The following is a 461,373-nucleotide window of genomic DNA, read 5'->3' as shown; positions in this document are numbered from 1 at the left end:
TACGATATCAGAAGAAACGATCTCTTCATCATTGTAACCAAATGACTCGTTAGCTGCTGCTTTCATAGCTGCGTTAATTCCGTCAACTGTTACATCTTTTCCTCTTACAACTGCTGTAAGGATTGTTGTAGAACCTGTTGGTGTAGGAACACGCTGAGCAGATCCGATAAGTTTTCCGTTAAGCTCTGGGATAACAAGTCCGATAGCTTTTGCAGCACCTGTGCTGTTAGGAACGATGTTTACTGCTGCTGCACGAGATCTTCTGAGGTCACCCTTTCTCTGAGGACCATCAAGTGTCATCTGATCACCTGTGTAAGCATGGATTGTAACCATGATACCAGACTCGATAGGAGCAAACTTGTTAAGTGCGTCAGCCATTGGAGCTAAACAGTTTGTTGTACAAGATGCTGCTGAGATGATCTGATCACCTTTCTTTAATGTCTCATGGTTTGTATTGTAAACGATTGTAGGAAGATCGTTACCAGCTGGAGCTGAGATAACAACTTTCTTTGCGCCTGCATTGATATGAGCCTGAGCCTTTTCTTTAGATGTGTAGAAACCTGAGCACTCAAGAACTACATCTACATCAAGGTCGCCCCATGGACAATTGTTTGCATCTGGGAAAGCGTAGATTTTGATTTCTTTTCCATCAACTGTGATAGAATCTTCACCTGCTGAAACTGTATCAGCTTTCTCATATTTACCCTGTGATGAATCATACTTTAAAAGATGAGCAAGCATTTTAGGGCTTGTCAAATCGTTGATAGCTACTACTTCATAACCTTCAGCACCAAACATCTGTCTGAATGCAAGACGTCCGATACGTCCAAAACCATTGATTGCAACTTTAACTGCCATGTTAAAATTCCTCCTAAATATAAATTTTATAATTTGTCCGACTGGAAAAACCGGTCCGACAATTAATCATTTGAATGCAGGCTTTCGCTAAAAATCAATATCTTTTACGATATTTTCTCTTCTGCACAAACCTACCTATAAACTATTGTAACCAATTACCCAAAAAATTTCAAGATTATTTTTTAAATATCTTATATTTTATCTCTCAGGTTCTTTCCACAAAATGATATTTCCACTCTCAAGTGACTCTTTTACCATGATTATCCTCTGGTTTGATGAACCCCTGAACACAAGATTTAAATCCTTAAGTTCAAGTTTAAACTCACCATCAACCAAAACATCTATATATGACATAAACTTTTTTGTCACTTCGCAGTTTTCAAGCATATTTTCTTTTATGTCATTTTCAAAATCATATCCCGTATAACACCATATGGACTTGTCAGGATATTCTTTTTTTACTTTTTCAAGCAGAGGGATAAGTGCTTCCTGATTGACTTTTTCCATTGGGTCACCTCCAAGAAGCGTAAGCCCCTTTATATAATCAGGCTTAAGATATTGTATTATCTCGTCCTCGGCTTTCTCATCAAAAAGCTTTCCATAGCCAAAATCCCATGTTTCCGGATTAAAGCACTCCTTACAGTGATGTGTGCAGCCGCTCACAAACAAGGATACCCTCACTCCCGGTCCGTTTGCAACATCTATCCTTTTTATATCCGCATAATTCATTACCGTCATCCATCCCTTTCTTTTTAAGGATATTTGTAATCTGCTTCGCTACTTACTCATATAAAATTTGTGCTACGCACAATCAGGTGCCATGTTCACCACCGGCACCTGATTAAAGAGCCCCATCAACCAAAAGTAATAGGCAGCTCTTGAATTTTACAGATGAAGTACTCTTGAATTTATCTCTTTAGTCTTTCCGACATTCCAGAAATTCTCTCCAAGATAACCACAGGTTCTTCTGATAACCGTCATCTTGTTCTTGTCCTTATTATGACACTGCGGGCACTCCCATTCAAGATCATCATTTATGATTATCTCTCCGTCATATCCACACACATGACAGTAATCTGATTTCGTGTTAAACTCAGCATACTGTATATTTTCGTATATGAATTTAACAACATCCTCAAGTGCTTCAAGATTATTTCTGAGATTTGGTATCTCAACATATGAGATAGCACCGCCTGATGAGATTTTCTGGAACTGGCTCTCAAATCTAAACTTCTCAAATGCATCTATCTTTTCACGCACATCCACATGATATGAATTTGTGTAATATCCCTTATCCGTCACATCTTTTATAACACCGAACTTCTTTTTGTCTATCTCCGCAAATCTGTAGCAAAGACTCTCTGCAGGTGTTCCGTAAAGACCAAATCCTATACCTGTTTCAAGTTTCCATGTATCACACGCAAGTCTCAATCTTTTCATGAGTCTGAGTGCAAAGTTTGTTCCCTTTGGATTTGTATGGCTTACTCCGGTCATAAGCTTTGTTGTTTCATACACACCTATATATCCGAGTGATATAGTTGAATACCCGTCATGTAAAAGTTTGTCTATAGGCTCATCCTTTCCAAGTCTTGCTATTGCCCCATACTGCCAGTGGATAGGACTTACGCTTGATAATGTTCCCTCAAGTGCATGATGTCTTGCCATAAGTGCATCAAAACATAAGGCAAGTCTTTCTTCAAGCAATGTCCAGAATTTTTCCTCATCGCCCTGGGCTATTATTGCTATCTGCGGGAGATTTATGCTGACAACTCCCTGATTAAATCGTCCCTCAAACTTATATTCTCCGTTTTCATCTTTCCAAGGTGTGAGGAAACTTCTGCATCCCATACATGAAAATACATTACCTTCATAATTTTCACGCATTTTCTTAGCTGAAATATAATCAGGATACATTCTCTTTGCCGAACATTTAACTGCAAGTCTTGTAAGATAATCGTACTTACCTCCTTTAAGGCAATTATGTTCGTCAAGTACATATATAAGTTTAGGGAATGCCGGTGTAACATACACACCTTTTTCATTTTTGATACCCTCTATTCTCTGATTAAGGATTTCTTCTATTATCATGGCATTTTCCTCTATGTAAGGATCATCCTTATCAAGATTAAGGAAAAGTGTCACAAAAGGTGACTGTCCGTTTGTAGTCATCAGTGTATTTATCTGGTACTGGATAGTCTGCACACCCGACTTTAATTCATCCATAAGCCTGTCATTTACAAACTCCTCAAGTACATCCTCTGTAATAGTATCTCCATATTTTTGTCTATAATGAGCTTCATACTTATCATGACTCTTTCTGAGATATTTTCCGAGGTGTCTTATATCAACTGACTGCCCGCCGTACTGACTGCTTGCAACCGCCGAGATTATCTGTGTCATGACCGTACACGCAACCTGAAAACTCTTTGGTGTTTCAATAAGTTTGCCGTTCATAACCGTACCATTTTCAAGCATATCGCCTATATTTATAAGGCAGCAGTTAAATATGCTCTGAAGAAAATAATCCATATCATGAAAATGAAGTATTCCTTCTTCATGTGCTTTTACTATCTTCTCTGGAAGAAGTACTCTCTTTGTAAGATCTTTCGATACCTCACCGGCTATAAGATCTCTCTGTGTCGATGCTATATATGCATTTTTATTTGAGTTTTCTTCCATTACATCCTTGTTGCTGTTTTTTATAAGGCTCATGATGGAATCATCAGTAGTGTTTGCCCTGCGGACCATCTCTCTTGTATATCTATAGATTATATACTTCTTTGCAAGTTCAAATTTTCCCTCACTCATGAGCTTTTGCTCTATCATATCCTGAATATCCTCAACCATCATGTTGTCAACATGCTTGTTCTCTATTCCGGCAACAATAGAGTCTATTTTCTCCTCATTTACCTGCTCGTTTTTATCAACTTCCGCATTGGCTTTCTGGATCGCAACAATTATCTTATTGCGGTCATAATCAACGACTCTGCCATCCCTCTTGATTACCTTCATCATCATATTTCCTCCAATCTATGCAGTCATGTATAGTCAAATAACTACATGACCCTATGTTCTTTTCCTGACCTGCATTTATATATGTATTCCACATATACAACATGACTCTCTCAAAGAACGCAAGACTTATTATAGCACCTGGGCCAAAAAATGTCCACAATATATTGTGTTTATTTTTCAATAAATCACAAAATATTGTGGACACCCTTTATTTACTATATCTTACTGCTGTAGTATGCCAATGCGGTCAGATTGATTTATGACCCGGTGTGGTATCAGCAATACGCTGTGTGTCTTTTGACAATCCCATTATTCCTCTTATCTCATCAACAGGAATTTTGGTATATTCTGACAATTCCTCTTTTGTCGGAACCCTTCCCATCTCCTCAGTCATATACTTTGCCGCTTCATTGAGCAGATTTGTGCGTGCGAGAACTGCTGATTCCCAATCTTTATCCGAAGTCACCGTGTCTAACAAAGATTCTATCGCATTTGTAACTTCCATATATATAGCACCATCTATACTGTCAAAATTTGGAACATTATTATCAACAAAATTCTTTTTATTTTCTTCTATCACGGATATTGCTTCAAGTAATCCTACATTTCCCTCAGCAATAAGTTCATCCATCCCTGTTATCCCTTTTTTGACATTCTCCCTGTCTGCATAATTGCGTGCGATTTTTACTACCTGTGCAAGCCTGTTCTCTACAAATCTATTCCTGGCATTTTTATCACCATCCATAAATTTCTGAATCAGATTTCTCTCTTCAGCGTCATCATAATAGTCAAGTTTTCCTATTTCATCCATATAAAGTTTATTGTTATATTCTGCTCTTTTTTTTGACAACTCCTTTGGAGAAGTATTGTTTTCTTTTTTATCATTATGCTTTTCAGATTCGGTTTCCTCATCCGAAAGCTCTTTATCTTCATTTTTATCACTTTCATTACTTTGCAAGTCAACTGCTTTTGGCACAAATCTGTATCCCTCAACCTCTATTCCTGCAAGGGAAAGATAATAATAGACCTGTTCCATTTTATCATCAGACAGTTCTAAATCACTTAAATATTTTTTCACTTCATCTTTTGTAAGCTTATTATCCTGCGAAGCTGCAATACTTTTGACTGCCTCTAATTCTTCTAAAAATTTTCCCTGTTCTGACATATATCTCTCCTACTTTCATACATAATAAATTTTGCAATAAACATCTTTCATGGATGCAGCTTTCTTATTTTAATACTATACTCATTATTATGCAAGAAAAATGGACTGCCATATGAATATATAATCCTACTGACAATCCATTTCCAAAATACACTTTGTAATATTATCATTACAAAAGCTTAAGTACCTATAATCTTAATTCATAAAATCTTCTTAAAAATCACTCTTAACTATTTCTTAAATGTGAGCTTGAAGCTTACTTTAAGGCTCTTCTTAAATTTTAATTTATTAGGATCTACAGGATAATTTGCCTTTTTAGCACCTGTGCCACCTTTACCATATACATTAAAAATCTCAAGACGGAATTTATTGTTCTTCTGATCTTTCTCAAGATATCCCTGTTTAAGCTTGTTAGCCTTTACTTTTATAGCTTTGCCGTCAACATAAATCTTTACCTTTGAAATTTTAATCTGGCTTGGCTTATATGTTTTCATCGCATTTTCAATATCTACACAAAATACACTTGCTTTAGATGTTTTCTCTTTTGCTCCTGTTTTAAGCTTACTCTTTGTAAGAGTCATTGAAACATTCTGTGTTCCTTTTTTAGCTTTAATAGTCTTTGGTGAGTCATACTCTCCCTTAGCTGTATTCATATTTGCAGTTACTTTCCACTTATCATCTGAAAACATAACATATGTCTTAAATTTCTTTGCAGCACTGGCTTTCTGAGTCATTCCGGCTGTTCCTGCTACTACCATTGAGAGTGCTAATGCAACTGACACTCCTTTTTTAGTTAATTTTGAAAGTCTCATATTCTTTTCCTCCACTTTAACGCTTTTATTTTTATGTAGAATATATCACTCAATATACACTACAATTTTAAATGCCATTGTCAAGTTCGTGTACAAGCAGTAACTATTTAATCTTTACTGTATATGTCACCTTTATGGTTTTCTTTGGCATAGTGTACTTAAATTTGGCAACACGGCTGTTCCACATATTGATGATCTGAAGCTGTACAAATCCGTCTGTCTGACCAGGATCAGGTGTTAAAACTCCTTTTTTGATAGTCTTAACTTTCTTTCCGTCAAAGAAAACATTTACATTTGTAACAGTAACTTTTTTCTTGTCTTTTCCTTTAATATTTGTATCTACATAGAGTGTATTGAATGTCTTGTCTTTTGCGATACATTTATTAAGTCCTGTAAGCTGAACAGTGTATGTCTTTTTACCTTTTTTCATTGTGGTGTCTTTAAACTTTACACTGTTTTTTGACAATTTGTTTGTCGTGTTCTGAAGTTTGTTTGAAAACTTTGCATCGTCATGCTGATTTCTGAATGTAAACTTCGCTGTCTGCAGACAAAGATAAGCTTTATAACTTGCTGCATCGGCTTTCTTTGTGCTTGGTGTTGCTACAACTGAGCTTGCAGTAACGGCTACTGCGACGGCTACTGCCAATACTTTTTTTGCAAATTTACTGAAATACATAAAATTTCCTCCCTTATCATATCATGATCTAGTGTAATATTTTACAATGTGATTATTATTCATTCACATCTTGTTCACAATTCATATTGTATTTTAATCTTTAAAAAGATAATACACAACAAAAGCGAAACCTTTTACCCCAAAAATGAGACATTTAACATACCTGCCTTATTTCGGCTTATTTTGCCATTTTTATGTCGTATTTCTGCCTTATCTTGCAAGTATTTTTGTGATTTTTGCTATATACATAGTATGGTAGTCCTTATCTTTATACCATGTTTCGTCAATAGTTTCATCAAGAAAATCTTTCGGTTCTATATCAGTCTTTGACATTACCTCACAGATAAATACCATATTTGCTTCGTCAATATAAGGTACTCCATCACAATAATCAACTTTTACTTTTGCCGCTTTCATCTTATCCTCGTCTCTTCCTGAAACTGTACCAAGATATTTCATATCCCTGCGGTATTCTTCTCCCGGAAAACTAAGTGAAAACTTACCCTTTTTATCAATAAACTCTTTTGTGAATCTGCTCTGTCTTATAAACACAAAGACAGAATCCTTTCCCCACATCTCTCCTACTGCTCCCCATGAAGCAGTCATCGAATTTGCTTTTTCTTCATCACCTGCCGTAACAAGCATCCAGTCCTTTCCTATTTTTTTAAACGGATTCATATCCATGTAATCAACTGAAACTTCCTGAAAACTATGCATTTTTTATTCCTCCTAAAAATCTTTTTATATATTTTAGCATAAAATCGACTAAAAAAATGATTTTTTTATTATTTTATGCATTTTTTTCAAATAGATAATAGTTGTTTTGCCCGCCGCATAATGCTATACTATGAATTACTACTAATTTATTGCTTATTGGAGGCTGATACGGATATGAAAGTTGAGATGCACACACACACAAGCGAAACAAGTCCCTGTGCACATATTTGCGCACAGGATGTAATAAAAATGTATAAAGAAGCAGGATATGATACCGTTGTTATAACCGACCACTACAGCAAATGGGTATTTGAAAAAAACGGTGCAAAAACTCCTGACGAAGTCACCTCACATTTTTTAAAAGGATACAAAACAGCTCTTGGCTGTGCAGAAACATATGATATAAATGTATTGCTCGGCTGTGAGGTAACACTCACGGAAAGTCCCAATGACTATCTTTTATACGGTGTAAACGAAGACTTTTTCCATACACATCCTTTTTTATACAATCTTTCCCTCGAAGAATTATCTGAAATATGTCACAATGAAAATATACTTATCGTTCAGGCTCATCCAAATAGAGCCTACTGCGAACCGGTAAATCCTGCACTTCTTGACGGTGCCGAAGTTTTCAACGGCAATCCACGCCACGACAGCAACAATGATAAAACTTATGCCTGGGCATATGAACATGACCTTATCATGACATCAGGAAGTGATTTTCACGAAAAAGAAGACCTCGCTCTCGGAGGTATAATCACAGAGTACGATATAAAGACTGAAAATGATCTTATACAGACCCTTTTGTCAGGAGATTACAGTCTTATAACGCCTGTTGAATAAAATTATATAACACGATTATAACTTAAAGGAACAGCTTTTATGAAAAATAAAAAAATAATTGATATTTCGGATAACAGAACTTTACTCTCAAAGTTTAGTTATTTATATGCAAAAATTAACAGACTTATGAATCACTTTAAGAAAGCTGCTTTATCTGCATTTGCAGGGCAGGCGGCTTTCTTTATGATTCTTTCTTTTTTCCCTTTTTTCATGTTTTTACTGTCGCTTTTCCGGTACACTCCATTTACCAAAAGCATGCTCCTTAAAACTGCATCTGCACTCGTCCCGGAATACTTTAGAAATTATCTTGGCAGTATAATAAATGAAATATATAATGTGCAGACTGGTGCCGTACTGTCAGCTACAATCATTGTTGCCATATGGCTAGGCTCAAAGGCATTCTTATCACTTATCCAGGGTCTTAATTCAGTCTATAACCTTGATGAGACAAGAAATTATATAATAATACGCATCTACTCCTTTTTTTATACGGTAGTCTTTGCGATTCTCATTGTTGTAATACTTACAGTTATCGTATTTGGAAATAAACTGTATTATTATATCAGACAGCATTTTCCATTTACTGAAAAGCCTCTTGCTTCTATTATAAATGTAAGAGCTGTCATAAGCTTTTTGGTCTTATTTTTGTTTTTCTGGTTGTTGTATGTAATACTTCCAAACCGCAAAGCAACATTTACGCACCAGATTCCCGGAGCACTTGTGGCAAGTGCCGGCTGGCTTATCTTTTCATACATCTATTCTTTTTATGTAAACAACATCAATAATTACTCAAAATTTTATGGACCAATGACTACTATGGCTCTGCTGATGTTGTGGCTGTATGCCTGTATGTATATACTTTTTCTTGGAGGTATGTTAAATCATCTGCTCGAAAAAAAATACCGGCAAAAGCAAAAAAAGCTGACAAACAATTCAAAAATATAATTAAAATCATATCAAAAACATAAGGCAGACCGTAAAGTCTGCCTTATAATTTTTATGCAATATTTCAAATACTACTATCAATAACCTTTCAACGCTGTCACTTTAACTCCTGAAAAATAATGATTTAATATCTGTCTGTAGTTAAAGCCCTGCTTTGCCATGTTGCCGGCTCCACTCTGACTCATACCTGTTCCATGTCCGAAACCTCCTCCGGTTATCTTAAATCCGCCTGATACTGCATCTATGTAAAATGCTGCACTTGGAAGCATAAAATAACCTGCCATGTCTGTACCATATCTTCGCTTTATCGTCTCACTTACGGGAGCAAGCACTTTTCTTATGTTATACTGGTTACATACTTTATAAGTGTTTTTGTTTCCTCTTATTATAATCTCTGATGCCATCCCGCTTTTTTCACGCTTTGTTATCTCAATACTCTTTATCTTTCCCGTAACAAAACCTGACCTTGATTTGTATTTTCCATTTTTCAGCTTAGTGAGGACATTTGCATTATTTGACACATAACATGAACTCAAAGCTGAATCTATACGGCTTCTTAAGCTTTTTTCCTTAATCTTTACGGACCAGCGGTACCATTCTTCTTTACTGTCATATGTTGTGCAACTCTCATTATTTATAAAGTTTCTGAAAATCTGCTCATTTGACAGATTATATCCTTTTATTCCTGTTTTTCTTCTGGATCTTGCCGTAATCTGAAACCGGCTGTCAAGATATGATATTTTTGACGGTGTATTCCACACATCCTGACCGTCAGCCGTATAACCCCACGATGTTGAAAAATAGTAAGCAGTTACGACTTTCCCTGATTTTTTCATAACTCTCTCAAATGTCCCGTCAACAGCTTTTCTCGACCTTTTGTCCTCAGGAATGTTGTTATATACCTGACAGGCAACACTATCATCAACATCTGCACCATACTCAGCATATTTTCCGGATTTTATCTGATTGTATGCATAACTTCTTGCACATACCGCCTGTGTTTTAAGTGCCTCCATAGGATTTGAGGTTGACATCTCACTTGGAAGTACCGCATAAAGATACTGCTCTATAGGAAGTGTATTTGTAAGCAGAAGTCCTTTTGATTTATATTTTATTGTCATAGTTCCACGATACTCAGGGTGTATATTCTGCCTTTTTATATTAAGCACTTTTATCTTTGCACCATTGTAAGAACCTACAACTATCTTTTTCCCTTTTAATTTTTTGTCACTTGCATTAAATACTGCCTTTTTTCCAGCCGCATAACTCTTTGTCTTATTATTTACCTTTACATAAAAACTGCTTGAAGATGTAAGCTTTATCTTTTTGTGAAACATATCAGAAAAATTACTATTTGTAATAAGCACCCTTATAGATTTACTGCTTTCAGGATGTGCAGCTATGTGTTCCACCCTCCTTTTCTTATGTTTTTTTCTTTTATTTTTAGCAGTATTATTTTTTTTAACATTTTTTGTGTTCTTTGTTTTTGAACTTTTATTATCGTTACTATCAGCTTTGCTGCCATCTTTTTCACGGTTTATTGTATTTTGTGTCTGTGTTTTTACACTCTTCTTTTTACCGCCAAAATATCCCTCAATATAAGCCTGTAACACTATACATATAAAAACCATGATGCTTATCACAGCTATTATGATAAGCACCTGCTTTTTATTATTTAATTTTCCTTTATTGTTCTTTTTCATCTTTTCCATTCCCGCCTTATTAATTCTAAAAACTATAATCACCGGTACACCTGACATTCATTGTCAGATATACCGATAAAAAATGACTATTTTGCTGATGTTGCCGTCGGTGCTGCAGTTGCCTCAGCCTTTAATTCCTTTTTGGTAGTTTCAAAATCAGATGTAAAAGCAGACTCTACCATGTACACTTTCTTTGTATCATTGTCAATGTAAGCGTATCGTCCTTCACCTGCAACTGACTCATCTCCTGCCGTCAATGTCTTTTTATTGCCGTCTTTATCTGTAATATCGACCTGTAAAGCTGGTTCTTTAAGTCCGTACTGTGACAAATCGGTGCAATTTGATGTGACTTCGCTTGTAGCAGACATCTTTTTTACATCACTTACAAGAGTCTCCACCTTGCTCTGATCAAGGCTGTATTTGGTATCATCCTTTAACACCCACTTATTTTTGTTTTTCACAAATGTCAGCTCCGCCATGCTGTTCTTGAAATGAAGCTCTGCAATATCTGATTCTTTTATTGAATACAGCTCTATATTATTCCCTGCTTCTTCCTTTTTTTCACTATTGTCCTTATGCTTTGTTGCCACAAAAAATACAATTATCAATGCTATTAGGAGAACACATAATCCAATTATTGTCAATAGCTGTCTGTTTTTCTTTGACACTTTTCCGCCCATATTGTTCCTCCTTTACTTTCTTCTTCTGCTAAACCATATTGCAAAGCCTGTTATAAGAAGTCCGACAGGTATGATAATGATTATTACTGTCGCCCAGAAAAACTGCGTTCCCTGTGTAAGTGAAACATATGTGTAAGAAAGACTCTTTGCATTTATTGAAGTTTCCTCAACATCTGAATTTGATAATGACTTGACCGCATTAGTAAACAATGAGCCATTGTCAAGCTGGTTTGTTGAGATTACATCATCTGAGAATGCATATGCTGATGCATAAACAACAAGTTTTGCACTCTTATTATCATCAATCTTGTCTGTTACTGAAACACCCATGGCAAATGGTCCGTCAATATCACCTTTTTCCTTTGCTGCCTTTCCTGATGAAGTATCTAGTTTGAGATATGAACCTTTTGATGTAGTCATAAACTCTGATATTGTAAGTGACTTTCTTGCACCCTTAAGTTTTGAGATTCCTACAGGAGACGGCATTACAACTACCCCGGATACACCTGAAGCTATCTCATTTGAAGAATCCAGTGTCGGAATAACTGAATTTACATAGTTATAATAATTTCCCTGTGTTTCGCATACCGAACCTATCTGCTCATTGAGCCCGTAATACTTGAGCAATGCCCTTAAATTTGGTGTATCCTTTGTTCCATACTGAAGATTTATAACGGCATTTCCACCTTTCTTCATGTAGGCAAGAATCTTATTTTTTTCTTCTTTGCTTATATCTTTTGTTGCTCCGTTTATAAGAAGTATATCACAGTCTGAAGGGACTTTATCCTCTGAATAAAGAGTAAGTTCATCAGTATCTATATTCATCTTACTAAACGAAGTTGACATAGTTGTTCCAACTTCCTGTTCATCATGTCCCTTAAGAATATACATCTTTGTCTTTTTCTCTGCAAGCACTTTCTGTATTGCAGATGTTATCTTTCCTTCAACATCAAGATAGTATTCTCCACTGCTTTGAGTGTATGATGAATAATCTGTATTTGAATAATACATATCCGTATTCTGCACATACGATGAATTTTTTGTTGAGTCATTTACAACGATAACATCATTCTGTGCAACTGAGCCGGCTTCACTCTCTGACAGGTATTTACTTGCAAATCCCGGATTTACAACAGGGTCTATCTTTTTAAGTTTAACCTTTGATGATGCCTTAGGATACTGGTCGAGCACTTTTTCAATATACTCTGTCTCCTTGCCGTCCGTTACAAGATAATACAAAGTAACACTGTTCTTTGCCGATTTCAATGCTTTCTTTGTATCCTTAGATAATGTAAATAAACTGTTTGAACTAAGGTCGCTCGACAGATCAAGTTTTCCAAACACAAGATTTACAACAACTACTATTGCTATTACAAGAATAGTTATAAAAGAACTGTAAGCTCCCGATTTAAATTTTTTGTTAGTAAATGATTTTTTAATTCCTCCGGAGCTTTTTTTCATTTTTGCTGTTCTTAATTCTCTACTCATTTTTGCTGCTCCTTTCTAATTAAAACGCTTTTTCTTTATCATCTGGATAGTTAAAAATACAAATAAAAATGCTATTGAAACATAATATACTATCGCATCATAATTTAAAATTCCAAGACTGAAATCATCAAATCGTGTAGACAGAGCAAGCGTATTTAATATGTTTGTAAGCAGGCTTTCATATAATGAAGATTTTACTGCGTAGATTATCCATATTGCTGCCTCTCCGATAACCGCCATCATAACAAGAACAGTTACATTATTCATCATATGATAAAAAACAAGACATATGACAAGCCAGAGTACAGCTATCATGACACACTGTGATATTGCCTCGGTTGGAAGCATCCCGGTGATATTGCTTAAAAGAAATGTAAGAAGAAGTGTGATAAAACTTACAACTGATGCAATAACCTGACTCTCCGTGAGCGATGAGATAAAAAGACCTATTGCTATCGTTGCTGCTCCTAAAAGATAAAATCCTATGATACTGCTGTATGCAGGTGCAAGTCTTACATCAGTTCCATACATATGAATGATAAGCGGATATATACATATCGGAATAAATGCACATGAAAACAGTGTCAGAACCGCAAAATATTTGCCAACAATTATCTTTGTAAGCGATACCGGTGCCGTATAGAGAAGCTGATCCGTTTTCTGCCTGTTTTCCTCAGCAACTATTCGCATAGTAAGTATAGGCACAAGCAAAACATACATAAATGATATACCACCGAGCGTAACCTCAAAATTTCCAAGTCCGCTTGAAAGATTGTATGCCCATGTATATATTCCTATGATAACGAGGAAAAATGCAAGAAACACAAAACCTATCATTGAATTAAAATATTGTCTTAACTCTTTCTTATATATTGCAAGCATTATTTTTCTCCTCCTTCCATATCTGAAGAATGTTTTTCAGTTTCAGACACATCAAGTTCTCCGCTAATGTCAGCATTTTTTTCTGAATTTTGATTCTCATTTTCGTTCTGCAGTTCACCTTCTGTTTCAGCTTTATCTTTCTTTTCACTCTTTAATTTTTTGAGTTTTCTGCCACCATACTGCTTTGAACCGCCTCTTGTAAGTGCAAGGAACGCATCCTCAAGTGATGTATCAAGTTTATTCATTTCAATGAGTGGGCACTCCGCCTTTGCAAGTGCATAGAACAGATCCACTCTTATATCCTCGTCCTCTGCACAGTAAATAGTAAGACCTGTCGTATCCTCCTCTGTATCTTTGTCATTGTCATAAGATACATTCTTAATACCTGATATAGTCCTAAGTGCCTCTTTAAGTTTTGTTTTATCACCCTTTACAACAACATGAACACCATTTGTGTCAACCATTTTCTTTGTAATATTTTCCGGTGTATCTTTTGTTATCATCTTTCCTTCATTTATGATAATAATCTCGTCACAGACAGCACTAATCTCCTGCATGATATGCGAACTTAAAAGAACGGTATGATTTTTGCTCAGTTCCCTGATAAGTTCTCGCATCTCTATTATCTGACTCGGATCAAGACCTACCGTCGGCTCATCAAGAATAAGTATGTCAGGATTCCCCATCATTGCTCCCGCAAGTCCGACTCTCTGTTTATAACCTTTTGATAAATGTTTTATAAGTCTTTCAGAAACATCAAGTGTCTTTGTCTTTGACATTATCTTATGGACTTCTATATCCCTATCTTTTTTAGAAACTTTCTTAAGTTCTGCAACAAATGAAAGATACTCTCTCACTTTTAAATCAGGATAAAGTGGTGGTATCTCCGGAAGATAGCCTATATTTTTCTTTGCAAGTTCAGGTTCATCCATAATGTCTATACCATCGATAAGCACTTCTCCCTCCGTCGGTGCTATATAACCTGTTATCATATTCATTGTTGTTGATTTTCCTGCACCGTTAGGTCCGAGAAATCCGACAACTTTTCCTGTCTCAACAGTAAATGAAAGATCGTTTACCGCAGCATGATTTCCATACCTTTTAACGAGATTTTTTACTTCAATCACTGTATTTACCTCCTGTTATTTATATACAAAAGAGGATAACATAAGAATGTCAAGATTTTGTGAACAAAAAGTGCTGCCGCACTAAAATTTAGTGCGGCAGCACTTTTTAATTACTTTTTATAATATTTTTAGCATTTTTCAGGTTCAGGATATTCTACTCCATCTGTATCTACCGTTACTTTGATTATCATCTGCGGCTCTAATGGTGCATCTGAATAGTCAGTTTCTGTTTCTGCTATAGAATTGACTGTGTCCATTCCGTCTGTTACTTTTCCAAATGCAGCATACTGTCCGTCAAGATGTGGTGCATCTTTATGCATAATAAAGAACTGTGAGCCTGCTGAGTCAGGCATCATTGAACGAGCCATTGAGAGAACTCCTGCTGTATGCTTAAGATCATTTTCTACACCGTTTATCGCAAATTCACCTTTAATGGAATATCCAGGTCCGCCTGTTCCTACTCCGTCAGGATCTCCACCCTGTATCATAAATCCTTTTATGACTCTATGAAATATAAGTCCATCATAAAAACCTTTATTTATAAGTGATATAAAATTGTTTACAGTATTTGGTGCGATTTCAGGATAAAGCTCTGCTGTTATCGTTCCCGCTGTTGTCTCAAATGTTACTATTGGATTTTTTGCCATTTTATTTTTCCTTTCTTGCTGTTATATTTTATATTTTATTTTTCTTTCTATTTAATGTCAAGCACAATTACATCCCCCTACACATAATACTGTGCCTAGGCATTCCAAAGTTCCTATCTTCATTTCTTTCCTCGTTTTTGTTTTATATATTACCTGATTGAAATATCACCATCCGAACACTTTATCTCAACTGTTGCCGTCGCAGACTCAATATTTCTCTCAAAAGATGTTTCCGTTTTATCACCATCTGTTATATTCTTTACACTCACATCTCCATAACTTGTCTTTGCATTTACCGAAATGCCTTTCCAGTCATCAAATCCTATTACTTTCACATCCCCATAACCTGACTTAATTTTTATATTGCCATCAAATTTAGTATCCTCAAGTCTTAAATCACCGTCATTTAATTTTACGGCTATATCCTCGAACGAACCGTCATTGCACTTAATGTCACCATAATTGTCTGTTATATTTATACCTTTAAGATTTGTATTTTTAACAGAAATATCTCCATCATTTGTTGATATTTTTCCGCTGTCAATATCAGTATCTTCAAACTTAATATCACCATAGCTGTCGTTAATGGTGACAGTATTAAGTTTGGAATCTTTTACCGCCATATCACCGTCAGAAGATGCTATTTTTATTTCTTTTGACTCTGTATCCAAAAGTTTTATATCACCTGCATCCACGGAAATATCTATCCTGTCACTTCTAAGCCTGTCCACGGAAATATCACCGTCTGCCATATCAAGCTCCGCACTGCTTATCTGTTTAGCTTCAGGCAGATACAATATAAACTGATTTCTTTGTGTATAATCTTTCGTACCGCTTATCAAGGCTTCAATACCACTCAAATCCATGTTTACCGTAACATGATTTGATTTCTGTCTGAGCTTAAATTCTCCATCGCTCACCTCATACTCTGCCGTCACTTCACCTTTCTCTTTCTTTAGATTATATGATATATAACAGTTTTTGTCATCTGATTTTACAATCTTAAAATCAATAGTATTTAATTTGACATTTATCTTATCAAAATCATCTATCTTTGTCTTTTCTAATACTGCATATTCTTTTTCAAGATTTTTACTGTCAGTTGTGAGCATTGAACTAAAATCCAGCTTCTTTACAACTTTTCCACCTCCCATTGCTCCTCCGACAAAAAACATTCCTGCTCCAAAAAGCAGACATAAAATTCCTGCTATCAAAGATATATTTATAAATTTTTTCATTATTTTTTCCCCCTTTTAGACGCTTTCTGTGCAAACTTAATAGTAATATCAATAAGAAATCTGCTAAATAAAACTCCGATTACCGAAACAATAATTCCAACGCCTATCGCTGCAAGTCCAAGCCCTAATAGCATCAACGCCGCTGGTATTGAAAGTTTTATCGTAACTACCGCCCTCGCTATAACGGCAAGTCCGGCTATAACCGAGCACACCCCGACTAAAAATACGCATAACAAAACTAATACAATACAAAGCAAGATACAAAACATTACGACCAGCCCGCTTATAAGAAGCGGTGTCGCAACAGGAATCGCACATATCGCAAGTATAGCTACCCACAATATACCAAGCACCGACCTTTTCCCACTGTCATCCTGTTTCTTTTCATCAGCTTGTTTTTTCTCATCTATCCTCTTGTCAAGAACATTGCTTATAATGTCACAGGCAGCTTCTTTCGGTGTTCCAAGCTCATCCATAAGTTTCTTTGCTTCATCATCATCTGTCTCAGAAAAATACTCCGTAAAATATTCCATCGCATCATCGTAATCCGCCTTAGGCAATTTTTTCAGATACTTGCTAAGCTGCCCTAAATATTCATCTCTCGTCATTTTTTATTCTCCCTTCTACTATACCGTCAATCGTATCTCTGTAACTTATCCACTCTGAATTTAAGAATTTAAGTTCTTCCACACCCGCATCTGTCAAAGAATAATATTTTCTTTTTCTTCCCTGATACTCCTTTGTGTAGGTAGTCATAAACCCGTTTTTCTCAAGTTTTTTCAAGATTGGATAAAGCGTGGACTCTTTTATATCCGCCACAAGTTTAACAGTCCGACTTATCTCGTATCCATATGAATCTTCCTTTTGCAGCACCGACAGGATTAAAAATTCTATCAGATGTGCAGATACAGGATAGTACATCTTTACACTTCCTTTCTGTTTGAATTATATGCAAAATTTTTATATATAAAAATATTATATATAAAATATATACATATTGTTGTACTTTGTCAAGTAAAAAAGGGCAAAACCAGCGTTTTGCCCTCCAAGAATTGCTTCGCAATTCTCATTGGTTTTCCTCTACATTACGAGCATTTTCCTATAACACAAAAAAGGGCAAAACCAGCGTTTTGCCCTCCAAGAATTGCTTCGCAATTCTCGTTGGTTTTCCTCTACATTACGAACATTTTCCTATAACATAAAAAAAGACTGTCGCAATAAGAAAATTACATACATGATATAGATGCTCTATTATAGTAACTACTTCTATATCATGTACGATTTTTCATTAATGCAACAGTCTCTTTAAAAATAACTCTGAACATAATATTTCTATCAATAAGTTTGTTTTCAAATATTATATTTGTTCTACACTATTAAGATTACTGTATGTTATTTTTGTTTTCTGCTTTATTGTGTGTCTGCGGCAGAGCCGTTTATCTCCTCTATAACACAAGTATGATGCTTTTTATCTTTTCCCTCCGCATCATAGCTTATCCCTACAAGAAGTATTTTGTCACTGTAGCCTGACAATGCACCGTGGTATCTGTTATCTTTTATCTGTTTAATCGCAGTGTCCGCCGATTTATTATACTTTAATTCCACTACCATTGCAGGTCTGAATCCCGCATTTGCCCTCGGAATAAACGCAAAATCAGCAAAGCCTTTTCCGGCAGGCATCTCACGGATTATATTGTAATAACCCGGTGCCGTAAAATATGCCATTGTAAGAACACAGCTAAGTGAGTTTGATGCAAGGGTCAAAAGCAGATAGCAGTGTATGTTTACATACAAAATGCTATCTGGTGGCTTGACCCGCCAAACACCGACAAGTAGCAAATTTGCTTGCAAAGATGCGGGATTGGAGGTGTTTGTAGGATTGCGAAAATTGCTTAGCAATGTAGCAATCCGTAGCATCATCATTAAGTATCATGAGCAAGTTCTATAAGTTCGGCAACTTTTTCTGCATTTCCATCTATAGTTTCAAAAAGCAGTTCATCACAAATTGAAATCGCTTTTGCAATCTCTTTCCACCCACCTGTTTGCAATGCAAGTTCAAATGCAGTTGCCACCTCATAGTTTGGCACATATGCACTCTTTCTGTCCGCATCATATCCAAGATAACCCAAATGTATCAATGCCGTTAAAGCATCATCCTTTGATGCAATAGTTGAAAAATCATTTTGAAATGTATTTGGATTTACCATGACTTTTCCACCTGCAAGCATCTTCATAATATCATCCTTTAGTCCTGCATAATTCATCGTTATAAATGTATTTATTGATGCAAATGAAGATGTATTTCTCCAGTATGAATCAAAATCATTTCTCTCTACCGCCATAGAAACAGAGTTTGGATTATACATATGAATACCGTCGATCAAATATCCGTTGTACCATGCTTTTGTACTCTCAAAATCCATATCAAACCGCTTGCATAATTCTTTAACCTCGTCTTCCGTAAACCCATAGTATTTTGTAATCGGACTTGATTTTAACATCGTATATTCACTGAAATTATTTAAAGCCGACTCATCTTTAATCTTCTTTATCGGCAAAATCCCCGTAATATATGCCAGTGCAAGAAAAGATTTTGACTCCTCCGATTTAAACAGCGAGTGTAAAAACTGTAAATACTCGTGTACCAACTCTTTGTTATCACTGTTTCTGATAACACAATCCCATTCATCAATTATTATAACAAACTGAGTATCTGTTATCTCATAAATCTCCTGTATCAGCAAATATAAATCTTGGCTGTAATCTAATGTATCATTATATTTTTTCTTAAAATCTTTACATACCCTCTCCTTAATTGATTCTACTAAATCTTCTTTGTGAAAATCCCAGACTGATGCTATATCCAGATGAATAACATTATACTTGTTCATATATTTTTTATAATCTGCACTTTCAGAAATCTTTGTCCCGTCAAAAAGCTCAGTCGAATCACACCCAAGACTATAATATGCGTCTATCATCCCAGCCGCATGGGACTTTCCAAATCGTCTTGCATGGCTTACCGCAAGACATTTATCCTCCGTTGACAGTCTATCATTAAGATACTCTATCAATTTTGTTTTATCTACATAAATCCTGCTGTTTTTTGCCTGCCGGAAACTCGCATTACTCGGATTAAAATATACACCCATCTTAATTCACCTCATTTCATCTATATAACATTGGTATCCGCAAAATCCTGTCCCAAACTCACCTACAGATTGACACATTGCTGTGTATTTTTCATTATCTTACAGATAACAACACTTAATACTTCCGACTTTACTTACCCCTAGTATATTTTTAATCCGAAACAATGTCAATCGCATTTTTAACACAAAATCGTGTCCTTCTCTTTTTTTGTTTATCCGAATAAAATTTTACGCTAACTTTCACCCCTGTCGCAATCAACTTATTATTGCAAGTGTACAGACGAACAGAAACGGTCACTCTTTAACTTATCTCTCCACAAGTTCATAAGGCTCTTTTTTCTCAATCACATATCCACCTGTCTCGTCGCCTGTCACCCCTTTCTTTTTTATTATCTCATCTGCCTTTGTCTTTTTTATCCCCCACTTGTAGTTTGAATCAAAATACTGCACATCCCCCCATTTTGCAAGTGGTACTATATAAAAGTCAAATAAATCTTTCTGTGAAGTTTTCTCATAAACCTGTATCTGTACCGTATAGCTGTCGATTTTTGTAATTCCATTTATACGCTGTTTTTCTGCTATTGATTTTTTACCGGCTTCATTAAGTACGATTTTTTTCACCTTGGCATTATAATTTTTTCCGGTCACCTTACTCAGTTTTTTATAATCCCAGCCGTATTGACCCGCAACCTGATTTATAACTTTTTTTGCATCTTTCTTTTTAGCCTTATATTTCGGTTCCAGTGAAAAAAAATAAACAAACAAATCCCGTGTCCTCGGATATTTGTCTGTTATGTAAGAATATGTTTCATCCCGATAAAGAGAACTTGTCCATTCAAACGCATCTTTTATTTCGGGATATATTATTTTGTTTTTTATTTCTTTTTTTATTTTAGCTGACGGCTTCTTTAATTTTGAATTAAGTATCTTCTTTGCCTTATCACCGCCACTATATCCTGTCTGATAACTTAAAAGCCCCGCAATATTGCATTTGTAAACATTATCAGAAGACTCATATGAGCTGTCAGTTCTAAGATAATAATTAAACATCAGGTCATCAGCAGTTATCATTGTACCAGCCGATGCTTTTAGCCCCTCTTTCAGTCTTACCGTATATGTTGTCAGCTTTTTTCCTTTCTTCTTTTTATCTTTTTTATTATAACGGCTGTCACTTTCAATACTCTCAAAAAAATCCGAACCTGACTTTGCTTTTATCTTCTTTAATTCGTTATATATATTTATATAACACTTATCAAGAATATATCTGTCAGCCTTTGTAGAATAAATAAAAGGTGACAGATTTTTTGACACATCACCTTTTATGTGAAGTACCTTTCTGGTTCTCTCAGAATTGTTTTTGACCTTTACATCAGCCTGTTCTATCTGAGAATATGTAATCTTTTCACTATCATTTTCATTTTTATTTTTGCGGAATGATGTAATTATTATTATGACAAGACAAATGTAAAAAACAACGACAATTATATTTTTTTTCATAGTGTAGATATTATTCCTTTCGTTAATAATAAATATCAATATAATCAGAGTAAATCTACATCCGCGTAAAGTCAATTTAAACCATCATTCAATTTTCGACAGAGCTTATCTCCTCTATAACACAGGTGTGATGTTTTTTATCTTTTCCCCCCGCATCATAGCTTATCCCGACAAGAAGTATCTTGTCACCATAACCTGACAATGCACCATGATACCTGTTTTCTTTTATCTGCTTAATTGCCGTGTCCGCAGACTTATTATATTTTAATTCAACTACCATTGCCGGTCTAAATCCTGCATTAGACCTCGGAATAAACACAAAATCAGCAAATCCCTTTCCGGCAGGCATCTCACGGATTATATTGTAATATCCCGGTGCAGTAAAGTATGCCATTGTAAGAACACAGCTAAGTGAATTTTCATCATTGTACTTTAAAACAGATGTGTAAGTGTCATGAGCAAGTTCTATAAGTTCGGCAACTCTTTCTGCATTACCATCTATTGTTTCAAATGATAATTCATCACAAGTTGAAATCGCCGTTGCAATCTCGTTCCACCCACCTGTTTGCAATGCAAGTTCAAATGCCGTTGCCACCTCATAGTTTGGCACATATGCACTCTTTCTATCAGCATCATATCCGAGATAACCCAAATGTATCAATGCCGTTAAAGCATCATCTTTTGATGCGATAGTTGAAAAATCATTTTGAAATGTATTTGGATTTACCCTGACTTTTCCTCCTGCGAGCATCTTCATAATATCATCCTTAAGCCCTGCATAATTCATCGTTATAAATGTATTAATCGATGCAAAGGAAGATGTATTTCTCCAGTATGAATCATAATCCTTATCCATCATAGACTGCACAACAGAATTTGGATTATACATATGAACACCATCTATCAAATATCCATTATACCACGCCTTTACTGCATCAAAATCCATATCATACTCTTTGCATAATCCCTTCACTTCTTCCTCAGTAAAGCCGTAATATTTACCAATAGGTTTCGATTTTAACATGGTATATTCACGAAAATTGTTTAAAGCAGACTCATCCTTGATTTTCTTAATCGGTAAAATTCCCGTAATATATGCCAATGCAAGAAACACTTTTGACTCCTCCGATTTAAACAGTGAGTGGAGAAATTGCAGATACTTATGTACCAGCTCTTTGTCGTCACTGTTTCTGATAACACAATCCCACTCATCAATAATTATCACAAAGGGAGTATTTGTCTTCTGATATATTACCATTAAATTATAGTTCAAACTATCATGATAATTCAGTTCATCATTAAAAGACTCTTTAAAATCTTTATAAATATACTCTGTTACTTTTTCCACAATATTTTCTTTATAAAAATCAAAAAACGAAGAAATATCTAAATGTATCACATTATATTTGTTCATATATTTCTTATAATCAGCACTTTCAGAAATCTTTGTCCCCTCAAAAATCTCTGTCGAGTCACAGCCAAGACTATAGTAGGCATCAATCATCCCTGCCGCATGGGACTTACCAAAACGTCTTGCATGGCTTACCGCAAGACATTTACTGTTTGTCCCCAACATACCGTTTAAATATTCCAGAAGCTCCGTTTTATCTATATATATCCTACTGTTTTTATCGCAGGCAAAACTCTCATTGCCCGGATTAAAATATATGCCCATCTAACACTCACCTCATTTCATATAACCTTTACATACCTTTAGTATATTTTTGTTATAAGACAATGTCAATCGCAATTTTAACTCACTACCATAGAATATCATGACTTTATTGCTTTTTCTGTTTTTTATTATATAACATTAGTATAATGCTTATTTTTTTCAATAACACCGTATCCTCGTGTGCTAATCAATACATCTGATGTGTTTTTAACTTACATTCCTGCCCACACACTACAGTGCGGGCAGGAATATTCAATTTTCAACAGCAAATATCTCACCATCTACTATCTTAACTACCCTCTTTGCCGCCTTTGCGACCTCAAGGTCATGTGTTATCATAACTATCGTGTTTCCCATATCATTAAGTTTTCTAAATAATTTAAGAACTTCCTTACCGCTTTTACTGTCTAACGCACCCGTCGGCTCATCTGCAAGAAGAATCGCAGGCTCTCCGACTAATGCTCTTGCGATTGCCACTCTTTGCTTCTGACCACCCGAAAGTTCATTTGGTTTATGATTTATCCTTTCCTTAAGACCGAGCATTTCTATCGTATCCATGCACATCTCCTGTGCCTCTTCATGCTCATATCCTCTCATAAGGAGCGGCATTATGACATTCTGAATAACCGTATATGTAGGTATCAGATGATAGTTCTGAAAAATAAAACCTATCTTTTCATTTCTGATATTTGTAAGTTTTTTCTCTTTCATCGAATGTATCGCAAGTCCGTCAAGATAATACTCACCCTCATCAAAAAGGTCCATGCAGCCAATAACATTCATCAGTGTAGACTTGCCGGAACCCGACGGACCAAGAATTGCAACAAACTCACCCTCATCCACGGTAAAATTAATATCTTTCAGAACATGGAGAGACTCTCTCCCCATATCATAAATTTTATTAACATTAACAATCTCTATCTTATGTTGCTTAACATCGCTCTTTTTATCAATATCCTTATCCGCCTTTTTCTTTCTGAACTTTATCATAAAAATCTTCCTTTCTATAATGTTGTTCCAAATTTAAAGTCTTATCTAGTCATAAACAATAACTTATATTGGATTGAACAAAGACAGCAAATAATATTAACCGACATTTTGTCGCCGTCAGTACTTAGTCAGCGTTTCCTGCTGACTTATTGTACTGCTACGAGCGACAACATAGCGAAAGCGTGCCGGTTGTTATTATTGCTGTTCTTGTTCAATCATCATAGCTTTAAATTATCACGAAACAATCCACACACCTACAACAACCTTTTCCCCACTTGAATCTTTCTCCATTATCATTTTAATGATGTCCCCATTTGAAAGTCTTGAAAATGTTGTTGTTTTTCCAAGTGATGTTATCACATCTGTTCCGACAGGTATCGTCGTACTGCCTGTTTCATCCGTGAGCGTATAAATCTTCTTGCTGCTTTTATCCGAAGATTTACTGCTGTCAGATTTTTTATCTGAACTGTCAGAAGAACTCTGACTGCTGTTTTTATCTGATGAACTATTCCGGCGATCTTCGAACTGCGAACTTTCTCCGTTCATATCGGCTGCTTCTCCACTCTGCGAATTTCCTCCATTCGTATCGGGTGCTCCTCCGCCCTGCGGCATCTCTCCACCATTCATATCGGGTGCTCCTCCGCCCTGTGAACTACCTCCGTTCATATCTGGTGCTCCGCTTGCGGACGGCATCCTGCCTTTCTTTGAATTTGAGTCAGATGCACTCTGCTCTTTCACAACGGTGTATTCTATCTCATTGCCATATATCGCCGTTATCTTGCAGGCAACAATCTCCTGATTAGATTTCAGTTTAACTGAGCTTATATCATTGGTTGTCTCCTCCGTTTTCTTAGAACATCCCGACAACACAAGGCACATACCGAGAAACACCGCAAGAACTTTTCTACACCTTTTCACATTAAGATGCATTTTTCACCCTCCTTAAATTAATTTATTTAGATATTTGCAAAACAACTATTATCTGTAATTAAATTGTACAGGTATAACAAATAATGTTAGCAGTGCACTTCTGTCACCGTCAGCACTTAGACAGCGTATTTTGCTGTCTTAGTACTGTTACGAGTGACAGGTAGCGAAAGCGTGCCTGCGGTATTATTTGTTATACCAATACAATAAACACAACCTACATTTAGTTTTGCAAATATCTACTCATTCATTTAAGTATTTGAAAACTCTTACTCCTCATTTAATGCCTCAACAGGTACAAGCTTTGAAGCCTTTAATGCAGGATAAAATCCAAATACAGTTCCCGTAAATACCGCAAATACTACGGCAAGTGCTGCTCCGAATACAGAGAGTTCTACTCTTACATCAAAATGCTCTACAACAGGCGTTATGCCAAAACTTAGCAAAACGCCAAGTATTCCTCCAAGTATGCTTATAAAGCACGCTTCAAGTAAAAATTCTATAAGTATATCTTTTTTTGTACAACCAATGGCTTTTAATATACCGATTTCTTTTGTTCTTTCTTTTACCGATACGAACAATACATTCATGATACCTATACCGCCTACGATAAATACTATAGCCGCCATTGCAATAAGGAGTGTTGTCAGTGTGTTGTTTGACTCTGACGCAGCTTCCATCTTACTTCCGGCATCGGTTATCGTAAATTCTGCATTTGGATAATTTTCCGCGAGAACCGACTGTATATTTTCCATTACAGTGTCCACTTTATCAACATCTGATGCGATTACTGTTATCGTCGGGTCTGCATCTGTTCCAACGATATATTTTACTCCGGTACTGTATGGTATAAATATGGAATCATCAGGGCTTATTCCTGAAGAAACAGTTCCTACCTCCGATATTACACCGTTTACTACATATGCTCTGTCATCTATGTAAATAGTGCTGTCATATGCGTCTTTTACACTTCCAAATATCTCTTTTGCAACAGAATAACCGAGTACGCACACTTTCTCTTTGTTTGTCTCGTCTGATGACTCGATAAAACTCCCTGCTGCCATCGTCAGATTACTCATGCCTGCATAATTATTTTTCACTCCTGCTATCGTATAGCTTTCAGCGTCATCGAGCTCTCCTCCATCTACATCGGATTTTGTAGTATAAGATATCGTTATGTCTGAAATTCCCGGAAGAAATGTTTTTAAATCGTCCATATCGTCTTCAGACAAAGTAATCTTTTTCTGATTTATCTTTGAGCTTTCACTGTTTTTACCGCCCAGCATAAATCCACCAAAGCCGCCGGGCATCTGCGGCATTCCCTGACCACCGCCAAAACCACCCTGTCCCCTATTTCCGGACTCAGAGTTTCCATTTGATGATTTCCCTGACGAGCCTGATTTTGATGAACTCTTAGAATTTGACGATGAACTGTCTGACGACTGCTCATATGAAATATCTATAGCACCCGCGTTCAAATTTTTGAACTGGTCCGCCACATCCATCTGACCGCCCCTGCCTATTGCTATAACCATGACTATCGTTGCCGCGCCCACTACTATACCTATAGAAGTAAGCACCACCTTAAATTTATTCTGAATAAGATTTATCCAGACAAGTCTTAATATCTCGCTTAGTTTCATTCGCTCACCCGGCTTTCTATAAGAACTGTATCACCTTCGCTTAATCCGCTTTCGATCTGAACATTATGTCCGTCTGAAAATCCTGTTTTTACCTGTGTCTTTGTCGTACTTGCATCACTGTTTTTCTTTGTTACATATGACTTTGTTCCCTCTGTCTCAACAGCCTTATTTGAAATATAAAGAACATCCTTTACCTCTTTTGTAACAAATGTAACATCAGCACCCATTCCTGCATAAATACTTGAAACATCACCTGTCATTGTGACTACGACCGGATAACTCACCGTACTTGTTCCCGATGAAGTGGTTGATATTGATGTGACTTTTCCATGGAATGTCTTACCTTCATATGCAGAAAGACTTATATTTACTGTATCTCCGACTTCTATCTCCGAAATATCGTCCTGTGCGACAGACACTGAAGTTGTGACCGCATCCGAATTCATATATGTAGCTATGTCGGTATCAGTGCTTAATGTCTCTCCGTCCTCATATCCGACAGATGTTACCGTGCCTGAACATTCAGCTTTTATCACCCCTGTTCCTGCATACTTTTCAAAAGTTTTTAATGCTTTCTGTGCATCCTTTAATGTCTCCTGTGCGTCTTTTACATCATCGTCAATTCCATCCATCGCAACATTATAAAGAGTCTTTGCATTTGAATATTGAAGCATTGCCGCATCATATGTCTTTTTTGCACTTACTTTTCCTGTTTTCCTGGCTTTTTTAGCAGATTTAAGCTGTGATTTCAGGTTTTTGAGGTTTGATTTATATTCCGATAACTGCTGCTGATATGAAGCTAACTGCTGCTGCATTATCGTTACAGTGTTTGAACTGCTCTGACTGCCCGTTGAGCCTGCAGTTGTACCTGTTCCTGAAGTTCCTCCGTTTTTATCATCTCCCATACCTGTACCGTTCATGTTTCCTGTATTATTTCCGGCATTACTGCCTGTATTCTGATTTGTCGATGTACTTTTATATACGGTTGTACTCCCGCCTGCTTTTTTAATCTTTTTCTTTAGATTTTTAATCTTTGAAGGAAGTGTCTTAATACCTGAAACTGCCGTATTATAGTTATTTTGTGCTGTCACAACCGCACTGTCAAGGCTTTGCAATGTAGCTTTATATGTTGTCTTTGCACTCTTGCCTGCCGCAATCCTTTCTTTATATTCATACTCCGCCGTAAGTTTATCAGAGTCTCTGTCTACTTTTGCTTCTTTTAATGAAAGTTTTGCCGAACTTACCGCCGCCTTATAAAGTTTTCTCACATTTAAAACACTCTTTGTCGTGAGTTTTAAAATTGTGTCACCTTTTTTTACATTCTGACCCGATGTGATACACACTTTTTTTATAACAAGGTCTGAGTCCGATACGCTCTCATTTCCTGATAATGAAGATGTTGTCTTTGTTGTGGAAGAACTGCTGTCTGACCCCGACTGTCCGCCTGCCATTCCCATTGCACCACCCATGTTCTGCATCCCCTGTGCATCACTTTTATTTGAACTGTCCGAAGATGAAGAACCTGAACTGCTTGTTCCTGATGAAGATGATGAGCTGCTTGTTCCCGCCGAAGATGTGTCAAGCTCATATGACTGTGTGATAGAACCAATCTCCATTGTTCCACTTTCAGTTATTCCCACTGTGAGATTTCCTTTTTTTGCCGTGTTCTCTTTAGTCACTGTCGCTGTCTTTGTATCGTCTTTTTTTTTGTTCACATTAAAAAAAACGATAACAGTTATGCACACAACAATGATTATGGAAATTATAGCTTTCTTTATCTTTTTCTTATGCGACTTAGATTTTACCGCTGCCTGTTTTTTTTCTTTATCTGCCATTTTTATTTTCCTTTCTGTTCATTTTCTTCATTATTCTGATTAAAGATAACCTGCGTTGCAGCACCGCTTGATAACATTTTCTGCGAATTATCAATGGAAACAGTTACCGTATATGTTACTTTTGATACACTCTCCGATGATGAAGATGTTTCAATAGCTGCAACTTTTCCCGTTACTGTCTGCGGCATATTCTGAACACTTACCGAAGCCTCATCGCCTACTGAAATTTTTCCTATATCCGTCTGGTCAACAGTCACATCAATACTGAGTGTATTTTCATTACTGTAACCTGCTATCGCTGTCATACTGTTTAACATATCTCCGCTTTCATATGACATTTCAGATAAAGTTCCCGACATCTGTGCCACAACATTATTTCCTGATATAAGTTTGTTAAATGCTGCTACTCTTGCTTTCGCATTTGTATAATTGTCTTTTGCTTTCTGTAATGTATCTTTTGCCGATTTTATAGCCGCATTATAGACTGTGTCTGCATTTTTATAGGCTTTCACACTCTCGTCATATGTCTTTTTTGCACTTACTTTTCCTGTTGTCTCCTCTGATAAAGCCTGATTGTATGTTGAACTGTAATTGTTCAGGTTAAGTTTTGCATTTTTGTAATCAGTTCCATATAACGAAATATTATTTTTAAGTATACTTATACTATTTGACAACTGAGTTTTTTTCGTATTGTATTGCTCGTATGTCTTTTCCGCTGATGTTGACGATTTCAAAGCCTTGCTATATGCTGTGTTCTTTGACTCCATGTCTTTTTTTGCCAATGCAAGCTTTTGCTCAACATTTGTTGTCAACTGTGAAATATCACTTTTATTTTCACGACTGAAATCTCCAATATATCTTGATACTGTACTCATTTCATCATATTTTTGTTTTGCCTGTTCATATAATTTTTGCTTTGTGGCAAGAACTTTAGCTTTACCCTCTGCCTGTTTTTTTGCCTTTTTGATTTTTTTATTTACACTGCTCAACTGTTTCTGTTTTGCAGCAAGAGTCTTTTTTGAATTTTTAATCTTCCCTGGATATGTACTTATTATCTTTTTGCTTTTATCAAGCTGCTTTTTCGCTTCTTTTACCATTCCCGTATATTCCGATAAACTGTCTTTATAATCGATAAGTGCTGATGAATACGCTGACAAACTCTCCTGATAATCACTTTTTGCATCATAAACCGCTTCTTCATAATCAAGTTTTGCCGATGCATATTTCTTTTTATAAGTTTTTACCGCTTTATATAGAATTTTTCTTGTATCTGAAACACTGTCTTTTGTAAGTTTTATAAGTGCATCTCCTTTTTTTACCTCATCACCTGAGCTTTTCAAAACACTTTCCACTTCCAATGCTCCTGTTTTACTTGTACCCTTAAGATTCAGATTGTATAGCTGATAGTCCGTTCCTCCCGATGTCGTTCCCTCTGCCTGCAATATATTACTATTCTGCGTCTTTGCCGAAGCAATGTTTTTATTATCTGAATTATTTGTCTGTTCCGATTGTTCAGATGAATTATTTTTTAAAATCCGGTTTCCACCATATACTCCCACACCTGCTATAACAAGCACTACTGCCATCGTCAATGCAATCTTTCTTTTTCGGTGCATCATTTTTCCTCCTGTCTGCTTACGCTGATTTTTCTTTATTGTTCCAGCATATTCTTGCCAAAGATATTCACAATACGCTTTATATTTTATAATCAAAATATTACAGTAAATTTGTGAAAATCAGGTGGAAAAGTTGTGTGCAAAATGTGAAACGGAATATTTTTAAATATCTGTCATAAGATGATGTAAGAGGAAAATTTCCCCTCTTTTAAGAAAATGTACTCTCGCATTTAACACGGTAAAAGTGCAGCAAAACATTAACATAATAAATCTGAAAGGCAGGTTATCGCTAAATGAATAAAACTTCCACAACCAATATACGAAAAGGGAAAATGCCACGCATATGTAAAACGGTTATCATATTCTTTTTTATAGGTATGGTTATCGGTACCCTTGTCGGGAAACTATTTAATCCAATCATCCTGCCTGTATTAAAAACAATTTACAGCGAAACCATAAGTGCCCTGCCATCATTGGACATACCGTCAGACCAGATAGTCCTCTCATCTTTTAGCAGAAACATCAAATTTGTAATGCTGCTTTTTATTTTCTCAATGACAGACCTCTGGCGTTATTACTGCCTTGTTTTTTCAGTTTATACAGGATTTTCAAACGGGCTCCTGCTTTATTTTAATATTTCACTTTACGATTTTGCCGGAATAGCAAACTATACCTGCTGCATTATGCCGCAATATCTTGTCTTTGTCCCTGCATTTTTGTTTATAATAATGAAGCTTCACAGAATAAACTGCTTAGATGAAACAAAACAAAAAGGGAAACTGTTATTAAAACAATTTCCCTTATTTCTGCTCAGTATTTTACTTATACTTATCGGAAGTCTCGCCGAAGGCTGCATAAATCCACTGCTTTTGATGCATCTTGCAAACTGATTATACATACTGTCAATGCAGGCAACAGACTTCTAATCTTTAAAAATTCAAATAAACTAAATCCGTTTTAATTGCTGCTTAAGCTCCTCAACAGAACCGTCATTTTTTATGACTCTGTCACTTCTGCTTATATAAAACTCATCAGTTTTCTGGCTTCTCATCACCGCATCGCACTTTCCGTCAGAATAGCCCCTGCTTTCCTTAAGCCTTGCTATCCTTATTTCTCTCGGAACATACACATACCATACCTCATCACAGTATTTATCGCACTCCGTCTCGAACAATATGGCACTCTCAAGAATTATATTACCGCCTTTTTCCTTTCTCTGTTCTATATAGTCCTCAATATACTCCTTTACCTTTGGATGCACAATACCGTTCAAATCCTGTATCGCACTTTTGTCATTAAACACTATATCCGCAAGTTTCTTTCTGTCAATCTCCCCCGCGTCAGAAAGAATTTCCTTACCAAATCTCTCCACTACGGCTTCAAAGGCACTGCCACCCTTATCCGTGACAATATGACCAATATCGTCCGTCAATATAAGCTCAGCACCCGTTTCTTCCTTTAAAAACTGTGCCACAAGTGACTTACCACTACCGACACCACCTGTCAAACCAATAACTTTCATCTCAATCCTCTCAATATCATAATAACCACACTAAGCCTTTGCAAAACTTACATAAACTGTAATTAGATTGTGCAACTATAACAAAATAATGTTAGCTGACATTTTGTCACCGTCAGCACTTAAGAGTGGTCTTTTCACTCTTTATGTGCTGCTACGAGTGACATCATAGCGAAAGCGTGCCAGCGGTATTATTTGTTATAGTTGCACAATCAACACAGCCTGCAGCAGTTTTGCAAATGTTAGTGTGCCTCAAACCAATCATCCCCTTGCTCCACTTCCGCAATAAGAGGAACTTTAAGTTCAGCCGCCGATTGCATATTTGAAATAAGTATCTCTTTCACCTTTTCAATCTCATCAACACTTGTCTCTACCAGCAGTTCATCGTGCACCTGAAGAACTATCCTTGATTTAAGTTTTTCTTCTTTTAATTTTCTTGCAACTTTTATCATCGCTATCTTTATTATGTCTGCCGCTGTTCCCTGTATAGGCGAGTTCATTGCAATTCTCTCACCAAATGAACGCTGCATAAAGTTTGATGATTTTATTTCAGGCACTGGTCTTCGCCTGCCAAATTTTGTGTAAGAATATCCTGTTTCTTTTGCTTCTTCTACTTTCTCGTCAAGAAATGCCTTTATCGCCGGATATGTGGCAAAGTATTTCTTTATTATCTCGTCCGCTTCTTTTCTCGTTGTGCCAAGATCCTGTGAGAGACCGAATGCACTTATCCCGTAAACTATTCCGAAGTTTACTGCCTTTGCATTTCTTCGCTGAAGATCGGTGACCTCGTCAAACGGTGTGTGGAATACTTTTGATGCGGTACTTCTGTGTATATCATCACCGTTCTTATATGCCTGTATAAGATGTTCATCCTCCGACATATCAGCTAAAACTCTCAATTCTATCTGTGAGTAATCTGCATCAAGGAATACAAATCCGTCTTTTGCCTTAAATACTTTCCTGAATTCACGCCCCATCTCCATTCTGATAGGAATATTCTGGAGATTTGGCTCTGTCGAACTTATTCTTCCCGTTGCTGTTATCATCTGGTTAAATTTGCCGTGAATTCTCTTATCGTTCTCGATAAACACAGCAAGTCCCTCTGCATATGTTGACTTTAATTTTGTAAACTGCCTGTAATCAAGTATCTTTGATATAATAGGGTCTTCTTTCTTTAGTTTTTCAAGAATATCCGCTGATGTTGAGTAGCCTGTCTTTGTCTTTTTTGCAAATGGCAGTTTCATTTTTTCAAACAATATCACACCAAGCTGTTTAGGTGAATTTATGTTAAACTCCTCACCTGCAAGGTCATATATATCACTTTCAAGTTCAATTATCTTTCTGTCAAGTTTTTTTGCAAGCTGTTCAAGAACGGCTATGTCTGCCTTGACTCCGACTCTCTCCATCTGATATAAGAAATATGCCGTCGGCATCTCCACTTCACGGTAAAGTTTTATCATGCCTGTTTTTTCGAGTGTGCTTTCAAGATTTTTATATCCAGCCACAGCCACATACGAAAGTTCTCCCGTATATTCCAAAAGATTGTTTATTACAACATTCTTTTCCTCGTCCGCACTCTCCCTAAGATAATCGTCATCTATCTCCGATACGATTTCTGAAAGTCTGCTTTTTCCAAATCTCTCACTATATGATGGTATCGTCATATCAAGATAATCCCTTGCTATATCGTCAGCACCGTAACTGTCTTTAAGCGGATTTATAAGATATGCAGCTATACTTACATCTGATATTTTATTAAACAGCCTGTCAAAATCCGAATCATCAAATGCCATCTGTAAAGGTGCTTCCCTATCCTCTGAAAGATTTTCTGCAACCGCCGTAAGATGCAGTTCGTTCTTCCAGTCTATCAATGCGATATGAGATATTTTCTTTTGAATTTTTTTATAAGTTTCTATCAGAAAATCTCCGTCTGTCTCATCATTTTTTAATATGCTTACGGTTTCATACTCACCATTTTTTTCGTAGCTTAAACTAAGTCCCAAAAACAAATATTCATTTGTGCTGTCACTCTCATCTTCAAGAGAAACTGCTGATATATCATCAAATACAAATGCCATCTGTCCGCCGCTTTTTTTCTTATTTTTCTTTTTCGTAACACCTGAATTTGACCACTCATCGCCAAAAAATGATACTCCAACAACCTCAGGTGCATCCTTTATAAGCTCGTCAGCAAATCTCTTTACCTCTATTTTTTTCTTCAAATATTTAAAATTCTTTGGTCTTTCAACCGCTTTATTCATTGCCTCGGAATCGAATTTTTTTACAAGTGATTTTAGTTCTAGTTTCTTTATCCACTCAAATGCCTCAGATGTAAATATATTTTCAAGTTTTGCATCTTTGATACTGTAATCAAGTTCGCAGTCTGTCTTTATCGTCGCAAGTTTTTTGCTTAAGAAAGCCATATCCTTTCCTGCTCTCAAAAGCTCCCTCGCCCTCTTTGGCTCTACTTCCTCGATATGCTCATAAGCCTCCTCGACACTCGGAAATGCCTTAAGTATCTTTACTGCCGTTTTTTCACCGACACCTGCAACTCCTGGTATATTGTCAGCTGTATCTCCCATAAGACCTTTCATATCTATTATCTGAACCGGCGTGACACCGTATTTTTCTATTACATCCTCTGTATGATATTCTTCAACCTCAGAACCGCCTTTTTTTGTCTTTGGAATACTTATCTTGATATTTTTTGTAGCAAGCTGCAAAAGATCTCTGTCTCCTGATACAAGAGTAACTTCTTTTCCTTCTGCTTCTGCCATCTTTGCGATAGTTCCGAGTATATCATCCGCTTCAAATCCCTGTCTTTTTACAATCGTGATACCCATCGCTTCAAGCACATCCTGTATAACAGGCACCTGCTGTCTTAACTCCTCAGGCATAGGTTTCCTCGTGCCTTTGTACTCCTTAAACATCTCATGTCTGAATGTAGGCTTTTTCACATCAAAAGCAACCGTCAGATATTCCGGTTTTTCCGTATCAAGTATCTTAAACATGATATTTAAAAATCCATAAACCGCATTTGTATGCATCCCTTCTGAATTTGTCAGATCAGGCACTCCATAAAATGCCCTGTTTAATATACTATGCCCATCTATTAAAACTATTTTTTCACTCATCTGTTAAATTTCCCTTTCGATTTTTGGTAACTGTCCACACATATATGACTGCCTATCTTTGCTGTAAAAATTCATATTTATAATATATACCAAAGTGTCATTATCAGTAAATAAGAATAACACTTATACATACAAATATAAAAAGAAGAACCTTTTCAAACAATACAAACCGGTATCTTAAAATATAAGATTTTGCATCATCCATCCTATCCTGTGAATCTATCTGCGTTTTGCCCCTGAGATTATCGCTGTCAAGAAGTTTCATTCCCATTATCAATGTATAATATACATCATATTCTTCACGGCACTCCTCACAGCTCTCAATATGACTTATAAACTGTTCCATTTCTTTTATGTCCATGTTATCATTTATAAAATCAATGATACCGGACTGCACCTGTTTACAGTCCATCTTCTTTTTTCTATCTGTCCTGAACCCATGTAATGTGACTTCCATCGTTATCCTTTCTTACAATTATCTTTGATGGTATCTGCTCTTTAAGTTCTGATACATGCGAGATTACTCCGACCAGCCTGCTGCTGCCTGCAAGGTCTAAAAGTATCTTTACTGCTTTGTCCCTCACATCATCACTCAGCGAGCCAAATCCCTCATCAATAAACATTGTATCAATCTGCGTTTTGCCTGAATTATTCTGCACAATATCTGACATTCCGAGTGCCATTGCAAGCGAAGCCATAAATGTCTCACCTCCCGACAAAGAGTGGGCATCTCTTACCTTTCCGGTAACCGGACTGTAAACATCAAGCTCAAGTCCTGTCTCACCTGCCGTAGTAAGCGAAATATCTCTGCACTTTAATAAAAATCCGTTTGATGTCATAACCGCAAGTCTTTTGTTTGCGTAAGAAATTACCATATTAAAATATTGTCTGAGCACAAAAGTCTGGAAATGAATTTTTTTACTGTTCGCCACATTATTAAGAGAAGATATTATTTTATATTTTTCATTGAGTTTTCCTCTCTGTTCCATAAGTTTTGAAACTTTATCTCTCACTGAATTGTTCGTACCAAGCTTTGAGACCGTAATCTCATTTTCATTTGCAAGCCTTTCTGCTTCGATTTCCATTTCTGCTTTTTGCTGTAACATAACATCTGTGTCAATCTCTTTTTCGCCGTCAAGCATATCATCAAGGACACTGATAAGCGAACTGACTTTGCTCACTTCTTCTTTGTATTCCTGTATCTGTCTGTCGAATATCTCAATACTTTCTATATGAACAAGACTTTCATTGTATGCTTCTTCGTTTTCAAATTCTTTTTCTTTAAGCACTTTAATAAAATCGTCATACTCAGTTTCAAGATTTTTCCTGTCTGTTTCGAGCTGATTTTTGTTCTCTTTTATCGTACCATTAAGATTACTTTTTGTTCTGTCGGATTTTAAAATATTTTCATCAAGTTCCCTTTTTCTTTTCTCCAGAACTTCTATTTTATTTCTGATATTTTCAAGTTCTTTTAAGGCGGTATCCGAACTTTCATAGGAGAGTTCTTTTTTTAACATCTCCATTTCTGCACTTAAACTTCCAACGCTCACAGACTGTTTATTCAACATTTCTGCGTTATCAGATATATTTTCTTCCATTTCCTTAAGCTTTGCTTCTGTTTCTTTTTCAGCTTTCTCACGCTTTAGCTTTTCTTCTTTTTTGCTATATAAATCTTCTATCGTCTGCTCGTTTTCTGTCAAAGACTTTTTAATTTCTTTTATTTTTGTTTTTACATTCTCCTCCAGCTTGTCAGTTTTATTTTCACCGAAACTTGTATATTCCTTATCTTTTACATTTTCCTGTTGTCTTATATTCTCATGCTCTTTTATATCAGTATCAGTTTTATCTTTTATACTAGCATTGTAGCCCTTTTTATCTTTTAAAGAAGTATCCGCTTTATCTCCTAAATAATAACAAATCTCATAATACCTCTTTACCTCGGCAAAAGCCACATCTTTTTTTCGCTTATTATCTTCAAATATTTTCTGTGAATTATTTTTTTCTTTTTCACATTCATTTTCTCTTGACTTTGCTCCGTCAAGTTCTTCTTTCGTGACCGTATCTTTTGTCATTGCCGCAGGGTGTGTATGATTAGTCGAACCACAGACCGGACAAGGCATACCGTCTTTTAGTCCCGCCGCAAGTATTGCCGCCTGAGCCGCCACATATCTGTCACTTGTGTTCTCATATGTTTTTCTGGCTTCTTTCCATGCCAGATATTTATCCGCATATTCTTTTTCTGCACTACCCAGTCTGCTGTTTTCTTTTTTATATGAAGATATTGCTTTTTTTAATGCTTCAAATTCTTTAAGATTTCTCTTTTCATTCTCATCTGCCGATATATATTTTTGCAATTCCAGTTCAATATCTTTAAGCTGCAAAAGTATTTTTTTATTTTCTTCACTTTTTATGAGAGCTGCCTTTTTTTCATCATTTAATAAATCTGATTTTTCTTTTAATTCTTTTAACTTTTTTTCTTCTAAAATATATAACTTATTTTTTTCATCATATACTTTGTATTTTTCCATCTCATTTTCAAGCCTGTTTTTTTCTTTTAACAGCTTTTCATTGTCAGTTAAATAACTCTTTTCAAAACTTTCCTTTTCTGATAAAAGTTTTTTATGGCTCTGCTCTAACAAAACAAACTTTGACTTATTCTGCTCTAACTGTTTCTCTCTTAATTCTATTGTATTTTTTGTTTTAATATAAACTGACTGCACCTGCCTTACTTCGCCTGCCGCCTTTGCCTTTTTTAATATCACAGCTTTATTATCATATGTTTCTTTTTGCTCCATCAGAGACTCATACCGCAAAACTGCTTCTTTTCTCTGTCCAAACTTACTGTTTATCTTATCTGCATCCGATATTCTCTTTACAAGCTTTACAATGTCAGCATTTTTTTTATCAATTATTTTTTTTTCTTCATTTTTCTTTATCTCAAGTTCTTTTATCTCTTGTTCAAGCACATCAAGCAGAAGCCCTGGTTCTGTATCTCTCTTTTCAAAGGCTTCTCTCCACGCATCAGTATTCCCGTTTTCCTCACTTACATAAGCTGTATTAAAATTTTCCTCCAGCAAAAGATTGTTATCTTTTATCTGTGCATATATCTTTTTAAATCTGTCGTTTATTACTCTCTCAATCTTCTCATATATATCCATAGAAAAAATACTTTTAAATATCTCTTTTCTATTCTTTGTGTTTTCCATGATAAGCTCACGAAACTGTCCCTGTGCAATCATCACTATCTTTCCAAACTGCTTATAGTCAAGTCCAACTATGCTCTGGATTTTTTCATCTGTCTCCTTATTCTTTCCATTAAAGACTTCTCCATCAGGCAGAGTAAGAACGACATCAGATGTAACACCGCTTTTTCTAAAATTGGTCGTTCTTTTTACGACATAGACACCTTTATTTTCCCCATGTGTATATTCAAATGTAAACTCCACAAATGTTTTCTGCTTGTCCTTAGCATACTCACTTCTCATCATTTTTGTTTCTCTGTCACCACCGCCCATCTTATTGTAGAGAGCATACATTATTCCATCAAAAATAGTAGTCTTACCTGAACCCGTATCACCCGATACAAGAAAAAGACCTCCTTTTATTTTTGAAAAGTCAATAATCTCCTCTCCTCCGTAAGAGCCAAATGCTGACATAACAAGTTTTAATGGTTTCATTTACTCTTCCCCCACTTCACTAAGTATTTCCCTGAATAGTTCACTCTCTGCATCATTCATTTTTCTGTCCGTAAGCTGTTCAAAAAAAGTATCAAACGCATCATATGGTGACATTTCTTTTAATTCACCTACATCCTCAAGCATTATCTTTCTTGTCTCGGAATTATCAACGACCACTTCTAATATGTAGTCAAAATACGCACCCAGTTTTTCCTTTACATCAGGAATTATTTCTTCATCCCTCAAAGTAATGCTCACATAATCATTTTTAAGTTCTTCATCAGCCGAAGCTATTATATCATCAAAATATCCCGTAAGTTTCTTTACATCTCTTATCTGTGTCAGTGGAAGTTTTGTTATCTCAATCTCTTTATTTTTTTCTTCCATATCCACCATTACAATGTTCTTATTATGATTTCTCTCACTCACTGAAAATTTAATCGGTGTTCCACTGTATCTGTTTTTCTCACAACCCACAAACTGTCCGCCGTGAATATGTCCGAGTGCTGCATACTCAAAATCATCAAATGCCGATACATCGACAGCATCAAGTCCGCCCACTATAGCCGGAGTCTGCTCCGACTCACAAAGTTCAGGCTCTTTGTGACCTGACACAAAAAACTGATGTGCAAGAATAATATTCCTCTCATTTTTATCTATGTCTGTATTTTCAACAAGCTTTTTTATTATTGCGTCTTCCCCTGCTGCCGCCTCCTCCGGCATTGAATTTTTAAACAGTGCAGGCTTCAAAAACGGCAGCATATAGACATTTACATTTCCATATTCATCCGCAAATTTAACTTTTTCTATCTTTTCATTTTCTCCTGTCGGAGGAACCGTTGATATATATATATCATGCTTTTTAAGAAAATCTTTTCCAAAACTCAGTCTTTTTGCATTATCATGATTTCCTGAAATAATAAAAACCTTTCTTCCGGAAAGTTTATTTAAAAGTTCGTCAAGCAGCGTCATTGCATCCGCTGATGGCACTGACCTGTCGTAAACATCACCTGCGATAAGAACCGCATCGGGATTGTATTTGTCACAGTAATTTCCAAGCTGCTCTATAAAATTTCTGTGTTCCTCCGTAAGGTCATAACCATACAAAAGTTTACCAAAATGTAAATCCGAAATATGAAAAAATCTCATTTTACTCCTCATTTCTATCACATATCTTAGGCGTTTGCGAAACTATCATAAAACTTGATTAAATTGTGCAGATATAACAAATAGTGTTAGTCGGCATTTTTGTCGTCGTCAGCACTTAATCAACGTTTTTTGCTGATTTATGTACTGCTACGAACGACAACATAGCGAGAGCGTGCCGACGATATTATTTGTTATATCTGTGCAATTAACATAACATATAATTAGTTTCACAAATGCCTATATCACATATCTATTCATTATCTGTCCCCTGCACTTCTTCTATCACACAGGTATGATGCTTTTTGTCTTTTCCCTCCGCATCATAGCTTATCCCTACAAGAAGTATTTTGTCGCTATAGCCTGACAATGCACCATGGTATCTGTTTTCTTTTATCTGTTTAATTGCCGTGTCTGCCGATTTATTATATTTTAATTCTACTACCATTGCCGGTCTGACCCCCGCATTTGCTCTAGGAATAAACACAAAATCTGCAAATCCTTTTCCGGCAGGCATTTCACGGACAATATTATAATATCCCGGTGCTGTAAAATATGCCATTGTAAGAACACAGCTAAGCGAATTTTCATCATTGTACTTTAATACTGATGTGTAAGCATCATGAGCAAGCTCTATAAGTTCGGCAACTCTTTCTGCATTTCCATCTATAGTTTCAAAAAGCAGTTCATCGCAAGTTGAAATCGCTTTTGCAATCTCTTTCCACCCACCTGTTTGCAATGCAAGTTCAAATGCAGTTGCCACCTCATAGTTTGGCACATATGCACTCTTTCTGTCCGCATCATATCCAAGATAACCCAAATGTATCAATGCCGTTAAAGCATCATCCTTTGATGCAATAGTTGAAAAATCATTTTGAAATGTATTTGGATTTACCATGACTTTTCCACCTGCAAGCATCTTCATAATATCATCCTTTAGTCCTGCATAATTCATCGTTATAAATGTATTTATTGATGCAAATGAAGATGTATTTCTCCAGTATGAATCAAAATCATTTCTCTCTATTGCCATAGAAACAGAGTTTGGATTATACATATGAATACCGTCAATCAAATATCCGTTGTACCATGCTTTCATACTGTCAAAATCCATATCAAACCGCTTGCATAATCCTGTAACCTCATCTTCCGTAAAACCATAATATTTTGTGATCGGACTTGATTTTAACATTGTATATTCACTGAAATTATTTAAAGCTGACTCATCTTTAATCTTTTTTATCGGTAAAATTCCCGTAATATATGCCAATGCGAGAAAAGATTTTGACTCCTCCGATTTAAACAGCGAGTGTAAAAACTGTAAATACTCGTGTACCAACTCTTTGTCATCGCTGTTTCTGATAACGCAATCCCACTCATCAATTATTATCACAAACTGAATTTCTGTTATCTCATAAATCTCCTGTATCAGCAAATATAAATCTTCATTATAATCTAATGTATCGCCATATTCTTTCTTAAAATCCTTACATATTCTCTTTTTAATTGTGTCCGCCAAATCTTCTTTATGAAAATCCCAGACTGATGAAATATCTAAATGGATAACATTATATTTGTTCATGTATTTCCTATAGTATGCACTATCCGCAATTGCTGTGTCATCAAAAAGATTTGACGAATCACAGCCAAGACTATAATACGCATCTATCATTCCAGCCGCATGAGATTTGCCGAACCGTCTTGCATGACTTACAGCAACGCATCTGCCACTCGTCCCCAGCAGACCGTTAAGATATTCCAAAAGTCCTGTTTTGTCCACATATATCCTGCTATTTTTGTCACCTGTAAAGCTCCCATTCTTTGGATTAAAATATACACCCATTATATATCACCTCATAATTTCCGTTATGTTATTTTATATGATATTTAATCAAAAGGTATTTTTTCCAAGAACTAATGTTATGGATTTTTATCTGCTTTTGACTATTACATCATATATGAAAACAGTTTGCTGTCTGCCTTTAACCCTTGCATCTTTTATTCCAAGTATAACACATATCACAAAACCTTAAAAGAACAAAGTCGGTTAAAAAAGACCCTGCACAGCATTTCCACCATGCAAGGTCTTTTATATATATTTTGATTTTACTTCCAGCTCAGTTTAATCTGTAAATAATGATGTTGAATAATATCTGTCACCACTGTCCGGTAATAATACTACAATATTCTTTCCTTTGTTTTCTGCTCTTTTAGCATACTCGATTGCTGCTGCAATTGCTGCTCCTGATGAGATACCTACGAGGATACCTTCCTCTTTTGCAATCGTCTTGCTATATTTAAATGCATCATCATCCTTTATAGGCAAAACTTCGTTATAGACTTCTGTACTAAGTGTCTTTGGAACAAATCCTGCACCTATTCCCTGAATCTTATGTGCTCCTGCGTGTCCCTGTGAAAGTACAGGTGATGTTTCAGGCTCAACTGCTATAACTTCAATTTCAGAATTTTTAGCTTTTAGGTACTGACCTACTCCTGTAAGAGTTCCACCTGTTCCCACACCTGCTACAAATGCATCTACTTTTCCATCCGTGTCATTCCAGATTTCAGGACCTGTTGTCTTTTTGTGTGCAGCAGGGTTTGCAGGGTTCTCAAACTGTCCCGGTATAAAACTGTTTTCTATCTCTTTTGCAAGTTCCTCCGCCTTTGCAATAGCACCTTTCATTCCCTTTGTTCCGTCTGTAAGCACAAGTTCAGCACCATATGCCTTTATAATATTTCTACGCTCGATACTCATTGTCTCTGGAAGTACAATGATGATTCTGTATCCCTTTGCTGCTGCGATTGCTGCAAGTCCGATACCCGTATTTCCCGATGTCGGCTCAATGATAGTTGAACCCTCTTTTAAAAGACCTTTTTCCTCTGCGTCTTCTATCATCTCTTTTGCTATTCTGTCCTTAACGCTTCCTGACGGATTAAAATACTCAAGTTTTGCAAGAATTTTTGCTTCAAGATTAAATGCCTTTTCAATATGTGTGAGTTCTACAAGCGGTGTGTTTCCGATAAGTCCAAGTGCACCTTTATATATATTTGCCATAATAATAATCCTCCTGTTTATGTTATATCTATATTCTAACACTTAATGAAGTGTCTGAATATAACTTTTATTTTACTTTACAATGTTTTTTATTTACTGAACTGCCTTAAATGCTTCATCAAGATCTTCGATAATATCGTCAATGTTCTCTGTTCCGATTGAAAGTCTTATAGTATTTGGCTTGATACCCTGGTCTGCAAGTTCCTCTTCGTTAAGCTCTGCATGGGTTGTTGATGCAGGGTGGATAACAAGTGATTTAACATCTGCTACATTTGCAAGGAGTGAGAAAAGTTCAAGGTTATCGATAAATTCTTTTGCTTTGTCTGCATCTCCCTTAATCTCAAATGTAAAGATAGAGCCACCGCCATTAGGAAAATATTTTTTATAAAGACGCTGCTGCTCAGGGTCTTTGGATACTGACGGATGATGAATAGCCTCTACAAGTGGCTGTTTCTTAAGGTAGTCTATTACTTTAAGTGCATTCTCTATGTGTCTCTCCACACGAAGTGACAATGTCTCAAGCCCCTGGAGGAATATCCATGAATGTATAGGCGAGATAGTAGCTCCTGTATCACGAAGAAGGATAGCTCTGATTCTTGTAACAAAAGCTGCCGGACCTGCTGCATCAGCAAAACTTATTCCATGATAACTTGGGTTTGGCTCTGTAAGCTGTGGAAATTTACCTGATGCTTTCCAGTCAAACTTTCCTCCGTCAATAATAACACCACCGATAGTCGTTCCGTGACCACCGATAAACTTAGTAGCTGAATGAACTACAATGTCTGCTCCATACTCGATAGGACGAAGAAGATATGGTGTTGCAAATGTGCTGTCGATAACGAGTGGAATCTTGTGTGCATGTGCTATCTTGGCGATTGCTTCTATATCTGTAACTTCTGAATTTGGATTTCCAAGAGCCTCTATGTAAAGAGCTTTTGTATTGTCCTTGATAGCAGCTTCAAAAGCTGATGGATCAAGCGGATCAACGAATGTTGTCTCAATATTGTAATCTACAAGTGTGTGTGCAAGAAGGTTGTATGTTCCTCCGTAGATATTCTTTGCTGCAACGATATGGTCTCCTGCAAGTGCAAGGTTCTGAATAGTGTATGTAACTGCTGCCGCACCCGAACCAACTGCAAGTGCTGCAACACCACCTTCAAGTGCTGCTATTCTTTTCTCGAAAACATCCTCTGTAGGATTTGTAAGTCTTCCATAAATATTACCTGCATCCTTAAGACCAAATCTGTCAGCGGCATGCTGTGAATTGTGGAATACATAAGATGATGTCTGGTAAATAGGAACTGCTCTTGCATCTGTAACTGCATCTGCTGTTTCCTGACCAACATGTAACTGTAATGTTTCAAATTTAAAATTTCTATCTGCTCTTGATTTCTTACTCATATATCTGTCCTCCATATATCAATTCTATTCTTTGTTTGTGCCTGTATTCTTTATTTCCAATCAATAAGTATCTTTCACTCTCAGCTTTTGACTCTCAGCAAAAAAATATCTTTGCTCTCAGCTTTTAGTTCTTTCATCACTTTCGCTCGGTCTTTTTTTAAATATATATCAGCGGCAACAGTAATCATGCCACCATTTAAAGCTGCACATTCGACTGTCTTTCATTGTGTAGTCAACTAAAAATCGTCTGTTTATCATTTAACTCCCTCCATACTCTACTTGTCATATATTTCATATTACCTTGGTATGATTTGCTGACAAAAATTATAATACTCCCTTATTCCTACTTTGTCAATAGGAAATATATATTTTTTTACTAATGTGTAACAGTTTAGCCATAAAAAGATAATTGACAATACAATGAGCTTGTTCATTGTATTGTTAAGTACCTTTTTATGGTAGAATAGCCTTTCATTTCTGAAATGAGTAAACATAAGCTGCAAAGCAGCGACTGACAGCTCGCTGGCAGGTTTATGAATGTAAGAAATGCAAGGCTGAACTGTTACACTAATATCTAGTTATCCATCCGCCGGCAGCTATCACATCCCCATCATAAAATACAATAGCCTGTCCCGGTGTGACTGCCCTCTGCTTCTCATCAAACACACATTTTAATCTTCCGTCTTTCTCTGGATAAACAATACATGGCGAACCCTGGTGTGCATATCGTATCTTTCCGATAAACCTCGTCGGCTCTGTTATTTTCTCAACCGACATATAGTTTATATTTTCGACATATACCGTATCTGAAAATACACTCTTTCCGTCACCTAAAACTATCTCTCTCGTGTCGGGACATATTTTATTTATGTAATAAGGCTGTGTAGACGGAAGTCCGAGTCCTTTTCTCTGCCCTATGGTATAGTGTTCTATTCCCTTGTGGACTCCGAGAACATTTCCGTTTTCATCCACAAAATTTCCGGGAACTGTCTTTTTTCCTGTCTCTCTCTCAATAAAACCTGCATAATCATGGTCAGGTACAAAGCATATATCCTGACTGTCACTCTTGTGTGCGACTTCAAGACCTATTTTTTCTGCAATCTCTCTTATCTGGTCTTTATTATATTCACCAACCGGCATAAGCGTTCTTCTAAGCTGCTCCTGACTGAGATTAAAAAGCACATATGTCTGGTCTTTCTTCTTTGTCGCAGACATTTTGATGGTATATCTGCCATTGTCAAGTTTCACTATTCTTGCATAGTGGCCTGTAGCAATATAATCAGCACCTATCTCCATCGAACGCTGTAAAAGTGACTGCCATTTAACATACTTGTTGCAGGCTATACAAGGATTAGGCGTATGTCCCTTTTTATATTCATCGACAAAATAATCTATAACATATTTCTGGAAATCATCCCTGAAATTCATTACATAATAAGGTATGTCAAGCTGTGCAGCCACACGCCTTGCATCCTCCACTGCTGACATTCCGCAGCAGCCTCCCTCATGCTCAACTGTGCAGGCATCTTCCTGCTGCCATATCTGCATCGTAACCCCGATAACATCATATCCCTGTTCTTTCAATAAATAAGCCGCAACCGATGAGTCAACACCGCCCGACATTCCAACAACAACTTTCTTCTTCATATATCCAAAACCTTTCTTAAAACTCATTCAGTCAGACAGATATTCACAATCCACTCTGCTCATTTCACAATTTCCACAAAACAATAATAGCCGTACCATAAAAGATAAATGTACCTTTTTATCATACACTATCTTTTACAATACGACCACTACTTTTAGTCAGCAACTCTCTAGTATTCTTCCTCAGGAGCTTCCTCTTTTTCACTTATATCATTTACAGGCTTTTCAAGTCCTTCGATCTTAATACCATTCTTCTCTGCATAATCCCAGAGTGCTGCATGTATAGCTTCCTCTGCAAGAAGTGAACAATGAACCTTAACAGGTGGAAGTCCGTCAAGTGCTTCCATAACAGCTTTATTTGTAACCTGTAAAGCCTCCTGAACTGTCTTTCCTTTTACAAGCTCAGTTGCCATACTGCTTGTTGCAACTGCCGCACCACATCCAAATGTCTTAAACTTTACATCTTGTATAATTCCATTATCATCAATATCAAGGTACATTCTCATAATGTCACCGCATTTTGCGTTACCAACTGTACCTACACCGCTTGCGTCTTCTATCTCTCCGACATTTCTTGGATTGTTGAAATGATCCATAACTTTTTCACTGTACATAGTAAGCCTCCATTCTGTGTTTTTATCTATTTATTATTCTTTACAAAATCCTCATAAAGAGGCGACATACTTCTAAGTCTCTCGATAATTCCCTTAAGTTTGTCTACCGTAAAGTCAACTTCTTCCATTGTGTTTTTCTCTGATAAAGTAAGTCTCAATGAACCATGTGCTATCTCGTGCGGAAGTCCGATGGCAAGTAAAACATGTGAAGGATCAAGTGAACCTGATGTACATGCTGAACCGCTCGAACCACAGACACCGTTCTGGTCAAGTAAAATGAGCATCGACTCGCCCTCGATAAACCTGAAGCATACATTTACATTGTTTGGAAGTCTTTTAACTTTATCACCATTTAATTTAGCGTAAGGGATTTCTTCCATAACTCTGCTTATAAGATGGTCTCTGAGCTTTGTCTCATATTCCATTCTCTCTTTCATATTGTCTCTTGCAAGCTCAACAGCTTTTCCTATCCCGACAATACCCGGAACATTGTGAGTACCTGCTCTTCTCTGTCTCTCCTGTGCTCCGCCATGAACAAATGAACCGATTTTTACACCTTTTCTGATATACATGATACCGATTCCCTTAGGTCCGTTTATTTTGTGACCGCTTGCACTGAGCATATCTATATTCATCTCATCAACATTCATAGGAATATGACCGAATGCCTGAACCGCATCAGTATGGAACAATACACCATGATCTTTAGCAATCTTTCCTATCTCAGCTATAGGCTCTATCGTACCAATCTCATTATTTGCTGTCATGATTGAAACAAGTATCGTGTCAGGTCTTATCGCTTTTTCAACATCAGCAGGATTTACAAAGCCGTTCTCATCTACATCAAGATAAGTAACTTCAAATCCTTTTTTCTCAAGATATTCACAAGTGTGCAAAATAGCATGATGCTCTATCTTTGAAGTGATAATATGCTTGCCTTTGTTTGCGTAAGCATCGGCAGTTGCCTTTAATGCCCAGTTATCAGATTCACTTCCACCGCCGGTAAAATAAATCTCTTCCGTTCTTGCACCAAGAAAGTCTGCAATAGTCTTTCTTGCATCCTCAACAGCTTTCTTACTGTTTCCTGCAAAACTATATATACTTGATGGATTTCCATAAAACTCAGTAAAATATGGTTTCATAGCATCAAACACTTCAGGATATACCTGCGTGGTAGCCGCATTGTCCATATAAATACATTTACTCATATTTGTCCACTCCTTTGTCTATATAATAAATTTTATTTTCTAACGAAAACTCTTATCAACAAGGATTATTATAACATTGCTTTTTTCAATGTCAACATGATAATTACCGTATATATGTAATCTTATTGAAAACATTTATCAATAAACCTTTTTGACAGATTGAGTAGAAAAAAAACTTGAACATCAAAGTATAAACTCCAATGTACAAGTTTTAAACTCTCAATATGTAAATGCACCAGGAGGGATTTGAACCCTCACGAAGTCACCCCCGACGGATTTTGAGTCCGTTGCGTCTGCCGTTCCGCCACTAGTGCATATTGTGCTGTCACAACATTTGCTATCATATCATTAAACATCCGAAATGTCAACAATATTTTTTCTTTTTTCAACTCATCCCCGAATGATTTTATTGAAAAGAAACTGCCACATAATCACAATCAAAAATGCGGCAGATTATTTTCAATAGGAATATTAATAATTATGTAGATATATTAACCAATAACTTTCTTAACAGCCTCTAAAACTCTATCTGCCTGGAATGGCTTAACAATAAAGTCTTTAGCTCCATTCTGAATAGCTTCAATAACCATTGCCTGCTGTCCCATTGCTGAACACATGATAACATTTGCTCCGGCATCAGCTTCTTTAATCTTCTTTAAAGCCTGAATACCATCCATCTCCGGCATAGTAATATCAAGTGTAACTAAATCAGGCTTTAACTCTGTATATTTCTGGATAGCGACAACCCCATTTTCAGCCTCACCGACTACATTGTAACCACCTTTTGTTAAAATATCCTTTACCATCATGCGCATAAATGCGGCATCGTCAACAACTAAAATATTATTTCCCATGGTCATTCTCCCTTGCATAAATTAATAACAGATCTTATTTTATAACATAATCTGCCCAAAACTAACTTTTCTTTTGTCAGTCCTATAGACTACAATCTTGATAAGATTATATATCTTTTAATTCTTTGTGTCAAGTAAAATGGATTATCTAAAAGCATTTACTTTAAAAATACTTATGACTTCCCCATAAATTACTTCTTTTAAGATCAAGATATTCGCTATATGCTTTTTCCAGTATCTGCTTTTCATTTGAAAATTTGAGCATATGATATGCTTCATGATACTTATAATATCCTGAGTCTACAAAATATTCCTCCTTCTGAGGTTTACTGTGATAACTGTCTGCCATCATAAGATACCAGTGTACATCTTTTACTACTGTGTCATTTGGTGTGTTAAAGGTATATTGGCTCTTGCCAACATATTTGATAATACTGGCAGCCACATTCGTTTCTTCTTTCACTTCCCTTAAAGCAGTTTCCTTATATTCCTCGCCTGCTTCGACTGTCCCCTTTGGAAGAACCCAGCCATCATAACGATGTTTATAATTCTTGTAGAGCAATAAGATTTTTCCTCTAAAAATCACCACGCCGCCACAGCTCGTTGCTTCGATCATTGCAATTCCTCCTTGGTGTGCGTGTACATATTGTGTATATTATACCCTTTTTAACATACTTTTGCAACAAATTTTCAAAATCCCGCAATTTATAACTAATTCCCCAGATACTCACTAAACATTGCTTTTGCTATTGGCACTGCATACCTGTTTCCTGTTCCTGCTGCCTCGACCACTATACTCACCGCTATCTTAGGCTTATCTGCCGGTGCAAATCCCACAAACCATGCATGCGAGTTTCCCTTTGAATTAAATTCAGCAGATCCTGTCTTTCCGGCAGCCTTATAAGAAAATCCGTTAAGTGCAGTTCCTGTTCCCTCACTGACAACGGCTTTCATCAGTTTCTTTACCGTTCCTGCTGTTTTTTTGTCTATTATATTTCCTATTTTTTTAGGTGAATAGCTTTTAACCGTCTTTCCGGCATCATTTTCCGTATGATCGACTATATACGGTGTCATCATTTTTCCATCATTTGCTATCGTACTGCTTATAAGTACATTCTCAAGAGGTGTTATTCCCGTCTTTCCCTGACCTATAGATGTCTGCATTACCTCATATTTATCTGACTTTCTGTTAAGTACAAAACTGCTTTTCTTATAATCAAAGTTTACTGAAAGACTCTTGTTAAAATTAAATTTTTCGCATAATTCCCTGAATTTATCCACATTAAGTTTTAAGCCTATATCTGCGAATGAACAGTTACATGATTTTGCAAATGCCCGTCTTAAATCTACTTCCCCGTGTCTTTCCCCGGCATAACACCTTATCCTGTTACCATAAAATGAATCTGAGCCTTTACACACATATCTGTATTTTTTATAGCTGTCCTGATTTTCAAGAATATATTCAGTTGCAGTCATTATCTTAAATGTAGAGCCCGGAGGATATAACCCTTGAGTTGCCCTGTTTAGTAATGCCGACTCCGTGCTGTTCCCGGATATTAGTTTACTCCAGTCCTTAGAAACATTGTTTGGGTCATAGTCGGGTTTTGAAACCATAGCAAGAATCTTTCCTGTTGACGGTTCCATCGCAACAACTGCTCCTTTATAACTTCCAAGTGCATTATACGCCGTTTTCTGAAGTTTGTAGTCAAGTGTGGTTATAACATTATCCCCAGGCTTTTTTTCTCCCTTGAAATCTGAAAAAAGCTGTTCGGCTGGATTTGCATGGGAAGTAAGCAGCGGATAACACTGACTTAATTCCACTCCCGTCATACTGTTTGTAATTCTTCCGACGGCATGGCAGAACATATTTTTATATGGATAATATCTTGTATCATTTCCATGTTTGTCTGTTATCGTCTTTGCAAGTACCTTTCCGTCAGCAGATACTATATCGCCACGCTTTACTTTTTTGGCAAGTACCTCCTGCCTTTTATTATATGAATTATTTATTATATCCGCACTGTCACGCACCATAAATCTTGTAATATACAAAACCATTGCAAGAAATAGTGCAACAAAGCAATAGGTTACTACCAATATCTGACGGTTTCCCATTTTTCTTTCTCTGTTTTGAACATCCTGTTGACGCATATCGGAGTCATGTCCGCTCCCCCCTGCCCCCCTGATGCTTCGTCCTATTCTTACGCTTCTGCCGGCTCTCTTTAAATCCGTGTTCCGATTTTTCCCTGAATTTTTTTCTCTGCTCCTGTCATTATGACTCCGCCTCATCATCATCCCCCCTTTTATTGTTTATAACATATAATCCCTGTATTATAGCAAACAGTATCAGTGTACTTGTGACTGAACTTCCTCCGTAACTTACAAGCGGCAGGGTAACTCCGGTAGATGGAATAAACTTTGTAACTCCGCCTATTGTAAGAAATACCTGAAACATATATTCAACACTTAAGCCGAGTGCAGTAAGCTTATAAAATCTATTTTCTATCTTCAAAGAAATATTTATAAACATTATAAAGCAGCTTATCTCCACAAGTATAATGCATATACCAAAAAAAACTCCCATCTCCTCGCATATAGCAGAAAAGATAAAATCTGTTTTTGAAACGGGTATCTTTTCCGGTGTTCCCTCGCAAAATCCCATTCCAAACCATCCGCCGGTACCTATCGCAAATAATGACTGTGTTACCTGGTAACCTTTATTTGCAACATCGCTCCAGGGGTCTTTCCATGCTGAAACTCTTACCCTTACATGGTAAAACAGCTTGTACGCAAGAACTGCTCCTGCTGCCAATGCCCCTGTTCCAAGAACAAGATAACTCTCTTTTCTTGTCGATACATATAATATAACAAGATAAGTTATATAAAATATGAGTGCACCGCCTAAATCTTTTTCTGCTATGAGTATAAGCACATGAATTGCCGCTGGTATAGAGACTTTTACTACATCTGCAAAATTTCTCACTCTCGACAAAAAAGCTGCCGCAAAAAATACAAATATTATTTTCACAAATTCTGACGGCTGAAGTGCGAAACTTCCGATTATTATCCAGTTTCTTGCCCCATATTTTTCCTTTCCTATCACAAACACAAGTGACAGCATTGCTATACCTATCAGTGCATATACAACTCCAAATTTGTCGAAATAAGGAAATTTTTCTATAATAAATGGTATAAACAAAGCCACAACCCCTATAGCCGCAACAAATATCATCTGTCTGATTATGTCCACCGTGCTGAGTCTTTCTATCATTATGAAACCGATAGTCAGAAGCATCATCATATTATTTAAAACAAGCTTTGACATTCCCTTATACACAAAAGGATAAGCCTTGCACATAAATACCAGCATTAAAAACTGGCACACATAAAATATCAATATATTTTTGTCAAGACTGTTTAAGAACAATACAAATGTTGCTATAAAATGTATTGCAAACATCATTTTCTGCTGCCTTGCATAAACTCTTTGTTCTCTCTCTTTATTTCTCCCGATAAAAACCGTAAAACAATGCCATGTATATATTGCAAACAATATAATTATTATATATTTTGATGTTTCAACAAGTATAGAATGAAGTACACCGATAATGTTCATGTCACCGAACAGATTTATCAGCTTTTCTGCTGCCTGTTGTTTATTCATTAAATCCCCCCAGTTATTCTACGCCATTTGTAATATGACCTTCATCATATATGCCGTTGTATTTTCCTGAAAGCACAGTCTTTACCTCTTCTATGCTTTCAAATGTAAAATCATATCTGAACTTTGATATGCCTTTATCTTTAAGCTTGTCTTCATATTCTTTAAGATACAATGGTGTCTTTTGATATATTATATTATAACAATATTTACAATAATTTATTGCCATAAACTCTCTCGATTTTCTGTCTGTAAGAATAATTTTTTCATTTATTCCTTTTTTCTCTGAAAAAGCACATTTTTTTGTGTTATATCTGACACACTGTGCAGATACCATAAGAGGAATATGTGTATATAATATAAACTCACATCCGGCTTTTTTGGCAATGCCGTCCATCTCATACTCCGTCAGTTCAAACGGCATCGTAAATTTAGTTATGCCGTTTTCTTTCCAAAAATCATATGCACTTTTGTTCATGACATACATCTGTGCATCACACACAATTTTTTCAGAAGAAATCATACATTTTTCCGTCAGAAATGTGTATTCCTCAAAGTTTTTGATTACAAATCCGTCACATTTTTCAAGATATGAACTATCTTTCCCTGTTAAGACTGCACTTTCCCTTTCCCAGACATTCTTTCTGAATATCTGCGGCATCACTATAAATACTTTCTTTTTGTTTTTGTGTATCTCATCTATGGCATGATTTATCTCATTATCGTCTAAAATCTCCGTGCGAAGATAAATCTTTGTGATATTTTTATCTTTAAAATCTAAAACGGCTGACAACTGTTCCATGTTCATGACAGATACAATATACTCCGTCGTTTTGCCCAGCTCTTTTTCAGGCTCTCCAGTTAAATATTCTTTAACTTTCTCTCCCTCATCACATGGCATGGCACTTCTTCTATGTTTTTCTAAAATCTTTTTTTTAAGACCGTCAAGTGCCTCACGACGCATCTTTTTCAACATTCCTACCGGGATAAAAAGACCATCATCCATTGTCACATCAAGTGTTGAAAACTCAAATTCCGTATTGCCTGTCTGCATGATACTTTTTTTTACACTCTTTTCATCTGCCGGATTTTTAAGTGCATTCTGACACACATCACCGCTCACGGAATACACTATATCTTTAAGTATCACCTGCAATACGGCATTTTCACCTGTATGTGCTTCAAATTTTCCTGTTATTATGACCTTTTTTTCTTTATCTATATATTTTTCTCTTATATCGTCAAGAAGAACTGCTTTTTTTGTTCTGTAAACTTCATCACCGGCAAAAATACGGCTGCCTTTTTTAAATCTCGCTTCAACCTGCATACCTGCTTTTAAATGAGTTCCTACCGTATATTCATACTCCTGTCTCATATTGTTATCGCAGAACTCCACAACATCCTGCGGATATATATCTTTATCAAGTTTGTATCTGAGCGAACCTTTCCCCACGGAAATGACCTTTCCCACTAATACTCCGCCATGTTTTGGTCTTTTTGCCGATAACATCACCCCGCTGTCATATTTTTTCTTTTCAAGCGGAACACCGCTTCTTCCTTCAAGATACCCCTGGGTAAATCCACCTCTATTATAAATCTCCTTGAGATGGCAAATGTCATTTTCAAATTCAGCTCTATTTGTTTTAATGTAATCTCTATATCCGTCTTTCCCAAGTTCAACATAAAGGTCTGTATATTTTCTGAACATTGCCGTAACAAATGCAGTATATTCCGGTCGTTTCATCCTGCCCTCTATTTTAAAGGAGTCAATGCCGCACTCTATCATTTCTGCTATATAAGGAAGATTTGAAAGCTCCATCGGACTTAACACATACTCACCAATGCCACACTTTTTGCCGTCAACAAGATACTGCTGTCTGCAAGGCTGGGCACATCTTCCCCTGTTTCCGCTTCTGCCGCCTAACATACTGCTAAAAAGACACTGACCTGAATAGCAGTAACAAAGTGCTCCGTGAACAAACACTTCCATTTCAAGAGATGTGTCTTTTCTCATCTGAACAAGTTCTTCCATAGAAAGTTCCCTCGCAGGAACCATCCTCGTAACACCATATTTTTTTAACAGTTTGTCCGAGACTCCCATCGTAAGTGTCATCTGTGTACTTGCATGGATTTCAATATCAGGAAACCATTCATGTATATTTTTTAAAACTCCTATATCCTGTACTATCACGGCATCAAGCCCTGCTTCATAATATGGTTTCAAAAACGGATAGAGTTCATCCATTTCCCTGTCCTTTAACAATGTATTGACCGTCATATATATCTTAACTCCGTGTAAGTGACAATATTCTATGGCACTTAACATTTCATCTTTTTCGGGGTTGTCGGCATATGCCCTCGCACCAAATCTGCTGCCACCGATATATATAGCATCACACCCGGCTGCTACTGCCGCCTTAAGGCTCTCCATAGAACCTGCCGGTGCAAGTATCTCCGGAACTTTTATCTTATCTTTCAAATCCACATCCTCCATAAATATCTTATATACCTTTTATTTTGTGTAAAGCAATGGGGACTGAATACAGTCCCCATTATTTATTATCTGTGTTTATTTCTTCCTAACTCTGTTTCAAGCCTAATAACCTGATCCTTAGCTGCCTGTCTTTCTTCTGCCAGTTTTTTAATCTGCCCATTCGCTTTGTCAAGCTCCGACTGCATTGTGAGCATTTCATGTTTTATATCAAATATTTCTTTTTCCATTTCTTCATTTTCTTTTTTTATATCATTTGAATCCTTTAATGCTTTATAATATTCATCTGACAGATTTATCGCAAGAAGAATATTTTTCATCTCAGTATCAAGTCGTAAATATCCATCCTGTTCTTTGAACTCAGCGATCTTATCATTAATATGATTTGCAATTTTCTGAAGATACTCACTGCTTTCATAACCACTGAGTGTATATTGTTTTCCATTTATTATAACTTCAACATCATTTTTCGTATTCATCTGCCACTCTTTCTCCTTTAACCGTAAGTTACCCTAAAACAGTAATACCATTTGTCCATGTATGTGTATCAGTCATATATCTGCATGGTAGTATGTATGCTGTATGCTATCTTATTCTTCTTCGTTTGAAGAACCTGACTGTCTTTGTCTTTCTGCCGTTTCGCCGCCCTGCTCACTCTCATGTACATCTGACTGATTCTGATCTACTACAAGCTCCGCCTTATTAGTTCTTACTGTATCAAGATATTCTTTAAGAGACTTCTCAAGTACTTTTGAATTGTTTATAGTATTTGTGTATGCAGCCTGTATAGTTTTTTCTGCCATCGTAAGAAGATCTGATGTATAATAAATAGCTCCACTTCCTATTTCCTCTGCCTGCTTTCTCGCATCATTGAGGATTTCCTGTGCTCTTTGATTGGCTTCGTTTACCGTTTTTTCTGCCTGCTGGTATGCCTGCTGCATGATGTTATGTTCCTCTACAAGTGCCTTGTATTGCTCTTTTGCATCTGCAAGCATTGCCTGTGCCTTTGTATTTGCATCATCTAAAATAGCATCTCTCTGATTTAATATTTTTCTATATCTTTTTATCTCTGCCGGAATATCTCTGCGAAGATCGTCAAGCAGGTCATAAAGTTCATCTTTTGGAACTATAACCCTTGTAGCTGATAATCTCTGCATCTTACAACTTTCAACAAATGAATAAATATCCTCTATTTTCTGTTCAATCCTGCTCTCTCTGCTTTCCTGCATTTTAATTCCCCCGTCTTTTATCTTAATTTAGGTATTTAAGTGCTTCTTCTGGTACAAACCCACTTATGTCGGCATTATATCTCATCAGTTCCTTTACTGCACTTGAACTGATATATGAATATTCCGGCGATGTCGCAAGAAATATCGTATCTGCACTCTCATTTAATTTATAATTTGCCTGTGCAAGCGGAAGTTCATACTCAAAATCATTGGATGTTCTCAGACCTCTCACTATCACATCCGCATCACATCGGTCAACAAAATCCACTAAAAGCCCGTCAAAAGCTTCAACTTCAACATTTTTTAAATCTTTTGTTACCTCTTTTAAAAGTCTCACTCTCTCCTCAACGGTAAGCAGCGGCTTTTTTGAACTGTTTATAAGAACTCCAAGTATCAGCCTGTCAAACATCTTTGAAGCTCTCTTTATCAAATCTAAATGTCCTGATGTTACCGGGTCAAAACTCCCCGGAAATACTGCTGTTTTCATATCTTCCCTCTGTTTTTCAAACTGCATTCCGCTTTTTTATGCGAACAGCAGATTTTACTTTGCTCTAATGAATATATGACGATTTGTCTTATATTCTTTAACTCTTTCAACCTTACATGGCATATCATACATATATGATATATCAGTCTCAAGCGATGTCTCAATAATTATAAGAGTATTTTCATGCACAAGTCCTGAATCAAGCAAAATATTAAGAATCTTTGCTTCCGTATCGTGATTATACGGTGGATCCATAAATATAATATCAAATGTTCTCCCCTCGACATCTAATTTTTTCAATGCTGATACTGCTTCCATCTTTAAAACTCTTGCCGAATCTTCAAAGTGAGTTCTCTTAATATTTTCTTTTATACATCTTACGGCAGCCGCATCATTGTCTATCATAACCGCTTCTTTAGCACCACGGCTTAATGCTTCTATCGAAATACCACCGCTCCCGCTGAATATATCAAGAAAACGCACATCATAAAGCTCCTGCTGAAGCATATTAAACAATGTCTCTTTTATCCTGTCAGAAGTCGGTCTTGTATTTTTGCCTTCCGGTGTCACCAGATTAGTTCTTCTTGCTTTTCCTGCAATCACTCTCATTATTATCTCTCCATGCAATTATTATTATTTTAACACACTCTTTGCTAACGGTCAAACACATCCTCTTCCTTTATCGTCATAAGATCATCTCTTGTCGGATTTTCAAGTTTTACAAGACGGTTTGCCTGATTTACCACAAATTTTTCAAACATATTTCTCATTCCACGTGCATTTCCAAAATCTTTCCACTGCTCTTTCCTCTTTTTTCTGAGAAGTTCAAGAACTTTTTGTTTTGCTGCATCATCTATCTTAAGTCCTGCTTTTTCCGCCATGACAGCAAGTATGCTTACAAGTTCCTCTTTCGTATAATCCGGAAAATTGATAAATTTGTTAAATCTTGATATAAGACCCGTATTGCTCTTAAGGAAATTTTCCATTTCATCGGTATATCCAGCAACGATTATGACAAGATCATCTCTGTTGTCCTCCATCAGCTTTACAAGTGCATCAACAGCTTCCGTTCCAAAATCATTTGGCATATCCGGATTTACAAGTGAATATGCCTCATCTATAAACAAAATACCGCCCATTGCTTCCTTGACAACATCATGTACTTTCATTGCAGTCTGACCTACATAGCCTGCCACCAGACCTGATCTGTCAGTTTCTATCATTTTCCCGTCTGACAATATTCCAAGTTCCTTGTATATCTTTCCGACAAGCCTTGCAACGGTTGTCTTTCCTGTTCCCGGTCCACCGGTAAATACCATATGATATGACATATCCATAACGGGCATATTCATTTCTTCTCTGAGTTTTCTTATCTTGATAAGATTGACAAGTGACCTTATTTCTTCTTTTACTTCACTTAAGCCGACCATGTCATTAAGCTCATCAACTAAAGCCTTAATGCGTTTTTCCTGTTCTTCTTTCTGGATACGCTCTCTTTCAAGGATACGCTGCTTGACTTTCATAAATTCTTCTCTGGCAAGCCGCTGTTCCTCCTGCTGCTTCATTATCTTTAGCTTTTCGGCTTCAATATCAGTAAGAATATCACCGTTATTTGTTAGTATTCCCCTCTTTGCATTATCACTCTCCGGCTCATTCGTCATGATTTCATTTTTAGAACCATTGCTTTTTTTAACATTTTTCTTCAGCTCATTCAACGAAAGCTTTTTTATGTCTGTCTTTTTTTTATTTTCTTTCTGCGGCTCTGCTTCATCTTCTTTTTTTATTACGCTGCTGTCTTTCTTTTTATTTTTCTCCTCCTGAGCCTTTTTTTTCTCAATTTCTCTCTTTCCTGCAGCCTCCCTTTTCTTTTCAGCTTCTTTTTTTCTCTGTGCCTGTCTCTTTTTTTCGGCTTCTTTTCTCTTTCTTTCCTTTTCTTCTATCTCAGTCTGTTTTTTCCTGACCCACTCTACATCGCACCTTATAACTCCGGAGGTAAGCTTTCTCACAATATATTCAGAATGAATACTCCTGTCCCTGTTTACTATAAAATTGCTTATCTTGTCATAATATTTCTGGATAAACTCATTTATTTCATGGTCTTTGCCATCATTCATATATGCCATACACAAAAGAATGTTCAGAAATGAATCAAGAAAATACTCTGTCATTATCTCCTTACGCTCTTTATCATAAAGTCCACAAAGCTGCAGCAATACCGGGGGAAGTTCATAATACTGTCTGCTTTCGGTAATTGTCTTTTGCTCTATATTTCCATTTTCGGGTATGCCAAGCGGATTGGTCTTAGTGACCAACCTTATAAATTCTCTTTGCTGTCCTTCTACTGTATCTGTGCATTTAACCACAAAATTGATGAGCACTGACTGCACATACAGGTCAAGCACCTGCATACTCGTCTTTTTCATCACCTGTCTTGCCTGGTCCCAAAAACTATTTACCTCGAGTATCTCACAATACGATACGAGCTTTTCATAATTATTTTTACCAAGTTCAAACAGTTTCTCCGGTGTGTACTGTTCTTTGGTCATCAATTCACATTCCTCCAAAACTAAAATCAATGAACTGTCAAAATTATCTTTATTGCCTATATTACTATCTTTTTGCCATAATTGCAATCTTTTAACGATATTTCACATTCCTTTGCTGCTTCATTTGCCATTTTCATTATATCGGCATCCTGATATATATCTGCAAGTGCAAAGTCAAGTTCTCCACTCTGTCTTATGCCGAAGAAATCCCCCGGTCCTCTGAGTTTAAGGTCCTGCTTTGCCACAAAAAAGCCGTCATTAGAGTCCTCTAATACCCTAAGTCTTTTCATTGTATCCTTTGACGGATTTCCAGCCATAAATATACAATATGACTGGCTGTCTCCTCGTCCGACACGACCTCTTAACTGATGAAGCTGTGCAAGTCCAAACCTCTCTGCATTTTCAATCATCATAATGGTAGCATTAGGCACATTTATTCCAACTTCTATTACGGTAGTCGAAACGAGTATATCTATCTCATGTGCCGCAAACTGTTCCATTATCTCATTTTTAAGTGACGCTTTCATTTTTCCGTAAAGTGCTTTTATCCTTATCGATGGTGCAAGCGTTGTCTCCAGCATATTGGTATAATCAGTTACATTCTCAGCCTCCATGTTCTCGCTTTCCTCGACCATAGGACATATTATATACACCTGATGTCCAGCTGCTATCTCTTTCTCCATAAACCTGTAAGCCTGAGGTCTGTAATTTGTTCCGACAACACAGTTTTTTATTGGAAGTCTTCCTTTCGGCATCACATTTATAACTGATACATCAAGGTCACCATATAAGATTATCGCAAGTGTCCTCGGAATAGGGGTCGCACTCATAACGAGCATATGAGGTTCCCTGCCTTTTGATGACAATGCCTCCCTCTGTCTCACACCAAATCGGTGCTGCTCATCAGTCACCACAAGTGCAAGGTCTTTAAATGACACTTTCTCCTGTATAAGTGCGTGTGTGCCTACTACTATATCAATCTCACCATCTTCTATTTTTTTATACTCTTTTTTCTTCTGAGCTGCTGTCATTGAGCCTATCAACATTCCTATTCTTATGCCAAACTCCCCAAGCACCTCGCAAAAAGACTGATAATGCTGTTTTGCGAGCACCTCCGTCGGAACCATTATCGCTCCCTGATACCCATTTTTCACTACAAGTGCAAGTGCGATAACTGCAACAATCGTCTTTCCGGAACCTACATCACCCTGTATAAGTCTGTTCATAACATAACCCGATTCCATATCATTTATAATGTCTGATACCGCTGCATCCTGTCCCTCGGTAAGAGTATATGAAAGTACAGCTTTTATTTCTTCAATAATATACATATCAGAAATTTCAAATACCGATTTTTCTTTGTTTCTCTCTTTTTTTAACCGGTTCATCATCGTAAAGAATGAAAAAAATTCATCAAACACAAGCCTTTTTCTTGCTTTTATGCACTCCTCCTTATCTTTTGGAAAATGAATACTCTGTATTGCCTTTTTCCACATGACAAGGTCATATTTTTTTCTTATTGCTGCCGGAAGTATATCTTTTTCAAAATCCGTGTTATCAAGACCGTTTTTTACGGCTTTTAATATTGTATTATTTGTCATTCCAGCCGTGAGTGAATATATCGGAAACAGTTTATTTATGCTGTTTGCATATTCTTTCATGCTTATTATCTTTGGCTGCTGAAGCCTTAATATACCGTTTTTATTTACCACTGTACCTCTCAATATATACTTTGTCCCCATATGAAGTGTTTTCATAAGAAACGGCATATTAAACCACACTACTCTCAAGAGTCCTGTGGAGTCCTTTATATCGCACTCTATTATTTTCAGATTGCCATGTCTTGATGCTCTGGGTTTTGACACTATACTTCCCTCGACTATCACTGTCCGTCCCTCTGCCACACCGGATATTGGCTCAATCTGTCTGAATATCTCATATTCTCTCGGATAATAGCAAAGAAGCTCTCCAACCGTAGATATTCCAAGTTTGTTGAAAAGCTTCTCACTTTTTTCTCCGATTCCCTTAATATTTATGATGCTGTCATTAAGTTCCATCGAATTTCTCCTGTATTTGTATTGTTTCATGATACCTGCTCTATGATATGTAACATTTTAGCCTTTTAATAAATAAAAGACTCTCCCACCCTCAAAAATAATCTGCAATCCAATGAGCAAGCTCATGTATTACAGATTATTTTGCGGACTAAACTGTTACATATTACCATCACAGCGCATATCCGACTGCTCTACTCGACTGATACAAAGTATGAATATACAGGCTGTCCGCCATACTGTACTTCAAACTCTATATCTTCGTACTCAGCTTCAAGGCTGTTTGCAAGTTTTTCAGCTTCTTCTTCACTCACATCTGCACCATAATAAATGCTTACAAGCTCTGCATCATCATCTATCATTTCGGCGATAAGTGCTTTTGTGGCATCATCGACATTTTTTTCCACGGCAACTATGGTCTTGTCAGTAAGTCCCATAAAGTCACCCTGCTTTATATCCTTGCCGTCCATATTTGTATCTCTTACTGCATATGTCACCTGGCCTGACTTTATATTAAGCATTTCGGTTGACATATTTTTCTCGTTTTCCCCGACACTCTTATTTCCGACAAAGTTTATCATTGCTGAAATTCCCTGCGGAATGTTCTTAGACGGAATGACTATTAAATTCTTGTCCTCCGTAAGCTGTTTTGCCTGTTCTGCCGCAAGGATTATATTACCATTGTTTGGAAGTACGAATATATTTTTTGCATTTACCTTGTCAACGGCTTCTAATATATCCTCGGTGCTTGGGTTCATTGTCTGACCGCCCTCGATGATATAGTCAACACCTAAGTCCTTAAATATGTCTGACAGTCCGTCACCTGCTGAAACAGCTATAAATCCTACTTCTTTTGCAGGCTCGCTGCTTTTTTCTTCCTGAGCCTGTGCCGCTTTTTCTGCATCTTTTATAACTTTTTCGTGATGTTCCTCACGCATATTATCTATCTTCATGCTTGTGAGCGAGCCGTAAGTAAGTGCTTTCTGAATGGCAAGTCCCGGATCATTTGTGTGAACATGGACTTTTACTATATCATCATCTGCCACAACAACAACGCAGTCACCTATCTTCTGAAGATATTCTTTTAACTGGTGTTCTACAACATCCTTTTCTCTCTCAAGCATGATTATAAACTCAGTACAATATCCAAATTTAATATCTTCCTCTGTTGCAGTGGTACTGGCTTTGACAACTCTTGATGTTCCGGAAACTTTTACGGTAAAGTCTGAGACTTTTCCCTTAAGAGCATCTATCGCACCTCTTAAAAATGTCATAAGTCCTTCTCCGCCTGAATCGACAACGCCTGCCTGTTTAAGAACCGGAAGCATATCAGGAGTCTTTAATAATGTCTCTTCCATGCAGGCAACAACTGCATCACAAAACTCAATTATATCTTCCGTGTCGGAATTTATGAGCATATCCTGTGCTTTTTCGGCACCTGCCTTTGCAACTGTAAGGATAGTTCCCTCCTTAGGCTTCATAACTGCTTTGTAAGCTGTCTCAGCCGCGTGCTGTACTGCATTTCCAATAATATTTACATCAAGTGTATCATTTCCTTTTATTTCTTTTACGAAACCTCTGAATATCTGAGACATAATAACACCGGAGTTACCTCTTGCACCTCTTAATGAACCGCTCGATATTGCTTTTCCAAGCTCATCCATACCCGGCTTTTCAAGACTTGTGACCTCTTTAGCCGCAGACATTATCGTCATCGTCATATTTGTTCCCGTATCTCCATCAGGTACCGGAAATACATTAAGTTCATTTATATACTCTTTCTTTGCTTCTAATGCTTTTGCACCAGACAAAAACATTTTCTGTATCATCACTGCATCTATTGATTTTAAAGCCACTTTCTGTTCCTCCTTGTACCTGCTTAATCCTCATCAATAATACGAACACCTTCAACAATGACATTTATGGATTCAACATCCATACCGGTAAATTCTTCTATCTTGTATTTTACATTTTCAATAACATTCTGTGAAACCGCACGGATGCTTACTCCGTATGCCACGATAATGTGAAGTTCTATCTTTATCTTATTGTCAACTATTGATATATTTACTCCTCTGCCGGCACTTTCCCTTTTGAGAAGCTTTGTAACTCCGTCTTTGACATTTACAGATGCCATTCCGACAATACCGATGCACTCAGTTGTCGCAGCTCCTGCATATTTGGCAAGGACATCCTTATCTATGATAATTTCTCCCATATCCGTACTCATTTTACCTCTCATATACATTCCTCCTAGTCTTATATTTTATCAGCAGTCGTGTACTACATTTAATCTCGACATCATATAGTAATACTATACAATAATAGGAATTTATTTGCAACCATATGAAAAGAATGATAGGTTTTATATTTTTTTGGATTGCCGTCGGTATGACAATAATGTTTTTTGTCACAAATGGGATACTCGCAATAATAATCATTATACTTTTGCTTATCCTCGGATATAATTTATTCTGCTGTTAAAAAATGTAAATTAAAATTTTTATATGAACATTAATTTGTCCATTTTAAAATTTTTTCCATAGTTTAAATAGTCAAAAAGAAAAGGGACCGGTTTATCCGATCCCCATTTATATCCGAGATGCACTTACGCACGCTCAACAGCTCCAGAACGTAAACATCCTGTACATACCGGCATCTTCTTTGTGCCGCCATTAACTTTAACTCTGACTGACTTAATGTTTGGCTTCCACATTTTATTACTTCTTCTGTGTGAATGGCTCACCTTAATACCGAAATGAACACCCTTTCCACAAACTGCACATTTTGCCATCGTAAGCACCTCCTTATTTTAATCTATTGAATCCTGATTCATACTTACTTCTAATCAGTATTTATTAGCACAACACGACCATTCTAACAAACTTTATCACAAAATGCAAGCACTTTTTTATTTTTTATTCCTCTTCGACATAATCCGTTACCACATCTTCTATATCCTGTGCCTGTTTTTCTTCGCCCGAAGCAGCCTTATCTGCCTTATTTTTCTTAGTTTTGCCCTTTTTTGACGGTACATATTTATCTATGACCCCCGGTATCATATCGAGAATTTTTGTCATTCCATCCTGGTTTTTGACATTTACAAGTTTTGTCTCTCCGTCTTTTATAACAAGAATGGCACTTGGCTGTATCTTTCCACCCATACCGCCGCCAGCGTTGTTCTTCCCGTCTGTTTTTCCCTTGTCAGCCGAATGTCCTGAAAATGCTCCTGCACCTGCACCGAATGTCACATCGACAAGTGGAAGAATGATAGTCCCATCATCAAATTTCACTGCATCTCCGACTACCGTTTTTGTTGTCAGAAAACCTTCAAGTCCCTTAAACAATGCCTGTACTGTTGAATTAAATCCGTTATCTGCCATTATAATACCTCCCTTATACTCTTATAACTTTTCTTAAACTCTTTTAGTTCTTCACAAAAATAAACTTTTATCAATATCTTAAGCAGGACAAATACTGTTACCCTGCCTTTTATTTCTATATCACTTTCAAATACCCGTTTTTCAAAATCAGGTGTGACACACGGCATCATTCCTGCCGCACCGCAGAATGCTGCTATAACTCCTAGCACCTGTCCCGTCACCGCCGGGTCATCAAAACCTATAGTCATATCAATTCTTAAAAGCTTTGGTTTTATATGTCTCCATAAATGTAACACATTATCCCTCACAACGCAAACAAAATCAAGACACTCCCTGCCAAAGACAAACTCCTTTACAAGAACGGCTTTTTCCTTACCGCTCCTTACGGCTGCAAATATTTTTTTTACGGCATCTGATACTTTCTTAAATGTATCTGCGATTTTTTTAGGAATCTGCATCAAACATTTTAACTTTGATACGATATTTTTCCACAAAGATTTTTTTTGCTTATTGTTCTTTTTATTTTGTTTAATGTCTTTTTTTGTCTCTGTTTTATTTTCGCCCAGTTCAATATCCGGTTTTATATTTTCCTTATTTTCGTTTATCTCAATATCAGGTTCTCTCTCTGCTGTTTTCAAAGGATATGTTTTATCTTCTATGTCTTTTTTCAAGTCAACTTTCTGCACATCTTCCAGCTTTTCCTCTCCTGCATCTGCTCTGTCCGCATCATTTTTTCTAAAAAAATCTTTACCACCCTTTACAACACTATCTTTGCTTTCATTTTCTGCGGTAGTCTTATTACTCTTTCGAGCAGTCTTTTTATTTTTATGTTTTGCCCCCGCTTTTTGTTTACCTTTCCGCTCCTGTTTCTCTTTTATTTTTCCCGGCAGTATCTTTATCCCTGCTATCCTTAGTATATACGGTGTTTTACCGTCCCTATACCAAAATCTCAATGAGATGAAATGAATAAGCCACGAAACTTCACCATCTGCCCTTATATCATCTCCATGATAACTGCCGCTAAAATCATATCTGACCGGAACGAATAGGACAAGCCCTGTGACAAGTAAAACAAGCAATAAAAGAAAGAGCAATATTTTTAATATCGTCAGTAATATTTTTCCTATTATCGCCAATATCGTAAAAAACATTGCTCTTTCCCCCTTTATCTAAAATATTCGGATACTGTTTTTGAATTAAACTCCCCTTTTTCACTTATTATGTCAGATACTATTCTTTCAACCAATCCTACCGCCCCGTTATAATCGGCTGCAAGACCTACTATTTCTATCCCAATTTCAGCCTGGTATTTGAACCAGAATTCCCTTGATGAATATATGTCAAGTGCATTTTCATTATTTGTCGGAAGTGATATACAAAAACATTCAGGTATAAGTTTTCCTCTTTCTATCCGTCGTCTGTACTTTATCGGCTCTCTGTGCACTTTTTCATCCATATATATCTTTTTGTTCCATATCACTGAAGAATTTTTGTTTTTCTGTCTTTTTATCATATCTAAAATCCTTCCCGGGCAATAAATTAGAACATCATTTCCATAATAAGCTGTTTTGACGCATATTTCTCCGCCTCATCGTCACACTGTTCAAGCGACATTGTGACATACTCTGCTACCTCCTGCGGACTATTAAAAAATACCGGAAGCTTGTCTATCGTATTTGCCATAATTGCACGCCTTACCATACGGCTGCTTTTCTTTAAGTGCTCCTTTATCTCGACCGTAAGTTCATCTGATATTTTCAAAACATCATCTGCCGTCACTTTACTGTCATCTGCAGCTCCGTTTATCTCGGCAAAAATACTGTTTGAGCCAAGCTGTGACAACTGTTTTAAATAGTTAAATTCATCGGTCAGTGAAAGCTCCTTAATAACATCTTTCTGGGCGTCCATAGTCTCCTCAAGTATCGCACCTGCCATGTTCATTCCCTCAAAAAGCTGTTCCTGTATTCCCTCTATCTGTGGGAAAAACTCTCCAAGCCAGTAAAGTTTTGCCTCCTCATCAGATAAATCTTCTTTAGACAGATTCCAGACATCACTCTGTTTTTCCCTAAACAATGAATTTATCCCCCTTATAACAACCTGCTGTGGAGTGTTTTTCTCTGTTTTTTCAACATATTTTGACGATACAGTAATGATATAAAGCTCATTTATTATCTGTCCAAGCTGCATATACAAATCTGAAATATCGTTGAGCTTTACAGCATTGTTTGTTATCTTTTCGGCATAAATATCATACATTTCTTTTGTGATATTTTCGTAATCAAGCTTTGAAAGTTCATCAAGCACCGGAACAAACTCCGTAAAATAATTATCCATATCACCATTTTTGTAGAGCATAGCATTTGTTCTGAACATATATATGAAACTTTCAAGCGAACTCATATCGCTTCCGTCATATACAGATATTGCATTTCTTATTATATCTATATATCTCGACCTCGTCATACGCATCGGAAGCTGCCCTATTATCTCATGTATGCTGTCATTTATGGCAACATTATCTTTTGAGCCAAAAATAAACTTTACAACATCCTGTGCAAATTCAGTATCATCGGGAAGTTTCTTCATCTCCTCAAATCTGTACTGAATCCTGTTCAATATGTACTCATACACAACAAAGCAGTCAACATATGCAGTGAGCACCTGCATTTTGTCCATAACAATCTGTCTTAGTTTTAAAAGCCTTTCTGAAAGTCCTGACCTTTTTTCATCCGTTATGCCACTTTCATATATTTCATATATTATCTCATTGACTGCATCTGTTGTGTCTTTTGCAGACTCTATATACGGATTTATCCCCTCCGTTATCATCTCATAATACATATAGTAATGCATCATAAGTTTTAAACCTGCATCCTCATTGTTCATATGCATACATTTATCCACATAGTCAGGAAGCATATTTCTAACATCTTTATTTTCATCCAATGCTTTTACGCACTGTTTTATCGACTTACTCATTCTAATCTCCATTTCCGTAACAATACTCATTTCTAAGTGGCACCGCAAATCTGAAATCTGCGGTTACCGTAAAAACTGTGTCTGTGCATCTCAACTTTATGCAGACAACTTATGGTTCTTTACCATGTCTGAACAAGGACCCATGTACTGAACCACTTAAGGAATTTATTTGCATAATCCACCGTTATCGGATAACCCGACAATACCGGATAGAACAGTGCAAAAAGTCCTATCGCCACCGCCACATATACATACACGAATTTCTTCATCTTAGGCTTGTACCGGACTATATTATAAAAACTGTAACCGAGCATTACCGTGATAAACGGAACACTTGGAAAATAATGATATATAAATACAGTTCTTGTGACTAAGAGCCACGGTGCATACTGTGACATATATCCCAGTGTAAGAAATGCCGCCTTTTTATCCCTGTCTTTATATATAAGATAGAGCATATAAATAAACGCAGGTATTCCTGCCCACCATACAAGTGGATTTCCAAATGCACTTATCCCCTCTCTAAGATCGTTTGCTGTCACTCCCGAATAATACCACATCGGTCTATACATAATAGGCCACTGATACCATCTTGATGAATACGGATGTGAATCCTTTAAGGCACTGTGATAATTAAACATCGTTTTCTGTGCCTCGATAACCTTTGTTATAAATCCCCTGTCCGTTCCGTCACTGAATGGTATATACGATAACACATATATTATAACAGGAATCACTACAAAGAATATACAGCAGAACCCTATCGTTTTCATAAACAATTTATAAAAATTGTCGGCTATATATTTATGTTCTATTCCATCTGAACTGCCCTTTATATTCTTGTTTGCATACTGATATTCCCTGAATCTCTTGAACATCTGCACAAAGAATATCACACAAAGCCCTGCTGACGAATAAATTCCCGTCCATTTACTTGCCCAGCCAAGTCCCATTGCTATACCGCAAAGACCAAGCGGTATAAATGTCTTTTTAAGCGGTGTATCGTAGAAGCTTAATTTCGTGTAGCAATACATAAAATAATATGACAACATTATAAACAATGTTACGAACACATCTATTGTTGCGATTCGTGTCTGGACGAAGTGCATAAAGTCAAACGCAAATAACAATGTCGTTACTATACATATCCATGTCTCATTAAAAAACTTCTTTGCAAAGTTGTAGATTACCGGAAGCATGAGCACACCAAACAGTGTTCCCATAAATCTCCAGCCGAACGGACACATACCAAATATAAGTACACCAACAGCCATTATGACCTTGCCGAGTGGCGGATGTGTATTCTCATAACAATACAGATGATGTATCATCTCGTATGCCGTTCTCGCATGATAGATCTCGTCGAAATATGTTCCGTTAAGATTTGTCGCTCTGCCCTCAAATAAATCCTGTTCATCAAACAGCGCGGCATACTGACCTGAATTTACAGGTGTAAGTTTATTTCCATCAGCATCCGTGAGTACAAGCTCCATAATACTGTCCTCACCGTTGTTTGCCGACGGACTTATCCTGAAATATCTCGCCGTTACATTTATATCCTTTTCATTCCACTTAAATACTGAACCTGCATCCCACTCTGAGCCCTCACCGCACAGTGTTGTCCATGCTCCGTTCGGGTCACTTGTATATTCGATATAGTATGTAGGATTATTCTGGTATCCAAGAAAATCCCATAGTTTTGCGACAGTCACATCCTGTCCCATATCGAGAGTCACCGTGCCCTCTTTTACAACTGAATACGGTGTCTGCGGTGCGTTCATCTCACCGAGCCTTGCAAATGCTATGACTGCATAGACAAGAGTTATCACTCCCAGTGCGATAAAATCTCTTTTTGTCATTTTTGCAAGTATTCCCGATTTTTTGATAGGACTCTGTTTTGCTTTGTCTGTCTTTTTCTCTTCTCTTTCTTTTTCAAGCTGTTCTGATACAGCCTTAATCTCCTGTCCCTCATTAGCAGGTGCAAAATATGTCTTTGCAGTCACATAGACCATATACGCAACTGTAAGAAGCAGACCTATCGAGATTGCAATAGGTATCGGTGCTTTAGGGTCAAAGTTATTAACATCATATATAAACAATACATATGCCGCATTGTAAAATACCACTGCACATATAAGCGAATAAAGTATATAAATCTCTTTTCTGAGCCTTACAGCAAAAGCTGCGATAAACATTACCATGGCAGGGAAAAGATACCTCTCGTGCATACGGACCGCAAATGCGAACACAACCGTTACGACAAATCCACCGATATAATAATATTTTCCTGAATTTTTTTTGCATCTGTAACTTATGATAAGTGCAACTATGACCGTAAGTATTATGGCTATAGTTCCCCATGTCTTATACTGGATACCAAGCAGCTTGTCATACTGGCTTGACCAGTTAAGTCCGAGCATATTCCAAAAATTGTATGCATTTATAGAAGCATATTCGTAAGAACCAAGCGTTCCCGTGTACTGCTTAAGTGCCTCTGAAAATCCGAACGGTATCATAAGTACACCTATCATCAGTATCGCTGCTACTCCAAGACCAAGATTTTTGAAAAACTTTTTCCAGTTAAAATCTTCAAGAAATACCTGGTCTATGATACCGCATATAAGAACCGGAGTGAAAAACAATGACTGCGGTTTTATAAGTATTCCTATCGCAAATACAAAATATGACGGTATAAGTTTTTTCTCACTAATAAGATAACACATAAGAAGCATAAACACGGTAAATACAGAATCAGTCTGTCCCCATACCGCACTGTCGAGAATAATCATAGGACACAAAAGATACAGTGCAGATACAAGAGCTGCACCTGTCTCTCTCATTCGTTTGCAAGCTATCTTATATATAAGCCAGCCCGTTACCATATCTGCGATTATGGCAGGCATTTTTGTGAGAACAATGCTTGCCGTGCTATCCCATGCCCATGAAAACAATGCCCTTATTGCTCCAACAACATAAAGTATATACATATATCCAGGTGGATAATCATGGAATGAATCCGACAAATAAAATTTCTTTAATCCGTCTGTAAACACACTCTGTGACCAGAGCAGGAAACAGTTCATATCAGTCTCATTTCCCTTATATATTGCCGCTGCTATAAGTCTTATGAGCAATGCAACTGCAAACAGAAATATAAATATCATAAATCCTGTTTTTGCATCAGCCGCACCATATGACACAGCAGACTCCTTTTTACCTGAGCCATTTTTCCCGCCATATGCGGCTTCCTTTCCTCTGATAAAGCTGCATACCGGCTTGTAGCATAAAAGCATTGCAATCAGTCCGGCTATCGCAACAAAATTAATAGCTGCCATTTTTTCTTCTCCTTACATAAATTTTTTTACATGCTGATGTGTAAATAAATGATCTGAACAATATTCATAATTGCCGTCACATTTTGAGCAAAATCTGAAATCAAGATTTTCATCATCAAGCTCTGTTCTTCCACAAACTGCACAGCGATGTCTTGGTCCTGCTTTCGGTGCACTCGCTTTTTTCTTGAAACTTCTTCGTCTGTGTATATCCTTAGGCGAAACTCTCCTATAATTTCTTGTGCTAAAAAAGAATATGAGAAAGTTTGCCATAGCGACTATTATCGCAATCCCCATTGAGATGTAAGCACCGCCTCCTGTGCTTTGTCCTGCCCTGAAATATATGATTCCATAATAAAAACTCTGGACTACCTGATAGAGCATATATGCTGCGTCAAGAAGTGCAAGCCACTTTACCTTTATCGGTATGACAAAGTACAGCAAAAACTGCATATCCGGATTTAATGCCGCAAAAGCAAAAAACATCGACCAGTAGATATACTGAAATCCCGAATAATAAATCGCACTGTGCAGCGGTGATATATACAATATAAGTGCAGCTATTATATTAAACAGATAGCCGCTTAAGAAATACATATTAAATCTGAATGTTCCCCATGCCTGCTCTAAAGATCGTCCAAACAAAAAGAACAACTGAACCTGTATCACAAAAAACAAAATACTGAGTAACATTCCCATTCCACTTGAAAAACCGTAAGGCTCAATAAGAAATGTAAACAGTCTCCATATCTGTCCTCTAAACACTGCTGACATATCAAGACAGAGATAATTATAATATATCCGGGGATTTATCATGCCGATGACTGCTCCCGCACAATACAGCACTATAACATATCTGATAAGATCAGGTATCGCATATCTTCCAAACTTTCTTTCAAGTTTATTAAGAAAATTGTTCATAAAATCAAAATATCCTTTCAAAATGTATATTCAGATGCCTATTGCAAAAAACATAAACTTTGCAATATATTAGTAAACATCATGCTTTGATTATAGTTATCGTTTATGCCTTTGTCAAACTATTCTTTCTATCAATAAAGCAGAGGAAACAACATATATTGCCATCCACATCTTCGTTGTAAACAGCAAAATCCCCTGCTTTATAAATATATTTATTATTTTTGATTTTTATTCATTATTTTTCTTTCACAAAATACACAAGTCCCGGCAGGATATAGATGCCTTTTAAACCATTCTTATTTAAAAATTCATTCAAGTCACATTCAGATTTATTAAACACATCAAACAGTGTATCTCCCGGCTGTGCAACATATTTAACCCATTTATCATCATCTGAAACCTTATTTTCGGACATTCTGTCAGACCTTACATCCGTCCTTGCTCCCAAAACCTTATCCGGAAGATCCATACTCTCTGACATATCCATATTATCTGACATTCCAATATTTCGCCTGTTTTCTGCCATATTTTCTGGCATTTCTGTGCTCTGTCTTGTTCCTGTCATATTGTCTGACATTCCTGTGCTCTGTCTTGTTCCTGCCATATTGTCTGACATTACTGTGCTCTGTCTTGTTCCTGTCATATTGTCTGACATTCCTGTGCTCTGTCTTGTTCCTGCCATATTGTCTGACATTACTGTGCTCTGTCTTGTTCCTGTCATATTGTCTGACATTCCTGTGCTCTGTCTTGTTCCTGCCATATTGTCTGACATTACTGTGCTCTGTCTTGTTCCTGTCATATTGTCTGACATTCCTGTGCTCTGTCTTGTTCCTGCCATATTGTCTGGCATTTCTTTGTTTCGTCTCGTTTCTATCATACCATCTGATACATTAAGATTTCCTGTTATGTTATTTTCCACGCCCATACCGTTATTCATGCTGCTGTCATTGTCCTCTGACATACCTCTGTTTCCACTGCTGCACGGCTTTTTGCAGCATTTTTTCTTCATCGGTATGCATATTGTATCCCCCACATTAAGTCTGTAAACATCTGCATAAGGGTTCGCATGGAGTATCATTGCAAGCGGCACATCATATTTTCTGCTTATTCCATATAATGTATCCCCCTGCTTTATGGTGTATGTCATTCCATCACAAGTATCATAATTCATAGAAAACCTCTGCGATATAATAAATATAATAAATATGCGTCATAAAACGACCGGCTTCTTCATATTTAATACAAATATCATATTTCATATTTCAAACTTTCTTTATATTATATTCATAAGGATTTAATTTTGACACAAAAAATTTAAGACGGCTGTCAGACACTGCCACTTGAAATAAGAAATAGTTTGTCATATAATAGCAGAATATGGCGACTTTTGGCTATGATATAGAAAGAGGTACACGATGAAATTAGATTTTAACACACTTGGTATTGATATTGGTTCAACTACTGTTAAGATTGCTATATTGAACAAAGACGGCGAGATAATCTTTTCAGATTATCAGAGACATTATGCCAACATTCAGGAAACTTTGGCTAAAATCATAGATGAAGCATATGAGGAATTTGGAGATATACCTGTCTCACCTATGATAACCGGTTCAGGCGGACTTACTCTGTCTAAGCATATGGAAATTCCTTTTGTGCAGGAAGTAGTAGCCGTCGCTACATCTTTAAAAGACTATGCACCAAGAACTGATGTTGCAATAGAGCTTGGTGGCGAGGATGCAAAGATAATCTATTTTACCGGCGGTATCGACCAACGTATGAACGGCATATGTGCAGGCGGTACAGGTTCATTTATCGACCAAATGGCTACTCTTTTAAAGACTGACGCCGCAGGTCTTAATGAATACGCTAAAAATTATAAGGCTATATATCCTATCGCCGCAAGATGCGGTGTATTTGCAAAAACAGATATTCAGCCTCTTATAAATGAAGGTGCAACTAAGGAAGACCTTTCCGCATCCATCTTTCAGGCTGTCGTAAACCAGACTATAAGCGGACTTGCCTGTGGTAAACCTATAAAAGGAAATGTTGCTTTCCTTGGTGGTCCACTTCATTTCCTTACTGAGCTTAAACAGGCATTTATAAGAACGCTCGGACTTGAGGGAGATGCCATAATCGCACCTGAGCACTCACATCTCTTCGCCGCATCCGGTGCTGCAATGAATGCCCATGCAGATTTGCAGTCCTCTCTCGGAGAGTTAAAAGAAAAACTTTCACATAAAATAGAACTTGAATTTGAAGTAACAAGAATGGAGCCTTTGTTTGCTTCTGAAAAAGAATACGAAGATTTCACTGAAAGACATAACAAACACAATGTGAGAAAAGGTGATTTTTCATCATATAAAGGTGACCTTTTCTTAGGTATAGATGCCGGTTCAACTACAACAAAAGTTGCAGTTATCGGTGACGACGGTTCATTATTATACTCATTCTATAGCAGCAACAACGGAAGTCCGTTAAAGACTGCATTAAAAGCAATGAAAGATATATACTCAAAAATGCCTGAGGGTGCAAGAATAGTACGCTCATGCTCAACCGGTTATGGTGAGGCACTTCTTAAATCAGCACTTCTTCTTGACGAGGGCGAAGTAGAAACTGTCGCACATTATACTGCTGCCGCATTCTTTGACCCTAATGTAGACTGTATTCTTGATATAGGCGGTCAGGATATGAAATGTATCAAGATAAAAAATAACTCGGTCGACAAAGTCCAGTTAAATGAAGCCTGCTCATCGGGTTGTGGTTCATTTATCGAAACTTTTGCAAAATCACTCAACTATGAGGTAGCTGACTTTGCAAAGATAGCTTTATTTGCCGAAAATCCTATCGACCTCGGTTCAAGATGCACGGTATTTATGAACTCAAAAGTCAAGCAGGCGCAGAAAGAGGGAGCAAGTGTTGCCGACATTTCAGCCGGACTTGCATACTCTGTTATCAAAAATGCACTGCTTAAAGTTATCAAACTTACAGACCCTAAAGACCTCGGAAAGCAGGTAGTCGTTCAGGGCGGTACTTTCTACAATGATGCTGTACTCAGAAGTTTTGAGCGTATATCAGGCTGTGAAGCGATAAGACCTGACATAGCAGGTATCATGGGTGCTTTCGGTGCTGCACTTATTGCAAAAGACAGATATACGGGACAGAAAAGCACAATGCTTTCATTTAAGGAAATAAATGAGCTTCGTTTTAAAACATCAATGACGAGATGTCAGGGATGTATAAACCATTGTCTGCTCACGGTAAATGAATTTACGGGTGACCGCAAGTTTATTTCAGGAAACCGCTGTGAGAAAGGACTCGGACTTGAAAAGAACAAAGAACAGATTCCAAATCTTTTTGAATATAAAAATGAGCGTGTATTCAGACATTACAAACCACTTAAAAAGGCTGATGCCCCCAGAGGAGTTGTCGGAATCCCACGCGTATTAAATATGTACGAAAATTATCCATTCTGGTTCACATTCTTCACAAAACTCGGTTACAGTGTAAAACTTTCTCCTGTATCAAGCAGAAAGATTTATGAACTCGGTATCGAATCGATTCCAAGTGAGTCGGAATGTTATCCTGCAAAACTCGCACACGGTCATGTTACATGGCTTATAAGACAGGGACTTGAATACATATTCTACCCTTGTATTCCTTATGAGCGTGTCGAAGTGCCTGACGCAGGAAACCACTACAACTGCCCTATCGTCACATCCTACGGTGAAAATATAAAAAACAATATTGAAGAATTGCGTGATGATAAGATAAAATACCAGAATCCGTTTATCTCTCTTGAGAGTGAGGAAATACTTACAAAGCGTCTTGTGGATTTCTTCCGTAAAGAAAACGGTATCCCTGCCGCTGAGATAAAAGCAGCAGCACACGAGGGCTGGCTTGAAATGCAGGCTGTTCGTGAAGATATGACCAAAAAGGGAAAAGAGGTACTTCAATATCTCAAAGAAACAGGCAGACACGGCATCGTGCTCGCAGGCCGCCCATACCACAGCGACCCTGAGATAAACCATGGTATTCCTGACCTTATCACATCATACGGTGTTGCAGTTCTCACAGAGGACAGCATTTCAGAACTTTCCGATGTTGACCGTCCTACTATCGTAATGGATCAGTGGATGTATCATTCAAGACTGTATAAGGCAGCTTCATTTGTTGCCAAAAATGACAATCTTGACCTTATACAGTTAAACTCATTTGGCTGCGGTCTTGATGCCGTTACAACAGACCAGGTGAACGACATTCTCACAAAACAAAATAAGATATACACTGTATTAAAGATAGATGAAGTAAACAACTTAGGTGCGGCAAGAATCCGTATCCGTTCACTCCTCGCCGCCGTAAAAGACAGGGAACGCAAAAAAATCGAGGCTAAGCGTGTTGACACTGCACACCACAGAGTTATATTCACGGAACAGATGAGAAAAGACTACACGATACTCGTACCTGATATGTCTCCTATCCACTTTGAGATACTCGAATCTGCACTTGCTTCCTGCGGTTACAAGGTAGAGGTATTAAAGGCAGACAGCAAATGTATAGATTACGGTCTTAAATATGTAAACAATGATGCGTGCTATCCGTCACTTATCGTTGTAGGACAGTTTATGCAGGCACTTTTGTCAGGAAAATACGACCTCCACAAAGTTGCCCTTATCATCACGCAGACAGGTGGCGGCTGCCGTGCAACAAACTATATAGGATTTATCAGACGTGCACTCGAAAAAGCTGGAATGGGTTATATCCCTGTCATCTCAATGAGTGCCGGAATTGAGAAAAATCCAGGCTTAAAGGTAAATCTCGAAATGGCAAACAAGGCACTCCAGGCACTTATATACGGTGATGTGTTCATGCGTGTGCTCTACAAGACAAGACCTTACGAAAAAGTAAAAGGCTCTGCAAATGCACTCCATGAAAAATGGAAAAAGATTGCTATCGAGTCAGTTAAAAAGGCAAATAAGAAGCAATTTAAGAAAAACATCCAGAATATCGTTAAGGAATTTGATGAACTTGAACTTGTTGACATAAAGAAGCCAAAAGTAGGTATTGTAGGTGAGATACTTGTTAAATTCATGCCGCTTGCAAACAACTTTATAGTTGAGCTTCTCGAAGAAGAAGGTGCAGAAGCCGTATGCCCGGATCTTATTGACTTCTTTATGTATAGCTTATACAACGCAAACTTTAAGGCTGAATACCTCGGCAAGAAAAAATCAAGTGCAAAGATAAACAATTTCCTTATATGGTTTATCGAGAGATACCGTAAATGTGCAAATGACGCACTTGCCGCAAGCAAACGCTTCCACCCTACCGTTCCGATTCAGAAACTTGCAGAATACGCTTCACCTATCGTATCATGTGGTAATCAGACAGGTGAGGGATGGTTCCTTACGGGTGAGATGATAGAACTTATAAAATCAGGTGTTCCAAACATCGTCTGCACACAGCCGTTTGGCTGTCTGCCTAACCATGTCGTGGGTAAAGGTGTAATAAAAGAACTCCGTCACCAGTACCCTGATTCAAACATTGTGGCAGTAGACTACGATCCGGGGGCAAGTGAGGTAAACCAGCTTAACAGAATTAAACTTATGCTCTCAACAGCTGGAAAAAATCTGCAAATAGAAAACCTGTAGACAGAAAGCAATGAAGAAACAGCCTGGAAATTATAGGCTTGCTTGTTATTTACAACAGTAAAAATCTATATCTGCAGATGCTTACATCTGCGGAGTGGAGGTTTTAAAATGAATATACTTATATGCAGATGGGATATTTTCGTATATCCCGATATACTGGATACTTTGAAAAATGAGGGACATCTTTGTGATGTCCTTGATTTTTCTGCTATAAAAATGAGAGATGAAGATATTGCTTTTTTTTCCAAAACACTTGAAGCTAAAATTTCTGGCATAAATAGCAATTTTCAAAATAATTTCCCTGCTGTCAATTCACCCAAAAATAATTTATCACCTTTACCACTCTCTGAAAAAACATCAGAGAAACTAACAAAATACGATGCTGTTTTTTCAGTAAATTATTTTTCATATATAGCCGAGGTCTGCCACAGACAAAACATCCGTTATATATGTTACAATGTCGACTCTCCTCTTTTAAATATGCAGCATCCGTCAGTAAATTACCAAACCAACTGTATATATACATTTGACAGTAGTGAAGCAAAACATTTTAACAATAATGGAACAGATACCGTTCATTACCTGCCACTATGTACTAATACAAAACGTGTACAGGCACTTATTGAAAACAGTCATAATTTATCAGATTTAACAGACAATGACTTTATAAAGTCAAACTTGCCTGAGCAGACTGCATACAAAAATATTTCTATAAAAAATATAAATTTAAAACAAACAGAAAATTATACAACTGCAAAATCTGAATACACAAAAAGCTATAAAAACAATTTATTTTCAAAATATAAGTACGATATTTCATTTGTGGGAAATCTTTATGACAAAAACCGCTATGACGAAATGGAGCACACACTCCCCGACTACCTCTGCGGCTATATGGATGCCGCTATCGAAGCACAGTTAAATGTGAGCGGAGGTAATCTCTTAAAAAATATGCTCACACCTGAAATCATTGATATGCTGTCCGAATATACAGATATAAAAAGGAGTACACAGTCAAATGCGGATTTAAAATTTCACTTTGCAACAAGTGTACTCTCACACAAAACAGCCGCTAAAATGCGTACAATGACACTTAACAGACTTGCCATGAAATATCCTAAGAATGTCCATCTTTTCACGACAAGTGACTCTTCTGCCCTGTTTCCCATGCTCATAACACATAAAGCCGCAGATTATTTTTTAGAAGCACCACTTGTTTTTGCGCACTCTAAGATAAACATAAATATGACAGCACCAAATATCGAGACCGGAATACCTTTAAGAGTATTTGATATACTCGGAGCGGGTGGCTTTCTCATTACTGACTGGAGAGAGGATTTAAAAGACTGTTTCACGATTGGAAAAGACCTTGAAGTTTACGACGGCATAGATGACCTTCTCGAAAAAACGGACTATTATCTGAAACATGAAGATAAACGGACAGCTATTGCAAGACATGGTCTTGAAACGGTGCAAAACAGGCATGATTATAGTGTGAGGATGAGGGAGATTCTGGGGTAAGAAATACCATCAGGGATGCGTAAATTTATATTTACACATCTATTGATTTCACAACACACTTTTTGTATAATTCATTTAAATAATACATTTTTTGACATTTATCATTTTAAGTGCTGCCACCATAAATAGTTATAGAAAGGACAGGTGAAATCTATGAAAAAACATCTATCAAAGTTACTTTTATTTTTCTTGTGCATAAGCTTTTTTGTGACAATTTCAAATAAATCAAATGCAGCAGAAGAAATCATCCCGGTCAACATCTCAGTACAATATGGCCAGACGGAAGCCAGGACAATCCTTGACATGATAAATGAGATGAGAACGAGTGATTATGATGCCTGGTGCTGGAATGAAACCAATACAAAAAAAGACGCATATTTTGGAGATGCTCTTACTTATGATTATGATTTGGAGAAACTTGCAATGAAGCGTGCAGCGGAACTTGTAATACGGTATGATCATACCAGACCAAATGGTGAAGACTCTTCTAGCATTTATAAAGAAGAAAATATCACTGATTGGCAATCTGTAGGAGAGAATATTGCAATAGGCTATCACTCAGCACAAGCAGTAAATACAGCATGGCGTGAAGATGGTGAAAAATATAACGGACAAGGACACCGCAGAAATATGTTAAATCCTAAGTTTAACTGCGTTGGAATTGGCCATGTAAAATACGATGGCTGTGACTACTGGGTGGAAGAATTTGCATACAGACCTTCTGTCAATACAACTAAAACATCAGCAATTGACAACGAGCAGATTACGGCTATTTCATTAATTAAGAGCAAGATTAAAAATATTGAACTATGTTTTGATAAAGATTCATATATTCTTAAAACCGGAGAAACAATAACACCAAATATAAAAACTATGATTAATTATCTGGGAGGTAAGGCATTTGTGGCAGATATACCGGACATTTCTGTCACTGATTCTTCGATTGCCACTTATAGTGATGGGAAAATTTCAGGTGTCAAAGAGGGTAACACAACATTAACGGCATCGTTGTACGGATTGACAATAACAGATATGCCAACAATAACTGTACATGAATGTGATAATCATTGGAATGATGGTGAAATCACAACAGAACCGACCTGTATAAAAGAAGGCGTAAAAACTTTTACCTGTACCATCTGTGGCGATACTAAAACCGAAACGATAAGCAAGGCAGCAGACAAGCATCTTCACAGCGAAATCCGTGATAAAAAGGACGCTACCTGTAAGGATGAAGGCTATACCGGTGATACTTATTGCACCGATTGCGGTAAGAAAATCTCATCAGGTAAGACGATTGTCAAAACAGACAATCACAACTGGAATACAGGTGAGATTACAACAAGCCCGACCTGTAAAGATACGGGTGTAAAAACTTTTACCTGCACTATCTGTGGCAATACTAAAACTGAAACAGTCAAAAAAACAACAAAACATCTGCATACTGAAATCCGTAATAAAAAGGACGCTACCTGTAAAGATGAGGGTTATACCGGTGATACTTATTGTACCGATTGCGGTAAGAAAATTTCATCAGGTCAGACGACTGCCAAAACAAACAATCACAGCTATGATGATGGAAAAATCACAACAGCACCGACCTGCACAAAGAAAGGCACAAAAACTTTTACCTGCACTGTCTGTGGCAATACTAAAACCGAAACAGTCAAGGCAACAGGACATCAGCATACTGAAATCCGTAACAAAAAGGATGCTACCTGTAAGGAAAAAGGTTATACCGGTGATACTTATTGTACCGATTGTGGAAAGAAAATTTCTTCCGGTAAATCGATTGCTAAAACTGAAACTCATAGCTATGACGATGGAAAGATTACAACAAAACCTACCTGCACAAAGAGAGGTACAAAGACATATACCTGCACCATATGTGGCAATACTAAAACTGAAACAGTCAAGGCAACAGGACACAGTTATGGAGAATACAAGGTTGTAAAAAAACCAACAGCCACAAAAGACGGACTGAAATCCAGAACTTGCACTGTTTGTGGAAAAGTAGAGTCTGTTAGAATAGCTAAGACAACTTCTGATAAACAGAATACAAATACTTCAGATAAAAATTCAAATCAAAACACAAATACACAGACAAGCCAAAAGACAAAGACCACGAAAAAGATAAAACTAAACCGCACTAAACTGACTTTGAAAAAGGGTAAAACTTTTAGATTGAAAGTTACTCTAACACCGATAAACAGTCGGGATAAGATTATTTACAAAACTTCAAATAAAAAGATTGTCACTGTCAGCAAAACCGGAAAAATCAAAGCCAAAAGAAAAGGAAAAGTCAACATTACGGTAATTTCAGGTAAAAAGAAAATCGTGTGCAAAGTAACAGTAAAATAAAAGACAAATGAATACAAGTATCAATGGCATTTTAACACCCCTGCTTCTCATGATTGAGCGGCAGGGGTGATTTTTGTTTAATAATTTTAAGAATTGTATTATTGTTTAAATTTATTTGCAGATATAGGAAAAATATTTTCTTCCCTGCTCTTGTTCAGCACCAATTTACGCAACTGCCAAAAATGCCTTATGTGCCATTTTCTTAACAACTCCATTTTCTTCAAAAAATATTTTATTTTATCAAAAAAGGCATTAAATAAAATGGTTTAAACATTAAATTATCTTCCATACCCACATCTTTCTGCGATATTAAATATGCCTTATTAACATTTTGAGAAAATTTCCTACAAAACTCCTTTATCGACTCATGTTTTCCTGCACCGGATGACTTAATTTCAAATGCATTTAATTTACTTCCCTCAGAAGTCAGAAAGTCCACCTCATAATAATGTGTACTGCCATTTTTTTCCCAAGTATGATAATACAATTCCCTTCCCGATGCAGCAATCATCTGAGCGATAAGATTCTCATAGAGATACCCTAGATTTGCAGGTAATTTATCTGAAAGCATTTTTGCATATATATCATTTTCCGTTACCGGGCGGTCAATAAACATCAAAGTGACAAACAATCCGGTATCAGAAAGATATAATTTGTAACTGTCAAAATCTTTTGTATCCGTCAGACTTACTCTTGGGTCTGTTGAGTTATAACACGGTAAAACTGTTTTTGAATCTATCAATTCGTACAATAATTCTTCCATTTTTATATTATTTTTCTTTCCGATTGCTGTTGTAATCCGATATTTTCTTACATCTTTTGAAAGCTGTGCCGGAATGGAATGGTACAGTGCCGATATTCTCCCTGATGAATCAATTTTTTTAAAATCTTCCTCATAAAGAGAAATTATCTGTCTTTTAACCATATCAATTTCTGAAAAGTTTTTCCCATTTATATATGCTTCTACCGCCTGCGGCATCCCCCCCACTGCCATATATATCCTCAAATCTCTCATTAATTTACGGTTAGTTGCCTGTCCGATAGCCGTACCACAATCAAAAATCTGTTGCAAAAGTTCATAACTGCTACCCGCAGCATTACAAAATTCTTCATAATCCATAGGATAAACCTGTATCTTCATTTCCTCAGATGGGATTAAAATATCTTTTACATTTTTCCTGATTGAAATCAAAGAACCTGTTTCCAAATAACTGTATCTGCCATCAGACACAAGATGTTTTATCGCCTGCCTTGCCTTTGGAAAAAGCTGTACTTCATCAAAAATAATAAGAGAATCATGTTCATACAATGTTATTCCTGTTTCAGCCTGCAGTCTCAAAAAAAATATATTTAAATTTCCTATATCCTCAAAACAGTCTAATATATTATCTGTCACCTTTGAAAAATCTATCAATATATATGATTTATATTCATTTTTTGCAAAACTTTCAGAAATCGTCGATTTGCCGACTCGCCTTGCCCCCTCCAATAATACCGCATATTTATCTGAATAAAGTTTCTTCCAGTCTAATAGTTTATTATATGCTTTTCTTTTAAAATACATATCTGCCTCCATAATATAGGTGTGTCAATAAATCTAAAATATTTGTTTGCATGTGCACAATCGTATTTTGGACTTTTGACACTTACATCATATTATATGTTATATACTTTTCTTCAAGATATTATACATCATATTTGTGACTTTCTTCAAGATTATCTTTATCATATTTGTGACTTTCTTCAAAATTATATTTGCTGTTTTTGTGGCTTTCTTCAAAGTTATATTCGCTGTTTTTGTGACTTTCTTCAAAGTTATATTTGCTGTTTTTGTGACTTTCTTCAATATTTTTCTCTTTTATTCAAAAAACATTCAACTTTTAGTTCTCATCTGAACTTACAGTTCAGTCAATTCCACTTCGTTTCCATGCTCTTTTATTAATCTTATTAAATCATCTGCCTGCAAATAAATCGTAGCACTATTGTCATTTGGATGCATAATATACCTCTTTTCATAATTTTACATCTATCTTTTTTTACCTCTATAGAACAATATTGGGAGGAAAGTTATTTTGCCCCCAACTAAAATCACTAATCAGCATATTTTCACGCACTTCTTATATTTCCTAACTTATATTTCTTAAAACAAAATACCTTATGACCCAAAATAATTACTGTCAAAGCCTGTTTTTTCAGGTTCTTTCTGTGCGTTTTTATTTACATCCGCATTGTTACTTTCCTGCCCTGCCACATTGTTATTATTTATGTCGCCATTGGCAATATTTACATTCTGCGTACCGGATGCTTTCTGATAAGAATCCCCCGTCCCTGTAAATGCCCCGTCACCGTTGCCGCCACTGTTTTCTCCATCTGCGTTACCGCTGAATATATCTTTTACATCACTGTTTTTATCATATCCGTTTGGATTTCCAAATATATCGTCATCGGACATTCCCATCTGTCTCTCCATCTCTTTTCTAAGTTCTTCAAATTCAATCTCATTCTGGCTCGGCTGCTCGCTCTTTTCTATAAGTTTTCCTTTGCTGTCAAGGTGTTTGCCCACGATAAATATTGCAATGATAAGCACTATCGTTATCGCAAAACCGCCCTCCATTCCAAAACTTCCACCGTTTATAACAGATGCACCGCCCTCTGCTGATGTCGATGTAAAGATAGAACTTGTAATCTTATTTCCGCTGACGCTTATTCCGTAAAGATTGCCCTGAACAAAATTCCATACACTGTGGAATGCTCCAACTATCCATATGTTTTCACAATCTACAAATAATAGTGCCGCAAACAATCCATATAAGAAAAGATTAAACATTGCAAGACCGTCAACACCACTGTTCATGCCGTGAAGCATTGCAAAGAAAAATGCACTAAATATAGCAGCGTTTATCACATGGTATCTCCTTGTCAATGACACGAATAAATAGCCTCTGCAAAGAACTTCCTCTGCCATTCCCTGAATCATATAACCTATAAAATATCCTATGATATAAATTACCGGGATATTTTGTGCTATGCCATCAAAAGTAATGCTTCTTGTGAGGATACAGATAAGGTATGCCACCGAAAATGCGACAAGTGATAAAATCATTCCTTTAACATAGCTTAAAATTGCACCTTTTTTCTTAAAACCGAGTGTATTTAATTTTCTCTTTTCAACAAACCTGCAATACAGACATACTACGACTATTATCAACAATTCTGAGATAAGTGTTACTATAGTCATCCACTCAGGCATATTTGATATAAGCTGCATCATCTTGTTTATATCAGGCTGACCTGATGTTATCATATCTATATACTCATTATTTCCAAGCATATTTGCCATCATTGCAGGTACCTGAATAATACCGCCTGCCATAGAGCCGACAATAAATAGTGCTATCGCAATACAGATTTCTGCAAATATTCCATGCCCTCTTTTTACTGCTGCCGCCTGCATAAATTTAGGTTTTCTGATTTCTTTCATAATGTTAAAACTTTTGTTCCTCTCTTTAAATTTACTTTTTTACTTTAACCTTCTTAACCGTTGACCACTTACCATACAAACGCTTTCCTTTTTTCAGCGTATAACCTCTTACTTTTATATAATAAGTTTTTTTCTTTTTTAGCCCTGACAAAGTGTAAGAACATTTCATTGTTGCTTTTGTCTTTGGTTTTCTAAAGCTTTTATAAATAGAATATTTAACCTGATAGACAAGTGCTTTACTCTGTTTTTTCCATGTAAGCTTTATCTTCTTTTTTGATACATTTTTTGCCTTTGTTATCTTAACTTTTCCCGGTGCAACAATTTTTTTATCAACAACAGTTATGCTTTTTTTAGTAGTTACAACCGTAGGCTTTGTGGTTGGTGCATTTGTCGCCGTCGCATCTGCTCCCGGTGTTGTCCTCGGTGTAAGCGTCGAAGCCGGATTTGTCGGCACCGGATTTGTTGTAGCAGGTATATATGTAACAGACGGTGAAGTTGACGGCACAGTCGTTTTGTCAGAATCAGCTGGTTCTTCCGTTGAAATAACTGTTGCTGTCGGATCTGGTGTAAATGTTGCTGATGGCGTAGCTGTAACTGTCTCCCCAGATGACACGCTTGAACCTGATGTCGCCATTATTTTATAGCTTCCGGTGCTTTCTGCCGCTTTTACACTCCAATCAGGTGCATACTGGGACAAAAGACCTAATATAATACAAAATGTCATAAACAATGCTGTTATTTTTTTATCCTTTTTTTTCATAACTGCCTCCGTAAATTCTTTTTTAGTTAGTCCCTCACGCATTTTGCATGATGCTTTATCTTAAACATTTCCTTCCATATGGCAGGATGGAAAAGTATAAGGAGCGGGAATAATTCAAGTCTTCCTGCAAGCATATCAAATATAAGTACCAGCTTTGACAATACATTAAAATGACCGAAATTGCAAGTCGGTCCCACAAGGGCAAGACCCGGACCTATATTATTCATTGTTGCCGCTACCGCCGTAAAGTTTGTTATAAGGTCTTTATCTTCAAATGACAATACAAATACCGATGCTGCAAATAATATAAAAAATGTTATAAAAAATACATTTACTGAGCGAACGACCTCGTGCTCTACCGGTTTTTTGTCAATCTGAATTTTTCTTATACATTTTGGATGTATATATGACTCTAAGTCCTTTATAATTGTTTTTATGAGTATTATAAATCTGGATACTTTAATTCCGCCGCCTGTACTTCCGGCACATGCACCACAAAACATCAGAAATACGAGAACAGTTTTACAAGTCTGCGACCACTTGTTGAAATCAACACTTGAAAATCCTGTTGTTGTGATAATTGATGCAACCTGAAATGATGCCTGCGTAAGTGCCTCAAAAAAGGACTTTGTTGTATCTATTATATGACAGAATATAATTCCTACTGCCGCTATTATGATAAGGAAATAATATCTTACTTCCTCCATCTTAAATGCTTTTTTAAACTGTTTATATAAAATATAATAATATGCATTGAAATTTACGCCAAATAATATCATAAATATTGTAAGCACCCACTGTATATATGTCGAATAACTTGCTGCACTGTCATTTTTGATACCAAATCCACCTGTTCCTGCTGTTCCAAATGCCGTCGCAAGTGAGTCAAATAAAGGCATCTTTCCTATACATAAGAATATTATCTGAACAACCGTAAGTGTAATATAGATTATATACAATATCTGTGCGGTATGTTTTACTTTAGGCACGAGTTTGCCAACAGATGGACCCGGACTTTCAGCTCTCATAAGATTTATTCTTGAGCCGCCTCCAAGTGGTATTATTGCAAGCAGAAATACAAGTACACCCATTCCACCGAGCCAGTGTGTAAAACTTCGCCACATAAGCGTGCAATGAGAAAGTACCTCAACATCACTTAATATGCTTGCTCCCGTTGTCGTAAAACCTGATACCGTCTCAAAAAGTGCATCTATAAGAGATGGTATCTCGCCTGTCAATATAAACGGAATGCATCCAAAAAAACTCATAAATATCCAGCTCAGTGCCGTAGCCACGCAGCCCTCTTTAAGATAAAATACAGAACTGTTTGCCTTTTTGTGAGTCATAAGCATACCGAGTAAAAAAGTGACAATGCCAACACCTAGATAGACAAACCCTTCTTTTTCCATGTAACAAAGTGCAACAATGCACGGAAGCAGCATAAATGCTGCTTCCACCTTTAAAACACTGCCTAAAATATATCTTATAATCGACCTGTTCATTTTTTAATCTCCCCGAATTAAAAAATCTTAATTCTTATAAATATTTATACTTTTCAAAATCTGAAAAAACTTAACATACACCAAAAATCACTCTAAAATATCAAGAATAGTATTAAATCCGGTCTGCGTTGTGATTATCATAACGGTGTCATTTACCTGTATAAAGTCTTGCCCTGTCGGTATGATTATCCTGCCGTTTCTGTTTATAAATGAAATAAGCACTCCTTTTTTTATATTTAGATCCATAATTGCTTTATTTGTCACCGCTGAGGCTTCTTCCACTGAAAATTCTATAGCTTCTACTCTTGAATCACAAAGCTGGTAAAGTGTCTGGATATGATTGCTCTTTGAAGCATTTTTCGCCCTTACATAAGCTATTATCGCCTCTGATGTAATATATTGCGGATACATTATGCTTCCGAGGTCAAGATTGTTTATAACACTTTTAAAATTTGTTCTCGTTATCTTAGTGATAACTTTTGCATTTGAAACCTGCTTTGCATGAAGCGTGAGCATTATGTTCTCTTCATCTATTCCGGTAAGAGGTATAAATGATTCAACATTTTCTATACCCTCCTCAAAGAGCACTTCCTCGTCTGAACCGTCAGCGTTTATTATGACCGCTTTTGGCAGAAGGATACTTAGTTCCTCGCATCTTGCCTTGTTTTGCTCAATTATCTGCACTGAGATTCCCATACCAAGAAGCTGGTTTGCAAGATAATATGCAGCCTTTCCACCGCCTACTATCATCGTATTTTTAACCTGTTTAGTTTTTAATCCGAATTTCTGCATAAAACTCTTTACGGTCTTTCTGTGAGCCACAAATGACAAAATATCACCTTTCTGCATCACAAAATCTCCCCATGGGATATAAACTTCACCGGCTCTTTCTATCATACAGATAAGTACATTTGCAATACCTCTTTTTCCAAACTCCTGTATTGAAATGCCATCGAGCATACTTCCCTCTGTTATTTTCAATTTGATAAGTTCAGCCTGTCCGTGTGCAAATGAGTTTACCTCAAGTGCTGTCGGCAGACAAAGAATCCTTGTCGCTTCTATGGCGGCTTCAAGCTCCGGATTTATTATCATCGTAAGTCCTAACTTTTCCCTTAAATAGCTTGCCTCCGTACTATAATCAGGTGTTCTTACCCTTGCTACCGTATCACACTGGCTTACATGTTTTGCGACTGTGCAGCACAAAAGGTTAAGCTCATCAGAATCCGTGACTGCAATGAGCATATCAGCCGCTTCAATTCCTGCCTCCATCTGTACACTGTAACTTGCTCCATTTCCCGCAAGTCCCATAATATCGTACTGATTTGCTATCTCCATGACCTTTTCACGGCTTCTGTCTATAATGGTAATATCATGTCCCTCTTTGCTAAGTTGTCTTACAAGTGCATTTCCAACCTTTCCACATCCTACGATTATGATGCTGAGTCCTGATTTTACCGGTTTCTTAAATTTCATTATCTTCTTAACTCCTTTTTTAAGATAAACTTTTCAGTCGAATATCCGCAATCCGTTCTGCAATTTGCTCATAACATATGATAGACTTATCCTAGTACATAATATGCGTTTTGTCAAAGCCAAAAATAAGTTATATGAATATTTCTGTCAATATCCATAAAACTTACCCTTTTTAATGCTTTTTATATTTCTTTTCTAATGTATCTATCTCTCCATATACTGTTTCCCTTACCTTTTCACTATCACACTCGATTCCGTTTTTTCCCATAATGAAAATCTTGAAAAAAAGTCCGAGACTTATCGATGCAAATATGTTTATAAGTGAGAGTATCTCATCATCACTTTCCACATTCAGACTGTTTTTATCTATATACTTAAACATTATTCCTTTGGGCGTTTTTGCTTCTTCTAACTTTCCTTTCATCCTTTCACTCACTATCATGTCAAACACCCACGGCTGTGAAAACATTCTTTTCATTCCATTCATTTTTTCGCTAAATCCCGCCGTGATTATACAGTCCGTTGCCTTTCTCATAAATGCAAATATATCACCGTTGCAGTCTTTTATGAAATTTTCAACAAAATCAAATGCTTCATTTTTATGCGTATCAACAATATATAGAAATATGTCTTTTTTATCCTCAAAATACTGATAAAAACTTCCTCTTGGTATCGCCGCCTCTTTTATTATACGGTTTATGGATGCCGCCTCGAATGAATTTTCAAGAAACTCACGCTCGGCAGCAGCCATTATCCTTTCTCTTTTTTCATCAGGCAGCCTGTAAAATGTTTCCTTTGGCATTTTTACTCTCCATCTGTCAGATAATCCTGTGCTTCATCAGGTATATCATCCATATCATCACTTCCGGTATCTATATCCTTTGGCTGTTTACGATATAGAATATCATACATTATAGGCACTATGTAAAGTGTCATAAATGTTGAATAGATAAGGCCGAAGCATACGACTATAGCCATACCCTGCTGCATTGCATTTCCTGCATCCTGTGAGAATACCATAACACTCATTGACAGAATTGTCGTAAGTGCCGTCATAAGAATAGGACGCATACGAGTCTTACCTGTTCCTACAAGTGCCGCACGCTTCTCAACGCCGCCAATCCTGAGTTTGTTTGCATAATCAACAAACACGATACCATTGTTTACGACTGTTCCCATAAGTATCATAAATCCCATCATAGACATTGCCGAGATTGACTGTCCGAATGCGAGAAGTCCTAACATACCACCCGTAAATGCAAGCGGTATCGTAAAGATAATGATAAATGGTGAGAGTAAACTCTGAAACTGTGCCACCATTACAAGATATATGAGCAAAAGTCCGAGTGCAAGTGCCTGGACAAGCTGTGCCATCATATCATTTACCTGCGTTGATGAACCGCCTATCTCAGCAGTATATCCATCCGGCATCTTATACTTATCTATCTTTTTCTGAAGTTCTCTTGAGAGAAGTGCCGCATTCTCATTTTCGTCTACATCAGCCGAAACAGTTATCATCTGGGACTGATTTTCTCTTGAAAGAGTCTGTGCAGCCTTTCCCTCGTCTTTCTTTGCAAATTTTGAAAGCTTGTAAGTTTTTTTCTTATCATTACCATTTGAGTCTTTTGTTGTCGCGGTAACTTCGGCTTTCATAAGATTTTCGTATGTAAGTTCATCTGTCTTATTTACAAGTTTTACGTCAACATCCGTATCATCAACATTTAATGTTATTGAGGTTTTGTCTGTATTGATGCGTGCCGCAAGCTGCTGGTATATTCCCGCAACCGTAAGTCCTGCGTTTGCAACCTTGTTTTTGTCAAGTGTAAGATGTATCTCTTTGTCTGAGTCCTCAAGACCATTTTTTGCATTACTGCATCCATCAATGCTGTTTAACATCTTCTTATAGTCATTGCTCAACTCAACGAGTTTATCCATATCGTCACCGTAGATATTGACTTCAAGTCCCTGACTCATCATACTTCCCATACCTCCGAGTGCTGATGATGAAACCGTAAGTTCCTTACACTTTATGTCTTTTGTGTTTTTCTCAATAGTCTTTCTTATCTTCTTAAACTGCTTTGTAGTCTTAATATCACTCTTTGTTATTATATTGAAAGTAAAACTTGTGTAATTGTCTGATGCCGCACCAAGCGAACCGGACATAGCACTTGCATTTCCGTCCGTAACACCGACTTTGTCAATTCCATCAACTTTCATTATAGCTGCCATAACCTTATCGGCAGTCTTATATGCACTCTTCTTGCTGGTTTTCTTGTCAACTTCAAGACTTACGGAAATCTGGTTACTCTCCATGCTGTCCATCATTACAAGTCCCATTCCTGAAAGTTTCCACACGCATACCACCAGAAGTCCTATTGCAATGATAAGCGGTATTGCTTTATGTTTAAGGAAAAATTCAAGCGACTTTCCGTAGGCATCTTTTATCTTATCAAAAAGTTTGTGCTTAGGATTCTTTACTTTCTTAAGCATTATAGAGCCCATAGTAGGTACTACCGTTATCGCAACAAGAAGTGAAGCGATAAGTGAATATGATATTGTGAATGAAAACGGTATGAGCATCTGGCTTACAGTTCCTGATGTATATACCATAGGCAGAAATACACATATAGTCGTTATGGTCGATGCTATGATAGGTCCGAGCACCTGTTTTGTTCCCTGTACTGCTGCCCTCGGTGCTGATAGACCTTTGTTTCTAAGTCGATAGATATTCTCCATAACTACAACCGAGTTGTCAACAAGCATACCTATTCCGAGACAAAGACCTGCAAGCGACATTACATTTATGTTTATTCCGGTGAAGTACATTATAACAAGTGCAAAAAGTACACTGAACGGAATACTAAATGCCACGACTATAGTTGGTCTTACATCCTTAAGGAACAACGCAAGCACGATAATCGCAAGCACCGCACCCATAACGATACTGCTTAAAACACTGGAAATGATAGTTTTTATAAAGTCACCCTGATTACTTAACGGTGTTATTGAAAGTCCTTTATATTTTCCCTCAAGTTCCTTAAATGAGTCTGTAAGTGCATTTGTCACATCACTTGTACTCGCCGTACTTGATTTGTATATAGCAAGCATAACCGAATCCTTGCCGTTAATCTTTGCATACTGGTCACCTACATTGTCAACCGTAACAACATTTGCAACATCAGATATTCTTATTGAACCAACACCTTTTACTTTTGTGAGCACCATGTTTTTAATCTGTTTTGCATTCTCATAGTTTTCACCTATCTGTATAAGCCACTGGTCATCATTTTTGTCATCAATATATCCGGCAGGCATTGAAAAGTTCTGTGCCGTGATAAGCTGTGACAATGTATCAAGTGTAAGAAGCGAATCAAGATTTGCATTTTCAAGTGCTGCATCTTTTGATTCGTCAAGCTGCTTCTGTGCATCTTTAAGTTCCTTCTTTGCATTTGCTATCTCTTTTTTAGCCGCCTGCATCTGAGCCTGTGCTGAACCAAAGCCTGCTGATGCCTGATATCCTCCGGCAACTGCCTGCTCCTGTTTTTTATCCATGCCTTTCATCTTCTCATTAATCTTGTCAACCATTGCCTGTGCAACTTTAATCTCAGTCTTTAAGTTGGCAAGTTCCGTGTTTATCTGAGGCATCCTTACTTCAGCAATATCATAAACCTTTTTCATTGATGCAACAGTGAGTTTCTTTACAGAATCTCCCTGACCCATCTTTGTGAGCCAGCTCTTAAATTTGTTAAACTCATCCGGATGGTTTATAGCATCTTTGACACTTGTAGGAATCGTTATATTGCTCATCTTAGCTGCATCACCTAGTTTTTCGTTAAATGTCTTAAACATTCCATTTAAAGATTTATATGTGGCAGGGATTTTTGCATCATTATAAGCTTTTTTCTCAGCCATAAGAGCCGTTTTATTTGCCTTAAGACTTGTGAGTGATGACTCATAAGATGCCTTCATTGCCTGAGCCTGATTCATTGCAACAGAAGCTTTTGCGAGTTTGCTCGTCGTGTTCTCCTGCTTGCTGCTTAAATTTCCCTCCTGCTCTTTTAACTTAGCATTTCCCTCATCTAATTTCTTTTTAGCTTTGTCTATCTTCTTCTGTGCATCCCTCAATTTTTTATTTGTATGCATCAGAATATCCTCATTGACTTTATCAATCTTTTTCTGGTTTAAGCGTACCTCAATGGTATCATTTATATTTCCTGTCTCCGTGATACTTGCCACACCGTTCTGTCTCTTTAGATACGGAATGACAACTTTGTCGGTAAACGCTGTAACATCTTTAATATCCTTGCCGTCATAACCAACACTTACCGCCATCGTAGCCATCATATCGGCACTTATCTCCATAAGGTTCGGCGTGCCGCAATCATCTGGAAGGTCAAGCGAATTAAGTGCCTTAGATACCCTTACAAGAGCGGCATCCATATCGGTATCATCCGAGAACTCAAGCATTGTCATGCCATAGTTACTGCTTGATGTACTAGACACCTTATTAACACCACTTATCGTTCCAAGTGCATCCTCGACAGGCTTTGTCACATTGTCCTGCACCTTCTGAGGTGAAGCACCCATCTCCGTAGTGATAACTGCAAGATACGGCATCTCCATATCCGGCATAAGATTTGTCTGCATCTTACTGAGGCTGACACCACCAAATGTCAGAACTATAGCAATAGCCACCAGCGTAAGATACGGCTTCTTAACAAACATTTTTGTCATGGTCTTTAACTTTCCTTTCTTAATAGGCTACAAAGCGAAACTGTTGTAAGCTGTGTTGATTGAGCAGATATAACAGATAATAACGCAGGCACGCTACAGCTATATAGTCTACTTATTTAATCTGCTAATATGACAAGGTGTCATATTCAACAAACGCAATTATATATGACACCCTGTCATATGTCAATAAAAAAAGTGATAGTTTATGTTCTTTTAATAAACCAGCACTTTTTTTGATAATATTTTTTATAATAAGACTTTTATTACAAACATTATGATAATCATTCTAAATCATCCCAACAAACAGCCGGAGAGGGTGGATATTATGCAGCAAATAGCGTTAGAACTGCGTTGGTACTTAAGGTGCGTTTTTTGCACATTTATGTACCGCTACGCAGTTCTCCGAGGCGAGAGCCGTCTATTTGTCGTATAATATCCACCTCCCCGGCGTCCGTCCGCCAATCTAATCAATCATCTCCCCTATCTCCCGCTCCGTCTTTTTTATCTCCTGCTCAAATTCCCTCGCCGACATCCTGTATGCCCCCGAACCTATTACTATCATCTGCTCCAGTCCATCCGATGTTGCAACTGTTACATTGTGTTTTTTCCCTATCTCATGCGTTACTTTTTCTATATACATATCTGCCGTCTCAGCCTCTTTTGTATAGACCACATTTATATTGTGGTATTTTGATACTTCTCCGGGATTTCCCTTTACTTTGTAAGCATCAAATACAAGTATAAGTTCGCACCCCTTAAACCCCTGATAATTGCATAATATATCCATGAGTTTTGTTCTTGCCGCTTCAAGATTTTCTTTTGACAGGTCATTTAATTCTTTCCACGAGAAGATGATATTATAACCGTCTACGAGAAGATACTGTTTTCCTGATTTTTGGCTTTTTTCATGTCTTTTTAAATACTCCACGCCTCCAGCATCATAAACTGACTCTTTCGGCTTTTTAGACCATTTTTTTCTCTCATAGCCAAATCTGCCCTCAGTGTCATTTCCACCACCTTTTCCAGATGCACTTTTTCCAAATGTTCTCTCGAATATGGCCTCTAGCTCCTTATCCTCCTCTATAGAACCTCCGGTACTCCCTTTAAATGCACCGCTGCGTATTTTTGCTGCCTTATATATCTCCTGATCAGATATAACACTGTCATTCTCATCCTCTCCCATATCTACGGCAGCTTCAAGATGCATATAATCTTTTACTTCATACCACGGCACATAAAATCCCGAACCGTGTGCACAGAACACCGAACCAGTCGGATTGTTTATATCAGCATCAGGATCATACATTTTTTCCGCCACTATCGCATCCTGGTCTTTGCACGGTCTGTAGCCTTTAAGCGTACAAGTGAGTCTGCCTTTTCCCGCCGTATATGAATTTACCTGCATCATATAACCGCTCATCTGTGCAACTGGAGCTATTCCCGTAAACTCAGAGTTTTCACCCTTTTGGAACGGTCCCTCAAATTTAGCACCCATTCTGTCAAGATCAGTCATTGCTCTGCCTACGCTGTCTGCCGGAACTTCAAGCCTGAATGAATAATAAGGCTCTAAAAGTACATTTTCCGCCTGCATAAGACCTTGTCTTATCGCCCTGTAGGTTGCCTGTCTGAAGTCACCGCCCTCCGTGTGCTTTTCATGTGCTCTCCCAGACATAAGCGTTATCTTAATATCAGTTATAGAAGAACCCGTAAGAACTCCCGGATGTTCCCTCTCGTCTATATGCGTCATTATAAGTCTCTGCCAGTTCTTATCAAGCTTATCCTCGCTCGCCTGCGTTTCAATCATTATGCCGCTGTCAGGCTCTCCGGGTTCAAGTTTCAAGTGAACTTCCGCATAATGTCTCAACGGTTCAAAGTGGCCTACGCCCTCAACCGTGCTTGCTATCGTTTCCTTATAGACTATGCTTCCCTCACCAAACTCAACTCTTGTATGAAATCTGTCCCATATGAGATTTTTGAGTACATCTATCTGAACCTCACCCATTATTCCCGTGTGGATTTCCTGAAGTTCTTCATTCCACACGACATGAAGTCCCGGTTCTTCCTGTTCAAGAGTTTTCATATCATCATAAAGTTTATGTATATCGTCATTTTCCTGCGGTGTGACCTTGTATGTCATAACGGGCTCTAATACAGGCATATCTGAGTTTGTTTCTATTCCGATGCCCATACCCGGATATGTCTTTTCAAATCCAGTCACCGCACATATCCGACCGGCTCTAACTTCATCAACAGACATGAATTTATTTCCTGAATATATCCTTAACTGATCTGCTTTTTCATCAAGCTGTTCAATATACATTTTTGACTTGAGCACACCACCCGTCACTTTCAGATAAGTTAGCCTTTTATTTTTGTCATCCCTCGAAACTTTATATACTTTTGCTCCAAATTCTTTGGGATATTCTTTTTTTAATGTGTATCTTTCTAGTCCGTCAAGAATTTCCCCGACACCATCAAGTTTCAGAGCTGAACCAAAATAACATGGAAAAAGTTTTCTCTCGGAAATAAGTTTTTTTATATCATCATCATCTATATTTCCGCCATCCATATATTTTTCAAGCACTTCCTCGTCACAGACCGCTATATTCTCAAAAAATGTGTCATTTTTTTCAGCCGAAAAATCCACACATTCACTTCCAAATCTCTCCGTGATACCTGACATTATATCTTCTTTATTGCAATCTCCAATATCCATCTTATTAACAAAGATAAAAACCGGGACATCATATCTTTGTAATAGTCTCCACACAGTCTCCGTATGACTCTGTACTCCGGCAGGTCCGCTTACAACAAGCACCGCATAATCAAGCACTTGCAAAGTTCTCTCCATCTCTGCCGAAAAATCCACATGTCCCGGTGTGTCAAGCAAGGCTATGTCAAGGTCTTTCCACCCAAACATAGCCTGCTTAGAAAATATTGTTATTCCTCTGTCCTTTTCCATAGAATATGTATCAAGAAAAGCATCCTTATGGTCAACCCTGCCGAGCTTTCTTATACTTCCGGAAAGATATAACATAGCCTCCGAAAGAGTTGTCTTGCCCGAATCAACATGGGCAAGCATCGCCAAAACAATATTATTTTCCAAAATATTCCTCCAATTTATCTTAATGTCCTTTTTAATTCAAACCTAACGCTTCTTTTGCAAGCATATCTGCCATATCATTATATTTATCATTTGAATGACCTTTTACTTTTATAAAACGGACATGGAGTTTATCTTTTATGCCGTCATAAAATGCTTTATAAGCCTTTGTCCCCTCTTTATTTGTCTTCCAATCACCGAGACACCATCTTGCAATCCCCTCATAGTCATGATAAATAGCTATATTGTCAAAACCATTTTCAATGGCATAACGCATAGCCGCCTCAGCACCCTTTATCTCCCCTGCAACATTTCTCATCGCTGCAAGCTCTTTATCATTCATTTTTTCGTTAAATGTGATTTCTTTTCCTTCATTTAAAATAACCACACCATACGAAAATTCTTTCGTAACAGAATTATAACTTCCGTCTACATATGCCACAAGAGCTTCAGATGTATCTTCACCTGCGATGCCATCATTCAAATATGCCGTCGCATCCTGCATACTTGTAAAACTTTTATACTTTGCTCCAGAATATCCGTCAACCTGTTTTTTACACTCAGCCCAGCTTGCAAATACTCCGGTACTCCTACCCTCTTTTACTGCATAAAACTTTCCAGCCATACACTACCTTTCTCTTTCTTTCCTTATATAATATAAAATATTTTACTTCAAATTATTACTCATATGTTCAAGTTCTGCAACAAGTTCCATAGTATCTATAGTCTGCTCATCAAGAAGCCGCCTAAGATTTTTCTGTGTATCATACAGATCGATAACATTTTTCACCCTTTTTTGTACTATCTGCGGATAAAAAGGTTTTGTAATAAAATCACTCACGCCATACTCAAATGCTTTCATTTCATTTTCATAATTTGCTTCTACTGTTACAATAATAACCGGTATTTCAGGTATAAAGCCATAATCTGACATAAACTCAAGTACATCAAATCCGGATTTTTCAGGCATTATAAGATCTAACAATATCAGGGATATATTTAACTGCTGCTCATTGATTATATCAATAGCTCTCTGTCCGTTTTCAGCCTCAATTATATTGTAATCGTCTTCAAGATACCGTTTAAGTAATACTCTGTTGGTCAATGCATCATCGACTATTAAAATGGTCTTTGTTTCCATAATTTCTCCTATTTTCTCTGACACCGGATGATTTAGCTTTAATTTCTATCCATTTACTATATTATCATAAGTCTTTTTTTCAGCAATAAGTCTTTCGTAAGTCGGACTAAGTCCATCAATCATTCCATTTCTCAAGGGCTCAACAAGTTCAACAACTATGTCAAGCATTGAATCAAGTCCCATGTTTGCAGCGAGTCCCTTCAAAGCATGTGCACTTTCAAAAGCAGCTTTTACATTTTTCTGCTCAAGAGCTTCGCCCAGTTTCCTAAAGCTTGAATCATCTAACATCTCTATGAGGCACTTTTCATAAAAATCTTCATCACCTAAAAACCTCTCCAAAGTCGTATTCATATCACAACCGTATTTTGAAAGTTCATCCGTAATCCGGCTCATAACATCACCTTCCTTTATCTTTTTGTTCTAAGATACCCGGATATATAAATTATTCCGGGTATCCTTTCTTATGGTATATATAACTTTTACTGTGCGATAACTGCGTTTATCCTCTCGTTCATCTGCTCCTCGCCCATAATGTGTACAATAGACCAAAGGTCAGGTGTATTCGCACGGCCTGTAATAGCGATTCGCACTATCTCCGCTATGTCTGAGACATTTCCTTTATATTTTTCAGGATCCGCCTTGTATGCTTTCATATCAGATGCATAACCAAGCTTATCTGCTATCTGTTTAAGTTTGTTAAACCATTGCGAATTGTCATCATCGTGGCTGTAACTTGCCTGATATTCCCTAAGCACTTCATCAACCGTAGCCTTATCTGCCTTAAACTCATCTTTCTCCTGTTGCTGCTCAAGATCAAAGAAATAAGCTATCATTTCAAATACCTGTCTTGCATAAACAAGGTCTTTTCTTCTGCGTTTCATGCCAACACCCATGTAAAGTCTCAATATTGCAAGCATTTTTTCCTTGTTTGCAAACCATACCTTACACTTTTCAGGCTCATTCTCGCAAGCCCAGTCATATAAGAAATCATAAACTTCATCTTCTGAGAGCTTTGAAAGTTCATTCTTGCAAATGTTGTGAAGCTTGTCCTTATCAAACAAAGCACCTGATTTACTCATATTGTCAACTGAGAATGGGAACTCATTTATATCCTTGTCAGGGAATTTGTCATGCCACTCCTCAAAGTTTGAATTGAGAAGAGTGAGAAGATAAACTTTCATGCAATATGGATGGTAACCGTCTTTTCTGTAGTAATCGAGTGAAAGTTCAGGGTCTTTTCTCTTTGAAAGCTTTCTCTTTCCACCTGTCTCCTCATCAAATTTCATAAGATGTGCCGTATGTCCGTACTTTGGCATCTTGAATCCAAGAAGATGGAAAAGCTCATAGTGTGTAGGCACTGATGCGAGCCACTCACCACCTCTGATTACCATGGTAGTTCGCATAAGATGGTCATCAACTGCATGTGCAAAGTGATAAGTAGGAACTCCGTCCTGCTTTAATATAACAATGTCGTGTATATTCTCAGGAAGTTTTATCTCTCCTTTTATGCTGTCGACAAATGTAATCTCTTTGTCAGGCTGTCCCTGTGAGCGGAGTCTTACGACATAAGGCTTGCCATCTTTAATATTCTTTTCAATCTCTTCATATGAGAGATTGCGGCAGGTTGCATATTTTCCGTAATATCCTGTAAGCACCTTGTCTTTTTCCTGCTGCTCTCTTACTTTTGAAAGCTCGTCCTCTGTGCAGAAACAAGGATAAGCAAGCCCTTTTTTTACAAGTTCCTTGACATAAGTGTGATATATCTCAACTCTCTGTCTCTGGAAATAAGGTCCGTAAGCATTGCCCTCGGCTGAATCCTCAAAACCTGCTCCCTCATCAAATTCAATATCAAAATAGCGGAGTACATTTATGATAGTCTCGACTGCTCCCTCTACTTTTCTCTTTGCGTCAGTATCTTCTATACGAAGATAAAACACTCCTTTTTTTCTGTGTGCGATACGCTCATCGGCAAGTGCACTGTAAAGGTTGCCAAGATGAATAAATCCTGTAGGACTTGGTGCCATTCTCGTTACTTCTGCACCCTTTGGCAGTTTTCTATATGGAAATTTTTCCTCGTAATATTCCGGTGTCTTTAACTCCTCCGGAAATAATAAATCTGCTAATTTCTGATTGTCCATTTTATCTCTCCATTTCTAACTGTTTTAAAATATGCATTATATCTTTTCTCAGATATTTAACTTATATAATTTATATATAATCTATTTTACACATACGCAGGCGGTTTGTAAAGAACGACCGCAAAATCGATGTCCTTTTCTGTAACAGTTCAGCCTTTCATTTATTACATTCATAAACCTGCCAGCAAACTGTCAGTCGCTGCTACGAAGCTTACAAAATCATAAAGGTACTGTTTTTTATGTTTTTCATCTATATTGACTTACGATATTTTTGTGGCGTCATACTCATTTTCTCTTTAAACACCCTGTAAAAATAACTCATATTTCTAAAACCACAGTCGTAAGCTATGTCCGTCACACTTTCCTCTGTCTCCCTCAGCCTTGAACACGCATATTCTATTCTTATCGCATTTATATACTCCGTCGGTGTCATATGATATGTTTCTTTAAAAATCCTCAAAAAATGTCTCTGCGAATAACCTGCTTTTTTTGAAAGTTCCTCCACCGATAAATCCTGTCTGAATTTTTTTTCAATCCATGTTATGACCTCGCCGAACTTTAACGGCAGTATCTTCTTTTCATTTTCATCACTGTTTAACCTGTAAATCCTAGAAAGCGTCACCAATAACTCCATAAATTTTGAAGTCAGCAATGTTTTATATCCCTCTTTTTTTAATTTATATTCATTGTTCATAACGGCAATCTCTGCCTTTATTTTCTCAAATTCTTCTTTTCCAAGTGACATTCTTCCGGTGAAATGATGATTTTTCACAAGCCCCGGTTCAATATAAAACAACGCCTGAAACCCACTCATCCTGCTTATGTCATATTTTCTCAGATTAAAATATTTCTCCCTGAACATGATATTGCATATCCTGAAATTATGCGTATCAAGATAACCATGCTTCGTATCGCCGTGCACGATAAAAACCTCGCCCTTTTTAACGGTCATCTTCTCATCCTCAACGACATGGCAGGCCTCACCCGAAAGAACTATCGTAAGCTCCGAAAAATCCCTATGACTGTGAACTGACAGACTGTCCTCGTGCCTGCCATACTGGATAAAAAACGGAAAATCACTGTCACTTGTAAACTCACTTAATTCGTAAACCTTAAAATTCTCCACACTAACTTCACCTCCTTACTTCCTATATAAAGCACTTGTGAAACTATCTTAATCTGTTATTAACTTGTGCAAGTAACACAAACTACAATAAGTTTCGCAGCTTTAAAATTTCATGTCCGATTTGTATATTTTTGTGTCATAATAATTGATGAAAACCTATATTTTAACTGCTATCTTATTTGTATAGTAAGTTTATCTTAAAAAGAAAATTTTTACAAGATTTTTCACAAGCGTAACAGTTCAGCCATAAAAAGATAATCAATAATACAATGAGCTTGTTCATTGTATTATTGATTATCTTTTTATGGAAGAATAGCCTTTCATTTATTATATGAGGGCAAAGCCCTCGCGAGCACGCTCAGATGGAACAAATTTATTTGTTCCATCCTCACTTTGCTTTCACGTAAATAAACAAAAGCTGCAAAGCAGCGACTGACAGCTTGCTGGCAGGTTTATGAATGTAATAAATAAAAGGCTGAACTGTTACTCACAAGCAAGATTTGTGTCTGTGCACACTTGACACAAATCTTATATGTGAAATATGACATATTTCACATTATGCACAAAAAATGTGTGCAGAAATGAGGTTTTTATGAAATACTTAAATCCAGTAGTAAGAGGTTTTTATCCTGATCCAAGTATCTGTGCCGCAAACGGAAAATACTACATGGTTTGCAGTTCAATGCACATTTTCCCCGGTGTTCCACTTTTTGAAAGCACTGACATGGTAAACTGGAAACAGATAGGTCACTGTCTCACAAGAGCTTCACAGATAGACCTTTACAGTGTCCGCAGTTCAGGCGGTGTCTTTGCCCCGACAATCAGATACAATAACGGCAGATTTTACATGGTTACGACTAATGACAGCTATCACCAGAATTTTTATGTATATACCGATGATATTTACAGAGAGTGGTCTGAACCTGTTATCGTAGACCAGGACGGCATCGACCCATCACTTTATTTTGAGGATGACAAATGTTATTTTATAAGCAACGGAAATGACACAGACGGCAGAGGTTGTATCCAGATGTGCCAGATTGACATTGAGACGGGAAAGAAACTTTCAGAAAGCAAATTTCTCTGGCATGGAACAGGCGGCAGATTTCTTGAAGCACCACATATATATAAATTCGGTGAATATTACTATCTGCTTGAAGCCGAGGGCGGTACAGAGTACGGTCACATGGTAAATTATTCACGCAGTAAAAATATATGGGGTCCTTACACGCCATATCCGAATAACCCTGTTCTCACAAACAGAAACTTAGGCGGTTATCAGATACAGGCAGCAGGTCACGGTGATATACTTGAGGACAACGACGGAAACTGGTGGTTTGCACATCTTGCTTTCAGGCAGATACATATGTGGCAGACATACCACCATCTCGGCAGGGAGGTCTGCCTTGTTCCCGTAAAGTGGAGAGATGACGGCTGGTTTGAGATTGGTGTAAACGGTACGACACCTATCGAAGTTGAACTTCCTGACAATATCAAGTTTACCCCTCAGAAATTTTCTTATGACAAAACATTTGAAAATCTTGATGAAAAACTCGACTGGTGCTATATAAGAATACCACACATGGAAAATTATAAATTTGATAAAAACGGTCTTGAACTCAAAGGAACTGATGTGACTATTGATGATGTTGCATCTCCGACTTTTGCAGGTATAAGACAGACTGAATTTGACCTCGATATTAACTGCGATGTAATACCGGGTGCTGAAAAATCAGGCATATCATTTTATATGGATGAGAAACATCACTATGAAGTAGTTGTTGAGAAAAACGAGTCAGGAACATTTGTGTATAGCAGACAGACTATCGGCTGTATATGGCAGGAAAGCAAACATCATAAGATAAATGCGGATAAAGTCACTCTGCATATAAAATCAGAAGCAATGCAATATCATTTCTTCTTTAAAGATGAAAATGGAAATGATGTTTTCATCAGTGATGCGGAGACACGCTATCTCTCATCAGAAGTTGCCGGAGGATTTACAGGAACTATTATCGGACTCTTTGCGATCAATGAAAAAGGTGACGGAGTCAGCAGATTTGAGAAATTGTCGGTGAAACATGAGGCTTAAGATTTCCTTGATTTAAGTGTGACTAACGGACGGTTATTGGCTAACGGATGTTTATTGACTAACGGACGCAGAAAAGACAGTAAGTTTTTTTCTTCGGGGACACTTTCGTTTGAAGAACATCGTAGCAGTACATAAGCGGGTAAAATACACCCGCTAAGTGCTGACGATGTTCTAACACCCCTCAGATAATAAATCTTACTGTCTTTTCTGCTGTTTGTTGGCAATATGATATTTAGTTTTAATCATGACTAAAATATTATAGCTATTACTTGCTTTTCTATTGTTTATTATCAACATGGTATTATTACAAATAAAATTATTCCTGTTTTTATTTGTTTTATATTACTGCTTTTATTTCATCAATGCTCAATTCCTCTGTATCTGTATCTCCGTTTCTATCTATGTCTGCAAGAAAAAATTTATCCTCTTCAAATATTTCTACGATAGAAGCCTGACAACCATCTTTCATTAATACTCTATCATATTGTTTTATTTTCATACATTATCCTTTCTACACATATAATTCATATCTCAATTACTGAAGTTATCAAATGCCGGTTTAGTTGTTAAAACTGCTGACAATGTTTTGAGGTCACTGCCATAGTTTTCTGATGGCAGTGGTGCTGTTTTTTTGTCATTATCTTTTTCTTTGTCTTCGTCTATTTTAATTTTTTTTATTTTCTTTCCTTTTGTTCTTTTTTCCTCCGCTTTTCTATTTGTGTCCGGCAATGCTGCATACTGTGGTGTTTTTCTTATTTTCTGTGCTTCATAAGATATTGCCGCCTGTATATATTCTTTCATCGGGTCTTTATCAGACACACTCATGTTATTGCTTACAAGTGTCTGAAATTCTTCTTTTGACTTACAATGCTTTGCCTGTTCTGTAAATCTTTTTCGGCACATCTCCACACGAAGTGCTACCTTATACATCTCAGGGTCATGTATCTGAAGATAATTTTTCTCTGCCGTTGTCAGCCTGCGTCCCTGTCTTAATTTTCTGAGTATTTTGTTGTGATATTCTTTTTCGTCTTCTTCTGACATTTTACTTGTCGGGTCTAAGATGTCATTTAATGCTTTTTTCCATATCTCAGCAGTAATATTTTGACCGTTTTCTGATTTTTCCATTGTGTTTTTCTCATTTAACAAGTCATTCTTTAATTTTGCAACACTCTGAATATTTAAAGTTTGCATTTTTATCCTCCCTGCTTATACTAAAAATCTTCTTTAAATATATATCGTATCTGTTTTAAATTTTATTAGCCTGCTTCTGAGTTTGTTTCTCTGCCATACTTATTCTACTCTGCCTTAATCTGCTCTATCAGTATGTCATACTTTTTTCCCTATCCTAGTGCAACATCCAGCACCATCATAAGTGCAAAACCTACTGCCGTCCCTATCGTTCCTATATTACTATGTTCCCCGTTTTGTGCCTCCGGTATCAGTTCTTCTACTACCACATATAGCATTGCTCCTGCCGCAAATGAAAGAAAATATGGAAGTACCGGTGATACTTTTCCTGCAATAAGTATTGTTATAAAACCGCCTATCGGTTCTACAACTCCTGACATGACACCATAGAAAAACGCTTTCTTTTTTCCTATTCCATCTCCGCATAATGGCATTGATATTATCGCTCCCTCCGGAAAGTTCTGTATCGCAATGCCTACCGCAAGTGCAAGTGCCGCCGCCTTTGTGATGCCGCTGCCCTCCATTGCCGCTCCCGCAAATGCTACACCGACTGACATTCCTTCCGGAATATTGTGAAGCGTGACAGCAAGAAGCATCATTGTCATTTTTGACGCCCCAAGTGACAATCCCTCTGGCTTATCACTCTCAAGATGAAGATGTGGTATAAGTGTATCAAGCAAAAGTAAAAAAACTATTCCAGCCATAAATCCTACAAGTGCCGGAACCCATTCTATGATATGTTGTTTTTCTGCCATTTCTATTGACGGTATCAGAAGCGACCAAACGGATGCCGCTATCATCACACCTGCCGCAAATCCCAGCAACAACTTTTCAAATTTTGGTGCTATCTGTTTTTTTAAGAAAAATACCATTGCCGCTCCAATCGAAGTTCCCAAAAAAGGAATCGCTAATATTATAAATTCATTCATTATCCTATATGCCCCTTTCCATTTCTAACTTAACTAGGTATTTGCGAAACTATCATAAATCTTGATTAAATTGTGCAGATATAACATATAGTTAGTTTCACAAACACCTATCTGACTGAACAACAAAAAAAGCATATATACTAAAATATATGCTTTTTATAATATCGTGTTACAGCAACAGTATAGCATTATCTTTTATGTAAACAAGTGAAACTTGCATTGTTGAATAATTTTTTCATAAAAAAGCGTTTTGCTCCTGGTGCCACACTACTTTATGAACATTTTTCTATAACATAAAATAAAACTCCATGGCTATATCTGATAAAATATAACCATGGAGCATCATTTGCATAATATTAACACATACATGTAAATATTAACATATTTTAATACCCACTTTAAAATTTAAATTTTGAGCATTATTGATTATTTCTGAGGACCTGCTGAAACTAATGCTTTTCCTGCATCATTTCCTTCGTATTTAGCGAAGTTCTTGATAAATCTGTCTGCAAGATCATCAGCTTTCTTTTCCCACTCAGAAGCATCTGCGTATGTGTCACGAGGATCAAGGATACCTGTGTCTACACCATTAAGCTCTGTAGGTACTTCAAAGTTGAATACAGGAATAGTCTTTGTTGGAGCATTGTTGATGTCTCCGTTAAGGATAGCATCAATGATTCCACGAGTATCTTTGATAGAGATACGCTTTCCTGTTCCGTTCCATCCTGTGTTTACGAGATAAGCCTTAGCTCCGCTCTTCTCCATCTTCTTAACAAGCTCTTCAGCATATTTTGTTGGATGAAGTTCAAGGAATGCCTGTCCGAAACAAGCTGAGAATGTAGGTGTTGGCTCTGTAATTCCACGCTCTGTACCTGCAAGCTTAGCTGTAAATCCTGAGAGGAAGTAATACTGTGTCTGCTCAGGTGAAAGAATAGATACCGGTGGGAGAACTCCAAATGCATCTGCTGAAAGGAAGATAACATTCTTTGCTGCTGGTGCAGAAGATATAGGACGAACAATGTTCTTGATATGATCGATAGGATAAGAAACACGAGTGTTCTCTGTTACGCTCTTATCATCGAAATCAATCTTACCATCTTTGTCAAGTGTAACATTCTCAAGAAGAGCATCTCTCTTGATAGCATTGTAGATGTCAGGCTCTGACTCTTTGTCAAGGTTGATAACCTTAGCGTAGCATCCACCTTCAAAGTTGAATACACCCTTGTCATCCCAGCCGTGCTCATCATCACCGATAAGAAGTCTCTTAGGGTCTGTAGAAAGTGTTGTCTTACCTGTTCCTGAAAGACCGAAGAAGATTGCTGTATTCTCACCGTTTAAGTCAGTATTTGCTGAGCAGTGCATAGAAGCCATTCCTTTAAGTGGAAGGAAGTAGTTCATCATAGAGAACATACCTTTCTTCATCTCTCCGCCGTACCATGTATTGATGATAACCTGCTCTTTGCTTGTGATGTTGAATGCTACACAAGTCTCTGAGTTAAGACCTAACTCTTTGTAATTCTCAACTTTAGCTTTTGAAGCATTGTAAACTACAAAATCAGGCTCGAAGTTCTCAAGTTCTTCTGCTGAAGGCTTGATGAACATATTTGTAACGAAATGTGCCTGCCATGCAACTTCAACGATGAAACGGATAGCCATACGAGTATCTTTGTTTGCTCCGCAGAAAGCATCTACTACGAAAAGTTTCTTGTTGCAAAGCTCTTTCTTAGCAATATCCTTAACAACTGCCCATGTATCTTCTGTCATTGGATGGTTGTCATTCTTGTACTCATCTGTTGTCCACCATACAGTGTCTTTTGAGTTCTCATCAACAACGATGTATTTGTCTTTAGGTGAACGACCTGTATAGATACCTGTCATTACGTTTACTGCACCGAGTTCACTTTCCTGACCAACTTCATATCCTTCAAGATCTGCTTTTGTCTCTTCCTCATATAATGTCTCATAAGAAGGGTTGTGTACGATCTCTGTAGTTCCTGTAATGCCATACTTACTTAAATCAATGTTTGCCATCTTTTTAACCTCTTTTCTTAAATTTTGCTTTAATCCATATAATGATATGGAGTTCAGACATATAAGCCTTATATCACAATATGGACTTTTCGCCTACATAAATAATTATATACAAATAGTCGAAAAAAGCAATATAATAGAGACTGTTTTTTTTATTGTACAATAAAAATTCATACTTTGTTTATTTATTTTACATCTTTTTACATTTAAATAAGTCCCCATCCCTGTCTTTTTCCAGGAAGCTCCTCTCCATTTACTCCATCAGCGTACTTAGTTATATATGCAATCAGCTTCTCCCCGTACATATTTTCATCATTTCTATTTACTATTCCCCACTCCATGATACACGCTGCATATCCCGAAACAAGCGGTGCCGCAAATGAAGTTCCCGTTTTTCTTACATACCCTCCTCCGTACCCTGCTGCCAAAACATCAACACCAGCCGCCACGACAAGAGGTACAAGTCTTCCGTCAGCAGTAAATCCCCGTCCCGAAAAAGCTGCCACACTTTCCGTTGTTTGATTATATGCCCCTACTGACAAAACTTTAAATGCCGTCGCCGGAATGGTTGCCGTTGTGTCTGATGACGGTCTTAAAAAGCCTGTTGACAGACCTATTGCTTCTATTGTGGGAAGCCACATATCCACAACTCCACATTTTATTTTACCCGATACCTCAAATTCAATACCCCATATACCAGGCAGCACATAATTTAAGTTTTTTCCTGCTCTAAACTGCACCTCTATAAGCTGTTTTCCATTGTATGGTGTAGGCATCACCATGACGCTGTCTATATTTTCACGCTCCGAATTTATACTTACGCTCTCCAAAATATTTATTCTCTTTCCTGACGGAGTATTTAAAAATATTTCAAATTCATCCTGAAAATATTTCCAGATAAAAAGCCGCATATCTCTTTCATTTTCGCCTATTGCAAACTCCGTCCTGCTATTTTCCGCACTTTTCACTATAGTCCTTACATGATGTCTTGACTCCCCCTCATTTCCTGCCGCAATAACTATCATATTTTTCCAGATACCGTTTATGTCAGCTATATAATTTTCAAACAATGTATTTCCGTCATGTGCTCCCTCGTTCGTGCCGTAGCTTAAGTTTATGACTATTGGTTTTTGCAATTCTATCGCTTTTCTGAGTGTATAATCTATCCCCTCCATTATATCTATGGTTCTTGTATATCCTGTATTTCCATCACCCACTCTTTTTAATTCCACAACGATAAGTTCAGCCCGATAAGCACTTCCTCTTATAATATTTCCCCTGCTGTCCGTTCCATCACCTGCCGCTATCGATGCTACCGCCGTCCCATGTCCACCCATACCATCGCTTCCGGGAACTATCTTCTGTGCAAATTGCCTGTTTTTTGTTTCTATCGCATTGTTTATGTCCGTGCTGTCATATTCCGCACCAAAACCATAGCCTGACGGACTCCTCCCCTCGGCTGCATCACCCTCTATATTTTGATTCCATAGGTAACTTATCCTCGTCTTTCCATCACTGTCCCTAAATGCCGGATGAAAATAATCAATCCCACCTCGTGTTATATTTAAATTCACAACTTTCCTGCCGCCACTGTTTTACTCTTTGGTGCAACTGACAAATCATATATTATATTTTTTCAATAAAGACTGCATTGTCTGCAAATTTATATCTTGTGCTTTTTAATAATATTCCTTATTGTACTCTCATTCCATCTCTTTAGTTCAGCATCCTTTCCACCTTCTGTCATTATTTCACCGCTTTTCATAACTTCTCTACTTTTCAGATATTCACCAGGAGGATTTATCCTTTCCATATAAAGCATATCTGCTATCTCTTTTATGCTTCTTCCATCATCATACATTTTTAGTATCTGCCTGACTATTCGGTATGTCATTTCCTCTCTCCTTAAAACCCTTATATCATTTTCATATACTATCTTATAACCATATGGTGCTCTGCTGCCAAGATAATTACCCTCTTTTTTCTTAAGTTCTTTTGCATATTTTACTTTCACCCCTATATCGTATGCATATAGTTCATTAACGAGATTTTTAAGATTTACAGCAAACTCCTTCTTTCCAAACATATCCGAAATCGAATCATAACCATCCGACACGGCTATAAAACGCACACCGAGCAGTGGAAATATTTTTTGCAAAAAATCACCCGTATCAATATGATTCCTGCCAAATCTTGACAGATCCTTAACTATCACACAGTCAATTTTCTTTGCAAGAATATCCTCATACATCCGCTTAAAACCCGGTCTGTCATAATTCATGCCGCTCTTGCCAAAATCACTATAACACCCAATAATCTCAATATCATCCGTGACCTTTGCAAACTCTCTGCATATAAGGAACTGATTCTCAATCGACTCAGCCTTTCTCTCACTCCCCCTGACAGAAAGCCTTGCATAAATACCTGCTCTATAAATCTTCATTGCAAACAATTCACCTTTTCAAACAACTCCCTATCCACTATCGCAAGTTCCCTCTTTTCACACCTTATCCTATCTCTCTCCTCCGTCTTAATCATTTTTTTTATCTTATAATTCAGCTTTTTACTTTTTGACTGCACAAGCACACCTGCATATATCTCATTTGTAAGTATTCTTTTTATCATCTGCGGATACCATTTCTTTTTAACACTTTCAGTTTTTTGGAGAGCAAATGGTGTTTTATAAGCACATTCCTTGCTTTTTCTATACTCAAACGGTGTCATTATATTCATTTCATTTAATCTGTCCGCTATTGCCTGCAATGACTTTTTATCTGCCCTTAGCATAAATATCATTTTTATTATGTCTGTTACTTTATCATCAGGTACAAGTTTCTTTTTGTCCTCAGAACTTTTCAGATAACCGTAAGGTGCAAATGCCCCAACATATTCCCCATTCCTCATGCACACCTCAAGACCGGTTCTTACTTTTAACGATATATCCCTTGAATACTCATCATTTACTATGCTTTTCATATACATATAAAACGGCGAATATAGTTCGTTGTCACACTGCTGTGAGTCATAGCCGTCAGCAACCGATATAAAACATACATTTTTTTTATTGAAATAAAACTTTATCATTCTTCCAACTTCTATATAATCTCTGCCAATTCTCGATAAATCTTTTACAATTATACAGTTTATAATTCCGTTTTCAATATCGCACAATAATCTTTTATACTGTGGTCTTTTGGCATCAAGTCCACTATAACCGTCATCTATATAGAAATCCTTTAAAATTATGTCTGTTCTCTTTTTAACATACTCTTCAATTATTTTCTTCTGATTGTATATGCTGTCACTGTAATATCTGTTTTCTTTTCTGTCAGCCTTGCTAAGTCTTATATACCCTGCAGCTTTATATGCGATGTTTTCATCAGGCACAACATTTTCATTATACTCGGCATTTTTATTACACAAAGAATTTTTACTGTATCCACCAGTTTTATTATTACTAATATATTTTTTAACACAATCCCCCGAATCCACAATCCCCACAAGTACACCTTTGCCGCTAAGCCTGTTTTCCTGTATATTCCCCTGCATTATACCAGGTTCGTTCTGCGTATCTGACGCACTATTTTTTTCCGTGGCAGGTATCCTTGTTATTTCTCCCGTTGGATAAACTCTCCTCGGTTCTTCAATATATATCACCTCAGGCACATTTCTTAACTCATCAAGATATGCGGTATCTATATCCACAACTGCATATTGTGCGAGCAGTTCAGACACCTTTACATCATCTGCTATCGCCCGCACACCATCAAGGCTTCCATAATATTTGACTATTACTTTCACATCTGCCTCCAAAATATCTTACTTTTTTATACGCCAGTATATGATAACTTTTTCAGGCTCACTGACATATATCCTCCTTACAAATATATTCAGCAACATCTCTCTGTCTACATCTGTTTTTATATTTTGGGAAAGTTTTTCAAAAAACTCAATCTCTCTGTTTCCTCTCTGCCCTGCGGTCTTTTTTTCTCTGTCACAACAACATACCTCACCATAAAATACCACCTTAAGCCTGTCAAAAAAAAGCTGATACAACCTCCCGGTCATTATCAGCTTTTTTTCTTTTCCATTACATTTTCTACAGCATAGCCAGCCTTTCTTTGCCCTGTCTGAACAAAGAGCATTTCCACATATCCCACATTTTGTAATACCGTGAAAAATATGTCTTGCATTGTTTTTTCTGTGACTTTTTCCATAATATCTCACTATATCATCGGACAGCATCGACTCATCAATGACTGCTATGTCGTTTTTATCATCTGACACCATTTTCCACTGCTCAGGCATTTGTTTTACCCGCCTTTTTAATGGAAGAGACTCGATTTCATATCTGTGCCACACATGAAATCCAAGATATGCAGGCTCATGCAATATCCTCCACACCTGCGATACTGTCATATCATATAATTTCGAGATTTCTTCGTATGTACTTCCCTCCTTACGCCTTTTATAGATATTTCTGATAAGTTCAGCCTTGTCTTTACGACACACTACTTTTGAATCTTTTATCTCATAACCAAACGGCAGTTTCGCTACAGCATACTCTCCCGAACTTTTCTTTGCTTCAAGTGAACACCTGACCTTCCTTGAAATATCACTGCAATAAAATTCATTAAACAGCGTCTTAAACGGATATATTATACCGGTGTTTTCATCACTCAGACTGTCATAGCCGTCAAGCACTGCAATAAACCTTATCTGCTTTAAAGGAAAATATTTTTCCCTCAGTTCAGATATAAGAAGATGATCCCTGCTAAGCCTTGAAAAATCTTTTACTATTACAGTATCTATTTTCTCTAGTTCCACCCATGCAAGCATCTTCATAAATGAAGGTCTTTTCCTGTCTGTTCCGCTGTAACCGTCATCCGTAAACTCATGTATATCTTCCTGTTCGCCACAAATAGCATTATCAGAAACATAGCTTCTTAAAAGAAACAACTGGTTTTCAATAGTGTTGCTTACCTTTTGCACTCTCTTATCCTTTTTTGATATACGGGCATATAAGGCTATCACCTTTTTCCTCCACAATATGTTTCCTTATTATATATTATGTTTTTTAATTATTACTATTACTGTTATCAGATGAATTCTGAGCGTTTCCCGAATTATTGTTATCATCAGGCTTTCCCATCTTTCCATTATCCTCTCTGATAAGTACCTTAGTAACATTGTCCCCATCAAATGCGAATCCGATTATACTTCCCTTTTTAATATCCGATACTGATGCATCTGTTTTTGACTCTTACACCATTTTATAAGATGATTTTATATGAACATTTTTAACAAAAAGTGATGAATCTGTGTTTTTGAAAGACTATTCTATCAATCTTTTATTTTCTTTCCTCTAATTCAACATAATCTTTATGATGACCGACATATTTGTATGCAGGTCTTATAATCTTTTCTTTATTTACAAGCTCCTCAAGCCTGTGAGCACTCCAGCCTGAGATTCTTGAAAGTGCAAACAACGGAGTAAACAACTCCTCAGGTATTCCAAGCATTGTATAGATAAGTCCACTGTAAAAATCAACATTTGCACATACCGGCTTTATAACATGTCTTCTCGCCATGATAAGTTCAGCCGCTATCCTCTCAACAGTATCGTGAAGTAAAAACTCATCCTGCATTCCCTTTTCATTTGCAAGTTTCTGTGCGAATCCTTTAAGTATCAGCTCTCTTGGATCTGAAATCGTATATACGGCATGTCCCATACCATAGATAAGTCCTGAACCATCAAATGCTTCTCCCTTAAGAACTTTCTTTAAATATCCCTCAATCTGTGAATCATCTTTAATATCACTTACATTTTTCTTGAGGTCTGCAAACATCTGCTGAACTTTTAAGTTCGCACCACCGTGACGAGGTCCTTTTAGTGAAGCTATAGATGCCGCAACTGCCGAATATGTATCTGTTCCTGATGATGTAACAACATGGTTTGTAAATGTAGAGTTATTTCCACCACCATGCTCCGCATGAAGAACGAGTGCTGCATCAAGAACTCTAGCCTCAAGCTCTGTATATTTTCCGTCAGGTCTTAACATCTGAAGTATATTTTCTGCTGTTGAAAGCCCCTTTACAGGCGGTTTTATTACAAGACTATCTAAAAAATTAAAGTGTCTATATGCATGATAATTATATACTGCTATCAATGGAAGTTTCGCAATAAGCTGAAGCGACTGTCTGAGTACATTCGGAATCGAAATATCATCAGGGTTACTGTCATATGAATATAATGTAAGTACACTTTTCTGGAGTCCATTCATAAGATTTGCACTAGGTGCTTTCATTATAACATCTCTTACAAACTGTCCTGACAACTCCTGAAGACTTGCAACCACCTCTATAAAGACCTCCAACTGTTCTGCTGTAGGAAGTTTTCCAAAAAGAAGAAGATATGTTGTCTCCTCAAACGCAAACTTCTTTTTTATCCCCTCACCGACGAGTTTCTTTACATCGTACCCCTGATAAAAGAGTTTTCCGTCAGCAGGCTCTTTTACACCATTTACTATATCATAACCTGTAACATCCGAAATTTCAGTAAGACCTGTCAATACACCTTTACCAGAGCTGTCTCTAAGTCCTCTTTTAACATCATACTCCTGATATAAATTCAGATCTATCGCACCTGAAACCAAACAGTTTTCAACAAGACTGTCAAACTCAACTTCAAGCTGTTTACTTAAAGCCATCATAGATTCATTATCCATTATGGCACCTCCATTCACTTTTTCTCATCATTTTACCTCAAAATGATAGGAATCGTCAAGTTTTTCGTCTTGTAAATATTCATATATGATGTATATTTATACATCTAACTCAAATTTTATACATATTTACCATTATGAGGCATTTCGTGTTCGATATTCCAGACGAAGTTTGTCCGTAAGTAAGGCTATAAACTCTGAGTTTGTCGGTTTTGTTTTCTTGGAACATATCGTATTACTGAAAATCTCTTCAAGCACCTGTCTGTTTCCCCTCCTAAAGGCAACTTCTATTGCGTGCCTTATCGTCCTTTCCACGCTGCTGGATGTTGTCTTATACTTCTTTGCAATAGTCGGATAAAGACATTTTGTTATGTAATGAAGCATATTTTTGTCATAAAAAGAAAGCATTATGCCCTCTCTTATATACTGGTAGCCCTTTATATGTGCCGGTATTCCGATTTCCAGAAGCAGATTTGTCACATCAAGCTCAAGATTTCCTGAACAAACATTGTTTATTGCCCTTGCCGGCTCATATTCTCTTGCATTCTTTCTAAATATATTTCCTAAACTGCCTTCACTCTCTCTTGTATATCGCTTACTTACGAGCTGCATTACCCTATTTATAAGCATCTGGTTTGATACCGGTTTCATCATATAATAATCAGCTCCAAATTTTATTGCCTGCTCTACCAAGTTTTCCATTCTCAAAGCTGTCTGGATAATGATTATCGGTTTCTTTTCGCAGATATTACGGCTTTCCTCTAAAATTCCTATTCCGTCTACCCCTGACAGAACCATATCCATAACCACGATATCCGCTTTTCCATCATTAATTACTTTAAGCACTTTATTTCCATCTCCTGTCGACAGAATAACTTTCATACCCCTTGCTTCCATAGAGAGCTGTTTGCTCTCTCTTTCCTGTAGATTGCTGTCTGCTATTACTACTTTTAACTGCGTATTTCTCATTTTCCACTCCTTTTCGATATACTTTTCCTCTACCCACTTTTGTTCTCCCCACCTCTATCAAACAAAATATATGACTGTTTTACAAAAATAAACTTTTTATTCAGTCCTACTATATTATTATACTCACTAAAGTGGAACACTTATGTATTTAAAAAGGAATTGAAATGGAATTTTTAAATATATTTTGACAAAAGTGCCATTCTTTCTTCAGCCCAGCTATACTCTAACATATATTCTCCGAAAAACTTTTCTGCTGCCTTTTCATCACCATCTACAAGATCATAAAAATCGCATCGGAATTCTGAAGTATTTACCCTCTTTATTCCTCTTGCTGATACAAGTATATGCTCTATATTATTTTCTTTTAATTCTTTTTCAAGTGTTTTTCCTATCTTACTGCATAAATTCTGTGTGTATTGGTCATTCGGTCTTTCCTCCCATAAAGTCCCTATTATCTGATCTGTTGTAACTGTCCCGCCACGCCTGTCGACAAGCAGTGCCAAAAGTTCTTTTGCTTTATGGCTTTTAAACATGATAGGCTCGTCATCCACAAAAACATCAAAATGTCCAAATGTTCTCACAAAAATTTTTTTCTTTCCTCTTTTTGAAAGAAGTCTCGCTGTTTCAACAGCATACTCAAGCTGTGCACTCGAAAAGGGTTTAACAAGATATGCCGCCGCATGAAGTTTTATTGCTTCATATGCATACTTTTCATAACCTGTTATGTATATTAACATTATTTTGGGATTTAGTCTTCTAAATATGTTTCCGAGATTTATCCCGTCTATCCCCTGCATCTCTATGTCAAGTATGGCTATGTCTATTTTATTTTCTTTAACATACTCTACTGCCTCCTCTGCATTTTCAAACAGTCCCTCGACTTCAAGTTCAGGTATGTTCTTTGCCTCCTCCATAAAGGTCATTAATGCAATCTTCTCGTCATCTACTACAATAGTCTTCATATGCATTCCTCCATATCTTCAAGCAATATCCTGACTCTTGTTCCCATGCCTTTTTTACTCTCAATCACAAATTCAGAATGACACAGTTTCATTAGTCTGTATTTAGTATATAATAACCCTCCAAATTCTTCTAAAAATTTTGTATTTTGTTTTTCAAAACCTATACCATTATCTTCAATGTAAATCTCTGCACCGTAATCCACAGCCTCTGCCGTTACTTTTACTTCAGCTTTTTTTCCCATATCATTTTTTAGTGGACGAACTCCGTGTTTTATTGAATTCTCCACAATAAACATAAGTGACATTGCCGGTATTTGATAATCTTTAATCTTTTCCGGCACTTCCTTTATATCTATATCAATGTATGAAAATCTTGCCATTTCAAGCCTTGTATATGCTTTTAGATGTCTTATCTCTTCCATAAGACTTACAGTACGGTTGTCATCACGAAGCGTATTCAAACGGTATTGCATATAATCTGACAGATCATTTATCATTGAACAGGTGTTTTCTGAACCCGTAATAACCGCACCTTTTATTGTATTTAAAGCATTAAAAACAAAATGTTGTCCAAGATTATCTAAAATATAATTTTTATTTTTTTCGTCATAATCAGTTTTTTCATTTATAACATTTTTTCCAATCGTATCTTCATCAAAAATCTCATCCTGCTCTTTTATCGTCTCACTTATAAGAGAAAACAAATCTTTATAATTTATGGGTTTTGTAACATAACCATTCATTCCTGAGTCTTTAGCTTTGTTTCTATCCTTTGCAAAGATATTGGCTGACAATGCATATATTGGAACTTTTTCTGCATCATTTCTGCTAAGAACCCTTATTTTTTTTGATACCTCATAACCATTCATGTCGTACATATTTATATCTAAAAATACAATTCTATACTCATTTTCCCCTGAATGTTTAAATCTCGCAATTCCTTCACTTCCGCTTAATGCAGTGTCAACTATAAGTCCTCTGTCCTCTAATATAGTTTTGACTACAAACAGATTTGTATCATTGTCATCAACTATAAGTATCTTTTCATTATTAAAATGTCCATACCCCTCAATTTCATCCTGCAATACATATTTCACATTATTCCCCCTTTTCATATAAATGTACTCTCTGTATCTTCTCAAAACGAAGAATTCCGAGAATACATATAACACTATTTTAATAAAAAAGCATCATAATGGTCAACAATTTTTTTATGCTATATAATTATCCGTATGCCATCTTTCGACAAAATAAAGCCCTTTCCATAAATATTCTGTATGCATCCTCCCTTGCCAGCAAGCTTTCGCCTCAACTCATAAATGGTATTATACAAATTAGATTTTGTCTTTTCGTCATATACTCCCCACATTTCTAAACAGATTTCCTCTGTAGATACTATCTCATCCCTGTTATATAATATTGATATAATATCTGCTTCACGCTTCTTTAAATTTATCTTCTCCTTATCGTATATAATCATAAGTTCTTTTGTATCTATTATCATTTCCCCTGCTTTTTCTATTTTATTTAATAATGCTCTTATTCTCTCAACTATAATAAAAATATTTCTCTTTCTCCACTGAAAATCCACACATCCCTGCCGGATATAATAAATCTCTTCATTATCATCGTTGCTGTCCGATATTACAAACACACTGACCTTTTCAAAAAATATTTTCTCATCGACTGTATTATTTTTTAAATATTCCCTCAGTTCTATTAATGAGCATACAAGCATTATGCTACTTCCGTCTGCCGTTAGTTTATCTTCAATTTCTGCTATACTTTCAACAACCACCGTCGGTATATTCCTCTTTATTGCTTCATCTGTAAACTTTTCAGCCCATTTAGAATTGTGGTCGCATAAGACGATGTATCCTCCCATACAATAATTCCTCCTCCGGCACCGGTATATAATCGCCTTTGTCCTGTCCGATTTCAAAACCGCTGTCCACTACTTTTTTCTTTATCCTCTCAACATCATCTCCGATGAAGTTTTTGAGATGAATTTTTTTATTGTAAACATTGTAATATTCTTTTATATCATCAGTGCAAAGTTCTACATTTATCTCTCCCGCACCTGCTTCTAAAGACTTTTTTCTGCCATCCTGCATTACATCATCAAGTATTGTATCTGCCGTTATCATTGCTCTTGGAAGCATAAGTCTCGCTATAGCCATAAGATATAATGTCATATCACCGTTGCCGCTTCTTTCATGTTCAAATCTTGTATGGATTGTCGGCATAAACGGAACTATATGAACTATCTGCGGGTCAAGCTGTTTTAAAAACAAAAGATCTTCAACAACATCCGCTACCATCTGATATGGAGACCCCACCATAAATCCTGTGCCGACCTGATACCCTATGCTCTTTAATTCCCATAGTGACTGTTTTCTTGTAAGCAGTGACATTTCAGGTGGATGCAGTTTTTTAAAATGATTTTCAGCCGCTGTCTCATGACTTAGTTCATATCTCACCGCACCCGCTTCAAACCATTTCCTGTATGTTTTTTCACTCCTTTGACCTAATGACAACCCTATCTGGCAATCACTAAATTTATCTTTAAGCATGGTTATAAAATCTGCCACTTTTGCTTCAGTGAAATTATAATCATCGCCCCCAACAAGCATAAAAGACCGGACGCCCCTGTTGTATCCTGCCTCGCAGAATCCCAACAAATCTTTCTCGTCCAGTCTGTATCTTGGTATAAATATATTATCCCTTCTAAGACCACAATAATAACAGTTATTTTTACAATAATTTGTAAGTTCAACAATTCCTCTCAGATAAATACTCTTTCCATAAAATTTTTCTTTCACAAGTAATGCTTTCTCAAAAAGGTACTCTGTTGTTTCATTGTTTCTAAACTTGAGCAGTTCACTAAACTCATCTTTAGACAAACTGTTATTTGCAGATAATTTATTCACTAAATCTGTCATGCAATTTCCCATTTAATATCATACTCCATAACATTTTTTATTCTGATTTTATTTATAATATCAGATTATCACCTGATTTATTAAAAGTAAAGAACTTTTATCAAATTTTATAACAATTGTAACATTTCAACCATAAAAAGATAAGTCAATAATACATGAGCTTGCTCAATGTATTATTGACTTGTTTTTTGGGGCAGAATAGCCTTTCATTTATGAAATGAAGTAAACTCAAGCTGCATAGCAGCGACTGACATAAGCATTATCATGCTTATATACATTCAAACTGTTTTACAATCCCTTTTATACATTCATTCAAATCAGGTTTTAACTGTTCAAGTGATACCGGCGATGAATATAATATCGCATTGTAACAGGTTGAATTTACAAGCTCAACTATCATAAACATCATCATATCTTCATTTCTGAACTGCCTTCCCGACTTTTCTATAAGTTCATGAAATATATCCATGCAGCTCTGGTTTTCATGCTGTCCTATGCGGATATTTGAAAACATCGCCCAGCTTAAGTTTTTTGAGATAAACCTCATCAAAGCCTGATTGTTGCTAAGCTGTTCAACAATATTGTCAGCTATAAACAAAATACAGTCTTCAAGGTTTTTACAATCACTTTTTTCAAGCTCGACATTCGCATTCTCAAAAAGTTTGTCTGCCTTATGCGTGATAAGTCTGTCTCTTATGTCATACTTATCCTTAAAGTAAAGGTAAAATGTTCCCTTTGCCATTTTTGCATTTTTTACTATCTCTGAAATCGATGTATTGTTGATTCCTTTTTCCGTAAATAATTTGAATGCTGATGCAAGCAACGCATCCTGCTTATTTTTCTTTTTTTCTTCTATCTTACTCATCTGCATCACCTGCTTCTGCCGGTCTATTTATCATCATCTTTCTCTATTGATGCTGTTGACATTACGAATTTAACGCTTCCTTCCATTCCGTCTGAAATCTTTGAGAAACTCTTATAGTTGTTTGATGCCTTTACTATCTTGTCAAGTCTGTCTCTGAAATCATCACCTGAGTCAATAACATCATTTACTGTTCCTGTAAGTTTTTCGATTCCATCCTCATTAAACTCTACAACACCATCCTTAAGATCGCCTGCTCCATCTGCAAGCTTACCAATGGCATCTGATACATCACCTGTTTTTGATACAAGTGTTGAAACTCCGTCAAAGAGTTTAACTGCACCTGAAGCAAGTGATTTAGCACCGGTTCTTAATTTATTGCTGCCTGATGTAACTTTCTTTGAGTTCTTTGTTATTGTCTTTTCATTCTTGATAAGCTTATCTGCTGCCTTGTCAAGCTTTTTATTATTTGATGTAAGCTTTGTTCCTGCTTTATACATCTTCTTTACACTCTCATCAAGTTTTTCAACACTAGGATTAAGCTGCTTGCTGTATGCTGTTGAAAGTGCACTTCCCGCATCTTTAAGCTGTGTGAGTTTATCACTTATTCCGTTAAGCTCTGAATCCTCTGATTTGGTATTTGTGCTTGATTCCATCTGCGTAAGTCCTGCATTTACCTGGTCAAGTCCACCGTCTACTCCGTCAAGTCCCGTATCTACCGATGTAAGTCCTGCTGAGACAGTGTCAAGTCCTGTGCTTAACTTATCCATTCCTGCTGAGAGACTGTCAAGTCCTGCTGATGTCTTATCAAGTGTCGAATCCATCGTGTCAAGTCCTTTTACAAGAGCTGATGAGTCGGATGTTGAATCTTCTATTGTTTTTCCTACTGTCTGTGAAGCTTTTACATACTTCTCTATTGCTTCAATCTTTGCCTTGTCTGCGTCTGATGCTGTTGCCTTAAGTGTCTCTAACTCTGCGAGCATAGTGTTTACGGTATCATCACTTACCGCGATGTTTTTAGCACCGTCATTTATTGCTTTAACTCCTGATTTTACAGAAGATACACCACCCTTTACGCCTGTTACGGCTTTCTTTAATGTAGTATCTGAATCGCCTGAAATGCTGTCTTTAGCACTTTTGACTCCGGCTTTAAGTCCGTTGTCTCCTGTTACACCTGTCTGTAATGCTGAAACTCCGGCTTTAATCTTTTTAACTCCGGCTTTAAGTCCATCTTCGCCTGTCACACCGTTCTGGAGTGAGACAACTCCACTGTGAAGTGTATCTATTCCCTGTGCAAGTGTGTCAACGCTGTTAAGGGATGTATTTACCGTAGTAACATATGTGTTAAGGTTCGTGTCAAATGTCTTAGAACCCTCTGAAAGCTTTGAAGTTCCTGTCTTCTGGAGTGTTCCCACTGCATCTACTATCTTTTTCGTATTAGAAGAATAGGTTTTTACACTCTTTGAGAATGTCTTTGTTCCTGCAACATATGTGATAACTCCGTCAAGAAGTTTGTCAGTTCCTTTTGTGTAGGTCACGATACCGTTTTTAAGTGTGTTGCTTCCGCTCTTTGCTGAACTTACGCCACTCTTGAGTGTATCCATACCGTCTGAGTAATCACCGAACTTATCATTCAATGTATCAAGATTTGTGCTGAGCTTATCTGAACCGTCGATAAGTTTCTGTGTTGCATCTGTAAGGTCATCGAGTTTGTCAGAAAGGTCATCCATATTTCCTATATCATCAAGATCCATGTCTGAGAAGAACTCAGATGTTGCAACTGTGTATGTTGATTTCATCTCAAAGTCAGTAACATCCGCCTTTATAGTAACCGTATCAGTCACTTTATCATTTATCTTGCTAAGGTCTATATCAACATCGTCACCGAGGTCAAGATTGTCAAGGTCAAGGCTTTCTGAAAGTCCCGGCATACCATATGCCATTACTATATTGTTCTCACCCTCTGATACTACACTTCCGTTATCTATCGTCAAATTTTTGAAATTGTCAACAGGAAGTATCATACCTGTAACCATAACAAACGGTGTGTAGATATCTACATCTTTCTCACCAATCTTTTCTGTCTTTTTTGAAGTATTAGTATATTTAATCTTCATCTCAAGCTTTCCGCTTTTTCCAGCGAGATCCTTTGCTGCAATTTCCTTGCCGTCAAGTTTGTAGGTTATTGACATTCCGACAGGCATTTCTTTATCAGTTTTTCCCTGATAATAAATATCATCACTTTCGGTATTCCAGTTTACTGTATCTCCGTCCTGTGTGAATTTTTCATCACCCTTTGTATTTGTTATATCTTTAAGGTCTGAAGAATCTTTTACTTCACCCTTATTTGCTGCATTTTTAAGCCAGTCAGAAACTATAACATCTGTTTTCTTTCCATTTGCATCGAGTGTTGCATAAACAGTCTCCTGTTTTGAAACATCTTCTGAATCAAGTCCTGACTTTGAAGAAGTCTTAACATCTTCTTTTACTTTATCTACCTGTTTTGCAACTACTTTGTTTGTAAGAACAAACATATGAGATGCATACTCTACACTACCAACGAGCAGTCCTGCTGCTAAAAGTCCTGTAACACCGATTTTGGCAACTTTTTTAATATTTTTTCTCATGATACTGCCTCCTATATATTCTAATGCGTGTCATATTAATAAACGATTTTATATATTGATGCCGGGAACCTATATGTCTGCCCCATGCATCATTACTCTGTTCTATTTTGCCTCAAGTTTCTTTTGTGCATCATTCTTTGCAACCCCTGCTTTTATCATATCCCATGAACTTCTTATAATGATAGGATCAAATATCCAGAGCATTGCAGGAAGTATGCATATAACAACTATCATACTTATAATCGCACCTCTTGAAAGAAGATTACATATAGCACTTATCATATCAATAGCTGAATATGCCGTTACACCAAATGTTGCGGCGAAGAAACAGAAACCACTTGTAAGTATTGATTTCATTGAAGTTTCATGTGCTATCCTTATCGCATCTTTCTTACTGCATCCGTTTACCGTTCGTTCCTTATGGTATCTGTTTGTCATAAGTATCGCATAATCGACTGTCGCACCAAGCTGGATAGTACCGATAACGATACTTGCAACGAATGCCAGTGAAGTATTTGTATAGTATGGAACCGCCATGTTGCAGGCAATCGCAAACTCAATAACCGATACAAGGATGATAGGTATTGAGATTGATTTGAATGTTACAAGGATGATTATAAATATAGCAGCTATAGATATATAATTAACAGTCTTCAAATCTATATCTGTAGTGTCCTGAAGATCCTTCATAAGAGGAGCTTCACCGATAACCATCGCATCTTTCTGATAGCCTTTTACGATTTTCTGCATATCATCAAGCTGTGCATTTACTTTATCGGTTGCCGAACTGTAATCTGAGCACACAAACTGTAATTCATACTTGTCAGTTTTTAACATACTCTTTACATCTTCAGGTATCATCGTTTCAGGGAAGTTTGGTCCTACAAGTGAGTTAAGACCGATAACCCATTTAACCCCGTCAACCTTTTCAATCTTCTTAATCATCTGGTTCTTGTCTTTTGCACTAAGACCGTCTTTTAAGAGAACCATATGAACATTACTCATATTAAAGTGTTCTTTAAGTTTGTCATTTGCTTCTGCACTAGGAATATTCTTTGGAAGTCCCTGGTCGATATTGTAGTAAATCTTATAATTGCTGTTTCCGTATATCGCAGGTCCGAGCAGTACAAGAAATACCACGATAGCAATTTTATAATGCTTTACGATAAAGTCAGAAACCTTTGTAAGTGGCGGAATAAGAGCCTTGTGAGTAGTCTTTCCGATTGCATTATCAAATGTAAGAATCATTGCCGGAAGAACTGTTACACAAGTTATAACACCAATTACAACACCCTTAGACATTACGATACCGATATTTGCACCGAGTTTGAATGTCATAAAGCACAGAGCCACGAAACCGGCTATTGTCGTAACAGAACTGCTTGATACTGACTTAAATGTGTTTGATATTGCATGAGCCATTGCTCTCTTTCTGTCATCCGGAAATCTCTTTTTATTCGCTTCATAACTCTCAAGAAGGAATATCGAGTAATCCATCGTAACCGCAAGCTGAAGTACCGCCGCAAGTGCCTGTGTGATATATGATATTTCACCTAGAAAAATATTACTTCCGAGGTTGAACACTATTGCCATTCCTATATTTGCAAGGAATATAAACGGTGTAAGGAATGAATCCATCGTGATAATAAGAACTACAAGTGATAAAACTGCTGCGATAACCACATATATCGGCATCTCCTGTAAAGCAAGGTTCTTAATATCAGTAACGACACCTGACATTCCGCTTGCATAAACATCTTTTCCAACAGTCTTACGGATATTTGTGATGGCATCCATCGTATCGTCCGCTGATGTCGTATCATCAAACAAGGCTATCATCATAGTTGCGTTTCCATTGAAAAAGGCTTCTTCAAGATTTTTAGGAAGCATCTCCGTCGGTATGCTTATATCAAGCATATCATCATACCAAAGTACATCTTTAACATGGTCGATACCCTCAATCTTTTTCTCAAGTGCTGCCGCCTGTTTATTCGACATATCCTCAACAACTATCATAGAAAAAGCACCCATTCCAAATTCATCAACAAGTGTATCCTGACCCGATACTGTTTCAAGAGTATTCGGAAGATAAGATAATACATCGTAGTTTACTCGTGTGCTTACATATCCAATCACAGATGGAACAAGCAACACACACGCAATAAGCAGGATTATGTTCTTATGTCTTGTAATCCATTTTCCTAACATTTTTTCTCGTCCTTTCTTTATCCTGTCCGACTAACAGTAAACAAAACAGCATACCGAATCGAACATTAATTGACCGATTTTCATCATCAAGTGACCATCGGTCATTTCTATAATCCATATACTACAACAAAAATGACCAACAGTCAACATCAAATTTGACTATTGGTCATTTTTATCAAAAACACACAAAATTCACATATTTTATGGAATTATTATATCCATAACTCACAAAACAATCATATTTTGTAACAACAATACAAATATCAGACAATCATAATCTTCCATCAAGCTGCTAAAATACAGTTATCAAACAAAACAAACTTATTAACAACTTATCTAAATCTTTTTATCATCGCCAATAAAAGTAAATTGGAGTTTGACACCATAATAAATAATATTAATCGGTATTATGTCGTCGTCAGTACTTAATGGTGGTATTCTCACCCTTTATGTACTGTTACGAACGACAGCATAGCGAAAGCGTACCGATGTTATTATTTATTATGAGGCAAACTCCTCATAATGTGGTTTATTTAGCAAGCAAAAGCATAATCTCATTACTTCTGTTTACAAACTCCGTCATCTCCTCTGCCTTAAGCGGATGGTTCGCAAGTACGGCAAGGTCATAGAGCTGTTTGCAGAACATATCAACATTTTCTGCATCCTTATTATTAAGAATATACTGCACAAGTTTGTTTGATGAGTTGAGTACAAGTGTTGCAGAGTCTCCAAACATATCCATGTCCATTCCTGCTCCGCCTGCACTATACATCTTCATCATATCCTGCATACGGCGTGTCTCCTCTGAGAGTGTGAGCATTGATGAAACATTCTCATTTTTAAGTTTCTCTACTTTTACTTCAAGATTTTCTTTTCCGAGTGCTTTCTTAAAGATTTCGCTAAGTTCCTCGGTCTCTTTCTTGATAGTCTCCTCGTCCGCATCGTCCTTCATCGTATCATTAAGACCCGCATCTATACGCTTGAAGCTTACTTTTAAATCACCCTGCTCAAGCTGTGAAATAAATGCCTGGTCAATATTATGACTCAATACAACTGCATTTATATTCTGCTCCTTGAACATATTTACATACTGGCTCTGCTGCTGCATATCGGTTACATAGTAAACTGTCGTTGGTTCTTCCTCGTTTTCACCATCTTTATTTTCTGATGCATCTGTGTTTTCCGTATTTTCAGCAGTATTTTCCTTTGTATCTCCGTCTTTTTCTTTGACTGCATCGACATATTCAGGAAGCGTGATATATTTATCATTTAAATCCTTAAAGATGATATAATCTGACATCTTTTCTCTGAACTTACTGTCTTTTAAGCATCCGTATTTGATGAATGGGCTTATATCTTCCCAGTATTTCTCATAATTTTCTTTGTCTACTTTATACATTCCTGAAAGCTTGTCGGCAACTTTCTTTGTAATGTAATCAGAAATCTTCTTTACAAAACCGTCATTTTGCAATGCACTTCTTGAAACATTGAGCGGAAGGTCAGGACAGTCGATAACACCCTTAAGAAGCATCAGGAACTCTGGAATAACTTCCTTGATATTATCAGCGATAAATACCTGATTATTGTAGAGTTTAATAACACCCTCAAGATTGTCATACTCCGTATTTACCTTAGGGAAGTATAAGATACCTTTAAGGTTGAACGGATAATCCATGTTCAAATGAATCCAGAAAAGAGGCTCCTTGTAGTCATTAAAGACTGATCTATAAAATTCCTTATATTCATCATCTGTACAATCATTGGGATGCTTCATCCAAAGCGGAGTTGTCGTGCTGATAGAAACAGGTCTTTTATTTATCTTTACTTTTTCTTTGCGTGGTGATACCTCGACAACTTCTTTTTCTCCGTTCTCATTTTCTCTTTCCTCTGTCTTTGCTTCCTCGACAATGTTTTCAACTACAACATCATCTTCACGGAGTTCTTCCTTATCTATAGTCTCATACTCCTGCTCGGCTCCCTCTTTTGAAAGGAATATCTCTACAGGCATAAATGAACAGTATTTTGTAAGAACTTCTCTTACACGGTACTCATTTGCAAATTCTAAGCTGTCCTCTGAGAGGTAAAGTGTGATAGTCGTACCTATCTCTTTTTTGTCTCCCTCTGACATTTCAAAGTTGATTCCACCCTCTGACTCCCAGCGTACAGGTGTTGCTCCCTCTTTCCATGACAATGTGTCGATAGTAACTCTGTCGGCTACCATAAATGCTGAATAAAAACCAAGTCCAAAGTGTCCTATTATCTGCTCCTCATTTGCCTTGTCCTTATATTTTTCAAGGAAGTCAGTAGCACCTGAAAATGCGACCTGATTTATGTACTCGTCAACCTCATCCTCAGTCATACCAAGACCGGTATCAGTGAATGAAAGACTCTTTCCTTCAGTATCAACAACAACCTGAATACTTGGCTTGTAATCATCAGGAAGTGTGTATTCTCCCATAATATCAAGCTTTTTAAGCTTTGTAATCGCATCACATCCGTTTGATACAAGCTCACGGATAAATATATCATGGTCTGAATAAAGCCATTTCTTTATAATAGGAAACATATTTTCTGATTCAATTGATAAACTGCCTTTTCTGCTCTGCATAATAAAATCTCTCCTTTACTTTTATATTCACTATAATCAGCCCTTTTCCGCAGGACTTTTATCTACGATTTATTTCGTCAGCAATCATTGTCATTGACTGCTAACAGCTTTCACAAAGAGTATAATAATACGATATTAAAAAAATGTCAAGAAAAAATTAGCACTCTTTTAAAAAGAGTGCTAATTTATGTTTTTCTGATTTAAGACGGCTTGTTCCCCGCCTGATTATTACCCTATGCAATATAAGCATAAAATTTTCCTAATTGTCTTAAAATAGCGTTGTAACTTCTCCTACAACTTTTTCTCCACAATTCCCCTTAGAATCATATGCAGTAACCGCATACTCGTAAGTAGTACCTGAATTTGCAAAAATATCGTTGTAAGACTGTGCCGTATTTGTGTTGAGCATTGCTATATAAGTCCATGTCTTAGCACCTTTAACTCGTCTATAAACATTACAGTAAGATGTATATGAATTTGCCATCCAGCTTATCTTTACACCATCCGTTGTTGCCTGAAGTCCAGTTATCGCTGCCATTGAATTTTTAGAATATACTGTAAGTTTCTTTTTCCGGCTTCCTACCGTAAATTGAAGCTTTGCGTTAAACACCTGATTTTCCTTAAATTTAACAAGCCATTTATCATATGATATGGCACCGCTCTTGGCATTCACCTTAAGTTTCTTTGTTTTCCATGTTGGAAATATCTTTGCAACAACATTCATATTTTTTACTGCAGTTCGGTTTATCTTGCTTATATCTGTATATCCGTCCTGGCTTACAAGTTTTATTTTAACTTTGGTTGACGGTTTCTTTACATATCCGAGTACATAACATATATTGTTTGCCGCATCTCTTCCAAGTTCATTATACGCAAGCTGTGTATAATGTATTGTACTGTGTATTTGATTTAATGATGTAGGCAGTTTCAATGATTTACTTCTTGTCTTATTATATGAAGTATATTTCGCATTGGTTTTATACTTATTTTTGAAATAACTTTTTACTGTATTATCCGTAAGCCACACTTCTGACAACTGGCTTGCGAGAAAAATGTCCTTATATGCCGCTTTACCTGAATTACACATATAATACTGTGCTTTTCTAGGACCTGTCAGCTCAAGGTCAGCAAGTGATGTCGGTTTTCTGTGCGATCTTACCATAAGTATTCCGCCAAACTCAAGTTTCTTATTTACATACTTATAATCTTTCGCACTGCTTCCCTTAAGCTGTTTCTTTAATGCTCTGTGCATTTTCATATAATATGTGAGATATTTTCCGGCTTTCATCTTAAAATCCTGTTCTCCCTGAAGCCAGAAATATCCTTTATGGCTGAGCTTATAATGTCCGGCTTTTATCTCATTATTAAGGGTACGCTCACAGGCTTTATAAAGTGCTACAGCCTGCCAGAAATTATTATCTTTTCCCGCTTTCGGCTGCCATGTAGTAATAGAACTTCCGCCATGTGCCGCATTTACAACCCATACTTTTTCCTTTAATTTATTTGTCCACTGGTTTGCCAACGCACTGTCAATACCTGATTTTGCCTTTGCCCCGCTTGCAGAAGTAAGATTATTTGTCCTGCACCACTCATAATCCGAACTGTTATCGGTAAGAGATTTTGGAACAAACTTCGATGCATTTGCGACTGAAAGTGCCGGTGATGTTTTACTCCAATTTGCAACTCTTTTATAATGAGAACGACATGACGGACCATATGTATTATAAACTTTTCCTGCACTGTTTAATATGGCATTATTTGTATATTCTGCATTCGTTTTATCATCACTATGGCTTCCCTCCATATTACTCTGACCTATAAGTAACAAAAGACTTATCTTTGCCGGCCTGACTAATACTCCATAAGTTGTTCCATCCTTAAGCTCAACTACAGCTTTTCCACAACCTACCGCAAATATCTTTTTATGGTTGCTGTTTGCCACACTAACAATCTTTCTGTCTTTTTTTCCTGTTGTAACATTAGTCGATACAACATTTTCTGTAGCTATTCTTCTTATCTCTTTATTAAAGGTATGCCTGTCATCATATTTTAATGTAATTTTCTTTTTTGTCTTGGCATAACTCACTAATGGAGGAAGTGTTGTGTTCTCCGGTTCTGCCGTCGGTTCCGGACTCGCTGTATTCTCCGGATTTTCAGTTTCCGAAGGTTTCTCCGTCTGTACCTCTATATCATTATCGGTATCTGCTGATGCCTTTTGGTTATTCAGGCTATATCCTGCCACTCCGAATAACATACATATTGCTGCTATTAAAATAATCTGTTTTTTTAATTTCATAATAATATTTAATCCCTATCCCTTTATTTCTTAATTATCATAAATACTGAGGCTGAAATAATATTATCAGCCTCAGCTTGAGTTTAATCTTAGTATATATTTATGTCATTTTTATGCAAATCATATAACTTTATTTTGCCACTATGTTTTAGTGTTTGCCCCTTGCGGTACAAACACTAAAGATTACAGCCTGTTTTAAATGCATCTTTTATGCATGAGGCTGTAATCTGACAAAAATTTAATTCTTTGGCGTATAGCCTGACAGCAAGTGTCAGGCTTACGGATTTATTTTGCCACTATGTTTACAATTCTTCCCGGTACATAAATTTCTTTTATGATGTTCTTTCCGTCAAGTCTGTCGCCAAGTGCTTCTTTTGCTCTCGCAAGTACATCGTCTTTGGCATCGTCTTTTCCGATTGAAAGTGTTACTTTTGTCTTTCCGTTTATCTGAACGGCTATCTCTACGGTTGACTCTACGGTCTTTGCTTCTTCATACTCAGGCCATGACTGCTCGTAAAGTCTGCCCTCACCGCCTATTATCTCCCATATTTCTTCTGTGATATGAGGTGCTACAGGATTGAGAAGTGTAATGAGCGTCTTGTACTCGCCAAGTGTGATACTGTTTTTCTTATAAAAATCATTTATAAGTGCCATCATTGCGGCTATAGCAGTATTGTACTTGAGGTTTTCAAAGTCACTGCTTACTTTCTTTATCGTCTGATGCATTTTTGTCTCAAGGTCTTTTGAATAACCGTCATTGTCTTTGTCAAGTATCGTCTGAAGTTTCCATACTCTGTCGAGGAAACGGCGGCATCCTTTTACACCGTCATCGGACCAAGATGCACTGAGGTCAAATGCTCCGATGAACATCTCATAAGTACGAAGTGTATCTGCTCCGTATTCTTTTACAATATCGTCAGGATTGATTACATTTCCGCGTGATTTACTCATCTTCTCGCCGTTTTCACCGAGGATCATGCCGTGTGATGTTCTCTTCTGGTATGGTTCAGGAGTAGGCACAACACCCTCATCATAGAGGAATTTATGCCAGAAACGTGAGTAGAGAAGATGGAGTGTAGTATGCTCCATACCACCGTTGTACCAGTCAACAGGAAGCCAGTATTTAAGTGCCTCAGGACTTGCAAGTGCCTCTGTATTTGTCGGGTCAGTATATCTCAAGAAATACCATGATGAACCCGCCCACTGTGGCATCGTATCTGTCTCTCTCTTTGCAGGGCCTCCACAGCAAGGGCAGGTTGTATTCACCCAGTCTGTCATTGCTGCAAGCGGTGACTCTCCATTGTCAGTAGGCATATAGCTGTCTACCTCAGGAAGTAAAAGAGGAAGTTCACTCTCATCAAGAGGTACATAACCGCATTTATCACAATGTACGATTGGAATAGGCTCGCCCCAATATCTCTGTCTTGAGAATACCCAGTCACGGAGTTTATAATTTACTTTGCGGTTACCAATCTTTTTCTCTGTAAGGAAATCTTTTACTTTCTCCTTAGCTTCTTCTACTGTAAGCCCTGTAAGGAAACCTGAATTTATCATCTTTCCTGTTGCCACATCAGTAAATGCAGCCGCATCTATATCCACTGGTCCCTCACTTCCCTCAACAACCTGAATCATAGGAAGTGAGAATTTTTTTGCAAATTCCCAGTCACGGTCATCGTGTGCAGGAACTGCCATGATAGCACCTGTTCCGTATGTCATAAGTACATAATCAGAAATCCAGATAGGAATTTCCGCATCATTTATAGGATTTATAGCTGTAAGTCCATCAAGAACAACACCTGTCTTGTCTTTTGCAAGTTCTGTACGCTCAAAATCAGACTTTCTTGATGCCATCTCTCTGTATTCCACAATGGCATCCCAGTTTTTAATCTTATCCTTATACTTGTCAATAATAGGATGCTCAGGTGAAACTACCATGTAAGTTGCACCAAAAAGTGTGTCAGGTCTTGTAGTATAAACACGAAGTTTATCCTCTTTATCTTTAATTCTAAAATCAACCTCCGCACCCTCTGAACGGCCAATCCAGTTTCTCTGTGAAGTCTTTACTCGCTCGATATAATCTACATCGTTAAGTCCCTCTAAGAGTTTGTCAGCATAATTTGTAATCTTAAGCATCCACTCACTCTTAACCTTGCGGACTACCGGAGAACCACATCTCTCGCACACACCGTTTACAACTTCCTCATTTGCAAGTCCTACCTTACATGATGTGCACCAGTTGATAGGCATTTCTTTCTTATATGCAAGTCCTGCATTAAAGAGTTTGAGGAAAATCCACTGTGTCCATTTGTAATAATCAGGGTCAGTCGTATTTATCTCTCTGTCCCAGTCAAAAGAATAACCGAGTGAATGAAGCTGCTCTTTAAATCTTGCAACATTCTTTTTAGTTACCTCTTTTGGATGAACTTTATTCTTAATAGCATAGTTTTCAGTAGGGAGACCAAATGCATCCCATCCCATAGGATATAATACATTGTATCCCTGCATTCTGCGTTTTCTTGCTACTATATCAAGAGCCGTATATGGACGAGGATGTCCTACATGAAGTCCCTGTCCTGACGGATAAGGAAATTCTACAAGTGCATAAAACTTTGGCTTTGTATAATCATTTTCTGTCTTAAAAGCCTTTTCGTCGTCCCATATCTTCTGCCATTTTTTCTCCACCGTATGGTGGTTATACATCTCTGCCATTTTATCCTCCATTTCTATTTCATGTACTTTCGGAATCATACTACAAAAGTAAAAATATAAACATAGCCATACTGCACACACAACCAATAAACGCACCTGCGATAACATCTTTAGGAAAATGTACTCCCGTGATAACCCTGATAATTGCAAGTAACAGTCCCATTATAAGAATTATTGTTCCTAATATCTTATTTATAACCCATATCGAACCGCCTATGACAAATATCGAGAACACATGACGGCTCGGAAAAGAAAGACCTTTTGTATCTTTCTTTATAAGAGGTTTAAAACCGTACAGTTCATATGGTCTTTTTGCATTTATCTTTTCCCTGAACTTGCTCAGCAAAACAAAGAACAGTGCCGGAACCAGGATAAGTCCTGCGACAAGTTTATATTCCCTGCTTACGACAAGCCAGCCTATCTCGACAAAATATAAAAGTGCAGTAAGAACCGTAAGTATCTTTCCAAATATATCTATAACTACCGGGACTGCTCTTTTTCTGCCAAGCAGTCCTATTATCTTTTCATATGTCTCTTTTTTCAAAACACCCTCCGGACTCATACTCATATAATAGTCTTACTGCTCCTGCTCCGATTTTGCAATTTCAAGACTGAGTTCCTCAAGCTGCTTGTCATCGACAACATTAGGGGCATCTGTCATAAGACATGACGCATCCTTAATCTTAGGGAATGCAATAACATCTCTGATGCTGTCCTCGTGTGCCATTATCATGACAAGTCTGTCAAGACCATAGGCAAGTCCTGCGTGTGGCGGTACTCCGTACTTAAACGCATCGAGAAGGAAACCGAACTGCTCATGTGCTTTCTCATCAGTAAATCCAAGTGCACGAAGCATCTTCTCCTGAACATCATCCTGATGGATACGGATGGAACCTCCACCAATCTCTGTTCCGTTAAGAACTATGTCATATGCTCTCGCACGAACTTTTTCAGGATTTGACTCAAGGTACTGAATATCATCCTCGAACGGCATAGTGAACGGATGGTGCATTGCAAGGTATCTTCCCTGTTCTTCTGAATACTCAAACTCAGGGAACTCTGTAACCCAGAGGAATTTGTAAACATTCTTGTCAAGAAGGTCAAGATTTTTTGCAATCTCAAGTCTTAAGTTTCCAAGTACATCCCATACTATCTTATTCTTGTCGGCTGCAAACAAGAGAAGGTCACCTGGTTCACCCTCCATCGCATCAACAAGAGCCTTAAGCTCATCATCAGTCATAAACTTTGCAAATGATGACTTGTATGTTCCATCCTCATTTATTGCAAGGTATGCAAGACCTTTTGCACCGAAGTCCTTTGCAAACTTAACAAGTGCATCAATCTTCTTACGAGGCATACCGCCCTGTCCCTTTGCATTGATACCACGGACTGAACCTCCGTTTTCAAGTGCTCCGGTAAATACGCCAAAACCACATCCCTTAACTACTTCTGAGACATCCTTTAACTCCATTCCGAAGCGGAGGTCAGGCTTGTCTGAACCAAATCTGTCCATAGCCTCCTGCCATGTCATTCTCTGAATAGGAAGCTCTATATCAACATCAAGAATTTCCTTGAAAAGTTTCTGTAAAAGTCTTTCATTTACATCCATAACATCATCTTCATCGACAAATGAAAGCTCCATGTCAACCTGTGTAAACTCAGGCTGTCTGTCTGCTCTAAGGTCCTCATCCCTGAAACATCTTGCAAGCTGGAAATATCTGTCATAGCCTGAGCACATAAGAAGCTGCTTAAAAAGCTGTGGTGACTGTGGCAGTGCATAAAATGTCCCCTGATGCACACGGCTTGGCACAAGATAATCTCTTGCACCTTCAGGTGTAGACTTTGTGAGCATAGGTGTCTCTATCTCTAAAAATCCCTCATCGGCAAGAAACTGACGAATCAATGTTGCAACCTTACTTCTCATAATGAGATTTCTCTGAAGATCAGGTCTTCTAAGGTCGAGATAACGGTATTTTAATCTGAGTTCCTCTTTTGTCTTGCTGTCCGCTTCGATAGGGAACGGTGGTGTATCTGACTCAGAAAGAACACGCAGTTCTTCTGCACGAAGCTCGATGGCACCTGTGGCAAGATTTTCATTAACCGCACCTGAACGTGCCGTAACCTTACCTTTAACAGCTATGACAAACTCACTTCTAAGCTTCTCTGCCTTTGCGAAATCAGCTTCATTTATCTCTCCATCTTCAAAAATAACCTGTAATATTCCTGAACGGTCACGCATATCAACAAAGATGATACCACCTTTATTTCTCTGCTTCTGAACCCATCCCATCATAGTGACTTCTTCACCAATATTTTTTTCACTTAACTCGGCACATCTGCAAGTACGCTTCATGCCTCTCATTGATTCAGCCATTTTGTCTTGTCCTCCAATATCTGTAACTCTTAATTGTCTAATAAAACTCTCTAATCTAGCAGTATAACAGATTTTTTGCTGTTTGTGAAGTGGCGAGAAATGGATTTTTTAATACTGCAAATGAGGTGCCAAAATCCTCACACGAAACTTTTCACTTACGATGTTTTCGTTTCCGAAAACATCTACCGTCCATCTATCAACACCTCTTTACCTTTAAACGCAAAGCCGTAATGATGTATGTTTTCTGCTTTCACTCCCCGTTTGATTAGCTCAGCGTCATAGTTTTTTTCTTCTATCTGCTTTAATGCTGCGGCAACTGTTTCTTCTAGTGAATTTTCTTTTCTCTGATTTATCACTTTAAATTCGATTACGATGCCCGGATATTTTTCATTATTTTTGTCTATCGGCTCAAGCATTATGTCATATCGTCCAAATCCGCTTTCTCTGTTTGATGTTAAGATATAATTTTCTGTCTGGTCTACCATAAGTCCCAGCACAAAGCCATGGAAAAAGTTTTCAGGTACTTTTTTATCAGATTTCTTCTTTCCTGTATCAAATGAACTGAATGTGTTTAACACAACTTCATTCATATACTCATTCATGCTTTCTATATCTCCGACTATAAGTGCTTTTATAAATTCATTCGTTTCCATCTTCGCCGGACTAAACCATCTGAGTACCATATTTTCAAACATAAGTTTTATTTCAAAGTTTGTGAGTGCAAGTTTATACATAACTGCTTTTGTTCTATCTCCTGTTAGTGCATCTGATGATATTACTTTAAGATAGCCACTCGCAAGCATAAGACTCCACACTGCATCTTCTGAATAATCAAGTTCTGAAAATACTATCTGCTCATCTATCGGTACAGCTATCGTTTCTCCTTTAAGAAGCATTTCCATCATCATTTTTATATATGAACTGCCTGTTTTCACTAGACTATTTATGAGTCCGTTTGAACTTGAGTCTGCCCAATAGGTTTTAAATCTCTTAAATTTCAAAAAATTTATTATCGACCACGGATTATAAATATCTCTTTTATCTCCAAATGTAAATCCATCATACCATCTCTTTACTTCTTCTTTTTTGTCAGAAAGCCCCTGTTCATCAAGTGCATTAAATACCTCTTCTTCCGTGAAACCAAATGCTGTCTCATACTGGTTTGATGTGGTTGTAACTACTACGAGATTATTGAGGTCACTAAAAATGCTCTCTTTAGAGACACGAGTTATACCTGTCATTATTGCTCGCTCTAAATATGGATTTGTCTTAAAAGTAGAATTAAAAAGACTTCTCGTAAATCCTACAAGTTCCTCCCAATATCCGTTTACATAAGCCTCCTGCATTGGTGTATCATATTCATCAAGAAGAATGATTACTTTCTTACCAAAATGCCTGTATAACATTGAAGAAAGGTCTTTGATTGCTCTGCATACGATTTCATTTGACATCTCCTTACTAACATCCGTATCTTTTGAATAATTATCAAACTTATCAAAAATTCCCTTCTCAGCGTCAGTTAATACATTACTCCTAATAAGGTATGAATGTTGTTTATATGCCTCATTTATAATTGATATTATGTCATTTTTAGTATCTTTAAAATTATTCTTCTTTATCTCCGCAAAACTCAAAAATATCACCGGATATGCTCCCTGTAATTTACGATATTTCTCATCTTTCCATATTTCAAGACCTTCAAACAAGTCTCCCCTGTCTTTATACTCATTTGAGAAAAAGCATTTAATCATATCCATGTTTAATGTTTTTCCAAAGCGGCGTGGACGAGTTATCAGTGTTACATCATCCTTGTTCTCCCACCACTCTTTTATAAAAGATGTTTTGTCAATATAAAAACAATCATTTTCTATAACAGAGTCAAATGCCTGTTTTCCTATTCCTACAACTTTTGCCATATGCCCCCTCCTTACTAATTTTATGTCAGATAATTACATAACTTAATCATCACATAGATTTTCTCCATAAATAAACAACTTTATCTCAGAAAAATTTTCCCAAATATAACTTTAATACATAGTAACATACTGCTTTTTTTGATGCAATAACACTCTTACAACAAATCATATTTGCCGTATTAGAGAATAAAGAGTCGCTTGCGACTCTTTCTCACTTGAGCGGAATGCGTAGCATTATTTCTTTTCCGCGAAATGTGCATCCTCACTGAGTTTTTTGTGTTATGAAAAACGAGAAGTTTCCTATAACATAAAAAAGCCCATTTGATCTACAAATGAGCAAAAACTTTTTAAAATAATAACACTTCTTTCTCAAACATACCCAGTGTTTCCATTTGCAATCCATCTGACATCTCCTGAAGTCTTTTTGTCTCCGGAAAATCATCGGCATGGAATACACGCTGAAACGCAAGAAATACTTCCATATCATAGTCCTCTACTTCATCTATCATTATCGCCATTGCCGTTTTAGGGTCAAATGCCTTTCTATAACTTCTGTCTGTTATAAGAGCCGAAAATACATCACAGGTTCTAAGTATCCTAGACATTTCAGGGATATTTTTTCCCTTAAGACCGTCCGGATACCCAGAGCCATCATAATTCTCATGGTGATGATATACTGCTTCTATTATATTTTCAGGGTAATCTTCACCTTTTAATATATCTCTGCTGTATGTCGAGTGCATTCTAACATACTTCATTTTCTCAATAACAAGTGTATCATCCTTTTCATCAGAATACACATATCTGTTTACCCTTAACTTTCCTATATCGTGCAAGACTCCTGCAACTGCAATATCATCACGGAATTGTTTGTCTTTTCCCAGTTCTTTTGAAATAAGAACAGCCATATTGCTCACCTCAAGTGCATGGTGCATTTCTGAGCAGACTGTTTCTTTTATCTGTTTAGGAATTTTTTTATTCTCCAAAATCCTATCAAAATAGTTTTCCATAGTAATCTTCATTTCTGCACACATTTTTTGTGCATATCAAGTTTGTGTCAAGTGTGCACAGACACAAATCTTGTGTGTAAAAAATTAGATTTTTCACACTAAAACTCCATTTAGTTTCTTGTCATTATGATATTTATTATCTAAACCTCAATTACTCCTCTGAAAACAACTGCCTTTTTCTTTCTATCATCTCATCAACCCTCGATATATAAGATGTAATATCCTTAACATTCTCGCAACGCTTTACTTTCTCATCGGCAAGCATTTTCTTAGTGCTCGCTCCTGCTCCCGCTGCAAGTATTCCCTGCTTTTCCTCCATTATAAGAATATTGTATATACACTCTTTTCCTTTTCTCGCATATCCGATATTTTCCTGACCGCTGCTGCCAAAATGTCCTGCCGAGTTTTTCTGGCGGTACATATAGTAAGGTTCATATCCCTCACTCTTTGCAAATTTCTGGCCTATATCGAGCATCTTTTCCATAACAGCCGCCTTGTCATTTTCAGATAATATTCCATCTGCCTTGCCGCTGTTTTTCTTTTCTTCTTCATCAAGTACACTGCGAAGCCTTGAAGCCCTTTTTACGACAAGTGAATGTATAGTCAGACTGTCAGGATTTAATTCTTTTATCCGGTGCAGGGTATCTCTAAAATCATCTTCATTCTCCCCCGGAAGCCCGATTATGAGATCCATGTTTATGTTGTCAAATCCAACATGTCTGGCAAGCCTAAAAGCTTCTATTGTCTGCTCCACCGTATGTTTTCTTCCAATAAGGTCTAATGTCTTTTGCTGCATCGTCTGTGGATTTACTGATATTCTTCTGACACCATGATTATACATTACTTCAAGTTTTTCTCTTGTAATGCTGTCAGGTCTGCCTGCCTCTATCGTAAATTCATATCCAAGTTCCATAGGAAAGTTTTCTTTTATGCAGCTTATAAGTCTGTCTAGCTGCATTGCCGTGAGCGTGGTCGGTGTTCCGCCGCCAACATATATACTTGTCAAATTTCTATCTTTATAAATCGTCGCAAGATACTTTATCTCTCTTTCTAACGCATCAAGATATTTTTCCGCAAGATGACCGAATTTTTCATATGGATATGATGTAAATGAACAGTAAAGACAAGTAGTAGGACAGAACGGGATACCTATATAGAGACTGTAACCGGTTTTGTAATCACATTTTTCAAGAATTTCTGCTTCCTTTTTTGCAATTTCAAGACCAAGCTCAATTTTTTCCTCACTACAGCAGTAAGTATCTCTAAGTTCTTTTCTTACTTCATCCTCCATTTTTCCAGACAATAGCTCATTCATGGCTATCTTTGCAGGTCTTACCCCTGTCATTGTCCCCCATAAAGGTATTACTCTCTTTAATAAGTGACCATCTGATATATCATTGAGTTTTTCAGCCGGTATATCTCTAAGCTGCTCAAAAATGAGCTTTTTCAATACATTTTTATAATATGTTCTGTACGGATGTGTCGTCTTATCTTTATTTTTATGCCAGTCTTTTTCACCTGTTACCTCTTCCATTTTCTTTAAGTCGTAATCTCCACAGATAACTTCTACAGCTATCTGTTTCATTGAAAGACTGATATTTACCGTGAGTAAAATATCATCCGCAAACTCATACTCACTTCTTTCCTCACCGCAGATAACCACAACACTTCTCTGTCCCGGAAAAAAACTGTTTACAAGAGCCTGTATCTCATAATCAAAATCACGCTCTGACAAATTTATCTCTATCATAATAACACCCTATTCCACGGCAAAAGGATTGAGCATCTTCTCATCCTTAATATTTGTCATCATTCCATGTCCCGTATAAACTCTTACATAATCAGGGAGTACAAAAAGTTTCTCTCTTATAGAACGCACTATCTCACCCATGCTTCCTCCCGGAAAATCTGTTCTTCCGACCGATTGCTGAAAAAGCGTATCTCCTGAGAACAATATTCCACTACCTGTAAAGTAGTAACACATTCCACCTTTTGTATGACCCGGTGTCAGCAGACATCTTACTTTCTCTCCGAGAAGTTCTATCTCCTGACCGTCACTTAAAAACTTATCAGCTTTTACCGTATATCCGCCGCCAAACTGTGATGAGAGGTTTATATCAGGATTTTCAAGTGTTTCTTTTTCCGCTGCTGCGGCATAAACCTTTATGCCATATCTGTTTCTTATCTCATCGACTGCACCGATATGGTCAAAATGACCATGTGTAAGAAGTATCGCAACCGGTTTTAACTCTTTCTTTTCTATAAAGTCTGCTATATTCCCTGCTTCTTCGCCAGGGTCAACTATAACACATTCTCTTGTATCTGTATTACTCAAAAAATAACAGTTTGTCTGAACCGGTCCTACAACCTTAAAATCACATTTTAACTGACTCATCATTATCTCCATTCCACTTATAAAATATATTTCCAAAGCTGCGGTCGTCTGCCACACCCTGAAATAAGCAGTACATATCAAAAAACTTGATACAATCCGCTACGCCTGTGTTCTCTGTATATCTTTTATTCCTTCTATCTGTCTTATCTTCTTTGTAACTTCATGTAACGCTTCAACTCCGCAGATTGCAAAACCTACATTTATCGTTGCTATTCCCTGTTTGCTCGTTCTTATGTTCATCGACTTTACATCTATCTTCAACTCAGTAAATACTTTTGTTATCTCCAGTAAAAGTCCCATTCTGTCATTTGCATAGATGATTATCTCAGCATCATAAAGCTCATTGTCCTTGCCCTCAGGACTTACCTGCCATTCTGCTTCTATTATACGATGCCTGTCCGCCTCTGAAAGATTCATCATATTTATACAGTCAGTTCTGTGTATCGAAACACCTCGTCCTCTTGTGACAAATCCGATTATCTCATCACCCGGAACCGGATTGCAGCACTTAGAGAATCTTACTGATACATCATCTATTCCCGCAACAACTATACCATTTTTAGAACGAACCGATGCCGCTTTATTTTGCTGTGCTCCAGCAGTTGCCGTACTTCCATTTACAGCTTCCAGTATATCCTTATCAGTAGGTGATGTAGGATTTTTCTTTCTGTAATCACTCTGAAGCTTGTTTATAACCTGACCTTCCTTTAAACCACCATGTCCTACCGCTGCAAGAACTGAATCCCAATCCTTAAATCCATATTTCTTCTTGCAGGTATCTGTATATTCAGGTTTTATAAGCTCATACAGGTTTATTCCCTGTGCTTTACAGTAATTTGCAAGCAGCTCTTTCCCTTTTATTATATTTTCTTCTTTGTACTGCGAGCGGAACCACTGGTTTATCTTATTTTTAGCCTGTGTACTCTTTACAATAGAAAGCCAGTCACGACTTGGTCCTCTTGAGTTTTGCGAAGTGATTATCTCCACTCTGTCACCATTTTGTAATTTATACTCAATAGGCACAAGATTTCCATTTACCCTTGCACCAACCATCTTGTTTCCTACAGCACTGTGAACCGCATACGCAAAATCAATAGGTGTAGAATCTGCCGGAAGATTTTTAACATCACCATCTTTGGTAAAACAGTAAACATGGTCTGAGAAAAGATCCAGGTCACTCTTTAAAAGACTTAAAAATTCCTTATTGTCAGACATATCTCTCTGCCACTCAAGAATTCTTCTGAGCCATGCGAGTTTTTCCTCCTCGCTGTCGGCAGTATTGTGTCCGTACTGGTTTTCCTTATATTTCCAATGTGCAGCAATACCGTACTCAGCAGTTCTATGCATCTCATAGGTTCTTATCTGTATCTCAAAAGGCTGACCCTGCGGTCCGATAAGAGTTGTATGAAGTGACTGATAATTATTTGGTTTCGGCATAGCTATATAATCTTTAAAATGCCCCGGAATAGGCTTATATATCTCATGTATGACACCAAGAGCCGTATAACATTCCCTCTCAGTATCTACGATTATCCTCACGGCAAAAAGGTCATATATCTGTTCAAGTTTTTTGTTCTGCGTTATCATCTTTTTGTAGATGCTGAAATAATGCTTTGCCCTGCCATCGATAGTTGCTTCTATACCGGCCTCTTTGATATGTTTATCTACCTCGGAAACTATCTGCTTGATAAATTCCTCTCTCCTGCCCCTGCCCTTATCTATCCTCTCAACAAGGTCATTATATACATCCGGCTCAAGATATTTGAAAGCAAGATCATCAAGTTCAACTTTAACTTTAGAAATACCAAGTCTGTCTGCGATAGGTGCATAGATATCGAGTGTCTCCCTTGATTTTTCCTTCTGCTTTTCAGGCGTCTGATATTGCATTGTTCTCTGATTGTGAAGTCTGTCTGCAAGTTTTATAAGGATAACTCTTATATCCTTTGCCATTGCAAGAAACATCTTTCTTAAGTTCTCTGCCTGAACTTCTACCTTGTCGGCAACATAGTTTAACTGTGTAAGCTTTGTAACTCCATCGACAAGAAGTGCAACCTCGTCACCAAACTCAGCCGCTATCTCCTCACTTGTCATAACCGTATCTTCAACAACATCGTGAAGCATACCTGCAACTATAGTCTCCTTATCAAGCTCCAGTTCGGCAAGTATGATACAGACACACACCGGATGGATGATATATGGCTCACCCGATTTTCTAAGCTGTCCGTCATGTGCTTTATATGCTATCTTATATGCTTTTTCAATCTGTGATATATCTCCTGACGGATGATATCTCTTTATCATGGCTATCAATTTGTCATAAAGAATCTGCGGATCCGTAAAATCTTCCGGTATCATACTGGTTTTTAATTCCCCATTATCTATCTTCAGCTCCATACTCTTTTTATCAGTCTTATCCATATGCTGCCTCCATCCTGTGTAATATAATTTAAACATTCACAAAGCATTTGATTTCTATTCCTGTGAATAACTCCATGCTGCCTTAATCTGCTTTATAATCCTTCCGATACTCCACCGCTTCTTTGAATTGGCGATACTATTCGGATCATTTATAAGAAGCTTTCCTTTAGAATCAATTCCTTTTATTACTATAAAATGTCCCTGGGTCGTAAAATCCCCCGGTGACATACTGCATATCATAGGTCTTTTCTGTTTAAGTTCTGCTTTTATTGAAGCAGCATTTAACGAAACTTTCTTTACTGAAAGTTCAAAGTCCTTTGCCCCCTCCGTCATAAGTGTCCATGATGTTCCTGTATCATCATTATAATAATTATTATTTGAACAATATTCCGCTATATCCGCCGGTGTCATTGCCGTATCTTTTGTTATCCCTGCATAGACCATTGCAAGGCAGGTAGGACCACAGCCATTAACTGCAATCATCGAGTTCCCGTATTTTACATATCCCCATCTGGTATCCCACTGCTGTAATAAAGGTATCCCTTTTTTTAACTCATTTGCACTTATCCTTCCATTTGCTTCAATGTCCTTATCATGCTTAGGGTAGCCTGCCACAAACTCTATAGTTTCGTGATTTTTTATCGCAAGATTTAATAGTTCCTTAGGATATTTTGATATGTTCATAAGTATATCTTCAACACCGTCATATCTGCCCTTTAACCTCACAAGGCTGTTATATAGTTTTTCATACCCCTTTGGCACATTTGCAGGTACATCTGCTTCATCATCTGCCGGCTTTGCAGTCGCTTTCTTCTTTTTCACCTCAGGTGTCTGTTTATTTTCTGCTTTTGGTTCATAAGTCTGCTCCGCCATTTTCGGAGTTTCCTTACTGCTCTTTTTTGAACTGCCATGTCCGCCTGTAAGTCCTCTTACTAAAGAAAAAACGCCAAACAAGGCAAAAAGCATAACTATAAGAAGCACAGCTCTTGCTATCATAACCTGCCTTCTTCTTTTTCTTCTTCGTATTCTTCTCTCTAGGTATCTTCTGTACTCTATCTCCTCACGCGTCACTCTATCAAAGCCCCTCTCTGGTTGTCTGTCACACCACGGATGTGAACATTAACCCTCACTTACTTACCCTACATATCAAATTCCATAAGCTTTGCCATAAGCTCATCAAATTCATCTGAAGTGATATTCTCATTCTCAAACTCATCTGTTATAAGTTCCTCTATCTCATCCCATTCATAGTGGCTCTTATTGTCAGCCAATTTATCAATCTCTTTATTCCACTTTCTATAAAAACTGCTCTTATCTTCCTTACCCATATATTTCCTCCGTATCCGTTTCGCTAATCAGACCTTTGTGAAACTGTCTTTATCCTTGATAAATTGCACAAATATAACAAATAATGTTTCACAATAACCTGTGTTTAGATAATAATACATTATACACCCATGTCCGTCAAATTTTCAAACCATTTCATTAAGATAAAACTTATTTTTTTGTAACATATGCTCCCCAAACTGCGAAATCGTCATTTTTTTGTACTTATCATTTCTATTTTCATCACAAAAATCACTTTGTGTATCATTTTTCTCACTGTACTCTGTCACCATACTTTTTCTTCCAAGGTGTATATTCCACTTTCCATTATTTTCTTCTATAAAATCATCTTCTATTTCAACATACATATTCTCTTCACACTCAGTTGTGAACATTTTAACAAAACTTTTTATATTGATTACCCTCGCCATAAGAAGCTCAAATGTCTGTCTTTTTAATATTTTTTGACCCCCTTTAACATTTCTTTCATCATTAAGGATTTTATCGACAAAATATGACTCATCAAATTTAAGCTTTGATATACCTTTTTTCTGCATATCACCTTTGCGGTATGAATATTCAAAAAGTGCATCAATATATTTTTCTGTACCGTCTCTCTCATCAAATATCACTGTCTCAACAGCCTCCGGATTATCCTCACATATATACATCACATACCCCGTGATTTTACCGGCTTTCACAAAAACAGCCAACTCGCCGCCACAGGCTTTCATCTCACGGTTTTTCTGTTCAAAATAAAACTCATCTCTCTTAACATAACAATCAAATATTTCTGACATTATCTTTTCAGACCTGATTATAAATTCCGACTTCTGTTTTTCTGACAATTCAGCATACCCGATAACCTCAATTTCATTTGATGACATTTCAGCATAAACAGCAGCTTTTATTTCATTTTGTGCTATTTTGTCATACCCTGCCGCCAACAATTTGTTATCAATATTTTTTCTTTCACCATTCCTCGAAACAATCTCAAATGAATTTACCGTATAAACATTTGTAAAATCATATGGGAGATAGATTTTTTCATCAGCCGGCATAAGATAAACAAACGGTGCATCCTTTTCATAAAGATATCTGAAACTCTCTCTTAAGAGTGCATCCATATATCCCCTGTGCCTGTATGCCTTGTCGGTACAAACTCCCACAATATAATATATTGTTTTTTCACTGCCGAAAAGCTGCATACGGTACGGATTCAGATGCAGCATACTCTCTTCACCGTAAATAATCGTCGTGCTCTCTTTCCATCTGTCTGAAAAATAAAACGATATATATTCTGTGCTGTCATCAAAATTATTTTTCCACAACCTCCTGCATACTTCCTCCAGTTTTTTTGTACGCTCACAAGGCTTTATAATTTTCACCTTGGCTTTATCATATCTACTCATGCTTTTTTCCAATCTCCCTGTTTACCATCATATCTAAAAGAATATTTCCAACCGGTCCCTGTCCTGCCTTACAATAGAACATATTTTTCACTCGTTCCCTGTCTTTTCTTCCGTAATCTCCACCGTTTTCAATGACTCCTTTTATCTGTTCAAAAAGTTCGTCAAAATTCTCTGCTTTCTCTCCCGGCGTTACATCCTCATATTCAAAATACATTTCCCTGTCTTTTTCAAGATAATGCTTATAATCATAGCAATAAAACAGTATAGGTCTGTCAAGCAGCAGATAATCAATATAAATACTTGAATAGTCTGTTATCAGTGCTTTTGATTCGATTGTAAGTATCTGTGTGTCTATATCCTCTCTTGTAATATCAATAATATGAGGATATTTTTCAAGATTTTCAATTTCCTCCCTGTGATAAAAATGTTTCTTTATAACAAGATAATAATCTCTCCCTGCAAGGTATTTTTCAAGTTTATCCAGTTCAAAAATCTTTTCAATATGAATAGGTTCTTTTCCTTCATTTCTATGTGTCGGGCAATAAAGAATTATATTTTTACCCGGAAAATAAGGCTTCGGTTTTTTCTCATCAAAAAAAATATCACTTCGTGGCTGTCCCAGACATATTATCTGGTCTTTTCTTCTTCTAAACGCACTCTGATAAATAGGCACAAACATCTCACTTGTCGCAACAAAGTACATTTTTCCAAGCGGTATATAAATAAGACTGTCTCTTAACTTCTGTTTCGGACTGTCCCAGTTTTTTTCATATTTGTTGTCATAAACTACTTTTTTAAGCGGTACACCATGCCAAAGGTCGATTATTATCGAATTTCCGAGAAATGTATGTTCAAGGTCACTTATACCATTTGAGATAACTGCATATCCTGCACGAAGCTGAACTTTTCTTGCCTCTTTTGTTCCCCACAAGCAAGCCTCATATCCCATTTTTCTTATTTCATCAACAATAGTTTTGTCTTTTGTTATCCATACTGCCCTTATATCATCCCTGTCTGATGCCTCTATAAACAACTGTTTTGAGTTGTCTGCAAACCTCTCCCCAAGCCATGCTCCAAATACACACAGCTTGTAATCTCTGGGCATTAGCATTGTAAGAAACATAACAATATACTTAAATACCACTTTAACTGCTTTTAATACTTTTATCATCACTACCCCCAGATAACCTGCATTATTTTTCTTATAGTTCCATTTTTCCAGATGTGATTTTTCTTATAGAACATAATACGATACAATTTCGCTCTGCTGCCAAGAGAAGCATATCCGCTCATAAGCTCATATTCTTTACAATACTTTTCTGCAGCTAATTCTTCTCTGTATATCTCCACAAAAAATTTCACCTGATTTCTTGATGTTTCCATAGCTTCTTTATAACTTTTTCTGCCATTTGCAAGCCTTTTTAAAAGATATACCGCATTATTATTATTTTTAGCACCGACACTGTTGCCTGAATGCTGCCTGTAACTAAGCAGCGGCTTCTTTATAACTTCTATCTTTCCAAAAACCGATGCATATAATGCTGCAAGATAGTCGTGCATGATTATATATTCAGAAGACGCATATTCTGATATTCCGGCTATAAGTTTTTTGTTACACATCATCGTACATCCGGTCACATGATTTTGTATAAGTATCTGTGGCAGTTTTGAATCTGCATTTATATGTGACATTTCAAACATTGAATCTGCATTTATATTTCCGTTTTCATCAATAACTTCCACATCACCATGAACAAGCAGAGGAAAGTCTCTGCCATATCTTTCCTCTGCCTGTTTCATCTTATTAAATGTAATTTCTATCTTGTCCTTTTTCCAAATATCATCCTGATCGCAGAACATAACATAATCAGACTCTTTCGCATCATTTATCAAAAGAGCGAAATTATTTTTTGCGGAGCCGCTCGGTTTTTCATTTACTTTAAATATTACTTCCTGCTCAACTTCATCTGAAAACTTTTTAACTATCTCCGCCGTTTTGTCACTACTGCGGTCATCCCTTATGACAAGTCTCCATTCTGTATATGTCTGGTCTTTCAGCGACTCAAGCTGTTCTCTTATATATTCCTGTCCATTATAGACAGCCATTATAATAGTAATCACAATAAATCAATTCTCCATTTCCACATATGTCCTTTATCATATGACTTCCACACCATGTGTGCAGCGGGCAGCCACTTATGGTCTTTCCACGATAGAACCATATGCATCATAACCTGTTGTACGGTTTGCCCATTCCGTACTTAAAACCGGTTTGCCCTTAGATGTAAATCCTGTAACCCTGTAACCCGTAAACATTTCAACATGATATACACCTTTATATCTTCCGTTTTTTGCACCCGGCTTAAAAATAAGATCACCTGCTCTAAATTTCATCTTCTGTATCTGTCCTTCAGTCATTTTTCCACTTACTTTTTTGTGATGTATCATACACCACCTGCATATGTCAGCGGCAACAGGTGCATATGATCTGGCTCCAAAATAAGTTCCATACCTTGAGTAAGCACGCCATACAAGTGAACTGCAGTCATAATAACCTCTCTGCATTCTTTTTGGCTGACTATATGTTCCCTTTGCTATTGATTTTGCCTTTCTTATAACTCTATATGTCTTAGGAGTTACAACGGACACTGCACAGCCTACTTTTGCTCCTCCTATATTTGCAACTATGACTGATGTTCCAACTTTTCTCGCTTTTATCTTTCCTTTGCCATTTACCTTCACAACAGAAGATTTTAAAGATTTCCACTTAATTCCTTTTGATATTCCCTTTATTGATAACTTTAAGCTTTTTCCTTTTATCAATACAAGATATGTCCTGTTTATTTTTACCTTAATAACATTAATATAAACATTAAAAGTTGCACCATATATTGTAAATGTAACTGTTGTTTTTCCAGGTTTATATGCCCATATAGAAACAACATTATTTTTTAACTTTGCTGAAACTGACATTGAGGAATTTGATGACTTATAATCAAAGTCGATATTTTGATTTTCTCCGTCTAAAGCAATGTCACTTTTCAACTTAAAATCAAATTTTGTATTGTAATCATATGAAGACATATATTTAGTCTGGCTTGAAGACACAAGCTCGACATTTGACATATCAGGATATACAAAAACACTAAATGTAAGTCTGTCATAATATGTAGACTCATCATATGTATTATCCTCACCGTTGTCTGTATTTTCAGCACTGTCAGATATTATTCCTGTTCCCTTGATTGTAATATCCGCATACACATCAACTTTTCCTGAAGAAAGTGCATCATACTGTGCACCAAGATTTTCTATATCAGTGACTTTCATAATATTTTCATCACTGACACTCCACTTGACCGATTCGACATCACCTTTCTCACTTGTATAATTGACAAGTGTAAATACACCTGAGTCATGTATCGAAACATTATAATCCTTAATATTCTCAACATCAAACTCAATATTTTTTTCTTCCGCTGCCGCTTTCCTGTAACTTCCCGCAAATGACAGCAGACTTACGCACATTACAAACGCCAAAAATATGCAAAGTCCTTTTTTGCTCTTATTATAAACTTCATCCACTTTGTTCTTCATTGATCTGTCCTCCTATAAACTGTCTATTATCTTATCTGCTACCTGCGAAGGAGTACATCCGTCAGTCTCTATCACTATATCCGCAGCCGCATTATATTTTGGTGCCCGCTCCTCCATAAGTTTTTTTATGTATGGTATATTCATATTGCCATTTAAAAGTGGTCTGTTGGTACTGTCTTTCACATGAGAATATATTGTCTCCGGTGTTGCCGTAAGAAGTACCACTTTACCTATTTTTTTCATCTTCTCCACATTTACTTCTCTCATCGCCATACCTCCACCGCATGAAACGATACACGGTTCAAGTTCGGCCAACTTATCTATAATGCCTGTTTCTGTTTTTCTGAAATATTCTTCTCCCTCGTCAGCAAAAATCTCTGCAATACTTTTTTTCTCCTGTTTTACAATCATTGCATCCGTATCGTTTTCCTTAACCCCAAGTTTTTTACTTAGAATCCTTGAAGTGCTCGTCTTACCGACCCCCATAAAACCGATCATAAAAATATGTTCCTTCAATCTGTTCATCTGTTCTCTCCCTTTGTCTTTATATTGTAGCCATGCGTTTGCGAAACTATCATAAATCCTGATTAAATTGTGCAGATATAACAAATAGTGTTAGTCGGCATTTTTGTCGTCGTCAGCACTTTGTACTCTAAATGAATGCAATTTTCAAACTAAAAATAATGTATGCTTGCATACAATTATTTTTAATGAAAATTTTATGAGTGAAACGAACAGTGAGAAAATTTTATTTTCGAGCTGTAGCATTCATTTATATGGCAGCGTTTTTTGCTGATTTATGTACTGCTACGAACGACAACATAGCGAGAGCGTGCCGACGATATTATTTGTTATATCTGTGCAATTGACACAACATATAGTTAGTTTCGCAATTACCTATTGTATCATAGGATATTTAAAATTGCCCTCAAATCATCAACATTTATCTGCCCCGGTGCACTTGCCTTTCCAAGACAGCCAAATGTCATGGCAGAACCAAAACTTTTCCCTGCCACTCTGCTGACTTTGCCATAGTCTCCCATAGACATTGTTATGACCGGCAATCCGACATTTTTACTTACAAAATCCTGCGTCGCTTCCATCAATGTAAATACATCATGCCTGTTTTGCGGCATACAGGCTAGTTTTGGTATCGAAACGCCCTGGGATTTCATAAAACATAATCTTTTGATTATCTCATCATAAGACGGTGTCTTGTCAAAATCATGATGCGAACCCACAACAACAACATTTTTTTTAAGAGACTTTACAATGTCCTTCGTGTTTTTTTCGTCCATAAAATATACTTCTATATCGACCATATCAATATCACCGCTCTCTGAAATAGCTATAAGCATATCTTTATATGCAGACTCTTCTATCTCTTTGTTTCCGCCCTCGTTCTTTGTACGGAATGTTGCAAGCAGCGGTTTCTTTCCAACGACGGTTCTCAGCAGACTCGCTGTCTGAAGAATTTTTGAAATATCAGAACTTTCATCATAAAAATCTATTCTCCACTCTATAAGGTCAACACCCTTACTTAATGCAAGTTTTTCTCCCTCCTCAAGTATATCCTCCTGTGTCACTTCCACCACAGGTGCACATATCTTTGGACTCCCCTCTCCTATCGTTATATCTCTAACTCTTATCATCGGTCATTTCCTTTCCTGCCGGATTTTATTCATCATCTTTAAGTGTATCTTTAACTCCTGCCGTAACAGCCACTACTGCTGCCACTACTACCACTACCGCTATAACAACGATTCCTATTACTCCTGCTATAAGTACCATATTACTCCTCATTTCTGCACACTTTTTTGTGCATAGTGCGAAAGTTTTTGACTTTTGCACATAAGATTTGTGTCAAGTGTGCGCAGACACAAATCTTGTGTGTGAAAAATCGGATTTTCCACACTATCATCCTAAAGTAAAACGGATATTCACAACCTGCTCATAACGCTATTATAAAATAATATTAACTCCTTGTAAAGTTTACATACCCATATTGTCAAAAAGGAGTAACAGTTCAGCCCCAAAAAAGATAAGTCAATAATACATGAGCTTGCTGGCAGGTTTACGAATGTAATAAATGAGGGGCTGAACTGTTACAAAAAAGGAGCACACCGGCATAAAGCGATGTACTCCTTTTATTTATAATCATGTCATATGTACTAATTTATATTATAAGATGCACGCATCATTATATTTCAAAAATTAGTTGTTGATGAGTTTGTCTCCCTCATTGTTCCAGCTATAAAGCTTACGGATTTCTTCTCCGACTTTCTCTGACTGATGCTCAGAAGCAAGTTTTCTCATAGCCTTGAAGTGAACCTGACGTCCTGCCGGTGACATATCGAGAAGGAATTCTTTTGCGAATGTACCATCCTGAATATCTTTAAGAATCTGTTTCATAGCTTTCTTTGTATCCTCTGTTACGATCTTAGGTCCTGTGATGTAATCACCATACTCTGCTGTGTTAGAGATAGAATATCTCATTCCTGCGAAACCTGACTGGTAGATAAGATCTACGATAAGCTTCATCTCATGGATACACTCAAAGTATGCATTTCTTGGATCATATCCTGCTTCGCAAAGTGTCTCAAAACCAGCCTGCATAAGTGCACAAACACCACCACAAAGTACAGCCTGCTCACCGAAGAGGTCTGTCTCTGTCTCTGTACGGAATGTTGTCTCAAGAACACCGGCTCTTGCTCCACCGATACCAAGTGCATATGCGAGTGCCATGTCAAGTGCCTTACCTGTTGCATCCTGCTCTACTGCTACGAGACAAGGTGTTCCTTTTCCTGCCTGATACTCAGAACGTACTGTATGACCTGGTGCTTTAGGAGCGATCATTGTTACATCTACATCCTTTGGAGGTACGATACATCCAAAATGAATATTAAATCCATGAGCAAACATAAGCATATTTCCTGCTTCAAGGTTTGGCTCAATGTCAGCTTTATACATATCTGCCTGCTTCTCATCATTGATAAGAATCATGATAATATCAGCCTTCTTTGCAGCTTCTGCTGCTGTATATACTTTAAAGCCCTGCTTTTCAGCCTTTGCCCAAGATTTTGAACCTTCATAAAGACCGATAATGACATCACAACCTGACTCCTTAAGGTTGAGTGCATGAGCATGACCCTGACTACCATATCCGATAATGGCGATTGTCTTGCCATCCAATAAAGATAAATTACAATCATCCTGATAAAAAATTCTTGCTTCTGCCATTTTATTTTCCTCCTGTGAAAATTAATTAATATATGTGAAGTACAGACTATCGCCTGCGCTATCGCCAATTTTAATCTGCTTAATCGAAATCATCAAGCATTACCTCAGCACCTCTGCTTAGTCCTGCAATACCTGTTCTCACAAGTTCCTTGATCTCATAACCGTCAAGAAGTTTGATAAATGCATTAAGCTTTGTCTGATTTCCGGTAAGTTCTATCATCATAGTGTCAACTCCGACATCTACTATCTTACCTCTGAATGTATCAGCTATAGCTATTATCTCAGGTCTGTTTGATGCCTCTACACCAACTGTAATCAAAACCAGCTCCCTGCATACTGAATGTCCGCTCTTAAGTTCCTTGACACATCTTACATCCTCAAGCTTTGCAAGCTGTTTTTCGATCTGGTCAAGGATGTGGTCATCTCCCCTGACTACGACAGTCATGCGTGAATACTCAGCATTTTCTGTTTCACCGACCGTGAGACTGTCTATATTGTAACCACGTCTGCTGAACAATCCCGATATACGGCTAAGTACACCTGACGTGTTATCAACCAATATTGATAATACTTTCTTTTTCATAAGTTTCCTCCAAAACAGGATTTTAAATCGATAACAGTCCGTCAATATTTAATATTTATAATCGTGTAAATATTAAATGAACTTTATCTTAACTACCATGTTTCATTTTAGCAATATGACAATGGTTTGTCAATAAACTAAAAAATAAAAAAACATATTTATATCATTCCACTTTTCTTTACTTTGAGCAAACCGCTTTTTACTTTACTTTTTTTAGTATTTTTCACTACATACTTAATTTTACCTGATGAATACTTTAATTGTGTTATATAGTATGAATTTCCGTATTTTTTAACGGGACTCCATATAACTTTTGCATTTTTTTCTTTGTAGTTAAAAATATAAAGCCTGTTATAAGCCGTATAATAATACTTATTGCTGTTAAACTTTATAAAACAACTGCCTTTTACTTTTAACAGACATTTTGCTTTTCCGGAACTGATATGTGCCCTTTTATATATTCCTGAAGTGTTCATAAACACCCAGTAACTTCCCCTGTAATCAAATGCACTCGTCACTTTCTTAAAATAAGCCGTATCATAAATTTTGCTGTTCACACCAGATGAATCAAACCCTGAATACCCATGATTTCTCATATATTTATCACTCGCAAGAAAATACTTGTGATACACCACTCCATCCTGATTTCTGCCGTTGTCACTGTCAACAGAATCATCCCATGTAACATCAACATTATACCAGTTTGAACCTATCTTAATCTGATTCCACACATGATCCATATACTCCGAATCAACGAAATGCACTGAGAATCCCAGTTTTTCCATAACCGCAGCATAGGCAAGTGAATAACCCTGGCAGTTTCCTTTATGTTTTACCAGAACACCATACTCGGTAAGTCTTGAATTATTTGAAACTTTATCCTCATATGAAGTATCCTTTGCTATCTGGTCATGAACAAAAAGAGCCTTGTCAACACTGTTCATCCCAGGCTTTATCTTAGAAGTTATCTTGTTTATCTCTTTATTTAGCTTTGCTGCAGCTTTTTTTATAGCAGCCGCTTTTACTGAACCGTTTGTTTTTTTATATTCTGATGCATAACCAAGTTCTATCTTTGTTATTTTTCCGGTTGTCCCTGTATATTCCAGAGAATAGCTGTGATTGTTATAAAATATCATTGTTGTCTTATTTACAACCTCAGTCATAATCTCTTTTATAGTGCTTTTATCACTGTCAACATAAAGTTCAAAAGAACTTACATCCACTTCTGTTTTATAATTTTTGTATGCCTGTATGACTTTTGTTTTCAGCCTTTCATAATCCGTCTTTTCCATTGCCGATGCTCTTTGCCCAAAAGCATCTGAAAAACACATGAGCATACATATAAGCATACAGCAGATGTATATACATCTGCTGTGCCTAAAACATATGTCTTTCTTCAACATAAACATATCTGTGATATATTTTTCTCTTTTCTCATTTAATATCTCTTTAGTTCTTATAGCAATACACCTGCCTAACCATTGATAATCCTGCGTGCAGAAATATACCATCTTTTAATCATCCGCAACACCTATAAGATGGTTGATAAACTGCTGCGCCGTACGGCCTGAAATACCGCCGTGGCTTAATTCCCACTTGTTTGCCTCAAGCCTTAACTCGTCCTCTGTAAGCTTAATCTCAGGATATTTCTTTGCAAGATTGATAACAATATCAAAATATTCCTGCTGTGATGGTCTGTAGTAACCAATCGTAACACCAAATCTTGCAACAAGCGATAACTTCTCCTGCATGGTATCTGAGCGGTGAAGTTCATCCTTCGACATATCGGAACGGTCGCTCCATGTCTCTCTTATAAGATGTCTTCTGTTTGAAGTTGCATATATAAGAATATTGTCAGGTTTCGTTTCAAGACCGCCCTCTATAACAGCTTTAAGATATTTATATTCAATCTCAAATTCCTCAAATGAGAGATCATCCATATAGATTATAAATCTATAATTTCTGTTCTTTATCTCAGAGATTATCGTCGAGAGATCTTTAAATTCATGCTTATAAACCTCTATCATTCTAAGTCCCTGACTGTAATATTTATTTAAGATAGCCTTGATACTCGTTGACTTTCCTGTACCTGCATCACCGAAAAGAAGAACATTGTTTGCTTTCTTTCCCTTTACGAATGCCTCAGTGTTTTCAATAAGTTTCTGTTTCTGTGACTCATATCCTATAAGGTCATCAAGTGACATATTTCCCGTTGTCGTGATAGGCTCTAATATCTCACCTGCCTGTCTCGTATTCTCATTGTGATTTACTCTGAATGCCTTATTAAGACCAAACTTTCCGACGCCGTAAGTCCTGTAAAAATCTGTTACTATCTTATACATCTCAGACTCATCTTCTGCCTTTTCAATATCAGTGCTAAGCTGCTGTACTTTCTCGCTTACGCTCTTATTAAATATCTGCTCACTTTTAACGATTGCCTTATAATTTAACACGACACTGAAACAGTCGATTCCAAGCTCTTTTTCAATAGCCGAAAAATCATAGTCAAAAAGCTGTTTGAATATGGCAAAATCTCCCTTTGCAAACTCGTTTACCGTACCCTCGTTCGCTCCAACTTTCTCAGAGACGAGAGTGAATGGATTTTCACTCATCGCAAGGAGAAATGCAAGGTAATTATGCCAGAGATTTTTGTCAAAACCGTAGCGTGTTGAAAGGTCAAGAAGATTATGTATCTGGTCATATATCTCAGTGATAAGATCCTCTTTCACATACTGACCTGTTGAAAACCTCTGAAAAATGTCGGCAAGCTTAAATAAAATGCTGTCTTTTCCTATATTTCTGTAAATTACAAGTTTTGATGTCAAACGATACATCGAAAAATCGCCTCCAATTTTTAACTTCTGTTATTTATTTCTAAAACCAACTCTTAGCTGTATATCTTATGCAATTACGATTGCACAAATTTCTAACATCTAATCATAGTTACATTTTAATTTTTAAATTTAAATTTTTTACATTCTCTCAGGTGCTTCAAGTCCTAAAAGATCGATAGCTGTTTCAAGAACTTTTCCAACCAATGCACTGAGTTTTATATATGAGTCTCTCTGCTTTTCATTTTCATTTGTCACTATCTTATTTTCATGATAGAACTTATTGAATGTATCTGAAAGTTCATATACGAACTGGCATATCTTGTGCGGTGCGTGCTCCTCAAATGCAGCGTTTACTGTCTCTGACCACTTTGTGAGGGCGAGCATCACATCTGTCTCAGATTTGCTGTCAGCAGGCTCAATAGCTGATTTTTCATCAACAGTTATATTCTGTGCTTTTACTTTTGCAAGAAGTGATTTTGTGCGGACTATCGTATATAAGATATATGGTCCTGTATTTCCCTCAAATGATGTAAATCTGTCAACATCGAATATATAATCTTTTGATGCCTGATTGCTTAAGTCACCGTATTTGATGGCTGCAAGGCTTATCTTAGCTGCCGCATCATCTATCATATCCTTGTCCATATCCCTGTCTTTCATCTTGTCAAGTACCTGTTCATTTACATCTTCAAGAAGTTTTTCAAGCCTTAACACTCCGCCGTCACGAGTCTTAAATGGTTTGCCGTCCTTGCCGTTCATAGTACCGAATCCTACGAACTCAAGTTTTACATCTTCACCGATTATCTTTGTCTTTCTCGCACATCTGAATACCTGCTCGAAGTAAAGTGACTGTCTCTTATCAACTACATAGATTATCTCATCAGGATCAAAAAGTCTGCGTCTCTCAACGATAGTCGCAAGGTCAGTTGTATTGTAAAGAGTTGCTCCGTTTGATTTAAGAATCATACAAGGTGGTATTTCTTTTGTGTCAGTCTCCTCTTTTACATCAACGACAAGTGCCCCCTGATCGATGTGTGCATATCCACCGTCTTTCATATCCTGCACCATCTGTGGAATATATGGCTGTGCATCAGACTCTTTCTTCCAGAGGTCAAACTCTACATTTAACTTTGTATAAATCTTCTTTAAATCTGCAACAGACACATTGATAATGTGCTGCCAGAGTGCAAGATAACCTTTTCTTCCCGACTGGAGTTCGGCTGTTGCAGTCTGTGCTTCCTCTTTATACTCCGGATGCTCTTTTGAATAACCTGATGCATAAGGATATATCTCCTCGAGGTCAGACATTGTAAATGGAGGCTCTGTAGGATATTCCCCGTCAAAACTCTCATCAAAATATACAAGTTCAGGTTTGCGGTGTTTTAACTCTGTAATGATAAGACCTATCTGAAGTCCCCAGTCTCCAAGATGAACATCACCAATTACCTTATGTCCAAGATAACGCGCCGTTCTCTTTATGCTCTCACCGATAACTGCTGAGCGAAGATGCCCCACATGGAGTGGTTTTGCAACATTTGCTCCGCCGTAGTCGATAACTATTGTTTCCGGATTTTCGGCTTTATCAAGACCGAGTGTCTCTGATGCCGCCATCTTATTTATGTAATCAGCAAGAAATCTGTCACTTACACTCATATTTATAAATCCTGGTGCCTGTGCAGCTATCTCCTTAAAACTTTCACTGTCTTTTAAAAATTCAACAACTTCATTTGCCATCTGTATAGGAGCTTTGTGGTACTCTTTAGCTGCCGCAAGTGCTCCGTTGCACTGATACTGGCAAAGATCAGGTCTGTTTGAAACACCAACCTTTGCATATTTCTTATCATAGCCCGCTTTTTCAAAAGCGGCACTAAGTTCTTCCTGTAATATCTCGATTACTTTTTTCATTAAAATTTATTCCTCCAATCTGTCTATTTCATCAAAAAATCCCGCAAATGTCTTTTTACAGCACATAGGATTTAATATTGTCATTCCATCACCTGCAAGTCCGGTAACCGCAAATGACATTGCGACTCTGTGGTCATTATATGTCTCTATATTTGTATTTTTAGGTGTACCGGGATGTATCTTTACACCGTCAGGCAGTTCATTACATAATATCCCCATCTTAGCCAGTTCGTCAACAATAACTTTTATCCTGTCGGATTCCTGACCTCTTATATGTGCTATCCCTGTTATAGTAACTTCCGAGTCAGCAAAAGGTGCTATCGCCGCAAGCGTAAGAGCCTGGTCTGAAAAATCTGACATTTTAACTTCCATTCCCTTTAACTTACCGTCAGGTCCCTTAAGCCAGAGATTTTGTCTGCCATCACGCTCCCAGCTTACAGTGCATCCCATCTTTTCAAGCAGGCTTATAAACTTCATGTCACCCTGAAGCGACTCTTTACGCATACGCTTAACCATAGCCCGCTTTCCTGTCGCCGCCGCAAGTGCATAAAAATAACACGCTGCCGATACATCAGGCTCTATATCATAATCCCTTGCAATATAATCTCCACCTCTTACACGGTAGCTGTCATTTTCAAGTTTTTCAACCCCCTTGTGACCAAACTGTTTCATCATCTGCTCAGTCATCTCAACATATGACCTTGCCTCTCTCGTCCCTGTCATTTTAATAGTAACATCATCAAATGCAATCGGTAAGACCATCAAAAGTGCACTTAAAAACTGACTGCTCCTGTCTATGTTTAAATCAACAACCTTAGGCTCATTTATTCTTTCTATATTTGATGATTTTTTCTTAGGTTCATCTGCCTTATCATTATTTAATTTTACTTTTCCTGACATATCAGTCCTGTTTTTTTCAGGTTCATCCGAATATATCTCAGCTTTTTCTTTAACATCTCCGACAGGATTTCTTCCATATAAAATACCTCTTACTTTCATCGGGAAAGTATATTCTTCACCGAGCCATGTAAACTCTGCCCCAAGACTTTCAAGTGCCTCAAGCAGTTCACGCATAGGTCTTTTTCTCATCTGGTCTGACGAATCAAGCACATACTCGCCATCCCCCATTGCCGAAAAAGCCGTAAGAAACCTTGCCGCAGTTCCTGCACTGCCCACATATATCCCGGCAGTTTTATTTGGAATATTTCCTCCATGCCCCTCGATTATGACAGTGCACCTTTTCTCATCAGCTTCAACTTTAAATCCCATACTTTCAAGTGCCTTTAAAAAGTGAACCGAGTCCTCACTAAACGCTGCTCCCTCAAGCCTCGATGTTCCGTCTGCCATCGCAGCGAGCAGAAGTGCCCTGTTTGTCATGCTTTTTGAACCTGGAACTTCTGCCACTATATCTTCTTTTAAATATTTTTTTACTTTGTAACTTGTCATTATCTTAATCCTTGTTTTTATGATGTTTAATGTATTGCATTATTAATATTTTCCAAATAAATTTTTAATCCTCACATCATTTTTATTTATTAGAAATTGCTATCTTATAGTGTACGATACAGCAAAGATTTAGTCAAATTATTTCTTTATAGCTATTATCTTACATAATTTCTCCACCGTTTTTTCTATATTACTCTCTTCGACACCGAGATAATTCATCACAAATATATGCTCTGTTCTGTTTTCTTTCAGATGGTAAAAGCCCGACAGCGGTGACATTTTTATCCCCTCTTTTGCTGCCCGTCTTACAAATTCTTCATCACTGTATTTCGTTTTTATCTCCATCAAAAACTGCAGCCCTGCATCCTCTTCATGCACTGTAACATATTTGTTGAGTTTACTTTTCTTTATAGCCAAAAACAGTTTTTTTCGCTTGTCCGAATAATATTTTCTCATTCTGTTTATATGCTTCTCAAAACACCCCTCGTCTATAAACTTTGCAAGCGTGTACTGTTCAAAATTTGACACTGTACATGAATAGAAAAAAAGCGTTTTATAAAATTTATCCAACAATTTTTCCGGCAGTACCATATAACTAATTCTGACTGTTGACGAAAGTGTTTTTGTAAATGTATTTATGTAGATGACTTTCTCCGACACATCTATACTTTGCAATGCAGGTATTGGCTGTCCGTTCAGCCTAAGCTCACTGTCATAATCATCTTCTATTATATATCTTTCTTCATCCTGATTTGCCCATCCTAAAAGTTCATATCTCCTGCTTATCGGCATTACTATTCCTGTCGGGAAATGATGCGACGGTGTGATATGAAGTATGTCTATCTTTTTTTCACTTATCTGCGATGGAATAACACCGTACTCATCCATTCCTATATAATCCTGTTTTACACCGTGACACCTGTAAATTTTTGAAATCTTATCGTATCCGGGATCTTCAACACCGTATTTCTTGTCCATTCCAAGAAGCTGTATGATAAGACCATAAAGATACTCAGTACCCGCTCCGACTATTATCTGTTCGGGGGCAACTATCATTCCCCTGAACTCCTTAAGATGCTTTGCTATTGCCCTTCTAAGCTCCATAGCACCACCACTTGGTGGATTTGTCATAAGTGCATTTTGCTGTTCTGATAAAACCTGCCTTATCAGTTTTGTCCATATGGTAAAAGGAAACATATCGGAAATCATTCTGTTTTTTGTAAAATCCGCAATATATCTTCCCTCTGTCCGAGCCTGTGAAATTGCAAATTCCTCATCAATCCTGTCACACATTTTTTCTTTCACAAGATTTATATGCTCAACACCATTTTTAATAGAAGTCTTTTCCCTCTCATTTTCCATTGCACTACTGTCCCAGATATAACCACTTTTAATATCAGAAACATAATAGCCTTTTTTGGCAATCGAATATATATATCCCTCGGCAAGCAACTGGGCATATGCATTCTCAACTGTAATGACACTTATACCCAGATTTTTTGCAAGACTTCTCTTTGACGGAAGTTTTTCATTTTTCTCCAAGACCCCTTTTTTTATATCATTTTTGATACATTTATATAAATGTTCATAAAGTGAATCTGAACCTATATCTGCAAATGAATATGTAAGCATATCTGTTAATCCTTTCAAACTGACCTTTTTGAATATGTTTATTTTGACGATTTTTTTATATCCAGATACTATTATAATCTTGTGTATGCTGAATGTAAAGAATATTACATAGTGATTCAAAACTATGCGTAACAGTTCAGCTTTCCATTTATTACATTTTCATACAAATTTAAAATAAACATTTACGAATTTTGGAGGAAAAACGATGAATAAAAGATATGAACTTAATAAAGAACTTGCACAGATGTTAAAAGGCGGAGTTATCATGGATGTAACTACTCCTGAGCAGGCAAAGATTGCACAGGAAGCCGGTGCTTGTGCTGTTATGGCACTTGAGAGAATCCCTGCTGACATAAGAGCGGCCGGTGGTGTTTCAAGAATGAGTGACCCAAAAATGATAAAAGGTATTCAGGAAGCAGTTTCAATCCCTGTAATGGCAAAATGCCGTATCGGTCACTTTGCAGAAGCCCAGGTACTTGAAGCCATTGAGATTGATTACATAGATGAAAGCGAAGTATTATCGCCAGCCGATGATGTTTACCATATCAACAAGAGAGATTTCAAAGTTCCTTTCGTATGTGGAGCAAAAGACCTCGGCGAGGCACTCAGAAGAATCAACGAAGGTGCATCTATGATTAGAACAAAAGGTGAACCGGGAACAGGTGACATTGTTCAGGCTGTAAGACATATGCGTATGATGAACAGTGCAATACGAAAGCTCACAAGCCTTAGAGAAGATGAACTTTTTGAAGCGGCAAAACAGTATCAGGTACCTTATGAACTTGTAGAGTATGTTCACGAGAACGGTAAACTTCCTGTTGTAAACTTCGCAGCCGGCGGCGTTGCTACTCCTGCTGATGCAGCACTTATGATGCAGCTTGGTGCTGAAGGTGTATTCGTAGGTTCCGGTATATTCAAATCAGGAAATCCTGCAAAAAGAGCCGCTGCTATCGTAAAGGCAGTAACAAACTATACAGATGCAAAACTTATAGCAGAACTTTCAGAGAACTTAGGAGAAGCAATGGTCGGTATCAATGAACAGGAAATTGCACTTCTTATGGCTGAAAGAGGTAAATAAGGAGAAAAAATCATATACGCAAATTTTTTCACTAAATAAATTTGAAAATCAGAAAAGAGGGATACGGCTATGAATATTGGAGTCTTAGCTTTACAGGGTGCTTTTATTGAGCATGAAAAGGTACTTGATAAACTTGGTGTTGATTATACGGAGCTTCGTCAGAAATCTGACCTTGATACCAAACTTGACGGTATCATTCTTCCCGGCGGTGAGAGTACGGTTCAGGGAAAACTTTTAAGAGAGCTGGATATGTTTGAGAATATAAAAGAACAGATTGAGGATGGTCTTCCCGTTCTCGCCACTTGTGCCGGTATGATTCTTCTTGCTAAGGATATTGAAGATGATGACACTAAACACCTCTCAACACTTCCTATCACAGTTAAAAGAAATGCTTACGGCAGGCAGCTCGGAAGTTTTTATACGGAAAGTGATTATGAGGGACTTGGTGAAATCCCGATGACTTTTATACGCGCACCTTATGTTGCCGAGGCAAAACCGGAAGTCGATGTAACGGCTGTTGTCAATGACAATATCGTAGGAGTTGAATATAAAAATCAAATTGCCATCTCATTCCATCCTGAACTTGATGAGAGTACGAAAATTCATGAAAGATTTTTGAAAATGTGTGAAAGTCCCACTGTTGCACAAGCATAAATTTGAGATATAATGTAAAATCATCTATACTCAATAAATAAAATACACTTTATGTTGCAAATTAAAAAGCTGCTTGTTTTAATTTTAACAGGCAGCTTTTATTAAAACTGTAAAATTATTAAAATTCTCCCCACTCAAACCCATTTGTTTTTATGATACACAATCTCTCATTTCTTATATTTCTCTATATATTATCTTAATACAAAAATATATACACCTGAAATAATTCCGCCCACAATTTTGATGTTAAAATATTACATCCACCTATAATCATGCATCCTGTTTTCTCAGCTCCCTGACTTTCTGCATAAACACCGGCTTATTGGCAAATACAAAACTGCGCTTACTGTAATTATAATTTATCACATCAAGCATATCATCTTCCGTTCTCAATATGCAGTCATTTATATCTATGTAAATCTTTTCTCCTGAAAGGTCGTCTATATCAAATATATTATCACATATGACTATCTCTTTTACACCGGCCGCCGCTTTTTCGCACCACTTTATGTCATATCCAAAATTCTTTGCAAGAATTCTTACTCTCTCTGCCATTACGGAATGTTCATTTTCATTTATATAAAAACTGTCTGCACTTTCAAAAAGTTCCCTGAACAGCTTCTCATTGAAATCAAGTTCAAATATTCTGTTTTCACCTGCTTTTCCGGTAATTCCATGAATGGCATCATCGTATGCAAGCATTACCGTTTTTGCCCGGTTGTATTCGCCATTGTGAAGTCCCTCATATACTATCTGGAACATTGAATTTAAAAATGTGTCTGTCATTCTGTCAAGGTCTTTTTCAGTTGTGTACTTTACAAAGAAATTTATCCAGTTTCTCCACGCATAATATGTAGGAAATGTGTTTACCGTTTCCTTCTTTGCCCCCATTGCATGAAGTGCTTTTGATGTTCCTACAGATGCCACTTTCATTCCTGACTTATTGCAAAGATAACACCACTCCGTATCATCCCAGTAAAGAAAATTTTCTTCAGGCATAAATCCAATCTTATCTATCGTGCTTCTTCTTATCATAAGCGAGCAGGCAGCTACACTGTCTACATAAAGATAATCAGGCATGGAGCCATCCTCATACATATCAAGATGAGGTACATCAGTACAGAAATATTCAAAATCTATCGTCTGTCCGAACTGCTGAATATAATCAGGTGCTTCAAGATGATATATCTTTGATGCCGCCATACCCACTTCGTCATGCTCCTCAAGAAATTCATATAAATTTCCTATTGCATTTTCATCGAGCATCGCATCATTGTCAACACACATAAGATATTCATATCCCTCTTTGTATGCCGCACGAAGTCCTGTATTAAATCCACCCGAACCACCAAGATTTTCTTTATTTACAATAAGTCTTACCTTATCACCGTATTTTTCCTTAATAGCCTCTGGTGCACCATCTGTTGACGCATTGTCAACCACATACAGATCATAATCAGTAAATTTATTTTCAAGGATACACTGAATACATTCAAGCACCTTGTCAACTTTATTAAAATTACATATTACTATACCTATTTTCTTCAATATTATATCCCCTTTCCGATTATTCCTTCCAGTTCATTAAATAACAAACTGTGATATGTGCCTATAGTACCTTTCCCTACACTTTTTATATCGGTCGAAACACCGGTATTCTTTGCTGTTTCTTTCCAGACTTTTCCTGCTGAGTATGCCGTATAAAAATACTTCTGACTTAATCCATGTTTTCTGTCATATTTACTTCCATTTATTCCAGTTTCTGTTTTATTGTCCGCTGTTTCTGCAAATTGGATTTTGCTCCTATCGCCCGCCGCAGATACATGAGACAAATATGCCCCCGCTGCAAACAATGCACAGAGAGCAGACAGCATACATCCCGTTCCGCTGACTTTTCTCATCCTGCTGTCCCCACCATCTATTTTTAACACATTTTCACCATCGGAGATAATGTCAATATTTCCACTTATAAAAGCAACCGTATTATATTTACCGGCAAGAGCCATTGCTGCTCTTTCCTGTTCCTCCTCCGACAGTTTTATACTACTCTCAACTCCGTTTGATTTGATTTTTATATTTTCTTTATCTTCTGACAATCCTATTTTATTTTCAGAAAAATCACTCTTTAATCTTTCTTTATTGCTAAAATCTGCTTCTTCTATGTTAAGTTTTTCAAAATCAAATAAATTCTTTGCTTCTCTGCCAAAGTTTTTAAATTCAAGCAAAACCTTTGCCTCTTCATGGTTACATCTTATTATGTCAGGGTACACATTTGCAAGTATGTCATTTGCACATTTTTTTCTATAATTACTTGCACCGACTCCGACAGGGTCAAATATCACCGGATGTCCGAGTTTATTTGCACATTTTCCTGCCGCAATATATGCCGCTATCTTTTCATCAGACGGCACTCCCATATTTAAAAGCGTTGCCGATGTAATCTGCGTTATCTCCTCCATTTCCTTTATGTCCTGTGCCATTATCGCACTTCCACCTGCTGCAAGCAGCATATTTGCAACATCCTGCATAGTCACAACATTTGTAAGGCAGTGCACATTTGGAGCTGTGCTTTTTATATACCCGATATTTTCATTTACTATATTTTCCAGGGCTCGTTTGCTCTTTATGACACCACTTTTGATACTGCCACTTTTTGTAGTATCATTCTTCGCCTCATCTTTCTTAAACTTTTCACCAAATTTATTTTTTTCATTATCTGAGTCTTTAGACTTTTCATCTATCATCATAATAAACTTCCTTATTTTTATACAATATGTTCATCACATCTACTCAAAAAACTCCGTCACTCCACTCTTTTTAAGTGCAGTCACAAGTACAAATGCAAGAATACTTCCTGCTACAGTTGATATAAGAAACGGAACAACATACACAAACATTCCTATATCCTGAAGTCCCATCGCATATTTTGCCACCGGATAAGCCGCTATTCCACCAAGCACACCTGTTCCAAATGCCTCGGCAACACAGGTAGGAAGCACCTTTTTTGAAAATTTATAGACAAGACCACAGCATAAAGCACCGACCATACTTCCCGGAAATGCAAGAAAACTTCCAAGCCCTAAGATATTTCTGAGCAAACTTGCCACAAAAGCAATACCAACACTGTAACCGGGTCCTAAAAGAACCGCCGACAAAATATTTATCATGTGCTGAACAGGTGCACACTTACTTGATGCAACAGGCACACTAAGCATACTTCCCACCACCGCAAGAGCCGTAAAAACACCTGCCATAGCTAGTTTCTTTGTTGTTTTTGATTTCATTTTTATCCTCTTTTCTTATTATATGTACTCTCGGTATCTCCTCAAAACGAGTCATTTATCCCTCAAAAAAACACTCCCAAAGCAATACTTTTTCGGGTTTAATACAAAATTTACTCATTTACACAAGTCTGGCAGTCACTGTCAAACCATTGAATAAATAACAACCTTTAGGGTATTCACTTTGAGAGTGTATATATTTACTTGTAAATATATTTTTAGACTGTAAACATAAATGTACTTAATGTATCATTGAGCCCGTACACCAATTATATTAAGCCATAAATTCTTTAACTTTTGCGTAGATACCTTCACTGTCAAGACCGTATTTCTTGATAAGTTCTACTGCAGGACCAGACTCGCCGTAAGTATCATTTACACCAATCTTAAGAACCTTAGTTGGTGCTTTTGCACTGAGACAATCACATACTGCACTTCCAAGTCCACCAATAACAGAGTGTTCCTCAATAGTAACAACTTTTCCTGTCTCCTTAGCAGCCGCAACTATGAGTTCCTCATCGAGAGGTTTGATAGTATGAATATTGATAACTTTCGCATCAATTCCATCTGCTGCAAGTTTTTCTGCTGCCGCAATTGTCTCAGAAACCTCAAGTCCTGTTGCAACAAGTGTTACATCTTTTCCTTCGCGGAGAACAACACCTTTTCCAAGTTCAAATTTGTAATCAGGTCTGTCGTTTATTACAGGTACGGCAAGTCTTCCGAAACGGATATATACCGGACCCTCATGGTCAAGTGCTGCCTTTACTGCTGCTTTTGCTTCAACATCATCTGATGGATTCATAACTACCATTCCCGGAATTGTACGCATAAGTGCAAGGTCTTCACAACACTGATGTGTCGCACCGTCTTCACCTACTGAAATTCCTGCATGAGTTGCACCAATCTTTACATTGAGTTTCGGATATCCTACTGAGTTGCGAACCTGCTCAAAAGCACGTCCTGCTGCAAACATTGCAAATGAACTTACAAATGGGATTTTTCCTGTTGTTGCAAGTCCTGCCGCAATACCCATCATGTTACACTCAGCAATACCACAATCTATATGTCTTTCAGGATAAGCTTTCTTGAAGATACCTGTCTTTGTTGCTGCTGCTAAGTCAGCATCAAGTACAACAAGATTTGGATACTGCTCTGCAAGCTCTGTCAAAGCATTACCATAGCTTTCTCTTGTAGCAATTTTCTTTACTTCTGCCATTTTTTCCTCCTATCTGCTTATTTCAAGCCCTCACCGATTTTTTCAAGGTCAGCCATTGCCTGTGCATACTGCTCATCATTTGGAGCTGTACCATGCCAGCTTACATTGTTCTCCATGAAAGATACACCTTTACCTTTCACACTCTTCATAATGATAGCCGTAGGCATTCCTTTAGTTTCTCTTGCTTTCTTAAATGCATCTGCAATCTGTTCAAAATCGTGTGCATCAATCTCAATGACATTGAAATTAAATGCCTTAAACTTGTCTGTAATAGGATATGGTGAACAAACATCCTCAATCTTTCCGTCAATCTGAAGTCCGTTATTATCAACAATAACACAAAGATTGTCAAGTTTTCTTGCTCCGGCAAACATAGAAGCCTCCCAGACCTGTCCTTCCTGAATCTCACCATCACCAAGAAGTGTATATACTCTGTATGATGCATCATCAAGCTTTGCTGAAAGAGCCATACCAACTGCTGCTGATATACCCTGTCCGAGTGAACCGCTTGACATATCAACGCCCGGAATATGCTTCATGTCAGGATGACCCTGAAGATATGAACCTACATGACGGAGTGTCTTTAAATCTTCAACCGGGAAAAATCCTCTCTGTGCAAGTGTTGAATATAAACCTGGTGCGATATGACCTTTTGATAAAACGAAACGATCTCTGTCTGCTTTCTTAGGATCTTTAGGGTCGATATTCATCTCCTCAAAATATAAATATGTTAAGAGGTCTGCTGCAGATAAAGATCCACCCGGATGTCCTGATTTTGCGCTGTGTACTGCTGTGACAATGCCCTTGCGGACTTCATTTGCAGTCTTCTTTAATGCTAAAATATCCATGATATCTTCCTTTCTCTCAAAATTATTTTTATATGCCATACTCAATCTGTTATTACGGCACTTTCAAGTTTGTGTAAAGCACAAATCTTGTGCATGAAAATTTATTTTCACGCTTTACTCACCAAAGACAGCTATGCTGTCATTTCCGGTATTCTCAGCTTACTATTTACCAAAAACAGCTATGTAGTCCTTCTGGAATTTTTCAATACCCTGATCTGTAAGAGGATGCTTTGTCATCTGTTCGATTACACTGTAAGGAACTGTTGCAATGTCTGCACCTGCAAGTGCACAGTCTGTTACATGGATAGGGTTACGAACGCTTGCTGCAATTATCTCTGTCTTAATCTCAGGATAGTTTGCAAAAATATCTGCAATGCTCTGGATAAGATCGATACCAGGTGTTGAAATATCATCAAGACGGCCGAGGAATGGTGAAACATAAGCTGCACCTGCTCTTGCTGCAAGAAGTGCCTGGTTTGCTGAGAAGATAAGTGTTACATTACATTTAATTCCCTCACTTGAAAGAACTTTTGTTGCCTTAAGACCTTCAACTGTCATAGGAATCTTAACGATCATGTTCTTGTGAAGTTTGGCAATTTCTCTTCCTTCTTTAATCATTCCCTCTGCATCTACTGTTGTAGCTTTAACCTCTCCGCTGATAGGTCCGTCTACGATTTCCGCGATTTCTTTTAAAACTTCTTCCTGGCTCCTTCCACCTTCTTTTGCGATAAGTGACGGATTTGTTGTCACACCACAGATAACTCCCATATCATTTGCTTTCTTAATGTCCTCAATCTTTGCTGTGTCTACGAAAAATTTCATACTCTTATTTCCTCCTTAAAATATTGTTGTTTATTTTTTTTTAAATTATTATATAAAACTCTAAACGAGTTTATCAATGTGATTATACAACTTTTACTACCTAAGGTCAACGATATGATTAAATTCATTTAACAAAATTTTAATCTGCCGTATTCTCTACCTCAGCCGGCTTATAACCTTTAACATATATTTTACAGAAAACATCAATAAAACCAGAAGTTTTTCCAGTCATTCTTATATACCCTGTAAGGTCTGCCACCTGTCTTAAAGCCTTTTATCAGCTTTCCTGCCGAATCAGTTTCAATAAACTTTCCTTTATCACTGCAGCAATATATATAACTGTTGTCTCCTTTTATTATATTGCCATTATTTGATGTTTTTTCAAAAGCCTTTTTTTCCGAAACACGATAATTTTTTGCAGATTCATTTACCTTAAACTGGTAATAATATGACTTACCATTTGATTTCTTTGCATATTTTCCTGCATTATTGTTCAACATTGTTATCAGAGTGCCTGACGAATTGCTGGTAAGTGCATTTTGTCCATACTGTGATCTAAACGGATCAGGCTTTTTCTTTCCCTGATTTAAAATAGACTCTATACTGTCAGTATCGTCTGTCGCTGAAGGATCAGCAGTTGCCGACTCATCTGCATCATCTTTAGAATATTTCTTAAGCACTTTTTTCTTAAGATTTTTACATTTTGCCCATATATCTTTATCGGCAATAATGTAATCAAGCTTTGGAAGCAGACTTCCCACATTGCTGACCTTAAATATACTTGACAGCGACTTTGAACTTATAATAAGTTTGTTCGTTCCGCAGACCTGAACTGAATTTATATCTATCCAGTTTGCCTTTTTACCGGATTTTTTATACATCTCTGAAAGAAAATTATCAAAATCAAGTGCAAGACTTACTTTTCCCGTCTCAAGCTCAAGGCTCATTATCCTGCTGTTTCTTGAAGTCTTTTTTCCGAGTGCACTAGCTATAAAATATATATTTCCATAACCGTCATAAGCAAACTCTCCATCCTGCTTATATCCGTTTACCTGATAAATTCTTGTAACCTGACCGAGATCATTTATCCTTGTAAATTTATTTGCTGAACACGGATAAACAATATTGTCATATATTATCTGCATATTTTTTGCCACATTAGCTTCAAGCGGCATCTCACTCCTTAAAACTCCTGAGTTGTCATACATTGCAATAACATTTTTTCTGACTTTCTTTGTAACTGTCTTTTTGACACGCTTTGTTACTTTTTTGCCATTCTTTGTAACTTTTTTTGTAACAATCTTTACTGATTTTTGTGCTGTCGTCCTTCCATTACCAAATACCGTATAAAGACCATTGCTTATTTCCTGTCTGCTTCTTCCATCATATGTTGAAATTCTTGTTTTCGCCTGTGTAGCACTCTTAGGTATATCTACCGCATATACTATACTTTTTGATAACTGGTCTTTTCTGTTGTACAGCTTTAATGTTATGTAATTTCTCATTCCCGGAACAAGACCTATAAGCTGATATTCATGCTCTGTTGATACATTGCCGCTGCCGTCTGCTATAAGTGTTCTCGTAAAATCAGGAATTTTGCGGTCTTTAACGGAAATCGTATATTTACAATAACATCTTCCATCTGTCTTAAAGTACACATACATAGAACAATAATTTGTTCCATAAGGATTATATGCCCACAGTGCATCTTCAGGCGTATAATCTTTTGCTTTCTTTTTGATATTTGTGATATTCTCCTCAGCCCTTGCTGAATTGCTCTGATTATAAACATCTTTAATTGATTTATAATTTATCGTAACCACATTTTTATGTCGTCCGGACAGATAAAGATTGTTTATATCAAGCTGCTTTGCATCATCTATTGCCTTTCCATGCTGATTGGCGAGCAGGTCTTTTTCTTCTTTTATCTTTGCCTTATCTTCGCCACTAAGTCCGTTTGATATGTCACTCATCTTCCATACGAATATCCCCATACCTGCAAGCATAACTATACTTGTGATCAATATCGTCATCAGTTTTTTCTTCATCTTTGTATGCCCTCATTTCTCTAAAACTTAATTTCTGCCGGTCATGCTATAGCACAAATGGCAGCACTTAATCTAATATTAAGCAATCTTTATAAATCAACCTCTTCTTTTAATCTTTTATATATATCAGGATAATTTCTTTTTATATTGACTGGTTTCATATCCACATCAAGCAGACAATGCTCACTTTTTCCCGTTGTGACAAGCTCCCCAGCCTCATTTGTAATATTGTACTCCACACTTAATTTCATACCATTATATTTTACAAGTCTTGAGCTTATAATTGCTTTATCTCCAAAATGAAGCGGTTTAATATATTTACACTCTACTCCAAGCACAGGCATTATAAGTCCCATATCCTCGACTTTTTTATAATCAAGTCCTATTTTCTTTAGATAATCTATTCTCGCTTCTTCAAAAAAGCGTATATAATTAGAATGATGTACTATCCCCATTCTGTCAGTCTCATAATAATTTATTGTGTGCTCATACACAATACCCTTTTCATCCATAACTTACTGCCTCCCAAAATAATGGTTTTCTTTTGCACCCGCAGTGCTGACAATAACAAATAGTTGTTGCTTTACTTATCCATACCTATTATAATTATAACTTATTAAAAGTTGCTTTGCAATAACAAAGGACATACATTTATAAACTATTAACAAGTGTGCATTACCGATTATTGTTTTGTGACGGCTTTTCTAAAAAATTTGCGGCTGTCTTTAACCAAAAACATAAACAATAATCACTCAGTACACGGAAATGAGGATTTTATGAATCTTATTACGGCAGAACATCTCACACATTCATATACCGAAAGGCTTTTACTCGATGATACTTCATTTAGTCTGGGAGAAAACGAAAAAGTCGGTATTATAGGAATCAACGGAACAGGCAAATCAACTCTGCTTAAAATACTCGCCGGAATTGTTGAGCCTGACAGCGGAAAGATAACGATGGGGCGAAACTTAAGAATAGGCTACCTTTCACAGAAACCTGAATTTGCAAACAAAATAACTGCTCTTGAAGCAGCACTTCCGCTAAAAAAGGATATAGCTGATTCTCCGGCAAATTACGAACCACAGGCAAAAAATATGATGAACAAACTCGGTTTTAAAAATCATACCCAGCCGATAGAGGAACTCTCCGGAGGCCAGCGCAAAAGAATTGCTCTTATCAGAACACTTCTCACACCGGCTGATATACTTATTCTTGATGAGCCAACAAACCACCTTGACAGTGCAATGAACGAATGGCTTGAGGATTATCTGAAAAAATACCGCGGTGCACTCATTATGATAACACATGACAGATATTTTCTTGATACTGTTGTAAACCGCATCGTTGAGATAGACAAAGGAAAACTCTACAGCTACGAATGTAATTATCTTGGATTTCTTGAGCGAAAGGCACAGAGAGAAGAAATCGCAAATGCAACCGAGAGAAAAAGACAAAGTCTGTTAAAAACCGAGATTGCATGGATGATGCGTGGTGCAAGAGCGCGTTCCACAAAACAGAAAGCTCACATACAGAGATATGAAAATCTTCGTGACATGAAAGCCCCTGCCACTGACAGCACCATAGAGATAAGTTCAGCTTCGTCAAGACTTGGAAAGACAACGATAGAACTTGAACATATCTCAAAATCATATGACAACATCCCTGTAATTTCCGATTTTACATATTTCTTTTTAAGAAATGACCGTGTAGGTATCATCGGTCCAAATGGCTGCGGCAAATCAACACTTATGAACATCATCACCGGAAATGTCACTCCTGATTCCGGTATCGTCACCATCGGTCAGACCGTAAAAATAGGCTATTTCTCGCAGGAAAATGAAGCGATGGACGAGTCTTTAAGAGTTATTGACTATGTAAGAGAGGGCGGCGAAGTGATACATACAAAAGACGGCACTGTATCAGCATCCGTAATGCTCGAAAGATTCTTATTCCCGCCCGACCAGCAGTATTCCATTATCGGCAAACTGTCAGGCGGTGAAAAAAGACGGTTATATCTTCTTAGAATACTTATGGAAGCACCTAATATACTTATACTCGACGAGCCTACTAACGACCTTGATATAGCTACTCTCACACGACTTGAAGATTATCTCGATTCTTTTGAGGGAATCGTAATCACGGTCTCGCATGACCGCTATTTCCTTGACAGGGTCGTTTCAAGGATATTCTGCTTTGAAAACGGCACGATAAAGCAGTATGAGGGCGGTTACACAGATTATCTCAATCACACAACACATAAACTTGATGTAACTGATGCAGGCATTTCTTCATCTGAGAAAAATTCACCTGATGACGATACAGCAGAGGAAACAGACAAACCTAAAGTGACAAAAGATAACTGGAAAGACGGTCAGACAAAAAAACTTAAAATGTCTTATAAAGAAGAAAAGGAATTTGAAACAATAGAAAGCGATATTGCAACACTTGAACAGCAGATTGAAGATACTGACAATGAAATGTTAAAAGCTGCAAATGATTTTGTCAAACTCGGCGAATTATCAGCCAAAAAAGAGGACTTGCAAAAAGAGCTTGAACACAAAATGGACCGCTGGATATATCTTGAAGAACTTGCAGATAAAATATCCGGCAATGCGTGAACAACAGATGCCGTTTTTGCGGTAAAATAAAGCATTACAGTGTAAAAATGCGTTGACACTAATCATTTTATATGATAGATTTAATGTGTCGGCGGGTATATAAATCCTCTGACAGCCCAAGTCGTGCCGCCCACGGCATGACACAAATATTTTTTAAAGTTTTAGGAGGCAGTACAATGAAGGGTACAGTTAAGTGGTTTAACGCAAAAAAGGGTTTTGGTTTCATTTCAGATGAGACAGGCAAGGATGTATTTGTACATTACTCAGCACTTCAGATGGATGGTTTCAAAGTTCTTGACGAAGGTGAAGAAGTGGAATTTGACGTAGTAAACGGCGAAAAAGGACCACAGGCTTCAAATGTTGTAAAGATTGGCTAATTCATCTTTACATTTATTATAATCGAAGCATGGATCCATTCTTATTTTTATAGATAAACAAAATTTATTTTAATATTTTTGATTTTTTGACAAGATTATAATGAGACATTAAAAAAGGAGCTGCCGCTGATGATGCGACAGTTCCTTTTTAATATTATTAAATATTTGCGAAACTCTCTTTATCTTTTATTAAACTGTGCAGATATAACAAATAACACAACATATAATCAGTTTCAAAACTATTTAAGTCTCATTCTATAGACAACCGGCTTATCACTCTTTACAAATGGGGCTTTTATTATCATTCTGTCATCTTCCCTGATAAACTCAGGCTGCTCATCATAACCGAGTGCGGTAAATTCTTCAATGATACCGTGGAAGTCTTTGCTGTTTTCTCCCATGCTCTTTACGATTATGTCCTCTCCATTCTGCTTCATAGGTATTATGTAGATGCAGTCCGCCTTACAGGTAAATCTTATATCCTCAGATGTAAAGTCTTTTCTGCCCTCCTCCGAGAACATTCCCTCTACTACCTCGGTACTGCCCTCCTCCTGCACTCTCCACGGATGAGTTCCATATATTGCTTCACCGTTTACATCCATCCACTCTCCGATTTCTTCCATTATCTTTATTTCTTCATCACAGATGGTTCCATCTGCTTTCGGTCCTACATTGAGTAAGAGGCAGCCATTCTTGCTGACAATATCAACAAGATCCTGCAAAATATCACTTGATTTCTTAAATCTGTTCTGCTCAGTATAACACCACGAATTAAATGCCATTGATGTGTCAGCCTGCCAGTAGAATGGCTTTGCTTCTGAAAAGTGACCTCTCTCCATATCAAGTATTCCCGTTCCCAGCATCATTGCATCATGCTTGTATGAAATACCTACTTTCATGTTCCATTCCTCTGCACGATTATAATAATATGCGGCAAATTTCTTTAAATACTCTTTTACTGAATCATGTTGTATCCACCAGTCAAAATAGACCATTGACGGCTTGTATTTTTCAACAAGCTCACAGTTTCTTGCAAGCCAGTCCTCAAGAAATTCCTTTGGAGGTGCAGGACTGAAAAGATCCTGATTGTCAGGTTCAGGCATTGCCGGCCAGTAAAAGTCACCTAGTTTCATAGGCTGTTTTATATCACTCTCAAACTCGCAGCCATGTCCCATAAAGAAAGCGTGCTCAACTCGATGATTTGACTCGCAGAAAACAAGTCCCTCATCCTGTATTGCCTCTTTAAGTTCTCCTAAGACATCCCTTCTCATAGCCTTTTTTACGCTTGTCCACTCACTTATCTCACTGTCATACATCTGAAATCCGTCGTGGTGCTCGGCAACAGGCATAATATATTTTGCCCCTGCTTTTTTGAACAATTTAACCCACTCTTTAGGGTCAAACTTTGGTGCAGTAAACATTGGTATAAAGTCCTTATATCCAAACTTTGTATGCTCGCCGAAAGTTTCTCTGTGGTGTTTCCACTCCTCCATATCCTGAATATACATATTTCTTGAATACCATTCATTGTTGAAGGCAGGAACACTGAAGAGTCCCCAGTGGATAAAAATTCCAAACTTTGCATCCCTGAACCACTTTGGTGCTTCATATTCAGACAAGGAAACCCAGTCAGGCTTATAAGGTCCTTTTTCTATTACTTCGTCAACAATCTTTAAATATTTTTCCTGTACTGTCATTCAACTCCTCATTTCTGCACATGCTTTTTTGTGCCTATCAAATTTGTGTCAAGTGTGCGCAGACACTATTCCAAATATTATCTTACACCTAATACAGCCTGCCATACTACATTAATAATTCAAAATATTTTATATTAAATTTATTTGCTCTCTTCTTTAACTCGAATAAGGTTCATCATCTCCGGTTTCTCGCTCAGAAGTATCCTAACAAGTTCTCCCGGATGAGGGCAACTCTCGACTTTCTCACCTTTTTCATTTTTCATGTCGAGCACTTTTACCATCACATTTTCACCCGATGGCTTCATTATCTCTATCTCATCACCAACACAGAATTTATTTTTCTGTTCAATAAGTGCATATCCTTCTTTATCAATATCCCTTATTATTCCTAAAAATACATACCCCCTTACATATGTGTTATTGTCATATATCTGAGTCTCATGAGTAGTAGGTCCATAGAAAAATCCTGTTGTGAACTGTCTGTAAGTACATTTTGAGATTTCTTCCATATAATATTCTTTCTTTGACTCATAAAGCTTTGGTGACTCAAAATAATCGTCAATCGCCTGACGATATGTTCTTGCAACATCTGCAACATATAATGCTGTTTTCATTCGTCCCTCTATCTTGAAACTGTCGATACCCGCATCTACAAGGTCAGGAATATGTTCTATCATGCAGAGGTCTTTTGAATTAAAGATATATGTTCCTCTCTCATTTTCTTCGATAGGGAGATACTCACCCGGTCTGCTCTCCTCAACAATATGATATTTCCATCTGCAAGGGTGTGTGCAGGCTCCGAGATTTGCATCCCTGCCCGTAAAATAATTGCTCAAAAGACATCTTCCCGAATATGAGATACACATTGCACCATGAACAAATGTTTCTATTTCTAAGTCATCAGGAATATTTGCTCTTATCTCCTTAATCTCTTTTACGGAAAGCTCTCTCGCCGAAACAACTCTCTTTGCACCTAATCTCTGCCAGAAAAGATAATCGGCATAATTTACATTATTTGCCTGTGTGCTTATGTGAATTTCAATCTCAGGACATACTTCCTTTGCTATGGTAAACACACCAGGGTCTGAAATTATAAGTGCATCAGGTTTTATCTCTTTTAATTCCTCAAAATATTTTCTGACACCCTCAAGATCTCTGTTGTGTGCCGTGATATTTGCCGTTATAAATACTCTTTTTCCGTACTTGTGTGCAAATTCTATTCCGGCTTTTATATCCTCGTTTGAAAAATTCTTTGCCTTTGCCCTTAATCCATACATTTCTCCGCCGATATATACTGCATCTGCACCATACATAACGGCAACCTTTAAAACATCAAGACTGCTTGCAGGTACAAGCAGCTCCGGTTTTCCATTTGCTAACATATATTTTCCCTGCTAAAATTTATAGCTTTTCCTTTCTTTAACTCTTATGATGTTTAATTTTTTCTCAACTGATGCCAAAGATTATTTTTATCCCTGCATCATTTTGCCAGTTTCCATGTCTTATTCTTTTTTTCTGTCCGCCCGGATTACCTGTGACAAAGCCGCCCCATCACCAACAGGCAATACTACCGTCTTAAACCTTTCCGAATGTGTCAGAAAATAAAGATACTCTCTCATCCTGCCGTGTATCGTCCTGTCACGCTTTGTGATGGCATATCTTGACTGTATTATATCTCCATCCTGAAGTACATTGTCTGTCACTAAAAGTCCATCATCAGTAAGCATATCAAGAACCGGTTCAAGGAAATTAAGATACTGCCCCTTAGCTGCATCCATAAAAATAAAATCATATTTTCTTCCCTCAGCGGCAAGCTTTTTAAGAACATCAACCGCATCTCCCTCATACAAAGTTATCCTGTCATTCTTCCCGTATCTCTCAAAATTTTCTTTAGCACATTTAATCCTTATCGGAACTTTTTCTATCGTATCTATAATTGTATCTTCCGGCACATATTCACTCATAAACATACTTGAAAAACCGACTGCGGTACCTATCTCAAGCACGGCATTCGGTTTTTTCATTTCTAAAAGGAATGATATAAGTGACTGCATCGAACGCCTTATTATAGGCACTTCATCAGCTAATGCCGCTTTTTCAACTTCCTTTAAATATTTTGGTATGTCCCATGATATTGAATCAATATATGTCGATAATCTTTCATCGATGATCAAAATCTTTTCCTCTCTTTTTATTCACTTTGAGTAAGAATGTCAAGTATCTCCTCATATCCCATGCTCGTATTTAATGTATAAATTCCAGGTTTTAACTTAATCTCATCCTTGTCCATCAATCTTGTTCTAGCATAAAATGAATATTTATTTACTATGAGTCCTTTATTATAAAGAGTGTCCGCAACTTTATGCATAGATTCACCTTTTGACACGGAAAACTCTTTATCCGTCCCCGGTGCTTCCTCCACCACAACAGGCCCATATATCTCATAACCAAGATTGTAAAATGCCCTGCAGGCGTGAAAAAGTATAAAAATTATAAACAAAAATACAAGTATATTTACAAGAAACAGTAAACCTCTGCATAAAAGCTTCAATGCCTGATCTGATTTTTTGTTTTTTTCCATACCTATCCCTCCAAAAAACCAGTCTCGATATTTATCTGTTCGAGATAACGCTCCTGAATTTCTCTTATCATCATGCAATATTGATGTTCTGCTGCAAAATATTCATTTGAAAGCCCTATATTTAGCAGATCTGAAAAACGTTTCTGCAGCTCATTATTTTCCTGAATAAAATTTTCATTATCCGAAAGCTGCAGGGCGAGGCTCTGTCTTCTATAATCACATATTCTGCCATATAATTCCGGCTCATTTTTTACTTTATTTAAAAGTGTCTGATACTGATTATATTCTTTTGTTGACTTTATAGTATCTATCAATGTGTTTAAAGCATCCTCAATCTCTCTCATAAAACCTTTTCCTCCCCACAGCTCTAAAATCAGGCTACAATAAAAATGTTACCGTTCGCACCTATGATGCGGGCAATACAAAAATCTACTCAACTTCCATGATTATAGGTAATATCATTGGATTACGCTTCATCTTCTTCCAGAGATAATCACTAAGACTGTCTTTTATCTCGGTCTTTATCTTGCTCCAGTCTGAAACCTTATTGTCAAGGCATCTCTCAAGTGCCGCATAAACGATACTCTTTGCTTCATCCATAAGATACTCTGACTCCCTTACATAGACAAATCCTCTTGAAACAATATCTGGTCCTGCAAGAAGCTGGTTTGTATATTTTTCAAGTGTAAGCACGATAATGATAAGACCATTTTCTGAAAGATGCTGTCTGTCTCGTAAAACGATATTTCCAACATCACCTACACCGAGTCCGTCAACCATGATTCCCTGTGCCTGTACTTTACCGATGAGTGTTGCTCTCTCCTGTGTGAGTTCAAGAACATCACCTGAAGATAAAACTATTGTATTTTCCTTTGGTATGCCCATCCCCTGTGCAAGCTCTGCATGAGCTTTAAGATGCTGATATTCACCGTGAACCGGAATAGCATACTTAGGTCTTGTAAGAGAATATATAAGTTTTATCTCCTCCTGCGAAGCATGACCCGATACATGAGTATCCTGTACGATTACTTTTGCACCTTTCTGTGCGAGTTCGTTTATAACCTTTGATACATTTTTTTCATTTCCCGGAATTGGTCGTGAACTGAATATAACAGTATCTCCCGGCTCTATGCTGACTTTACGGTGAAGATTTGCTGCCATTCTTGAAAGAGCCGCCATAGCCTCACCCTGACTTCCTGTTGTTATAAGTACAAGTTTTTCCGGCGGATAATTCTTCATCTGCTCCATTTCTATAATTATATTTTTAGGAACATCAAGATAGCCGAGCTCTGCCGCTGTTGAGATAACATTTACCATACTTCGTCCCTCAACGACAACTTTTCTTCCGTATTTTTCGGCTGAATTTATTATCTGCTGTACTCTGTCAACATTTGAAGCAAATGTCGCTACTATAATCCTGTGCTTTTCATTGTCTGCAAAAATATTATCAAATGTCTTTCCCACTGTCCTCTCCGACATTGTGTAACCCGGCTTCATTACATTTGTACTGTCACACATAAGTGCGAGTACACCTTTTTTACCAAGTTCCGCAAATCTCTGAAGATCTATAGTTTCTCCGTTTACAGGAGTATAATCTACCTTAAAGTCTCCGGTGTGAACTACTATTCCTGCCGGTGAGAATATCGCAAGTGCTGCTGCATCTGATATACTGTGGTTCGTTCTGATAAATTCTATTCTGAAACATCCGAGATTTATCGACTGACCGTACTTTACAACTTTTCTCTTAACCGGTTTTGGAAGAACATGCTCCTTTAACTTGTTTTCGATAAGTCCCATAGTCAGCTTTGTCGCATATACAGGTACATTTATCTCTTTAAGCACATAGGGAAGTGCACCTATATGATCCTCGTGTCCGTGTGTTATCACAAAACCTTTAACTTTATCTATATTTTCTTTAAGATATGTTATATCCGGTATAACAAGGTCTATACCAAGCATTTCATCTTCCGGAAATGATAACCCGCAGTCTACTACAACTATGCTGTCATCATACTCAAATGCCGTGATATTCATTCCGATCTGTTCAAGTCCGCCAAGCGGTATTATCTTAAGACCTTTGCCAAGTGGTGCATCTTCTTTTTTCTTTGCTCCCCTTGTCTGTGTTCTTTTTACTGCTGCCGGTTTATCATTAGTTGTCTTTCTTCTTGGTCTTCCCGGTCTTTTGACAACTTTTTCTTCAACTTCAATATTCTCATTTTGAGAATTTTCTGTCTCCGGATTTTTATTATTACTATTCAATCTTTTTCCCTGCCTTTCTGTACTAACCTTCAAAGTCCACATCATCTAATAATTCCGCAAAAACCTTTGAAAGTGCATTTATTTTTTCTTCATCTTCGACCATCTCGTAAAAACTGTCGTTTTCGTTCTCAGAAACTTCTCTAAATATATATGCATCCGCCTCATCTTCCTCACTGTCCGTTACAAGAAGATAATTTTCACCTGCTATCTTAGTTTCTTCTACCACAAAAAAAGGAACTTCCTCTCCCTCATCTGTTGTAAAATAAACAACTTTGCTTTCCTTGTTTTCTTCCATATTTAATTGTATCCTTTCATTAATTCCGTTCTAAACCGTCTAAATAACTCTGTAAGATCAATGATGCCGCCATCTTGTCAATATACTGCTTTCTGTTCTCTTTACGAACCCCTCCCTCAGCAAGTACATTGTCAGCCTGAACGGTCGTAAGCCTCTCATCCTGATAGATAACCTCAAGACCACTTCTTCTCTCCACCATCTCGCCAAACTCTCTCGTCTTTTCGCAGCGGTCACCCTCCTCATTATTGAGTTTTTTAGGCAGACCGATAACAACCTTATCAATATCATAATCTTTCATAAGGCTTTCGATTCTTGCAAGAGTCTGTCTGAGTTTAGCAGGTCGCTCGCGCCGTATCGTTTCGATAGGCTGTGCCGTAAGAAGCATCTCATCACTTATCGCAACACCAACCGTCTTTGCACCATAATCAAGACCCATTATTCTCATAAATTCACCCATTCAATCTTTCTATATATTCAATTTTATAAATTCGCACTCATTATCTGTTTTACGAAGTTTTGCAGAAACTTTTTAATATCTTGTACCTGTTATATGCACTTATACCTAACGAAGTTTCGCAGAAACTTTTTAATATCTTGTGCCTGTTATATGCACTTATACCTAACGAAGTTTCGCAGAAACTTTTTAATATCTTGTACCTGTTATATGCACTTATACTTAACGAAGTTTCGCAGAAACTTTTTAATATCTTGTACCTGTTATATGCACTTATACCTAACGAAGTTTCGCAGAAACTTTTTAATATCTTGTGCCTGTTATATGCACTTATACCTAACGAAGTTTCGCAGAAACTTTTTAATATCTTGTACCTGTTATATGCACTTATACTTAACGAAGTTTCGCAGAAACTTTTTAATATCTTGTGCCTGTTATATGCACTTATACTTAACGAAGTTTCGCAGAAACTTCTAATAACAACAACTTTACTTAAAGTTGTTGTTTATATAGTCCTCCAGCAAAAGCTCGATTATCTCATCTCTCTCTACACGCCTGATAAGACTTCTGGCACCCTTGTGGCTTGTGATATATGTCGGATCTCCACTCATGACATAACCGACTATCTGGTTTACAGGGTTGTACCCCTTTTCTGTAAGAGCTTCATATACTCTTGCTATAACATCTTTAACTTCTATTACCTGGTCTTTCTGTACTTTAAAATATTGTGTATTGTTTATTTCCTGCATAAAGGCAACTGCCCTCCATTTCTTTTCACGTTCAAAATATATATTTATATACTAATATATCCCGTAAAAAAAAACAACATAATTTTTTAAATGTTATCATTTATTTTTCCAAGAATTATATCATCATCATCTGCTTTTCCGATGATTTCAACATCAGTTATAGTATTGCATTTACTCTGCGCATCCTTGATTTCATCGGCATTTACGGCAATTCTTATATATCTCTCATTATATCCTATGATATATTTTTTACCGCCAATTTCTGTTATCTCCTCAAATAAAACTTTTTCATTTTTCTTAAGTGCCCTGTCCATATATTCATTTTCCAGACGCTTTTCACATTTAAGAAGTCTATCACTTCTCAATGATTTTTCATGTTCGGTTATCTGTCCGTCCATCCTGTCTGCGACAGTCCCCTGTCTTCTTGAATACTTAAACACATGAATCTGTGCAAAACGCACTTCTTTGGCAAACTGAACAGTTTCTAAAAATTCTTCCTCTGTCTCCATCGGAAAACCTACTATTATATCAGTCGTTACTGCCGGATTTTCAAAATATTTTTCTAATATCTTTACACCGTCTAAATATTCCTGTGGTGAATAATGTCTGTTCATCCTCTTCAAAACGCTCTCACTTCCGCTTTGTAGTGAAAGATGAAAGTGAGGACAAATCGTTTTTATCTTAGAAAGTCTGCTTGCAAACCCGTCAGTGATTATCCTCGGTTCAAGCGAGCCAAGTCTTATCCTCTCCACACCCTCAACGCTGTCTATCGTTTCAAGTGCTTCAAGCAGCGGTTTACCGGCTTTTTCAAGAAATTCCCCTGATTTTTTTCCATTTACTCCATATGACGAAAGATGTATTCCGGTTACAACTATCTCTTTATAACCTGCTGCCGCAAGCTTTGTAACCTCATCCCTTATATCCTCAAGAGACTTACTTCTCAATGGTCCTCTCACATATGGGATTATGCAGTATGTGCAATACTGATTGCAGCCATCCTGTATTTTAATATACGCTCTTGTGTGTTCCTCTTTAATTGCTGCTTCAGACATATTTTCATGAACTAAGCTATTTAACTGTATATCTGCATGACAATTATTTTGAGCATCCTGTTCTAAAGTCTGACCGTTTATCTGATATAATTTTTCTAAAACTATCTCTACAAGATTATCCTTGTCGCTATTTGATATAAAAAGGTCAACACTCTCATCCACTTCACCCTTTGCCCTTGCAGAATCAACATAACAGCCGGTGGCAACTACGACAGCTTCCGGATTTAAGCGTTTTGCCCGGTGAAGCATTTTTCTGGATTTTCTGTCAGCTATATTAGTAACCGTGCAGGTATTTATTATATAGGCATCTGCTTCCTCATCAAAAGCTACAACGCTGTGACCTTTTTTTTCAAAATTAATCTTCATTTTTTCCGTTTCGTAAGAATTTACCTTACATCCTAATGTTAAAAAAGCTACACGCACTTTTTTCCTCCTGATATTTTATATGTAAACTATTTTTTACAGTTCAACCTCACATTTTTCTGTAAACTCTACTATATTTTTCACCTTATTTTTGTAACATATCACAAATTTTTTTGTTCTTTCCGTATTTATTGTCGTTCTAATGGTAACTATACACACACTACAGACCATTTTTTTGGCAACATTGTATATTGACTTTTCACTGTTCAATGTCTAGTATTATATGTGAACAAAATATAAGGGAGGTAGTTAGTATGAAAACCGTAAAGATTTCTTTAAACTCTATCGACAAAGTAAAGGCATTTGTAAATGATGTAACTAAATTCAACACAGATTTTGATTTAGTTTCAGGAAGATATGTTATCGATGCAAAATCTATCATGGGAATTTTCAGTCTTGACCTTTCAAAGGCTATCGACTTAAACATTCACGATGATGACAACATGGATGATATCCTTAAAACATTAGCACCTTACATCGTTGAGTAAAAGAGTTTGTCAACAATGACACAACAGTTTATACTAAACACCGGGAAGGCTATGCCTTCTCAATTTAAAATTTAAAATGTAATTTCAGAGAACACCTTATGATACATATTATTCATATCTTTGGTGTTCTCTTTTATCTGTTATTCTTTATAATTTTTCTTTATGAATTATATATTATTATTTTCCGATTTCGATTATCTCAATAGTATCAAGAGCTTCTTTTACCATCTCATCAATCTTCTCGGTAAGATTTTCCTCTGATTTGTTTATCGCTTTAAGATTTGGTTTTGTGACAGGATGTTTTGCAACAAATATCGTACAACAGTCTTCGTATGGCTGTATAGAAGTCTCATATGTTCCGATTTTCTCTGAAATGTCAACTATATCCTGCTTGTCAAATGCTATAAGCGGTCTGTAAACCGGTATGTCACAAACTTCATTTGTAGCTGCCAGACTCTGCATAGTCTGGCTTGCCACCTGACCTATGCTCTCTCCCGTAACAAGACCAAGACAGCCGTTTTCTTTGGCAAGATGCTGTGCTATCCTCATCATATATCTTCTCATTATGATAGTGAGTTCCTCATGAGGACACTGCTCATAAATATACATCTGAATGTCAGTGAAATTGACAACATGAAGTCTTATCTTTCCTGTATATCTTGAGACAAGTTTTGCAAGGTCTACAACTTTCTGTTTTGCTCTCTCACTTGTGTATGGTGGGGCATGGAAATATACCGCATCTATCCAGACACCTCTCTTAGAAATCATATATCCCGCAACGGGACTGTCGATTCCTCCTGATAGAAGAAGCATTGCTTTTCCTGCAGTTCCAAGAGGCATACCGCCTATTCCCTTATATACCTTTGAATAAATATAGGCTTTTTCTCTTATCTCCACCCATATATAAACATCAGGATTGTGCACATCTACCGAAAGTTCCGGAAAACGGTCAAGAAGATAGCCGCCCATCTCAACACACACCTCAGGTGATGTGTACGGATAATGCTTGTCACTTCTCTTTGATTTTACCTTAAATGAAAAATCGCATTTATCGTACTGTTTTTCTACGAAGTCTCCTACCGCCTTTGTCACATTGTCCCAGTTTTTGTCCTCGACAACCTCGACCGGACTTATTCCTGCAAGACCAAACACTCTTTGTAAAGTCTCGATAACTTCATCAAAATCAAAGTCACCATCAGCCTGAACAAACACTCGTCCCGATTCTTTTTGAACCGTAAAATCACCGTCTATACCGGAAAGTCTTAATCTTATCTGATCGCATAACGCATCTTCAAATTTATAACGGTTCTTTCCCTTAACGCCTATCTCCGCGTATTTTAATAAAAATCCCTGTGCCATCTTTTCCTCCATTTATTTACTGTTTAATAAATCTCTTAAGTATCGGAAGCTGTTTTTTTAGTACCTCCAATGCATACTCAACCTGTTCTTTTGTCGTTTCTACCGAAAAACTGAACCTTATCGTGGAATCGAGAAGTTCATCACTTACACCTATTGCTTTTAATGTACCGCTAAGTTCGGGATGATTTGATGAGCACGCCGAACCTGACGATACATAAACACCTTTTGCCGCAAGTGCATGAAGAAGCACCTCACTCTTTATCCCGTAAAACGATGCACTAACGACATGAGGAGCAGTCTCTTTTATATCAATACCGTCTATTCCATTTATAACAACACCACACGAGCCGTCAGCACATTTATTGTCATCACCTATCTTGTAAAGACCTTCAATAAGTATCTTCTTTAATTCATAAAGTTTTTCTGTCTTTTCACTGTGCCCCCCATATATGAGCTTTGCCGCAAGTCCAAGTCCTGCTATTGCCGGAACATTCTCAGTTCCCGAACGCATACCTTTCTGCTGTCCCCCACCAAAGATTATAGGCCTTATCTTTGTGTTTTCTTTTATATATAAAAATCCGCTTCCTTTAGGTCCGTGAATTTTATGACCGCTTACTGACATAAGATCTATGCCCATTTTTTTAGGCACTATCTTATATTTGCCGTATGCCTGTATCGCATCCACATGAAAGAGCGTATTTTTATTTTTGCTTTTAATTATCTCAGATATTTTTTTTATATCCTCAACTGCACCCATCTCATTATTCACAAACATAATTGAAACAAGAACCGTATCATCCCTTATGGCTTCTTTCAGTTCTTCCAAATCAATATGACCGAGCCTGTCCACCTTAAGATAAGTCACCTCGTAACCCATCTCCTCAAGAAATGCAAGCGGCTCATGGATTGACGCGTGTTCTATTCTTGTCGTTATTATATGCTTTCCTGCCCTTTTATTTGCCATAACAGTGCCAATAAGAGCCATATTGTTTGACTCTGTTCCGCCCGATGTAAATACAATCTCTTTTGGCTGGCATTTAAGCGTTGCTGCTATATTTTCCTTTGCCTCATTTATATAATTTTCTGCCTCCATTCCCTTTGTATGCTTTGATGACGGGTTTCCAAAATCAGTCATCATAACTCTTTTAACTATGTCACAAACCTCCGGGAATGTCTGTGTTGTGGCAGCATTATCAAGATAAGCCTCCATTTGTCTTATTCCTCCGTACCTAGTCCTGCATCTCAAACATCATTATTGAAACAACCGCTATTCCGGCAGTCTCCGTCCTTAATATCCTCTTACCGAGAGATATAGGCTTTATCCCTCTTGATACAGCCTCTTCAACTTCTTCTTTTTCAAAACCGCCCTCCGGTCCGATAAAAATTCCAACTGATTTTTTCGTGCAGCCTTCTTTTACTATTTCTCTTGACTTTTCTATTCCGTCCTGTAACTCATATGGTATCATATTGTACTCTAAGCCGCACGCAATGTCAAATGCCTCTTTGATATTTACAGGATTTGTCACTTCCGGAATAATCCCCCTGCCACTCTGTTTTGCGGCTGCTTCTGCTATCGTCTGCCAGCGTTTTGCCTTTTTGTCGGCCTTTTTATCATCAAGCCTCACAACGCACCTTTTCATTGCTACGGGAACTATCTTGGACACACCGAGTTCAACCGCCTTTTGAATGATAAACTCCATTTTGTCTTTCTTAGGAAGTCCCTGAAACAACACTATCTTACATGGAAGTTCGGTATCCGAGTCCTGAACCTTCTCAATATTAAGCACTACCCTTTCAGAAGATATATCACTTATCCTTGAAACATAATCCATTCCTTCTTTGTCACAGGCAATTATCCAGTCGCCCTTTTCAAGCCTTAAAACATTTTTTATATGATTTACATCCGTCCCATCTATATAAACTTTATCATCTGTAATCTGCTCTTTGGATACATAAAAACGATACATATTTTTTCCTTTCATTACATAAAGATACAGGCATGACAGAATTTTTATCCATACATGCCTGTATTTTTATTTTTACTTTATTCTGCGATTTCCATTCATTTATATATTACAGTCCAGTGAACACCTGCTGTTTAAGAACAGTAACATAAGCTTTACATAAGACCGTTAAACCAGTTATTGCTGTTTGCAAATGTAGAATACGCACCACTGTAAGTATATGTAGCAGCATGCCCCATTGTAAATGCTGCACTATTGGCAAGTCCGAAACTTTCACCTGCCTTTGAAGATATGGTATCTCCGAGTGAACCAACACCACTGAACAATGTCTTTAACACATTTACATCAGTTTTTTTCAAGGTATCCTCATCAAGTGTAAGTTTATTGTCCTTTCCGATACTGATTCCGCTCTTTGAAAGAAGCACTGAATTTGCACTTGTATTATTTACCATGCTGACACTTCTTCTTAATATTCCTGTTGAGTCAACTTTTGAACTTGAATCAACATAATTGTTATATGCTTCTACAAATCCCTTTACCGCACTTGTGATGGCATCCCTGTCATAGTCCTTATTGCCATCCTTGTCCGTTTTCTTTTCGTATAATGAAGAGTCAGACAATTTTGATAATGACTCCTTTAACTTAGTTGAATTTGTCTTTACCTCAAGTAAAGCCGACTTAGAATCAGAAGCCGATGATGTGCTGCTGCCCGATGCCGTACTGTCTGTTTTTTGTGAAGCATAATACGCTGTCAAAAGTTTCTTATATCCACCGGACTTTATCATGGCGTAATCGCCAAGTAATGAACTTGTATTGCCAAAAATTGATGATGCTGAATTCTGTGTGCTATTGCTGCTGTCGGCAAAGAACATACTGCCTGCACCATTTATTGAAAATATTGATGACATAATGATCACACTCCTTTTATTTTTTCCGCCTGATTATCTATATTTTATATCGTCTGTTTTTTAATAAACTTTATCTTTTTTTGCTTTTTGCTCTTTTTCTATTGTTTGACAACGCCCCGCCTTTATTACCTGCTCTATCACTTATTTTGGCATTTTTATTACCTCTGCCGTTTGTTCCATTTGATGCATAATTTTTTCTATTTCCATACATATTTTCCAAACCGGTATTTCGTCTGTCAGACTTTTTGCAGCCATTCGCTTTTTTACCTGGTCTGTCATTTGTTCCTGACTTTTCTCCCGACCTTAAACCGCTTCCTGACCTCGATTTTTTCTCCCACGCTTCTTCCCTCCATTTTTCCTTTCTCGGTCTTATAAGACATTTTTCATCAAAACCGATAAGATCCTCCCTGCCGGCTTTTATAAGTGCTTCTTTTACAAGATCATAATTCTTAGGATTTTTATACTGTATAAGTGCCCTCTGCATAGCCTTTTCGTGAGGATTTACAGGTGTGTAAACTTTTTTCATTGTTCTTGGATCAACACCCGTATAATACATACAAGTTGATATTGTCGACGGTGTCGGATAAAAATCCTGTACCTGTTCAGGCATATAACCTAAATCCCTAAGATGAACCGCAAGCTCCACGGCTTCTTTAAGTGTAGAACCCGGATGTGATGACATAAGATAAGGCACGACAAACTGCTTTTTACCGACTTTTTTATTTATCCTGTCATATCTTCTCTTAAATGCTTCATACACGGCATTTTCAGGTTTTCCCATATTTCTAAGAACTTCATCGGATATATGCTCCGGTGCAACCCTTAACTGACCGCTTATATGGTACTCACAAAGTTCTTTTAAGAATGTATCATCACTGTCTGCCATTATATAATCAAACCTAAGACCTGAACGCACAAAAACTTTTTTTACTCCGTCAAGTTTTCTGAGTTTACGCAAAAGCTTAAGGTAATCGCTGTGGTCAACTTTAAGATTTGGACACGGTTTTGGAAAAAGACACTGCCTGTTCATACATACACCGTGCTCAACCTGTTTGTCACACGCTCTCCCCCTGAAATCAGCCGTCGGACCTCCGACATCATGTATATACCCTTTAAAATCCGGCTCTTTTATCATCTGCTTTGCTTCTGCTATTATCGATTCATGGCTTCTTGTTTGCAAAACCCTGCCCTGATGAAATGTAAGTGCACAAAAACTGCAGCCCCCAAAACACCCTCTGTTGCTTGTAAGACTAAACTTTATTTCAGACAAAGCAGGTACACCACCGTCTTTCTCATACATCGGGTGATATGCCCTCATATACGGCAATGCATACACATCATCCATTTCAAGCTGTGTAAGCGGTCTTGCCGGAGGATTTTGCACCACATAAAGATGGTCGTTATACTTTTCCACAAGTCTGCTCGCCGTAATAGAGTCTGTATTACAATACTGTATATAAAAACTTTTTGCATACTCAAGCTTATCATTCTGCATCGTCTCAAAATCAGGCAATGTTTTTGCATCATAAACACTATCCAGATTTTTAGCTCTGTAAACAGTTCCGTTTACAAAAGTAATATCCGACACATCAATCCCGCTTTCAAGAGCATCTGCTATCTCGACAACCGAAAGTTCACCCATTCCGTATATACATATATCCGCCTGCGAATCGACAAGTATCGAATGTTTAAGTTTGTCAGACCAGTAATCATAATGAGCAAGTCTCCTAAGACTCGCCTCAATACCTCCGATAATAATAGGCACTTTCTTATAAACTTTTCTTATAAGATTGCAATAAACAATAGTCGCATAATCCGGTCTTTTTCCTATAACACCACCCGGAGTATATGCATCCGAACTTCTCCTCTTTTTAGATACGGTATAATGATTAACCATCGAATCCATATTGCCTGCCGACACAAGAAAACCAAGTCTTGGCATACCAAACACTTTGATACTCTCCTCATCTTTCCAGTCAGGCTGTGCGATAAAACCTATCTTATATCCGTGACTCTCCAAAACCCTCGTAATAATAGCTGCACCAAAAGACGAATGATCCACATAAGCATCACCGCAGATGTAAACAAAATCAACCTGTTCCCAGCCACGCCTAAGCATATCCTCTCTGCAAACCGGCAAAAAATCTCTCTCATCATTATCGTAACTCATCTATAAAAACCTCATTTCTAATCTTTTAACATTGTAACCTTTCAGCCATAAAAAGATAATCGGCAATACAATGAACTTGTTTATTGTATGCCAAATTCTCTTTTTATTACTAAACAAAAACATTATAATTGACTAAAACATACCATGTGCTATATAATAAACACCGCTGAAATTGTCAATATAAAATAACACAACAGGCGGCACAGTCGCTTTATATTATCAGATATACTGTAAAAAACTATATAAACAACTTAATAAAAATACACCGGTGAGATTTTTATATATTGTATCTCTGACTTTCAGCTAAATAACACAGCGAATTAAAATATATACCAATTATTTTGCGGTATTTTTTAGATTAACATACCACCTCAAATCATTATAACAATATCGAAAGGATTTGCATATGAGAAAATTATTATTTTTTGATGTAGACGGAACACTCGCAGACAGAGTCGGCAAAAAAAATGTAGTTCCACAGTCAGCGAAAGATGCAATTAAAAAGCTTCAGGAAAACGGCCACCTCTGTTTTGTAAATACAGGTCGTTCATTATCTGAAATAGATGTATATCTCAAAGAATTAAATATGGATGGTTTTGTGTGCGGATGCGGTACTTATATTTTATATAAGAATGAAGTCCTTTTTTCACAGACAGTACCCTTTGAAATCGGTAATGAACTTTTAAGCGACCTTGAAAAATACAACATTGAATGGCTTCTTGAGGGCGAGAAAACGCTTTATTACAGAAATAAACCTTACACAACACATATTGGTGATTTTAAAGATGAGCAAAAGTATCTTTACCCTTCTGCCTATAAAGAACTTGAACCATCAAAGGCTTCTGACCTTGTATTTGACAAATTCTGCATAGGTATTCACAAAAACAGTGATTTCAAGTCATTTGAAGCAAAATATTCAAAAATATTTACAATAATAGACCGTGGCAATAATTTCTATGAAATTGTTCCTGCCAACTGTTCAAAAGCAACCGGTATGGAATTTCTAATGAAGCATTTCAATGTAGATAAAAAAGATACTATTGCAATAGGTGACAGCACGAATGATCTTACCATGCTTGAATTTGCCGGCACCAGCATAGCCATGAAACACAGCAGTCCTATTGTTCTTGAAAAAGCTGATTATGTGACAGACGATGTATTTGACGATGGCATATATAATGCCATGAAACATTTTGAACTTATCTAATCATTGACACTTAAACCTAAAAGTCAGTAACAAAGCCTGCGTTTTGCCATCTAAAAATTGCTTTGCAATTCTCGTTGGTTTCCCACTATGTTATTAGCATTTTCCTATAACTTAAAAAATCATATTATCAAAAAAGATACTTTGCTAAAAACACTATGCAAAGTATCTTTTTTAATAAGCAGATTTACCTTATCTTTTCAAGGACAGTCTTGTATATCATTATCAGATATGCATCTATAAAACAGAATTTATTTTCCAAAAATTCCAATAATTTATACAAAAATGCTGCTCCGAGAAATGCCACGCTAATGCAGGTGACATAATAGTCAAGATTAAGTGCAAGAAGCACTATATTCCCCGCAACATACGCAGAAAGCACCCCCGTAAACTTTCTTGCAATTTGCAATGCTTTATAAAGTGTGCATGACAGATTTTCAAGTTTTTCCGTTGTAACTTTCTTTGGGTCTTTTGATAAAACCTCATACATATCTTTGTAAATCTTTTTACTTTCTATATCATTTTTTATATTGGCATAATTTTTCACTTCTTCATTAAAGAGGTCAACATAATGTTCATATCCTTTTTTTCCAAATTCCTTACGCAAACACTTTTTAAAGACATTCATCATTAATTCTCCGTCACATTATTTAATATTTCAAGGGCAGTATCGTACTCAAAATTCTGCACATTATCATACACATCATTTAAAATACTCTGCGTTTCAGCCGATGCACTTCCCATCATTTTTTCTAATAATTCAATAATATCTATATAGTTGAAATCCTCAATATATTCCTTTAGTCTTTCAATATTCTGCATAAATTCCGTTGCAGGCATAACTTCAATTTTACTTTTATTTATATCCTGCTCCTTATAAAAAATACATGCCTGTTCAAGTTCATCATGGAATTTTTTGACTTTGTCAAGATAACCATCCATCATCTCATGAACATAAGGATTTTCGAACTCTCTTGCTGCAAATTCCATACGCTTTGACTGCCCAGCAAGTTCATCTGCACCTATATTCAAAAATATACCTTTTAAGCTATGAAAATAAAGCGTCATTGTTTCCATCTGCTCAGTATTTCTTATCACATCAATCATATTATAATTTTCAATTATATTTCTGACACTGACTGCGAGCACTTTCATATAATTTTCAAGACTGCCTGCCATAAGTGAAAGACCCTCTTGATAATTGAGTCCCTCAACTGCATTTAAAAACATTGTCCTGTCCTTTTCTTCTTCCTCTTCAACTTCTATCGTGTCAATCTCAATTCCATTCGCCGAGAAAACTTCCTCTAAATTTTCTTTCCTGACCGGTTTTCTGAGTACATCTGAAGCACCTGCTGCCCGAAACATTTCCATAACCTGATTGTCTACTGTTGCGGATACTCCAAAATAGAGAGTATTGTCATTATCTCCTGCAACAAACTTTATCTGCCTTATACTTTCCACTCCATCCATATCAGGCATAAGATAATCCATCAGAACTATATCATAACTTTTAGAACATGACATTTCAATCGCTTCCATGCCGGACTCAGCGGTATCTGCATTTGCACCATATCTTTCGATCATAGCCTTAAGAACGAGTGTATTTGCACTATTGTCATCAACAACAAGAACATCTAATTCACTAAGCTTCTTCATCTATGTTCAACTATCCTCCCTGTGATAAATCTCATATCTATACAATAAAGTGTCAATAACAACTTTTGACACTTACATCATATAATAGAAAAACGAAATACTGTAGTAGTAGTATATTCATCTCCAGCCTTTAATACCGCATTTGGAAATCCTTTAGTATTTATGGCATTTGGAAAATTCTGTGACTCGAAGCACGCACCACAGAAATTAGCATAATTTATACCGTCTTTTGAATTTTCCGTCGTAAGTCCACCTGCCGTATAAAGCTGTAATCCCGGCTGATCCGTATATACTTCCATCATTCTGCCTGTCTCTTTGCAAACAAACTGTGCTGCCTTTGCAACATCACATACATCGTCTCCATTAAGTACAAAGTTATGATCGTACTCGGTAACAGTCTTTTCATCTTTGTCATACGCACCAAGACCTTCACGCACCGGCTTTCCGTTTCTAAAATCAAGTGCTGTACCTTCAACACTCTTAATCTCACCGGTAGGCACCAATATATCGTTTACCGGAGTATAATTATCAGCATAAATTGTAATCTCCTGGTCGAGAATATCCTTACACTTATGTCCGCCTTTTCCTAGATTGAAATACGAATGATTTGTCATATTTACGATGGTATCTTCATCACCAACTGCATAATAATCTATCATAAGTTCATTGTCATCATTTAATGTATATGTAATGGCAACTGTGAGATTTCCCGGAAATCCCTGCTCACCGTCAGGACTCAGTCTTGAAAATGTAATACTGTCACCATTCTCAACCACATCCGTCTCTGCATTATACATCATGCGGTTGTATCTCGTATTTCCTCCATGGAGACAGTTTGTGCTCTCATTCTTATCAAGCTTATACTCTTTTCCATTAAGGGTAAATATGGCATTTGACACTCTGTTTGCATATCTTCCCAGTGGTGCACCAAAACTTGGCATATTTACCTCATACTCAGCTACTGTATCATATCCGAGTACAATATCATCAATATTTCCATCCTTGTCCGGCATCATCAGATTGGTAATAACGCCACCCAGATCAATAAATGAAACTTCTATACCATTATTATTTTTCAAAGTATATTTTGTAACCTCGTCCCCATTTGCCGTAACTCCAAATTTTATTTTTGATATGCTCATATATCGTACCTCCTGAAATTTATACTGTTTACCTAATAGTGTTGAATTTTATATCGTTTTTTGTAAAAATAAGTCTATTTATATTATTATAGCAATTTCTTACATTTTTTACAACAGCCAAAACAAAACCCCGCAGCATAAAGCAGTCCGCCTCAATGCTACGGGGTTCATTATCTATATCTTTTTAATTTAACATGGCTTTTTATTACAATGTAATCTCAACGCTTGTTGTTCCGGCTTTAGCTTCTACAGTCTTTCCTTCTGCTGTTACAGTAAAGTTCTTATCTGTAGAGTTATAAGATACTGTTATGACATTTGCGTTACGCTCAGCTTTTATGTCTGTAAGTTTGTTTGACTCACTGTCATAGATAGTTGCTGTCGCACTCTTTCCATCTTCAAGACCGTAAATGACCGCATCAGCTTTTTCAAGATAATCATAAACTACTGTCATCTTGTCTTCTGCATCAAAATTACCATATGTGACAATGCTGTTTGGACGGGCAAGGATAGGTGTCTGGAAGTAGTCACACTGTCTCTTGTAATATTTTCCGCCCTCGTATGTTTCACCGCTCTGAATGTCTGTCCATGTTCCGCAGTCAGGTACATAGAATTCTGCAATTCCTTCTTCATTCATAACAGGTACGATACAGAGATTGTCACCGAGCATATACTGCTGGTCAAGATACTTGCAAGCTGTATCATCAGAGAATGCAACTATCATTGAACGCATCATAGGAACACCAACATTGTGTGTCTTGTTTGCCTGTGCCCAGAGGTAAGGCATAAGTCTTCCTTTAAGGACTGTATAGTGACGAAGTACATCACAAGCTTCTGTATCACCATCTTCGTCGTAAACCCAAGGTACTCTGTAAGATGTTGAACCATGTAAACGGCTGTGTGTAGAGAGAAGTCCGAATGCACACCATCTCTTATAAACATCAGCAGGTGCAGTAGCTTCAAATCCACCCATATCGTGTGAGAAGAAACCGAATCCAGATGAGCAGAGTGAAAGTCCGCCACGGAGAGTCTCTGACATTGCTGAATACTCAGCGTAGCAGTCACCGCCCCAGTGAACAGGGAATTTCTGTCCGCCTACTGTTGCACTTCTCGCAAAGAGACAAGCCTTATCTTTTCCGTAGTAATCTTCAAGAGCTTCAAATACACACTTGTTGTAGAGGTATGTATAGTAGTTGTGCATCTTGATAGGATCCATTCCATTGTAATATTTGCACTTTGTAGGTATTCTCTCACCAAAGTCTGTCTTGATGTTATTTACACCCATATCAAAAAGTTTCTTAAGTAATCCCTTGAACCACTCACAAGCCTCAGGATTTGTAAAGTCAACGATAGCCATACCAGGCTGCCACATATCTGACTGGAATACGCTTCCGTCAAGGTTTTTGATGAAATATCCCTTTTCTTTTCCGATGTCAAAAAGTTTTGACTGCTGTCCGATGTATGAGTTAATCCATACGCAGACTTCAAGACCTTTTTCATTGTGAAGCTTGTCTAAAAGTCCCTTAGGATCCGGGAACATATCCTTATCCCACTCAAAGTTACACCACTCATACTCTTTCATCCAGAAGCAGTCGAAATGGAATACCTGAAGCGGAATCTTACGCTCTTTCATCCCATCGATAAAGCTCATAACTGTCTTTTCATCATAGCTTGTAGTAAATGATGTTGAAAGCCATAAACCAAATGTATATGCTGGTGGAAGTGCAGGCTTTCCTGTAAGTGTAGTATAGTTTTCAAGAACATGCTCAAGGTTTTCTCCACCAATGATAAAGTATTCAAGTTCCTCTCCAGGTACCGTAAATGTAACTTTTGATACTGTATCTGAGTTTACTTCAAATGAAACCTTGTCTGAGCTATTTACAAGTACACCATAGCTCTTTGATGAAATGTAGAACGGTACTGTCTTGTAACTCTGGTCTGAACAGGTACCACCATCGCAGTTCCATGTCTCAACTGTCTGACCATTCTTTACAAATGGTGTGAACTTCTCACCGAAACCATAAATACACTCACCTATGTCTGTCTTTAACTGTTCTCTGAGATATGTTGTATGAGCATCCTGTGGATAGTTGAAGAACTCGTCATCTTCCTGAAGATTCATGCGTGCATTAGCCGTGAACTGACTCTCTGAAATGATAGATGTTGCTCTCCATGCACCGCCTGTAAGGTGTCTGTCTTTGTAATAGAACTGAACATCCCAGTCATCGCCAATCTTAATCTCAACTCTTGTATCACCTGAAGTAAGTGTAACCTTATCTTCTGTTCTCTCGATTACAGGAGTATAACCTGTATCCTCATTGAGCTCATAACGAGGACTATTGTCAAGACCTCCTCTGTAATGGTCAATATGAACTTTAATGATGTTTTCTGAAGTAGAGCTGTATGTAATCTCAAGGTTTGGTCCCCCGAGAGTCATACCTCTGTTCATAACCGTATAAGGTGTTGCAAGAACCTTAATGGAATTTTCAGTAGTTTCAACTTTGTATGCCTGTGAAGCATAGTTTACATTATAACCTTTTTTACTTAACCAAAATCCGTCTGCTACTTTCATTAGAAATCTCCTTTCTTTTTTTCCCATTTACTTAACTTTGATTACATTATATAAGCACTTTTTTGGTTCGTCTATAATTATTAGTGCGATTTTTAACACTATTATGATAACATACACACTTATGTATCTATACAGAAAGTTTCGCTGTAACTTCACCGTACATATCAGTGATAATACCAGATATTTCTAATCAGTTCTCTGGGCTTTCATCTTTACTTTCATCTCATACATACGCTCATCTGCCCTTGAACAGACTCCGTCAGTTTTCGGCATATCAAATTCCTCACTGCCTGCTATTCCATAAGAAGTCTGCATAAAATACCTATTCCCGCCTTTATTATCCTCATCGATAAATTCAAGCATTTTGTTGATACATTTCTTTATTTTTATATCATTCATCGACTTTTTGATGATGACACAGAACTCATCTCCACCCATGCGGCATACCGTGCCTATATCATCAAAAGCATTTTTTAATATCCCGGAAAATCTCGTGATAAGCATATCCCCTTCTTCATGACCATATCTGTCATTTGTTCTTTTCAGATAATTCAGATCAAGCCACACCACACAATACGCTTCACTTCCATTGTCAAGTTTTTCAAATTCTTCCATCGACTTCGCCCTGTTGTATAGTCCGGTCATGGAATCAGTATATGCCATCCTAAGCAACACTTGTCGTTCAACATCATCCTTAAAAACTTTCATATAATTCATAAGATAGCTGAATAATAATGCTAATATTATGTAAATATTTCCTACAGGCATAAGATATACAGGCAAATCTGACATACCACCCGGATTTTTTGAAAGAACAAATGAAAGCAGTGGTATCGTATTACTTATTATAAGTACCCATAACACAGATGCTCTCAACTTGTCATCAACATTGTTGAATATTCTCCTAAAATTAGCAATAAACAGGCTTAAAAGTCCCATTATCATAAATACCCGGTAATATCCTGACACCCGGTTTAAATGAAAATCATAGAAGAAATAAGCAATTACTGTTACAACTGTTGCCGCTATATCAGCCATAACATATATTTTCATGTACCATCTGAATCTGCGTCACCCTGACTTATGTCTCTCTAACCTTTAAATTTAAGTGCTTTTTTAAGCAGCTTTATATTTTCATTCATAAGCTCAATGTAAGACACACCGTTTTTTAACTGTTTTGCCGATACCATGTGACAGGTATTAAATACCTCTACTTTTGCCCCTGTCTTTTTTGCTATCTTCTCTGCCACATCTGACTTATCATTCTCACTTTTAAATATAACCGGAATTTTTTCTTCCTTTATTCTCTCTTCAAGATAAGATATTGTCTGCTTTTTAGGTTTCTGATATCCACCACAGACAGGATATGCCGCACTATAAGCAAGGCCAAGTTCGCTTGCCATGTATCTCATCGAAAATCCATCGGCAAATATAAGATGCTTAATTCCTGCATTTTCGGACACTTCTCTAAGCTCATAATCTACATCTTCAAGTTTCTTTATATATTTTTTAGCATTTTTCTTATAATAATCTGCATTTTCTTTATCGGCATCACAAAGCTTTTCCTCTATAATTGAAACAATCTTTTTTGCACATACCGGTGAAGTCCACAAATGTTCATCATATTCACGCTGTCCTGTCTGCTCCTTTATGTCGCCATCTTCATTCAGCGAACTCACAATATCTGACGCATTATCCATCATAGAAACTTTTTTAATTTTCTTCGCCTCTTTACTTTTTACTTTCAAAAGGCTGTCAACCCATTTTTCAGAAGTTCCACTATTGTAAATAAGAACATCCGCCTTTAATACATTTGACATATCCGTTGAATCCGGTTTAAATGAATGTAAATCCTGTCCAGCCGGAACTATCATCGAAAGCTTTACTTTGTCACCTGCTATATTCTTCACAAAATCATAATATGGGAATATTGTCGTCACCACCGATAATTTCCCGCTTTTTTCATTATCCTTTTGTGAGCCTTTCTTGCAGCCTGCAAGTGAACATATGCAAATAAGAAGCAAGATACACACAAGCATTTTTTTCTTAAGTTTCATGTCTTTTCCCCCTGAGTTTTTTAATAATATGGCAAAACACGCTCTGAATGTTACAAATCTAAAACTTTGCAAATCCTATTCTGTTTCTTTTTCCTCATTATCCTGCTGTTTAAGATAAAACATTGCCTTTTGAGTTTCAATCTCTGCTTTCAGTTCTTCTTTTGTCGGCAGGTACAATTTATATTTTGATGCAAATAGCTGTTCATTGCCGTGCATAACAGAATAGCGTGCAATATCATCGTCTGTATCAGAACAAAGCACAATACCTATTGTCGGACTATCACCCTCACTGCGTTTCAGTTCATCATACATACGGATATACATATCCATCTGCCCCACATCCTGATGGGTTATCTTCTCTGTTTTCAAGTCAATGAGCACAAAACATTTTAGTATATAATTGTAAAATACAAGGTCAATGTAATAGTCCTGCTTCTCCGTATGAATATGCTGCTGCCTTGCCACAAAAGCATATCCCTTTCCAAGTTCCATCAAAAATTTCTGTAAATTAGAAAGAATACTTTTCTCTAGGTCACTCTCTGTAAAATCCGTGTTCTGAGAAAATCCTAAGAACTCTGCAACTACCGGATTTTTGATAAACTCTAACTTATCCTTCTGATACGATGCCGTCAGTTCTTTCATTTCGCTTTCTACAAGCTCTTTTTTCTGTGTCTTGAGCATACGATAATAATACTGAGAAGAAATATTTCTTTGCAAAGTGCGGACACTCCAAGTCTGTTCTGCGGCTTCTTTCTCATACCATGCACGGGCATCATGGTCTTTGACCTGCAATAAAGCTCTATAATGCGACCATGACAGCAAACTATTGGATTGTCTACACACCGTGTCGACAATTTCAGGAAATGTTTTATAAAACTTTAGACAATGATACAAATTACTTCTATCATATCCTTTTCCGTATCTCTGAGTCAGTTTTTTAGAAATTTCCTTTATTACCCTTAATCCATACTCTGAGCGTTCATCTCCGCCTAATTCTTCTTCTGCAATTCGATACCCAAGCAGCCAGTTTCTCTGTATCAGTGTTGTATTGACCGCCTGATATGCAGCTTTTTGTGAGGACTCAATAATTCCACACATATCATTTAAGATGTCATCAGTTTTAACAAAATTATCCATAAGACTATTTTGTCCTGTTTTTTGTAATTTATTATCCATAGCCACCGCTCCTTTGGATTTCGATTTCAATTAAAACATTATTTTCCAAAAGTTGTCAATCTCTACTACTAATCTCTCATCTATAATCATATTTTTAAAATAAGGCTACCGCAATCCCACTAGCTTTAGACGATGGATTAAGGTAGCCTTATTTCAATCACCGGTACAATCTACAATAAATAATTAGTTTTTTATTGTGCTAAATCAATTTCCAGACTGTACCCTCTCTTGTATCTTTTATTTCAATTCCTTTAGAAAGAAGTTCATCTCTTATGGCATCTGCTGCCGCAAAATCCTTTTCTTTGCGTGCTGTATTTCTCTTTGCTATCATATCTTCAACCATTGCCTTAAGTCCGTCATCCGCTGTCTTTTCTTCCTGCTCTTTCAAAAGGTCAAGTGATAAAACACTATCAAAATCTTCTACAAGTGCTCTCTTTGTAGCATCATTTGTATCTGCCTTTAACACATCATAGAGAACAGTAACCGCCTGTGATGTATTAAGGTCATTTCCCATTGCATCAGCAAATTCATTCTGATACTTTTCAAATATCTCTTTGTCAACCTCACCCTCTTTAGAAAGTGATGATGTTCTCTTGACGAGTTTTTCGTAAGTCGTCTTTACATTGTCCATTACATCATAGCTGAACAAAAGCGGCTTGCGGTAATGTGACTGTAAGCAGAAAAGTCTGTAAACAAGCGGATTGTAGCCTTTTTCCTCAAGAAGTGATACGGTAAGGAACTCTCCTTTTGACTTGCTCATCTTTCCTGACTTGTCATTTAAATGCTGGACATGGAACCAGTAATTGCACCATTTATGACCGATGTATGATTCACTCTGGGCTATCTCGTTTGTGTGATGCGGGAAAATATTATCGACACCGCCGCAGTGAATATCCAGATACTCGCCAAGATGTTTCATGCTTATGCATGAGCACTCAATATGCCATCCTGGATAACCTACTCCCCATGGACTGTCCCACTTAAGTTCCTGTGAGTCAAACTTTGATTTTGTGAACCAGAGGACGAAATCCGTTTTGTTTTTCTTATTGTCATCCTCCTCTACATCGTCACGCACACCGACCTGAAGTTCCTCCTCATTCTGGTTTGACAAAACATAATACTCTTTGAGTTTTGATGTGTCAAAATAAACATTTCCTCCTGCCACATAAGCATATCCCTTTTCGATAAGCACTTCTATCATATGAATGAACTCAGGAATACAATTTGTCGCAGGTTCAACAACATCAGGTGTCTTAATGTTTAACTTGCTGCAGTCGCTGAAAAATGCGTCTCTGTAAAACTTTGCGATTTCCATGACTGTCTTATGCTCTCTTTTTGCACCCTTGAGCATCTTATCCTCACCGCTGTCCGCATCACTTGTCAAATGACCTACATCCGTGATGTTCATAACTCTCTTTACATCATATCCCGCATAACGCAGATATTTTTCAAGAATGTCCTCGACAAGATAACTCCTTAAATTTCCAATATGTGCAAAATGATATACCGTAGGACCACAGGTGTACATCTTGACCTTTCCCGGCTCATTTGGTACAAATTTATCAACTTTTTTCGTCAATGTATTATAAATATTGATGTCTCTCAACTTGCTTCCTCCATTTATCTGTTATATTTGCACTGTCAGCACAACATACATATTATAGCATTACGATTTTAATTACACACTATTTTTCTATGTTAAAAAAATGCATATATGTTTCTTTTCGTAACAGTCCAGCCTTGCATTTCTTACATTCATAAACCTGCCGGCGAGCTGCTAGCCGCTGCTTTGCAGCTTTTATTTATGTAAAAAAAGATATAATTATTTTTTTCATTGTATATGGTACTAAATTTTCCCGCATTTATCAAGTCCGTTACAAAAATAAACAACATTATTTACCTTTCCTCCCTTGAAACATCTTGCGATAAACTATATAATGATATTGGGGTCAAAATACCTTTTTACCCCAACATCATATAATATATTTAAGTAATTTATGAAAAATCATCTTATAATAATGGAGGTGTTAGTTTATGAGCAATACACAAAATTCAAGTTTTTCACTTTTAAACCAGAAAGAGATTGATTCCCTCATAGGTTTCCTCTCAGAGCAGAAAAATTCTTTAGACAGTGATGTATTAAGCCAGAAAAGCATAGATAAACTTATTAAACTTATTTCAAGTGACAGTGACAGGATTATCACGGATGTATTTGATCCATTTGCACATGTTGACAACTCTGTACTTGCAACTCTTGGTTTCCGAGAGGATGTTTCACAGTTATGCGAACTTAAGTTTTCTGTCAATGAAACTACAGATTACATCATCCTCACGGCTTACAACACTGTTACGAATAAGGAGCTTGTCATAACTCCAAATCTTATCAATGCAAATGATACTACTGACTGGGGCTGTTCTATTTCGCCTGTATTTTTCAATCGTATAGCAAAAGTATTTTCATTTAAATACACACAACAGACTCATGATGCCGTATGTAACTGTTTTGCTAAACACACATACGGTGATGCAAACCACAAGATTCCTGAGATTTATCTTCCGGTAAATGAAAAACTTTTAGAGTGCCTTATCTGATGATAAGCTGATGATATTATGAGCCGGCAGCATAGCTGATTGCAAACATCTGCCTGATTTAGTATATATCAAAGCAAGCACAAAAAACTCAGGCGTATATTCTAAAATAACTTAGCATAAAAATAACTTAGCATAAATATTATTTACTCTTTATGCTAAGTTATTTTTTGTCTTTATCTATCTTTCGATTTATTTCTACTCCCCTTCACTCAACATCCGACTTACTGTTTCATCTTTTTTTCTATAATATGATATGAGCCTGCAAACATAAGTAATTCCTACGGTCAATCCGACAGAAACAATTATTTGCCTGCTTGTCAATGTCCCATTTGTAAATGCATATTTTCCTAAAAACATATTTAAAGCACACGCAAACAAAATGCTACTGCTATATCTAAAAAATACTTTTCTCTGTAACTGAGCATAACTCATTCCAAAACTTCGCAATACACCATATTCATATCTGTGTTTCTCCCAATCTATATAAATACTCAAATTAATATAGATACATATGATAATTGCACAAAACAGCAATATTGTATTACTTAGAACTGATGTATAAGCTGCCATCAGCTTATCATCACTTTCTCTGTTTTCTGAAGAATCTAACAAGCCTCCCTGTATTGATGCCATTGTAAACATAACATTTTTATCCACTTCTTTTTGTATAAATAACGGTGCGTCTTTTTTCATTTCTATTGTTATTGTGTTACATCCCAAAACCGTTCTGCTTTTTATAGCTGTTTTCTCATCCATAACTATTTCTATGCCATTGTACTCTTCACTACTTCCACTAAGCACAGCACCAACATTAAATTTTTCCGAATAAAACCTTACTTTTTTCTCATCACCTCTTATTCCCCCGAGCCGTATCATCCCATTTTCTTTAATTGACGGACTTGCTATCTCTTTATAGTCCGGCAAAATAACTATACAGGATTTTGATTTATTGTTTTCAAAACAGGGATTTTTAATTTCTTTCTTTTTCACAAAGTCTTTAAATTCTTTTTCTCTTAAAACTGTCACAAGCACATTATCTGATACCGGCTTGTACTTTTCTGTTTTAACCGAAACCTGTTTCCACAATCTATTATTTTTTTCTTTAGTTTCGGCATCACTTTCATCTAAAGAATACAATCTGTTTTCTTTTATATAATTTTTAAAATACTCATCTACATTATTTTTATCCAATAATATTGAACATCGCTTTGTTTCCGCTTCGATGGACATACTTATTTTATCCTTATACTTATCAAATACATTTAAAACATCAAACCCAAAATACTCTTCTCCATCTGTCTCTATATAATACCCCCTCAACGGATATGCACTTGCCTCACTTTTGCTGCACAAATAATACTCAATATTTTCTGATTTACAACTAAAAGTATTCATAAAATAAAACGATGCAATCGTAAAAAAAATACATACTGTCTGAACAATAATAATGCTTATATCTATTTTTCTAAATCTGTATTTTCTGTTTTTTCTAAAATTATTATTAGAAAATAACCTGGAATGCTGTTCTATTCCCATAAGTATAAAATAACTACATATTGAAATCATTGCAAATACAATCATCATTATCAAAACATTATTATTTAATGAGCTTAGATAATATCTGCCATATTCCCCAAAAACATTACTTATATATGTGTTGCCAATAATCACTGATAATATATATCCTGTCAGCACTCCAAACCATATAAATATCTGCATTATATAAAAGAAAAGTCTTTTTATTTCTTTTGTTGTCATTCCTAATACCTGAAATAAATGAAATGTATTTTGATTGCGAATAACAAATGCTCTTATCACTACAGCCTGCTCTAATAATAGCATTATTCCCAGTAAGATAGGATACCAAATATTTATATTTATCATATCTTCATTATCACTATATCCATGCCAATGTAGTTTTTCATTAGCACATATAGCCTCTTCGGAAATGTTTTGAAATAAGACATTTTCTATATCACTCTTTGCTTTTTTAAAATCAAGTTTTTTCTGCAAAATAACTAAAGAGTTTTTTACATCTTTATCATTTTTCTGTCCACATATAATTGACGGATATACTTTTGTTTCCAACTCTTTGTCATATGATGTTGATATAACTGATGAATAATTTGAAATAACTCCCGTAACCTTATAATTTATAAATCTGCCATCCTTTTTTAATTTTATATCAAAAGGTAATTGTGTATTTTCTTTTCCAAATAACTTAAGTAAATATTCTTCGACAACAATCTGATCAGATCCTTTTACCCATTTTCCTTTAATCAATTTAAAAGCAAGTGTCGCACCCATATCTTCTGTCATCGTTCCAATAGTTATTTTTTTGTTTGCATATTCTACATTTCCAACCACTCCAAAATGTTCATATTTAAAATCAATACATTTTTGTTTTATTTCTTTTTCACTTTCATTATCAATATCCGGTAAAACCATAAGAAATTTTCCATATTTGTTTACTGTATTATCCTGCTTTGTCTTTATAATAGTTCCACTAAGCGAACTAACCATAAACATAAATGTAAATCCTACAATAACAGAAACAAAACTACAAAGCATCAGCTTCTTTTCATTCCCAATAAGTAACCCTGTTAACTTAATATTTTTTTTAATTTTTTTATTCAATTGTAATCTCACCATCCTTTATGCGAATTGTCTGAGTACAATTCTCCATGAGATTTTCTTCATGTGTAACTATTATATAAGTGGTTTTATATTCTTTGTTGAGTTTACTAAATAATTCCGTTATTATCATGGTATTTTCAGAATCAAGATTTCCGGTCGGCTCATCTGCAAACACAATCTTTGGTTTTAAAAGCATCGCTCGGGCTATTGCTACACGCTGTTGTTCCCCACCAGATAATTGATATGATGTTTTCTTTGTCAATTTATTTATTCCTAATTCCTGTAACAGATACGCATAATATTCTCTGTCATATTTCTTTCCATTAATATAAGCAGGACACAAAATATTCTCTTCTACACTTATGCGTGGTATTAAATGATATCCCTGAAACACAAAACCAAAATTATTTCCTCTCAGCTTTGCCAATTTACTCTCTCCCATAGAGCCATATCTTTTCCCACAATAATAAACATTTCCCTGAGACGCCTTATCAATACCGGCAAGAATATTTAGAAGTGTTGTTTTTCCACTACCACTCTTTCCATATATCAAATTGACAGATTCATTTTTTATCTCAATACTTACATGCTTCAATACATTTGTTCTAGAATTTCCGTTTTCATATGATTTTGAAATATCATCACATGACAATATTATTTCATCCTTTTTTATCATTATTTCCCCCCGTATTATACTTTACTTTAAAGCTCCGGCTTTTGACCGGAGCTAATATTTAAATTTACAAATTTTATCAAATATCTAACAAAATAGTGTTACTTAATTTGCCTGTTTTATCTCCCCTTCTCCTTTAATCTGTCCACCTTGTGGTATCAGGTTACATCTTGGATCTACACCTACATTAACCGTATATGTATTTTTATTTATTTTTCCATAACCTGTTGTATGTACTTTTCCATCTGCTTTTTTATAACTTCCTTTATAATCTTTCTTTAAAAAACCATTTCCATCTAAATCAACAGAATATTTTCCAACAAAATCAACTAGATTTTCTGTATTATATCTATATGTCGAAGCCTTACTTTCACAATTTGTAGTTTTATTTTTAAGATTAAATTCCTTTTTCCCTATAACATTACTGACCATGCTAAATCTGAAATTATTTGCAGCCGATGCTGCTGTACTTCCTCCTAAAATAGCTATAATACTTGCTACCACAATACCTTTTTTCACATTTTTAATCATATATATATCTTCCTCCACTCTGTTATATTTCGGTGTTCAGCATATAATTTAAACATATATTTTATGCTGTATATTTGTTTCATTCAAACTTTATCATACAAAACATTTTTTGTCAAGTTATTTTATAATCAAAATATTGTTTCAAACAATATTTATTATATCCTTACATTGTTATCCATAAAACTGTATTTTATAATTATTTTAGTGTATTTATTCAGAAAGATATGGGGTATGTTATGAATATTACAGCAGATAATTTCGGACATATGTTCAACTATATATTAGAACTTACAATTATTTTATATACATTAAAAAATATACTTTTAATAGCACTTAACAGCATAAAAAACGATATACAGCTCTTGCACTTTTTGTTATTATGGCTTTTTTATACATTTTTAGCAGATTTTCCTTTACCTTATACATTCATTATCTTACCTGTATCACTACTTATTTTTGCTGAAAATCCATTATTGAAATCATCCTGTAATGTTATGCTTGCATTTTTATATTTAAACATAATATGTGCCATCTGTGTATCATTTGTTTCCATAAACAATGTTATGTTTTCTGTTGCTTCTGGTAACACATTTACACAGACAACATCCTGTTTTTTCAGTAACTATATTAGTGTTACATTTGAAACTGCGTTCTGGTATCTCATAGCAGGCCTGCTGTCTGAGCTTTTTTATCCACCAATAAATGTACTTGGTGCAATATCATTATTAATACACCATTGCTTATCTGACAAACCGCTCTTACGACACTGCATGACAAGGTCATAAATTTTATCATAGTATAATTTTTTATTTGCCATATTTATTTTCTCCTCACTTTGTGTAATTTTGTAGTAAACAGCTCCATTATTGAATAAGAAACTTCAGGATTATTGGAGTGAATATTTCCAATTTTGAGACAATTTAATTATGGCATAATATTTTTAAATGTGCTATCCGTGAGAATATTTTGTGCTTATGTATCAAAAAAGCGGTGACATTTTACTTTTGTAATCTGTCATCGCTTTTTTATTTATCATTATTTCATGATGTTTGTTTCAAAATGTATTCTGCCCTACTTATGTTACGAACCATCATACCATTATCTGTTTTAACTCATGCATCATTATCAAAGCTTTACAAAGCACTCAGTTTCTTTTCTGAGTTTGTCAGATACATTCTGATTTGTATCCATTTCTTTGTTTACATCATTCATATCTGCAACTAATGAATCAACGCTCATGGCTGCACTTGTCACTCCATCAGCACTTTCCTCTACAGCCTTAGTAATTCCATTTATGGCATCGACCATAGATTTTATTGTCTTTTGCATATCATTAGACAATCCGGTAAACTCATCCATTATATTTTTTATATGAGTTGAATCATCATTATACTGCTTACCACTGGATACAAAATCATCATAATCAGGAAGTATCGTTTCATCTACATAATCAACAATCTTATTTGATGATGAAATAAGACCTTCAACGGCTGAGATAACCATCTCATTTATCTCCTGAATGTTGTTTGCCGTATTTCTGCTGGATTCTGCAAGCTCTCTTATCTCATCTGCAACAACCGCAAAGCCTTTTCCTGCCTCGCCCGCCCTTGCAGCCTCGATAGAGGCATTTAACGCAAGAAGATTTGTCTGGCTTGATATACTTAAAATATCTGAGGTAAGCTGTGATATTTTTTCAACCTTTTTGCTTTCTTTCATTGCATTCTTAAGTTCTTCGATAATAGAGCTTACCATCTGAGTTGTCTCATCCTTGTTTGCCTGAGCAGTCTCCTGAAGCTTTATCGCTCTCTCATTCATCTCATTGGAATAATCTACTACATTGCCTGTCTCAATCGTCATCTTGTCAACCTTAGTATTTGCAACAGCAGTATTTTCATCTATATTTTTCACTGTTGCGGCAACCTCTTCCATTGTAGCTGAAAGTTCTTCCATAACAGCCGATATATCACAGGCACTTCCATTCGCCGTATTTACTTTACCTACAACATTACCTACCGTCTCATCAAGCTGTTTTGAATTTGATGTTATCTTTTGCATTATAGTCTGAAGTTTTTCTATAAATACATTGATATTTGTCGCAACTTTGCCAATTTCATCTTTTCTGTTAATGTTTATTCTCTTTGTGAGATCTCCTCTGTCCTGATTTATCTCATCTATAATAACACCAAGCTCTTTGTCTATCTTTTTTAACGGTTTTATGACAATAAGCTCAATACATAATACTACTGCTATTATAATTATAATAACCATGATAAATGCAGTTGTGATAACTAAATTTGCCTGTGAACTCTTAGCCGAAAAATCTCTTACCTGTGATTTTGTTATCTTATCATTTGACGCTATCATTTTATCTGCCATACTTTCAACAGCAGTACCATATTTGCCAAGTGTTCTGTTTGCATCCTCAAGTGCTGTCATAGCATCTGTCGAAGCAATCTCTCGTATCTCATTGACCTTTTTTTCATATGTCCGGTAATTAGCGTCTAATGTATCAAGCTTTTTTTCCAGTTCATCCGACTGGAGCATGGTATTCAATTTTTTAAGATATGATTCTGTATCATTCTTTAATCTGGTTATGTTCTTGACAACACTTTCACGCTGTGAATCCTGAGTGATAAGACAATATGACATTACTTCCTTTTGCATCTCGATAACATTTGATTTGACTGCATCAAGACAGCTTACACTGTTTATCTGCTTTTGAGCTATATTTTTACTTACATTACTCACACTCCTTAGCGAAACACCTGTCATTGCAAGTGACACCATACTGCATATTCCAAGTATCAATACCGGAATCACAAGATAAATCCTTACACTCCTAAACTTCATACTCATAATATTACCTCTTTCTCTATAGTCTGTTCTTATCTATAGTCTTCTCTTAATAACTGCTTATTTTTTCTGATTCATCATCACTCTTATCAATATTTCTGATAACAGCATAATAACCATCTGAATCATTTATTTTTATATACACTCTGTCTCCAACCTTGTGCTTCATAAGACTTCTTCCTATCGGGGACTCAATGCTTACCATATTGTTTATCGCATCAGATCTTATAGTCGTTACTATCTTAAAACATTCTTCCATATCATCTTCTTCTATGTAAATAGTAACAGAATCATTTAATCCGACCTGACTTTCATCAGAATCATCTTCAATAATCTTTGCAGTTTTTATCATCTTTTCAAGATACCTGATACGACTCTCATTTCTGTTTTTGAACTGCTTTGCTGCCTTATATTCAAAATTCTCACTCAAGTCTCCCTGTGCTCTTGCCTCTTTAACATCCTCAAGTGCCTGTTTTCTGACAACAAGTTTTCTTTCTTCCACCTCCTTCTTCATTTTTTCAACATCTTTTCTGGTCAATCTGTCATACACGAAAACATCTCCTTCAATCTTTTTATCATATACATATATTAACATTATTTTTTAGAAAAAACTATAGTATTTTATATATTGTTAAACTTTTTGGTAACAATTCATTGCCGGACAACAATGCAAATCTCAAATGCATTTCACCACATAACAAAATCAATCAATCAAAATCTGTTTTATGTAACACAAAAAAAAATCATGAATATATTCTTATTAAAAGTAGAGTATTACAACTTTTTGCAATATATCTTCTTTAATTTTATTTATATACAGGAGGAAAATTTATGGCACTCTTTTTTAATCAGGCTACCCTTTCACACAATGGAACATCAACAGTTTCAAACATCACTACCGGAGAAATCATCGAAGCCTTAACAGCAACAAAAACAGCCGTTGTACCGACTTACAACGCCAACAGCACCATAACTTATGTTCTTAGTCTATTAAATTCAAGTCAGGCAGCAATATCAGGTCTTACAATCACTGATACACTTGGTTCTTACCCATTTGGTGCCCTCACTTTAAAACCGCTTGACTATATTGAGGGTTCAGTCAAATACTATATAAACGGTGTATTACAGGCGGCTCCTGCTGCCACAACCATTCCTGAACTTGCCTTTTCAAATATAACTGTTCCCGCAGGCGGCAATACTACTATCATATATGATGCAAAAATAAACAACTTTGCCCCTTTGTCAACAGGCTCTACAATTACAAACACAGCATCAATATCAGGCAATGATATTGCAAATCCTGTTACGGCTGCTGAAACAATTTCTACTGAAAATGGAACAAACTTAAGTATAAACAAATCCCTCTCACCTACAACAATTACAGAAAACGGTCAGATAACTTATACTTTTGTAATAGAAAACTTTGGCAATACTGCCGCTGCTGCTGAGGATCTGCTTAGTATCTCGGATGTATTTACACCGGCTCTCAACAATATTTCCGTGACTTACAACTCTGCACCATGGGCTGAAACAGGCAACTACACATATGATGCCACTACAGGAAGTTTTGAAACTGTTGCCGGTAAAATAACAGTTCCCGCTGCCACATACACACAGGATCCTGCAACCGGAGCCTGGAGTATAGCACCGGGAACAACAACCATCACTATTACAGGACGAATCTAACGATTCGTCCTAGAATCTGATGATTCGTCCCCAAATTTACTGTTTCATTCCGGAACTAATTTTCCTGAATATCGTCTATTGTTATCTTACTTTCGTGTGGTATTGGTTTCCACTCGACTTTCTTAAAGAGCGCTATGTATTTTACATAGCGTTCTATCACATCATAAATAGGCCATGTAAGACAATATAATACTTTTTTCCAAAAACTTACTTTTTGGATTCGTTTTCTTTCTATTATAAATATGTATATTGCCATCCATATATTTGCAAGATACATCCCTATTCTGTAGAAAATTCTCATCCATATAACAATCAAAACGCATATCGCATATGACTTCCATCCCGGTTCAAGATTTATGGTAACATTTCCCGTGAACTGTCTGACAAGCTTTGAAAGCCATGTACCGTTTCTGAATATATACATCTGTCCGCCTGCATTGTAAATGGTGAAAGGAAATAAAAATAAATTCCAGAAAAGCCACTTAAATGCGGTAACTATCTGTTTGGGCAGAAGCTGTGCAAAAGTATCAAACGACATAAATCTGTGTCTTATGGTACGCCATAAAAATCTGTACCATGTATCGTCTTTTTCCCACTTTGTATTTTTATCTATAAAAATATTCTTAAATAATCCCCAGCCACTTTCCCCAAATGCCTGAAGATGTCCCTTAGCCCATCTTAAACGCTGGCGCAAAGCAACTTTTAAGCTTGTAGGCTGCTCATCATAAAATATCGCATCGTTGTTATATGAAATCTCATAGCCATTTACCACGCAGTCGGCTGTCAGTGATCTATCCTCTGTAAGTGATGTATATTTCCAGCCGTCCTTTACTATCTCATTTGCGAATAAAAATCCAGTACCCTGAATATTCGTAGCAAGATGAAGAAATGATCTTGTGCGGTGACGCTGTCTTATCGAACGGAGCCAATGAATTGCATAAAGTGATGCTATCCATCCCTCAGTAAGATTTTTTGTACTTCTATATGATGTGATTATCTTCTCCCCTGCATCAAATGAATCGTTCATTCTTGATATATAATCTCTTTTTAAAAGATTGTCAGAGTCAAATATAAAATACCCCTCAAATGACTGTATTCCATAATCTTTTTCAATCTGCTCAAAAAGATACTTAAGACCAAATCCCTTTGTCCTCTCGTCAGGATTATTATGCTCATAACAGATTGCACCAAGCTCTTGTGCTATCTTTGCCGTATTATCCGTACAGTTGTCAGCAACGACAAAAATCGTTAAGAGTTCCTGCGGATAATCCTGCTTTTTTATGCTGTTTATAAGATTTCCTATAACAGGCTCCTCATTTCTAGCCGGAATAAGCACCGCATATTTGTGATTATTCTTAGCCGGTTTAAACTTTCTTGTACAGAAAAGCCCTATTATCATATATGGAACATTATGTATGCTCAATATTTTCATAAACATCCCGATAGCCGTAAACAAAAACAGGCTGGGAGTATAAATATTGCCTAAAAAATGTCCTATATCGTCTATAATTCCAACACTTAACAACACATTTGTAATATTCATTATTCTCTCCACTCCATAATACTTTTGTATCTTTTTTATTTATAATCTTTCAAAAAGTCATATTTTAATGTAAGATCATTCTTCTTAATAAGTTCACTCACGATACTGCTCTTTTTCTCAATCTGAGTTTTTGATATTCCTACACCATTAGTCACCTTGCCATCAGCTACATACGCATTTCCATCATACCAGCTTGAATCTGCGAAAAAAGCCAACGGACTATAGTCATTTGAAAGAATATCCTTACCTATATAATAGTTACTATTGTAATCAATACCAAAAAGATTTAGTACAGTAGGCAAAATATTCATCTGCATATTTGTCCTGTCAATCTTTTCTGCTTTCATGTCACTGCTCCATATAAAAAATGGTGTACGATTTATAAGATTATTATCAGTTTCTTTGTATTTATCAAGCACAGACTTGTCATTTATGGTATAAAGATAATGATCTGCATAAGCCACTATAACTGTATTATCATATAGATTATTATCCTTTAAAGCCTGCATCAGAAGTCCAACCATATAATCAGTTTCACCAACCATAAGATCTGCCACCTGCTCCTCAGAAAGTTTTGGAATTTTTCCTTTTCCATACTTCATCTCAGCTACAAGCTTTCCAACTTCCTTTTCAGTCGTAAATGGTGTATGTGGCGTATAGGATATAATATAGTCAACAAATCTTTCACTGCCTTTAAACATTTTATTATAGAAAGTTTTATTCTCAATAAGCTTTCTATCAAGCTCATAACTAAGGTCATTTTTATCTTTACTGTCAAGCATATCCTTAAGACCATAATAATTGTCATAACCCCAGCTCTTATAATTTATTCCTCTGGAATAAAACTCACTGCTGTTCATATGAAAAGCATTGACTGCATATCCCTCTTTTTTAAACAGTTTCGCCATGGTATTATTGAATGTATTCTTATTAAATGTATATACATTTTCATTATATGAAATAGGTGTCGTAAAACCTGTATTCACAGCAAACTCTGAATTAAAAGTCGAACCACCTCCGGTATAAATAGAATAGTGATCCGTAAAATCAATGGACTCATTCTTGAGTTTATATAGATTTGGTGTGTTCTTCTTTGTCAGAAGCCATTCATCCATACCCTCCAGCTGCAAAAAAATCACATTCTTTCCTTTTAGCATACCGGTATATTTATTTGGCTTTTTCTCATCTTTCGCCTCATATATGTTTTTAAGGAATTTTCTGTCACTGTCACTTATCTTTTCCTTTGGCTTTAAAAAAGTTATATATAAATTTCTTAAAGTATATTCATAAAGTCCGGCAACTTTCATACTTTTATTTGTATCACTAAATTCATTATAAACATTTCTTGCTTTTTTAAAGCTGTTCCACTTAAGATTTTTGTTTCCGCTTCCCATTGTAACCGGGATAATCAGATGCAGACATATAAATATTACAACTGCAGCTAAAAGTTTTTTCCACTGAAAACACTCACCTTTTTTCATGTTTTTTACCGCCACAATCGCAAGTACAAATATAAAAATTGCAAGAATATATACATAAACCGGTGTATTTTTTATAGTATCAGCTATATAAGAACTTCCCTCACTTGCCAGCTCCAGCAGAGAAAAATTAAAATAAAAGTTCGTGAGAGAATAATATACAGCATTAGTCAGAAACAACACAAAACTAATAATAAACATAAGGAAGTAAAAAATCTTTCCTATAACCCCCTTAAGATATTTTGCTAATGCAATAAACAGCCCTGTCCATATTATTGTAAAAAGATTTGGCTGAATATAATATGCCGGATAAAAATCTATTTTGTATCCCATGATACGGATACTTAAATCCATGATAAAAAAAGGCAAAAACATCAGAATCTCCATTTTGTGTGATGCAATAAATCTCAAAAAACTGCTGCCTTTAGAACTGCTTCCCAAACCCGAAAAACTAAGTCCGTGTTTTCTTTTAAATCCATATAAACTCATAATGCTCCCCGTTTCTGCACTTATCTTTTGTGCATATTAGAATTTGTTTCAAGTGTACACCGACACAAATCCTGAGTGTAAAAAAATTTCCACACTCATATCTTAAAAAGTAAATTTTTTCAAACAGATTTTAATATAACACATTACAAGCATTATTTCAATCTTAATTGTTTTATCGTTTTTTTGCAAAGCAGTTCTTTTTTATTTTAATTATTTAATGTAATTGCTACTATTTAATTGATAATAAAGACCTCTTTTTTCCATAAGTTCTCTATGATTTCCTTCCTCGGCAATTCCCTTGTCAGCTATATAAAGTATCCTGTCCGCATTTCTTATCGTCGAAAGCCTATGTGCCACTATGAATGCTGTTTTTTCTGACAGTATAACATCAAGTGCTTTCTGTATCATATTTTCAGTTTCCGTATCTATCGAACTTGTCGCTTCGTCAAGTATTATCACTGACGGATTTTTAAGTATTATCCTCGCAAAGCTGATAAGCTGTTTTTCTCCTGCTGAAAGTCCCTCCCCTCTCTCTTCGAGTTCCTCGTCATATCCATGTGGCAGTCTCCCGATAAATTCATCGGCATAAATATATTTTGCGGCTGCTATGCACTCCTCGTCCGTCGCATCAAGTCTGCCGTATCTTATATTCTCCATAACAGTCCCTTTAAATATGAAAGGATCCTGCATAAGCACTCCTACTTCCTCTCTAAGTGACTCCAATGTTACTTTTCTTACATCATTTCCATCTATTTTTACTGAACCTCCGGTCACATCATAAAATCTTGTTATAAGATTTATAATTGTAGTCTTTCCTGCACCCGTCGGTCCTACAAGTGCTATCGTCTCTCCGGGCTTTACATGGAGGTTCATATTCTCAAGAATATTTATATCATCCTCATATGAAAAAGTCACATTGTCAAAATCAACCTGACCTTTTACATTATCAAGCGATACATCGCCCTCCTCATCTTTTATCTGCACTTCATAATCAATCGTATCAAACACCTGCTCAAGATTTGAGCTTACCTGTGCCATCTGCTGAATTATTATCGCTATCTGTGTGAGTGGTCCGCTGAAAAGTCCCATATAGCTTATAAACGCAACAACCGTACCTGCATCTACCTGGCTGCTTCCATTTAATATAAGATAAAGTGCAACTCCGTAAAGACAAAGTGTCCCGATATTCCAGAATATTTCAACAATCGGCGTATTTAAGTTATTTAATTTGACAATTCCCCACCATACATTGACACTCTGATTATGCAAATCCTCATAAATCGACTTATTTTTCTCAACTCTGTTATAATTCTTTACTATCTTTTCGCCCATGATAGTCTCGATAAGAAAAGCTGAACGGTTTGAAAGCTTCGCCCTGTGCCATGCAAATCTCCTTCTTATCTTATATCTCAACAAGAACACAAGAGCCATCATAGGAACTACCGTACACACGACAATAATCGTAAGCTCCGGACTGAGTGAGAGCATAAATATCGTAACAATGACAATCTTTACAAGATAGACAAGAAACATCACGACATAATTCGTAAAGAAATTTGCAAGGTCATTTATATAATCAGTGACACGCACAACAATCTTTCCGTCAGGTCTGTTGTCAAAATACTCAAAAGGAAGTTCCTGCAATTTATAAAAAATATCCTTTCTCATATCCGCAATAACACTGTGCCCCATCTGTCCCATCATACGCTGCTGTGCATAAGTAAGCCCTATATCCGTCGCAGCCAGAAAAACAAGACCACACACAACATAAAAAAGCTTAGCCATACTTTTTTCAACAACAACATCATTTATAACATATCTAAGCAGCATCGGCGGCAGCAATGCAGTACACGCTGAAACAAGCATAAGCACACAAACAATGATAAATATATGCTTATACGGCATTATATATTTTAAAATCCTGCCAAACTGCTTAATATCAATTTTTTTATGAACAACCTCATCCTCAAAATATGTATTCCTCTTAGCCATGATTTCCTCCGTCACCTTACAATATTTACTCTCGGTATCTTCTCAAAACGAGTCATTTTGACCCTGACTGATACTCCGGATTGCTTCATTGCTACGCAATTTTCGCAATCCTGCAAACACCTCCATTCTTATTGTCGGTGTTTAACATCATAATAATAGGTTTCGCATATCACTACGCACTATGCCACCGTCTGCTTTGCCATCTGCGTCTTATACACACCAGCAAAATGTCCATCAAGCTCCATCAGTTCATCAAAGGTGCCCCTCTCAACAATTTTTCCGTTGCTGAGATAAATTATCTCGTCACAATCGACAACGGATGACATTTTGTGTGCCGCTATAAGAATAGTTCTCTCCTTATAATATGTCCTCAAATTTTCAAGAAGTTTTCTTTCCGTTTCTGCATCAAGTGCACTTGTCGAATCATCAAATACAAATACCGGTGCATCCTTTAGCATTGCTCTGGCAATAGAAACCCTCTGTTTCTGACCCCCCGAAAGTCCAAATCCTTTTTCACCTACTATCGTCTGATAACCGTCAGAAAGTTCATTTATAAAATCATCTGCCATTGCTCTTTTTGCACATTCCCTCACCCTTCTCTCATCAACATCGGGGTTTGAAAATGCAATATTGCTGTCAATGGTATTTGAAAATAAGAATGCATCCTGAAAAACATATGAGATTTTTTCCCTAAGCTCTGCTGTTTTATACTCCTTAACATTCGTTCCGTTCATTTTTATCTGACCGTCATTTACATCATTTACTCTTACTATTGATTTTAATAAAATACTCTTTCCGCTTCCAGTTGCTCCGACAATACCGACCTTTTTGCCATAAGGAATTGAAAGATTTATATTGTCAAGAACCTTTTTCCCGCCAAGTTCCAATGTGACATTTTCAAACTCTATATCAGGCTTATCTATATCTTTTGCAGTTTTTTTGCCATCCTTAATCTTTGTCTTGCAATCCATAAACCTCATTATCTTATCCCCTGCAACAATCTGCTGCTGCATCTGAAAGAGAAGATTGTTTATCTGTGATACATGATCCATTATTTTCATGACATAACCTGACGCTGCAACCAGAAATCCTACAAGCATCTCACCCTTTATAACAAGCAGTGCACATAATGCGATAGTTCCAATATAAGCAGCCTGTTTTATCGAACTAAATATAACCTCGAAGCCTGCCGAAAGCTTAACCTGATTTATATATGACTGTTTCATGTTCATATTTGATTTATCAAACTTCTCTTTTTCTCTTCCCTCATTTGTAAATGACCTTACAAGACGGACAGCCTCTATATTTTCCTGAACTGTAAGATTCATATTACTGTTGCTGGTTCTTATGGCTCTGTAATTTATCTGAGCCTTTTTCCTGAATTTCAAAAGTGCCACAACAAAAAATGGTGCAAGCATAACCGGAATTATAAGCAGTGTGCTATTTATCGATGTAAGCAATACTATACACGCACCAAACACAAACATACTGTCAAACATTCCCGGAATAATTCTTCCAAACAGGTCTTTCATCATAATCGTGTCAGTATGAAGCGTAGTCAAAAGTTCACCCGTGTTGTACTCAGATACAGTCTGGCTGTCAAGTTCCATCAGCTTATCAAAAGTTACAATTCGTAAATCCGTCTCAAACTTCAACGCATACTTTTCAAACATTGTATTTTTGATATATATAAAAACAAGTCTAAAAACAAGAAGTCCAACAAACACCATCGCAATATTAAAAAACAATTCAAAACTGTGTCTTTTTCCGTAATCTCCTTCAATCAAAAACGCAAAAACTCCACTCGCCTTATTGTCGTTATCCATAATAACAAAATCAATAAAAAGCTCTGACACAAACGGAATCAGCAAATCCGCAATAATTGCAGCAAAACTCACAATCTGTAGGATAACTGCCGCCACTATGTACTTTTTCCAGTATTTAAAACCAAATTTTATCGCATCCATTCTTAATCCTTTCTTTTCGTGTGCGTACACGATTTAATCTCATATAAAGAGGGTAAATCACTACCCTCCTTATATTCTTAATGTACTCTCATAATCTTCTTAGCGAAGAATTTCGAGATGGATTTTTGATATACAATGACATTTTTGCAGTGCGTACACGGTGTGTACGACGAGAAAATGGAAACAGTATATCAGAAATCCGACCGAAATGACTCGTTTTGGTAAGATACCGAGAGTACATCTTAAAGTGTTTCACCCTCAACAATATTGTAACCGACAACGCAGTCCTTTATATCTTTCTCACCATTTATCATCCTGATAAGATTCATTGTCGCCTTTCGTCCCGTTGTCTTTATATTACAGTCAACCGATGTAAGTCTCGGTGAAATATTGTCAAGTATTGCAATATTATCAAAACCTATAATACCGACATCCTCCGGCACTCTGATATTATTTTCCCTAAACATCGTCATAAGTCTGACCGCCGGGGTGTCATTACGGCAAATGAAGACCTTTTTCATACCGTCTTTTCTTTTTGCTATCCCAACAAGCTGTCTTTCATCCATATCTTCAAGGATTTCACCATCGCCGAGCATCTCCTCTTTCAGTCCCTCAAGATAACCAATACGACGCTGTTCAATAGAAAAAACATTGATGCCGCCTGATTTCATCTTTTCAAAATGCGGGTCGATATATATCATTTCGTTATATCCTTTTTGTGCAAGAAAAGAAACTACATTTCTCATAATCTGACGGCAGTCAACATCAACATGGACAAAATCACACTCTATCCTGTTATATATGGTAACTATAGGAATCCCAAGTTTCTTTAAAAAAGAACTAAACTCCACGCCCTTGCCAAGTGGAAAAAGTATGATACCGTCAACACGGCGTTCTGCCATATACTTTATAGCTTCCATCTCTTTTTCAGGGTCATTGTGAGACAATGCAAGATTTACAAAATAACCATGCTCCCTCGCCGTCTGCTCTATGCTTTCAACAAGAAGTGCAAAAAAGTTGTTGCTAAGGTCAACCGAAACAATCCCTATGGTTTTTGTACTTCCGATTGCAAGACTTTTAGCAAGATGATTTGGTCTGTAATCCATCTGCTCTGCCATTTCAAGTATGTGCTGCTTAGTGCTCTCCCTGATGCCGCTCCTGTTATTGACCGCCCTGTCAACCGTTCCCTCGGAAACACCGCAGGCCTTTGCAAGTTCCTTAATTGTACATGAAATATATATCACCTCTTTTAATTGCTTATCGAAGTATTTGCGAAACTACTGTTATGTTGTGTTAATTGCTATGATATAACAAATAATTTAATTACAGCTAAAGGTCGTTTCGCAAATATAACTTTCTATCCATAAACAATATAATTTCAAATTTCCGTGTGCGTACACGATTTTTAGATATAATACCACCTTTGTTTTATCTTTTCAAGTCATTTTTTAGCTTCTTTTTTCTAAAGTGTGATGCCGTTTTACAGAATACTACCGCCACCAGTGTGCTTATTCCCGTAGCTATCAGTCCCGGTACAACAATACCTACAGGATTTACGCTTCCGTACTGACTCCTGTAGGCTATTATGTTTACGGGTATTAACTGTAGTGATGATATGTTTATTACAAGAAATGTACACATTTCATTGCTGGCACGCATCTTTATCTTACTTATATCTTTATGAGCTTTTTTTATTCTTGCTCTCTCAATCTCTGCCATCTCTTTGATTGCCTTAAGTCCCATTGGTGTTGCCGCCCAGCCTAGTCCAAGCATATTTGCAACCATATTGGCAGTTATGTATTCATTGACAACATGGTTTCTGTCAATATCAGGAAACAGAAAATGAACGACAGGTGATAAAAATTTTGTCATTCTATCCATAAGACCTGCCTGCCTTGCAACTTCCATAATCCCACACCACATTGCCATTACCCCAAGCATTGTTATTGATAATGAAACTGCTTCGCCCGCACTCTCTATTATAACATCAGACAAAGCCTGTGCTTTTCCGTTTGCAAGACCGTATGATATTCCCCCAAGAATCATAAATGCCCATATATAATTAAGCATACTTTTCCTCCAAGATTTTTTAACATTATCCCACAATCTGTAACAGTTCAGCCATAAAAAGATAATTGGCAATACAATGAGCTTGTTCATTGTATTGTTAAGTACCTTTTTATGGTAGAATAGCCTTTCATTTCTGAAATGAGAGCAAAGCCCTCGCGAGCACGCTCAGATGGAACAAATTTATTTGTTCCATCCTCACTTTGCTTTCGCGTAAATAAACAAAAGCTGCAAAGCAGCGACTGACAGCTTGCTGGCAGGTTTATGAATGTAAGAAATGCAAGACTGAACTGTTACCACAATTTTGATGTTGGGGTCAAAAGGTATTTTGCCCCTTGCATCATAATTTTATAATTACATGAATTTCAACATTGCTGTACAAACTTGAATTTCGCAGCATTTTATCTTGACTGTTAAGCAGATATTCGCAATTTGCTCTGCCGTCTGTTCATAACACTGTGCTTTTATTTCATATAAATAATATTCATTTTTCAGCTATATATGCACATTTTTATGATTTTCTGCCCGGCTTTATAACATTTTCTCTTATAATTTCACAATTACGGCTTTCCTGCATATAAATAATATTTTGCATTTTCGCAATGGTGAGTTTTCTTTCCCTGCTAAAATAACTTTTATCCTTTTAGATTTTCACTGTTTTCCCACTTACTTCCAACCGCTTACTTATTCTTCTTTATCCTGTGCGGACACACGACAAAGCATCTGCCACAGCTTATACATTCTCCGTCCCTTATATCTGCTTCATCATATTTCAAATGAACGGGGCATCTGTTTGTACAGGCACTACAACGTTCAAAGCACTGCTGCCCTTTCTTCTTTACATGAAATATCGGAAGTTTTGGAAGTAGTGAAAACACTGCTCCAAGAGGGCAGAGAAACTGACAGAAAAATCTTTCCTTAAGCATCATTCCGACTACTATCAGTAATAACAGCACAACTCCGGTAATGTATGCACCAAGTTTAAAGTTTCTGCTCGTTATAAGAGAAAATACCGTCCACGGACTGTATTTTGTAACATATTCCCCTTTTCCTAAAAAGCAAAATCCAATGACACAAATCAACACGATATATTTTAATTTTTGCAAGTAAACCTGCCATTTTGACGGTATGACAGGTAATTTTCTTCCCGTCTTTTTCTGAATAAATTCTGAGAGCATATAAAACCAGTCTCCAACAGCACCGAATGAGCAGACAAATCCACAAAATATCCTCCCAAATACAATCGTGGCAGTACATAATATCAACAGTTTTATCGCAAAATCAGATAATATGATATTTTCGCCTTTTCCTATCAGTGCCACCGCTTCTTTTACACCTGCAAATGCCTGTGAGAAAAGTGACGGCATAAGTATAAAAAATATTATCTGGACTATCACCCTGAAAATCTTTAAATTCCTTAACTTTTCTTTAACATTCATTATTTCTAAACTTTTTACCTTTCCGTAAATTTTTCTTTTTGTAGCATTTCAGTCTTGAATAAAATTTCATTTGTCAAATGAAATAATCAAAAACTGCATAGCAGCGACTGACATCTTACTATCAGATTTATTAATTTAATAAATACACTGCTGAACTGTTATTATTTTTTCTTTCCGTTTTTTATGGCATCTTTCATCGCACTTATTATCCCATTTGACGACAATGTTGCTCCCGATACCGTATCAACATCAACCGACTGTTTATCAATGGTATCATCAAGTATTTTTTTTGCCGACTCAAGATAATCTTTCGTCTCATTTTCAGCCGATAATATCTCTACTTTTTCAAGCTTATTGTCCTTTACGGTAAGACGGACTTTTATCTCTCCGCCAAATCCGTCACCGCTGCCCTCATAAATACCGTCATCAGCAAAATAAATGTTATTACCACTATCACTTACAACTTCTTTTTTATCTGTTTTTTCGGCTATTGCTTTTTTCTCCTCACCGACTTTGTGCACATTGATGCAGTATAAAGCTAGTATTCCTGCAACAATCAACAGATTAACGCTTTTTATAATAAAAACTCTCATCAGTTTACCGCCTTTTTATTTATCAAACTTTTTCTAAATATCCGTCTTTTTACCTTTCCGCCCAATCTATACCTGTATTGCTATTGCATTTTTACAACAGTTATTTTATAACAGCTTCATCAAGTGCCTCACGATACATACCTATAAGAGTTTTTGATGTACAGGTCGCACCTGACACCGCATCAAACTCACCATTTAGTGCCGCATTTATCTGAGTCAGAAGTCCCGGAATTTTCTTTGTTCCGTTTACCGATTTATTATAGTAAAATCGATTTGTCTCATCTGAAAGAACCACATTTGAAAATCCTGCAAAGTGATTGTCATTAAATAACAAATCTGCCGAAATCGTATATTCCTCAAATGCTTTTGACTCATCAGGATATACCGTTGCCACTTTAGAATATGTACCGCTTCTAAGCAGAATTGACGGCTCAGGTGAAGCCGTATCCTGCGGCGTACTGCTTGTCATAGGTTTAGAAGATGTTAGAGGCTTTGAAGAAGCCGGCATATCTGTCTGTAGAGGATTTCCTGTATTTGATGGTACTGCCGTATCTGCCGGTGCAGGTACTTCAACCGGAATTTTTGAAGGAGCGGGAGTTTTCTGCGGTTTTATCCCTCCTTTTTTTGCCGCCTTATTAAGTGCTTTCAGATACAGGTTCACTATTGTTTTTGAGGAACAGGTAGCTCCCGATACCGCACTTATCCCATCTGACGACTGCCTGCTTATTATCTGTCCGACAACACCCTTTGCTCCTGATGCTCCATTCGCCGCTCTCATGTAATAAGTCTTGTTTGCTTCGGCTGTTGATAAAAAATCTGCTATCTCTACGCATTTTCCTTTTGAAAATTTCACAACCGCACTAAGTGAATATTTTTCAAAATCTTCATTTTCATCAGGCTCACATACCGCACTGACTTTGTAATTTCCGTCTGCTATACTGCTTTTTGGCACTTTTTTCTTTTTATCAACTTTTATTGCCACAGGCTTTTTTGTCGAAACAGGCATGGTAGTCTTTTTTAATGCAGTTTTCCTTATCGTCTTTCCATCTGCCTTTGCAACTGCCTTATTATAAGCATCCATATATGCATTTATAATTGCTTTTGACGAATATGTAGCCCCCGATACCGCATCTGCATCAGACACATTTTTCCCTACAAGCCTGTTTACCATGCCGCTCCATGCATTATTCATAAATGCATTATTTGCACTGTCCGTATTGCCTGACATTTTCATCCCATAAACCGCAACTGTCTCCCCATTTTTAAACCTCGCCTTCAGACTTACCGTATAGCCGAATTTTTCACAGATACTCTCACCGCTAAATTCTCCGTCAGCAGGTTTCCCGCTCTTTTTCTTTGTATCAGCAACAGCCGTTACTTTTGTCTTTGTATCTGTATCGCTTAACTTTGTATCTGTTTTATCAGTATCCGCCTTATCCTCTGATTTCTGCTTAGTATCATCATTTCCGCCAGATGTATCCGCTGAAATATTTTTCTCAATTTTCCTGTAATGCGCAAGGTCATTATTTGCAACATATATTCCACGAAGTGAAAATCCGGCTATCACTATTGATGGAATAATAAAAATCAGCATTTTAAGATTTTTGATAAGATTTTTTGGTATATTTATCTTTTCAAAAACCTTATCTTCTCCTGCTGTATTTTTTGCAGCAACATTTCCCGTATCCTCAATATTATTCTTTCCCACAGCCTTATCTTCAATGTTATTTTTTTCTATATTTTTATCTGTATCCTCAATATTATTCTTTTCCGTAATCCTACCTTTCAAATCTCTTCCTCACTTCCAGGCAATCTCTATTTTATAATTTGCAAATACATTATATTCACACATATTTTCACCAATCAAATCTCCAGACACCAATTATTACTCTATGCAATAGGCTTTATTTTCTTTCTATCCATTTTTATTTTTTCAGGCATTATTTTTCCATAACCCCGTATAACGCACAAAACGGAAGGCTCACCATGATGCGACACTATCGCACCATATATAATACCTTCCTTTTTATTTTGCCTATACATATTTACAAACCTATCATAATATGTAATTAAAATTAGTTAAAAACTATTTAACTTTCACATTCTTTACGGCAGACCATTTACCTGCTGTTTTTCCACTTCCTACAGCTTTTACTCTTACAAAGTATTTTTTACCTGATTTTAATCCGCTTACTGTCAATGTTGTTTTCTTTGTAGTCTTTGTTGTTGGCTTTTTAAAGTTTTTTGTAAGTGAATACTGAACCTGATAACTTACTGCATTAGCTGATTTCTTCCAGCTTACTACCGCTTTTGCTTTTTTAGCTGTTACCTTTACGCCTGTTGGTGTTTTCGGTGTCTTTACAGCTTTTACAAGATTTTTCATTGCGTCGCTTAAATGATTGTAAGCTTCATCTACAACCGCCTGATAATGAGCTGTTTTTGCAAGTTCTTCCTCTGCTTCTTCAAGCTCTCCTGCAAAATTCTTCCAACTGTCCGCTGTGTAATTAGCTTCTTTTAATGTCTTCGCATCTTTAACAAGTGCTTCAAGCTTGCTTGTGTCGGCATTTTCAGTAGTTGTAACCGTGTCAACGATATTGTCCTCTGTCACTTCAAAATCAACTGTTGTGTCCTCAAAACCAAGTGCATAGACTGTAATACTCCAATAGCCTGTTCCGTCTGTTCCACCCGGAAGTGCTGCTCTATATGAATCTGTAAGACCAAGCTGAATACCCATTGCTTTGTGCATCCAGTTGTCTGCCGCAAATTTTGTACCAAATGCTGCAAGTGCATTTTTGCGTGTAGAGTCATTTCCATAATATGTCCACTTTACAGCCTGCATCTTTGCACCGAGTGCACCGTAACCCTCGCCTTTTGATGTATCTGCATCATCTGCATTGTTTAAGTCTACTCTTAAAAATTCACCATAACTTCCATTTGCTTTCTGAACCTGAGTTTTCAGCTTTGAAGCTTTTGCAAGTGTCTCATCCTTTATACCAGAATCATTTCCCGTCTTTCTTGCACTAAACTTAAATGTTCCATCTTTCTGCTCTGCCGCAGTCTTAAGACCGTTTGTATTTGCAGTAACATCTGCTTTAAGGTCATAAGCCGAAAGATTCATCTCACTGTAACCACCTGCAAGTTCACCGTCATTTTCAACAACTTTATAGATTTTCTTAAAATCTGAAAGTTCAGATGTCTTTACGGCAACAGGAACATATTTAAGACCTGTAACTTTGTATTCTTTTAATTTTGTCTGTGAACCATCAGCCTTTGTGATAGTTCCTTTGCTATATGATACACTTGTTCCGTCTGTGAGATAAAGTGTTTTTCCATCTGCTGACCAATGAGATACATTAAACTCACTTCCATCTTCACCATAGATAACAGTATCACACTGATAACTTCCTCTATGAAGTCCATGATTTGTAGTTGCTCTTGAAACAGCATCAAAAGCACCTTTATCCAACTCTCCTCTTGCATCAGCCTCAGTGTTTGCATCAGTCATACTCTTTGTACTCTGCAGGTAAATATCCTCTGCATCCCAATACTGATCCCATGTAAGTCCGGCATAAAGATATGTATAATCATCTGCTGCCTTTGTTTTAATGTCTGCTGCATATCCCAGTGTGACAACCATTGCCGTTGACAATGCGACTGCAATGCTTTTCTTAATAATTTTCCTCATCGTTGCTGTCTCCTATCATGTGTATTTGTATAATAAATGTTTTGTCCGTTCATGATAAATATCTTTAAAGTTAATTGTATATAACTTTAGTAAGATACCACTTACTTAGACATCAACCATTATATTTCCCATATAACATGAAGTCAAACACTTTCTTGCTTAATAAACAAAACTTATCAAATAAAACACTTAAATATTATTTTACAACAAAATAGAGAGCCGGCATAACCGACTCTCTATTTTGGATAATAAATGAGAAAATTTATGTTACAAATATAAACTTATAACCTATTTAACCTTTACTGTCTTTGTTACTGTCTTATAACCAGACTTTGTAACCTTTACAGTAATCTTTGTGTTCTTCTTAAGTTTAGAAGAAACCTTCAATGTGAAATTCTTTCCACTTACTTTAGCTGTTTTAGCTTTATCTTTTCCAACTGTAACTTTTACTTTTGCTTTTGCAACTGAAACAGATCCTTTAACAACCTTTGTTCCTGCCTTTGCTGTAACTTTCTTTACAGACATTGACTTCTTCTTAGAAGATGATGAGCTGTTTGACTTGTTTGATGCTGATACCTTTTTATACTCTGTAGTTATACCAGAAAGTCCAACTTTTTCACCTGTAATATGAACCTTAAGTGCATCTGCTGCATTAGGAACATTACAATTTGCTACAAATTTATAAGATTTTGATGAATCTGCATTGCTTACAATCTTGTTTGTGATAGTAATTTTTGAGCCAACTCTCTTTACTGTTACTGTAACCGAAGCATCTTTCATAACTTCAAGGTATGTATTCCAATCAGCAGCACCATCGCCCCACTCCATAGTTGAGCCATCATCAAGCCATGTTCCTGCAAACCATCCAAAGTTATCTGCACGAGTTGAAATGTACTGTCCTGCTCCGTCAAAAATTTCTACGATGTAATTGTCCCAGTTGTTTGTTCCAACTGATTTGTTTGTAAATTTATATACAAGCTGGAAGTTTCCGCTAACATCTTCATCACCTGTATTTGCTGTAAATGCATCTCCAATATCAAGATCCTTAACTGTTGCATCACCAACTGCCGCTTCTGCTACATTCTTGTTTGCTGGTACAGCAACTACTGCTGTTGAAAATGCCATTGTTGTTGCAAGTGCGATTGCTAAAATTTTCTTTCTCATGTCTAATTCTCCTCTCGATTTCAATTTATTAAAGTTTTCGTAAACTATTTTAGTTTTTATTATAATAACATAGATATTACAAAAAGTCAACATAAAAATAAAATATTTCATATATTTTTTTCATATTTTGCACAATTTTTATTAACACAACAAAAATGCGTAGTGAAATTTTTACAATTTCACTACGCATATGTAACTGTTTTATATACAGTTTATACTAAACTATCTGTAATCAAACTTTGATTTAATTATTTAGCGATAGCTTTAACCTGCTTTGGAGAAAGTGCTTTGTTCCAAAGTTTAACATCATCGATGTATCCCTTGAATCCTGTATCCCAAGCATTAAGTCCGAGGAAGAACTTGTTAGAGTTTGACATAGTTCCCTTTGCAACTGTTCCGTTTCCGAAAAGTTTTCCGTTTACATATGTCCAAGCATGGTAAGATTTAACATATGTCTTTTCACCCTTTTTACCATACTCACAATAACCCTTCTTATCCCAAGAAGTCTTCTTTGTATTTACAACGAGTGTGATGTGTGTCCATTTTCCTTTTGATACTGCAAGGTCTGCTGTCCACTTACCTTTTTTATCCTGGTGACCATACCATGGGAACTGATCATTCTTTCCATTTGATACACTGTGTGACCAGATTGTAGGAGAGTTAGACTTGTTATCAAGCCATGAATCCTTTGTAATTGAAAGCCACTTTGTGTTCTTAGGATCTGTAATATGGCTTCCTGTGAAGAACATAGCCATGAAGTTTGAAAGGTCTGTCTCAGGTTTAACCCAGAATGAAACTGTCCAAGAACCGTTTCCAAGCTTAACACCTTTAAGCTCAGCACCCATAGAAGCTGCCTTTCCACCTACTGTTCTTGAGATGTAAAGAGCCTTTCCATGTTTACCTTTCTTATACTGAAGCTTTGCTTTCTTGTTTGCTGTAGGTAAAACACCTGTCTTTGTCTTTCCTGTTCCACCACTTGCTGTATCACCTTTACGAGCAACTCCTACTACTTTTTTGCTTGCACCATTCATGCTGAATGTGTACTTTGGCTTTGGAGCTGATGCTGCATCTGCTGCTGTCTGTGGCTGTGCTGCATAAGCTGCTCCTCCAACAACCATAGCTGCTGCTAAAACTCCGCTTAATAATTTCTTATACATTGTTTTATTCCTCCTTTTAATAAAAGAATATGTTTTATTGATTTGTAAATTATTTTAGCATTAGTTACCTATTTTGTCAACAGTTTATGACTAAATTATTAACAATTCGTAAATATAACTTTTTTTGTATATTTATTCATAAAGTATTTTACGAATAAATGATTTTTCATATACAAGACAAATCATGCTTAAAACCACCGCATTATCAGGCAGCTTATGCTAAAACAAAATATCTGCTTTATCTTTTTTTATTTCTTAATCTTTATTTTGATTGATTTGACAGGTCCAGTAAGTGTCTTTCCGTTATACTCTCTGTAGGCTTTGACAGCTACCCAGTAAGTCTTTCCTGCCTTAAATGTTGTCTCTTCTGATACAGTGCACTTCTTGCCTGTTACTTCCGTAGCATATTTAAACTTACCGTTTTTGCTTGTCTTATAATATACTTCATATCCTGTTACTTTTGATGAATAGTTCCATGAAAGTACGACTTTCGCCTTTTTAGCTTTTTTCTTCTTTGTTACTTTTGCTTTAAGACTTGTAACAGCTTTAAGTTTTGGCATTACTGTCACACCCACTGAAACAGTCTTTGTGATGTCACCCTCTGTGTAGGATACTGCTGCATACTGCGTTCCTGTTTTATTTACATTTATATTTGAATAATCAACCTTGTAATCAGATGCAGCCAATGTTTTCTGCGTCTCATCAGAGTAGATTGCCTTTACATTAGAGAAATTAATTTTCTTAATCTTTTCTCCCTGTGTTATGACATTTGTTCCTGCCGAAAGACTGATACCGCGAAGTACAGTTGTCTCACTGTTCTCACCTACAATAAATGTTGCGGCTGCCTTGTCTGTGCCGTCTGTTATCTTAAGTGTATTATTTACTATTGTAAGATACTGTCCCGGCTTATAAACACTCTCAAATGAAACTCCATCCTCAGAGCCGTCAAGTGCCTTTACACTTCTGAATGTCTGTCTTTTTGCCATCTCATCAGTACCGGTTGAATCCTGGTTAAGTGTAACCTTGCCATTATCATTTACAGTAAGATAAAGTCCTGATTTATTTTCAGACTGGATTGACACATATGCAGGTTTTGTCTTGTCAGACTTACCGTCTGTGAGTACCCACTGTGCGTCTTTTACATCAGAATATCCCATAGCACCTACATAAACATTTTCATAAGGATAATCTGCATCATCAAACGAATTAAGGAAATTTTCATGTGCAAGAACGCCAGCACCCGCCTTTGTGTAAATTTTTGTAGTGCTTCCTGCTATGCCTGCTGTTGTCTCAGGTACTTCATCAATACTTCCGTCTTCATTAAACTTAAGTTCAGTTATGTTTGCAACTCTGCGGTATCCGTTTCCACCTGCAAGTGCACCATTGTGATAGATAAAATATGTCTTTCCTTTAAAATCTATAACTGCCATATGGTTTGTGTTTGATGTGACATTTGGTCTTGCGATTTCTTTTCCCTCTGACCACTCGCCATTTAATAAATCATCGGTGGTTGCATATGACATTCCCTCTCTCCATCCTGAAGCATAGAAGAGATAATACTTTCCATAGTAATTGCCATTTGCATCCTGTCTTCTGTAAAGCCATGGTGCTTCAGTATATGAAGTAACTGATGTTTTCTGGATAACATCAGCAGTCTTTGTTGATGTGCCGCCTGTAATCTTTCCATCACCATTCTGGTCTTTTACCGAAATCATATCATCATTTAACTCACAGATATAATAATTTCCATTTCCCCATGCAAGATAACGGTGCTCCTCGCCCTTGTCATCTTTTTCAATCCATACTGTAGGATCGATGTCATTCCATGTGCTTGACTCAGTACCAAAATCAGTAACCTTACCGCTCACAACAGGCTTTCCTAAATCCTTAAACGGTCCTGTAGGACTGTCTGATACGGCAACACCGATAGACTGCTGTCCATTACCTGATGTCGCATCCCATGTGCAATAGTAGAAATAATATTTTCCATTGTGCTTAACAGTCTGAGCTGCCCAAGCCGATGTGCTTCCTGTTGCCCATGAAATATCTTTGGCACTCATTATCTCGCCCTCATATTTCCAATTAACAAGATCCTTTGTAGAATAGCAGATCCAGCCGTCAATATCATATACTTTATCGTTTACTTCCTGATCTGTTGACACATCATGTCCCGTATAAAGATAGACCGTATCTCCGTCTACCATAGCTGACGGGTCACCGCCATATGTAAGTTTGCCATTGTTGTCATATCCGCCTATAGGATTTGTGTACTGGCTCTTTGCCACTTCAACTTCACCCTCTCCGAGCGGTTCTTTAACTATACTGCTGCCTGATGTTACAGACACTTCCGTCTCAGATGCTTCTGCTTTGTCTGAACCTGAAAAACTGTTTACCGCAGGAACAGATGTAGCAACAAGGCTGAGTGCAAGTATGCTTGCAAATAATTTTGTCTTTCTCATACTGTGTTCTCCTCCCAAGAAATTTGTTATTTTATAATTTTTAGCAAAACAAAAATTATTTTATAATTTGTTTAATATTATATACAATTTATGCAAAACTTGCAATATAAAAGATGGATTTTTTTAGGTTTTTTATGCATTTTACATATTTTTGACACAATTATTTTAGTTTTTTTCAAAATAAAATAGTATTTTTGTTGTAAATTGGTACATAATATGTTATTCTTTTATATGAAATAACTATAAACAAAAAACAAATTTTCGGAGGTAACACTATGAAGAAAAACTTTAAGCGGGCTGGTGCCATCGTACTTTCGACAGCACTTGCTTTGTCAACTGCAACGACTTCATTACCAAGTCTTTCCTTATTTAATAATGAATCTGTTGCAAAAGCTGCAAGCGTAACTCATGTAACGACTTCTCCTACGAGAGTTTCCGTGCATGACCCATCTATCACAAAATCAAGTGACGGTACATATTATGTATATGGTTCACACACTGCTGCAGCAAAATCAACTGACCTTGTAAACTGGACAAAGCTTTCAAACGATCTTAATGCAGGTGATTCAACCAGTGCAACAAACAACTTTGTTTTCGGAAATATGCCTGAAAACCTTAAAAAGCCATTTAAGTGGGCAGGTGACCATGATGAAGATGCTTCTTTTTATAATGTATGGGCTCCTGATGTTTTCTGGAATCCTGATTATATAAACACTGACGGTACAAAAGGTGCATATATGATCTACTTCTGCACAAGTTCAACAGCAGTGCGTTCAGTCATTGCTTTTGGTGTCTCACAGAGCATTGAAGGACCTTTCACTTGTGTCGATACTCTTATCTACTCAGGTTTCACAAAGAATAAACCGGCTTTCGAGGGTTCTAAAGATACAAGTTATACAAACACAAATATTCCGGACCTTATAAAGAGCGGTCAGATTGAAAAATATGATACAACCTGGTCATCAGGAGACTCTTATAACAATTCTTATGCTCCTAATGCAATCGATCCGGAAATCTACTATGATAAATCCGGAAAGATGTGGATGACTTACGGTTCATGGTCAGGCGGTATATTCACACTTGAGATTGACCCTGCTACTGGCAAGGCAAAATATCCCGGCAAGACATATACAAGAGATGACGGACTTCAGGTAGACCAGTATTTCGGTACAAGAATCGCCGGAGGTAAGGCAACTTCAGGTGAGGGTCCTTTCATACTCTACGATGAAAAAACGGATTACTTCTATTTATATATGTCATATGACTGGCTTGGTGTTGACGGCGGATATAACATGAGACTTTTCCGCTCAAAAAATCCTGACGGACCTTTCGTCGATGCAGCAGGCAATAACGCAAATATGTATGTATCAAACGGCAAAGACCACAATGATGTAGGTATAAAAGTTATGGGAACATACAAGTTCTCATGCCTTGATAAGTATTACAAAGCCGAGGGGCACAACTCAGCAATGATAGATGATGACGGTCAGATGTATCTTATCTACCACACAAGATTTTCTGACAGCGATGATTATCACGAAGTAAGAGTTCACCAGCAGTTCCAGAATGAAGAAGGCTGGCCTGTTACTGCTCCTTTTGAAAACAAAGGTGATAAGATTTCAAAGACAGGTTATGCCAAAGATGATATAGTCGGCGAATACGAATTTGTAAACCACGGTAAATCGGGTGTTGCAACTGCTAAGACCCAGTCGATAAAGTTAAATGCAGACGGTACCATTTCAGGTGATGTAACAGGTACATGGACAGCAAAAGACGGCACATATTATATGAACGCTGTTATAAACAAAGTAACTTACAGCGGTGTATTCTTCCTTCAGCATGATGAATCATCTGATTGCAAAAAAGTTATGACATTTACGGCAATCGGAACAAATAACCAGTCTGTCTGGGGTGTAAAAAAAGATGCTTATAAGTACACGGACAAAGAAATCCTTGAAAGAGCAGCAGGAAACCTTGATGCAGACCGTCCTGTAATATCAAAGACAACTTCTGACATCACACTTCCTACAGAAGGATTTAATAGCTCAACTATCACATGGTCTTCAAGCAACGCTGACATTATCGCAAATGACGGAAAAGTTACAAGACCTGAAAATGATACAGAAGTTACACTCACTGCCACTATAAAATCAGGAAATGAAACTGTTACAAAAACATACAAAACAACAGTTCTTGCTTCATCACTTATACCTGATTATAAATATGACTTTGAATCCGTAAGTGAAAAATCAGTAGCAAACAGCGGAAAAAATAGTGCTGCCGCAACACTTATCGGCAATGCAAAAGTAAGCAAAGATAACTGGTACGGTAATGTTCTTACTATAAAAAATACAAAGAGTAATGAAAACTATTTATCACTTCCTTCCGACCTATTTAAAAACATTGATGAATCAGGTTTTACTGTTGGAATGTGGGTAAAAGTTAATTCAGAAACTACAGATGCAACTGCATTATTTGAAGCAAAATCATCAAAGAACCGTAACTGCTATCCATACACGGCACTCCATTCAAGCGTTTACGCAGACTTTGCAAGCTTGGAAGGAACAGCAAAAGGAAGTTACCAGACATCATTTATCTCAGGCAGATGGAGTCATGTTGTTTATACAGTCTCTAAAGATGGTGTTAAAACATATATTGACGGTGATTTAAGTGCAAATCAGGAAGTTTCTCTTTCAGAAGCACTTTCAGATAACAAATTATCCGATATTGATGATGTCCGTATAGGAAGCGGTATTATGTCGTACCTTGAAGATGTACAGAATGCACAGTTTGACAATATTGAATTTTATTCAACTGCACTTTCTGATAAAAATGTAAAAGAAAAATATAAAGAAGAATCTGCTGCATATCCGACATTGAAGTTTAATGCATCAGCAACTACTCTCTATGCAGGCGGAAATACCGGTAAAACAGCTAAGCTTTCTGTTTCAGCATCACCAAGCATTACAAAAGAAGTTACATACACTTCTTCAAATCCGGGTGTTGCTGAAACATCAAATGGTATTCTCACAGCTAAAAAAGCCGGTACTACTACTGTTACTGCAACAATAACTTCAGGTGACAAGACAAAGACACTCACAAAAACATTTACAGTCAAGAAAGCTTATATCAAGTTCACAAGCAAAAAGGCTTCTCTTAAAGTAAAGAAAACAGCTAAATTCAAAGTAAAAGGCTATGGTGTTAAGTTATCAAATGTGAAATGGTCATCAAACAAACCTGCCGTACTTGCAGTTAATAATTCAGGTAAAGTTATTGCAAAGAAGAAAGGTAAAGCTGTTATAACAGCAAAGATGGGCAAATACAAGGTTACATATAAAGTAACAGTTAAGTAATCAGCTATCAAAGCTCAACCATTAAAAAATAGCAAAACCAGTGCTTTGCTATACAATAAAAATAAATATTGTCCGACCGGACAAACTGCCATATTAATATGATTTAATCCCACGGAATTTTAGAAACAGTAAAATTCCGTGGGATTTTTATTGCAGCAAAAAACAAATAAAACAGAACTGTTAAACAGTTCTGTTTTACATTTATATTATATTTAAATCTCATCCTCTGTCATAGGTGTATAGCTGATGGCTACATTAATATCCTGACCATAATTTCCAAATGACTTTCCAAACAATGTAAGACCACCCTTATGCGTGGCATTTTCATCCACACCGAGTTTAAATCTTATATTGCTTCTGTAATCAAAATTAAAATCATTTATCGTAACATCCGAAATCTTAAGACCATCTATAAATGTGCCTTTTCTGTTTATAACAAGAAGTTTTAAAAGTCCGTACTGATTCCAGTTTTCAGGCCACCATGTCGGTGTGAAAAGCCCTTTAACATCACCAAAATCTCCAGGTGATGTCCAGCATCCCAGCGGTTTATCATTAAGATAAAACTCTATGTCAGACGGCCAGTCACTGTTTACTCCCGGTGCTTCTGAACTAAGCTCCATTGTGATTGATATCTGTGTAATCTTCTGAAATCCAGGAATAAAATTTGGAATAACATACTCTACAAAACCATTTGTAAACCAGAGTATCTCAGCATTGTATCTGTCAGGATGCTCAAAGTACCTTGCATCATCAACCTCGCCGATAAGTGCCTTGCTTGATGCAAGACCACATGTAGGTGTAATATCATAGTTTGAATAATGACCTATCTTTACTTCCGTATTATAAACATTCTCATCCTCAACCTGTTTTTCAAGGTCAATTATTATCCTGTCCCAGTGAACTGAGCATATCTTCTGATTGCCATGCACTACCGACTCTGCCGATGTTGTAATAAGTCCACAGCTCTCAAGTTTTTTGATATGTCCCGTAAGTGCTCCATTTGTTATATTCAGCCTTGCTGCCAGATCTTTCATACTCATATTGCTGTTTTCGAGCAATATATTTAATATCTGTATTCTGACATCGGAGCCAAGTGCTTTGAATATTTCTATTCCGTCGTCCAATGATGTTATATGTAACAATTTTTCAACCTCTTTTCCCTTAGATATCTTTTATAAAATTAAATTAGAGGCAAAAAATATTTTACCACTAACTTACGCATCTCAAAATAACAAAACAACTCTTTTTATATGATTCTCTTACATTTTTATTTTATATACGCCTAAAATAGTCAATGTATTATATGACTATTTTTTAATGTTTTTAACAAAAAAATTCAATTTTTTACATAAATTATATAACATTTTTCATAAACATTATACATAATAAACTGAAATTAGTCAAACAAAAACTAAAATGTTTTAGATTTTCAGTAACAGTTCAGCACAAAAAAGATAATTGGCAATAAAGAAGCTTGCTTATTTTATTGTTTATTATCTTTTTTGGGTAGAATAGCCTTTCATTTATAAATGAAATAAACTTAAGCTGCATAGCAGCGGCTGACAGCTCGCTGGCAGGTTTATGAATTTATTAAATGCAAGGCTGAACTGTTACGATTTTTACATTTTCACAAAAAAGTACACTTATCAACATTTTTCGTCAAGGTGAAATAAATACACTAAATATAACATTTTACACTTGTCTTTCAATCTATTTTTAGATATAATTAAATTACTTTAATGTATATTAAAATATGTAGCATTTTTATGTTTTACACATCTTTTTAATATTAAGCACAATATTTACATATGCCGACTGAACCATAGCTGTCAGCATATGTCATTAACGATTTATGGAGCTTATATGCTCCGGAAACGAGGAATAGTATGAGAACAAAAAAATTAAACTTACTGCCATTAAAAGCACTTAATGTTGATGATTTTTTCTGGAACAAATACACCGGACTTGTCACTAAAGAAATCATCCCTTACCAGTGGAAAGCACTCAACGATGAAGTAGCTGACGCAGAGCCAAGCTACTGTATCGACAACTTTAAAGTTGCTGCAGGACTTAAAGAAGGTACATTTCACGGCTGGGTATTTCAGGATACCGACCTTGCCAAATGGCTTGAAGCCGTTGCCTACTCCCTCTCCTATGAACCTAATGAGGTACTTGAAAAACTTGCTGATGACGCAATAGACCTTGTAGGAAAAGCACAGCAGGAAAATGGTTATATCAATACCCACTTTTCTATCCTGCATCCGGGCAAGCAGTATTGTAACCTCAAAGAGGGACATGAACTTTACACCACAGGACATTTTATAGAAGCTGCGATAGCTTATTATGAGGTAACCGGAAAAGATAAATTTTTAAACATAATGAAGAAAAACGCAGACCTTATCTGCGAAGTATTCCACACTGAAAAATATAAAAATGCAGTTCCGGGGCACGAAGAAATAGAACTTGCACTTATGAAACTCGCCGATGTCACGGGGGATGATAAATACTCAGACATGGCAAAAGATTTTGTAGACAGACGCGGTACAGAACCTAATTATCTGTTTAATGAAAGCAAAAACGAGGATTTCATAGATGTATGGCACGACCCAAATCCTTACATTAACGAATATGGTCAGAACCATCTTCCTGTAAGAAAACAGAAAACGGCAGAAGGACACGCCGTAAGAGCCACATATCTCTACTGTGCAATGGCTGATATAGCACAGAAATATCAGGATGAGTCACTCTTTGAAGCCTGCGAAAACCTCTACAACAATATTATCAACAAGAGAATGTATATAACAGGCGGCATCGGAAGTTCAGGAGTAATGGAACGCTTTACTACGGATTATGACCTTCCAAACGATACAAACTATTCGGAAAGCTGTGCTTCAATAGGACTTGCTCTCTTCTGCCGCCGCATGGCTCAGATAACCGGAGACAGTAAATATATAGACACAATGGAACTTGCACTTATGAATACCGTACTTGCAGGTATCGCAATGGACGGAAAGAGTTTCTTCTATGTTAATCCGCTTGAAGTATGGCCTGATAACTGTATTCCGGCAACTGATAAAAACCATGTAAAACCTGTACGACAGAAATGGTTCGGCTGTGCGTGCTGCCCTCCTAATATCGCAAGAACATTGAGTTCTCTAGGCGAATATCTTTTCATGCAGAGTGATGACGGACTCTTTATAAATATGTTTGCAGGCGGTGAATATAAGACAACAGCACTCGGTGGCTTTAAAAAGCTTGATATACATACAAAATTCCCATTTGACGGAAAAATCTCCATATCAATATCAGATATTCCTGATGCAGTCGTAACAACCGAGAACTCCGAGGCCAACAAAAAACTCTATATCAGAATACCTTCATATGCACATAATTTCACAATAAAAATTAACGGCAGTGACATAACTGATTACCGCACTGAAAACGGTTATGCAGTCCTCTCAAAAGCTGACATAGCATCAGCATGGCGTGGAACTGATATAGAGATAAACTTTGAAATGCCGGCACACTTTGTATATGCAAATCCAAAAGTTCGTGCAGATGCAGGCAAGGCAGCCATCAAAAAAGGTCCTCTTGTTTACTGTGCAGAACAGGTAGACAACGGAGAAAACATTTCATCAATCATGGTAGATATAACAAAACCGATAAGCGAATATTGGGATGAGAATACACTTGGTGGAATAACAGTCATCAAAGCACACGGAAAGACCATCAAAAATCCTGAACAGTACGACGACGAAGCACTCTACTCAGATACACCTGCAGAGCTTGGCTATAAAGAGATAACATATGTTCCTTATGCAAACTGGGGCAACAGAGGTGCCGGAGAAATGTACACATGGCTCAGGAGATTTTGCTAAACCTTTGAATAATATATAAATGTTTGGGCGTAATATCAAAAAAATAATATAGCTTTATATCAATATACAAAAGCCGTTTTGGAGAATGATTTTTAATAATTCTCCAAAACGGCTTTGCTGTAATAATTATAATTTGGAATTTTATAAAAGTATCTGCTGCAACATATCATCAAAAATATTTTATATGCATCTTTTAAAAAATTTAAGAAATTATTTCCACAATCTTTTCTATATCACTTCCCGTTATTTCTGCTATCTGCTCTATAGTAAGATTAGCTTTATACATATTTTTGATAATTTCCTTTTCCTTTTCGTTCTGTTTCTTTTGAAAAGCAAGCACTTTGTTGCTAAGTTCAGTATTCTCTACTCTCAGTTCCTCATTCTCACCTTTGAGTTCATCCACCATATACTTTACAGTATTTTCATCCAATATTCTTAAAGCTTCTGAATACATATTAAACACCTCCTCCGGTTTTACAAGATATTCTGCCATCTCAATATATATTTCTTCGAGCCACGGATATTTTTCAATATTTCTATCTATCTTTTCTATATCATCCGTCACAAAAAGTGACAGCCACGCATTTACATTTTTTCTTGTATTATTTCCTATATCATTACTTAAATAATATTCGCTTTTCTTAAACTCGTCAAGTGCAATTATATAACATTCCTGATACATTTCCATATCAAGTCCGGTATCAAATTTCATCTTTCCCTTATGCAGATATGCACCTTTTAAATTCTCCGATTTACAGATTGTGATTGAATTTTCGTATATTACTATCGTTATTACTTTGTTGAGGTCTTTATATGTAAAATAATTACCTTTTTCTGATTTTTTCTTTTACATACCTCGATGTACAGATAAACAGGACTTATATATGTTTAGCAAGCGGCATTTCAAACTCGCCGGCACTTGCGCACCGTATTTAGGTGCGTTAGCTGCGTGTTTGTTATAGCGCAAGCGTGCCGCCTAAAAACATATATAAGTCCTGTTTGTCGTCACTCCCCCAAGAAAAAGTCCCCTACCAAAATTTATGCGGACATCTCCCCACTTTCGCCGCAGCCCTAAGCTCTACATAACATCCGCAAGCACCACAAGTCCCAGCATTAAGCAGATCACATTCTTTGCAGACAGCCAGCCTCTCCTCGTATTTTTTCTCTGATACACGGTCTGTTTCTTTTATACCTTTTTTATATTTTTCTATCATTTTTGCATCTTCTTCTGCCATTTCACGAAGAAAACATTTTTTACATATATGTGCCATAATAACCCTCATTATATAAGTCAAGTCATGCCCCACAGTTTACTGCGAGGCATGACCTGATTTCGTTTATTTTTAATTTATTTCTGTACTCTTATCTCTACTACCGAATTTGCCGGAAGCTTTGCTACGATATTTCCGTTTTTAACTTCATAATCAGCAAAGTCTTTTTCTACTACTTCCTCAGGTGCTTCAAATGTATTGTGAGCATGCATATCACTGTTTGTTACTATGCGTGACTCTGCCACTTTGTACTCACCGTTTGAAAGCTGTATCTCCACTTCCTCTGCCGCTTCTATTGAGAGGTTGTTGAGTGTGATAGTGATAACTCCGTCTTTATCTTTTGATACTGACTCTGTTACTTTTGGCACCTTCCACTCTTCAGGACCAATCTCGTCTATTCCTGTCACACTGCTCTCAAGAAGTTTTGCTCCCTGATGATGTCTATACATATGCATTACATGATATGTAGGTGTATTTATCATCTTGTCGCCCTCTGTAAGAAGCACTGACTGGAGTACATTTACCATCTGTGCAAGTGCTGCTATCTTTACCCTGTCACTGTGCTTATTAAATATATTAAGCGTAATTCCTGCGATAAGGGCATCCCTTACAGTATTCTGCTGATACAAAAATCCCGGATTTGTTCCAGGCTCACAAGTGTACCATGCCCCCCACTCATCAACACACATTCCTACTTTTTTCTCAGGGTCATACTTATCCATGATAGTTCCATGTCTTGTTATAAGCTCATCCATATGAAGTGCCTTGTTAAGCGTCTTATACCATACATCACCGTCAAAGTCCGTTGAACTTCCCTTTATCTCCCATCCTTCCGGATGCACATAATAATGAAGTGAGAGATAATCCATAAATCCATGTGCCCACTCTGCATGGCTGAAACAGGTCTTCATAACACCCTCAGTCCAGAAATAATCATCGACATTTGCACCACAGCAGACTTTCTTTACAGGTTTTTCAGGGTCATAGTTTCTAACATATGTCTGATAACGGCGGTACTCATTTGCATAAAACTCAGGAGTCATATTTCCGCCACAGCCCCAGTTTTCATTGCCGACACCAAAGAAATCAACATTCCACGGCTCCTCATGTCCATTCTCTTTTCTGAGATCTGCCATAGGTGATATACCGTTAAATGTCATATATTCAACCCATTCTGACATTTCCTGTACCGTTCCGCTTCCGAGATTTCCATTTACATAAGTCTTGCAGCCTAACTGACGGCAAAGTTCCATAAACTCATGTGTTCCGAAGCTGTTGTCCTCAACAACCCCGCCCCAGTGGGTATTTATCATTTTCTTTCTCGTCTCTTTTGGTCCGATACCATCTTTCCAATGATACTCATCCGCAAAGCATCCGCCGGGCCAGCGAAGCATTGGCACTTTAAGTTCCTTTAATGCCTCAACTACATCTGTACGCATACCGTTTACATTAGGTATGTCAGAATTTTCTCCTACATAAATTCCCTCATAGATACATCTTCCGAGGTGCTCTGAAAAATGACCGTAAATTTCAGGTTCGATCGTACTTAATTCTTTGTTTTCATTAATTACAAGTTTTGCCATATTGCTCCTCCATCAGTCTTTGTAAGAAAATACTGGTCTTCCATCCTCGTCCCAGCGAAGCTTCATAAGCATTGCGTGTCTGTTAGGATTGTAAAGAGGATCTCCCTCTATCTCAGCTTCTTTTCTTGCATGATATACCATAACATCGTTTCCGTCCTCATCTACTGTAAATGAGTTATGTCCCGGTCCGTATATCTCAAGTTCTTCATTGGTCTTGAGAACCGGGTATCTCTCTTTCTTCCATGATAATGGATCGAGTACATCTGAATTTTCATCAGCCGTAAGCATACCCATACAATAATTTATACCTGTGTCACTTGCTGAATATGTAAGGAAAATCTTTCCGTCATGCTTGATGACTGCCGGTCCCTCATTTACCCAGAAACCATGACGCTCCCAGTCATAATCAGGTGTTGTAAGAAGTACCTGAACCGTCTTAAGCTTATATCCCGACTCCATCTCAGCAATGTAAAGATTAGAAATCTGTGGACCTACGCTTACTTTTTCAGCCCATACATAATAATATTTTCCTTTGTTTTCAAAGATAGTAGCATCAAGTGAAAATGCTTCAAATGAGAATATATCATCATCTGCTCTTTGCATTTTTCCTCTCTCTATCCATTCATCATTTATAGGATCATCACCCTGACACTCAAGCACATATGGACGAATATTCCAAATATTTTCTGCTTCTCCTGCCGCAAAATAGATATACCACTTTCCGAAAAGATAATGAAGCTCCGGAGCCCATATATGTTTGCTCATAATTCCACTCTCATGCTTTTTCCATACTACAACTTCCTCCGCATCTTTAAGACCGTCAAGAGTTTTTGAGCGTCTGAGTGCGATACAGTCATAACTTGGAATAGATGCCGTAAAATAATACCAGCCATCCTTTTTGCATACAAATGGATCTGCTCTCTGCAATATCCACGGTTCATTGTACTTAAGTTCTTTGTTTTCTGCCATTTGTTTTCTCCTTTTCCTTTATTTTTATTTTTAATTTTACCTTTTACTAAAGTATTTTAATATCAATTAAATTATACCTTAAATTATACGATTTGACAACCGTTTTTGTTATTTTTTTAATAAATTTGTAACAGTTCAGCCATAAAAAATAATTGACAATACTTGAGCTTGCTCATTGTATTATTGATTATCTTTTTATGGTAGAACTGTTACATAAATTTATATCTTTTTAGATACAAATATTTTATTATTTTTATATAGAAAAGAGCACAAACAGCATTTTGCTCCTGGTGCCCCACTACTTTACGAACATTTTCCTATAACATAAAAAAGAGGAGAAACCTTTCGGAATCTCCTCTTTTTTATATTCGCTTTAAATTCAAAAAACTTAATTATTTATTAGCTTTTTCCATCTTCTCATACTTAGCGATGTCAGCATCTGAAAGAACATTATAACCGCTCTTTCCGAAGTATTTAAGCATTGCTTTTGCATGATACCAGTTAGCTTTTCTTGTTGCTTCGTCTATATAATCAGCAGCTTTCTTTTCTCCGCTGTCAACTTTGTTATGAATATCAATCTTGTTGAAGTACTCATTACAATAGTTCCAATATCCTGCGATACTTGTCCATCCGTATGGGATAGGCTGCATACAACTTGCAAAGTATTCTTTCCAAAGTTTAACATGCTCATCATCCATACCCTTGCAATACATCTTGATATAATCATTCCAGATGTCTGAATTTGTTGTGATAGGTGCAGGCATAACATCATATTTAAGTGCAAGACCCTTAGAGTTCTTCTGGCTCTCATCATTGTAAAGCTCAATTCTTGTCTTCCATCCATCCTGGCCAAAACTCATGAACTTAAGAAGCTCATATGCTTCACGAGGATACTTACAAGATGTTGTAACACCACCAAAGTCGATAGTTGCGATTGAATGATGGTCTTTTGAAGCATCTTCCTTACTTACTGCAGGAATTACATAAGGTACGATATCAAGGTTATATTTCTGGAATGCTTTTGTAGCCCATGTTCCCTGATATGTCCAGAATGCTTCTGTAAAGAGTGCTACATGGCTTGAAGCTCCACACCATGCATCGAAGTCACCCATCCAGCTTTCCATGTCAAGTGTCTGTGTCTGAGGTGCGATATATCCACCCTGTTTAAGTTCTGCAAACTGCTGCTCACCTTTAGCCCATGCTGTAAGGTCAAACTGTGTTCCGTCAAAACCGAACTCACCCTGAACTGTCTGCTTAGCAGCAATTCCATAGTATGAATCAAGTCTGTTGTAGTAACCACATCCATAATAAGCCATACCATCTGATGACTTCTTAACTGTAGTATCCTTGATAAGCTTAATCATGTCATCCCATGTCCAGTTTCTTGAAGGTGCTTTAACATTAAGTGTTGATAATACATTTCTGTCAACATACATAACACCAGGGAAGAATTTAACAGGTACTGCATATCTCTTTTCTGTTCCGTAACATCCAAGTCCGCAGTCATTAACTGTTGATGCAACTTCCTTTGTCTCAGGATCAGAATTCCAATATGATGAAATATCCATCACAAGTCTGTTATTAAGTGCAAAATCTGCATCTGAGAACATAATTACATCAGGTGCTTCCTTATTTGATACCATTGTAAGTAATGAATCATTGTACTTAGCAACATTCTGATATTTAACATTTACCTTAATATTTGGATAAATCTTCATGAAACGCTTTGCAAGATACTTAACTGTTTCATCCTGATCAAAGTGATAATATGTAAGCTCAATCTTATCACTTGTAATATCCTTTGCTTTCTTATACTTGATTCCATCAATAGTTGTTTCATCATATTTTCCGGAAACATCCTTTGCACTATTTTTTGAAACGGAACCGCCATTACTTCCACAAGCTGTCATACCTACTACCATAGATGCGGCGAGCAGAAGTGCCATAAGTTTTTTCCTCATAGTTTTCCTCCTTAATATTTAGATAACTTTTTAGTTCATTTTATGTTGTATATTATATCACACTTTTTTCACAAATGCTATAGTTTTTTGTGAAATATTTTAACTTTTTATGAAGTCATTTACAATTTATACATTTTTATTCACAAAAAACACAAAAAATCACCAATGCAAAACTTACCATTAATGATTTTTTGTTTTAAAGTAACAGTTCATCTATAAAAAGATAATTGACAAAACAGCCTTTCATTTCAAAAATGAAAGGCTGAACTGTTACTTTCTACTTAATCCGAGCAAATTCGTGTAACTACTCCTGTGCGAAGTTAGTACCTCTTGGGCTGCGTTCTTTGCAGCCTTAGAAATACTCTTCTCAAAGCTAAATCATGTTACTTCTTGCTTAATCCGAGCAAATTCATGTAACTACTCTGCTTTGCGAAGTTAAATCACGTTACTTCTTGCTTAATCTTAGCAAAAAAACTTTCATATATGGTTTTTTTGCAGAGTTAAATTGTTATACAATTTAACTCTTTATTCTCCTGTAATACCTGTTCTATCAATACTCTCTACGAAGTATCTCTGGAGAACGAAATACATTACAAGCAATGGGAGTATGCTGAGCATTGTACCCGCCATGTTTATCGACTCATTTATACTTGTTACGGCTGTTGTTGCAGTCTGTGCATAATCTGAGTAGTTTGCTGCGAAGTCACCGAGCTTGATAACAAGTGATGACCAGCCCGATTTTGTCGTAACACCTGATACATACATCTGTGTAAGGTATGACTCATTCCAGTACCATACAAATGAGAAAAGTGATACTGTAATGATAGCAGGTGATGCAGATGGAAGTGATATTTTAAAGAATGACTTAAGATATCCTGCTCCATCAATCTGTGCAGCTTCGATAAGTACCTTTGGCACCTGTCTGAAGAACTGCCAGAATATCAATATAAATATCGGTGCATTTATACCCATTCCGAGGAGTGCCGGAAGTACAAATGACCAGATTGTTCCAAGAATACCCATGTTAGAATAAAGTACATATGTAGGTATCATTGTAATCTGACTTGGAAGAATAAATGTAAAGAGGATGATTCCAAGTACAACTTTCTTTCCAGGGAACTCGAAACGGGCAAGTCCGTATCCGATTACAGAACACGAAAGAAGATTACAAAGTGTAGGTACACCGGCAATTATTATACTCTGTCCGAAAGACTTCCAGAAATCCATACTCTGAGCTGCCTGTTTATAATTGTCTAAATTTAACTTTGACGGTATCCAGTTGATTGAAGAATCAAGCAGGTCATCAAGTGTCATGAAACTCTGGCTCACCATATAAAGAATAGGATAAATATATATAAATCCGATACATATGAGGAGTGCATATATAACAAATACCTTTAAGAATCCTTCTTTCTCTTTGGAGCCTAAAAGGAATTTGCGTAACTTTTCTTTTGTAAATTTTGGCTGTGTTGATACAACTGCCGTACTAGGCTGCTGCTTTTGCGTTCTTCTTGGCATTTCTTGCGCTCCTCCTTTCTATCTTCTTAAGCTGACGCTGTTCTTTCTTGTGGGCTTTCTTTGCTCTCTTAACCTGTTTCTCATATACATCTTTCTTAGCTAAGAATACAAGTGAGAACAGACCTACAATAAGGAGAACTACCACTGAATACAACCACGCCATCGCTGATGCATATCCATAACCCTTTTCTTCCGTTCCTGAGAACATTGCTGTTTTTATCAGTCCTATAATCGAGTTCTGATCGTTGTTTGAAATAAATACTATGGTATATACAATATTTAAAAGTATCATTGGCTTGATATTTGGAAGTGTTATCTTCCAGAAACACTCCCATCCTGAACCACCATCGATTTTTGCAGCTTCATACATTGATCTGTCAATCTTCTGTAATGCTGAGAGGAATATAAGTATCTGCACACCTGAATACCAGAGTATTGTTACCATATTCTCAAAAAGTTCCGAGATAGGTGTTGCAAGTGCAGCAGGCAGAAATCCTTTTATTGCCTCTGTTATTGCCTGTGTATCGATAGATGTGATACTTCCTGCTCCCTGGGCATTTAACATCCCAAGGATAGGACCACTTACGATGATAACCGGAAGGAAAAAGATAAGTCTGAAGAATCCCTTACCTTTTATCTTTTGATTAAGCATCATAGATATAATAAGTGCGAACACGACTATAATAGGTACTGATATAACAGTTGATACCACATAGTCTATAAGATTTGTAACAAAATCCGACTCTGATAAGAGTATCTGTGTAAAGTTCCCGTAACCTACAAAGTTAAAATTCATACCAAGTGGTGTGATGCTGATATTATTTAATGCATACCTGAACGATGTGATCAATGGGTAAGCTAAGAATAAAATCGCACCGACTATCCATGGCGATATAAACAGTACACCGGTAATCGCATCTCTCTTAGCAAGTTTTCCGGGTTTAGCACTTTTCTTTAACTGCTTTAACTGCTCTTTCTCTTCTTTTGTCATTTTCTTTTTCTTCTTCATTTCTTCACTCATTCAGTCTCACCTGCCTTATACGAATATGACATAGCCCCGACCTTTACACCATCTACCGTTCTTGAAACGCTTGTATAGTTTACATAGATCTTTGTGCCATTGTCGTAAGTTACTACTGTAACTCCATTGTTAAGTTTCTCATGTTTCTTAATAACCGAACCCTTTGTAACCTCATTAAGTTTTCTTAAATCCTTATCATACTTAACGATAGTGTCCTTATATGTCTTGTACTCCGTACTGTAAAGATCTGACGAGTTCGTATATATAAGGTCTGATGAATTTTCATATGTCACATAGAATGACGGATAAACACCGGCTTCAACCATCTGTAAAAGGAATTCCTGTTTATTTGCTTCAAAGTTTACATAATTTGAATACATTGGAATAATTCCCTTAAGTACCATTGAAAGGAAAGGTATCTCCTCATCAACATACATATAATCTGATGAGCCAAGAGGCATATCAAGAAATGCATTTGTATCTTTCCAAAGGTAAGATACTGGCTGTTCAAGTACAAGATTTGTTTTCTTTGCTACATCGCCGATAAGCTTTATATTGTCATTTGCAGTGTCATTTCTTGTATAGAACTTCCCTTTAAGGCTATAAGAAAAGATTGTATTACTAAGTCCTGCTATTGCAAGATTCTTCACTCCGTCATCCGTATATGAAGAAACTAACTCACTAAGGTCTTCGTTGGCTTTTGATGGAGTAAGATAATAGAAAGTATCATATACTTCTTTCTTTTCTTCCTCTTTAAATGTTCTCTTGTTGACCTGCTTTATCATATCATATGTAAGCTTGTTTGTTGACGGGTTAAGTCTTAATGCATCATTGTAAAGATACAACTGATAATTGTCTTTTGCGGAATCTTTTATAAGTTTTGTAAGCTTACCTGTTCCGCCAATATGTCTGTCAGCTTTATACTTTGTGACGGGCACATTATAAAGACCGCCTTTCTGCCATCCCTTATACATTGATATAAGACTTGCAACTCCGTTTTTCTTTAACTCTCCAAATATGTCAGAGATGTTTTCTGTTGTTGTCATTGTGACAGCCCTTGTCCCTACAAGAAATTCTTCTCTGTCTGTTCCAAGGAAATCAACTCTTGTGTTGTATGAGTCGTCTTTCTTTGTGACAAGACCATTGTCGAGAAGATAATTGCGGTACTTTGCTGCCATTGCAGAATAGTTTGCGTCATCACCTGAAAGCATCATATATCTTACTGTCATATCCATGTGAGTGCGTTTTTCTTCTGCTTTTGTAACCGTACCTGAATTTGAATTGTTAAGAGGCTGAACATAAATATCTCTCAACTTAAATTTTGCAAAACAACGGTTATAATTTACCATAACTCCGTTTGGATGAGCCTCAATGCTCGCACGCTTGTCACCGCTTTCTACTACTGCGATATATCCAAGCTGCTGTTTTGTATGAGCCATGCCAAAGATTGGTGCGGTGACTTCATTTGCATCTTCTACCATATCAATCTTATCCCAGAGATAAGTCTTTACTTCAGAATCATCAAATCCGGCATCACTTCCGTAAATGTTCTGGGAAAATCCCGTTGTATATCTTCCCTCTTTATTGTCAAGATTGATAAGTGCTCCGTTTCCATCAGGAATAAGCATATATCCTTCTTCGTCATCAAGATATGTGTATCCCATGAGAGGGAAGAGACTTACTGTTGAAATATAGATACCATCTGCATCTTCTTTGATAGATTTATCCGGAACAGATACTACTACATCTTCACCGTCAAGTTTTACATTTACTGAAAGTCCAAACTGATATTCATCAAAATAAATATCTGCCGTAAATCCGTCTGACTCTTTGTTTACATTTATCGTATTCTGGTTATTTATAAGATCAACCTGATATGTATTCTTTGCGTCTTTGATGGCATTGATAACAATACCTGATTTCATATAACCGTTCCATACGCTGTTACTGTTTCCATCATCCTTCTCATCGCTAAGTGTAGACTCCATGATTTTTCCTGTCTTCTTATTCTGAAGCATTATTGAAAGACGAGGCTCATATAAAAACATTTTGTATGTGTCGTTCTCGGCTACAAGTTTGTAATCTTTAAGTGTTATCCATTTTGACTTGTCAACCTTACCTACGGCACCATCCTGAACAACTTCACCGTCACTTTTAATCTTGTTTGTATTCTCCTCTTCTTTCTTTTGTGAAGAGGCATCCGTTGAACTTGTCGCATCTGATGTGCTTGTTGCATCTGATGTGCTTGTTGCATCTGATGTGCTTGTTGCATCTGATGTGCTTGTTGCATCATTGTCAGAATCAACACCGGTCGCCTGTGACATAACCGGTACCGCTGCGACTAAAAGTGCCAATGCACTAACTATTGCTATGATTTTTTTCTTATTCTTAGCCAAATCGGTACACCACCTCTCCAAATACGGCACTGATAAACTCAAATACCTGAGCCCATAATACATAAATTATGAATATGAGGAGTGCCATAATCAAAATTGTAAATATTGTTATACAGATAACCTTGGCTGTTTCCTTTGCCGTGTAATTATTTACTTCTTTTATGCCAAGTATCACAAGTACAATTACCCATCCGTAAATTACATACTGAAGAAGTGTGATAAGGAACTGCTCATTAGTTGTAAGTATATGTGTCAATATGAAACTAAATGGTATATATACTACATATGGAAGAAGTGAATAGCAGAAGTATGTATAAATCTTCTTTATCGTACCTTCACCTTCATTTATAGTACATACAAGATAGTTACATAATGTAATGGCTGCCATTACAATGACAATCTTTCCAATATCTGAGAAAATCTCATATCTTCCTTCTCTTACTGTTTTCTGTAAGAAACCGCAGAGATATTTGTTGATTACATACTCTATCATAAATACAAGAAGTATAAATGACGGTGCAGACCATGATGCCCTACCCTCTCTTGCGATTCCGTATGAACCATCAATAGGATGTTTCATAAAATATTTTGAATAGCATACATTAGCGACAAATGTCTTTTGCTTGAAGTTTGCAATAGCTGCTTTAGGTTTTGCGAGAATACCCTTCTTTTTATCAAGAGATTTCACAATCTTAAATGCTGCCCACAATGCAACTATTATCACAAGTGCTGCTACAATATTATCTTTAAGCCACTCATTTCGTATTTCCCAGAAAGCATCTGAATATCCTTCATAATCTTTTGCAAGTCTTGCATATTTAAGTGCCATGTCGTAATTTTCTTCCTGGAAGTATGCACGACCCATAGCCTTGTTTGCATAATCAAACATACTGTTCATCTGAAGAACCTGCTGCAATGGTTTCTTACTTTCCGTATAATGACCTTTTGAATAAAGGTAAAGTGCCTTATGCAAAAGCTGTGTAAATTCTGATGGCTCATAAACCTGAATCTGTTTTTTATCAGAATCAAGTACATATATATTGTCTTTAGAATCTACCTGAATACTTGTAACCTGCGTTGAAAGACCAACTCTCTGCGTACCATCATCAGTACCACCGAATACATAGAGAAGTTCACCCTGTTTGTTGTACTCGTAGATGTAACCCTGTGATGATGCAACATAGATGTTATCATGGTTACCTGTTGTAACTGCCGCCGGTGATTCATCATAATCACTCACACCGCCTTTTATAAGGTTTGTACCTGCGATGTTAAGTCTTTTAAGAGACATATTCTCATCACCACGCGTTACCGTGTAGATAAGTCCTTTCGTATCTATCGAAAGGTTATCAGGTGTTGATGGCATATTACTTACCATCTTTGCTCTCTGCTCATCAGTAAGAATAGCGCGATAGATAATAGTCTGAAGACTCACTGATGCATAGTTTGTACCAAAGTATCCAAGGAATGTTCCGCCTTCTTCCGGCGAAATCTCGACGATACCGTTTGTATTTGACTGACATACGATATACATAACACCTGCATCATTTACAACTATCTTCTGCGGCAGGAAGTCAAGTCCCTCACCATAAAGCGGACTATCCGGCTTTGTGTACTTGTTTAAAACTTTTCCGTTCTGATCAAAAACAAAAACCGCTTTTCCATCTTTATCAGCCACATAAATTTTTTTGTCGGAAGTTACAAATACACCCATTGGTGTTTTTAACTTTCCTTTACCGATAATGTTTAATAACTTTCCGTCTGCTGTACCAACCAGGATACGCCCATGACCTGTGTCAGCAACATATATCGTGCCGTCAGAAGTTATGTACATATCACTTGGATTGCTCATAAATTCATTGCCGAATTTTATGAGTGTCTTTTGTGCAAGGTACGCTGTCTGTGTTTCCATCGTCCGTCCATAACCGTCATTTGTATATGTACGATATGGTGTGTTTGCAGAAACACTTACGGAATTTAATCCTGTTGACAGCGTTATTACGAATGCCAAGAGCAATACAGAAACAATCTTAAATAAATTTTTATTCTTTTTCATAATGTCTGTTCCTTCTCCTCCTCTAGCTTCATTTACTTGATACCTGAATGTGCCATTGTATTCATGACATTGTTCTGAAGTATGATAAATAACACGAGGTTAGGAACAAACAATATAAGTGAGGCTGCCGCCGCCATACCCTGACCGGAGACTGTGTTATTTACATTGACAAGTGAGTTCATATAGAAAGTCAATGTTTTCATACTGTCATCATTTACATAGTAGTTTGATGTTTCCATGTTTACCCATACCTGCTGGAAAACAAGGATTGCTGCTGTTGCAATAGCCGGTTTTATCATCGGAATAATAATTTTTCTGTAAACCGTCCAGTCTGTTGCACCATCAATGTAAGCTGCTTCGATAAGTGAGTCAGGAACCTGCTCCACGAACTGCTTAACAAGGAAAAGAGCTACCGGATAAGCAAGCAATGGTAAGATATGTGCCCATATGCTGTCGATAAGTCCTACTTTACAGATAACAAGGTATCTTGGAATAAGAACTGCTGTTGCAACAAACATAAGAGCAAGCTGGTTTATATTCATCATAAGCTGTCTGCCCTTGAATTTTAACTTTGCAAGAGCAAATGCCGCAAATGTTGTAAACAGAAGTGACAATCCTACTGTCAGTCCCGTAACCAGTAAACTGTTAAATACATAACGGCTGAGTGGAACACCTGCCGTACGGCTGAACTTTATCAGCTTTGTGAAGTTTTCAAGTGTTGCATTTCTTACAAAGAATGTAGGCGGGAATGCAAACAACTCATCCATCGGCTTAAACGCATGGTTTGCAATAAACACGATTGGTAGTGCCATGAATATTACGAGAGGTAATAATATGGCGATAATCTTAATCTGTCCTCTTTCAAACTTTTGAGGATTAATTCTCTTGCCTTTATATGCCATTTCTTTTTTCCTCCTCTTTTAAAAATCGTCTTTTTCCGTCAAAAGTGCATTTGCCGCTTTCGAGAATATCTGAACGATTAATAACAATACAACTGAAACTGCTGCCGCATAACCCATCTCGTATCTTAAGAAACCGTAATCTTCTATATGGTTTACAATAAGCTGTGCCGCATATCCGGGTGACGGATTACCGGTAAGCTGTGTAGATATAAGACCATTCTGGAACGCATTTACGATTGCCATAACCGCTGCGAACAACATCTGAGGTTTCATCTGAGGAATTGTTATGTATATCATTTCCTGGAAACGATTCTTGATTCCATCAATAGCTGCTGCTTCATAAAGTTCTTCATTTGAGTTTAAGATACCTGCTATCATTGAGAGGAAACCTACACCCATTGAAGACCAAAGACCTATGATAATAACTATAGGTAAAAGGTATTTTGTATTTACAAGCCATATGATAGGTTCGTCTATAAGACCGAGGTTCATAAGCCATGCATTCAAAAGACCTGTCTGGTCACCTGAGAAGATAACCTTCCAGAGAACTGTCATCGCAACACCTGCTGTCATACTCGGTGAGTATAAGATAAGGGCAAATATAGTTCTTGGAACTTTTGTAAGGTTACAAAGTGCCCATGCAAGCACGAAGGATAAAATATATCCTCCGATACCTACAACAACCGCATACAATACGGTATTTGGCAATACATACTGCATAAATACTTCATCACTTGTAATAAGTGTAATGTAATTCAAAAATCCTACAAATTTTGGGAACTGAATCGCATTAAAGTTTGTGAATGAAAGTACAACCGCTAATACTGTCGGAAGTAATATGAATACCACAAACATAAGAGCATATGGCAGCATAAAGAGATAACCGTTTGTGTTTGAATTTTCTCTTTTTCTAATGCCGGTTTTCTTCTTACCGGGCTTTCTAACTAATTTTTCTTTATTTTCGTTAGCCATATTCTTTCTCATCCCTCCGATTATATTATTCGTCATCATCTGTTCTGCCAAGCAGTTTCTCTACAGATTCATAAGTTGGAATTTTATAATCTTTTATTACTTTGCCATCACTGTCACTATATCCGAATTCCTCAAGTTTTCTTTCAAACTCGTGGTTTACGGTCTTAACCGCTTTGTCTATACGCGTCTGCTCGTTATCACCGTTTACGGCAATATCATTAAATGTATTACTCATCTCTCGTTCGAGGAGATATGTACCCGGAACTCTCGCAACGTCCTTAACATTCTTTGCTGTCTCTTCAACAATCTTCTTTGTATCAGAATTTATAGGAAGCTGTGCAAACGCTTTTGTATTTGCCGTAGGCCAGATATATTCACCACCATATGTAATCTGAATAGTCTGTCCAAACTCTGCCTGTGTCTCTGTTGAAGACCACCATTTAACAAATTCCCATGCCTTTTTCTGTCTCTCAGAATTGCTCTTAAAGATAACACTGCTCTCAGCACATCCACAGACTGAACGGTCAATAGTTCCGTCTGATTTCTGAGTACCTGGGATAAGTGCAACTTTCCAAGAACTTGAAAGTTCAGGAGCTGCATTTGTAAGCATATTAAATGTTGCATAATCCGCAATTCCGATAGGCATATCACCATTTCTGAAATGCTGATAGAAGTTATCAACATTGACAGGCATATTATAAACAGTAAACAAATCCGTAAGTTTTGTAAATCCGTTTACCGACTTCTCATTTCCGATTGCCGTGCCGTTGGCTGCCGTCTTAGCATAGAGTGAACCACCATTCTGCACGATAAGAGGTGTAGTACCATGGAAGTTTCTCATGAGCGTCATACCTGCTGTCGGATAATAGAAATTTAAACCTCTCATCTGAAGTTTTGGAAGCATATCTATTACATCATCCATAGTCTTCGGAATTTCAAGATTAAGTTTTTCAAGAACATCTGTCCTGTAGAACAATACCCAGAAGTTCATTGTCTCCGGCATTGAATAAATACCATCATTTATTGAACCTGTCATAAAGAATCCCGGCTCATAACCATCTGTCGATTCTTTAAAATCATCATACTGTGCCATATTGACAAGTGCACCTCTGATACCAAGCTCATAAGGAATCGTGTAGTTGATACCTGTCGCAACATCAGGTGCATTTCCCGATGAATTTGAAAGTACAAGTTTGTACTGGTCAGGCATGATACTTATATCAACATTGATTCCCGTCTTTGGTGTGAACTTTTCATCAATCATTTTCTGCATAATCTGCACATACTGGCTTGAACGGTTTACCCAGACCTGTATATGATCGCTGTTTGTATTCTTTGTTGAGTAAGCCTGGTCAGTAAATGATGCCACAAATCTTGAAACATTCATCGCACAAGACTTAAAAAATCCCGGCTTCGATGGAAGTTTTGCTCCATCCTGATAAATGTAAATCCTGTCTATTGCAAGATCGTTTGCAATAAGGTTATCAATCGTTGTTGCAAGATAATGGTTTACTGAGTTTGAGCTTGTTGACAACTCGTCTATACGATATGGAATCGAATCAGGACTGTCTGCAAGACTCTTCAACTGCTTTGCTGCAATAATGAGTGACGACATAACAGCTACATTCTTGTCACTGTCGCTCCACTTAACAGCACTCTTTTCAAGCTTTGTAAGTCTGTCTGAATAACTGTAAAGTGTCTTTTCCAGATTTGGAATATACTTTGAAAGCTTGAGGTCACGATACTTATCAGCATTTGTACCGGCAACCTTTGTAATCTCAAGTGCAAGGTCATTTACATCTGACATTACTTCATCAATCTCTTCCATAATGTATGAAATAGGATTCATGCTTATGGTATAAGAAATCGTATGTTTTCCTGCTTCGAGATGTACACTTAAATCCTCACCTTTTGAATCCTGCATGGTAGCTGTTTTATACTTTGTAGTATAAGCCATGCTGTAATCTTTAAATGCACTGTTTGGAACTTTTCCATCGATTGCAACATCACAGAATACAGGGAAGTCTGTTTTTTCTGACTGACGATAGTTTGCTGCAATCTTATAATTTCCGGCTGTCTTAACTTCAAATTCATATGTTACTTTCCGACCTGCCGTACTGAATGAATCAGAATCAAGCGTATTTAATACCGTATCTTTAGCCTGATATGGATCAACACTTGTATCATACTCGGCAACGCCGTGAATAGCTGAATCATTTGTTGTCGTATAATCTTCACCCTGAATCGTAATAAGTTCTTTTCCATCTGCTTTGTCAGAAGAACCTTTATATTCTTCAACAGTTACAGGTGCCTCAAGGGAGATATTTCCTAAAAGGAAGTTTCCTTCGTCAACACTAAGTTCAATGGAATGTTTTCCTTTTGTAAGCTGAACTTTAAGCGGATCTGAATGGCGATAACTTGAATCCATCAGATATTTGCTTTCCCACTGTATCTGCTTATTTGGAATTGTAACCGCTTCATTATCATATCTGTCATATGACGGTTCATCACCTAATTTCCAGGTTGTCTCAAACTCAAGACTTCGACATTCGTAAAACGGATAATCTCCGTCTACCTTCATCTTCATTGAAACCGGAAGTATTGATTCATCATATGAAAGATAATCAAAATTCATATAATAAAGACCGTCCTCCGGAACCTCAAAATCAAGTGTTACTTTTTTACCACTTGTCAGATCAAGAACTTTATTATTTTTTTCATAGCCTTTAACTTTAGTAGTAAGATAACTTTTGCTGTTTCCCGTAACAGAACTGTCTACCGGTATCGAAACCGCTTCACCGGTATAATCAGACAATTTATATTTTTTGCTGATATTTGTATAAATCGTTGATATTCTCTCACTGGAATACTCTTCAGATGTCACTGATGACTTACTGTCTGAATCCGAACTTTCAGTTTTTGAGCCTGATGTACTATCGTCACTTACATCTTTCGCAAAACTTCTGAGAGTTGCAGACCCAAGTGCCATTGACACGATAAGTCCGACAGCAACTGTCTTTTTAAACTTACCTCCAATTTTTTTGTGCCGCATAACTTCCTCCTTAAATTGTTTCTTGCTTAAGTATTTTTATATTTTCATAAATTACTTTAGTTTATTTTATAATACTATGATTTTGAACAAAAGTCAATGCCAACTATAGTCAAATTGTTGTATATTTCTTTCACCTTGATAACAAATTTCAGCCACTTTTTAGCAATATGCACATAAAACCCACTTGACAACAGTACCATTCTTAATACACCTTGCACAATACAATTTCTAAATTTGTCCTAAAATAAAACATTTAGAAACAACTAAACAAAATTTGATTTATTTTACAATTATCTCAATCATAAAATTTCAATAAACTTTTTTATACTAAAAATAATTTTTATTATAAAAAATCGTGAAAAAAAATATATATTCTGATATTTTAAAACGCATTTTCATTATATGCCAAATTTGTTTACCGCCAAAAAAATTCCGGATATATCTCATCCGGAATTTTAAATTCATTAATTGTAACAGTTAAGCCATAACATAAACCCTCTACTGTCATCTCACCCATTTCTTAATCTGAAATCCGAGATAAACCACCGAAGTTATTATCATAAGTACAAATGAATATTTTAGTATGGAGTCAAATGTTACATGCCATACATTGAGAAGCACAAGCGAAGCAATCAGAAGCACCACAAGCCAATAGCCAAAAGATGCCGCTGTCACAAACACCCACGCAGCCACGCTCTTACTCACATCTATTATCTGTCGTTTCAACTTTGCATCAATTTTCTTTGCCATCTGCCTTTCCTCCGTTGCTTCTATTTATAATACTTTACTCCCCAAAGGCTCTTATTCTTTCCTACCGCTGAGAATGTCATACACTTTGTGCCTGCCTCATCTTTCATATCACAGAACACGCCTTTAAACTCTTCGTCGTCATACTTTATCGTAACATAGTATGTACCATCCTTAACAGTCCATATCCCTTTTATGTCTTTTCCAAACACACTGCCCTTATCAGTAAAGATAAGTTTAAACGGCTTTGCTATCTCACCGTCTACCGTTGTGTCCTGGTCTACAACATAATAATCTCCGATAATCTTTTCATTATCATAACCTTTTTCAGAAACCGTCTCGCCGTCTGTCGCATAAGGCAGCATACATGGCCATCCGTCTTCATTAAGAAGATACTGATGCACTCTCGGCTCATGAGCCTCTGTTCCATCATCAAATCTCGTATGGTTTACGATATATCTCTTTCCGTCACTATCTATAAGTGCTGAGTTATGACCCGTTGCCTTATATGCCTTTTCAAGACTAGGGAGCATATAGTTTCCTGAAAGTTTAAGACCAAAAAATGATTCATCACCTGAGTCCGGCTTTGGTGTATTTCCTTTCATATCCACATAAGGTCCGTCAACTTTCTTTGAGCGGAAAGCTCTTATCTGATAACCGCCGTCACTTGTAAGTGAACCATACGATACAAACAGATAATAATAACCGGCTTCTTTATCATACTCAATCCACGGTCCCTCTATCGCTACATGACCGCCGCCGATAAGTCTCTTTCCGAAATATGCGTCAACATTATTTTTCTCATCAGCTTTAGGATGAATGACCTTTCCCGTATTCTCATCAATCTCAAGCAGGAAGATACCGCCTGACCATGAGCCGTAGACCATCCACATCTTTCCGTCCTCATCATAAAATGTAGTAGGGTCGATGGCATTAGGACACTCATTATAATTGTATTCCTCAAAGTCACCACCGTTACTTGTTATGTAATGTTTCTTTGCATAATCTTCAGTCACATAATCACAGACATCCGTGTCCTTAAGAGTATCCGAAGTAAATCCCGAATAGATAAGAGCACCTTTCCACTCAAACGGTCCCTCCGGAGAATCAGAAGTTCCATAGCACAGATTTGATGCATTCCATGTTGATGATGTGCAATAATACATGAAATATTTCTTTAGCTTCTTATTATATACAACATCAGGTGCCCATACATGAGTTCCGTTGTCATCAGTAGGAATAGCACTGAACGCTCCACCTGAATACTTAAATGCTTTCTCATTTGCCAACAGGTTTTTATATACCGGATTATCCATTGTGTATCCGTCACCGATACTTGTCCAGTTTCTAAGATCAGTTGACTTTGCAGTAGACATATGTGAGCCATAAATATAATATGTATCATCAACCTTTAATATAGAAGGATCATGGACACTTACACCTGCATCTATGGATGCCTTTTTTATGCCGTCATATTTCACCGTATAATCAGGCTTTAATTCTTTTTCCTCTTTTTCAAGTGCTTTCATATCAATCTTTCCTCCGTTTGATGTCGATGAATTTTTTGAACTGCTGCAGCCACCTGCCAATATTGCGGTACTGCATATAGCTATGCAAGTACCTAAGCTCACAAGCTTTTTACTTAAATTTCTCATACTTACCTCCGATAAAAAATCTCCAAAATCGTGTACCTTTTCTGCATATTTTAGTTTTTCATCTTTTTCTTTTCCACTTCTGTACTGTCATCCGTGGATAATTGTTATATTTGACAAAAACTTAAAATAATTTACACTTTTATATAGTTAAATATAACAAACATCTGACTGAAAAGCAAGTGAAAAATGTAAATGAACACAACAAAATGTAACATTCAAGCCTTCCATTTATTACATTCATAAACCTGCCGGTAAACTGTCAGTCGCTGCTGTACAGCAGACTTATCACTCTTCTTTCATTTTTTCAATAGTGATAACATCATCAAGAATATAGCTAAAAGACGGTGAAGATGAATTTGCATTTTCTTTATACGGAGTATTAAGATTTATCTTATCATTCGGGTCAAATACACTTACACCGGTAAAAGGACCTGAAAACACTTCGAGTTTTCCCTTTTCAATTTTTTCTATAGTGTCCTCCACCATCTCCTTTGTTCCTTTTGGCACTATTGCTTCGTTTATATCAAGTATCCTTACCCAGCCTTTATCAATCCCTGCCATGGCATCCTGCTTATAGGTACGGCCGTCAATACATTCTTCTATCTTTTTATCATGCAATAAGGCATATACCGACTGCTCAAAATAGCTTGAATAATCCACACAGCAGCTTACAAGCGATCTTGTCGGTGCAATATCTGTCATACTCTGATTGTACCCTACATGATATACCGGTATATCCCTCTGAGCATTTTCACATATAGCTGCCGGTCCGACCGTATCTGAATGTTGTGATATAACAACACAATCCTCATCAACCAGCTCTTTTGCCGCCTGTTTTTCCGTAGAATAGCTCGACCATGTATTTGTGTACTTCACTGTCATGACAGCTTCCGGTACTACTGACCTGACACCGAGATAAAATGATGTATATCCCGATATTACTTCCGGCAGCGGAAATGCCGCCACATAACCGACTTTTGCCTGCTCCTTTGTAATGATATTTTCATCTATCATCTGCTTTATCTTCATTCCGGCTACTTTTCCACACACATATCTGCCCTGATATATCTCTCCAAAACAGTTATGATAATTTGACAAAACCGGCTTTTCATTTGCATTATCTCCTGTAGGTACGCAGAATTGTATATTCGGATATTTTTTTGCCACTGCCTTGACATCCTGTCCATAACCATAGCTCGCCGCAATTATATAATCACACCCACCGTCGATAAGCTCCTGCAAAGGTTTTTCAATCTGTCCTTCTGTCACATTGTATGTCGTAACACATTCTATCCGGTCACCATACACCTCCTTGATATGATTTCTTGCCTTTATAAAATTGTTTGTATAAGGTGTAATCTCATCGCCTACAAAAATAAAACCAACCTTAATATGTTTTTCTTCCGTTTTTGTAAGATTATGTATTCCAAACAAACATAAAGTCATGACAATACAGGTTATCAGGCATAATGCGTATCTTTTTTTCATTCTTCCGTTTCTCCTTTTGATCTTGCGTATAAACTTTCCACATCAATGATACCTTCATCCATAAGTGACAACATTATCTTAACCAGTTTCGGGTCAAACTGTGTACCACTGCAGCGTTTTAATTCGTTTGTCACATAATCAATGTCAAGCTGCTTTCGATATACACGGTTTGCCGTCATCGCATCAAACGCATCCGCAATACCGATAATGCGTGCTTCAATAGGAATATCCTCACCTTTTAGTCCGTAACAGTAACCTGTCCCGTCATACTTTTCATGATGATACAATGCTCCTATATTTACATTATCTATCAGCGTGAAATCCTTTAATATATCAGCACCCAGCGTTACATGAGTTTTCATTATCTTATATTCTTCATCTGTGAGTTTCGCCGGCTTATTTAATATCGCATCAGGTATTCCAATCTTTCCTATATCATGAAGTAACGCCATCTTGCGGAGATTTTCACATTTTTCATCGGAAAAACCAAGTCTTTTTGCTATCGCAACCGAATACTCCGATACCCTGTATGAATGTTGACTTGTATTGGAGTCTTTTGCATCAACGGTGCGTGCGATTGAGAGAATCGTTTCATTGCTCATCTTAATCTGTTTCTTTGCATATTCGAGTTCGAGCTTCTGTTTAAGCATTGTCCTCTGCATACAGGTTCTCGTAATAAACCATGTAAGCCATATAAGCACAAGCCCTGCTATGATACAGATATAAAGCCTGAACCACCAATATTGATACATTTCATTATCTTTATCAATAATATAACTTCCTGATTCTATAACATTTCCATCATAGCCATCTAAAATTGATATTTTAAACACATATCTTCCGGTTTTTAAATCAGTATATGTTATCTTATTAAACTCACTTAACAGACAGGTCCGCCTCTTTGTGTCGTGTCCTTCTAACTTAACACTTATATACGGATCTTTCACAGAATAATTTAATATCTCCGGTGCAAATGTAATCTGTCTTGAATCTGCCGACATCTTTAATGTATCTATACGGTCTATTGCCACCTTTTCGCCATCAATCTCAACATAATTCATAATCATACGGTATGAATCATCACCCTTACTGCCGTCTGACATATTTACCTTTACCACACCTGTATCACAGCAAAGATACAAAGCACCACTTTCCCTGCATGGCCATGAATTTGCAACCAGTGATGCTCTAAGACCATGTTTTGAATTTATCAGCAGATAATCACTTCTCACATTTTTAATCAGTTCCTTTATCTTTGCCTCATAGATTCCCGCACTGCCAAGCACCCAGCAGATTCCATTCTTATTGCATACTATATCATAATTATTGCTGTACGGAAATTTATCAAGACTCTTTACCTTACCGTCTTTAGACATATAACAAAGACCATTGCTTGTAACAATAAACATTCCGCCATAGACTGTCTCACTAACCATACGCAAAACTACATCCGATGACAATCCGTCTTTTTTTGTTATCTGCGTCACTTTGCCGTTTTTGTCAATTTTAGTTATTCCGCCACCATCCGAACCGACATAACACGCGTCTTTATGCTCCAGCAGACATAAAGACTTTTCATTGAGCATACCATCCTTTGAGTCAAGAACATTTACAACTCTGTCCCCCGACATAATTGCAACACCGTAATCTCCTGCAATCATAATCCTGCCATCACTACATTCGATTATATTTCTGAACCGCATCCCCGGTATTCCCTGTTTATCAGTGAAATTTTTAATGTCATAACCGCCATTTTTATTTATTGTGACTTTATATATTCCCATTTCTGTTGTGGCTATCCACAATGTATTTTTGCTGTCTGCTTTCAAACATCTTACCCTGACATTTTGAAGCCTTTTTGTAAGCTGATTACTTACTTTTTTTCTTCCCTTAACAGCGACCAGACCGTCATCGGTACCGCAAAAAAGTATGCCGTCCCACTTTTCCGTAGAATTTACAACCGCCGTCATACCAATATTTTGAAATATCTCCTCAAATGAGGACTTACACATTTCAAGAAGCCCGAGTCTTGACGAACCAAACCATAAATTCCCCTGATAATCAACAAGCATACTGTCAATCGAACTATTAAAATTGTTTGTATTTATCTTGTGATAACTGCCGTTTTTACCCAGAATTGCCACACCTGTATCTGAGCACACAAACATCTTATCATTATCCGTCTGATAAAAGCAATTTATAGATTCAAAGCCGCTTATCCTGATTTTATGTTTAAGCTTTTTTGATTCCATATCAAATATGTATATCGAATTTCCGGTCGTACCAATATATAACTGACCGGCTTTTGAAAAATAAACTTCATTGCAATCCTTAAATTTGCTGACAGCTTTCGGAGTATTTATAAGTTTGCCATCACTTATCCAAAACATTTCTCCCCTCTCAGTTACACCGGCAACATTTCCATTATCATCAGCAGTCATTGACACCACATTTTTTATGTTTTTAAATGTTTTTGTCACCTTGACTCCTCCGCTAAGAGATACTACCGATAATGCCTCTGAAGTTCCAATATAATAATTTCCATGCGAATCACATACTATTTTCTTCACTGAATTTGAAAGAAGTCCATTTTGGTCATCCACCACATTAACGGCATCCTCATTGATAAAAATAGTAACACCGTTATCATTGGTTCCAACCCACAATCTTCCCTCTTCATCAACATACAGGCAATTTACACTTTTGACCGAACTAATATCCTGAAAACAGACAAATTTCACTCCATCATACTTAAAAAGCCCCGCATAAGTGCCTATCCAAAGCTTTCCATCCTTTGTCTGGGCTATATCATTAGCCTCACCTGATAAAAGACCTTCATCCTTTGAATACTGCTTCTGTATATAGGAATACAATTCCGAATTATATTCCGATTTGTTATTTTCTGAATTTGCTTTTGATACTTTCCCTGCTTTTGTCTCTGATGTATATCCTGCTTTTGAAGTCTGCACTGACTTATTTTGTGCCGCCGCTGTCTTTTCTGTTTTTCCGCAGCAAACTCCTGCCATGACTACAGCTAAAATGATTATTTGTGTTATCGTTTTAAATCTTTTGTTGAATTTTTTTCTGAAATAATGAGCAATTTTGAGCAATAAATACATTATCTCTACAGTCAGTATCTTATCCATAAATTCCACACAAAACTGACCGGCTATATAAGAAATAAATTTGGGCAGTCCCTTGTCAACACACAGCAGCATAACCTGATTTCCCCATACATTACTTATATTGCCACTATATAACAATGCGTTTACCATAACTGCCATAACAGTCGAAAACAATGCAAGCCCCATACCTAAAGTCATCGTCGTAAACTGTTTATCAAAGACTCTCTTTTTTGAATAAATCCCCACAATAATGCCAAGCATACTTCCGACAATACAATATATCAATTCCTGTTCAACAAATATTCCATAAATAATATTGTTGGTAAATCCAACAAAAGCACCACAGACGGGACCGTATAAATATGCTACCAAAAAAGTTCCTATCGAGTCAGTCCACACCGGCAATACAAACTTTACGGCAAATTCCCTGCCTAAAATATCCATCAGCAATGCCGCTACAGTTACAAAAATTATCATGTATTCTTTTTTATTTTTCATTTACAATTCTCCTCAGATTAAATCACTGTTCCCCGTCGTTTCTTGCAAAAGAGATATCTTTTTTCCTCTGCTTCTCTCGTAAGTTTTCCTTTCCATTGATACTCCCAGTCCTAATAATGATAATATATATGCAGGAAAGTTTCAAGTTTTTGACATATTTCGAGCTTTTATTTTGTAACAGTAAAACCTGCCATTTATTACATTTATAACCCTGTCAGTCGCTGCTAATCAGCTTATGTTTACCTCATATAATAACATCTGAATGTGCGTTTGACATTATATATTTTTCTATATACCAAAAATCGCTGCAGAATATCTGATAATACTATGATATTCCACAGCGATTTTTTACTTTGCATGAAACAGCTTATTTTTATCTAAGCTTATGAAAATGATACCACGGATTGCTCCATTGCTACGCAATTTTCACAATCCCGCAAACACCTCATATCATTTCATTACTGAAGAAGTGAAAGTACACCCTGGTTAGACTGATTAGCCTGTGCAAGCATAGACTGACCTGCCTGTAAAAGAATGTTATTCTTGCTGTATGCAACCATTTCTTCAGCCATATCTGTATCACGGATACGAGACTCTGATGTCTGAGTATTCTCAGATGCTGTATCAAGGTTTGCTATTGTATGCTCAAGACGGTTCTGAACAGCACCGAGTTTACTTCTCTGTGCAGATACTTTCTTGATAGCTGCATCAATAGTTGTAGTAGCCTTCTGAGCACCTGACTGAGTAGCAAGGTCAACCTTGTTTCCGTCAACACCAAGTGATTTAGCACTCATATCATCAATAGAGAAGCTCATTGTCTGACCTTCATTTGCACCAATCTGGAGTGTCATGCCCTTACCTGCTGTACTTGAAGATGCACTTGGTTTAAGATTAATTGTTGTTGCTGTATTTGCATCCGCTTCTGCATTAATACCTGTCTTAGCAGAAATCAAACTTGCCATAGCTTTTGCATCTGCATCCGCAACAGTTTTGTCAGTTGCTACCTGAACAAAATTAACATCACTGTAATCTGTTTTATTCTTAAGTGCATCAACTCCAGCCGCATCAGCATACATAAAACGTTCACCATTAACAGTAAAGATATAGTCATCAATGTTTGTTGTAGCCCCTCCATCATAAGAGCCTACATCTTTTGTTATACTCTGAAATGCATCAGCAGGATCAGTGCTTGCAGTTGCAGCTAATGCCGCTGTCTGACTAAATACCCCCGCACTTATCTTACTTTCAGATGTAGAAAGAATTTGTGAAGTCTCAGTTCCGGCAGTTTTAGCCGTAAAATCTAACTTTCCAGCACCACCGGATTTAATAGTAAAATCATCAGCTAATGAAGTCTGTTTTAATTCAGCAAGAAATGCAGTTGTTTTCTCCGCATCTGTTGCCGCACCACTAGTTACAGTATATTCTCTAGAACCATCCTCACTTACAAGTGTTGTAGCATCTTTATATTTTAAATTTACTGTGATAGACTCCTGCTCACCTTTTTCATTCAAATAATTAACAGTTAAACTTGTTGTATCTCCTGCTTTCATACCTGTGTCTGCGGCAGATATAGCAGTATCAGCTTTGTATGCGCCATTAGTAGCTGCAGTAGTTTTTAATGCAGATGCCTGTAAAGCTTTATTGCTTACTGAAGCATCCACCTTAATACCTGTAGCAGAACTTCCGCCACCTAAAGAACCATCAAGAAGTTTCATTGTGTTAAACTCTGTTGTGCTTGAAATTCTTGTAAGCTCGTCCTGAAGCTGGCTGATTTCCTTCTGTACTGCCTCACGGTCATCATCTGTCTCTGTACCGTTTGATGCCTGTACTGAAAGCTCTCTCATTCTCTGAAGGATTGAGTGAGACTCATTTAATGCACCTTCTGCTGTCTGTATAAGTGAGATACCATCCTGTGCATTGTCAGATGCTTTGTTTAAGCCACGAATCTGGCTTCTCATCTTCTCGGAAATAGAAAGTCCTGCCGCATCATCTGCTGCACGGTTAATCTTATAACCTGAAGAAAGTTTTTCTGTTGATTTTGCAAGTGAACTATTTGTTATTCCTAACATTCTGTTAGCGTTCATTGCTGACATATTGTGCTGTACTATCATTGCCATAATAATTACCTCCGTGTTTTTCCTACGCTCCAAATCCGTTTGTGAGCGTATTGTGAAATTTGTTTTGTATTTTTATTTATAATAAAATCAATGCACGATGCCGCTGTATCATTTTCGATTAATAAAACTCTGAAAAATCCGCACTGTCTTATCTGAAAAATATGATTTTCAGAGTCAAGCCGCAGATAGCAATTTGTATGTAAGCATACATCTCTGTCTGCTTTTGACTATTACATCAAAATATAAGACATTATCATCTGTTCACCGATTTATTACCAAAGCCATGCGGATATACTCAATCCGTTTTGCTGCTTGTCCATAAATACAGTCGCTTTGCGGACTGTCAGTGCAAAAACAGCTTCTAAATTTTTATTTTCTGCGATATTTTTCGGGATGCTCTTTTTCTTCATAGTAAGAAGGAAACTCACACTCTATTCCATTTTCTTTCATATGTTTTTTAAGAGCTTTGCTTCTGACTATATTCACATCCTTCGGTGCATCTACCATTATCCTGTGATGATTTCCTGAACCACCGAGAAAAATAATCTTTACATTATCTCCAACCATGAGATACTCTTTGTTTTCAACTGAAAGCCTTAACATTTGCATTACCTCCCTGTATTTTATTTACGGCAGTTTTTTTAGCTGCTATTTCATATCACATTTTTATTTCTCAGCCTGTCTTTTATTGATTTATACCAGTACGACAAAAAGTAAATCTTTAATATATTGAGCTTGAATGTACTTTTGAGAGTGCGTGCTTATTCAATGCATCAATTATTTGTTGTCCTGACACTACATATGTAGTTTTTAGCAATAATTTTTAGCAAACTGAATTAAAATAAATATTTAACGAAATACTATTTATAACCGAAAACTGCTATATCCTTGCCTTGTAATCGAAAATGTAACAGAATGGATAGTGTGTTACATTTTTTTACTGTCATGGAAACTTTATTTGAAAATATTTTTTATGAAATATGTGATTTTAGTTAGAACACATGATAAAAGCTGAAATTATTATTATAAAATGATGTGACTAAAAATATATTAGAAGAATTTTGATGATGTATTAAATCTGAATACAAGATTTTTACATTACAAACAGACACAAAACTTTTATGCACAATTACGGTTCACACCTGCAATACGGCAATAATGTTATTTGTGCCCGTATGAAAATTTTTGTTTTCTTTGCTGATAGTTTTATTAAGTATGCATTTGAGCATCTCTAAACATAACCTATAACCCAACTGCCACATTGATACAAATTTTAAGCCTCTTTGTTACACTATAGATTTACAAGACAAAAGACTTCGTCCCTGTCATCCTGGTCTATCCCCAGATACCTTGTTGTTATTTTATATGACGAATGATTATAGATACTGGTAAGCAATGCCGGTGACACTCCTTTTTTCCAGGCATGATACCCAAATGTTTTTCTGAGCGAATGGCAGCTCACCTTTTGGCTGAGCAGACATTTTTTTGCTGCGGATGATATTATGCGAAATGCCTGAATCCTGCTGATAGGCTTATTTTCTGATTTCTGACCCAGAAAAATAAATTGTTCCATCACCTCACATAAATTTTCTTTCTTTTCAAAAATTTCTTTTAAATATGATGCCAATGCTTCTTTTAAATTATCATTTATAAAAATAGTCGTTTTCTTTCCTGTTTTCTTTTCTTTTACATCAATATGAGATTTGAAAGACAGCAGACTTTCATTATATACATCTTTCCAACGAAGTTTTAAAATATCAGAAATACGCAAAGCGGTATTAAGTCCGCATACAATAAGAAGATAATTTCTTTTATTTGGCTTAACATCGCAATAATATTTCTTAATCTTATCTAATTCCACAATATCACGAATAGGCTGAGTAAGTTTCATTTCAATAATCCATCCTTTCAATTATTTTTTATAGCTGAGCTATTAACAATTTTCAAAAATTTTTTAAAAAAGCTAAAGTATCTAATCTGACTGCCGATAAATGTTATGTAAACAAAAATGTAACACACTATCCATTGTGTTACATTTTTTATTTTCAATATTCATACACAGCTCTCTACTTTTTAAATTATAGCACACTTACAGATAATCCCAGTAACAAAAAAAGCCACATTGCAAATATAAAAATTATATTTACAATATGGCTTTTTTCTGTTTCTTTACTTTACACATTCCATGCTGCTATGCTTCTGCACAACACAAATCAAAAATGTAATAAATATTTTTTCTCAAAAATCTGTTATTTTACTCAGAATTACATAACTGTGTAATCCTATATTTTATCAGCAGTATCTTATCACATATCATATTTATTGTCTTACTTTTATATGCACTTCTCTAAGCTGCTGCTCGCTTACTTCGTTTGGTGCACCACACATAAGATCCTGTGCATTTCCGTTCATCGGGAATGGTATTATCTCACGGATGTTTTCCTCGTTGCGAAGAAGCATTATCATACGGTCTACTCCCGGTGCCATTCCTGCGTGTGGTGGTGCTCCAAACTGGAATGCATTGTAGAGTGCTCCGAATTTTTCCTTTAAGTCTTCCTCTGTATAGCCTGCGATTTCAAATGCCTTAACCATTATGTCGAGGTCATGGTTGCGGACTGCTCCTGATGAAAGCTCGATACCGTTACATACAATGTCATACTGGTATGCAAGGATTTCTGACGGCTCTTTTGTGTTTAATGCTTCAAGTCCGCCCTGTGGCATTGAGAATGGATTGTGAGTAAAGATATATTTCTTCTCCTCATTGTCATACTCATACATTGGGAAGTCGTTTATATAGCAAAATCTGTAGCTGTTCTTCTCGATAAGGTCAAGTCTATTTCCAAGCTCTGTACGAATCTGTCCTGCATAAAGAGCTGCCTGTGCTTCTCTGTCTGCGATAAAGAAGATTGTATCTCCCGGTGTAAGTCCTGCTATATCAGCAATTTCCTGTTTCATGTCATCAGGAATAAATTTGTCGATAGGTCCCTTATATGACTTATCTTCAAGAACTTCAAGATAACCAAGTCCACCCATTCCGATAGACTGTGCAAATTTGAGAAGTTTCTCATGCTGTCCTTTTGAAAGTTTTGCATGGACATTTATCGCACGGACTGTCTTTCCGTGGAACGGCTTAAATGTGCATCTCTGGAAGAAATCTGTAACATCGACAATGCGGAGCGGATTTCTAAGGTCAGGCTTGTCTGAACCAAACTCAAGCATTGCCTGTTTGTAGCTGATGATAGGATATGGTGCCTGTGTAACTTCATATCCCTCAGGTGCAAATTTCTCAAATGCTGCCGTGAGGACTTCCTCACCAACCTTAAATACATCTTCCTGTGTTGCAAAGCTCATCTCAAAATCGAGCTGGTAGAACTCTCCCGGTGAACGGTCTGCTCTCGCATCCTCATCTCTGAAACAAGGTGCTATCTGGAAATACTTGTCAAAACCTGACACCATAAGAAGCTGCTTGTACTGCTGTGGTGCCTGTGGCAATGCATAAAATTTACCTTTGAATTTGCGTGATGGCACGATATAATCTCTTGCACCCTCAGGTGATGAAGCACAAAGGATAGGTGTCTGAATTTCTAAAAATCCCATGTCTGTCATCTTCTGACGAAGAAAACTTATAACATTTGATCTAAAAATCATATTGTCACGAACCTTTGCATTTCTAAGGTCAAGATAACGGTATTTAAGACGAACATCCTCTCTTGTCTCTTTTGATGTCATAATCTCAAAAGGAAGCTGTCTGTAAACTCTGCCAAGAACTTCTACCTTGTGTGCTTCAAGCTCGATAGTTCCTGTCGGTATCTTTGGATTGTATGTCTCCTCATCTCTGTGCTCTACGACACCCTCAACTGAGATACAGTCCTCTTTGCTTATACCATCGAGAAGTTTTGTGTCACGCATAACAACCTGCATAACACCGTACATATCCCTAAGGTCAACAAATGATACACCGCCGTGGTCACGGATATTTTCTACCCATCCGGCAAGTCTTAATGTTTCACCGACATTGCTCTCGCCAATGTCGTTTAATGTTTTGTCACGATAAATGTTTCCTACGTTCATTTTTACCTCCTAAAAAACAGGTCTTTGCAAAACTTACTTTACTCTTTGATGCCTGTACAGATACAATATATAATACCGCCGGCACGCTCCCGCTATATTGTCACCGGTAGCAGTACATAAGTCAGCCAAAAACGCTGACTAAGTGCTGACGGCGACAAAATGCCGTCTAACATTATTTATTGTATCTGTACAGGCAGATTAAATTTAAAAAATAGTTTTGCAAATAACTAAATAGTTCAGACAGTATATAAATCAGACAGGGATAAAGAGCCGCTTGCGACTCTTTCGTACTTGAGCGGAATGCACATCCTCACGGAGTGTTTTTTATGTTATAGGAAACGAAAAGTTTCCTATAACATAAAAAAGTCCGCCCCAAACTAAAAAGTTCAGGACGAACATATTATTGTCCGCGGTACCACCCGAATTACTGTCTTGTCAGTCACTCATATGCTGTCTGTCGTGCAGCTTACGGCTCCCCTACTGACAAACCTTATATACAGTATGAAACCTTATCAATACAATACTTATGTCCGATAATGATTTCAATCTGCTGCATACGGCAGGCTGTGTTCAGTTCGCTGCTGATAGAGTGTTATTCACATGAATTCACTTTGCGAAGCTCTCACCGTCCTTCGCTCGCTTTGAACGATAAATCATGCTACTTCTCTCCGTCGTCGCATTTGCATAACTAAGTTGATTATATAATGGTGGCTGGGGGATTGTCAATGATTTTTTCGTTTATACTATTCCCTGTCTTTCATCTTATATCCCAAACTTTCCCCTGACCTCATCAAATGCTTTTACAGACTCCATATTTTCATGTGGCTCACACAACATCTTATCCATAGTTACCGTATCAAACCACCTACCAAATTTGTAACCACTGTATGTGAGTCTGCCCGAAAGTTTATATCCCATATTTTCATGAAAATGCACGCTTCTGTAAACATCGTTGTCCGCTTCTGTCATAGGCGGTGTGATAAGTGCGATTGCTTTTACAAACCCCTGTGCCTTTAAGATTTCCTCAAGATATGAATACAGTTTTCTGCCAACACCGTTTCCCCTAAAATTATTGTCAAGATATATAGTCGTCTCCGCATCCCAGCTATATGCAGCTCTCGGATGATATTTATCGGCATAAGCATATCCGATGATTTCTCCATCTGACTCCGCAACAATATAGGGATGTGTTTCAAGCGTGTGCGAAATTCTTTGTTTAAATTCGTCAAGCGACGGCACTTCATACTCATAAGTGATTGCTGTTTCTTTTACATAATAACTGTATATCTCAAGTAATCTTGCAGCATCTTCTATCTTAGCTGCTCTTATATTTATCTGTGAGTTCATTTTTCTTTCCTCCATATGTCCATCGCCCTATAAGCACTTTTTTCCCCTCAAATGCAAATCCATAATGCCTTATTCTTTCTTTTTCTATACCAAGTGCTAAGATTTCTTCATCATATCTTTTTTCTTCTATCTGCTTTAAAGCTGCCTCAACTGCTTCTTCAAGTGATTTTTCGCTGTCTCTTTTTACTTTAAACTCAAGCACAATCGCCGGAAGTTTCTTTCCACTTTCACTTGTGCTTTGCTTTGGAATCATCATAACATCATAACGACCAAAACCACTTTCACGGTTTGATTTTATAATGTAAGTATTTCTCTGACCTGCCATAAGTCCCAATACAAAACCATGGTAAAAACGCGATGACTGCCTAGTCATCGCATACAAGTTTGAACTATCGTTCAAACTTGAGCCATTAGCTACTCCCTTACAGTCGTAGCATGAGGCTAAATTTTCTGGGCGTATTCTTGATTCATCCTTTCCTGCAACATCAAAACTACTAAATACATTTAATGTAATTTCATTTATATAGTAATTCATTGCTTCTAAATCACCGTCTATCAATGCACTTATAAATTCATTTGACGAATCATCTCCTGTCATAAACCAGCCTTTTATCAATTTCTGAAACATAACACGGACTTCTAAGTTTGTAAGACTCAGTTCATATTTCTGCTCTCCTGTGCTTACACAAATGTCCATGCTGTCTACTTTCAGATAACCACTTGCCAATAAAAGACTCCATATCGCATCCTCGTCGTTATCTAATTGGTCAAACACTATCTGTTCATCAATTCCAACTGTTATATATTCTCCATTTAAAAGTTTTTCCATGGCTTTCTTTATTTTCGGTGAACCTCTTTGAATAAGTTTGCCGACAAGACTATTAGAACTTGTGTCCGCCCAATATGTCTTAAACTCTTTCTTGTCAAGATAATTTGTAATCGACCACGGATTATATATATCCTTGTGCTTTCCAAATGTAAAACCGTCATACCACAGCTTCACATCATCCTTTTTCTCCGACAAACCTGCCTCATCCAATGCCGCAAAAACTTCATTTTCCGTAAAGCCAAAACTTGTATTATATTCGTCATTTGTAGTTGTAATCACATTAAGATTGTTTAAGTCTGAAAAAATACTCTCCTTGGAAATCCTGGTAATTCCTGTCATTACCGCACGCTCTAAATACGGGTTTGTTTTAAAAGTTGAATTAAACAAACTTCGTATAAAATCAACAAGTTCATTCCAAAATCCGTTTACATATGCCTCCTGCATCGGAGTATCATATTCGTCAAAAAGAATTATAACTTTCTTTTTATAATATCTACTCAAATAGTTTGAAAGAGTATTTAATGCTCCCTGTGCAGTAACATCATCCATAGTATCTTTTACAAGTGCATATAATTCTTTTTCGTTGTTATTAAAAATATCACTTTTTATTATATAGTCATATTTATTATACAATTCAACAATGCATTTTTTTATTTTTTTAACTGTGTCTAAATAATTATTTTGTTTTACACCCGCAAAACTAATAAATATCACCGGATAGGTCCCCTGAAGCTGCCTGTATTTTTCATCATCCCATATTGACAATCCTTCAAACAAATCACTTCTGCCTGCATATTTGTTTGAGAAAAAACATTCTAACATACTCATATTCAATGTTTTTCCAAATCTTCTCGGACGGGTGATAAGTGTTACATCATCCTGTGACTCCCACCATTCTTTTATAAAATATGTTTTGTCTACATAAAAACAGCCTGATTTTATTAACGATTCATAATCCTGTTTTCCTATACTTACTTTGCGCATAAACTTTCCCCCTCAATATAATAAAAAACAAACACCCAATACGATGCGTCGGATTTTTAACTGTAACTATCTTTTATTATAAACGCCAGCAGAGAGTTGTGCAAGCGGAACTCTCTGTCTTATCAATCATTATTAACTCACAATCTCTCATGTAAGTCCCTACCCCAAGCGTAATTGTAGTTCTCTTCAATTTTGTAAATCATTTAACCACTTTTATCTTTGGCTTTTTCCTACACCCTGCAAATGCATTTTTAGGTATCTTACTCTTTTTCAATCCTTTAGGTATCTGAACTGCCTGCTGAGAACATTGCTTCATCTTTAGATGCTACATAAGCAGTATTTTTTGATTCCCTTGTTTCACTTTTAATATCATATTTATTATATTTAATTTATTTCTATCTCTGTTCATCCGTACCTATCAGCACTTTCTTTCCTTCAAATGCAAATCCGTAATGTCTAATATTTTCTTTTTTTACTCCGGCATTTATCAGCTCTGCATCATATTTCTTTTCTTCAATCTGTGCTAATGATGATGCCACGGTTTCTTCAAGTGTTTTTTCTTCGTCAGGTTCATGCACTTTAAATTCCAATACCATTGCCACGCTGCTTTTGTCCTGTGGAACTATCATGACATCATATCTCCCAAAACCACTTTCACGGTTTGATTTTACTTCGTAGCTGTCACTAAGTTCCACAATAAGACCTAAAACAAATCCGTGGTAAAAACGCGATGACTGCCTAGTCATCGCATACAAGTTTGAACTATCGTTCAAACTTGAGCCATTAGCTACTCCCTTACAGTCGTAGCATGAGGCTAAATTTTCCGGTTCCGATGTTCCGGATGGATTTTTCCCTGTATCAAAATAGCTGAATGTTGCCAAAGCTACCTTATTCATATAATAATTCATTTCTTTTATGTTTCCATTCAACAATGCCTTAACAAAATCACTATATCTCGCATCCGGATTTTCAAACCATCCTGCAAACATATTCGCAAACATACTTATCGTTTCCAGATTTGTTATACTGATATGATACCATGGTTTCAAAAGCAATCCCTTATACTCTACATAATCTATTTTAAGATAGCCGCTTGCCACGAGCAGACTCCATATCGCATTCTTATTTTTATCAAGTTGATTAAAAACTATCTGGTCATCAAATGTAACCTCTATACTTTCTCTTTTTAATAATAATTCCATCAATTCCTTAATTTCCGGAACTGATTTTTTCATTAAATGGTCTATAAGTGAATTTGAACTTGTATCCGCCCAATAAGTGTCAATTTTTTTATTTTCCAAAAAATTGATTATCGACCACGGGTTATAAATATCTTTTTGTTTTCCAAATGTAAATCCATCATACCACTCTTTTACTATTTGCTTTTTATCTGACAGATTAAAATTATCCAATGCCAAGAATACTTCTTCTTCCGAAAAACCAAATACACCTGAATACTCATCACTTTCAACAGTTATCACTTTTAAATTATTTAAATCAGAAAACACACTTTCCTTAGATACTCTTGTAATTCCAGTCATTACCGCACATTCCATATATGGATTTGATTTAAATGTTGCATTAAAAAAGCTTCTCGTAAATGAAACCAGCTCATTCCAATATCCGTTTACATATGCCTCCTGCATCGGTGTATCATACTCATCAAGAAGAATAATCACTTTTTTCTCAAATTTTCTATATAAAATTGCCGCAAGATTTTTAACCGCCCTGTATATTGTCTCATTTGATATATCTTTATTTACATTTGTGTTATTTGAATAATTATCAAGCTGTCTAAATAAATTTCTTTCGGCATCTGTCAACATATCATCTTCAAGAAGATATGAATGTTGTTTGTAGATATCGTTTATAACTGATACCATGTCATTTTTTGTATCTTTAAAATTATTTGCCTTGATTTCCGCAAAACTAATAAATATCACCGGATATGTCCCCTGAAGCTGCCTGTATTTTTCATCATTCCATATTGACAATCCTTCAAACAAATCACCTCTGCCTGCATATTTGTTTGAGAAAAAACATTCTAACATACTCATATTCAATGTTTTTCCAAATCTTCTCGGACGGGTGATAAGTGTTACATCATCCTGTGACTCCCACCATTCTTTTATAAAATATGTTTTGTCTACATAAAAACAGCCTGATTTTATTAACGATTCATAATCCTGTTTTCCTATACTTACTTTGCGCATAAACTTTCCCCCTCAATATAATATAAAAACAAACACCCAATACGATGCGTCGGATATTTATCTGTAACCATCTTCCATTATAAACGCCAACAGAGAGTTCCGCAAGCGACTCTCACTGCTGGTGTTATCTTCAACCTCACATACACTATACTGTTGCAAACAGTCCTTTTTCAGCTTCCTCATATTCTTCTTCCGTATAAGCAAGTTCCAAAACTTCTTCTTTTGAGTAACTTTTGCTAATCATTTTCACAATACGCTTTATATTTTCTTCTTTAAGAATTTTTTCATTTTCTTCCTTAACAATATCTTCCTTTCCCACAATATTTCTTGATTTATCGTTATACGCAAACATTTCGTTCAACGAAATATTTTTACATAATAATTGTCATTTTTTGTCTGCATCTGATATACTATTACTGTTGTCACTCTCCAATCTGACAGCAGAGAGGAGGTGTCAGTATGTTATTATCAATCTTTAATGCTATTATGGCAAATATAATCAGCTACTATATTTGCAAATGGCTAGATAGCATTTTTTAATGACAACTAACCTAGCAGATGCTCGACTGCTCTATCAAAACAAGAAAAACCCCCTATAAGGTGCGAACTTACAGGGGGTTTGTTTTTGTGTCAGTATGACACTATTATCAATCTTTCTAGCTGACTTAATTATAACACACCAACTCAGCTATTACAAGTATATTCTTAGGTATTATTTTTCATTCTTAAAAAATATGACATTTTTTCAATTTTTGTTATTGAAAACTGACACACCAACTCAGCTATATTTTCAAAGTTTCCATCCTTTTTTCTTACGCTTCTTCCCTTATCTTCTTCGCCGCACAAACCATATTTCTAAGGCTTGCGTCCGACTCTTTCATTCCTCTTGTCTTTAATCCGCAGTCAGGATTTACCCAGAGTTTATCACTGTCTATTTTTGTAAGCATTATCTTTAATACATTGGTTATCTCCTCAACTGACGGAACTCTCGGTGAATGAATGTCATATACTCCCGGTCCTACTTCCGTCTCAAAATTGTTTTCTCTGAGCGAGTCGAGTATCAAAAGGTCTGAGCGTGATGCCTCAAATGTTATAACATCCGCATCCATATCGTCAATTGCCGGGATTATGTCCGTAAACTCACTGTAGCACATATGCGTGTGTATCTGTGTTTCAGGCTTTACACCACTGTGGGTAAGACGGAATGCAGGTATCGCAAAATCGAGATATTCCTTATACCAGTCAGTTTTTCTAAGCGGAAGTTTTTCTCTTAAAGCTGCTTCATCTATCTGTATAACTTTGATGCCGTTTGCTTCAAGGTCGAGCACTTCATCTCTTATTGCTAATGCAATCTGTGATATTGAGTCTTTTATTGAAATATCTTCTCTTTGGAATGACCAGTTAAGTATCGTAACAGGTCCCGTGAGCATACCTTTCATAATCTTCTTTGTGAGGGACTGTGCATAAACCGACCATTCTACTGTTATAGGTTTATTTCTATGTACATCTCCCCATATGATAGGTGGTTTCACGCATCTTGTACCATAGGACTGCACCCACGCTTTCTGTGTGAACAAAAATCCGCCGAGTGACTCACCAAAATATTCTACCATGTCATTTCGCTCATACTCACCGTGAACAAGTACATCAATGCCTATTTCTTCCTGCCATTTTACACATTCGGCAATTTTTTTCTTATTAAAATCAACATATTCCTGCTCTGTCTTTTCCCCTCTCTTAAATGCTGAACGGTTTGCTTTCACATCTTTTGTCTGAGGAAATGATCCTATCGTGGTTGTCGGGAACTTCGGAAGTTTAAATTCTTCTTTCTGAATTTTCTGACGCTCACTTCTCTTTGGAAGTCTTACATAATCGGACTCACATACTTTAGAAAGACGATTTCTTACATCTTTATTTGTGCAATCCCTGCTGCCACTGAAAAGCTTATGATTTTTCTCAAATATATCATATTCAGCATAATTTTTACTGTCAGCAAGTTTTCCAAGTTCACTAAGCTCAACAAGTTTCTCCTTTGCAAATGAAAAATAAGCCGTATATTCTTTTGAAAGTTTTTCTTCATTTCCCAATGTATATGGCACATGAAGAAGTGAACATGATGTTGATATTACTGTATCGATACCCTTTTCTCTCAGCCCACTTAACACTTTCAATGTCTTATCATAATGATTTTTCCAGATATTCTTACCGTTTACAACTCCGGCAAAAAGTACCTTATCCTTTGGAAAACCGTATTTAGAAACAAGGTCACAAGTCTGCTTTCCCTCAATGAAATCAAGACCTATTCCCGCAAACGGCATATTTATGACTTCCTCATAAATATCACGAATATCCCCAAAATAAGTTTGCAATAAAACTTTCGTATCTGTTTCAACAGCAAGCAGTTCATCATAAATCTGATGGAATAATGCCTTGTCACTATCATCCATATCAAGTACAAGTGCCGGCTCGTCAAACTGTACCCATGCTATCTGCTTTTTACCGCAAGTCTGTAACAGTTCTTTATATGCCGCTATTATGTCACATACATAATCTTTTTCAGATTTATTTCCCGTATATCTGCAAAGTTTTAACATTGTGTACGCACCTGTGAGCATCGGCTTTGTTTCGATGCCAAATTCATCTGCCTCTGCATACTCATTCCAAAGTTTGTCACCCGACAATTTTATCTTCGTGTCATCCTCTGTCTCAGGCACTATATAATGATAATTTGTGTTAAACCATTTTTTCATCGCAAGTGCTTTTACATCACCGTGTTCTCCCTGATAACCTCTTGCCATTGCAAAATATGTATCAATTTCCGACAAATCAAGTTCTTTGTATCTTTTAGGAATTATATTTAACAATACTGCCGTGTCAAGCACGGTGTCATAAAACGAAAAATCATTGCTTGAAATAAAATCAATTCCTGCATTTTTCTGCATATTCCAATGTGTTTTTCTAAGTTCTTTTGCTGTTTCTTTAAGCTGCTCCTCACTAATCTCTTTTCTAAAATATTTTTCTGAAGCAAATTTAAGTTCTCTTAATGTTCCGATTCTCGGGAAACCTATAACTGATGTTTTCATCTCAACCCTCCATTTTTGTATTAATGTTTTTTGCTTTTCAACTTATCCTAATTTTAATAAAAACTAATCTTTACTATTTCTTATTTCAAAAACAAATTCATTATAATTAAATTTCCGCCAATCGTATAATACATAAAAAAACAGGTTAGCCATAGTTTAAAACTATATCAAAAAAATCTTACTCCATTCCACTAAATTTTTAAATATCAATATGAATAACATTTTACAAACATAAACATGATAGATATAATCATATTTTTTCAAATAGCTGCATCAAAAAAAGCCATACTCTATTTTCAAAATAGAATATAGCTCTTAATTTTAACAGCAAACAATAGTCATAATCCGTTGTGCTACTTTCCTGACATTGTTAAGTATTTCCCAAGCGACTCCAGATAAGTTTCCCCAAGTCTGCTTAACATCCCTTTCTTATGCATAATATAACCGATACGCATATCTCCCTCATCCGCAAGCGGAACAGCTATAATATCCTTACCATTTAGCTTCTTGTCTATCACGCCACTGCAAACGGTATATCCGTTTAGTCCTATCAGCAGGTTAAAAAGCGTTGCCCGGTCTCTTACCCGTATATTTTTCTTTCTCTCCGATGCTGAAAAGATTTCCTCTGAAAAATAAAATGAATTGTGCTCACCCTGTTCAAATGAGAGATACGGATACATCTCAAGCTCATCATTTGTTATTATCGTTTTTTCTGCGAGCGGATGCTTTCTGCTTATAAATACATGAGGCTTTGCAATAAACAACTGCGTAAATTTAAGTTCATTCGATTTCAGTATCTTATTTATGACCGTTTCATTAAAGTCATTTAAAAATAAAATTCCAAGCTCACTCCTCATTTTGGCAACATCCTCGATTATCTCATAGGTCTGTGTTTCTCTCAATGAAAAATCATACTCATCCTGACCATACTTTTTGATAAGGTCTACGAATGCATTTACTGCAAATGAATAATGCTGGGTTGATACACAGAACTGTTTTTTACCGCCTGCATTTTTCTTATATTTATCCTCAAGTATTGCCGCCTGCTCCAATACCTGTCTGGCATATCCCAAAAAGTCCCTGCCCTCTTTTGTGATATTTATGCCTTTGTTCGTTCTGTTAAAGATAATGATGTTCATTTCTTTTTCAAGTTCATGTATCGCACTTGTGAGACTTGGCTGCGAGATATACAATCTGTTTGCTGCCTCGGTAATCGTACCGGTCTCGGCAACTATTGTCACATATTTTAACTGCTGTAATGTCAATTTTTTCCCTCTCTCAACTTAAAGGTGCTCTCGGTATCTTATCTATTCTGCTATTAGTCGCACTTTAACTGTAAACAATAATTATGTTCTTTATTACACTATATCATAATTGTATCAGAAAAATATACGCAAGACCATAATAAGTTACAACTGCCACAAGATCATTTACCGTTGTGATAAGTGGTCCTGATGCTACTGCCGGGTCAATCTTTATTTTACGGAAGAACATCGGAATCACCTGCCTGACGGACAAGCTCGCTCATTGCCTGCCTTACGGAAAGACCTTTCTTTATACAAACATAATTTGTCGTCATATATCTGCCTATTTCTTCCTCATCATATGAAAGAAACATATTTACATCAGCAACGGCATCTGCATCAATCCTTTTTACATGAACATATCTCCATGAACAACTCTAAAGTCCTGTTACTATATATTATAAATTGCCATTAGTTAAGAATAAATTTACCTATAAGTCCTTTCAATGTATCAGCCTGTGCAGAAAGCTCCTCGCTTGTTGCTGATGTTTCCTCTGCTGCCGCTGAGTTAGACTGTACAACCTCTGATATCTGGTTTACACCAATCTCAGCCTGTTCCATAGCTTCTGCCTGCTGTTTTGACTCTTCGCTGAGTTGTTTTGATGTTTCTGCAATACTCTCGATACCGTCAATAACACTCTTAAGTGCTTCCTCTGCATTTTTACTTGCAACATTACCTTCGTCGATTTCTTTTAAAGCACCCTCGATTAGTTCACGTGTATTAACTGCTGATGAAGCACTCTGCTCTGCAAGTTTTCTAATCTCATCTGCAACAACTGCAAATCCTTTTCCGGCTTCACCTGCTCTTGCTGCCTCGATAGATGCATTAAGTGAAAGAAGGTTTGTCTGTGATGCTATATCTTCTATCTGCGTCGTAATGTTTTCAATCTGTTTTGATGTATCTGTGATGCGTTTCATCGCAACTGCAAGATCTTTCATCTGCTGACGCCCCTCATCTGCCTGTCTTGCATATTCTCTTGCCTGCTGATGTGACTCGATAAGATTCTGAGCACTCTGCTCTGCACTTGCCGTGATATTTGCAATAGTAGATGTAAGTTCCTGTACAGCTCCTGCCTGGTCTGTAGCACCTTCTGCAAGTGCCTGTGCTGACTGTGCAAGATTGTCTGAACCTGCTGAAACCTGAACTGCTGCATCATCAACATTCTGGAGCGTCTCTACCATCTGGTCACGAAGACCTCTCATGGCTACAATGATATCATTAAATGTTCCCTTATAGCGTTCTCTGCATTCTGACTGAACCACAAAATTTCCGACTGACATACTTCCAAGTATATTCTCAATATCTTTTATTATCTTCTTGAGGTCTTCTGATATCCCCTCTGAATCTCTTATCATATCGTTAAATTCATCTTCATAATCGCTCTTAGGGAATGGTGTCTCGAAATCACCTTCTGCGAGTTTAGTGAGACGCTGTGATGTCGCACGGAGTATAACCTGAATACCCTCTGCAAATTTCTCGCTCTTTCTTGTTGACTGGATTCTTGCAACTACCATAACAATGATAACTACAACTACAGTAACTATCTCAATGATAGAAAGCATCTCTTTTGTACTGTTTCCCAGTGCAACTTCATAATCCATGATAGATCCCATGTTGCTGTATATCTCATCATACTTAGGTGAGAGTTTATTTATCTCATGTGTCTGTGCATCCTGTGAAAGTTTTGAATCTGTCGTGGCACCTTCTTCAACAATTTTATCAGCCAGAGTCCAATACTCATCTGCAAGAGAAGATACTGAGGAATAAAGGCTTTTTTCCTTGCTTGAATGAAGATTAACTTCAATATTCTTAAAGTATTTATCAAACTTTTCTCTTTTCTGTTTGTACCGATTCTTCTGGTCTTTTATGGCACTCTCATCAAGATATCCGATAGTCGCTCTTACCGAGCTCTGTGAACCGGCAAGTACCGTCATTGCCTTTCCTATATCACCCTGTATAAAACCATAACTTGTCAATGCATTACTGTACTGTTTACCTACTATCAGTAAAGCAATTATGGCAACCAATGCTGCAATGCTTGTAAGATTAGTCACATATGCCACATTTTTCTTTAATCGGTATTTTACACTCTGTTTTTCTTTAATCTGCCCTGATTTTTGAATATTATTTTCTTCCATAAAAATCACTCCTTTTGTTTACTTTTAGCATATTATGTACCTTGTTATCAAAAAAGCTGTTGCCTAAGTTGTCTCTCCAGCACTTAGGTAACAGATCTCTCTTATATTTATATTATACCACTATACATTCAAAATACAATCTCGTTAATCTCCATTATACTGTATATTTACGGCATCCTGTATTTTTCACACATACATATTCATAACAAAAAATACGATATTTCCATCAGTTCAGCCCTGTAAATATAAGGTATTTCGTATATATACTGAAATCAATTCTGTATCTTTTTTATAAGACCGACTCCTATCGCATAAGGTCCTGTGTGAACACATATCGTTGCACCTATATGAGCTATTCCTGTCTCCTCTTTAAGTCCCAGACCACGCATAACCTCATCAAGCTCTTTTTTATATTCAAGTCCTTCCTCTCTGTCATATCCATATCCCACCCTATAAACATAGTTATTAGGATCTTCACCATTTTCAGCAAAATAATTTTTTAACAGCTCATACGTTTTTGCTATTGATTTTTTACGGCTTCTGGCAATTCCTGATGCATCTATCGAGCCGTCTTTAAGTGTTATTATAGGTTTTAAGTTAAGTGCACTTGAAGCAACGCTTGCCACTTTTCCTATTCTTCCACCATGTTTAAGATAATCCGTATTTCCCACAGTAAAGAATATCCGTCCTGTTGAAAGATACTCCTTTGATGTAAGTTTTTCTACTGCTTCATCATAAGAAGCTCCGGACTGTTTCAGCTTTGCTGCCTGAATTACATAAAGTCCCTGAAGTACGGTTGCCCCAAGTGAATTGATAACTGTTATCTTTGCATCAGGATACTCTTCGCAGACAATCTCTTTTGCATTGCAAGCTGAATTGTACGAGCCGCTTAATGAAGTAGTAATACATATACAGATAACCGCTCTGCCCTCCCTTGCATGAGGAGTAAATGCATCCACATAATTCTGAACAGAAGGAAGTGATGTTTTAGGATACTGCTTAGGAAAATCCACCATTTTCCTGTAAACATCATCTATCGCTATCTCTTCAACTTCTTTCTGATAATTTTCCTCATCAAATGATATATAAAAAGGTACTACCTCTATGTCATACTTTTCTCTTAAACTCTGCTCAAGATCACATGAGCTGTCGCTGATTAACTGATAATCCATGGCAAATCCTCCGTCTTTTAATCTGCTGCTGTTCAAATTCAGGCTCGAACAGTAACAAATATATCTTTCTATGATACCGGTCGGTCTTTTCTATTTCTAAATATCTTTGTGCCAACCTCTATCTTATGTAGTTTTTATTACTACATTGTACCATATTCATGACGATTGTCAACCGATTGCAGGCTTTTTTACCTATTTACCGATACAACTCATTTCCCGTCCTGCCGACTGAAAACTTACCCTATGTTATTTAGCTTTAAGCCGGCAGGTAAGTACACTAGCTGTTAAAGCTGCTGCCGCATTTTGGACAAATATTTCCGTCCCTAAATATATGACCACAGCGATAGCAGCACTTTACCTTGTGTTCCTGTTTTGACATATACTTAATACTTCTTGACTCCGGCTTTAATTTAAGATAATCAACAAATGATGTCAGCACTTCCGCCAGGTTTTTTTCATCATTTTTACTGAGAGTGCACGGCATCTTTATACAGCCTTTCTCCATATGTAACATCACAAGTCCATTTTTTTGAGAAAATATGCCGTTTATTTTTTTTACATCTACTGAACCTGATTTTATAAAACCCTTGTAGAATATATGATCAGGTGTGACTATAAAGCCCTCTTTTCCACTGCCAAACAGCGAAGAATCACATATTATGATGGGATACTCATATTTTTCTGCCGCATATGCGTATGTACTTATTGCAACTTTAACAAATGAAGATTCTTTGTCATTACTTTCTCCATCTCTCATTTTTCTTATATCATAAAAATGAATTTTTGATGTATTGGATATTTTTCCGTCAAGTTCACGCTTCAGTTTTCTTACAAGAAGTTCACATTCCTCCGTCTTTAATGCTGTAAGTTTCTTGTCTATAAGCTGCAGCATATTTGATTTAAGTTCAGGCAGAAAAATTCCCTCCTCTATCTCTTTTATCGCCTTGAGTCCCTCGTCAAATGTTATGTACTCAGGATTTGGACATATACCTCTGAGTTTTGCCTCATCCATAGCATATACACGCTTTCTCAGTCCCTCGACAAATCTGTCCGAATTTCGTTTCTCATACTCTCCGTTCTTTATCTTTTCCATCACATCGAGCAATTCATTTCTGTTATTTCTGTCAACACCCTCTACAAGCTTATTTAATTCATCAAACTCAACTTTATCACGCTTTGTATCAACAATCTTGATATACGGACTAACATCTATCTCCATGTAAGTCATCAGTTTTTCTTTTGTTCTTTTATATCTGTCAAAGTTTATATTTTCCGGAAGATGAGATACTATATACTCTACCTCTTTTTTTGCCGCCGTTTTACACATTTTTGTAAGTACATCCAAACAATGAAGTTTTTTCTGCTCCTCACCTTCTGACCTTTTAACCTTTTTTATATACTCAACTATCTCTGAATATTTTGCCGTCCTGCCCATATCTATAAGCACATCATAGAGTGACGGACACCTTATCACCTTGTCAGTGCCACCCTCATTATATCTTTGTTCTACAGTTCCTGTATTATCCCCTGCTTTTTCTTTTTCAATACCGTTTTCTGAATTTGCAGCATAATTATCTTTTTCTCCGTCACTATTAGAAACTACCCTGTCCTCTCCACTTTCAATACTATTTTCCAAACCGCCGTTTAATATGTCTTTTTTTGTGCCATCACTTATATTCTCATCATAATAACCATCTCCCGCAGTAATATTTTCGCCGGCTATATCGTTTTTGCCTAAATTACTTCCATCTTTTTTATTATCAGCTTCTGCCTTATTTTTCTGTAATCCGTCTTCTAAATTTAAACCACTATTTGTATTGTCTTCGACTCCATAATCTCTTTCGGATACTTTATTTTTCTCCTCCTGTTCGTTTACTGCCGCCTCCAAAAAATTGTAATATTCACTTATGTTTTGGTAAACCTGTAACACATCTTTAATATTATCACTAATATTGTCATCTCCATCATATTTATTATTTTCTGCCTCTTTGGCTCGTAAACTCGCTTCCAGTTTTCTTCTTTCTTCTGCTTCTTTCCTAATCTCGTTAATTTTCTTTTTTCTTATCTTCTCACGATATTCAAGTTCCTGCTCTATTGTCGCATAAAATTTCTCTTTCTCATAGTCAGAAAAGAACCCCTCATCCATCTTTGTGATTAGCGTCTCAAGTTCATAATTAGCGAGATGTTCAATATCTTGGCATACCTCACTAAGTCTTTTCTCACCCCTGGAAAGCTCCCTTTTATAATCAGATTGATACACATTGAAGTGGCAATTTGCCGTCTTTGCACCTTTTCTTCCTAAAAGCAGTGCATAATCTCTCGCCGCATACTCATCGTTATCAAAATCAAGGATGTATATATCCCCCTCTTTAAGAAGTCTGTCCGGGCTTGGCGTATAAAATGTTTTGCAACTATCACAGGTATATGCTCTCGCAATATAGACCTTTCCCTCTTCAGTATCTATAACATACTCTTTTCCGCTAGGGAAAACAACCATATGAAGAAATTCCCCACATTTCGGACACTTATATGGAACCATGTAAAAATTATTTCCTATCCTGTGCGAATTTGCATATTCTTCATCAAATTTTTCCTTTTTAAAATCGTAACTTCCGATAATCCATCTAATACTGTGCCAAAGACCTGCTTTTGTCCTTATACCTCTTTCCGGATTTATATTAACTATACGCCCATCCTTCGTATACCCCTTATATATTTCTGCACCTCCGTCATCTTGCAAAATATTTTTCCCCGTGTCTTTATCTTCAATACTTCCTTCTAACTTTTCCAAAAACTCTCTATCTTCACGCTGTTCTTCAATATGTTCAATACATTTTTCCATCGCATCTTCAAAAGTAATCTGAATTTCGTCGTTGAAAAATTTCATGCTCGTCTTAGTAAAATATGTTTGAACATCTATCTCCTTAAAAATCTGCGAAAACAAAGCAGCGAGCACCATATAGTCTTTCGCAACATTAATTCCTTTTATTGCTCCCCATTTTACAAAAGGATATAACATCATATTTATTATGTTTGTGAGAAGTATATTATCTTTTATTTCAAATGCTTTGGCAGGGTCAAGAGAAAATTCCTCAATATCTGAATAAACCCTCCTTGAACTGAGTTCAAAATACATAGAACGAAGTCTGCCGACAAGTATCATCGCATTTTTTCTTATTACAATGTCACCGTTCCACTCCACACGCTCTTTCTTAGATGTTATCACGCTCTGATAAACCTTTATTATCTCATTATTTGCTTTAATGTAAACCATATCTATACCCCTTTCTCTGCCATTTTGAAATCTATATATTTGTACCATTTAAAATTTCGGTTTTTTTCTTAAATTCCTTTACAGCCAATTAACATTATTTATTACTTCCTTAAGTGTCTTTGCAAGCCCATCCTCGTCATTACTGTCTGTTGTGATAATATCCGCAACTGCTTTTACATCATCTGTTCCATTGCACATACACACACCGGTTCCACAATCTCTCACCATTTCAAGGTCATTTGTTGTATCACCAAAAGCCACAACCTGTGATATATCATATCCGTATTTTTCACAATAATATCTGATACCGTAAACCTTTGACAGCTTAGGGTGGACAAATTCAAACATATCAGCCTGCGATTTAAATGCACGGTATTTTTCAGATTTATGCTCCTCATAAAACTTTTCAACTGACTCCATTTTTTCAGGCGGAGTGCTTAACACTAATTTACTCTGAGGTGTCGTAACTTCTTTTTTCATATCACATAAATGTATGCCAAGATGATTGTTTCTTGCGGCTCTCTCTATTGTCGAGTCATTTCTTGCCGCATAACAGTCCTCCCCCTGATACACATACGGATTTAAGTCAAACTGCTCATACTCATCGATTATCTCAAATATCGTATCAACATCAAGTTTATAAAAGTCCTTTTTCTCTTTGTCCTCCACATCAAAAAGTTCTGCACCGTTTGATGCGATCATAAACTGAATTAGGTCAGAGATACCGAGGTTTTCAACTGTTCTCTTTACACCTATTATCGGCCGGCCCGACGCAATCCCGATACGCATACCTCTCTTTTTCATATCACGCAAAACATTTTTTGTATATTCGGTCACTTTCTTATCATCATTTAAAAGTGTCCCGTCCATATCCATAACTATAACTTTCATTTTATCCTCCGTTTTTTAACAATGTGCTCTCTAAATCTTCTGAACGAAGAATTTCGAGATGGATTTTTGATATACAATGACATTTTCGCAATACATACAAAGTATGTATACGTACACGGTATTACAATTAGAAAATGGAAACAGTATATCAAAAGTCCAGCCGAAATGACTCGTTTTGAGGAGATACCGAGAGTACATACCAGCTCACAAAAATAAGAGCTGCAATATCAATATCAAGCTGTCCAATATTATAATATAATATCACGACTTTAATATCAATATGCAGCTCTTATCACTATTCACTCACAAACCTGACATCTGCCGCCATGCCTGTTAGTAAATTTAAGATTATATTTTATAAGGTTTTGCTATCTTGTATTTTCGAGATTTTCTACTGCTGCCCTCTCGATTGCAAGACACTTTGTATATTTCTCGATAAATTCATCAAATCCTTTTACATCCTCAGGGTCAGGTTCTACAACCTCACCGTGCTGGTTTGCAAATACTTCATTGCTTAAGTAATCCTGAAGTGACTGTCCGTCTTTCTTGTTTACCATATATGATGCAAGAATTGCAATTCCCCATGCTCCACCTTCGCCTGCTGTCTCCATTACAGATACAGGAGTGTTGATGGCACCTGCAAGAATTTTCTGACCTACACCTTTTATAGTAAAGTATCCGCCATGACCAAAGATTGAGTCAACCTCAACTTTTTCCTCTTTAAAGAGAATGTCAAGACCTGTCTTTAATGCACCGAGTGCCGTGTAGAGCTGAACTCTCATAAGGTTTGGAAGATTGAATTTTGCATTTGTCTCTCTTACGAGTAACGGACGACCTTCTTCAAATCCTGTTACATGCTCACCTGAGAAGTAGTTATAAGCAACGATTCCACCGCCGTCTTTTTCTGCAAGTAATGCCTGTTTAAATAACTTATCAAAGATTTCCTCAGGAGCTACTTCTATTCCCATGAGTTTTGAATACTCGCTAAAGAGGTCAACCCATGCGTTTATCTCTGATGTACAGTTGTTACAATGTACCATTGCTACTGCATCTCCTACAGGAGTTGTAACCATATCAATCTGTCTGTAAGCTTTTTTAAGTCTGTTTTCAAGAACTATCATTGCAAATACTGATGTTCCTGCTGAAACATTACCTGTTCTTACCTTAATACTATTTGTTGCCACCATTCCTGTTCCGGCATCACCTTCCGGAGGGCAAACTCTTGTACCAGCCTGAAGTTTTCCTGAAACATCAAGTTTCTTTGCTCCCTCTTCCGTAAGGACACCTGCGTCTTCACCGGCTGAGAGAACACTCGGAAGAATATCTTTAATTTTCCATGCAAATCCTTCCGGAGCAACAAGTTCATCAAACTGACCCAGCATATTCTCGTCATAATCACCTGTTGTGCTGTCGATAGGGAACATTCCTGATGCATCACCTACACCGAGGACTTTCTTTCCTGTAAGCTGCCAGTGGATATATCCTGACAGCGTTGTAAAGAAATTTACATCTTTAACATGAGCTTCTTTATTTAAGACTGCCTGATAAAGATGTGCAATACTCCATCTCTGTGGAATATTGAAATCAAATACCTCAGTAAGCTTGTCACTAGCTTCAGAAGTGATAGTATTTCTCCATGTTCTAAATGGTACTAAAAGAGTATCATCTTTATCAAATGCCATATATCCGTGCATCATTGCACTAAATCCCATAGCACCGATTTTTGTTATCTCTGCGTCATATTTTTCTTTAACTGTTGCGGCAAGTTTGCTGTAGCAGTCCTGAAGTCCTGACCAGATGTCATCAAGGCTGTATGTCCATACACCGTTCTCATATTTGTTTTCCCATTTGTGTCCGCTTGTAGCAATGAGATTGTTGTTTTCGTCGATAAGAACTGCCTTTATCTTTGTTGAACCAAACTCAATACCAAGAGCTGTCTTTCCACTTTCAATTATATCTTTCATTAACTTTTCTCCTCCTGCTTTTATGCTGTTTTATTTGTCTGTTTGTCATAATTTATATGGTATTTACCTACTGATGCTGCGTATTGCTTTTTTTGTACTGCAGCATATTATTTTTACTTCTGCACACATTTTATGTGCATAGCGTGCATTATAATATATTCCACACTATCTGCTCTCTAACGGTAAACAATATCACCGAGCATAAGATCTCTCTTGAAATCTCTGATATTTGTATCTTTATTTATAACGACTGCTTCTATTCCCATCATTGCTGCCCAGTCACACATCTGCTCAGCAGTAAGGTCATATGTAAATGCCGTGTGATGTGCACCACCTGCAAGTATCCATGCTTCTGCTCCTGTATAAAGGTCCGGTTCAGGTGTCCAGAAGTTTGTTGCAGTAGGAAGCTTAGGCATAGGCTTCTCTGTCTGCTTGCACTCTACATCGTTTATAATAAGTCTGAAACGGTTTCCGAGGTCGATAAGTGATGTTGCGATACCGTGGCCGTTCTTCGATGTAAATACAAGTCTTGCCGGATCTTCTCTGTCGCCCATTGAAAGAGGCTGGCACTTAATCTGGATAGGACCCTCTGAGATTGACGGACAAATCTCAAGCATATGAGCTTCAAGTATTCCCTCTTTACCCGGTACGAGATTATATGTATAATCTTCAAGCATCGATGTTCCTTTTGCATCTTTCATGCCTGCTGTCATGACTTTCATAAGGCGAACCATTGCTGCAACTTTCCAGTCACCCTCTGCTCCAAATCCGTAACCTTTTTCCATAAGTCTCTGGATAGCAAGTCCTGGAAGCTGCTTAAGTGCACCGAGGTCTCCAAAATGTGTTACGATTGCCTGATAATTTTTTTCTTTTAAAAATCTCTCAAAACCGATTTCTATCTGAGCCTGTACTGCCACATGTTTTCTAAATTCTGCAGGATCTCTGCCCTCAAGAAGAATATCATACTTATCATAATATTCATCGACGAGTGCATTTGTATCTGACTCTGAAACTGCTGCTACCGCATCTGCGATCTCATTTACCGGATAAGCATCTACTTCCCAGCCAAATTTAAGCTGAGCCTCTACCTTGTCACCCTCTGTAACAGCAACATTTCTCATGTTGTCAGCTACACGCATAACTCTGATATGGCTGCTCTCAACAACACCGACTGCCGTTCTCATCCATGAACCAATCTTTTCCTGTACTTTCTCATCTGACCAGTGTCCGACAACAACCTTACGCTCAATCTTCATGCGTGATACGATATGACCGTACTCTCTATCACCATGTGCTGCCTGATTTTCATTCATGAAATCCATGTCTATCGTGTCATATGGGATTTCCATATTGAACTGTGTATGCAGATGAAGTAAAGGTTTTCTGTACTCCTGAAGTCCTAATATCCATGATTTTGCAGGTGAGAATGTGTGCATCCATGTGATAACACCTGCACAATCAGGGTCATTATTTGCATCGTTAAATGTTTTTCTTATAAGTTCATTTGTAATAAGAGTTGGTTTTAACACAACCTCAAAAGGAAGTTTTCCTGAAGCATTTAAAGCCTCTACAATCTGTTTTGAGTGAGCTGCTACATTTGCGAGACACTCATCACCATATAAATCCTGTGAACCGGTACAAAACCAAAATTTATAATTTCTTACTTCCATTCTACTTCTCCTTTTCCTCTCGATATTTTTTCCTAAAATAATTTAGTTTTTTCTTAACACCATACTAATAATACCTTAAAAAAAACATTTAATCAAGTAAAATATGGTTTTTTAGTAACAGTTCAGCTATAAAAAGACTATTCTGTTACTGTTTGTAAATTCATCACTCTTTCTTTTTCTCTTTAACAAGTGCAAATACAGCCTGAAGAACTATGAAGAAGCAAAGCAGTGCTGATATTGCGATACTTGACCATGATGAAAGAAGTTTTCCGTTTGTATTTACAAGTGTATCAATAGTACCTTTGATAAGTACACCGAACAATGTACCGATAACATTTCCGACACCACCTGTAAGAAGCGTTCCACCGATTACTGATGAAGCGATGGCATCCATCTCCATGAATTTTGCCTGTGCAACGAATCCACACATACTGTTCAGACAATATAATATTCCACCGATAGAACAAAGCAATGAAGATAACATATACGCTTTCATCTTTGTCTTTTTAACATTTAATCCCATAAGTTTTGCTGATGATTCACTTCCACCTACAGCGTAAAGAGAACGGCCAAACTTTGTGAATTTAAGGATTATGAATGTTATGACAACTACAAGAAGTGCGATGATAACAGGCATTCTGATGAAAGGGTTCATCATAACACCGTGTCTATTAGTGTAACCGCCAAATGGAAGCTGAAGTTTCCAGTCTGCCCATTTTGCAAATGTTTCATTACTAATGTTTACCATATCAGTTGTGATAACGGCTATCATACCTCTTGCAAAGAACATACCTGCCATTGTTATAATAAATGGCTGGATGCCGAGCACACCGATAAGAAATCCCTGAACGGCACCAAACACAAGACCGATTATCAATACAACCGCTATAGCAACAACCGGACTCCATTTAAGATTTGTCATGCCGTATGCCATTACCATACAGTCAAGTCCGACAAGTGAACCTACCGAAATGTCGATACCTCCGGTAAGCATTACACAGGTCATACCGCAGGCTACACATATAAGACCTGCATTTGTTATAAGAAGATTTAACAATGTCTGGAAATGTCCGAAACCTTTATCTTCATATATAACACAACCTATTCCGTACATAACAATAAAAAGAACTATCGTAATGAGCAATAAAAGATTATTGCCTCCAATTTTTAATTTATTTTTCATTTCGCAACAGCCTCCCCTCCGGTAGCACCAGCTTTGCGTGCTTTTCTATTCTTCATATAACTCTGGATTGCAGGAGCCTGTATAACAACGATTATAACAATAACAATAGCTTTAATAACAGGAGCCTGCTCAGTCTTTACACCGAAAGCAAGAAGCGTTGTAGAAAGTGCCTGTATCGTATATGCTCCGATGATAGAACCGGCAAGTGAGAATTTACCACCCGCAAGACTGTTACCACCAAGTGCTACGGCAAGGATAGCATCCATTTCAAAGTTAAGACCTATGTTGTTTGAGTCAGCCGAATAAATTCTCGATGATGCAACAGTTCCAGCAATACCTGCACCAAGACCACATATTACATAACATAAGAAAATGATAAGTCCTGAATTTATACCCATAATCCTTGCAGCCTTTGGATTTATACCAACAGCCTGTATATACATTCCCAGTGCCGTCTTTTTAAGAAGAAGTGTTGCAAGTATAACACATATAGCCGCTACAAATATAGGTGTAGGTATCGGGCACTCCCAGCCTCCTATATGCCAGAAGTTTCCAAGATATTTATACTGTTTTACATGAACATATGTATTCTGGTTGTTGCTTACAACAAGACCTACGGCTCTTGCAGCCGTATAGAGTACAAGCGTCGCTACCATCGGCTGAACCTTAAGATTTGAAACCATAAAACCGTTGAAGCATCCGCAGACACCACCGATAAAGATTCCAAACAGTACACCGAAGATGATAGGCATCTTAACAGATGAAGCTGAATTTACTCCATATCCTACAAGTGATGTACAACAGCAGGATGCAACAAGTGCCATTACCGAACCTACTGATATATCAGTACCCGCTGAAACAGCAATGGTAAGTGTCATTCCTATTGCAAGTATCGCAATCTCACTACCTCTGTTTGCAATATCTATAAGTCTTCCATACAATACTCCGTTGTTTATTGAAATCTGTAAAAAACTTGGTGATTTGATAACATTCACAAGTATCACCACCAGCAGACACACGGCAGGAAAAAACAATTTACTTCCCGTGCATTTTTTCCAAAACGAGTTCTTCTCCTTACTCATCCTTGTCACCTCCCGCAATAGCTTTCATGATAGAATTCTGTGTCATTTCATCATCAATCTCTCCAACTTTGACACCGTCTCTTAAAACGACCATTCTATCACATGTTCTAAGCATTTCTTCAATCTCAGATGAGATAAATATTACAGCCTTGCCTTCTTTGGCAAGTTTGATTATAAGTTTCTGTATCTCTGTTTTTGTTCCTATATCAATACCTCTTGTAGGCTCATCGAGAATAAGAAAATCAGGATTTGTGGCAAGCCATCTACCGAGGATTACTTTCTGCTGGTTACCACCTGACAACTGGCTTATAGGAACTTCCATACTAGGTGTTTTAACCTGTATTTCCTTTATATATTTGTCAGCAATCTTTTCCTGCTCTGATCTTGGCAGAAGTCTGAACATTCCACGCTTTGCCTGAACCGCAAGTATCATATTTTCCCTAATTGAAAGATCTGCGATAACACCTTCAGCCTTTCTGTCATCCGGCAAAAATCCCATGCCAAGCTTCATGGCATCTATAGGTGAATTTATTTTAGCTTCTTTTCCTTTTACCTTAAGAGTACCACTCTGCGATTTGTCGGCACCATAGATAACTCTGGCAAGTTCGCTTCGTCCTGAACCTAAAAGTCCGGTAAGACCGATAACTTCTCCTTTGTGTATAACAAGATTGAAAGGTTTTATCTTTCCTTTGTGTCCAAGTCCTTTTGCATCAATGATAATCTCATCCTGTACCGAACTCTCCGCCTCTTTAATAGAAGCTAAATCATCAAAGTTCTTACCCATCATCTTTGCAACAAGTTCTACTCTTGGAAGCTCTGCAACCGGATATTCTCCGACCAGCTCACCATTTCTAAGAACGGTTATCATGTCACATACTGCATAAACCTGTTCAAGGAAATGTGTTACAAAGACAATTCCTACACCTTCTTTTTTCAACCTAAGCATCATCTTGAACAGCTTCTCAACCTCGCTGTCATCAAGCGAAGATGTAGGCTCATCAAGAATAAGAACCTTTGAATCCATATCCACGGCTCTCGCAATGGCTACCATCTGTTGCAATGCAACCGAATAATTTTCAAGAGCAACAGTAACATCAATGTCTATATTAAGATCATCTACTATCTTCTGTGCCATCTTGTTCATCTTTTTCCATTGGATAAGTCCAAGAGCATTTCTTGGCTCTCTTCCTATAAAAAGATTTTCTGCAACCGTAAGGTTAGGACAGAGGTTTACTTCCTGATAAACTGTTGCGATTCCTTTTTCCTGTGCCTCCTGCGTTGAATGATTTACGACAGGTCCATCAGTCCCGTCAACTCGTATCTCACCGGCTTCAAAGTCATATACACCTGTAAGTACCTTTATCAATGTCGATTTACCTGCACCATTCTCACCCATCAGGGCGTGTATCTCTCCTTTTCTAAGTGTAAAATCAACACCGTTTAAAGCTTTTACTCCGGGAAATGTCTTATTTATGCCACGCATAGTTAAAACTTCATTTTCCTTCATCTACACTGTCTCCTTTCATGTCTTTTTTGAGAACATATGAAAATTTCAATATTCATATCTTCTTAAAAATTTTCATATATTTTCAAAATAATAAGAGAATCCGGTTTTAGCACCTTAATTTGGTCTAAACTAGTAATACTATACCGTCATGAATGCTGTTCGGATTCTCTTACATTTTGTTTTATATGCTTAAATCAGTTCCTATACCTGCACCGTATTGTTCAAGCATCTGTGTACTTAGTCAACACATTCAAATCGCAAACATATTTTAGTATGCACGCTCTTTAAGAACTTTGTCATCAACAACTGTCATAGTAATTTCTTTTCCTTCATCTGTCTTGAATGATGAAACTGTGTCATCACAAGCGAAGCATGCTTCATCAACATATACTTTCTGGTTGTCAGGTTTTCCACCGTCCTTAATCTTTTTGATGATGTCCTCTAGATATGGAGCTGCAAGTGGGTTACACTCAAAGTCTGCATTGATAGAGCCTTCTTTTACATTCTTAAGACCTGCGTTTGTAGCATCAAATGAGATAATGATGATATCTCCATCCTTGCCATATGTCTTACCTGCTGCCTTTAATGCATCGATAGCACCGAATGCTTCGTTATCATTCTGGCATACAACTACATCAATATCTTTGTATGACTTAAGATAAGACTCCATAATCTTCTGACCACCATCCTGTGTGAAGTCACCGTCCTGCTCATCAAGAAGATTCCAGCCATTTGCCTCAACATATTTGTTGAAACCTTTTGTACGACCAATCTGTGCTGAAGAACCATTTGTACCTGCGATAGTTACAATGTTTACTTTGTCTGTCTTCTTCTTAGCTTCAAGATATGCTTTAAGCCAAGCACCTGCTGACTCACCCTCTGCTGTGAAGTCTGAACCTACCCAAGCCGTGTAAAGACTTTCATCAACTTTGATGTTACGGTCAATAACGAGTACCGGGATACCTGCATCTTTTGCTTCTTTTAATACCGTATCCCAACCGGTCTCAACAATAGGATCAATGATTATGTAGTCAACTTCCTGCTCAACGAAGTTTCTGACTGCCTCAAGCTGGTCTGCTGATTTGTTGTCACAATCAACAAATGAAAGATTATATCCATTTTCTTTAGAAAATGTTGAACGACAAGACTCTGTACTTGCTGTACGCCAGTCCGACTCATGACCAACCTGTGCAAAACCGATAGAGATAAGATCGTCTGATTTTGATGAACTTGAACTTGCATCTTTTGATCCTGAACTTGAACCTCCTGCTGACTCTCCTGATGATCCGCACGCTGTAAGTGAAAATACCATTGCTGCTGTAAGTGTTGCTACTAAAGCTTTCTTCATTCTCATAGATTGCTCCTCCTTTATTTTGATCGTTTTTTTCAACGATTTATTTTATATATCATATATTAGTCAACATTAACACAAAAGTCAACCCTTTTTTGTTTTTTTGCACACTTTTGTGCATTTTTTTGATAACAAATTATTTCCGACATTGTTTTTTAAGATACATATTCACTATTTTGCACATATTTTCACTTTTATTTTGTGCACTTTTAAATTTTATCTGATTTTCATTTTTCATTTTCACTATAACCTATTTATGCATTTTGAATAAATAATATATTTTTTTACACTCATTTTATATGAATTTCTCACACTTTTTCTAACATAATACAATCTCGATTATTAAATCTTAAAATTCAAATTTTATATATCATATTTTGTTATTTATTTGTATTCTTCTTTCCACATAAAAAAATACAAATAAATTGCAAAACTCTATAATATGTAGTACAATGATGTCAGGGTCAAAAGTAGATAGCAATGCATGTTTATATGCAAATTGCTATCTACCGGCTAGACCCACCAAACATCGACAATAAGAATGGAGGTGTTTGCATGATTGCGAAAATTGCGTAGCAATGAAGCAATCCGGAGCATCAAGCACTAAACAGGAGGAGGCAGATATGCCAGCCAAATATTTAAAAATAGCAAACAAACTTCAGGAAGATATTTTTCAGGGTCTTTACAATGAAACCGGTTTTCTTCCTACCGAACTTGAAATTGCGGCAAGTAATAATGTCAGCAGACAGACTGCGAGAAACGCTCTTGCCGTCCTTGTATCCAATGGTCTTATAGAACGTCGTCAGGGCAGTGGTTCACGCATAGTAAAGCAAAAGAAAAATTCAAAAAGCAACAGCGTTGCCGTCGTTACTACTTATATAAATGATTATATCTTTCCAAATGTGTTAAAAGATATACAGCACAGTCTAAGCAAAAAAAATTATGCTGTTTATGTGTATGCGACACAAAACAGAGTTGACGAAGAACGAAAGATTTTACAAAAACTTTTACAATTAAACATTGACGGTCTTATCATGGAAGGGTCAAAGACCGCTCTGCCATCGCCAAATCTTGATCTTTATCAGCAATTTGAACAGCGTGACATTCCCATCATATTTATATATGGAAACTACCCTGCATTATCAGACCATGTTTCCATAACAGATGATAATATCGGCGGCGGATACCAGCTTACCAATTATCTCATAAATAAAGGCCATACAGACATTGCGGGAATTTTTAAAGTTGATGACCTTCAGGGACACGGCAGATACAGCGGCTATTTAAAAGCTCTTACCGAAGCAAATCTTCGTTTTTCCGATGACAATATCCTATGGTTTGACACTGTTTCGAGAGAACGGCTTTTAAGAAATGAAAATAATTTTCTTGAGGGATTTGTAAAAACCGTAGTTCCAAAATGCAGTGCTGTTGTGTGCTACAATGACGAGATAGCTTATCATCTCATACAACTGCTTATGCAAAATGGTATAAATGTCCCAAATGATATTGCCATAGTCAGTTTTGATAACAGCCAGTTAAGCGACCTGTCACCGATAAAGATAACCTCTCTTGCACACGGTACAAGAAGAGTCGGACAGAAAGCGGCAATGCAGCTTCTAAATCTTATAGATAAAAAGGAAGTCCTCTCCGAAAGCGTCTCATGGACACTGGTTGAAAAAGAAACAAGTTAAAACCCAAAAAAGCAAATACTACTACAGAAATGGAGAACACTTATTATGATAAAAACTAATATTATAAAGAAAATCACGGCACTTTCTGTTTCCTGTACCCTGTCTGTTGCATTACTCGCAGGATGCGGCAATTCAGATAACTCTCAAAAAGATACAACGGCAAAAGTTTCAGATAAAAAATCTGAGACAGCCACCCCCGCACCAGATACTTCTTCACCGGTATCAGATGTACCCGCAAAGAAAGTTTATACAGTAAAAAGTTATAATGTATATAATGAAAAAAATACACTCGACCATTATTATAATTTTGATTACGAAAACAACAAGTTAAAAAAAATTGAAGGCTATGATAAAGAGGGACTCGGCATCACATACAAAGCCGAAATTGATGCTAACGACAATCTCACTTCTTTTTCAAGTTTTAACGCAAAAGGTGCAAAATCAGATTATTATAAAATGATACTTTTTGACAATGGTATGTTAAAATGCGAACACCGTTATTCCCCAACCGATGAAGAATTGTATAAATACGATTATACTTACAATGACAATAAACAAATCGATACAAAAACCGGATATTCAAACGGAACAAAAGAGTCGGGCAAATCCGGATATACATATGACCAAAAAGGTAATCTTATCCAGCAGACTAACTATTCAGTAAAAGGAAATGCATCATCATATGTAAGATACAAATATCACAAAGGCAGGATTATATCTGAAAAATATTCTTCAAAAGAAGGTAAGATATATTATATATATAAATACGATTACAATAAAAAAGGACAGCTCATTTCAATTACAAACTACGATAATAAAAAATGTAAAAAACCTGTTTTAATCACAAAATATAAATACAACAAAAAGGGCCTAAAAACTGATGAATATCGTTATGACCCAAAAAACAAACTTGAAAAACATATAAATATCAAATATACTTCCATAAAAGTACATAATGATAATTTCTGGTACGGCGACTGGGTTTTAAACCATATTTCTGAATAAAAAATGGCAAAACCAGCGTTTTGCTCTGACATCCCACTACTTTACGGGCATTTTCCTATACTTTAAACAAAATAACGGTTCACACTTAAAATCAAGATGTGAACCGTTATTTTTATTATGTGTTTTAAAGAATCTTCTGATATACTTATTTATCAAACTCTTTTCCGGTAAGAAGAAGATATGCTTCTTTGTACTTGTCAACAGTCTTTTCAACAACCTCGTCAGGAAGCTTATAATCGCTGTCAGGATTTTTCTTAAGCCAGTCCCTTACAAACTGCTTGTCAAATGATGGCTGTCCCTGTCCCGGCTTATAACCCTCTACCGGCCAGAATCTTGAACTGTCAGGTGTGAGCATCTCATCACCGAGAACTACTTTTCCGTTCTCATCAAGACCAAACTCAAATTTTGTATCAGCTATGATGATACCTTTTTCTGCCGCATAATCTGCACATTTCTTATAAAGGCTGATAGTGCAATCCTTAATCTGTTTTGCATAATCTGCACCTTTTCCGGGATAAAGCTTTTCAAGTATTTCTACTGACTGCTCAAATGTAATATGCTCATCATGGTCTCCAAGGTCTGCCTTTGTTGTTGGTGTATAGATAGGCTCTGGAAGTTTATCTGACTCTACAAGACCCTCAGGCAGCTTGATACCGCATACCGTACCATTTTCTTTGTAACTCTCCCAGCCACTTCCCGTAATATATCCACGAACAATACACTCTATAGGAAGCATATCGAGTTTCTTGCACATCATGCTGTTTCCGTCATATTTTTCATTCTGGAAAAACTCAGGCATATCTTTTACATCAACTGAAATCATATGGTTTGGAAGAATGTCCTTTGTGAAATCAAACCAAAACTTTGACATCTGTGTAAGTATTGCGCCCTTTTTTGTCACTTTATTCTTCAAGATAACATCAAATGCTGATATTCTGTCTGTAGCAACAATAATAAGGCTGTCGCCATTGTCATAAACCTCGCGTACTTTACCTTCTTTGATCGGTGAAAATTCCTTCATTGTGTATGTCCTCCATTTGTTTTGTGATTATTTGTAAAAATTGCTTTTCAACGATTTAATTATTCTTAACAACCTGTTATCAAATATAAGTTTTTGCAACAACAGCTTATGTTTAAAAACATTTTGTCATTAGAAATAACTTATTTCTATTTTAGAATACAAACTCCACTTTGTAAAGAGACAAAATCACAACAATAAACATATCTGTAACAGTTCAGCCTTGCATTTAATAAATTCATAAACCTGCCAGCAAGCTGTCAGCCGCTGCTACGCAGCTTATGTTTATTTCAAAAATCCTCAAACAGGCTGTCAGCTATTATCACGCATAACTGAAAAATTTTTCTAAAATTTTCTCCAGATATATTTGGTCATATATTCCCATAGTCTCCCTTGAAGAATGCATCGCAAGAACAGGTACACCCACATCAAGCATCCTCATAGGAATATTTGCAACCGTTATTGTACCTAATGTACTTCCTCCCGGAATGTCTGAACGGTTCACAAACCTCTGGCACTTTATATTATATCTGTCACACAAGCCTTTAACAATTCCTATGACAACCGGATCACTTGCATAGCGTTCTCCTGCCGAAGTCTTTATTCCAAATCCATGATTGAGCAAAAGTTTGTTGGTAGGGTCATTTTTTTCCGGTATGTTCGGATGTATTCCGTGTGCTACATCCACCGACAATCCTACGGCATCTGCCAGTGCACACTCTGCAGTTTCCTCATCATATCCGAATTTTCTAAATATCCTGTCTATAATATTCCTTATTATGACAGAACCTGCCCCCTGTTTTGTACCACTGCCAACTTCTTCGCTGTCATATATCACAGCCATGTTGAACCCATCATCCGGTACATTGCTTTTTATGCCTTTCACACAAGCCTGAACTGATGTCATATTATCAAGTCTTCCTGCCGAAAATAACTCTCCGTTTAATCCAAGAACGCACGGTGTCTCAACAGGATACAAAAACATATCATAGTCAAGAATATTTTCAGCTCCAACTCCTGTATTATCCGCAAGGTATGTCTCCCAGATATTTTTTTTATCTTTTATATCTGTCGTTTCTGACAAAGCCATAATCGGAATCATGTCCTTCTGTCTGTTTAACTCCACTCCTTTGTTTATCTCACGGTTCATATGAATGGCAAGATTTGGAATAATAAACAATGGTTGTTTAAAATCTACGAATCTGACTTCCGGCTTCATAATGTCATCCGTCTTTATTATAACCCTGCCCGCTGCAGATAACGGTCTGTCAAGCCAGGTATTTAAAATTGCACCTCCATAAACTTCAACATTCATCTTTATGTAACCGTTTGATTCCATCTGACAGTCAGGCTTTACTTTAAGACATGGAAAATCTGAATGTGCTGCCGCAAATCTGAAATTTTCACCCTGCCAGTTTTCTCCGACACAAAAAGCGGCAATAGTAGAATCGTAGACATTTACATAATACTTTCCGCCTTTTTTAAGCTTCCATTTTCTACCAAGAAAGAGCCTTTCAAAGCCTGCTTCGTCAAGTTCTTTCATAACATACAATACTGTATGAAACGGTGATACCGATGACTCAATGCGTCTTTTTAGCTCATCCGCTGTTTTATTATCCACTGTGCTTTCCTCCTAAAGCCTGACAAAAATCTCAGTTTCTTTTTTCAGATCTTCAGCTATCGCCTGATTTTCATTCATTTCATTTGAAATAATCTCTATATCGGCAGCAAGATCCTGAACACTGTCTGCTGTTCCATTTACTCCCTGTGCACCTTCGTCAATAGCATTACTTATTGAATCAATAGCTGTTGCTATCTGTTCCACCGTATCTTTAAGCGTCTCCGTTTTTTTGTTAAATTCGCCCATAGCTTCTTCGATATATGTAGCATTATCACGATATTCCGTACCTGCTTTGACAAATGTCGAAAAATCTTCCATGATAGACTCATTCAGATACTCTATAAGGTCCTGCGAATGTCCCGCAAGGCTGTGTACAGCTTCAACTATAACAGTATTTATTTCCTGAATATGACTTGCAGTGTTTCTGCTTGCATCAGCAAGATCACCTATCTCGTGTGCAACCACTGCAAATCCTCTTCCGACTTCTCCTGCTCTGGCTGCCTCTATCGATGCATTAAGTGCAAGCAGATTTGTCTGCTGAGCAATATTCAAAATATCTCCCGTCAAATCATTTATCTTGTCAATACTCTTGCTGTCTTCTATAGCTTTATTAAGTTCTGACAATATAAGCTCTACTTTTTCTTTTGTCACATCCATATTTGTCTGAGCCATTTTTTCCATTTTTTCAGCGTGCTCTTTCATTTCAACTGAATAGTTGTTTATCTCTGAAGATCTGTCAGCAATAACAATAACATCCTGATTTACTGATGCTGCATTATCATTAATCCTTGCTGTGTCACTTCCTATCTGTGTCATCGTTGCAGCAAGTTCTTCCGTAAGTGATGAAAGGTCTGACACACTATTATTAGAACGATGTACTCTCTCTGAAACTTCACCTGCAATCTTATCCATATTTTCAGAACTTCCCGAAACCATACCAAGTATGCCTTGCAATCTCTCTATAAAAGCATTGATACCCATTCCAAGAGCTGAAATCTCATCATCAGACTGTACGGTAATCCTCTTTGTAAGGTCACCTTTTCTTTCATCTATATCATTGATAATATCATCAATTTCTTTTTTACTCTTAACAATAGGTGATATTATCTTCCTCTGTACAACAACTGCTGCAAACAAAAATGCAGCAACACATATTGTAATACTGACAATACTTGTCACCAATGCTGACATATAACCTTTTTGCAATGTAGTTTTAGCTTCCTGAGATGACTTCTTTGCATCTTCTATCATCCTGTTTATCCCGGAATACATTGCCTCTGAAGAATCTTTTAATTTGCCGTTTGCTATAGCAAAGGCAGCTTCATTTTTAGTATCTGCACTGAGTGCTATCATTGTAGCTATCGAATCCTTAAATACAGCATATTTTTTAACTATATTATTATATACACTTTCCTGACCTGTTGAATATTTTTTCAATTCATTTATCTTCTTATCAAGCTGTGTTTTTTTTATATTTATAATTTCAACATAGTTTATCATAGAATTTGAATCCGTTGCAACAATGTGCGACAATCCGGCTGCATGAATATCCTTTGCAATCGCCTCAATATCTGATAGTTCTGCAATACCTACAAGATATGTATCCGATATAACTGTTGCTTTTTTATTAACCTGTCTTATATTATGTTCAGATACAATATTGGATATAACTGCTATCAATCCCAGTATTATAATAGGAAGATATACCCAAAATCTGATACTTGACCTAATTTTACTTTTCATAAAACAATTCCTCCTTTTTTTCACGCTGCAAAACGCATCCATATTTGCTTATTGTACAGTCGATGCATTTATCTGTTTTACAATCTTATCAAGATAATTTTGAAGATTTCCACTTATTGAATTGTTTGCTAATGCTTTTCCAAGATTTGAGGAAGGCGTCCAGAAATTTCCCCCAAGTCTTTGCAATTCTGAATATGTCTGCTGTGCAAGTATCGCCTGAACTGCCTGGGATTTTTTTATCTCATCCGCCTTACCTGCCTTTATATTTGAAGGTCCCTGTCCTCTCATCTCAAATCTCAGCTTCTGATTATCCTCATTTGATATGTATTGTGCAAGCTTATGTGCCCACTCTTTATTTTTTGAATATGGATTTACACCAAGCATCTTATACCCAAAATATGTAGACATCTGTACTTTTTTTCCGTTACAGTTGTATGCAGGAAGCATTGCCGCTGCATAATTTTTACCATACATCTTCTTTATAGCCGCTTCATCCCAGATACCGCTGACACACGCAATAACTTTGCCTTTCTTTATACCGGTAAGCCAGTCGGTTGTATTTTCAAATCCCTTGTTTTTTCCAATTCTTATAAGCGAATTAGCAACATCCGTTCCTTTAATTTGATTTTGCGTTGAATTCCAGTTACATGAATTTGTAACTCCATCTTTATTTAATTTAACCTTAAGTCCGGTCTGACCATAAAACGCATAAAGATACCAGCCTGATGTCCAATCCATTGCAAATTTTTTATTATTTTTTGCCGCAATAGACAATATCCTGTCAAGACTTTTTACATCAGAGGCTTTTAAATATTTCTTATTATAATACAAAAAATATCCATTATCTGCAGTTATAGGATATCCATATATGGTATTATTGACTGTAACTGCCTTTACTGCTGATGCAAGATTTTCATTTTTTACAGTATCTGCATTTTTAACCGGGTCAGCGGCTCCGCCTGCTGCTATCGCACTTATATCACCATCCGTAGTTGTATATACATCTGCACCTTTAAGTACATTTCCAAGAAGATTTGATCTGCACTCACCCTCGACCATATCTTTATGTATAATGGAAATATCCGCTTCTGAACTGTGTTCTTTTATAAAGTTGTCTGCTACTTTCTTTAAGTACTCCCTGTCCTCTGCTCCTGCCCATACAGTTAATTCAACCTTTTCAGTTTTTTTCTTACTGTCATCTGCTGCACTATTGTTCTTTGCATTGTCCGGTCTGCCCGAACATCCTGTAAGCATACTAACAGCCATCAATGCTACAAGCATTCCAGCTAATATTTTTTTTCTCATAAAATATTTCCTCCTGCTAAATCTTATTATTTATTTCAAGCTGCCTGATGAATTGTTTAATCTTTTCCGGATCTTTGCCGCTGCCACTGTCATATTCAACACCTGAAGATACATCAACCACATCCGGATTAACCAGTTTTACAGCTTCTCTAACATTTGAATCATTTAAACCTCCGGCAAGTATAAAAGTTTTGGCATCACGCTTTATGTCATTAAGAATACTCCAGTCAAAAACTTTTCCACTTCCGGGAACTGCTGCATCGAACACATAACCCACTATTTTGGCATTATTTTGATATTTGTGTATATTTTTTATGTCCTTTATATTAAATGCCTTAAAAACCGGTTTGCTTATTTGTTCCAACAGCCTGTCTTTAATCTCACCATGTATCTGGACATAGTCAAATCCTGACCCATTTATCTGCTGTATCTCGCTTTCATCCGGTGATACAATAACAGCTACCTTTTTTATATTTTCATCAAGTTCTGCCATTATCTGTTCCGCTTTTTCTATACTTATATTTCTTTTGCTCTTTGGAAAAAACAAAACAAATCCGGCAAAATCAACCTTGTTTTTATTTAGATAGTCTGCTTCTACTGTATCTGTAAGGCCACAAACTTTTACCAAAACAGCTCTATTATCTTTCAAAACAATACTCCCCCTAAAAACTCATATTTATCTATATTATATAGATAATTTAAAGTGAACGATATGTTAATTTAATAAAATTATACCCGATTTTACCAATAAAAGCAATTTTTATTAACAAAAACAGTATATTTATAATTAAACAGTTCAGCCTTTCATTTATAATTCAACTTGATAATTTTCTTTAGAGAACAGTTTTGATTTTATGAAGATTACAATCAATGCATTAACTATTACTATAGATAATCTGATATTTTTATTTTTTTTAAATCTGACCCTTTAGAAACCACAAAAATTATATTATGATTTTTTAGGTTTTAGATTCGCAATGCTAATCTTAAATCTCTACTACACAAAAGCTTAAAGCATTGCAGAAAAGAGGAAAAAATGAATAAATCGCTTAAAAATCTGGTTATGGCAGCTTTATTTGCCGCCTTATCATGCGTTGCAACATCAATAATCCGTATTCCCACACCAGGAACAGGTGGATATATTCACCCCGGTGATGCAATCGTAATCTTATCCGGAGTATTCTTAGGACCTGTCTACGGACTTTTCGCAGGCGGTATTGGTTCAGCACTCTCTGATTTCATCGGAGGTTATTTCGTATATGTACCTATAACTTTTGTTATAAAAGGACTCATTGCATTTATAGCCGGCTATATTTTCCAGAAAGCTGCAGCAAACAATCATTCAAAACAGTTAGCCGTAGCATTCGGTGGTGTTGCTGATATCATTTTAGTAGCAGGCGGATATTTCATCTGTGAACTGCCAATGTACGGAATAGGAGCCGCTGCAAGCATACCGTCAAACATCATTCAGGGTGTAAGCGGTCTTATAATCGCAAGTATTCTCTATCCGTTACTCAACCCTGCACTCAAGCCACTCTTATATAACGAGCGTTAAGAATAAAACAGAAATTTAATACAATCAAAAACATCATTTACGATTACCATTACGGTATGTTGTAAATGATGTTTTTTAATGAGAAATTTATAATAAGCTGCAGGTTACTGCATTGTCACGATGTTCCAAATTATTATGGTAAAGTTTGTGCAAAGCACAAATCTTCTAAGATGAACTCGTCTGAAACTTCGATAGTGAAGTTTGTTCAAAGCACAAATCTTCTAAGATGAACTCGCCTAAAACTTCGATAGTGAAGTTTGTGCGAAACACAAATCTTCTAAGATGAACTCGTCAGAGTTCATCATATGATGCGTCTTGCACAATATGCTCTGGAATAATTAAGGTTTGATTTTACGATTCCCCACTTCTTACCCATAGCCTCAACTGCCTTTCCGTCACCTATATACATAACAACATGACCTATTCTGCTGCCATGACGATAAAATACAAGGTCACCGGGCTGAAGATCTTTTATATCAACTTTCTTTCCACAATTTGCCTGACTTGCCGAACTGTGTGGCAGACTATATCCAAACTTCTGATATACGCTCATAACAAATCCTGAGCAGTCTGCACCCTTTGTAAGACTTGTGCCTCCCCAAACATATGGGTTTCCAACAAATTTAAGTGCATAGTTTACTATCTGATTTCCAAGCTTTTCGTCTGATTTTGAAAAACTTAATGTCTCCTCTGCCGCATCCTCTGAAGCCGCCTGTTTTTTCTTTGTATCTAATATTGTCGCTGTGTCAAACTTACGGTAAGTGTCGGTATATTTCCTGGCAACATAGCCTTTGCGACCATTTACACTGACTTTAAGCCACTTTTCACCTTCTTTTATAACTGTACATACATCGTCATCTTTAAGCTGTGTCACGATAGATGCTGATAAACTTTTCTTTTTTCTCAGGTTAAGAACATCAACGCTATCTTTTAACTCCGCATAAGTTGTCGCATATTTATCCGCTAGTTTTTCAACTTTTACACCACCCTTAACGAGTGACTTTTTCCACACATAACCCTTTGCTTTGCCTGACTTAACCTTAACCCAGTTGCCGTCTTTAGAATTTCCGATAATATTAACGGCATCTCCATTTTCCATTTTCGCAATCTTTTTACCGTTTCCTGATGGAGACTTTCTTATATTTATAACATCATCCTTTGAAACTGCCACGGCTGTATTCTTCCACTTTTTATCAAGTGCCTTTTTCTTCTTTTCAGCATTTTCTTTATTAGCAGCTTTTTTTGCCAAAACATCTTCCTTTGAAGTCTTTTCTGTACCAGACTGCATTGTCACTGCCTGAGATGTACTTACTGCTGTGCCTGTGCTTATCGCTGCCTGTGTGCCGACTGCTGCACCCGTGCTTACTGCTGCCTGTGTGCTCACTGCCGCACCCGTGCTTATCGCTGCCTGTGTAGCCGCTGTCACATTTACCTGTGCATTATCTGCACCTGCCATACCTAATACCGTGCTGTCAGATGATGTACCCGCACCAACTGACACACCGGCATCATAATAATTATCTAAAACACCGGCATTTGTCATAGCCGATGCATCTGTTCCCGAAAAACCCATACCTATTGTAATAAAACAGGCTGCCCCTAAACCAGCCGCTGTTTTTACCCAATGTGTTCTGTTCATTTTAATTCTAAAACCTCTCTTCACTTTTATTACAAAACTATTACAATATGTTAAAAAGTATAGCACCGTAATCTTTGTATGTCAACAAAACAATTGTGTATTTTTTATGTTTTTCTAAATTATTTTTGTTATTTTTTGTCAAAATTGTGTTTTTTTACATTTACTTTGATTATATTATTTTCAATCATTATAAAAATTATACAACTTTAGTTCCAAAAAAAAACAGTTTTAATCTACAGCAGTCGTAAAAGTTTTTCTTTATGTGATGCAGAAGTAAAAGCTGCCATTATGGCATTTCTCTCAAAATCTATTATATCATCTTCATCAAATCCAAAAGTATCTGCAAGCATGGTAAGTTCTTTTTTTATATCTGTTCCGGATACCATCATATTGTCCGTATTTATCGTAACTTTAACACCTGCATCCATAAGCTTTTTAATAGGATATTCATTGATATTTTCATATATGTTTGTATTGAGATTGCTGGTCGGACATAGTTCTAAAGTGATACCACCGTATGAAAGTTTCTTCAATGTATCCGCATTTTCCACTGAACGCACACCATGACCTATCCTTTTTGCTCCAAATTCAAGGGCATATTCTACACTTGTAGGATTATCTGCTTCTCCTGCGTGTATTGTAAATGGAATATGTTTTTCACGAGCAAGTTCAAATATATCCCTAAAATCTTTTGTAGGAAAAAGTCCCTCTGCTCCTGCCAGGTCTATCGCAACAACCCCTTTGCCAAGATATTTTTCGGCTGTCTCAACAGTTTCCATATTTTCAGCATGATTATCATTTCCACGCATACAGCACAAAATAAGACCTGCATCCAAAGATGACCGGTTTAGACCACGGACAGCGGCTTCAACTGCCATTTTCTGTGACATCCCTTTTTTCGTATGAAGCTGCGGTGCAAATCTTATCTCTGCATATATAATTCCTTTACTTTTAAGTTCCTCAATAAGTTTATATACGGCAAAACTCAGAGCCTCTCCAGTCTGTAAAAGCGTCAGCGGATATTCAAATTTTTCAAGATATTCATTGAGATCTTTGCACTCATGTGACACCTGCAGCCTTTTTAAAAGTTCTTCATCCGTATTCTCATTTTTAATCCCCTGCATACACATGAGCTCTTTAACCGTCTCAAGAGATAATGAGCCATCCAGATGAAGATGAAGGTCAACAAGTCCTATATTATCTAAGTTTACATTTTTCACACTACTTTTTCTCCTTTCCTTTACAATGTACTCTCGGTATCTTCTCAAAACGAGTCATTTCGGCTGCATTTCCGATATACTGTTTCCATTTTCTCGTCGTACACACCGTGTACGCACTGCGAAAATGTCATTGTATATCAAAAATCCATCTCGAAATTCTTCGTTCAGAAGATTCCGAGAGTACATTACACTGCTGCCCTGCTAAGCGTAACCACAACTTTAAACAAATCCCCATCTACAAACACCTCAAGATTTCCATTTTGAAGCTGCATGAGATTTTGTGCTATTGAAAGTCCAAGTCCACTTCCCTCCGTATTTCTTGACTTATCACCTCTCACAAATCTCTCCATAAGTTCATCACCTGAGAGGTTAAGCGGCGTCTCAGACATATTTTTTACGGTTATAAGCACTTTATCTGACAATATTTGTGCTTCGCTGTCCTGCTCTTTTTCTGATAGCTCCACATCAATATAAACCCTTGTATCAGGCATTGCATATTTGTTTATATTTTGGAATATATTATCAAAAACCCTCGACAGATGCCTGCCATCCGCATTTATCTCAAGCTCGTTTTTAACCTCATCATCCATTCTAAAATTAACTATAGGCATGAGATTTTTCTTTTCAAATTTAGATATATATTCTCCGAGACTTTGCTCAATAAATACCGCAATCCCAAGTTTTTCCATATTCACCTCGACATTACCTGTTGATGATTTTGACAAATCAAGCAGGTCATATATAAGATTTTTAAGTCTCAATGACTGCCTGTCTAACACATCTATATATCCTGCCGCTGTTTTGTTTTGCAAATCCTCTTTTTTTAAAAGGTCTACATAACTTATTATCGCCGTAACAGGAGTTTTTATATCGTGTGAAACATTTGTTATAAGCTCCGTTTTCATTCTCTCACTTTTCATCTGCGACTCTACAGCTTTTTTCATTCCATCGCTGATATTATTGAGAGAATCTGCCTCCATTTTAATTGGAAGCATCATTCCCTTTGTATTTATCTTTCCATCAACACCGCCGGTTGACATTTGTTCTATACCCATATGTAATTTAGAAATATCCCTAATTACCCTCGCTATAATAATGGTTCCTAATATTTTTGATATAAGTACCGTTAAAAATGCAATCTCTGAACCACTGACAACAGCAAGAACACCTTCTGTAATACCAGCCACCCAATATACTCCAAATACTATAACACTCAATTTTACCATTGATAAGACTGCTTTTATTATCTTTGCAAAACTAAGTATCACCCTCGTTATAAACATATTATCAATAAGTATGCCTGCCTTTACCTGGGCACAAAAAACAGTATAAAACAAAGTGATAAAGATTCCTGCGATAGTGCCTGCGATTAGACCTCCGATTATAATATTTGAAATGCCATATTTTAAAATACTCTTTATTTTTTCTATGTCTATTTCACTGCTTACAAATAAACTAAAACCTGCCACTATGGCTGCAATAAGTACAACAACTAAGATATCTGCAGGCATTCTGTAAAATCTCCTTACCTTACCCTCTTTATTTTGTTCAGCATTTGCAAAAAATGCGATAAATATTGACGATATAATAAGCAGAATCCCAGAAAAATATGTCATGAATGAAATAAAATGCTCATGCTCTTTATACCAAAAAATATAATAAAAACTATCCCCTGTCTTTAATTGACTGCGTATATTTCCCTCAATAGTATAATCGCTTGTTTTTACATGATACTGTGTTGCTTTAACATAATAAAATCTATTTTTTCTATAGACACTACAGGAACCTATTTTAAATTTTCCATTTGCTATCTCATATGCATTTACACTTCTGCCATCACATCCCAGCAACACTGCTTCCCTAAATTCTCCTATAAAAATATCCTCACTGTTTTTTCCAAAATATGTTGCAAAATCTGTTCCTTTCCAATCATTTTCAACCTCAGCCCCCTCAACATCATTTTTCACTTCTCCACGATCACAAACATCCTCTGCATAAACACTGTCATACAAAACTCTGCATATAAGATTTCCATTGTAAATTTGAAACTTTATGCTTATTCTGTCATATGGGTATAACTTTTTTAATTTATTTATTATTGTATTCTTGTACTTAGGTATATACTCTCCGCCTGACACCCCCAATTCATAAGTATATTTAATTGCATCATTATAAAGTTTTTTGCCGTCAAATTTAAATTTAAAATCCCCATAATCATTTATTATATATCTATTTGTCTGTTCAGACATATCAACACAATATCCGTTCATAACTTCTTTTGTCATATTGTATTTGATGCTTCCTACATATCCGTCATATAAAAACATAAAATTTGAATTTTTATCACTAAAATACTTTTTCTTTAATCTTGACATCTCACTTAATTTATTAACATAATTCATCTTTTTTAAAGCTTCTTTATTTTGCATAAGTGCAGCATATCGCCCGGCTATCTTTGTCATACTGTTCACCCTGCTTTTTATCTCACTTTTTATGCTGCTTTGTCCAAAACCATATTGTCCGATGCCTACAAGATAAACTGTCCCCATCACAATAAAAACAGCCAGCGATACAGCTTGAACTACATTAAAAAATGCCCTTAAAATTCTTCTGTTGATTTTCCTCTTAGCAAAAATATCTTTCTTCATAAAGATTCCTGCCCTCCCTTATCTTCCCATACAACATCTTATAAGCCTTTTTACACATAACCCGACAATCCATAGCAGGCTTATAAGCAAACTGTATCTCTAAATCTCACATTTATATCCCTGTCCCCACACTACTTTTAAATATCGTGGCTCTGACGGATTTATCTCTATTTTTTCCCTTAAATGTCTGATATGTACCGCAACCGTACCTTCACTCCCGATAGGTGCGTCATTCCATACTTTTCTGTATATTTCCTTTGGTGGGATAACTTTCCCCGGCTGTTTTAAAAACAGTTTAAGTATCTCAAATTCAGTCGGAGTAAGTTCTTTTTCCTCACCGTCCACAAAGACTTTCTTTGACGAGTCATTAAGTTCTATCCCACCCAGAACAAACTCAGACTCATCATTTTTACTTTCTACCTCTCCGCCACCTAATGTCATATAACGCCTAAGCTGAGCCTTCACCCTTGCTATAAGCTCTACCGGATTAAAAGGTTTTGTAACATAGTCATCTGCTCCGACATTAAGTCCAAGTATCTTGTCCGTATCCTCACTCTTTGCCGTCAGTAAAATAACAGGGACATTTGAATTTTCCCTAATCTTGCTCATAGCTGAAATACCATCCATGACAGGCATCATAATGTCCATCACAACCAGGTGAACTTTCATACTCCCTACAAGCTCGACTGCTTCTTTCCCATTATACGCTTTAAAAATATTATAACCCTGACTTGTAAGATAAATTGCTATGGCGTCCACTATATCCTTTTCATCATCGCAAATAACTATATTATACATTTCTTTATACGCTCCTGTTTTTTATTTTGCAAAATATCAATTACTGCTTATCCAAATGGTGCAGCAACAACAAACATCAAAAACATTTATCTCCGGTACATTCATATTATCTCAAAAAAATTATTAAGAAAAAAGCTGGAAAATGTTTAAGATTTGTTTAAAATATTATTTATAAAAACCTCTATTCTTTTGCACTTATTATTTTATCCCTATGATAATTATTTAGCAACCTTTTTGTTCATCTTGTAAATCCATCACTTTCATTTACCACTTTAAGATAACAAAAAGACAGCAAACCTATTAAAAGCCTGCTGCCCCGGCACTAAACCATCAATGTTTATTATTTAATTATCAAATTTTACCTTTTTTCATCTTTTATACATCCATCAACCATATGTATTTTTACATCTGACAGAAGTTCAATGTCTTCTTTATTATGACTTGCTATTATAATTAATACTCCTTTTTCTTTTAACTCCAATAACAGTTTTCTTACATCTCCTATGCTTTCTTCATCCAGTGCATTTGTCGGCTCATCAAGAAGTAAAAGTTTTGGATGCTCAAATATTGCCTGTGCTATGGCAAGTTTTTGTTTCATTCCTAATGAATATGTTTTCACTTTCTTCTTTCTGACATCATGAAGTCCTACTTTTTCAAGTGCCTCGTTTATATCTTCGTCCGTTGCCGTCTTTCTTACCTTTGATAAGATTTTCAGATTATCAAAAGCATCATATTGTGGCATAAGCTCCATGTTTTCTATTATTACCCCCATATCATTTGGAAAACTTATTTCTTTATGTAATACCTTACCATCTATCACCACACTGCCCTCTGTAGGAAATATAAGTCCTGCTATGGCACGCATGAGCATTGTCTTTCCTGAACCGTTCCTGCCATAAAGACCATATATATTACCACCTTCAAACTTATATGAAACACCATCAAGAACATTTCTGCCCTTTAATTTTTTTGTATAATTTCTTACATCGACTACCATCTGCTTTCCCTCTCTTTCATCTGCTTAACTGTTTTCCTGTATGATATCTTTTTTACCGTAAACTGCCACTATCAGAACTGCCTTTATCAAAGCATACAATACAAGCACTGTTATGACCATGAACTTAGGAAGATTTATCATTTCATTCCTTATCGTCATTGCTATATTGGTATAACACAAAAGATAAAGATACCTGCTTTTTTCATATGCATATATCATTTCTCCGGCAAATATATGTAACATCAAAATCACCATTTCGATTACAATTGCAATTCTTGCATCAAATATGATTTCAAATATTGCTTCCCACAGCGACAGGTTTAAACATACCAGATAAAAAATCACAACATAATATATAAATTGTGTTATATCCGTCTTTACAGCTTTCATCCCAAAAATTCCGGCACACATGAAATATATCAACAATACAAAAAATATCATCTGCGATATTCCTTTTATCTGATTTAATATGATATTTACCGCAACACGGCTTCTTTTTCTGTGTCTTGTCACATACAATACACCATACCCGTTTATGTATTTTTCCGTGTCCATAAACAAATAAAAAAGCACAAGACCGAATAACAGCAAAATTCCTGCATAAAATATGACATCCCCATTAAATTTCACTCCGGCAAATACATTCTCATAACAATATTCTTCATTTATTCTGAATACATACGATACATAAAAAAATATCCCTATAACACACCAGAATTTCTTCTCGCATAAAAGCTTCATCCTTACCACCGTTCCCATCTGTTTTTTATACTTTAGTTTTTTCTTTTCTCATATCCGCATACTTTCAGACAATATCCCTCTTTTCATAAACGACATCTGCAAGCATATATATACCTGTTGTTATCGCAATATCTCTCACCCTTTTTAAGAACCATATCACAGCTTGTACGCTTCCTCCAAGTGACATTGTATCTATCACCGTTAATCCAAAATACAGATTGTCAATCTTAAGATAATTAACCATATACAGATTGACAGCCACCGCCATTAACAATGATACTATCTTTAACCTTGTGATAACATAAAACAACAGATAACAGACTCCCCCAAAGCTAAAAATAATAAATACCGCGATATAATAAAATATCATGTTCTGATAAAAATGCTTACTTATAAGAATATCCATATCTACAAAAACACTTACTCCGACAAGCTGTACCAAAACATATATAAATGTAAAACCTGCACTTAATGCAAGCATATTTAAAAAACATCTTTTCATAGCGGCTCGCCGACCTATCCGTGATACCGATGATGTCAAAAAAGGATCAACCTCTTTAAAAACAAACATCAGAAATAATGCCATGTATATAAATGCAATATACACATAATGTCCATAACCGCCCTGAGTTCCGACTATCATCTTAAATAATTCTTCTTTTTTCTCTGTATGTATCAGATAGTTTTCCTGTTCATACCAAAATCCCGCAAATACTATCAATACACCCAGATATCCATACGCAACACTTCTATAATTCATCCTGTCTCACCTTAAATATAAATGTAATTAAACTTATTCCCAAACCTACACCGACATAAAGCATTACTGATTTAATAAAATCCTCAAAACCATACTCTATAAACGGCTGTGTGGCATATGTAAGATTATACGGTGTTGTCTGAAGCCACATCCATATAAAAAATCCCAAAATATATGTGATAGTATATCTTTTGCTTATAAATGCTAATGACTGAGTTATCATTCCACACATTCCGGCTAAAACTGATGTAACAAAGATATATAACAAATACATCTGATTAGGGTATTTTCCCTCTAACCTAAACCACAACTCATTTTTATCCTCAAATAATGTTTCTATTCCTAAAAAGCTGTATCCTCCCCTAAAAACAATTTGACTTAAAATAAAATTCACCAGCAAACTGATTGCCAACACACAAAACGGTATTAAAAATGATGAAATATATTTTGTCATATAATATTTCTTTTTTGATCCCCTAGACAATAAAATATTTACATATCCTCTTTTTTCCTCCGAAATATATCTGTCACTTATCATATTTAATACAAAAAACGGAAGTAACCATAATAACAGCATCTGTGATGCATGCCCTTGTGTATTTCTTGCTAAAAATGATGCATTTGCCGGATGACTTATCCAATTAGTAAAATATTTTGACCCATCTTTTTCACATTCTTTTTTCATCATTAAATCTCTGGCAATTATTTCTTTTTCATGTTTTCTTGCATATGCAACATTCATCTGTTTATATTCTACAGACAAGTCAATTATTGGTATTATTAAAACAAGCAAGATAATCAAAAATGTACGCTTATCTTTCAAAATTCCTATTATCTCTTTCTTTAACACTTTTATATTTCCTCCATCTTTCTTTTAGTAAATATATACTAACACAAAATTTTCACATTTTTCGACTTATGTACAAAATAGTAGTGCTTTTGTCGAAATTTAAAGGTACATCATTATTTTCACAAAAAAATCCGTATCATTGTGCTCTATATCCACTGTCTCAGTATGCTTTTCTACTGTTGCCTTCACACTCCTTAAACCGATACCACGCATACCCTTATCCTGTTTCTTTGTAATTATCCTGCCATTTTTATAATTCAATTCTCCATTATAAGAATTTTTTATATTCTTTAATGTCTGCTTTTACCATTGCTCCCATTTTTTTTGGCTTATTTTTTCATAGTTCTCTTGACATTATTTCCATAAGCTTTTTCCTTATTTCTTTTCTCCTAGATTGACTTATCGAGAACTCTGTCCCATCTGTCATTGTAATACTGTCATATCTAATAGTTTCAATGTATCTGTAATTTATTAGATATGATTTGTGTATAAATAAGAAATCATATCGTTTTACTCTTTCATACACCTTTTCCAGTGATTCATAAAATGCATCTTTTTCCTCTGAAGTAACCACTGTTACTTTTCTGTTATCTCTTATAAAATACATTATCTTGTACAATTCTACTTTTTTATGTGAATAGCTCTTCCTATACTCAAAAAAATTTTTCATTCCTCCCATTATGTCTATATAAATATCTATTACTCTTTCTAATTGCTTGTCTTCTAAAGGTTTTACTATAAAGTCAATAGGTCTTACCTGGAACAGTTCCATTGCATACTTTTTTCTTCCCGATACATATACTATCTGTGTAATATTATCTTTTTTTATTTCCCTTATGTATTTACCTATTTCTATCCCATCCATTTTAGGAAACTCAATATCCAAAAATATAAGGTCATACCTTATTTCATCAAGCATACGGCATAGTTCTTCTCCTGAATTAAAAATGTCAATTTCATATCCTATGCTTTTATTTTTTAAAATACCCTCAACTTTATTTTCAATACAAACACACATTTCATTTATATCATCACATATTGCAATTTTTATATCCATTTTTATCCTCATTTCTACACAATGACTCATATACACATCTTATACTAACGCATAAAGTTTTTCGGTTGTCTGCTTTATCTACGACACCTGAATATATGTATAGTGTAATTTTTCTTCAATGTAAATATTATACCACATAAATTCTATATTATCCAATAAAAACTGGGATAATGTTTTTATTAATCGAGTAGGCAGGAATATCAAAAGCCTGCTGCCCCGGCACTAAACCATATTTCTTCCTGATTGCTTGACACCCCTGATTAGTCAAATTATAATAGCACTGTAAAGGAAATCGTACAGCTGTCTAACTCTGTCCGGCTGCATATTCGATTTGCAGATGATGAGAAAAAAACGATTAGAAATGACTGCTGTGCTCTATAGTGTACTGACCTGTTGATATTTTGCCGCTAGATTCCATGCAGACATCGTTGCTGTTGTATTTAGCAAGCCAGTCACACAACTCGTTCAACCCTTTCGTAAAGGAAGAAAAGCGAAAATCAGCCAAGGTGTTTCATGACGCATTGGTGGCTTTCGCAGAAAGGCGGATTATAACTATGAAAAAAAATTATCATCTACACTGGCAGATTCACCTCTGTCTCATCATTTTACTGCTTCTTTTTTGCAGTTCAAGCCAGGTATCTGCTGCTACAAAAATAAATTTAAAAAATACCAGGATTAAATTATCAGCCATAAAGCTTACCTATAATAAAAAGGTACAGCGTCCTAAAATAAGAGTAACTTATAATAGAAAAGTCTTAAAGGAAAAGAAAAACTATATTATAAATTACTCTAAAGGCTGCAAAAAAGTAGGAACTTACACGGTTCAGATTATTGGAAAAGGCATTTATACCGGTACTGCCCAAAAACAGTTTATCATTTTACCACCAAAAGCCCAGATAATGAATATCTATGCCAAAATATCAACTGCAACTGTAATAATAAAAAGGCAAACTACCCAAACCAGAGGTTATCAGCTGTGCTATGCCACTAATTCCAAACTAAAAAATGCAAAAACTATAACAGTCAAAGGTAACAAAAACAACACAATTTTTCTTAATGATCTCTGTGCCAGAACTACATATTATCTGAAAATCCGCACTTATATGACCGTTAAAGGAAAAAAATACTATTCTAAATGGTCTTCTACAGGCCATTGCACAACAAACAGCACCCACCAAGGTGCAACGCCTACGCCCACATCCGTACCGATTCCGAAATTAACATTCAAATATGGTGCCGAAAATGTTACATTGGAAAATGGGAATCCCTATAATATCCAGGTATCCAACAATATCAAAAATATTGATATTTCTAATCCAACAGTAGCATATTCTACAGATGAATCTATTAATGGCAACAGCTGTTTGTTAAAAACACTTGAACCTGGAGAATGTGTGATCACTATCACAGACATTTATGGACAAAAATTAATATCCACAGTTTCAGTAACTCAAAAACTTGATGATCCACATACCCAGACATCTTATACAGCTACATCTGAAACTGTTGACAGTGCTCTTCCGGTTCCAACGATTAAATCGATAGATTATGGGGATGGATGGATGGATGTACACTGCCGTGGAACTCTTTCTCAATCTGATTCATATATTGGTTATGAAGGTTATCTATCCTACAACAACCAATTTAAGTATAGCATTCAGGTTTCACAAGCTGTTAATGTGGTTGATGGTGCAGGAAATGTATGTTTCTCTTCTTTAGATACAGGTTACAGCTATTATATTAAAGTTCGTTCATACACCATCCACAACAATGTAAAAATAGTTGGACCATGGAGTGAAATCCGCAAAGCTGATCTGCCTACATACGACAAAAAAGGAACTACACCAGCTAAATATACATATGAAATTTATGGTCTTGACAAACAGAAGGCAGATATTTACACCGATTGTTCCAAACCTCTTTTTATAAAGACAGACAATCCGGATCCTAACTCTTTTTCCTGGATTTTTAATGGAAATGACTCTCGGATTAGTGCATACAGAAGTGGAATATCTCGTTTCTATAGAGATATTCCTTTAGAAGACAATGACTCAGAAACTACTTTATTTGATAAAGTAAAAGGTGGTTATATCGGATATATGCATTTTTCCGAAGCAGGAACCTACACTGTAGAATTCAGGGAATATTCATTATCAGGTTATACGGTTGCAAATACAGTGACATTAAATGTTCTGGATTATGAACAGGCAAAAAACGCATGGATGATTGACATTATTAACAGAACTACAACTGCTGATATGACTCCTTTTGAAAAGATGGACGCTATAAGTGCCTACCTCAAAGAACCAGGCCGTTTTAAATATTTAACCAGGTATAACGATGATGTAGTCTCTCTGGCAGCAGATCCTATTCAACCATTTTTTGTAACTTACCGTTGGGACTCTAGCACATCACCGGCAATTCTCGGTGAGTTCGCTGAATTAGTAGGTGGATTTGATGATATTCATTATTGCTTTGGTGATTATCAAGTTGGCTCTCCATCATGGTCCATATGGCATTATGTGGTAAAGCTTACTATAGGAAATGAGACTCAAAACTATGCCGTTTGCCCAATGGGTTCAACCGGCGACATCGAAGAAATCAAAATGATTGATTTTTCTGATCTGAGCAATATGCGAAAGTTCGGATAATCTTAACTTAAGAAATATATTGACATTTTCATTCAATTATATATATTATATTAACAAAAAGCCTTATTATATGGGCTTTTTGTTGTACTTCATACTTTGTCTAGTGTATCAACACATACCACATCATACTGATTAGCTATCCTCAGTAGCTTTTTTATTAAAAAAACAGCCTTGTCATGCAAAGCACAACAAGGCTGTTCTCTATATAAAACTCTAATTTAATGCTGTAATATAAGATTACTCTACGATTGTAGCAACCTTTCCAGAACCTACTGTACGTCCACCTTCACGGATAGCGAAGTTAAGACCCTGCTCCATAGCTACTGGATGGATGAGCTCGATTGTCATCTCTACATTATCACCAGGCATACACATTTCTGTACCTGCAGGTAACTCACAAACACCTGTTACGTCTGTTGTTCTGAAGTAGAACTGTGGACGATAGTTGTTGAAGAATGGAGTATGACGTCCACCTTCGTCCTTTGTAAGAACATAAACCTGAGCTGTAAATTTCTTATGGCAAGTTACTGTACCTGGCTTAGCAAGAACCTGTCCACGAACGATCTGATCTCTGTTGATACCACGAAGAAGTGCACCGATGTTATCACCAGCCTGTGCTTCATCAAGCATCTTACGGAACATTTCGATACCTGTTACAACTGTCTTACCAACTTCTTCCTTAACACCAAGGATTTCAAGTTCGTCGTTGAGGTGAAGTGTACCACGCTCTACTCTACCTGTAGCAACTGTACCACGACCTGTGATTGTGAATACATCCTCTACTGGCATAAGGAATGGCTTATCTGTATCACGCTCTGGGTTAGGGATGTACTCATCAACTGTGTCCATGAGTTCCATAATCTTGTCTCCCCACTCGCTGTTAGGATCTTCAAGAGCTTTAAGAGCTGAACCTTTGATGATTGGGCAATCTTCAAATCCGTACTCTTCAAGAGCTTCTGTTACTTCCATCTCTACTAACTCGATAAGTTCAGGATCGTCAACCATATCGCACTTGTTAAGGAATACTACGATATAAGGAACGTTTACCTGACGAGAAAGTAAGATATGCTCTTTTGTCTGAGCCATAACACCGTCAGTAGCAGCAACAACAAGGATAGCACCGTCCATCTGAGCAGCACCTGTGATCATGTTCTTTACATAATCAGCATGACCTGGGCAGTCAACATGAGCGTAATGTCTCTTTTCTGTCTCATACTCAACATGAGCTGTAGAGATTGTGATACCTCTTTCTCTCTCTTCTGGAGCCTTATCAATGTTCTCGAAATCTACTGCTGCGTTACCAGCAACTCTAGCTGCAAGTGTCTTTGTGATAGCAGCAGTAAGTGTTGTCTTACCATGATCTACGTGACCGATAGTACCAATGTTACAATGAGGTTTAGTTCTTTCAAACTTTTCTTTAGCCATTTTTAATTGTCCTCCTTAAATTCATAGGCTTTGCCTAACTAATTTTCATTTTCGATTTTCGCGTTATTATAACACTATAAAAAGTATTATATTGCAAATCAATATATTTTTCAAGTCTTTTTGATGACTTTTACATGGAAAAGACTTTTAAAATCACCTTTTAAAAATCTTTTCCATAAGAATTTATATATAATGTTGTTGTCAACTATATTCTGACTTCAACTGTTAAGAATTATTCTGCATTCTTACCTGCAAGAACCTTGTCCTGAACATTCTTAGGACACTGCTGGTATCTCTCAAAGAACATTGAGTAGTTACCACGTCCCTGTGTTGCAGAACGAAGCTCTGTAGAATATCCGAACATTTCAGCAAGTGGAACGAAAGCTTTAACTATCTTTCCACCACCGATGTCATCCATTCCTTCAATCTGTCCACGCTTAGCGTTAAGACTTCCGATAACATCACCCATGTATTCCTCAGGCATAGTAACTTCAACCTTCATGATAGGCTCAAGTAATACTGCGTTACCTTTCTTCATAGCATCCTTGAATGCCATAGAACCTGCGATATGGAATGCCATTTCTGATGAATCGACTTCATGGTATGAACCATCCCATACAGTAGCATGAACACCGAGTACAGGGAATCCACCGAGGATACCAGCCTGAGCTGCTTCTTCGATACCTTCACCAACGGCTGGGATGTATTCCTTAGGAATAGCACCACCTACTACTGTTGACTCAAACTTAAATGGTTCTTCACCGTTAGGATCCATAGGCTCAAACTTAACTTTACAATGTCCGTACTGACCACGTCCACCTGACTGCTTAGCATATTTGCTATCAATATCAACAGCAGTTGTAAATGTCTCTTTGTAAGCAACCTGTGGAGCACCTACATTAGCTTCTACATTGAACTCACGAAGAAGTCTGTCTACGATAACTTCAAGATGAAGCTCACCCATACCTGCGATGATTGTCTGACCAGTCTCCTGATCTGTATGAGCTTTGAATGTTGGATCTTCTTCAGCAAGTTTTGCTAAAGCTTCACCCATCTTACCCTGGTCATTCTTTGTCTTAGGCTCAATAGCGAGCTCGATAACAGGCTCAGGGAATTCCATAGATTCAAGAATAACAGGATGCTGCTCATCACAGATTGTATCACCTGTTGTTGTAATCTTAAATCCTACTGCCGCTGCGATATCACCAGAGTAAACTTTGTCGATTTCACTACGGCTGTTAGCATGCATCTGCACGATACGACCTACACGCTCTTTCTTCTGCTTTGTTGCATTAAGAACATATGAACCTGAGTTTAATGTTCCTGAATACACACGGAAGAATGCAAGCTTTCCAACGAATGGATCAGTCATAATCTTGAATGCAAGTGCTGCGAATGGCTCGTCATCAGAAGATTTACGAACAACTTCGTTACCTTCTTCATCTGTACCTGTGATATCAGGGATATCTGTTGGTGCAGGCATGAATTCAACTACGCCATCAAGTAACTTCTGAACACCCTTGTTCTTATATGCAGAACCACAATATACAGGTACTGCTTCACAAGCGATTGTTCCTTTACGAAGTGCTTTCTTTAACTCATCGATAGTTGGCTCTTCACCTTCGAGATATTTCTCTAATAAGTCATCATCTAACTCACAGACTTTCTCGATAAGGTTGTTGTGCCACTCATCAGCGAGGTCTTTGAGGTCATCAGGAATATCTGTAATCTCGATATCTGTTCCCTCATCATTTTTATAGTAATATGCATCCATTTCAAAAAGGTCGATAAGTCCGATAAAGCTGTCTTCCTTACCGATTGGAATCTGAACAGGGATAGCATTTTTTCCAAGACGATCAATGATTGTCTGTACTGACATGAAGAAATCAGCACCCATTTTATCCATCTTGTTGATGAATGCCATACGAGGTACATTGTATGTGTCAGCCTGACGCCATACATTCTCTGACTGAGGCTCAACACCAGCCTTAGCATCAAATACACCTACAGCACCATCAAGTACACGGAGTGAACGCTCAACCTCAACTGTGAAGTCTACGTGACCCGGTGTATCAATGATGTTGATACGATGCTCTAAAGCACCTTTTTTCTTCTTATGATGATCTTCAAGTGTCCAATGGCATGTTGTAGCAGCAGAAGTGATTGTGATACCTCTTTCTTTTTCCTGCTCCATCCAGTCCATTGTTGAGGCACCGTCATGTGTCTCACCGATCTTATAGTTTACACCTGTGTAATATAAGATACGCTCTGTTAATGTAGTCTTACCGGCATCGATATGAGCCATGATACCGATATTTCTAGTTCTATCAAGTGGATATTCTCTTCCAGCCAAGACTCTTTACCTCCTTACCAACGATAATGTGCAAAAGCCTTATTAGCTTCAGCCATCTTATGCATGTCTTCTTTCTTCTTTACAGATGCGCCTGTATTGTTAGAAGCATCTAAAATCTCGTTAGCAAGTCTTTCTTTCATTGTTTTCTCACTTCTCTTACGAGAGTAGAGTGTAAGCCAACGAAGAGCTAAAGCCTGTCTTCTGTCAGGTCTAACTTCGATAGGTACCTGATATGTTGCACCACCGATACGTCTAGCTTTAACTTCGAGCTGTGGCATGATATTGTTCATAGCCTCCTCGAATACTTCAATAGCGTCCTTACCAGACTTCTCTGCAACTTCATCAAATGCACCATAAACGATTTTCTGAGCAACACCCTTTTTACCATCTAACATGATGTTGTTTACAAGCTTAGTAACAACCTTGTTCTTGTAAACTGGATCTGCTAACACGTCTCTTTTCTGTATATGTCCTTTACGTGGCACGTTACTTCCCTCCTTAACATTATTTAGCGATACTAACAGCCGACACTGCATTCTCGTATCACTATCATTAATTCATCGGTACTCACAATTTTTAAGTGTCCGCACCAGGTTAATTATGTGAAATTAATCCGGCACTTCTCCAAATTAGTGAATCTTACTTCTTAGGTCTCTTTGCTCCATACTTAGAACGACCCTGCTTTCTGTTTGCAACACCTGCTGTATCAAGTGTACCACGAACGATATGGTATCTTGTACCAGGTAAATCCTTTACTCTACCACCACGGATAAGAACTACGCTATGCTCCTGAAGGTTATGTCCTTCACCCGGAATGTAGCTAGTTACTTCGATACCGTTTGAGAGACGAACTCTGGCTGTTTTTCTAAGAGCTGAGTTAGGTTTCTTAGGTGTAGCAGTACGAACTGCAGTACAAACACCTCTCTTCTGTGGAGAGCTCTGTGCTACTGTTTTCTTGTTCAAAGAATTGTAAGTGTACTGAAGTGCAGGAGAATTAGACTTCTTTGTTGAGGCCTTTCTTCCTTTTCTTACTAACTGGTTAAATGTTGGCATTAATTTCACCTCCTATGTTTATAGTTAAAAAGTTCATGTATGCAAAAAACGCACACTCACTTAGTATAATAAGCAAGTATGCGCTTGTCAAGTGTTTTTTGGGATTTTTTATCTGTTTTTTTGTAACAGTTCAGCCATAAAAAGATAATTTGCAATACAATTAGCTTGTTTGCTAATTTATAAATATATAAAATTCAAGACGGAACTACTATATTTCTTCTTTCAGCTCAGATAAAACATCTTTTATGCTGCCTAATGAAAATCCTTTGCGGTAAAGCTTTGCAATAATCTTTTGACTTTCTTCATATGATAATGAAGCGAGCACATCTGCATCTATGCCGAGTTTTTCTATCTGTCTTCTAAGTGCCGTACTGTCATCATAATCTATATTTTCAAGTGCAAGCTCTATATACTCGTCTGCTATATGCCTTTTATAAAGATCCTGTTTCATTCTCTTTATACTTCGGCTCTCATGATATATCTCAACAAATCTTTTCGCATAACGCTCATCATCTATATAATGGAAGCTTCTGACATACTCAACCGCACTTTCCACGGCTTCTTCTGAAAAACCTGCCTTATTAAGTTTGTCAGTAAGCTCCCACTCTGTCCTGTCATTATGCTGTAATATAAGCATTGCTCTTTTTTTAGCCTTTAATATCTCATCACTTTTTTGTCTGTTGTCTTTATTATCTTCTATCATCGCCATGATATATCCTAAGCTTCTGTCTCACCGGCATTATTATCTGCTTCTGTCGTAACCTCTGCCTGCTCATCAGCAAATACACTTTCCTCATCCTCTGTCTTGGTTTCTTTTGAGAATTTTTCTCTTACCTTTTCTTCTATCTCTGCCATAACATCAGGATGTTCTTTAAGGTATGTCTTGGCATTTTCCCTGCCCTGACCTATCTTGCTGCCGCCGTAAGCATACCATGCACCGCTCTTGTTTACTATGTCTTCTTTTGCAGCAAGGTCAAGTATATCGCCCTCTCTTGATATACCCTCACCGTAGATAATGTCAACTTCTGCCTCACGGAATGGAGGTGCGACTTTATTTTTAACAACTTTTATGCGTGTACGGTTTCCGATGGCTTCACCATCTTTCTTTATCTGTTCACCGCGCCTTACCTCAAGCCTGATCGATGAATAATACTTAAGTGCACGGCCACCTGTAGTAGTCTCAGGATTTCCAAACATTACACCTACTTTTTCACGAAGCTGGTTTATAAATATAACCGTACAACTCGTCTTTCCTATGATAGCCGTAAGTTTTCTAAGTGCCTGTGACATAAGTCTTGCCTGAAGACCTACATGACTGTCTCCCATATCTCCCTCTATCTCAGCCTTTGGAACAAGTGCCGCAACTGAATCCACAATAACTATGTCTATCGCACCCGAACGAACCATAGTCTCCGTAATCTCAAGAGCCTGCTCACCTGTATCAGGCTGTGATATATATAAATTGTCAATATCGACACCTATCTTTTTTGCATATACCGGGTCAAGTGCGTGCTCTGCATCTATAAATCCTGCTATACCGCCTCTTTTTTGTACTTCTGCGACCATATGAAGTGCAACCGTAGTCTTACCACCTGACTCAGGTCCATATACCTCAACTACTCTGCCCTTTGGAACACCGCCTACTCCAAGAGCTATGTCAAGTGAAAGGGAACCTGACGGTACAGTTTCCACATTAAGATGTGCATTGTCTCCGAGCTTCATGACCGCACCCTTTCCGTAGTTTCTCTCTATCTGTGCCATAGCTGACTCTAACGCTTTTAACTTATTTTCATCAATATTTGGTTTTGCCATCTTCTAATCCTCCTTTTACGAACAGATGTTCCTAACATCTATATTATATTGTTTTTCAATACTTGTCAATCATTTTTTTCAGCAATGCTATAAGTGTAATGTATTATATTGTTTTTGCAAATACATTTCTATGTAATATTTTCACAAATCATTCCTAAGTTTTCTGTGCACTTCTTATAACAAAAATTGTGATTTAATGATTTTTCATAAGATTTCAAAAACATTCACAAAATATGGCTTTTTTTTAATTTATTTTTCGTTTCACCTGACATGATTTTTGTGATAAAATAAAAATTACATTCTATAGTTAATTATTTTGAAAGGTCGTGTTTAAAATGACAGATATAAATATACACGAAGGAGATTTCTACAGACACTTTAAAGGCCAGATATACCAGATACGCACCATTGCAACAAACAGTGAAGACGAAAGTCTTATGGTGGTTTATCAGGCAATGTACCCCCCTTTTAAAGTCTGGGTACGCCCACTGTCAATGTTTACCGAAAAACTTGACACTTCAAAATATCCTGATGCCGGGCAGACTTTCCGTTTTGAAAAGATAAATTTTGATGACAGTCCTGATATTGACAGTAGCACATATAATAAGAACAAAACCGATACTATCAAATCTGCGGACAACGATATAAAAAGTACCACGACATTTTTACATAATAATAAAAATGACATCAAAATATCTTCACCAAATGTCGTTTCAAACACAGATGCACCACAGGTAAGTGAGGACGATTTTATATCTGATGATATTTCCATATCAGATGAAGAAATGACCGATATTCTTTTATCCGGACAGGTTGAGCGAAAATTAACCGGCAGACTTTCCGATAAACAGATAGCAGCCAAAGGCTTTATGATATTTCTTGATGCAGACAGCTACCATGACAAGCGGCTGATATTCCTTAGTCTCAGGCAATATTTAAACGATACCATGTTGAATAATATTGCAGTAACTCTCGACCTTGTTCTTGATGAAGGCAGTCCCGAACAGCATTTTGATACGATTTTAAACTGCCTCGAAACCCATGAACATTATGAATGTAACAGGCTTCGCTAAAAATGATAAAATGTACTCTCGGAATCTTCTGAACGAAGAATTTTGAAATGGATTTTTGATATATAATGACATTTTCGCAATACATACAAAGTATGTATGCGTACACGGTGTGTACGACGATAAAATAGAAACAGTTTATCGGGAATACAGCCGAAACAACTCGTTTTGAGAAAATACTGCGAGTACATTAAATAAGAAATGAGGATAAATAAATGAAAGTAAATAAAGAAAGTATGCTTGTATATGCAATAACAGACAGACATTGGACAGGTGAAAAAACGCTTGAACAGCAGGTTGATGAAGTTCTTAAAAACGGTGCCACTTTTTTGCAAATACGCGAGAAAAATATGCCACATGATGAACTTGTAAAAGAGGCGGTCCTTATTAAAGAGATTGCAAAAAAATATAATGTTCCCGTTGTGATAGACGATGACATTTATGCCGTTATCGAGTCAGGTGTTGACGGTGTGCATATCGGTCAAAAAGATATGGATTATATTGAAGCAAGAAAACTTCTCGGTGATGACAAGATAATAGGTATGACGGCACCAAGTGTTGAACTTGCAAAGAAAGCAGAAAAACTCGGTGCTGACTATATCGGTGCAGGAGCGGTCTTTAACACAAGCACAAAAAAAGACACCAAACCACTTGAACTTAGCACACTTAGGGAAATATGCAGCAGCATTTCCATTCCAGTTGTCGCAATCGGTGGTATCGACCACTCTAATGTCAGAAAACTTAAGGGAACCGATATTGACGGAGTTGCCGTAATCTCCGCACTTTTTGGAGCAAGTGACCCCGGCGAAGCCACTAGAGAACTTGTTTCAATTATGAAAGATGTAGTTCAATAAAAAAATTTTCGGAGGTAGCAATGAACACAACTCACAAGCTGCATATTTTTGATATGGACGGTACGATACTCGACTCAATGCCAATGTGGTCTACCATAGCATCGGATTATCTTGACTCATATGATATTCCACATGACGATGATGTAAATAAACTTATAGAGGCATACACACTTGAAAATGCCGCAAAATATTTTATAGAACTCGGACTTGATAAAACGATATACGATATAATCAAAGATATTTATGATTTTTCTTTTAATAAATATAAAAATGAAATACCGGCAAAACCGGATATGGCAGAACTTTTGAAAAAACTTCATGAAACCGGTGAGACAATTATCCTTTTATCGGCATCACCTGTACAATGTGCCGTGGCTGCCTTTAAACGGCTTAACATCCTGGAATATTTTGATAAACTTTTTTCATGTCAGGATTTTGAGACAGATAAGACTGTTCCTGAAACTTTTATAAATGTAGCTGCTTCTCTAGGCTTTAAACCCGAAGATGCAATCGTATATGAAGATGCACTATATTCAATACGCTCGGCAAAAGCCGCAGGCTGCAAAACAGTCGCAATATATGATGACTTCGCCAGAAGTGAATGGGACGAAATTTTAAAAACGGCAGATGAGATATTTATAACACCTGATAAGCATAAAAATATAACAAAAATGTAAATAATATAATTGCGAAACTTTTGTAATCTTAGTAAAGCAGATATTCGCAATTTGTTTCACTACTTGCTCATATAAAATTATGAGGATATAACAACTGTTATATCCTCATAATCATTACAACTTAGATTAAGTTTCACAATCCCCAAAAATCATTCATCAAATATAGAAACTATTTCTCCGTCAAGAATCTTATTCATGTTCTTTACTGCACAGAAGTTTCCGCACATTGAGCAGGTATCTTCCTTTTCAGGCTTTGCTGATGCACGATAATTTCTTGCTTTTTCAGGGTCTATCGAATACTCAAATGTCTTTTCCCAGTCAAGTTCTTTTCTTGCCTGTCCCATATTGTCATCCCAGTCTCTTGCTCCCGGAACTCCTTTTGCTATATCGGCAGCATGGGCCGCTATCTTTGATGCGATTATTCCCTCTTTTACATCATTTACATCAGGAAGTCTAAGATGCTCAGCAGGTGTTACATAGCATAAGAATGATGCCCCATATGTAGCTGCTATCGCTCCACCTATCGCTGCTGTTATATGATCATATCCCGGTGCTATATCAGTGACAAGCGGTCCAAGTACATAGAATGGTGCTCCCTTGCACATTGCCTGCTGTACTTCCATATTTGCCTTAATCTGGTTAAGCGGCATATGTCCCGGTCCCTCTATCATTACCTGAACATCTTTTTCCCATGCTCTGTTTGTAAGCTCAGAAAGTGCTATAAGTTCCTCTATCTGTGCCGCATCAGTGGCATCCTTAAGACATCCCGGACGGCAGGCATCACCAAGACTCATTGTAACATCATACTGCCTGCATATATCGAGTACCTCATCATAATACTCATAGAACGGATTTTCATTTCCTGTCATCTCCATCCATGCATAAATGATAGAGCCACCTCTTGAAACTATATTCATGAGTCTTTTATTTCTCTTAAATTTTCTTGCAGTCTCTTTGTTTATTCCACAATGAATAGTCATAAAGTCAACACCGTCCTCAGCGTGCATTCTTACGACATCAATCCACTCTTTTGCAGTAATATCCTTAAGTGCTTTCTTATAATAAACAACGGCATCATAAATCGGAACAGTTCCGATAACGGCAGGACATTCACTTGTGAGTTTGCGTCTGAATACCTGTGTATCGCCACATGAACTTAAATCCATAATAGCTTCTGCACCCATATCAACGGCACTCTTAACTTTTTCCATCTCCATATCAAGATCAGTCCAGTCTCTCGATGTTCCGAGATTGACATTTATCTTTGTTCTAAGTTTTGTTCCAATTCCACTCGGCTTTAAACACTTGTGGTTTTTATTGGCAGGAATAATAACCTGTCCCTTTGCAACAAGCTTTATAAGCTCATCCTTATCAATCTTTTCATCCTCAGCAACTGCAAGAAGTTCCTTTGTGTAAATACCTTTTCTAGCGGCATCCATCTGTGTAGCGTATTCCATTTTTACCTCATTTCTGCACACATCTTTTGTGCGTAATTATTTTTCTGTTGACCCAAAACATGGCAAAACCAGCGTTTTGCAACAAGAATTGTGAAGCAATTCTTGTTGGCATCACACTATGTTATGAGCATTTCCCTATACATAAAAAACTCCGGATAACTGATGTAATACACCAGTCTCCGGAGTGACCATGCAAAATATTTAAAACATATGTGAACCATTTAAACAGAAGTTTTAAATCTTTAATATAACTATCTATATATAAATATTAAAAATTTCAAACCGTAATCCACATAAACAATATCTGCCTACGACAGTACTAACTGTATCAGGTCATATGGGTCGGATAAAATCCCTCTCAGCATTAAGCTCCCCAGATGTATCTGATTATATTTACTTTCAATACTAATGTCAAGATATTTTTTACATTTTAACATACGAAATGTAACAGTTCAGCCATAAAAAGATAATTGGCAATACAATGAGCTTGTTCATTGTATTGTTAAGTACCTTTTTATGGTAGAATAGCCTTTCATTTCTGAAATGAGTAAACATAAGCTGCAAAGCAGCGACTGACAGCTCGCTGGCAGGTTTATGAATGTAAGAAATGAAAGACTGAACTGTTATACTACGAAAATGAAAGGCTGAACTGTTACTACGAAAATGAAAGGCTGAACTGTTACTACGAAATTTCCTGCCCGATAACACCTTTATCACCAAATGTCAAGTATTGACTATCACCCACAAAAAAGCTACCATTATATTAAAACTTTTTATTAAGATTTTAAGGAAAAATCTGTCTTAAATTGTATTTTTCTAAAATATATTTGGAGGTTATTTATGATACTGGGGCTTTCCATTTACTTTATTCTGATGGATTTCTATGTTTTTAGCATTTTAGGCTGGGTTTATGAGAGCACTTTTGTTTCGATAAGAACCGGAAAGCCTGTCAACAGAGGCTTTCTCGTCGGTCCGATGCTTCCTTTATACGGTACGGGTGCTACTCTTGTTTATGTACTTTTACGACCTGTTTCCAGTCACCCGTCACTACTTTACGCTCTCGGTATGCTTATTGCTACTGTTATAGAATACCTCACATCTTATGTGCTTGAAAAACTTTTTCATGCTAAATGGTGGGATTACTCAAAAGCCCCTTACAATTTAAACGGCAGGATTGCCATTATCCCCTCTATGTTCTGGGGATTTCTGACTTTATTTTTGTTTGATGTCCTTGAACCGTTTGCAATTTGGCTTATCGGTCTTATACCCGAGGCAACAGGGCTAAAAATACTTACAGTTCTTATCTTGATTTCACTTGCCGATCTGACATACACAATTATTGAAACTGTTAATTTCAGAAAACAGTTGGAAACACTTTATACATTCAGACAGGAACTTGAACAGCAGTTTCAGGAATTACAGCTTAACTCATTGAAAGATGACCTCCTGGCAAAAATCGGTCTAAGTGAAAAAATAGAAAATATCCGTGAAAAACTTGCATCCTTAAAAGAAACTGTTATTGAAGAACCTAAGCTACGCCTTATTGAAGAAAAATTAAGTGATTATCGTGAAAAAAGCCGTTCTCTGTTAAAAAACAAACACTTTTTCATGGGAAACAGGCGTATTGTGGATGCATTCCCAACTATGCGATTTATTCCTAAAAATAAATCATCAATATCAGTAAAGGAGATGATTGGATATATAAATACAAAAGTCAAAAAAAATAATAAAGACTGACTGCCGGTTTGATTTTCACCGGTATATGTATTACATCATGTAACATTCAGAGCACATGAAATCCATTAAAGAAAGCAGGAATATTATGAAGATCATTAAAAGAAGCGGTTCAGAAAACGAGTTTGATGCAGATAAGATAATCGCTGCAATAAGCAAAGCAAATACAGAAGTTCCGACTATGGAACGCCTTTCAGAAGAACAGATAGCTGAAATAGCATCAAATGTTGAAAGTATATGCGAAGAAATGCACCGTGCCTTAAATGTTGAAGAGATACAGGATCTTGTCGAAGACCAGATAATGAACAAGCGTGCATTTGCCCTTGCCAGAAAGTATATAACCTACCGCTACAACAGGGCACTTGTAAGAAAATCAAATTCAACTGACAAACAGATCTTAAGTCTTATCGAATGTGACAATGAGGAAGTCATGCAGGAAAATTCCAACAAAAACCCTACTGTAAACAGCGTCCAGCGTGACTATATGGCTGGTGAAGTAAGCAAGGATATAACTAAAAGATTTTTACTTCCTGAGGATATTGTCAGAGCACACGAACAGGGAATAATCCACTTTCACGACTCAGATTATTTTGCACAGCATATGCACAACTGCTGCCTTGTAAACCTTGAGGATATGCTCCAGAACGGCACTGTCATAAGCGAGACTATGATAGACACACCAAAAAGTTTTGCCACTGCGTGCAATATCGCAACACAGAGTATCGCACAAATAGCAAGTTCACAGTATGGCGGTCAGAGTTTTTCACTTGCACATCTCGCTCCGTTTGTCGATGTGAGCCGCAAAAAATATTTTAAACAGGTAACTGCTGAATTTGAAACCGCAGGAATAAATTATACTCATGAACAGGTTGAAAAAGTTGTCGAGATAAGAGTTAAAGACGAGATAAAGCGTGGCGTACAGATGATACAATACCAGGTTATCACGCTTATGACTACAAACGGACAGGCTCCTTTTGTTACTATATTTATGTATCTCAATGAAGCAAAAGACGAGAGAACAAAGACAGACCTTGCAATGGTCATAGAGGAGATATTGAACCAGCGTATCCTCGGTGTGAAAAACGAAAAAGGCATCTACATCACACCCGCTTTTCCAAAACTTCTTTATGTGCTTGAAGAAGATAATATCACAGAGGGCTCAAAATACTGGTATCTGACAAAACTTGCCGCAAAATGTACCGCAAAAAGAATGGTTCCCGACTATATCTCTGAAAAAGTCATGCTTGACCTTAAAGACGGCAACTGTTATCCGTGTATGGGCTGCCGCTCTTTCCTTACGGTCTATCATGACGAGAACGGTAAACCTAAATTTTACGGCAGGTTCAATCAGGGTGTCGTTACCGTAAATCTTGTAGATATAGCCTGTTCATCAGAAAAAGATATGGATAAATTCTGGCAGATATTTGATAAACGCATGAAACTTTGCAAGAAAGCACTTATGTACCGCCACAACAGACTCAAAGGCACACTATCAGATGTTGCACCTATCCTTTGGCAAAACGGTGCCTTAGCAAGACTTAAAAAGGGCGAAAAAATAGACAAACTTTTATATAATGGCTATTCAACAATATCGCTTGGCTATGCCGGACTTTGCGAGTGCGTACGCTATATGACCGGAAAATCGCACACTTCGCCCGATGCAACCCCTTTTGCACTCGAAGTCATGCAGAAACTTAATGATTATTGCACTAAATGGAAAGCTGAGGAAAATATTGATTTCAGTATATACGGAACTCCGCTAGAATCGACAACATATAAATTTGCCAAATGTTTACAAAAAAGATTTGGCATAATTGAGGGTGTCACTGACAAAAATTATATCACAAACAGCTACCATGTTCATGTAACCGAACCTATAAACGCTTTTGATAAATTAAAATTTGAAGCCCGGTTCCAAAAACTCTCTCCGGGTGGAGCAGTAAGCTATGTTGAAGTTCCAAACCTTGAAAACAACATTGATGCCGTACTTGAAGTAGTCAAATATATTTACGACAATATTATGTATGCCGAACTTAACACTAAAAGTGATTACTGCCAGTGCTGTGGTTATAATGGTCAGATAGAAATCGTCGAAGATGAAAGCGGCAAACTTATATGGCAATGCCCTAATTGCGGCAATACCGACCAGAATAAGATGAATGTCGCAAGACGAACCTGTGGATATATCGGCACCCAATTCTGGAATCAGGGCAGAACACAGGAGATAAAAGAGCGTGTACTTCATCTTTAAACAGATATGAAGTCATAATAAACAAAACAATTCTGCCTCCGTAAATACCAAGCATATATTCGCAGGCTTGTTTTACTATTTTCCTGATAGGCTCAAAAAGCTGTATATCATATATTTCTAATGATATACAGCTTTTATATATAATATATTTAATTTATAACAGTGTATCTAATATTGATTATATGATATTTTCAAAATCCTACTCACACTTTTTTATCGTATCACATAATTTTTGATACTTTTCTCTAAGTATCTCATATAATTCTTCAACACCGTCCAAAGAACCACTTCTTAAAATCTCAACAATCCGGACATCTTCCTCCAATAAATTGTCAAATCCTAAGTTTCCTGACAAGCCTTTTAAGGTATGAGCACATTTAAATGCCTCCCCAACATTTCCCGCCTTAATATTTTCTCCAAGTTTACTGAAATTTTCATCGTCAAGAAATTTTACAAGAAATCTCTCATACAAATCATCTTTTCCCATAAATCTCTCAAGTGCCGTATTATAATCTACTCCCTGAGAAATCAGTCCTTCTTTCATCTCTTTACTCATTTTTAACACTATTCCTCCCTCTTTGCAAGATCCATATTTATCTGTGTGAGATAATGAATATACACCTGATTTGTAATCTCTATCTCATATTCTTCTCTAAGTTCTTCCATTTTAAAACTCTTTCTGCCACCATTCCCTGCTCTGTCCCAAAATACTTTCATATCACGATACGGCACATAAAAGCACCTGTTCTCACCTGTAAACATAACAAGAAAAAAAGCAACTCCATCCTGCTTTTCAAACTTAGCCATAAATTCCATCTGATGACTATGTATATTTTGAAGCGGAAATGTTTTTGTCCTGCACTCTTTCGCATCAAAACACACCGGTATGCCCTGAACAGCACCTATATAATCGACTGTACTTTTCTGCTCAAAATATGCAAGTGTGATATGGCGGCTCTGCTTGTCTATCTCTATCGGTGTTATCGGAGTCGGTATTTTCTGCACAAGTGCAAGATTTTCCTGACTGTACTTTTCATTTGTGAAATTTACCGCCTCCTCCAGCATAGAACCTCTGAGTCCTCTCGAATTCCACGATCCCATTTATATTTCCTTTCTTAAATACCTTACCTTTTTACTTGCAAAAATCCCGGTTGTCTATCCCGATACCTTTAAGAATATTCAAAAATTCATCAGGCAGTGCCGCTTCAAAAACCTTATCCCTGTATTTTTCAGGTACTTTTTCATCATTTCCAAGCTTAAGTCTCCATGCGTGCAAAAGCTGATGTCTAAGTCCAAACTCTTTTCTAAAAATCTTGTAAACATCCTTGTAGCCATATTTTGAGTCTCCAATAATAGGATGACCTATGCTCTTTAAATGTGCTCGTATCTGATGCGACTTTCCGGTCACAAGATGAACTTTAAGCAATGTGTAATATCCATCCTGAAACATACCTTGTCCGAGAGGCTCATACTCTGTTATAATGCGGTGTGCCCCCTCTGACATTTTATCTGAGATAGTAACCGTATTGTGATTTTCATTTTTTGTGAGATAACCGTCAATACGCTTAAACTTGGTAATTTTTCCTTTTACGATACAGAGGTAATACTTTTTAAGTTTTCTCTCCCTGAAAAGTTCGTTCATGCTCTGAAGACCTTTTATTGATTTTCCCGCAACGATAAGACCGCTCGTATTTCTGTCAAGGCGGTTGCAAATCCCAGGTTTAAAACCCTGAAATTCCTTATCTTCATTGTCTTTCTGACTTTCAAGATACCATGTGATGTGCTCTACAAGTGAAATATCATTCTTATCTGCTTTCTGTGACAGCATATCAACAGGCTTATTTACAACAAGAATATCCTCATCCTCAAAAATAATATCAAGCTTAACTCTCTGCTTCTTTGATGTAGTATCAGCCTTTGATATATACTGTTTTTCTGCACCGGCAATGCCCCTGAATTTATCAATCGTATCATCCGCAAGAAAAAGTTTCACAACATCACCTGCTGCAAGTTTCTCCATACCTGCCGCTTTCTTCCCGTTTAACACAATATTCTTCTTTCGCATCATCTTGTAAAAAAAACTTTTAGGAGCCTCCGGCATAAACTTTGCAAGATACTTATCAAGTCTTTGTCCCTCATCAACCGAAGTGATGCTAATCTCTCTCATATTTCTTTCCTCTCTTTTACACAATAAGTGAAACAATATAAGACTTCACATTATCTTCCTGTTCCTCATCCACATCAACACTCTTGACATTATCAAGCTCATTTATGAACAATTTCTCGCTCTCAACTATCTTGACTTTGTAATCATCGCCCCAGTTTGCAACACCGTCCGTGAGATATTTTCTTATATATGAAATATCAACTTTTTTGTCACTTGTAATACCTATTACCTGCTTATTTCCAACAACCACAAAGTCAAGACTCATAACCTTTTCGGATGATGTTATGACAAGGTCTGTGTATAGTGTCATCCCCTCTGTAACATGAGCTTTTATCTTATCAAATCTCTCTTTTCCGACAGTGTGATACGGAAATGCAACTATATAAGCTACAAGAAATTTTGCAGCCGGAAGTGCAAAAAGTACAGCAACGACCGTAAATATGTTTTTATTTGACATTTTATTTAAAAACAATCCTATTATAAATATAGCAAGACCGATAACTGCCATTGCCACCGTTCCCAAAACCGCTTTCTTTTTTTTGTACTCTAAATATCCAAGTTCACCTCTTGAAATCTTCATCTTTTAATATCCTTTCCCTAAAATTTCAAGGCTCTGTGCCCTGTATGTCTCTGCTATTATATCAAGCTGCTTGTTGAAACGCTTCAACATTGTCATGTCATTTTGTTTATATATCTTATAAAATTCATCCTGAATTTTTTCGACTTCTCTCTTATTTGCGACATAATAAAGTTCTTCTATACTTCTGACTATATCCGCTATAATATTTGCTTTCTGCCTGTTGTGATTTTGTGCATCCATTATCTCCTCACGAACAGAAGCCATCTCATTATCAAGAACCTCAACTGCATTTGCCGCGCTTAAAAGTCTTTTCCTTAATTCCTGTGGCATATGTTCTTTATATTTGTATTGGAGTGAATGTTCTATTGTAGACCAGAAATTCATCGCAAGCGTTCTTATCTGAATTTCCACTTCAAGCTTTTTAGGACCGTATATAGTCTGAACCGTATAATATGCGATAACATGATAACTCCTGTAACCGCTCGGTTTACTGTTTGTGATATAATCCTTTTCCTGTTTGACCTCAAGGTCACCACGCTTTTTTATTATTTTTACAACTGTATTTATATCTTCGACAAACTGGCATATTATCCTGATTCCCGCTATATCCTCTATCTTCTCCTCGATTTCTTCTATCTTAACATTCTTTCTCTGAGCTTTTTCCATAATACTCGATATGCTTTTTACTCGTCCTGAAACCGACTCTATCGGTGAATACATCCTTCCATTCTGATATTCTCTCTTTATATGATTAAACTTTACCACAAGCTCATCCACTGCCTGACCATATGGCTCTAATATTTCTTTCCAAAGCTGTATTTCCATCTTAATCTCCATTTCTGCACACATTTTTTGTGCATAGTGTGAAATATATTTCACAAATAAGATTTATATCCAGTGTGCACAGATAAAAATCCCATGTGTGAATAATATTTTGTATATGACTTTTCACACTATTATCACCGGCATTTCTCTAGTTTTTTTAACAGATAAAACGGATTTATGCTGCTTTCTCCTATTCCATCCTTTATATATATTCCAAAATGAAGATGCACCGGAAATTTTCCACTTGTCCCCTCATCTCCATATCCTGTATTTCCCATATATCCTATAAATTGACCGGCTTTCACCCTGTCCCCGCATTTTATGTTATCTGCATACGAAGCAAGATGTGCATAATAATAATATATCCCACTGTCACTTCTTATTCCCAGCCTGTAACCTCCAAGTTTAAGCCAGCCCTTTTTCTCTACGGTCCCATCTGAAACAGACCTTATCTTAAACAAACATTTTTTGTCTACTGAGGACATTATATCTATGCCTTCGTGTTTTCTTTTTCCGCCAAAGCTTCTGCCGTCACCATATCCGTTTTCATAATAACAATTCACTTTATCTTCTCTATTGACATTCTCATTCTTTGCCGCTGGAAAAACACTACATTCCTTTATAATGTCCGCTGCCACTTTTCTGCTCTTATTATTCTCAAATTGTGCCATAAATCTGCACTCTGTTTTCATTACACATTCCCATGTGCATATATAATGCAGACTTACGCACAATATGATACATAAAACTACCGCAAAAATTTCTTTTTTATATCTGAACCTGATATTTCTATTTTTTAATTTATCCACTGAAGTCCGTCTCCTGACATACCTATAGATAAATCATATGCTCAAACTTTATATCTATGACGCAATCACATATTTCTAGACTTGTCGGCACATGCACTCATCGCTTCGATAATGCTGCTTCTAAAACCTTTTTCTTCCAAAACTTTTACTGCTTCTATCGTCGTCCCTGACGGTGAACATACCATATCCTTAAGCTCTCCGGGATGCTTTCCTGTCTCAAGTACCATCTTCGCACTGCCAAGTACAGACTGTGCCGCAAACTGATATGCCTGTACTCTGGGCATCCCTTCTGCTACCGCCGCATCTGCCATTGCTTCGATAAACATAAATACATATGCCGGTGAACTTCCGCTTACGGCAATAACCGCATCCATTATCTTTTCACTCACTATCTGGGCAAGCCCGAATGAAGCTATAAGTTCTACTATTTCCTGTTTCTCACCATCTGTTATGTTCGCATTTGGGCATATAGCCGTCACCGCTTCTCCTACAAGTGCCGGAGTATTAGGCATTATCCTGACTATTTTTTTCTTTCCGCCAAATGCATTTTCAACCCATTCAACACTTTTTCCTGCCGCAACGCTTATTATAAGCTGTTTTTCATCTACAACATCTTTTATCCCGTCTATTACTTCCTCATAATAAAACGGTTTTACGGCAAGAAATACTATGTCAGCTTTTGCAACCTCTCTATTATCAAGTGTTACATTTATTCCAAATTCTTTTGCAACTTTATCGATAGTCTTTTGTGTAGCGGCTGATGCGATAATATCCTCTTTTTTTACAATTTCCTTTGCAAGTATTCCTCCTATCATAGCCTGTGCCATGTTTCCTGCTCCAATAAATCCTAATCTCATGTTTGCCCTCCATTTTCCACAGCACTTTTTCAATATGCTGCCTTTCTTTATCTGTTTTATATTCATGCTATACAAGGACAAAATAGCTTTTGCCCCGCCATCTTTAATAGTAATATTTATTTCACTAATTATAATACCACTCTTTTAACTCCATTGCATTCATAAATTTTTTCTGAAAATCTTTTTCACCGGCAAGCTCAACATGATGAACCTTTTTAACCTGTTTTTCCATCTCATCAATAAATCCATCCTCGAACAGTGCCATTGCTGCTCCATCTCCTGCCGCATTTCCAACAATCTCAAGCTTTTCAGGATATTTTGGAAAAAGTCCGAAGTTCATCGCCTGCGATACATGGATATATTTTCCGAACACACCTGCTATCTTTATACTGTTTATATCATTTAAACCGATACCTGCTTTTTTTAGCAATATCTCGCAGCCTGCCTGTATCGCACCTTTAGCAAGCTGGACATTTCGTATGTCTTTCTGTGTTATTACTATATTATTTTCTTCTGATAATATGAAACAGTTTCCATCCTTATCATCACTTTTTAAATGTTCACACAGATTTATATTAACATTCTGCCTTAAGGCTTCCTCTCTTGTCAACAAATATCCGTCTTTTTTAAGAAGTCTTGCTTTCATAAGCTCTGAAATTGCATCTATGAGCCCCGAACCACATAGCCCTCTCGGATTTTCTGCTTTTCCATCATCAAGCATACCAAGTATGATATTTCCGTTTACCCTGCTTATCTTCACTGAATTTATTGCTCCCGGTGCGGCACGCATACCTGAACGGATGCCTTTACCCTCAAATGCCGGGCCGGCCGCTGTCGAAGTTACAAATACTTTTCCTGAACAATTTAACAAAATCTCCGCATTTGTACCTATGTCTATCGCAATTTCATTTATACCTGTTTTATACATTTTTTCTTTGCAAAGCACTGCCGCCGCATCTGCACCGACATGAGCCATAATATTAGGAAGCACGATAACCTCATCAATATCATATATCTTAAAACCTATATCGTATGAATTTGTCCTGTACACTCCCTCATATGCAACGCTAAATGGTGCACCTTTAAGACCTGTCACATCCTTATTTAAAAATATGTGGCACATTGTTGTGTTTCCCACAACAACCATTTTCTTAATCACAATATCCTGTATTTTATCACTTTCCTTACTTACAATCTTACTGCTTATCTTAGAATGTATATTGCTTTTATGTCCGCTAATGTTGTTATCTAAGATACTCCCTGTCATATCCTCTATCTGCTCTATGAGAATATCATGTAACAACTGCTCTTTTCCGTTTATGCAATGCATTATCCTCATCATAACATCACTGCCGTACATTGTCTGACAGTTCGTCCGTGTCTGATTTCCTATAAGTGACCCGCTCTTTATGTCAAATATTCCTATTGCGATACTCGTCGTTCCAATATCGACAGCTACTCCAAACTCCAAATTTATATTATTATTTAAAACATCTGTATCAGTACACTCAGATACAACTTTTTTTTCTTCTGTCTGTTTATTCTTTACATACAGAACAGATTTCTCCGAAGTAAATTTTTCTTTTTTAATTATTACCATTCTATCTCCGTTTTTTGTTAGTTTGAAAAAGGAACCGTCCATAAGACGATTCCTTAATTTTACAGTCCACTGTGTCTATTTAGCATAATCTGTAACTCTGGATTCTCTGATTACATTAACCTTAATCTGACCCGGATATTTTAATTCTTCCTCAATCTGCTTTGAAATGTCTCTTGCAAGCAATACCATATCGTCATCACTGATCTTGTCAGGTACAACCATAACACGTACTTCCCTGCCTGCCTGGATTGCAAATGATTTTTCAACACCCTTAAAGCTGTTTGAAATATCTTCTAACTGTTTCAATCTGTTTGTATATGTTTCTAATGTCTCTCTTCTTGCACCCGGACGAGCTGCTGAAATAGTATCTGCGGCCTGTACGATACACGCAATTAGAGATTCAGGCTCAACATCACCATGATGTGCCTCAACTGCATTTATTACAACCTGAGATTCTTTATACTTGCGACAAAGATCTGCACCTATCTGAACATGAGTACCCTCCATCTCCTGGTCAACACTCTTTCCAATATCATGTAATAAACCTGCTCTCTTTGCTGTACGGACATCCACACCAATCTCACCTGCAAGAAGCCCTGCCAGATGAGCAACCTCTATCGAATGATTAAGTGCATTCTGTCCATAACTTGTCCTGAATTTCATCTTTCCTAAAAGACGGATAAGTTCAGGATGAATACCATGCACTCCAACTTCTAATGTAGCTGCTTCACCTTCTTCACGCATCATTGATTCGACTTCTTTCTTAGCCTTTTCGACCATCTCCTCAATGCGTGCCGGATGTATTCTTCCATCAACAATAAGTTTTTCAAGTGCAATTCTTGCTACTTCTCTCCTTGCACCATCAAAGCCTGATAATACTACTGCTTCCGGTGTATCATCTATAATAAGATTTACTCCGGTAAGAGTTTCGATAGTACGGATATTTCTTCCCTCTCGACCTATTATCCTGCCTTTCATTTCATCATTAGGAAGCTGTACGACTGATATAGTCGTCTCTGCAACATGGTCTGCGGCACATCTCTGTATAGCTGTAACCACATAATCTTTTGCTTTCTTGTCAGCTTCTTCCTTTGCCTTCTTGTTAAGTTCTTTAACAAGAACGGCAGTCTCATGTTTCACATCTTCTTCAACAGATTTTAACAGATATTCCTTAGCTTGTTCAGTAGTCAGTCCCGAAATTTTTTCAAGTTCCTGCAAATGACTTGCCTTGATTTCTTCAAGCTCTTTTTTCTGCCTGTCAAGGTCAGCATTTTTTGCATTCAGCTTATTTTCTTTCTTTTCAAGTGCATCTGACTTCTTATCCAGAGTTTCCTCCTTCGATAATACGCGTTTTTCATATCGTTGCAATTCTGCTCTTCTCTCTTTGGATTCACGCTCAATCTCATTTTTCGTCTTGATCGCTTCTTCCTTTGCTTCAAGAAGTGCTTCACGCTTTTTAGTCTCAGCAGTTTTCAAAGCATCATCTATGATTCCGCGTGCTTTTTCTTCCGCATTGCCAACTTTTACTTCTTCGCTCTTTTTATATTGTTCAATAGCGACATTTTTTGTAATAAGCGCTGTAACGATAATCCCAACCAATAGAAGCACAATGGCTATTATTATAATAACCACTTCCATCGAACAGGAGCCCTCCTTATAAATATTCATTGTGTTGTAAATAATATACATATAATCAAAAAAATCTTATCCATATTACATACCACAACAATATAATTTTATACTTTTTGCATTAAGCTGTCAAGATATGAACTACCAGAAAGTCATATAAAAACAGTTCAGCCCCAAAAAAGATAAGTCAATAATACATGAGCTTGCTCAATGTATTATTGACTTGTTTTTTGGGGCAAAATAGCCTTTCATTTATGAAATGAAGTAAACACAAGCTGCAAAGCAGCGACTGACAGCTTGCTGGCAGGTTTACGAATGTAATAAATGAGGGGCTGAACTGTTACTTCATCACCTCTCACCAATCTTTAAATTTGGAACGGCATTTAAGTCAAGACCACTTCTTGTACCTGCCATATATTCATAATAGCCCTGCACCGCTATCATAGCCGCATTGTCAGTACAGAACACCGGCGACGGATAATATAATGTAATGTTATTTTTTTCACATCCATTTTTCATTGCTGCTCTTAGTGCTGAGTTTGATGCAACTCCTCCCGCAACGGCTATCTTATCCTCTCCGAGACGCTTTGCTGCATCTATCGCTCTCTCAACAAGCACATCAACCACTGCCTGCTGGAAAGACGCTGCCACATCTGCTCTGTTTACTTCTATGTTTTTCATCTCACATCCGTTAAGATAATTTAAAACGGCTGACTTTACTCCCGAAAAGCTGAAATCATATTTACTTCCATCTATCTTTGCTCTCGGAAATTCTATTGCATGAGGATTTCCCTCTTTTGCAAGTTTATCTATCTTAGGACCACCCGGATAACCAAGACCTATCGCCCTTGCGACTTTATCAAAGGCTTCCCCTGCTGCATCATCATGTGTGCATCCAATTATCTCAAATTTACCATATTCGAGTACACGCACAAGATGTGTATGTCCTCCTGATACCACAAGACAAAGAAATGGCGGCTCTAAGTCTTTGTGTTCTATGTAGTTTGCTGCTATATGTCCCTCTATATGATGAACACCGACAAGTGGTTTCTTTGCCGCATATGCGATAGCTTTCGCTGCACCGACACCGACAAGCAGAGCTCCGACAAGTCCCGGACCATATGTAACACTTATGGCATCTATATCATTAAGTGTTACATTTGCATCCTCAAGTGCCTGCTCTATAACCTGATTTATCTTTTCAATATGCTTTCTCGATGCAATTTCCGGTACAACACCGCCATACAGAGTATGTATCGCTATCTGAGAAGAAATCACATTTGAAAGAACCTCTCTGCCGTTTTTAACCACTGCTGCTGCAGTTTCATCACAGGAACTTTCTATTCCTAATATCAATATATCGTCTTTCATTTATTCCTCCGAATTGTCAAAATATTTTTTTCCTTCCTTTGCCGCATTACTCCATCCTAATATTTTCCAATTTCCTGATGAATCCTTACGACACATAAATTTCTCATAAAGTCTTACTCTGTCTGACCCTTTTTTTACAAGTGTATTCGTGTAAAGTATGGCACACTCTTTTCCTTTTTCCTCTCCAAACTTTACATCATCATTGTCCTGTACTATATATGAGGAAATCTTTTGTTTGTTTCTCTTATATTTCTTTTTATCTAATTTAAAATTTTTAAGCATTTTATCCCATGAATTGTCTGAATGACTTAAAAATTCATCATCATAGAGCCTTCTAAGCTGTTTTAAAAGTCCCTCAAATTCACTGTTACTTAAATCATCCTCATTATACATACATTGATTAAAACGCCAGTACAATTTTACAACCTCTGTCGGTGTTTTTGGATAAGCAGTATCAAGATCCTTTGCGAGCAGCTTTCCGTACTCTGTATTTGGAAGTTTTACTTCATCTGCCGCATCCTGTGTTATCTTTTTGTTTATCACATAATATCCGGTAACAGCTAACACAACGATAATAAGCATAATAAAAAATGCACTCGTAATCTTTTTTTTATTTTTATCCATATTCTCCCTCTTTTCCGCACCTTTTTATACAATGTGCTGATGTATTTTGTTATCTTGCCATTTGTATTATAATTCTTGCACACTTATGCACTTTATATATAATATATTCGGATTATTTAGATAATTACATTAATTTTTGAGAATTTTACATTTTGCACATTTTGAATAACTTTTGTTTTATTCATCTTCAGGGTATGACAGTGTAACACTCTTTCCGTCCTTTCCCGGATAAGAATTTTTAAATATCTTTCTTACCGGTCCCATATAATTTTCCGGATGTATCAGTGAAGGACTGTAATGTGTAAGCCACATCTCATTAACTTTTGCTTCTCTCGCCACTTTTGCCGCTTCGCCAAACATCATATGCTTTTTCTCTACTGCTTTTTGTTTTTTGTCACTCTCGCCATACATTCCCTCACATATGAGTAGGTCTGCTTCTTTTGCATTTTCCACAAGACTTTTCACCGGTCTTGTATCAGTACAATATGTAACTTTTATTCCTTTTCGCTCAGGACCTATAACCATATCCGGTGTATAGACCTTTCCCTCAAACTCTATAATCTCACCTTTTTGAAGTCTGCTCCACAATTTCATCGGAACCTCATTTTCTTTTGCAAGCTCAGGGAAAAATCTTCCACCTCTTTTTATATCTATCGTATATCCATAACAGGTTACATTATGGTTTACTTTAAATGCTGTAAGATGATACCCGTTTATATCTATCGTCTGGCAGTCCTCAGAAAGTTCAATAAAATTCAATTTAAACGGAAGTCCCGGAGCTATTATTCTCAAAGAATTTACAACTTTTTCAAGACCTTTTGGACCAATAAGCGTTACCGGCTCCTTTCTGTCTGAATTTCCCATAGACAGCAGAAGACCTGGCAGCCCGCTTATATGATCCCCATGATAATGTGTAAAACATATCGTATCAATGGGATTTGCACTCCATCCCACCTCTTTCATGGCTATCTGCGTTCCCTCTCCGCAGTCTATCAAAAGACTGCTCCCTGAAAATCTCAACATGAGTGCCGTAAGCCATCTTCCCGGCAGCGGCATCATCCCGCTTGTCCCAAGTAAACATAAATCTAACATTTTTCCTCACATTCCAGAGGACTTTTATATAACGATACAATTATTTGCAATGATTTTTTATAAAAAATCAATTTCTTTTTGAGAATGAACCGTCTTATCACTTTACAATTCATGAACCTCCGTAATCTCTGGCGGTATCACAAATTTCTCAATCATATCATCATAACATTTTTCACATATGACAAACGAGTGGAGCATACCATCTTTTTTTGAAAAATATCCCCACTGTTTTTTCGCTTCAAATGCGTCCTCTTTTAATATTCCTTTTTCTACAAATAATTTTTTTCCACATACATTACAATATATATCCTTCATGTTTCCTCCTGACATTTCATCTGATGCGTTATTTGTATCACTATATCTGCATTTATAATACGCCAGGAATTTTATAATGTACAGTGGTAATAGCTGGCAGGCAGCGTAGCCTCGAACACCAGACCGTCTTCTGCCGGTTCACTATAATAATTTTTTCTTTTACCTATCTGTTCAAATCCATATTTTTTATAAAGAGTTATTGCTGCATTATTGCCCTCTCTGACTTCAAGAATAACTCTCTTAACTCCATTTGTTTCAAGTTTTTCAAATGCCTTTTTTAACATTCTGTCTGCAAGATGATTTCTTCTGTAGTCATTAAGGACTGCTATCCTGCAAAGGTCGGCATCCTCGAATGATGTCGTAAAAATACAATAACCTGCCTGTATATTTTTTTCGCTGTCATATACCACAAGGCAGATATTATCTGATGACAACAATGTACTCTCTATGCTTTTTTTACTCCACGGATGAGAAAAAATAATCTCTTCTAAATGAACCGTCTCATCAATATCTTTAACAGACATTTCATCTATATTAAAACAATCTCTCAATTTTAACCCTGATTTTTTAACCTTTCTTCTCTTTCTCTCTCAGCCTGTGACTTTCTAAGATAAATAGGTTTGTGCTCGTCTGCACTTTCTGCCTTTCCCTGCTCAAAATATATGCTGCCAAGAACTGCTACTGCTGCCGCACTCTGTTTTGAAAGATGTACCGGTGCAAAAACAAACTCATTTTTTAACTCATTTTCTATTGTCTCCCTGTGAACCTCTACCCCATCACCTAAAAATATGACCTTTTCATCATATTCTTCAAGTTCTTTTAAAATATCATGTATATCAACGGCTTTCTGCTCTGACAGACAGGTAAGTCCGTCACCATCCGCTTTATAGATACCCGTGTAGACCTGACCTCGTCTTGCATCCATTATAGGGCATATAAGTCCGTCAAAAACACTTACCCTGTAGGCAAGTCCCTCCAATGTAGGCACTGAAACTATCGGTTTTTTAAGAGCAAGTCCTATCCCCTTTGCCGTTGCTGAACCTATACGGAGTCCCGTAAATGAACCGGGACCTGCTGCAATCGCTATGGCGTCTATCTGTTCAAGTTCAATACCTGACATATCAACAACTTTTTCTATCATCGGAAGAAGTGTCTGCGAATGTGTCTGTTTATTGTTTACGGTAAACTCCGCAATGATATTTTTCTCATCGGCAATAGCAGCCGAAGCCACAAGCCCTGAACTGTCAATTCCTAATATCTTCATCTCTATAATCTATCTCCACTTCTTTTTTATTATTTTATACATTTTTCACTTATTCTTTTATCGTGATATTTCTATAGTCAAATCCTTTTTCAAGATCTTTTTCTATGGTGACACTGATGTGCTCATCCGGTATTATCTCGCTTATAAGACCTGCCCACTCTATAAGGCATACTCCATTTCCGAAAAAGTAATCCTCATATCCTATCTCATCCATCTCACATACATCGGCAATACGGTACACATCAAAATGATAAAGCGGAAGTCTTCCGCTCTCATATATCTGCATAATGGTAAAAGTCGGACTGCATATAGGTTCGTCTATACCAAGTCCTTTGCCAAAACCTTTTGTAAAAACGGTCTTTCCGACACCGAGGTCACCATTTAAAAGGATTATGTCCCCCGGTTTGCAATTTTCTCCAAGTTTTTTTCCAAGCTCAAATGTGTCTTTCTCACACTGGCTTACCACAACTTTTTTACTCATCAGTTCCTCCGTTTTCCTCTGTTTCTTCCGGTTCATAGTCTTTGTACTGTTTCACTTTTTCCTGTATAAAACCGACAAGTGAACCAAAATCATCACCACACTGTTTCTTTGTAAATATAAATGCCCTCACCGGTGACATATAAACATAGACAGCATCCTTTACAATAACCGTCTTTCTTATATCATACCACTTTACATCTGCTTCCTGTTCTCCCTGCGAAACAGTAATACCGTTATCACTTATATTATAGTGTAGTTTAGCATTTATACTCTTGTTCTTTTTCACCTGTGCATTTGCCTTACTCCAAAGCATAAGCGGCTGTATAACGGTAAATATAAGACCTATTATTATAAGAGCCATAATGGCAGTTTTGTCAAGGTATTTATATCTCACTGCACATATTATAAGACTTCCAAAACTAATAATAAGTCCAAAAATTCCTGACATACTCCTATAGGTGTGTCTCATCGAAAATGCGTAAAGCTCAGCCGCACTAAGTTTTGCATCAAAATTAAATTCAGTCATTAAAATCCTCCATATTAGTTTTATGTTCTCTCTGTATTTTCTGAATAAAGATTTCCTAGAGAACATTTTTTAGGCATACTGCCCCACTTTTATATCATTATAAGTTTTTTCGGTCAAAAAAACAATACACAAGCGTTTTTTTGTGATATAATATAATGAGCCTCATAGAAAAGCAAGCGTAGAAACTCTGAAAGAGCGTATTTGTGAGTTTATATGTAAGCATAATTTATGAATGTAATAAATTAAAGGCTGAACTGTTACAAATTATAACTATCTAGAGCAGGGGGAACATTTTATTGTCTGTAAACATGGAAAATTATAACAGCAAAGAAGAACTTGAAGCAATCATTGAACAGGAGATTGATTTTGAAAAATTAAACGAACTGTGTGAACATATCACAAATGCAATAACGGAAATCCTCACTTCATGCGGTCTGTATTTCCGCATATTTTCGCGTGTAAAATCGGTCGAGTCGATAGCTTCAAAACTGTACCGCGGCAAATACGGAACTTTAAACAACCCTAAGAAAATACAGGATCTTATCGGGCTTCGTGTAATTCTTTACTATTATGACGACCTTAGTATATGCCGCGATATTATGGAAAGAACTTTTCAGATGATAGACGAGTGGTCGCGTAACTTCTTTGAGTCCGATGAATTTCGTGCCACAAAGATAAACGGTGTTTTTAAATACCCTGCCGAATATTTTAATCTCTACACAAAAGAAATGTGGTCGCTTCCTATTGATACCACATTTGAAACGCAATTCAGAACGGTATTTTTCGAGGGATGGCATGAGATAGAACATGATATGCGTTATAAAAGCCGCATAAGTGATGACCTGTTCTGGAAAGGCAGTGAGGAACTCTCACGCATGCTAAATTGCATACTTGCAAATCTTGAACTTAGTGACTGGTCTTTAGTCAAGCTTTTTGAAGAACTCTCTTACAATCACTACAAGAACATGAACTGGGAATTGATGCTTAAAAGCCATTTCCGCATAAAACTTGAGGACTCGGCTCATCTCCACCCTGACATAATTGCAATATTCAATCAGGACAAAGAGATTGCAAAACAGTTTTATAAATGTCCGAGGATAATCCTTATCCGTGAACTGTTAAAACTTGACAATCCGGTTATAGATTACAATCTCATAATCAAACTTGTAAATAATAAGCTTGTTAAAAATCAGCTTATCAGACTTGTATGTGACAAGATAGATGAGCCGCATGACAGCCGCATATACAAAAAAGAAACACTCGCAAGACTTGAGTCAAACATTTTGTTTCACCTTGAACTTCCTCTGCTCCACAAGGAATCAAGGACACTCGAAACTGAATTTATAAACTCCTGTGCAATCGTATATAAATGGGCACGTTTTAAAATGAATCCGGTATTTGAAGATATGCCCGAGGAAGTAATTTCATATAAAAACAAGCTGCCCGGATATCAGTTAAAGATACAATATGATGTTGATGACCTTACTTTTCATATGAAGATTAGCTATATCGACAGTAAACACATCGGTACTCTCTGGCATATCCACACCTCAATAGCAAAGCTTGATGACGGCAGACTACATTTTTATCATATGACCTCAAAAGATCTGCCTCGAAGCATCAGCCAGAAAGAAACATTTTTAAAACCATCTTTTCTGTCTGATCTTTCAAACAAAACCGGTATAGTAGATGTTATCCGTCTCGGTAATAAAGCCGTATTTGTAACTGACGATAATGATTATTCAGATTTTTACAGCCTTATAAAAAACCAGGAAAGAAAACTTCCTATCATAGCTATAGCACAGCAGCTATCTGAAGATGATACCAATACCGGACAGAAAAAAAACGAAGAATATAAAGACGGCTATGACATGAACACCTTTACAATCAACGGAACAAGACTTGCAAAGGTTATAGGACAATATTCCCATGTATTTATGACAGACAGAGCCCTTGTTTCAAAATTTGCCCAAAGTTTTAATATTCCTGAGGCAAATGCTGACGGATGCATCTGTATATTCTGGCCGGCACATACCCAAAAACATTTTACTCTTTTTACAAGAAGAATGATTCTTGAAAGCCAGTTTGATTTTAACCGTTTTGCATTCCACGATGAAGATGTATATGAAAAAGCATTTCGTCATAAACTTGTCCAGATAATTAAAGAAGATAATATAAGCCGTTAAATATAAAGTGCAAAACAAAACGTAAAAAACTAAAATGCTTAAACAGATTGCTTAAGACTAAACATAAAAACAAATTTCAAAAAACAAAAATGCTTTTACAAACATATCTTATTTGTAAAAGCATTTTCTTTAACTCAATGTAATACTCAATGTAATATTTTTTCTTTTATTTTTCACTTTGCGCGATACCTCTACCTTTATCTCATCTCCACTCTTATGCTTCACCAGCACATTATGTAATGCATATACTGTTTTTACTGATATGCCGTCAATTTTTTCGACCACATCGGCAACTCTCATACCGCCTGCATATGCCGGTGAACTTGAATAAACCGCCGTCACATATATCCCTCTGGATATGCTATGCTCAGCCGCAGCCGCAGAATCAACATCCTTTCCTTCCATGCCCATATATGCGACATTTTTTCCTCTCATCAGAAGTTCTATCATATCATTTATACTGTTTATCGATACAAAACTGATATTTTTTTCTCCTGTAAGATTTGTATAATGATTGCTTATGATGCCTATCACATTGCCATCTGTATTTAAAATAATACCGTTACTTATTGATGTGCTTACCATATCCGTTGAGTACATCGACAACTGATTATCAATAATCGACACTTCAATATCTGATTTGATAACTTTTCCAAGCATCACGGAATACATTATACCATTTGGTGCTCCCACCGCTATAACATTAGATCCATTTATTGTACCTGACACACTTCCAACACTTATCGGAAAAGCTTTTCTTCTTGTTGCTATAGGAATATTTGTCTTATCTACACGCAATGCCGCAATATTGATATTACTGTCAATATTTATCACGGATGCCTTAACTTCCGTACCATCAAAAAATTCAACAGATACCTCGTCTGTGCCATTTACAGCACTTGAATCGGTAACTATGATATATTCATTTCTTGTAATACTAAATATTGCCCCAAAAGTCACACCGCCATCATCACTGTTTACATCTTTCCAGTTGTTATCCGCCATGACACCTTTAACTTTTACAAGTGCATATTTATAACTGCTGCCTATCGCCGCCATTTTCTTTGAAACATGATCATAATTTGTAATTGAATCAATATCTGACTGACTTACACTGCGTCTCACTATCTTACTTCCATCTATGTCATCATCCTGACCTGTTGCCTCCGGTCTTATCGTTTCTACCAGGTAATCCCCAAAATCCATGTCCGCACCAAGTCTGCTTTGAACAAAATAAAATGCGGCTCCGGCTGCCGAACCAAAGATTAATGCAAGAACTATTACCGACACCGCTTTTTGAGCATATTTTATTGCATTTTTTTTCTGTTGCGGCCGTACCTGTTCTTTCATAAAACGGTACTTTTCAGAATCATGCTCCTTCTCCTCTACAGGCTTTTTATGAATTGTCATATATATACCTCTGTTATCATATAAGATTTTTGCATTTTAACCAAAAATAATCATTATTTTCAACTCATTATGTATAAATCTACCATATATTTATGAATACAATATTAACAAATCGTAAAAAATTACTGTGTACTTGATTACTTCCTATAATATGTTGTAAAATAAAGATGGATATTTTTGTCCGTAATTTTGAAACAGATGAACGGAGAACAAACATGAATATAAAAGCATTACATACTCTTGAGTATGATAAAATAATAGCGAAACTTGAGTCATATGCCGCATCACCACTTGGGAAGGAGTATTGTAAAAATCTTCTTCCGACTGATGATGAAGAATATATCCTCAAAGCACAGCGGGAAACAAGTGATGCTCTCACGCATATACTCACGCAGGGTGAGGTTTCTTTCGGCGGTGTAAAGGACATACGAGCAAGTCTTAAAAGACTTGAGATTGGTTCAATACTTGGCATTGGTGAATTACTTAACATATCAAGTCTTTTATCAACAGCAGGAAGTGTTAAAAACTTTTTCAGGAAAAATCTTAATGAAAATAATGAGACAGGCGATTCATTAAATGAACGCTACCAGCTTATAGAACCTCTCTCCCCGTTGATGAAAGAGATACGACGCTGTATCATTGATGAAAACACGATTGCTGATGATGCAAGTGTTGGATTAAGCCATGTAAGGCGCAGCATGAAGATTGCAGGCGGTAAAATACATGACCAGCTTAACTCCATTGTAAACGGCAGCAGCAGAAGTATGCTCCAGGATGCCATCATAACCATGAGAAACGGCAGATACTGTCTGCCGGTAAAAGCTGAATACCGCTCTTCATTTAACGGTATGCTTCACGACCAGTCAGCCACCGGTTCAACACTTTTTATTGAACCGGCATCCGTTGTCAAATTAAATAATGAAATAAGACAGCTTGAACTCGACGAACAGGAAGAAATTGAAAAAATACTTGCTAATTTAAGCAACCAGACTGCTGAGCAGAGTTTTTTTATCGAGCAGGATTTCAGAATACTTTCTGAACTTGATTTCATTTTTGCCAAAGCAATGCTCTCAAAAAATATGAAAGGCACAAGACCTGTTTTTCCAAAGGAAAAATATATAGATATTAAGGATGGCAGACACCCTCTTATCGACCCCCAAAAAGTTGTCCCGATAAATCTGCATCTTGGACGCGACTTTTCACTTCTCGTCGTAACAGGACCAAATACAGGTGGTAAAACAGTTTCACTTAAAACGATAGGTCTATTTACACTTATGGGACAGGCCGGACTTCATATCCCGGCATTTGACGGCTCAAGCCTTAGAATTTTTAACGAAGTCTACGCTGATATTGGAGATGAGCAAAGTATCGAGCAGAGTCTTAGTACATTTTCATCTCATATGGTAAACACCGTATCTATTCTTGAAAAAGCTGATGAAAACAGTCTTGTATTATTTGATGAGCTTGGTGCAGGAACTGACCCGGTCGAGGGAGCCGCTCTTGCAACGGCGATACTCTCAAATCTTCACAACAGACATTCCACTGTCATGGCTACAACACATTACAGTGAATTAAAACTCTATGCACTTCAGACACCTGATGTTGAAAATGCCTGCTGTGAATTTGATGTAACTACTCTTAAACCTACCTACAAGCTTCTGATAGGTGTTCCTGGCAAGAGTAACGCATTTGCCATATCTAGCAAACTCGGTCTTACCGACGATATTATAGAAGATGCCAAAAATCATGTCGCATCCGATGCAAAGCATTTTGAGGATGTTCTCGCAGAACTTGAAAAGACAAGAGTAGAACTTGAAAAAGAACACGAAATGGTTTCAAAAAGCCGAAAAGAGATTTCTGAATTAAAGAAATCCCTCAAAGAAAAGAATGAAAAGATAGATAATTCTAAAGACAGAATATTGCAACACGCAAACGAGGAAGCAAGCCGCATCCTTGCAGAAGCCAAAGACTATGCCGACGAGACCATCAGAAAATATACAAAGTGGGCATCAAGCGATAAACACATAAAGGAAATGGAAGCTCAAAGAGCTGCCTTGCGTGAAAAGATGGATTCAAAGCAGTCAAAGATAAAGGTAAAAAATAATAAGCCGAAATCAAAGCAGCTTAAACCGTCTGACCTGTTTATTGGTGCAGATATAAAGGTACTCTCACTTGGTGCAAACGGCACAGTGAGCACACTTCCTAATGAAAAAGGTGACCTTTTTGTTCAGGCAGGACTTTTAAGGACAAAGGTAAATATAAAAGATATTGAACTTCTTCCGCAGAAAAAGCCTGAAAATACAGGCAATCACAGTGGAAGTGGTAAAATCCGCATGAATAAGGCATCCGGTATCAAAGGTGAAATTAATCTTATCGGTATGACTGTAGACCAGGCAATGCCTGTACTTGAAAAATATCTTGATGATGCCTACCTTGCACATATGAGCCAGGTTACCATTATACACGGAAGAGGAACCGGAGCCTTAAGGACGGCTGCACACAATCACCTCAAACGCACTAAATATGTCAAATCTTTCAGGCTCGGCGAATTTGGAGAGGGTGATATGGGTGTTACAATAGTTAATTTTAAATAAAAAGGAGAAAAAATATGGCACAGAAACAAAAAATACTTATAGTTGATGATGACGAAAATATAGCAGAACTTATCGGACTTTATCTCACAAAAGAATGTTTTGATACTCATATCGTAAACGACGGGGAATCTGCAATAAAAGCTGTTTCCGAATACGCACCTAACCTTGTACTTTTGGACATAATGCTTCCCGGCATTGACGGTTATGAAGTTTTAAGGGAAATAAGAAAAGACTCTAAACTTCCTGTTATAATGCTCTCGGCAAAAGGCGAGACTTTTGACAAGGTACTCGGTCTTGAACTCGGTGCAGATGATTACATCATGAAACCGTTTGACTCAAAAGAAATGGTCGCAAGAGTCAAAGCCGTTTTAAGGCGCAGCATTGCTCCTGCCGTTTCAGAACCTTCAGATGACAGTCTTCCAAAAGAATGTGTAACTTATCCGGACCTTGTCATCAACCAGACTGATTACTCTGTAACTTACAAAAACAAACGTATTGAAATGCCGCCTAAGGAGCTTGAACTTTTGTACTTCCTCGCATCACATCCAAACCAGGTATTTACAAGAGAACAGCTTCTCGACCATATATGGAGTTATGATTACATTGGAGATACCCGCACTGTCGATGTCCATATCAAACGACTTCGTGAAAAATTTGAAGCTCATCCGAGTTGGGAATTAAAAACCGTATGGGGCATCGGCTACAAATTTGAATACAGGGAATGATAAATTACCGGCAGAATCTATGATGCAGCCGGCAATGATTAATGTACTCCCAAAATTCTTCGTTCAGAATATTTCAAGAGTACCTATTACATCCCGGGAGGAAATTTATGCAGTCTAAAATAAAAATATCACTTCGATTTAAATTTTTAATCTGTTATCTCTTGCTTGTAGTATTGACCGTTGGATTGTTAAATACCTACGGTCACAAACTTATGTACCAGAGATTACTTGATAATGCTGAGACAAGTATATACAACGAAGCAGAGGAGATAAAATCACAATATCTTGCCAATGCATATCTGGTTAAAAGTTCGATAACATCTATCAGAAAACAGCTCTGTGCAATACATAATGCAACCGGAATACGCATTTGGATAAGTGAAACTGACGGAAAAATAATCATTGATTCAGATATGCAAAAAAATAAAGAAGGCTATAATATCAATGAGTATGATTCCTCTCTGCTCTCAAAGCAGACGGTAAACAGCACTAATGCTGACAATCTGCTGTCAGACCGATCATTCTGTGTTGTATATCCCGTCACATCAGGACTTGACATCAGCTTTTATATCATATTGTCACTGCCGGTAAACACGCTGCATTCACAGGCAGTGCAGAATGTGGATGCGATACTTATATGCTATATCATAATATCGGCTCTGCTGTTTATCGCACTCCTCTTTCTTTATCTGCAGACTGTTATTCCTCTTAAGAGTATGCAGCAGGCAGCAAAGGAATATGCAGCCGGTCACTATGACTACCAAATGCCTGAATATGCAGGTCATGACCATACAGACCTTGCCGGAGCAATACAGTATCTTGCGACAAAAATGAAAGATACAAATGAATATCAGAAAAACTTTATTGCAAATGTGTCGCATGATTTCAGGTCACCACTCACATCCATCAAAGGTTATACACAGGCTATGGCAGATGGTACTATTCCTCCGGAAATGCAGGGAAAATATCTCGACATAATACTTTTTGAGGTTGAACGATTAACAAAACTTACAAACAATCTACTGTCACTCAGTGAATTTGAAAACAAGGGAGTTCCCCTTGAAATATCGACTTTTGATATAAACAAGGAATTAAAACGCTGTCTCGCAACCTTTGAACAACGCTGCACCCAAAAGCACATTTCTCTTGATATAACCTTTGATGCCAAGACTTCACTTGTAGATGCCGATCAAAGCAAAATCGAGCAGGTTATACAAAATCTCGTAGACAATGCAATAAAATTCAGCAATGACGATTCAACTATCGAAATACATACAAGAGAAAAAAATCAAAAAGTATTTGTATCAGTAAAAGACCACGGTATAGGCATTCCAAAAGAAAGTCTTGGAAAAGTATGGAAACGCTTTTACAAAACTGACCTTTCCCGCGGTAAAGATAAAAAAGGTACAGGACTCGGACTTCCCATTACTAAAGAAATCATCGAAAACCATGGTGAAAACATAAATGTTATAAGCACCGAAGGTGTAGGTACGGAATTTATCTTCTCCCTGCCTAAACATACCGAATAATAAAAATCCCTCATACTAAAAAAGTTGATGCAACACTACAATATGCGATTTCCCTATCAAATAAAAACGGCTGCCATGCTTAACAATAAGCACGACAGCCGTTTTTATTTTATTTATATCGCAAATCTGTTTTATCATTATTTTTATTTACTGTGCACTTACACCAACCTGAAATATACCTTTTATTCTCTTAAACAAAACTTCCTGAAGCACTGATATAGTTACAAACTGTGCCACAAAAAGAATACACGCCTGCGTAAGTCTTACAGGTAATAATGATAAATATGGTGAACCATATAACACTGAGATCCAAAATGTTGTAATAAATAAACCTATTATAAACTGGTTTATTCCTGCGGCTATCGCTGCTTTTGGTATAGATGGCTTCTTATGTAAAAACAATCCCCATACAAGACCATTTAAGCATGAGTTAAGCGTAAATCCCGGAAAATATGGTCCTATAGGGAACATAAGTGTTCCGAGCACGTCCGCAACTCCCGCAACAACAGCAGCCTGTGCCGGTCCCATCAGAATAGCAGCCGTAACCGGAGCTATAAATGCAAAACCAATCTTTACATTCCATGCCTGAATGGAACAAAACCTTGATAAAACAATCTCAATAGCTATAAGCATAGCCATAAGTGTAATGTCTCTTACTGAAATCCTAATTTTCTTTTCCTTCATTTTTTGCCCTTTCTAATGAACGGAGCACTACTAATTCACACCACAGGTGTGAACAGTAATAACGGAGCCGAAACCAGTATAATTCACCCAAACAAATCTATTGTATTTTATTTTAAAGTAAGTTATACAAAGAAAAACACTCAAAGTAAACCATTATTCAGGTAATGAGTGTTTTTCATTCATTTCTGACAGTGGATGCGAAAGCCATACCGCAAGAACTAAGTTCCTGTCCGCACACTATAGTGCGTACAACAACAGACATTTTCTTTTCGCCCAAAGACAACTTCCCATCCTTTGGTACTTAACGCATGACTTCCTACTCTGTTCATATTTAAATATTTAATTTTTATGTTTACTGATATTCTTTATATGATATCAGATTTGCGATCTTATTTGTATTCGCATCTTGTTCCAAGAATACCTGCTACTTCATACTCATAATCATCAATACTCTTTGTCATCTGGAATGCTTCCTCAATGTCAACATCATAGACATGACCTTCTTTATAACCGATAAGTCTGTTCTTCTTGCCTTTTTCGATACAGTCAATGGCATATGCACCCATAACTGAAGCGTAAACTCTGTCTCTTGCTGTAGGACTTCCTCCACGCTGTAAATGTCCGAGGATAGTAGCGCGCGTCTCGATACCTGTTGCCTCTTCAATTTTCTTTGCAAGACCATATGAATGACCGATTCCCTCAGCATTTACAATAATCTGATGTGTCATACCGCTTGCACGGTTATTCTTTATCTCCTCGATAAGTTTATCATAGTTGTTGTCAAACTTCTCAGGTATAAGAATCTGTTCTGCACCGTTTGCAATACCACACCAGAGTGCAATATAACCGGCTGAACGTCCCATTACCTCAACTACGCTGCAGCGCTCATGTGAATTTGATGTCTCACGAAGTCTGTCGATAGCTTCCATAGCTGTATTTACTGCCGTGTCAAATCCGATAGTATAATCTGTATATGCAATGTCAAGGTCTATAGTTCCAGGAAGACCGATAACATTAACACCATATTTTGAAAGGTTCTTAGCTCCTGTAAATGATCCGTCACCACCGATAACGATAAGTGTCTCTATACCAAGTTCCTTACAGATTGCTGCTGCCTTTTTCTTTCCCTCTTCCTCTCTGAACTCAGCACTTCTCGCTGTAAAAAGGAATGTACCACCATGCTGAAGTTTCTCTGAAACATCATGGAAAGTAAGAAGATCCATCTCTCTGTTAAGGATACCATTATATCCTCTTCTGACCCCATATACTTCATATCCTTTAGAAATACCCGTACGCACTACCGCACGAATTGCAGCATTCATTCCCGGAGCATCTCCTCCACTTGTCAATACCGCAATCTTACCCTTTGTCTCACTCATTTTATTATCCTCCATTCCATTTGCTATGTACTCTCTGTATCTTCTCAAGACGAAGAATTTTGAGTGCACATTTATTGTCACCATTTGCATATATAAACAGCAACGAATTATATTTATAATTTTACAATTCGGAACGTCTTACATGCACGCTTTGTATGTAAATACGAAATGTGCATTAATTTCTTTCATAATTCTCATTTCTATATCGTAAACCATTCTATTATGATTTGACTTTTTTTTCAATAACTTTTTTGTGTTTTTGTTTTTTTCTCCGATATTCACAAATTTTCAAGTAAACTTCTGTTAAAAATCACTATATTTATTCTTATTTTTACTAAACATTTACTATTATTCTTTCCAATGAAGCCTGTGAAGTTCTCCCTCAAGCTGCATATCAAAGAAATTATTCTGTCTCAGTGCCTCATACAACACTATCGCAACTGAATTTGACAGATTTAAAGACCTGATATTCTTGTTCATCGGTATTCTTATAGCCGTATCCTGCGACTCAACAAGAATTTCCTCAGGAATCCCTGCACTCTCCTTGCCAAACATGATATAAGCATCAGGTTCATATTGCACATCCGTATAATCCTGTTTTGACTTGGTGGTTGCCATATACATCTTTTTAACCGCATCAGGATTTTGTTCAAGGAAATCTTCATAACAGTCATAAACCGTCACATCCAGCTTGTCCCAGTAGTCAAGACCTGCCCTTTTAAGCATCTTGTCATTTATCTTAAATCCCATAGGCTCTATAAGATGAAGCCTTGTGCCTGTCGCACAGCAGGTTCTTCCGATATTTCCCGTATTTGCAGGCATCTCAGGTTCAAGTAAAACTATATTTAACATATTTTCCTCCCCGTAAAACTAAAACTTATCTATAATCTTATCTGTCGTAACTGCTTCCATATTTGTCAATAGATAGTAAAAAAAATAAAATCAAAGTTTTTCTATAAATCTTTCTATCCTTTCAAGTGCTGCTTTAAGGTCATCTATCGAATATGCATAAGAAATCCTCAAAAATCCTTCGCCGCAGTCACCAAAAGCCGTTCCCGGCACTACCGCTATCTTTTCTTCTTTGAGAAGTCTTGTCGCAAACTCGTCAGAACTCATCCCAAATTTCTTTATACTTGGAAACATATAAAATGCACCATATGGCTCGAAACACTCTATGCCCATCTCCTCAAACGCATTTAAGAGAAATCTTCTCCTCCGGTCATACTCATCTCTCATTTTCTCCACATCATCATCACCGTGGCGAAGTGCCTCTATAGCTGCATATTGACTTGTTGTCGGAGCACACATAATGGCAAACTGGTGTATCTTTAATATCTGCTTGAGTATTACTTGGGGTCCGCAGGCATAGCCGAGTCTCCAGCCAGTCATCGCATATGATTTCGAAAATCCGTTTATAACGATGGTTCTTTCTTTCATCCCCGGAAATGCACCGATAGACACATGATTTCCACTGTATGTAAGCTCAGAATATATCTCATCCGAAATCACAAAAAGGTCATGCTCTATGACAAAATCAACAATTGGCTGTAATTCCTCTTTTGTCATTATCGCACCTGTAGGATTATTTGGAAACGGCATGATAAGGATTTTAGTCTTGTCCGTCACGGCTTTTTCAAGCTGCTCTCTTGTAAGTTTAAAATCATTTTCCTCTTTTAATTCCACTATGACCGGAACTCCGTCGGCAAGTACGATACAAGGCTCATAAGAAACATAACTCGGCTGTGGAAGTATCACTTCATCACCTGCATCAAGCATGGCTCTGAGTGCTCCGTCAATAGCTTCACTTCCGCCGACCGTTATCATAATCTCATCTGACGGGTCATATTTTAAATCAAAACGCCTGTCAAGATATTTTGAAATTTCTATCTTTAACTCACTAAGGCCCGCATTTGAAGTATAGAAAGTTCTGCCCTTTTCAAGAGAGTAAATTCCCTCCTCTCTTATATGCCACGGTGTGTCAAAATCCGGCTCACCGACACCGAGTGAGATGGCATCATCCATCTCACTTACTATATCAAAAAATTTTCTTATGCCTGACGGCTTAATCTGTTTAACCTTACCTGATAGTGCATCTCTCATGGTGTAATTAACATCCTTTCTGATTCATGGTGCTCACCTGTCATCTCGACACCATGTTCCTTATATTTTTTAAGCACAAAATATGTCGCTGTACTGTTTACATACTCAAGTGTTGACAGCTTCTCGGAAACAAATCTCGCAACTTCTTTCATACTCTTACCGGAAATCGTAACAGTAAGGTCAAAACCACCTGACATAAGATAGACACTCTCGACCTCGTCAAACTTGTAAATCCTCTCAGCAACCTTGTTAAATCCCATATCACGCTGAGGTGTGACCTTAACCTCGATAAGAGCCGTCACTTTCTCACAGTCAGTCTTATCCCAGTTTATAAGTGTAGGATAACCGCAAATGACATTCTCCTGCTCCATCTGCTTAAGCTCATTTGTAACCGCTGTCTCATCACTGCCAAGCATCGCCGCCAGCTCTTTAGTAGAATAACGGCTGTTCTTGCTAATCGTATTCAAAATCTTTTCTCTAAGCTCACTATTCATATACGCCCTCCATTTCTTATACTCAAACTCTATTAAGTAAAATTGCAATAAACTAAATTGGTATGTGCATCTAAATCTTATAAAGTTCATCACTTCCCGCAGGACCGATATACCTTGTCTCGTCCCTGCTCACAACTATCCTGTCGTTGCCCTCGGTTGCTCTTCCTATGACCGCCGCATTTATGCCTGCCTCCTCTAGTTTTTCAACCAGAAGATTGCCTTTTTCACAGCCTATCATCATACTTCCGCTCGATATCAGCATATACGGATTTATTTTAAACACCTCGCATACCTCGATAGTTTCCTGCTTTATCGGAATTTTATCAAGATGTGCCGTAATTCCGACCCCTGATGCCTCACCGAGCTCCCAAAGTGCTCCAAAAACACCACCCTCCGTAACATCATGCATTGCACTGACACCAACTTCCATCGCTATCTTTGACTCAGGTATTACAGAGAGATACTCTTTAAATCCCTTTGCCACATCGACAAGTTCCCGTGGCAATGTCTCAAGAAGCTTTTCCTCTTTTTCGGCAGCTATTATCGAAGTTCCCTCAAGTCCTGCCCACTTCGTCATAACTATCTCATCCCCCGGCTTTAATCCGCCTGTTGAAACAATTTTACCCTTTTTCACCTTGCCGACACCCGTAACATTTATTATCGGTCTGTTCACAGCATCCGAGATTTCAGTATGACCGCCCATCACCTCTATTTTAAGTTTAGAACAAGCTGTCTCAATCTCCTCCATTATCCGCCTTAACTTTATCTCTCTTGTGCCATCAGGAAGAATTATCGTCGTCATTATCCCTATGGGCTCTGCACCGCTTGATGCAAGGTCATTTGCCGTAATATGAACAGCGAGATTTCCTATTCCCTTGTCCGTTCCCGTTATCGGGTCTGTCGAAAATACAAGTGCTTCATCCTCGCCGACTGCTACAGCCGAACAGTCCTCACCTACTCCCGGATGCAATATAACTTCCTCTCTCCTGTGTCTTATCTGTTTAAATACCGCTCTCTTTAAAACATTCTCTGGTACTTTTCCTATTTCCATCTGTCTTTATATTCCTTTCTTCTTAATCTTCCTCTTTTTTTTCAGTATTTTTCTTAGTTTCTGTTTTCTTTTGTTCACTCTGTTTTTTATCAATTTTTGTGTTTTCTTCCTTTTTAACTTCCTGCTGCTTTCCAACTGTCACATGCTGTGGTTCTGCATTGTAGGAGCTTGTGTTTACAAGAACTCTCTCTTTCTCAACACCTTTTATATAGATTATCTTCCATAATTTTGCATTATATCCCGTATGTGCTGACTGGGTTATCTCCCTGTATCCTGACGGCTTAGTCGTATCGACTGTTACAACTTCACCCTCAGGATGTTTTTCCTCTACTATCTCCGACTCAAATGCAATCTTTCTGTCCTTTTCTCTCGTGTCCTCACCAAATATTTTAAACGAAAGCACCCCGCCATTTGCTGAAGCCGCAATGTATATAAGTGATTTTGTATTGTTCTTAAATTTCAAATCCTTATAATTTCCTGATATTGCCGCATCCCTCGACACATTTACATAATGTACGACCATTGAATGAGGAGAACGCTCAACAACTTCAAGTTCTGCATTTATAACGGCATTATAAAGCGTTGTTGAAACCTGACATACACCTCCACCGACACCTGATACTACTTTTCCACCTGCATATTCCGGTGCGGCTTTATAACCATTTTCAACTGTTCTTTCTTTTATAACTTTCACTGTTGAAAAAGTCTGCCCCGGCTTTAAAATAGTTCCATTTATGCGTTCTGCTGCCGTCTGAACATTACTACACCTGTCTGCCGTTGATGAACTGTAATCCGTAGAATATTCACCGAGCAAATCCGTACATTTTGAATACATCTTTCTTGTATATTTAGGCTTCTTTATGCTTACGACGGCATCCAATACAAGCTTTTTATCATTCAAATCACTATTTAATTTTTCACTAAATCTATCAACAGTAGCATCAACATTAATCTTTAAACCGGTGCGGTCTTTTGTCGCCTTAAGCTTTCCTTTTACCATCTTTAATCTTGAATTCTTCATCGTTTTATTATGAATCTTGCTTTTTAATTTAATAAAATTTCTAAGCTTATCTTCATTCAGATTTGTTTTAAGCTTATATGTCACATCTTTTTTTGAACAGCTTACGATTTCTTTGAATTTTTTAAAGATACTTCCTTTTTTTCCTATCTGATAAGCCTTATCTACATAATCTTTATCTTCTACCTCAAATCCAAGTTTATCAATAGTAGTCTTTGATTCCTTTCCTGCATTGCCATATTTAATAATAACCTGTCTGTTTTTAAGTTCTGCGATGTATTTATCAATTTTGTTCTGTGCTTTTGCTTTTGTAAGTCCGCCAATATCAACACCATTTATATTTGCACCCTCTATTATGGTGTTTCCACCTGTTTTCTTTATCATTACAATAAAAAGAACTGCCGCAATAATTGCTGCAACAACCATCCCCGACAATATAATACACGATTTCTTTTCTTTTTTTTTCATAATTATCCATCAACCTTTTCATTTAATGATGTTGGGGTCAAAAGGTATTTTGACCCTAACTGATGCTTAGGATTGCTTCATTGCTACGCAATTTTCGCAATCCTGCAAACACCTCCATTCTCGCATGTTTGCAAGCAAATCTGCTTCATGTCAGTGTTTGGTGGGTCAAGCCAGTAGATAGCAATTTGCATATAAATATGCATCGCTATCTACTTTTGACCCTAATATCATTTAATTTGACATTTTATTTTTTTTTGATTATGCTTAATATAATACTAAAGAGTCAAAATATTCGCATAAAGAATGTTTTCCTTAGCCCTTTTGACTCTTTTGTCTGTTTTTATTTACAGCTATATAACCATGTAATTATTATTCCATTGCCATTGTTTTCTTTTTACAATAAGCACAAAACACTTATAAAACCAGAAAACATTTACTGTAAATACTGGAATACGATTGGCAGAACCATTGCTATAACCAATATTATACATATAACTGCTGCAATCTTCTGCTGGTTTTTTTTATTGAAAAAATTCATATAGATCCTCCATTCTGTATGATTTTCCATACACTATAATATGTTATTTTCCGCAACTGTTATGTGAACAGTGCCGATTTTTAATTTACCTGAAAGGAAAAAAATATGCCTGTATTTTTTATATGCTTTATTGTATTCTTATTGTGGCTTCGCGTCAAGTTAAAACAACAGGACAAAAACGAAACCTCAAACAAAGATTTCTGGCAGCGTGAACACGAAGCTGACTTTTCAAGAAACAAAGATATTTCAATGCTCGAATACATATCCGTTCCAAAAGAGGTACTGCCTTTTAACGAACAAACAAATGATATAGAGCTCATCCAGATACAGAAAGATATATCAGATGTTATGTCAAAAAAAATGATAAATCTTTCCGGTATGACAAACACTGATATAAAATTTGCATACGGACGCGGAAATTTTGAAATACTCTCCTTCTATGACCAGAACTATCTTAAATTTTTAAGTCTGTTAAATAAATGGGGCACATACCTGCTAAACCACGGTGACAAAAACCGTGCAAAACAGATATTTGAGTATGCCATAAACACACTTAACTGTGACATATCAGGCTGCTACATTGGACTTGCCAAAATATATCTTGAAAATGACGATATCGACAAAGTTCAAAAACTTATCGACAAGATTCAGTATTCCGATGCATATCTGAAAGAGTCTATCACAAATAAACTCAATCAGATGCTCCAAAACTATTAGTATATTACTAATATAGCATATCATTTATATTTTCTGCTGTCAGTGGCTAAAAGCAATTTTATATATCGATGCCTGATGGTCGAGCGGATTTCTGTTTTTATAATCAAACAGAAGTCTGCTTTTTTTATCATTTATGATTCCGGTTTTCAGATAATCCTGTATATCAATATCAAACTGTTCAAGATGCGTCATCCTGTGAAGCTGTTTCCAGTCATTTCCATCATATCCTTTAAGATACTTATGCTCTGACTCCTCTTTTTTGTAAAATGTCCTGACTTCATCTTTTGGTATCTCTGACTCATATCCCACAAATATGGGTCTGTTTTTAAGATTTTCCCTCGCATAAATATCATATATTATAAGCTGCCTTAACACTTCCTCTTTTCTTTTATCAGGCTTACATATATCAAGTACAAATTCTAACAATATCTCGTAATTTTGAAGTCTTGACTGGTGTATTCCTTCATATCCCATCTTTTTATAAAAATTTCCTATCTGCATAAAGAAATCAAACGGTGTATCAAAAAATGAAATAATATACGGCAGTGATGCCTCAAACTGCATACTGTTGTAATAACGCTCCGTCATATCCTCAACACGCTTTAATTTAAGTACATCCATATACGATACCCAGTCGGTAAAAAGAACTTCATACGGTGCTCTGTCCTGATATACTATAGCAAATTTTTCTCTGTCATAATATATCGGCGAACCCTTTAAGACCTTTAAAAATCCAAGCTGCAGCTGATCCGGTTTCATCTCATAAACAACATTGTACGAATTTTTAAAAGAATCATAATCCTCATACGGAAGACCTACTATAAGGTCTAAATGCTGGTGGATATTTCTCTGTTTTCTTATCTTTGCAACTTTCTGTTTTAAGACTGTAAGATCAGGATTCCTATGAATTGCCTTTAATGTCTCACTGTTAGCCGTCTGCACTCCTATTTCAAACTGCACAAGCCCCGGTCTGAAATTTTTAACATATTCTATCTCCTCATCCGTGAGAAGATCTGCTGACAGTTCAAAATGAAAATTCGTCACTCCATTGTCATGCTCATAAATATATTTCCATATTGCCATTGTATGTTCATGATTGCAATTAAATGTCCTGTCAACAAATTTTACCTGCGGCACTTTCATATCGAGGAAAAATTGCAATTCGTTTTCGACAAGTGCCATACTCCTAAACCTTACCTTTTTATCTACCGAAGAAAGACAATAACTGCACCCATAAGGACACCCACGGCTTGTCTCATAATAGATTATTCTGTTTTTAAGAGTGTCAATGTCAAATCCTGCATCTTTTGTATATGGAAACGGAATATCATCCATAGACATATTCTCCCTCGGAGGATTTGTGACTATATTATCTACACCGGATGCGACCGCATCTTCCCTGTAGACTATTCCCTTAATATCAGACAATCCCGGTATATTTAAACCAACCTTAATATTTCCCACCGTTTCCGCAAGATAATGATTTATAAGTTCGTAAAAACTCACCTCACCCTCGCCGCTTATTATGCCTTTTATCCACGGATATTTTTTTAGCTGCATATCACAGTCATATGAAACCTCCGGACCTCCGAGCCATATAGGCACATCCGGCATTATTTTGTGGATTTCCTTAGAAATTCCGGCAACAATGTCAATATTCCATATATAACATGAAAAACCTATCATTTTAGGCTTTTCAAGGAATATATCACCCAATATAAAATCAATCTCCTGATTTATTGTGTATTCCTTTATCTGAAAATCACTATCATCTATCCCATGTTTCCTCGCATATGCCTGAATACAGTATATCCCAAGATTTGAATGTATATACTTGGCATTTATTCCAACAAGTAAAATCATATTTTAAACCTCTTAATTTCATTTATTCAGTGTCTTTTACTTACATTTAATATTTTTATTGCCATCCATACTGCCGCTAACGCGGCATAGTGCAAATATGTCTGCGGTATTATTATATCCTCACAATCAGCACAACATATCATTAGTTTCACAATTACTGCTCATACCACTTCTCATCTTTGCCAAGTGTCTTTGGTGCGTCCTCAAAAAACTTACACTCTCCCTCATTTTCACAGGAGCCCGCGAGTGCGTGTCTGCACACCATTCTTTTTTTATGATACCCGGCAACAGCACCATCTTTCTCATAACTCTCATACTCTACAGGCATCAGGCAATGATACTTGTCAACCGGACAAAATCCCTCTATCAGATATTTCTTATAATCCACGATACCGTCATCTCCAATCTTATTACATTATCAATTACTGTTCACATTTATGATGCGCTTGTAATGAGCATATTACTTTTATTTCACAAATCCTATCTGTCTAACTAAAAATCCAAAACTTTTACTACATAAGTCCCATCTGTTTTGCTTTGTCGAGTGGATTTTTGAGTGCAAAATCCCACTCGTCTTTTCTGGCTTCATACTGCTCACATATCCATTCATAAACCTTATCAAGTCCGTCCTCGCTATACTCAAATTCTTTAACGGTATGAAAGTCAAGCGGTGTCTTTTCATAACAGAACGGCTCCGGCCACACATCTGCCTGAAGCACTTTTTCATCATCTTCTTTTGAAACTCCCTGAACCTGGTATCTCATCCCTTTGAAACTGCACTTTAATATTGCCTTTTTATTGTAAAAAGAACTTACATCATAAAAGGACTTCCTATTATTCATAGTCTATACCTCACTTTCCCCAAAAAATATATACAAAATATATAGCTGATAAATCTGTCTTTTATACAGTTATCATATCATTTGCTACTGATAAATCGAAAAAAGCCTATCCAAAACGGATAGACTTCTTGGTAGCAGGGGTGGAAGGAATCGAACCCTCCTCTGGAGTTTTGGAGACTCTTATTCTACCGATGAACTACACCCCTATATTAAGTGCTCGCTCACACGCGACTATTAGATAATAGCATACGCCTTTTATTATGTCAACAGTTTTTTGCAATTTTTTCAACATTTTTTTAATACCCTTTTTTTTAATACTTATAATCATTATACCCTCTGAGTCTGCGGTAAAGTCCTGCCTTAGTAAGACACATATATGGAGATACAAAGAATATTCCAAGCAATCCCAGCGTAAACGAACTTAAAATATTCCATCCTATAAAAGACAGGTCAAGTACAAATATCTGCCACTTCTGACCGTAAGTCATTCTTCTGCTCTCATCGAAAGCCTGCTGCATATCCATATCAGGATTTTCACTTAAAAGATATGGAATCATCGAATACTCATATGCCTTTATAATACCCGGTATGATAAAAAGCAGTCCCCACAAAACGGTAAATAATGACCTGAAAAACATTATTTTTACAATGTTCAGATAATTACTTTTAAATCCATATGAGATTTCTCCCATATCACATCTTGCCTCATAACTCCTGCTGAAAAATCTTTTTGCACCTACCTGGATTGGATTAAACACAAAAACAGATAACGCTATACCTATCAAAGCTGCAACAAGTGCAATGACTATACTGCCTATCACGACAGCGATAATAGTCTTTGCGATTGATGGAGTGATACTTCCGGTAATTTCGTTTATCGAGTCCTTAAAATCATATGTTATATCCTTTTGGTCTGAAGAAAATGCGTCACCAATACTATTACTAATATCATAAATATTCTTACTGTTAGCATTATAATTAAGTTTCAAACCACCTGAACCGCTTATATGTCCGGTCGTGACAAATGAAAGTATGATACCTCCAAGCACAAACAGCCAGTAATTAAGTTTTAACAGATTTTTTGCCTGTGTTTTTAATTCAACTCTTGACCACATAGCTTCTCCCCCTTTTTGTAAAAAATGATAAGATGCCCATTTACAGATGCAACGGATTGATGCATTGCAATCTGTTTTACCCTTTTATATCATATTACCATTTTTTTACTTTGATTACCATAACAATAATCAAATTTTTATCTTTTTTGGGGCTGAACTGTTATATTTTCATCTTTTCAGCGATAACTTTGCATCTCTTTTTGCAAAATGCAATTCCATAAAGCAAAATATCCCGCCTGTCATCATTTAACAGATATTCCTGATACCGCCTGTCTTTTATCTGCTCTAATGCTTTACTGCAAGCCGTTTCCATTTCTTTGAAGTCTTTTGTATATTTAAGTTCGGCTATGATACCTGCATCCGGGTCATCCGTTTCTACTATAATGTCAGCAAAGCCTTCTCCTGCTTCTGCATTTGATTTTACAAGCCAGTCATCGTTACCGGTAAGTATGCCTACCAGAAGATTGTGATATGAGCTTTCTTTTTCTTCTTTTCTTGCTTTTGTATCAAATACACTTATCGAATTGCTAAGCACCCTGTTAATGTATTTTTCTATTTCTAGTGTGTTTCCCTCCTCAAATGATTTCCAGAAAGCCTGCAGACGGTCAGTGTTAGAAAATATCGACTTTTTAAACCACTCATTAATCTGTAATTTAAATACTTCCCTTACTTCCCTGTTGGGTATCACAAGCTTGTAAGCACCGTCTTTTGTCAATCCTGTCTGTGTCAGGTAACCCGTAGTAAACAAGACGCTCCACAGATTGTCAATGCTGTTGTCTATCTCATCATATGTAAGGTCTAAGCGTATATGCTTTTCTATCGACTCGCCTGCTATAAGCCTTTCTATCTCGTTTCTTGTTGTCTTTCCTGCCCTGTCAACAAATCTTTTCACCAGTTCATTTCCGCTGGTATTTATCCAATAAGCCTCCGGTCCGGCATTGGCATCGTCCTTTATCCTATCCACATGGTTTATTACATCCCACGGACAGTAAACATCTGCATTTCCAAAGTGATAACCGTCATACCACCGCTTTGTTTCATCAAATCTATTTTCAATATGATAATAAGCTAAAAGTTCTTTTACTTCTTTATCGGTAAAACCAAACTGCTCATCAAACCTTGTATCTGTGACAGACAGTATCTTAAAGTTGTTTAATCCCGTAAATATGCTTTCTTTTGATACACGCAAACAGCCTGTAAGTACTGCAAACTCCAATGCAAAATTTGTCTTAAGTGCCTTTCTAAACACGGCATGTATCAGAGCAACCATTTCCCTGTAATATCCATGTCCAAAAGCCTTATCCAAAGGTACATCATATTCATCTATCAATATTACTGTTTTCTTTCCGTAATGTTTATATAACATCTCAGATAATGTTTGCAATGACGCATACAATATATCATCATCAATCACATACTTTCCATTTACTTTCCTTGTCAATGCCAGATAAACTTCTTTATCATTTTCACTTAATCTTTCACTCTGTTTTAAAAATCCAAACCTCTCTGCTTCTCTGCCTACCAGTTCAGCCATCTGATATTTTGCATTTTCAAAAGTCAATCCCTCAACATTTTTTAAAGACAAAAAAATTACGGGATACTTTCCCATATGTTCTTCACATAACTGCCTGTTTCCGGATATATATAGTCCATTAAATAATGTTTCGTCTGCTCCAATCTCAAAAAAACATTTAAGCATACTCATATTGAGCGTCTTTCCAAAACGGCGTGGACGCGTAAAAAGATTTACTTCACCCCAATTAACAAATAATTGTTCAATTAATTTTGTCTTGTCAATGTAGTAAAAAGTATTTCTGCGGATTTTCTCAAAATCATCTATTCCAACCGGCAATTTAAGTTTGTCTCCCATATCGCATCTCCATCCTTTTTATATAATCTGTTTTTTACGAAGCCACCTTTATTTGTGTATAAATTGTGCAAATATAATTCTTTTCACAATTCCCTTTTTATATAGTCTAGCAAAAAACAAAATGGCGGTCAAATGCATATCTATACATTTAACCGCCATTATAATTATTTGTTATACCATATCAGTTCAGCCGTTAATTTATTACATTCATAAACCTGCTGGTGAACTGTTACGGCATATTTACATACTCATTATCCAATATATGACCCCCAGCAAAAAACTGCTGAATATTCCGTAGAGGATTACCGGTCCCGATATGGTAAATATCTTACATCCCACACCAAATACATCCCCTTCTGCCTGATACTCTATTGCCGGAGATACAACTGAGTTTGCAAATCCCGTTATCGGAACAATACTTCCCGCCCCTGCAAACTGTCCGAGTTTCTGATAAATATTAAAGCCCGTAAGTATGACACTTACCCCAACAAGTGTCAGTGTGGTGAACATTCCTGCAAGTTCCTTATCATTTCCAAATGACATATATACATGGTTCAATATCTCACCTATAAGGCAGATTGCTCCACCTACACTAAATGCTTTAAGACAATTTAACCATCCGTTTGATTTTGGCGTCATGTTTTCCACATATTTATTATACATTTCTTTCTGTTTGTTTTTATCTTTCTCATTTAAAACTGCCCCAATACCGGGTTCATTACTGTTTTTTTCACTCATATTTAACCTCGTTTCTATGCTGCCGACATATTCTATGTTACCTGCAAAACCATTCATTAGTGCATATTGTGACATATAGTATCAAACATTCACCCAAATCCTCATAAATATTATCTAAAATCACAATATTACTTTCTGTTCCTGTAAAACGGACATTGACAATCCACTTTCGCTACTTGCGTTCAAAATACATCTGATATAATGTGCCGAGGAATTTTCCCGCTGCCATCATAAATATAAGAAGATAAATGCCATAACTTAAATTTATTCTCTGGCACAGCACAGGAAAAACCTTGACCGCTTCAGCGAGTGCCATTGAAAGGCATCCCACAAAAATTCCCGCAAATATGCCGAATATGACAAGTCCAACATCCCCTATCCTCATTGGAAAATGATATACGGATAAAAGACTTCCTATCGTCCCTCCAAGCACTATAACACTCTCAAGTTTATACACATGACCTGCAACTCCCATCCTTGCGGCAAGTCTCGGAACTATGCCAAGTGCCGTGATAAGAGCAAATGTTCCCGCTGCCACCGAAACACCTCCGGCAAAACCTATAATGGCAAGTGCCACTTCCTGTATTATCTCCATATCTCTCCTCTTATTTTCTTATAGTTTCCTCTCTATCCGCATCTTTTATGATAGCCTTGTTCATATCTTCCTCATACTTTCGCATCTCAATATGAACAGGTGTCGGGTCATCATGCACCTTGTCACTTTTAAAATGATTATAAAAACACAATATCCCTATCGGTATTCCAATGCTATATGATATTTCAAGTATGCTTCCCGAGTTCTTGTCCACTCCCTTTACTATCTTATAAAAATCATCAAAAACATCACCTACACTTACATCCGTGTTAAATGTCATAATAGTAAATGCTGCTCCGAAAAAAACGATTATGCAGGTTATGGCAAGCTTTGTGTACTCCCATGCCGGATTTGGTTTCACGGGTATCTTATATTCGACCACAAAATCCGGTTCACCTATGTTTACGATACTAAATGCCGGGCACTCCTTTTGTATCATATTTATCACTTTTGTAATAGAAAAAATAACTTTCTCGTTCCTGTCACCTTTTACCGTATGGAGAACAATATCACCGGCACGTTTTACCGCATCATTGTCAAGCGATATAATATCGAGTACATCAGAAAGAATTATCCTCTTATTTGTAACCTGTTTGCTCTGTGACGCTTTTATATAAAGCGTTTTATTTTCAACCTGACTCATATTTAGCCCTCATTTCTGTTTTCAGCCTTCTTCTTGAACTTTTATTAAAAAACATCATTATCTTTTGCTCAGTAAAATATATTTCAATAAGTCTGTCTAAATAATCCTTCCGTTTGTATATTCCGTGCGTGTATTTCTCTGTATCGTAAAATAACATACTGTTGTCATAAGTGCTATTCCTATAATAACGGCAATAAGCCATCCTCTGTTTCTCATCATTTTCACAAACCTCCAAAATATTTTTGTGATGTTATCTGTCACACTAAAGATGTGAACCTTAACTTCATGATAACAGTAGTATGGCTTATTATTTTTTGTTTATTCACAAAATGCCCCTTTTTAAATATTTATTTATATTGCACAAACATAAACAATGTCTCTTCTATTATAAGTTTAACAGGCATTTGCAAAACTATAATAATCTTTACTTGAATTATTCTGCATCAACTCTTATGAATTTAATTCAATATACATACGCTTCAATATCTTCTTTTCAAGTCTGCTGACCTGAACCTGACTTATGCCAAGTTTGTCCGCTATCTGCGTCTGCGTCATTTCCTTAAAATATCTGTACTCAATTATCTTTTTCTCCCTGCCTTTTAATTTTTTTATAAGATTGTCGATAAGTATATGATTTATAACTTTTTCCTTTTCTCTGTCACTTACTGTTTCTTTTGCCACAATCTGGTCTACAAGCATAACCTCCCTGCCATCATCCCTGTAAACGCTCTTATAAATAGAATCAATCTCCGAATTTGCATCAAGTGCAAGTACAATATCCTCCTCCGTTATCTCCGTTGCAGCAGCAATCTCGCTTATCTTTGCATTTCTGCCTTTTTCATAGCTTATCTTTTCTGCCGCTTTTTTTATCTTCCAGCCATTTTCCCGCAATGTCCTGCTGACCTTAATCATCCCATCATCCCGCAAAAACCTCTTTATCTCGCCCATTATCATCGGCACTGCATATGTTGAGAAACAGACATTAAAACTCATATCGAAATTGTCAATTGCCTTTATAAGTCCTATGCAGCCTATCTGAAATATATCTTCCGCATCATATCCCCTGCCCGTAAATCTTTTTACAACATTCCAGACAAGTCCCATGTTTTTCTTTACAAGTTCATTTCTTGCCTCCCTGTCTCCTGCTCTGGCTTTCTTTAGCAAACATTTCACTTCATCATGCATGCTATTTTGCTCCTACTTTCTTTTTCATATAAATCTTAGTTCCTTTTGATACCTCAGATTCCACTCTCATCTCATCCATAAACGCTTCCATAAAAGCAAACCCCATCCCCGAACGCTCCCATTCAGGTCTTGTCGTGTATAACGGTTCCATAGCTTTATCAATATCAGCTATTCCGACCCCGAAGTCTTCTATCTCTATTTCCACATCATTATTATGTATATTGCAAGTCATAAAAATACTTCCCGGTCCCGATTCATAGCCATGTATTATGGCATTTGTCACCGCTTCCGAAACAGCCGTCTTTACATCTGACAACTCCTCAAGAGTGGGATTAAGCCTTGTTATATATGCCGCAACTACAGTTCTTGCAAATGCCTCATTGCTCGAACAGCTCTCAAATTCTATTCTCATATAAAGCCTCCTGTATGGTATCATATTTTTCTATAATCTTATACAATCCTGATATTTTAAATATACGGTCAACAGCATTTCCCACATTTGTAACTGCCGCTTTTCCGCCGATAAACATAACCTTTTTATATCTTCCCATAATAAGTCCTATCCCGGAACTATCCATAAAACTTACATCTTTAAAATCAAAAACTATATTTTTTACATTTCCGGCTTCTATAAGCCTGTCGGAAGTCTCCCTTAAGTAAGTAACCGCATGGTGATCAAGTTCATCTTTAATATAAATAATCAGACTATCACCTTGAATTTCGTAATGCAGCATATACACACTCCTCTCTTCTTATTTGATGTACTCCCGGTATCTTCTCAAAACGAATACTTTCGAGAGCATATTTTATTATGTCTGTGCAACTAACACTATCTATAACCAATTTCGCAAATATATATTTTTTACAAAAATAAAAAGTCTGCCGTATGCAACATTTAAGTCACATAAACGACAGACCTCTGTCTTTGTCATACTTATCTCTCTTAACCATTTTGCAAATCAAAACAGATATGCTTATATTTTAAAGACTAATAACCCATTTCTGTTAATTTCGCTTTAGAGAGAGCAACTCTGTCTGAATCAGGGAAATCATTGATAATAGTCTCATAATACTTCTTTGCCTTATCATATTTCTGCTGTTTTTGGAAACCTCTGCCTAAGAAATAAAGTGCCTTCACATTAGTCTCGTCATATTTAACAGCCTCTTTCAATGTCTTTATGGCATTTCCATAATCACCACTGCTATAGAGCGTATATCCCTGCTGATATAATTTTTCCGACATAGTTGCAAATGTATTTTCTTTTATTCTCTTGTACACCTTTTTTGCATATTCACTTTTAAGTGTATTTTCATCAATCTTTAAAAGTTTTTTTGCAGCGTTTTCACTATCGTTTGCCAGATATGAACTTGCCGCACTATAAAGATCATCATATATGTCTAGTATGGTCTTTCCATCTTCGGTATTTATATCACCCTGAAGTTCCTTCAACTGGCTTTTCAAACCATCAATCTCCTTTTGCAAAGACTCATTCTTACTCTTTAAAGATGATGAATCACTATCATCTGCTGCCTGCTGCTCACTGTACTGTTTAAAATTATTATTCGCACTGTTTGCATCTTTTGATTTCATATGTGGAATTATAAGGAAATACATAAGTGCAAGTCCTATAACCATTCCTACCACCACATTTATAAAAGGCATTATAGACGGTCGTTCCTCTTTATATGGAGTTATTGTCTTATATGCATCCGGATCAACCTTTGGTAAAGTTCTTCTTTCCGTTGGCTGTTCCTTAGATGGTTTCGGCTGTACTCTCTGGCTCTCTCCTCTTAAATGGACATCCGACAACTCTTTCATATACCTGAGTGTAGTAGTATTAGTAACATCAATTTTACTTATATGTCTGAGAAGTTTTAACGCCTTTACCCTGTTATCCTTTTTTCCAGTCATCATATAGAGCAAAGCTAAAAGCTGGTGTGCTCTTATAAAGTTAGGATTAAGATTTACAACTTTCTTAAGCTGGATAACAGCCATATCTTCGTCACCGTGTTTTGCAGAATTCAATGCTGAATTATATTTCCTTATAGTCTGATTATATGTTTCAAGTCTGTTTGGATTTGACTGTATCTGTCTGATATAATCCTCCGCATCATTGTTTTCTGCCTGATAATGCCTGCTTATGACCCACTCACTCAAAGCAGCAACTATCTCGCCCTCTTCTAAGTATATCAATCCTAAAAGATTTCTTGCATTTGTATTTAATTTGTTATACTGAAGACTAAGTTTCAGGGATGACACGGCACCTGACAGATCCCTGACCTTTGCCTGTGATAGTCCCTTATTATAATAAGTATTTGACAGGCTGACAACCTTACGGTAATTCTTCAGATCATGACCGCAATTATCACACCTTTTCTTGCTAAAAGCTACATTGGCATTGCATCTTGGACAATTCATTATTCTTCCACCCATCCTGCTGATTTATTTTTCTTTGTATTTCTTCCTGCTTTTTCATCCTTTAAAATACTCTGAAGTAAATCCGTCACATCAGTTGTATTATTTCCGTAAATAGCATCCTCTGCCTGATCTATCTCCAAACTAGGCTGAAATTTTGCCAATTCCGCTTCAAAATCCATATTACACTACCTCCCGATATTCATCAACTATTATCCGCCGCAACTTGCGACAATCTTTTTATGTATTGCATACTCACCATCTGCTTTTTCTTTGACAAACTTTTATAATGTCTTTTCATGACACAGACATCCAGAGTGCAATTTTATTCCCCAATCTTATACACTATGATTCCTGCCCCCCGCCTTGCATACTCAACATGATGTTCTTCCTCAGTCACGACTGCTCTCACACCATTTATAACAATAACATTTCCCGGATAAATGACTTTTTCAATCGTAACCTTTGCAAGATTTGCTTTTCCCATCTTCTCAACAATATCCTGTTTCTTTTTTGTCAATTCACTTAATCTCGTATCTTTTTCTATCTTTGTACGCATAAGTGCCATCTTCTTATCCCCAAGATCCTTTCTATCGGACTTTTCCATAAGAATCTGTATCTGACCCAGTACATTTGTAATCTTGGCAAGTTCTCCATTCACCGCCGACATATCCTGTTCACACTTTGTCAGTTTTGCAAAAAGATCACCGTCAACACCTGCACTTATCGTAGTCTTTACCTCAGACATATTTCCGATAATAGTAGCATGAATATACCTGGTTGCAGATACCTTTCCGCCTATTATTATTCCATACTTTCCTGAGACAATGACATCCTGACCGCACTCAATATCAGAATTCATAATGGCATTTGCATTTACATCATTGACAGCTTTTATCTGCACCTGCTCAAAAAACTTTCCGGTAACATTCCCCCCTGCCTCAAGGTATCCCTTGCCGTTGCCCTGCATTCCGTTTTTAAGCACTATATCTTTTTTCGCCTTAAGTACCGCTGACTCGACATAACCATCTACGATAATGCTTCCTCTTTCAGATATAACTTTAACTCCCGTAAGAACATTTCCACGAACATGAATGTCATTTTGAAATGTAACATCTCCTGTTGTAAAAGACACATCGCCCTCTATAATCAGCTCAGACTCTATCTGAAGTCTGTCATCACGATATGTTATCTTTCCATCGTACTTTGCATAGTACTCCTTTTTTTCATTGTCATAGATAAAACCTCTGCCATTTAGTCGTGCAAGTTCTTTACCTTTTTTAGCAATGATTGTCTCTCCTCTTACGGAAACACCATCTTCAGAAGGTATTGCCGGATGATATATAACAACTTTCTGACCTTCTTCAACAGTAGGCACATCTCCATACTCAGAATAGTCCACAGAACCATCTTCTAAAATCTTAGGTTTCGTGTCTATCTCAGTCTGAAATAAAAACTCATACCAGCCGTCAATCCCGTCAACTGCCTTTTTTCCCTCAGCAACCTTGACAGGTACATTGTAAATCCTTTCATCTATTACCTTCTGTAACTCTGCTTTGTCAATGCCATTTACTACGCCTGCATTTTTAAGTCTCTTTGCAAGATCTTCAACCGTATAGTCTGATTTTGTCTTATCTGTTGTAATGATACAAAGGTACGCCTCAGATCCGTCATCTGAAAATGTAACCTCTCCTCCGCCAAGAACCTCTGCGTTTGCTTTATCTTCCATGATACCCTCCTCCCTTCCTTAATAACAGCGATAATTTGCTATAATACCGCTACTATAATAAAATTATATATTAGTTGCCTTATAAATGCAAGTAGGGAATCGCCGTTCATGGTAACACTGACAGTGAAAAATTTATATTTTTTTATACTAAAATCTTCAAAGACAAGCAGCCGATATTTTTTTAATAACTTCCTTAACATATTCTTCTGACTTAGACACCTTCTTTGCAATCTCAGGTATAGTCATATCACAATCCACATATGCCTCGATTTTTCCCTCAATTTTTCCTTCACGTCTTCCATGGATTTCTCCCTCACGCACTCCCTCAAGTCTTCCTTCACGCTGTCCCTCATCTTTTGCTTTTTTTAATGAATTTTCCCATGCTCTGCACACATCAACCACCTCTTCTTTCTCATTGCCGGCAATATTTGCACCCGTTATCATATTTATCAGTTCCACCGCCTCTCTCTCAACACTCTTAAACCTGTGTTTTCCCTTAATCCAGCTTCCATCTTCATCCGACTGGTGCTTGATGAATTGCAACACTGAACCCAAATCGGTCTTGAATTTTTCATATTCATTATCGGAAACCTTTACCGGCTCTATCAGATTTATTTTATAGTCCGGGATATATTTTAAGATATGCCCGTCATTTACACAAAACATATCATGGATACTTTTAGCTCCGTCCCAGCTTTTATCCCCAAAATAAACAACTAATGTTATCACCGGCATCAGCTTATCTTGTTTTCTAAATCCCGATAAAAATTCTTCTGAGCTTAATTTAATATCCGCAGTTTTGTTCTTGTCACGATATGATTTTTTTGCCTCTTCTACCTGTTTTGCATACTGCAATGCATCATAAAGCATATTTTTAACAGCCATTGCATAATGTATCTTATCCTGATTTTCCGTGCCAAGAACAACATATACTGTATCTCCATCTGTAACACTTTCCCATACCATAAGATTATCTCTCATTTTCTGTACGGCGGCTTTGGCATCATTTCCATATGGCATCATAAACTCTACAGTATCTATTTTTTGCAATCTTTCAGGCTTTATCACCTGTGCACCGTCATACACATAAAAATTAAAGGCATCTGCTATTACATTTTTATGCGACATATATTGTTTTGTCGCTACATCAATTTTCCCCATAAATGTTTTTCTTCCTTCCATTATATTTTGTTTGCATTTAATAAGCAATATTTCGTTTTTTAGATAATAACAATTATGTTCACTGATTTCTATTTGTATTTTTCACATATTGTCCCTTATCTTTTGTGTATTTTTCACAATAAAAATTCCAAAATAATGAGATTTGATAAGATTTGAAAACTTTAGACAAAATTCCGTTTATTTTTCATTATCATTTTCGTGATTTTTGATAAAATATCTAAGAAATTTTAATCCTGTAAAATTTAGCAGCCAATCTATAGTGCATCATTTAGCAGACTACATCAATTTCGCCTTGCCTGGTTAGGCTTATCAAGGGTGATGTGTCAAGTATTTTTTGTCAGAAAAAGCCCCTATAAGCTGCAATCTTATAGGGGCTTTTCTTTTGATACTTACATCATCATCTCATTATAATGCAGCAAGTTCTTCTTCTACTTTGCTCATCATTGCCTGATATTTCTCAAGTTTTGCTTTTTCCTCATTTATCTTAGCTTCCGGTGCCTTACTCATGAATTTCTCATTGTTAAGCATTCCGTTTACTCTCTTAAGCTCTCCCTCAAGGCGTTTCTTTTCTTTTTCAAGACGCTCCTTTTCTTTTGCGAGGTCAACAAGGTCTGCAAGTGGCATATAGATTGTTGCTTTATCTATAACTACTGATACTGCATTGTCCTCGATGCCTGTCTTGTCAGACTGTACATGTACTTCTGACGCAGAGATAAGGTGCTGATATGAAGATACAAGTGATGTGAGTGTCTCTTTTGTCGCATCATCATCTGCCACGATATATACCTTAGCTTTTCTTGATGGTGCTACATTCATCTCACTTCTTCTGTTTCTTATTCCTCTTGTAAGTGCTTTCATAAGCTCTGCTTTATTCTCAGCAGCTTTATTGTCCCACTCATCCTTAAACTCAGGCCAGTTTGAAATCATGATAGACTCTTCCTCTGACTGGAGTGTGCAGAATATTTCTTCCGTGATAAAAGGCATATATGGATGAAGTAATTTAAGCGAGTTGATAAGTACCGTCTTAAGTGTCCAGAATGCAGCGTTGGCTGACTCTTTATCCTCATCCTTTGCAAAAAGTCTAGGCTTAACAAACTCAATATACCAGTCACAGAACTCTGTCCATACGAAGTCATTTATCTTCTGAACGGCTACACCAAGTTCATATTTTTCCATATTCTCAGTAACTTCTTTTGCAAGTGTGTTTACCGCTGACAATATCCACTTGTCCTCAACTTTGAGAGTGTCATACTCAGGTGTTGTAATCTCGTTGTCTCCAAGATGCATCATGATAAATCTTGAAGCGTTCCATACCTTATTTGCAAAGTTACGGCTTGCCTCAACTCTCTCCCAGTAGAAACGCATATCATTTCCCGGAGCGTTGTTTGTGACAAGCGTAAAGCGGAGTGCATCTGCACCGTATTTATCTATAACTTCAAGCGGGTCAATTCCGTTTCCGAGCGATTTACTCATCTTTCTTCCCTGACTATCTCTAACAAGTCCATGGATAAGAACTGTATCAAACGGTACTTTTCCCGTATGCTCAAGTCCTGAGAACATCATACGGATAACCCAGAAGAATATAATGTCATATCCTGTTACAAGAGTGCTTGTAGGATAGAAATAGTCCATCTCCTCTGTCTTTTCAGGCCAGCCAAGTGTGCTGAAAGGCCAGAGTGCTGATGAAAACCATGTATCAAGTGTATCAGGGTCCTGACGCATAGGTTTGCCGCATTTTGGACAAGTGCAGCCATCTTCCTTAGTAACAACAAGTTCTCCACAGTCATCACAGTAAAATGCGGGAATTCTATGTCCCCACCAAAGCTGACGGGAAATACACCAGTCTCTTATTCCTTCTAACCAATGGTAATATGTCTTATCAAAATGAGGTGGAACAAACTTTGTATCACCTTTTTTTACGGCTTCGATAGCAGGTTTTGCAAGTTTTTCCATTGCAACGAACCACTGTTTTGAGACTCTTGGCTCTACTGTTGTATGACAGCGGTAGCAGGTTCCTACATTATGCTCATGGTCTTCTACTTTAAGAAGTGCTCCCTCTGCTTCAAGGTCTGCTACGATTGCTTTTCTCGCCTCATATCTGTCCATTCCCGCATATTTAGGATAATCTGCAACTATCTTTGCATCATCAGTAAGTACATTTATAACTTCAAGATTGTGGCGAAGTCCAACTTCAAAGTCGTTAGGGTCATGTGCCGGTGTAATCTTAACAACACCCGTACCAAATTCCATATCTACATATTCGTCTGCAATAATAGGAATCTGACGGTGTACAATAGGAAGGTCGAGCATCTTTCCTATCATATCCTTGTATCTGTCATCTTTTGGATTTACTGCTACAGCTGTATCTCCGAGAAGTGTCTCAGGTCTTGTTGTTGCAAGGTCTATATAGCCTGTTCCGTCTGTAGTCTTGTAACGAAGATGCCAGAAATGTCCTGCCTGATCCTCATACTCAACCTCCGCATCTGATATAGATGTAAGGCAATGAGGACACCAGTTGATTATTCTCTCACCACGGTAAATAAGCCCTTTATTGTAAAGTTTTACGAAAACTTCCTTAACTGCCTTAGAACATCCCTCGTCCATCGTAAAACGCTCTCTGTCCCAGTCACATGAAGAACCAATCTTCTTAAGCTGTTCAACAATACGACCACCGTACTGCTTCTTCCAGTCCCATACATGCTCAAGGAACTTTTCTCGTCCAATGTCCTCTTTTTTAATTCCATCTTTAGCAAGTTTTTCAACAACCTTTGCCTCAGTTGCGATAGAAGCATGGTCGGTTCCAGGAACCCAGAGTGCTTCATATCCCTGCATACGCTTAAAACGGATGAGAATATCCTGCAAAGTATTGTCAAGGGCGTGTCCCATGTGGAGCTGTCCCGTGATATTAGGTGGCGGCATAACGATAGTAAACGGTTTCTTGTCCCTGTTTACTTCTGCATGAAAATATTTTTTCTCAAGCCACTTATCATAAGTTCTTTTCTCAATGTCGGCAGGGTTATAGTTTTTCTCTAATTCTTTTGCCATGATAATTTTTCCTTTCTAAAATAAAAAACCCTCTACCCGTATAAATACGGATAAAGGGCGAATAATCAATACACGCGGTACCACCTTTTTTAATATTTAAACCATCATCACTGCACATAATACATAGTATAATAAATGCAGCTTATCTTTGTTTAAATATATCTCTGCATCTTTAACGGAATGACCCGATGAAAACTAATGACCGTTTTTCTCTGACTTTAAACCGCTGTCTTTTTCTCATATGATCGTGCATCACTGTCTCACACAATCATATCCACAACTTGTCAAAAAAACGGCTTTCATATCCACAACTCCAAAGCTACATTCCACATTTTCGTGCCTGAACAGTCTTTCAGCCAGTGAACCGTTCTCTCTGATGGACTACGATGTGTACTCCTCTTTTTCCTAGTCTTTATCTTTCAACATGATACTAAATTGCGTGGTGGTATGTCAAGAGAAAAAAATTGTTTTCAATACATAAGTAACAGTTCAGCCCAAAAAAGATAAGTCAATAATACATGAGCTTGCTCAATGTATTATTGACTTGTTTTTTGGGGCGTAATAGCCTTTCATTTATGAAATGAAGTAAACACAAGCTGCATAGCAGCGACTGACAGCTTGCTGGCAGGTTTACGAATGTAATAAATGAGGGGCTGAACTGTTACATATATAAATCGGCGGATTTTGACAGTTTTGTGGATAAATGATAAGAAACTGATGCTACCCAAAAATCCTGAGTCCTCTTTTATTTTTACCTTTTTCCTTAACCTTATCCTTTTTATCATCTTTTTTCTTCTCCTTTGTCTTAAGCTGCTTTATCTGGCTTGTCGCTGCTACCTCCTCCAAACTCTGTGACTGAATTTTTTGAAGTATCTCCTCTAGCAGTTTTGTCTGTTTTGCCGCCATTTCGTCTTTCTGCATCATTATATAATTTATCTCTTTCATAAGTTTTGTTGATACATTGTCCGATATTCTCTGCTCAGACTCTTTCTGCCCCTCCTCCACAACATTTGCAACCATTTTTCTGAGCATCAGCTCAAACCTTTTTATTTTTTCCTCGGAAGGTACGGCAACACTTCTTTGTTCCCCCTGTTTAAAAGCCGTTTGTCCAAGTTCGCCTTTCTGAATATTAAGTACCTGTCCGGCAGCTCCTGACATATTTTTGTTTTCCAACTGCACAACATTGTCCGTCTGCACAGACTGACTTCTTGAAATCATAAAACCGTTTACAGCTTTTGCTTTATTGGAGTTATTTTCCTCCTCATCCTGAATTTTCTGGTTTAACTCCTCACGCAATTTATACTGCTCATTTGGATTCATTTTTCTTACATTATCAATATCATGTATAATAAGTTTGATTGATTTGAGCAAAAATCCCTGTTCCTTTAAATCCTTAACATCACGGAGTATCTTTATGTCCCTGTCCGTATAAAATCTATGCCCCTTTGAGTTTCTATGTATGTTTAATCCAAGTTCCTCCTCCCAGTATCTTAAAACATGGTTTTCAACTTCAACCTGCCTTGATGCATCTGAAATACTATATTTCTTCTCCATATATTCCCTCCATAATTTCCTCAAACAATTCAATTTCCTCACGGTCGAAAGCATCTTCATCAAAAGCTTCTTTCTGACAAGCGGCTCCCTCTTGTAGTTTATTTTTATCACTCATTTGCCCTGCATCAACACTCTGTAAAGAATTGTTCTCATTTGCCACTGCCGCTTCTGCCTCGTCTTGTTTTTTCTTTTCATCAGCAGCTTTTTGAGACTGAACCATACTTTTTAAAAGATGCGGTTTCATATTATTTTCAATATAATCATACAATTCCTGTCTTAACATCCTGTCCTTTCTTTTTAACTGCAAAAAAAGTTCAGAAATAAAAATTGCAAGAAGCACCATTCCTGACGCAATCGACATTTTTATATACCACTGCGCTGACGCACTCTCATAATATCCCCCGATCATGTAAAATACATAGATTACCGTTGTGACTGCCGCACCATATATTCCGGTATTTTTCAGATTATACAGATTTATCCCAAGATACTTTACATCCTTCATCTGCATAAAAACAAAACTCTTTGTATCATTTATCTTAAGATTCATCTTATATGTAGTCTCATATTTAGAAATCGTGTTTTTCATCCATTTATTCTTAGTTGTAGAAATATGATGTACCTGATGCAAAAGTTCAGTATATATACACGCCACTATAGTCTTTGCTAAAATTGTGATACCACCTGCTCCAAGCATCAAAAGCACACCATCATAATGCTCCAGAAAAAACTTCATGTTCTTCCCTCCAGTCTTTTATTCTTTTTTGGTACCGAATATATAGTACGACCTTGTCCGCCCCTTTTCTACCCCTAATCATGCGTCATTTAGTATAGATTTTCGACAAAAGTTCAAAAGTAACTGATTTTGTGCTATACTAATTTTAAAAGTCCGGCAGATATTCGCAATCCACTCTGCCACTTTCATGATATTGTTAAATCTAATTTAAAGCGAGGTTTTTTATGACAGATTTGTTGAGCAGCATTTATGTTCAAAATGATTTTAAACCGATAATATTAAATACCCCCGGAATATTTCTAAACATAAAAGTCAGTGATGACGAAACGCTTGCCATCGTGACCGTCGATGAGACAAAGGGAAATCTATATTCAAGGGAACAATTTGAAAATATTTCAAGACAGATACGAACTTTTGCCACAAATAATAATAGTCTCAGATACCGTTTTTTGTATCTTCTGATAAGCGAAGATGATACCTGTATCAAACGACTTTTAACTGATAATGTAAGCTGCTGGCGCATAATCCCGTCACAAAAACAGCTTATGATATTTGAAACGGCTTGTGATGAATTTCTTACTTTAAGAAACCCCATTGAAAATATGCTTGCCACAAAGCCGTTAGATGTTTCCGCTTCTGACAATGAATCATCTTCCATACTGGACAAAGAAGTAAATGTTAAACTTGCCCCTGTAAATTTAGGAATTGTTGCAATAAATATTATTGTATTTATAATCATGTCAATAATCTCCACTCCGGGTTCAGAAGACATATCCGATAAATTTGCACTCGGCTGGGATCTTTTTTTCAATAAAAAAGAATACTACCGTATTTTTACATCAATGTTTGTGCACGCCGGTATCGACCATCTATACAACAATATGATAGTGCTTTTAGTTATCGGAAGCTATTTTGAACTTGCAGTCGGCAAAATAAATTATATTATTGTTTATTTTTCATCAGGTATTATTGCAGGCTTAACATCTATGCTTTATAATATGTCAAATAATGACTATGTGCAGTCAGTCGGAGCATCGGGTGCTATCTTTGGCATGACCGGCGGAATGATAGCCGTCATACTGATAAATTATTTCCATGCACACAGTCTTGACCTTATGAAGATTATTTTTGTGGCATTTTTAAGTCTTTATGGCGGTTTTACAAGTCAGGGAGTTGATAATGCCGCACATATCGGCGGAATAGTATCCGGCTTTTTAGTCGCATTTGTTTTATATTCTTTACGCATAAAACGCAAAAAATATAGTTAAGCGGATTTTGCAATCTGCTCTGCTACCTGCTCATAACACTATTAATTGCTATCCCAACATATCGGAAAATATTTTCCTGATAGTGTTAAATAAACAAAATAAATTGTTTTGCACATCATAACAACAAAGAAATGAGGGAACATATGACTACAATAAATATTTATTATGGCGGACGAGGTCTTATCGATGACCCGTCAATATATGTTATGGATAAACTTACAACCGTATTTGATGAACTTAATGTAAATGTCAAACGCTATAATCTTTACGAAGATAAGCACGGTATTTCCGTACTTCCAAAAACCTTAAAGGAAGCAGATGCCGTTATAATCACCGCATCTGTCGAATGGTTTGGTATTGGAGGTCTTTTGCAGCAGTTTCTTGATGCCTGCTGGCTTTACGGAGACAAAGATGCAATACGCAGACTCTATATGATGCCCGTTGTCCTTTCGACAACTTATGGTGAAAAAGAAGCTTACCAGACGCTCACTAAAGCATGGGAGATACTCGGCGGCACACCTTGTGACGGAATATGTGCATATGTAAGCAGTTCAGTTGATTTTGAAACCAATAATGACTATGGAATGTTGATAGAGAAAAAGGCCGAGAACTTTTACCGTACATTTACAAAAAAAATGGTAACTTTTCCATCGAGCAGCAATGCCGTTGTAGAGACTTCACAGGCTGTCAAACCTATGACTCTTACACCACAGGAAAGTGAAGAACTTTCGATGTATGTGTCAGATGATAATTATGTTAAAAGGCAGAAAGAAGATATTGAAGAACTTACTCAGCTTTTCAAAAATCTTATGGATGATGATACAGACACTTCCACTTCAGATAAGGATACGGAACTTGATACTGCATCCTTATTTGCAAACATATTAAATAAAAACGGGGATGACGACAAATATATTAATGCATTTAGAACACATTTTAATCCTATTCCCGATACGGCAATCTCTTTTGCATTAAATATATCAGACCAAAGTCAGACATTGGTACTTGATATGGACAATTCAAAATTAAACTGCTACTATGGAGAAAAGCCGGATGCAACAGCTACGCTTAAAGCAAATCATATTGTCATAGACAGAATTATTTCCGGAGAGATAACACTCCAGGAAGCATTTATGACAGGTTCCGTAACAGCAAAAGGCAATTTTAATATTCTTAAGTCATTTGACAGGATATTTAATTTTTAAAGTGATTGCAAAACTGATTATGTGCTGTGTTAATTATGCAGATATAGTATTTTTTATATTAGAGTAAAAATGTAGTGCGAAAAATAAATTTTTCACACACAAGTTTGTGTCTGTGCACACTTGACACAAACTTGATATGCAAAAAATGTGTGCAGAAATGAGGATTATTATGAACAAACATATTGATGACAACTGTATTTTTTGTAAACTTGCAAACGGTCAGATACCTACAAACTCAATCTACGAAGATGATGACTTTAAGGTAATTCTTGACGCCGCACCGGCTGCAAAGGGACACGCCATCATCCTGCCTAAAACACACGCAGCAAATCTTTTTGAACTGCCTGACGAATACGGCAAAAAAATATTTGCAATCGCTAAAAAATGTGGAAAAGCTATTAAAGAAACTTATGATTATGATGGATTAAATGTACTTCAGAATAATGGTGAGGCAGCAGGACAGACAGTCTTTCACCTCCATGTGCACCTCATACCAAGAATGAAGGACGACAACATCGACATTAAATGGGCACAGGGAGAATGTGCTGACGGCGAGAAAATTGCTGAGGAAATAAAAGCAAACTTAACAGATTAATATACGGACGCAGGAACAGGGAATATATTTTTCTATATACAATAAATATCCATAATTGCTCTATACCTAATCGTCCCCAACGCACAGCAGGTCTTTAATATATATTTTGCAGCGGAGACCGTTATAACATCGTCAGCACTTAATGAGCGTACTATGCTCATTTATGTGCTGCTACGATGTTATCCGAGCGAAAGCGTGTCTGAGCGTAAAATATATATAAAGACCTGCGTCCGTTTATAACACCATACCCCCTTAAGCCTTAAACCCTCTTGCCGCCTCATTATCCATAAACACTTCATTGAGCGTTCCTTTTCCGTAAGTGAGTCCGGCATATACTTTTTGGGAGTTCTGTACTACTGAACCTGATGTATCCTGTTTTGCTACTTCTTCAAATGACTTGCGAAGTTTTTCCATATTTTCTTTTACACTGTCTATATTTACAGGTTTTCTTTTGATTATTGAAGCCGTAAGCTGTCTGTTCACATATGTATATATACTGTACAGATTATGCGAAATCTCATATCCCATATCCAGACTTCCCCTTAATTCACTAACACAACCTTTTGCACTTTTAAGATAACTGTCTGCTTTCTGTAAATCTTCTGTTTTAAAACCATCCTCCGCCTGTTCTATACAATAATCAAACATTTCAAAAAGTATCACTACAAGCTCACTTTTGTTTGCCTGTGATATGCGTGCAGTAAATTGTCTTTTTTCTTCACTTGTCAATTTTTACTTTCCTCGCTTCCTACATACCCTGAAGGAGACTCATTATCGTCTGTGGTCTGTTGTTTGCCTGTGAGAGCATTGATGTTGCTGCCTGCTGCAATACAGTAAGCTGAGTATATTCTGTCATCTCGCTTGCCATATCTGTATCAATGATTCTTGACATTGACTCTGTCATGTTTTCTCCAAACACATTTAAACTTGAAACTGTCGTCTCAAGACGATTCTGGTATGCACCAAGCTTAGCACGTGCCGTCGATATCTGTCTGATTGCCGTATCTGCAAGTGCTATTCCGTTAGAAGCACCATAATTTGTGCAGACATTTAATAAATCTTTTCCATTCTGATCCCTGAGTTTAAGTGCATCGCATGATACAGTAGGAAAATCCATGTCAAGTGTCTGATGCTCGTTTGCTCCAATCTGAATTGTCATATATCCCGCATCATATACTTTCATTCCTACAGTCTTATTGTTTGGTAATGCCTTATCACCTGACGGAAGTTCAACCGTCATCTCAACACCGTCCTCATCAATTATATTCAAAAGATTTCCTTTTGCCGTGTATCTTGCACTGTCTGTAAATCCTGTCTGACCTGCCGCAGCCTGTCCGAGTGTTACCTCAGCATTTGTTCCAACATTTTTCTGTTTTGTACCGTCTTCATAATTAATTTCAACATAATAATCATCTCCGGCAGCATTTGATGTAATTTTTCCGGATGTACTATAACTTAAGTTCATCTTCTGACAAGCTTCAATAATATCTTTTTCTATCTGTTCTTTCGGCTCGTCTTTTGTTATATTTATCGTTTCGCCATTTATTGAGAAAGAAGTATCTTTCGTTGCAGGAGTTGTTATCTTATTCCAAATACCTGAAACAGATGCAGCCGTTGCATTGCTTACAACCGTAAAACTGTATGTTCCAGCCGTTGCTTCCATTGACACTGATACTGCCTTCACTCCATCAACACTGCTTGACATCGTTCTTGATGCTGAACCATCAAAAAGGCTTCTTCCATTAAACTCAGTCGTACTTGAAATACGGTCTATCTCGTCCATAAGCTGGTCAACTTCTTTCTGAGCTGTCTCCCTATCCTCCAATGTATATGTATCATTTGCATTCTGTACACAAAGTTCACGCACACGCTGTAACACACTATGAATCTCTGATAATGCTCCATCTGCTGACTCCAGTATTGATACTCCGTCTTCCGCATTCTGTGCAGAACGGTCAAGTGCGCGTATCTGTGTGCGCATCTTGTTTGAAATTGCAAGTCCTGCTGAATCGTCAGCCGCTTTTGTAATCTTATATCCTGAACTTAACTTCTGCATACTTAAAGATAATCTGTTATCATTCTTTTTTAAATTTACATTTGCAAGCTGAGCTGATATATTGTGATTTATTTTCATGAAAATTCCCTTTCCTTTCTTTGATATAATCCGTTTTCTGTTTTACTGTTTTGACACTGACACCAAATGTGCCGTTATTATCTTTGCAGCCTTGTAAAGAGCTGATGTATCTGCATCGCTTTTACCTGCCATAAATCCGTCTGTCTGTGATACTCTGTTCATTCCATATGATATATTTTTAACTTCAAATCCGGCAGTTTCTAACGCTTTTGTAAGCTTATCTGATGATTCTTTCAAAAGTTCATAACCCTGCCTTTCACCCGCAAGAACATACCCCTTAACAGACTCTCCCACAACTTTAATTTCTGCCGTAACATCACCGAGCCGCAAAACATTATCTTCATCAGAACTGTTTCCTCTGATACTTACCTTTACTTTACCATTGTCATCGTCACTTGGTATAATGGTGACATTCATATTTGTAATAGTATCCCCTGTTTTTATCGGAATATCATAACTTCTTCTCTCTGCCATAAGCATACTTAAATTTATTCCCTTAGAAAGACTTCTAAGACTGTCTAAATCCTCATATCTTATATCAGGCTGTTCATATGACCTGTTTAATATATCTTCCATATATTTTTCGGCTTGTTTGCACTTTTCCTGAATACTTTCCTCAGAATCAAGCACCTCTGACATACTGTCTGTCAATTCTTCAAACTCTGTCTGCTTCTCACTGTCGAGCACATCTTTACGCTTATAACTCTCTTTTAAAGGATTATATGAATTTTCGACATAATTCAATGCCGCCTCGATATTTTCCATTGTCGCAGGTATATCAAGATTTGCAAGAATATCTCTTATCTGACCTCTCTCAGCTTCAAGAGTTCTGACATTTTCTGCTTTCGCATCATAATATGCCTTTTCAATCTCCTTGTCACCGTCAGCCTCTTTAACCTGCTGTGCAAACATTTCAAGTGATGTATTAAGTACACTACCTATATCACCATTTGCAACCTCATCAAGTTTTGACGGTGAAATCTCATCGAGCGTATCTGAAACAAGAGTGTCAAAATATCTTCCCTTAATGCTTTCTTCCTCTGAAACATCAGTGTTTTGCACATCTACCGAAGTCTGCTCTGACTGATTTTGAGCCTGTCTGTTTCTGCCTGAAAGTTCAGAACCATTCTCCTGATTTTCTGTATGTGCTGCACTAAAGCCCTCATTTATCTGTTCTGTTATTGATGAAGCCATAAAATTAAGCTCTTTAAGTCCGCCAAAATCATCATCTATCTTTGTGTCGATACCATGATTTTTCATTGTTCTTACCGCTGTCAAAAGATTTCCAAGCGTCATTTCCCTGTCAGACTGTAAGACTGCGCCGATTGCTGCACCATCCGACTTTTCAATATTGTTTAAAAGCCTGTAGATACCAATATATCCCTCTCTCTCCTGCTCTGAAATATCCCCCGACTTCTGTAGCTGCCAGAGATATTTACTGTATTTTTCCTCTGTACTTAAATCCTTCATGGCATTTATATCCGAAAGTTTCTTATCAAGGTCACTTATCGAGGTGTCAAGCGGATTGTCACCCTGCCTTATCATTTCAAGGACAGTCGATGGTTTCATATTGTCGATAACCCGGTTTAAGACAGCGTCGTATTCTTTAACTGAAAGCACATTTTCCTCTGTTATCTCCATGCCGTTATAGCCGAGAATCCTTACTGCCCTCTCATTTGCATTTGTATCTTCCATACCAAGCTCTTTGAGAAGATTTGGAACACTCGCAAACGCTTTTTGGATTGAGTCACCATAAGAAGCATCTACCTGTGTAGAAACCATCTCATAAAGCTGTCCATACTGCTGCCTGCCGTAAGTCTCACTCGAAGCTGCTGCATGAAGTTCATTTAATGTGAGAAGATTTTGCTGTCTTACTGTTCTTCCGATAAGTGATGCCGGTGCATTTGCAATGTCTGCTTTCTGCTGCAAAGTCTCCTGCAAAAGGCTGAGTTCATCATCACTAACATCACCTGCCGCACCTGTCGTATAGACAGCGTTTTCTTCATTTCTTAATTCCTCCACTACCTGTTCGAGTGGTGCAGTATTTATATCTATTCCTTTTTGTCTCATATTCATAACAGACTGTGTAGTCATCTTAAGGCATATCTCTGCGACATATCTTTTTGCCATGACTTCTTCAACCTGCATATCGCTCATTCCCTCAACTACCATAGTCGGAATATTATTTGAAGAAATATCAGCAATCCCTGAATTTGCCTTATTGTAGGCTGCCGCCTGTCTTAAAAGTTCAAGATTTAATACACCGTTACCTGAATAATTTTCATTTGCAAATGCAATATCACCGACCGCAGCTTTTACTGCCGTTGATATATCCGCATCCGTTATCGCCGCAAAATTATTTATAATGCTTCTCGCTATAACAAACTCTGATGTATCGAGTGATGCCTGCTCAGGCTCTGCCCCTGCCGCAACAGACTGAAGTATCTGTTCAAATGCCGTCTTTGCTGACATATCAGAACTTATATCATTTAACACGGACATTGTCTTAAGTGCATCTGCCGTAACCGGAAGGTCATTTGCAAAAAGCCACTTCGCATCTGCTGCACCACTTTCCTTATCAAGCCCCGTTGCATCTATAAGCCTTTCCACCTGTGGCTCTATCTGTTTCCAGATTTCAGCGTCATAGACCTCTCCGTCAAAAGCATCACTTCCAGAATACTGACCATGATATATATTTTCTATCGTTGGTGTAAGCGAGTTACCTACAATATATGCCTTTGTATCGTCAGACATATTAAGTGCAGAAGAACTCATCTGAAGTGCAGACACTATCTTTGAAATATTTTCCGCCGTGACCGGAATACCTGAATTTTCCAAAATCTTTTTTAGACCGGCTTCTGCCTTTGCATCAAGAGAGCCTGTTGCCTGAATTTTTTTAAGTTCTTCCTCAAACTCATCAATATCTTTTTTGTTTTCTTCCCTGTTCTGCTCATTGTCAAGTTTCTGCTGTTTCATCTTTTCAACAGCTTTGTCAACATATTCTTCCTCGCATTTATCTACAGAACCCTCTGACTCCTCAACACATTTGTAATCATCCCCTGTAAGAACCGCAAGATTTTTATTCATCTCAGTTTTGGCTGCTGCCGCATCTTTACTTCCCGAACTGCCTGAAGTGCCCGTTCTGTAACCATAAGTGCCTGAATTTACACCCGAACTTACCGTCGTATGACTGACAGCCACCGCTCCGGATGCCAAACCACCGTTTCCAACTTCTTTCAGCACGATATTATCTTTAGACACATCCATGATCTTAAATCTTCTAGTTTCGCCCTCCCTGGCATTCTGTACTGCGGTCTTTGGTACTGCCACCTCAACACCGTTAAAGTTGATGGAAATCTGATTTGAAACTTTCGATACAACACCTTCAACAACCTGCCCCTTACTTCCTATCGCAAGCATAGAACCGTTTAAAACTCCTGCCCTGCCGCCGGACACATTTGCCGTCCTGTTGTATATGTCTCTTATATTCACATTCATCGATTTCTCACCTTTCATTTATGACTTATATAGGCGTTTGCGAAACCATCATAAATCTTGATTAAATTGTGCAGATATAACAAATAGTGTTAGTCGGCATTTTTGTCGTCGTCAGCACTTAATCAGCGTTTTTTGCTGATTTATGTACTGCTACGAACGACAACATAGCGAAAGCGTGCCGACGATATTATTTGTTATATCTATGCAATTGACACAACATATAGTTAGTTTCGCAATCACCCTATGACTTATAAATAAAATATCTATACTTTTATTTCGGCTAAAGTGGTAAATTTCTTGAGTTTTAAAACAATATCATACTTTTAAAAAATAAACATTTAGTATATACTTAAATCGAAGTGAGGGATATAAATGAGCAATAAACTAAAAGAAAATACAAGGATAAAATCAACAATTATTCTCTTAACAACAATAGTTTTAATTACTTTTATAAGCATCATAGTAATAAAATTAAATACATATATCAATCGAAATCCCTATCTTGATGAAATCAATGAAATAATACAACAAAAATACGGTGAGGATTTTTGGATTGATAATAATTGCACTAAAGATGATAAGATTTCAGAAATAACTATATATGCCTGTGAAAAAATATATCAATCGGATAATATTTTTGAGAAAACTAATATTATTCAAAAAATCATATATAAGTATATAAATAACAATAAAAAACATTTTGATAAAATCAATCAGATAGTTGAAGAACAAGGAGGAATTAAAAAAACAAAACAAGAAGGAGTCTCATTATTTTTTCGTAACAATGACCGAACTCAGTCTTCCGGCAGATTAAATGTTTTTTGCTTTTTTAATGATATTAAATATAAAACTACAACCGGATTTAATTCACTTATAATTTTTGCTAAATCAAGTGATGCAGAATATTCCAATATAACATTCAGCAAAATTATTTATTTCGATAAAATAAAGTATTTGAAGTATTCCGGTACGAATATAGACGATATTTTTATATTGGAAAAAATGCGAAACCTAGAAGAATTAAGTCTTGAAATTTCAGATAATGATACTTTTTACAAAGCTAAATCCATAGCTAAAAAAATGGGGATAACCATCCATATCACATAAATGTATTGTTTAAAATTTCATATAAAAACAGCTATTGCATAAAAATCGCAAAAAATGTTTAACTTAACTATTATGCTCCCAAAACCACAAAAACCTGACGGTTTAAAAATCCCGTCAGGTTTTTGTTATCATATGTATTTTAATTTTCTTATGACACGCTGTCATTCTTTTCATTTGTTGCCGCTGCTTCTGACCTTGCATTTTTATATGCCATAACTACATTTTGTACTCTATGCATGATTATGCGTGGATTGTACGGCTTTTCTACAAAGTCTGTTGCTCCGAGTGCAAATGATTTTTCTACGCTCTTGTCACCGCCCTGTGATGTGACGATTATCGGAATGTGTGCATATTTGTTTTCCATCTTAAGTTGCTTCATCAATGTAAAGCCGTCCATAACGGGCATTACAAGGTCGAGCATGATAACATCTATCTCATCGGCATGGTCTTTGATATATTCCAATGCCTCAGCACCGTTCTCTTTTTCAACGGTCTTAAAATATCTGCTAAATGACGCACTGAGTATCTTTCTGTTAAGCACAAGGTCATCAACTATAAGCATTGTTCCCGGTGATTTTCTGAATGTCGCATCCGAGAAGTTCATCTCAAGCCCTTCCATATCATTATTTAAGATACTGTGCTCAATAAGATGCTTTTCAAATTCTTCCGGTGGAAGCGGCTTTGCAAAATAATATCCCTGAACAAAATTGCAATCCATGTTTCTAAGCATCTGTATCTGTTCTTCCGTCTCTATCCCCTCTGCGACTACGGCATAATCCATCCATTTTGCAAGGCTTATGATAAAGCTCAAAATATTGTTGCTGTTCGTGCTTAAATCTCCCTGAACAAATCCCATATCAAGTTTCAATATGTCTATCGGCAGTTCATTGAGCATATTTAAAGATGAGTAGCCTGAACCAAAATCGTCCATTTCTATTATAAATCCGAGAAGCTTAAGTTTTTTGACAACTTCTATTATCTGCTGCGGATTTTCGGTATATGCCGTCTCCGTAATCTCCAAGTGTATGTTTTCAGGTTCAAGCCCGTGCTTTTTAATGATTCCCATTATTATATCCATAAAATCAGGGTTATATATATCTGTTCTTGATACATTAACTGAAATAGGCACTACCGGATAGCCTTTTCTCTTCCATTCCTCTATGTACTCACAGGTCTTGTCCCAGACAAACTTGTCAAGCTCAGTGATAAAACCGTTTGTCTCAAATAATGGGATAAATTCTGCCGGATTCATAAAGCCTTTCTCAGGATGTACCCATCTTACCAAAGCCTCAGCACCGGCAACTTTTTCAGAATTAAGGTCATACTTTGGCTGGAAATATACCTTAAACTGCTCTTTATCTATGGCATCCTCCATGCAGTTTAATATCTCCTGCTCATATACCTGCTTTTCCCATATCTTTTTGTCATAATATGCCATATATCTTCCATATCTGCCCCTGATGGTATCTACGGCAAGAATAGCTCTGTTTATCATTGCGTGCATCGACATCTTAGTGCCATCTGTAAGATATATGCCAAATCTGAGTCTTAAATTCATATTGACCGGAAAATCATTTATTGTCTTTACTATATTGGCAAGCTGGTCATGCAATATCAGCTTGTCATATTTCTTGATAATGACAAAATGCTCATTTTCTATTCTTCCACACACCTCATCATTATTTACATAATGCTTAAGCACCTTTGCCATAAATACTAATAGATTGTCACCTGTTTTTTCTCCGAATAAATCTTTTAAAAGCTGAAAGTTTTCAATATCAGAATATAATACGGCATACTGGACATCTTTATTTCTTTTCAAAAGCTCTTTTGCTTTTTTTGAAAATGTTTCTTTTGAATATACTCCGGTCAGTGTATCCATCTGAAGATAATTTACAAGTGATGCTGTCTCTTTAAGGTGAATGATATTTTGCAATCTTTTTTTGACTATTATAGGATTGTAAGGCTTTCCAAGAAAGTCACTTGCACCCAGCGACAATGCCTTAAGTTCTGACTGCTCGTCTCCGTCTACTGATGTCACTATGACCGGTATCTTCGGCAGCATTTTTCTGTATGCCATCTCGTTAAGCACACCATAGCCGTCAAGCCCCGGCATAATTATATCGAGTACAACTGCAGAAATCTTTTCCTTTTCTTTATCAAGAATTTCCAGTGCCTCATACCCATCACTTGCTTGAAGAATATTATAATCATCTTCTAACAGTCTTGTCAGACATTCTCTATTTACTTCCTTATCATCAGCAATAAGAATTGTATTTTTCTCTGACATCCTGCCACCTCCTTTCAAATCGTATTTTCCGACTCCAACAAAATTTAGTGTATTTTTTCCATATGTGTATCGGTTTCATTGCGCTTATTATAAAACTTTTGAATTATCTCTTTTTTATCCCTCTTTCTGATAGGAACCAGCCTGTCCCCCGGCATATAAAAATCATAATCTACTATATCACTTACCCAGAGGATATTGACGATATAGCTTTGATTACATCTCAAAAACATATCGGAATCAAGTTTTTCCTCAAGTTCTCCAAGCCTTGAATAAACCTTGAAAACACCATTTTTACAATAGATACTAACCACTCTGCCCATAGACTCTAAGAAATATATATCCCTTTGTCTTATAAAAATCTTCTTCTGCTGAATGGTAACTTCCAACATTTCTGTTTTCTCATCCTGTTTTTTCACATCATATTTTTTGAGGTAATATTCTAATGTCTCCCTTACCTTTTCGACACGATAAGGTTTTAATAAATATGCAAGTGCGTGTATGTCATATCCCTCTTTCATATAAGCTTCACTGCTCGTCGCATATATGATTTCTACCTGCACATCCTTTTCTCTGATAGCCCTCCCCGTTTCAATGCCATCTAACTGTTTCATCTGAACATCTAAAAAAATAACATCATAATCTCCTCTTGAGTAATTTCTAAGAAGTTTCTCGCCTGAAGAAAACTCAAATACCTGAGCACTATATCCAATATCAATTAACAGTCCCTCAACGACATTTTTAAGGATGCCCCTCTCGATTTCATTATCATCACATAACGCAATCTTAATCATCCTATCACTCTCTTTCACAATTTTTAAATATACCTTTTAATACTGCTCACTCGTAATCCTTACATCGTTTGCAGGCTTATATATAATATTTAAAATCAATAGGTATTTGGATATACATATAATTTTATCAAAAAAAGCATATTATTTCAAAGGTAATATTGTATATCCCTATCCCTTTTTCGCTATAATTCTACCATTTTTCGCCTTTTTCACTCCCCCTCTGCACTTGAAAGCAATATACGGTCATTATCAAGGCTCTTTCCGGCATTATCCTTAAACTTTTCAAGCAGGTCATCTACAGTAAGTTTAGCTCTCTCCCCACCGCTTACATCAAACACTATATGACCCGAATCCATCATAAGCGTTCTGTTTCCAAGTTCAAGTGCCTGATGCATATTGTGAGTTACCATAAGGCAGGTTATGTTTCTGTCCTTTACTATCTCCTTTGTAAGTTTAAGTACCTTTTCCGCCGTAGCAGGATCAAGTGCCGCCGTATGCTCATCGAGAAGAAGAAGTTTTGGTGTTACCATTGTTGCCATAAGAAGTGTAAGTGCCTGTCTCTGTCCTCCTGACAAAAGCCCGACCGGATTTTTCATGCGGTCCTCAAGTCCCATTCCAAGTAATGAAAGATGTTCCCTGAATTTCTGCTTTTCTTTTTTGCTTATCCTGCTGAAAAATGCAGTCTTTGCAGTAGATGCCCTAAGGTAAGCAAGTGCCATATTTTCCTCTATCGTCATATGTGGTGCGGTTCCAAGAAGCGGGTCCTGAAAAAGATGACCTATATCTTTACTTCTGAAATGCTCTTTTTTAAAGGTTATATCCTCACCGTCAAGTATTATCGCACCTTCATCCGTAAAGAATGAGCCTGTTATCGCATTAAACATTGTCGATTTGCCCGCACCGTTACTTCCGACTATCGTAGCAAAATCTCCATGTTTTAACGAAAGATTAAGCCCCGTAAGTGCCTTTTTTTCATTTACAGTACCCGGATTAAAGGTCTTGCGTACATTTTTTAATTCAAGCATAGTATCCATTACATCGCACCTTCTTTCTTTCTTCTTGCAATCTCAGCATATTTGTGTTTTGCAAATTTTGCTTTTTCCTTTACATAAGGGAATGCTATCGCAACGGCTACTATGATAGCAGATACAAGTTTTAGACACTCCGCCGGAACATTTATCCTTATTGCGACTGCGACTATAAAACGATAAAGGCAGCTTCCGAATACAACGCCTAATATTCTTTTAAACATCGTTCCTTTTCCAACAAATGTCTCACCAATAATAAGACTTGCAAGTGCTATAGTTACCATACCTGTTCCAAGATTTATATCGCATGATTTCTGATACTGCGCAAGTAATCCTCCTGACAGTGCAGTAAGAGCACTTGAAAGACAAAGACCTACCGTTATCGTAAATTTAGGATTTATGCTTGATGCTCTTACCATTGCATCATTGTCTCCGGTCGCTCTTATCGAAAGCCCCAGTCTTGTTCCTAAAAATCCACTTAAAAGTACACTGACTATTATAACTATCACGGCTACAAGAATAAGCTTATACCATCCTTTTCTTATAAGTATCTGAACTGCCGCATCTCCCATGTGTTCCTGTATAAAATCCCTGACTATAGTAAATATACTATCACATTTAAAAAGGTTCATATTTGATGAAAATCCCATTGCGGCGATATTTATCGTATATAATCCCGTGTTTACTATGATTCCTGCAAGAATCGACTCCACACCCAATCTGGTCTGTAAGAATGCCGTGACAAATCCCGATATAATACCCGCCCCCATCGCAAGAAACAGTGCAAGCACCGGATGACCGGCTATCGTCACTGATGCTGCAACGGCACAGCCGAGAGTAAAACAGCCGTCTGTTGAAAGGTCAGCAATATTTAATATGCTGAATGATACAAAAAGTGCAAGAACGACGAGCGAATATATAAATCCAAGCTCCAATGCACTTTGTAATATTGAAATAGTAAAAATTGAGCCCATTTTTTCCTCCATGCCATATCAAGCACGCCTAAAACAGCGTGCTTGATATATTTTTATCCTGATAGTTTTTTTATTTTTCGTCAAATTCTTTTGCAGTCTTTGTCTCTACGACTTTTTCACATATATCCTTAAATCCACTGTAATCAAGTCCTATCTGTTCTGCTGTCTCGGTATTTACCGTAGCTATACCATTGTTGATCGTCTTTATCGCCATCTCACCCGGTTTTGCACCGTTTACGAGAATATCAGCCACCATGTCGGCAGTCTCTACACCAAGTTCTTTGTAGTTTACGCCATATCCGGCAAATGCTCCGTTAAGTGCAAATGAATCCGCTCCCGTATAATGAGGTATCTTTGCATTTACAAACTTCTCATATATGGCAAGCTCAGCTTTCATAATAGTGTTGTCAGTCGGTGTAAATACCGCATCTACTTTTGCTGCAACAAGTGCGTCAGCCGCAAGTGCTACCTCATCGTTTGTTGTACCTGTTTTCTCAACAACGGAAATACCGTTTTCCTTACAGAACTTTTTAGCATCTGCTATAGCCTGCTTTGATGAGTCCTGACTCTTATCATATAAAAGACCAAGTTTTTTAGTCTTGCTGTTTGCCTTTAAGATAAGCTTCATTATCGCATCTGTGTCTATGGCATCACTTGTTCCGGTAATATTTGCCCCCGGTGCATCCATACTTGCAACAAGTCCTGCTGATACCGGATCCGTAACCGCTGAAAATACAACCGGTATCTGATTGTCCTCTGTAACAGACTGTGCTATAAGTGCAGTAGGTGTAGCTATAGGAATTATTATATCGACACCATCTGATACAAGTTCTGTCATTATCTGGTTTAATGTAGACTGGTCCGCCTGACCATTGAAAGTATAATCCTTATAATCAAACTTTACTCCGGCCTCTTTTCCCTTTTTGTCAAGCTCATCCTGAACTGACTTCTGTATCTGGTTAAGCGATGCATCATCTACATATTGCACTATACCTACCTTATAAGTTTTTGTGCTGTCACCGCTCTTTTCTGAATCCTGAGTTTTTTTAGAACCGCATCCTACCATACATAAAACAGCAAGTAAAGCCGTCAGTGCTAAAAGTAATTTCTTTTTCATGTTATGTCCTCAACTTTCATTCATGTTATGTCGCTATTTTTAAGTAAACCATGATTATGCCATAAAGTCAAGTATCCTTATTTTTTCACGGTAACTTTTATCGTCTTTTTCTTTCCGTTAAAGGTCTTTACTGTAATCTTTGCCTTTCCTTTCTTCAAAGCCTTAACTTTTCCCTTTGAATCAACTTTGACTATCTTTTTGTTTGATGACTTAAAAGAAATCTTATAACTTGCCGTGTTTTTAGGAAGCGTAACCTTTATCTTCTTTGTTTTTTTCACCTTAAGTTTTATCTTTGACGGTGAAACTTTTTTTATTTTTTTAGGTGCCGCTTTTACCGTTACGGTATAAGTAATTATTTTTTTTGCCGTTGTGACAGTGACTGTTGATTTTCCCTTTTTCTTACCTTTGATAACACCTTTTTTAGAAACAGTAACATATTTCTTCTTACTGGTCTTATATTTTGCACCTTTTAAATAGAGTGAAACCGATTCTTTAAGTCCAATACTTATCTTCTTTTTGACTTTTGTTACTTTTTTAGTACCGCTGCTTCCATTATTTCCACTGTTTCCTCCATTGTTTGAATTATCGCCGGAAGTATTGTTATTTTCATCTTTTCCTCCATTGTTTGAATTATCACCGGAAGTATTATTATCTTTTCCTCCATCAGCAGCTTTTACGCTTTCTATCTTTGTAACCTTGTAACCCTGTTTTGAAAAATCATATGTTGGGTATGACGATACATTGCTAAAAAGCATAAATGTCGCTTCATCACCATCAACCGTAATAGTCTTTCCTGAAAGTTCCGAACCTACATATGATGTCTTATTTCCATTTTTATCCAAAACTGCAAGACTGCAATAATTTATGTTTTTATCAAAAAGCGTATCCTCACTAAATGTTATCTTAAGCTTTGATGCACCGTCAACTCTGTATGCATAAAAACTATAACCGTCATCAGCTTTTGCCTGCGGAAGAGTATCTTTCAAATAAGTTCTTTTATATATGGTTGTTGTAAAGTCTTTTGTTTTTGTCACATAACTTTCTTCCTTGCCAGCTTTTACTTCACATCTATATGTCATACTGCTCTTTGTTGCAGTGACCGCAGGAGCCAAAGCAATATAAATATCCTTATCCACTCCTTTTACCGGGATAAAGTTACCATTGTCATCCTTTTTGTACCACTGGTATTTCGGTGTATCATTTGTGTTGTTCTTAAGTGTTGTTGTATAAACCGCTGCTTCATCATCAAATATCCATGTTCTGTCGGCAGTTCCGTTAAAATCAAATCTGTCGGCATTATAAACATAAAAAATTCTTTCTATATCAGATATTTCCGTAGATGCAATACACTTATACCTTGTATAGCCAAAATCAAAATCTGTTATTGCATCCGTCTTATATGATGAATCAGACGCACTTGCAATATCTTCGTATCTTTTTTCCGCTTCATTATATCTCTGCCACTTATAACTTATATTATAACCCGCCGCACAGACTGCCTTTGCCTGAAACTCGGCACATTCACCTGCATTTATATACTTATCTCCACCTGTACTTTCCCATTTTAGCTCATCCGATACACCTCTTATTCCAAAATAGGCATACTTTGTCATAACTCCGTCGGTGACTTCGCAAATATATGAACCATAATCATCTGCTTTTATATTTTCTATTTTTAATTCAGGATAAACCGCACCGGAAATGGCATTGTGTTCCGCTGTAGATGACTTAAACCACCTGTACGCTATCTGTCTTCCCGTTTTACTTGATGCCTTTACAGAAAACTCAGCCGTATCTCCGAGAGCTTTTGTAAGGTAATAGTATGTTGTCCCTGCATTATAATAATCAAATTCAAGTTCAAGTCCGGTATCAGTTTTCAGCTTAATATCTGTTGTCTGTACTGAATTCTCTCCACATCTGACAGCACAATAATATCTTCCATAATCATCATAATCTATATTTTCTATAGTAAGACTGCTGTTCGTCTGTCCAAAAATTGCAATTCCATCTTTATACCACTGATAATATACCGTGTCTTTGAGGTCAGTCTTGACTCCTATGTTAAAAGTTACGCTCTCCCCCTTTTTTCTGTAATATGTCGTGTAATTTCCTTTAGGAGCTGCCGAAAAATAACCTGTATATCTTGTTATCTTAAATGTATATGTCGTATAAGCATACGAAGTTCCCTTTTTATATATATTGAGCTGATATTCCCCAAACTGTTCCTCCGTGAGCGAATCAAAAGCTATAACCGTATTTTTCTCATCAAGCTTCACAGACTTAGATGCCATCTGCTTTTTACCGTTTACATATGACTCTGCAGTAAATGTCCACTCTACATCATACGACAATCCGGCTGTCTTTAAATCAACACCTATCGTCTCCTTACTTCCCAGATTTCTTGTTCCCTTATAAGTTCTGCCTGAACTTAAGCTAAGACCAGTATGGACACTTGTAGATATTGAATTTCTTCTTGACAAATAAAATGTGTACTTCGCTGTCTTTCCAGTATTTTTACTTGTTGCCACACATAAAAATGTCGCATTTATATCATTTTCACTTACACTGTCTATCGTGTAATTCATATCTGTTGCACCATCTATCACATCACCGTTTCTGTGCCACTGGTATGTTATCGTATCTGACGCATCAGAAATTACTGCTCTAGCCTCCAAAGTAACTTTTTCACCATCCATTACTTTGTAAGTATTATTTCCTGTTATGCTCACGAGCTTAAATCTGTCTTCCGGGGCATTTACAAAATAATCTAAAATTGTTGCCTTAGAATTTAAACCGTCATTTATGTAACACTCGTACTGTGTAAAATCATACTTGGATAATGTTATCGTAAAATCCTTTGCTGAGCCGACTTTGACATATTTGCCATAATTTCCATTATAAGGATCGGCAACCTTTTTATACCATGCATATGTAATCGGATATTCTTTGTCATCCACTGTACTTACATTGGCGGTAAGCGTAATCGTATCACCTGTATTTTTCCCATTTACATTAGTCTCTGACGGCGAATTCACCCTGTAGCCTGAGGCTTCATTTACCGTAAACTCTGCTGTTTCCTCAGCACTTTCCGTTTTTGCATAACTGTTTTCCTTTGCCTTTGCAGTTACCATACAGGTATATTTTCCATAAAGTCCATATGCAAGTTTATCGACTGAATATGTAGGAGTATTATATGTATTGCCATCTGCGTCATGAAGCTCCTCACCATTTAAAAACCATGAATACGAAATATCATAACAGTCCGCATTATCACACTCAGCCTTTACACCCATTGAAACAGGTTCACCGTCGTGCTTATAAAATGTATCATTTGTCGCATGGGAAACACTGAGATTACTCTGTTTATCCCTGCCGTAATTATGCACACTGTAGATTTCCGTCTCTGAACCTCTGTGTGTCTCACTCTCTCCGTTGCGGTAAGCTTTTACATAATATCTATAGTTTGTTTCATCAGTATTTTTATGATCTTTTATCGTAAGAACATTTCCCGTTGTTCCCTCAATTTTGGTATTCTTATAGCTCTTGCCGCCATCAAGAATATCATACCTGTACCATTCATAAACCAGTGTATAGTTTGGATTACACTTATATTTATTTGCGACAATTACCAGATCTTCTCCCTCTTTTAAATAAAAATCATTGTCGGAAGCACCTGAAGTATATACTTTTTCAATCTGCGGATCTTCCCATATCCTATAAGAATACTCATGAGTCTCACTGTCTGATGCGTCATTTTCATTTGTGACAGTCATCTTTACAGAATACTTTGTGAAACTGTCAGCCGTCACATTAAGTTTATAAGAAGCCTCTGTTGCTCCGTCTATCATCTCCATTGTTGAATAATCTTTTCCCTGTTTAAACCATTGGAACGAAGCCTTATAACCCGAATTTACTTTTACATCAAGTGAAAGCTCTGCCTCACTGTTTATAGGCTTATAAACAGGTACAGCGGAGTCTTCGTATGTATCTGAAGCTTTATTAATCATAAATTTTTTCTTGTCTGTCAGATGGTATGTAAGCGTTTTGGAAGTAATGTACTTTTTATCCTCACCAGTACCCTTGTACGCTTTAACCACACACCTGTAATCTCCAAAATCCTCTGATTTTATATTCTTTATCTCATACACGGCACTCTTAGCATCAGCAATATCTTCAAATGCATTTTTCTGGCTGTTTAATTTCTGCCAGATATACTCTGCCTGATACCCTCTGTTTATGCAGATGTCAGAATCGAGTACCACATCTTCACCAACTGCGGCATAAATATCATCACTCTTTAAACTCATATTTTCTGAAAATGGGCATTTTAAAAAATTAAGAGTGACATATTTATAATCCGACTGATAGATAAGATCTTTATCATAACTATTATATGCATAATATAATGAAACTCTGTATCTTGCTGTCTCATTTTTCTTTGCCTGAAATGCATATGTCTGGCTTTCACCCTCATATGCCGCAATATCCTTTTCAACACTCCACTTTTGTCTGCTTGTTGCATTATATTTTTCTATACGGTACTTCTGCACTGTAATAGCATGATTTGTTTGAAAGTTTTTGTTTAATGTAAATCCAGGCAGTTTTAGATTGATGCTCTTGGATATCACATTATTGTTTGAACCTACAAGATTTCTCTCCTCGCTATCAAGCCCCGTAACCTCTGACACCGGATCTGTCCATGAAGTCACTTTCATAGTTATAGACTTATTTAATTCACCGATACTATTACAAAAAATAACCTTAAACTCTGCCTCTTTTTCGTAAAAGTCAATATGCTCATGTAACGCTGTTGAAGTATTAAGGCTGTCTGTCGTAACATCATCAATCTTTATACCATTTACACTCCAATTTGCCGTAAGTCTCAGTTTTGATTTGATGGCAAGCTTTGATGCATAAGCCACTTCCTCCTTAAGCTCTTTAGCCGTAAGCGTATCAACATCTTTATTTAAAGAAGCACTTATACTGCTGCCTGTCGCATTTGATACTGCAGAAATGCAGACATATTCAAATCCAATATTTCCACCTCTCTTAACAGACTGCTGTTTCTTGTACTTCGCATATGCAAGCATATCACTTCCGTTAGAAAAACCTTTTTTCACTTTGGTAATAAACTGGTACGAATACCCATTTGAATCAACATCATCCGTACTCTGAAGTGCCTGCACTGACACTTTATCTGCCGCACCGACATTAACACTACCCACCGGCATAAGACTAATCACCATAGCTAATACCAGAATAAGCGACAATACCTTTACCCTTGATTTTTTGTTTTCTTCTTTCAATTCACAATCCTCCCTAAAAAAAATTTATAAAACATCATTTAAATATCACTGTTCACATATATAATGCGAACAATATTCATAATATACACTATTTTGCACATAAACTCAAATCAATTCAAACCAACTGCTGTCACTGATTACCATATAGTTTTGACCCCTGCACCAATATATGATATTATAAAGGATATATGTTTTTTGACAACTTATGTACTGTTACGGATGACAGTATAGCGAGAGCGTGCCTGCGGTACTATCTGTTATATTGGTTCAAGCGCCACGACATATCTTCCGACAAAAAACTAAAATTTACAAAAACGAAAGGAATACGATGATGACCAGAAAGAAAAAAAATCTAATCAGCTATGTGGTATTCGCACTTGTCTGCGTTGCCATTATCATCGCCGGAATATGTTATAAAAACTATTCCAATGAACAAAAAATCAAAAAAGCCGAAAAGAATGCTGTCACCTGTGTTGATGACTTAACAGGAAAGAAAATCGGTGTTCAAATCGGTACAACAGGTGACATATATGCATCTGATTACGAGGGTGACAATAAGGGCACCGTTGTCGAGCGTTACAACAAAGGTACTGATGCCATCCAGGCACTCAAAGATGACAAGATAAACTGTGTTATCCTTGATGAACAGCCATCGCTTGCATACACTGAAAAAAACTCTGAACTTAAAATTCTCAAAGAAGAATTTGCCGTTGAGGACTATGCTATCTGTATTGATAAGTCAAATACTGACTTAAAAAGCAAAATAAATGATGCCTTAAAGAAGCTTAAAGACGATGGCACTCTCGCAAATATAAAGAAAAACTATACCGGCAAAGACGAAGAAAAAGGAAAGTTTCCTTATAAAAAGAAAAATGTCTCAGGTAAGAATGGTACATTGAAAGTCGGAACGAACGCTTCTTTCAAGCCTTACGAATATTATGACAGCAATAAGATAACAGGTCTTGACATGGATATGATGCAGGCTGTCTGTGATGAGCTTGATATGAAACTTGAAATAGAGGACATGGAATTTGACTCAATCATAGCTGCCGTTACATCAGGCAAAGTCGATGTCGGCTGTGCCGGAATGACCGTAACCAAAGACCGTCTTAAAAATGTTGATTTCACTGACTCCTACACGACTGCAAAACAGGTAATAATCGTTAAGGATTACAATGCAGCAATAAAAGCACAGTCTTTATCACAGAGAATACATGACAACTTTGTTTCCGACCACAGATATAATTATCTTATAAAAGGTTTTTCAAACACAATCGTTATCACGATTTTTGCCGTTCTCATGGGAATCATACTCGGTGCCATCATTGCACTTATAAGGACAACACATGACAACAACGGTACACTCCCTATCCCGAACCTTATATGTAAGATATATCTTACAGTTGTCCGTGGAACTCCTGCAATGGTACAGCTTTTGATCTTCTACTATATAATACTTGTATCAGTCAATTCAAAGATACTTGTTGCCATTATAGCATTTGGTCTTAACTCAGCAGCATATGTTGCTGAAGTAATCCGTTCGGGTATAAATTCAATAGACAAGGGACAGTTTGAAGCCGGTCGAAGCCTCGGTCTTAACTACAGACAGACAATGACTTCTATCGTACTTCCACAGGCATTTAAAAATGCACTTCCTGCACTGTGCAATGAGTTTATAAGCCTTATAAAAGAAACTTCGATAAGTGGTTATATCGCCATCGTAGACCTCACTAAAGCCGGTGACATTATCCGAAGCAATACATACGATGCGTTCCTGCCACTCATCACTGTTGCGATAATCTATCTCGTAATCGTTATTGCACTCACATCTGTTGCAAATGCACTTGAAAGGAGACTTAGAGCAAATGAACGACACTAATATAAATACTGATACAACTCCATTGATAGAAGTAGATAAACTTTATAAATCATTTGGTAAACATGAAGTTTTAAAAGGAATATCAACAACAATAAATAAAGGTGATGTCGTTGCCATCATCGGTCCGTCAGGCTGCGGTAAATCAACATTTCTTCGTTCCTTAAATCTTCTTGAAGATACGACTGACGGACATATATTATTTGAAGGAACCGATATAACTGATGATTCAGTCGATATAAACACGATAAGGGAAAAAATCGGTATGGTATTCCAGCAGTTCAACCTCTTTGAAAACATGACAGTTCTTGAAAATATAATGCTCGCACCTGTAAAGAGAAATAAAATGACAAAAGATGAAGCTGCTGCAAAAGCAAGAGAACTTCTAGGAAGAATAGGACTTGAAGATAAAGAAAATGCTTATCCTTCTACTTTGTCAGGAGGTCAGAAGCAGCGTATCGCAATCGTGCGTGCACTTGCGATGAACCCCGATGTAATGCTTTTTGATGAACCTACATCGGCACTTGACCCTGAAATGGTCGGCGAGGTACTTGAACTTATCAAAGAACTTGCCAAAGACGGCATGACAATGGTTATCGTTACACATGAGATGGGATTTGCAAGAGAAGTCGCAAACAGGGTAATGTTCTTTAATGACGGTGTCATAACTGAAGAAAATGAACCTAATGAACTTTTCGGAAATCCACAAAATGCACGACTCAAAGAGTTCTTATCAAAAGTTTTATAGGCTTTAGATTGCAATTTAACACTATCAAGAAAGTTTCCCACTTCTATTTTGCGTAGAGAACAAACTGCTTGACTAAAAGGCACGGTATATACTGTGCCTTTTATTTTATATATTTTTCTATTATACATTAACAGTTCCTATAAGCAAGCAGCAGTTAATCTTTTAATAACCTCTTTGACATACTCCTCTGGTTTAGATGTTTGTCAATATGTGATTTTTTATTGTCAGGGAAGTTTTTTCTGATATACTGTGATTGCCGTTAATAGTGTTGTGAGAAAACGGTATAGCGTACCACGAATATCCGCTAGAATTTGCTCCAATAACTTGACACCTATGTCACTTGCTATTATTATTACTATGTTATAGTGCAGTTTTTTACTGTCGATTTTACTATGTGATGAACAGTAATGTTTTGTGGGTTTATTCTTTTTAAGTCATAAATCAATTACTATCTGCATATATAACATAATCGGTTTTCGTAATATGCATATAAGTTAAAGGCATATAACAATATCTAAATAAAGTATGTCTTACAAAAAACATACTTTATTTAGATGCGACATATCTTACAGTATATATTTTACAAAAACCGAAAATAAACATATATAACATTTATATAGGAAAGGATTTTTTGATGCACTTTATTATTGTTTTTTTTATTTCGATGTTTCCGCTTATTGAACTCAGAGGAGCTATTCCATATGCAGTTGCACAGGGACTTCCTCTTGTTCCGTCTTACATTATAGCTATTATTGGAAATATGCTTCCTGTTCCTGTTATTTTTCTTTTTGCAAGGAAAGTTCTTGAGTGGGGGGCTGACAAGCCGGTTATCGGTGGTTTCTTTACTTTTTGTATTGAAAAAGGAGATAAGGGCGGCAAAAAACTTCAGGAAACGGCAGGTAAGGGACTTTTTATAGCACTATTGCTTTTTGTTGGTATTCCACTTCCGGGCACGGGAGCATGGACGGGAACTCTCGCCGCAAGTTTTCTCGATATGGACTTTAAGTCTAGTGTCATCGCTGTTATGCTCGGTGTTATGCTTGCAGGGGTAATAATGGGACTTGCTTCTGCCGGAGTGTTTGGTGCAATAAGTGCATTGATATTATGATATGAAAATTTAAGCGGACATTCATGTTCTGTTCTGCCATTCGCCTGATAATGTTAAAAAAAGTCATTTACAAGTTTTTCAAAAAAGTATAGTATTAGAAGTACCGTATAGCAAATAGGAAAATGGACTTGTACCCTTCTAATACGATTTTTATAATGAAAGGATTTAAGAAGATGGCAAAATTACTTCTTATAAATATTAGCGACCCCAAAAGCATAAGCAGACTTGTTTCTCCAATGAATGTTCATGTCGAAACAGTCTCTCCTGCTTTTTTTAACGAAACACTTGAAAGGCTTGCTTCAACGAATTTATCAAAAAAGGAAAATATCGCTGATTTAACTTTATCAGGCGATTCTGCATTTTTTAAAGAAAGTCTTATTATTTTTTGTGATGTTCCCGATAAAAAATTTGACAAAATTCTTTTTAAGCTGCGTCAGGCAAAGATTTCCGTCGATTATAAGGCTGTGCTTACAAATACAAGTTCAAAATGGAGTGTAAAAAGACTTTTCCTTGAACTGGAACGCGAGCATAAATCCCTGCAATAAAAGCAAAATCCTACATACTTACCAACAGTACCAATTACCGTGGAGAATAAACAAATGAAATATACAGAATTAAATGTAATCAAACTTTTGCAAATGCAGGCATTGACCCGGTCTACGGTTACCAGATTTTTAACGGCACAAAAAAGAAGCCATCAAGAGATTTATTGCTTCTTCTTGCCTTTTCATTTCCACTAAGCATTGATGAGACAAGGCATCTTCTGTACTACGGACACTGCAAGGACCTGTATGCACGAAACAGGCGTGATGCCTATATTATGTTCTCGCTTCACAATAAATATCCTCTTTTTAAAACGAATATATACCTTGCGAAAAACGATTTAAAACCGATTTAGGATATATCATATAAGAACCACTCTGTGCACCGTACAATTCAACCCTTGAGGCATCATCAAAAATAATATCGTCTGTCTTAACAGCATTGTCAGGCAATTTGATATTTATATCAACCTCAAATGACATTCCAGTCTTTTTATCAGTATAATCGACCATCGCCATTACGACCCTGTTCGCAATATATTCATCACCGCCATCACTGCTCTCTATAAGACAGTCCTCCGGACTTCCGCTAATCGTACTCTTTCTGATATTAAATTCATCTTTTGAAACCGCTCTGCCATCATAAAGTTTTTTTACTTCCGACAGACTTTCCGCCTATTGAAAACCTGTTTTTACTTTTGCTCCTGACCTGCGTTTCTGCATCAGGATAATCCTTTTTGTTCGCAAAATAAACACCTGTCAGTTTGCATTTGGCGTTTTGTGCACCAATCTCAAAATCCGTTGTGTCACTGTCCTGTACCGGATATGGTGTGACTAGTACTCTCCGCCTGATAATCTGCTGCCATGCCTGTGCTCTGTCCAAAGCAGCTAAAAATCATAACAAGTGCGAGCAGGTAAGCCGTCAGCTTTCTTCTTTTTTTCCTGTTCATATGCTCTCCTCCGTTTTTAATATAATTTGTCTCATATCAGATTTTTATATTTTTATTCGTATTTAAAACCTGATAAGTATCTGTTATATGTTCAGTACATCTCTAAGCTGCCCGCTTCTTCCCGGCACAAAAAGTTGGTGATACTCATCAGTACACGCATACAACACTGCTATCATCCACGAAAACACAAAATATTTGCTTGACCTTTGACTTTTTCCTTAGAACACTATCTGCTTTTGTCCCTGACCCCATAATAATAAAAATACTGCGGCTCGTCAAATACGATACCGCAGTATTTTTTTCCACAATATTTTTGTTTCCACAATATTTTTATTTCTATACTATTTTTATTGCAGCTCAAAGGTTGTAAACTCGTCTTTTTCATCTGCAAGCTGCTTTATTTTCTCATCAGTTTTTTTGCCTGAATATGCCTCTTTATATGTCATAATTTTTTTCTTTACTGCAATGTCTGCTGTTTCAGATGTACCATCTTTATATGTGATTTTGCAAGTCATAACAAGATTATCAAGTACCTCATTCATGCCCTGAGTTCTCACATCTAAACTTTTTTCATCATCCCCATACGAATTCCATACTTTATTATATAACTTGCCTGACACTTTTTTATTATCACGCAAATATATAACTACCTTCTGCTGGTCTTTTGCAGATATTGTAAAAGAAGAATATGACTTTTTCATCAGTTTAACCTTTGAAGCACCTTTTGGTTCAATATTAAAATCACAATATTTTCCTTCATCTGTGTCACATTCAGTTCCTTCTAATACACATGGATTTTCCTTAGGCTGAATAACTCCAAAACTTCCATGACTTAAAGAATATGTGATAGTATCTATCTGCTTACCCTCGCAAACTATCGGTGATTCAATCACATAGCTGATTTCCTTTGTGGAATCTGTTCCACTCCATCCACCTGAACCCAGTTCTTTCTGAGTAATTACAGCAGTTTCCTTTCCCCTTTCTAACTTCTGTACTTCTGCTGCCTTTACTTTTACTGAAAAACAGTTTTTAATATCTTCTGTTTTTCCTGTTGCAGAATTATCAGACTCCGATGATAACATATGCGTGCCTATAATTTTTTCTGTGACATTTCCATATGAAATCCCAATGACCAATGCTGCACAAGCTGCCAATGCAACTACAGGTTTTAAAATTTTTTTCTGTTTCCTCATAACACAATCCTCCATTTCAAATCTAATCTTCGTTTCATTGTCTTTAATATTTGGAATAAGGGCTTTTTTTAACATTTGATCCAGTTCTTTATCCTCCATATCGAATAACCTCCAAATCTTTTTTCAGCATACTTTTTGCCTTACGCAGCCGGCTCTTTACAGCACTCTCAGTAATGTGCAGACATTTTGCAATCTCTTTAATCTTAAGATCCGCAGAATAATACAGATAAACGACCATTCGGTATTTCTCCGGTAATTCCTGTACTTTCTGCCTTACAAATTCATCCGCTTCTTTTTTAAGCAGCTGTTGTTCTGGTTCATCAGATATCTTCCTGACACATTCTACTCCCCCACTTTCTATGTGCTTTTCATAGCTTTCAAATGCTGCTATCCTGTGCCGCCAGGCAAATTTTCTCCGCTTATTTTTCCATATAAGGATTGCGACAGAAAGTGCATAACTTTTGATTGAATTTTCATTATCCAGCTTTTTTGCCTGTTCCCACAACTTTAACATTGTATCCTGATAAAGATCGTCTCCCTGTGCAGTCTCACCTGTAGTTATTCTGCAAAACCGAAGAATATCTTTTCCGTCACTGGATACAAATTCTTCAAATTCCTGTCTTGTCACTACTGTCGTTCCTTTCTCTTCCTTTGACGTCTCGGGTAGAACCCTTACACCTGTATATTGTAATAACTCAAAAAAAAGTTGCTTTTTTCTAAAAATCATTTAAAAAATTTTATATTATAATCCAGGATACTCGCAATCCGCTTTATTACTTGCTAATATAAAATTTGAAAGTCTATTTATAGTACTGCTTTATTTTCTTATCAACAATTTTCAGGCTAATCCTCATTTCTGCACAAGTTTTTTTGTGCATAATGAAAAAAGACACCTGCACCATAAGATACAGATGTCTTTTTTCATTTTATATTATTATGCCGTGGGTGCAAAATATATTTTACCCCTTGTATTATATTTTGTGCTTACATCAGCTCCTGCACGAGCAAACATTTTATATTGTGTTATTTTACTTCGTGCTTACCACAAAATCGTCTCCCGAAACACCTATCGTTATCACATCACCCGTGTGAACCTTATCACCGAGGATTTCTTTTGCAAGAAGTGTCTCAATATTTTTCTGTAAGAAACGCTTCAGCGGACGTGCACCAAATGCAGGCTCATACGCATTGTCAGCAATATATTTGACCGCTCCGTCAGTAAGCTCAACCTTAAGTTCCTTGTCTGCAAGACGCTTATTTAAGTCATCCATAAGTATTGAAATAATACCCTGAATGTTGTTCTTTGTGAGTGGCTTAAACATTACTATCTCATCGAGACGGTTAAGAAACTCCGGTCTGAAACTTGCCCTTAAGTCTGCCATTGCGTGTTCCCTTGCCTCATCACTTATACTTCCATCTTCCTCTATTCCATCAAGAAGATAAGAAGAACCAATATTTGATGTGAGAATGATAATGGTATTTTTAAAGTCTACCGTTCTTCCCTGCGAGTCCGTCACACGACCGTCATCAAGCACTTGTAAAAGTACATTAAATACATCAGGATGTGCCTTTTCAATCTCATCAAAAAGTATTACCGAATATGGTTTTCTGCGAACTGCCTCAGTAAGTTGACCGCCCTCCTCATATCCTACATATCCCGGAGGTGCTCCAATAAGTCTTGACACTGAATATTTCTCCATGTATTCACTCATGTCGATACGAACCATATTGCTCTCATCATCGAAAAGACTTGCCGCAAGCGTCTTTGCAAGCTCTGTCTTACCTACACCTGTAGGACCTAAGAAAAGGAAAGAACCAATCGGTTTTGTAGGGTCTTTGATACCTGCCTTTGAACGAAGGATTGCTTCTGAAACAAGTTTAACACCCTCCTCCTGACCGATAACTCTCTTGTGAAGTTCCTCCTCAAGATGAAGTGTCTTTTCTCTCTCGCCCTCATTCAGCTTTGTAATAGGAATACCCGTCCATCTTGACACGATTTTGGCAATCTCATCATCTGTAACATTTTCCTGAACAAGTGTCCTGTCCTCTTTCTTTACCTTTGCTTCTTCCATTTCAAGCTGTTTTTCAAGTTCAGGCAGTCTGCCATATTGTAGTTCTGCAAGTTTTTCAAGGTTGTACTCTCTCTTTGCAGCGTCCATTTCCGTGTGGAGTGCATCAATCTGTTCTTTCACTTTATTAACCTTATCGACAGAAGATTTCTCCTGATCCCATTTTGATTTCTGAGCCGTAAAGCTGTCTTTAAGTTCTGCAAGTTCTTTCTGGAGCGTTGCGAGTCTCTCTTTGGAAATATGGTCTGTCTCCTTTTTAAGTGCAGCCTCCTCAATCTCCATCTGCATTATTTTACGCTGTACTTCATCAAGTTCTGCCGGAAGTGAATCAAGTTCCGTTTTAATCATCGCACAGGCTTCATCGACAAGGTCTATTGCTTTGTCAGGAAGAAATCTGTCTGAAATATACCTGTTTGAGAGCGTTGCGGCTGCAACAAGAGCGGCATCCGTAATCTTAACACCGTGATATACTTCATATCTGTCCTTAAGACCACGAAGTATTGAAATCGTATCTTCAACAGTCGGCTCACTCACCATAACCGGCTGGAAACGCCTTTCAAGTGCGGCATCCTTTTCAATATACATACGATATTCGTCAAGTGTTGTCGCACCGATACAATGAAGTTCACCTCTTGCAAGCATAGGCTTAAGCATATTTCCTGCATCCATCGCACCATCTGTTTTTCCTGCACCTACTATCGTGTGCAGCTCGTCGATAAAGAGGATTATCTGACCCTCACTCTTTTTTACTTCCTCAAGAACAGCCTTAAGTCTTTCCTCAAACTCACCTCTGTATTTTGCACCTGCAACAAGTGCTCCCATATCAAGAGCAAATATCTTCTTATCTTTAAGTTCACCCGGCACATCGCCTCTCACGATACGCTGTGCAAGTCCCTCAACTGCTGCCGTTTTGCCGACACCCGGTTCACCGATAAGTACCGGATTGTTTTTATTTTTTCTCGAAAGAATACGGATAACATTCCTTATCTCGCTGTCCCTGCCGATAACAGGGTCCATCTTTCCCTCTTTTGCCCTCTCGACAAGGTCAGTTCCGTATTTTTCAAGTGTATCATAAGTTGCCTCAGGATTGTCACTTGTCACACGCTGGTTTCCCCTGACCTGTGAAAGTACCTGAAGAAATCTTTCTTTCGTTATCTGACACTGTTTAAAAAGTGCCTTTACTTCCCTGCTCGGATGTGCGAGAAGACTAAGGAACAAATGCTCAACTGAAACATACTCGTCTCCCATACGCTTAGCTTCGTCTTCCGCATAAATAAGAGTTTCATTAAGGTAACGGTCGATACGCATATCACCGCCCGTAACTTTCGGACGCTTATTTAAAAGTCCATCTATCTGTGCAAGAAATACTTCAGGCTCAATACCCATCTTCTCAATAAGCTTGCTTATAAGACTGTCATCAACTTTCATCATAGATGCAAGTAAATGTTCCTCGCCCATCTCCTGATGACCGTAATCCATAGCGATTTTTTCGCATCCCTGAACAACTTCCTGTGATTTCTGAGTAAATTTACTGATGTTCATATAATCTCCCCCTCTCTGTGAGATTGCCGTTATTGTTCACATCTGCCGCGACATTAACAGCTTGATAATTATTTTGTCCCAATATATAAAAATCTATAGATAAGTAACAAATAACTTTATTTTTCTTATCTGCAAGACATAATAGCACTGATTGTTAGCACTGTCAAGAGGTGAGTGCTAATTTTTGAGATTTATTTTGCACCCCCTGATTTTACGGGGTTTGCAACACTTTTTCTTGATTTCATACCCATTGTAAATGCAATATCACTACTTCTAATTGTGGACACTCATGTTAAATATGACTTAATCTTGATGTGGATAACAGAGGAAAAGCAGTCGATCATAAATGAAAGACTGCTTTAAATCATATCCTTTATTGCTTTGTATGGAGATTTAACTGATTGTCTATGTCCCGTCCGGCATACATTACTCTAAGTATTGTTACAACCTTTTTACGCTGTCTGGAATATAAAGTACCACATAATTGTCTACTGGTAATACACGAAGTCCACGGCTTTTCCACGGTTCTTTTTCATATTTTCGATAACGCTCCGGCATCGTATCCAGACTTAATATCTGTTCTTCCAGACGGTCAAGCTGTCCGCTTCATTTTCCGGCGATTGTAATTCAAAAGCAATATATTCAAAAATCCCTCTCAAATCACTGTCAGCCTGTTCGGATACTTCTACTTCATATATCATAAGCTATAATCCTTGCGAATGTCAGCAAAGGCTTTCTTCGCATTTTTTGTCCGTCCAGCTTGCATATCCGCATATCCTTTCTCCAATTCTTCATTGAACCCTGCTTCTGATAATGTGCTGATGTCAACAGGTCTGGCAGATGGTATTTTTACTTCAAACGGAAGTCCTCTCTGTAAGATAATCTGTTTATAAAACATATTGATAGCACTGGAAGCAGGGATACCAAGTGTAGACAGGATACTTTCTGCTTTTTCTTTAACATCTGGTTCAATCCTTGCATATAAATTTGCTGATTTTGTAGCCATATAAAACATCTCCTTTCGTGAGTAGTGTTTCCATCTATCTTTATCATATGCAAATGTCCGCACAATAGCAATACTAATTTTACGCTCCAATAATCTTATTGAATAATTGTAACTATATGTCTTTTACGCCGGACGCATTGAATACAAGACCAACGGCTACTAAGGCAACTACCAAAATCCGATGAGTTTGGAAAACTCACGCTTGAATCCCAAGTAGATACCGATAACAACAATCGCCATCAGCACAAGGCGCTGTGCGTTGCTTAAAAACCAGTTATAAATTTTCCTTTTAATCCAACTGCCATCTTCATCCGACTTATGTTTTATAAATTGTATAATAGCACCTAAAAAATTTAGGAGAGGGTGATAATTTATCATCCTCTCCTATTATTATCAATAAAATCCGTGAGCTCTATTATAAGCATTACATATCATATTTGAATTTTTTATCAATATATACATTGCGATAAATGGACCTATTCCGCACAAAAGCAATCCAAAAAGAAGCCATAATAAAACCGTCGTACCATTTTCCTGAAAATTCATTCCATATTTAGGTGCATTTGCTGCAAGTCTGTTTCCAAGTTTGTAATACCAATACCATGAATATATACCACAGGTTATAAATGATAATACGATAAACTGCACTAATCCTGCCGTACTCTGACCGTCACCTTCGCAAGCGATATTTACATCATGTGCCATTTTATATAGAAAATAGTAACCATAAATGCCACAAGTTATAAGGTTAAGAAGTATGTATGAAATCAATCCTCTGTCGTCTTTTAATTTCTCTCCGTTATAATATCCCTGCCCTGAATTTGGATTCGAACCATTAAAACTCTGACGCACCTCATTGATTGCACTTCCCAATTCTTTTTCAGTAGAATTAAACATATCATTTGCAGCCTTTGAAAACGACTCCGCCGATGAAAACTGCGTCCCACAATATGGACAAAACTTTGTATTATCAGGAATCGGTTTTCCACAATTTTTACAATACATATCATTCCTCCTCATTTTCATTTTTTGATTATTTTTAAAATTTGAAATATAATATTATGCTGTGGTTCAAAAACCACAATATCATTATTTCCGGCTATCATTCTATACAGATATACTGCACAAAATAACAATAAAACAAAACCTGTAAATACTTTATATATTACTGCATTTATTTTGTTTCTCATAAGAAAGACACAAACCATACACGGTGGAAAAATAAACAATGGATGATAATAGAATGCCTTTTTAAAATCAAATCTCAGACAGGCTAACCATGCTCTAGACATACCACAGCCTGCACAGGATACTCCCGTGATAAATTTAATCGGGCAGGTTATCCCAAAACATTCCAAAAAAATATATAAAATAACAACTGCCGAAATAGCTGAAATCATTCCTCTTTTTTCTTTCATTAAACTTTTTACCATCATTGCCATACCAGCCCAAATCAGTATTTATTAATCAACATTTTACATTATATGTTACTATCTGTTATATTTTGTAATTTTTAGCAAATATTTTGTAACTTTTGACACTTTCACATCAGTAAGCAGGATTTGCAAATCCCATAATATGTGCTCTCTTAAAATCTGAACGATACCAATATGAAGATGATTTATAATATGTATATATTTTTACTTTCCTTGTGGCATTAGTCCCAATGCCTGTATTTCCCTCTGCCATTGTCAATGAATTTCCATTTACTGCTATCACTATGCCTGTATGATCTGGTGTTATATCTTCATCATTATCAATCGCCGCAAAATCCCCAACATTTGGTGTGTAATCATTTACTGTTGAATTTTTATTCATGCTTACACCTGTTCCTGAATTATACCATGACGCAAAACTGTGGTATCTTCCTAATGCATTATAATCTTTAGCCCACAATGATGTAGACGCATATTTTGGTACTATTGAATTTATCTTACTATTTGAATATCCTGCATTTGCCATTGCCGTTCTTGCAATATAATCGGCATAGATAACGCAATATGGTGTAAGATAACTTGCTCCATACCATTTCTGATAAAAGCGTCCCGCTGTTCCCACTGAAGTAACCGCAAGATTGTATATATTCTGTTGAACATTTCCATTTGGGGCAGACGGCTGTTGGATTTGCGGATTTTGTGACACCGTTGACTGCTGCTTGGATTTCAGATTATTTTCAACATCACTGCTTAACGCAAACGCATACTTATAACCGCCTGATACCGGATATTTTATCTGTGTATAATTCCCTTTAGTTCCTAATATCATAACATTATCATTTTTTGCGACATAACCATAATATTTTCCACCGTTTCTTCTGTATGTATTAAATCTGCCATTTGATTTATATGTACTTCCACCGGTAGCCGTTAAAATCCTGTTAGTAGCAATATATCCCGTTTTTGTCCTGTTTTTTGCAATCGGATATGTCACTTTTGAATACTTTCCGGTAACAGTAATAACTTTAATCTCATCGGTCGCATATATCCAGCCATATCCTCTTGTTAATGCAGTATTAGAATACACTCTCGTATTAGAGGTATTTATCGTATAACATTTTCTGGTTGCTGCTCCCGCTTTTTTTGTATTTGTCCCTGCTATAAAAGAACCTGCCAAAATAATAAGGGCAAAACAAATAAATTTTAAATTTTCTCTCATAAACTTCTTCATAAAAACCACCTGTCCTTTCTTTTTTTATAAGAATATATCACACTCTTTTGCATATCATATAAGCGTTTCCGGTCTTTTTATATATTCTTACTGACCTTTTGTTTGTTAGCGTTAAGGATAGCCGAAATCCGGCTTACTGCCTGCTCATATAAAATAAAGACTTTGCCTACCAATTCCTTAACTTGAATTTAGTATAACAAAGTCTTTATATAAAAATTTATAATGCTCTTTTTATCAAAAATAATGTAACTTTTGACAACTCTTTTATTTAATTTTTACTTTTTTTACCGAGCTCCACGCACCCGTATATGTCTTTCCGCCTATCTTTGCAACTTCTCTTATTCTAAAATAAAAAGTTTTCTTTCTCTTAAGCCCTTTTCCTGTCCACTTTCCGTTTTTCAGGTAAGGATATGTCTTTGATGACATTGATTTTTTAAACTTTGAATTATTTGCTGCCTGTATCTGGCATTTAACATTATTATATTTTTGTTTTTTCCATGTACAATTTATTTTTCCTCCGGATAAAGCCTTTACTTTAAATTTTGAAACCTTTCCCGGCAATACGGTAACTTTTACATTCTTTTCCTTACCATAATATTCGTCTGTCTCATCAACAATTATGGTTATCGTCGCTTTTCCGCATCCTTTTATACTGACAAGACCATCTCTGCTTACTGTCACAACTTTTTTATTTGAACATAAATAAGTAACCTCTCCAGTGCCGGTCACTCCTTCATCAATATAAAACTTTGAGTTTCCTATACGCTTAGTCACCGAACTCTTTGCATAAATCTTAGCATCCTCTTTGTCATCATCCGGACTTTCTGTCGGAGTCTGCGTCGGTGGTACAGTTATTTTAGCCGTAGGTATCGGTGTCGCTGTAGGACTTTTGGTCGACATCACCATCGGTGTAGGGCTTGGTGTTGCCGTAGGACTTGGTGTCGGCTTTACTGTTGGTGTTGGACTTGGCGTTGCCGTAGGTGTCGGACTCGGACTTGCTGTTATTGCCGGTGATGTTGTGGCACAAGTCGGTGTTTTTGTTGGCACAGGTGTTTCTGTTGCAACACCTGTTGGCATATCATTTGCATTTGTATTATATTTATTCATCCCTGTTACAGTGAAATATACTTTTATAATATCGCCTTTTTTAACAGGGCAGACACCCAGACCATCAATAGATGTTTTGTTGTTGTCAACAAGTGTTAAACAATCATCCTTAACCGGTCCTTCAAATGGATTTTTAATATTATATCTATACATATTATTACTATTATAATTAGCAAAAAGCCAGCCACCTTCTGCATCTACTTTATATATATCTGCTCCGACTATCACATAAGTAGGCACAAGTTTAAAATCATAACTTAAAGCTCCTTTATATAAATTCGTTGAAAGCATTATAATATGTATGTTATCAGTATCATTTTCTGCTTTATAACTTATAGAATAATTTCCATCACCTATAACATCTATATTTTTGTCTGCCCACGATTGCTCAGTCCAATTATCTGCTACATAGTTAAATCCAACATTAAATCTATCCATATTACCTTTTGTGGCATCTGTTACTGTCCCATCTGATGCAACTGTTCCGGCATAAGACCATAAATTAATATTTGATAAATTTATATGCAAAGCAGGACGCACAGCCACAATCGTATAGTCCACACTATTGTAGCCGTCGCTGCCGTAGCCGTAGTCAGTCACACCTGACGCACTACAATCCGAGCCGCCCGGCGTACGCAACCACCATGAGCCATTGCCCAAATATGAACTATTCGTAGATGACCATGCACCGCTTTGTTTAGCATATTCCGTATTCTTTGCCTCCCTTGTTTCACTTCTAATATCAAATTTACTGTTAAACCCATATGATGTATTACTTGCCTCAGAGACTGACAACAGATATACTTTATCCCATGTATTATTTCCACCATCTGTTCCATAATCCGTATTATCTTCATTTACCACATAAGTTGTCTTTATCGCATTCTGCTCTGCCCCTGAAAACACATTGTCTAAGAAATTGTCAATTATAAAACTTTTTTTATCCTTATTTACTAACTCACCATATCCATTAAGCCAGCTTCTTATTGTACTGTTTTCCCATGTAACATCTGTGCTAGTTTCATTATATGCTTTTGCATCAAGGTTCTGGTCTGCAATTATAAACGCATCATCACCGTCTACTGACAGCACACGCCACTTTATCGGCCGCTTTGCATCATTCTCATCGGCTACCCCGTCTCCGTTTGTATCATCCTGCCAGTAATTTCCGAAATATATGCAGTCCCAAGTCGATACTCCGCTGCTGTCCGTTGTGGGATTGTTCAAACCATAATTCTGAACATTTTCCTTAGCCATTGTAGGAATATATGATATATTTCCGAAAGCCATAGAACATACCAAAACTGATACTAATAATTTTTTAATTCTATTAATTTTCATATTATAGCACCTCATTTCTAAAATAAATTCAAACAAAAAATATCTGCTAAAACAGTTCTACTCTCTTATTTTAACAGATATTTTTCCTTATAAATTACAATGTAATTATTATCAATTTTTTTGTAAAATAAAGCAGGATTTTGTAATATTTTTAACAATGTCAGACTTAAGCTATTATCTAAATTCCCATATTTTTATCCAACATATTTTTTAATATAATACAGTCCTCTCTTTCCATATTTACTGCTCACATATGAACTCCATGTATAAGTCGTTACCTTTATAGTATTTTTTCCGTCTGAATTTGCATCAGTTACCGTAAAACCTGAATCCGTAACAGCTATTATTGACATTGAATGTTTACTCTGACCTATTCTGTTACTTGTTCTGATGTGAGCACCTACACCTGCGGCAGTTACGGCAGCTTTCATTTTCTGTGCCGTTAATTTTCCCGGTGCAACACGACCTGATACATCTTTAAATTTTCCCGTTGCACTCTTATCATGGCATCCGTACAATTTATATGCTATATATCTCGCATATCCGCAGCACTGGCTTCCTGCCATATAAACCTTTTTTCCGTTTACTTTTGCATAATAACTGTTTGTATATTTGCCGCCAATTCTGTAATCAGTCATTGCTACTCCATTAACTGTAAGCAGATTTCCTGAAATACTGTATGTACCTGTATTTGTCTGTGTGGTATTATTGTTGCTGTTGACATTGTTGTTTACATTGTTATTTTCTGCTCCACCTTTCAGATAATTATTAACATCTGAATTAGTTGCAAAAGCATACTTAAATCCTCCTGAAACCGGATATTTTATCTGTGTATAACCACCTCTTGTGCCTAATACCATAACTCTGTCATTTGCTGAAACATAACCATAGTAACTGCCGCCATCTCTTTTATATGTATTAAATTTTCCACGGGATGTATATGTTGTTCCACCTGTTGCCGTAAGTATCGCACCTGTTGAAATATATCCTGTCTTTGTTCTGTTACCTGCCGGATATGATACCTTTGAATATCTTCCCGTTACCGTAATAACTGTTACCTGATCGGTTGGATATATCCATCCATATCCTCTGGTTAATCCTGTGTTTGAATACACTCTGGTATTTGAAGTATTAATCGTATAACATTTTCTGGTTGCTGCTCCTGCCTTTTTTACATTAGTTCCTATAGCAAATGAACCTGCTAAAATAATAAGTGCCAAACAAATAAATTTTAAATTTTCTCTCATAAACTTCTTCATAAAAACCACCTGTCCTTTCTTTTTAATAAAAATATATCATGTCATTTTGCATATTATATAAGCCCTGCTATGCGTAGCTGCTATACCCTTACTTACCTCTTGTTTGTATCAACGGTATTCTCAATCCGCTTCGCTGTTTACTTATATAAAATAAAGACTTTGCTTACCAATCCTTTATCTTGATTTAAGTATAACAAAGTCTTTTAATAATTTATTTAATTGTATTTTTTAGCAATAATAATGTAACTTTTAGCACTTATTATTTATTGCTTGTTTTATTATAATTATTGTTTTTCTTCTTAACTTTTATTAAAAAATAACGCTTGTTTTAACCCCTTATATATTATTCAATAACAAATTTTTCCTTTGCCGGATATGTTATCGCATATTCAAATGCAATCTCTTTAACAGACAACGGATTAACTTTTATATCCCATGTGCATTTGCCTGTAGCTTCATCAAGTACAACATCATCAATCCTGTTTAACATAACTTCTACCCCATCCACCTGTGAAACCGGTATCCTGTCATAAAGTCGAAGTGCTATTGTGCATTGCAGATTATTTGTGACCTCAAATATATATTTATATCTTCTTATTATTTTTCCCTGCAGCTTTTTGCTGCTCACTTCATCTGCCACTTTCCTGCTGTTGATTTTTACTCCTTTAACGCTGCCCAAATCAATCTTTAAATTTTCTGCCTTGTCAACATTCAGGAAACATCTGCGTACATAATCAGAATCAAGATATATGTCAAGCCAGCCTGAAATCATATCATATTCTTTCAAACCTTTAACATCAACATAAAAATATTCATTTTGTCCTTTTCTTGGAATTGCAAAATAATTTTTAAATATCTCTATTTTTTTCTGCCAGACCGCAACCTCATTTTCACATTTTGGAAGTAATGTCATTTTCCACGGTAATTCAAATTCATGTAATATATCAGAATTGTTTTCTCTTACATTTACCGGAGTCATTTCAAGCATATCTTCTTTAATTCCATGCCCCCTTCTTCTTTCCCCGGAATCATTTGCCGGTAATGCCGTCATTTCCTCCTGCTTATCCACACCAAAATCATCAGTATATAGACTGAATGTATCTCCTGCATCTTGCATTTTCTTTATATATTGCGTATCTAATGCATCTTCAAGAAGATTATACTCATATGTATTAATTCCACTTGATAAAGTAATTTTTACATTATCAAACCTTTCATCAGACTTTTGATTATTAATTTTTGCAAACATAGTCATTGTGGCATATGGTTCATCTGATTTAACATCAATTTTATAATATGGCTCCCATGAAATTCCAAATGTTTCATATCCAATTTCTATGAAATATTCTCCTCCAGGTTCAGCTATCATATCCAATATTAACATCCGTTTTCCTGCATACTTATCAGAACAATCGCTACATTCATCTTCATCATCCATGTTATGAGCAAGTTTATTTATACTATTCACCAGTTGATTTGCTTCATCCAAAAGGTTAGCATACATTTTTTCAATTTTGTCACACTCTTCCTGCGTTTTATCTGTAAAATCAGACTCTAAAATATCTTTCTGCATTTTCTTAACCAGCTCATATCGGCTAAACAAATTATTTTGTTTTTGCTTCCTTGCCAATTCTTCATCACTTGGCAGCCCGGCTGGCTGTTTCATACACCTTACTTCCGATTTAGAATAACAAAGCAAACCTTTTGAAGTTCTTACATTAACATTTCTCGTAGCATCACTTAATTCGATAAGGACATTTGTTCTCTGATTTTTTGGCACAAACTTTCCCCTTTTCAAAATTTTAGCTCTATTTCTGAAAATTTTCACATCCGCATATTCCATCTCAGCAATGCAATCAGTGTCATTAATAAGGTAATCCGTACTGCCCCAATTGGGTACTCCCATTCCCATATCCATTTCATATTCAGGCATTAACCCTGTTTTTACAGCGTCATATTCTTTATCTAAAATTTTCACCGGAGTTTCAACCTCTGTATTGCCCTCATCTTCTATGTCTAATTCCTCATCAATAAATGGATTTACTGTATCCTCGTCATCATCATCATTATCGTTGTCACCTTTAAACTCCATTATTCCGGCACAATATGGACACTTAAGAAACTGTTCCGCATTGTAAAAATGTCCCTTTTTACATCTTCTTAAATTCATGTTGTTTACCCTCCTTATTTTTATTATCTCTGGTCTAATAACAATGATGAGTAATTTAAGTCTTCACCGTCATATTGGTCAAGATTTAAATCAGCCGTACTATAATCACTATTTCCACTCTGCTTCTCCTCAAGTGCCATTTTCTGACCTTGTAATAATTTATCAAAAGCATATGTATCCATATAATACTCACCATCAACTTCATAAATATATGATGCAACTGTTTGGGTATCCTCTCCTTTGTCACCGCTCATTCTAAATGTCATATCTGACTTTATACATCTCTGCAAATTACAGCCCGTTTCTACAACATCTTTCATTGTTTTGTTCAATGTTTCTATTGTATCAACATCTCCGCCATCTTCATCATCATCTTCACTTAAAGCATTGTTTAATTTCTGAACATCAAATTCTTCAAAACTGCTTTGTTCAAAACTTATCTCAACATTACTTCCATACACTTCCTGCAATGTTTTTTTCAATTCATTAAGCTCTTTTTGCATACTGCTTTCATCTTCAGGATATTCAAAATTTTCAATATTTTTATCAGGTGTCAGGTCATTTAGCTCTGTACCGGAATAATCCTGTATGGCTTTTAGATATTTGCTCTGCACATCATATATCTGTGAGTCCTCGTCATAATAATCTTCATCCTGATTTTCTGAATTCTTAAAAGTTAAATCACTATAAGCAAATACTCCTTTTTCCCATGTACTCTCTTTATTATTCAAAAAATGTATACTAGAACTAATCTTATCCAAACTCTCTCCGGCAGTGTATGTACCGGCTATACTATTGTTTTCATACCTAGTCAATTTGCCTTTTTTAATCGTAAAATATATTCCATTATCTACAAATATTTTACTATTCTTAAGTTCAAACTTTATAACATTTCCCTCAAAATCAAAATCTCCTGAATAAGCAATACCTCGTGACATTTTTCCATCCTTGTTAATAAAAATATCATTCTCTCCTAAATCACTAATCCACAATCCCTTAAATTTTTCAATAGTATTACTTTGATTTTTACTTTCATAATTTCCACTATTTACAACTGAACTACCCACACCACATCCTGAAAATGCAAGCATACTACAACATATAATACATAAAAATCTTTTTCTCATATAGTAATTCCTCCTTGTATCTTGTAAATTAAATATCTCGCTGATTCGCTCGGATGAAACAAATTTATTTGTTCCATCCGAGTTTTACCTTTGCGTAAAAAAAGTAAAGACTTTGTATATTAAACTATTATTCCTAATTTAATATAACAAAGTCTTTTTTGAAAAATATTTAATTGTAACTTTTGTCAATAAAAATGTAATTTTTAGCACATAATATAATTATATTTTCAAATATCCAAACAAAAATATTACAATTTTTAATTATCTAATATTTAAATTTACTAAAGCATATGTTCCTGATAATCCCGCATATTCTGATGCTATCTGACAATCTATTTTTAACTGTGATACACCACTTACATCTATTGTCACATTCTTAGGTATCATTTCTGCTTTTAAATCAGTATATTGTGCTAATAATTTTCCATCTCCATATATCAATAATATACAATCGTCTTTATATTTATCATCACAATGACCATATGTAAATGATAACATATTACATTTATTGTCTAAATTATATATTACAGAATTGCTATTTCCATTGCTACTGCTATATATATTATATACCACTGAATTCTGATACATATATCCCGCCATCTGCACTGATTTATTATATTCCACTGCACCATATGTTTGATATGGTTCTGATATGTCTACCACTCTTGTTCCAGTAGATATACTGACCAGCTCACTTGAATTTTTCTCATGAAATTTTATATTTGACAATCCATATGTTCCTGACAAACCCGCATATCCTGATGCTATTTGACAGTCTATTTTTAACTGTGATACACCACTTACATCTATTGTCACATTTTGTGGCATCATTTCTGCTTTCAAATCAGTATATTGTGCTAATAATTTTCCATCTCCATATACCAGTAATATACAATCATCTCTATACTTTCCATCATAATGACCGTATGTAAATGATAACTTATCGCATTTATTATCTAAATTATATATTACAGAATTGCTATTTCCATTACTACTGCTATATATATTATATACCACTGAATTCTGGTACATATATCCCGCCATCTGTACTGATTTATTATATTCTACTGCTCCATATGTTTGATATGGTTCTGATATATCAACCACCCTTGTTCCCGTAGATATGTCCACTGCTTCATTTGAATTTTTCTCATGAAACTTTATATTTGACAATCCATATGTTCCTGACAAACCCGCATATCCTGATGCTATTTGACAGTCTATTTTTAACTGTGATACACCACTTACATCTATTGTCACATTTTGTGGCATCATTTCTGCTTTCAAATCAGTATATTGTGCTAATAATTTTCCATCTCCATATACCAGTAATATACAATCATCTCTATACTTTCCATCATAATGACCGTATGTAAATGATAACTTATCGCATTTATTATCTAAATTATATATTACAGAATTGCTATTTCCATTACTACTGCTATATATATTATATACCACTGAATTCTGGTACATATATCCCGCCATCTGTACTGATTTATTATATTCTACTGCTCCATATGTTTGATATGGTTCTGATATATCAACCACCCTTGTTCCCGTAGATATGTCCACTGCTTCATTTGAATTTTTCTCATGAAACTTTATATTTGACAATCCATATGTTCCTGACAAACCCGCATATCCTGATGCTATTTGACAGTCTATTTTTAACTGTGATACACCACTTACATCTATTGTCACATTCCGTGGCATCATTTCTGCTTTCAAATCAGTATATTGTGCTAATAATTTTCCATCTCCATATACCAGTAATATACAATCATCTCTATACTTTCCATCATAATGACCGTATGTAAATGATAACTTATCGCATTTATTATCTAAATTATATATTACAGAATTGCTATTTCCATTACTACTGCTATATATATTATATACCACTGAATTCTGGTACATATATCCCGCCATCTGTACTGATTTATTATATTCTACTGCTCCATATGTTTGATATGGTTCTGATATATCAACCACCCTTGTTCCCGTAGATATGTCCACTGCTTCATTTGAATTTTTCTCATGAAACTTTATATTTGACAATCCATATGTTCCTGACAAACCCGCATATCCTGATGCTATTTGACAGTCTATTTTTAACTGTGATACACCACTTACATCTATTGTCACATTCCGTGGCATCATTTCTGCTTTCAAATCAGTATATTGTGCTAATAATTTTCCATCTCCATATACCAATAATATACAATCATCTCTATACTTTCCATCATAATGACCGTATGTAAATGATAATTTATCATATTTATTATCTAAATTATATAATACATAGTTACTATTTCCATTGCTACTGCTATATATGTTATAAACCACTGAATTTTGGTAAACATATCCTGCCATCTGCAACGACTTATTATATTCCGCTGCCCCATATGTTTGATATGGTTCTAGTTCTGTATCATTTGTTTTTTCATTTTCTTGTGGTTTATTCGTAGGCTCTGTTTCTCGTGTTGGTTCTACTGTCGGCTCTGGCCTATATGTTGGTTCCGCCGTAGGCTCTGGTTTATGTGTTGATTGTGGTTTTTCTGTCGGTACTGTAACAATTTTGTTTCTAACCACTTTTACACTACATCTATAATTTTTATTTTTATATTTAGCAACAACAGCAGTATTGCCTACATTCTTTGCCATAATTTTTCCATTTTTTACTACTGCTACACGCTTATTCAAACTACGCCATTTTACTTTTTTGGCTGCTGCTCCAATCAATCTTACTTTTATCATCTTTCCTTTTTTCAATGTAACAGACTTTTTACTTAATGTTATATGCTTTTTTGCATCAACATTTTTCAAATTTAAGTTTCCAAATAATATAGAAACCATACAAACAACAACTAATACATCTAACTTGATACTTTTCTTCATATAAATCATAACCTCACTTTCTCTTTTATAAATTATTTTATTCAATGTAAAAGACTTTATATAAACAAATTAATACTCTGTTTACTAAATTTATATATTAGATTTTAAATTTTTATACTCTGTCATAATCTAATACTTATAAATACAAACTCTTTTCATTTATAATTCTATATAATCAATACAAGACAATATCATCTCCAGAAAAAATACCCTCACAGAAAACAGTTCCATCTTTTGATACAAAGTAATATCCTAAGTTAGTAAAATGGTCTTGTACAAACTCACTTATTTTTATAGCCCAGTATTTTTTTCCTTTAAATTTATATGGAGTATCAGCAGTTGAGACATAGGCATATTCACTACCCATAAAAGTTTTTACTTTTTTTACAGCCTGCTTTTTCGTAATATTTCCCTTTGCTTTTTTTACTATAATAGTACACTTTAATATTTTACCATTTACTTTAGCTGATATACTTGTTTTTCCTACTCTGCGTCCAACAATTTTATTTACCTTTTCTGAAGTTTTTGATATATCTGAAATTCTTCCTGTGGCAATTTTACTGTTTTTGTAAGTCCATTTAATCTTTGAAGCATTTCCAATCAATTTTAACTTTTTACACTCACCAACTTTTACAACAATCTTACTTTTGTTAAATTTATATGCCGCACTAGCTTTTTTATCACACAACAGAAATATTGTAAATATACACATTAAAAATATTATTCTTTTTAACTTCATAATTTTCCACCTCTATATATTATAATATCAACATCTACTGTTTTATAATTTCGTTCCGCATGATTCACAGTAGCCGTCTCTCCATGATTTGTCACCAAGTACTCTACCACATGAAGCACAAAATTTTGGTTTTACCGAATTTTTTGCAGCAGTTACATTTGATATTTTTCGTTCTGACGAATTCATCGACATCATATTCGCTTTGTATTCTGAATCTAAATCTAAATATCTCCTTATGTCATAATATACCCTTACCAAAAAACACCCTATTAAAAATAAATATAATAATGTCCATATAGGTTTTCCATACATTTCCTGTCTCCATACCCTTAATACTGATTTTTCTTGTACATATGCATCAAATACAATCATAATGCTAATAAATCCACCAAAAGCCGCCGGAAACTTTAACCATGCAGGTCCATAATCTTTCTTGTGCTGTGGATTAAATATCTTCTTTTCATATTCTTTTTTAGTCATTGAAATTTCCTCCTTAACTTCTGTAAAATCATTAAGTTAAACAGATATTCTCAATCCGCTCTGCTACTTAATCATAACACTATTACTGTTTTGCCTAATATACTTACATAAAATAATAAATAAAGACTCTGTTTACTACATCCTTGTTTTAAATTTAGTATAACAAAGTCTTTTTTAAAAAATATTTAATTGTAACTTTTGTCAATAAAAATGTAATTTTTAGCAATTATATTTTTTATCTATCATTGCAAAATTTTATTCGTCTGTTCCTATTAAAACTTTTTTTCCTTCAAATGCAAATCCATAATGTCTGATATTTTCTTTTTTCACTCCCGCTTTTAACAGCTCTGTATCATATTTCTTTTCTTCTATCTGTTGCAATGCAGATTTTACCGTTTCTTCTAGTGATTTTTCCATCGAATGATTGATAACTTTAAATTCAAGTATCAATCCCGGTAAATTGCTATTTTCTGTATCTCTCGGTATCATCATTACATCGTATCGTCCAAAACCACTCTCTTTATTTGACTTTATTATATAGTCTTCTCTTTTATCGACCATAAGTCCAAGTACAAATCCATGGTAAAAACGCGATGACTTTCTAGTCATCGCATACAAGTTTGAACTATCGTTCAAACTTAAGCCATTAGCTACTCCTTTACAGTCGTAGCATGAGGCTAAATCCTCCGGGCGTATTCTTGATTCTTCTTTTCCTGCAACATCAAAACTGCTAAATGTATCAAGTGCTATATCATTCATATAACTGTTCATGGCATAAAGGTCACCCGCAAGCATTGCTTCAATAAAATCACCTGTCATATTAGATCCATTGTCAAACCATTCTTCTATCATTATCTCGAACATTTGCTCAACTTCTTTATTTGTTAATTTTAATGTATAATATCTTTTTCTAAAATCTCCTTCATATCTAATCTTGACAACCCTAAGATAACCACTTGCAAGCAACAGACTCCATACAGCATTTTCTCTCTTTTCAAGCTGATTATAAACTATCTGTTCGTCTATCCTTTTCTCTATAACTCCACCCTCAATAAGTATCTCCATTGTCTTTTTAAGATTTGGTGACCCTGTCTTTACTAACTTATTTACAAGTCCATTTGAACTGGAGTCTGCCCAATATGAACCAAACTTTCTTGCTTTAATAAAATTAAGTATCGACCACGGATTATATATATCATTTTTGTTTCCAAAAGTAAATCCATCATACCACTCTTTTACGCTTTGCTTTTTTTCTGACAATTCATATTTATCAAGTGCTAAAAACACTTCTTCTTCAGTAAAACCAAAATCTGTTTCATACTGTTCAGATGTTGTAGTCACTACCAACAGATTATTCAAATCCGAAAATATACTTTCCTTGGACACTCTCGTAATACCTGTCATTATCGCCCTTTCAAGATATGGGTTTGTCTTAAATGTATAGTTAAAAAAACTTCTTGTAAATGCAACAATCTCATCCCAATATCCATTTACATATGCTTCCTGCATTGGTGTATCGTATTCATCCAAAAGGATTATTACATTCTTTTTATAGTATCTGTTTAAAAAACATGAAAGATTGTTAATAGCTCTATATATGGTCTCACTTGAGATATTTTTATTTGCATTTATATCTTTTGAATACTCATCTAATTTCTTAAAGAAATTTTTTTCTGCTTCAGACAAAATATCACTCTCCAAAAGATACGCATGACTCTTATAGGTTTCGTTTATAATAGCAACCATATCATTCTTAGCATCTCTAAAAGTATTAGACTTTATCCCCGCAAAACTCATAAATATAACCGGATATGTTCCCTGAATTTCACGATACTTTTTTTCTTTCCAAATATCCAGTCCCTCAAACAACTCTCCCCTGTCCTTATATTCAACTGAAAAGAAACATTTTAGCATATCCATGTTTAATGTTTTTCCAAAACGGCGTGGTCTTGTTATTAGCGTAACATCATCCTGATTTTCCCACCATTCTTTTATAAACATCGTCTTATCTATATAAAAACAATCATTTTCAATTATCTTATCAAATCTCTGTTTTCCGATACCTACTACTTTCGCCATACAGACACCCCCAAAAAATAAAATTTTTCACGCATTTGTTATTATTCACACATCATCACTTTGCTAATTATATTAGCATTTTGATAATAGAAAGTAAAGAAAAAGAGCCTGTACTTTTATATTAGATTTTAAAATTTTGATACTCTGTCATAATCTAATACTTATAAATACAAACTCTTTTCATTATATTTCTATATAATCAATATAAGACAATATCATCTCCAAGAAAAATGCCCTCACAGAAAACATTTCCATCTTTTGATACGAAATAATATTATCTCTCTTTAATAACTTTATAAATTAAATATTATTTCTTCTTATATTTCTTTATACTTGAAGCCATTATAGCATATCTTTCGCAGTAATATCCGGATGCCGCTCCCATAAATTCTCCTTTTACTGTAACTTTTTTTCCTACATACTTTGACATATTTGCCTTTAAATATGCGCATTGAATCATTATTCTTTTTTCACTTGACTTCTTTTCCCAAATTGAACATTTACACTTTATTTTTTTATTTAAAATCAAGTCATAATTCAATATCTTTTTTCCATTACCTGCTATAGCATGATGTTTTACCACTTTTCCGGTTAAAGTCACTATTTTAAGCTTATCACCGTCATATATCTTAGCTTCGGCACATTGAGTTTTTCCCATAACTCCAGTAAACAACACTGTAATTAACACAATATAATTTAGTATATTCTTTAGATTTTTCAATTTTTCTTCTCCTCCCTCTTTACAAATACAAATCACGGTTATCTTCCGTATTTTTATATAATTGTATTTTTGTGTACTTTTTAGCCTTAAGCATCTTCTTTAATGCCGCCTTATATTTTTTATAACTTGTTTCCTTTCCATTTATCTTATAGGAAGTATAATATACAGTCATTCCGTAAAAAGATTCCTTATGTTTTGCCTGCTTTTTATATGACTTATCGTCCGTTCCTGAATACTCCGCCTTTTTAACTATTTTTCCGTTATTTTTAATTTTATAATATGTCCCCCAATATGCACCTGTATGTGCATCGTTAACTAATATAATTTTTGATTTTTTATACCATTCAAATCCATGACATAATAAGACTTTTTTTACCTTACCTTTTACATATCTAAATATTTTTACACTCCCGTCAGCCCAGCAGGCTTCTGGATTTTCTACAACCAGTTCTTTTATTCCATCCCCGTTTAAATCAATGCAAGCAAATTTATAATTTTTTGTTTTATTGACATCAGGGGCACTGGAATAATCCTCTCTCCACTTATGTTTTTCTTTACTTAACAGCTTTCTATAGGCAGTTATGGCTTTTTTATTTGTATCTTTTGCATATGTCTTTACAGTTTTTATATTAATTCCCGTTATCATAAGTGCTGCAATCAATATAAGTGATAATATTTTTTTACTTTTCTTCATTCTGTTCATATTCTTGTCCTTTCTTTAATCATATTTTTGCTTTACAACAAATCAGAATACTCAATTCTATATCCACCAGTATATAAAGTATGGTTATCCAATCCACATCTCAAACCAAAATGTGGATCTGCGTCCTCCCTCTCTCCTATTATATTTACCTTTAATTTTCCATTTTTTACGATAACTGTTTTCATCCATTCTGCCTGTTGTGCTCCACCATATATGATAAATCCTTTATGTCCGATATAGGCATATACCTCACTATGTAACGCTTCTACACTTCCTATCTTTTTAATTTTTCCTTTTTTCCAGTCATATACATAAAATCTGGCATCTGCCTCTGAAGACCCTGCTCTTACTATCAATTCTGCAACACTATCGTTATCAATATCTGTCAGATAATAGCCGCTAATATACTTCTTTCCTAATGAGTTATCAGTATTATAGCTTTTTACTATCTTTCGATATGCTTTTTTTATTTTCGCAGGCATTTTTTTTACACACTTTTCTTTAACAATTTTACTCAATTTTTTATTATATTTTTGTGCTTTTTTATATTGCCCTTTCTTATAATACTTTAAAACTTTTTCGATATTTTTTGTATCCGAACTCACTGAAGCAGCAAATACATTTACATTATTTGCTAACCCGTTAAAAAACAATATAACAGCTACTACAGCCGCTAATATCCTAATACTTTTTTTCATTATCACAATTCCTCCTTACATCTTTTCTGCTTTTCTTAAGTTTCACATTTATAGTTCTTCCTTCAAATTTAATCCCATCCATATTTTTTAGGTATCTTTTTTCCCCATCCCGTTATTGCTTTCTTTTGTTTTCCGTTATATTTGCAGGTATATACTTTGTATTTCCAGTCACTTTCACGGACTACATAGTAATATATTTTGTTATTTTCAAACTTAAGTAAATTACCATCGCATACTTTCTTTTTTCCACTTCCATCTAACTTAAAAACATTAATCGGATCATTACTTGGAACTCCTGAAATTGTGCTTGCAACTACATGATTTCCATCAACCAATACATTCGCAACTACTGATGTCATATATTTTTTTCGTTTCTTTTTTAAGTCATAAGCATATAATTTTATACCATCTGCTTCCATGTCTATTCCGCAATATAAATACCTTCCACTACATCCAGATACAACATAAGATTTTCCAGATATGATTTTCGTATATTTACCTGTTTTAATATCATATTTATAAATACAATTTTTAGTTTCATACGGTGATATTTTTTTTACAACTACACTGTAATAAATGATTTTTCCGTTTGTTGTAAAATCAGTAGTCGTATTTTTTGCAATGGTCTTTTTCACTCCATTTTTCTTCATTATAATTTTATATTTATACGACCCTGCTTCTTCATATTGTTTTGCCACAACAGAAATCCCTTTAATAGTTGTATTTCTATTTACACCTCGTTCAGTTACATATTTATCTTTTGCATCAGCATTTTTGCTTACTCCTAAAAATACCATTACCATAAACAACATTATTATAATCTTTGTAATTTTTTTATTCATATATATCAATCCCTTTCGTTTTTATCCATTTGGCGTCCTATTAAAACTTCAATTACAATCTGTACTGAATATCTGATACTTGCCTTTGCATATCCGCTAATATAAAATTTGTTACAAGGCTGTTAGCAACTGTCATTCTTTCATAGTCCTCACGCTTTTCCTGATTTCTTTCTATTGCAAGTAAATGATTTATATTATCCATTCTGCTTCTCTCTGCTATCTCATTACTTTCAGACAACAATGCTATCTGTTCTCGCTGGTTTTCAAGTGCTTCATTCATTTTTCCAATAACACTTTTTAATTGTTCAATTATTTTTTCAAGCAGCATCGTCTGTATTATTTTATCCAAATCATCCTCTCTTGAAGTTGAAAAATAATCATATAAATATGCTATCGGATATATGTTCCTAAAACGGCTCGGTATTATATTTATATCATATAAATCTTTACTTAACTCTGCTGCTTCTTTTCTTCTCTTAACCAAGTATTGTCTTTGCTGTTCCAGTGCCGCTCCTCTTTCCTGATACTGCCTTACTATCCAATTATAATTCTTCTTAAAATCTGACAATTCCTACCCGTATTTGTTCATATTCTGTTTATATTCTTCTTTTATATTTTTATTATATTTATAAACATCATATAATATAGAAAAACCAATCCAAAATAAAATTGCATTAATAATAAAGAAAATAACAAGTAAAGTATATTTTCCAAATAATGTCATTATTCCAGCTATAATCGTTTCAAAAATTCCAGTTACTTCTTTATTTATACAATTATAGATATATATATTTATAACAAGTGCTATGATTGCAACGACAACAACCATTATACCTCCATCCTCCGAATAAGAGGCTTTATTTCCCATCTGTGGTTTTTGTGGCGGTGTTATATGATTTAGCTCATAATTGTTTCTCTTAATATCGTTTTCCACTTCGCTTATTTCATTATTCAATCTGTTTCCAACACACTCGATATAATATACATCTCTAAGATATGGAACTAAAAAATCCCTATTGTATCTCGCCATACTTCTCCTCCATTTAGTACATATTTTCTATTGTTATTTAACAAACACTCCCACCCATATTAATTTAAATTTCTCTTGTATTACACTGCTAATTTACAAACAGATGGTCTCTTTTTTTATAATAAATGTTATTTAACACAACTGATATTGAACAACATATTATCATCGCTATTATATCTGTAATATACTGAGATACACTTACCTCTAACTCATATGATTTAAAAATAATTATAGCAGCAAGCCATTTTATACAATTTATTACTGATGCTCCTATTATACAAAATATATATTTTTTCCAGCCATTCCTCCTCTTTTGCATCATTTCTCTCCAGACATACAGTTCAACTACACACCAAAAAACATTTATAATAATTACTATTATGTCTGCAACTTTAAATGCCTTATAAAATTCATATACAAAATATTCAGCACTCTCTGTATTAGTCATGCTTATTATGATTTTTATAGCACTACCTAAACTATACAGTATCCCAAGTAAAAATCCTGCATAGACCAAGAAATTGTGCCATTTCATCGGCAGCTCCTGCTGTCCGTTATTCATATACATATTTCCGTTTGGATTTATCTGCTGTCCCTGCTGCGGATACTGTCCATTGTTTATTTGCATATTTCCGTTTGGATTTATCTGCTGTCCCTGTTGCTGATACGGTTGCTGCTGGTACGGCTGTTTCTGTCCGTTGCTCATTTGCATATTTCCGTTTGGATTTATCTGCTGTCCCTGTTGCTGATACGGTTGCTGCTGGTACGGCTGTTTCTGTCCGTTGCTCATTTGCATATTTCCGTTTGGATTTATCTGCTGTCCCTGCTTCTGATACTGTCCATTGTTTATTTGCACACTTCCGTTCGGATTTTGGTACGGCGGCTGCTGAAATTGTTGCTGCTGATATGGCTGTTTCTGTCCATTATTTATTTGCACATTTCCGTTTGGATTTTGATACGGCGGCTGTGGAAACTGTTGCTGCTGGTATGGCTGTTTCTGTCCGTTTCCCATTTGCATATTTCCGTTTGGATTTCCCGATTGTCCCTGCTGTGGAAACTGTTGCTGCTGATTTTGATTATTTATAATGTTATTATAATTTTCTGCCTGTATTTTTTTTGCTGACTCAATTCCTAATCTGCTGCCGCAATTAACACAAAATCTTGCACTCATTTGATTTGCATATCCACATTTTAAACATCTCATGTTTTATTACCTCCTTTTATCTTTTATTATCAATACCTTACGCATAATTCTTTATAAGCCATTTAATTCTGCTTTTTGTCTGTTTTGTGAGTGATAAATTATATATCATTGTATAACCACTTCCACCTTTCCAGCCTGACGCAGCTTTTTTTGCCGTTTTATCTCTTTTCTTTATCCATTTCAATTCTGATGCAACTAATTTTTTTACCTTATTATTCGGCAATGCTTTTTTTATCTTGTTATAATCTTTGTTTAATTCCTTATCCCACAATTTATACTCCTCGCCAGAGTCCTTATTCATTTCATATTGCGAACCGGAATATGTAAATTTCTTTTTGCATTTCTTATCCAGCTTATTATAACTTTTCATATAACTTGATTTCGTTCCTGCATATGTTTTTACTGCCGAAAAATTAATTCCTGTAAATACAACTGCCATTACTAATATAATTGATAGTACCTTATGTGATTTCATTTTCATATTTTTCTCCTCTCCCTCCTTTAACCTAATAATAGGCATTTGCGAAACTATCATAATCAGTAATTAAATTGTGCATCTGTAACAAATAATGTTAGCAGTGCACTTTGTCACCGTCAGCACTTAGTCAGCGTATTTTGCTGACTTATGTACTGCTACGAGTGACAAGTAGCAAAAGCGTGCCTGCGGTATTATTTGTTACAGGTGTGCAATTAACACAACATATAACTAGTTTCGCAATCAACCAACCTAATAAGCAAAATTATTTGCTATATAATTAAAATCTTCGTAGCTGTATTCTTTTGCACCTGATGATATTCCAAGTTTTTTGCAATATTGATTTCTCTTTCTTCCGAAATTGTCAAAATTACTTTTCTCAGCAGATGTGAATACACTTCGTATCTTATTTGGATCGTCCCCTAAATTTTGATACCATGACTTACTTCCAAAATATACTACAAGTGAATTTGTTGAAAATTGTGCTCCATATCTTGCAGATATTTCATTTATCGCAAGCGTAAACCAGCAGGCTATCTCTCTGTCAGTTGCCCCTTTTCCTTTAAGCCATGTCTCTATTTCATCAACATCCATAACATAATTACGGCTGTCATATGCTACAAATTCATTTCCATAACTGTCATAATTATCTCTGATACTTGGAAGATATTTGTATTTGTAGATAACTTTTTTCTTTGCTTCTGTATTATTTACAACATTTTTATATTTTTTTACGGAAGTTATCAACTCATTTTTATATGTATTCAATTTTTGAGCCACGCCTGATTTTATTGCATTTTCAAACTCCTGCAATGCCGATAATGCACTATTTCTGTTCGTATTAATATTTTCATTTCCGGATATATCTTTTCCACTTGCTGTCTCGTCTATCTGCCCTATATTATCTTTATACTTTTTCCAAACGACATAATTTTCCTGTGCATCACCATATTGGTTACACTGACTTACCACTTTCTTAAAGTCTTTTTCTAAGCTGTCCATGTCATTTGCTTTTATTGTATTTTTTAGTTTTTTTACGGCTTTTTCGCTTGCGGACTTATAACTGCGGCATTGTTTTGTCAGCTTATTTTCTTTTATTTTTTTATTGTATTCTTTTATTTTATCTGAATATTCTTTAACTTTACTATTATACTGTTTTAACTCCGTAACCACATTGTTTAAACTTTTTATGCTGTCTTTTATTTCTTCCTCATCTGATGAGTCAATATTTTTTATCATCGCCGTAAGTTCATCAAATTTTTCTTTATTGTCGCCTAAAAAACTTATTCCGGCTTTTTCTATATTTTCTTTCAACTGATTATAATCGTCGTTCAGGTAATCCTTCGATGAACTTCCTTTCATATTTGCAAAAACCGCAATAGCAAGCATAGCTGCCATAACAACTCCTAACAGAGCATTGCATATGTATATACCTTTTGAAGTTTTTACTGTCTCATAATCATGTGCTCCTTTTACATTGTTGTAATCTATATTACTATTTCCATTTATATTGTTACCTTGAAAGTTTATATTACTGTTTCCATTTGCATTCCCCACATTAGCACCGCATTTTTCACAAAACATATCTGCATCGCCAAGTATATTTCCGCAATTATAACATTTCTTCATTTCTGCCTCGCTTTCTATAGTTCCTCCCTATAAGATTTCCAGAATTTCTGAGCCATCTGCTATTATCAGCTTTTCTTTCTGAGTCAGTTTTATTGTCTCTCCGTCCCGTATGATTTTCCCATCCTCAAAGCGTATGCCATTTTTTGAATAACATATAATACTTATAAACGTTCCCGAAACATCCATAAAAATCGTGCAATGTTTTCTGCTTACTTTCGGGCTGCTAAGCACAAGATTACATTGCCCCGGGTCACGCCCGACCACTATACTTTCTCCGGGACTTAATTGCAATGATGCCCCTTTAAATGTTCCCTCCGTACCTAATATCATCCCTTTAAGTGTTGTTCCGTAAACAGTCGGTGGTACCGGTATCGCATCTGGCTTATTTTCAAAAGCTCCCTGCTGAATATCATTGTCATAATAACCATATTGCTGCTGGATATTTTCCCCATAACCATTTCCATTAAAATCACTTGAAACCGAATTGTTGTCATACACATTTTTTTCTATTTCATTTTCACTTTTTATGCACCCCATTACAATGTCATATACTAATATGCCTATTGTGCTCAATAATATAAACAAAAATCCAAATTTTACTGAAATGCCTTTATCTCTGACTCCTGTTATTGATATGTAAGCAAACATTTCCATTATCAATATACAAACTGATGATATTATTGATATAACTGCCCCTGCCATAAACTGCTTATTGGCAAGTCCTATCACAAGAAAAACTATTGCCATAACAAAAAGCAAAATCAATGTCACTATCACAAAATTTCTTAAAGAATTAAGTGCATTAACATATTCTTTTGAAAGGTCTATAGACGAATAAGATAATATTGTTATTCCATTGTAAAGTTTGTAACTGCCCGAATTGTAACTTACCAAAGGCATAAATAAACTTAGCAAAAGCATTATACATATCTCAATTCCCGGTAATGTGAAAATTATATTCATATTTTTCTTCATTTGCTATTCCCCCTAAGTAACTTGGTTATAATAAGGATTTTTTGATTGTATTACAATGCTAATTTACAAACAGATGGTCTCTCTTTGTATAATAAATGTAATTTAACACAACATATAATTATTTTCACAATCACCTATATCTTATGAAAATAATCCACTTAAAAGCCACCCACCTATACCGCTCAGCGAATCTGATATTGCCTGCTGGATAAAATAACCTAAAATCTTTCCAACTATCAGACTTACGATAAACAATACAATGTGCATTACCAGTATCTCATACAGTTTTACAGATGGCTCTCTTTCAAGTACTTCAAAATATCCGTATAAAAAGATAAAGTTTGTAAACATAACTATAGGTATCACAAGCAACATTACTATCAGCATTATTATTGCTCCAATATCTGAATTAAATATCTTTACGACATACATCATTGCTATAAAAAATATTACATATGCTGTAAAAAGTATTACTCCAGCCAATGTCTTTACTGCTATTACCGCATAGGTCTGTATGAAAGTTATATTTTCATGGAACAGGTATTTGCTCACGACAAACATTACTCCCGCGACCAGCAGTCCCCACAAAAACATCCCAATCAGTATCAGTATGGCATATTTCATTACACTATTGAGCATATCCTGAAATACACTTCCAAATATCTGATCCTCTAAATTTGCTCCTATTATCGCACACGCTATAAGCAGTTCAATCAATAAGACAAACATTGATATGCCTGATATTATAAGCGACTCAGCTATTGAGTTTGAATTTCCAAGATTTTTTACGGCATTTAACGGTGACCTGAATGTATCTACTGCTGTAGACAATATTCTTTTTCCAATTCCCGATGCCATCTGGGAGATATTACCCTGATTTCCATTTGGCTGCGGCACCTGATTCCAACCGGAATAACATCCGTTTATCGGCTGTTGTCCCGGATAATCTCCGTTTATCTGCTGCTGTCCCGGATACCCTCCCGGATAATTTCCATTCGGCTGCTGTCCCGGTGCTCCTCCCGGATAGTTTCCTCTTATCGGCTGTTGTCCCGGTGCTCCTCCCGGATAGTTTCCTCTTATCGGCTGCTGTCCCGGTACTTCTCCCGGATAATTTCCGTTTATCGGCTGCTGTCCCGATACTCCTCCCGGATAGTTTCCTCTTATCGGCTGCTGTCCAGATACTCCCCCAAGATGATTTCCGTTTATCTGCTGCTGTCCCGGTACTCCTCCCTGATTATTTATTTTCCGATTCTGTTCTTTTTGTTTCTGCATATAATACTGTTTTCTTAACTGTTCCTGTTCTTTTGCGAACTCAATCTCACGCTTTTTGCTCTGCTCGCAGTTACATTTCTCACCGTTTTTTAATTGCTTTCCGCAATATCTGCAAAATGCCATTTTTATCTCTCCTTTCCGTTTGCCGTTCATCGCTGCCATGCTGTCAGCAATGATTACATTCACTCTTTTTCTTATGTTTATCTAAGCTTATACAGGTTGTCCTCATTTCCCATATACAGCTCCTCTGCTGATGAAAGATAATATTCCTTTTCTCTTTCAAGCCTTGCTCCGTTTCCTAGAAATGTTCCATTTTTTGAATAATCCACTACGCGATACTTATTTAATGCTCCTACATATGTTATCTCGCAATGCTTTCTACTCACCTGTGCATCTGTTATCGCATATGTGCATTGTGTCGCATCCCTGCCAAATATCACCTTTTGGTCACTTGACAGAGGTATCAGCTTTCCGATATGCGTTCCTCTTATACATATCAAACCTCCCTGTTTATCCTCAGATAAAGCAAGGCTTCTTGTCACCTGCATTGTCAATATGTCATTTTTCAATTCAATCCCCCCTATAATATTTTTTTGATTTCTTCCTGATAGCGTCTGCTTATCGGTAATACACTTTCACCTACTTTTATCTCTGTTCTCGAACTTCCCGTTATATATTTTTTGTTTACCAGATAACTCTGATGACACCTTACAAATCCATACTGTTTAAGCATTTCTTCAAGCTCGTTCATTTTGGCATAAAAGCTTATACTCTCGCCTTTCTGGTATATTTTTATTTTTCTTTTTTCGCCTTCAAAATAATAGACTTTATCAAGAAGTATCTGCTCTTTTTTTCCATTTACTGATATATGCAGGCAGTTTGTGCATTTCGACCGTTCTGTCATGTACCTGCCTATTTCATCATCTAGACGCTTTTTGTCTACAGGCTTTAATATGTATGAAAATGCCTTATAAGTATATCCGTCAAATATATGCTCCGCAGATACAGTTATAAATATAATATCCACATCAACATTGTTTTCCCGTATATATTTTGCAGTATTCAATCCGTCATATTCCGGCATATTTATGTCTAAAAGCAGCAGGTCAATGTCAAATTCTTCTTTTTCTATATCATCAACCACCTGTTTTCCCGACATATAATGTACTACCTGTGCATCGTCATAAGAAAATATTGAATGTATCACTAAATCATGTATCTTTTCTCTATACTCTCTGTCATCATCACATATTCCTATCCGTAACATATCCTACCTCATACTTCACCCTGACTGTTCATCCTCCGCACCAGTTTTTTTGCGTTACCATCCACACTGTAAATGTGAACAATAATGCTTTGCTTTTGCGGCTGATAACTTTATCCCAGTTTTATTGCTTCATGTCTTCCTGCCATATACAATATTGTTCCCGGTGCAACACTTACATACTGACCTTTTATTGCTTTTGTTCCATCCGAAAATTCAATTCCATTTGATGAATAATCTATAACATAATATCTTTGCTCTGTACCGTTATATCTTATTCCACAATGTCTTCTGCTTATCTTCGGATAACTAAATACAAGTGTCGCACACTTCGGATCTCTGCCGAGTATCACTTCATCTCCGTCATTCATCACAAGTTCAGAAGAACTGTATTCTCCCTCCATTCCATATAAACATCCAGATTTTGGAATCATGCCCGGTGTAGGTTTATATCCTCCCGGCTCTGGCTCTGCACCAGTGCCTATATCTTCACCTGCTACTGTCATATCTCCTGCATAATTTTCTGATACAAAATCCTCTGGTGGCATTCCCGTCATATAATGCTTTCCATCTTCACCAACATAACCATCCGGATTTGGTGTCGGCGGTGTAAAAATTTGATTTTTTCCATCATCATGCTGTGGCGGCATCGGCGGGTCATATGGATATTGTGGATTTATCGGCTGTGGCGGTATCGGTGGTATCGGAAAATCCCATTCTTCCTCTGACTCCTCCTTTTCCATTTCAGGTTTTAATGCCGTCATAAAGAGTATTCCTGCTACAATGAGAAACACTCCTGCCAAAAGTGTTACATATACACCTGCTCCCGTGCAGTTGCTCATTATTTTTGACACGGCATATTTGCCTACACCGTCTATATCAAACAATCTTGCATCGACAAGCGTGATACTTTTTACATAATCGTCTATCTTGTCCCATATCATTCCCGGTATCATAAATGAATAGATAAGCCTTACAACAATTGTCACTGCTCCCGTGGCTATCATCATTATCTGGTTTGTCTTTCCTGTGACAGCAATGACTATAAGCGATGCTACTGCCAAAAGTACAGGAATTAACAATAATATTGCCATAATCTTAAATACATTCTTTACATCACTGTCACTAAGCTTTTTTGCCGATTTTTTAGCGGAATTGCTTTTTTTAGCCGTCGATTTTTTTGCCTTATTTTTACTTTTTGAACTTTTCTTTTTCGTTGTTGTCTTTTTGGTTGATTTCTTTGTTGACTTCTTTGAAGATTTTTTCACCTTTGCCGATGCTTTCTGTGCCGAGAGAATACCTGTATTTTGTGCACTCTTACTGCCTGATTTTTTTTCACCGGCTTTTTTTGTTATTCCCTCTATATCGTCAATCTCATCATCAGCAGTAAAGAGCCATTTGACTAACATTATCTGTGAGATAGAACTTCCTTTGTCTTTCTTATCAATCTTATCATCAAATTCTTTTACCTTATCATCCCATTTACTTGTATTTTCTTTGTATTTGTCTATGACTTTTTTATCAACCTGTGCCTTTTTTGCTGTTTTTGAGTCCTCGTCTTTTGCATACTTATTTATCTGTACTGCCGTTTTCAGATATTTTTCTCCCGAAATGCTCATTGACGGCAAAAACAGTGATATTATTATGATTATCATAAAAACAGCACCGACACACATCTGCCATTTAAAACCTTTTTTCTCCATGTGTACCTCCTAACTCAATTCATCAATTCTTTCTAACACCGTATATGACTCCTGTATCCTCTTTGTCCTATCAAGTTCCATGCAGTCACACGCCAGTTTTATCCACTTTTTTCTGTCACGGAGCTTAAATCTGTGTTCTACTTTTATCTTATCTGTTCCGCTTTCAAGTCTTTTTATCACATCCGGTGCTTTCTCTAATGTAAGACAATGATACATTGTCGCACCGACGGCATATATGTCCGTCCATGTCCCCTCGTTGCCTGCCTTGCCCGATTTTGCCGTCTGATATTGTTCAGGAGCGGCATAATCCGGCTTTAAGAATGACGCCGTAAATGTCATTTTCTTATCATATATATACTTTGCCGCCCCCATATCTATAAGAACAATCTCACCGTTTTTCTTCCTTATTATGTTTGCAGGTGATATGTCGCAATGTATCATTTTCCTTTCGTGCATATTAGAAAGTGCTTTTAATACCGGAACAAATATCTCTTTTATCTCCTGCGTATCATACAATTTATTTTTTCTCTTTCTAAGCTCTCTGCCTATGCTCTCCCCCTGTATGTACTCCATTACCATGTATGCAGTATCATTTTCAAAAAAGGCATCGGTTACCGTCACGATATTTTCAGTGTGTATAAATTTAGCTGTCATTTTTATCTCACTGACAAAGGATTTAAGTCCGTATTTAAACGGCTCAACCATGCCCGAATGTCTTATTGATACATAATTTTGTTCTCTCTGAACCCACTGTTTAGGAAAATATTCCTTAACGGCTACATTTCTCAAAAGATTTATATCCTTTGCAAGATAAGTAATTCCAAATCCGCCAATCCCTACGATACCTAATATCTGATACCTGTCATTTAAAAGAGTATCCGCAGGCAATATATCATTTTTATCTGTATTTCCATTGTCAATATGGGATATTATGTCTTTTTCGCCCCGGACATTTTCTTTTATGCAAAGCTCATCTTCCTTAATATCAGTTCTGTCTGCCGAAATACATAAAACTTTCCTGTCAAGCACAATCCCTGCCGACAATATCTTAAAATCAATGTCATTTTCTTTCGATAAGACTGCTATATCCGAAAGAGCCATGTCGCTGTCATCATTAAGCACGAGCAAAAAGCATTTTATCTCCAGCACACTGTCCCATGCTCTCCATATCGTATATGTATCGCTTTGACTGAAACGGCATCCCAAAAGCCATCTCTTTTCTATGACCGCACCCTGACACCATTTTTGAACTTCCCTCTTTATGGTTTTGTTGTCAAATCCACATATACTGCATACCGTGGCATCGTCGGGCAGTTCCTCAAAGCATCCCATACAAATCTTTGTCTTTTCCATATCAATCCTCACTGTGCTGTTTTAAATATTGCATTGCTGCTTCTTCTCTTGTAATATCAGGTATTGGCATTATCTCAGGCATTGTCTTTTGCCTCACTGCCTCGGCAGTCGGTTTTTGCGGCTTTTCTCCCGGCAGATACTCATGATAAAGGTCATAATACAACTCTGCCATTGACTGGTATCTGTCCTCTATCTGCACATTAAGACCTTTTAATATAGCATTTGCCTGATAATCTTCTATTTCTATATTGAACATATTAAGAGGTATTGTCTTATCTTCTGCGACACGCTCATAAGCTTTTTGCAATTTTATCCCCGTCAGCAGATAATACATTGTGGCACAAAGACTATACACATCTGTCCACGGTCCCTGATTTCCGTTTCTGTCATACTGCTCTATAGGTGCATAACCATGTTTCAGAAAAATGGATGTCTCCTGTCCTGCTCCACTGTGTTTTGCAGCTCCAAAGTCTATCAGTTTTGCCTTAAATTTGTCGTTGAGCATAATATTGTCAGGACTTATGTCCCTATGTATCACACCAGCCTTGTGCACGCTGTTCAATGCCTTAATAACATCTTTTAAAAGTTCAAACAATATATAACTCTGTAAAACTCCACCTGAGCTTTTTGCAAACTGCCTGAAATTTATCCCGTCTATATATTCCATAACTATATATGCCGTCTTGTTTCCGTAAAAGAAATCCCTTACGGAAACTATTCCCGGCATACCATAAAATTTTGAGAGTGTTTCTGCTTCTTTTATATATCCCTTAAGACCGCCAAGATAAGCAGCCTTTTTTGTATTTACCGTAAACACATCCATACTGTATGTACTATATTCCGTGGAATAGGTTGTCGTCTGCTCTCTCTTTGCCACGCCTTTTGGAAAATATTCTTTTATACACACCTTTTTACTCTGGTAAAAATCCCATCCTATATAGGTAATGCCAAAACCACCTATTCCTATGACCTTTCCGACAAGATATTTGCCGTTGAGTATCTCGTACGGTGGCATACCATTTTCCGGCTGTTGATAATCTTTTAATGAAAATCCGCATTTTGGACATGGCACACCGGTGTTTTCCAATAACTCCATACATCCCATACAAAGCCTGTTGGGGTCAACAAGTGTTTTGTCCATTTTTACCACCTCCTTCTATATTTAAAGATATTTAATAAAGCGTACATTCGCAATCTGCCTTATCCACCGCTTAATACTTTACAAAAAGCGGGTAAATACTTATTCTACATTTAAAAATCAAAGTCACTGTCATCACTTACAAACTCATCAGTGCTTGAATTTTTCTTTGATTTTTTCTTGTCTGACTTTTTACCTGTAGTTTTTTTCTTACTGCCTCCACCCGAAGCAACATTATAGTTCATTTTTCCTTTCGACTTATCCGTTTTTTTGCTGCTGTCAGGCTTCGGTGCCGCAGGTGCAGGCGGTTCAGTAGGTGCAGGAGTAGGTGTCGGTGCACCGAGACTTACCACAATACTTACTTTTTTAGGAACTTTTTCCTTTTTAGGGATATTTTTGTCTTTGCTGTTACTGTTATATTTTTTTCCTGACTTTGGTTCCTGGCTTATTATGTCACCCTTAGCAACACTTTCGCTTATAACCTGGTCTTTTGTCGTAAGCTTTATCTTGCACTTATACTTTTTATTCAGCTTATCTATAACAGATTTTGCCTCATCAAGATTTTTGTCCTTTAAGTTTGGCAGTTTGAACACATACTTGTCCTTTTTGCCCCATGATATATAAAATTTAAGTTTGTCTATATCTTTTGATGAAACATCGCCGCTCTTGCTCTGTTTGAAGCACTTGTCTTTTGAAGCCGAATTGTAGTCATATTTAAAACTTATGTCTGATGTGACTCCTGCATTTTTAAGGTTTGTCTCTATCTCACTTTTTGACATTTTAGTCATTTTTTCTATGGTGACTTTCCCGGCACTTCTGACGGTCACTTTTACGACTTTGTCATCCGGAATATCTGCTCCCTGTCTCGGCTCAGTGTCCTCCACTTTCTCGCTCTTACAGGCTTTATCATATATATATGTAACTTTTGCCTTGCAGCCTGCATCATCCAGATTTTTCTTATATTCTTCCCAGGTGGTGTTTCCTCTCTGATATGCTGCCATCTTTTCAACATTTGAACCGGAATTGTCACCTCTGTTTTTATTTATGACTCTGTTTGCAACACTTACACCTGCAAATACCGCACCTGCACAAACAGCCATGCTGCCTGCAAGTATTGCTGCCCTCTGCCATGCCGCCATCGCCATAAACTTCTGCTTCAGACGGTTTCCGACCGTGTCCTGGTCGTCCTTTACTTTTGGCAAAATCCATTCCGGCTCATATACCGGAACGAAATTTTTGCCATCGAGTGCCTCCATGAAATCTTCCGCACATTGAAGCCTGAACTGTGGCTGTATATTAAGGCAGGTCATTATGGCAAATTCTGCCTGCTCCGGAATATTTATTCCGACCTCCGACAATGTAAGCAGCTTATCCTCCTGTGTCCTGTCATTTGCAGGCTGGGGTTTTGCACCCGTCAACATTCTGTAGAAAAGTGCCGCTACCGCATACAGATCCGTATATGGTCCCTGCACCGCTTTTCTTCCATACTGCTCGATAGGTGCATAACCCTCTTTGAGCACGATCGCCGTATTTTCATTTTCAACACGCTCGGCATATTTTGCCGCTCCGAAGTCTATAAGTTTGATAACACCTTCGTTTGTAACAATAATGTTGTCAGGTGCTATGTCCCTGTGTATTACACCACGCTTATGTATTTCTTTAAGAGTGTAGAGTATCGTAAGCACAACTCGTCTTGCCCAGTCATACTCCACTCTGTTGCCCTTAAGTTTAAGGATATGTTTTACATCCATTCCTTCAAGGAACTCCATCACGATGTAACCGGTGTTGTTTTCCTCAAAGAAGCTGTAAACCTGAACAACACCTTTTACATCCTGCAGGTTTGCTATACTTCTCGCTTCTTCGAGGAAGTGACGGAGACCTATCTTAAAACGCTCATGCCTTACGCTCTCTGATATTACCGATACAGTGCCCGTAGTTCTCTCTCTGCCGGAAAGCTGCTTAGGAAAATACTCCTTTATGGCGACTTTGCATTGCAAAAGGTTGTTCCAGCCTATATAGGTATTTCCAAATCCACCTGAGCCAAGCAGTTTGCCGACGATAAACTTTCCCTGCAATACCGTACCCGGCTTGAGACACATATCAGCATTGTATTCTATATTTAATTTTTCTTTACAATACGGACAGATATCCTTTGTATTGTCAGCTATCTGCCGCATACAGCTATAACAAAATCGCATATATGTTTCCTCCTGAAAGATTTAATACTACTAGCTATTTTCATGGTTGTTGCCCAAAATCATTATAGCTGTCACCCTTCTTTTTACTGCTACCACCACTAGGCTTTTTAGGTGTGCTGTTACTGCTGCCGCTATTGCCACTTGGTTTTGTAACTGTTTCAGGTCTCTTTGTCACTACCGGCTTTGGTGTTGGTTTCGGCTCAGCAGAAATCTTAAGCCTGTCGCCCTGCTTAAACTCAGTAACATTTGACTTTCCGTTTACCCATACTTTTTTGACGATATAATTGTCAGGATATTTTGTTCCAAGTGATGCACCGGCATTTGAAGCATATCTTTTCAGTCTTGCAACGGTAAGTGAACTGTTTATCGATACATGGCTTCTGACAGTGGCAAAAAGCTTTCCGTCACCGTTTTCAGAATCATCATTTCTTCCGTCATAGCCCTTTTTATTTTTAAGACTTTTAGAGAGAACTTTTACAATAGTTCCCCTGCCATATCTGAAACTTACATACTCACTTGAATATTTGTCCGACGACAGTGTACGAAGTCTTGCCCTGTTGCCTGTTTTATGGTCTTTAGGATTTTTGCTGTAGACAAACTTAACTGACGATATACTCTTTCCTTCAAATGTACCGTATCTCTTGCAATTTGCTTTCGACATTGTGTAATATGCACCGGTATGGTATATAAACTGAATCTTCTTCTTGGAAGTATCCATTCCGTTTATCTTTGCAGTCTGTTTCTTTATCTCGCTGTCAGCTTTCGCCGTATCAGAAGCATATTTCTTTCTTATCGCATCAAGGTCTATCATATTTTTGTCATATATTATCTTTGACAAAGTTCCGTAAGCCTGTGTATCATCACCCTTTTTCAGGCTGACTCCGTCAGGTATATAGCTCTGCATATATACATCTTTAGATGCTTTTATACGCTTTTTGACAGACGCACTTTGAGCCCATCTAGTGTTGGTGCAGTTTTTAAGCCATTTTTCTGAAAATGTTACATTCTTCGTACTTGCGACTATGACATTTGCATATACCGTCCTGTTTTTCTTTATGTCCGAGTTCACTTCATCCAAAGTTCTTCCGTCCTTAAGCACATCATTTGTCATATCATTGTATTCAAGTACCGTACCCTCGGCATTGTTTGGGTCATATCTGTACTCAACAGTCCTGTTTCCTTTTTTCAGACCAAAATCAGTCCACTCTTTATCAAAATCAGCAATCGTCATATCACCGCTTTTTACTTCGCTGACAATCTTAAATTTTTCCTGTGTCGCACCCTGGTTGCTGCTTCCTCCGTCATGCAGTCCTTTTATCACAACTGCGCCTCCGGCTATAACAGCTACACCTACGACTGCGACAAGACCTTTCACCCATATAGGCATTTTTCCCGTATCACGCTTTGCACGCTTTACTTTGCGTCTTTTTGTATCAGAAGAATTAAGCTCTTTGTAAAACTCCTGTGCAGTCTTTGTCCTGTCATCCTGATACACATTTAAGGCATTCATAAGTGCGTTTTCCATCGACTGGCTTATACCTGTGTTTAATTTTGACGGCTCTGTTATCTCATCAGATAATGCTCTGTCTACAGACTCAGGCGGCACTTTTCCCGTTATCATCCTATACATGACTGCCGCAAGAGCATAGACATCCGTCCACGGACCTCTTTTTCCCTGGCTTCTGTACTGTTCTTCCGGTGCATAGCCCTGTTTTAATATGATGGCAAGACTTTTTGAATTTGCTGTTGTTACATATCTTGTTGCACCAAAGTCTAACAGTTTTACTTCACCCTGCTCAGTTATAAAGATAGTTTCCGGTGCTATATCACAATGGATAATGTCTAGTGGATGCACTTTCATAAGTCCGATAAGTATCTGTGATATAAACTGTTTTGCCTCCTCAGGTTTATATACCTTTCCCGTATCAAGAACTTCTTTTAATGTTGTTCCCACAAGGTACTCAGATATAACATACCCTGTATCATTTTCAGCTATACAGTCATAAACTTTTGCAACTCCCTGTGTATCGGCAAGCTGCTGTATCTTATTTCCTTCATTTAAAAATGTTTCAAGACCATGTGAAAACTGTTCGTACGCATCTCCTGAATATATGGTAACTTCACTCTCTCCGTCAGAACGGGTTGAAAAGTCACTAGGAAGATACTCGCTTATTATGACTTTATGCTGTGCCTCGGCATCAAAGCCGAGGTATTTTACCGTATATCCGCCGTACTCCAACGCTTTACCTACGATGAACTTTCCTCCGATAATAGTACCCGGGTCCAGATAATATGATTTTTCCCTGACATTCGACTGGTCATATCCGCAAGCCGGACATATTTTGTCGTTGTCAGAAACCTGGTTCATACAACCCATACAAATTTTCATAGCGTTCCCTCATTTCCGTATATATTTACATAAACTTGTCGGTGTTTAACAGGTCATACAGGCAGATATCACTCTGCATATAAACATACATTACTTTCTGCTTTTGACCTTTACATTATTTCTGCTTAACTACATTGGTTTTAGATTTTTTATTGTGTTTCCATGCCTTATAAGTATCAGCATTTGTGTTTAATAAAAATTTCATTTCAAAGTTGGTTATTTTAACCGTATATCCTTTTATAATCACACTGTTTTTCTTTTTCTTAATAGGCAGTTTAACCAGTTTATAACATCTTGAATTCCAATGATTGTTACCTTTTGCCATAATATATACATGGCTTAGATTACTCATAACAAAGCGGTTAATTTTTATTTCCAACTGCTGTTTTTTCTTTGAATATGTCGCCGTATATTTAATCTGTGGAATTTTAGATTTCACCGTAATCTTAATCTTATTTTTTCCAATGACATATGTGACAACAGCCTTGCCTGAAAAATATTTCTTCACGCTTACCTTTCCGGTCTTTGCATTTACAGAAAGATTTTTCTTGTATTTTGAAGGTACCGTAATCTTTTTAACTTTAAGGCTTGTGCCAAATATTTCCTTTGATGATGCCGAACTTCCCCATGCAACCGTAACATTCGGTTTGTAAACCATAACCGTAAAATCGCATTTAACAGTCTCGTATCCATCCGCTGATATTTCACAATAGTAGGTGTATTTTCCTATTTTTGCATTTTTACGTGTCTTGTAGCTGCTCTTTTCAGACAATGATTTGTCACTGCCTTTTTTGTACCATTTATAAGTACACTGGGCATCTGTCTTTACAGTTACTTTTAAATTTAATGCCGTACCGCTTTTTACATATTTGTCAGAGTTGTCATAATTTACTGAAAGTTTCTTATCAGGAGTTTTTGATGGCTCTACTGTAGGTGTCACCATAGGGGTCTGACTTGGCTCTGTCGTCGGATTCTCCGTTGGACTCTGACTTGGCTCTGCTGTTGGTGTTCCTGTCGGATTCTGACTTGGCTCTACAGTTGGTGTTCCTGTCGGATTCTGACTTGGCTCTGCTGTTGGTGTTCCTGTCGGATTCTGACTTGGCTCTGTTGTCGGCTCTCCTGTCGGACTCTGACTTGGCTCTGCTGTTGGTTTCCCTGTCGGACTCTGGCTTGGCTCTGCAGTTGGTTTCCCTGTCGGACTCTGGCTTGGCTCTGTTGTCGGTGCTCCTGTCGGGCTCTGACTCGGCTCTGTTGTCGGTGCTGTCGGGGTCTCCATTGGAGTAGCTTCTGCTATCTTGATAATCTTTGTGTGCAGATAAGCAACATTTCCGTATGGTGACTCAAATTTTGCATAAATTACTATCCGTTTTCCTGCATAATCTGATAATGTTATTTTTTGATTTTCATATTTATTCCAATGTGCACTCTCTAAACTTTCCAACGCATCTAAATTCTTTACAGTATAATTATAATTGTCACTATCCGCAACTTCTTCTATATAATAGTAAGAAGCAACAGCAGTTGTAGTTGCACTAATAGTAAATGCAGCTTTAGATACTGCCTCTGTTTCTAATTCTGCCGTACCACTATATTCTTTATATTCTCTGCTCCAAGACCCTGCAGCTTCTTCACCGGCTACACTACCACTTTCTCCACTAACATTTATCGCACAGTTTGTTGCTGCTATAATTTCTTCTGGATTTGTCACTTCTGCCTGTGCTTTTCCTGTCCCAAAGTTTATCCCGGTAAATAAAGAAAAAATCATTGCTATTGCAACCAGCATTGCCATATTTTTTTTATTCATGTCTTTTACCTCCTATCGTGTATCTTTCTTAAGATTTCTAAGTACAATTACACTTATCACTCCGCATACTGCCATCATTAAAAATAATATCAGCCATGTATTAGTCAGATGTGATGCTCCTCTATTGTATAAATCATTATGTTCATGTGGCATTCCTGTCACTTTCATATTCAGTTTATTTAAGTTTGTGATATTTCCAAGACACTCCATAGACCATCTGCTGACAGTAATGTAAGATATTTTGTCTGCTGCACCTTTTAACTCAAATAATACGCCTGAGAATAAAAGCTGTATTATAAGTACAAACGGTGCAAGTGCCATAGCCCTGTCACTGTTTCTTACACATGATGACACTATAAGTCCCAATGCTGCAGACGCATATATCGTAAGGAATATCGTGAGCCATATCTCAAGCTGCGGAGTTGGAAGTACCTGTTCCTTTTTAGGTGCGTGTTTCATAAGCACCAGAAACAATCCCGTCAAGATGGTAGTCTGCATAAAGCACACAACCGCCTGAACTATATATTTTGACAATATATATGTCCATAGTCTCAGATTTCCCATGTATTCACGCTTCAGTATAGGTCTTTCCTTACATACTTCCTGTATCGTGTTGAACAAGCCTATCCATATTCCGGAGCAGGCAAGTGCAAACATTATCGACTGTGTCGAGTCATATATCTTAAAAACATCTTTTTTTGCCACTACTTTTAACAAAAGAGCTATTATGAACGGCTGCAATAAAAGCAATAAAAGTCTTTGTCTGTCATTAAAAACAAGTTCAAAATATCTCTTTGTGAGAACTCCAAGCTGCTTTAACGGTGATGTTTTCTTTCCTGAATCTTTTATCATGTCTGATATTTTTTCATTCTCATTTACTTCAGGTATCTCCGTGTTCCTGTCAAGATGCTGCTCTTTATAAAGCATAAGATATTTCATATTCCACATATCAACATTCGAAGCAAGCTCGCTATACACATCCACAAGACTGTCTTTTCCAAAATATTCATACATTTTGTCCGGTTTGCCACAGTAACAGATTTTTCCTCCCGGTCCCATAAAGATAACTTTGTCACAAAGGTTTATGTTCTGCACTGTATGTGTTACCATGATTATTGTCTTATTCTCTGTTTTTGACAGTTTTGCAAGCGTGTTCATAAGACTTTTCTCTGTATCAGGGTCAAGACCTGATGTAGGTTCATCAAGGAAGAACAGTCCGGGGTCTGCGAGAAGCTCAACTGCTATACTCGCTCTCTTTTTCTGGCCTCCACTGAGTTTTCTTATATATTCATTTGCTCTTTCCTCAAGTCCCACCATCTGTAAGACTTTTTGTATTCTCTCGTCTCTCTCTCCCTTTGTCGTATCTGGCGGCATCTTTAACTGTGCCGTATATTCTAACATTCTTCTCAATTTGAGATTTTCATATATTATGTCCTGCTGCGGCACAAAACCTATCATATTTTTAAGTGACTGAAAATTCTTTCTGAGGTCTATTCCATTGCAATAAACTTTTCCGGAAATGTCATAGTCAAATCCACTCATCGCATTCATAACCGTGGTCTTGCCTGCTCCCGAACCACCTATAATGGCTACGAACTCGTTGTTTCCTATGTCACAGAAAACATGATTTAATATTTTTTTTCTGTCATCAGCCTTGCCGACAATCTTGTTTACATTGTGCAGCTCCAATGATGCTCCGCCTGCCGCCTGCTGGTATATGACACTGTTTTCCGAGAGGAACATAGTTATGCCGGCAATCTGTATTATATCGCCGTCATGTACTTCCATACTGCCTGCCCTCTGCACGATTTCGCCGTTTACATAAATACTGTTCACACTGTTGTTGTCATATATCACATAGCCGTTTGCACTATTTACAAGAAGTGCGTGTTTCCTTGACACACCCGGATTTTCAAGCACTATGTCATTGCGGCTGTCACGCCCTATCGTTGTCTGAGGTTTTGTAAGTTTTTTTGTGCTCCAGACTGAATTTCTTGAAATACTTGAAAATACGAGTATTACATTTTTACTGCTGTAACTGCTGCTCCCTGCTATCCTGATAAACATATCACCCGGCTGTTTTACATAATACTTTTTGGCAAACATCGGATGGTAACTTCTGTCACGATACAGATACATTTTTCCACTGTCATCCAGATCCCCGACATAGACCATATCATTTACAAGTTTTATTTTTCCCTGTATTTCTGAAATCACCGGGTCATTTATAACTATGTCACACTGCATCGAACTTCCAAAAAACAGTCTGTCTTTTTTCATCCCGGCAAGGTCATACTCTGTTATCTGTCCGTTGCTCAAAACGATAAGTTTATTAGAAGAACCGTAATACTTTGTGTTATCCACATAAACCGTTGATTGTAATCTGTCACTGTTCTGCATAAGCCTTTTGTCCTTTTCAAATATTACTTTTCATTTATCTTCCCATCATTTGTATTTAACATAATGCAAGGTGTCTGAATTTCTTTTATCATTTTCTCAAGACTTCTCTGTCCTGAGATGGCTGTTGCCGCTTCAAGTCCGTTTGAACTTAAAACTAGCGGATAGTTCTGTATCTCACCATCTTCAAAATCATCCTGTGCTACCATGTAGTACAATAATCTTTCAGATGCAAGCTTTTTGTCTTTGTCATCATTGTCAAAGATTGAGAAAGTTCCCGTATATCTTACAAGCATCTTTCCGTCAATAACAGGTATAAGCAGTCTGTAGCCATCACTTTCTGCCGCCTGTGTCTTATAAAGTTCCTTGCGGTACTCTATTCCTGAAATGATATTTATTCCTTTTAGATAATTCTCACTATTACTTTCAAACTGCTTTTTTCCGTAATTATTTTTATCTTTGAGCCATGAAACTGTATCCGCTGATACATCATCAAACTGCTTTATGCTGCTTTTTATATCCTCATCCGATGAATCCCATGTTCCGTCACTATTTACATCAGTGCTGTTTTGATAAAGTGAGAGTAATGTGCGGTATTTCCTGTCAATATATACCGACTCACTGCCACTTCCTGCATTTTTCAGTATCTCATCAAGCTCCACAGTCTTACAGTTGTCATAATCTCCATCTTTGCCATACCATCTGCTCTCCATAAGAGACTTTTTGTCCCGGCTGGTCTGAATATCCTTTAATGCATACATTAGGACAATATCAAACGATGTCGGCATCTGCTTCATATCAGGATAATATTTTGAATAAGCTGACATATAGCTGTAATCTCTGAGGTTGAGCATCGCATAGACATTATCCTTAAGTGACACCATTTTCTTTTCACCTGATGTTATATCCGTAATATCATCCGTCTGTATCATGTCAGGATATTTTTCTTTGCCATCTTTTGCAGCCTTAAGTGCAGCATCCATATCTTTGTAACCGCTGTTTTTATCACTTATGTTCTTTACTTCCACGGTAATCTTAGGATTTTCAGCTTTCTGCTCTTTTGTAAACTGACCTCCGTCTGAAGTTTTTGTACTTTTTACGGCAGATTTAACTTTCATATTTGCACGGGATACAGTCTTTTCAACTGTATCTTTCATTTTATCGTTATCTACCCATACAACTATGTCAGTTGCCTTTTCTATCTTTGCATTCTCGTTATACAGTTTGTCACTATGCTTTATTTTATTATTGAAAAATAAGCCGCCAACCCCTATTGCCGCAAGTGCCAGCAGCGACATACAGGCAACCATTATCCTCTTTCTTTTCCTTATACGCAGTTTTACTTTTGGATATTCCGCTTTTCTCTTGCCGTTTATCGCATCATCAAACTGCTGTATTCCCTGAAATCTGAGTGCCGGCTGCACCGCCAATGCCTCCATTATCGCCCTGTCAAGATTTGGCTCTATGTCAAAACCAAGTTCTAACGGTGATTTGAGTTCGTCCTTGTATTCCCTCTCGGTAGACTCAATAGGCTTTTGTCCCGTTATCATCTGGTACAGTATCGCACCTATCGAATATATGTCAGTGAAATATCCCTGCCCGGCACTGTCTCTGTACTGTTCCGGTGCGGAATATCCTACCTTTATGACTTTTTCGCCCTCTTTTGCTCCGCTTTCGTCATTTAATATCGCCGCACCAAAATCAAATACTTTTACCGAGTCCTCACCTGCAATAAATATATTGTCCGGGCTTATATCCCTGTGTATAATCCCACTTGCGTGTATCTTTTTTAAGGCTTCAACTACCGGTTCTATGATAGTCATCGCTATATCCGGCGACAGTGCACCCTGTTTTTCAAGGTAATCTTTGAGAAGTACACCATCTATATATTCCATGACTATGTATGCCGTATTGTTCTCCTCAAAATAATCAAACACATTTACTATGTCATTTGCTTTTCCAAACTGTGCGATACTCTGAGCCTCCATAAGGAAACGCTTTATCTGATTTTTATACTGCTTCTCTTTCTCACCGGACAAAAGACCTACTTTCATCTCTCCCGGTGACCTGTTTACAAGACCTACCGGGAAAAACTCTTTTATCGCAACGATGACACCAAGTGTCGCATCATAACATTTGTAAGTTATTCCGAAACCACCGACACCTATTGCCGTTCCAACAATAAAATGTCCTTTTAAAACTGTTCCCGGTCTGAGATAGTGCGGCTGCTCCGGAGGTGTTCCCTCCACATAACCGCAATAACGGCACACCTCATACGGTCCTTTGACACTAAAGCAGTTCATACATAATTCATTTGCCATAACCTGTCCTCATTTCTTTTTTACTCTAATCTGAAACGATTAGTATCATCGCCTATGTCAAGGATAGTTCCGACTTCCAGTCTGATAGGCAGATTTTGCGGAATACATTCATCCATCTCATTTATGAAGCATCCGTTTGAAGAATTGTCAACAATATAAAATTCCTCTTTTTGTGCATCCCATGTTATGGTACAGTGAGTACGGCTTATCTTGCGTGCCTCCGGGAATACAACATCATTTACATTGTCTCTGCCAAACTTTAATTCTTCGCCCGGTTTAAAAGGTATCTCAGCTCCGGCATACATTCCCGTAATGCCGACCATAACTCCTCTCGGTCTTCCCTGACCTGAATCATCCGGCTGTGCTTTCTGTAAATTTTCAATATTTTGTACCGTACCCGCATCGTGTGTGACTTCACCGCTTTGTACCTGCTGTGCATTTTGAACCTGTTCTGCTGCCGAAGTACCAGCCTGCTCAGGTCTTGCTTCGTCGATAAATTCATATTTTGGTTTTATCCGCTCCTGATGTATCTGCTCAACATCAGGTATCATATTGTCTTTATCCTTGTTCTTTTTCGCCTTTGCAGGTTTTGTTATGATTATAAGTATTCCGCAGATTATCAGCATCACTGCTAATACCATTATCATATTTAGTCCACGCAATCTTACTATATCCTGATACTGTTTTTTATAAATCTGACCTATACCGGTTGCTTTTGTTGTAAAGACTATATTTAATACCGCCGTAACAATCGCCGCAAATCCTGATATTATCTGCCTGCTTCCTGCAACAATGCTTACTATCATAAAAATAACCGAAAGAAGTGCCGGAAGAACGATAAATACCATTATCTCAAGTGCCTGACTGCCCGAAATCTTTAATCCCGACTTTCCCATTATAAATTTTGAAAAGGTGTCCTTTATAAAATCTGCCTGACTGTAAATATCAGTCGGATAATTCTCCTGAACAGTTTTTATCACAGGCATAAATAAAAATCCTATGTCTGCCAATAACAGAAAAACAACTGCTATCCTGAAAAACTTAGCCAATTTGTTCATATACAACCTCACATATCTGACTTACTGTCTGTTTTGTGTTAAATAGTCCGTCCAGTTAAACTTCGCACCACACAACGGCATAAATAAAAGTTTTACTTCACCGACCGTGATAACATCGTATGCCTGAAGCTTCATAGGACTTAATACTACTTCATCGTTCAGATAGACAAGTTCGCTTGACTCTCCCGGCTGAACAAGATATAAATGCTGTTTTGGTTCATATACAAGTATTGCGTGCTTATTTCTTGAAACACTCTTGTCCCCCACAAGTGCTATATCCATTGATGCATCCCTGCCGACAAAGTTCTTTCCAACCTTAAGTCTGAAATCCTCGCCCAGATGATTTCCGTCAAGTGCAATGACCCAGCCTGTGCAAGGTGTCGATACTGACCTTTTTACCGGCTCTTTTGCCACGGTTTCCTTAACAGGAACCGTATTAGCCTTGCTCGTGGTCGGTGATGAAAAAATATCATCATAAAATGCTACCGTATGGTCATCATCCTCTTCCATGACACCGCCCGGCGTTATCTTTTGTACCTCCTGAACAGATGGCTTTCTTGGCTCAGTTCTTCCTATAAAACTATCCTGACTGCTGCCCAGACTATCCGGATTGCCGCCTAAAGTCTCTGTCGCGTCAGCCACCTCTTCATGTCCGCCTCTGCCAAAATTATTCATCATATTTTGTTCTGTCTGTATGTTATTTTGAACATAACCTCCTGCCTGTGGCTGCTGAGGAGGATTGTTGTAAGTCAATGGCTGTGTTGCCCCTATATCATTTCCCTGACTTTCATCAAACACTGAGGTAAGTCCGTCATCATTTCCTGCTCCCTGTGCACAGTATGGGCAGGTTGGGAATTTCTCCTTATCATAAAAATGTCCGTTACTACATCTGCTTAAGTTCATAATTTATCTCTCCTTTGTTATTTTAGTTTCTATATATTGAAGCAGTGCAACTGATGTGTTGTCCTGGGAATGTGTATTTTCCCTCACTGCTGCCTCAACCAGTATCTCTGCTTTTTTCTGCATTGATACGGCATCATTCTTTAATATCATTTTTATCCTGTCTTTTGAAAGTGTCTTTGTGACACCATCACTGCACAAAAGAACCATGTCCCCCGTCTGCATCTCAAAAGGCTTGTCGATAACATCCATAAGTTTTACATTGCCTATTCCGAGGAAACTTATAAGTGCCTCTTTCTGACGGTGTCTCATTGCTTCTTCTTTTGTCATGCTCCCATTTTCAACCATCTGCATAAGACGGAGATAATAGTTGTGATCTCTTGTGACAAGCTTTATCTCATCTCCCCTTAAAAGATATATCCTACTGTCACCGACTGATGCCCAGTAAAGCCTGTTTTCCTCAGTTATTACTGCAACCATCGTAGTTCCTGAACCTTTTTCTCCTTCTTCATGGAAATCATGTATAACTTTGTCTATCGCTTTTATCCCGCTCTGAAAAAATAACGGTATATTGACATTAGGGTCTTTTTCTATCTTTTCAAATCCGTCTTTTAACATTGTTATGGCTGTGCGGCTCGCTTTCTCTCCGTCTGCCATTCCACCCATTCCGTCACACACAGCCGCCATCACTCTTGTTTTCCGGTTGGCTGCTATTTTTTTACTCCCCGAAACATATACCGCATCCTGCTGGTATTTTCTGTTTCCGGTTGCCGAGTATTTGCAGGTAATTATCTCCGGCACTGTCCTCACTACAGTATGTGAAACATTTCTCTGAATATTAATTTCAGGTTGTGGTTCTTTTTTCCTTTTTCCAAACAAAACTATCTCACCTCCAAATAAAACTTAATCTGCTCGTCCACAAGCCAAAACACATCTCCGGTATTTAAAATGGCACTCCTGTCTCTTCCGATAAGACCATTTTGGGTATATGTTCCGTTTTTAGACAGATCCAATATCTTAAACTGATTTGATATTGCATCATACATCACTTTACAGTGAATCCTGCTCACATCACCTTCCTCAACACATATATCACAATCATTTATGCTCCTTCCTATGGTGACGCATTTATCAGGCATAAACTTCCATTTTCTTGTTTTTCCATGCATTTTCATAGTGATATGCGGATAAACATCAACAGGAATATCTGCACTGCCTCTGTATGCAGTTTCAAATTCCCTTACAAATTCCTCCATGTTCTGTATTCTTACGGAGTAGTCAAGTTCCAGTGCACAATCTATAACCTCGCTCAATTCTTCCGGCACATTACCATTTACGCTGCTAAGGGACAACTGCTGCTCTCCGGCACATCTGTCCACTGCAGTAAGTGGTCTTTTACCGGATACGATAAAATAATAAGTTGCAGCAAGTGCATATACATCCGTCCACGGTCCCTGCTTTCCTGTTCTGGAATACTGCTCCATCGGTGCAAATCCCGGTTTTATCATAACGGACATATCCGTTGTTTCGTTTAATGCATATTGCCTTGTTGCTCCAAAATCTATCAATTTTATGCTGCCGTCCTCTAAAAGCATTATGTTGTCCGGACTTATATCTCTGTGCAGCAGTCCGAGCCGGTGAATTTTTGACATTGACTTTGCAACACTTATGATTATCACTTCTGCCATATCAAGCGGGATAATGCTGTTTTGTTTTTGCATATACTGAGCAAGTGTGCAGCCCTGTATATATTCCATGACTATATATCCTGTGTTGTTTTCATAGAAAAAGTCCTTTACATCTACAACGACATCATCTTCTCTCAGATTTTTCAGTATCTTTGCTTCATTTACGAAAACAGATAATCCATGTTCATAAAAACTTCTTTTTGTTTCATCGAAAGCCCTAAGTGAAATCCCGTCCTCACTTCTTACTGCCCAGTCATTCGGAAAGTATTCCTTTATTGCGAAATTTTCCTGTGTCCAGATACTCTCCGCCAGATATGTTCTTCCAAATCCACCTATGCCAAGAACTTTTTTAATACTGTATTTCTGATCAAGGATATGACCTTTCCTAAGC

359 protein-coding genes, 2 tRNA genes, 3 pseudogenes and 2 riboswitches (2 of these 366 running past the window's edge) are annotated in these 461,373 nt (G+C 36.7%); of the genes and pseudogenes, 40 read left to right on the top strand and 324 right to left on the bottom strand.

Features of this window, described 5'->3' with window-relative positions:
- The 7 genes from gap to DW721_RS02250 form a co-directional block, all read right to left on the bottom strand.
- Positions 1-858, bottom strand: partial view of a type I glyceraldehyde-3-phosphate dehydrogenase gene (gap, locus tag DW721_RS02280; protein WP_055943667.1) — the 5' portion only. The gene continues 159 nt to the left of window position 1, outside the view; the window shows 858 of its 1,017 coding nt (coding positions 1-858); the start codon lies at positions 856-858; the stop codon falls past the left edge of the window.
- A 198-nt stretch (positions 859-1,056) separates the two neighbouring features.
- On the bottom strand, positions 1,057-1,587 hold the full coding sequence (gene nrdG, locus DW721_RS02275; RefSeq protein ID WP_022014212.1) for an anaerobic ribonucleoside-triphosphate reductase activating protein: 531 nt from the start codon (positions 1,585-1,587) through the stop codon (positions 1,057-1,059).
- 156 nt (positions 1,588-1,743) lie between these two features.
- Positions 1,744-3,870 (bottom strand): anaerobic ribonucleoside-triphosphate reductase, encoded by a 2,127-nt coding sequence (gene nrdD, locus DW721_RS02270; RefSeq protein ID WP_055945582.1) that lies wholly within the window; start codon positions 3,868-3,870, stop codon positions 1,744-1,746.
- Between the two features lie 250 nt (positions 3,871-4,120).
- Complete coding sequence (locus DW721_RS02265) at positions 4,121-5,038, bottom strand: sigma-70 domain-containing protein (RefSeq protein ID WP_118744666.1); 918 nt, start codon at positions 5,036-5,038, stop codon at positions 4,121-4,123.
- A gap of 230 nt (positions 5,039-5,268) precedes the next feature.
- On the bottom strand, positions 5,269-5,850 hold the full coding sequence (locus DW721_RS02260) for a hypothetical protein (RefSeq protein WP_118744665.1): 582 nt from the start codon (positions 5,848-5,850) through the stop codon (positions 5,269-5,271).
- Between the two features lie 103 nt (positions 5,851-5,953).
- Positions 5,954-6,526, bottom strand: a complete 573-nt coding sequence (locus DW721_RS02255; RefSeq protein WP_022014208.1) for a hypothetical protein — start codon at positions 6,524-6,526, stop codon at positions 5,954-5,956.
- Positions 6,527-6,736: 210 nt separating this feature from the next.
- Positions 6,737-7,243: a flavin reductase family protein gene (locus DW721_RS02250; protein WP_022014207.1), complete on the bottom strand. Its 507-nt coding sequence runs from the start codon at positions 7,241-7,243 to the stop codon at positions 6,737-6,739.
- A gap of 75 nt (positions 7,244-7,318) precedes the next feature.
- Here DW721_RS02250 and DW721_RS02245 point away from each other — a divergent pair, with 75 nt between their 5' ends.
- Together DW721_RS02245 and DW721_RS02240 are read left to right on the top strand one after the other, a co-directional pair.
- The gene (locus DW721_RS02245; protein WP_118744664.1) at positions 7,319-8,086 is read left to right on the top strand and encodes a PHP domain-containing protein; all 768 of its coding nucleotides are present in this window, start codon (positions 7,319-7,321) and stop codon (positions 8,084-8,086) included.
- 39 nt (positions 8,087-8,125) lie between these two features.
- The gene (locus tag DW721_RS02240; protein ID WP_118744663.1) at positions 8,126-9,031 is read left to right on the top strand and encodes a YihY/virulence factor BrkB family protein; all 906 of its coding nucleotides are present in this window, start codon (positions 8,126-8,128) and stop codon (positions 9,029-9,031) included.
- 77 nt (positions 9,032-9,108) lie between these two features.
- Here the strand turns inward: DW721_RS02240 and DW721_RS02235 are convergent, their stop codons facing one another.
- The 18 genes from DW721_RS02235 to DW721_RS02150 form a co-directional block, all read right to left on the bottom strand.
- The gene (locus tag DW721_RS02235; RefSeq protein ID WP_182436173.1) at positions 9,109-10,734 is read right to left on the bottom strand and encodes a SpoIID/LytB domain-containing protein; all 1,626 of its coding nucleotides are present in this window, start codon (positions 10,732-10,734) and stop codon (positions 9,109-9,111) included.
- A gap of 86 nt (positions 10,735-10,820) precedes the next feature.
- Positions 10,821-11,414 carry a DUF4340 domain-containing protein gene (locus DW721_RS02230; RefSeq protein ID WP_118744661.1) on the bottom strand — a complete coding sequence of 198 codons (594 nt, stop codon included), beginning with the start codon at positions 11,412-11,414 and terminating at the stop codon, positions 10,821-10,823.
- Positions 11,415-11,426: 12 nt separating this feature from the next.
- On the bottom strand, positions 11,427-12,902 hold the full coding sequence (locus DW721_RS02225) for a Gldg family protein (protein WP_118744660.1): 1,476 nt from the start codon (positions 12,900-12,902) through the stop codon (positions 11,427-11,429).
- Positions 12,903-12,917: 15 nt separating this feature from the next.
- Positions 12,918-13,784 (bottom strand): ABC transporter permease, encoded by an 867-nt coding sequence (locus DW721_RS02220; protein ID WP_022014201.1) that lies wholly within the window; start codon positions 13,782-13,784, stop codon positions 12,918-12,920.
- The gene (locus DW721_RS02215; RefSeq protein ID WP_022014200.1) at positions 13,784-14,911 is read right to left on the bottom strand and encodes an ABC transporter ATP-binding protein; all 1,128 of its coding nucleotides are present in this window, start codon (positions 14,909-14,911) and stop codon (positions 13,784-13,786) included. The genes DW721_RS02220 and DW721_RS02215 overlap by 1 nt, the downstream gene beginning before the upstream one ends.
- Before the next feature lie 128 nt (positions 14,912-15,039).
- Entirely contained in the window at positions 15,040-15,558 is a 519-nt protein-coding gene (locus tag DW721_RS02210) for a peptidylprolyl isomerase (protein ID WP_022013380.1), read from the bottom strand.
- 149 nt (positions 15,559-15,707) lie between these two features.
- Positions 15,708-16,796, bottom strand: a complete 1,089-nt coding sequence (locus tag DW721_RS02205) for a DUF4097 family beta strand repeat-containing protein (protein ID WP_118744659.1) — start codon at positions 16,794-16,796, stop codon at positions 15,708-15,710.
- Positions 16,796-17,404, bottom strand: coding sequence for a DUF1700 domain-containing protein (locus tag DW721_RS02200; protein ID WP_118744658.1), 609 nt, complete (start codon positions 17,402-17,404; stop codon positions 16,796-16,798). The genes DW721_RS02205 and DW721_RS02200 overlap by 1 nt, the downstream gene beginning before the upstream one ends.
- On the bottom strand, positions 17,391-17,717 hold the full coding sequence (locus tag DW721_RS02195) for a PadR family transcriptional regulator (RefSeq protein WP_022013375.1): 327 nt from the start codon (positions 17,715-17,717) through the stop codon (positions 17,391-17,393). Before DW721_RS02195 ends, DW721_RS02200 begins: the two co-directional genes overlap by 14 nt.
- 489 nt (positions 17,718-18,206) lie before the next feature.
- On the bottom strand, positions 18,207-18,521 hold the full coding sequence (locus tag DW721_RS16290; RefSeq protein WP_243035924.1) for a PD-(D/E)XK nuclease domain-containing protein: 315 nt from the start codon (positions 18,519-18,521) through the stop codon (positions 18,207-18,209).
- Positions 18,522-18,718: 197 nt separating this feature from the next.
- Positions 18,719-19,948 (bottom strand): AAA family ATPase, encoded by a 1,230-nt coding sequence (locus DW721_RS02185; RefSeq protein WP_118744656.1) that lies wholly within the window; start codon positions 19,946-19,948, stop codon positions 18,719-18,721.
- Between the two features lie 306 nt (positions 19,949-20,254).
- Positions 20,255-21,445, bottom strand: a complete 1,191-nt coding sequence (locus tag DW721_RS02180) for a hypothetical protein (RefSeq protein ID WP_118744655.1) — start codon at positions 21,443-21,445, stop codon at positions 20,255-20,257.
- 88 nt (positions 21,446-21,533) lie between these two features.
- Positions 21,534-23,120: an AAA family ATPase gene (locus DW721_RS02175; RefSeq protein WP_118744654.1), complete on the bottom strand. Its 1,587-nt coding sequence runs from the start codon at positions 23,118-23,120 to the stop codon at positions 21,534-21,536.
- Between the two features lie 252 nt (positions 23,121-23,372).
- Positions 23,373-24,008 (bottom strand): ABC transporter ATP-binding protein, encoded by a 636-nt coding sequence (locus tag DW721_RS02170; protein ID WP_347560350.1) that lies wholly within the window; start codon positions 24,006-24,008, stop codon positions 23,373-23,375.
- 336 nt (positions 24,009-24,344) lie between these two features.
- Positions 24,345-25,040 (bottom strand): hypothetical protein, encoded by a 696-nt coding sequence (locus tag DW721_RS02165; RefSeq protein ID WP_118744652.1) that lies wholly within the window; start codon positions 25,038-25,040, stop codon positions 24,345-24,347.
- 266 nt (positions 25,041-25,306) lie between these two features.
- Positions 25,307-26,680, bottom strand: coding sequence for an ABC transporter permease (locus tag DW721_RS02160; protein ID WP_118744651.1), 1,374 nt, complete (start codon positions 26,678-26,680; stop codon positions 25,307-25,309).
- Positions 26,677-28,515, bottom strand: a complete 1,839-nt coding sequence (locus tag DW721_RS02155) for an efflux RND transporter periplasmic adaptor subunit (RefSeq protein ID WP_118744650.1) — start codon at positions 28,513-28,515, stop codon at positions 26,677-26,679. Before DW721_RS02155 ends, DW721_RS02160 begins: the two co-directional genes overlap by 4 nt.
- A 2-nt stretch (positions 28,516-28,517) precedes the next feature.
- Positions 28,518-30,134 (bottom strand): HlyD family efflux transporter periplasmic adaptor subunit, encoded by a 1,617-nt coding sequence (locus tag DW721_RS02150; RefSeq protein ID WP_118744649.1) that lies wholly within the window; start codon positions 30,132-30,134, stop codon positions 28,518-28,520.
- A 290-nt stretch (positions 30,135-30,424) separates the two neighbouring features.
- On the opposite strand from DW721_RS02150, the gene DW721_RS02145 reads away from it, so the two are divergent.
- Entirely contained in the window at positions 30,425-31,021 is a 597-nt protein-coding gene (locus DW721_RS02145; protein WP_118744648.1) for a stage II sporulation protein M, read from the top strand.
- Between the two features lie 56 nt (positions 31,022-31,077).
- On the opposite strand, the gene coaE is transcribed toward DW721_RS02145, so the two are convergent.
- The 33 genes from coaE to DW721_RS01980 form a co-directional block, all read right to left on the bottom strand.
- Positions 31,078-31,653, bottom strand: coding sequence for a dephospho-CoA kinase (coaE, locus tag DW721_RS02140; protein WP_118744647.1), 576 nt, complete (start codon positions 31,651-31,653; stop codon positions 31,078-31,080).
- A gap of 239 nt (positions 31,654-31,892) precedes the next feature.
- The gene (gene polA / locus DW721_RS02135) at positions 31,893-34,784 is read right to left on the bottom strand and encodes a DNA polymerase I (RefSeq protein WP_118744646.1); all 2,892 of its coding nucleotides are present in this window, start codon (positions 34,782-34,784) and stop codon (positions 31,893-31,895) included.
- Between the two features lie 103 nt (positions 34,785-34,887).
- Positions 34,888-35,241, bottom strand: coding sequence for a zf-HC2 domain-containing protein (locus DW721_RS02130; RefSeq protein WP_118744645.1), 354 nt, complete (start codon positions 35,239-35,241; stop codon positions 34,888-34,890).
- The gene (locus DW721_RS02125) at positions 35,207-38,461 is read right to left on the bottom strand and encodes an SbcC/MukB-like Walker B domain-containing protein (protein WP_118744644.1); all 3,255 of its coding nucleotides are present in this window, start codon (positions 38,459-38,461) and stop codon (positions 35,207-35,209) included. The genes DW721_RS02130 and DW721_RS02125 overlap by 35 nt, the downstream gene beginning before the upstream one ends.
- Complete coding sequence (locus tag DW721_RS02120) at positions 38,462-39,610, bottom strand: exonuclease SbcCD subunit D (RefSeq protein ID WP_182436172.1); 1,149 nt, start codon at positions 39,608-39,610, stop codon at positions 38,462-38,464.
- A 250-nt stretch (positions 39,611-39,860) separates the two neighbouring features.
- Entirely contained in the window at positions 39,861-41,450 is a 1,590-nt protein-coding gene (locus tag DW721_RS02115; protein ID WP_118498230.1) for an AAA family ATPase, read from the bottom strand.
- Between the two features lie 279 nt (positions 41,451-41,729).
- On the bottom strand, positions 41,730-42,662 hold the full coding sequence (gene cysK / locus DW721_RS02110) for a cysteine synthase A (protein WP_118744642.1): 933 nt from the start codon (positions 42,660-42,662) through the stop codon (positions 41,730-41,732).
- A 93-nt stretch (positions 42,663-42,755) separates the two neighbouring features.
- The gene (locus DW721_RS02105) at positions 42,756-44,063 is read right to left on the bottom strand and encodes an O-acetylhomoserine aminocarboxypropyltransferase/cysteine synthase family protein (RefSeq protein WP_022013526.1); all 1,308 of its coding nucleotides are present in this window, start codon (positions 44,061-44,063) and stop codon (positions 42,756-42,758) included.
- Positions 44,064-44,630: 567 nt separating this feature from the next.
- Positions 44,631-45,710 carry a tRNA 2-thiouridine(34) synthase MnmA gene (gene mnmA / locus DW721_RS02100; protein WP_118744838.1) on the bottom strand — a complete coding sequence of 360 codons (1,080 nt, stop codon included), beginning with the start codon at positions 45,708-45,710 and terminating at the stop codon, positions 44,631-44,633.
- A 170-nt stretch (positions 45,711-45,880) separates the two neighbouring features.
- Positions 45,881-46,324, bottom strand: coding sequence for a Fe-S cluster assembly scaffold protein NifU (nifU, locus tag DW721_RS02095; protein ID WP_022013524.1), 444 nt, complete (start codon positions 46,322-46,324; stop codon positions 45,881-45,883).
- Between the two features lie 26 nt (positions 46,325-46,350).
- Entirely contained in the window at positions 46,351-47,532 is a 1,182-nt protein-coding gene (nifS, locus tag DW721_RS02090) for a cysteine desulfurase NifS (RefSeq protein ID WP_022013523.1), read from the bottom strand.
- A gap of 231 nt (positions 47,533-47,763) precedes the next feature.
- A tRNA-Leu gene (locus tag DW721_RS02085) sits at positions 47,764-47,846 on the bottom strand.
- 177 nt (positions 47,847-48,023) lie between these two features.
- On the bottom strand, positions 48,024-48,386 hold the full coding sequence (locus DW721_RS02080; protein ID WP_022013522.1) for a response regulator: 363 nt from the start codon (positions 48,384-48,386) through the stop codon (positions 48,024-48,026).
- Between the two features lie 163 nt (positions 48,387-48,549).
- Entirely contained in the window at positions 48,550-49,002 is a 453-nt protein-coding gene (locus DW721_RS02075) for an NUDIX domain-containing protein (RefSeq protein ID WP_022013521.1), read from the bottom strand.
- A gap of 95 nt (positions 49,003-49,097) precedes the next feature.
- Entirely contained in the window at positions 49,098-50,675 is a 1,578-nt protein-coding gene (locus tag DW721_RS02070; protein ID WP_243035923.1) for a penicillin-binding transpeptidase domain-containing protein, read from the bottom strand.
- On the bottom strand, positions 50,659-52,050 hold the full coding sequence (locus DW721_RS02065; RefSeq protein WP_022013519.1) for an FtsW/RodA/SpoVE family cell cycle protein: 1,392 nt from the start codon (positions 52,048-52,050) through the stop codon (positions 50,659-50,661). Before DW721_RS02065 ends, DW721_RS02070 begins: the two co-directional genes overlap by 17 nt.
- Positions 52,051-52,063: 13 nt before the next feature.
- Entirely contained in the window at positions 52,064-54,526 is a 2,463-nt protein-coding gene (locus tag DW721_RS02060; RefSeq protein ID WP_182436171.1) for a U32 family peptidase, read from the bottom strand.
- Positions 54,527-54,606: 80 nt separating this feature from the next.
- Positions 54,607-55,017: a cell division protein ZapA gene (locus DW721_RS02055; RefSeq protein WP_118744640.1), complete on the bottom strand. Its 411-nt coding sequence runs from the start codon at positions 55,015-55,017 to the stop codon at positions 54,607-54,609.
- A gap of 111 nt (positions 55,018-55,128) precedes the next feature.
- Entirely contained in the window at positions 55,129-55,767 is a 639-nt protein-coding gene (locus DW721_RS02050) for a hypothetical protein (protein ID WP_022013516.1), read from the bottom strand.
- 22 nt (positions 55,768-55,789) lie between these two features.
- Complete coding sequence (coaD, locus tag DW721_RS02045) at positions 55,790-56,254, bottom strand: pantetheine-phosphate adenylyltransferase (RefSeq protein WP_118744639.1); 465 nt, start codon at positions 56,252-56,254, stop codon at positions 55,790-55,792.
- Between the two features lie 54 nt (positions 56,255-56,308).
- Positions 56,309-56,863, bottom strand: a complete 555-nt coding sequence (rsmD, locus tag DW721_RS02040) for a 16S rRNA (guanine(966)-N(2))-methyltransferase RsmD (RefSeq protein ID WP_118744638.1) — start codon at positions 56,861-56,863, stop codon at positions 56,309-56,311.
- Positions 56,864-56,907: 44 nt separating this feature from the next.
- Positions 56,908-58,800 (bottom strand): AAA family ATPase, encoded by a 1,893-nt coding sequence (locus DW721_RS02035; RefSeq protein WP_118744637.1) that lies wholly within the window; start codon positions 58,798-58,800, stop codon positions 56,908-56,910.
- A 56-nt stretch (positions 58,801-58,856) separates the two neighbouring features.
- Positions 58,857-60,887: an ATP-dependent DNA helicase RecG gene (gene recG / locus DW721_RS02030; protein ID WP_279221125.1), complete on the bottom strand. Its 2,031-nt coding sequence runs from the start codon at positions 60,885-60,887 to the stop codon at positions 58,857-58,859.
- A gap of 161 nt (positions 60,888-61,048) precedes the next feature.
- Positions 61,049-62,710 (bottom strand): DAK2 domain-containing protein, encoded by a 1,662-nt coding sequence (locus tag DW721_RS02025; RefSeq protein ID WP_118744635.1) that lies wholly within the window; start codon positions 62,708-62,710, stop codon positions 61,049-61,051.
- Between the two features lie 23 nt (positions 62,711-62,733).
- The gene (locus tag DW721_RS02020; RefSeq protein WP_022013510.1) at positions 62,734-63,096 is read right to left on the bottom strand and encodes an Asp23/Gls24 family envelope stress response protein; all 363 of its coding nucleotides are present in this window, start codon (positions 63,094-63,096) and stop codon (positions 62,734-62,736) included.
- A 366-nt stretch (positions 63,097-63,462) separates the two neighbouring features.
- Positions 63,463-63,648 carry a 50S ribosomal protein L28 gene (gene rpmB / locus DW721_RS02015; protein WP_022015606.1) on the bottom strand — a complete coding sequence of 62 codons (186 nt, stop codon included), beginning with the start codon at positions 63,646-63,648 and terminating at the stop codon, positions 63,463-63,465.
- 124 nt (positions 63,649-63,772) lie between these two features.
- The gene (locus DW721_RS02010; protein ID WP_118744634.1) at positions 63,773-64,237 is read right to left on the bottom strand and encodes a GerW family sporulation protein; all 465 of its coding nucleotides are present in this window, start codon (positions 64,235-64,237) and stop codon (positions 63,773-63,775) included.
- Complete coding sequence (locus DW721_RS02005) at positions 64,237-65,388, bottom strand: DUF2953 domain-containing protein (protein WP_118744633.1); 1,152 nt, start codon at positions 65,386-65,388, stop codon at positions 64,237-64,239. Before DW721_RS02005 ends, DW721_RS02010 begins: the two co-directional genes overlap by 1 nt.
- Positions 65,389-65,402: 14 nt before the next feature.
- The gene (locus DW721_RS02000) at positions 65,403-65,750 is read right to left on the bottom strand and encodes a hypothetical protein (protein ID WP_118744632.1); all 348 of its coding nucleotides are present in this window, start codon (positions 65,748-65,750) and stop codon (positions 65,403-65,405) included.
- A 26-nt stretch (positions 65,751-65,776) separates the two neighbouring features.
- A complete protein-coding gene (locus DW721_RS01995) occupies positions 65,777-67,216 on the bottom strand; it encodes a hypothetical protein (RefSeq protein ID WP_118744631.1) in 1,440 nt (479 codons plus the stop codon).
- Positions 67,217-67,335: 119 nt separating this feature from the next.
- Complete coding sequence (locus DW721_RS01990) at positions 67,336-70,551, bottom strand: glycosyltransferase family 39 protein (RefSeq protein ID WP_118744630.1); 3,216 nt, start codon at positions 70,549-70,551, stop codon at positions 67,336-67,338.
- Positions 70,552-70,563: 12 nt separating this feature from the next.
- Positions 70,564-71,469, bottom strand: coding sequence for a hypothetical protein (locus DW721_RS01985; protein ID WP_022015600.1), 906 nt, complete (start codon positions 71,467-71,469; stop codon positions 70,564-70,566).
- 235 nt (positions 71,470-71,704) lie between these two features.
- Positions 71,705-72,640 (bottom strand): LysM domain-containing protein, encoded by a 936-nt coding sequence (locus DW721_RS01980; protein WP_118744629.1) that lies wholly within the window; start codon positions 72,638-72,640, stop codon positions 71,705-71,707.
- 244 nt (positions 72,641-72,884) lie between these two features.
- On the opposite strand from DW721_RS01980, the gene DW721_RS01975 reads away from it, so the two are divergent.
- The 3 genes from DW721_RS01975 to DW721_RS01965 all read left to right on the top strand — a co-directional run bounded on the left by DW721_RS01975 (position 72,885) and on the right by DW721_RS01965 (position 80,999).
- Complete coding sequence (locus tag DW721_RS01975; protein ID WP_118744628.1) at positions 72,885-77,117, top strand: 2-hydroxyacyl-CoA dehydratase; 4,233 nt, start codon at positions 72,885-72,887, stop codon at positions 77,115-77,117.
- A 108-nt stretch (positions 77,118-77,225) separates the two neighbouring features.
- A complete protein-coding gene (locus DW721_RS01970; RefSeq protein WP_118744627.1) occupies positions 77,226-78,638 on the top strand; it encodes a glycosyltransferase in 1,413 nt (470 codons plus the stop codon).
- A 153-nt stretch (positions 78,639-78,791) separates the two neighbouring features.
- Positions 78,792-80,999: an Ig-like domain-containing protein gene (locus tag DW721_RS01965; protein ID WP_118744626.1), complete on the top strand. Its 2,208-nt coding sequence runs from the start codon at positions 78,792-78,794 to the stop codon at positions 80,997-80,999.
- Positions 81,000-81,231: 232 nt separating this feature from the next.
- Here DW721_RS01965 and DW721_RS01960 read toward each other — a convergent pair whose 3' ends face one another.
- From DW721_RS01960 to DW721_RS01895, 13 genes are all read right to left on the bottom strand, one after another.
- Positions 81,232-82,563: an AAA family ATPase gene (locus tag DW721_RS01960; RefSeq protein WP_118744625.1), complete on the bottom strand. Its 1,332-nt coding sequence runs from the start codon at positions 82,561-82,563 to the stop codon at positions 81,232-81,234.
- Between the two features lie 591 nt (positions 82,564-83,154).
- Positions 83,155-84,480, bottom strand: a complete 1,326-nt coding sequence (locus tag DW721_RS01950) for a CPBP family intramembrane glutamic endopeptidase (protein WP_118744623.1) — start codon at positions 84,478-84,480, stop codon at positions 83,155-83,157.
- 31 nt (positions 84,481-84,511) lie between these two features.
- Entirely contained in the window at positions 84,512-85,240 is a 729-nt protein-coding gene (locus tag DW721_RS01945) for a hypothetical protein (protein WP_118744622.1), read from the bottom strand.
- Between the two features lie 26 nt (positions 85,241-85,266).
- A complete protein-coding gene (locus DW721_RS01940; protein ID WP_118744621.1) occupies positions 85,267-86,742 on the bottom strand; it encodes a TrkH family potassium uptake protein in 1,476 nt (491 codons plus the stop codon).
- Positions 86,743-86,829: 87 nt separating this feature from the next.
- Complete coding sequence (trkA, locus tag DW721_RS01935) at positions 86,830-88,215, bottom strand: Trk system potassium transporter TrkA (RefSeq protein ID WP_055943831.1); 1,386 nt, start codon at positions 88,213-88,215, stop codon at positions 86,830-86,832.
- A 172-nt stretch (positions 88,216-88,387) separates the two neighbouring features.
- Entirely contained in the window at positions 88,388-89,017 is a 630-nt protein-coding gene (locus DW721_RS01930) for a TetR/AcrR family transcriptional regulator (RefSeq protein WP_118744620.1), read from the bottom strand.
- Between the two features lie 2 nt (positions 89,018-89,019).
- Positions 89,020-92,949: an efflux RND transporter permease subunit gene (locus tag DW721_RS01925; protein ID WP_118744619.1), complete on the bottom strand. Its 3,930-nt coding sequence runs from the start codon at positions 92,947-92,949 to the stop codon at positions 89,020-89,022.
- 463 nt (positions 92,950-93,412) lie between these two features.
- Positions 93,413-96,055, bottom strand: coding sequence for a TetM/TetW/TetO/TetS family tetracycline resistance ribosomal protection protein (locus tag DW721_RS01920; protein WP_243035922.1), 2,643 nt, complete (start codon positions 96,053-96,055; stop codon positions 93,413-93,415).
- A 31-nt stretch (positions 96,056-96,086) separates the two neighbouring features.
- On the bottom strand, positions 96,087-96,677 hold the full coding sequence (locus tag DW721_RS01915; RefSeq protein ID WP_055943843.1) for a ribonuclease H family protein: 591 nt from the start codon (positions 96,675-96,677) through the stop codon (positions 96,087-96,089).
- 42 nt (positions 96,678-96,719) lie between these two features.
- Positions 96,720-97,193 (bottom strand): response regulator, encoded by a 474-nt coding sequence (locus DW721_RS01910; RefSeq protein ID WP_022015584.1) that lies wholly within the window; start codon positions 97,191-97,193, stop codon positions 96,720-96,722.
- 45 nt (positions 97,194-97,238) lie between these two features.
- Positions 97,239-97,586, bottom strand: coding sequence for an Hpt domain-containing protein (locus tag DW721_RS01905; RefSeq protein ID WP_118744618.1), 348 nt, complete (start codon positions 97,584-97,586; stop codon positions 97,239-97,241).
- A gap of 86 nt (positions 97,587-97,672) precedes the next feature.
- Positions 97,673-99,331, bottom strand: coding sequence for a glutamate--tRNA ligase (gene gltX / locus DW721_RS01900; RefSeq protein WP_118744617.1), 1,659 nt, complete (start codon positions 99,329-99,331; stop codon positions 97,673-97,675).
- Positions 99,332-99,581: 250 nt separating this feature from the next.
- A complete protein-coding gene (locus DW721_RS01895) occupies positions 99,582-100,457 on the bottom strand; it encodes an AraC family transcriptional regulator (RefSeq protein WP_118744616.1) in 876 nt (291 codons plus the stop codon).
- A gap of 592 nt (positions 100,458-101,049) precedes the next feature.
- On the opposite strand from DW721_RS01895, the gene DW721_RS01890 reads away from it, so the two are divergent.
- Complete coding sequence (locus DW721_RS01890; protein ID WP_118744615.1) at positions 101,050-102,549, top strand: glycoside hydrolase family 43 protein; 1,500 nt, start codon at positions 101,050-101,052, stop codon at positions 102,547-102,549.
- Between the two features lie 337 nt (positions 102,550-102,886).
- On the opposite strand, the gene DW721_RS16570 is transcribed toward DW721_RS01890, so the two are convergent.
- From DW721_RS16570 to DW721_RS01685, 42 genes are all read right to left on the bottom strand, one after another.
- The gene (locus DW721_RS16570; RefSeq protein WP_279221121.1) at positions 102,887-103,018 is read right to left on the bottom strand and encodes a hypothetical protein; all 132 of its coding nucleotides are present in this window, start codon (positions 103,016-103,018) and stop codon (positions 102,887-102,889) included.
- Between the two features lie 62 nt (positions 103,019-103,080).
- Positions 103,081-103,740: a hypothetical protein gene (locus tag DW721_RS01885; RefSeq protein WP_118744614.1), complete on the bottom strand. Its 660-nt coding sequence runs from the start codon at positions 103,738-103,740 to the stop codon at positions 103,081-103,083.
- A 149-nt stretch (positions 103,741-103,889) separates the two neighbouring features.
- On the bottom strand, positions 103,890-104,666 hold the full coding sequence (locus DW721_RS01880) for a ZIP family metal transporter (RefSeq protein WP_118744613.1): 777 nt from the start codon (positions 104,664-104,666) through the stop codon (positions 103,890-103,892).
- A gap of 426 nt (positions 104,667-105,092) precedes the next feature.
- Positions 105,093-106,697 (bottom strand): phosphoenolpyruvate carboxykinase (ATP), encoded by a 1,605-nt coding sequence (pckA, locus tag DW721_RS01875; protein WP_022015578.1) that lies wholly within the window; start codon positions 106,695-106,697, stop codon positions 105,093-105,095.
- Between the two features lie 206 nt (positions 106,698-106,903).
- Positions 106,904-108,271 carry a S8 family peptidase gene (locus DW721_RS01870; protein WP_118744612.1) on the bottom strand — a complete coding sequence of 456 codons (1,368 nt, stop codon included), beginning with the start codon at positions 108,269-108,271 and terminating at the stop codon, positions 106,904-106,906.
- Positions 108,272-108,360: 89 nt separating this feature from the next.
- Positions 108,361-109,140, bottom strand: a complete 780-nt coding sequence (locus DW721_RS01865; RefSeq protein WP_118744611.1) for a recombinase family protein — start codon at positions 109,138-109,140, stop codon at positions 108,361-108,363.
- On the bottom strand, positions 109,137-110,498 hold the full coding sequence (locus tag DW721_RS01860; RefSeq protein WP_118744610.1) for a recombinase family protein: 1,362 nt from the start codon (positions 110,496-110,498) through the stop codon (positions 109,137-109,139). The genes DW721_RS01865 and DW721_RS01860 overlap by 4 nt, the downstream gene beginning before the upstream one ends.
- Before the next feature lie 18 nt (positions 110,499-110,516).
- Entirely contained in the window at positions 110,517-111,731 is a 1,215-nt protein-coding gene (locus tag DW721_RS01855) for a recombinase family protein (RefSeq protein ID WP_147355371.1), read from the bottom strand.
- Between the two features lie 317 nt (positions 111,732-112,048).
- Positions 112,049-113,425: a citrate/2-methylcitrate synthase gene (locus DW721_RS01850; RefSeq protein WP_118744608.1), complete on the bottom strand. Its 1,377-nt coding sequence runs from the start codon at positions 113,423-113,425 to the stop codon at positions 112,049-112,051.
- Between the two features lie 132 nt (positions 113,426-113,557).
- Entirely contained in the window at positions 113,558-114,391 is an 834-nt protein-coding gene (gene spo0A, locus DW721_RS01845; protein ID WP_022015572.1) for a sporulation transcription factor Spo0A, read from the bottom strand.
- A gap of 173 nt (positions 114,392-114,564) precedes the next feature.
- Complete coding sequence (locus tag DW721_RS01840) at positions 114,565-115,353, bottom strand: response regulator (protein WP_022015571.1); 789 nt, start codon at positions 115,351-115,353, stop codon at positions 114,565-114,567.
- Positions 115,350-116,450 (bottom strand): response regulator, encoded by a 1,101-nt coding sequence (locus tag DW721_RS01835; RefSeq protein WP_182436170.1) that lies wholly within the window; start codon positions 116,448-116,450, stop codon positions 115,350-115,352. The genes DW721_RS01840 and DW721_RS01835 overlap by 4 nt, the downstream gene beginning before the upstream one ends.
- 119 nt (positions 116,451-116,569) lie before the next feature.
- The gene (locus tag DW721_RS01830) at positions 116,570-117,238 is read right to left on the bottom strand and encodes a winged helix-turn-helix domain-containing protein (protein ID WP_118744605.1); all 669 of its coding nucleotides are present in this window, start codon (positions 117,236-117,238) and stop codon (positions 116,570-116,572) included.
- The gene (gene hydE / locus DW721_RS01825) at positions 117,201-118,295 is read right to left on the bottom strand and encodes a [FeFe] hydrogenase H-cluster radical SAM maturase HydE (protein ID WP_182436169.1); all 1,095 of its coding nucleotides are present in this window, start codon (positions 118,293-118,295) and stop codon (positions 117,201-117,203) included. Before hydE ends, DW721_RS01830 begins: the two co-directional genes overlap by 38 nt.
- 268 nt (positions 118,296-118,563) lie before the next feature.
- The gene (locus DW721_RS01820; RefSeq protein WP_022015567.1) at positions 118,564-119,160 is read right to left on the bottom strand and encodes a TetR/AcrR family transcriptional regulator; all 597 of its coding nucleotides are present in this window, start codon (positions 119,158-119,160) and stop codon (positions 118,564-118,566) included.
- A 23-nt stretch (positions 119,161-119,183) separates the two neighbouring features.
- Complete coding sequence (locus DW721_RS01815; RefSeq protein ID WP_118744603.1) at positions 119,184-121,784, bottom strand: hypothetical protein; 2,601 nt, start codon at positions 121,782-121,784, stop codon at positions 119,184-119,186.
- Positions 121,785-121,886: 102 nt separating this feature from the next.
- Positions 121,887-123,992, bottom strand: coding sequence for an MMPL family transporter (locus DW721_RS01810; RefSeq protein ID WP_118744602.1), 2,106 nt, complete (start codon positions 123,990-123,992; stop codon positions 121,887-121,889).
- A 529-nt stretch (positions 123,993-124,521) separates the two neighbouring features.
- Positions 124,522-126,600 carry a molecular chaperone HtpG gene (gene htpG / locus DW721_RS01805; RefSeq protein WP_022015564.1) on the bottom strand — a complete coding sequence of 693 codons (2,079 nt, stop codon included), beginning with the start codon at positions 126,598-126,600 and terminating at the stop codon, positions 124,522-124,524.
- 268 nt (positions 126,601-126,868) lie between these two features.
- Positions 126,869-128,896: a sialate O-acetylesterase gene (locus DW721_RS01800; protein ID WP_118744601.1), complete on the bottom strand. Its 2,028-nt coding sequence runs from the start codon at positions 128,894-128,896 to the stop codon at positions 126,869-126,871.
- Positions 128,897-129,181: 285 nt separating this feature from the next.
- Complete coding sequence (gene leuS / locus DW721_RS01795) at positions 129,182-131,605, bottom strand: leucine--tRNA ligase (RefSeq protein WP_022015562.1); 2,424 nt, start codon at positions 131,603-131,605, stop codon at positions 129,182-129,184.
- A gap of 40 nt (positions 131,606-131,645) precedes the next feature.
- Positions 131,646-132,149 carry a phosphatase PAP2 family protein gene (locus tag DW721_RS01790; protein ID WP_182436168.1) on the bottom strand — a complete coding sequence of 168 codons (504 nt, stop codon included), beginning with the start codon at positions 132,147-132,149 and terminating at the stop codon, positions 131,646-131,648.
- A 33-nt stretch (positions 132,150-132,182) separates the two neighbouring features.
- On the bottom strand, positions 132,183-133,979 hold the full coding sequence (gene aspS / locus DW721_RS01785; protein WP_118744599.1) for an aspartate--tRNA ligase: 1,797 nt from the start codon (positions 133,977-133,979) through the stop codon (positions 132,183-132,185).
- 182 nt (positions 133,980-134,161) lie between these two features.
- Complete coding sequence (locus tag DW721_RS01780; RefSeq protein ID WP_118744598.1) at positions 134,162-135,895, bottom strand: AAA family ATPase; 1,734 nt, start codon at positions 135,893-135,895, stop codon at positions 134,162-134,164.
- 347 nt (positions 135,896-136,242) lie between these two features.
- Positions 136,243-136,905, bottom strand: coding sequence for an HD domain-containing phosphohydrolase (locus DW721_RS01775; RefSeq protein WP_055943912.1), 663 nt, complete (start codon positions 136,903-136,905; stop codon positions 136,243-136,245).
- 151 nt (positions 136,906-137,056) lie between these two features.
- Entirely contained in the window at positions 137,057-138,655 is a 1,599-nt protein-coding gene (gene hemZ / locus DW721_RS01770) for a coproporphyrinogen dehydrogenase HemZ (protein WP_118744597.1), read from the bottom strand.
- Positions 138,656-138,664: 9 nt separating this feature from the next.
- Positions 138,665-139,300, bottom strand: a complete 636-nt coding sequence (locus DW721_RS01765; RefSeq protein WP_118744596.1) for an MBL fold metallo-hydrolase — start codon at positions 139,298-139,300, stop codon at positions 138,665-138,667.
- 99 nt (positions 139,301-139,399) lie between these two features.
- Positions 139,400-141,718: a bifunctional (p)ppGpp synthetase/guanosine-3',5'-bis(diphosphate) 3'-pyrophosphohydrolase gene (locus DW721_RS01760; RefSeq protein ID WP_022013838.1), complete on the bottom strand. Its 2,319-nt coding sequence runs from the start codon at positions 141,716-141,718 to the stop codon at positions 139,400-139,402.
- A gap of 54 nt (positions 141,719-141,772) precedes the next feature.
- Positions 141,773-142,789, bottom strand: coding sequence for a C39 family peptidase (locus DW721_RS01755; RefSeq protein ID WP_055943921.1), 1,017 nt, complete (start codon positions 142,787-142,789; stop codon positions 141,773-141,775).
- 68 nt (positions 142,790-142,857) lie between these two features.
- Positions 142,858-143,046: a hypothetical protein gene (locus tag DW721_RS01750; RefSeq protein WP_118744595.1), complete on the bottom strand. Its 189-nt coding sequence runs from the start codon at positions 143,044-143,046 to the stop codon at positions 142,858-142,860.
- A 144-nt stretch (positions 143,047-143,190) separates the two neighbouring features.
- Complete coding sequence (locus DW721_RS01745; RefSeq protein WP_118744594.1) at positions 143,191-144,456, bottom strand: GNAT family N-acetyltransferase; 1,266 nt, start codon at positions 144,454-144,456, stop codon at positions 143,191-143,193.
- A complete protein-coding gene (locus tag DW721_RS01740) occupies positions 144,449-145,627 on the bottom strand; it encodes a CDP-glycerol glycerophosphotransferase family protein (protein ID WP_118498159.1) in 1,179 nt (392 codons plus the stop codon). The genes DW721_RS01745 and DW721_RS01740 overlap by 8 nt, the downstream gene beginning before the upstream one ends.
- A gap of 2 nt (positions 145,628-145,629) precedes the next feature.
- Positions 145,630-146,577 (bottom strand): glycosyltransferase family 2 protein, encoded by a 948-nt coding sequence (locus tag DW721_RS01735; protein WP_147355370.1) that lies wholly within the window; start codon positions 146,575-146,577, stop codon positions 145,630-145,632.
- Positions 146,578-146,652: 75 nt separating this feature from the next.
- Positions 146,653-148,053, bottom strand: a complete 1,401-nt coding sequence (locus tag DW721_RS01730) for an NlpC/P60 family protein (RefSeq protein WP_118744592.1) — start codon at positions 148,051-148,053, stop codon at positions 146,653-146,655.
- 12 nt (positions 148,054-148,065) lie between these two features.
- Positions 148,066-148,578 carry a shikimate kinase gene (locus DW721_RS01725; protein WP_055943939.1) on the bottom strand — a complete coding sequence of 171 codons (513 nt, stop codon included), beginning with the start codon at positions 148,576-148,578 and terminating at the stop codon, positions 148,066-148,068.
- A gap of 380 nt (positions 148,579-148,958) precedes the next feature.
- A complete protein-coding gene (gene aroD, locus DW721_RS01720) occupies positions 148,959-149,705 on the bottom strand; it encodes a type I 3-dehydroquinate dehydratase (RefSeq protein WP_118744591.1) in 747 nt (248 codons plus the stop codon).
- 562 nt (positions 149,706-150,267) lie between these two features.
- Positions 150,268-151,293 (bottom strand): ketol-acid reductoisomerase, encoded by a 1,026-nt coding sequence (gene ilvC / locus DW721_RS01715; protein ID WP_022014762.1) that lies wholly within the window; start codon positions 151,291-151,293, stop codon positions 150,268-150,270.
- 79 nt (positions 151,294-151,372) lie between these two features.
- The gene (gene ilvN, locus DW721_RS01710) at positions 151,373-151,876 is read right to left on the bottom strand and encodes an acetolactate synthase small subunit (RefSeq protein WP_022014761.1); all 504 of its coding nucleotides are present in this window, start codon (positions 151,874-151,876) and stop codon (positions 151,373-151,375) included.
- 158 nt (positions 151,877-152,034) lie between these two features.
- A complete protein-coding gene (locus tag DW721_RS01705) occupies positions 152,035-153,387 on the bottom strand; it encodes a transglutaminase domain-containing protein (RefSeq protein WP_118744590.1) in 1,353 nt (450 codons plus the stop codon).
- Positions 153,388-153,390: 3 nt separating this feature from the next.
- Entirely contained in the window at positions 153,391-154,710 is a 1,320-nt protein-coding gene (locus DW721_RS01700) for an ATP-binding protein (RefSeq protein WP_022014759.1), read from the bottom strand.
- Positions 154,711-154,848: 138 nt separating this feature from the next.
- Positions 154,849-156,615 (bottom strand): arginine--tRNA ligase, encoded by a 1,767-nt coding sequence (gene argS / locus DW721_RS01695; RefSeq protein ID WP_055943951.1) that lies wholly within the window; start codon positions 156,613-156,615, stop codon positions 154,849-154,851.
- 6 nt (positions 156,616-156,621) lie between these two features.
- Positions 156,622-158,061, bottom strand: a complete 1,440-nt coding sequence (locus DW721_RS01690) for a 3-phosphoshikimate 1-carboxyvinyltransferase (RefSeq protein ID WP_118744589.1) — start codon at positions 158,059-158,061, stop codon at positions 156,622-156,624.
- Positions 158,062-158,199: 138 nt separating this feature from the next.
- Complete coding sequence (locus DW721_RS01685) at positions 158,200-159,693, bottom strand: PLP-dependent aminotransferase family protein (RefSeq protein ID WP_022014756.1); 1,494 nt, start codon at positions 159,691-159,693, stop codon at positions 158,200-158,202.
- A 205-nt stretch (positions 159,694-159,898) separates the two neighbouring features.
- On the opposite strand from DW721_RS01685, the gene pdxS reads away from it, so the two are divergent.
- Complete coding sequence (gene pdxS, locus DW721_RS01680; RefSeq protein ID WP_118744588.1) at positions 159,899-160,771, top strand: pyridoxal 5'-phosphate synthase lyase subunit PdxS; 873 nt, start codon at positions 159,899-159,901, stop codon at positions 160,769-160,771.
- Positions 160,772-160,840: 69 nt separating this feature from the next.
- Positions 160,841-161,425 carry a pyridoxal 5'-phosphate synthase glutaminase subunit PdxT gene (gene pdxT, locus DW721_RS01675; RefSeq protein WP_118744587.1) on the top strand — a complete coding sequence of 195 codons (585 nt, stop codon included), beginning with the start codon at positions 160,841-160,843 and terminating at the stop codon, positions 161,423-161,425.
- 270 nt (positions 161,426-161,695) lie between these two features.
- On the opposite strand, the gene DW721_RS01670 is transcribed toward pdxT, so the two are convergent.
- The 8 genes from DW721_RS01670 to DW721_RS01635 all read right to left on the bottom strand — a co-directional run bounded on the left by DW721_RS01670 (position 161,696) and on the right by DW721_RS01635 (position 170,152).
- Complete coding sequence (locus DW721_RS01670; RefSeq protein ID WP_182436167.1) at positions 161,696-162,973, bottom strand: glycosyltransferase family 2 protein; 1,278 nt, start codon at positions 162,971-162,973, stop codon at positions 161,696-161,698.
- 2 nt (positions 162,974-162,975) lie between these two features.
- A complete protein-coding gene (locus tag DW721_RS15965; RefSeq protein ID WP_182436166.1) occupies positions 162,976-164,172 on the bottom strand; it encodes a hydroxyethylthiazole kinase in 1,197 nt (398 codons plus the stop codon).
- Positions 164,173-164,211: 39 nt separating this feature from the next.
- Positions 164,212-164,709, bottom strand: a complete 498-nt coding sequence (gene thiW / locus DW721_RS01660; protein WP_055943964.1) for an energy coupling factor transporter S component ThiW — start codon at positions 164,707-164,709, stop codon at positions 164,212-164,214.
- 271 nt (positions 164,710-164,980) lie between these two features.
- Entirely contained in the window at positions 164,981-165,922 is a 942-nt protein-coding gene (locus tag DW721_RS01655; protein WP_118744585.1) for a transketolase family protein, read from the bottom strand.
- Positions 165,923-165,939: 17 nt separating this feature from the next.
- Positions 165,940-166,770 (bottom strand): transketolase, encoded by an 831-nt coding sequence (locus DW721_RS01650; RefSeq protein ID WP_022014749.1) that lies wholly within the window; start codon positions 166,768-166,770, stop codon positions 165,940-165,942.
- 162 nt (positions 166,771-166,932) lie between these two features.
- Positions 166,933-167,592 carry a fructose-6-phosphate aldolase gene (gene fsa, locus DW721_RS01645; RefSeq protein WP_118744584.1) on the bottom strand — a complete coding sequence of 220 codons (660 nt, stop codon included), beginning with the start codon at positions 167,590-167,592 and terminating at the stop codon, positions 166,933-166,935.
- A 203-nt stretch (positions 167,593-167,795) separates the two neighbouring features.
- Complete coding sequence (locus DW721_RS01640) at positions 167,796-169,640, bottom strand: aryl-sulfate sulfotransferase (protein WP_118744583.1); 1,845 nt, start codon at positions 169,638-169,640, stop codon at positions 167,796-167,798.
- An 89-nt stretch (positions 169,641-169,729) separates the two neighbouring features.
- The gene (locus DW721_RS01635; RefSeq protein ID WP_118744582.1) at positions 169,730-170,152 is read right to left on the bottom strand and encodes a thioesterase family protein; all 423 of its coding nucleotides are present in this window, start codon (positions 170,150-170,152) and stop codon (positions 169,730-169,732) included.
- A 264-nt stretch (positions 170,153-170,416) separates the two neighbouring features.
- Between DW721_RS01635 and DW721_RS01630 the strand changes: the two genes are divergently transcribed.
- Both DW721_RS01630 and DW721_RS01625 read left to right on the top strand, forming a co-directional pair.
- Positions 170,417-172,261, top strand: coding sequence for an ABC-F family ATP-binding cassette domain-containing protein (locus DW721_RS01630; RefSeq protein WP_118744581.1), 1,845 nt, complete (start codon positions 170,417-170,419; stop codon positions 172,259-172,261).
- Positions 172,262-172,437: 176 nt separating this feature from the next.
- Positions 172,438-172,638 (top strand): cold shock domain-containing protein, encoded by a 201-nt coding sequence (locus tag DW721_RS01625; RefSeq protein ID WP_022014744.1) that lies wholly within the window; start codon positions 172,438-172,440, stop codon positions 172,636-172,638.
- A gap of 239 nt (positions 172,639-172,877) precedes the next feature.
- On the opposite strand, the gene DW721_RS01620 is transcribed toward DW721_RS01625, so the two are convergent.
- The 10 genes from DW721_RS01620 to mtaB all read right to left on the bottom strand — a co-directional run bounded on the left by DW721_RS01620 (position 172,878) and on the right by mtaB (position 182,148).
- The gene (locus DW721_RS01620; protein WP_118744580.1) at positions 172,878-174,335 is read right to left on the bottom strand and encodes an alpha-L-fucosidase; all 1,458 of its coding nucleotides are present in this window, start codon (positions 174,333-174,335) and stop codon (positions 172,878-172,880) included.
- A gap of 140 nt (positions 174,336-174,475) precedes the next feature.
- Positions 174,476-175,717, bottom strand: coding sequence for a U32 family peptidase (locus DW721_RS01615; protein ID WP_118744579.1), 1,242 nt, complete (start codon positions 175,715-175,717; stop codon positions 174,476-174,478).
- Positions 175,718-175,837: 120 nt separating this feature from the next.
- Complete coding sequence (locus DW721_RS01610) at positions 175,838-176,509, bottom strand: O-methyltransferase (RefSeq protein ID WP_022014741.1); 672 nt, start codon at positions 176,507-176,509, stop codon at positions 175,838-175,840.
- 17 nt (positions 176,510-176,526) lie between these two features.
- A complete protein-coding gene (locus DW721_RS01605) occupies positions 176,527-176,916 on the bottom strand; it encodes an endolytic transglycosylase MltG (protein WP_118744578.1) in 390 nt (129 codons plus the stop codon).
- A 2-nt stretch (positions 176,917-176,918) separates the two neighbouring features.
- Positions 176,919-177,260 carry a YlbF family regulator gene (locus DW721_RS01600; RefSeq protein WP_118744577.1) on the bottom strand — a complete coding sequence of 114 codons (342 nt, stop codon included), beginning with the start codon at positions 177,258-177,260 and terminating at the stop codon, positions 176,919-176,921.
- 85 nt (positions 177,261-177,345) lie between these two features.
- Entirely contained in the window at positions 177,346-178,983 is a 1,638-nt protein-coding gene (locus DW721_RS01595; RefSeq protein WP_055945594.1) for a ribonuclease J, read from the bottom strand.
- 214 nt (positions 178,984-179,197) lie between these two features.
- Entirely contained in the window at positions 179,198-179,470 is a 273-nt protein-coding gene (locus DW721_RS01590) for a DUF1292 domain-containing protein (protein WP_118498148.1), read from the bottom strand.
- Positions 179,471-179,489: 19 nt separating this feature from the next.
- Positions 179,490-179,927, bottom strand: coding sequence for a Holliday junction resolvase RuvX (gene ruvX / locus DW721_RS01585; protein ID WP_022014736.1), 438 nt, complete (start codon positions 179,925-179,927; stop codon positions 179,490-179,492).
- Between the two features lie 485 nt (positions 179,928-180,412).
- Positions 180,413-180,673, bottom strand: a complete 261-nt coding sequence (locus tag DW721_RS01580) for an IreB family regulatory phosphoprotein (RefSeq protein ID WP_022014735.1) — start codon at positions 180,671-180,673, stop codon at positions 180,413-180,415.
- Between the two features lie 86 nt (positions 180,674-180,759).
- Entirely contained in the window at positions 180,760-182,148 is a 1,389-nt protein-coding gene (gene mtaB / locus DW721_RS01575; RefSeq protein WP_118744576.1) for a tRNA (N(6)-L-threonylcarbamoyladenosine(37)-C(2))-methylthiotransferase MtaB, read from the bottom strand.
- A gap of 254 nt (positions 182,149-182,402) precedes the next feature.
- Between mtaB and DW721_RS01570 the strand changes: the two genes are divergently transcribed.
- The gene (locus DW721_RS01570) at positions 182,403-182,636 is read left to right on the top strand and encodes a PTS HPr phosphorylation site (RefSeq protein ID WP_022014733.1); all 234 of its coding nucleotides are present in this window, start codon (positions 182,403-182,405) and stop codon (positions 182,634-182,636) included.
- Between the two features lie 177 nt (positions 182,637-182,813).
- Here DW721_RS01570 and thiI read toward each other — a convergent pair whose 3' ends face one another.
- The 5 genes from thiI to DW721_RS01545 all read right to left on the bottom strand — a co-directional run bounded on the left by thiI (position 182,814) and on the right by DW721_RS01545 (position 189,037).
- Positions 182,814-183,995 carry a tRNA uracil 4-sulfurtransferase ThiI gene (thiI, locus tag DW721_RS01565; protein ID WP_118498145.1) on the bottom strand — a complete coding sequence of 394 codons (1,182 nt, stop codon included), beginning with the start codon at positions 183,993-183,995 and terminating at the stop codon, positions 182,814-182,816.
- Between the two features lie 16 nt (positions 183,996-184,011).
- Positions 184,012-185,205, bottom strand: a complete 1,194-nt coding sequence (locus DW721_RS01560) for a cysteine desulfurase family protein (protein ID WP_118744575.1) — start codon at positions 185,203-185,205, stop codon at positions 184,012-184,014.
- Positions 185,206-185,224: 19 nt separating this feature from the next.
- Positions 185,225-185,962, bottom strand: a complete 738-nt coding sequence (locus DW721_RS01555) for a 16S rRNA (uracil(1498)-N(3))-methyltransferase (protein ID WP_055943989.1) — start codon at positions 185,960-185,962, stop codon at positions 185,225-185,227.
- 152 nt (positions 185,963-186,114) lie between these two features.
- Positions 186,115-186,867: a hypothetical protein gene (locus tag DW721_RS01550; RefSeq protein ID WP_022014729.1), complete on the bottom strand. Its 753-nt coding sequence runs from the start codon at positions 186,865-186,867 to the stop codon at positions 186,115-186,117.
- Positions 186,868-186,937: 70 nt separating this feature from the next.
- Positions 186,938-189,037 carry a YgiQ family radical SAM protein gene (locus tag DW721_RS01545; RefSeq protein WP_118744574.1) on the bottom strand — a complete coding sequence of 700 codons (2,100 nt, stop codon included), beginning with the start codon at positions 189,035-189,037 and terminating at the stop codon, positions 186,938-186,940.
- A 406-nt stretch (positions 189,038-189,443) separates the two neighbouring features.
- Between DW721_RS01545 and DW721_RS01540 the strand changes: the two genes are divergently transcribed.
- Positions 189,444-190,244 (top strand): HAD family hydrolase, encoded by an 801-nt coding sequence (locus DW721_RS01540; RefSeq protein ID WP_118744573.1) that lies wholly within the window; start codon positions 189,444-189,446, stop codon positions 190,242-190,244.
- 184 nt (positions 190,245-190,428) lie between these two features.
- Here DW721_RS01540 and DW721_RS01535 read toward each other — a convergent pair whose 3' ends face one another.
- The 8 genes from DW721_RS01535 to cysS all read right to left on the bottom strand — a co-directional run bounded on the left by DW721_RS01535 (position 190,429) and on the right by cysS (position 200,438).
- Positions 190,429-190,869 carry a hypothetical protein gene (locus DW721_RS01535; RefSeq protein WP_118744572.1) on the bottom strand — a complete coding sequence of 147 codons (441 nt, stop codon included), beginning with the start codon at positions 190,867-190,869 and terminating at the stop codon, positions 190,429-190,431.
- A 2-nt stretch (positions 190,870-190,871) separates the two neighbouring features.
- The gene (locus DW721_RS01530; protein WP_022014725.1) at positions 190,872-191,897 is read right to left on the bottom strand and encodes a response regulator; all 1,026 of its coding nucleotides are present in this window, start codon (positions 191,895-191,897) and stop codon (positions 190,872-190,874) included.
- 77 nt (positions 191,898-191,974) lie between these two features.
- A complete protein-coding gene (locus DW721_RS01525) occupies positions 191,975-193,039 on the bottom strand; it encodes an aldose epimerase family protein (RefSeq protein WP_022014724.1) in 1,065 nt (354 codons plus the stop codon).
- Positions 193,040-193,244: 205 nt separating this feature from the next.
- A complete protein-coding gene (yicI, locus tag DW721_RS01520) occupies positions 193,245-195,608 on the bottom strand; it encodes an alpha-xylosidase (protein WP_118744571.1) in 2,364 nt (787 codons plus the stop codon).
- 186 nt (positions 195,609-195,794) lie between these two features.
- Positions 195,795-196,646 (bottom strand): sensor domain-containing diguanylate cyclase, encoded by an 852-nt coding sequence (locus DW721_RS01515; RefSeq protein WP_207665606.1) that lies wholly within the window; start codon positions 196,644-196,646, stop codon positions 195,795-195,797.
- A gap of 53 nt (positions 196,647-196,699) precedes the next feature.
- Positions 196,700-197,665, bottom strand: a complete 966-nt coding sequence (locus tag DW721_RS01510; RefSeq protein ID WP_118744569.1) for a zinc ABC transporter substrate-binding protein — start codon at positions 197,663-197,665, stop codon at positions 196,700-196,702.
- A 75-nt stretch (positions 197,666-197,740) separates the two neighbouring features.
- On the bottom strand, positions 197,741-198,841 hold the full coding sequence (locus DW721_RS01505; protein ID WP_347560344.1) for a PDDEXK nuclease domain-containing protein: 1,101 nt from the start codon (positions 198,839-198,841) through the stop codon (positions 197,741-197,743).
- A gap of 199 nt (positions 198,842-199,040) precedes the next feature.
- The gene (cysS, locus tag DW721_RS01500) at positions 199,041-200,438 is read right to left on the bottom strand and encodes a cysteine--tRNA ligase (RefSeq protein ID WP_347560349.1); all 1,398 of its coding nucleotides are present in this window, start codon (positions 200,436-200,438) and stop codon (positions 199,041-199,043) included.
- 437 nt (positions 200,439-200,875) lie between these two features.
- On the opposite strand from cysS, the gene DW721_RS01495 reads away from it, so the two are divergent.
- Complete coding sequence (locus tag DW721_RS01495; RefSeq protein ID WP_022014719.1) at positions 200,876-201,433, top strand: hypothetical protein; 558 nt, start codon at positions 200,876-200,878, stop codon at positions 201,431-201,433.
- Positions 201,434-201,628: 195 nt separating this feature from the next.
- On the opposite strand, the gene DW721_RS01490 is transcribed toward DW721_RS01495, so the two are convergent.
- From DW721_RS01490 to DW721_RS01470, 7 genes are all read right to left on the bottom strand, one after another.
- Positions 201,629-204,070, bottom strand: a complete 2,442-nt coding sequence (locus DW721_RS01490; protein ID WP_118744567.1) for an FtsX-like permease family protein — start codon at positions 204,068-204,070, stop codon at positions 201,629-201,631.
- Positions 204,063-204,746, bottom strand: coding sequence for an ABC transporter ATP-binding protein (locus DW721_RS01485; protein ID WP_118744566.1), 684 nt, complete (start codon positions 204,744-204,746; stop codon positions 204,063-204,065). The genes DW721_RS01490 and DW721_RS01485 overlap by 8 nt, the downstream gene beginning before the upstream one ends.
- 102 nt (positions 204,747-204,848) lie before the next feature.
- On the bottom strand, positions 204,849-205,274 hold the full coding sequence (locus DW721_RS01480; protein WP_118498132.1) for a hypothetical protein: 426 nt from the start codon (positions 205,272-205,274) through the stop codon (positions 204,849-204,851).
- A gap of 418 nt (positions 205,275-205,692) precedes the next feature.
- A complete protein-coding gene (locus DW721_RS15960; protein ID WP_182431399.1) occupies positions 205,693-205,863 on the bottom strand; it encodes a hypothetical protein in 171 nt (56 codons plus the stop codon).
- 99 nt (positions 205,864-205,962) lie between these two features.
- Positions 205,963-206,091: a hypothetical protein gene (locus DW721_RS16565; protein ID WP_279217352.1), complete on the bottom strand. Its 129-nt coding sequence runs from the start codon at positions 206,089-206,091 to the stop codon at positions 205,963-205,965.
- A gap of 308 nt (positions 206,092-206,399) precedes the next feature.
- Positions 206,400-208,130: a methyl-accepting chemotaxis protein gene (locus tag DW721_RS01475; protein WP_118744565.1), complete on the bottom strand. Its 1,731-nt coding sequence runs from the start codon at positions 208,128-208,130 to the stop codon at positions 206,400-206,402.
- A 46-nt stretch (positions 208,131-208,176) separates the two neighbouring features.
- Entirely contained in the window at positions 208,177-208,677 is a 501-nt protein-coding gene (locus tag DW721_RS01470; RefSeq protein ID WP_055944013.1) for a GreA/GreB family elongation factor, read from the bottom strand.
- Positions 208,678-208,958: 281 nt separating this feature from the next.
- Here DW721_RS01470 and DW721_RS01465 point away from each other — a divergent pair, with 281 nt between their 5' ends.
- The gene (locus DW721_RS01465; protein WP_118744564.1) at positions 208,959-209,813 is read left to right on the top strand and encodes a hypothetical protein; all 855 of its coding nucleotides are present in this window, start codon (positions 208,959-208,961) and stop codon (positions 209,811-209,813) included.
- A 55-nt stretch (positions 209,814-209,868) separates the two neighbouring features.
- Here the strand turns inward: DW721_RS01465 and DW721_RS01460 are convergent, their stop codons facing one another.
- The 13 genes from DW721_RS01460 to DW721_RS01400 form a co-directional block, all read right to left on the bottom strand.
- Entirely contained in the window at positions 209,869-211,356 is a 1,488-nt protein-coding gene (locus tag DW721_RS01460; protein ID WP_118744563.1) for a glycosyltransferase family 2 protein, read from the bottom strand.
- A gap of 35 nt (positions 211,357-211,391) precedes the next feature.
- Positions 211,392-213,323 carry an alkaline phosphatase family protein gene (locus DW721_RS01455; RefSeq protein WP_118744562.1) on the bottom strand — a complete coding sequence of 644 codons (1,932 nt, stop codon included), beginning with the start codon at positions 213,321-213,323 and terminating at the stop codon, positions 211,392-211,394.
- A 210-nt stretch (positions 213,324-213,533) separates the two neighbouring features.
- Complete coding sequence (locus DW721_RS01450; protein WP_118498124.1) at positions 213,534-215,315, bottom strand: ABC transporter ATP-binding protein; 1,782 nt, start codon at positions 215,313-215,315, stop codon at positions 213,534-213,536.
- Between the two features lie 179 nt (positions 215,316-215,494).
- The gene (locus tag DW721_RS01445; RefSeq protein ID WP_243035921.1) at positions 215,495-217,312 is read right to left on the bottom strand and encodes an ABC transporter ATP-binding protein; all 1,818 of its coding nucleotides are present in this window, start codon (positions 217,310-217,312) and stop codon (positions 215,495-215,497) included.
- Positions 217,313-217,524: 212 nt separating this feature from the next.
- Entirely contained in the window at positions 217,525-218,526 is a 1,002-nt protein-coding gene (locus DW721_RS01440; protein ID WP_022014709.1) for a LacI family DNA-binding transcriptional regulator, read from the bottom strand.
- Positions 218,527-218,710: 184 nt separating this feature from the next.
- Positions 218,711-219,352, bottom strand: a complete 642-nt coding sequence (locus DW721_RS01435) for a nucleoside recognition domain-containing protein (protein ID WP_055944033.1) — start codon at positions 219,350-219,352, stop codon at positions 218,711-218,713.
- Between the two features lie 677 nt (positions 219,353-220,029).
- Positions 220,030-220,788 carry a 4Fe-4S binding protein gene (locus DW721_RS01430; protein WP_118744561.1) on the bottom strand — a complete coding sequence of 253 codons (759 nt, stop codon included), beginning with the start codon at positions 220,786-220,788 and terminating at the stop codon, positions 220,030-220,032.
- A gap of 161 nt (positions 220,789-220,949) precedes the next feature.
- Positions 220,950-221,381, bottom strand: coding sequence for an FMN-binding protein (locus DW721_RS01425; protein ID WP_118744560.1), 432 nt, complete (start codon positions 221,379-221,381; stop codon positions 220,950-220,952).
- A gap of 100 nt (positions 221,382-221,481) precedes the next feature.
- Positions 221,482-223,170 carry an FMN-binding protein gene (locus tag DW721_RS01420; protein ID WP_118744559.1) on the bottom strand — a complete coding sequence of 563 codons (1,689 nt, stop codon included), beginning with the start codon at positions 223,168-223,170 and terminating at the stop codon, positions 221,482-221,484.
- A gap of 297 nt (positions 223,171-223,467) precedes the next feature.
- Positions 223,468-225,066 (bottom strand): penicillin-binding Tp47 domain C-containing protein, encoded by a 1,599-nt coding sequence (locus DW721_RS01415; protein WP_182436165.1) that lies wholly within the window; start codon positions 225,064-225,066, stop codon positions 223,468-223,470.
- A 288-nt stretch (positions 225,067-225,354) separates the two neighbouring features.
- A complete protein-coding gene (locus DW721_RS01410; RefSeq protein WP_118744558.1) occupies positions 225,355-226,230 on the bottom strand; it encodes a hypothetical protein in 876 nt (291 codons plus the stop codon).
- Between the two features lie 248 nt (positions 226,231-226,478).
- Positions 226,479-227,387 carry a LamG domain-containing protein gene (locus DW721_RS01405; RefSeq protein WP_055944048.1) on the bottom strand — a complete coding sequence of 303 codons (909 nt, stop codon included), beginning with the start codon at positions 227,385-227,387 and terminating at the stop codon, positions 226,479-226,481.
- 248 nt (positions 227,388-227,635) lie between these two features.
- Complete coding sequence (locus DW721_RS01400; protein WP_118498120.1) at positions 227,636-229,846, bottom strand: family 43 glycosylhydrolase; 2,211 nt, start codon at positions 229,844-229,846, stop codon at positions 227,636-227,638.
- A gap of 275 nt (positions 229,847-230,121) precedes the next feature.
- Here DW721_RS01400 and DW721_RS01395 point away from each other — a divergent pair, with 275 nt between their 5' ends.
- Positions 230,122-233,199, top strand: coding sequence for a glycoside hydrolase family 43 C-terminal domain-containing protein (locus DW721_RS01395; protein WP_055944052.1), 3,078 nt, complete (start codon positions 230,122-230,124; stop codon positions 233,197-233,199).
- Between the two features lie 212 nt (positions 233,200-233,411).
- Here the strand turns inward: DW721_RS01395 and DW721_RS01390 are convergent, their stop codons facing one another.
- On the bottom strand, positions 233,412-234,341 hold the full coding sequence (locus DW721_RS01390; protein WP_118744557.1) for a winged helix-turn-helix transcriptional regulator: 930 nt from the start codon (positions 234,339-234,341) through the stop codon (positions 233,412-233,414).
- Positions 234,342-235,085: 744 nt separating this feature from the next.
- On the opposite strand from DW721_RS01390, the gene DW721_RS01385 reads away from it, so the two are divergent.
- Positions 235,086-237,077 (top strand): beta-L-arabinofuranosidase domain-containing protein, encoded by a 1,992-nt coding sequence (locus DW721_RS01385; protein ID WP_055944060.1) that lies wholly within the window; start codon positions 235,086-235,088, stop codon positions 237,075-237,077.
- Between the two features lie 202 nt (positions 237,078-237,279).
- On the opposite strand, the gene DW721_RS01380 is transcribed toward DW721_RS01385, so the two are convergent.
- The 38 genes and pseudogenes from DW721_RS01380 to DW721_RS01200 all read right to left on the bottom strand — a co-directional run bounded on the left by DW721_RS01380 (position 237,280) and on the right by DW721_RS01200 (position 294,475).
- Entirely contained in the window at positions 237,280-237,789 is a 510-nt protein-coding gene (locus DW721_RS01380; RefSeq protein ID WP_118744556.1) for a hypothetical protein, read from the bottom strand.
- Between the two features lie 316 nt (positions 237,790-238,105).
- Entirely contained in the window at positions 238,106-238,348 is a 243-nt protein-coding gene (locus DW721_RS01375) for a DUF6171 family protein (protein WP_022014440.1), read from the bottom strand.
- 77 nt (positions 238,349-238,425) lie between these two features.
- On the bottom strand, positions 238,426-239,931 hold the full coding sequence (locus DW721_RS01370) for an alpha-N-arabinofuranosidase (protein WP_118744555.1): 1,506 nt from the start codon (positions 239,929-239,931) through the stop codon (positions 238,426-238,428).
- 12 nt (positions 239,932-239,943) lie between these two features.
- On the bottom strand, positions 239,944-240,900 hold the full coding sequence (locus DW721_RS01365) for a glycoside hydrolase family 43 protein (protein ID WP_022014442.1): 957 nt from the start codon (positions 240,898-240,900) through the stop codon (positions 239,944-239,946).
- Between the two features lie 392 nt (positions 240,901-241,292).
- Positions 241,293-242,861 (bottom strand): ABC transporter substrate-binding protein, encoded by a 1,569-nt coding sequence (locus tag DW721_RS01360; protein ID WP_118744554.1) that lies wholly within the window; start codon positions 242,859-242,861, stop codon positions 241,293-241,295.
- A 525-nt stretch (positions 242,862-243,386) separates the two neighbouring features.
- On the bottom strand, positions 243,387-244,379 hold the full coding sequence (locus DW721_RS01355; protein ID WP_118744553.1) for a carbohydrate ABC transporter permease: 993 nt from the start codon (positions 244,377-244,379) through the stop codon (positions 243,387-243,389).
- Positions 244,348-245,400, bottom strand: a complete 1,053-nt coding sequence (locus DW721_RS01350) for a sugar ABC transporter permease (RefSeq protein WP_243035920.1) — start codon at positions 245,398-245,400, stop codon at positions 244,348-244,350. The genes DW721_RS01355 and DW721_RS01350 overlap by 32 nt, the downstream gene beginning before the upstream one ends.
- Entirely contained in the window at positions 245,397-247,796 is a 2,400-nt protein-coding gene (locus DW721_RS01345; RefSeq protein ID WP_118744552.1) for a DUF5696 domain-containing protein, read from the bottom strand. Before DW721_RS01345 ends, DW721_RS01350 begins: the two co-directional genes overlap by 4 nt.
- The gene (locus tag DW721_RS01340) at positions 247,789-249,852 is read right to left on the bottom strand and encodes a YIP1 family protein (RefSeq protein WP_118500315.1); all 2,064 of its coding nucleotides are present in this window, start codon (positions 249,850-249,852) and stop codon (positions 247,789-247,791) included. The genes DW721_RS01345 and DW721_RS01340 overlap by 8 nt, the downstream gene beginning before the upstream one ends.
- Before the next feature lie 32 nt (positions 249,853-249,884).
- Positions 249,885-250,754 carry a carbohydrate ABC transporter permease gene (locus tag DW721_RS01335; protein WP_055944080.1) on the bottom strand — a complete coding sequence of 290 codons (870 nt, stop codon included), beginning with the start codon at positions 250,752-250,754 and terminating at the stop codon, positions 249,885-249,887.
- Between the two features lie 18 nt (positions 250,755-250,772).
- Positions 250,773-251,726 carry a sugar ABC transporter permease gene (locus DW721_RS01330; protein WP_022014449.1) on the bottom strand — a complete coding sequence of 318 codons (954 nt, stop codon included), beginning with the start codon at positions 251,724-251,726 and terminating at the stop codon, positions 250,773-250,775.
- A 25-nt stretch (positions 251,727-251,751) separates the two neighbouring features.
- Complete coding sequence (locus DW721_RS01325) at positions 251,752-254,778, bottom strand: extracellular solute-binding protein (RefSeq protein WP_243020683.1); 3,027 nt, start codon at positions 254,776-254,778, stop codon at positions 251,752-251,754.
- Between the two features lie 504 nt (positions 254,779-255,282).
- On the bottom strand, positions 255,283-255,528 hold the full coding sequence (locus DW721_RS01320) for a hypothetical protein (protein ID WP_022014451.1): 246 nt from the start codon (positions 255,526-255,528) through the stop codon (positions 255,283-255,285).
- A 20-nt stretch (positions 255,529-255,548) separates the two neighbouring features.
- Positions 255,549-257,180: a glycoside hydrolase family 43 protein gene (locus DW721_RS01315; RefSeq protein WP_243035919.1), complete on the bottom strand. Its 1,632-nt coding sequence runs from the start codon at positions 257,178-257,180 to the stop codon at positions 255,549-255,551.
- Between the two features lie 285 nt (positions 257,181-257,465).
- Positions 257,466-258,668: a BMP family ABC transporter substrate-binding protein gene (locus DW721_RS01310; protein WP_118744551.1), complete on the bottom strand. Its 1,203-nt coding sequence runs from the start codon at positions 258,666-258,668 to the stop codon at positions 257,466-257,468.
- The gene (locus DW721_RS01305) at positions 258,665-262,291 is read right to left on the bottom strand and encodes an HD domain-containing phosphohydrolase (protein WP_118744550.1); all 3,627 of its coding nucleotides are present in this window, start codon (positions 262,289-262,291) and stop codon (positions 258,665-258,667) included. Before DW721_RS01305 ends, DW721_RS01310 begins: the two co-directional genes overlap by 4 nt.
- A 458-nt stretch (positions 262,292-262,749) precedes the next feature.
- Complete coding sequence (locus DW721_RS16560) at positions 262,750-264,408, bottom strand: flagellin (RefSeq protein ID WP_118744549.1); 1,659 nt, start codon at positions 264,406-264,408, stop codon at positions 262,750-262,752.
- 369 nt (positions 264,409-264,777) lie between these two features.
- A complete protein-coding gene (locus tag DW721_RS01295) occupies positions 264,778-265,011 on the bottom strand; it encodes a carbon storage regulator (protein WP_022013540.1) in 234 nt (77 codons plus the stop codon).
- Between the two features lie 688 nt (positions 265,012-265,699).
- Positions 265,700-266,299 (bottom strand): tyrosine-type recombinase/integrase, encoded by a 600-nt coding sequence (locus DW721_RS01290; RefSeq protein ID WP_118499962.1) that lies wholly within the window; start codon positions 266,297-266,299, stop codon positions 265,700-265,702.
- A 428-nt stretch (positions 266,300-266,727) separates the two neighbouring features.
- Positions 266,728-268,479, bottom strand: coding sequence for an aspartate--tRNA ligase (aspS, locus tag DW721_RS01285; protein WP_022013203.1), 1,752 nt, complete (start codon positions 268,477-268,479; stop codon positions 266,728-266,730).
- Positions 268,480-269,241: 762 nt separating this feature from the next.
- Positions 269,242-269,826 carry a GNAT family N-acetyltransferase gene (locus tag DW721_RS01280; RefSeq protein WP_118744547.1) on the bottom strand — a complete coding sequence of 195 codons (585 nt, stop codon included), beginning with the start codon at positions 269,824-269,826 and terminating at the stop codon, positions 269,242-269,244.
- Complete coding sequence (locus tag DW721_RS01275) at positions 269,795-271,639, bottom strand: AAA family ATPase (protein ID WP_118744546.1); 1,845 nt, start codon at positions 271,637-271,639, stop codon at positions 269,795-269,797. Before DW721_RS01275 ends, DW721_RS01280 begins: the two co-directional genes overlap by 32 nt.
- A gap of 395 nt (positions 271,640-272,034) precedes the next feature.
- Positions 272,035-273,852, bottom strand: coding sequence for an AAA family ATPase (locus DW721_RS01270; protein ID WP_118744545.1), 1,818 nt, complete (start codon positions 273,850-273,852; stop codon positions 272,035-272,037).
- A gap of 145 nt (positions 273,853-273,997) precedes the next feature.
- A complete protein-coding gene (locus DW721_RS01265; protein ID WP_147355369.1) occupies positions 273,998-274,213 on the bottom strand; it encodes a hypothetical protein in 216 nt (71 codons plus the stop codon).
- A 451-nt stretch (positions 274,214-274,664) separates the two neighbouring features.
- The gene (gene metE / locus DW721_RS01260; RefSeq protein WP_118744543.1) at positions 274,665-276,935 is read right to left on the bottom strand and encodes a 5-methyltetrahydropteroyltriglutamate--homocysteine S-methyltransferase; all 2,271 of its coding nucleotides are present in this window, start codon (positions 276,933-276,935) and stop codon (positions 274,665-274,667) included.
- 353 nt (positions 276,936-277,288) lie between these two features.
- Positions 277,289-278,200, bottom strand: coding sequence for a LysR family transcriptional regulator (locus tag DW721_RS01255; protein WP_118744542.1), 912 nt, complete (start codon positions 278,198-278,200; stop codon positions 277,289-277,291).
- A 103-nt stretch (positions 278,201-278,303) separates the two neighbouring features.
- Positions 278,304-278,438, bottom strand: a pseudogene (locus DW721_RS01250) (magnesium transporter); the annotation flags it as partial.
- Positions 278,416-278,553, bottom strand: coding sequence for a hypothetical protein (locus DW721_RS15955; protein ID WP_182436164.1), 138 nt, complete (start codon positions 278,551-278,553; stop codon positions 278,416-278,418). The gene DW721_RS15955 and the pseudogene DW721_RS01250, both read right to left, overlap by 23 nt.
- Before the next feature lie 97 nt (positions 278,554-278,650).
- The gene (locus tag DW721_RS01245; protein WP_118744541.1) at positions 278,651-280,378 is read right to left on the bottom strand and encodes a methyl-accepting chemotaxis protein; all 1,728 of its coding nucleotides are present in this window, start codon (positions 280,376-280,378) and stop codon (positions 278,651-278,653) included.
- Between the two features lie 272 nt (positions 280,379-280,650).
- A complete protein-coding gene (locus DW721_RS01240; RefSeq protein WP_118744540.1) occupies positions 280,651-281,550 on the bottom strand; it encodes a DegV family protein in 900 nt (299 codons plus the stop codon).
- 277 nt (positions 281,551-281,827) lie between these two features.
- Positions 281,828-284,824 (bottom strand): hypothetical protein, encoded by a 2,997-nt coding sequence (locus DW721_RS01235; protein WP_118744539.1) that lies wholly within the window; start codon positions 284,822-284,824, stop codon positions 281,828-281,830.
- A 78-nt stretch (positions 284,825-284,902) separates the two neighbouring features.
- Positions 284,903-285,715 carry a Cof-type HAD-IIB family hydrolase gene (locus DW721_RS01230; RefSeq protein ID WP_118744538.1) on the bottom strand — a complete coding sequence of 271 codons (813 nt, stop codon included), beginning with the start codon at positions 285,713-285,715 and terminating at the stop codon, positions 284,903-284,905.
- A gap of 368 nt (positions 285,716-286,083) precedes the next feature.
- Positions 286,084-287,679, bottom strand: a complete 1,596-nt coding sequence (locus DW721_RS01225; protein ID WP_118744537.1) for an FGGY-family carbohydrate kinase — start codon at positions 287,677-287,679, stop codon at positions 286,084-286,086.
- 176 nt (positions 287,680-287,855) lie between these two features.
- Positions 287,856-289,349, bottom strand: coding sequence for an L-arabinose isomerase (gene araA, locus DW721_RS01220; protein WP_022015143.1), 1,494 nt, complete (start codon positions 289,347-289,349; stop codon positions 287,856-287,858).
- Between the two features lie 163 nt (positions 289,350-289,512).
- On the bottom strand, positions 289,513-290,532 hold the full coding sequence (locus tag DW721_RS01215; protein WP_022015144.1) for a monosaccharide ABC transporter membrane protein CUT2 family: 1,020 nt from the start codon (positions 290,530-290,532) through the stop codon (positions 289,513-289,515).
- The gene (locus DW721_RS01210; RefSeq protein WP_022015145.1) at positions 290,529-291,614 is read right to left on the bottom strand and encodes an ABC transporter permease; all 1,086 of its coding nucleotides are present in this window, start codon (positions 291,612-291,614) and stop codon (positions 290,529-290,531) included. The genes DW721_RS01215 and DW721_RS01210 overlap by 4 nt, the downstream gene beginning before the upstream one ends.
- A complete protein-coding gene (locus DW721_RS01205; RefSeq protein ID WP_022015146.1) occupies positions 291,607-293,121 on the bottom strand; it encodes a sugar ABC transporter ATP-binding protein in 1,515 nt (504 codons plus the stop codon). The genes DW721_RS01210 and DW721_RS01205 overlap by 8 nt, the downstream gene beginning before the upstream one ends.
- 268 nt (positions 293,122-293,389) lie before the next feature.
- On the bottom strand, positions 293,390-294,475 hold the full coding sequence (locus DW721_RS01200) for an ABC transporter substrate-binding protein (protein WP_022015147.1): 1,086 nt from the start codon (positions 294,473-294,475) through the stop codon (positions 293,390-293,392).
- Between the two features lie 620 nt (positions 294,476-295,095).
- Here DW721_RS01200 and DW721_RS01195 point away from each other — a divergent pair.
- Both DW721_RS01195 and DW721_RS01190 read left to right on the top strand, forming a co-directional pair.
- Positions 295,096-296,163: a GntR family transcriptional regulator gene (locus DW721_RS01195; RefSeq protein WP_118744831.1), complete on the top strand. Its 1,068-nt coding sequence runs from the start codon at positions 295,096-295,098 to the stop codon at positions 296,161-296,163.
- 45 nt (positions 296,164-296,208) lie between these two features.
- Positions 296,209-297,168 carry a hypothetical protein gene (locus DW721_RS01190; protein ID WP_118744536.1) on the top strand — a complete coding sequence of 320 codons (960 nt, stop codon included), beginning with the start codon at positions 296,209-296,211 and terminating at the stop codon, positions 297,166-297,168.
- A gap of 145 nt (positions 297,169-297,313) precedes the next feature.
- On the opposite strand, the gene DW721_RS01185 is transcribed toward DW721_RS01190, so the two are convergent.
- The 5 genes from DW721_RS01185 to DW721_RS01165 form a co-directional block, all read right to left on the bottom strand.
- Positions 297,314-298,189: a phosphoribosylaminoimidazolesuccinocarboxamide synthase gene (locus DW721_RS01185; protein ID WP_022015408.1), complete on the bottom strand. Its 876-nt coding sequence runs from the start codon at positions 298,187-298,189 to the stop codon at positions 297,314-297,316.
- Between the two features lie 319 nt (positions 298,190-298,508).
- A complete protein-coding gene (locus tag DW721_RS01180) occupies positions 298,509-299,807 on the bottom strand; it encodes a M18 family aminopeptidase (RefSeq protein ID WP_118744535.1) in 1,299 nt (432 codons plus the stop codon).
- Between the two features lie 12 nt (positions 299,808-299,819).
- Positions 299,820-301,550, bottom strand: coding sequence for a methyl-accepting chemotaxis protein (locus DW721_RS01175; RefSeq protein WP_182436163.1), 1,731 nt, complete (start codon positions 301,548-301,550; stop codon positions 299,820-299,822).
- Between the two features lie 48 nt (positions 301,551-301,598).
- A complete protein-coding gene (locus DW721_RS01170; protein WP_118744533.1) occupies positions 301,599-302,855 on the bottom strand; it encodes an extracellular solute-binding protein in 1,257 nt (418 codons plus the stop codon).
- Between the two features lie 16 nt (positions 302,856-302,871).
- On the bottom strand, positions 302,872-303,504 hold the full coding sequence (locus DW721_RS01165) for a phosphoribosylanthranilate isomerase (protein ID WP_055944146.1): 633 nt from the start codon (positions 303,502-303,504) through the stop codon (positions 302,872-302,874).
- Positions 303,505-303,891: 387 nt separating this feature from the next.
- Between DW721_RS01165 and DW721_RS01160 the strand changes: the two genes are divergently transcribed.
- The gene (locus DW721_RS01160; protein ID WP_022015413.1) at positions 303,892-304,410 is read left to right on the top strand and encodes an ECF transporter S component; all 519 of its coding nucleotides are present in this window, start codon (positions 303,892-303,894) and stop codon (positions 304,408-304,410) included.
- A 301-nt stretch (positions 304,411-304,711) separates the two neighbouring features.
- On the opposite strand, the gene DW721_RS01155 is transcribed toward DW721_RS01160, so the two are convergent.
- From DW721_RS01155 to DW721_RS01110, 10 genes are all read right to left on the bottom strand, one after another.
- The gene (locus DW721_RS01155) at positions 304,712-306,049 is read right to left on the bottom strand and encodes an SH3 domain-containing C40 family peptidase (RefSeq protein ID WP_118744532.1); all 1,338 of its coding nucleotides are present in this window, start codon (positions 306,047-306,049) and stop codon (positions 304,712-304,714) included.
- A 233-nt stretch (positions 306,050-306,282) separates the two neighbouring features.
- The gene (gene add, locus DW721_RS01150; RefSeq protein WP_207665605.1) at positions 306,283-307,269 is read right to left on the bottom strand and encodes an adenosine deaminase; all 987 of its coding nucleotides are present in this window, start codon (positions 307,267-307,269) and stop codon (positions 306,283-306,285) included.
- A 185-nt stretch (positions 307,270-307,454) separates the two neighbouring features.
- Positions 307,455-309,917, bottom strand: coding sequence for a HAMP domain-containing sensor histidine kinase (locus DW721_RS01145; protein ID WP_118744531.1), 2,463 nt, complete (start codon positions 309,915-309,917; stop codon positions 307,455-307,457).
- 99 nt (positions 309,918-310,016) lie between these two features.
- Complete coding sequence (locus DW721_RS01140; RefSeq protein ID WP_022015417.1) at positions 310,017-310,715, bottom strand: response regulator transcription factor; 699 nt, start codon at positions 310,713-310,715, stop codon at positions 310,017-310,019.
- A gap of 358 nt (positions 310,716-311,073) precedes the next feature.
- Entirely contained in the window at positions 311,074-311,712 is a 639-nt protein-coding gene (locus tag DW721_RS01135; RefSeq protein ID WP_118744530.1) for an ATP-binding cassette domain-containing protein, read from the bottom strand.
- Between the two features lie 24 nt (positions 311,713-311,736).
- Positions 311,737-312,453 (bottom strand): DUF2705 family protein, encoded by a 717-nt coding sequence (locus DW721_RS01130; protein WP_118744529.1) that lies wholly within the window; start codon positions 312,451-312,453, stop codon positions 311,737-311,739.
- Between the two features lie 64 nt (positions 312,454-312,517).
- Positions 312,518-313,213, bottom strand: a complete 696-nt coding sequence (locus DW721_RS01125; RefSeq protein ID WP_118744528.1) for a hypothetical protein — start codon at positions 313,211-313,213, stop codon at positions 312,518-312,520.
- Positions 313,203-314,063 carry a DUF2705 family protein gene (locus tag DW721_RS01120; RefSeq protein WP_182436162.1) on the bottom strand — a complete coding sequence of 287 codons (861 nt, stop codon included), beginning with the start codon at positions 314,061-314,063 and terminating at the stop codon, positions 313,203-313,205. The genes DW721_RS01125 and DW721_RS01120 overlap by 11 nt, the downstream gene beginning before the upstream one ends.
- A gap of 99 nt (positions 314,064-314,162) precedes the next feature.
- Positions 314,163-314,348, bottom strand: a complete 186-nt coding sequence (locus DW721_RS01115) for a GHKL domain-containing protein (RefSeq protein WP_118744526.1) — start codon at positions 314,346-314,348, stop codon at positions 314,163-314,165.
- A 52-nt stretch (positions 314,349-314,400) separates the two neighbouring features.
- Complete coding sequence (locus tag DW721_RS01110; protein ID WP_182436160.1) at positions 314,401-315,120, bottom strand: LytTR family DNA-binding domain-containing protein; 720 nt, start codon at positions 315,118-315,120, stop codon at positions 314,401-314,403.
- A 554-nt stretch (positions 315,121-315,674) separates the two neighbouring features.
- Here DW721_RS01110 and DW721_RS01105 point away from each other — a divergent pair.
- Complete coding sequence (locus DW721_RS01105; RefSeq protein ID WP_118744524.1) at positions 315,675-317,771, top strand: hypothetical protein; 2,097 nt, start codon at positions 315,675-315,677, stop codon at positions 317,769-317,771.
- Positions 317,772-318,008: 237 nt separating this feature from the next.
- Here DW721_RS01105 and tuf read toward each other — a convergent pair whose 3' ends face one another.
- The 6 genes from tuf to recA form a co-directional block, all read right to left on the bottom strand.
- Complete coding sequence (gene tuf / locus DW721_RS01100) at positions 318,009-319,196, bottom strand: elongation factor Tu (protein WP_022015424.1); 1,188 nt, start codon at positions 319,194-319,196, stop codon at positions 318,009-318,011.
- Between the two features lie 232 nt (positions 319,197-319,428).
- On the bottom strand, positions 319,429-321,549 hold the full coding sequence (fusA, locus tag DW721_RS01095; RefSeq protein ID WP_022015425.1) for an elongation factor G: 2,121 nt from the start codon (positions 321,547-321,549) through the stop codon (positions 319,429-319,431).
- Positions 321,550-321,563: 14 nt separating this feature from the next.
- Positions 321,564-322,034 (bottom strand): 30S ribosomal protein S7, encoded by a 471-nt coding sequence (gene rpsG, locus DW721_RS01090; RefSeq protein ID WP_022015426.1) that lies wholly within the window; start codon positions 322,032-322,034, stop codon positions 321,564-321,566.
- Between the two features lie 154 nt (positions 322,035-322,188).
- The gene (rpsL, locus tag DW721_RS01085) at positions 322,189-322,602 is read right to left on the bottom strand and encodes a 30S ribosomal protein S12 (protein ID WP_022015427.1); all 414 of its coding nucleotides are present in this window, start codon (positions 322,600-322,602) and stop codon (positions 322,189-322,191) included.
- Positions 322,603-322,810: 208 nt separating this feature from the next.
- A complete protein-coding gene (locus DW721_RS01080) occupies positions 322,811-323,311 on the bottom strand; it encodes a regulatory protein RecX (RefSeq protein ID WP_118744523.1) in 501 nt (166 codons plus the stop codon).
- Positions 323,312-323,319: 8 nt separating this feature from the next.
- Positions 323,320-324,414, bottom strand: a complete 1,095-nt coding sequence (gene recA / locus DW721_RS01075; RefSeq protein WP_118744522.1) for a recombinase RecA — start codon at positions 324,412-324,414, stop codon at positions 323,320-323,322.
- A gap of 335 nt (positions 324,415-324,749) precedes the next feature.
- On the opposite strand from recA, the gene DW721_RS01070 reads away from it, so the two are divergent.
- The 3 genes from DW721_RS01070 (at position 324,750) to DW721_RS01060 (ending at position 327,015) form a co-directional block, all read left to right on the top strand.
- Entirely contained in the window at positions 324,750-325,487 is a 738-nt protein-coding gene (locus DW721_RS01070; RefSeq protein ID WP_118744521.1) for a DUF1653 domain-containing protein, read from the top strand.
- 212 nt (positions 325,488-325,699) lie between these two features.
- Positions 325,700-326,338, top strand: a complete 639-nt coding sequence (gene thiE, locus DW721_RS01065) for a thiamine phosphate synthase (protein WP_118744520.1) — start codon at positions 325,700-325,702, stop codon at positions 326,336-326,338.
- 20 nt (positions 326,339-326,358) lie between these two features.
- The gene (locus tag DW721_RS01060; protein WP_118744519.1) at positions 326,359-327,015 is read left to right on the top strand and encodes an HAD family phosphatase; all 657 of its coding nucleotides are present in this window, start codon (positions 326,359-326,361) and stop codon (positions 327,013-327,015) included.
- Between the two features lie 149 nt (positions 327,016-327,164).
- On the opposite strand, the gene thiC is transcribed toward DW721_RS01060, so the two are convergent.
- On the bottom strand, positions 327,165-328,472 hold the full coding sequence (gene thiC / locus DW721_RS01055; protein WP_022015433.1) for a phosphomethylpyrimidine synthase ThiC: 1,308 nt from the start codon (positions 328,470-328,472) through the stop codon (positions 327,165-327,167).
- Positions 328,473-328,760: 288 nt separating this feature from the next.
- Positions 328,761-328,858: riboswitch (TPP riboswitch) on the bottom strand.
- Between the two features lie 454 nt (positions 328,859-329,312).
- Between thiC and DW721_RS01050 the strand changes: the two genes are divergently transcribed.
- Both DW721_RS01050 and nrdD (DW721_RS01045) read left to right on the top strand, forming a co-directional pair.
- Entirely contained in the window at positions 329,313-330,209 is an 897-nt protein-coding gene (locus tag DW721_RS01050; protein WP_118744518.1) for a hypothetical protein, read from the top strand.
- A gap of 85 nt (positions 330,210-330,294) precedes the next feature.
- Complete coding sequence (gene nrdD / locus DW721_RS01045; protein WP_118499993.1) at positions 330,295-332,457, top strand: anaerobic ribonucleoside-triphosphate reductase; 2,163 nt, start codon at positions 330,295-330,297, stop codon at positions 332,455-332,457.
- A gap of 199 nt (positions 332,458-332,656) precedes the next feature.
- Here the strand turns inward: nrdD (DW721_RS01045) and DW721_RS01040 are convergent, their stop codons facing one another.
- From DW721_RS01040 to DW721_RS00960, 17 genes are all read right to left on the bottom strand, one after another.
- Positions 332,657-333,013 carry an Hpt domain-containing protein gene (locus DW721_RS01040; RefSeq protein WP_055944194.1) on the bottom strand — a complete coding sequence of 119 codons (357 nt, stop codon included), beginning with the start codon at positions 333,011-333,013 and terminating at the stop codon, positions 332,657-332,659.
- Between the two features lie 8 nt (positions 333,014-333,021).
- A complete protein-coding gene (locus DW721_RS01035) occupies positions 333,022-333,558 on the bottom strand; it encodes a Holliday junction resolvase RecU (RefSeq protein WP_118499995.1) in 537 nt (178 codons plus the stop codon).
- 31 nt (positions 333,559-333,589) lie between these two features.
- Complete coding sequence (locus DW721_RS01030) at positions 333,590-334,624, bottom strand: RluA family pseudouridine synthase (RefSeq protein ID WP_055944200.1); 1,035 nt, start codon at positions 334,622-334,624, stop codon at positions 333,590-333,592.
- Between the two features lie 16 nt (positions 334,625-334,640).
- Positions 334,641-335,204, bottom strand: coding sequence for a hypothetical protein (locus DW721_RS01025; protein WP_118499997.1), 564 nt, complete (start codon positions 335,202-335,204; stop codon positions 334,641-334,643).
- 3 nt (positions 335,205-335,207) lie between these two features.
- On the bottom strand, positions 335,208-336,029 hold the full coding sequence (locus DW721_RS01020; RefSeq protein ID WP_022015440.1) for a GTP pyrophosphokinase family protein: 822 nt from the start codon (positions 336,027-336,029) through the stop codon (positions 335,208-335,210).
- A gap of 134 nt (positions 336,030-336,163) precedes the next feature.
- On the bottom strand, positions 336,164-336,838 hold the full coding sequence (locus DW721_RS01015; RefSeq protein WP_243020608.1) for a M23 family metallopeptidase: 675 nt from the start codon (positions 336,836-336,838) through the stop codon (positions 336,164-336,166).
- Between the two features lie 65 nt (positions 336,839-336,903).
- The gene (gene proC, locus DW721_RS01010; RefSeq protein WP_022015442.1) at positions 336,904-337,695 is read right to left on the bottom strand and encodes a pyrroline-5-carboxylate reductase; all 792 of its coding nucleotides are present in this window, start codon (positions 337,693-337,695) and stop codon (positions 336,904-336,906) included.
- Between the two features lie 124 nt (positions 337,696-337,819).
- The gene (locus DW721_RS01005; RefSeq protein WP_182436159.1) at positions 337,820-339,295 is read right to left on the bottom strand and encodes an ASKHA domain-containing protein; all 1,476 of its coding nucleotides are present in this window, start codon (positions 339,293-339,295) and stop codon (positions 337,820-337,822) included.
- Positions 339,296-339,370: 75 nt separating this feature from the next.
- Complete coding sequence (gene rny / locus DW721_RS01000) at positions 339,371-340,933, bottom strand: ribonuclease Y (protein ID WP_022015444.1); 1,563 nt, start codon at positions 340,931-340,933, stop codon at positions 339,371-339,373.
- A 339-nt stretch (positions 340,934-341,272) separates the two neighbouring features.
- Positions 341,273-342,295, bottom strand: coding sequence for a tRNA (adenosine(37)-N6)-threonylcarbamoyltransferase complex transferase subunit TsaD (gene tsaD / locus DW721_RS00995; protein WP_118744515.1), 1,023 nt, complete (start codon positions 342,293-342,295; stop codon positions 341,273-341,275).
- Positions 342,296-342,919, bottom strand: coding sequence for a DUF6715 family protein (locus tag DW721_RS00990; RefSeq protein ID WP_118744514.1), 624 nt, complete (start codon positions 342,917-342,919; stop codon positions 342,296-342,298).
- A 177-nt stretch (positions 342,920-343,096) separates the two neighbouring features.
- Positions 343,097-344,011, bottom strand: a complete 915-nt coding sequence (locus DW721_RS00985; RefSeq protein ID WP_118744513.1) for a ribonuclease Z — start codon at positions 344,009-344,011, stop codon at positions 343,097-343,099.
- A 102-nt stretch (positions 344,012-344,113) separates the two neighbouring features.
- Positions 344,114-344,326, bottom strand: coding sequence for a hypothetical protein (locus DW721_RS00980; protein ID WP_243020610.1), 213 nt, complete (start codon positions 344,324-344,326; stop codon positions 344,114-344,116).
- Positions 344,327-344,397: 71 nt separating this feature from the next.
- Positions 344,398-344,877, bottom strand: coding sequence for a ribosomal protein S18-alanine N-acetyltransferase (gene rimI / locus DW721_RS00975; RefSeq protein ID WP_118744512.1), 480 nt, complete (start codon positions 344,875-344,877; stop codon positions 344,398-344,400).
- A gap of 2 nt (positions 344,878-344,879) precedes the next feature.
- Complete coding sequence (gene tsaB / locus DW721_RS00970) at positions 344,880-345,590, bottom strand: tRNA (adenosine(37)-N6)-threonylcarbamoyltransferase complex dimerization subunit type 1 TsaB (protein WP_118500003.1); 711 nt, start codon at positions 345,588-345,590, stop codon at positions 344,880-344,882.
- 49 nt (positions 345,591-345,639) lie between these two features.
- Complete coding sequence (gene tsaE, locus DW721_RS00965) at positions 345,640-346,071, bottom strand: tRNA (adenosine(37)-N6)-threonylcarbamoyltransferase complex ATPase subunit type 1 TsaE (protein ID WP_118744511.1); 432 nt, start codon at positions 346,069-346,071, stop codon at positions 345,640-345,642.
- A complete protein-coding gene (locus DW721_RS00960; RefSeq protein ID WP_182436158.1) occupies positions 346,064-346,597 on the bottom strand; it encodes a YcxB family protein in 534 nt (177 codons plus the stop codon). Before DW721_RS00960 ends, tsaE begins: the two co-directional genes overlap by 8 nt.
- Positions 346,598-346,893: 296 nt before the next feature.
- Here DW721_RS00960 and DW721_RS00955 point away from each other — a divergent pair, with 296 nt between their 5' ends.
- Entirely contained in the window at positions 346,894-348,783 is a 1,890-nt protein-coding gene (locus DW721_RS00955; RefSeq protein WP_118744509.1) for a hypothetical protein, read from the top strand.
- Positions 348,784-348,912: 129 nt separating this feature from the next.
- Here DW721_RS00955 and DW721_RS00950 read toward each other — a convergent pair whose 3' ends face one another.
- Positions 348,913-350,193, bottom strand: a complete 1,281-nt coding sequence (locus tag DW721_RS00950) for a S1C family serine protease (RefSeq protein WP_118744508.1) — start codon at positions 350,191-350,193, stop codon at positions 348,913-348,915.
- Between the two features lie 215 nt (positions 350,194-350,408).
- Between DW721_RS00950 and DW721_RS00945 the strand changes: the two genes are divergently transcribed.
- The 3 genes from DW721_RS00945 to DW721_RS00935 all read left to right on the top strand — a co-directional run bounded on the left by DW721_RS00945 (position 350,409) and on the right by DW721_RS00935 (position 355,041).
- Positions 350,409-352,787, top strand: coding sequence for an endonuclease MutS2 (locus DW721_RS00945; RefSeq protein ID WP_118744507.1), 2,379 nt, complete (start codon positions 350,409-350,411; stop codon positions 352,785-352,787).
- A gap of 14 nt (positions 352,788-352,801) precedes the next feature.
- On the top strand, positions 352,802-353,512 hold the full coding sequence (locus DW721_RS00940; protein ID WP_118744506.1) for a response regulator transcription factor: 711 nt from the start codon (positions 352,802-352,804) through the stop codon (positions 353,510-353,512).
- A 107-nt stretch (positions 353,513-353,619) separates the two neighbouring features.
- Positions 353,620-355,041, top strand: a complete 1,422-nt coding sequence (locus DW721_RS00935; RefSeq protein ID WP_243035918.1) for a HAMP domain-containing sensor histidine kinase — start codon at positions 353,620-353,622, stop codon at positions 355,039-355,041.
- A 147-nt stretch (positions 355,042-355,188) separates the two neighbouring features.
- Here DW721_RS00935 and DW721_RS00930 read toward each other — a convergent pair whose 3' ends face one another.
- From DW721_RS00930 to DW721_RS00900, 7 genes are all read right to left on the bottom strand, one after another.
- Positions 355,189-355,725, bottom strand: coding sequence for a folate family ECF transporter S component (locus DW721_RS00930; protein WP_055944241.1), 537 nt, complete (start codon positions 355,723-355,725; stop codon positions 355,189-355,191).
- A 187-nt stretch (positions 355,726-355,912) separates the two neighbouring features.
- Positions 355,913-356,051: riboswitch (THF riboswitch) on the bottom strand.
- 63 nt (positions 356,052-356,114) lie between these two features.
- Positions 356,115-357,104 carry a 6-phosphofructokinase gene (gene pfkA / locus DW721_RS00925; RefSeq protein ID WP_022015458.1) on the bottom strand — a complete coding sequence of 330 codons (990 nt, stop codon included), beginning with the start codon at positions 357,102-357,104 and terminating at the stop codon, positions 356,115-356,117.
- 348 nt (positions 357,105-357,452) lie between these two features.
- Positions 357,453-357,956 (bottom strand): tRNA (uridine(34)/cytosine(34)/5-carboxymethylaminomethyluridine(34)-2'-O)-methyltransferase TrmL, encoded by a 504-nt coding sequence (gene trmL, locus DW721_RS00920; protein ID WP_055944243.1) that lies wholly within the window; start codon positions 357,954-357,956, stop codon positions 357,453-357,455.
- Between the two features lie 90 nt (positions 357,957-358,046).
- Positions 358,047-359,204 carry an aminotransferase class I/II-fold pyridoxal phosphate-dependent enzyme gene (locus tag DW721_RS00915; protein ID WP_118744505.1) on the bottom strand — a complete coding sequence of 386 codons (1,158 nt, stop codon included), beginning with the start codon at positions 359,202-359,204 and terminating at the stop codon, positions 358,047-358,049.
- On the bottom strand, positions 359,201-359,698 hold the full coding sequence (locus DW721_RS00910) for an Lrp/AsnC family transcriptional regulator (RefSeq protein ID WP_118500009.1): 498 nt from the start codon (positions 359,696-359,698) through the stop codon (positions 359,201-359,203). The genes DW721_RS00915 and DW721_RS00910 overlap by 4 nt, the downstream gene beginning before the upstream one ends.
- Positions 359,699-359,768: 70 nt before the next feature.
- Positions 359,769-360,749 (bottom strand): AIR synthase family protein, encoded by a 981-nt coding sequence (locus DW721_RS00905; protein WP_118744504.1) that lies wholly within the window; start codon positions 360,747-360,749, stop codon positions 359,769-359,771.
- Positions 360,750-360,771: 22 nt separating this feature from the next.
- Positions 360,772-362,235 carry a VanW family protein gene (locus DW721_RS00900; protein WP_118744503.1) on the bottom strand — a complete coding sequence of 488 codons (1,464 nt, stop codon included), beginning with the start codon at positions 362,233-362,235 and terminating at the stop codon, positions 360,772-360,774.
- 643 nt (positions 362,236-362,878) lie between these two features.
- On the opposite strand from DW721_RS00900, the gene DW721_RS00895 reads away from it, so the two are divergent.
- Positions 362,879-363,490: a hypothetical protein gene (locus DW721_RS00895; protein ID WP_118744502.1), complete on the top strand. Its 612-nt coding sequence runs from the start codon at positions 362,879-362,881 to the stop codon at positions 363,488-363,490.
- Positions 363,491-363,529: 39 nt separating this feature from the next.
- Here DW721_RS00895 and DW721_RS00890 read toward each other — a convergent pair whose 3' ends face one another.
- The 20 genes from DW721_RS00890 to DW721_RS00800 form a co-directional block, all read right to left on the bottom strand.
- Positions 363,530-365,353 (bottom strand): B12-binding domain-containing radical SAM protein, encoded by a 1,824-nt coding sequence (locus DW721_RS00890; RefSeq protein WP_022015466.1) that lies wholly within the window; start codon positions 365,351-365,353, stop codon positions 363,530-363,532.
- A 154-nt stretch (positions 365,354-365,507) separates the two neighbouring features.
- Positions 365,508-365,741, bottom strand: coding sequence for a hypothetical protein (locus tag DW721_RS00885; protein ID WP_022015467.1), 234 nt, complete (start codon positions 365,739-365,741; stop codon positions 365,508-365,510).
- A gap of 124 nt (positions 365,742-365,865) precedes the next feature.
- Positions 365,866-366,195, bottom strand: a complete 330-nt coding sequence (locus DW721_RS00880) for a hypothetical protein (RefSeq protein WP_022015468.1) — start codon at positions 366,193-366,195, stop codon at positions 365,866-365,868.
- Positions 366,196-366,330: 135 nt separating this feature from the next.
- Positions 366,331-366,401, bottom strand: a tRNA-Trp gene (locus DW721_RS00875).
- A gap of 105 nt (positions 366,402-366,506) precedes the next feature.
- The gene (locus DW721_RS00870; protein WP_118744501.1) at positions 366,507-367,310 is read right to left on the bottom strand and encodes a DUF975 family protein; all 804 of its coding nucleotides are present in this window, start codon (positions 367,308-367,310) and stop codon (positions 366,507-366,509) included.
- 160 nt (positions 367,311-367,470) lie between these two features.
- Positions 367,471-369,180, bottom strand: a complete 1,710-nt coding sequence (locus tag DW721_RS00865; protein ID WP_118744500.1) for an AAA family ATPase — start codon at positions 369,178-369,180, stop codon at positions 367,471-367,473.
- A gap of 240 nt (positions 369,181-369,420) precedes the next feature.
- Positions 369,421-369,918, bottom strand: a complete 498-nt coding sequence (locus tag DW721_RS00860) for a SpoVA/SpoVAEb family sporulation membrane protein (RefSeq protein WP_022013323.1) — start codon at positions 369,916-369,918, stop codon at positions 369,421-369,423.
- Between the two features lie 172 nt (positions 369,919-370,090).
- Positions 370,091-370,513, bottom strand: coding sequence for a stage V sporulation protein AB (locus DW721_RS00855; protein ID WP_022013322.1), 423 nt, complete (start codon positions 370,511-370,513; stop codon positions 370,091-370,093).
- A gap of 10 nt (positions 370,514-370,523) precedes the next feature.
- Entirely contained in the window at positions 370,524-371,156 is a 633-nt protein-coding gene (locus tag DW721_RS00850) for a stage V sporulation protein AA (RefSeq protein ID WP_022013321.1), read from the bottom strand.
- Positions 371,157-371,252: 96 nt separating this feature from the next.
- Positions 371,253-371,375, bottom strand: coding sequence for a hypothetical protein (locus DW721_RS16555; protein ID WP_022013320.1), 123 nt, complete (start codon positions 371,373-371,375; stop codon positions 371,253-371,255).
- A gap of 231 nt (positions 371,376-371,606) precedes the next feature.
- Positions 371,607-372,341: a SigF/SigG family RNA polymerase sporulation sigma factor gene (locus tag DW721_RS00845; RefSeq protein WP_022013319.1), complete on the bottom strand. Its 735-nt coding sequence runs from the start codon at positions 372,339-372,341 to the stop codon at positions 371,607-371,609.
- 1 nt (position 372,342) lies between these two features.
- Positions 372,343-372,753 carry an anti-sigma F factor gene (spoIIAB, locus tag DW721_RS00840; RefSeq protein WP_022013318.1) on the bottom strand — a complete coding sequence of 137 codons (411 nt, stop codon included), beginning with the start codon at positions 372,751-372,753 and terminating at the stop codon, positions 372,343-372,345.
- The gene (gene spoIIAA / locus DW721_RS00835; RefSeq protein WP_022013317.1) at positions 372,737-373,075 is read right to left on the bottom strand and encodes an anti-sigma F factor antagonist; all 339 of its coding nucleotides are present in this window, start codon (positions 373,073-373,075) and stop codon (positions 372,737-372,739) included. The genes spoIIAB and spoIIAA overlap by 17 nt, the downstream gene beginning before the upstream one ends.
- 254 nt (positions 373,076-373,329) lie before the next feature.
- Complete coding sequence (locus DW721_RS00830; protein ID WP_022013316.1) at positions 373,330-374,760, bottom strand: tetratricopeptide repeat protein; 1,431 nt, start codon at positions 374,758-374,760, stop codon at positions 373,330-373,332.
- The gene (locus tag DW721_RS00825; protein WP_022013315.1) at positions 374,760-374,939 is read right to left on the bottom strand and encodes a hypothetical protein; all 180 of its coding nucleotides are present in this window, start codon (positions 374,937-374,939) and stop codon (positions 374,760-374,762) included. The genes DW721_RS00830 and DW721_RS00825 overlap by 1 nt, the downstream gene beginning before the upstream one ends.
- A gap of 143 nt (positions 374,940-375,082) precedes the next feature.
- The gene (locus DW721_RS00820; RefSeq protein WP_118744498.1) at positions 375,083-376,486 is read right to left on the bottom strand and encodes a FapA family protein; all 1,404 of its coding nucleotides are present in this window, start codon (positions 376,484-376,486) and stop codon (positions 375,083-375,085) included.
- 156 nt (positions 376,487-376,642) lie between these two features.
- Positions 376,643-377,647: an Rpn family recombination-promoting nuclease/putative transposase gene (locus DW721_RS00815; protein ID WP_182436157.1), complete on the bottom strand. Its 1,005-nt coding sequence runs from the start codon at positions 377,645-377,647 to the stop codon at positions 376,643-376,645.
- 426 nt (positions 377,648-378,073) lie between these two features.
- Positions 378,074-380,713 carry a valine--tRNA ligase gene (locus tag DW721_RS00810; protein WP_022013645.1) on the bottom strand — a complete coding sequence of 880 codons (2,640 nt, stop codon included), beginning with the start codon at positions 380,711-380,713 and terminating at the stop codon, positions 378,074-378,076.
- A gap of 720 nt (positions 380,714-381,433) precedes the next feature.
- Positions 381,434-382,267, bottom strand: a complete 834-nt coding sequence (locus DW721_RS00805; protein WP_118744496.1) for a helix-turn-helix domain-containing protein — start codon at positions 382,265-382,267, stop codon at positions 381,434-381,436.
- Positions 382,251-383,003, bottom strand: coding sequence for a hypothetical protein (locus tag DW721_RS00800; protein ID WP_118744495.1), 753 nt, complete (start codon positions 383,001-383,003; stop codon positions 382,251-382,253). The genes DW721_RS00805 and DW721_RS00800 overlap by 17 nt, the downstream gene beginning before the upstream one ends.
- A gap of 224 nt (positions 383,004-383,227) precedes the next feature.
- Here DW721_RS00800 and DW721_RS00795 point away from each other — a divergent pair, with 224 nt between their 5' ends.
- The 3 genes from DW721_RS00795 (at position 383,228) to DW721_RS00785 (ending at position 386,071) form a co-directional block, all read left to right on the top strand.
- On the top strand, positions 383,228-384,271 hold the full coding sequence (locus DW721_RS00795; RefSeq protein WP_118744494.1) for a rhomboid family intramembrane serine protease: 1,044 nt from the start codon (positions 383,228-383,230) through the stop codon (positions 384,269-384,271).
- A gap of 143 nt (positions 384,272-384,414) precedes the next feature.
- Positions 384,415-385,476 carry an SCP2 sterol-binding domain-containing protein gene (locus DW721_RS00790; protein ID WP_022013641.1) on the top strand — a complete coding sequence of 354 codons (1,062 nt, stop codon included), beginning with the start codon at positions 384,415-384,417 and terminating at the stop codon, positions 385,474-385,476.
- Positions 385,477-385,645: 169 nt separating this feature from the next.
- Positions 385,646-386,071 (top strand): HIT family protein, encoded by a 426-nt coding sequence (locus DW721_RS00785; RefSeq protein WP_118744493.1) that lies wholly within the window; start codon positions 385,646-385,648, stop codon positions 386,069-386,071.
- Between the two features lie 252 nt (positions 386,072-386,323).
- On the opposite strand, the gene DW721_RS00780 is transcribed toward DW721_RS00785, so the two are convergent.
- Genes DW721_RS00780 through DW721_RS00770 form a run of 3 tightly spaced genes read right to left on the bottom strand, consistent with a single transcriptional unit; the run spans position 386,324 to position 391,703 of the window.
- Complete coding sequence (locus tag DW721_RS00780) at positions 386,324-386,800, bottom strand: flagellar protein FliS (RefSeq protein ID WP_022013639.1); 477 nt, start codon at positions 386,798-386,800, stop codon at positions 386,324-386,326.
- A 19-nt stretch (positions 386,801-386,819) separates the two neighbouring features.
- A complete protein-coding gene (locus DW721_RS00775) occupies positions 386,820-388,205 on the bottom strand; it encodes a flagellin (protein WP_118744492.1) in 1,386 nt (461 codons plus the stop codon).
- A gap of 42 nt (positions 388,206-388,247) precedes the next feature.
- Complete coding sequence (locus DW721_RS00770; protein WP_118744491.1) at positions 388,248-391,703, bottom strand: DUF6240 domain-containing protein; 3,456 nt, start codon at positions 391,701-391,703, stop codon at positions 388,248-388,250.
- Between the two features lie 372 nt (positions 391,704-392,075).
- Here DW721_RS00770 and DW721_RS00765 point away from each other — a divergent pair, with 372 nt between their 5' ends.
- Positions 392,076-392,810: a hypothetical protein gene (locus DW721_RS00765; RefSeq protein WP_118744490.1), complete on the top strand. Its 735-nt coding sequence runs from the start codon at positions 392,076-392,078 to the stop codon at positions 392,808-392,810.
- 148 nt (positions 392,811-392,958) lie between these two features.
- Here the strand turns inward: DW721_RS00765 and DW721_RS00760 are convergent, their stop codons facing one another.
- From DW721_RS00760 to DW721_RS00735, 6 genes are all read right to left on the bottom strand, one after another.
- A complete protein-coding gene (locus tag DW721_RS00760; protein ID WP_022013386.1) occupies positions 392,959-395,100 on the bottom strand; it encodes an EAL domain-containing protein in 2,142 nt (713 codons plus the stop codon).
- 44 nt (positions 395,101-395,144) lie between these two features.
- A complete protein-coding gene (locus tag DW721_RS00755; RefSeq protein WP_118744489.1) occupies positions 395,145-395,891 on the bottom strand; it encodes a LytTR family DNA-binding domain-containing protein in 747 nt (248 codons plus the stop codon).
- Positions 395,892-396,100: 209 nt separating this feature from the next.
- Positions 396,101-396,916, bottom strand: a complete 816-nt coding sequence (locus DW721_RS00750) for an ATP-binding cassette domain-containing protein (RefSeq protein ID WP_118744828.1) — start codon at positions 396,914-396,916, stop codon at positions 396,101-396,103.
- Between the two features lie 8 nt (positions 396,917-396,924).
- Complete coding sequence (locus tag DW721_RS00745; RefSeq protein ID WP_022013383.1) at positions 396,925-397,893, bottom strand: ABC transporter permease; 969 nt, start codon at positions 397,891-397,893, stop codon at positions 396,925-396,927.
- A gap of 70 nt (positions 397,894-397,963) precedes the next feature.
- Positions 397,964-399,010: an ABC transporter substrate-binding protein gene (locus tag DW721_RS00740; RefSeq protein WP_118744488.1), complete on the bottom strand. Its 1,047-nt coding sequence runs from the start codon at positions 399,008-399,010 to the stop codon at positions 397,964-397,966.
- Positions 399,011-399,087: 77 nt separating this feature from the next.
- Positions 399,088-404,316, bottom strand: a complete 5,229-nt coding sequence (locus DW721_RS00735; RefSeq protein WP_118744487.1) for an Ig-like domain-containing protein — start codon at positions 404,314-404,316, stop codon at positions 399,088-399,090.
- Between the two features lie 328 nt (positions 404,317-404,644).
- Between DW721_RS00735 and DW721_RS16665 the strand changes: the two are divergent.
- The 5 genes and pseudogenes from DW721_RS16665 to DW721_RS00715 all read left to right on the top strand — a co-directional run.
- Positions 404,645-405,490, top strand: a pseudogene (locus DW721_RS16665) (transporter substrate-binding domain-containing protein); the annotation flags it as partial.
- A 36-nt stretch (positions 405,491-405,526) separates the two neighbouring features.
- Positions 405,527-406,195, top strand: a complete 669-nt coding sequence (locus DW721_RS16660; RefSeq protein WP_347474842.1) for an amino acid ABC transporter permease — start codon at positions 405,527-405,529, stop codon at positions 406,193-406,195.
- A gap of 22 nt (positions 406,196-406,217) precedes the next feature.
- Positions 406,218-406,940, top strand: coding sequence for an amino acid ABC transporter ATP-binding protein (locus tag DW721_RS00725; protein ID WP_172794182.1), 723 nt, complete (start codon positions 406,218-406,220; stop codon positions 406,938-406,940).
- A 634-nt stretch (positions 406,941-407,574) separates the two neighbouring features.
- Complete coding sequence (locus DW721_RS00720; RefSeq protein WP_022014787.1) at positions 407,575-408,048, top strand: small multi-drug export protein; 474 nt, start codon at positions 407,575-407,577, stop codon at positions 408,046-408,048.
- A 173-nt stretch (positions 408,049-408,221) separates the two neighbouring features.
- Positions 408,222-408,593 carry a DUF3783 domain-containing protein gene (locus DW721_RS00715; protein WP_182436156.1) on the top strand — a complete coding sequence of 124 codons (372 nt, stop codon included), beginning with the start codon at positions 408,222-408,224 and terminating at the stop codon, positions 408,591-408,593.
- A 306-nt stretch (positions 408,594-408,899) separates the two neighbouring features.
- Here the strand turns inward: DW721_RS00715 and DW721_RS00710 are convergent, their stop codons facing one another.
- The 45 genes and pseudogenes from DW721_RS00710 to DW721_RS00490 form a co-directional block, all read right to left on the bottom strand.
- Positions 408,900-409,109, bottom strand: a complete 210-nt coding sequence (locus DW721_RS00710) for a hypothetical protein (RefSeq protein ID WP_118744484.1) — start codon at positions 409,107-409,109, stop codon at positions 408,900-408,902.
- A gap of 287 nt (positions 409,110-409,396) precedes the next feature.
- Positions 409,397-409,540 (bottom strand): hypothetical protein, encoded by a 144-nt coding sequence (locus tag DW721_RS15950; RefSeq protein WP_182436155.1) that lies wholly within the window; start codon positions 409,538-409,540, stop codon positions 409,397-409,399.
- Positions 409,541-409,632: 92 nt separating this feature from the next.
- A pseudogene (locus DW721_RS00700) lies at positions 409,633-409,737 on the bottom strand (VanZ family protein); the annotation flags it as partial.
- A 150-nt stretch (positions 409,738-409,887) separates the two neighbouring features.
- On the bottom strand, positions 409,888-410,832 hold the full coding sequence (locus tag DW721_RS00695; protein ID WP_118744481.1) for a hypothetical protein: 945 nt from the start codon (positions 410,830-410,832) through the stop codon (positions 409,888-409,890).
- Positions 410,822-411,361 carry a sigma-70 family RNA polymerase sigma factor gene (locus DW721_RS00690; protein ID WP_022014783.1) on the bottom strand — a complete coding sequence of 180 codons (540 nt, stop codon included), beginning with the start codon at positions 411,359-411,361 and terminating at the stop codon, positions 410,822-410,824. Before DW721_RS00690 ends, DW721_RS00695 begins: the two co-directional genes overlap by 11 nt.
- Before the next feature lie 400 nt (positions 411,362-411,761).
- A complete protein-coding gene (gene clpB, locus DW721_RS00685) occupies positions 411,762-414,344 on the bottom strand; it encodes an ATP-dependent chaperone ClpB (RefSeq protein WP_118744479.1) in 2,583 nt (860 codons plus the stop codon).
- A gap of 441 nt (positions 414,345-414,785) precedes the next feature.
- Positions 414,786-414,902 carry a hypothetical protein gene (locus DW721_RS16655; RefSeq protein WP_347560343.1) on the bottom strand — a complete coding sequence of 39 codons (117 nt, stop codon included), beginning with the start codon at positions 414,900-414,902 and terminating at the stop codon, positions 414,786-414,788.
- 11 nt (positions 414,903-414,913) lie between these two features.
- The gene (locus DW721_RS16650; protein ID WP_347560342.1) at positions 414,914-415,045 is read right to left on the bottom strand and encodes a hypothetical protein; all 132 of its coding nucleotides are present in this window, start codon (positions 415,043-415,045) and stop codon (positions 414,914-414,916) included.
- On the bottom strand, positions 415,042-415,350 hold the full coding sequence (locus DW721_RS00670) for a type II toxin-antitoxin system RelB/DinJ family antitoxin (protein WP_118744478.1): 309 nt from the start codon (positions 415,348-415,350) through the stop codon (positions 415,042-415,044). The genes DW721_RS16650 and DW721_RS00670 overlap by 4 nt, the downstream gene beginning before the upstream one ends.
- Positions 415,351-415,743: 393 nt before the next feature.
- On the bottom strand, positions 415,744-416,355 hold the full coding sequence (locus DW721_RS00665) for a DUF4234 domain-containing protein (protein WP_055944355.1): 612 nt from the start codon (positions 416,353-416,355) through the stop codon (positions 415,744-415,746).
- A gap of 17 nt (positions 416,356-416,372) precedes the next feature.
- Positions 416,373-416,768, bottom strand: a complete 396-nt coding sequence (locus DW721_RS00660) for a DUF2752 domain-containing protein (protein ID WP_243035917.1) — start codon at positions 416,766-416,768, stop codon at positions 416,373-416,375.
- A 130-nt stretch (positions 416,769-416,898) separates the two neighbouring features.
- Positions 416,899-418,017, bottom strand: coding sequence for a CHAP domain-containing protein (locus DW721_RS00655; protein WP_118744476.1), 1,119 nt, complete (start codon positions 418,015-418,017; stop codon positions 416,899-416,901).
- Positions 418,018-418,281: 264 nt separating this feature from the next.
- Positions 418,282-420,465 (bottom strand): DUF6273 domain-containing protein, encoded by a 2,184-nt coding sequence (locus DW721_RS00650; RefSeq protein WP_118744475.1) that lies wholly within the window; start codon positions 420,463-420,465, stop codon positions 418,282-418,284.
- 194 nt (positions 420,466-420,659) lie between these two features.
- On the bottom strand, positions 420,660-421,724 hold the full coding sequence (locus tag DW721_RS00645) for a hypothetical protein (protein WP_118744474.1): 1,065 nt from the start codon (positions 421,722-421,724) through the stop codon (positions 420,660-420,662).
- 343 nt (positions 421,725-422,067) lie between these two features.
- Positions 422,068-423,894, bottom strand: a complete 1,827-nt coding sequence (locus DW721_RS00640; RefSeq protein WP_118744473.1) for a DUF4139 domain-containing protein — start codon at positions 423,892-423,894, stop codon at positions 422,068-422,070.
- A 23-nt stretch (positions 423,895-423,917) separates the two neighbouring features.
- Positions 423,918-425,021, bottom strand: coding sequence for a hypothetical protein (locus DW721_RS00635; protein WP_055944374.1), 1,104 nt, complete (start codon positions 425,019-425,021; stop codon positions 423,918-423,920).
- 261 nt (positions 425,022-425,282) lie between these two features.
- A complete protein-coding gene (locus DW721_RS00630; protein WP_182436154.1) occupies positions 425,283-427,922 on the bottom strand; it encodes an NPCBM/NEW2 domain-containing protein in 2,640 nt (879 codons plus the stop codon).
- 175 nt (positions 427,923-428,097) lie between these two features.
- Positions 428,098-428,661, bottom strand: coding sequence for a hypothetical protein (locus DW721_RS00625; RefSeq protein WP_118744471.1), 564 nt, complete (start codon positions 428,659-428,661; stop codon positions 428,098-428,100).
- Between the two features lie 42 nt (positions 428,662-428,703).
- Entirely contained in the window at positions 428,704-429,141 is a 438-nt protein-coding gene (locus tag DW721_RS00620) for a hypothetical protein (RefSeq protein WP_118744470.1), read from the bottom strand.
- A gap of 255 nt (positions 429,142-429,396) precedes the next feature.
- Positions 429,397-431,220: an AAA family ATPase gene (locus DW721_RS00615; protein ID WP_118744469.1), complete on the bottom strand. Its 1,824-nt coding sequence runs from the start codon at positions 431,218-431,220 to the stop codon at positions 429,397-429,399.
- Positions 431,221-431,527: 307 nt separating this feature from the next.
- The gene (locus tag DW721_RS00610) at positions 431,528-431,941 is read right to left on the bottom strand and encodes a hypothetical protein (protein WP_147353215.1); all 414 of its coding nucleotides are present in this window, start codon (positions 431,939-431,941) and stop codon (positions 431,528-431,530) included.
- Between the two features lie 19 nt (positions 431,942-431,960).
- Entirely contained in the window at positions 431,961-432,644 is a 684-nt protein-coding gene (locus DW721_RS00605; RefSeq protein WP_118744468.1) for a hypothetical protein, read from the bottom strand.
- Positions 432,645-432,676: 32 nt separating this feature from the next.
- Positions 432,677-433,342: a hypothetical protein gene (locus tag DW721_RS00600; RefSeq protein ID WP_055944396.1), complete on the bottom strand. Its 666-nt coding sequence runs from the start codon at positions 433,340-433,342 to the stop codon at positions 432,677-432,679.
- 68 nt (positions 433,343-433,410) lie between these two features.
- On the bottom strand, positions 433,411-434,184 hold the full coding sequence (locus tag DW721_RS00595) for a hypothetical protein (RefSeq protein ID WP_118744467.1): 774 nt from the start codon (positions 434,182-434,184) through the stop codon (positions 433,411-433,413).
- A gap of 52 nt (positions 434,185-434,236) precedes the next feature.
- Positions 434,237-434,752: a hypothetical protein gene (locus DW721_RS00590; RefSeq protein WP_118744466.1), complete on the bottom strand. Its 516-nt coding sequence runs from the start codon at positions 434,750-434,752 to the stop codon at positions 434,237-434,239.
- Positions 434,753-434,755: 3 nt separating this feature from the next.
- The gene (locus DW721_RS00585) at positions 434,756-435,214 is read right to left on the bottom strand and encodes a hypothetical protein (RefSeq protein ID WP_118744465.1); all 459 of its coding nucleotides are present in this window, start codon (positions 435,212-435,214) and stop codon (positions 434,756-434,758) included.
- An 88-nt stretch (positions 435,215-435,302) separates the two neighbouring features.
- Positions 435,303-436,418 (bottom strand): zinc ribbon domain-containing protein, encoded by a 1,116-nt coding sequence (locus DW721_RS00580; RefSeq protein ID WP_118744464.1) that lies wholly within the window; start codon positions 436,416-436,418, stop codon positions 435,303-435,305.
- A gap of 37 nt (positions 436,419-436,455) precedes the next feature.
- Positions 436,456-436,899 carry a lysozyme inhibitor LprI family protein gene (locus DW721_RS00575; RefSeq protein WP_055944408.1) on the bottom strand — a complete coding sequence of 148 codons (444 nt, stop codon included), beginning with the start codon at positions 436,897-436,899 and terminating at the stop codon, positions 436,456-436,458.
- Positions 436,900-437,145: 246 nt separating this feature from the next.
- Complete coding sequence (locus DW721_RS00570) at positions 437,146-438,522, bottom strand: YARHG domain-containing protein (protein WP_118744463.1); 1,377 nt, start codon at positions 438,520-438,522, stop codon at positions 437,146-437,148.
- 27 nt (positions 438,523-438,549) lie between these two features.
- Positions 438,550-439,497: an FHA domain-containing protein gene (locus tag DW721_RS00565; protein ID WP_118744462.1), complete on the bottom strand. Its 948-nt coding sequence runs from the start codon at positions 439,495-439,497 to the stop codon at positions 438,550-438,552.
- 141 nt (positions 439,498-439,638) lie between these two features.
- A complete protein-coding gene (locus DW721_RS00560) occupies positions 439,639-440,892 on the bottom strand; it encodes a hypothetical protein (RefSeq protein WP_118744461.1) in 1,254 nt (417 codons plus the stop codon).
- A 77-nt stretch (positions 440,893-440,969) separates the two neighbouring features.
- On the bottom strand, positions 440,970-441,338 hold the full coding sequence (locus DW721_RS00555; protein ID WP_118744460.1) for an FHA domain-containing protein: 369 nt from the start codon (positions 441,336-441,338) through the stop codon (positions 440,970-440,972).
- A gap of 11 nt (positions 441,339-441,349) precedes the next feature.
- On the bottom strand, positions 441,350-442,036 hold the full coding sequence (locus tag DW721_RS00550) for a LytTR family DNA-binding domain-containing protein (protein WP_022013545.1): 687 nt from the start codon (positions 442,034-442,036) through the stop codon (positions 441,350-441,352).
- A gap of 110 nt (positions 442,037-442,146) precedes the next feature.
- The gene (locus tag DW721_RS00545; RefSeq protein ID WP_118744459.1) at positions 442,147-443,736 is read right to left on the bottom strand and encodes an FHA domain-containing protein; all 1,590 of its coding nucleotides are present in this window, start codon (positions 443,734-443,736) and stop codon (positions 442,147-442,149) included.
- Positions 443,737-443,745: 9 nt separating this feature from the next.
- Positions 443,746-445,089, bottom strand: coding sequence for a serine/threonine-protein kinase (locus DW721_RS00540; RefSeq protein WP_118744458.1), 1,344 nt, complete (start codon positions 445,087-445,089; stop codon positions 443,746-443,748).
- A 1-nt stretch (position 445,090) separates the two neighbouring features.
- Positions 445,091-446,230, bottom strand: coding sequence for a serine/threonine-protein kinase (locus DW721_RS00535; RefSeq protein WP_118744457.1), 1,140 nt, complete (start codon positions 446,228-446,230; stop codon positions 445,091-445,093).
- 110 nt (positions 446,231-446,340) lie between these two features.
- Positions 446,341-448,425, bottom strand: coding sequence for a serine/threonine-protein kinase (locus DW721_RS00530; RefSeq protein ID WP_118744456.1), 2,085 nt, complete (start codon positions 448,423-448,425; stop codon positions 446,341-446,343).
- Between the two features lie 40 nt (positions 448,426-448,465).
- Positions 448,466-450,814 carry a serine/threonine-protein kinase gene (locus DW721_RS00525; RefSeq protein ID WP_118744455.1) on the bottom strand — a complete coding sequence of 783 codons (2,349 nt, stop codon included), beginning with the start codon at positions 450,812-450,814 and terminating at the stop codon, positions 448,466-448,468.
- Between the two features lie 115 nt (positions 450,815-450,929).
- Positions 450,930-452,618: a hypothetical protein gene (locus DW721_RS00520; protein WP_118744454.1), complete on the bottom strand. Its 1,689-nt coding sequence runs from the start codon at positions 452,616-452,618 to the stop codon at positions 450,930-450,932.
- 12 nt (positions 452,619-452,630) lie between these two features.
- Positions 452,631-455,018: an ATP-binding cassette domain-containing protein gene (locus DW721_RS00515; protein WP_243035916.1), complete on the bottom strand. Its 2,388-nt coding sequence runs from the start codon at positions 455,016-455,018 to the stop codon at positions 452,631-452,633.
- 23 nt (positions 455,019-455,041) lie between these two features.
- Positions 455,042-457,336: a serine/threonine-protein kinase gene (locus DW721_RS00510; RefSeq protein WP_118744453.1), complete on the bottom strand. Its 2,295-nt coding sequence runs from the start codon at positions 457,334-457,336 to the stop codon at positions 455,042-455,044.
- 20 nt (positions 457,337-457,356) lie between these two features.
- Positions 457,357-458,394 carry an FHA domain-containing protein gene (locus DW721_RS00505; protein ID WP_118744452.1) on the bottom strand — a complete coding sequence of 346 codons (1,038 nt, stop codon included), beginning with the start codon at positions 458,392-458,394 and terminating at the stop codon, positions 457,357-457,359.
- A gap of 21 nt (positions 458,395-458,415) precedes the next feature.
- Positions 458,416-459,297, bottom strand: a complete 882-nt coding sequence (locus DW721_RS00500) for an FHA domain-containing protein (RefSeq protein ID WP_118744451.1) — start codon at positions 459,295-459,297, stop codon at positions 458,416-458,418.
- 3 nt (positions 459,298-459,300) lie between these two features.
- Positions 459,301-460,173, bottom strand: a complete 873-nt coding sequence (locus DW721_RS00495) for a protein phosphatase 2C domain-containing protein (RefSeq protein WP_022013770.1) — start codon at positions 460,171-460,173, stop codon at positions 459,301-459,303.
- A gap of 2 nt (positions 460,174-460,175) precedes the next feature.
- Positions 460,176-461,373 carry the 3' portion of an FHA domain-containing serine/threonine-protein kinase gene (locus DW721_RS00490; protein WP_182431478.1) on the bottom strand. It continues 20 nt past the right edge of the window, so the window shows 1,198 of its 1,218 coding nt (coding positions 21-1,218); its start codon lies off the right edge, out of view; its stop codon occupies positions 460,176-460,178.

Source organism: Clostridium sp. AM27-31LB, assembly GCF_003480745.1.
Classification (GTDB): domain Bacteria; phylum Bacillota; class Clostridia; order Lachnospirales; family Lachnospiraceae; genus Butyribacter; species Butyribacter intestini.
Note: the sequence above shows the minus strand (reverse complement) of the source record. Positions and strands in the feature narration are given on the sequence as shown.

Excerpts from the sequence above, each read along its gene's own strand:
- nrdG (WP_022014212.1), bottom strand. The coding sequence starts at position 1,587 with ATGAATTATGCGGATATAAAAAGGATAGATGTTGCAAACGGACCGGGA.
- nrdD (WP_055945582.1), bottom strand. The coding sequence starts at position 3,870 with ATGAAGGTAATCAAGAGGGATGGCAGAGTCGTTGATTATGACCGCAAT.
- DW721_RS02265 (WP_118744666.1), bottom strand. The coding sequence starts at position 5,038 with ATGTCAGAACAGGGAAAATTTTTAGAAGAATTAGAGGCAGTCAAAAGT.
- DW721_RS02260 (WP_118744665.1), bottom strand. The coding sequence starts at position 5,850 with ATGAGACTTTCAAAATTAACTAAAAAAGGAGTGTCAGTTGCATTAGCA.
- DW721_RS02255 (WP_022014208.1), bottom strand. The coding sequence starts at position 6,526 with ATGTATTTCAGTAAATTTGCAAAAAAAGTATTGGCAGTAGCCGTCGCA.
- DW721_RS02250 (WP_022014207.1), bottom strand. The coding sequence starts at position 7,243 with ATGCATAGTTTTCAGGAAGTTTCAGTTGATTACATGGATATGAATCCG.
- DW721_RS02245 (WP_118744664.1), top strand. The coding sequence starts at position 7,319 with ATGCATTTTTTTCAAATAGATAATAGTTGTTTTGCCCGCCGCATAATG.
- DW721_RS02240 (WP_118744663.1), top strand. The coding sequence starts at position 8,126 with ATGAAAAATAAAAAAATAATTGATATTTCGGATAACAGAACTTTACTC.
- DW721_RS02235 (WP_182436173.1), bottom strand. The coding sequence starts at position 10,734 with ATGAAAAAGAACAATAAAGGAAAATTAAATAATAAAAAGCAGGTGCTT.
- DW721_RS02230 (WP_118744661.1), bottom strand. The coding sequence starts at position 11,414 with ATGGGCGGAAAAGTGTCAAAGAAAAACAGACAGCTATTGACAATAATT.
- DW721_RS02225 (WP_118744660.1), bottom strand. The coding sequence starts at position 12,902 with ATGAGTAGAGAATTAAGAACAGCAAAAATGAAAAAAAGCTCCGGAGGA.
- DW721_RS02220 (WP_022014201.1), bottom strand. The coding sequence starts at position 13,784 with ATGCTTGCAATATATAAGAAAGAGTTAAGACAATATTTTAATTCAATG.
- DW721_RS02210 (WP_022013380.1), bottom strand. The coding sequence starts at position 15,558 with ATGGCAAAAAATCCAATAGTAACATTTGAGACAACAGCGGGAACGATA.
- DW721_RS02205 (WP_118744659.1), bottom strand. The coding sequence starts at position 16,796 with ATGAAAAAATTTATAAATATATCTTTGATAGCAGGAATTTTATGTCTG.
- DW721_RS02200 (WP_118744658.1), bottom strand. The coding sequence starts at position 17,404 with ATGACGAGAGATGAATATTTAGGGCAGCTTAGCAAGTATCTGAAAAAA.
- DW721_RS02195 (WP_022013375.1), bottom strand. The coding sequence starts at position 17,717 with ATGTACTATCCTGTATCTGCACATCTGATAGAATTTTTAATCCTGTCG.
- DW721_RS16290 (WP_243035924.1), bottom strand. The coding sequence starts at position 18,521 with ATGGCATATTTTACGGCACCGGGTTATTACAATATAATCCGTGAGATG.
- DW721_RS02185 (WP_118744656.1), bottom strand. The coding sequence starts at position 19,948 with ATGGGTGTATATTTTAATCCGAGTAATGCGAGTTTCCGGCAGGCAAAA.
- DW721_RS02180 (WP_118744655.1), bottom strand. The coding sequence starts at position 21,445 with ATGAAAAAAAATATAATTGTCGTTGTTTTTTACATTTGTCTTGTCATA.
- DW721_RS02175 (WP_118744654.1), bottom strand. The coding sequence starts at position 23,120 with ATGGGCATATATTTTAATCCGGGCAATGAGAGTTTTGCCTGCGATAAA.
- DW721_RS02170 (WP_347560350.1), bottom strand. The coding sequence starts at position 24,008 with ATGGGGAGAGAGTCTCTCCATGTTCTGAAAGATATTAATTTTACCGTG.
- DW721_RS02165 (WP_118744652.1), bottom strand. The coding sequence starts at position 25,040 with ATGCATCTTAATGTGAAAAGGTGTAGAAAAGTTCTTGCGGTGTTTCTC.
- DW721_RS02160 (WP_118744651.1), bottom strand. The coding sequence starts at position 26,680 with ATGAAACTAAGCGAGATATTAAGACTTGTCTGGATAAATCTTATTCAG.
- DW721_RS02155 (WP_118744650.1), bottom strand. The coding sequence starts at position 28,515 with ATGGCAGATAAAGAAAAAAAACAGGCAGCGGTAAAATCTAAGTCGCAT.
- DW721_RS02150 (WP_118744649.1), bottom strand. The coding sequence starts at position 30,134 with ATGATGCACCGAAAAAGAAAGATTGCATTGACGATGGCAGTAGTGCTT.
- DW721_RS02145 (WP_118744648.1), top strand. The coding sequence starts at position 30,425 with ATGAATAAAACTTCCACAACCAATATACGAAAAGGGAAAATGCCACGC.
- coaE (WP_118744647.1), bottom strand. The coding sequence starts at position 31,653 with ATGAAAGTTATTGGTTTGACAGGTGGTGTCGGTAGTGGTAAGTCACTT.
- polA (WP_118744646.1), bottom strand. The coding sequence starts at position 34,784 with ATGAGTGAAAAAATAGTTTTAATAGATGGGCATAGTATATTAAACAGG.
- DW721_RS02130 (WP_118744645.1), bottom strand. The coding sequence starts at position 35,241 with ATGGAAGTCACATTACATGGGTTCAGGACAGATAGAAAAAAGAAGATG.
- DW721_RS02125 (WP_118744644.1), bottom strand. The coding sequence starts at position 38,461 with ATGAAACCATTAAAACTTGTTATGTCAGCATTTGGCTCTTACGGAGGA.
- DW721_RS02120 (WP_182436172.1), bottom strand. The coding sequence starts at position 39,610 with ATGAGATTTTTTCATATTTCGGATTTACATTTTGGTAAACTTTTGTAT.
- DW721_RS02115 (WP_118498230.1), bottom strand. The coding sequence starts at position 41,450 with ATGGGTGTATATTTTAATCCAAAGAATGGGAGCTTTACAGGTGACAAA.
- cysK (WP_118744642.1), bottom strand. The coding sequence starts at position 42,662 with ATGGCAAATATATATAAAGGTGCACTTGGACTTATCGGAAACACACCG.
- DW721_RS02105 (WP_022013526.1), bottom strand. The coding sequence starts at position 44,063 with ATGAGTAAGAAATCAAGAGCAGATAGAAATTTTAAATTTGAAACATTA.
- mnmA (WP_118744838.1), bottom strand. The coding sequence starts at position 45,710 with ATGAAGAAGAAAGTTGTTGTTGGAATGTCGGGCGGTGTTGACTCATCG.
- nifU (WP_022013524.1), bottom strand. The coding sequence starts at position 46,324 with ATGTACAGTGAAAAAGTTATGGATCATTTCAACAATCCAAGAAATGTC.
- nifS (WP_022013523.1), bottom strand. The coding sequence starts at position 47,532 with ATGAGTAAATGTATTTATATGGACAATGCGGCTACCACGCAGGTATAT.
- DW721_RS02080 (WP_022013522.1), bottom strand. The coding sequence starts at position 48,386 with ATGGGAAATAATATTTTAGTTGTTGACGATGCCGCATTTATGCGCATG.
- DW721_RS02075 (WP_022013521.1), bottom strand. The coding sequence starts at position 49,002 with ATGATCGAAGCAACGAGCTGTGGCGGCGTGGTGATTTTTAGAGGAAAA.
- DW721_RS02070 (WP_243035923.1), bottom strand. The coding sequence starts at position 50,675 with ATGAGGCGGAGTCATAATGACAGGAGCAGAGAAAAAAATTCAGGGAAA.
- DW721_RS02065 (WP_022013519.1), bottom strand. The coding sequence starts at position 52,050 with ATGAATAAACAACAGGCAGCAGAAAAGCTGATAAATCTGTTCGGTGAC.
- DW721_RS02055 (WP_118744640.1), bottom strand. The coding sequence starts at position 55,017 with ATGAATACGAAAAATGATGTTGAAGTTATAATAAATGGAAAACAATAT.
- DW721_RS02050 (WP_022013516.1), bottom strand. The coding sequence starts at position 55,767 with ATGCAGGAAAGCAGAGAGAGCAGGATTGAACAGAAAATAGAGGATATT.
- coaD (WP_118744639.1), bottom strand. The coding sequence starts at position 56,254 with ATGAAAACAGCAGTATTTCCGGGGAGTTTTGACCCGGTAACATCAGGA.
- rsmD (WP_118744638.1), bottom strand. The coding sequence starts at position 56,863 with ATGAGAGTGATTGCAGGAAAAGCAAGAAGAACTAATCTGGTGACACCG.
- DW721_RS02035 (WP_118744637.1), bottom strand. The coding sequence starts at position 58,800 with ATGACCAAAGAACAGTACACACCGGAGAAACTGTTTGAACTTGGTAAA.
- recG (WP_279221125.1), bottom strand. The coding sequence starts at position 60,887 with ATGAAACAATACAAATACAGGAGAAATTCGATGGAACTTAATGACAGC.
- DW721_RS02020 (WP_022013510.1), bottom strand. The coding sequence starts at position 63,096 with ATGAGAGGTAAAATGAGTACGGATATGGGAGAAATTATCATAGATAAG.
- rpmB (WP_022015606.1), bottom strand. The coding sequence starts at position 63,648 with ATGGCAAAATGTGCAGTTTGTGGAAAGGGTGTTCATTTCGGTATTAAG.
- DW721_RS02010 (WP_118744634.1), bottom strand. The coding sequence starts at position 64,237 with ATGGCAGATAACGGATTTAATTCAACAGTACAGGCATTGTTTAAGGGA.
- DW721_RS02005 (WP_118744633.1), bottom strand. The coding sequence starts at position 65,388 with ATGTTTTTTACGATATTGGCGATAATAGGAAAAATATTACTGACGATA.
- DW721_RS02000 (WP_118744632.1), bottom strand. The coding sequence starts at position 65,750 with ATGATAAAAAGACAGAAAAACAAAAATTCTTCAGTGATATGGAACAAA.
- DW721_RS01995 (WP_118744631.1), bottom strand. The coding sequence starts at position 67,216 with ATGAGTAAGTCGATAAAACAGTGCGTAAAAGCATTGGATGAAAATAAA.
- DW721_RS01990 (WP_118744630.1), bottom strand. The coding sequence starts at position 70,551 with ATGGCAGCTATTAATTTTGTTGCGATAGCCGGACTGATTGCAATGCTT.
- DW721_RS01985 (WP_022015600.1), bottom strand. The coding sequence starts at position 71,469 with ATGAACAATTTTCTTAATAAACTTGAAAGAAAGTTTGGAAGATATGCG.
- DW721_RS01980 (WP_118744629.1), bottom strand. The coding sequence starts at position 72,640 with ATGAATTATGATACTTGTGATGGAATGACATACACCATAAAGCAGGGG.
- DW721_RS01975 (WP_118744628.1), top strand. The coding sequence starts at position 72,885 with ATGAAATTAGATTTTAACACACTTGGTATTGATATTGGTTCAACTACT.
- DW721_RS01970 (WP_118744627.1), top strand. The coding sequence starts at position 77,226 with ATGAATATACTTATATGCAGATGGGATATTTTCGTATATCCCGATATA.
- DW721_RS01965 (WP_118744626.1), top strand. The coding sequence starts at position 78,792 with ATGAAAAAACATCTATCAAAGTTACTTTTATTTTTCTTGTGCATAAGC.
- DW721_RS01960 (WP_118744625.1), bottom strand. The coding sequence starts at position 82,563 with ATGTATTTTAAAAGAAAAGCATATAATAAACTATTAGACTGGAAGAAA.
- DW721_RS01950 (WP_118744623.1), bottom strand. The coding sequence starts at position 84,480 with ATGAAAGAAATCAGAAAACCTAAATTTATGCAGGCGGCAGCAGTAAAA.
- DW721_RS01945 (WP_118744622.1), bottom strand. The coding sequence starts at position 85,240 with ATGAAAAAAAAGGATAAAAAAATAACAGCATTGTTTATGACATTTTGT.
- DW721_RS01940 (WP_118744621.1), bottom strand. The coding sequence starts at position 86,742 with ATGAACAGGTCGATTATAAGATATATTTTAGGCAGTGTTTTAAAGGTG.
- trkA (WP_055943831.1), bottom strand. The coding sequence starts at position 88,215 with ATGAAATTTAAGAAACCGGTAAAATCAGGACTCAGCATCATAATCGTA.
- DW721_RS01930 (WP_118744620.1), bottom strand. The coding sequence starts at position 89,017 with ATGCCAAAGGAAACATTTTACAGGCTGCCTGATGAAAAAAGAGAAAGG.
- DW721_RS01925 (WP_118744619.1), bottom strand. The coding sequence starts at position 92,949 with ATGACAAAAATGTTTGTTAAGAAGCCGTATCTTACGCTGGTGGCTATT.
- DW721_RS01915 (WP_055943843.1), bottom strand. The coding sequence starts at position 96,677 with ATGGCTGGAAAGTTTTATGCAGTAAAAGAGGGTAGGAGTACCGGAGTA.
- DW721_RS01910 (WP_022015584.1), bottom strand. The coding sequence starts at position 97,193 with ATGGAAACAAAGACCATTTTAATAGTCGATGATGCATTGACCAACAGA.
- DW721_RS01905 (WP_118744618.1), bottom strand. The coding sequence starts at position 97,586 with ATGAGCCGGATTACGGATGAACTTTCAAAATACGGTTGTGATATGAAT.
- gltX (WP_118744617.1), bottom strand. The coding sequence starts at position 99,331 with ATGGACAATCAGAAATTAGCAGATTTATTATTTCCGGAGGAGTTAAAG.
- DW721_RS01890 (WP_118744615.1), top strand. The coding sequence starts at position 101,050 with ATGAAATACTTAAATCCAGTAGTAAGAGGTTTTTATCCTGATCCAAGT.
- DW721_RS16570 (WP_279221121.1), bottom strand. The coding sequence starts at position 103,018 with ATGAAAGATGGTTGTCAGGCTTCTATCGTAGAAATATTTGAAGAGGAT.
- DW721_RS01885 (WP_118744614.1), bottom strand. The coding sequence starts at position 103,740 with ATGCAAACTTTAAATATTCAGAGTGTTGCAAAATTAAAGAATGACTTG.
- DW721_RS01880 (WP_118744613.1), bottom strand. The coding sequence starts at position 104,666 with ATGAATGAATTTATAATATTAGCGATTCCTTTTTTGGGAACTTCGATT.
- pckA (WP_022015578.1), bottom strand. The coding sequence starts at position 106,697 with ATGGCAAACATTGATTTAAGTAAGTATGGCATTACAGGAACTACAGAG.
- DW721_RS01865 (WP_118744611.1), bottom strand. The coding sequence starts at position 109,140 with ATGAAGATTTATAGAGCAGGTATTTATGCAAGGCTTTCTGTCAGGGGG.
- DW721_RS01850 (WP_118744608.1), bottom strand. The coding sequence starts at position 113,425 with ATGGATAATGAATCTATGATGGCTTTAAGTAAACAGCTTGAAGTTGAG.
- spo0A (WP_022015572.1), bottom strand. The coding sequence starts at position 114,391 with ATGAGAAATACGCAGTTAAAAGTAGTAATAGCAGACAGCAATCTACAG.
- DW721_RS01840 (WP_022015571.1), bottom strand. The coding sequence starts at position 115,353 with ATGAAGACTATTGTAGTAGATGACGAGAAGATTGCATTAATGACCTTT.
- DW721_RS01830 (WP_118744605.1), bottom strand. The coding sequence starts at position 117,238 with ATGGGAGGATACATCGTCTTATGCGACCACAATTCTAAATGGGCTGAA.
- hydE (WP_182436169.1), bottom strand. The coding sequence starts at position 118,295 with ATGACAGATTTAGTGAATAAATTATCTGCAAATAACAGTTTGTCTAAA.
- DW721_RS01820 (WP_022015567.1), bottom strand. The coding sequence starts at position 119,160 with ATGAGTAAGATAGAAGAAAAAAAGAAAAATAAGCAGGATGCGTTGCTT.
- DW721_RS01815 (WP_118744603.1), bottom strand. The coding sequence starts at position 121,784 with ATGAGAAAAAATATTAAAAAAGTTGCCAAAATCGGTGTTACAGGACTT.
- DW721_RS01810 (WP_118744602.1), bottom strand. The coding sequence starts at position 123,992 with ATGTTAGGAAAATGGATTACAAGACATAAGAACATAATCCTGCTTATT.
- htpG (WP_022015564.1), bottom strand. The coding sequence starts at position 126,600 with ATGCAGAGCAGAAAAGGCAGTTTATCAATTGAATCAGAAAATATGTTT.
- DW721_RS01800 (WP_118744601.1), bottom strand. The coding sequence starts at position 128,896 with ATGAAATTAAAAAAACAGATTATTTTAATAGCAGCAATATGTATGTTA.
- leuS (WP_022015562.1), bottom strand. The coding sequence starts at position 131,605 with ATGGCAGAGATGTATAACCACCATACGGTGGAGAAAAAATGGCAGAAG.
- aspS (WP_118744599.1), bottom strand. The coding sequence starts at position 133,979 with ATGGCTGAATCAATGAGAGGCATGAAGCGTACTTGCAGATGTGCCGAG.
- DW721_RS01780 (WP_118744598.1), bottom strand. The coding sequence starts at position 135,895 with ATGGCAAAAGTTGTAGGAATAGGAAAACAGGCATTTGACTCTGTTATA.
- DW721_RS01775 (WP_055943912.1), bottom strand. The coding sequence starts at position 136,905 with ATGGAAAACTATTTTGATAGGATTTTGGAGAATAAAAAAATTCCTAAA.
- hemZ (WP_118744597.1), bottom strand. The coding sequence starts at position 138,655 with ATGATAGAGATAAATTTGTCAGAGCGTGATTTTGATTATGAGATACAG.
- DW721_RS01765 (WP_118744596.1), bottom strand. The coding sequence starts at position 139,300 with ATGAGTCAGTTAAAATGTGATTTTAAGGTTGTAGGACCGGTTCAGACA.
- DW721_RS01760 (WP_022013838.1), bottom strand. The coding sequence starts at position 141,718 with ATGGATAAGACTGATAAAAAGAGTATGGAGCTGAAGATAGATAATGGG.
- DW721_RS01750 (WP_118744595.1), bottom strand. The coding sequence starts at position 143,046 with ATGGGTAAGGAAGATAAGAGCAGTTTTTATAGAAAGTGGAATAAAGAG.
- DW721_RS01745 (WP_118744594.1), bottom strand. The coding sequence starts at position 144,456 with ATGAGTAGATATGATAAAGCCAAGGTGAAAATTATAAAGCCTTGTGAG.
- DW721_RS01740 (WP_118498159.1), bottom strand. The coding sequence starts at position 145,627 with ATGATAAAAGTATTAAAAGCAGTTAAAGTGGTATTTAAGTATATTGTT.
- DW721_RS01730 (WP_118744592.1), bottom strand. The coding sequence starts at position 148,053 with ATGAAGAACAAAGTGGATGAAGTTTATAATAAGAGCAAAAAAGGACTT.
- DW721_RS01725 (WP_055943939.1), bottom strand. The coding sequence starts at position 148,578 with ATGAACAGATTGAAGGAACATATTTTTATGATCGGTTTTATGGGGGTC.
- aroD (WP_118744591.1), bottom strand. The coding sequence starts at position 149,705 with ATGATAAGAGTTAGAGATATAACGATAGGAGAGGGGAGTCCAAAGATA.
- ilvC (WP_022014762.1), bottom strand. The coding sequence starts at position 151,293 with ATGGCAGAAGCAAGAATTTTTTATCAGGATGATTGTAATTTATCTTTA.
- ilvN (WP_022014761.1), bottom strand. The coding sequence starts at position 151,876 with ATGAAAAAGAAAGTATTATCAATATTGGTTGATAACACGTCAGGTGTA.
- DW721_RS01705 (WP_118744590.1), bottom strand. The coding sequence starts at position 153,387 with ATGGTATATTTCTGCACGCAGGATTATCAATGGTTAGGCAGGTGTATT.
- DW721_RS01700 (WP_022014759.1), bottom strand. The coding sequence starts at position 154,710 with ATGTATCGTTTGACATCAAAACTTGTAATTTACAGAAATATAGGAAAA.
- argS (WP_055943951.1), bottom strand. The coding sequence starts at position 156,615 with ATGAAAAAAGTAATCGAGATATTACAGGAAGAACTTAGTGCCGCTTTT.
- DW721_RS01690 (WP_118744589.1), bottom strand. The coding sequence starts at position 158,061 with ATGACAAGTTACAAAGTAAAAAAATATTTAAAAGAAGATATAGTGGCA.
- DW721_RS01685 (WP_022014756.1), bottom strand. The coding sequence starts at position 159,693 with ATGCTTACATATTCATTTGCAGATATAGGTTCAGATTCACTTTATGAA.
- pdxS (WP_118744588.1), top strand. The coding sequence starts at position 159,899 with ATGAATAAAAGATATGAACTTAATAAAGAACTTGCACAGATGTTAAAA.
- pdxT (WP_118744587.1), top strand. The coding sequence starts at position 160,841 with ATGAATATTGGAGTCTTAGCTTTACAGGGTGCTTTTATTGAGCATGAA.
- DW721_RS15965 (WP_182436166.1), bottom strand. The coding sequence starts at position 164,172 with ATGATGATAGATGAAAAGTCTAAAGACTCAGATAATGAAAAAAATAAA.
- thiW (WP_055943964.1), bottom strand. The coding sequence starts at position 164,709 with ATGAAATCAAAAACAACAAAGAAACTAGCTATGGCAGGTGTTTTTACG.
- DW721_RS01655 (WP_118744585.1), bottom strand. The coding sequence starts at position 165,922 with ATGGCAGAAGTAAAGAAAATTGCTACAAGAGAAAGCTATGGTAATGCT.
- DW721_RS01650 (WP_022014749.1), bottom strand. The coding sequence starts at position 166,770 with ATGGATATTTTAGCATTAAAGAAGACTGCAAATGAAGTCCGCAAGGGC.
- fsa (WP_118744584.1), bottom strand. The coding sequence starts at position 167,592 with ATGAAATTTTTCGTAGACACAGCAAAGATTGAGGACATTAAGAAAGCA.
- DW721_RS01640 (WP_118744583.1), bottom strand. The coding sequence starts at position 169,640 with ATGAAGAAAAAACTGATGACGATATTGATCACAAGTATAGTTATGCTT.
- DW721_RS01635 (WP_118744582.1), bottom strand. The coding sequence starts at position 170,152 with ATGGATGAAAAGGGTATTGTGTATGAGCACACAATAAATTATTATGAG.
- DW721_RS01630 (WP_118744581.1), top strand. The coding sequence starts at position 170,417 with ATGAATCTTATTACGGCAGAACATCTCACACATTCATATACCGAAAGG.
- DW721_RS01625 (WP_022014744.1), top strand. The coding sequence starts at position 172,438 with ATGAAGGGTACAGTTAAGTGGTTTAACGCAAAAAAGGGTTTTGGTTTC.
- DW721_RS01620 (WP_118744580.1), bottom strand. The coding sequence starts at position 174,335 with ATGACAGTACAGGAAAAATATTTAAAGATTGTTGACGAAGTAATAGAA.
- DW721_RS01615 (WP_118744579.1), bottom strand. The coding sequence starts at position 175,717 with ATGTTAGCAAATGGAAAACCGGAGCTGCTTGTACCTGCAAGCAGTCTT.
- DW721_RS01605 (WP_118744578.1), bottom strand. The coding sequence starts at position 176,916 with ATGGAAAAAAACAAAAAATCAGATCAGGCATTGAAGCTTTTATGCAGA.
- DW721_RS01600 (WP_118744577.1), bottom strand. The coding sequence starts at position 177,260 with ATGAGAGAGATTGAGGATGCTTTAAACACATTGATAGATACTATAAAG.
- DW721_RS01590 (WP_118498148.1), bottom strand. The coding sequence starts at position 179,470 with ATGGAAGAAAACAAGGAAAGCAAAGTTGTTTATTTTACAACAGATGAG.
- ruvX (WP_022014736.1), bottom strand. The coding sequence starts at position 179,927 with ATGGGTGAATTTATGAGAATAATGGGTCTTGATTATGGTGCAAAGACG.
- DW721_RS01580 (WP_022014735.1), bottom strand. The coding sequence starts at position 180,673 with ATGCAGGAAATAAACAATACACAATATTTTAAAGTACAGAAAGACCAG.
- DW721_RS01570 (WP_022014733.1), top strand. The coding sequence starts at position 182,403 with ATGAAAACCGTAAAGATTTCTTTAAACTCTATCGACAAAGTAAAGGCA.
- thiI (WP_118498145.1), bottom strand. The coding sequence starts at position 183,995 with ATGGCACAGGGATTTTTATTAAAATACGCGGAGATAGGCGTTAAGGGA.
- DW721_RS01560 (WP_118744575.1), bottom strand. The coding sequence starts at position 185,205 with ATGGAGGCTTATCTTGATAATGCTGCCACAACACAGACATTCCCGGAG.
- DW721_RS01555 (WP_055943989.1), bottom strand. The coding sequence starts at position 185,962 with ATGTATCGTTTTTATGTATCCAAAGAGCAGATTACAGATGATAAAGTT.
- DW721_RS01550 (WP_022014729.1), bottom strand. The coding sequence starts at position 186,867 with ATGTCATCAATATTTTCAATAAATGGTGCAGGCAGTATGTTCTTTGCC.
- DW721_RS01545 (WP_118744574.1), bottom strand. The coding sequence starts at position 189,037 with ATGAGTTACGATAATGATGAGAGAGATTTTTTGCCGGTTTGCAGAGAG.
- DW721_RS01540 (WP_118744573.1), top strand. The coding sequence starts at position 189,444 with ATGAGAAAATTATTATTTTTTGATGTAGACGGAACACTCGCAGACAGA.
- DW721_RS01535 (WP_118744572.1), bottom strand. The coding sequence starts at position 190,869 with ATGAATGTCTTTAAAAAGTGTTTGCGTAAGGAATTTGGAAAAAAAGGA.
- DW721_RS01530 (WP_022014725.1), bottom strand. The coding sequence starts at position 191,897 with ATGAAGAAGCTTAGTGAATTAGATGTTCTTGTTGTTGATGACAATAGT.
- DW721_RS01525 (WP_022014724.1), bottom strand. The coding sequence starts at position 193,039 with ATGAGCATATCAAAAATAAAATTTGGAGTTACGGCAAATGGGGACGAG.
- yicI (WP_118744571.1), bottom strand. The coding sequence starts at position 195,608 with ATGAAAGTAGCAGACGGATTTTGGTTAAGTAAAAAAGGTTATAATGTA.
- DW721_RS01515 (WP_207665606.1), bottom strand. The coding sequence starts at position 196,646 with ATGGCTGATATAGCGGCAACAGTTGTAACAGTAATTGCTTATTTCTTC.
- DW721_RS01510 (WP_118744569.1), bottom strand. The coding sequence starts at position 197,665 with ATGAAACTTAAGAAAAAAATGCTTGTGTGTATCTTGCTTCTTATTTGC.
- DW721_RS01505 (WP_347560344.1), bottom strand. The coding sequence starts at position 198,841 with ATGGATAATAAATTACAAAAAACAGGACAAAATAGTCTTATGGATAAT.
- DW721_RS01495 (WP_022014719.1), top strand. The coding sequence starts at position 200,876 with ATGAGCAATACACAAAATTCAAGTTTTTCACTTTTAAACCAGAAAGAG.
- DW721_RS01485 (WP_118744566.1), bottom strand. The coding sequence starts at position 204,746 with ATGATAAAAAAGGATGAAATAATATTGTCATGTGATGATATTTCAAAA.
- DW721_RS01480 (WP_118498132.1), bottom strand. The coding sequence starts at position 205,274 with ATGATTAAAAATGTGAAAAAAGGTATTGTGGTAGCAAGTATTATAGCT.
- DW721_RS16565 (WP_279217352.1), bottom strand. The coding sequence starts at position 206,091 with ATGGCAAATAAAAAATTATACTATGATAAAATTTATGACCTTGTCATG.
- DW721_RS01475 (WP_118744565.1), bottom strand. The coding sequence starts at position 208,130 with ATGAGTATGAAGTTTAGGAGTGTAAGGATTTATCTTGTGATTCCGGTA.
- DW721_RS01465 (WP_118744564.1), top strand. The coding sequence starts at position 208,959 with ATGGCACTCTTTTTTAATCAGGCTACCCTTTCACACAATGGAACATCA.
- DW721_RS01460 (WP_118744563.1), bottom strand. The coding sequence starts at position 211,356 with ATGAATATTACAAATGTGTTGTTAAGTGTTGGAATTATAGACGATATA.
- DW721_RS01455 (WP_118744562.1), bottom strand. The coding sequence starts at position 213,323 with ATGAGTTTATATGGATTTAAAAGAAAACACGGACTTAGTTTTTCGGGT.
- DW721_RS01450 (WP_118498124.1), bottom strand. The coding sequence starts at position 215,315 with ATGGCTAAGAGGAATACATATTTTGAGGATGAGGTTGTTCATAAAAAA.
- DW721_RS01435 (WP_055944033.1), bottom strand. The coding sequence starts at position 219,352 with ATGCTTAATTATATATGGGCATTTATGATTCTTGGGGGAATATCATAC.
- DW721_RS01430 (WP_118744561.1), bottom strand. The coding sequence starts at position 220,788 with ATGAATGTTAAAGAAAAGTTAAGGAATTTAAAGATTTTCAGGGTGATA.
- DW721_RS01425 (WP_118744560.1), bottom strand. The coding sequence starts at position 221,381 with ATGAGAGTTTTTATTATAAAAAGCGTTAATCTGTTGATTGTTGCAGGA.
- DW721_RS01415 (WP_182436165.1), bottom strand. The coding sequence starts at position 225,066 with ATGAGGAAAATTATTAAGAAAAGCATTGCAGTCGCATTGTCAACGGCA.
- DW721_RS01410 (WP_118744558.1), bottom strand. The coding sequence starts at position 226,230 with ATGAGAAAGAAAATTTTAGCAATCGCACTTGCAACAACAATGGCATTT.
- DW721_RS01405 (WP_055944048.1), bottom strand. The coding sequence starts at position 227,387 with ATGTATAAGAAATTATTAAGCGGAGTTTTAGCAGCAGCTATGGTTGTT.
- DW721_RS01400 (WP_118498120.1), bottom strand. The coding sequence starts at position 229,846 with ATGAGAAAGACAAAATTATTTGCAAGCATACTTGCACTCAGCCTTGTT.
- DW721_RS01395 (WP_055944052.1), top strand. The coding sequence starts at position 230,122 with ATGAAGAAAAACTTTAAGCGGGCTGGTGCCATCGTACTTTCGACAGCA.
- DW721_RS01385 (WP_055944060.1), top strand. The coding sequence starts at position 235,086 with ATGAGAACAAAAAAATTAAACTTACTGCCATTAAAAGCACTTAATGTT.
- DW721_RS01380 (WP_118744556.1), bottom strand. The coding sequence starts at position 237,789 with ATGAAATTTGATACCGGACTTGATATGGAAATGTATCAGGAATGTTAT.
- DW721_RS01375 (WP_022014440.1), bottom strand. The coding sequence starts at position 238,348 with ATGGCACATATATGTAAAAAATGTTTTCTTCGTGAAATGGCAGAAGAA.
- DW721_RS01370 (WP_118744555.1), bottom strand. The coding sequence starts at position 239,931 with ATGGCAAAACTTGTAATTAATGAAAACAAAGAATTAAGTACGATCGAA.
- DW721_RS01365 (WP_022014442.1), bottom strand. The coding sequence starts at position 240,900 with ATGGCAGAAAACAAAGAACTTAAGTACAATGAACCGTGGATATTGCAG.
- DW721_RS01360 (WP_118744554.1), bottom strand. The coding sequence starts at position 242,861 with ATGAGGAAAAAACTTATGGCACTTCTGCTCGCCGCATCTATGGTAGTA.
- DW721_RS01355 (WP_118744553.1), bottom strand. The coding sequence starts at position 244,379 with ATGCCAAGAAGAACGCAAAAGCAGCAGCCTAGTACGGCAGTTGTATCA.
- DW721_RS01350 (WP_243035920.1), bottom strand. The coding sequence starts at position 245,400 with ATGAGTGAAGAAATGAAGAAGAAAAAGAAAATGACAAAAGAAGAGAAA.
- DW721_RS01340 (WP_118500315.1), bottom strand. The coding sequence starts at position 249,852 with ATGAAAAAGAATAAAAATTTATTTAAGATTGTTTCTGTATTGCTCTTG.
- DW721_RS01335 (WP_055944080.1), bottom strand. The coding sequence starts at position 250,754 with ATGGCATATAAAGGCAAGAGAATTAATCCTCAAAAGTTTGAAAGAGGA.
- DW721_RS01330 (WP_022014449.1), bottom strand. The coding sequence starts at position 251,726 with ATGGCTAACGAAAATAAAGAAAAATTAGTTAGAAAGCCCGGTAAGAAG.
- DW721_RS01325 (WP_243020683.1), bottom strand. The coding sequence starts at position 254,778 with ATGCGGCACAAAAAAATTGGAGGTAAGTTTAAAAAGACAGTTGCTGTC.
- DW721_RS01320 (WP_022014451.1), bottom strand. The coding sequence starts at position 255,528 with ATGGCAAAGAAAATTGATGCAAAGTTGAAACGACAGATAATAGATGTG.
- DW721_RS01315 (WP_243035919.1), bottom strand. The coding sequence starts at position 257,180 with ATGAGAAATTTAAGTAAAAAGCTTGTGAGCTTAGGTACTTGCATAGCT.
- DW721_RS01310 (WP_118744551.1), bottom strand. The coding sequence starts at position 258,668 with ATGAAAAAAAGATACGCATTATGCCTGATAACCTGTATTGTCATGACT.
- DW721_RS01305 (WP_118744550.1), bottom strand. The coding sequence starts at position 262,291 with ATGAAAAATAAAAAAGAATACATGATAATTTTTGTAACTGTAGCGGCA.
- DW721_RS16560 (WP_118744549.1), bottom strand. The coding sequence starts at position 264,408 with ATGGCAATGATAGTACAGCACAATATGTCAGCAATGAACGCTAACAGA.
- DW721_RS01295 (WP_022013540.1), bottom strand. The coding sequence starts at position 265,011 with ATGTTAAGGCTTTCAGTTGAAAACAAAGAGTATCTCATGGTTGGAGAT.
- DW721_RS01290 (WP_118499962.1), bottom strand. The coding sequence starts at position 266,299 with ATGAAACTTACTCAGCCTATTCGTGATATTGTGGAATTAGATAAGATT.
- aspS (WP_022013203.1), bottom strand. The coding sequence starts at position 268,479 with ATGAACGTAGGAAACATTTATCGTGACAAAACATTAAACGACATTGGC.
- DW721_RS01280 (WP_118744547.1), bottom strand. The coding sequence starts at position 269,826 with ATGAACTCACAGATAAATATAAGAGCAGCTAAGATAGAAGATGCTGCA.
- DW721_RS01275 (WP_118744546.1), bottom strand. The coding sequence starts at position 271,639 with ATGCGCAAAGTAAGTATAGGAAAACAGGATTATGAATCGTTAATAAAA.
- DW721_RS01270 (WP_118744545.1), bottom strand. The coding sequence starts at position 273,852 with ATGCGCAAAGTAAGTATAGGAAAACAGGATTATGAATCGTTAATAAAA.
- metE (WP_118744543.1), bottom strand. The coding sequence starts at position 276,935 with ATGAAAACATCAGTTATAGGTTTCCCGAGAATCGGAACATTAAGAGAA.
- DW721_RS15955 (WP_182436164.1), bottom strand. The coding sequence starts at position 278,553 with ATGTTTCTTTCATATGATGAGGAAGAAATAGGCAGATATATGACGACA.
- DW721_RS01245 (WP_118744541.1), bottom strand. The coding sequence starts at position 280,378 with ATGGAAGAAAATAATATTCAAAAATCAGGGCAGATTAAAGAAAAACAG.
- DW721_RS01240 (WP_118744540.1), bottom strand. The coding sequence starts at position 281,550 with ATGGATTATCAGTTAATCAGCGACAGCTCATGTGATCTTGAGCAGAGT.
- DW721_RS01235 (WP_118744539.1), bottom strand. The coding sequence starts at position 284,824 with ATGGTTTACATTAAAGCAAATAATGAGATAATAAAGGTTTATCAGAGC.
- DW721_RS01230 (WP_118744538.1), bottom strand. The coding sequence starts at position 285,715 with ATGAAAGTTATAGTTATGGATATGGACGGGACACTTTTAAATGATGAT.
- DW721_RS01225 (WP_118744537.1), bottom strand. The coding sequence starts at position 287,679 with ATGAAAGATATAATTGAAAGTGGAAAGACAGCTCTTGGTATTGAGTTT.
- araA (WP_022015143.1), bottom strand. The coding sequence starts at position 289,349 with ATGGAAGTAAGAAATTATAAATTTTGGTTTTGTACCGGTTCACAGGAT.
- DW721_RS01215 (WP_022015144.1), bottom strand. The coding sequence starts at position 290,532 with ATGAAAAATAAATTAAAAATTGGAGGCAATAATCTTTTATTGCTCATT.
- DW721_RS01210 (WP_022015145.1), bottom strand. The coding sequence starts at position 291,614 with ATGAGTAAGGAGAAGAACTCGTTTTGGAAAAAATGCACGGGAAGTAAA.
- DW721_RS01205 (WP_022015146.1), bottom strand. The coding sequence starts at position 293,121 with ATGAAGGAAAATGAAGTTTTAACTATGCGTGGCATAAATAAGACATTT.
- DW721_RS01200 (WP_022015147.1), bottom strand. The coding sequence starts at position 294,475 with ATGAGAATGAAGAAAGCTTTAGTAGCAACACTTACAGCAGCAATGGTA.
- DW721_RS01195 (WP_118744831.1), top strand. The coding sequence starts at position 295,096 with ATGCCAGCCAAATATTTAAAAATAGCAAACAAACTTCAGGAAGATATT.
- DW721_RS01190 (WP_118744536.1), top strand. The coding sequence starts at position 296,209 with ATGATAAAAACTAATATTATAAAGAAAATCACGGCACTTTCTGTTTCC.
- DW721_RS01185 (WP_022015408.1), bottom strand. The coding sequence starts at position 298,189 with ATGAAGGAATTTTCACCGATCAAAGAAGGTAAAGTACGCGAGGTTTAT.
- DW721_RS01175 (WP_182436163.1), bottom strand. The coding sequence starts at position 301,550 with ATGAAAAGTAAAATTAGGTCAAGTATCAGATTTTGGGTATATCTTCCT.
- DW721_RS01170 (WP_118744533.1), bottom strand. The coding sequence starts at position 302,855 with ATGAGAAAAAAAATATTAGCTGGAATGCTTGTAGCATTGATGGCTGTT.
- DW721_RS01160 (WP_022015413.1), top strand. The coding sequence starts at position 303,892 with ATGAATAAATCGCTTAAAAATCTGGTTATGGCAGCTTTATTTGCCGCC.
- DW721_RS01155 (WP_118744532.1), bottom strand. The coding sequence starts at position 306,049 with ATGAACAGAACACATTGGGTAAAAACAGCGGCTGGTTTAGGGGCAGCC.
- DW721_RS01145 (WP_118744531.1), bottom strand. The coding sequence starts at position 309,917 with ATGAAGAAAGATATTTTTGCTAAGAGGAAAATCAACAGAAGAATTTTA.
- DW721_RS01140 (WP_022015417.1), bottom strand. The coding sequence starts at position 310,715 with ATGTATAATATAGTTATTTGCGATGATGAAAAGGATATAGTGGACGCC.
- DW721_RS01135 (WP_118744530.1), bottom strand. The coding sequence starts at position 311,712 with ATGGTAGTCGATGTAAGAAATTATACAAAAAAATTAAAGGGCAGAAAT.
- DW721_RS01130 (WP_118744529.1), bottom strand. The coding sequence starts at position 312,453 with ATGAAGCTTTTATGCGAGAAGAAATTCTGGTGTGTTATAGGGATATTT.
- DW721_RS01125 (WP_118744528.1), bottom strand. The coding sequence starts at position 313,213 with ATGAATTATAGAAGTGTTGCGTATGGATATCTGGGTGTATTGATAGTA.
- DW721_RS01110 (WP_182436160.1), bottom strand. The coding sequence starts at position 315,120 with ATGGATATAAAAATTGCAATATGTGATGATATAAATGAAATGTGTGTT.
- DW721_RS01105 (WP_118744524.1), top strand. The coding sequence starts at position 315,675 with ATGAAAAAAAATTATCATCTACACTGGCAGATTCACCTCTGTCTCATC.
- tuf (WP_022015424.1), bottom strand. The coding sequence starts at position 319,196 with ATGGCTAAAGAAAAGTTTGAAAGAACTAAACCTCATTGTAACATTGGT.
- rpsL (WP_022015427.1), bottom strand. The coding sequence starts at position 322,602 with ATGCCAACATTTAACCAGTTAGTAAGAAAAGGAAGAAAGGCCTCAACA.
- DW721_RS01080 (WP_118744523.1), bottom strand. The coding sequence starts at position 323,311 with ATGGCGATGATAGAAGATAATAAAGACAACAGACAAAAAAGTGATGAG.
- recA (WP_118744522.1), bottom strand. The coding sequence starts at position 324,414 with ATGGCAAAACCAAATATTGATGAAAATAAGTTAAAAGCGTTAGAGTCA.
- DW721_RS01070 (WP_118744521.1), top strand. The coding sequence starts at position 324,750 with ATGACAGATATAAATATACACGAAGGAGATTTCTACAGACACTTTAAA.
- thiE (WP_118744520.1), top strand. The coding sequence starts at position 325,700 with ATGAAAGTAAATAAAGAAAGTATGCTTGTATATGCAATAACAGACAGA.
- DW721_RS01060 (WP_118744519.1), top strand. The coding sequence starts at position 326,359 with ATGAACACAACTCACAAGCTGCATATTTTTGATATGGACGGTACGATA.
- thiC (WP_022015433.1), bottom strand. The coding sequence starts at position 328,472 with ATGGAATACGCTACACAGATGGATGCCGCTAGAAAAGGTATTTACACA.
- DW721_RS01050 (WP_118744518.1), top strand. The coding sequence starts at position 329,313 with ATGATACTGGGGCTTTCCATTTACTTTATTCTGATGGATTTCTATGTT.
- nrdD (WP_118499993.1), top strand. The coding sequence starts at position 330,295 with ATGAAGATCATTAAAAGAAGCGGTTCAGAAAACGAGTTTGATGCAGAT.
- DW721_RS01040 (WP_055944194.1), bottom strand. The coding sequence starts at position 333,013 with ATGAGTAAAGAGATGAAAGAAGGACTGATTTCTCAGGGAGTAGATTAT.
- DW721_RS01035 (WP_118499995.1), bottom strand. The coding sequence starts at position 333,558 with ATGGGATCGTGGAATTCGAGAGGACTCAGAGGTTCTATGCTGGAGGAG.
- DW721_RS01030 (WP_055944200.1), bottom strand. The coding sequence starts at position 334,624 with ATGAGAGAGATTAGCATCACTTCGGTTGATGAGGGACAAAGACTTGAT.
- DW721_RS01025 (WP_118499997.1), bottom strand. The coding sequence starts at position 335,204 with ATGAAGATTTCAAGAGGTGAACTTGGATATTTAGAGTACAAAAAAAAG.
- DW721_RS01020 (WP_022015440.1), bottom strand. The coding sequence starts at position 336,029 with ATGGAAATACAGCTTTGGAAAGAAATATTAGAGCCATATGGTCAGGCA.
- proC (WP_022015442.1), bottom strand. The coding sequence starts at position 337,695 with ATGAGATTAGGATTTATTGGAGCAGGAAACATGGCACAGGCTATGATA.
- DW721_RS01005 (WP_182436159.1), bottom strand. The coding sequence starts at position 339,295 with ATGGTAATAATTAAAAAAGAAAAATTTACTTCGGAGAAATCTGTTCTG.
- rny (WP_022015444.1), bottom strand. The coding sequence starts at position 340,933 with ATGGAAGTGGTTATTATAATAATAGCCATTGTGCTTCTATTGGTTGGG.
- tsaD (WP_118744515.1), bottom strand. The coding sequence starts at position 342,295 with ATGAAAGACGATATATTGATATTAGGAATAGAAAGTTCCTGTGATGAA.
- DW721_RS00990 (WP_118744514.1), bottom strand. The coding sequence starts at position 342,919 with ATGGATAAAAATAAAAAAAAGATTACGAGTGCATTTTTTATTATGCTT.
- DW721_RS00985 (WP_118744513.1), bottom strand. The coding sequence starts at position 344,011 with ATGTTAGATTTATGTTTACTTGGGACAAGCGGGATGATGCCGCTGCCG.
- DW721_RS00980 (WP_243020610.1), bottom strand. The coding sequence starts at position 344,326 with ATGAAGGATATATATTGTAATGTATGTGGAAAAAAATTATTTGTAGAA.
- tsaB (WP_118500003.1), bottom strand. The coding sequence starts at position 345,590 with ATGAAGATATTAGGAATTGACAGTTCAGGGCTTGTGGCTTCGGCTGCT.
- tsaE (WP_118744511.1), bottom strand. The coding sequence starts at position 346,071 with ATGAGTAAAAAAGTTGTGGTAAGCCAGTGTGAGAAAGACACATTTGAG.
- DW721_RS00960 (WP_182436158.1), bottom strand. The coding sequence starts at position 346,597 with ATGACTGAATTTAATTTTGATGCAAAACTTAGTGCGGCTGAGCTTTAC.
- DW721_RS00950 (WP_118744508.1), bottom strand. The coding sequence starts at position 350,193 with ATGACAATTCATAAAAAGCCTGTAGAGGAGAAGGAGCATGATTCTGAA.
- DW721_RS00945 (WP_118744507.1), top strand. The coding sequence starts at position 350,409 with ATGAATATAAAAGCATTACATACTCTTGAGTATGATAAAATAATAGCG.
- DW721_RS00940 (WP_118744506.1), top strand. The coding sequence starts at position 352,802 with ATGGCACAGAAACAAAAAATACTTATAGTTGATGATGACGAAAATATA.
- DW721_RS00935 (WP_243035918.1), top strand. The coding sequence starts at position 353,620 with ATGCAGTCTAAAATAAAAATATCACTTCGATTTAAATTTTTAATCTGT.
- DW721_RS00930 (WP_055944241.1), bottom strand. The coding sequence starts at position 355,725 with ATGAAGGAAAAGAAAATTAGGATTTCAGTAAGAGACATTACACTTATG.
- pfkA (WP_022015458.1), bottom strand. The coding sequence starts at position 357,104 with ATGAGTGAGACAAAGGGTAAGATTGCGGTATTGACAAGTGGAGGAGAT.
- trmL (WP_055944243.1), bottom strand. The coding sequence starts at position 357,956 with ATGTTAAATATAGTTTTACTTGAACCTGAGATGCCTGCAAATACGGGA.
- DW721_RS00915 (WP_118744505.1), bottom strand. The coding sequence starts at position 359,204 with ATGAGAGATGCACTATCAGGTAAGGTTAAACAGATTAAGCCGTCAGGC.
- DW721_RS00910 (WP_118500009.1), bottom strand. The coding sequence starts at position 359,698 with ATGAATAGTGAGCTTAGAGAAAAGATTTTGAATACGATTAGCAAGAAC.
- DW721_RS00905 (WP_118744504.1), bottom strand. The coding sequence starts at position 360,749 with ATGGAAATAGGAAAAGTACCAGAGAATGTTTTAAAGAGAGCGGTATTT.
- DW721_RS00900 (WP_118744503.1), bottom strand. The coding sequence starts at position 362,235 with ATGAAAAAAAAAGAAAAGAAATCGTGTATTATATTGTCGGGGATGGTT.
- DW721_RS00895 (WP_118744502.1), top strand. The coding sequence starts at position 362,879 with ATGCCTGTATTTTTTATATGCTTTATTGTATTCTTATTGTGGCTTCGC.
- DW721_RS00890 (WP_022015466.1), bottom strand. The coding sequence starts at position 365,353 with ATGATTTTACTTGTTGGAATAAATGCCAAGTATATACATTCAAATCTT.
- DW721_RS00880 (WP_022015468.1), bottom strand. The coding sequence starts at position 366,195 with ATGAATAATAGGAAGTCCTTTTATGATGTAAGTTCTTTTTACAATAAA.
- DW721_RS00870 (WP_118744501.1), bottom strand. The coding sequence starts at position 367,310 with ATGTGGTCAAGAGTTGAATTAAAAACACAGGCAAAAAATCTGTTAAAA.
- DW721_RS00865 (WP_118744500.1), bottom strand. The coding sequence starts at position 369,180 with ATGGGAGACAAACTTAAATTGCCGGTTGGAATAGATGATTTTGAGAAA.
- DW721_RS00860 (WP_022013323.1), bottom strand. The coding sequence starts at position 369,918 with ATGAGTGAAAAAAACAGTAATGAACCCGGTATTGGGGCAGTTTTAAAT.
- DW721_RS00855 (WP_022013322.1), bottom strand. The coding sequence starts at position 370,513 with ATGGAGATAATACAGGAAGTGGCACTTGCCATTATAGGTTTTGCCGGA.
- DW721_RS00850 (WP_022013321.1), bottom strand. The coding sequence starts at position 371,156 with ATGAGTCAGGTTGAAAATAAAACGCTTTATATAAAAGCGTCACAGAGC.
- DW721_RS16555 (WP_022013320.1), bottom strand. The coding sequence starts at position 371,375 with ATGATGAGAAACAGAGGATGGCTTATTGCCGTTATTATAGGAATAGCA.
- DW721_RS00845 (WP_022013319.1), bottom strand. The coding sequence starts at position 372,341 with ATGCATGATGAAGTGAAATGTTTGCTAAAGAAAGCCAGAGCAGGAGAC.
- spoIIAB (WP_022013318.1), bottom strand. The coding sequence starts at position 372,753 with ATGAGAATAGAATTTGAGAGCTGTTCGAGCAATGAGGCATTTGCAAGA.
- spoIIAA (WP_022013317.1), bottom strand. The coding sequence starts at position 373,075 with ATGCTGCATTACGAAATTCAAGGTGATAGTCTGATTATTTATATTAAA.
- DW721_RS00830 (WP_022013316.1), bottom strand. The coding sequence starts at position 374,760 with ATGAATTGTCCAAGATGCAATGCCAATGTAGCTTTTAGCAAGAAAAGG.
- DW721_RS00825 (WP_022013315.1), bottom strand. The coding sequence starts at position 374,939 with ATGGATTTTGAAGCGGAATTGGCAAAATTTCAGCCTAGTTTGGAGATA.
- DW721_RS00820 (WP_118744498.1), bottom strand. The coding sequence starts at position 376,486 with ATGGAAGATAAAGCAAACGCAGAGGTTCTTGGCGGAGGAGAGGTTACA.
- DW721_RS00815 (WP_182436157.1), bottom strand. The coding sequence starts at position 377,647 with ATGGGGAAAATTGATGTAGCGACAAAACAATATATGTCGCATAAAAAT.
- DW721_RS00810 (WP_022013645.1), bottom strand. The coding sequence starts at position 380,713 with ATGGCAAAAGAATTAGAGAAAAACTATAACCCTGCCGACATTGAGAAA.
- DW721_RS00805 (WP_118744496.1), bottom strand. The coding sequence starts at position 382,267 with ATGGAGAAGAAATATAGTATTTCAGATGCATCAAGGCAGGTTGAAGTT.
- DW721_RS00800 (WP_118744495.1), bottom strand. The coding sequence starts at position 383,003 with ATGAAGTTTTTTCTGGAGCATTATGATGGTGTGCTTTTGATGCTTGGA.
- DW721_RS00795 (WP_118744494.1), top strand. The coding sequence starts at position 383,228 with ATGACAGATTTGTTGAGCAGCATTTATGTTCAAAATGATTTTAAACCG.
- DW721_RS00790 (WP_022013641.1), top strand. The coding sequence starts at position 384,415 with ATGACTACAATAAATATTTATTATGGCGGACGAGGTCTTATCGATGAC.
- DW721_RS00785 (WP_118744493.1), top strand. The coding sequence starts at position 385,646 with ATGAACAAACATATTGATGACAACTGTATTTTTTGTAAACTTGCAAAC.
- DW721_RS00775 (WP_118744492.1), bottom strand. The coding sequence starts at position 388,205 with ATGAAAATAAATCACAATATATCAGCTCAGCTTGCAAATGTAAATTTA.
- DW721_RS00770 (WP_118744491.1), bottom strand. The coding sequence starts at position 391,703 with ATGAATGTGAATATAAGAGACATATACAACAGGACGGCAAATGTGTCC.
- DW721_RS00765 (WP_118744490.1), top strand. The coding sequence starts at position 392,076 with ATGAGCAATAAACTAAAAGAAAATACAAGGATAAAATCAACAATTATT.
- DW721_RS00760 (WP_022013386.1), bottom strand. The coding sequence starts at position 395,100 with ATGTCAGAGAAAAATACAATTCTTATTGCTGATGATAAGGAAGTAAAT.
- DW721_RS00755 (WP_118744489.1), bottom strand. The coding sequence starts at position 395,891 with ATGATTAAGATTGCGTTATGTGATGATAATGAAATCGAGAGGGGCATC.
- DW721_RS00750 (WP_118744828.1), bottom strand. The coding sequence starts at position 396,916 with ATGCTTGAATTAAAAAATGTACGCAAGACCTTTAATCCGGGTACTGTA.
- DW721_RS00745 (WP_022013383.1), bottom strand. The coding sequence starts at position 397,893 with ATGGGCTCAATTTTTACTATTTCAATATTACAAAGTGCATTGGAGCTT.
- DW721_RS00740 (WP_118744488.1), bottom strand. The coding sequence starts at position 399,010 with ATGAAAAAGAAATTACTTTTAGCACTGACGGCTTTACTTGCTGTTTTA.
- DW721_RS00720 (WP_022014787.1), top strand. The coding sequence starts at position 407,575 with ATGCACTTTATTATTGTTTTTTTTATTTCGATGTTTCCGCTTATTGAA.
- DW721_RS00715 (WP_182436156.1), top strand. The coding sequence starts at position 408,222 with ATGGCAAAATTACTTCTTATAAATATTAGCGACCCCAAAAGCATAAGC.
- DW721_RS00710 (WP_118744484.1), bottom strand. The coding sequence starts at position 409,109 with ATGGCGATGGTCGATTATACTGATAAAAAGACTGGAATGTCATTTGAG.
- DW721_RS15950 (WP_182436155.1), bottom strand. The coding sequence starts at position 409,540 with ATGAACAGGAAAAAAAGAAGAAAGCTGACGGCTTACCTGCTCGCACTT.
- DW721_RS00695 (WP_118744481.1), bottom strand. The coding sequence starts at position 410,832 with ATGGAGGATAAAGAACTGGATCAAATGTTAAAAAAAGCCCTTATTCCA.
- clpB (WP_118744479.1), bottom strand. The coding sequence starts at position 414,344 with ATGAACATCAGTAAATTTACTCAGAAATCACAGGAAGTTGTTCAGGGA.
- DW721_RS16655 (WP_347560343.1), bottom strand. The coding sequence starts at position 414,902 with ATGCCGGAGCGTTATCGAAAATATGAAAAAGAACCGTGGAAAAGCCGT.
- DW721_RS16650 (WP_347560342.1), bottom strand. The coding sequence starts at position 415,045 with ATGATATATGAAGTAGAAGTATCCGAACAGGCTGACAGTGATTTGAGA.
- DW721_RS00670 (WP_118744478.1), bottom strand. The coding sequence starts at position 415,350 with ATGGCTACAAAATCAGCAAATTTATATGCAAGGATTGAACCAGATGTT.
- DW721_RS00665 (WP_055944355.1), bottom strand. The coding sequence starts at position 416,355 with ATGTATTGTAAAAATTGTGGAAAACCGATTCCTGATAATACAAAGTTT.
- DW721_RS00660 (WP_243035917.1), bottom strand. The coding sequence starts at position 416,768 with ATGAAAGAAAAAAGAGGAATGATTTCAGCTATTTCGGCAGTTGTTATT.
- DW721_RS00655 (WP_118744476.1), bottom strand. The coding sequence starts at position 418,017 with ATGAAGAAGTTTATGAGAGAAAATTTAAAATTTATTTGTTTTGCCCTT.
- DW721_RS00650 (WP_118744475.1), bottom strand. The coding sequence starts at position 420,465 with ATGAAAATTAATAGAATTAAAAAATTATTAGTATCAGTTTTGGTATGT.
- DW721_RS00645 (WP_118744474.1), bottom strand. The coding sequence starts at position 421,724 with ATGAAGAAGTTTATGAGAGAAAATTTAAAATTTATTTGTTTGGCACTT.
- DW721_RS00640 (WP_118744473.1), bottom strand. The coding sequence starts at position 423,894 with ATGAATTTAAGAAGATGTAAAAAGGGACATTTTTACAATGCGGAACAG.
- DW721_RS00635 (WP_055944374.1), bottom strand. The coding sequence starts at position 425,021 with ATGAGAAAAAGATTTTTATGTATTATATGTTGTAGTATGCTTGCATTT.
- DW721_RS00630 (WP_182436154.1), bottom strand. The coding sequence starts at position 427,922 with ATGAAGAAAAGTATCAAGTTAGATGTATTAGTTGTTGTTTGTATGGTT.
- DW721_RS00625 (WP_118744471.1), bottom strand. The coding sequence starts at position 428,661 with ATGAAGTTAAAAAGAATAATATTTTTAATGTGTATATTTACAATATTT.
- DW721_RS00620 (WP_118744470.1), bottom strand. The coding sequence starts at position 429,141 with ATGACTAAAAAAGAATATGAAAAGAAGATATTTAATCCACAGCACAAG.
- DW721_RS00615 (WP_118744469.1), bottom strand. The coding sequence starts at position 431,220 with ATGGCGAAAGTAGTAGGTATCGGAAAACAGAGATTTGATAAGATAATT.
- DW721_RS00605 (WP_118744468.1), bottom strand. The coding sequence starts at position 432,644 with ATGAACAGAATGAAGAAAAGTAAAAAAATATTATCACTTATATTGATT.
- DW721_RS00600 (WP_055944396.1), bottom strand. The coding sequence starts at position 433,342 with ATGAAAAAAAGTATTAGGATATTAGCGGCTGTAGTAGCTGTTATATTG.
- DW721_RS00595 (WP_118744467.1), bottom strand. The coding sequence starts at position 434,184 with ATGAATAAAAAAATTACAAAGATTATAATAATGTTGTTTATGGTAATG.
- DW721_RS00585 (WP_118744465.1), bottom strand. The coding sequence starts at position 435,214 with ATGGCGAGATACAATAGGGATTTTTTAGTTCCATATCTTAGAGATGTA.
- DW721_RS00580 (WP_118744464.1), bottom strand. The coding sequence starts at position 436,418 with ATGAGATGTTTAAAATGTGGATATGCAAATCAAATGAGTGCAAGATTT.
- DW721_RS00575 (WP_055944408.1), bottom strand. The coding sequence starts at position 436,899 with ATGAAAATGAAATCACATAAGGTACTATCAATTATATTAGTAATGGCA.
- DW721_RS00570 (WP_118744463.1), bottom strand. The coding sequence starts at position 438,522 with ATGAAGAAATGTTATAATTGCGGAAATATACTTGGCGATGCAGATATG.
- DW721_RS00565 (WP_118744462.1), bottom strand. The coding sequence starts at position 439,497 with ATGAAGAAAAATATGAATATAATTTTCACATTACCGGGAATTGAGATA.
- DW721_RS00560 (WP_118744461.1), bottom strand. The coding sequence starts at position 440,892 with ATGGCATTTTGCAGATATTGCGGAAAGCAATTAAAAAACGGTGAGAAA.
- DW721_RS00550 (WP_022013545.1), bottom strand. The coding sequence starts at position 442,036 with ATGTTACGGATAGGAATATGTGATGATGACAGAGAGTATAGAGAAAAG.
- DW721_RS00545 (WP_118744459.1), bottom strand. The coding sequence starts at position 443,736 with ATGGAGAAAAAAGGTTTTAAATGGCAGATGTGTGTCGGTGCTGTTTTT.
- DW721_RS00540 (WP_118744458.1), bottom strand. The coding sequence starts at position 445,089 with ATGGAAAAGACAAAGATTTGTATGGGATGCTTTGAGGAACTGCCCGAC.
- DW721_RS00535 (WP_118744457.1), bottom strand. The coding sequence starts at position 446,230 with ATGGACAAAACACTTGTTGACCCCAACAGGCTTTGTATGGGATGTATG.
- DW721_RS00530 (WP_118744456.1), bottom strand. The coding sequence starts at position 448,425 with ATGCGATTTTGTTATAGCTGTATGCGGCAGATAGCTGACAATACAAAG.
- DW721_RS00525 (WP_118744455.1), bottom strand. The coding sequence starts at position 450,814 with ATGAAAATTTGTATGGGTTGTATGAACCAGGTTTCTGACAACGACAAA.
- DW721_RS00520 (WP_118744454.1), bottom strand. The coding sequence starts at position 452,618 with ATGAATAAAAAAAATATGGCAATGCTGGTTGCAATAGCAATGATTTTT.
- DW721_RS00515 (WP_243035916.1), bottom strand. The coding sequence starts at position 455,018 with ATGCAGAACAGTGACAGATTACAATCAACGGTTTATGTGGATAACACA.
- DW721_RS00510 (WP_118744453.1), bottom strand. The coding sequence starts at position 457,336 with ATGGCAAATGAATTATGTATGAACTGCTTTAGTGTCAAAGGACCGTAT.
- DW721_RS00505 (WP_118744452.1), bottom strand. The coding sequence starts at position 458,394 with ATGAACAAATTGGCTAAGTTTTTCAGGATAGCAGTTGTTTTTCTGTTA.
- DW721_RS00500 (WP_118744451.1), bottom strand. The coding sequence starts at position 459,297 with ATGAACTTAAGCAGATGTAGTAACGGACATTTTTATGATAAGGAGAAA.